We start from the raw sequence: 421389 nt of genomic DNA, 5'->3' as shown, positions 1-421389 counted from the left end.
GTTAAGATTAAATTCCATAAAAATTACAACTGAAATTAGAATCTGAACGATAAATCTGTTTTGCTATTTGAACTAACTGAACAATGAGCCCCAACAACCGTGTATATGTCACTCATAGTGCAATATAGCTACCAAAAACGTGCATATGCAATATACCCGCTATATACGGATACAGCTTCGCCTCCTGAGTCACATTGTCAGTTTATTTAATTACACCTCAAACTACTTGTTTTATCAATTTCATGCAATTATTTCCTTCTTTTTATCACTTTTCAAATATACTATCCAGAGGATTCCTAAATTCTTTGATCTCTTTGGTACTCACATGAGTATATATTTCTGTCGTTTTACTTGAACGATGTCCCAACAATGCTTGAATATACCTTAAGTCGACCCCATCTTCGAGCAAATGGGTTGCAAAACTATGACGGAGCATATGTGGAGTTACTTTTACAGTAATCTGAGCTCGTTTTGCATATCGGTCTAGCAAACGTCTTACACTATGAGGACTGTAAGCCTTTCCTTTCGCTTCACCCTCAAATAAATATTCTTGGGGTTTATAAATCTTATAATATTCCCGCAACCACTCCAAAGTTTTGGTAGACAATAATGTTGTGCGGTCTTGTAAACCTTTCCCTCCTCTTACGTTAATCACCATCCGCTCAGAATCTATATCCTTTATTCTTAAATGACAAGCTTCAGAGACTCTCAGCCCTCCACCGTAAATACAGGCTAACAAAGCCCGATGTTTTATATTTGTGGCCTGATTTAAAATATTTTGTATATCCCATTTACTAATCACTTTTGGTAAAAGTGTTGGTTTATTAGGCCGCTGGACATGATAATACTGCGTGTCCCATTGTAAGATGTGTTCATAATAAAACTTGATGGCATTGATTGTCTGATTTTGTGTGGACGCAGACATTTCTCGATCTCGCACTAGATGTAATAAGTACTGCTCAATTTCATGCTTCTGTATTTTATCGATGTCATGGCTAGGATAATGCGATAAAAACTTTTCAAAACAGTGTAAATAAATATTTGCAGTACGCACACTATAACGTAACCCCTCTAAACGATCTAGCATCAATAACAAGGCTTCCTTGGCCTTTTCTCCTATTTTAATCCGCTGATACTTCTGATATAGGCCCGTATATGTATCCGCCTTAGTCAAATCTCTTTTCTGAAATAAAGCATTTGCATCTATCCAGGCCAAGCCTTTAAATAAGCGAAATACACTCTGTAAATGATAAGGGGTATTGGGTATAAATACACAATCCAATGGATTATACCATTTCACATCTGGTAACTGCTTAATTAATTGTTTAATCCCCTCTTCATTTTCAAAATCAATACGAATAAACCGCTGCTGATTAATTCGCAGTTTTGAAAGTTTAATTTTCTTAGAATGAACTGCCATTTTTCTTGTAAATGACGCATTATATTTGACTTAAGCGTTTGTTGAAACGCATATATACGTATATATGCGTTTCAATAAACATATACGACCGATGCCCAACCTTTGTCAATACTGTAATACACCACTTACTGTCGGAAGAATAGATCGAAAATTTTGTGATAGCAAGTGCAAAGCCTCATATCATAATCAACATCGAAAACAGATAGCTGAAAGAGAACTCAGTATAAATAAACTGCTTCGAAGAAATCGGAATATTTTAAAGAAAGCTTGTCCAGAAGGAAAAGCCACAATCCGAAAAGACATTTTGGATAGCCACGGATTTTCTTTTGAATACTTTTCAAATCTATACCTAACCCAAAAAGGACACGTCTATTACTTTAGCTATGAATACGGCTACTCACCAGTCAAGGAAGGGCATATTGAAAAGGTGCTGATTGTAAAATGGCAAGACTATATGATGAAATTTAATTACGACCCTTGGAAAAAATTATAGATAAAATACTTCACTATAATTAAATATTTCAAAGGAAATATTGTTACTAATAATGTAAGATCTTTAATATTCTAATCCTCTTATTCTAAATAGATATTGTTTAGCAGCAAATCTTAAAAAACTGATAATCAATATTGATACATAGTCTCGCTGGAATCACTCCTTAAAGTATTTAAAAACATAAATCTTTAGGTAAAGATACTCATTAACAAAACCCCGATAATAAAATAAATGAAAAGAGGAAAAAGTATAAACACCCACATCCCTAATCCTGATCAAGACTCGTAAGAATAAAAACTGTTAGTAACAGTGTCATTAGAGCTTATTGTTTCCCTAGACACCTCATAGAAAATGTAAAAAACTACTTACAAAGGGAATCTGCCAATCTCTATTACTTATTTGGCTATGATGAAAAGTCACTGGAACCATGTATTTACATTGGAGAATCTGCCGATACATATAGGCAATTAAAGGAGTATATACAAGAAGAGAGAATTGATTGGAACTTTGCTTTTATATTCGAATCATTAACGGAGAAAGACTTAAATACGACAACTACTCGTTTTCTAGAACCATATTCACATAATGTATATATTATATATGGCATACTTTACTACATTCTTAATGCTTGGTTATTTATAATCCAGCAATGGTTTTTATTAAATATACTATGTGTTTTTTAGTAAAATAATTATTTCTATTAGTCTTATTTATACTCGTGAACTATATCACAACAGCATCAGAAGGGGTACTTCCCTGCCATGGATTTATAGCAGGGAGATTGCTTTTTTTTTGGGGAGATTCAAGTCTAAAACATGCTTGCTATTGACATATTAATAGGTTTACTTACGAGTAAATCTATATAAAAACTGCTTACCTTAGATGTTCTTGTTATTCTCCGAATTGATCAGTCAAGGTAGCACTTAAAGAAGCAGGGAAAGCACCAATTAAAGTACGCTTTAGAGCTAAATTAAAATCTAAGAACCAAGGACATTTATTGACTATTTTAAGTAATATTCCTACGATCACTACCGATAAAATATAAGTAGAAAGTATTCTAAACAGAAATTCTTTTCGGAATAACTTAAATTGCATTTTGTAGGATGAATAATAGACAAAGCAAGCAATAAACACTAAGGAAATCCCACTCAATAGTAAAGTATTTAACCATGGCAATTCATCGCCCATTGTCCACACTTCTTCTGTGAAAGCAGTCGGAACGGCTAGAATACTAGCACCTACAATTATTTCTAAAAGATCATTAACTCTAAGTTCAACTTTTAGGGGAATATCAATGGTTCGAAGTACTTTACCTTGCTCATCTAAAATTTCAAATAATTCGTAAAGCTTCCCATTAATTCTATGAAATTTTCTGTTGACTCCTTGAATATTAATTCTCATGATAAACTGATATTTAAATATAAAACACCGAATTGATTATCTAACTCAATGTTACTCGAATGTATCAAATAGAAGTTCCTACCCTATTTAACATATTACAAATATCTGATTTACAGAAAGAAGGTACTTGAAGGAAAAACTTAAAGAATTGTTTAGAATTGTCAACTTTTTCATCTTGTAAAGATGTTTATTCAAACACTTACTTTGGTATCTTTATTAAGAACAAATTTCTTGAAATGGAAGAGAAGTTTACATTTGAGGCAAGTGAACATAAAGTTCATGAAAGCTATGAGAAATTAGCCAAGGATTTAAAAGGCTCTTGGGATGGAGAAGAACTCAATATCGACACAAGTTGGTGTACTTATAAAGGAAACTCTTTCTGTTTCTTGGAGGAAATGTATGTAGGTATTTTTCAACTCAATTCTAAAAGACCAATCATCGTAAAATATGAACCGGATGATGGAAAAACATATATTATTATCCGAATCGGTTTTACGGGGTCTTACTTTAGTAAAGGTGATACCAAAAAATTTCATAATCTTGGGGTTTTCATCTATAATTCTTCTCAAAAATTTGAAATTGAATTTCCACATGGAGCAAAATATGAATACGTTACAATCCGGTTTTCTGTGGATTTTTTCAATAAATTCACCCGAGAAAATGCCAATTCTAAAATCAAGGCTCTTTTTCAAAATAACACTCCTTGGTTCCATTACCTTCCACTAGATGTTGAAATCGAAAACTTTGTACGCACCATTATTGCGAACGTTGATAAAGACAAAAGAAGAGATATTTACTTTTTCAGTAAGGCGTTAGATATTGTAGGCATTATCCAAGAGAAATTGGAGCAAGAAGGCACGAATGTCAAAAAGAACATACACCCTGAAGACCTCAAAGCAATGATGCAGCTTAAGGATGAGTATCTTTCAAATTTTTCTGAACAACCTAATCTATCAGATTTAAGTGATGAATTTGGTATGAGTATTTCGAAGTTGAATCGAATTTTCAAATCAATTTTTGATCAACCTATTCTTCAATTCTATAAGCAACAAAAAATAGAAGAAGTTTACCGACAAATTATTTACACGGATAAGAGTTTGACGGAGGTATCTATGGATTTGAATTTCAGTGACAATGCACACATGAGTAATGTGTTTAAAAAATACTATGGTTATGCTCCTTCTGAATTGAAGGAAAGGAAAGACAAAGGAAAGTTATAATATCCACTACTTTAGATAAAGAAAACCCTCTTGATGAAAATGATCATCAAGAGGGTTTTATGATTTGAATTACTTATATCCTAGTGCATACCACAACCACAAGGTTCAAATGGTTTGTCCACACCAGTTCCACGAACGTCACCTAATGCACCACAACCACCTGCATAACGGATGTCTTGAAGCTGAATCACATTATTATCAAAATCAGTTAAGTACAACTCTTTTGTATCTCCATTTGCATCGCCACCACGATCAGGCATACGTTGTGTATAGTAAGTTTGCAATGGACCTGTTGCTCTCCAAGCTTGACCTAAAACATTCATTCCAAACTCTCCAAGGTCTTTCTCAATGCGGTTTACATCGAAATCTTTCACAGCAAAGCAAGTATGGTCAATACGAGGTTTAACGCCTTTTGCTTCAGGTCCGCTTAATTCATACAACACTAATGAAGCATTGCCTGTACCTACTCTCAAAACAGGAGTTGGACCTTGGTAAGTATCTACCGGAAGATCAAAAATGCTTTGATAGAATTTTAAAGACTCTGCACCGTTAGAAACCCCAAGTGTACAGTGATTCAACTCGATAGTATCTACTAAACCTTTTGTAGGAGCCTCCTCTGGAATAGCGTAAGTAACATCACCTAAAAGTCCGCCACCACCGGCATATTTTGCATCTTGAATTTGAAGAATAATTCCATCAGGATCACCGATAAATAATTCGGGCGTACCTTCTACAGCACCACCTTTATCTGTACCTCTATTTCTTAATGTAAACTTACCTGCATCAGGATAATTTGACTGCTCATAACCTAATGATTTCAAGCGTTGTATAAAGTCGTTTGGACCAAAATCTTCTACTGAAAAACCAAAGTGTGTATATCCTGGCTTATCTGTTGGTTCTCCTAAAATTGAAAAATATTGAGGTCCATCACCTATACGGAATACAACGCTATCGCCTTGACGTGCCACGATTGGAAAACCAAAAATACCTTGTAACCACTCCACCATTCTTTTTGGATTTGATACGCGCATTGAAGCATGATTAATTGAGAATACTGGTACGGGTTTGTAATTTTTTTCTGACATAATTTTAATTTTTGTGTCTTTGCAGACGAATGATAAATTTTTGAACTTGTTATTTGTAAAACTTTGATTTTAAAACCTTTTCGACCTTTCCCTCATTGTTTACATTACAAATATCAGGGTTTAAAAAAGGAATCTCTTGAATGAAAAAAGCAGGATGTTGTAAGAAAACTTCAAGTTGGTTTAAGGTGTTAGATTATTCGGAAAGTATTATCGTACTCTTTGTTATTTTGTGATCATTTTAACCTACCTGTTCCAATTTATGTATAGGGAATGGATCGTAATGTGGTTTTTATGATGGTTCAGCGGACGTTAAACATTCCCACATAAAAAAAGAGACTATATCATATTGATACTAGCCTCTAAAAAATGAAAACTACTGTCTAATTATTTCAAATCGAAAATCCCAACACGGTCGGATTTTGTACTTCCCACCCATATACGATTTCCTACTTCTATTGCACTTGTTCCTGCTCCTAATACACCATAAACAGCTGGAGGCATTACCTCAGTCAACTCAAGCGTTTCAGGATTGATACGTGTTACTTTAAAGGCCGTCATTTGGTTACCACCGTATTCTGCTGCTACTTCCTGTTCCTTAGCAAAATCCATTGGATTCTCTACGACGTGGATACCTGCTAAAATTGATTTTCCATCTTCTGACCAACGAAGGTTATCAGGAATACCTCCTAAGTCCATCGATGTTACTTTGACTGGCGATACACTACGATCGATTTTTACTACTGAAAAACCTGTAGATGCTGCCACATATATTTGTTGTCCATCTTTTGAAATGACAATTCCGTTTGGAGTAGAGATGCCTTCCGATCCCTCTAATTCTTGCCAACCTGTTGATTTATACCACACTCTTGTATTTCCAATCGGTGCTCCTGAAAGTGCCAATTTGATGGATTCTTCTTGTGGCATTAATGGATTTCCTGTCGATGTTGCCACTACTCCACCATCCGGTAATAAGGCTACTGCATCGGGCCAAAAATCTTCTGCTACTTCAATTCCTCCAATCCATGTAAAGGTTGGAATTTCTTTAGAATAGTCAATTCTAAACACCTCAACTGCTTCTCTACTTTCACCTGTAGCGCTTTTATGACTTGCCACATACACTTCAATAGTAGTTTCAGTTTGGTTATGGAAATCAAATCCATGAGGGCTAAATGCACTCCATACTGGAGGTGTTGTCAATGGAAAACGATCTCCTTCGGGAGCTATTTCGATAGTTGAAGAATCTACTCTAAATCCTGTTTCTTTTTCAGCGTCAAATAAATGCCAAAAACCTGTTGTAATTACTTTATCCCAAAAATTAGGACCATAACAAGTAATACCTCCACCAACGATCCAGTTAGTACCTGGTATTTGAATGATATCTTCTACGTTATAAAGACCGATATTAAATTTGGCATTCGACATGAATTGTTCTACTGTTTTCATAATTCTGTTTTTTTAAAGTTTATGTTTTTTCAAAATGATGTTTCAAAAAGAAGTTGATTTCCCTTTTGATTACATTACAAATATCAGGGTTATAAAAAGGAATCTCTTGAAAGAAAAACGTAAGTAGTTGTGAGAAATCGTCAAAAAGAGATTTAGAGAAAAATACCATTAAACAACTGATATTCTGATTTTTAAATAAAACACAAAACCCTCCCCATAGTTGTTGAATAACTACAGAAAGGGTCTGTTTTTTTTAAAATCTAAAACTATTTATTTCCTAGTGCATACCACAACCACAAGGTTCAAATGGTTTGTCTACGCCAGTGCCACGAACGTCACCTAATGCACCACAACCACCAGCATAACGGATGTCTTGAAGCTGAATCACATTGTTATCAAAATCCGTTAAGTACAACTCTTTTGTATCTCCACTAGCATCACCACCACGGTCAGGCATACGTTGTGTGTAGTACGTTTGTAATGAACCTGTTGCTCTCCAAGCCTGTCCTAAAACATTCATTCCAAACTCTCCAAGATCTTTCTCAATGCGGTTTACATCGAAATCTTTCACAGCAAAACAAGTGTGGTCAATACGAGGGCTCACGCCTTTTGCCTCTGGTCCGCTTAATTCATACAATACCAATGAAGCATTTCCTGTACCTACTCTCAAAACAGGAGTTGGGCCTTGGTAAGTATCTACTGGAAGATCAAAGATACTTTGATAGAATTTTAAAGACTCTGCTCCGTTAGAAACCCCAAGTGTACAGTGATTTAACTCAATCGTGTCTACCAATCCTTTTGTTGGTGCTTCCTCTGGGACAGCGTAGGTAATGTCACCCAAAAGTCCGCCACCGCCGGCATATTTTGCATCTTGAATTTGAACAATTAAGCCATCAGGGTCACCGATAAATAATTCTGGTGTACCTTCAGCAGCACCACCTTTATCAGCACCTCTATTTCTTAATGTAAACTTACCTGCATCAGGATAATTTGATTGCTCATAACCTAATGATTTCAAGCGTTGGATAAAATCATTTGGATCAAAATTTTCTACTGAAAAACCAAAATGGGTATAACCAGGTTTATCTGTTGGTTCACCTAAGATTGAAAAATATTGTGGTCCATCACCAATACGGAATACAACGCTATCGCCTTGACGTGCAACGATTGGGAAACCAAAAATACCTTGTAACCATTCCACCATAATTTTTGGATTTGATACGCGCATTGAAGCATGATTAATTGAGAATACTGGTACGGGTTTGTAATTTTTTTCTGACATAATTTTAATTTTTGTGTCTTTGCAGACGAATGATAAGTTATTGAATTTATTTTTATATAAAGATTTGATTTTGAATCCTTTTCAACCTTTCCTTTATTATTTACGTTACAAATATCAGGGTTGAAAAAAGGAATCTCTTGAATGAAAAAAGCAGGATGTTGTAAGAAACCTTCAACTTGTTTTTCATCTAATTTCTTGAAGAATATTCTAGTGGTTACAGTTTTTGATGTTTCTAAAATGAAGACCAATCAACGTAAAAGACATAGCATAAGATAGACCGCTTAACCACATAGGTTCGAAACCTACATATTTTGATAACATACAAATGGTATAAACGATATAACTTGCCCACATCAATTTATTTTGAAGTGATTCTGCACTACATTTTAAAGTAGAAAAGTAAACTGCTATACCACTAATAACGATCATAGATATATCAATCATTCCCCACATATCTAAATGGTGTACATGATGAATGTGATCGTGATGATGATGAGCTGAATGAGATAAAAATGAACTACCAATCATTACTCCTGAAGTAATAATGCAGTGAACCAAACAAATAAATGATCCTGTAATTCCGATTTGATCTGTATACTTGATAAATTCTCTTTTTAAAGCGTACATAACTGTCAATTTTTATAAGATTAAAGATGATTTCTGTTTTGATTATTCAACCAATTAAATGATGCTCTTAAATGAGTAGAGTATTAATAATTGTTGATGTTTTAATCAGTGAACAATACAAAGGTCTTGAATTTCAAAAGGAAAGGATTGAAAAGAATCGTCAGGTACTTGAAAGAAAAGGGCAATTCTATTTTTACGAAACACAGTATTAGAATCCTGTTAAAGGTATCTATTATGTAGGGATTATTTTTTTCTTTAGATTTAAGTTACTACGAGAGTTTTTTATTGGTAAAAGAAAGAAATCAATCCTAAATTATGTTCTTAGGAAAAGAAAGATCGATTTTAGCGAAAAACTAATTACAATCCCGTCATTCCAAATTAAGATTTGATAATTCAAAATCAGACATAAAAAAATCCCCAACATTGATTACTTAGTCAGTGTTGGGGATTTTTTTTAGCTATTTAAAGAATATTTTAAGACAAATGTTCTTTGGCTAGTTTAGCTACTTTTTCTTTGATATACTCATCTGAAATAGCGTTACTAAATTGACGACTTTGTATGATCAAACGCTCTCTTTTACTGTCTTTAAATACTACTAGTTTTTCATTTGGGATAGAAAGGTCTTCAACAAAATCAACTTCAAAAAGGTCTTGAATTTCACTTTTACCCATATAATCCCCAAAAGCGAGTAAAGTTACAGGGAAAGATTTGTAGAAATCGTGTTTCAACAAAGCTCTTCTCTCCTCGGTTGTTTTATTTCCCAACTGTGTTTTTGAAACCTCAGAATTAACTTCAGTAATGAATGCTTTAAGAAAAAAAGTATTTTCAACTCTACTTTCTGAGAGTTCTGGATAAATTGATTTTAAAAGCTTTTCGTAACAACCCCACGTTTTCCCTCCTTTCTTTTTGTAAGGATGCAAAGGATTTTTAAAATCGACTTCTTCTCCGTAATAATGGTAGCCTACATCATCAATTTCTTCTTCAATTAATACATCCCACTGCCTTAAGTTTTCCATAGACTCATTTTTCACAATATGAGTTTTGGAAGGATCAATAGCTTTTTCTTGTCCTATGATTAAGATTTTAGAGTCAGGGAAACCAAAACCTAAGTAATATGGATTTGGTTGAATTCGATCAATTCCGTCTAAAAATGATTCTGATTTTGGATTATAAGTCTGTACTAAGTCTTTAAAAAGTTCTGGGTAACTCATAAAAAATAATTATTTGAAAAAAGTAATACATTAAATTTAATTTAAATATATACTACTAACAAGTGATGTTCATTTTAAAATTTACTTCCCTAGTTTCGAAATATCTTCAGTTACTTTTTATCTCCTAATTTCATTCTCATATTTTTGATTCACTAAAACTGGAAGCGTAATTTTAAATGTTGTGCCTATTCCCTCCTCACTCTGTACAGAGATATTTCCTCTGTGTAACTCAACAAAATTTTTAACAACAAAAAGTCCAATCCCTGTACCTCTAATACTTGATACATTTTCAGCTCTGTAAAAAGGAGTAAAGAGTCGGTTTTGCTCTGATTTTGGAATACCTATTCCTCGGTCTGAGACTAAAAGTTCTACTGAATGTTCCTTAAAGTGTAAACTTATTTCGGGAAATCTATTCTGACTATCATATTTCAAGGCATTAGAAATAAGGTTTGTCAAAGATTGTTCAATTAAAAGTGGATCAGCAAGAACATTTCTAGATGGACCTTGACACTTCAAATTCGTTTTGATAATTTCTTCAGAACAAGGATAATTACGAATGATATCTTCAACTAAGGATGATAAATCAAGAACTACAGGATTTAATTTCACATTTCTTGATTCAATCGTTTCAAAACTCAATACACTATCTACAATACCACTTAGATTATTTAAAGCTCCATAAATTTTATAAAACTGTTTAGCCAGATTTAAATGATGTTCTCCATTAAAGAATTTGGTTAATTTTAATTCCATTAAATTTACAGTACTCTGTATAACGGTCATTGGTGTACGAAACTGATGTGAGACCATTGCTACAAATTCACCTTTCATATGGTGAAGCTCTTTCTCCTTTTCTAAAAGATCAGCTAATTCTTCTTTTTGTTTTAATAATAGAGACTGGGTATAGTCATACTCGTTTTTAAACAAAACTATAGTTGATATAGAAAAGAATAACATTCCCGCCCAATGTATACTCGCGATAGCTAAATTAACTTGTGGAGACTTTGTGGTTTCTAGAATAATTTCGGGGTAATTGAATTCTAAAATTACAAAAACAAAAAATAAGACTATAACACATTTTATAAACTTAGAGTGATACTTTTTAGGTAGAAGGTGAAGATCAACAACAACTGCTGTCATAAAAGTAAGAGGAGATAAACTAACTAGGCCACCTAACTCCATCCAAGCCATTATTATAGTGATTAATTGAAGTAAGCAAAGGCAGATCATACCCAGCGTATACAATTGCCACTTTCTAACCGAAAAGTAACCAGTTAATGATAAAATAATCGAAGAGATAAAAGCTAAAACAAAGTTTAGACTAAAAGCTGAGTTAAGGCTTAACAATAGAGTAACATCCACAATAATCACCCCAATGAAAATTGCATTTATCATTCTTTCCTTCAGAGAAAACCTTTTTTCTTCTCCAATCAGCATATCAATACTGAAGCATTTGATGAAATAAGCAAGATTCATTATTTAACGAGTGTCATAAAATACCGATTAACATTTACTCTAAATTAATATGCAAAGAATTGGTATTTTTTTGCTTTTATCGATCAAGTATTACTTAGTACTTATATTGGCTATATTTTATCATTCCATTTGCGTAGAATTGAAATGACATTAAAGAAATGGAAAACGTGTATTTTCACCATGCTAAGTATGAACTTTTTAATCTTGCATTAAACACTTTCTTTCAACTTCTCAAAATTCTGGTTCATTCAGAATTTTATCCATTCACTATCAGTTTTTGAAAAGAAGGATTTTAAGATAGTATCTAACGGTAATCATTAAACTATGAAGAATATATTGATATTCATTATTCTAATCTTACAAATTGCCTGCTCAACACAAAAGTCAGATAAAGCTCAAGAAAAAGAGTTTGATTACATAAAAGAAAAAACTGCTGATGGAAAAATTAAAGTTGACGAATCTAACTTTACCATAGCAGAGACGGACTTATATATGCTTAATCATTCTAAAGAACATGATGTAAATACGTTCAGACATGCTCGTCAAATGTCTGATAAAGACAATCAATTTGTTGTGAGAGAAAATCAAGATGTTATGTACTCTCATGCCGTTGTGGATATATCTGAAGGAGCAACCTTGGTAAACCCAGAATGGGATGTATATTCAGTTATTCAAGTGTTAGATGAAAACCAATATACAATTGGTGTTGTATATCCTGGAGAGTCTAAGACTTTCACAACTGATGATGTAGCTCTAGGAAATCATTTATTTCTAAATATGCGAACAGGTGTCAGAACGCTAGATTCAGCAGGTTATGCTGAGGCACACGAGCATCAAGACAATGTTCAGATTTTAGCCAATTCAAATACTGCTTACCATGAAAAAGGGTTTGATCAAAAGTCTTTAGATGAAACTAGAAAACGCTTAAAAGCGAGAATGAAAGAAGCAGATAAACCTGCTTATTATTTCGGTACAAAAGATGAAGTAGATTCTTTACAATTCCTGATTGCCTCAGCCGTAGGTATTTTCGGATTACCAGTAGAGCATGCTGCTTATTTAAATACTATTCAACCCAATAAAGAAATTCAAGAAGGAAAATGTGCTTCATTAACCCTGCCCATCCCTCCTATTCAGTTTGATAAAGGTGGGTTCTTCTCTGTCACTACTTATAATAAAGAAGGTTGGATTGCGACAGACAATTTTGCACTCAATAATAGAATGGCCAAAGCTAATGATGATGGTACATATACCTTTCATTTTAATTGCCCTGACAAGAAAAATAATATAGATGTAGTTCCTGGATGGGCTATTCTAATTCGTTTATATCGACCAGAAAGTAAATCTGCTATTTTAGATTATATGAGTAAAGCCAATCAAAACATAAAATTTGAATTACTACAGGATTAGTCTCTTTTTGCTATTAAATAAAACTTATCCAATTCAAGAGTCTTCTTGTGAATTAGAAAAAAAGCTCTGGAATTGGATAGGTTTAAGCAATTTTTTTAGTGAGCTTTTGATAATTAATTAGGATGACCTATACATCGACGGTTATACCACCTCTGTTTAATTATATTTCTAGAAGATTAAGGCACTAATTGCGTACACCTTGTTACGTTAGCTCATATTTTTTAATTCAATAAAAATCTAACATCTATAACTATTTTAGTTTAAGTACATATGAAAAATTCATTTGATTATTCTAAGTAATTATTAAACTTATCTACTTTTTTAAAATGAAACTTGTGAATGAGTTTAAACTAATTTCTTAATACATATTATCTATGTAATACCTAAAACCCATTTTTTTAATAACCTCATTAAATAACTATTATGAAATTAAAGAGAATACTATTGGTTGATGACCGTGAAGTAGATAATTACATCAACACTATTATTTTAGAAGAAACGGGTTTAGCGGAAAATATTGATTCATGTAAAAATGGCAATGATGCGATCAATTACCTAAAAACACAGATTAATGGTCAGTATCCTAAACCTGATATTATTTTTTTAGATATCAATATGCCCTTGATGAATGGTTGGGAATTTTTGGAAACCTATGAAAAGCTAGACTTAGATTTACATGGTGGAAAAGTAATTATCATGTTAACCACATCCCTTAATCCTGATGATGCTGAAAAAGCAAAAAAATATAAACACCTCAATGCCTTCAAAAGTAAACCGATGACAAAGGAGATGTTTATTGAAATTGTTGAAACGTTCATCACTGAATCTAACAATAACGAAGTCACTAATCAATAAACGTCACTACTCTAGTAGTAGAGTTAATTCAAACACATCAAAAAATTTATACTGTTATTTTAGAAATAAGTAATACTCCTTAATTGAGGGTAAAGAATGTATTGATCAATGTTCAATTTCATATACTGTTATTGTTATAAGATTAGAATCTATAAAAACATCAAATAGAATGTACAGATATGGAAAAATCAGAGCTAATTGGTCAGACATTAATCTATGAATATGATAACGGTGAATCTTATAAATTAGAATTTGAAGAGAGTACTTTAGTTTGGACTTGCCTTGCGGGAGTTGCTAAAGGGCATTCTGGAATAGAAAAATATGATTTTGTTGAAGTTGCCTCTGAAATAATTTTCATTAGCTGGCTAGAGCAAAGTCGAGAAGTTGTAAGTATTGTATTTAACCTGAATACAATGAAAGTATTTTGTAGCTATGTCTATGAAATCAATAAACATCAGTGGAAGGGTAAAATCATTTCTTTTAAAAGATCAAAAGGGTAATGCTAAATTTTAAATTAAAATAGATTTTCTAATCTTAACCTATTTAAACAAAAGCTTTACCCTTCTGATATCCAGGAAGCTTAATTAGACTTATATACCGTTTTACCTTCTTTTATCGACTCTTCTATTTTGATATCATGAATATTTAATGGATCAACTTTTAGAGGATTTTTATCTAAGATTACAAAATCTGCAAGTTTACCTTTAGCTAAAGTACCTTTACGATCTTCTTCAAAATATTGATAAGCAGCCCATGATGTTAGTGTTTTTAAACCTTCATAGGCTGAGAGTCTTTGTTCCGGACCTAATATTTTTCCACTTCTCGTAACGCGATTAACTGTGGCATCCAAGACTCTCATTGAATTCGGGAAAGTAACAGGAGCATCATGGTGAGAAGTTAGATTAAGCCCTGCCGTCAGTGCATCTTTGCAAGGAGATATATAATCAGCACGAGGGTGACCTAATACAGACTCCACATGCCAATCACCCCAATAAAAAGTATGCATTGGAAAAAGGGACGCATCTACATTCATTTTTGCAGCACGTTCTATTTGATCTTTACGGATGGTTTGCCCATGAATAATCACAGAACGGTGATTTTCATAATCATACTTCTCTTGTGCCAGAGCTATTGCATTTAGATATTGATCTATGGCAGCATCGCCATTGGTATGACATATGATTTGCCACTTATTTTTGAAGGCATCTTCCAAATACTGATTTGCTTTGGCGTCATCCATTATCGGATAACCTTTATAATTTTCCCCCTCACCTTGTGGTGGCTTATGATAATGTTGAGTCAGCCAAGCTGTTTTCCCTTGTGGGGAGCCATCCAACGTTAGTTTAACACCTCCAATTCTAAACTTTTTAGTATAAAGATGTTTATGACTATAATAATCTCCATTCATAATATCATAAGCACCTTTCATTCTCATATCAGGGTAAGATACCACATCAATATAGAGTTTATCAGCATTGACTTCTTTAATAATCGATCTTACTTGATCTGGGGTCGTTCTCCCTTCTTGCGCAGTTAAATATCCGTTTTGAGCATACTGTTCTTGTCCCAAAGCAATTGCTTTGGCATGAACTTCTTCATCTGCCTTCTCAAATAGTTTCGCTAATGCCATAAAAAAAGCATTTTCTTCCATGACACCATTTGGTGTTCCATCTTTATTACGACGTAGTTTACCTTCTTCTGGGTTAGGAGTATCTTTAGAAGTCCAACCCATAAGTTCTAACCCTTTGGTATTAACTACTCCCAGATGTCCTGATTGATGTATAATTAAAATCGGGTATTCTTCACTTACCTTATCAAGATCTTTCGCCTTAGGATGGTCTTTTTCTTTTAACTGAGAGTCATCATAGCCATTACCTGCTATCCAACCAAATTTATTTATTGCCCACTTTCCTTTCTCAGTCTCTTTGAAATCATTCAATGTATTCACTATTGCTTGAACATCAGTCCCTGGGCCATCTGGTGGTGGTAATAAGTTCGCAAACATAGAAACTAATCCAACATTATAAATATGTCCGTGACCATCTAAAAAAGCAGGTAACAGCGTTTTACCTTTCAAGTCAATTTCTTCTGCTTTACCTTCATACTTTTCTAAAGCTTCTGCCTTACTTCCCACAAATAGAATTTTCCCATCAGCTTGAACTATAGCCTCAGCATAGACAGGTTCCTCTCCCTCCATTGTGATGATATCACCTCCATAAAACATCGTTTGCTGAAGCTTACTCGATTCGCTATCAGCCTCTTTATTACTTTCTTTAGACTTGCTGCACGCTGAGAACATTGAAAATAATACTACAAAGAATAAAATTGACTTCTTCATTTTTAGAATTTAGTAGATTTCTAGGTGATATATATCAAACTACTTTTTATCATTTGAAATATGACTTAGGTGTAAGAAAATCAATAAGATTCTAGTGTTTGTAGACATCAATACTCTAGTTAATGGTTTAAAGACTACTCTTTATTCCTAAAGTTTAGGAAATGAAGGTCATCAACAGTTTTTATAATTGATAAAAATAGAAAATATCAATTCTGAAGATTTTACCACAGTGTTTAGTTTTTGTGAAAACACTAAGGCTACAGCTTCTCAAGCATTAAAAATTGAATGAAAAAGGTCTTATCATGGAATACTTATAGAAAATTATGTAGACTAATACTCACTTCCTCTCTTAAGAATAAAAGCTTCCTATATTCCAAAGCAAAGACATTTCTGTTCTTTATAAACTTTGGATTCTTATGAAGCCCAAAATAATAAACTTACCAATCCTAATAACCTTTATACTTTTAAGCTTCAGCTTAATAAGTATAGGAAAACCCTTACAAAACCTAAATGATACCATCCCTGAAAAAGCCACAACGATTCAAGTAGGACCAAAATCCGAATTTACTTTAGGGGGAGCTGTTTGGCTACGTTCTGCCCTTCAAAACTGGGAGCAATCAAATCAAGCCAATCAAAGAGGATTTTACTTCGATCAGTTTCGTATTTCTGTAAATGGAAATTATGGTATAGAGAAGAATACTTTTCTAAAATTTTCAGCTCAAGTACGTTGGTGGAGCTATCAGTTTGCAGTACATCATATGTGGGTCGGTGTTGAGTTTGATAAAGCTCATACACTTAGGTATGGTATTACAGAAGCACCTTTTGGTGCAATGCCTTCGATTTCTTCTAGTTTCTGGTACTCGCTAAACTACTATTTGGGAATGGAAAGCGATCATGATGCAGGTTTGCATTATATCTATAAAAAAGGACCAATTGATCTTCAACTCGCTTATTTCAGAAATGAAGAATACAACATTCCGACAGCAACTAATAGGTGGGCGCCCGATTTAGTCATAAATGGAGATCAACAAAACTTTGAGCGGAACCAACTCAATGCAAGATTTGCATATACATTTGGTTATGATACTGAAAATAAAACTGAAATAGGTATCTCTGGTGAAGTAGGTGCTATTAATAATCAAGTTGAAAGAGGTGATGGATTCAGATGGGCTTCTGCACTTCATTATGTAGGGAATTATGGACAGTGGAATCCTTACGCTCAATTTCTTCGCTATGAATTTGAACCCAATAACCCTGAAGGAGTTGATGATCGAACCGTACTTTTAGGATTTTTCTCTGATCAGAGACTGATTGCATCTAAAGCTTTTACAGTTGTCGGAGGACTCAGAAAGTATTGGGATATAAACTGGTGGCTATTTGACAATTTCAGTGCCTACATAGAATATAGTGGCGTATACAAAGACGAATCCTCATTTAGTGACTCTCAAATAATTAACCCAGGTTTTGTTTTACAAGCTGGACCATTTTACATCTGGACTGATTTTATGGCGGCTCAAAATGCTTGGTTTTTCAATGATTCATTTGAAAACAGTGGATTAGGTGCTGGGTCAGCTGATAGCAATGCATGGGAATTTCGATATAACTTTTCCTTAGAATGGTACTTCTAACCAATGAATCTAATTAGATAAATATGAAAACTAGAATCACTTCCTTACTTATAAGCTTTCTACTTTCTTTTCATTTTCAATTGAGTTTTTCCCAAAATATTCCCGAAATACCAGATTTTCTTGATCCAGAGGATCTTAAAAATATTGACTGTAAATGTTTAGAAAAAGAAGTAAAATACAGTAAAGAAGATCAAAGATACATAGATATACTTTGGGGTGAGAGTCTCAAATACCTAAACGCTTTTGTAATAGCACTTACCACAACACCTGAAGGTAGTAATTGTATTGATTCGGATGTTGCAACTTATGAAACTGTAGATGGATTTAAGAAAATGTGTATCATGGATCGTCGTGATATGCAACTGATGGTAAAACATATTTATCAGATTCTCCATAACCCCGAAACTGCTAAAAAGTGCTTTGCTGCTCGTAAAGAAGTTGATTGGATTTATTCTCCGAGTAAAGAGCTAGAAGAAAAATCGGAAGTTGCACAATGGCTAGATAGAATGACCTTTGAAGAATTTTTCAATACGAAAGTTACCAATCAAGAAGTAATGGAATATGGATTAGACTTCTCAAAAAACTTTTATGAAATGATTACAGGAGACGGTATCAAAACTCCTCCCAACTTTCCTTATGATGTTAGTGCGAAAGCCTTGCCAAACTTATGGGCAGGTGTAGGATGGAATCCGATGTATGCAGAAGATAGTGAGAGAAATAAGAGGAATTTTTTAAACGTAAGAGGTGGTTACGCCTATGCCGAAATACTTGGGCATTGGGGTTTATTACGCATTGATGAGATAAATGGAGAAAAAGTAGGTGCTGAAGTTGGGATGGTAGTTCAAGCTGTAAACACTTTATACCCATACCATAATCATGCAATTTCGGAACTATACTACACAATGAGACAGCCTGCATGTACTAACCAATTCAAGACTTTTGCAATAAGAGAGAATAATGATAAGCTTGTCACAGTTAAAGAAACAAAAGATGAACGAATTGTACAGTTTGATGCAGGAATGCCAAATGAACATACAATGTGGTCTAGTTCATCTTATGATAGAGACCCTTTGGTATATTTTCATGAGAACACAATTCATGCATTTGAAGTAGATGGCAACTGTGAAGCAAAACCTGCAGAAGGTGCGCTTGTTACTATTTGGGCAAGGTCAGATGCACATGAATCTTTAAATGATTACGGTTCTACGAGACTTTGTGAATGTGCAGATAAACCCAATACACCTGCCGTGCGAGGAAAAAAGATTCAATGTCAACTAACGAAACTTAAGCATTAGTATTTATAACATAAAAAATGCCCTAACCAGATATCTGGCAGGGCATTTAATACTTTACATAATTTCGGTATAGAAATTAATAACAACACAACACTATTCTATACCCCCAAAACATAAATATTTGATCTCTAAATAATCATCCATTCCATATTTAGAACCCTCTCTCCCATTTCCACTTTCCTTTATCCCACCAAATGGAGCTACAGCCGTTGAAATCATACCTGTATTAATACCAACCATTCCGTACTCTAGACCCTCAGCCACCTTCCAAATACGTCTCATATTATTTCCGTAAAAATAAGATGCTAAACCATATTCTGTATGATTGGCAGCTTCAATAACCTCTTCATCAGTTTTGAACTTGAAAATTGGAGCTACTGGTCCAAATATTTCTTGCCTAGACAAATCCATCTCAGAGGTAGCATCACAAATTACTGTTGGCTGATAAAGTGTATGACTATCAGAATCACTCTTCCCTCCTAGTGTTAATCTCGCCCCTTTATCTAAAGCATCTGAAATAAGATGATTTACTTTTTCAACAGCTTTCTTATTAATCAAAGGACCTATCATTACTCCTTCATCAAAACCATTTCCAACTTTCAGTTTTTCAACTTCTAGTGTAAACTTTTCGATGAATTCTTCATAAACCCCTTCTTGAACGTAAAGGCGGTTTGCACATACACAGGTCTGTCCAGCATTTCTGTACTTTGAAGCAATAGCACCTTGAACGGCTTCTTCAATATCAGCATCATCAAATACAATGAATGGCGCATTTCCACCCAATTCCAAAGAAACTTTCTTCACTGTATCAGCTGATTGTCTCATTAACTGCTTACCTACTGCTGTCGATCCCGTAAATGATAACTTTCGTACAATAGGGTTATCTGTTAAAGCCTTACCAATTTCAGCCGCATTTGTTGAGGTGATGATATTAAATACGCCTTTTGGAAAACCTGCTCTTTCTGCCAATTCAGCAAGTGCCAAAGCAGATAAAGGTGTTTCTTCAGAAGGTTTAATCAGAACTGTACATCCTGCGGCTAAAGCAGGAGCCACTTTCCTTGTAATCATTGCATTCGGGAAATTCCAAGGAGTTATAGCTGCGACAACCCCCACTGCTTGCTTCAATACAACAATTCTTTTATCTTCTCCATGACCAGGAATTACATCTCCATAAACTCGTTTTGCTTCTTCAGCAAACCACTCTACGAAAGACGCCCCATACTTTATTTCACCTAAAGCTTCTGGAAAAGGTTTTCCTTGTTCTGCAGTAAGAATTTTAGCGAGATCTTCAGCATACTCAATTTGCAAATCAAACCATTTTCTAAGAATAGCAGACCTCTCCCCTGCTGTTTTCTTATTCCAAACTTTAAAAGCTTGATTTGCAGCATCAATCGCATTAGAAACCTCTGAAGTACCCAAATCAGCGACATAGCCCAATTCACTTTGATCAAATGGATTGTATACTGTAAACTTCTGTCCATTTGAAGCTTCAACCCACTCGCCATTTATATATGCTTTATCCTTTAATAAGGAAGGTAATTTCAAATCCATCATAGTTATTTCTTTCCAAGAACCTTAATTAATGCATCTTCGAACACTTCCAGACTTTCCTCAATTTGTGATTTCGAAACAACTAACGGCGGAATCCAACGCAAAACATTTTTATAACTACCACAAGCAAGAAGCAATAATCTGTCTTGCAGACAAGCTTGTAAGACTTTTGAAGTTGTTTCAGCATCTGGATTTCCTTCCGCATCAGTAAACTCAGTCGCTACCATCAAGCCTTTACCTCTTATGTCTCCTATAACAGGGTATTTTTCTTGAAGTTCTTTCAGACCTTGCATTAACTGCTCACCTCTTTCTTGCGCATTTTCTATCAACCCTTCAGCATAGATCGTATCGATTGTCGCACACGCAGCAGCTGATGCAATTGCACTACCACCTCCGTATGTTCCGCCATGTGTCCCTGCAATCCATTTATCCATAATTGCTTGGGTAGAAGCAATACCTGATATAGGTAAACCACTTCCTAAACCTTTTGCCATTACGATAATATCTGGTTTTATATCTGCATGCTCAAAACAGAATAACTTACCTGTACGTCCAAAGCCACTCTGCACTTCATCCATTACCAATAAAATTCCGTGCTCATCACAGATCTCTCTAAGCTTTTGTAAAAATGGTGCTGGAGCAGGTATATATCCACCTTCACCTAAAATTGGCTCAATGATAATTGCAGCAGTTTCATCTGGAGTTGTTTGACCTTGGAACAATAAATCCAATTGCTTTAGACAGAAATCTGTTGCCTCTTCCTCTGACCAACCGTAGTAATAACTTGCAGGGAAAGGACTAACAAAAATTCCTCCTGGCAAAGGTTGATATTTATATCTGTAAACCGTTTTTGAAGTCGTCATAGCCATTGCCATATGCGTTCTTCCGTGGAATGAACCTTGGAAAACAATTACATGCTGACGACCTGTTGCTTGTTTTGCAAGTTTTACACAAGCCTCTGTAGCTTCTGCACCGCTATTGGCAAAGAAAAAACGATCGATATGAGGAGGTGTGATTTTATTAAGTTTTTCTGCCAACTTAATAGTCGATGGAGGAATCACACAGTTCATCTGACCAAAAAGAAGTTGAGGAGCTTGTTCTTGCACAGCTTTTACAATATTCGGATGACAATGCCCTGTATTTACTACTCCAATACCAGAAGTAAAATCAGTAAATCGATTTCCTTCTTCATCATATAAATAAATACCTTCTCCTTTAACTGGCTTCAAATCTGTAAGATGTGTCCAAACAGGAGATAGTAATTGTTTTGAATCAATAGTTAGTTCTGCGTTCATATTATTAAAAAGTGTTGATGTTATTTATGATAGTGCTACCCAAATAGCTTTTTCTTGAGTATAAAGTTCAATGGCACTTTTACCCATTTCTTTTCCTATACCGCTTTCTTTAAATCCTCCAAACGGTACAGATGCATCAAACATGTCGTAGCCATTTATCCAAATAGAACCTGCCTTTACTTGTTGAGCAAATTGATGTGCTTTTGTAATATTCTCAGTCCAAACACCTGCAACTAAACCATAATTTGAATCGTTCGCTCGATCTACAACCTCTTCAAAAGATTTAAAGGCAGATACTGTAACCACTGGCCCAAAAATCTCTTCTTTTACAACTGCATATTCGTCGTGTTTTGTAGAGAATATTGTTGGTGAAAGAAAATATCCATTTTGTAGATCACCTTTTATTCGATCACCTCCTAATAGCAATTCGCCACCTTCTTCACGACCTTTCTCGATATAGCCCATCACTCTTTCAAGTTGCTGAAGACTTATCAAGGGGCCTAAATCTGGATTATCGATACCTTTCCCAATCGTTAAAGCTTCTGCATTTTTGATTAACTGCTCAACGACTTGGTCATATTTATTTTCTTGCACATAAATTCGAGAACCAAGTGTACATTCTTGCCCCGAATTATAGAAACTACTCCAATGAAGACTCGCTGATACTTTCGATAAATCAGCATCATCAAAAATCACATTAGGCGATTTCCCTCCCAACTCAAGACTAACTTTCTTTAAGTTACTTTCTGCTGCTGCTACCATGATCCTTCTCCCTACTGCAGTTGAACCTGTAAAACTGATTTTGTCAACATCCATATGTCTGCAAATCAGTTCACCTGTTTGCCCAGCTCCTGTCAGAATATTAACAACTCCTTTAGGGAAGCCTGCCTCTTGAATCAGTTTCCCTAAATATAGAGCTGTTAGTGAAGTTTGTTCGGCAGGTTTTAGTATACATGTATTTCCGCAAGCGAGAGCTGGCGCTAGTTTCCAAGCGGAAATCATCAACGGAAAATTCCAAGGAACGATTAAACCAACAACACCTAAAGCTTCACGTTGAGAAAAAGCTACTTTCCCATTCCCTACAGGAAAAGAACTCCCCTCTATTTTATCAGCCCAGCCTGCATAATATCTAAAATGTTGAATTGCTCCATCAACATCGTAAGTTGCCTTGTCTAATGGTTTTCCATTATCCAAACATTCTAGTTCAATAAATACTTGACGATCTCTTTGCATCAAATCAGCTAACTTCCAAATTAAGTTTGCTTTTTCATGCGCTGACACTTCAGTCCATTCATTTTCAAAGGTAGACCTTGCTACTCTTACGGCTTCATCAACATCTTTTTCAGTAGCAATTGCAAGTTGGCTTAGTATTTCTCCATTTGCTGGGTTAATACTATTCAAGTACGTATTGGTAGATGGTTGAACCCATTCTCCACCTATAAAAAGATCATGCTTTTGCTCCAGAAAACGTTGTGTTTCTGATTGAAGCATTGGGAAAAAATCAGTGTTCATAAGTTAAATTTTATTGTATTGTTGGTTAGTACATAGCTAGTTTGAGTGCTGTATTTAATAATACGTCTGCACCATTAATTACATCTTCCTTCTCTGCTTTCTCCAATTCATTATGACTCAAACCATCTTCACAAGGAATGAAAATCATGGCTGTAGGGGTTACTCTTGATAAATACACAGAATCATGCCCTGCTCCACTAACCATTTTCATATGTGGCACTTTTAAATCTTCGACAGATGCTTGAATGGCTTCAATTACATCTTGAGCAAAAGCAACTGGAGGTGAATGCCAAATTTCCTCAAGGGTAACTTCAATACCATTTTGATTATGATATTGTGAAATGATTTCTTGAAGTCTATAGTGCATTTCATCCAAAATCTCACTTTGTGGATGTCTAAGATCTACGGTAATATTTAACTCTGAAGGCACTGTATTTCTTACTGCAGGAGTAGGCACAATATCCCCGATTGTAGCACGTGAGTCTGGTGCAAATTGTTCTGCCAATTGGTAGATCTCGTTCAGTATTGGTAAAGTTGCTTTTACTGGATCTTTTCTTAGATGCATTGGGCAAGGTCCTGCATGCGTTTCTTTTCCTTTTACTTTCAGATCATACCATCTGATACCTTGTACTCCAGTTACAACTCCTATTGATTTCTTTTCAGCTTCTAGAATTGGTCCTTGTTCAATATGTACCTCAATGGAGGCAGCATAAGTACGTTCACCAATCGGAAATTCACCTTTATAACCAATTTGATCTAAGGCTTCGCCTAAAGTTACACCTTCTTTATCTTTCTGATTATAGGCATATTCTAAAGTGAACTCTCCAGTAAATACACCTGACCCGATCATTGCAGGTGAAAAACGAGCACCCTCTTCATTTGTCCAAGACACAATTTCAATAGGAGCTTCAGTGACAATATCAAGATCATTTAGACTCTCAATCACTTCTAAAGCAGCCAAGACTCCGTAAACCCCATCATATTTACCTCCAGTAGGTTGGCTATCAAGGTGACTCCCCATCAAAATCGGATTAAGATCAGCTCTTTTCCCAGCTCTTCTAGCAAATAGATTCCCCATCTGATCAATCTCTATGGTACAACCTGCATCCTCACACCATTTGATAAATAAGTCTCTACCTTTTTTATCTTCTTCTGTTAGTGTAACTCTACAAACTCCACCTTTTGGAGTTCCTCCGATCTGAGCCATCTCCATCATTCTAGACCAAAGACGTTCTCCATTAACTTTCAGAACTTCGCGATTTTTAAAAATTGTTTTATGTTCCATCAAAATTCAATTTTAAAAAGTTGGCATAAAAAGATGGAAGTCACCTAAAACTCCTACCAACAAATAACCTAAAATGCAATACTATTTGTCTGATACATTTGCTTTACTTACATCATGAGATGCCCATTTCAGAACCTTGAAATACATGGTTGTTTGAGTATCATAAACACCATCAATGGACATAATCGACTCATGCATCAAACTTATTAGTTCGTTATTGTCTTTACACTGCAAATTTATTTCGAGGTTGTACTCCCCTGAAGTATGAGCAAGAAAGACTACTTCATTTATTTTCAATAATTCTTCAGTTACCTGATTCACCTTGGCAACGGGTTTCACATCAATCATAACTCTTGCATATGCGTTATACCCTGCTCTTACAGGATCAGTCCAACCGATAATGTGAAGAATATTTTCCTTTACAAGCTTTGTGTATCTATTTCTTATCGTTCCCACAGAAGTATTCATTTCCTCTGCGATATCTGTAAACGACTTTCTCCCGTCTTCTTGCAAATGCGCAAGAATCTCAACATCAACTTTGTCTAATTGAAACATATGTAATTGTATACTTATAGTTTGATTCGTATAAAAATTAAAATAAATAGGGGATCTAACTTTTAATCTACAATCTAATCAAAAAATAGAAATTGAAAATTATGCAATTCAAAACATATAAACCTGCATAATATTCAATATATCAAGTTTCAATTTCAGCTATCATTCATGATAATTAGCTTATTTCAATCCTAACACTACCTTAATCAACGATTTTCACAAACTAACACAAAGTGCTTATTTTTTATTTTCACACAATATTACTGCAATATTTTCAATAATGTTTTATATTTATGAAAATATTTCACCTAAACGCACAAATATGAACACTCAAGAACTAAATATCTCAAAGGAAATTTGGGAAAAAGATCAAGCACATTTGATTCACCCATATACCAATTACAAAAAATTCAATACTGAAGGCTCAGTTGTATATGCTAAAGGTGAAAAACATTGGATTTTCGATGCTGATGGGAATAAATATCTAGATGGCATTGCAGGTTTATGGTGTGTAAATGTTGGACATGGTAGAGAAGATATAGCAGAAATTATGGCTGCTGAGGCTAGCAAGCTTGCATACTATAACACTTTCGAAGATGCTACTTCTATTCCTGCTGCAGAACTTGCGGCCAAACTAGCTGAAATTGCTCCAGAAAACCTGAATCATGTATTTTTCGGAACTGGTGGGTCAATGGCTAATGACACAGCAATAAAAATGGCTCATTATTATTTCAACTTGAAAGGACTTCCTAAAAAGAAAAAAGTCATTTCTAGAGATCTAGCCTATCATGGAAGTACATTTTTAGCTCATACACTTACAGGTATTCATTCTACTCATATCGGATTCGATCTTGTAAAAGACCTTGTTCACTATGTTTCTGCACCTTATACTTATAGACGCCCTGCAGAATTAACAGAAGAAGAGTTCTGTGATTTTCTTATCAAGGAATTAGAAGATAAGATCAATGAAGTGGGGGCTGATGAAATTGCTTGTTTTATAGCAGAACCAATCTTAGGTGCTGGAGGTGTACTTGTTCCACCAAAAGGTTATCATAAAAGAACTTGGGAGTTATGCCAAAAAAATGACATTCTATATATTTCAGATGAAGTAGTAACAGCATTTGGACGATTGGGAGAAATGATTGCTTCTGAATCCATATATGATGTAAAACCAGATATTTTAGTGATGGCTAAAGGAATCTCTTCAGGATACATTCCTTTAGGTGCTACAATGATTTCGGATGAAATCTTTGAGGTTATCAGCCAACCGAAAGAAGGTAATCCATACTTCTCTCACGGCTTCACTTATTCTGGTCATCCACTAGCATGTGCTGTAGGACTTAAAAATATTGAAATCATGGAAAATGAACATTTCTGTGAGCATGTTCAAAATCTAGGTCCTTACTTTGAGACACAACTAGCATCACTATCCGATCTACCAATCGTTGGGGATATTAGGGGTAGTAAATTCATGCTTTGTGTAGAGTGTGTAAAGGATAAAAATACTAAGGAAGGTTTTGCCGATGAGGTTACAATTGCAAAACGCATCTATTATCATGCAAAAGAAAGGGGATTAATCGTCAGACCTCTTGGAAGCTTACTTGTACTTTCTCCTCCTCTTACCTTTGACAAAGATGCAATTGATGAATGTGTCTACATATTAAGAGAAAGTATTTTGGCTAGTATGGAAGATCTCATCAGAGAAGGCATCTTATAAGAAATATGGATATATTCATATTTCTTAAAATATTTAACTAACTTAAAAGCTATTTTTTAGAACTAATTATTGTGTCTATGTCTATATTCAAAAGGAATAAAAGGTCGTATTGGTATTGTTTTAATTTTGTTTTACTCAGCAGCCTTCTTTTACAGCAATGTGTTTCAACAAACACTGTTCATCAAGATGATAAAAACTCTGAGCTAAAGGTTGTTCGCCAAGCAGCCGAATTTGAAAAACAAAAAGGATTGATACTCATATGGCCTCCTTTTGATCATTTAGAAGGAAAGTCAAATAGTGAGGTTACTCTTGAAATCCTTAAGAATGTAGCTCCTCACACTCCAATAACTGTTACCTGTGCCACAGACTCTATCCGATTAATTGCTGAAAAGAGAATTCAGGAAGTATTACCAAACTTAGATATTAATGTAAAAACTATCCCTTCTGTTGAAATTTGGGCTAGAGATATGGGACCTAATTTTGTGGAAACAAATGATGGTAAACAAGCTATAGCTGATTTCAACTTTGATGCATGGGGGTATGCTGACACTTTAGATGCAGATGCAATAGTTGAGGAGAAGTTTGATGAAAAAATTGCAGAACTTTACGATTTACCTATCATTTCATCTTCATTGGTGAGTGAAGGAGGTGACAGAGAAGTAAATGGTAAAGGAACACTATTGACAGTAGAAACAGTAGAATTTGGAAGGAATCCGAATTTGACAAAAGAAGAAATTGAGAGTGAATTCCAACGCTTATTAGGCGTTTCAAATATTGTATGGCTTAAAAAAGGTTTGCACGAAGATGACCATACTTTCAATGGCCCTATTCTTACACATGAAGGGTCAAAAGCCTATACAGTTATTACTACTAATGGTCATATCGATGAATTTTGCCGATTTGTAAATGATTCTACAATTCTTTTGGCACAAGTTGATTCTTCAGATCTTCATGACCCAATTGCTATGGAAAATCATAAACGAATGGAAGAAAATTACGAGATTTTGAAGAGTGCAAAAGACCAAGATGGAAAACCATTCAATATTGTAAGAATACCTCTTCCAAAAACTATTTTAGCTACCATGAAGCCCGGAGATGGTGTTTATGACTACATTAGTACTTTAAATTACACTGATGGCTCTAGTTTCCCTATTGGAGAAGAAGTACCAGTAATAGCTGCAGCTAGTTATTTAAATTTCTTGATCACAAATAATGTGGTTATTGCTCAAAAATATTGGTCTGAAGGAATGGATGAATCTATTAAACTTCGTGACAAACAAGCTTTAGTTACTCTTAAATCAGTATTTCCTAATCGTAAAGTAATTGCGATTGATGCCCTTGCAGTCAACTTGGGCGGTGGTGGAGTTCATTGTATTACAATGCAAATTCCTTCTAATAAAGCACAAGCTTTATAGAAACATCATCATACTGAACTCTATTATAAACTAACTACTTTTTATGATGAATACTAACTTTTTACTTTCTGTAGTACAGTCAAGTACTCCCATTGAACACATGGGATACTGGAGTTTACTACCTACTATTGTTGTAATTATACTTGCGATATACAGCAAAAAAACATTTGAATCATTATTACTTGGTGCAATAGTTGGCTTTGTCTTACTAAAGCAAGAATTATTTTTTAAAGCCTTTACTTCTAGCCTATTAGGCGTAATGAATGATGAAGTTATTGGATGGGTGATATTAGTCTGTGGTTTATTTGGCTCCCTTATTCATTTACTAGTAAAATCTGGAGGAGCAATGGCATTTGCCGATTATGTCTCAAAATATATAAAGAGTAAAAAAGGGGCTTTAGTTATCACGTGGCTATTGGGACTTTCTATTTTCATAGATGATTACCTAAATGCACTTACTGTTGGTTCTTCAATGAAGAAAGTAACCGATAAGTTTAAAGTTTCTAGGGAAATGTTAGCCTACATTGTTGATTCAACGGCAGCACCCGTATGTGTACTTGTACCTTTTTCAACTTGGGCGATATATGTTTCGGGTTTATTAGAAACTCAAGGAATGGCTCCTCAGGGCGAAGGGCTTCAAGCCTACCTTAGCGCAATCCCGTATTTTGTATATGGTTGGGTAGCTTTTCTTATTGTTCCTCTGGTCGCTATGGGTATTATCCCTGCCTTTGGACCAATGAAAAAAGCGGAAAAACGAGCTCAAGAAGGACAGTTAGCACCCAATAACTCTGAAGCAATTAGCCTGAGTTTGAGTGCTACAAATAATGATTACCCATCAAACCTACTCCACTTTGTACTTCCTATCATAGTACTGATTACCGCTACTATTGTTTTTGATACTGACGCACTTATGGGAGTTATAACTGCTATAAGTTTTACAGTAATCTATTACACTGTAGCTAAAGTAATGACGGTTACCTCAGCTATGAAAGAAGTCTTTGAGGGACTCAAAAGCATGGTATATGCTTTAGGAATCATTATTATGTCATTTGTACTAAAAGATGTAAATGAAGCGTTAGGACTCACTCAATTTATCATCGATATGGTTTCACCTTGGATGAGTAAAGCTTTATTGCCTGCTATTGCATTTACAGCTTTAGCTTTAATTACTTTTGCTACGGGATCATTCTGGGGAACATATGCCATATCTCTTCCTATCATGATTCCTCTATCTCAAAGTCTTGGTGTTGACCCTTGGCTATCGATAGGAGCTGTTGTCAGTGCTGGTGCTTTTGGTTCGCACGCTTGTTTTTATGGTGATACTACAGTCTTATCATCTTCAGCTTCTGGTTGTAATAACATTGCACACGTAATGACACAATTACCTTATGCATTACTAGCTGGAGGTATTTCAACGCTGATTTACCTTATACTAGGTTTTATCGCTTAAAAAATACATCAATGATTAAAATAACCTCATGCTACATTTAAGATGAAGCATGAGGTTTTCTTTTATAAAACCATAAAATGTGTTTGGGTACATGTGTTTTGTGTTATTGGCATTCCTCTAGAAATCCGATATTTGTATTATCATCAAAAAGAATGAAACCATGTCAGAAGATATCATCAGAATTAAAAGCATTAGTGAGCTCCATAAAGGACTAGGAATGGAAAAACCTAAGCACCCTTTAATCACTATCTTAGACTTCTCAAAAGTTTGTCTTCCTGAAGAATTAGTAGGTAAAAAAATGACAAGTGATCTGTATTGTATTTCTCTGAAAGATGCAGATTGTGGGCTTATCTATGGTAGAAATCATTACGATTTTGATGAAGGAGTACTAATCTTTACTGCACCTGATCAAGTAATGACTGGAACAAAAGATTTTGAAAAGGAAGACAGAAGTGGTTGGATGATGTATTTTCACCCTGATCTAATCAGAAGATCTGCTCTAGGTGATAAAATAGATAGTTATACATTCTTTTCTTACGAAGCTCACGAAGCACTCCATCTTTCTGAAAATGAAGAGCGACTTTTAAACCAAACTGTTGAAAATATAAAATTGGAATATGAGCAACGTATTGACGATCATAGTGAACAAGTAATTGTTGCAAGTTTGGAGCTTTTATTAAGTTATTGTTCTAGATTCTATGCTAGACAGATGAATACAAGATCAAACCACAATAAAGATATTGTAAGTGATGTTGAAAAACTGCTGAAGGAGTATATCAATTCAGACAGAATTGTAGATCAAGGCGCGCCAACAATTCAGTTTTTGGCAGAACAAGTACATTTATCGGCTAGCTACCTCAGTGATTTACTTAAGAAAGAAACAGGTCGTAGCGGAAAAGATCATATCAATGACTTTCTTGTTTCAAAAGCCAAGAATAAACTACTTAGTTCTAAAGATTCTGTGAGTGAAATAGCCTATTCATTGGGCTTTAACTATCCGCATTATTTCAGTAGACTATTCAAGGCAAAAACAGGCATGAGTCCACTAGAATACAGACAATTAAACTAGAAATTGATTTTTAATCTATAACTTATGTGAGGGTATTTAAACCCTCTTTTTTTTGCTCAAAAATAAATAAGTGATTCAGTAAAAAGTGTTTTCTTATCTGTGAAAAGTGTTCAACACAGAACTAACTATTGAAGATATTTGCAATGCAATACAAGGATAAAACCTCGTTTAAAATAATTTAATTACCATTATTTATTATCTAAAAAAGCCCTTATGAAAAAGACTATTTTAATCACAGGATCAAGCACAGGAATTGGACGTTCTTCAGCAATTAAATTCCAAAAAGAAGGATGGAATGTGGTTGCTACGATGAGATCTCCAGAAAAAGAAACAGAACTTGATCAGCTTGAAAATGTCTTAGTGACTAAACTTGATGTCCTAGACCTTCAGAGCATCGAAAATGCCATCAATGAAGGTATTGAACACTTTGGAAAAATTGATGTAGTATTGAATAACGCAGGATATGGTTTGGCTGGAACGTTCGAATCTGCAAGTAGAGAAAGCCTAATGCGTCAGTTTGGCGTAAATGTACAAGGATTATTTGATGTTACTCAGAAAGCGCTACCACATTTCAGAGCTAATAAAGATGGAATGTTCATCAACATCTCATCGATTGGTGGTAAAATGACATTCCCAGTAATGCCTGTTTACCACGCGACTAAACATGCAGTAGAAGGATTTACTGAATCACTTGCTTACGAAATGGAAGCTATTGGTGTCAAAGTAAAAATAGTTGAGCCAGGAGCTATCGCAACAGACTTCGGCGGACGTTCAATGGACTTCCAACATGACGAGTCTCTTACTGAATACAATGAGTTTGTAGCTGGAGTAATGGGGAAATTTCAAGAAATGATGGATCCAACTAAAATGAGTACGCCAGAATTAGTCGCAGATGTTATTTATACAGCAGCAACTGATGGCACAGATACATTGAGATATAGAGCAGGTGCAGATGCTGAACAGTTATTAAATGCTCGACAAGCAATGAGCGATACTGAGTTTAAAAATATGATGAAAACTCAATTAGGTCTTGCCTAAAACAAATAAAAAAGCACCAATCAGATACAATTGATTGGTGTTTTTTCATACTTGATAAATAACTATGATAATTAGAATGGATAACCTATACCAAAACCTAAAGTCCAACCTTCAGTAATTGAAGTATTAGGTAAAACAAACCTCTCGCCTAACTCCTGTGCTGGATCAAATACTTTTTTAGCAAAGTCAACACGAAATATTAAAACTGAAAGATCAAGTCTTACTCCAAATCCTGCTCCAACACCAAATTCTTTCCAAAAGTCATTAATCTGAAAGACGCGGTCATTATTATTAATTTCTGAATTTTCATCACTTGTTGAACTATCCGAAGTTTCATTGTTTCTCAACATCCAAACATTTGATATATCAGTGAAAACGGCTCCTTCTAATGGAAGATTCCAAATTCTAAATCTATATTCTAAGTTAGTCGTGATTATGAATTCTCCTTCAGAATACTCTGTCACATCTGTTGTAGGTGTGTATGAACCAGGACCAAGCTCTCTAAAATTCCATGCTCTGTTGTTAGACGGCCCACCAGCATAAAAATACTTTGAATAGTGGAGTGTTTCTGAGGTTCCTAATGGAAGAGCGAAACCACTATAAAAACGCCATGCAAACTTAGTAGACTTACTCAAAGCATGAATATTTCTGTAGTCAACATACATTTTAAAGAAATGATAAAGAGAGTAACCACTCATCTTAGAAGGATCCCCGCTAGTATCACCTGTTGTACTTGTAAACAGAGCTTTACCATTCCAACCATATTCTAGAAAAACTTTTAAGTAATGCTCATTTAATTTACCTGATTTGTTCATTCCATACATAGGAGTTGTACTAAGGTAGAATAAATTCATACTTGTTAAAAATGCAGAATCATAAGAACTTAAAATAGTTTGATCAGGAAGGTCTTCTAAACTTTCTCTATACTTATCAGATAAATCAGCATTGATAATACTTACATCTAATGGACTAAAATTCCACCAATTTCTTCGTTTATTCTGGAATTGATATCTAAAAAAACCTTGTAATTGGGTACTACTATAGTTGACCGTTCTAGCCTTGTTATAACCTACTTGAATATCTGTTTTGGTAATAGAGTTAGAAAGTCTCTCATTAAATTTATTTGGTAGCAAGAATAGAATTCTCGGAAATGAGAAATTTGCACTTATACCCCCCTCATAAAGAGTTGTTGTTTCAGCTTCTCCAAGAGCAGTTTGTACATCGACAGATATATTCCCTTGTAGTTTAAAAATATCAGCTGAGTTCAAAAAGTTTCTATTTTTTAAACTCAGACTGGCAAATGGACCTGTCAGATTTTCGTTAATATTAACCCCTCCTTCGATAGAATATTGAAACTTATCAAAAGGGGTACTTCTGATACTTGCTCTAAGACTATCTTCTCCTATTTTTTCGTATTCAACGTTGACAAACTTGAAGATATCCATATTAGTTAAGCCTGAACGGGTTTGACTTGTAACATCTTCATTGAAAAAATCACCTTTTCTCACTCCAACTTTAGAAGATAAAACCTTTGGCGAATAATGGTTATTACCTTCTATAAAAGAAATTGAATCATATTGACCTATTGCCGTTTTTTTCTGAATAGGTTGGTCATAGTCACTATCAAACGTTATTTCTGTAACTTTATATTGCGTATGTTTATCTTGATCAGAAGGATCTTTAATGACCAATTTTACATTAGCATGTAGAGGTCTTTCAGTAGTGTCAACCTCAAACTGAATGAGCGATTTATTAAAATCGTAATATCCATTATTTCGAAGTAATTTGGCTATTCTTGAACGTTCACGGTCCAGTGAGGATTGGTTATAAGCTTGATTTTCTTGAATATGGCTTTGATCTCTGTTTTGATTAATGACATCTAAAAGTGTAGTATCACTTGTTACTACATCATAAATTCTAACCATGAACTGATCTCCTTCATCAATTTTATAATTGACTTCAATCTCAGCTTTTTCCGTTGTATCTAACTCATATTCTATATGATTATGAAAAAAACCATTTGAATGATAGTATCTAGATAACTGATATATACTTCCTTCAATAGCTTCTTCATTATAAAATACAGGTTTTTTACCCAAAGAACGCATTACCCAATTCCCTTCATCAATTTTAATTCGGTATTTATCGATCTTATCATTTATCTTTTTCCTTATTTTTCTAACTTTTTTCAGAATCTTTAATGAATCTTTCCTGTAAAGTTCTATTGGGACATAAGTCTCATATTGAGTATGATATACAGTGTCATGAGAATAAAAATCTTTAATGATCAAAGCATTTTCATCCTCTAGATAGTTTACGTATTGATCGATTGATTCAAAGTATAATTCAAAGAGTTCTTTCTCTTGTTGAATTGTTAGAGAATCTCGTAGGTGTTCGTAATGATTTACTTTTGCTTGAAATTTCTCTAAATTAAGATCATTGTACTTCTTCCCTAAGTCATAAAAAAATAAAGCTGACCGAGAACTCATTTCCTTCTGTTTCAAATAAGGTCTTAGCGATTCTTGGTCAAAGTTTTCGTTGCCTTCAAACTTCTGATTTATCAAAATATATTCATTCTCCTCCAGATCCATCAAGGAACGACAAGACTGAAACATTACAAAAAATGTAAAAACTAAAAGTAGCTTATATCTCACCTAAAATTATACTTCGCCTGTTGAAATTGTTTATCTAATCAAAAATACTGATATTCTATATAAAAAACGATACCTCATGACAAATAAGCCCATAACAACAAAAGTAAAAGTTCATTTCGAAGGAATAAAACCAGCTGCATGGGAGCATCCTGCCGATAGTACAGCTTTACAAGCCCTAAAAAAAGTCCCAGGATTAGACGTACTCATTAAAGCTGTTTTCGGAAAAACGACCGAACAATCCCTCCGTCTCCTAACACTAGCCTCTGCCGTGAGAGTTAGTGAAAAGCAATTCTCTGATCTATTCGAAATGTACAATGAAGCATGTGAAATTTTGGATATCCCAGAAAAAGATCGTCCAGAATTATTTGTTTCACAAAGCCCAATCTTAAATGCAGGAGCAGTTGGAATGGACAACCCTTTCATCACGCTCAATTCTAGCATGCTAGACACCATGACTGAAGCTGAAGTGATGGCTGTACTTGGACATGAACTTGGCCACATTCTTTCTGGTCATGTTTTGTACAAAACCTTACTGGTATTAATAGTACAATACTCGACCATGTTTACAGGCATTCCACTGAGTACAATTGCTATTCAAGCAATTATTGTGGCGCTAAGAGAGTGGGATAGAAAAAGTGAGCTAAGCGCTGATAGGGCAGGTTTGCTATGTGTTCAAGAAGCTGAAGTATCTATTCAACTTCTAATGAAACTTGCCGGAGGAAGACATGTTGATAAAATGGATTTAGGCGAATTCATTAAACAAGCCGAAGAATACGATCAAGCTAATTCATTGTCTGATAACATTCATAAAATTTCAAATACGCTTAATCAGTCTCATCCATTTCCTGTTTCTAGAGTTAGTGAACTAATGAAATGGATTAGATCGGGTGAATATGATTCTATACTTAGGGGTTTTTATACTGAACAAAAAGATCTAAACGAAAAAGCACAAGAAGCCGCCTCTGGGTATAAAGAAGACTTTCAGCACATGGCTGAACCCCTTATCAATCAAGCTAAAGAACAAGCTGCAAAAGCTAAAAGCATACTCGACGGATTTTTAAACAGTAATAAAAATAGCTAACCATACAGCTTTAGGTTCTTTACTTGTATAAGCAACCTGATGTTTTTCATGGGCGGGGATAAATAAATAGTCTCCTTTTTTAAGATCAATGATGGAGCCATCATATTTTCTTATCCCTGCCTTTCCCTCTAATAAAATCACCCACTCTCCTTCCTTTTGATCATACCATTCTTCTTGGTTGGACTCATGCCCGTCTGAAACTATACGCTCAATTCTTACTTTATCTGAAGTAAATAGATCTGTGAATAATTCCTCTTGAAGAGATAAAGGGATCTTATCATAAATATTTTTCTTTTCCATCTCATTTTTGATTCATAGTTTTGCGCCACAAAAATATAAAATGTCATGAAAAGAACTTTCGAACAGACTTTAGAATATATGTTTGCTAAGCTACCTATGTTTCAACGACTAGGAAGTAAAGCTTTTAAAAAAGATTTATCGAATACTATAGCGTTTTGCAAGGAATTAGGAAACCCGCATGATTCATTTAAAACTATTCATGTGGCAGGGACTAATGGTAAAGGCAGTTCATCACATATGATTGCGGCTATCTTACAAGATGCAGGTTATAAAGTAGGATTATACACCTCTCCTCACCTTAAATCGTTTACAGAAAGAATAAAAATAAATGGAAATGAGATTGAGAAAGAAAGGGTTATCGATTTTGTAGCACAAAATGAATCTATCATTGAAAAAATATCCCCTTCTTTTTTTGAACTCACCGTTTGTATGGCCTATAAATATTTCGCTGATGAAAAAGTGGATATAGCTGTTATAGAAACAGGATTAGGCGGACGTTTAGATTCAACAAATATTATTACTCCATTAGTATCTCTTATTACGAATATTGGATTAGACCATACAGATATGTTAGGAGATACTTTGGATAAAATTGCTTTCGAAAAAGGAGGAATAATAAAATCCGAGATTCCAGTTGTAATTGGTACAACTCAAGAAGAAACTACTCCTGTATTTGATAAAATAGCTTCAGAAAGAAGCTCTGAAATCATATACGCAGATCAAATTTATAAAATAGAGAATCTAAATGGAGGTACTTCTATTTATAAGAATGGAGATGTATACATTGAAAATGTAAATCTAGATCTTAAAGGGAATTATCAATTACTGAATCTTAAAGGAGTCCTTTCGACTATTGACGCGATTACTTCTACCTACAACATAGCCCCTGAAAACATCATTAATGGTCTAGAAAAAACAACCACGCTGACGAATCTTAAAGGTAGATGGCAAGTACTTCAAGCCTCTCCAAAGATGATTTGTGATACTGGTCACAATGAAGATGGTCTTAAACTAATAGTATCTCAACTAGAAAATGAAGACTATCAAAAATTACATATAGTTTTGGGTGTTGTTCAAGAAAAAGACCTTAAAAAGATACTTTCACTTTTACCTAAATCGGCTTTGTACTATTACTGTAAACCGAATGTTCCAAGAGGACTTACGAGTGAAATTCTTAAAGCAGCAGCAGACCAAGTAGGATTGAATGGTATAGATTATTCTGAAGTAAATAAAGCTATTCAAGCTGCAAAAAGTAATGCAGATAAAGACGATTTGATATTTATTGGAGGAAGTACTTTTGTAGTTGCTGAAATCGAAAATTTATAATAAAAAAACACAAACCCCACTTGTCATAGCCTTTAACAAGTGGGTTTTGTATTTTTACTTACTTTTTTTCTTCTCAGAAATACGTTGCTTGAGCGATAAAATTCTTTCCGCGTAATAAGTGGAAGGAGAAAGTTCATTTGCTCTCTCTACATTTTGCAAAGCCATTCCTAAGACATTATTCCGCTCATAGTAATCGGCCATTGAATCATAAGTATTTGGGCTTTTAGGATAAAATTCAATAGCAAATTCAAAAAACATTTTTGCTTTAGAAAACTGTTCCATATCCATACTCATGTATCCAAGTACATTCAACAACTCTTCTGGATAAGGTGGAACTTTATACCCAAAATGATTTCCCAACTTCTCTGCTCGATAACGAATGATATTTCTTAACTCCTTTTCCTTAGTCGATGGTGAATTAAACTTCTCAATATTTTCCATTTGATACCACTCAAAACATGAAATAAGTCCATCCATGATAGAAGGAAGTGGTATTGTTCCATGAAGATCATTAGGATAAAACTTAAACTCTGTTTTGATCTGCTTATTGTTTTTTAATAAATCAGAAAATGAAATGATAGACCTAGAAAATAACGTAAAATCAGTTGTATCATTCATTACATTCTCAATCGTTACATCTTCAATCGTTACATCTGTTTTTTGCATATGTAATTGACCACTGAGAGAAATAAATACAGACTCATTATCAAAAGAAGTTTCTGAAATTTTAGCAGCAGCTTCTTTTATCACTTGTTGATTATCCCATTCCAAACTTGGGTCAATTGCTAAATAATTTTTAAATAGGTTAGAGTCATTTAATAAAGTATGAACTGTGAAAAGTCCTCCATAGGAATGCCCTATTAGAGTTCGGTAATCTGTTACTGGATATTTTTCTTCAACGAAAGGAATCAATTCTGACTTTATAAACGCTAGAAACTTTGACGCTCCACCAGTTGTCTCTGTAGCAGGCATCCCATACATTTCTACAACCTCAGAAGTAGTTAAATCTCGAGTTCTATTTATAGCGTTATCAATTCCTATAAGAATCATTTCTGGAGTATATCCGCCACTATAATAGTTTTGTACATTTTGAACAGTGGGAAGCAATAGTTCTCCATCTAAGATATAAGCAACAGGATATTTTTTATCGTCTTCTTCATTAAAACCAATCGGATATTCTACATAAAATGTTCTTGATTCTTTTAAAACTTCAGAGTAAATACTATCGGCTATACCAACTTGTTGAAGGTATTTTACTTCCTGTGAAAAGGAATAAAAATTCGTGAAAGCAAAAAAGATAAGTAGAGTAATTAGTGTTTTTTTCTTTATCATATTTAATACTGATTCATTAAAAAATAAGCCACAAACTAAAGAGTAAATCAAACACCAATATAATACTTTACTTTTAACTCAATCTCAAAAAATCACTTCAACTACATAAAACAAAAATCCCTTAAGCTGATTTGCTTAAGGGATTTACATTTATTTTTGTTGATCAAAAGTATGATCTAAAATTCGAATTCGAGACCTATCACCATCTGTGAAATCAAATTTTCGATATTTGATAGGTTTGAGCTGGAGGGCTGCTGCAGCAACTACGAATGCGGCTCCTGTGATAAAACTTTCATCTTGCTCATATCGCTGATCCTCTAATAAAGGATAAACTGCTCCAGAAAATAAGAAACCAAAACCAATAAAACCAAGCCCTGTAGATGTAATTGTCACCCACTTCCTTTTCAAATAAATGGCATCAATTTCTGATAGTACTAATTCCTCATTCTGATTTTCAAGAGTAATTGTTGAATCGGTTAACGCAAGAATTTTATCATGAAATATTTTTTTCTCTCCTCTAACTGAAAGGTAAAGATCATCACCTACAAAGTAACGCTCACGTTTCTTATTGTAATTATCTACAACAAGATATTTTTGAGCCCAAACTTGTTGAATAGATACGATTAATAAAAGGGATAATATTAGTTTTTTTAGCATAAGCGAAACTTTAAATACTCATAAAATCAGTTTTATTAAAGCTAAATTATAAACAATTTGATTTAAACATTTTATCTGAATAGAGGATTAACAATGTTTAATAATCTATAATTCTAATTCGTTCTATTACAGCTCAAAAAACTTGATCTAATCAAATAACATCCAATCTAAACCAAATAGAAAGCTTGGTTGATGTCCAATATAATTAGGAGTCAAGAAATAACCATCTTGCAGTGTTTCATTCAATAAGTTATGTGCCTTCAAGAATAACCTTGTTCTTCTCATTCTAAAATTGATAAAGAAGTCTAACACAGGCACTCCTCCAATTTCATAACCAGAGATAAATTCTCCACTAGAATCAACGGCTCCTGACTGTAAATAGAACTGTTGTGTTACTGGATAATAACCATATCCCAAATACTCAGAATTCCAATGAAGGTCAAAACCAATCATTCCTGTAAGTGGATTTGCCAATACTTTCCCAACGACTCCTTGTAAAGCAATGGTATAGTTTACAAAATAATCTGGTGTTGGAATAGCTTGTTGTTCAAAGGTCTCACCAGTTAGTTGATTAACTAATTCAAAGTCCGTTTGGTTTTGGGTGTATCTAAAATTTAATCCATGAATAAATGAGCCTGTCTCATATTTCAAGTTTACCCCAAATGAATTGTAGGAAATTTGTTCATTTAACTGTTGAGGAGCAGCCAACGAATCGTAATAGATATGATTATCGAAAGTCTTTAATTCTGCAAAAGCCTCAACAAACAATTCCTCTCCAAATTTCCCTGTTCCTAAAGGCAGTCTCGGTGCAATTCGAAGTTCTGTGATATCTGAGTTTTTAAAGTCATTATTCCAACCTGTATATTCACTTACAAAATATTGATGCATAAGTGACGGTAAGTATGATCCTAACTTATATTCTACATCAAAATATTTTTGTGAAGCACCTACAGCATATTCATTTCCTAAATTGTCAAGTAATTCTTGTTTGATTTGACCTCTCAAAGTCATATCAATAAAAGGAATCTTATAACTAGCTAAACCAACAAAGAATAATTCGTCTGGTGGATAAGTAGGAATAGATCGAGTATCTTGATAGAAAATTGATTCTTCATTTCTAGCATAATTTAGATAAGCTGCAGCAAACAAATCCCCAACTCGACCTTTAGCTCCTAGTTTGTTTGAAAACCTTCTATAAACAATTTTGTACCCAGGCTCACTTCTTACAAAATCAATATTCCCATCTGCCGAAAATTGATTATAATAAGCACTATTTGCATCTAAGCTTCCACTTGAATTTTCAAATCGATTACGGTATTCCGTTGATCTAAATTCATGAAAAATTTGTAAGGCAGATGTATCAATCAAACTGTACTGATGATATAAATAGAATTCTTGGTTCTTTTTATTAATAAAAGCATCAGTTAGATTATTAAAGAGGTTGGATGAGTTTGTTCTATAAATATCATCCAAACTTGCAGATGGCCTTGTTTGACGGAAAAGGGTCAAAATAGAATCAGTTGCAATACCTCCAGTTTCAATACCATTCTGAGCCATGTAGTCATAAGCCATCATCAGCTTATATTTCATGTTTCTAGATTCATATCGAGTATTAAACTGAATCTGAGTCTGAATCTGAGATTTGAACTGCTTATTAATTTTTTGATTACCCAACATTTCTAGGGCATGCAGTCTTCTAAATCTTGTACCCACACTCCAATAAGGATTTATATTTCTTGAGAAAGTAACATCTACAATTGTTTCCCCTTGGTAAGCTTGCGTATAGTACCAAGAGGTTACTGGAGTTAATGAATTGTAGTATTTCATTTCATCAATTGGTGCTACAATACCTTTATCAGAGTCCAATCCTAATCTAACACCTGGTGAATAAGGAGAAGAATAGAAAATCGGTGTCATTGCTGATGATAAGTTACCTAGTTCTTGGTACATATAATCAGCTCTACTGTTATAATCGTAACGCTGGAAATTATATAGAGATGTATCCATTTTATGCTCACCATCTCTAATTTCAAACCAGTCTATTGGTTGAACCCAAAATGAAGTATGAGGTCCGTACACATTGGAAGTATCTTTCTGTAAAATAATATCCCCAAAGTTTGCAGAATCTCTCTCTACCTTCATCTCATCTTGAATTGATGCATCTTCTTGGGCGAAAATATTATCAATATTGATAAGAAAGCTTATTGCAATCAATACAAAAAGTCTTAGTCTGTATAAAGCTTTAAACATACTTCTCTCCTCAAAATAAATTGGTCATAGCTTCATTAAAGTAATTACTCTAATGACCAGATCTCTTCTTAAAAAATCATTTCATATCAGTTGCCTATATGAAATAACGCACACTATATGATAGCTCTCGAAATTTGAAAACATTTTAATCAAATTCCTCGAATTTTAATTCATTTAACGTCATACAACAGACAAATTGCTACAAATATAGAAAGATTGCACAAGCAATTTAAGGGCTATATTCACTTATTTTATTTCTTAAAGTCTAATGTAATTTATGATTGTTCTCTAAAAACAAGTGAACGAATAAGTTGTATGCTCATATTTATAGTTAAAATTAATTTAGATATGTATTTAATACTTTGAAGAAGTACCATTTTCCTACACTAGAAACTTGAAAGCGTAGTTTCGTAATCCAATCCAAATAATTCACACACTTCTTCTGTTGCCTCTTTCATATTCTGATAAAACATAAAAGGAACCCCAATTTCTTCTAATTTCTTTTTATAGAAATTTAAGCGATTATCATCCCGATTAAAGTTTCGAATAATAATTCCTTTAATTCTATCTGGATATCTGATAGCAACACGATAATAAATAAAAGGGTCCTGCTGTCCGCTATCACCTATCAACACAAACTTCATTTGAGGCTCCGCTTGCAGTAAGAAAGTAATACGCTCAAATTTATGTGCATATTTCATCACACCTTGTTTCTTAGACTTCTTAATAAGGTGTTTTAATCTTTTATACTCTTTTAAATAGATAGGACCTAGTGGAAAACCATTGTGTTGTAGGAACAGCTTTATAAGAAGGTATAGATTCATCTCACTATTCGAAACATAAAAGAATGCACAACCTGTATCTCTCATAATCGAATATAGTTCTCTCATATACTGTACTTCTTTTCTCTTATAAGCATTCCGAGATAAGATATTCGGTATTCTACGGAGTGCATTTGTGGCATAAGTAACAAGTACAGTATCATCTATATCTGAGATGACCCCTGTTTCACAATTTGAGAAATCAAAAATATCATTTTGGCTTACCCCAGAAACATAAATCTCTTGCTCATCGGGTTGAAAATATCTGATAGATTGAGGAGAAAAAGAAGAATGGTTATTTATTGCAAAGTTTGAGCGGAAAAAACCTTTCCGATCTAAAAATAATTGGTGTTTCTCACCATCAAGATCTATCGTAATTGATTCTAGTTTAGTACTTTTTGGAGCATAAAAACGGTACAGCATTTTCATATTTTTCCAAAAACTATCTTTATGCCTTACCGTGAGGTGCTTAGTCTTTAAATTCAATACCTGCCCTTCCAGATACAACTTATCTTTTACCTTAAGCCCTACTTGAGGAAGTAAAACCGTTTTACGTTTAGAACCACTCATACTCTCTGAACACTCAAATTCTATTATTTGCTTTACTTCCCAAAGATAAAAAAACAGCCCGAAGGCTGTTAGATTATCTCGTTGTTCTTTGTTCTATTCGTTTTTCATAATCCTTACCTTGGAATATTCGCTGAACAAATACTCCTGAAATATGAATCGTATTAGGGTCTAATTCTCCAGCAGGAACAAGTTCTTCAACTTCTGCCACAGTTATTTTCCCTGCCATAGCCATCATAGGATTGAAATTTCTAGCAGTGCCCTTAAAAACAAGGTTTCCAGCTGTATCCCCTTTCCAAGCTTTGACTAAAGCATAGTCAGCTTTAAGCCAACTTTCTAACAAATATTTTTTCCCATCAAATTCTCGCACCTCTTTGCCCTCAGCTACTTCCGTTCCATAACCAGCAGGTGTAAAGAATGCAGGAATTCCAGCCCCACCTGCTCTTATACGTTCAGCTAAAGTCCCTTGAGGAATTAGATCAACTTCAAGTTCTCCTTGCAATAATTGTCTTTCAAACTCAGCATTTTCTCCTACATAAGATGAGATCATTTTCTTTACCTGATGTTTCTGAAGAAGTAAACCTAACCCAAAATCATCCACACCCGCATTATTTGAAATACAGGTTAGGTCTTTTACACCCAAATCTAGAAGTGCTTCTATAGCGTTTTCGGGAATTCCACAGAGTCCAAAACCACCTAACATTAAGGTCATGCCATCGGTTAGACCTTCTAGGGCAGTTTTAGCATCCGTTACAACTTTGTTTATCATGTGTTTATCGTGTTTTAATTGGTCTATAGTAGATCTGTGTTCTTAAGAAAAATACAAACTTTCCTAGTTTTAAAAAAAAGATTCGGAGATTTATCACTACTTTGCAATTCAAATTGAATCGCGGAATTATGTCTTTTGAATTAAGAGGAAAATTAGAAGTACTATTCGACGAGCAAGTAATCTCGGAAAAATTTAAGAAACGTGAGTTTGTAGTTGTAACTGCTGATATGTACCCACAGTACATCAAGATGCAAGCTACTCAAGATAGATGTTCATTGCTTGACCAATTTAAAGTAGGTGATGAAATTCAGGTAAGCTTTGATCTTAAAGGTAGACCTTTTACAAATCGTGAAGGACAAACAATGTATTTCACAAATGTAGAAGCGTGGAGAATTACTGCTCCTCAAGCAGCACAACCACAAGGCGGACAAGCATTCCCTCAACAAGGAGGTTATAATGCAGCTCCAATGGGTGGAAATACTCCTCCACCTCCACCGCCTCCAGTTGGAAATGATGATGACGAAGACGCATTACCATTCTAGTCTAAAAAAGGATTTACATAAAAGATCACTCATGTAGTGATCTTTTTTTTTTACTAAAAAGAAAGTAAATTCCTTAGACAAAACTACTTACCTATGAAAACCCAAATAACAATTACATTACTAGCTACGATCTTGTTTTCTCCTTTCTCAATTTTAGCCCAAGCCTACGACCATTGGGGAACACCCATCCCTCAATGGGAAATAGTCAATGGAAAAAAAGAATTACTAGAAGGTAAATGCCCCAATATCTCTGCTCAGGGCGATAGTCTACTTCTGATTAGAGATCATCAATTATTTATATATAAAAAGACAAAGCCAAATACGTGGACCAAAGCAATTCAGCTCAAAACTTCTCAAGAAGTCCAAAATGTCTTCTGGTCTCATGATGGTCATATAATTCTTTTCTCTGCTCAAACTCAGAATAACAACTCTGATATATTTGAAATTGAAAAAAACAACGATGAATGGTCTACAGCCTATCCTTTAAGAGCACCACTCAATAGTTCCGAGTATGAAAGCTCACCTACTCTATCTGCGGACGGAAAGACACTCTTTTTTTGCAGAACTACAAATCAAGACTTAGAGAATTGCTTCGAAGTATATTCTGCAAGACAAACAAATGGAAAATGGGGAAACATTCGAAAACTCAACATCCCTGCAGTTAGTTTTGGTAAAGGAATTAAGCTTTGTGAACCATATCTTACTACTGATCCTAGTTTGAAAAGACTCTACTTTAGCGAATTCCCTTCCGATATAGAGTTGGGAGATAATGTGAGTATTGGAATCTTTAATTGTGATCTTTCAAATACGGGGAAATGGAATAAGCCCAAATTGATTATGGATTTACATAGTGAAGAAAATTCCACTTTCTTGAGTATGACTCAAAATAGAATTCATGCTGTTTTTTCTAGGAATGAAGATATTTGGGTACCTGATCAACCTATGCCGTGGTTTGTTTATGCTGTAGACAATTATGGCCCTTTGCTAAAAGAAAAAGGTGTTGACACAGCTCATGAAATGCATATTCTCGGAGATATTACTTTTAAAAGTAGCTCATACTTATTGGAGAAAGAAATATTTCCAATTTTGGATCGAATATCTGAAGCAGCAAAACGACAAGAATTAACAGAATTGATTATACGTGCTCATACAGATGACGTAGGCACAGCAGAAAAAAACCTAGCTCTTTCTGAGAAAAGAGGAATTGCAGTCAAAAACTATTTAGTGAAAAATGGTATAGCTTCTGATCTCATAAAAGTAAACCCATTCGGAGAAACTAATCCACTTTTCCCAAATGATTCTGAAGAATATAGGAGTAAAAATAGAAGGATTGAAATTGAGTTTATTAAATAAAAAAAATGCTGTTCTAGTTAAGAACAGCATTTTCTAGTATATAATATTTTTCTTAATCTTTTTTCAAGACAGTAGCAGAAGCTTGTGCAGTAGGAAATACTAAAAGATCAGCAATATTTACGTGATATGGTCTAGAAACGATAAAATAGATGATATCAGCAATATCTTCAGGTTTTAGAGGCTCATAACCTGTGTAAACTCCTTTCGCCCTTACAGTATCCCCTTTAAATCTGACTTCTGAAAATTCAGTTTCAACCAATCCAGGGTGAACAGCTCCTACTTTAATTCCATGTGCGTTCAAATCAATCCTCATTCCTTGAGTAAGCGCATCTACGGCATGCTTTGAAGCACAATAGACATTCCCATTGGGATAAACCTCTTTTCCAGCTATAGAACCTATATTAATGATATGTCCAGAAGATTTCTCAATCATAGACGGAATAACTGCTTTTGAAACATATAAAAGTCCCTTTACATTTATATCCATCATTTTATCCCAATCATCAATATCTCCATCTTGAATAGAAGATAAACCATGAGCATTACCCGCATTATTGATCAAGATATCGATTTGTTTCCAGTCTTGAGGAAGGTTTTCGAATACCTCATTTACTTTTTCACGGTCACTAACATCAAACTCAAGCGTTAAAACTTCTGTCTGTTCACCTAGTTCTTTTTTTAATTCATCTAACCTATCAGTTCTCCTTCCTGTAAGAATCAAACGAATTCCATTTTTAGCAAATTCTTGTGCAGTAGCTCTTCCAATACCAGACGTAGCTCCAGTAATTAATGCTGTTTTGGTCATAAAGGCTTTAAAATTAAAAAACATGTATCCAATTCATAAGAATTGAATACATGTCTATTATGAATTAAACAATATATCTTCTACCACTTGTGGGTAATATTTATGCTCTAGTCTCAATACTTTTTTAGCAACCTCTTCAGGAGATTCAGTTTGGTCAAGTAAGCATGAAGCTTGGAGAATGTGCGCTCCTTCATCATAAGCTTGATTACAATAGTGAATTGTAATTCCGCTTTCTTTTTCTTTAGCCTCCACAACAGCTCTGTGAACATTTATCCCATACATTCCCTTACCTCCATATTTTGGCAATAACGCAGGGTGAATATTCACAATTTTGTTTGGATAAGCTTCTACTAGATCTGATGGAATTAGCCATAAAAAGCCAGCTAAAACAATGAGATCAGCACCAAATTCTATAAGTTTTTGCTTAACTTCTCCAGTTTCGTTGAAAGCCTTTCTACCAAAATAATAGCTTGGTACTCCCAAACGCTCTGCTCTATCAAAAACTTTCGCTTCCTTATTATTTGCTATAATGATAAAAGAAGCATTTATATTATTATCTCTAAAGTATTGGATAATATTCTCTGCATTACTTCCACTCCCCGAAGCAAGAATCGCAACTTTTTTCTCTGACACGTTCGTTTGTGATTTTAGTGTTTCAACTTCAGCCCAAAGTTCGTAAATCATAGTGAAAATAAAACACTGAAGCCTTCTTTTAAGTCAAAAGTTTCTAATAGATAGCTAATTTTAGTTTTTTAGACTCTAAAAAGAATAGATAGTCATTTATTTATTAGACTTTATATCGTTTTATTTTCAGTAGTTCAATTCAATAGAAGAGAAAAAATTGTTTTAACTATATTTCGCACATTGATGCACCTTCGGAGGTATTCTCAACGTTTAGTACGCAAATCAACTACTAAAACATTTTATGAGAAAACTCTTTTTATCCTTTCTGTGTCTACTTCCACTTAGCTTGTGGGCACAAGACAAACCAAATATTTTAGTGATTTGGGGGGATGACATTGGACAATCCAATATATCTGCATACACAAGAGGATTAGTAGGTTATGAAACTCCAAACATTGATCGTATTGCAAAAGAAGGTATGATTTTCACTGATTATTATGGTGAGCAAAGTTGTACCGCAGGTCGTTCTTCATTCATTACAGGTCAAAGTGTATTTCGAACAGGGCTTAGTAAAGTAGGTTTGCCTGGTGCTGACCTTGGTCTAAGAGCTGAAGACCCAACTATTGCAGAAATGCTAAAACCTTTGGGTTATGCGACAGGTCAGTTTGGTAAAAACCACCTTGGAGACAAAGATGAGTTCCTACCTACAAATCATGGTTTCGATGAATTCTTAGGAAATCTGTACCACTTAAATGCGGAAGAAGAACCAGAATTAGAAGACTACCCTAAAGACCCTAAATTTAAGGAAAAGTTTGGTCCAAGAGGTGTAATTAAATCATCTGCTGATGGACCAGTAAAAGATACGGGACCATTGACCCGTAAACGAATGGAAACTATCGATGATGAGACTGTAGCTGCAGCGAAAGACTTCATCAGAAGACATCACAAATCTGGTACTCCTTGGTTTGTATGGTGGAATGGTACTCGTATGCACTTTAGAACTCACGTTAAGAAAGAGCATAGAGGTATTTCAGGTCAGAATGAATATGGTGATGGTATGGTTGAGCATGATATGCATGTCGGAGAGCTGTTAGAGTTGCTTGATGAACTAGGAATTGCGGACAATACAATTGTATTCTATAGTACAGACAACGGACCTCACAAAAACACTTGGCCTGATGCAGCTTTAAGCCCATTTAGAGGTGAAAAAAACACAAACTGGGAAGGTGGCTGGAGAGTTCCAGCTATGGTGAAATGGCCCGGAACAATTAAACCTGGTTCAGTTTCAAATGAAATTGTACACCACATGGACTGGTTCCCTACTTTCTTAGCTGCTGCTGGTGAAAACGATATCAAAGGGAAATTACTTGACGGCTATCAAGTAGGTGATAAAACTTTTAAAGTTCACCTAGATGGTTATAACATCTTACCTTATTTCCAAGGAAAAGAGAAAGAGAGCCCAAGAAAAGAAATCTTCTATTTCTCAGATGATGGAGACTTAACCGCTCTAAGATATGATGATTGGAAAATGGTATTTATGGAACAGCGCATGTATGGTACTTTAGGTGTATGGGCAAATCCATTTACTCCTCTTCGTGTACCATTAATGTTCAACCTTCGTCAAGATCCATATGAGCAAGCCAATCTAACATCTAATACGTATTATGATTGGCTAATAGATCATGTATTTTATTTAGTACCTGCTCAACAATATGTGGGTAAATTCTTATCGACTTTCAGAGATTATCCACCTCGTCAGAAAGCTGCTTCCTTCAGTTTGGATCAGGTCATGGAAAAACTCCAAAAGGATCTCGATTAATTTTATTGAATAGAAAAGCCCTTAGTTAGCAAACTAAGGGCTATTTTTTTTAAGAAAGTATTTTTTGTATTTCGGGGCAAAGTCTATCGATATCCCCCGCTCCTATTGTGACTACCAACTTCGGTTTTTCTTCTTCAACAATTTTCAAAGCTTCTTCTTTTGAAACTAAAGCTTTTTTAGAAGTAATATTCTTTAAAAGCATTTCTGAAGTAACGCCTTCAATTGGTAACTCTCTGGCAGGGTAAATATCCAATAGTAGTAACCTATCTGCTATTGAGAGACTCTTAGAAAATTCTTCTGCAAAATCTCGGGTACGAGAAAATAGATGAGGCTGAAAAATGGCAACTAATTCTTTTTTGGGATACATATTTTTTACTGAAGACAAAAATGCTTCAACTTCAGTCGGGTGATGGGCATAATCATCTATATAAATGTGTTGATCTGTTTTCAACCAATATTCGAAACGCCTTTTAACCCCCTTGAAACTTGCTAAACCTTCTTTAATCTGTGTTGCACTCAAACCTTGATTTAAAGCTGCTATTGTTGCTGCTGTAGCATTAAGTACATTATGATAACCCGGAATAAGCATTGTGATATCTTCAATCACAGTTTTACCATACTGCAAGTCGAAAATATATTGCCCTTCTTCAATTCTGATATTTTTAATCACAAAATCATTGGATGTCGCTTCTCCATAGCTTTGATGAATTACACCATCAACTTTACTTCTTAACCCTACTTTTTCATGGACAATCAGTTGATCCCCTTCTTCCAACTTATCAATATACATTTGGAAAGAATCAATCAGATAAGCTTCCGAACCATAGATATCTAAATGATCGGCTTCAACAGAGGTGATAATTTCCATTTTTGGAGAAAGTCTCAAGAAAGAACGATCATACTCATCAGCTTCAACCACAACCGTAGATTGTTCTTCATTGGCTGATGGAAGAATAAGATTTGAATTATAATTGGTAGCAATACCACCTAAAAATGCCGTCATATTTTCTCCAGCATGATGAAGAATATGGGCAAGCATTGAAGAAGTCGTGGTCTTTCCATGAGTTCCAGCTACACCAATAGTTGCCAATGATCTAGAAATCAGCCCAAGTACTTCTGATCTTTTTAGAAGTGGAATTCGGCTATCCTTGAAGAAATTCAATTCTGAATGATCATTTGGAATAGCTGGGGTGAAAATTGCTAAACACGATTCAGGCTTGTCATTAAAAACCTGATCAATATTTGAAAGTTCGTCTGTAAAATGAATGGAAATTCCTTCAGCCTCCAAAGAATCTGTTAGTGGGGTTTGGGTTTTGTCGTATCCGCAAACATTTTTTCCATGTAGGTTAAACCACCTTGCCAAGGCACTCATTCCTATTCCTCCAATCCCTACAAAAAATACATTTTCGATCTGCTTTAAATCGACATTTTGAAAATCCATAAATTTCAATTTAGACGTTTTAGCTTTTAATAATTATACAAGTTTATAACAGTTCAGCTTGAAACACAAAAAAAGCCCTACAACAAATGTAGAGCTTCTCTTTTTCAGTTAGAAAGAATTACTTCAATCGGTCAACAACTTCTTCAATTGTAAGAAGCTCTTGTTCTCCTGAGATCATATTTTTAAGCGTCATTTTACCTTCTGCAATTTCATTGCTACCAGCCATAATCACATACGCAATCCCTTTGTTATTTGCATAGGTCATTTGCTTCTTCATTTTAGCTGATTGAGGATAAATTTCTGCTGAAATTTCATTATTTCTCAAAGTCTGAAGATGTGGTAAACAGAATGTTTGAGATTCAATATCAAAGTTTACAAACATCACTTTAGTAGACTCCATTGCGTTGTTTGGATAAAGGTCTAGCTCTTCCAAAACATCATAAAGTCTATCAACCCCAAATGAAAAACCTACACCAGACATTCCTTCTAAACCGAATACACCTGTCAAGTTATCGTAGCGTCCACCTCCACTTACAGAACCGATAGACACGTTATTTACTTTAACCTCGAAGATTGCCCCTGTATAGTAAGATAAACCTCTGGCTAGAGTTACATCAAAGTCCAAGAATTTATTATCCTTTCCGAATGCTTTTACATACTCAAAGACTTCAGCCATTTCTTCCACACCTTTCATTGCTGTTTCAGAGCTCGCCAATGTATCTTTTAATTGAGAAAGTACTTCTTCATAAGAGCCTTTAATTTGTAGAATTCCTTGAAGCTTCTCTACTGCTTCTTGAGAAAATCCTCTCTCTATTAATTCTTCATTTACTTTCTCTTGACCAATTTTATCAAGTTTATCGATAGCTACGCAAAGCTCAGTTTCTTTACCTGCCTCGCCAATCGCTTCAGTAATACCTGTTAAAATTTTACGGTTATTGATCTTGATATTGTAATCTGAGATTCCAAATTTCTCAAATACTTCATTGATCATTGCTACAATTTCTGCCTCACAAATCAATGAATCTGTACCTACAACATCTGCATCACATTGGTAGAACTCTCTATAACGCCCTCTTTGTGGACGGTCAGCTCTCCAAACAGGTTGCATCTGATATCTTTTAAATGGGAATGACAAAGTTCCTCTATTCATTACTACGTATCTAGCAAAAGGAACAGTAAGGTCATAACGCAAACCACGGTCACAGATCTTTGAAGAAAGATGCTTTGAACCCTTCTCAATATCTTCAGGTTTAGCCTTACTCAAATAATCACCCGAATTCAAAATACGGAATAACAATTGATCTCCTTCATCTCCATATTTACCTGTAAGTACAGATAAATTTTCCATAGAAGGTGTTTCTAAAGGCTGAAAACCGAAACGTTTGAAAGTTTCCTTGATCGTATCCATAATATACGTTCTCTTGAGCATTTGCTCAGGTCCAAAGTCTCGTGTTCCTTTCGGAATACCAGGTTTTTGCGCTGCCATTTATATAAATTTTAAAAGATTGTATTCTAGAATGAGGGACAAAAATAAGAAAAACAGGATTTAATTCATCCTAAATCTTAACAATAATCCTCAAAGAAAATAGTATGACCAAAAAAGGCTGATACTTCTGAAAGTATCAGCCTTTTAAGGAAAAAACTTAAAATAACGACGTGTTCAAACTTCGTTACTAATTCTGCCTCACGGCAGTAGATGTATCTAGTTGGATAGCTCTGAACTATTCAGCAGCAACAACCTCAACTGCGATCTCGTGAGATACTTCTTTGTGAAGAGCTAGCTCAGCTTTATAAGAACCGATCATTCTAACTTCCTCAGTGAAAGAGATTTTCTTACGATCTACATCGAATCCTTTCTCTTTCAAAGTTTCAGAGATTTGAAGAGGAGTAACTGCTCCAAAGATTTTACCACTTTCACCAGCTTTTGCACTAATAGTAATAGTCAATTCACCGATTGAAGTTGCTAAATCTACAGCATCCTGTTTGATTTTCTCAGCTTTGTGTGCTGCTTGTCTGATGTTCTCAGCAAGCACTTTTTTATTCGCTTCTGTAGCTAAGTGTGCGAATCCTTGAGGGATTAGGTAGTTTCTACCGTAACCAGCCTTTACAGTTACAATATCGTTTTTGAAACCTAGGCCCTTGATATCCTCTTTAAGAATTACTTCCATTGTAATTTTTAATTTTTTAATTAAACCTTGGAATGGGCTCTGCTATCTTTCGACAGCTTACGCCGGGATGTTTTTCAGCCCAGCAAATTCCGAGAATTACGGAGGTCAATAAGATTACTTAAGACCGTCTGCTACGTAAGGAAGCAAAGCGATTTGTCTCGCTCTCTTCACAGCTTTAGCAACTCTTTTTTGGAATTTCAAGCTAGTACCAGTGATTCTTCTTGGCAAGATTTTACCTTGCTCGTTCAAGAACTTCAACAAGAAGTCAGGATCTTTATAATCCACGTACTTGATTCTGTGCTTCTGGAATCGGCAGTACTTCTTTCTGTTTTCCTGTCTGTTTACAGGTTCGTTCATTAGAGTCATTACGCTACCTCCTCAGTTTTAGTTTCAGATTTTTTACCAAGACCGTTTCTTCTTCTCTCATTGTACTCTACACCGTATTTGTCTAGAGATACTGTCAAGAAACGAAGTACACGTTCGTCACGTTTCAATTCAAGCTCAAACTTAGCAATCACTTCAGGACTTGCTTTAAACTCGAATAATTGGTAGAAACCAGTAGATTTCTTCTCGATTGGATAAGCCAATTTTCTTAGACCCCAATCTTCAGAGTGGTATACATCTGCTCCGCTGTCCTTCAACAAACTAGAAAACTTGTCGACAGCTTCCTTTATCTGCTCTTCAGATAAAACGGGACTAATGATGAAAACCGCCTCGTAATTTTTAACTTTCATTCTTTGAAAATTTGAATTACCTATTAAATATATAATTACAAAACCTTCATTTGAAGATTTTGAGATCGCAAATATACAAACTCTTCTCATAAATGCCTAATCATCTTAAGAAATTCAAGACAATTAGATTCATTAAGAGAAGAACTTGTTTTGATTATTTAATGATTATCAAATAGATAAAGGGGCAATATTTTAAATGAATTGTTTCGCAACAACCAGATTCTTATTGTTCCCTTCTTTCCAATCATAAAAACCATAACCAGATTTAGCACCCAAGTGTCCTGCTGTCACCATATTGACCAATAAAGGAGCTGGAGCATATTTATCATCTCCTAGCCCATCCTGCAGTACTCTCATGATAGAAAGGCACACATCCAAACCAATGAAATCAGCGAGTTGTAATGGCCCCATAGGATGTGCCATCCCCAATTTCATTATTCCATCAATCTCATTTACACCTGCTACCCCATTTTGTAATGAAAGAATTGCTTCATTGATCATTGGCATCAGAATTCTGTTTGCCACAAAACCAGGATAGTCATTAGCAGGTAACGGAATTTTACCAATTTGCTCAGACAAACTCACAACTGTCTCTGTTGTCTCTTTCAAAGTGAGATATCCATTAATCACCTCTACAAGTTTCATCATTGGCACAGGATTCATAAAGTGCATTCCAATCACTTTTTCAGGACGAGATGTTACCGCACCTATTTTTGTGATTGAAATCGATGAAGTGTTTGTAGCTAAAATAGCCTCTTTAGGAGCTGCTTTATCAATGTCTTTAAAAATAGAAAGCTTTATGTCTACATTTTCGGTAGCTGCTTCAATTACAAGACCTACATCAGCTACTCCCTCCTCTAGTTTTGTAAACGTCGTGATATTTTGAAGCGTCTTATTCTTAACTGCTTCATCAATTTTTTCTTTCTTGATTAACCTGTCAAGGTTATTTGAAATAGTAGAGATTGCCCTATCCAATGCATCAGCAGAAATGTCAATTAGGTTTACTTCGAAGTTGTTTTGTGCAAAAACATGGGCAATACCATTTCCCATTGTTCCTGATCCGATAACAGCTATTTTTTTCATTTTAGTAGTTTTCGTGGTTTATTGGTTAGAAAAAAATATAGTGTAATTTATACAATACCTAAAAACAATAATATCCTAAATCCGATTGAATAGCAAATCAATTGGATTTAGGATATGAAATAAGAACTAGATTTTGTTAGTACTTTTCTAATTTAAAAATAAGTGAATCACCTTTTTTAATGATGATATGAACTTCATCAGAATTAAATTGGTAACGTTCATCAGTTATTAGTTCTTTTACCTTTTTATTCCCCATCCCTTCGAGTTTGATCTTTATGGTCTGAGCAATTTGGTAATTCGTATTGGAAACAATCAGATAGGTCTGATTCTGATGCCAAGGATCAAATCTTTCAAAAGCGATAACATCTTCTCCTTCTTGCTGTATATCTACTACTCTAAACGACAACTCATTTCCAACCAAATGATTTTTCATCTCCTCAGTTTTGAAGAACTGCTCTCTAATTTCCAGAACCTTTTGGATGTAAGGAACTATATTAGTTGTATTGTCCCAATCATAAGAGCTTCTATAGAATAATGCGAGATTCTTCTTACCATATTTCTCAGTTTCTTCTTCTGTAAAATTCAGCCCTGTGTTTACAGGTTTTCTTTCTAGAATTTCAAAACCTGAATGAATAAATGGAATTGAACTCGGCATAAAACAACTAACCATCCAACATAACTTTGAATGCTGAACTCCTCCTCTTTTGACTGTTCGGGGTGTATTATGCGTTTCTGATGTTCCAAAAAATGGTAGAGGCAACTTTTCACCACTTTTATAAATGACATCTTTTATTCCACCATTTACATAAGCATTTCCTGTAACTCTCCATTCGAAACCTAAAGTAGCATTAAAACCAGCCATTCTACTATTAGGATCTATATCAAAGTTTTCTTCGCAAAAAGCAAAATCAGGGTCAATACTTCTAGCTTTATCAATTACCTCAGTCATCAATGGTTTTGGCAAGGCATGTCCCATATCCATCATAACTCCATCTATGCCAAAGGTTTCTTGATAGTGTGGTATTACTCCAACCAACTTATCCCACAAAGGTCTGTTTACATTCTTCGGATGACTTAAAACAGGATCATAATATCTAATTGTATTATAAGCCATATAATTAAAATCATTTTCAGAATCTGAGTATGGAAAATCATACATTCTCAAATAAGTCACATCACTCCAAGCTGGCTGGATATCATCTGGTGGCCAATCTGCGAATGCTCCAGGTATTACTAATTTCCCATCTTCAGTTTCGGCTACATATTTATTTCCCTCCTTTTTTATTTGTTCAGGACTTGGTGGCTTAGAGAAAATATTTCGATAAGTCTTATTCGGAGCATGATAAACTCCTTTTCCTTCAGGGACTAATTTAATTTCCTCTAAATCATCCTCACTAAATTCAGGACTTTTAAAAGTTGAAACCTCTCCTTGCTTAATCCAGTAAAACCATTCTGGATTTGTTTTAATCCAATCCCCATCAAGCGCTGAGGTTCTAAGCACAAACTCTAGCATCACTCGGAATCCCATTATATGAGCAGCTTCCACAAATGCTTTAAACTGTAAAACCACATCCTTACCAACAATTGGATCTGCTAAGCTCTGATCTAACTCATATGGGTTTCTAATTGCGTAAGGAGAGCCTAAATCTCCCTTATTTCCATCTTTTCCTATACTTGTAATTGGGAGGAAATAGATCGTATTACACCCTAAGGACTTGATATAAGGTAACATTGCTATACACTTCAAGAATGTACCTGTCTCCCTAACACCATTTTCATTTAATGATAAATCTATATCTGAACTGCCTATAAAGCCATCATGATCGTGGTCGTAAGCAGTCGTTAGTCGTGGAAATAAATTATAGATAACAGATTTATAGGTCCAATCCCCTCCTATTCCATGATGCTGATTTTGTATTTTTGAAATAGATTGAGCATAGTTAATTCCATCATCTGACTTACCGAGAATATCCTCTATCAGATTTTCATAGAAAGAATAAGCTTCCACTTTGGTAGGATTAGGTTTAGAATTTGAGTCTATCCAAAGTGATGGTATATAATAATCTATAGACTTATGTATTTTCTTTTCTTCTTTCAGCTTTTTTAGTAAGCTCTTTAAGGCACTATTTTCCATGACTAGCAAATCATAATCTTATTATTTAAACACACTATTCTTGGGTGGCGTACAATTTTATTTAAATACAAATCAACGGAAGACTTTGGTGAAAAAAGATGATCTAGGTAATTATTTTACTTTTGTATCCGAATGAATGTAATTATTCATAGAGATATTCAATAGTTAATGTAACTTGAAATAAATATTAAGTTTTTCTTCTATCAGCTTGGTTTTATTTTACATGTAATGTATTTTTGCTTATAAACTAAATCAGGTAATTTATGTCTGCTTTCTAAGGCCTCATATAATTACACATGCAAAATCTTACAAACTGTTATGCAATTAGAAGAGGAAATCAAACAAAAGAAATTCAAAGACAATAGATCTAAAGCACTCTTAAACATACTATTTACTTCAAGTTGGATAAATGGAATGTCTTTAAATCTATTAAAGCCTTATGGAATTTCGCCCCAACAATATAATATCCTTCGAATCTTAAAAGGTAGCTATCCAGATCGTTTATCAGTTCATTCAATTAAAGAACGAATGATCGATAAAACACCAAATGTTACCCGTTTAGTAGATCGCCTTCTGGATAAAGAGTTAGTTACGAGAGAACGTTGTACGAGTGATCGAAGAATGGTCTTCGTCTCAATTAATGAGAAAGGTCTTGAGTTTATGGAAACCTTGAATAAGGTTATGGAACAGAATGATAATATTATGGAAGACCTTACCGAGGAAGAAGCAGAACAACTAAGTATGTTATTAGATAAGGTAAGAGCCAAAAAATATAAATAAATATTTAGCGAATAGAGATATAACTATTCGCTTTTTTTATGCTTCATCTAAGTTTTTCGACAAAAGACTCTAATAATATTTACAATTATTTATCAATGCATTATATTTGTCTTTTATGTATCCATTAGAAACTAAATCTTTTTAAGCGTTGAAAAAACTACTTATTTCTCTGATCTGTCTCTTGATTCTTTCATCTTGTGCTCCACAAGTAGTTTATGTGGCTAGCGATAACTACTATAGAGACATGTCTGACTTGAGCTACTATGAATTTACTATGAAATGTTCTTCTCCAAAACCTAGAAAAAAATAATTGGTGCAAAGAATATATTAGAAATCAAAAAAGCCGAATACATACTTTAGAAATGTATTCGGCTTTTTTATAAGATGTGTCAATCTATTTGACAGGACAACCTTTGTTTAGAGTAGAGCCTTTGTCATAAGGACATTCATCAATATGGTCTCCTACCAAATCTCCATCAGAGTCAATACAGCCCCAATACTTCACTTCTCCAAACTTTGTCGGGCATTTGTCATAAATATCTGCAACTCCATCTTTATCGGTATCAGGGCAACCATTTGTTTCTACAGTTCCTTTTTCATCGATACAGTCATCCATATGATCAGCTACCCCATCTTGATCAAGATCTGGACATCCATTGTTTTTAGCCTCTCCAAAATCATATGGACACTGATCTACCGTATCAGATACACCATCTTTATCATAGTCTGGACATCCAAAAGAATCTAATGAACCTTCCAACTCAGGGCATTTATCCCATTTGTCGGCCACTCCATCCAAATCAATATCTGGACAACCTCCAGTTGAAATGAACCCTGCTTCTAGAGGACAATAGTCTCTTTTATCAGTGATACCATCTGCATCCCTATCCAAAGATGTATTAAAATTGAAAGTGTTTGGGTAGTTGAAAGAGATAAGTAATAGAAAAAAGATAGTAATAGCTGGTAATACAATTTGCTTGTTTCGTAACATAGGTATATTAGGTTAGTTATTAGGTTGATGCAATACACACAATGTTTCAAAAAAGCATATCATCACTCATCACAAATCAGTTATTTTTCTTCCTATAAAAACAGAATACATTCAATTATTCTAAATCGAAGCTTATTCCCTGGGGTTTTTCATATGAGAACTAACTCACGTAATACTTTCTACAAAACTGAGAAAAAAACACCTAAAACCACTAAATACTAGCAAATTACCTCTCCCGTAAAATCATCATTTTTGTACTAAACTAACCACTTGTTGTAAAAATATCAGCTCCTTGAACAGAAGCAAAAATGTCTGTGTTCCAAAGGAAACGTAAGCCAAAAACATTACTTGACTCATTAAACTTCGAATAACAATTAAAGCTAACTATAAAACTAAGCAACTATTATTTATTAACACTTGTACTAATGAACAAACCAATTAAAAAAATGAATAGGCTTAAGCTAGGCTTATTCACTTTGGCCCTCTGCCTAATAGGGTTAAATGTAAAAGCTCAAGACCCGTCTGATGAAGACTGTGACACAGGATTATATCTAGTCACAAACGCTGTTACAGACAAGGGTGCTGATTATGCTCCATTTATAAAATTCCCTGGTGATCATGGGATATTCTTCTTCAACCTTTTCGGTAAAAACACAAAGTTCTTCTTTGATGACGCTTTCTTATTTACACTAAATGAGGACGGTATTCTTCAAGGAACAGGTTTTTTTGAGGAATCTCCATTCACTGAAGAAGTAGGTAATTGTCAATGGGAAATGACTTTCATCTTAGAAAAATTTGATGAAGGTATCGCTAAAATCGAAACCAAAGGTGATTTTCAAACAAGTGTTGAAGATGGTTGGGAGTATTGGATTGTAACCTCAGGAACAGGAACTGCATTAGATGAAAATGGAGAACCAAAAGATGATGCAAAACGATTTGAATTCGGTCCTGTTATGGGAGGTGATGGTCCTTACCAAGTACAAATAGGTCAAAATGCAAACGGAAAGAACGATAGATTTGGTGCTTCTTCTTGGTTTGACTGGACACTACTCAATGCTGATGGAAGTCCATGTGGTGAAGGACAAGGAGACTTTAATGTAGATTTAGAATGTATTGGAAGAATTTTACCAGAATTCTGCCCAAGCCCAATCACTCCATTGCAAGCTCAAGTCCTAGAAGAAAATGGTCAGAAAGATGCTCAAATAGGTGACGTTATGTTCAATATCAGAAATGCGGCAACGGTAACTGATTTGGACAAATCAAAAGCTAAATTCCCATCAATTGCACCTAATGCTCATGGTATTTATCTATTCAATTTTAAAGGTAAGGAACCACTTAGACTTCTTTTTAAAGATGGCGCAACCTTAACAGATCGAATCACAGGTGAGATTATCATTCAAGGTGAAGCAGAATCTTTATGTGATGAATATTTTGATAAAACCTTTGAAATTTGTCTAACATTAGATGAATTCCCAGAGGGAGTTGCTAAAAACGAAACAAAACTTAGTGGTCAAGAACTCGCTGATGTTATAGCTGGATGGGACCTTTATAAGGTAACCCAAGGTACAATCATCTGTAAAGAGAATGGAGTTGAGACAGGGCAAATTATGATCATGGCAAATGAAAGTAGTCCATATCAGGCTCAACTTGGATATTGTGCTGCCAATGGTAAGAATGACAACTTAGGACTAAGTAGTTGGTTCCATTATAAAGAAAACATCACTAACGATGGAGGTGCTTTTGGGCCAATCAAAAAAGGTGATATCAATATTGACATTCTTTGTCCTCTGATTAATAGACCAAAAATTGAGGCAGAAGTAATTGAGAAGTGTATTGACCCGAATGGGGGACGAATTATCCTTGAAATTCTTAATGGTACGCCAGAATACTTCATCTCTTACAGAGAAGTAGGAAGTGATGAAGAGGTTATGGTAGAAACAACTAGTGATACAGAAGTTATTATTGCTAACCTTCCTATCGGTGAGTACATTATCAAAATCAGTGACAAGGCTGGAACAATTCAGACTTTCACAGAAGAGATTTCACAAGATCTACCATCATGTGTATTAGGCGATGAACCTGATGATGAGCCAGAGGTTGTTTCTATATTCGGTGATTTCTGTAATGAAGGAAGTGAAGATGATGACACCATTCAAGATGAAGATGAATTGGTATTGTTCATCGAAAATGCCGTAACACTGACTGATGAAGATTTCCAAAAAGTCAGATTCCCTTCTGTAGCACCTCGCTCACATGGAATTTACTTATTCAACTTCTTTGAAGGAAGTGACACTTCACTTTTAGGGGGTAAAGATCTTCGCTTAAACTTCTCGATAAATCCTGTACCAACACTTACAGTAAAAGATGATGGAAGTGTACTTATCGAAGGTGAAATGATAAGTGTAGACTTTGGAGATAAACGATTCGAAGCTAGTATTACTTTAGAAAGATGTGAGGACTGTGAATTCAAAAATGAGCTTAAATCACAATCTGAATTTGATTTACTATCGGCTGATTGGGAGGCTTATAAAATTGTAGAAGGTACGATTTCTTGCCCAGATTTTGGAGATATTCAGATCAAGGCTGATGATGACATAGAGCAAGCTCAAGTAGGTTTCGGGGCAAATGGCAAAAACTGTAACTTCGGACTGAGTAGCTGGTTCAAATACAAGCATAACATCAACAGACAAAATGGTTACTCATCTTATAAAAAGGGAGATATCAATATAGACATTGTATGTCCTTTAGTTAGAGGTATTTCAGGTTTCTCTGCAAGTGCTGAAACAGTATGTGTACAAGACGATATATATGAAATTGGAAAAGTGATCATCTTCATTGGAGATGAAGGAACTCCAGACTTCTCCGTCTTCTACTCGAATACAGATAAGAGTATTGAGGAAAACTTCCAAACTTCAGATAACTTGATTGAAGTTTGTGACCTACCATTCGATACTTACGAGTTTGTAATCATTGATAAAAATGGAGCTGCAGGTTCATTTACAGATACAATAGATGAATTAGATCCTCCATGTGATCCTGCACCAGCACCTCCTATCTGTTATGATTACAGTCTGAACCTATGTAAAGAGACAAGTTTCACTGATCTAACTGATCTCGCTACTTTTATCTCTAACTTAGGTCAAGCTGGAAACACCAATGGACAAGCAGTAAATCACCCAATGGTACCAGACCCAGATAATTCTACTCTAGAAATCTGTGATGATGGAACGGCTAAATTAACTGCTGATGTAGAATTCTGTGGAAGAAATTGGTGTCTGACAGTCTGCTTCGAGCATGATGACTTTGAAGAATTTGAAAGTAATGATGAGTTTGCTGATGACGGACGAAGCATTAACAGATTAGTCTGTAAAGATTGCCCTGAAAATGGTGTAGACATGAATGTTTACTTGACAGATGTAGAACTGGAAGTATGTCATGATCCAATGCTAAATATTGGTAAAATGACCTTCAACTGGAATGCACCTCAGTTAGCTCAATACGCTGGAAGCTTCCCGACATTTGGAACAGCAGGAATTTGTACCAAATTGAAACCGCTATTCGATCCAATAGTAGAAGAAGAGTGTACAAATGCTATGAGTGATAATGGAGTTCTACTTGAAAGTATCGACCCAATCTTGAAAACAGCAATCTTTGATGGTAATACACAAAAATGTTTAGTAGATCCATTAAGTGCTATTTATGTGGTAAGTCAGTCTCAGCAAATTCAAGCAACAATTTGTGACAAAGATTTCACTTTTGACCTTGGAAACATGTCAGGATGTAGTATCCCTGATGCTGAGATTTGCCAATGGGATATGATGAACCCAACGTCAACAGGAACTACCCAACTATCGGTCTTCCCTAACCCTAACAAAGGTATATTTAAATTGAATGCCATTGGACAAGAGGGATTGATAGAGGTCATGAATACTGAAGGTAAAGTAATCTACGAATCATTCTTCAATTCTTATTTAGATGAAGAACTTGATTTATCCGAATATGGAAATGGAATGTATATAATTCGAACAACCACTCCTGATGGACAAACCAAAGTGACACGAATGCTTCTTTCTAAGTAATCAAATGTTACTAACTTTTTAAGAAACTACGCCCTGCTCATTTAAATAAATGGCAGGGCGTTTCTTTATTTCTAATAAATGGAAATCAATTATGATTGCCCATTATAAAGTTTTTCATAATACTGATAAGCCATACGATTAGAATCGAAGTAAGGCAATACATCACGCATACTGTTCTTCATCATCGTAACCCACTCTTCAGGTCTATCATAATACATTGGAAGGATTTGGTGCTCCAATGTGTCAAGAAGGTGATTCATATCATGCTCATCTTGTTCGAAAACAGGTCTGCTCAAGTCAGGTCTAGGGATAACAAAAGCATTTTCACCATTTGCAAATTCTGGAATCCAACCATCATCAGTTGAGAAGTTGATCGCTCCATTCATTGATGCTGTCATACCAGAAGTACCTGAAGCTTCTCTTGGTACTCTAGGGTTGTTCAACCAAATATCAGCTCCTTGCTTCAGCTTTCTAGAAAGTTTCAACTCATAACCTACCAATACAGTACAGTTATGGTATTTTTTAGTTAAATGAACCAAGTGGTTGAATACGCTAATAGCACCCAAATCTTGAGGGTAAGGTTTTCCTGCCCAAATGATTTGTACTTTTTTATCTGTGTTACTGATGATTCTTTCGAAACGCTCTCTATCTTCTGTGATAAGATCAGCACGCTTATAGGCAGCAAACCTTCTTGCCCAAACAATAGTCAAAGCATCAGGATCAAGTAGGTTACCTGTTTGATCAGCAACTGTCTCAAATAATTTAGCTTTTAAATATTTTTTACGAGCAACAAGCTTATCGTCCTCATTACGCTCCATATATCTGTAAAGTGCCTCATCAGCCCAATACTTTCTGTTTTGAGCATTTGTAATTGAGATAATTGGACAGATGTTGTCATATTTACCCCACATCTCTCTAGAAACTTCACCATGTAAAGCCGACACCCCATTTGATAAACGAGACATACGAAGAGCTACTAAAGAGTGACTAAATTCCGAAGTATTTAAGCCTGCCAATTGTTTTACCTCTTCAACAGTCAAACCGCAGAAGTAACCTAACTTATAAAGTAGATTAATATCATGCTTTTCGTTACCAGCTTCTTCTGGAGTATGCGTTGTAAATACCAAACGCTTTTTAACTTCATCTAAGCTCTTGTACTTAGAATAAAGATGGAAAGCAGCAGGAAGAGCATGAGCTTCATTCAAGTGATAAACTTCAGCACCATATTCCAACTCATCAAGAAGTTTTGCTCCACCTACTCCCAAAAGAATATATTGCGCAATCTTAGCTTGTTGATCGGCATCGTATAGTCTATGACAGATCGACTGTGCTAAATAATCATTTTCTGGAAGGTCTGTACTCAAGAAGAACATAGGTACTGTATCAAACACCTCAGGTGCCAAATACTTAGCAGTAACCCAAACTGGATGACCGTGAACCTCTATTGTAAATTTGATATTTGTATCTTCTAGGAAACTATAGATTTTCTCTTGGAAAAGAGCATCCATTGACTGATCACCTTTTCTAACTTGGTCATAGTAACCATATTTCCATAGTACCCCGATACCGATTAGGTTTTGCTTTAATTCGTATGCACTTCTCATGTGAGAACCGGCTAAGAATCCTAGACCACCTGAATAGATTTTAAATGGCTGGTCAATTGCAAATTCCATACTGAAATAAACAGCTCTTTTTTTATACTTCGGGTCGTAAGCGTATGGATGCTTATAATTTTTGTCAAAAAGTTTCATGCTTGACTTTGTGATTACTTTAGATTATAACTTTTGATGATTAAAGTCTTTAATATTTCAAGATTATCATCTTTGATTTTGATGAACTTTAAATGGTTTTTAGAAAACATTTAAAAAGTTCGACACACGACTCAAATAAACAAATATTTTGGAAAGAAGAAAAATCAAGAAATATTTCTTGGTACATTCTATTATTCCCATAGATATCGTGTTATTTGCATAAAAAAAGGATATGGCGTTAATCAGTAAGAAAAAATTAATTTATCCCATTAATGAAAAGCTTCATTTTTATCTAAAAAAATACAATAGGGTTTCTCCTATACATATACATTATACAGACCTATTGAGGTACACCAACAGTATACCTCTTTACGATAAAAATGATGAAGATACTCTATGGATTACAGTCTTTTACAATCATGAAGATATGTTCCATATTCATGAGAGTCTAAAAAAGATATATGCAAACTTAAAGGCAGACGGGCATATGGATATTATGTCCCATTTATATATTGATAGAATTGATCTTTGTACATACGGTAATACTAAACCATTTAGAGTTAGAATAGTAAACCAATTCAACGATAACTTCGATTATTTTTATGTCAAACAAGCTGATGCTTCAAGGGTTTACGGTTTAGAATTAGAGGATCTACTTTCGCCGAATAAAGTTTCTTATATGGTTCATGAGCAAACTCTCATTGAAGAACATATAGCGGGTATTCCTGGCGATCAGTTTATTGCTACAAAAATTGGGGATAGCACTTTAAATAAAACGCGTCTTATCAAGGAATTTGTAAAATTTAATGAACGATGTTTTATTCGATTATTAGGTGATATGCATACTTCTAATTTTGTGGTAGTCGAGGTTCCTGATTTTGATGATGTTAGTTACAGATTAAGAGCAATTGACTTTGATCAGCAATCTTATGAAGGAAAAAGATCGGTATATCTTCCTCAATATTTCAAGCAAAATAATCCTTTCGTAGAATTAGGTATTGGAAGAATTACACCTCAAACACTAAAGCAATATCAAATAGAAGAACGTTCTATGGTTGGGCATAGAATAATGGCTTCACATTACATTCTGAATGATTTGATAGATACAATGAAGTCCGACAGAATTGCACCTCGCGAAAATGTTTTTCAATTAAGGAATGCTTTATACAGATACTACAAGGATTCTTTATTCCTTAAGTGTGATAATATGGGTGAAATACTAGAAGAAAGCTTACATCACCTCTTGAGAGTTTTGAATATTGGAAAGACCAATTTTGTTTTGAAAAAGTAATAAAAAACGCCTTTATCTTACACGATAAAGGCGTTTTATGATTTAAGACTGTTATACCTTAATCAATAGCACTTTTAGTTGAATCACTGTAAAGAGTTTCTATTACTTTATCTAAGAAAGTTCTTACTTGTTTTACAGAAGTAAGGTGATATCTAGCATCACTCATATCAAGACCTACTTTCACTGATGTTGCATAATCAGGAAGTACTTTGAAAATATCTTCATCGGTATGGTCATCTCCCATTGCCAAAACATATTCCCAATCTTCCATATTTAGCCAGTTCAAAGTTGCTTTTCCTTTATTTACTCCCGCATTTTTTACTTCAACTACTTTGTTTCCTTCCAAAACTTGAAGGTCAAGATTTGCTGTCATATACTGAAGTACGTCACGATAGGCTCTGATTCGTTTTTCACCTAATGCTTTATCAATCTTTCTGTAATGCCAAACGATAGAATATTGTTTCTCTTCCAAGAATGTACCTGGTGTACGCTTCACTAGGTTTTCAAGCACTGGTCTTACTTGTTCTTTCCAACTATCAAATAATCCATCACTCATTTGCCAATCGCCATCTATTCTAGACCAAACGCCATGCTCAGCCGAAATATCAACTTCTAAATGCCCTAACCATCTTTCTAAAGTATCTCTATCCCTTCCTGATATAACGACTACTCTATTTCTCGGATCAGCTGTGAAGGTCTTAAGAGTTGAAAGAATAAATTCATCTGGTTCAACAGCTTGTGGATCAGAATTAAAATCCATGAGAGTGCCATCATAGTCTAATAAAATAAGTCTTTTAGAAGACTGTTTCATTAAGGTTAGGTTTAATGCTTGAGCATCCTTATTAAAAAATTTTGTTAGTTTTTCTTTCTGCATCATCGAAATTTTTAATTGTTCATCAATGAATGTATTTGCCCATGTTTGTACGTTATTTTCCTTTACCCTTCTTTGAAGGTTTCTAATTCTTAATTCTTGTTCTTTTGGATTCATTTCCAAAGCTCTGGCAAGAACTTCTACTACATGATTGGTATTTTGAGGATTAACCATCAAGGCGTCTATCAATTCAAATGATGCGCCAGCCATTTCGCTCAATACAAGAACTCCTTTTCCATCTTGTCTACTCGCCACATATTCTTTTGCGATAAGATTCATTCCATCTCTCAATGGAGTGATCATAGCAACATCTGAGGCTTGGTATAATTGAACTAGCTCTTCAAAATTAAAATTCCTGTAGAAGTACTTAATTGGAGTCCATCTGAATTGGGCATATTTACCATTTATTCTACCAATTAGCGTTTCTATTTCATCTTTCAACTCTTTGTAATGTCCGACATTAGTTCTTGAAGGAACAGCTACTAAAACTAGATACACCTTACCGAGGTATTCTGGATACCTTTCTAAAAAAGCATCGAAAGCTTTAATTCTTTGAGGAATCCCTTTAGTATAATCTAGTCGGTCAACTGAAAGAATAATACGAGCTTCAGGTAGATTCTCCTTGATCTCAAAAACCTTGCTAACGGATTTGATATCTGGAAATGCGAACTTATCATAATCAATACCCATCGGAAATACGTCTGCATGGACTAGTCTATCATGGATATTGATTATCCCGAAGTCATTTTCATAACCTAAAATATTATATACAGAACTTAAGAAATGACGCATGTACCCAAATGTATGAAAACCGACTAGATCGGCACCAAGAACACCCGTCAACAAATCGTTACGCCAAGGCAATGTTCTGAATATCTCATAAGATGGAAATGGAATATGAAGGAAAAAACCAATGGATATATTTGGAAATTTATGACGTATTAACTTCGGAAGTAACATGAGATGGTAATCATGAATCCATACCATTTCATCTCCTTTCAAAATTTTAATCAATTCTTCAGCAAAAATCTCATTAACGGTCTTGTAAGCCTCATAATAGGCCTCTTCGTAAGTTGTATACTGAGTAAAATAATGGAAATGGGGCCAAATTATTTTATTACTAAATCCTTCGTAATATCCTTCAAAGAGTTGTTCTTCAAAAAAAATAGGATAAAGATCTTTCTCTACAAATGCAGTATTAATTTTTTCTTTTAAATCTTTATCTGAAGTATGTATGCCAGCCCAACCTACCCATATTTTTTCAAGTTCATCACTCAATGAATCTAAACCAGTGGCTAAACCTCCAGCACTTTTTGTAAAACTAAATTCATCTTCATTAATGTTAATTGAGACAGGTAATCTGTTCGAAACGATTACTAATTTTTTATTATTCATATAGTGAGCAAGTGAGGGTTATCGTTTTCAAGGAATGTAGGTGAATAAGTCCTTAGACACAAAATATAATACAACTTGCTACTAGGAAAACCTAATAAAACAAGCTCTTCACCTTCTTAAGGTACAAAAAAATAAGGAATAAACGACTTTATTCCTTATTTAAGTTTAATCTCAACAATACCCTTTTATTAATTAGGCTATATGAATTGATATTATTTTAATGTCTTTTTAAACTTCTCTAGAGTCTTCAAGAAGTTATCAGCATCTTGAAAACCAGGAACAGCTTTTGATTCTTTTTCTGCTTGTAGCAATAATATTGTAGGATAACCTTGTATTTGGAAATGGTTCGCAAAAGCAGCATTTGTATAATTCTTTCCTTGGTAGACGATTGTACCCTCTTTCTCAGGGTTCAATTTTACGGCATAGTAATTTTCCCCAACATAACTCGACACATCCGTATCGCTGAAAGTCTTTTTGTCCATGACTTTACACCAACCACACCAATCGGTATAGACATCAACAAAGATAGGTTTGTTATCTTTTTTAGATAATTCTAGTGCTTCTTGAATTGTAATCCATTTAATTTCACCATTCTCCTTTGGTTCATTAGTTACAAAACTTGATAGTGTGAATAATGCAACTATTACTGCTACTGCAATTTTAATATTTTTACTAAGCATCTGATATATTGATTTTAGTGTGAACTAAACTTATAACTTGTTAAGAGTAAAAATGGTTGTTGTGATGTGTTTTTTTAAACTATATTATCTTCTATTAAGATAATGTAAGATGCTAATTCTGATTTCGAGAAATATTTGGTTTCTGTGTGCAATATCTGATTAGTAATATTTCTGCTTCCATATTTCCACTTTCAGCTAACTCATTCAATTCTCTACAGTCTAGCGAATTCAGCTTTTCTGGCTGACTTGCAGCTATAGCTTTAGACTTTAATGAGATTATATTCATTCTCATAGTTTCTAAATCGAACTTAGTATCATTCAAACGATTGAGACCATAAAGCTTTACGTTCTGATATACTTTTAGGAAATCATTAAAGAATTGAATTGATTCTCGATATTTTCGAATATGGAAAAGAGAAATTCCATATTGGAGTTTTAAGTAGGCACTTTCTTCAGTCTTATACTCCTGAATTAATTGAGCAAAATACTCCCTAGCCTTCTGAAATTTTTGATTTTTGATCAATAAATCTCCTAAAAGGATTTTAATATCAAGCGTGATATCATCTTGTCTTTCAAGTGCGATGATTTGTCTGACAGCTTTTTCTGCTTTCAAATAATCTTTCTTGGTCACTAGAATTTTCACCATTAATAACCGACTCTCAAAACAATAGCTAGAAATACTTATCGCCTGCTTAACTTTGTTAAGTGCCATTTCATATTCTTTCAAAGAGAAATAACACCTAGCGCTACGTTCTAAAATCTTCTGTTTCGAAAAAATATCTCTTGGGTTTGAAGATGCTTTTTCAAAACTTTCAAGAGCTTCGTGAACTCTATTTAATTTTTCAAGACACAGACCTATTTGAAAGTTGATGCTAGAAGGTATTGGATATGGTAGTTTATTGATATTTGAAAAAATATCATAAGCAATTTCCCAGAGTTCGAAGTTTTGAAATATTCTACCTTTTAAATAATAACACTTTGAAAGTAGCTTCTCCTCTTCTAGGTTAAGTGGTTGATTGAGACTTAAAAGGACAATGGCTTCATCTAGGTATGATAATGCCTTATCATAATACTGACTTTCATAATAACAAAGGGCAAGACCATACTTCACAAATTGAAGTTTATATTCTGATTCTTCTAAGATTTTAAGATCATCTAAAGCTTTATCTGTCTCATAACCTTCATTCAAAATTGCTATAGTCTTATGAAATCTAAATTCAGAATTTTCAGGATCAATTTTGAGAGCTTGACTAAAGAATTGCTCAGCCAAATCATATTCAAAATGATACAAATACCTTAAACCTTCTCTGAAGAAATGATAAGCATCTGAAGCTTGGAATTCATTTTCTTGAGACTCATAGACCAAGTCTTCTTCGTTGTGCTTATAAAAAGAAAACCTAGAAAGTTTATTTAATGAAAACAAGGATATTCTGTTTGAGGTATCCTCAATAGATAGTGATACACCATCGGGAAGGTTTAGGCGTAGGTTTTCATTTTGGTTAACTTCTTTACTTAGATCTAAAATCAGATTAGCAATAATTTTTTCCGCAGAATTATATTTACTCAGATGTATAAAACCAAGTGCTAGAAATAAGCGGTCGATAAATGTCAGATTTGACTTTGATTTGACATAAAGAATCCCTCTCTCCCACTGATCAGTACACTCAAAGAATTCTTCATTAAATTCTTCAAACTGTATGTCTAGGAAGTGTTCTACAACTTTGGATATGATTGACTCAATATTTTCATGCTCTGAGATTCCCATCATCATCATACTTTGAGTTCCACGAAATCACTATTTTTTGTACGAATTCAATACTAAAAAGGTTCGTAATATTCAATAGACTTAAATATTATGTACTATTTGAATAAACAAAAGATACCCTTGTAAGAATTTTTGTATTAGTATTTATTAAATTTATTTCATTTCGCATAATGTTAAATTTAAGTATAATCCAGTTTTTACACTGGAATAAAATATTTTACTCAAAGAATTTAGAGATAGATTCTAGAGACTTACGTTCAATATCTGGAACCTCGACACCATTGGCAGGATAGCCAACTGGAATCAATAAAAATGGCTTCTCATTTTTGGGTCTATCCAATATTTTTTGAAGAAAATTCATAGGGCTAGGTGTATGCGTCAATGATACTAAACCTGCATTATGAATTGCTGACAAAAGCATACCTGAAGCTAGTCCGACAGATTCATTTACATAATAATTATTTGACTTGTCCCCTTCTTCATTCAGCTCATACACTTGCTTAAAAACTATAATTAACCAAGGTGCTACTTCCAAAAATGGTTTTATTTCATTGGTTCCAAATTTTTTCAAGTCTTCTAACCAATCATCAGACATTCTGCCATGATAATTTTCATACTCCTCTTCTTCTGCTGCCTTTCTTATTTCTTTCTTGATCATTGAACTAGATACAGCACAAAAGAACCATGGTTGCTTATTTGCACCAGAAGGAGCTGTAGATGCTGATTTTATTATATTTTCTATAACCTCCTTAGGTACAGGTTTGTCTGAAAATTCACGAATCGATCTCCTTTGATTAGAATATTCAAAATAGTACTTACTCTTTTCTATTGATTCTTGCTCTGTATATTTTTGAGCTTCGTATAATTTAAACTTTTCCATAAATATTAAGATAAAAAAAGCTTAGCCCTTTAAATAGGGCTAAGCTTCATTCTTTACAAAAGTTAACTTATGCTGTTATCTCTTTTTCAAGTGATTTAGCTTTTACATCTTCAGCACCATGAGTTAATTTCTTCAATTTCTTAAAGAAAACTAATAACAATAAACCAAATGCAATTGCAAAAATGGCAATTCCTGTAAATACCTCAAACTCTCCTGCACCATCAACAGCTGCTTCACCGACCAATCCTGCTACTTTATTACCTAGGCCTGTTGCAGCAAAATATAGCCCCATCATAATAGATGCATATTTAGCTGGAGACAGCTTAGTTATAAACGACAATGCTGTTGGTGATACACACAACTCTCCAATTGTATGGAAAAGGTAAGCTAATACAAGCCAAGTCATACTTGAATTGATATAACCGCCTTCTGCATTTACATCAGCTGTTTTGGCTGCAGCACTCATGAACAAGAAACCTGCCCCCATGATCATTGTACCCACAGCCATTTTAAGCAAAGTAGACGTCTCTTTTCCGCTTTTTGCTCTCATTGCCCAGAAATAGCCAATAGCAAGTACAAACATCATAATAAATAAAGCATTCACAGATTGGAACCAAGCCGCTGGAATCACATCCAATCCCAAAAGACCAAATGTACGATCAGTACTATTTTGTGCCCAAAGATTCATCAATCCACCTGCCTGTTCAAATGCGCCCCAAAAGACAATTACAATCAAGAATGAAATCAGCAATACAATCATTCTATCTTTCTCAACCTTCGTTAGAGGTCTTTCAGCTTCTTCCTTAGAGATTTTACTTTCTGTTCCACCAACAAGATCACCCACACCTTTAAGATGTTTTTGTCCTGCCATAAACACCAATTGGCCAAGCAGCATTCCTATCCCTGCCAAACCAAAACCGTAATGCCATCCATATTTTTCAGCAACCAATCCAACTGCAATACTTGATGCAAAAGCTCCAATATTAATACCTAGGTAGAATATATTAAAGCCTTGATCTCTGTTCGGATCACCTTTTGCGTACAAACCTCCTACCATTGTAGAGATATTTGGTTTTAACATACCAACTCCCAATACGATCAGTACTAATGCAGTGTAGAATGCCCAAATCTCAGGGATAGCCATCACCAGATGACCTGCCACGAGCGTCAGTCCACCAATCATCACTGAACGCTTTTGCCCTAATAATTTATCTGCTAAAATACCTCCAGGAATAGACATCAAATAGACCATCATGGTATAAGTACCATACAATGATATCGCATCACCTTGCGACCATCCCAAACCGTCTTTTGCGACTGGAGCTGTCATAAAAAGAACAAGAAGAGCTCTCATTCCATAATAGCTAAACCTCTCCCACATTTCGGTAAAAAACAGAATGTACAACCCTATTGGATGACCAAAAAGTTGTTTTTGATTACTCGTGGTTTCCATATTTTAAGTAATAGTTAGTATAAAAATGTTAATCAATCTTTAACAAAAGTAAATGATAATGCTTTTATGAGATTTCAGCAAATGAAATATATGAAATAGGCTTTATTTTTTGATATTTTAATAAGTTTTAGGCTAAAACCTAGAAATCATTAATAACTACCTCTATGCTGTAAGTTTTATTTGAATTCATAATTTTTCTAAAAAAAACTGAAGAATATGATTAAAAGTATATATTGTTAATTCATCATGAGCATAGAATTCATTTTAGTTTACGATTAATTAAAGTATTTTTGCTTGTAAATTAGAACTAAATTATCCTCAGCTAATCGACATAGATTTTAATGACATTATATACTAAACACGATGTTTTAATCCATAAAACATTGGCAAACGTAAAATTTATAATTAATCCTATCTCTGGTTCTGGGAAAGGAAAAAGAACAGCTGAACTTATCCGAGAAAAGTTTAATAGCCCAAATACATCTTCTGAGATTCTTTTTACAAAAGGAAGAGATCACGCTTACTCATTAGCTAAAGAATTAATCGAAGAAGGAGAAACAAGTCTGATTGTCGCGGTTGGAGGTGACGGAACAATTAATGAGGTAGCTAGCGCTATGATTGGTCAAAACATACCGCTTGGCATCATTCCAATTGGTTCAGGGAATGGATTGGCAAGACACTTAAATATTCCACTTAATCCACAAAAAGCTATTAATTCATTATACAATGCACAAACATCATTTATTGATGTTGGTATTGTAAATGGAAAACAGTTTTTCTGTACTTCTGGAACTGGCTTTGATGCTTATGTTAGTCATCATTTTGCAGAAGCTGATGGTAGAGGACTAATTAACTACATTAAAACTGGTGTACAAGACTACTTTAATTATAAAGCCAATAAGTATAAAATTGAAGTAGATGGAAAAGACTATAATGTAGATGCTTATATGGTATCTGTTGCCAATGCTTCTCAGTTTGGAAATAATGCCTATATAGCACCTAATGCTGATATTTCTGACGGTTTATTAGATGTCGTCATCATTAAAAAGTTTAATAAACTAAACATTCTTCCTTTAGTGTTTAAGGTTTTCAGTAAATCGTTGAATTCATATGATCAAGTGATGATGTTAAGAGGAGCAAATATAAAAATCTCTACATCCTCTAAACAAAACAAAATCTACTTGCATAGAGACGGAGAACCTGAATGGGGAGAAGAAAATCTTACGTATTCAATTAAAAATAACGCATTGAAAATATTCGTGTAATGGAATGGGTGAAACTATGTGTCGATAAGGGTAATTTGAGTTGGGGACTCATGCGTTATGAAATAGATGAGCAATTTTATATTGATCAACTCAATAATAGAATAGAAACTGAAGTACTCTCACGAAAAAATAAAAAGAGTAGAATTGAATCTCTAGCAGCAAGATTTGCATTAAAGAATTTACTACAAGAATTGCAGCTTGGTTACGAAGGGATAGTCAAAGACGAAAATCAGAAACCATTTCTTAAAAATATTGAGGGACAAATTGCGATTAGTCATACCTCGAAATATGTAGCTGTCGCTTTTCATCAGACCGATAGTATAGGCATAGATATCGAAAAATGGTCTGAAAGACTTCTTAGAGTTGTTCCTCGCATCATGTCTAATGAAGAGCAAAAGAGCTTATCAATAACTAATGATAATGCTTTAAAATTATGGTGTGCAAAAGAAGCTCTCTATAAATTGAATGGTAAAAAGAATATAGATTTTACCAATGAAATTAAAATTCTTGAAACACATGAGTCCTCTTGGACAGCTCAAATCCCACAATCATCTGATAAGATTCCTGTGGAATTTGAACTGATTCATGATATTTGTTTGGCTAAAGCTACTGTATAAGATTAGTAGGAAAAATTTCATTGTACATTTTCTGGGCAACTGAAAATTCTTTCATATCCAATGGCGTCACAATACCTAAATGCTTCAAACTTGTTATAACACTTTCTGTAGCCAAATTACCAACTAAGTCATCTTGAGCCATTGGACAGCCTCCTAAGCCTCCAAATGCAGTATCTATTCGATTACAGCCTGCATCGATTAACGCTTTTACCTTCTCAGGAATTTGATCTGCCCTTGAATGTAAATGAGCTCCAAATTCAACTTTATTAGAAAGGGATTTTAACTCAGAAAATAAATCGATGATTTGCATAGGGTCCGAAGAACCAATTGTGTCTGATAGTGAAATAACTTCAACCCCCAATTCAATTAGGTATTCAGTATATTTAGCTACTATTTCGTTTGAGTATTCATCTCCGTAAGGATTCCCAAAACCCATCGATAGATAGACTACCATTTTTTTATCATATTTATCACAAGATGCTTTTATCTGCTCTAAAAGAACCTTCGATTCCGCAATAGACTTATTCGTATTGCGAAGCTGGAATGTTTCTGATATTGAAAAGGGATATCCTAAATAATCAATCTCTGAAAAAGAACATACCTTATCTACTCCTTTTTGATTAGCAACAATAGCTAAAAGATTGGTATTTCTTTTATCTAATTTTGATAAGACTTCTTCTGTATCTCGCATCTGAGGAATAGCCTTTGGAGAAACAAAACTACCAAAGTCTATTGTGTCAAAACCAACTTTAAGGAGCTGATTTATGTATTTAACCTTTAAATTTGTAGGGATAAAGGTATCGATGCCTTGCATAGCATCTCTTGGGCATTCTATTAATTTTAGCATTGAGTTAGTCTGTGGTTTCAATTTAAAGATAAAAAAAAGCGCTGACTTGAGATAGTCAACGCTTTCAATTTATTCCTTAAAAGAACTTGATTAGATAATTCCGTAGGCAATCATTGCATCAGCAACTTTTACAAAACCTCCAATGTTTGCTCCTTTTACATAATCAACCCATCCTTCTTCTTCGCCATACTTCACACAAGACTTATGGATTTTTGCCATGATCTCTTGAAGACGAGTATCTACTTCTTCAAATGACCATTGTAATCTCATTGAGTTTTGAGTCATTTCTAGACCTGAAATAGCAACACCACCGGCATTGGCAGCTTTTCCTGGACCAAACATGATTTGAGCCTTTTCAAAAACTTTAATTCCTTCAATATCTGTAGGCATGTTTGCTCCCTCACAAACCAAAATACAGCCGTTATCTACTAAAGTTTGTGCATCAGCGCCGCTCAACTCATTTTGCGTTGCTGAAGGAAATGCTAAATCACATTTCACTTCCCAAGGGCGTTTATCTTCATGATATTCTGCATTTGGATATTTATCCAAATAAGCTTTTAAAGATGCTCTTTGAACATTTTTAAGCTCCATGATATGACTTAACTTGTCGTCATTAATACCATCATTATCTAAGAGATAACCACCTCTATCTGATACTGTGACAACTTTTGCACCAAGATCAATCAACTTTTCAACTGTATGCTGAGCAACATTACCAGACCCAGAAACTACAGCTACTTTACCATCAATTGTATCATTTCTGTGAGCTAACATTTCTTTGGCAAAATAAACACTTCCAAAGCCTGTAGCTTCTTTACGTGCATTACTTCCTCCAAACTGCAATCCTTTACCAGTTAAGACACCCGTAAATTCATTTTTAATACGCTTGTATTGACCAAAAAGGAAACTCACTTCACGTGCGCCAACACCAATATCACCGGCAGGTACATCAGTATCTTTTCCTATATGTCTGTAAAGTTCTGTCATAAATGCATGACAGAATCTCATTACTTCACGATCAGATTTACCCTTCGGATTAAAGTCTGAACCACCTTTAGCCCCCCCCATAGGAAGTGTAGTCAAACTATTCTTAAATACTTGTTCAAAGCCTAAGAATTTAAGTGTACCCAAAGTTACTGACTTATCAAAACGAAGTCCTCCTTTGTATGGACCGATTGCTCCGTTAAACTGAACTCTATGTCCTCTATTTACACGAACGTTTCCTTCATCATCTTCCCAAAGTACTCTAAAACTGATCACACGATCTGGCTCAGTCATACGTTCAAGAATACGTGATGTTAAATATTTAGGATTCTCGTTGATAAATGGAATTAGTTTTTCAGCTACTTCACGAACAGCTTGATGAAATTCAGGTTGTCCAGGATTTCTACGAACTAGACCTGTCATGAATGATTCTAGCTCTAATTTTTCAAAGCTCATTGGTTAAAAAAAATTAAGTGTGATTTTTAATACTATGTGCTTATACTGCTTTAGCAAATATATGTTTATACAAAATTGAATTATTAACGTTTATTATACAGTTGTTACACTGTATGAAAGCAGGGTAATATCATCAGCATAGGCTTGATTGCCTTTAAATGTATTCAAATGTGCTATCAATGTTTGATGTAAATCATCATGACTCAAGTGCTTATTCACTTCTAAGAACTCACCAAGTTGAGTCTCTCCAAATTCTTCCTCTAAATCATTATATGTTTCAGTAAAACCATCTGTAAAACAGAAAAGGAAGAAATCATCTACATTCGATATTTCACCTACTTGCAAGAATGGTAACTGGTTAAATCCGCCCAAAATTGTTGTTCCAGTTTCTAATCTTTTCATGTCATTTTGTAAGAAAAGGAAAGGTGGATTATGTCCTGCATTTACGTAATGTATAGTTTTACTTTTTAAGTTATAAATAAAAAAGAATGCCGTAATAAAATTCTCCCCATTGGCATTCTCAATAATCAATTCATTCAGTTTTTGAACAGAAATTTCCAAGTCATGATTATTTTTTAATAACATTCTTAATCCACCTTGAAAATTTGACATTAAAATAGCCGCAGGGATTCCTTTTCCAGAGACATCCGCAATACTTAAAAAGAATCGATCTTCATCAAGTTTAAAATAGTCAAAATAATCACCACCTATTGTATGGTGTGGAAGATAGCTAGCCTTAATAGCCATTACATCATCTTTTGGTAATGCCTTCGGAAAAAGAAGTGTCTGTACATCTTTCGCTATCTCCAACTGTTTTCTATACTGTTCTTGTTTCTGTTCCTTTCTAGCTAATTTTTTATTCTCGATCGCTACAATCGTAATATTCGCTAAGGCTTCTACAAACTCCATGTCAAAATAATCGACATCAGAACCACCTTTTTTACCTAGCAAGACGTAAGCTAAAACTTCTTCTTTATGTTTAATTGGAAGAATACTTGAAAGCCCTTCCATTCTATTTGAAAGTTCTTCATCTAAAGTAGCAGCAGAGGATATCCCTTTCAATTCATCCAATAATATCCACTCTTGTGAGACTTTTGAAACCCCATACGATACTTTACATACCCAATCAGAACTCTCTCTGACAAAAAGTAATAGATTATTTATTGAAGGATTAGAAGCTATCGTAAACTTGAATATTTTATAAAGATTATCTTCAGAAGCGTTTGCCGTAATTGCCGTTGTAATATCATACAAGGCAGATAACTCCAATTCTTTTAACTTCAATCTATTTTCAACAGAATCCTTCATCACACTTCTTTTCTTATCCTTAGAAATATATTTTATCGTCCTTGTAAATCTCCTGGGTCAAGAACATCTCTTATCGCATTACCCAGTAAATTAAAGGAAAGCACCAATAAACTGATACAAATTGATGGATACAATATCAGATGCCATTCGCCATTAGGTCTTAACTCAGACAAACCTGATCGAATCATATTCCCCCAAGATGGCATTGCAGGAGGTCCTCCTAACCCTAGGAAACTTAAACCCGCTTCCATCAAAATAGCAGAAGCAAAATTAGAGGCACTTAGTACGACTAAAACACCTACTAGGTTGGGTAAAATATGTTTAGTTATAATTCTCAAGTCGGAATATCCTAGACTATGAGCTGCTTCGATATAAGTCTTCTCCTTTAACTCTAATACTTTTCCTCTAACAACTCTAGCGATTTCTACCCACATCGTCAAACCAACAGCTATGAAAGTCACCCAAAGTTCAGAGCTATCGAATACTAGTCTAATAGCAATAACCAAAAGAATAGTAGGAATTGCCCACATAACAGTCATAAACCAAGAAATAAATCGATCCAATACCCCTCCAAAATAGCCACTAATTCCTCCTAATGTAACACCAACTATTAGAGAAATAATCACAGCAATAAGTCCTACTAAGAAAGATATTCTAGCACCATAAATTAATCGGCTCAAGATATCACGACCATTTTTATCTGTTCCGAAAATAAAAGTCTTTGTTGAGACATTTTCTTTCCAAAAAAGAGCTTCAAGTTCCTCTTTAGAAATTATTGCTCTAGATTCATTCTCATCCAAGTAAACAACCTTTTCTTTCAGAAAAACATAATTCTGTGAAATGCTCTTCCCAAGTTTATCTGATTCTCCGACATATACGCTTTTAACTACTCTTATCAATGGTAAGCCGTATATCTTAGTTTTATAGCTACCAATTTCTTTCTCATGAGAATCATATAATTGATAAAAAACCGAATCATTTTCGAGAATTAATTCGCCTTGATAAGGGATAGAAACAAAGTTACTTTCTTGACCATAAAGTAATTTATCCCAAAAATTCTGCATCTCAACAGGGACATCCTTTCTCACTTTTATGATTGGTACAGTAAAACCCGATCTCTTTTTTGCAACTTCAATCATACCATCATTTGCAAAAGGAGTTGGATCAGGCATGATTAAATAACCAAACAAGCCTATCAAAAAAGTAAACATTACAAGCACCAAGGCTATAAATCCACTATTACTGAACTTACGCCTCAAACCTGTTTTCTTTGGAATATCATTTTGTTGCATAGTTAAAAAAGTTTAGTTCTATCAGCTATTATGTTTAAACAAGCCTTTTTTTGTGGCAAGATATAAGTAAGTATCACATTCATTTTCTAAATCTACTTTACTTTCATCTATTTCTTGATCGACATCTGAATAACAACTTATCCATTTTTTTGAATAAAGCTCAATCAATACATTTTTCAAATCCTCATCTTGCACTTCTACAGCGGCCTTCAATTGAGAATAAGAACAGACAAAGTACAATTCATCAAGGACATCAAATTCTAAATCTGTCATGTCATCCAATTTTTCTTCCCTTCCAACTATATTTTCCTCTTAGACTAACTACAGCTATGATTATCACATAAAAAGAATAAAATATTGCTATAATCGGAATAGTCCAAGTATGATTATTTAAATAAAAATCCTTACTGAGTGCTCCTAAAAACATTGATTCGATTGATACTCTTAGTAAAAACATTTGCACTATAATTTCCCAATCAACAAATCCTATTATTGAAAGGCATATCGAAACTACAAAGTAAAGATGAAAGCAAAATACAAAGAATCCTGCTATGATTGAATTCAAGTTATCGTAATTCTTCCATTTACTAGCCCATCTAATTCTCTGATGAACAAAATCTATGAATAAAGAAGGTGAGTCAGTTTTTACAATTGCTTCTTTTGATTTTAAATAAAAGACTTTTTCAGGATAAAATTTAGCAACCTTATGCATCAAAAACTCATCATCACCTGATGATAGGTTTTCATTTCCTTTATATCCATCAACTTCATAAAATATAGATTTAAGAAAACCCAAATTTGCTCCATTGCACATACTTGGTTTTTTCAGTAACATCCCGATTGCCCCCACTCCTACAGGACTAAGAAATTCTATTGCCAGAAGTTTCGTCCAAAAATTGTAGATTTTATAGATCACACCAGCACTTATCAATTTTGCCTTCGTCTCTAGCTGAAATGACACTATTTGTTCTAACCATTTTGGCTGTACATTACAATCTCCATCCGTCAATTGAATCCAATCTCCTACAGCATATTTTAGTGCTAATTCGATAGCTGCCTTTTTATGTGAAATTCTTACTTTCTGAGGTAAATTTAATACGGTAAATTTTAAACTATGATATTTTTTAAATTCTTCAACCAACTGAATAGACCTATCCGTAGAATTGTCATTCACTATGATTACCTCAAAATTTGTATAGGTCTGATTCTGAAGATCAGTCAATAATTGAATAATGTTATCTTCCTCATTTCTGATTGGGATCACCACTGAGACAGCTAAAGCTTGACCTAAATCAACATTTTTAGATTCATATTCTTTAGTGAAGTGCCAAGTAAAAATAAATATTAAAAGAACTATTATGTAGCATAATAGTAAGCTCCAGCCCACCAGATAAAACATTTGTTAATCTTTTTTTAACCTTTGTTTCCTTAAAATTTTCAAATCATTTCTGAGGAAATTAACTTGCGCGTGTAAAGTTAGTAAGGATCATTACTAACAAAAATGAATTTTGTCGTAATCCTATAATTTCAAAGTAAATGCTTTTAGAAATCGGACAAAAAGCACCTCTTTTTACAGCCAAAGATCAAAATGGCGAAGCGATTAGCTTAGAAGAGTTCAAAGGGAAAAAAGTAATTTTATATTTTTACCCAAAGGATAATACACCAGGATGTACTGCCCAAGCTTGTAATTTGAGAGATAATTATGAGCTACTGTTAGAAAAGGGCTATGTCGTAATTGGAGTAAGTTCAGATAGCGAAAAGAAACATCAAAACTTTATTGCTAAACATGAACTTCCTTTTCCTTTGATTGCTGATACAGACCAAAAAGTACATGAACTTTATGGTACTTGGCAAGAAAAAAAGAACTTTGGAAAAGTTTATATGGGAACGGTTAGAACTACTTTTGTGATCAACGAAGAAGGAATAATCGAAGAAATTATTAAAAAAGTTAAAACAAAGGAACACGCCGAACAAATAATTGGTTAGCTTTGGTGTTTGAACGGAAATACTTAGCATTCAACAGTAATAATTTTCAGTAGAAATATGACTCAAATCAACGAACAGATAGCGCAAATTAGCGAACTACAAAAAGTCGCTAGTCAGGTGAGAAGAGATATTCTTAGAATGGTTCATGGTGTGGGTAGTGGTCACCCAGGTGGAGCATTAGGTTGTGCAGACCTTTTTGTAGCGCTTTACTTCAAGCACATGGAGCACAACAAAGAGTTTTCTATGGACGGAATTAACGAAGACTTGTTCTTCCTTTCTAACGGTCATATCTCTGCTGTATTCTACAGTACTTTGGCAAGAGCTGGTTATTTCCCTGTTTCTGAATTGGCATCTCACCGTAAGATCAATTCACGTTTGCAAGGACACCCAACTCCTTATGAGCATCTAGAAGGTATTCGTATGGCTTCAGGTTCTCTAGGACAAGGTCTTTCAGTAGCTATCGGTGCAGCTGAAGCTAAAAAATTGAATAATGACGATAAATTTGTTTACTGTCTAATGGGTGATGGTGAGCAACAAGAAGGTCAAGTTTGGGAAGCAGCAATGTACGCTCCACACAACAAACTTGATAACTTGATTGCATTTATCGACTACAACAATGCTCAGATTGATGGTACTACTGAAGAAGTATGTGACCTTCTTGATTTGGGTAAAAAATACGAAGCATTTGGTTGGGAAGTAATGCACGTTGACGGCAATGACATGCTAGCTCTAGACGAGTGTATCACAAAAGCTAAAGCTTCAAGAGGTAACGGTAAGCCAGTTGCAGTAATCATGAAGACTGATATGGGACATCCAATCGACTTTATGGTTGGTACTCACAAATGGCATGGTGTAGCTCCAAATGATGAGCAACTTGAAAATGCTTTATCTCAATTGGAAGAGACTCTAGGTGATTATTAATCATCAATAAAAATACGTTTTAATTAAAGGTGTGGCTATAAGCCGCACCTTTTTTAATGGATTAATTTAGATGAGTTATTTACAAGTTTCAAACCTTCAAGTAAAAGCTAAAAACTCCGATAATATCATTATCAAGGATATTGATTTATCGATGAACAAAGGTGAAATATTGGCTATCTTAGGAGCAAGCGGTAGTGGAAAAACTACGCTACTTAAAAGCCTTTCAGGTCTGTTAGCGAGAAGTAAGGGAAATATTTTATTAGATGGGAAAGAAGTAATTGACCCAACTAAAAAACTTGTAGCAGGGAATAGTGACATTGCTCTTGTTCATCAAGATTATGCTTTATTCCCAAATTCAAACATCATTGAAAACCTAAAATATCCTCTTAGAAGAACGAGTAAAGAGTATCAAGAATACAGGATAAAAGAATTGCTTGCTCTTTGTGGATTAGAGGATAAGAAAGATAAATTGCCATATCAACTTTCTGGGGGAGAAAAACAAAGAGTAGCTATTGCATGTGCTCTTGCCAATGAACCTAGTTTATTACTTTTTGATGAACCATTCTCCAATCTTGACCCTCTTCTTAAACATGATTTTCTAAATGCCTTCAAAGAGATCTTTAGCAAAACTAATACAACCGTCATTTTTGTTACTCATCATGTAGATGAAGCAATGATTTTGGCTGATAAAATTGCGATGATTAGAGAAGGAGAAATTCTTCAAGTTGGAAGACCAAAAGAATTATACGATTACCCTAAACACAGCTATACAGCTCAATTCTTTGGTTATACGAATATTCTCTCGGCTAAAGAATCTAGTCTAATCAATAAAGATGGAGGCTATTACGCGGTCAGAGCGGAAGAAATTGAATATTCTCCTATTCAAAAGGAAGGATTTGAAGAGACAAAACTAATCAGAACAGATTATCTTGGACTTTATTCTATCCATCATTTATTAAAAGCTGACATTAAATTATCAGTCATCGATTTGAAAAATGAAATAGAAATGAAACAAGAAAAAATATATGTTCGAATTCCAGAACAAAATTTGAAAGAAGTAAGCATCGACTAAACAATTTAATCAAACCTCTATATGAAACTAGGTATCATTCCAGCTAGATATGCATCTACAAGATTCCCAGCAAAACCACTTGCCGACTTAAAGGGGAAAAGTGTTTTACAGAGAGTTTATGAACAAGCTAAAAAAGCTAAGACCTTAGACCATGTTGTAGTAGCAACTGACCATCAAGAAATTTTTCAACATGTTATTGACTTCGGAGGTGAGGTTGTGATGACAAATGAAAATCATCAGAGTGGTACGGATAGATGTTACGAAGCTCTAATCAACACAAAATTAGATTTCGACTATATCATCAATATTCAAGGTGACGAACCTTTCATTGACCCAAATGAGATTGATCTACTAGCAAACCTTTTAGAACAAGATGGGACTGATATTGCTACATTAGCTGTTAAGATTAAATCATCCGAAACGCTATTTGATCCAAATGCAGTGAAAGTTGTTTTGGATAACCAACAAAAAGCACTGTACTTTAGCCGCTCTCCTATCCCATTTCAACGTAATACAACTGAGAAAAACGAATGGATAGAAAAACATGATTATTTTAAACACCTAGGTATTTATGGGTATAGAGCTAAAGTATTAGAAGAAATAACTACACTAAGTCCTTCTGATTTAGAAAAAGTAGAATCCTTGGAGCAATTGAGATGGTTAGAAAATGGGTATTCTATCAGAGTTGGATTTACAAAACACGAAAATATTGGGATTGACACCCCTGAAGATTTAGAGAAAGCAAGAAAAATGCTCGACAAATAAAAAAGAGTGTTTCAGATTTAACTGAAACACTCTTTTTTTAAGCTTATATTTTATTAAACATCTTCAAAACTCACGTAATCACCTCGATCTTTTTTCGAGTCCCATGTATATTTTTTTACACGGTCATCAGATTTTGGGTGATCATAAGTAATAGTTATATCTCCTTCGTTCTTATTCGCATTACGATTATCAGAACCTGTTTGTTGGTAATAATGATTCTGGAAATTTTGATTCTTAGCAAACTCTCTTTGAAGTTTTGCTATGATCTTATCTCCAAACATTCTATAAATAAAACGGAAAATATATCCTGAGAAACGAGCGAATACATAAAATCCAATTATACAGAATAAAAGTACTTTCAATAACATATATATCTTTTTACTTTTTCTTTGCTAGTAAACAATAATACGGTTTTAACTAAGAAAGAGTTTCTAAAAATCTTCATGTTTTACAAAGATTTGCAGACTCTTAACTATTAGCCTCATTTCTTTTCCACTTCTTGTAATCCTTTTTAAAGCTTTTGTATGCTTTATAGGTAGAATGTTTCTTCGAAGCATTTTCTTTAATTAGTTTGAAATAAGGCTCTGCCATATCAAATTTATTTTCTTTGATATACATTTTACCTAAAGCTGCAGCAGAATGTAAACAATACCCAGAGTCCATAGCTTTTATTTCTTTTGAAAAATCTATCGCTCTCTGATAGAAGTATTTTGCTTTTGTTGGATTCCACAACCTACCTTGATAAACCGAACCAAGGTAAAAACTAGCATATCGTCCGCTTATAGCTTCGTAACCTACTTGATTATTGTCTATTCTCTCGATGATATCTAAACAAACCGGTTCTAGTCTTGAAAACTTCCCTGTCATATATAGCATACGAGCATAGTACCTATGGAAATAAGGGTTATTAGGATATTTATTATGTAAATACTCCGAAAGTTGAACGGCCCTTTTCATATCTGACAATTCATCCCCAGCAGAATGAATTCTCATTAAGAAATACATTGCCTCAATTCGGGTATAGAAAGCTTCACGTCCAACTTTTTCCATTTGCTCCAAACCAAGTTCCATATTACCGTCATCAAAAAACCACATAATTGGTTTTAGCATTGGGTAATTATCTCGAATCCAAGGAGCAAAATAATTGAAAAGAGCATCACCAAATAATAGTTCAATATTATTATCTCCAGACTTCAGCTTTTTAGCTTTCTCCACATAGTCCAATGCTTTATTACCTGCAGCAGCAGCTTTCGTCCACATCTTACGCTCAGAGTAAAGCCTTCCTTTAAAGCCCCATGAAGCAGCTAAGAAAAAAATTGCTTCAGGATTTTCTTTATCCTTTTTTAATATCCTCTCTGAATATTTAATAGAAGCATCCATATAATTCAGCAGCTCTTTATCATATGTTTGATCTTCTATATTGGGCATTAATTTCCACCAATTACTCAAACCCATTAAAAAATGAGGTAATGGGTGTTCTGGATAATGTGATTTAAGCCATTTAAACTGCCCTTCAGCCAAAGCAAAGTCGAAGTTGTACATATAATCTATCCCTGAATTAATCTCTATCTGAACATTCATATTAGAGATTAACATATCTACATCTTCAAGTTTTGGTAATCTTGAAATTTGTGCAGACACATTTAAGGATGTAAAATAAGAAAAAGTCAAAATCCAAAAGAATAGACCTAACTTCGATTTCCAACTCATATTTTTCTATTGGTTTATGATGCATTTATTAAACAGGGCGAAATAATTATTGATTTAACTTATTCATCATTATTCGTATTTAAAAGATGTAAATAAGCTTCCTGATTTAAATCAGATTCAAATCCCCTCCCAAGCAAAAATTGAAGTAATTTATACTTTTTTACTCGTTCATCTTTCTCTTTAGCTAATGAATTCCACTTTTGTTCAGATACTTTAATTAAAATATCCCAATATAACTCAGCATCCAAAGAACTAAGTGCTTTTTGAATAATCGTTTTTCCTATCTTTTTCTGTTGAAGTGCAATCGAAATTTTTCTTTTCCCCCATTTATTTCCTTTCAATTTACCTCTTGCAAAAGATAGGGCAAAACGCTCTTCATCCAGATATTTTTCTGAGATAAGCTTATCTAATATTTTATTGATATCATCTTCAGAAGCATTCCATGTTTTCAACTTCTGTTCTACATCAAAAACAGACCGATCTTGGTATGCGCTATATGAAGCTGCTTTATGTAGTAACTCTTTATAACTATATTCTCTCTGATATTTCTGATACATCACTTTTCTTATTTCCTATTCGTCTCAATTACCAGATAAAACACAAGTTTGTTTTTAAATACAATAGCACAATATACTATGAATAAATGATTCTATTGGCTTGATAGGTATAAAAGAAAAAAGCGGTCCTTAAGAAGGACCGCCTTTGTTAGCGCATCAACACAATGAAAAACTAGTTTTATTTAAGGAACAACATTTCACTGTACTTTGGTAGAGGCCACTCTGCGTCGTCTACTAACAACTCAAGTTTATCAACAGCCTCACGAATTGCATCATGGTGCAATCCTTTAACATTTTTACACAATGCTTTAGCTTGCTCAGAAACATCCTCAATAGCAAGAACGTTTTCTAATTCAGCAGCCATAGCTGTTGCGTGATCTTTAACTTGCGTTACAGCAGCAGAAAGCTCAGTGATAGTAGTTACGATACCGCTAGCATCTACACCTACTTCCTTCATACCTTTTGCTGTATCTGAAAGTTGTTTCATATATCTTGCAGCTGCAGGAATCACTTTGTTAATCGCGATCTCATTCATTACTTCAGTCTCAATAGTCAACTTAGTAGCGTAGATTTCGCTCCATACATCGTGTCTTGCAACGATTTCTTTTTCTGAGAAGATTCCCATTTTGCTAAACATCTCGATTGACTCAGGAGTCACGAAGAAGTCTAATGCATTAGGAGTATCTTTAACGTTTGAAAGACCTCTTCTTTCAGCCTCTTCAACCCACTCTTGCGAGTAACCGTCACCTTCGAAACGGATAGCTTTAGTTTCAGTAATGTATCTTACCAATACATCTTTGATAGCAGCTTCTTTGTCAGCACCCTGAGCGATCAATGCATCAACCTCCGTTTTGAAGTTTTGCAATTGCTCAGCCATGATTGTATTCAATACAGTCATTGGAGTACCACAGTTAGCTGTTGAACCTACAGCTCTAAATTCGAATTTATTACCAGTAAATGCGAATGGAGAAGTTCTGTTACGGTCAGTGTTATCCAACTTCATTGCTGGAATCTTGTTGATACCCAAATCAACGTAAGTAGAATCTGAATCATCCAAGCTAATGATACCTGTAGCTTCTACTTCATCCAAAAATGCTGTCAAAGTTGAACCTAAGAATACAGAGATAATTGCTGGAGGTGCTTCGTTTGCTCCAAGTCTGTGATCATTACCAACAGATGCAATAGAAGCTCTCAAAACATCAGCTCTGTTGTGTACTGCTTTCAAAGTATTCACCAAGAAAGTCAAGAAATACAAGCTGTTCTCTGGTTTGAATAGGTTACGACCAGTATCAGTAATCAAAGACCAGTTGTTGTGCTTACCTGAACCGTTCAATCCTGCGAATGGCTTTTCGTGAAGAAGAACTTTCAAATCATGCTCATCTGCACATTTCTGCATTACGTCCATCATCAACAAGTTGTGGTCTACACCTACGTTGATTTCTTCGTATACAGGAGCTACCTCGAACTGACCAGGAGCTACCTCGTTGTGACGAGTACTTACTGGAATACCCAATGCTAAAGCTCTAGCTTCGAAATCTTTCATGAATTCGAATACTCTTGGAGCAATAGAACCGAAGTAGTGATCATCTAACTGCTGTCCTTTTGGAGGCTTAGCACCAAATAGAGTTCTACCTGTCATGTACAAGTCAGGACGAGCAGCATAGAATGCTTTATCAATTACAAAGTATTCTTGCTCACAACCCAATGAAGCAGATACTTTAGTTACATTTTCATCAAAATATTTAGCAACATCAGCAGCAGCGTTAGATACTGCATCTACTGTTTTCAAAAGAGGTGCTTTGTAGTCAAGAGTTTCACCAGTGTATGAAACGAATACTGTAGGAATACAAAGAGTTTCATCTACGATAAATGCTGGAGATGAAGGATCCCATACAGTATATCCTCTTGCCATGTTAGTAGATCTGATACCACCGTTAGGGAAAGAAGATGCGTCTGGCTCTTGTTGAAGAAGAGTTTCACCAGAGAATTTTTCAATACCTTTGTGAGCATCGAAGAATGAATCATGCTTCTCTGCAGCAGAACCTGTCAAAGGTTGAAACCAGTGTGTACAGTGAGTAGCACCTTTATCCAATGCCCATTGCTTCAATACAGCAGCGACAGCCTCTGCAGTTTCTTGACTTACTTTTTCTCCATTCTCAATAGCAGCTACTACCTTTTCATAAATAGCAGGTGCAAGAGTTTGTTTCATGTCTGAAAGACCGAATGAGTTCTCTCCGAAAAACTCTGAATACTTCTTAGAAGTAAGTTTTTCTTTACTTCTCTGTTGAGATACCTCAATCGCATTAAGTCTTAAATTAGTCATTAGTACTTGTTTAGGTGTTAAAAAGTATGTATATGTTTAAGTGTATTATGAGCTAGTCTAAAGATAAAATTTTGAAGTAAGGGAAGACCGTGACTAATCGGTCTCCCTTCTTCTCATCGCTGCACCTAATCAAGTAACATTAAGTTTGATTTCTTAAGAGGCATATCCGCAGGATGAGAGTAGTCTACCTCAATATCTTATTCGTCGTATGTCAATGTGTAACCACGCATACCATGTTCGTGTCTGTCAAGTCCAGTTTTTTCATGTTCTGGAGAAACTCTTAGACCACGTGTTTTATCTATTACTTTAAAGATGATGAATGCTGAAGTAAATGCTACAAAACCGTAACACCCTACACCAATTAACTGAGAGATAAACTGATCAATACCAGCCTTTTGACCTAACACACCACAAGCAAGGGTTCCTAGTGTTCCACAAACCAAGTGTACAGGTACTGCTCCCACACAGTCATCTAATCTTAACTTATCCATTCCTATTGAAGCAAATACCACTACATTACCACAAATAAATCCGATAACTACAGATTCTGCAGGACTCATGATATCAGCTCCAGCGGTAACACCTACTAGACCAGCAAGAATACCATTCAAAACCATCCCCAGATCAAGTCTTTTCAAAGCAAAATACCCTGAAAGATATCCTCCGATTGCACCAGCTGCACCAGCCATTGATGTTGTAACTAACACCAAAGAAACAGCATCCGGATTAGCAGACAATACTGATCCGCCATTAAATCCGAACCAACCTAACCACAAAAGGAATACTCCGATAGTTGCTAATGGTACACTTGAACCTGGTTTACCAATTACTTTACCATCTACATATTTACCAATTCTCGGTCCCAGCACGATAATACCTGCTAGTGCGCCCCATCCACCAACTGAGTGAACCAAAGTTGAGCCTGCAAAGTCTACGAATGGTGTTTCCATTTGAGAAAGGAAACCAGCACCCCAGTGCCACATACCAGTTATAGGATAAACTAAACCAACAAAAAGTAGTGTAAAAATAAAGTATCCGCTTATTCTAATTCTTTCCGCGACAGCTCCAGAGACAATAGTTGCAGCAGTTGCTGCGAACATCCCTTGGAATAAAAAGTCTGTCCAATATGTATAATGGCCATCCGCGTAAGTTTCAGCTATATAATCGGCTCCAAGACCAATTCCGAAACCTGACCAAGTAAAAAATCCATTCCCTTCTACTGTAGGATACATCAAGTTGAATCCAATAAAACCGTAAGTCAATAAACCTACTGCTGGAGTTAGTGTATTCTTAAAAAGAATGTTTACTGTGTTTTTAGCTTGAGTAAAACCTGCTTCAACTCCTGCAAAACCTAAGTGCATAATAAACACCAATGCCGTCGAGACCATCATCCATACATTGTGAGATGTAAGTGAAATAGATTGCATTTGTTGGTTCATTGCAGTAACAGTTGCTTCCAAATTGGCAACTGTTGCTTCAGAAGCTAAAGTATTAGTTGATTCAATGACTGTTAGTAATAAAGAATTCATTTCTAAATTGATTTTGATGCAGTATGATAGAGTTCTTGATAGTTGTGTATTTCAAAATTGATAATCAGAATATAAAAAAATTATAATAAGTGAAACATTTACGCTTCTTTCATTAGAATTGCTTAATATTTATTGATTAACCTTAAATACGTTTCAATATTATCTTATTTTTATCATAAATCAAAATTATGGGTATAAAAATGACTTAATAATATTTTTTAGTAATTACTTTTTAATCTTTTAGGGTAAATTTTAACCCTACTTTTGATTTTTAATTCATTTTTTTAGAGACTAACCACTCTATTTCAAACCTATGTCAATGATTTTATTATGTTTTTAAATATTTCCTAATAAAAAAGCCACTCAAATAAATGAGTGGCTTTTTTACAATCAAATAACGCGATTTATAAACGTCATAAGTACATTTATATATTTTAACCAACCATAACAGCCTCTTCAGGATATAAGTATTTATTTGATTTAGAGGGAGTACTCAATGCCAGGGCAAGGGTTAGGGTTCCTACACGACCTAAATACATCGATAAAATAAGTACTAGTTTACCAAGAGTACTCACAGATGAAGTGATTCCCATACTTAATCCAGCAGTTGAAAACGCAGATGTTTGCTCAAACATTAACTCCAACAAAGAAATATCTGGATTAGACTCTTCTGTTACTGAAAGAAGAAAAATGGCTATTAAATTATACATAGAAGCAAACAAGAATATTGAAACAGCTTTTAGAGATATTTCATTCGGGATTGTCCTCCTCCCCTTTGTGATTCTATCTTGCCCTGTAATGTTAGAATAAACAGAAATTGCAATTATATATATAGTTGTGGTTTTAATCCCCCCTCCTGTAGAACCTGGAGAAGCACCAATAAACATCAGCAACATCATAATGATTAATGTAGAAGTATGCATACTACCAAAGTCCATGGAATTAAAACCAGCAGTACGAGTAGTTACCGATTGGAAAAAAGATGTGATCAAGGCCTCTGTAAATGTTAGGTTTTCCATTTTATCAAATTCTAAAACCAAAACAGCCACCGTACCCAACAATAATAAGAATCCTGTAACCTTTAAAGATATAGATGTACTTAATCGATAGGCCTTCCAAGGCTTCATTATCTTTCTCTTTATTTTATTTACAGAAAAAATTTCTCCAATAGTTGAAAAACCTACACTACCTAAAACAATAATAATTGCAACTACAAAATGCAGTCCATACATATTTCTAATATCAATATGCATACCTGGTACTTTAAAATTCACAGTAGCATCTGACAACATTGATGTGTTTAAACTATCTGGAAATAGGCTAAAGCCAGCATTACAGAATGCTGAAATCCCATGAAAGATTGAATAAAACACTTTCTGAGCAAACGAATTGAAAATTAAATCTTCTCCCCAACTAAAAAATATCGCTATAGTACCAAGTGCTTCGATTGATAATGTAAGCAGAACTACTCTAGTTAAAAGTTGACGCACAGAGCCTAAATCTTCCCCACTCAACATATCTTGAATCATAAGTTGTTGCTTCAAGCCTACACCTTGAGTTAAGAATGTTGCAAAGAATGTAGCGAAAGTAATTATACCAATCCCTCCAACCTGCGCCAAAAACAGAATTATGAGTTGACCTTTCAAATTAAAGAACATTCCAGTGTCTACCACTGCTAAACCAGTAACACAAGATGCACTCGTAGAAGTAAAAAGGGCATCGATAAAATTTAGACTTTTTTCAGTATGATTTACAGCAGGCATCATTAATAGTAATGCACCTAATAAAATCAATAGAACAAAACTAAGAATAAATGTAGTAGCAGGTTTAATTGATAGTTTGCTCAGTTTAGTACTCCATTTTGCTACCTCAGTATTTATTAGAAGAACTAAGACTATTGAAAGGAAATGCTGATAAGTTCGTAAGCTACCACTCGGGTTAATCAAATCTGCTAAAAGGTATAAACCTTTTACCTCAAATATGGAATTGATTGAACCATGAATAAATAATAGGGTTATTAAAATCCCCTCCCATTTTGTATTTTTTATATACTCTCGCCTGTATGAAGTAAAGACCAAGCGTATCAGATAATTAAACACAAATACAGCGAACACGCCGTCAAATTGTTTAAATATTAGAAAGATCTCATCATCAGTTGGCAAAAAACCATACCTATATATAAGGAGGTAAAAACCTAAAATAACGTTTAGCGTAACTACCCAAGACAAGAACTTAAAGGCAATATCTCTCCATCCAAAAAGGACACTGTCTATTTTCTCTTTCCAGCTCATTTAAAAAATAATTAATCTTTAATAGCTACGTTAAGAAAATCATTGAAGGGTTTCAAGATCGAAAATTGTTGCACTAAATCATCTACAGAAATAGCAAGAATATCTTTATCCGAAACACTTTTAGAGACTATAAAACTCTTAAACCTCAACAATTCTATTTGAGGATGATCTTTCGGATAACCTTTTGGTGCAGTCTTAAGCTGATCTCCTACTAAACCTCCATAATTAGATGAAAAATCTTTATTATTTAAAATAGATAAAAAATCATCAGCATTATAGTCTATTTCTTGCCTAATTTTCTTCAAGGCTTCTGCTTCGGGCATATATGAACCTCCTGCAATCATACATTTACCTGGTTCTAAATGTAAATAATACCCTCCGAAATGACTTTTTCTTCCTTCCTTTGATATGAAAGCCCCAAAATTAGTTTTATAAGGGGTCTTATTCTTACTGAAACGAACATCTCTAAAAATTCTGAAAATACATTTTTTAGGTTCTTGATCAGCTATAGATTCGTCTATAAGAGAGAGTCCATCAATTACCTCTTGAATAACTGACTCAAATTCTTTCTTCACTTTCTGATATCTTGATCTATTCTGATCAAACCACTCCTTATCATTATTCTCTTTTAACTCACTTAGGAAGTTTAATATATTTTCGACGTTCATAGCAATTGGTAAAAAATAAATTGAATTTCTACTTCAATTAGAAAAATTTAGTTTTTAAGCTAAATCATTATTATTCGAAGATCCAAAAAAAGGTATAGTTTTAAAACTATACCTCATATTATATATTAGAATAAATTCAGTTCTTTATGGAATATCCATATACTTATGTACTTGTAGTGAAATTTTCCACTTCGGATTATCTTTTACATAGTCAACGATCATTGGAAGTATTTTAGCACTTTTCCCCCATTCGGGCTGCAAATACAACAAACAATCATCTCCTAATTTTGAAGCATGCTCTTCAGCCCAAGCAAAATCACTTTTATGGAAAATAACTACTTTAAGCTCATCAGCCTTTTGATAAAACTCATCTAATGGTGCTTTGAATTTTTTCGGCGAGAAACATACCCAATCAATATGACCACTCAATTCATGAGCTCCAGATGTTTCTATATTAATATGAAACCCTGCTTCTTTAAGTGCAGTAGTTAAAGGAGAAAGGTCATGCATACAAGGCTCTCCTCCTGTAATAACCGCAAGTCTTCCAGGGTATTTTTTTGCTTCATTGACAATCTCGTCAACAGATAAAATAGGATGTCCTTCTTCTTCCCAAGACTCTTTGACATCACACCATACACATCCGACATCGCAACCAGCCAATCGAATAAAATAGGCTGCATGTCCTTGATACTTCCCCTCCCCTTGAATGGTATAAAATGCCTCCATTACAGGGTAAGTGATTTGAACCGTATCCTTTAGATTTTCCATAACTTTAAACATAAGAAAGACTCACCCTTTTTCCAAAAGGCAAGTCTTAATATATTTTATCTAAAACTTAGTTAGATTCTAGATTATGCTTTTTTTCCTTCTGCTGCTTGAAGTGTATTCATCATCAATGAACAAACTGTCATCGGACCAACACCACCAGGTACAGGAGTAATGAAACTAGCTTTTGGAGCTACTTCATCAAATTTAACGTCTCCCTTTAGTGCAAAACCACTCTTCTTAGAGTCGTCTTTTACTCTTGTAATTCCTACGTCAACAATTACAGTACCTTCTTTAACCATATCAGCAGTTACAAACTCAGCTCTACCTAATGCGACAATAAGAATATCAGCTTCTCTTGTTTCAGCTGCTAAATCCTTAGTTCTACTATGCGTAAGCGTTACTGTACAGTTTCCAACTTTAGAATTACGAGCCATTAGCACACTCATTGGAGAACCTACAATATGGCTACGACCAATGATTACACATTTCTTACCTGAAGTTTCAATGTTATAACGTTCTAACAATTGAATAATTCCGTAAGGAGTCGCTGGCAAGTACGTTGGTAAATCAAGAAGCATTTTCCCTAAGTTTGTTGGATGGAATCCATCTACATCTTTATTTGGGTCAATTGCTTCAGTTACTTTCTTTTCATCAATATGTTTTGGAAGGGGCAATTGAACAATAAATCCATCAACTGCTGCATCATTATTTAATTGCGCTACTACTTCCAATAGTTTTTCTTCAGTTGTGTCTTCCTCTAAACGGATTAAAGTAGATTCAAAGCCTACTTCTTCACAAGATTTCACTTTACTGTTCACATAAGTTTGGCTAGCACCATCATTACCTACAAGAACTGCTGCAAGGTGAGGTCTTTTCCCTCCGTTTTTTGTAATCTCTTCTACTTTATCTTTGATTTCAAGTTTGATTGCTTTCGAGGTAGCTTTTCCGTCTATTAGTTGCATGGCTTGATCTAGTTTTTTTATGCTATGCGGCAAAACTAAGTAATTATTAATGATTTGTTATTATAATCTCACATCTCTTTCATGAAAAAAGATACAAATAACAGAATGTTGGTATAAATCTGACCGTGTATTCTAAAAAAACTAAGCAACAGTGTTAAAAACAGGGGTTCTATGAATAAGAGAATAAAAAAAATTGAAATATCCCTACTTTTAGGGATTTACATTAAAAAATACAGGTGATATATTGCTAATGTTCTTTAGTAAGGCTCATATTTTTTCACCTATTACTCTAATTTTTTCTTTTTACTTTTTAGACAGGGTTATGACGGAGACTTTAAATGGAGTGTGAAATTTTTTTAAGTGAGTCATTAGTTTTACTCAGTTTAAATATTGAGTAAGTTCAATGTTTGTAGAATACTATAAAAATTACCCCACGTTTGATTGGGGTATTTTTTTATCTAATCCTTAATCTCTTCTATTGATAGTATAAAGTAACTTACAGCCAATTAAGGTTGAAGCATCATTTACATAATAATCAGCTTGCTCTATCATTACTATATTACCATTATCATCTAATATTAGATTTCCATCCTCATCTTGCTGAGGATATGTTCCACCTAAGAATAATGGACTATAATCAACTTGACGTGTTACAAATAAACCTGCTTGTAAAGACTCTGTCAGAGATGCCAATACACTAAAACTTAATCGACCTCGATCAATCAAACGAGCGTCATCATGTTTAGCATCACCCAAATTTTTAAAAAAGATATAATCAAACTCAACTCTTAGAGGTAATTCTTTAATCTTAAAATCTTTACCGAGAAGTGCTGAAACGCTAAATCGGCCAAAATTATCGACAACAGTACCAGCGCCTCTATTCTCATAATTAGTAAACTTCACTTGTTCATAAGAGATGAATTTTTCAAAATCAACACTACCAATCTTTCCAATATGTTTCAATAATCCTTGAAAGTACCATTCATTTTGGTCAAGATTCTGATCAACAACATACCTTACAGCTCCTTCTAACTCCCAATGGTTCGTCAACTTATAAGCATAACCTAAACGTTGATGCCATCTCAGATTTCTTTCACCGCTTAATGATTCTACACTTCGGTACTGACCTTGATATTTTAGGGTCTGTAGATCATCGATATTATAATCAAGATCAGTATTTAACCAATATTGATTAGCTCTTTGATTTTTAACAACATCTTGGGCAATGACTTTACTTGATAATACAATTAGGAATAAAAGTAGAACATTGGTTTTCTGTATAGCTTTCATTTTATAATAATTAGGTCTTAGTTTTCTGATTAAGAAAAGGTCTGATTCTATATTTCATAAAATCAGACCTTGCATAAAATGTTATTGCATTGTTTTTATTTGATTAAGATGTTTTCTCGCATTTGCTTCATCTAGTTCAAGCTGTCTAACGAGACTTGTTTTCCCATCAAATTTCATTTCTGATCTTAACTTCTTTACAAATTCTACTCGAATAGGTTTTGTGTAAATAGTATCTTTAAAATCAAAAATATGTACTTCTATTACTTCTTTAATATCATCAGTTACGGTAGGTCTTTTTCCAATATTTAGCATTCCGCCATACCATTCTCCCTCTACCTTAACTTTTACAGCATATACTCCTGACTGAGGTATTAATTTAGCATCTGAGTCTACTTCAATGTTAGCCGTTGGAAACCCAATAGAACGTCCAATTTTATTTCCATCAATGACTGTCCCTTCAATTCCGTAAGAATAACCTAAGTATTTATTGGCTTTTTCTACATCTCCGTTCAATAGAGATTCTCTGATTTTTGTAGAACTAACAGCTACATCTTCCAACTCTTGCTTCGAAATTTCTTCGACGTCAAAACCAAATAGATGTCCGTGTTCTTTCAAATATTCAAAACTACCTTCTCTATTTTTCCCAAACCTATGATCATAGCCAATCACCAATTTAGAAGTTCCGATCGCTTGAATTAATATCTGCTCAATAAATTCTTTGGAAGTCAGTTGAGAGAAATCTTTGGTAAACTCAAGAATGACCAAATGATCTAAACCTTGAGCTTCTAAAAGATTAATTTTCTCATTCAGAGAACTTAGTAGTTTCAACTGATGCTTACTTTCAGGAAAAAGAACATACCTTGGATGAGGCCAAAAAGTTATAAGAACACTTTCTCCATGATGGACTCTTGCAATTTCATTTAATCGATCAATAATTTTTTTATGACCGAAGTGAACTCCGTCAAAGGTTCCACTTGTAACAATTGCATTTTGCAGATTTTGTATTGATTCTATTCCGTAATGAACTTTCATTTTTGGCCCGCTTTGCCCTTACTTCTCTTCTTTGATATCGTTTTCACGTTGTTTGTGAACTAAATCTACGAAATCTTGCACACTATATGCATCTGAAACGAGAAATTCACCAATTCTTGTACGTTTTAAAGCAGACATATAAGCTCCTACTCCAAGACTTTTACCATAATCTCTCACAAAACTTCTAACGTAAGTCCCTTTGGAACATACCATTCTGAATTGGATAACAGGAAGATCCATATTGATAATCTCTAATTCTTTGATCACGACATTTCGAGATTTCAACTTAACTTCTTTTCCTTCTCTTGCAGACTTATAAGCTCTTTTACCATCTACTTTCACAGCAGAGTGTGCTGGAGGAACTTGTTCAATTTCTCCTCTAAACTGCTCTAAAGCATCAATGATTTCTTGCTCAGTCAGATGAGAAATATCTGTTTCAGAATCGATCTCTGTTTCAAGGTCAACAGAAGGCGTTGTTTTACCAAGTACAAGTTCTCCAACGTACTCTTTTTCTGTTGCTTGAATAAGGTCTATTTGCTTCGTTTTTTTCCCGGTACAAACAATCAGCAAACCAGTTGCTAAAGGATCAAGCGTTCCTGCATGACCTACTTTCTTGATGCGAATAGTATTTCTAATCTTTTTAACTACATCAAAAGATGTCCACTCGTAAGGTTTATCTAACAATAACACTTCTCCAGCAACAAAATCGAAAACCTTATTTTCCATTTTAATTCGTATAAACTTGTTATATAAAAACAAATAACCGAACCCTCTTAATCAAGAAAGTTCGGCTATAAATATTAGTTCTAAATGATTAAGCAATCAAAGATACACTAATTGCAATAATACCTACAACTGCACAGTAAATTGAGAAGTAAGACAATTTTGCTTTTTTCACCAATTTAATCATCCAAGTACAAGCCAAAAGTCCTGATAGAAAGGCTGCAATGAACCCTACAACCAATGGTGTAGCTGATGCATGTTCGATGACTAAATCTCCAGAATAAATATCTAACATATCTTTAGCAATCTTTCCAAAGATCAAAGGAACAACCATCAAGAATGAAAATCTAGCTGTACGCTCTCTATCAATACCTAACAATACAGCCGTTGAAATTGTAGCACCTGATCTAGAAATACCAGGCATAATTGCAATAGCCTGTGAAACTCCAATCATGAATGCACTCGCAGCAGTTACTTCCTTACCTGTATTTTTAGCTTTGTCAGCTAACAAAAGTAAAATACTTGTTAGCAATAGCATACATCCAACAAATGTGATTTGTCCTCCAAAAAAGCTTTCAATTTCTTTATCAAACATCACCCCTACAAATGCCGCAGGAAGCATTGATAAAATAATATTAAAACTAAATCTTGTTTCAGAATTCCATTGAAACTGGAACAAGCCACCCAAAATGTGAAGAATATCTTTTCTATAAACTACAATTGTACTCAATGCGGTAGCAAAGTGAACAACAACAGTAAACAATAGGCTTTCCTCAGGAATACTACTATCTCCTAAAATTGCCTTCCCCAACTCCAAGTGTCCACTACTACTAACAGGTAAAAATTCTGTTAGCCCTTGGATTATCCCTAAGATTATTGCGTCTAAAGTCTCCATAAAAGCAGTTCTGTAACTCTCTCCTAACTATTAATTTCGATTATCCGTTGATAGCATTAAAAAATGTTTAGCTATTCGTTTGTTTCTTTTCCTTTCCCAAGAATTGTCCAGAATTGTAGTCCAAAACCAGTAAGTACAACCAATGGACCAAGAGTTAAGCCTAAAAATCCGAAACCAAATTCTTCTCCATCAATACTCATAATGAAAAATCCAATAAGTAAAACGGCTAGACCGATAAGCATTCTCTTATAATTTAATTTGCCGAAAGGCATTCCATTTCTTTCTTGACTCATTGTGAAAGTATTAAGTGATTTATAAAAAATTTCAGAATTATAATTTGATTTCAGTATTGGTGATCAGAATTCAATCTTTTAAAAATTGACACTCCTAACCAACTGCAATAATAAGGCAGAAATAACAAAAAAGTATTTTTTTTGAGTTAGAATAAGTGAAAAGCAGTTAATAAAGTTGATCTAGTTTCATTTTCAAATAATGATTCACAGAGAAGTAAGCACTCAAGAAACCAATAATACCACCTAATAGGATTATTGAGATAAAAACACTTAAAGTAATCCTCATATCAAAAATCAACTTCATCTCTGAAAATACCTCTGAAAATAGAAAAATAGAAAGCCCTAAAAGCGTTGAAGCTATTATCCCACCAAATACGCCTTGTAGAAATGCTCTACTCAAAAATGGTTTCTTGATAAAAAATGGTGTTGCTCCTACCAACTGCATACTACGAATTAGGAATCTTTGAGAGAACAGAGCCAAACGGATTGCATTACCAATCAAAACGACTACAGTTAGCAAAAACATGATGGCCAATCCGCCCAAAACTATCGTCACCTTCTGTATATTTGATTGAATCTGGCTGATCATACTTTTTGTATAAATCACATCATAGACTCCTTCAATCTTTTTTAGGTCTTTTGACAACTCTTCTATTCTTGGTTCTTCTAAAAAATCCTTCTTGATTGAAATTCTAAATACATCATGTAAAGGGTTTCCACCTAAAAACTCAATAAAATCTTCACCTGTTTCTTGAATCATATTTTGTGCTGCTTCCTCCCTAGAAACAAAGCGGATCGGAATATTCTGATTTACAAATTCAAGATTTGAAATTCTGTTTTGCAGATCATTTCTTTTTTCTTCAGATAAAAACTTTTGTAATACTACTTGAACCTCAATACTATCTTGAAGTTCAGTCGTAAGTTTATTTGCATACAAACCAAACAAACCCATCAATCCAATCATAAATAAGGCACTTACAATGCTAAACATGACATTAGCATATGGATAACTACCTACTTTTTTTGTGATTTTTGACATTTATGCTGAAGATTAAAAATGACTAATGTTTAACTTCTAAAGTTGAATTTCACGCGAAAATACAGATTCAACTAAAAAAATTGAATATAAAGCAACTTTGATTAAGAAAGATCGTAAATTGGAATTGAATTTAAAACTAAGATTCTTAGAATAATTAAATACAGTATTTTTTAGAAAAGATTTCTATTAACCTATATGAGCGCACTTGGAATACAACTTTTGGGAGAATTGAGCGGTTGCGATAAAAATTTGATTAATGACGTAGAAAAAGTTGAACAGCTGATGATCCAAGCGGCAGAAAAAGCGAATACAACTATCGTTAAATCAGTATTCCATCGATTTTCACCTCACGGAGTTTCTGGCGTAGTTGTTATTCAAGAAAGTCATTTAGCTATACATACTTGGCCTGAATATGGATATGCTTCAATAGATTTCTTTACCTGTGGAGATGTTTCTTCACCAAAAATTGCTTGCGAATTTTTAGCAGAAGCTTTTAAAGCAGAGCAAATAGAGATTAAAGAAGTTGAAAGAGGAGGAATAATAAAGCCTGAAACGCTATAAAGTTTCAGGCTTTATTTTTTTAGGACTTATACCTCCCTAACCAATCACTCTCAACATCTGGAAAAACCGAATTATACTGCCTTGACTCTAAAGGAGCAATAAACAATGGAACAGCCACTTTATCCCACTCTTTAAAATGCGCTGTTGTGAAATGTTTCTCACGATCTTCACTGCTTTTAAACACCTCCAGAATAGTATATTCTCCTACCCTCTCAGCATCCTCCATTATATCAAACCTGATCACCCCTTCTTCTTTTATTGAGGCTTCAAAATTCTTCTTAGTCACCTCTCTAAAAGTATCTAAATGATTAGGGTCAATGTATAGTTTTATAATCCGAATATGCATAGTCAAATAAAATTATCAATTACCAAATTTAACAATACTTCATATCAAAAATGGTAAAGAGATGTGAACGCTTTTGTGCATAAAAAAAGAGGTTACCGAATAGCAACCTCTTTTCTCATCATCAATCAACAATTATTTGATGTTCATTTTCTTTCTAAGATGTTTTGGAATACCATCTTTATGAACCATAAAGTCAATTGTTTTATATCTTACATATGCTTCACTAGCATAGAAATAACCATCACAGTCATTAGCTTCACCCCATGAGTTTTTCACGATATAATACTTTGTACCATTTTGATCTTTAACGATACCTGTTAATTGCATACCGTGGTCGTCAGTAGTTTCATAGTTATCATATGCTTTCTGACGTAATTCAGGAGTAATTACTTTCTCTTTTACAGGCTCTTGGAAAGCAACTGAATATTTTTGAGCACCAGCATCACTGAAGTGTTGGTTATCCTTACCTTTAGCCATTACTTCAATTTCATCTGTAGGTACGATTGCAAGACCATCTCTAAAAGAGAATCCTTTCTCACTTACATCTGCACCCCAAGCAATTGAATAGCCATTCATCAAAGCATAATCAATTACTTCAATCATTTCATCCAATGGTAAGTTTTGGATTGAATGATGTAACCAGTTATCTGGAACCTCCAATTCAAACTCTTCATAATAAGGTTTGTGAGTAAATGAACCGATTTCTACATAGTCATCAGCATTTAATCCAACTACTTCGTCTGCAAATGTTTTTGGAGTATATTTTTTACCATTATATTCAAACTCTGAAGGATAATCACCTAAATAAGCATCCATAACACCTTCAAAAGCAGGTTTCCAAGATTGTGTTGGTTTTGCACGTTTTCTTGCTTGAACAGCTGTAACTATTCCCATCAACACCTCATCCATTTCGCCATGGTTGTGCATCGTAGCGCCGTTCTGTAATCCAGAATAGGCAAACTCAGGTACGATACCGTAATTTTTAATTACATAAGCAACATCATGAAAAGCACCTCCAGCACCAAAATTGATGTGACCATGCCATCTCACAAAACGATCTGCTTTATCAGGATAAGTGTGTCTTACAACAAACATTTCAGAAAGGTTTATTTTGTCCTTTCCCATTCGCTCCATTTCAGACTCAAAGAATGAAAGAGAAGAGAAACTCCAACAAGTACCTGACCTTCCTTGATTTGATACTTTACCAGCTTCAATGTTTGTAACTACCTGAAACTTATAGTCTCCATCTTTCTTATTTCTCAATTCCACTTCTTCTTGTGCATTTGCTGCAGACAAAGAAGTACACATTACGCCAAGCGCTAAGAGCGATTTCTTGAAGTTGTTCATATAATTAGTTTAGCAGTTAAAAATTAACGATAGAGCAAATTAATAAATAATTTAATTATTCTTATAAATTAATTAATTTTTACGTTTCTCAAGTTCGTTCAACTTCACTCTTTTTCGATTTATCATGGTAGAAAGCATACCACTTAAAGCCGATTTAGTCCAATAATTAAAAACCGACCGCTTTGTATCTCTTTCATAATAAATCTCCCCTTCTTTAAAATGGAAATAGCGTGGATTATTCTTTCTAACTACAATTTCATTTGCTACCCAAGACAGAAATCCTCTTTTTTTGATATTAAAAAATTTAGGTCTAAATATAACTTTAAGTATTTCAAGCTCTAGATCGGTATAGCTCATTCTCATAATTCCTTCCGACTTATACTTATTCGCTAGAAATTCAAAATTTGCACTATTCAAATAACCTCGATTTATTCTTAAAAAATAAAGGTTCTCAATCAATCCATTGAATACTTCAAGAGGCATCTGATCAATAGCTCCTTTTGCTGAAAAAGATTGGAGGCTGTCCCCAAGTAACATATCTAAGTTGGTCTCTATTTTCCCTTCATTCATTAACCTCCCAACAAAATTGACTCTCATATGTCCTCCACTATCCAAATTCGTCAAATTATAGGCTGCAATTTTAATAGAGTCCAATGTAAAGACCCCCTGCCTTTTTAAAAGCTGACGATCAATGTTGTAGAAATCGGGAGAACCTTTCTTTTCAAAACTGCCTAAATATTCTTCATAAACTATTTGTCCACTACTGACTCCTACAGCCCCAATTTTAACTCTGTTAGGAACTTGGTTTAACATTTCTCTAATAAACAGCTTATCCTTTATATTATAATCAAACGGGATTGTTTTATCTCTAAAAGCATAGACATTAAGTTCTTGAAGGGATATTTGGTCTATAAAAATGTCTTTATCATTTAAAAAAGAAATAAAATCAAAACCAGAAACAGCTACTTGATTTGCGCCTACATTTAAAAAATCGGTTTGATATCCTTTTACTTTTCCATAGTCATACTTGGACAGTGTTGTGTAGTATGCAAAGTTTCTTGAAGAAAATGACTTATTTTTAAATGAAATATGTAAATCCTCAGCTCCAATTCTATAGTTATTACTAACCATTACCCAATTAAAAAATGGTGAATCTAAATGAAGCTCATCAAAGCTCAATTGATTATTGGAATAAAGATTAAGATTCTCTGAAGATAGATTTACACCTTGTAAATAAAGATTTTGCCCTGAATTTAAATCTGACCAAACATTATATTCATTTTTGAGAACAACAGGGTGAACAATAAGAGTATCTCGATAATTTTTAAACCATTTTACAATTTGTTTTTTTCTTTCTTTCCCAACCTGAGCACTTGATTCGCCCCAAAAAAGAGAATCATTTTCAAAAATACTTGTATCAATATTCTCTGTTCGAATTTTCTTTTGATCTCTCTTTAAACCAAGACTTAATCTTGTTTTCCAATCTACAGTTGTCGTAAAACTTCTGAAATCTGCATCCCAGACATTTATATTCTTAATTTTAAGATTTGGAATTTCTTCCCCTAATTCTGTTAATATCTTAATAGATTGATCACTTTCCACCTTTTTCAAACTATTCTTCAATAGAATTACAGATGGCTCAATTAGTAGAATGGAATCAATCTGAAATAGATCATTTCGTTTTTGAGGTTGGGATAGATACACTTCAGGAAAAAATAATGTCATCCCATTCTTATCTTCTACATTAGGTTTATAAATTTTTAAATTCTTAAAACTAAAATCTCCTCCAATTGAGGTAAAATTAATCGTATCAGATTCAATACTCATCCTTTTTTCTGCATCAAAAAAACGAAGTTTGGGTATTTGAAGATTAAATTCTAGTTCTGACTTTATGGAATTATTAGCCTTATGCTTTTGATTAAATACCAAATTAGGAATTGACAAATGATATCTGTTCAACGAATCTTTCAATACAAGTTGGGCATAACCCGCATTCAGGTTTAATTCATTAATATGAAAAGGTGAATTTTCGGAACTTTTCTTATTTGTAGCCTTTAAAAAGTTTAAGCTATCCAAATTAACTATCCCACTAATATTGAAATCACTGACAGAAAGCTTATCTGAAAACAGTTCTTTTTTATTAAAAAATCTTTCTTGATCTATATTCTCTAATTTTATTTTTTTGACTCTAATCGTACCTTCTAAACCACTTTTTGAACTTTCTTTAGATAAAAACACATCTTTTAAAGATGCTAGTTTTGGACTAATTTCGCCTACATCAGTTCTTATAGTAAATCCTTCTTTTTTATCTTGATAGAATAATTCTTTAAAATCAACATCAATATTTCCTGTTATTTTATCATCTAGATTTAATGATTCAATTAAAACATTTGTATCTCTTAACTTGAGTTTGCTGACAGTATTTAGACGTTTACCTTCAACAAGATTTATCTCAACATATCCATGTTGAATATTAAAGTTTTGTATATCAATATTTTTAAGAGAAATACTTTCATTATTCTTCCTCCGCTTTTCAATGTTAAGCTTTAAGTAGAAATCCTCTAAAAATGTATCTTTCAATCTCAACTGGTTCAAAACATTTTTTTCTTCAAGTTGAAACCCTGTTTTGAAAGAATTAAAAGACATCTTCGATCCATTATTTCGATCAATGATAAAATTAAAAGGACTTATAGATAATTGACTTTCGGGAAAATCATAGGTGGCTTGATCAACTATTTTATTTGGATACCCATTATTAAATTGAAATACATTACTAATCTTAAAATTTAAAGAGTCTATTGTTGGATGGGACTCTCCTTCCACAAAAGAGAGTTCTCTTGACCCGATATTAAAATCTAGTTTAAATTCATTTTTTCCATTAATTAGATTCAATTCTCCATTATTTAAATCAAGCTTATGAATAATCAAATCGATTGGAATATCACTTTTATTCTTTTGATTAAAGTTAAGCTGATTTAAACCAAGAGATACCTTTGGTTCTTGGATTTGAAATAAACTAACATCAAAGACGCCATCTATCATATCTACATACTCTGTAGAATTTACTGTTACTGAAGGAATATTTAATTTTATATCATTAGCGGAATACTTCAAGTCCAAAACACTAAACTTAGATTTAAATGAATTTAAATTGATCTCGCTAGTGGAAAAAAATGAATTTTCATTTAGTGAAATATAAGAAGTATCAACCAATACATTTATGAAAGCTGAATCTGTATGTGTTGGGGAAAATGGTTTTAAACCTTCAAAATTCACAATTGGAGCTGAAAGAAGAATTGATTGGTTTAATGTTGAATCTACAAAATTGAATTTCAAATTCTTAGCTTCAATATACTTAAAATCCAAAGGGGTTTCTAGAGAAGTTTTAGAATTTGTAGATTCTTTTCTTTTAAATAAAAAATCTAAATATGAATAATCACCTGCTATAGTTAGACCATCTAGCCAGATGGAATCACATGAAATTAAGCCTTCAGAAACCAGTTTTTCATTTCTGTAATCTGTAAACTCAAGTTTATTCACATTACCTTTTAAAAAATCTTTTCGTGATGAATGGTTTACATCTAGATTCCTTATTGAAAGAAACTTATCGACATCATTAAAATAAAAGTTGCCAAGAGAAATATTCACCGTGTCTCTACCGAAAACTAAAACACCTTTCCCATCCAGAGACATTGCATCTACTTTCGACTTTTTACTTATTCCCTTTTCGGCATCGGCATTAACTTTTAAATTTGAAAAGAAACAGTTTACATCATTGAGCTTCAAATGATATTTTTCAGTGATAACCTCTACCAAAGCGTCAGTTAACTCAAACTCTCCTGACTCTAAAAAGAAACGTTTAAAATCCTTTTTGTTTTTGTCTTTATCCTCGCCTCTTAAATCTAATTTAACAATAGGGTTTTCACTACTCAAAGATTTCCAGGTGATTCTACCATCATAAAGAAATCTCATAAAACCGAAGCCTTCAATTGTAAAATCTCTTAAGTAAATGTAGTTGTCTCCGATTACATTGTCTCCAATTAATTCTGTCAGATAGAAATTCTTCAATTCTACATCACCAAAAATAAACTTAACTTCTAGCTTGCTATACCCTAGTTCAAATCTATTCTCATAGTTTTCTTTTACAAGCTTCTTTAATGCTTCCCCAATCCATAAATCTCCATAGACTGAAAACAATACTTGGAAAAATCCCACAAATAAAAAAAATACTATCAAGAGATCTTTAATAATCTTTGATAGTATTTTCTTATATCTTTTCACTTGCTTTCAGAATTATGTTCAATTACTCAATTTAGATAATCAACCCATCCTTCATTTCCAATTTCCTATCTGCCATTTCTGCAAACTCATTATTATGAGTAACAATTACAAAGGTTTGATCTAACTCTTTCCGTAAATCGAAGAATAGTTCGTGTAAGCTTTCAGCATTTACAGAGTCTAAATTTCCACTCGGCTCATCTGCAAAAATAACTTTAGGATTATTGATCAAAGCTCTAGCAACTGCTGCTCGTTGTTGTTCTCCACCTGACATTTGGCTTGGTTTATGATCTTTTCTGTGTTCAATTGCCAAAAGCTCCATTAACTCTTCTGCTCTTTTTTTATACTGATTAGGATCTTTTTTCCCGATCATAGCAGGCATACAGATATTTTCTAAAGCCGTAAACTCAGGTAATAAATTATGGAATTGGAAAATAAACCCTATGTATTCATTTCTGAAGTGTGATAGTTTTTTCCCACTCATCTGTGTGTATAATTCACCAGAAAGGCTTACATGACCTTTATCGGGACTATCTAAGGTTCCCAAAATCTGTAAGAGTGTACTTTTCCCTGCCCCTGAGGCTCCAACAATAGACACTATTTCGGCTGGAGCAATACTCATATCAATTCCTTTCAGAACAGATAAAGAGTTATAACTTTTTTCAATTCCCTTCGCTTCTAGTAGCATTACCTCTGTATTTTCAAAAAGTCTATAGATTAAAAAATCTATTCAATTAATTTCTTTTCTTCTATTTTTTTCTTGAGACTATCTCCATGTTCTCCTTCTAAACTTAAAGCAATTTTCCATTGCTTTAAGGCATCATCTTTTCTTCCCACACGGTAAAGTACATCTCCATAATGCTCAACTACTTCAGCATTGTCTGATCCAGGAGCTACTTTCTCTAAAACCTTTAATGCCTCTTCATATTTGCCTTTAGCATAAAGAACCCATCCATAAGTATCTAAATAAGTAGGATTTTCAGGTTCTAGCTCAACTAACCTAGAAGACATCTCTTCAGCTTTATCTAGCCTTTCTTTTCTCAGTGACAAGAAATAACTATAGTTGTTCAGTACATAAGCATTATATGGATCATACTTTAAAGCTTCTTCATAAGCCTTATCAGACTTTTGATATTCCTTTTGAAAGTTATAAATATCTCCTAGCTGAGAATTTATTTGAAGTTGAAGCTGAGGGTCAACAGCCAATACTTTAGCATATTCAAGTGACTCTGCAGCTTCATCATAATTTTTGTTCATGTTATTTGCAGAACCATTATGAAAATGAAAGATCACCTGATTTGGGAAAATTTCAATCGCTTCTTCAGAATGATAGATTACAGAATCCACTTCATTTAATTCCCAGTCAATTTGAATAATTTGTTGCCAAACTTTAAAGTTATCTGGAGCATTAGCCACAGATTCAATATACTGTGTTCTCGCATCTCTGTATAGTTCATCTGTTAGAAGAAAATCACCTAATATAGCTCTTAAATTTCCTGATTCAGGATGTGTTTCAACTGCTATTTGAGCTAACTCTTTCCCCATTTCTTTTTGCTCTTCATTGTATGAAGTTTTAAGATATGAAGTAAGTACAGCCTCTTTTTCACTTTCAATTAAATCCGAGCTTTGGAAAGACAACTTTAAGGCCTCAAAATATTCTTTCTCCTCTCCTCTACTTCTATGAATTTTAGCTAACAAATATCTAGCTCTACCATCATCTGCATGTTCTGCTAGATAAATATCAATTAGTTCTTTAGCCTTATCAGTTTGTTTATTTCTTAAGTATAATTCAATCTGAGCTAATTTGAATTCACCAATTGATGGATAAGCGTCAATAAGCTTTTGTCCTTCCATCAATGCGGCATCCAAATCATCCAAACCAATATAAAGGCGTTGCTTTTGTTTTATCAATAATTCATCAATACCAAACTTTTCTTCCATATCTTGATAAACAGCTATGGCTTTTTGGTACTGCTGAATGTTTATATAACAGTCTGCCAATTCATAAAATAACTCTTGGCCATCTTGAAATTTAGAAGCTGCTTTAGCGTAAACTTCAGAGGCACTTAAAAAATCACCTCTTTGCTTAAGTACATCTGCTAGTAATAAATAGTAATATTTATTCTCAGGATTTAATTGAACCGCTTTTTGAGAATATGCTAATGCCGACTCAAAATTACTTAAGTTCGCATAACACATCGCTATCTGATACTTTGTAGCTGCAGCACTCCAATTCATTTCATCACACTTCTGAAAGAGTTCTAAAGCTTTTTTATAATCCTCAAGAAGATAGAAACCCATTGCATCAATAAATACAGCTTCACTTTCTAAGCTATTCTGACCTAGTTTTGCAACATTCTTGTCTTTTTTTCTACGCTGTCCTATAACTGATTCAGGCAATAAAAAAGAAATACAACAAAGTATTAATAATAAACCAATCCCCTTAGACAAACCCTTATACATATATATTTTCATTGATAAATCTGAGTTCTAGTCAAATACCAAAATAAAGAATGATGGTACTATTTTAATTAAGCTCAATATAATCCTTTGATTTCAAGTGAAAGTTTTGAGCAGTTTAAATAAGATTCACTCTTAAAATACGACAATCTAGTCAATTTCTAAGATTTTGTAGCTGATTGTGCTCTAGATAAAACACAAGTCATATCATTTCCAATAAACATTAAATCAATATTTACATTTTCTTGATACAATCCTTGTTTTATCAACGAATTACTAATCACAGAGTTTTTTATCGTGACATCTTTCCCAACACAAACATTAGGACCAATAACAGAATTTTCAATTACACATCCTTCTTCAATAAATACAGGCTCTATCAATACACTGTGTTTTATATTTACATTCTGCTTCACCTCATGTCCTCCGTATTCAGAGCTAATATACTCAGCCTGTAAGTCAAAAAACTTTTGTGCTTCTAAATCAATTGAATAAAAAGATTCTATTTCTGAGATAAAAGGAACTAAAATTTTATTTAGAACTTTAGTCTGAATATAATTTTTAAATGTCTCTTCTGAATGAGTCTCCAAAAAAGATTTTAAATTTTTCTTTAATGAGACACCATCTTTAAAATAGTAAGTACTTGTATCTATTTTTTGAATTTGATCATTCTCTTGGATTGAAGGAAATTCAACTATCTCTCCAAAGTCATTCATTCTGACAAATGAACCTGTATTTATAGAAGCTAGACTTGAGTAGATGAAGAGCTGAAACTCTTTAACCCTTTCGACCTTAAAATCATCAGGTTTAATAATGGTCGCAGGATTACAAATCAGAATACTTCCTTCAATAAGAGTATCTGACAGTTCAGAAAGCATTAAAGAATCTAACTGATAATTGGAATAGATTATGTCAAATTCGATAGTAGGTAAGATTTTTTCTATTTCCTCTTCTATCTTCTTAAAAGGGTTGTTTTCAGTCTGCAAATCCTCCGCCAATACCAAAACTATTCTATCAATAAAGGAGTCTATCGCATTTTTAAGTCTTTCTACTTGATGTACAAAAATTGATTGATCTAAAAAGTTAAATAAAAGTCGATCTAATTGGTCTTCTGTTGTTACAGGGAAAATTAATTTCATAGTTCAGCTAGTATCATAACGACTTTTGAAAAGCACACTTATGTTTTTTGTTAAAAATGCAATTTATAAAAGTTTGAGTTGATTCATTAATTTTTAAGAGTAAGTAACAATAAAATGTATTTAAATATTGTCTGCTCAAAACATAAGTGTATTATTTACGTAAATTTAGCCGTAAGTAGCATTTTTACTTTTTAAACCAATCAAGCATGGAACTACTAATCATTCTTAACCCAATCTCTGGTGGTTATGATAAAGTTGAATTTCAACATACGCTCCATGATATATTAGAAAATGAAAAGATTTCACATCAAATATACCTAACCACCGGAGATAAAAGTGACCAGAGTAATCTTCAATCTATCATTTTAAAAGAGTTACCTAAGAAATTGGTAGCGATTGGAGGTGATGGTACAATTTCATTTTGTATTCAAATAGCATTGAAGCACCAATTGCCATTAGGTATTATTCCATTTGGTTCAGCAAATGGAATGGCTGCAGAACTTGGCTTGAATACTGACCCTTTTCTTGCTTTATATGACATTATAAAAGACAACAAACGTCAGAGTTTCGATTTACTTCTGTTCAACGGAGAGTATTACGGTTGGCACATAGCAGATATTGGCTTAAACGCACAAATTGTAAAGGACTTTCATTTTGACCCAAACAGAGGAATTACTGCATACATAAAACAATTTTTTGAGAAACTAACCAACGCTGAAGTTTTAAGCTATCAAGTAGAAGTAGATGGTAAAATTCATCATTTGGAAGGTTATATGTTAGCCTTTGCAAATGCTAGAAAGTATGGGACAGGAATTCATTTAAATCCACTAGGAAACCCTTCTGATGGTGTTTTCGAGATTTGTAACGTGAATACAATTTCTTTCACCTCTCTGGCTGCAGCAGGAATATCCTATTTAATCCCTGAAATTGGATTAAAATACTTGGATGTTATTTCTTGCAAAAAAGCAGTAATAAAAACACAAAAACCTACATTGTTACAAATTGACGGAGAAGTCATAGGTGAATTCACAACGATTGAAGTAGAAGTTATAGCACAGGCTATAGAAGTAATTCTCCCATCAACAATTAATGTTGAACAAGACAGCTACAAATCAATAATGAGTAAAAATTTATTCCCATTTTCAAACAACATTTTTGCTAGTTTATGATTTATCTTGGAGAAACAATACCTTTGCACGGTAGATAAATTTAGATAAAACAATTAAACTAATTTTTTACAAATAAACGGGTTGGAATATGAAGCTGATTAAGTATGTATGGGGACTATCTCTTCTACTTTTCTTAGGTTTTAGTCTTTTGATGTATGTCTATCTTCCTGAAAAAGTAAATTTAAATATAGATTTGCCTAGTGGTGAAGGAGTTTATCTGTTTAGAGGAGACTTCTTTTATACTTCTATGGCTGTACTTCTTCTTTTCAATATAGGACTTACAATATTTGGAAATGCAATCTTGTATGTACCTTATAATTTGATTATGATACCTAATAAAAAATATTGGTTGAGTAATGTGGAAAGAAAGAATCAACTTATTGAAAAATCAAAAAGTTGGACAAAAGGAATGGCTACATTTATTAATATCTTTTTATTGGCAACCGTCACTCAGATATTCAGCCAAAATACAGAATATAATTACGCAATTGATTCGGTATTCTATGTAATACCAATCATCATCATATTCTGGATATTTTACTTCTTTATTCTATTCAAAGCTCCTGCTACAGAGCAAGAATAATAAAAGCCCCATTTCAACTTATTGATATGGGGCTTTTTTCTAGTTTACTTTTACCTCTTTAAAATATTGAGAAAGTATCTCTACCGTTTTATTAATCGTTTCGTCAGTTGGTCTCTCAATATCATTGAGTTTATACTCCATTCCAAGTACTTCCCATTTATGAACACCTAGTTTGTGGTAAGGCTGAATCTCAATTTTTTCTATTGTTTTATAATCCTTGAAATGTTGACCTAATTCATGCAAGTACTCTTCTTGGTCAGACCAATTTGGTACTAATACATATCTCAGCCACATCTTTTTTCCAGACTCTTCACGCATTTCTGCAAGTTTCAATGTACTTACATTGGACACTCCTGTTAACTTCCTATGCCAATCCAAATTGATGTGTTTTACATCAAGCATAATAAGATCGGTATGATCTAAAAGCTCTTTCACTTCATCATTAACCAAACGCCCATTTGAGTCTAAACAAGTATTTATACCTTCCTCGTGTAGTCTTTCAAATAGATGTTTTAGCTTACTTCTTTGAAGCAAAGGTTCACCGCCAGAAATTGTTACTCCACCTTCTTTCCCGAAGTAACCTTTCATATTTTTAGCTCTTCTTACAATTTCCTCAATTTCTATAAACTGACCTCCTTTTACATCCATTGTATCCGGATTTGCACAATAGAGGCATCTGAACTGACATCCTTGTACAAAAACAACCATACGAATACCAGGACCGTCATGAGTTCCAAAGCTTTCGATAGAGTGAATTCTTAGTTTATTAGGATCTTGCTCATTTAGAGCTGATGGATCTTGTTGTTGCAGCATAATTCTGATTTCAAAATGTTAATAGAATAACAAAATTATTGGTACAAAATCCAGTAAAAAATGATGATAAGCACCATAATCGTATTTTTCAATGAAAAAAGGCTAAAATGGATAACCAATAGCTAGGTTAAAGACAATTCCACTCGGAAAATCTTTAAGTAAAAACCTATCACTCACTGGAGCATTAATTGCAGCCTCATTTATTTCGGTATCAGGATCATCTTCAAATTGACTCAAGAAAGGTGTCAACACTGGAACACCTAAATCTAATCTTAAAACAAAGAATTCTAAATCGAGTCTGAAACCTATGCCTGTTCCAATGGCTAATTCTTTATAGAAACGAGAAAAGTCGAAATCTCCATTTATGAAATTAGGGTTCTTATTGAGTAACCAAACATTTCCGATATCAATAAAATACCCAAGCTTAAAGAACTTACTCAAACTCTGCCGTAATTCTATGTTTGCTTCAATCTTAATATCTCCATCTCTTTCAAAATACTCGTTATCACCTGGCATTACGTATGCCGAACCTGGTCCAATTGTCCTCGGATTAAATGATTTGATAGAAGTTGGCCCTCCTACAAAGTAGGAACGAATGAAGGGTAATTCAGTAGCATTTCCCCAAGGCACACCCACATCTACATTAATTCTAGATGCTAAAGTGAATTTCCGATTAAGTTGTAAGTAACTTCTCAAATCACTTCCTACACGTACATACTGAGCATAGACTTGTCCTAAGAATGTTTCTGGATTTGACTGAGTCGGGTTCTTTCCAAATGCTTTTTGAAGACCGTAAATAATATTCCCTGCCGCATCAATATAACCTTGATACCCTAGAACAAAATCCTGTTCAGTAATCTTTCCTGAACGATACTGATAAGTGTATTTCGAAGAAAATATATTTTCATTCTCTATTCTAGGTATTCCGAAGTTTGGAAAATCATCTAATGAATCAACTTCGGTTCCACTCTCTATTTCACTATTCTGGAAAACAATATCTATTAAATCAAGTATGTGCCTTTTGTTGAAATTAGGACTCCAGTCATAAGTTAACTTGGAGTTTATTATTCGCAATTGAGCTATAGGTCTATACCAATACGTTTCATAACTCAAAGATATTTTTGTACTTGGCAAGATACTTTCTTTGTATAGCCGGACTGGGAAAGGGAATAAAATACGTGGAAAAGTGAGACTAAAATCAATTCCCAATAACTGTATAGATGTCACATCACTACTCTGAGAACCACCAAACTGCTGTAAAATCCCAATATCTGCTGAAAATGAAAAAGTCTCTGCACCTCCAAAAATGTTGCGATGTTGCCATGATAATTCCAATTCTGGCCCTGTATAACCATTTGTCCAAGTTGCCATTCCTATTTCCGTTGATATTGATTTAGGCACAACTTGTGTCATTCGACCAGAGACATCTAGTAAGTCTTCAAAATATAGAGAATCAGTAGTTTCTTTAAATGCTAGATCAATATAGCTAAAAACACCCAGTGAGCTCAATAACTTGAGGGTATTCCGGTGTTTATTCTGCTTATATAACTCACCTCTTTCAAATAAAATAGCATCTTTTAATGCTTTAGGCTTTAGTTTATGAGGATCTCCTTGATAGATATAACCTAATGTATCTATCTCTACATGATTGGAAAAAGCTTTTGAACTGTCTTGTTGAAAGTCCGTATTCATCGTAATTTCTCCTATGTAAAACTTTCGGCTAGCTTTTGGCGGAAAATTCGATTTTAATTTCATGAAAAGATCTACTGATTTAGTCCCTAACGCACTATCAGCTTCATATGTCAAGAATCCTTGTTTAAAAAAGTAATAACCGTTATTTCTAAGGCTATCTTCAACTCTCTTGCGTTCAGACTTTAACAAATCAAGATCATACCTCGGCTTTTCATGAAAAATACTTTTATCTAACTCCTCAATTATCGCTTTTTGCAGTAAAGTAGAATCACCTTCAAAAACAAATGAATTAATTGTATACGGGTGATCATTCGGGTGAGCTGTATAAGTGACATAAACTAATTTGCCATCTTTTTCTTTATGAGTTTTATAATCAACAGTTCCATAAAAATAGCCATTGTTATAGAGTTCATCTTCAATATTTTTCTTAACCTTTTTAGAAATCTCATCATCGTAATAGACTGGCTCTTCAGAGAATTTATCGTAAAGAAATTTTTTAATAAATTTCAGTTCGTCCTTCCGATCTACATATTTAAAATAAAGGCTAAGTCCAAACCTACCCCCTAATATCTTAGAATTGGGTTTGGGGTAAATCTGATCTTCTAGCTCATAACTAACCCCTTTCGCTAACTTTAATGTATCCCCCTCATCAACTTCTAATATACCTCCTGCATACAATGGTTTCTCAGCACTGATTTTAGAAAGCACATTACAAGAGAAGATAGAAAGAAACCCAATACCGATGATAAAATTCAGTACCTGCCTTTTTATAAAAATTAGAAGATTCAGTAAAAAAGTATTCACTAAAAGTTTTGACATTTTGGGTTTTAGATTAAAAGTTCAATCTCTACATATTAGTCAATTTTAGAGAGATAAAAAGTTTAAAATATGAGCTAAAAATTACACCTTACTTTTCTTCTTCATTTGAGCCTTTCTGATCTTCTTTCAGTTGTAAACTATCCGATTCTTCTTTAAGAACTGGTGAATCTTTAGACTTCTTATTTTTTCTTCTTCTACGTTCTTCTTTACGCTTTTGCTTTTTTTCTTTTTTAAGTCGTTTGTCTTCTATTTCTTGAGGTGTTTTTTCAAAAAGTTCTTTAAACTTTGTATACTGCTTTTGAAAGAGCAATGACAAACCGTTCTTATAAACATCATTTCCAAAGTTTGTATCACTATTTTCACTGTAAGCCTTAATCCTTAAGCGACCGTCTTTCTTGATTTTGTATTCAACCTCTACATCTGTTGAAAAAGAGTTAGTTTCATTCTGTACTTCATCTTGAACAGCTACAGCTCCACCTACCAAAATTGTTAGTCTTTCATTGAAAAGGTTTTTCTTTACAGAAACCCCCACATCTGTACGAGTACCTGACTGACCAGATGAGTTCTCTTGATTATATTGTTCAACATCAAAATTTAGATCAAAGCCTTTGATAAAATCACTAGAAAATTCATTTAAACGATCAGATAAAAAGTTACTCACCAAACCACTCGTTGCCTCATTTATTGAAGATGAATTCATCGCTTCATCTACAGGAATAAATGCTCCTAGAGCAAGCAAACCAAATACTTGTTTATTTAAGACATTTGGATTATCTCTTAAGTTTGAGAGGGCTTGATCTATGGTATTATCACTATCATTCGTCTCTAAACTAACAGGGTATAAAATATCAAATGAAAGATCGGGATTATCTAAGTATCCTGACATTTTCATTTTCACATCAAACAGCCTTCTTTTACTATACCTATTAGAGTCAAAGCTTCCTCCTCCAACAGATTGCATATAGCTTTCAATCAACTGAGACGGCGAGGCTTTCACCCGATAAGTTGCCGTAATATCAATCAGAGGGCTTGTGATATCACCAGACCAATACAAAAAACTTCCTTTGTCAAGCTCAAAACTTTTAGGAATCACTTTGTACAATGTCAAGTCATAACTACCTTGGGTTACTTCAAATTTTCCATTTAAACTCATATTACCTGTTGAGTCTAATTCAAAAAGTAAATCTCCTCCACCTTGAACACTTAACATATCCCCTGTACGTTCATCAAGTAGAATTTTAAAAGTAACTTCCTCTTCAATCCCGATATCAATTTCCAGATCCATTCCTGTAATCTTTTCTTCTTCAGGAATCTCTTGATCTTTTTGTCTAAACTGAATCACATCTTCACCTCTATTATTTTCTCCTTCAGATGAAAAAATATAGGTAGTATTTGTACCGTTTATGATATCTAACTTTGTATTGATTCTTGGCTTTTCAAAAGTACCTTTTATATCGGTTTCAGTTGAGACTATGAATTTTCCAAAATAAGGAACGCCCTCTTTCTTTTTACTATCAAGTGCTGTAAACTCATTTACAGATAACTTCATATCCATTTTAAAATCTTGATAGTGTTCAGTAAAAATATCACCATCTAGTGTTATTCCGTGTCTCATAGAATCCACAAAACTTAATTCGTCGATATGAATTCCTTCTTCATCAAAATCAATCTTTCCTCCATTCCCTTCTAATGGAACATCTAAAGGCGTTACAAAAAATGAGGAGGATGTAAAATCAAGGCCTCCTCGAACCTTAGGTTCTCCTAAATCTCCAGATACAGCTATTTTCCCATTTAATTCTCCCTCTAAACCTTCGATAAAATCTTCAGCAAACACATTAAGTGGTGCATAATTAAAAGGAGCTAAAGATAATGTTGTACTTATGGTTTGACCTTCTTCAAAAGGATAATCTCCTACCAATGAAATATTACCGATTTCGCCCTCCAAACTAAGATCAAATTCGACACTTTCTTGGTCTGTATATTTGAATTCATTTCTAAAATCGCCAAATGATTGACCTCTAGCAGCTATATCTTCAATAGACAGTTTACCTTCTGCATCTAAAGTGGAATCCTTATGTATAAGAATAAGCTCAGTTGACAGATTTGCTCGAATAGAATCTTCTGCCAGTCCTAAGGCATAAAAAATTTCATCTAAACTAAATCGATCTATTCGAAGATCTGTGAATTGTACCCCATTCCGAAATGATGACTGTATATCTAATTTTCTCCCCTCACCTTCCAGAATAAAATTGTCAAAATAGGGAATTGCATATAAATCAATTCTGTTTTTGGGATCAACATTCCATGCCCTATTTCTTATGGTAAAATCTTCATTGAACCTTATAATATTAATTGTGTCTGGTTTTTCTATCTGAAAACCAAAATCAAATATGGTAAAGTCTTCTTGGAATTGATCATCTCCATAAATATCAAAAAAGAGTTTTTTATCTTTCAACTCAGCTTGAAACTCTAAAGAATCAAATCCAATTGAATCAGATGGTGATAAATCATGAAAAACTAAATCTACACCTACAGACTCCTCATTACCCATTATATCACAAGTGATAGAATCAAGTGTGTACTGACTGTACGATAGATTAACAATATCTATCTTTCCTTCAATCTCTTTTGTATCTGAATCTAAACTAATAGTAATAGGCTCCATCCTATCAATTTTGATATTTGGGTCTATCATATCTAAAAAGCTAAAATCAAGAATTTGAAATTTTAAATCTAGGTCGGGAAAGGTTGTAGCAGTACTATCAGTCAAAGTATCTGAGATTGGATAATAATGATTTATCATATTCTGAAAATCATCACCTAATCGTTCAAGTGGGCTTGTCATTTTATATTCTATATCGAGTAAATCTCCCGATATATCTGTCCTAAACACAGAATCTCTAGAATTTACAGCGATATCAATTCGCTTATCGGTAAGTAGTTGGTCTTTGTAAGCCAAATCTATGTCGAAAATTTTCAACTTAGCATTTAAGTCTGTTACATCTTTTGCTATAAAATTACCATCTAATGCTAAAGATAGCTGCATACTAGAATCTACATCAGAAATAAAAGATGGTCTAAAATCATTAATTCTCAGTGATGGCTTTACGTATAAAATTGAATCTTTTATCTCAACTTGAGAGTTACCTTCTGTTGTTACAAATGGAGTTATTAGACTCCAATCAGCATAAATAACCTCATCATCAACAGTTAGCTTTATTTTACTTTTTTCGAGAGCGACACTATCATATTCAAACTTCTTAATTTTAAGCTTTGCCGTCGTTGCTAAACTATCACTCCAAAATATATCAGATGAATTGAGTTTCAGTTTACCATTTAACAAACCTAATTCTGGAATTTTCAGAATATAACCTAAACTCCTTAACTTGAAATTTAAGGTGGTATTATAGTTCTGAACTCTTTCGGCATCTAGTATCACCTTATTCCTTCCGTACTTCAAATTGACTTTTGCACTCCAACGATCATAATCTCCATAAAAATCAGTATTAAAAAGTAGACTATCATTTAAGAGATTCAACTGATAAAGTCCTAGTCCAGATTGTAGCTTTTTTAGGTCTTTTGGAGGAGCGACTAATGAGAGTTTATCAACATCACCACCTATATTCTCAACTTCTAAAAGATTAAGTAAATATCCATTTAAGGCTAGATCAGTTCCTGACAGTAAACCCACTTCGAATTTATGAAATATCAAACTGTCAAAGCCACCATTAATATCTGCCGATAAGTTTAGATTATTATCAAATAATGTATCCAATACAGCTTGCTCCTTCAGAAATGGAGCAAAAGTAAAAATATCATCTTCACCAATTTTTGTATTTGGCAAATCTATATCGAAATAAACACCATTCCTTTCTGTCATTGCAAGAATTCCATTTGGAGTTTGCATATCCAAATTCCCTGTGATTCTTGAAACCGATGTTTGCAGAAATAATTGATTTAAAGACATTCTGTAAGATGACACTATAAAGGAAGTTTGTAATCCTTTAAGATTAAAACCATTATGTTCTTTTAGGCTAATGGAATTAATTTTTCCATTCATTCGATCATCTTTCCAAACAAACTCATTGATTTCAAGGTAAATGTCATCAAAAACCATATGACTATAATCCATTCCACTTTCCATTTCTGGAACATTATAGTCATTCAATGAAAATGCGATTTTATTAAGCTCACCTTTCTTTAAGCTAATATCCCAACCCGTATCGAATAATTCTTGAATAGAACCATCTGTGGGTTTTTCATTATCAGCGACGTCTAAGGTATCTTTATTAGTAGTGTTTGTCGGTAAAAATTGAATATTTGTTTCACACCCTTCTATTTCCAATAGCTCACCATCTACAGATTGTTTAAATAATGAGACACTTAAGTTTTGAACCTCAGCACTAGGTAATTGGGTATCGAGGAGCATTTGTCCTCTAGTATCACCTTGTTTATAAGAAATGTTCGAGGCATCAAGACTTTTAAGATTAAAGGTCATATCAATAGGTGTTGAATCTGCCTCAACTTCTTTTTCTGGTTCTTGATCAGGAGAATTAGCTAAGATTATACTTCCCCAAGTATTTTTTAAGCCTGTCTCAGAAATATCATAGATCCCTTTATTCAAGTCTATTTCAACTCCAGAAGAAAAGTGCCCCACATAAAATTGCATATCTGATGAGTCCAATTCACTACCCATCCTAAAAGATATATTTTCTAAAAGAATATGTTTAGCTAAAATGGTTGGTAAATTGGAAGCAGTTGTATCCTCTTCCACAGGATCAGTAGTAGTAGAATCTGAAGTAAATGCATCAATAATAAATTGGTAATTGTAAAGGGAATCTGATTTATATTCGATCAACTTTACTGTTACATCTTCAATTTCAACATCATCTAGATGTACTGTGTTATGAAGAAAAGGCAATAGCTTAAATCCTACAGATAAGTGACCAATATAAACTAATGTATCTTGCTGAAGATCTTCAATATACACTTGATCAATAGTCAGAGATTCGGGAAAATCTAATGCTATTTTACCTATTGAAAGCTCCGTTTGTAGTTTATCTTTTAATACCCCAGACAAACCATGAACTATCTTTGTCTGTAAAAATGGTACTTTCAGTATCAATGAAATAAGAAACAATAAAAATAAAATACCAAGAAAAATACCGATGACAATTCGGAGTGTTATTCTCAATATTTTCTTTAATAATGTAGTCTTATTCGTCATTGATACTGGACAAAAGAATTTATTCTACTAAAGAACAAATATCGATTTTATCCAAGTATTTTTTTCTTAAAATAAAGCTTTGAAGGTACAAAAGAGGCAAAATAAAAATCCATATCATGAGAAAGATATGGATTCTATAATCGTTAAAATGGTAATTCTTTTTGTTCTGGAAGTAACTTGAAAGTCATTCTATGAAACTCACAAGGTCCATGCTCTCTAATTGCTTCACGATGAGCTTTAGTAGGATAACCGGCATTCTTTTTCCATTGATACGCTGGGTATTTTTCTCCCAACTCAGACATTAGATTATCTCTATATGTTTTAGCTAAAATAGAAGCGGCTGCTATTGAAGCATATTTCCCATCCCCTTTTATAATACACTCATGAGAGATACCATTATAAGGTTTAAATCGATTCCCATCAATTAATAAAAGTTCTGGTTTCTTTTCTAAGGCATCAACGCATCTGTGCATTGCTAAAAATGAAGCATTGAGTATATTGATTTTATCGATCTCGGTATGGCTAACTTCACAGATCGCATAAAAAAGTGCATCTCTTTCTATCTCTTCTCTAAGAATCTCCCTTTTCTTTGCTGAAAGTTTCTTAGAATCATTTAACAGCTCATTAGTGTAATTTTCTGGCAAGATGACTGCAGCAGCCACTACAGGCCCTGCCAAACACCCTCGTCCAGCTTCATCTAAACCAGCCTCAATTTTTCCGGATCCAAAATTTGATAACAGCAACTCTAAAAACTTTATGGTTACAAATTAAAAGTAGCATGCAATGTAAGCAACAAAAGAATGGATTGGAAAATTAATTATGAATTACACCTTAAAACGCTTAGGAACGTTTTTTCACTTCTAGTTTGACATTAACGCCCTTAGGAATATCTAATTTAATGACATCATCTTTTGGTTTTGAGAATGATGCAGCCTCAACATCATCTAACTCTCTGATACTTTTTACAAATGATAATCCGTCCAATAAGTTTTCAATTAGTTTTGAGTGTTTGTCATTATCGATAGTTATTATAAGTTTTTTCATGGATTTTGGAATGTTTGTCTGTTCTCTAAGTACACATAAATAACAATATTAATTCTTTATTGCTGTTAATCTTGCCAAATAATGGTTTACGGTTTTCAATTTAGTTGAATGAAGTCCATTTTATTACAACACTTTGAAGCTGAAAATAATCCTTACTACATTCCTCTATCAAAAATGATTAACCCTAAAAATCTAAGTTTATGAAAGCTTCAGAAGGATTTCTATTATTTCTTTCAGGTGTTGTAGCAGGAGCTGTTGCAGGCTTATTACTTGCTCCAGATAAAGGGACTGATACTCAACGAAAAATATCAGATTCTGCTCGTAAAATGCAAGATGATTTAGAAAAGCAGGTAGAGGTAGGTAAGTCTAAAATAGAGAAGTTTGCTGACCAAATTATTGATCAAAAAAACGGGCTTACAGAGAAAGCAAAACAACAATTGAATAAGGGCTAATCCTTAATTCAACTATTAGTAAAACCTTTTGGAACGCTGAATTCCAAAAGGTTTTTTTAGTTAAAACAGAATTAAAATATCGGATTCCAAGGAAGAGACTTATTGTAGAATAATTTTCCCTGTTTAATTTCTAAAGGAGAGCCAATATTATTATGATACAACTGACCTGTACCCAAACCTTGAGGGATTTTAGTATTATATTTTGAAGTAAATTGAGCTATTGCATTTAAACCTACATTCGCTTCAAGGGCAGAAGTCATCCACCAACCAATTTCTCTTTTTTCAGAAAGAAGAATCCATTCCTCAGATGAAATAAAACCACCGACTAATGAAGGTTTTAAAATAATATATTGAGGTTTGATTTGATTTAATAACAGTTCCTTAGCTTCTAATTCTTTAACACCAATCAATTCTTCATCCAATGCAATGTCTAAAGGTGTAAGCTCACATAACTTGGACATTTGCTCTATCTGACCTGCTTTTATAGGTTGTTCGATTGAATGTAATTTATAATCAGATAACCTCTTGAGTTTTTCTAAGGCATTATCTGGGGTAAAAGCTCCATTTGCATCTACGCGAATCGTTATTTGATCTTCACTAAAATGTTGACGGATATAGGCCATTAGGCTACATTCTTCTTCAAAGTCAATCCCTCCTACCTTTATTTTAATACAATCAAAACCACTATCTAACTTTGCTTTGATTTGCTCAAACATAAAGTCTTTATCACCCATCCAGATGAGTCCATTGATTGGAATTCCTGTCTGACCGTTTGAAAACGGAGTATCAAATACTTGATATTGAGCATCACTTTCTAAATCAGCTAAAGCGATTTCTAAACCAAATTTTATACTTGGGAAATCTACTAGTTCATCTATTTCTAGTACTTCATCCGATGTTTCACACTTTTCAACGAGACTAAGAATTTGGATGAGATGATTCTCATAATCAGGAATAGCATCAATACTTAAACCTTTCAAGGTACTACATTCACCAAAACCCACTTTTCCCGACTGTTCATCTTTTATCTGAATAAAAAATGTTTCCTTTTGTTGCATAGCACCACGAGAAGTACGTGCCGTAAACCTGAAATCTAAAATGTGTTTTTTATATCTAGTCTTGAACATTATCAATAAACAAGGTGACAGAATTTCATTAAAAATATTGAGTGTACCTTTCTACCTCAATATGAACAGCCAAAAATAAGATATTAATCTATATTTAGACATAAATACCTTACCAACAGCACAGCCTTCTATGGAAAAACTAAGACTATGTAATCTAGCCAAGTTGGAATCAATGTCGAATGGAAACTCAGATTTCATTATAAAAATGATCCATTCATTTATCTATAATACGACAACTGCACTAGACGAATTTAAAAGCAGTATCGAAGCTAAAGATTTAATGACACTTAGCAAGATTGCTCATAAACTAAAACCTTCATTTGACATCATGGGAGTGCATTCTCTTAAAGATCAAATTTTAAGAATTGAGCAATATGAACGAGAGCCTTTTGAAAATGATGAAATGATGGCTATTTGTAATCACTTCATGGAGAAAAGTGTAGAAGTGATTGATGAACTGACAGAATACAATAACAATAAAGAAGCTTAGAAATTAAACTCATAAGAAAAGGGAATACATCAAAAAATGTATTCCCTTTTTGTATCTCAGATTTATTGTCAATTAATATTTTGACATTTTATCTGCCATTTTCACTGCTTCGTAAGCATTAACAATACTACCAGTAGAGCTCAACTCACCAAATTTACCTTTCACTTCCTCTCCCATTTCAGAAGGGAAATTAACCTCTTTCGATTTTAATTTGGTAGCAGATTTAATAATAATACTCTTAATTTGTTTAGCACTTAGATCAGGGAAATAACTTTTGATCAAAGCCGCCACACCCGAAGTAACAGGAGTTGCCATCGATGTTCCACTCAACTTTTCATATCCGCCATTCGGAACTGTAGAATAAATATCTACACCAGGAGCAAATACATCTACTGTTTTCTTACCATAATTTGAGAAGTTAGCGACTAAATTTTCACCAGACTTCCAACTAGAAGCCCCAACTTCAATCCAGTTATTCGCTTTCTTACGAGAATTTAAGTATGTTCTGCTTGGGTAATGTGTCTCTTCATCAATATTCACGGCATCATTTCCAGCTGCATGAAGTAACAATACACCTTTTGACATTGCATATTTAACAGCATCATCAACAACTTTCTTAGATGGAGAAATTGACTTTCCGAAACTCATATTTATAATATCAGCACCATTATCAACGGCATACCTGATTGCATTAGCTACATCCTTATCTCTTTCATCTCCATCAGGGACCGTACGAATTGACATAATTGCAACATTATTTGCTACGCCTTGTAATCCAGATTCAACTCCTGCTTGAGCGGCAATAATACCTGCTACATGAGTTCCATGCTCTGAATCAGGGCCAATAACATCACTATTTCCGTAATCTTTTTCAGTCTTATCACTAAAGTCATCTCCTACAATCGGACGAGGATCAAACTCTATATTTAAGCCATAATTAAGTTTATTTTCAAAATAATTAATTGCTTCTCCAAGCATTTCTTGAGTCAATCCATTTTCATGAGCGAATAAAAGGAATCCATTTGCTTCTTGAATTTTGATATCTGGCGACTCTAAATTATTCAAAGAATCATAAATGATAGATTCTGTATCAAAATAAGCATTCATTAAACGAGCTGCTTTGGTAAACATCTCATCTAATGCTTCATATTGAACTAAACCTTGCTCACTATCTTGTCTTTCAGACTGAAATTCTTTCTTGATTTCAAGGTATCTTTGATAGTTTTTATCTTTTGCTAACTCGTCTTTATTTGCATCAGCATATTTTTCAGATAAACGAAGATACTCTCTAGTTAGCTCATAAGAATCTTCATTTACATTCTTACCATCTTTTCCTCCGATAAAATTCCAACCGTTGATATCGTCTATGTATCCATTCTTATCATCGTCAACCCCATTTCCGGCTACTTCTTTTTCATTCACCCACATCACTGGTGCTAAAGCAGGATGATCTTTATCGACTCCAGAATCTATTACAGCAACAACTACTTTTTTCTGCGGTTTTTTATTTTTCAAGTATTCATTGGCTTTGAAAGTACCAACGCCATAAATGTTGCTATCATTATATGAAAGGTGCACCCAATCTTTTGGAGCTACTTCTATTACCTCTGTTGGTTCTTGCGATTGCGCCAACGCTGCACTAAATGCCCCCAACACAAAAGCTGGAGTCATCAACATTCTTTTAAGGGTGAATTTCATTCTTTTTTAATGGTATTAATTTATAACTGTGCTAGTGAATATCTGAATTGGAATCCAAATGCAGTAGATGCTGTTCTGAACGAAGTAGATATACGTGGATCATTCACTGAACGTTCAAAATACATCTGTAAACTAGCTCTATTATTTAGTACATAATCTAATGTAGGACGGATTCTAAAGTTTTTCTGTCCATTTGTAATCAACGTTATTTCATTCTCAACTGACCTTTGATAAGTCGTTTCATCTCTCAATGTAAACGCCATACTGAATGTTAAGTCATTTTTAAGAACAATTTGAGAACCTTTACTTCGGAAAGGTAATTTCAATCCTGCTTTGGTATAACCAATACTCAAACTATAGTCATCGGCTCTTCGTTCGGACACCTCAGGATTTGTGAGGTTTAAGACGAGATTTCGCTCTTTATTATAATCAAACCTGAACTGCCAATTATTGTGCATTGCTACATTCACTCCAATCAGCGGATAGAATCGCTCATTGATTGTTACTTGAGAAATGGTGTATAATGGAATTACATTGTTCGTATTCTCATCAAGTATAATGTCATCAGGAACATCATCAACTGACTTATCTAAACCAACTGCCGAAGCCTCATAGAATAGTGATGAATTATAATTTCCAATATTATACATCGACTCATAGCTATGATTTAAAGTAACACTACTAAAGATGTCTTTAAATAATCCTAACTTAGAAAGCCCTGTGTAAGAAACAGTCCAACCCGGAATAGGAAACTCTGGGAAACTGCTCAAACTATAGCTCTCAGCATTTCCACCGCTATAAGCTGCTAAGAAAGCTGGCACTAATACATCCTGAGCATTTAATCCATAACTATTTTGAGGAACGTTATTTTGCGTTTCCAATCGACTCTGAATTGCTTGTCTATTATCTAAAAACTCATTGAATGTAGCCGATGCAATTTCATCTCCTCTGAAGGCCGTTGGTATACTGAAAAAAGAAATACCATAACTACCGCTTCTAGAAGCTAACTTTCCATCTTCTGCATCTGGTTGAAAAATAGCTTCAGAATAATTAGCCATTTCCTGTTTACGTCCAGTAAGCTCGATTCTAAAGTCTGTGAATGGTTCAAGTGTGGCTCGTAGATTCCATTCTTCTTGAGCAGTTTGCGTGAATTGCCCATTCTGAGATGAACTTTGAGATAACCATCCTTTATTTCTTGCTTCCTCTACAAAATTCACATCTTGCTGACCTAGTACAAATGGTAACCCTGGTGCTTCAAAACCTTCAGCCATTCCAAAGTTTTTAGGAGTAGGAAGAAAACCTGGTAAAACCGTAGAATTTGTTTCGGAATAACTACCATCAATTTCTTTCAACATCGTAATGAATTTGAGTGTAGTATCTAAAACCTTATTCTGTTTAGGCTTTTTATTTTGTTTTCTTCTTTCTCTTTGCTCAGTTTCATACTTCGATTTTTCTTTCTGCAACTTCGCAATTTTCTTTTCTAATCTAGATTCTTTTTCAGGCTTCTGTTCATCCTCAGATTGTTGAGATCTTTCTAATGCCTCTTGTTCTGCCTTTTCTTTAATTTTTATTTCTGTCGGCAGAGGAGATTTTTCCAACTCACCTATTTGTTCTTCTAAAACTTCATAAGGCTTATTTTCAGCTTTGAGTTTCTCAACTTCTCTCCTCATTTTATCAAGTACCTCGTCACGTTCTTTTCTTTCCTTCTCTAACTTGTACTGATTCTTATTCTTCTTTTTAAGTAACTTATCATTAAGTTTCTTGATTTTTGCATCTAGCCTTTCAATCCTCCATTGTAGTACATCTTCACTTGAAGAAGCTCTGTTTCTACTTCTTGATCTATTTCTACTACGGCTTCCTCCAGATTTTTCAAATCGCTGTAAGTAAGGTATTGAAGAGTAGATTTTTGTCATAGAAACTTTACCATTCAAGGCAATCTGTTGTCTATTTTGAATAGTATTACCTAGATCATTACCATCTGTACCTACAAAATCATCAGGAGAACCCGTCCATCCCAAATCTGCAGTATATAAAGCATTCGCACTCAAAAAGCTTGTAAGTGGAAACTTATCTAGCGGTAATGCATAATTCCCTGAAATTGTCTGATTGTAATTTCTTAGTGTTCCTAATTCCGCAATTTGATTCCAAACTTCATTAGATGAAAGGTTTGTTTCAAGGGGTTCATCAATAATTGAATTTGCATTTGAAGTATATGTCAAATTCAAATTATTAGATATATTCCACCCCAAATTATAATTTCTATTGAAAAGGAAACTCTTATCATATAGTGGTTCATCTACTACAAATTCACCAAAACTTTGAGACCTATATTGCGTTTCAGTAAAATCTCTTCTCACTTCCCATCGGGTATTAAAATTAGATGGGATTGGCATCAGATTAAAGTCTTTTATTAATCTGAAAATTCCTGCATCAAGAAATTTAGAATTCTTAAACGGCTCCCAAGGTTTTAATGGATTTGTATAAGCATAATTGAAGCCTGTATTCCAACGCTCTCCATTTTGCTCATTGATATTCATACTCTTAGTATAAGAATCTGAATACCCTCCAAAAAGAGAAACATTCTCAATATCCCAAGGGTAAGATTTCGCATTCGGATTCATTTTTCTCTTAGAGAAATTTGAAATGTTAATACTCCTAGCCCAAGTTTCTTCCATGACCTCATTTCTATAATTTATCCCCTCACTAGTGTTTTCGAAGGTTTTAATTTTGAGGTCAAGGGGAACATCTGGGTCAAATGGATCAAAGTAAGGCTCTGAAGTACCTCTTTGATAAGAAAACAGTACTGGTAATGAAATACCAACTCTATTTAGGTATAATTTATCCAGTTGGATATTTGTAGTTATACCAAAGTTCATATTCGTTGAACGTTGACGAGCAGATATTGGGTCTTGAATTCCACCAAAGCCAGCAGTGCTGTAACTTATATTGGTCGAAAGATCTGCAAAATCAGCCAATGAAGCATCTAAACGAGCATTGGCAGCCCAAGAAGAAAACGTATTAATTCCTGATACTCTTAATTCATTAAACCAAACAATCACATCTTCGATTGTTTTGTTCTGAGTGTTATTTCGTAAACCAAGCATAGCAGATTTTACGCTACTTAAATCTGGACGACCTCTAACACTTACTGTATAATTCCCAATTTTTTCAGGATTGACAAAAACACTATCTAATGGAAATCTATCTGTGTCTCGATTAAGCTTAACATCGATTAATCTAGCAAGCTCTAAATCAATTCTATTTTCTTGCCTCCAAACCTGCGATGGAGCACTTGACGTTCTTGGAGTTGTCAGTTTCAATGGTACCTCTATTTCATAATAGTTTTGAGTAAAGTCAGTACCTAATCGAATGAATGCTACAGCCTCATCATCATTTACTTGATTCCCCCCCTCAGCATGAATTTCCATTTTAAGTCGTTCATAGTTGATAAGATCTAAACTAAATGTTTTATAAACACCTCTTCCCTCTTCAGGTTCTAATCGATTTACGGACAATTGAATAGATTGCTCATTTAATTGCCTTGTCACTGTAGATGTAGGGTCAAAGTCACGAATTATCCCTGGAGGTACAACATAAGGAGTTGTCTCTCCATTAGACACTCCATTTTGTTCAATATTCACTGAAGCCACTGTAAAACCAGTATTATCAGGAACACCTTCAATTGGCGAAGCATTTCTATCATCAATATCTCCTGCAAAAACTCTCCATTGAGCACCGACAAGCTTAAAGTCTACCATTCTTAAAACTACGGGTTGCTCCCAGCCTGTCATATACATTCGCATGAAACGAACAGATTTTAAGTTATCTATACCTCCTACAGCTTCATCACTTTGATTGACAGGTATTCTAAATTGATACCAATTTACCTCCTCTCCATTAACATTAGCTGTGATTCTATCTGTCGCATATTTCAAATTAGGAGACAATGGCAAACTAGGGTCAAAATCCTCAGGCCTAAATTCTAATTCGTACTCATAATACTTATTTGTAAGGTTGACTTGATTATCGTTGTTCAAGTCTTCATTGTCGGGAATACTAGTTGAAGAAGATGGAAAATCTGCATTTCCACTATTTGCTGGTGAGTTACCATCAGGGTTATTAAAGTCTTTATAACGAGCTAAAATCTTCGCATCTTCTTGATCAAACCCTGCATCTAAATAATACCTAAAATTATCAGATGATGGGTCAGCTGTTATTTGAGCTAAAGCATCTGCATTAAGATTAGCTCCTAAAACACTTAAGAAATCACTAAAGAAGCTCACTTCATCATCATTCCTTAAACCATCATACCCAACATCTTGAGCATCTCTTGGCACCGCTTGATTAAATGCATTTGTTCCCAAAGGAGTTACATTAGGGATTACTCCCCAAGGGTCATTTTCTCTGTTTTGATCTTGATTAGCAGACAATCCATTTTCGAAGAAATGTTGTCCATCAGGAATTAAATCTTCGGAGATATCTCCTAGGTTAAAGTAAAAACGTCCTCCAGTATTATTATTTGTAGCCCCTTCAATTTGTCCATTTGGACCATTTAAGAATGGGTCAAGTAACCAAAATTCAATATACTGTATATTAAGATTCTCAAAATCTACATTGGTTTGAATAGCCCTTGTAAGTGCTCCGAAGTTTGATTCTGGATTATTTAATTTACCATCTGAGGTTACATTTTCGGAGTAGTTATAAGGTCCTCTTTCTTCTGGATAATACGCGATATCAAAAGAAATTTCATTTGTAGAAATTTGCTGTTGATCTCTACCTGGAAAAACCTCGTTAAAACCAATACTTCTTATGTAATGATTATTTAAATCTTGATCAGTAATATTTGAAGGTCGGGAAAACGTACCATTACCATTTGAATAGAAGATATTATCAATGTTATACCAAGCAACCTTTGCTCTATTATAGTTCACGGCTAAAGAATCACTTCCTTGGTCCAATCCTATATCTTCCAAAATACGAACAGGAGTAGAACCTAACTTCCACTCTTGAACCGTTCTAGTTTGATTATATGAAATCTCACTTCCCTCAAAATCATCTATATATGCAGTCCCCTCGTCACCGACTATTTTAGGTGTTCCAGGAATAAGCTGAGCAAACTCACCTTTAAACACAAAATTAGATGGAGCTTTCGTACTAATACCAGGTAAAGCATCTACCATTTTTGTTAAAAACCTAGATTCTGATCTATAATCTAAGGTCGTACCCCACATGGTGTTCTTCAAAGACTCTGAGCCTACTGAAACTCTAGAAGTCAATGGTCTTTCCGTTAAATGAAGCAAAGTCGAGGTCAACTTAAAATCTGGTGAGAAATGATATTCTAAATCAACTCCAACTAGATTTTTAGTTTTAACGTTAAACAGGTCTGCTCTCTCATACGTAATTCTGATATCTTGATTAGAACCTAAAACATTTGGATTTAAAATTTTAACCCTACCAAACTGATAATCTACACTATAATCAGTTCCTTCTGATAAAGGAGAACCACCCATTGTTACGACTACCGACCCTTCTGAAATATTTATACCTGGAAGAAAAATATCTCCACCTGAGGATGACTGATACTCTCCTTGGATATAATATTTATTCTGAATTGTATTGTTCTGAGCATCTGCTTTTGTCTGACTATAGAGATCACTAAAAACATACTGACTTTCAAAACCAGAAGCTCCCACTTGTTGGAGAGTACTACTCATTGTTTCTCCAAAAGGCTCTAGAACAGGAAAGATTAATAATCCGTCATTTTCATTTACGGTTACTCCTGAAACATAATCAAAAAAGCTATCTGGATTTCGACTTTGGTTTCTATCTAATTGATCTACGTTAAAAATTCTAACAAAAAGTGAATCTTTAAGCGCAGGTATATCCTGTATACTTGGGTTATCAGCTCCAGTAGCATCATTTCTATAGATAACATTAAACCTAAAGTTATCACGTTGTAAGCCTGTAGCATCTAATGAATAAATATTTTTCATCATTAAATCCCAAGCAGGATACCTAACAATCTCACTTTGATTATTAGGGTTAGGCACGTCGATCTGAATAGAGGCAGGCTTTAAAAGCTTCATAAAGATCAAATCGGTAGCTCCTAAACCTAAGGTATTTATATCGTTCTGCAATTCACCTACTTGAAATCTTTGACCTTGAACAGAATATTCAAAAGCAATTGCAAGCATTTCATCATTTCTGAGAGGAGTTTTAAGGCTTATGTATCCTAAACTATTTTTTGTTACTCCTCCGTGAATTGTATATTCAGCCTCTGTTAATTCTCTTGCTGAAGTTAATATTTCGTATTCTGTACCATTATTTAATCCTTCACTTTCAAGTATTGCTCTAACACTTGTTGGTGTACGATCTATATTACTCAGTTGAGAATAAAGAGTATTATTACCATTATCTGTTGGATTAGAAACCCCATTCCCTCCCCATTCATTATTAAAAGGATCTCCTTCACCCAAATCCAAAAGTCCAACCACACCTCTTAAGTTCTGAGTGGCATTAGATCTATTTGTCACATATACCTTAATGTTAGTGATATCAACACCTGCAGCAACATTTGGTAAGGCTGTTAAAGCACCTTCATACCTGTCTCTAAAATAATGACCTAAAAAGAAGTGACGATTTTCATCATACTCATACCCTTGAAGTTCTACTTCTTGTGTCTGTGCACCATTTTTAATTACAATGGTTTCAGTAGCTCCTTGATGTGATGAAAAAATTGAGCTAACCCATAAATTCCCAAAGCGTAACTTAGTGTAAACACCAAAAAGATTTTGTGCACCTGTAATCAAAGAGTTAGATACTGGAAAGCTAACATTACCAACTTGAACATCTTGGACTATATCCTCCTCGGCCGCAGTATAGTTAATATTAAATTGTTGCTGAAAATCAAAGGTACTCTTCGTATCGTAGTTCGCACTTACTTGAAGCTTTGTTCCAATCTGACCAACCATACTGAAACCAATCTGTTGATCAAAATTAAAACCTCCAACCCTTTGCTGTCTTACTGGAATTTCAGGATTGTCTACACGTTGCCAAAGTCCTCCAAAATCAAGAACAAGGTTACCTGACGTTTGTATATCTATAGTGCTACCACCAAACAACCAATCCACTACTTTTCCACCATCAATTACAGGAATGATTCTACGGTTGTCATCTCCAGGCAAGTTATCCCCTCCATCTTGTTGGATGGCAAGATTTTTCCAATAATCATTTTGGTCTTTCAAATACCTATAAACTTCATAGCTTCCATAAGGTATTTGTGTTTCTGGTCTATAATCTAGCCCATCATATGTTTCTGAAACGTTAAAGTTCTTTCCAGATGAATCTAATTCAACACCTAACTTAATCGCATCAGGATTTTGAATAATTACCGGTGAAGATGTTCTCTTATTCGAAAAAGGGTCTCCATAACGATCGGACTCGTAGGGTTTGATTCCCTTAACTTTGCCAGACTTCTTAGTTGTATCTTGATCCAATACCACATTTTGAGGTATCTGCTGAAACCTCGTCTTTGGGGCAGCTGAAATATTAGACAGTAGTGTAAACACAAAACTGAATACTAAACACAGCCTTATTAATTTGGTTATCCTAGTCAAAACAATTGAAATTAGCTATCTCTACAACTTTATTAAAAAAAGGAAATATTCAGGTATAAGCAATTGGTCTACCTTGATTTAGAGGCAGAAAAGTTCTTATCAGTAATATTTTCCTTGAAAAGAAACATTATTCACATAAAATGAATATACACTATTTAGTTTTTCACGCTGTGTAGAGGTGCTTCATATATTAATTTTTAAGTGCATATTTGATTAAGTCTTCTACTGACAAATCATTTCCGTATTTGGCAGAAACAGACTTTAAAACTTTTGCGGCAGCTGGTTTGGCAAAGCCCAACTGTAAAAGTGCCTCAAGAGCTTCTTGTATATTTGGATTGTATGAAGATGAAGTTCTAGCTGAACTAGTATCGAAACCTTCAGGTAGGTCTAACTTACTTACTTTATCTTTCAAGTCGATGATCAACCTTTTAGCAGTCTTAGCTCCAATTCCTTTTACCGACTGAATACTTTTAAGGTCTTCACCAAGAATTGCTTGAATGACTTCCTCAGGATTCATAGATGATAAAACGGCCAAAGCAGTTGATGGTCCAATACCTGAAACGCTTATCAAAGCTTCAAAAAGTTCTTTTTCTAAAAGAGTAGTAAAACCAAAAAGACTTTGTTGATCTTCTTTTACATGAAAATAAGTATACAATTTGTATTCATTATTTTCCTGTAGGCTCGATGATGTATTTAAAGACACAAAAATTTCATATCCTATCCCTCCCACGTCTAACACTATAAAAGTTGGGGCTTTTAAGGTTAGTTTTCCTTTCAAATAATAATACATACTTATGCGTTCCTTGAATTAGCCTACGAATTAGAATATTTTAATTAATATATCAAATATATTAACATTCAAATAAAAATACACCATTATTGAACAAGCTTATTTGACATTAACATATTTAAATCAATATCAATAGTAGGTGTTAAGAGTATTCACAGAGTAACTTATAATAATCTGAATAAAAATATATCTTTATAAAAGATTAAAAACTAATTACATCAAATTGATAATGTGACTATTACAAAATCACATAAATTGTACACATATTAGATTTATAAACCCATTATAATTTCCATGAAAAACTTAGTCACAACCTAAGTTTAACCCACATTTGAAAATGTCAGCTCAAAGTTGGCAACTTGATTAACCCTCACCATTCATTAAGTATTACACTCCTTCAAAGCATTGGAAGTTCTTCACTTCCAATGCTTTTCTTAAAATATGAAAAAAATTAACCATTCAAGACTAGCTATATCACTTACAAGAACTGTTGTCTGCACCTGCCTTCTTGCTAGTTGTAACCTTTATGAGTTCACACCCTTTGATATAGACTTTGAAGAAGATGAGAAGAATATTCATCAGAAGAATAAAATGCTTCTTTCTGATTTTAGTCCTAAAAATGATTCTATTCAGTTCATCTTTCTAACCGATAATCAAAATTCATTTGATGAGTTAGACGATGTCGTTAAAGATATTAGCGCAAGAGATGATATTCCTTTTGCCATTCTTGGTGGAGACATTACAGAGTTTGGACTGCCAGAAGAATATAGGGTTGGTTTGGAGTTCTTCAAAAAAATGCGAATTCCATTCTTTTCTACTATTGGAAATCACGACCTACTCGGAACAGGTATTGATGCTTTTGAAGAAATGTATGGCCCATTGAATGACTCTTTCACACTAGATAGTGTCAAATTTATATTCTATAATACTAATTCAAGAGAGTTTCAATATGACTTTAGTGTACCTGATATCGTTTGGTTAGAAAATGAATTACAAGAAAATGATTCAGTTAAAGCATCAATCATTTTTTCTCATGTAGGGATAAAACCAACAGACAATAGTATAGACTTGAGACTTTTCCCAAAGCTTGATTCCATTATTAGCAATACACCGAATGTATTGGCTAATATTCACGGACATGGACATGAAACAGAAATAACTTTTCCTTATACAAACAAGGATATTCCATCTATTCAGATAGATGATGTGATTGATAAGAATTACTCCATTTTCACAATATCATCAAACTTAGAATTGACTTGGGAAATCATAGAAGTAGAATAAAAATATACACTTTAGTCATCACATTACTAACCTTCACATTTGTGAGTTTTGGCCAAAAAAGGTCTAAACTAATCCCTAATTACCTTAATATTCATACTGGAGGAGGTAATGGACTACTTAATTTTGGTGCAGGGTATATAAGAGGAAAAAAAAGTAAACATTATTTCGAATTAGGTTATGGATTTGTGCCTTCTAACACTAGAGGTCGAGCTAAAAATATAATTAACGCGAAGTATACACTTTGGCTTGTGAAACCTTTTCTTATATCCCAAAAAATAGGCTACTACCCTTTAGCTTTAGGGAATACATTTAGCTATTTTTTTGGACCACAGCATGAAGGTCTAATTGCAGGTTACCCTAGGGGGTATTATTGGTTTAGGACAGATGTAACTTCTCGATACTTCTTAGCTACACGCTTTGATATTAAAATAGGTGAAGAGAATTCTATAAATAAAATTTCCTTTTATGGAGATATAGGGAGAACATTGCTATATAGCGTCACAAAATTCAGAAACGATTCTCTAGATTTCTTTGACTTTATGAATGTAGGATTCGGATGCATACTCTATTTTAAATGAAGAGATAAACATAATATTAATATTTAATTTCTTTCGAAGAATAATACAGATAAAAGCTATTTAGTCTGCGAGATCATTCCTGATTGTTAAGTAAATACACTAATCGGATACTCAGATATAATTAATATCTGATACCCATGTTTTACAAAGCATATTCTCTGTGAAAATTTGATTCAATATATTCTCTGCAACAAGTTGACCATATATAGAATCAGTGGTAATTATATATTTTCTTTTTTAGTATACTCCTTAGTCCCATCTCTCGAGTTAGACGAGCTACATAGCATCTAAAAGGACAAGATCAATTTAACCCAGTTATTTGCGAATTCTGTAACTGCCATAGATTCGGAGGTTATCTTCAAATATTCTTCTGATTTTTGATTTGATGTGTATACTTCACAAACTAGATGTTTATACCTGTATGAAATAATCCCATTTGTAAAACGAGTTTCTACTAGTCTTTAATTTAAGTTCGTACACATTTTCTCAACTGAATAAAAACATTTATAACTCTTAATCGACTCGTACTTATTCAGTCTTTCTTGGAGAAAATGCTCATGTTATTTTTAAGATATAACGTTCTAGTTCAGTATTTCCCAGGGATTTCTTTAATTATTTAACTACCTATATTTCAACAATTAACATCCTTCCAACCAATAAACCTTCAGGACTTATTGACTTTTCAGCCAATTACTAAGCGTAATTAAACTTGCTTGATAATCTTTGGCTAATTGACTTATTGAATATCCTGATGAAAGTAAGTCTAGAACTATCTCTTTAAATGCGGTATCATATTTTTCCATAACATTAGAAGTTAAAAAAATATAGTTTCTATTTGTGCCCTTAAATTAGACTCTCGATAAGCTACTTGTAGAAATATATTGAACTATATATTTACTTGGTGTTAATTTATTCATTGTATGATTGGCGGATTTATTGGTAGAACTAAAAGTCCCTTCAATCAAATCTTTCTGACACTTGACTCACTTTTGCGATAGAATTACATCTACACATAAATTGTGTAAATTTTCATTCTTAATAAGTTAAGAATGAAAATTCAATAAAATATAAAATAAATCTAACGACCTTCTTATTCTTTTTTATATATCTATTTTTACAGAATGAAAGTAGATAAGTTTGTACTCCTTCTGATCTTGATGATCATCCTTGCATATTTTATTCCTCAATTAGGACATATTCTTCCTTTAGAAGAAATTGGTACTTACGGTATAGCTGGTATTTTTTTCTTTTATGGATTGAAGCTAAGCCCTTCTCAAATGAAAGAAGATTTGAGTAATTGGAAACTTCATTTACTAATTCAAAGCACTACTTTCATCATATTTCCTCTTCTAGTTTTATGCTTTTATCCATTCATAAATTCTGAAGAAACCCGTCTTTATTGGCTTGCGGTTTTTTACTTAGCAGTACTCCCTTCTACAGTATCATCTTCTGTAGTAATGGTGTCGATTGCCAAAGGTAATATTCCATCAGCAATTTTTAATGCAAGTATTTCAGGTCTAATAGGAATGGTACTCACTCCTCTATGGATGAGTCCTTTTTTACAAGCTCAAGGTAGTGATCTAGCCATTAGAGATATATTCCTTAAACTATTTCTCCAAATTTTATTACCTGTAATTTTAGGTGTTGTATTAAACAAATTTTGGGGTAAATGGGCTATCAGATACAAAGCTCAATTAGGCAATTTTGATAAAGCCATTATCCTTATAATAGTATATGAGAGTTTTTGTGATTCATTTGAACAAGGAATTTTTGAACAAATGGAAACCCTTGAATTATTAGTTCTAGCTTTTGCGATCGTTTTTCTATTCTTTTTAGTGATGCAAGCTGTAAAGGTTATTAGCAACTTTCTAGGCTTTAACAGACAAGATCAAATTACTGCATTATTTTGTGGTTCAAAGAAATCATTGGTTCACGGAACAGTCTTTTCCAATGTCCTTTTTGTTGGAATGACTCAAGCTGGTTTGTTCTTAGTTCCAATAATGCTATATCATGCTTTTCAGTTGTTCTACATAAGTATCCTAGCTGAAAAAATGGGTAGAACTGAAATAGACAATTAAGATAGATACCTTAGGTTAAATAAATATTCCGCCAATAGCTGGTATGAGAAAAACAGACTTAAAATGAAAAAGATAGTGGATGTAGCCAATGTGAGCTTAGTCTTACTTTGAGGCTCTAAATAATATCCATCAACCATATAATCTAATGGGTCTTTTGGGTTATATTTTACCTCTACCTTTCCATTTGGCTCTGTGGTTCTGTAATTGATGGATTCAATCTTAAATCTTCTACCATCAAAAATATCAAACTCTATAAAAGCGATTAGTTTTGATGGAGTTACCTCCTCATATTCATAACCATCTTCATCTACTTCAACATAGGTATATTTACCTGGAATCTTACTAACAATAATACCACTTGAGGATAAGGCTGTGGACAAGAACCGTCTTCTTCTAAAAAATATATCAAGAGCTATATAAAGTAATAAAAGTGCAAGAAAAAGGCACACTCCAAGCCCTGATGAATAAGCTGTAATTAATAATTCGGACTCCTCCTGTAGAGATTTACTAAGTAAAATATTGAAAAAAATCATACGATAAATATATACTATTCTACTTTTTGTTCTTACCTATCCTCATAAATATTGGGAACTTGAATTCTTTTTTTTCTTTATTTCCCCAATAAGGTTCTATCTTTTGAATTAATTCTTTTACTGGTTTGGTCCTTGGTTTTTCTTTCAGATAATTCTGAACACTCGACCACGTTTCAAAGTATCCACCCAATTCATTTATGGTCCAATTTACTGTAATATATCTTTGTTTGACATATTCAATTTCATCAAAATTAAAGGTCACCGTTTGATAATGATGGTCGATGTGTTGCCTCTGCTTATCCCAGTAAGGTCCAATAACTTCATAATAGAATTCATCTATTAATAGGTTTATTTCAGGCGAACTTCTTAGTAAATCATATCCGATTATTGCAAGTACTCCATTAGGTTTAAGGACTCGTTTTACTTCTTTATTGAAAGTCTTGAAATCGAACCAATGTACAGCTTGAGCAACCGTAACTAGATCGAATTGATTATGATGAAATTTAGTTTTTTCAGCGCGCTCCTTCTTATAAATGACATTAGATCTAGGTATAGCATACTTCAACTGCTCTTCACTTATATCTGTCCCGTAACCTTCATTAAAATATCGAGCAAGCTCTGAAGCTATTTGACCATTACCAGTCGCGCAATCCCAAAAGCATTGTCTATTTTCTACATAACTCAAAATATCCAAAATCAAATCATTTGGGTAAAGAGGTCTATAAAGCAAATATCCTGCTGCCTGTTCAGAGAATCGATCTATTACTTTTTTCATGTGCTATCATCTAATGTACAATAAAAAAACCTTCTCAAAATTGAGAAGGTTTAAAGATTATAAAGATTTATTTTATGAGGGTAAGACTACCCGTTTTTTCGATGTAGGTTCCTCTTTCTAACTCACTTTCATATCGTAAAGTGTAATAATACACTCCTGGTTCAGAGGGTTTTCCCTTGTAGGTTCCATCCCATCCATTTTCCTCTAAATTAGATTCATCAACAGTAGGATACTTTCCGTTAAATACTATTTCACCCCATCTGTTATAAATAGAGATTTCAATATTTAAAGCATATGCTAGCTTGACATAAAATTTATCATTCAAACCATCATTATTAGGTGTAAAAGCATTTGGAGCAACGGATCTAGGATCACAAATGCCGAAGACGGTAAATTCTTCAACAGTTTCACAAAGCGTTTCATGAGATTCATCTATCATGATCACTTTATAAGTATTTGGACTATACCTATTTACTGTTCTTGATGTTTCTCCTGTATCTTCCCAATAATATGTGAAGTTATCACCTTGAGTAGCCTGTAAAACTATAGGTCCATCTTCAAAACAATGAACTATTTCATCTTCGAAAGATTCCGATGGATTTTTATGAAAAACAGCTTCAAATTCAATTGTGAAATCACACTCTTTTCCACTTTCATGTTCAACATGTGTGATAACAGAATATTTTCCATTTCGATTTACGTCAATCTCTGATGTCGTCTCACCCGTAGACCAATCAAAAAACTGTGATATACTATCATAGTCTTCAATTTCTGCATTTAGAGTTATAATATCGCCTTCACAAGCCTCCTTTATTGAATCAGAATCGGCTATTGGAGGAATTACAAATACATTTACTGAATCTAGTATTTGACATCCATAAATCGAATAACCTGTAACAAAATAGGTAGTATTTTCAAGAGGTGAAACTATGATATTACTCGTCGTATCCTCAGAACTCCATAAATATTCATGCGCATTTTGAGCGCTTATTTCAATTGCTTCCCCATAACAAATATATACATCTTCAGATACTGTCATTTCTGGAAGCGGATGTATTGTTGTTGTAAATTCTACTGAGTCTAAACATCCATATGGACTTTCTACAATCAATTTCACATTATAGTCGCCTGGAGCAGAATAAGTAAAAGTTGGATTCATATCTTCTGAATCAATCCCCTCAGAATCTGAGCTAAAATACCATTTATATGATAGATCTGAATCATCAGCAATAGAGGATGAATTCAAAAAATTCGAAGCGTCCCCAATACAAACATTTTCTACTGTGAAATCAGCAACAGGTAAAGGTTTGACCTCTATTTCCTTTGTAATTACAGGAGATGGACAACCATAAGATGTTTCGATATACATATTAATTTCCCTAATACCTTCCGATGTATAGACGACAGTTGTATCTCCTTTTGATGCTAAATCATATTCACCATCCCCATCTATATCCCAATGATAAATCACTCCAGTATTAGGTGCATCAGACTCATCAACAGAAAGCTCTAAGGTTTCTCCAATACAAATTGGGTTTCTTGAAAACTCAATTTGAGCTGTAGGAATTTTATTAAAAATGATGTTTACAGTATCAATAGAATAGCAATCTTTAGAGTACTTGTTTGTGACAGTCAATTCCCATTTCGAATTTGTCGTATAAACACTATCATCAAAAGATTTAGAACTAAAACGAATACTACCAAAAGTATTGATAGTTGGGACTACATCTCCTCCTGTAGTTTCTATCTCACGCCATGACCATTCATAATCAGTAGTTACGCCTTCTGCATCTGGTAATACTTGAAGTACTTCTCCTTCACAACCTTCTACCGTATCAACCATACTAATAATTGGCTCACGGTAAAAACGTATACTTGTATCAGTATCTACACCACATTCATAGCCACTTTCTGAAGTTAGTTTAGTGTGCAAATGCAATGGAACATCCATAAATACATTTGTCCCTGTAAAGGATGCTGGCACTAAACTTAAGAAGGTTGAATCGTTCGTCTGCAAAGAATCAAAACTTGAAAGAGTACCACCTGATACGGCTCCTAACAAAGGATCATCCCATTCAAAGCTCACAAAACCTTCAAAGTTCTCAGCATAATATTTCCCTGCCCACTCGGTACAATTCTCTAACTCTTCAAAAACAAGTTCTGGTTTTTGATTGAAAATGACTGTCACTGTATCCAATGAATAACAGGCTGTTGAGTAGCTATTTTTTACAGTCAATTCCCAAGTAGAAACAATGCGATAGCGATCTGCATCGTACAAGTCTTCGGTAAATTCTATCGCTCCAAAATCACTCTCGACCACATTTACACTTCCGCCTTCTGAAGAAATCTCGCGCCATGTCCATTCATAATCAGCCGTTACTCCTTCTGCATCTGGTAATACTTGAAGAACTTCTCCTTCACAACCTTCTACAGTATCAACCATACTAATCAATGGTTCTCGGTAAAAACGAATACTTGTATCGGTATCTACGCCACATTCATAGCCACTTTCTGAAGTTAGTTTAGTGTGCAAATGCAATGGAACATCCATAAATACATTTGTCCCTGTAAAGGATGCTGGCACTAAACTTAAGAAGGTCGAATCATTTGATTGCAAAGAATCAAAACTTGAAAGCGTACCTCCTGTTACAGCTCCCAGCAAAGGATCATCCCATTCAAAGCTCACAGAACCTTCAAAGTTCTCTGCATAATATTTTCCTGCCCACTCGGTACAATTCTCCAATTCTTCAAAAACTAGTTCTGGATTTTGGTTGAAGATAACAGTTACTGTATCCAAAGAATAACAGGCTGTTGAGTAGCTATTTTTAACAGTCAATTCCCAAGTAGATACGATGCGATAACGATCAGCATCATATAAACCTTCGGTAAATTCTATCGTTCCAAAATCACTTATTACCGTATTTACATTTCCTCCATCTGAAGAAATCTCGCGCCAAGACCATTCATAATCAGTAGTTACACTTTCTGCATTTGGTAAAACTTGAAGTACTTCTCCTTCACAGCCCTCGACTGTATCGACCATACTGATCAAAGGCTCACGGTAAAAACGAATACTTGTATCGGTATCTACACCACATTCATAGCCACTTTCTGAAGTTAGTTTTGTGTGTAAATGCAATGGGACATCCATAAATACATTTGTGTCTGTAAAGGATGCTGGCACTAAACTTAAGAAAGTTGAATCGTTCGTCTGCAAAGAATCAAAACTTGAAAGAGTTCCACCTGTTACAGCTCCCAACAACGGATCATCCCATTCAAAGCTCACAAAACCTTCAAAGTTCTCTGCATAATATTTCCCTGCCCACTCTCTGCAATTCTCTAATTCTTCAAAAACAAGTTCTGGATTTTGGTTAAAGATCACTGTTACTGTATCCAAAGAATAACAGGCTGTTGAGTAACTATTTTTCACTGTCAACTCCCAAGTAGATACAATACGATAACGATCAATATCGTATAAACTTTCCGTAAATTCTATCGCTCCAAAATCACTCTCGACCACATTTACATTTCCTCCATCTGAAGATATCTCGCGCCAAGACCATTCATAATCAGCCGTTACACCTTCCGCATCTGGTAATACCTGAAGAGCTTCTCCTTCACACCCTTCTACCGTATCGACCATACTGATCAAAGGCTCACGGTAAAAACGAATACTCGTATCAGTATCTACACCACATTCATAGCCACTTTCTGAGATTAGTTTTGTGTGTAAATGCAATGGAACATCCATAAATACATTTGTACCTGTAAAAGATGCAGGTACTAAACTTAAGAAGGTCGAATCGTTCATCTGCATAGAATCGAAACTTGAAAGAGTTCCACCTGTTACTGCTCCCAGCAAAGGATCATCCCATTCAAAGCTTACAAAACCTTCAAAGTTCTCTGCATAATATTTCCCTGACCACTCAGTACAATTTTCTAGTTCTTCAAAAACAAGTTCTGGATTTTGGTTGAAGATAACAGTTACTGTATCCAAAGAATAACAGACTGTTGAATAACTATTTTTCACTATCAATTCCCAATTAGATACAATACGATAGCGATCTGCATCGTATAAACCTTCGGTAAATTCTATTTCTCCAAAATCACTTATTACCGTATTTACATTTCCTCCATCTGAAGATATCTCGCGCCAATACCACTCATAATCGGTCGTTACGCCTTCTGCATCTGGTAATACCTGAAGGGTTTCTCCCTCACATCCCTCTACAGTATCAACCATACTGATCAAAGGCTCACGGTAAAAACGTATACTCGTATCAGTATCAACTCCGCATTCATAACCACTTTCTGAGGTCAGTTTTGTATGTAAATGCAATGCAACATCCATAAATACATTTGTGTCTGTAAAGGATGCTGGCACTAAACTTAAGAAGGTTGAATCGTTCGTCTGCATAGAATCAAAACTTGAAATAGTCCCTCCTGTTACTGCTCCTGACAACGGATCATCCCATTCAAAGCTCACAAAACCTTCAAAGTTCTCTGCATAATATTTCCCTGCCCACTCAGTACAATTCTCTAACTCTTCAAAAACAAGTTCGGGATTTTGGTTAAAAATCACAGTTACAGTGTCTAAAGAATGACATGTGGTTGAGTAACTATTTTTCACTGTCAATTCCCAAGTAGAGACGATACGATACAGATCAGCTTCGTACAAGCCTTCGGTAAATTCTATTGCTCCAAAATCACTCACTACCGTATTTACATCTCCTCCTGTAGTTTCTATCTCACGCCACGACCATTCATAATCAGCCGTTACACCTTCTGCATCTGGTAAAACTTGAAGGACTTCTCCTTCACAACCCTCGACTGTATCGACCATACTGATCAAAGGCTCACGGTAAAAACGAATACTTGTATCGGTATCTACACCACATTCATAGCCACTTTCTGAGGTCAGTTTTGTATGTAAATGCAATGGAACATCCATAAATACATTTGTGCCTGTAAAGGATGCTGGCACTAAACTTAAGAAGGTCGAATCATTTGATTGCAAAGAATCAAAACTTGAAAGCGTACCTCCTGATACGGCTCCCAGCAAAGGATCATCCCATTCAAAGCTCACAGAACCTTCAAAGTTCTCTGCATAATATTTTCCTGCCCACTCGGTACAATTCTCCAATTCATCAAAAAATAGTTCTGGATTTTGGTTGAAGATAACAGTTACTGTATCCAAAGAATAACAGGCTGTTGAGTAGCTATTTTTAACAGTCAATTCCCAAGTAGATACGATGCGATAGCGATTAGCATCGTACAAGCCTTCGGTAAATTCTATCGCTCCAAAATCACTCTCGACCACATTTACACTTCCTCCATCTGAAGAAATTTCTCGCCATGACCATTCATAATCAGTAGTTACGCCTTCTGCATCTGGTAATACCTGAAGGGCCTCTCCTTCACAACCTTCTACAGTATCAACCATACTGATCAAAGGCTCACGGTAAAAACGAATACTTGTATCGGTATCTACGCCACATTCATAGCCACTTTCTGAAGTTAGTTTCGTGTGTAAATGCAATGGAACATCCATAAATACATTTGTACCTGTAAAGGATGCAGGGACTAAACTTAAGAAGGTCGAATCGTTCGTCTGCAAAGAATCAAAGCTTGAAAGAGTTCCCCCTGTTACAGCTCCCGACAATGGATCATCCCATTCAAAGCTCACAAAACCTTCAAAATTCTCTGCATAATATTTCCCTGACCACTCAGTACAATTTTCTAACTCTTCAAAAATAAGTTCTGGATTTTGGTTAAAAATCACAGTTACAGTGTCTAAAGAATGACATGTGGTTGAGTAACTATTTTTCACTGTCAACTCCCAAGTAGAAACGATTCGATAGCGATCAGCATCGTACAAGCCTTCGGTAAATTCGATTTCTCCAAAAGAAATACTCGCTGTATCCAAGCTTCCTCCATCTGAAGAAATCTCACGCCATGACCATATGTATTTATCTGTGATTTCTTCAGCACTCGGACTAATAGTTAATGTCTCTCCTTCACAGCCCTCTACTGAATCTACAAGAGTAATTAATGGTTTTCTATAAATTGAAAAAAGGGTATCAACTGTTTGAGGACAGGTTAAACTTTGATTTGAACTCGTTGTTAGAGAAAGGTCTACATCAATTTGTACTGAACCTGCATCAAAAGATTGAACTTCTAACTCAATTAGCGAATCATATACAGGATCAGTACTTGTTAAATCTCCTCCATTTACTGTATTTATCAGCCATTCATAATCTGCATCTGTGGCAAATTTCTCATCCAAATAATTATAGTTATAAGCTTGGCTTTCAAGAGACAAAAATGTACAAGTTTCTAGCGTATCAAACTTGGGATACGGGCTATGTTCATATTTTATATTGATCGTTCTTTCAGATAAACAAACTGTATCTGTTTGTACTGTACCATTGTATAAGCTAGAAACCCATACTCTAACAGTTAACTCAATACCATCTGCGTTATCTGGATCAATAGTTAATGGATTAGAGTCTCTTCCATCTTCAAAAGAAATGGTTTCTTGATCAGAATTAACCACATTCCCATCTATCAACCATTCATAATGTACTTCTGAAACTAGTGTATTTCCATCTACATCAATGTTTAGATAACTATTGTAAGATGTGTCTAAAGCAGAAATAGTATTGATATCATCTGACACACAAAAAGTTGTATCTGTTATCGGTATTTCAGGACATGGTAAAACTTTGATAGTTACATCAGTTGAAGCTTCTGAAATACAGCCCGAAGATTCTAACAATAATGCTGGAACATATACACTATCCCTTTCAGTGTCATAGGTAAACATCATTTCTTCATAATCTCCATAACCACTCAGGTTACCATCTCCACTAGCCCAATTATAGGTTACTGCAGAACTTTTGAATAAATCTTCTAATTCAGATGTAAAATAAACCGTTTCTCCTTTATGAATTACTCTACGATCTACATCAAATGAACCTCTAACGCCTTCAATTTTGACTTCTTTAGGTGCAGATATTGTCTCGCAGCTCGTATTTCCGTCAGGAAATTCTTCCGTAATAGTCAAAGTCACATCATATGAATCATCCCCTGAAGATTCAAAGAAGTGTTCAATCTCTGTCAAATTAGCTGATGGATCAGGCGCAGTTGTTCCATCTCCAAAATCCCACGCACGTTCTATAATTTGTGACTTTAATGTATCTCCGTTAGAAAAAACAAACATACTTGGAGTAGAATAATCTGTATTTGAATCACTATCGATAAGCGTCAATACCCCAGGACAAGTAAGTACTTTATCTTGCTCAAAATTTGAGACAGCTTGGATAATTTCAGGAGATTCAACTTCAAACTCTAGAGAGTCCTTACAACCATTCGCATCTGTGATTATCATTTTCATATCGAAAATACCAGATGGCAAAATGAAAATACTTCTCGTATCTCTATTTCCTCCGTTTACAGGGGTAATACTCTCATAGCCTGTACCTAGCGGGTCGCCACTCATCATATATTCCCATTCAATGGAATAATCTTCTAAAACTCTTTCATTTGCCCCTGCCCCATCATTTAATCTATGATCTATACGTGTTCTAACTTGTATTGTATCAGCACGACAGCGATACTGATATTGTATATTATAAGCTGAATGAGTGATATCAAAGTCAAGAGGTTCGGGGTTAGTTAATAGAATTTCATGATTACCTTGATCTGCACAGAGTGTATCTGTTCCTTCAATCAATCTCAATTGGAGGTCAATCTGATTTCTTGTAGACTGATCTGTAAAGACTCTGAGGTCTAGATCAGAGTAAGCTATTTTAGTTAAAGAATCAGATTTACCAACTCCTGTAAATGTTGCATCATTTGAAGTCCAGGTATATTCAAACGTACTATCTGCTGGAAAAATATCATTTACAATGATACTGATAGAATCATTTGTTGGGATCTCATCATGACAAAATGAACTTAAACCATCAATTTGAAAATCGATCCCTTTTACCATTAAATCATTTAGTGTATAAACAATCTGAGGACAAGAAGCATAGCTTAAAATTACCTCTACGTCATATTCTCCAAGCTTTGTAGGATTAAAGTTTACATCTTCTCCAGTTAAACTGAAAATTGTTCCATCTGAATGTGTATACCTCCATTCAATTGAAGTCATTACAGTACTTGGGTCATAAAGCTCAGAAGTATAGTCTAAACCTACATTTAAACACGTAGTCTCGTGATCTACAATATTCCTTAATTCAGGAGTGATAAGCATTGTCGTACTTTCTGAGTAGGTATCAGAACAGCCTGTAGAAGCTAGGCTTGCATCTAAAGTAATATCTACCTGTGCTCCTTCGGGAATTCGACCTGTAGAAAGTGCTCCTATGTTTAAATTTACAAGTGGATCTTGATTAACATCAAATGTTTGGTAAGTGTAATTTGTAACAGTACCATCAATTTCTGTAATCACGAAAGTCCAATCATATTGAATATTTCCAACCTCAACTCCTTCGTCAGAATTATTTGTAACTTCTAAAAGTGTTGGATCACATATATCTAATGCAGAAATTGAAAAAATGGCTTGTGGAGCTTTAATCTCTAATTCTTCAGTTACAGGAACTGCACTACAATTGACTCCAGAGCTATACCAAGCAGATAAACCGACATCAATTGTTGTTGGAGGATAGTTTTGATACGTGTAAGGGTTTGCATCGCCAAAGTTTCCATCTCCATTAAAATCCCAAGCGAAAAGAATAGTTTCTCCTTTAGCTGTCAAGAAATTATTATATGCCGTACCAAAGTTATCAACTGTTGGGGTTCCTGTTACAGTTTCTCCATTACAGATTTCAGTTTTATCTAATCCTATAGCAACTGTTGGGCGAACTCTAACTTCGAACTCTTCAGTAACTGTATTCTCACAATCATTGTCAATATCTCTAACAGTAAGATCGATTTCATAGCTACCCCAAGTTAGATTCGTATTTTCGGACTGAGCTGTACCTACATTTGCCGTTGTTCCCCTATATGTGTCCCTTACCACCCAGCTATAAGCATAATTACCAGTACCATTTACAATTGCATCAAACTGTACATTTGTTGTAGAAGACTCATCATTGATACAGGCAAAAGCATTTGAAAGGTCAATAGAAATATCTAATTCTGTGACTAAAATACTTTCTTCATGTAGTAAACAACCTCCATCGCCCAATAATTGAATTGTATAGTTCCCATAATTTGAGAATGTAAATGTTGGGTTCGGGGTATTTGGATAATTAGATTGTGTATCTCCTATCACATTCCATTCATAGTCCCCATCAGGAACAGGGTTTAAACTAGTTACAGTTGTTGTCGCAGGAATAGTACAAAAGCTATTTTCATCAAGCACAAAAGCTCCTGTATTCTCTTCAGGAATGGTAACTGTCTCACTAAAAGAACAAGTATTATCATCTCTATTTGTCAATGAAACTGTAATATTCTGAGCGGAAGCTCCTTTGGTATATGTTCTTGTCCTTGAATTGAGTGTACTGACATTTTGAGTTCCATTACCAAAATCCCATCTAAAGTTACCACTTTCACCTAATAGATTTGCTTTAGGAGTGAATCGATATCTTATTGAATTACAATCTTCACTTAATTGAGACACCGTAAAAGCATCATCAAAATCTATGAACTCAATAACAGTTTTTGTAGCTGAAACCTTATAACAATCGCCATCATAAACACCTACTTCTACTTCATATTCAGAATCGGGCGAATTTGTAAAAGTATAAGTAAAAGTCTGCGTATCTGAATTTGGAATTAGGCTTCCATTTATGGACCATTCATAAATGGGATTATCTAAAACTCGACTTGTTTCAGCCGTAAAAGATAGCTCTTTTGAATTATCACAAGTAATGAATTTTGAAACTGTACTTCCTCCAGAAGTAAAGTCTACAGTAAAATCTTCTTTAACGACTAGCGTCTGTCTTGATTGATTGGAACAACCTGTAGGTAAGGAAACATCCAATACCACATCGAAAGTACCTATCTGACTTGCAGTATATTCAAAGTACTCTCCAGAATTAGGGGCATATGTAGTTCCATTAATAATATATTTTATAGAGCCGTACGTACCTAATGCTTCAGTATGTGAAAATGTCACTACTTCATCCTTACATACTGAACTCTTACTCAATACTAACTCTACATCCGGTTTTTCCTTAACCTCAATTAGGTTTGAGGCTGAAATTGTCTGTGTACTACCATCACTAAGGTACAAAATCACAGAAACAGAATAGCTTCCAACTTTATCATAAATAGTTCCTGGATCGGCTTTCGTACTTGTTGTTGAATTTCCTAAATCCCAAGCATAAGAATCGATACCTGTAGTTGGAGAAATTTCATAAGAAACCGCCAATCCTGTACAATCTTCTATAAGATCACCATCTGATACTTCATTTCCATTTGCAACAATTTTATAATCTACTGCAAATGAAATTGAAGCAATACTTAAGAAATAACTTAAAAGAAGTATTAGTTTTAGCTTCATGACATCAAAAGTCTAATCGTTAAAGTGATGTATTAGATAGTTGGTAACGGACAAATAACTTTGGTTTTCTTTTTCTTCGGCTTTTTCGGATTCTCATCATACGAATGAAGAGGGTATGCCAAAGAAATCTCATGGGAGAGCGACTGCCCAGAAGGGAGTTTTGATAAGGAGTAATCGAAACTATATCCGAATTGAAATTTTTTAACTCTTAAACCAAAAAGAAATGCAACTGCATCATGATTTATCTGTTCATAATCACTTGCATTTTTTAAGAAAGGCATACCTCTATACCAAAAACCTACGATGATAGGCATATTCGTATAATACCCTCCTATCGTAAATTGTTGAGCATTACCTTCTCTTTGGTAAAGTCCTGTAACAGTTACATTATAGTTTTTGAGATTGGGCACGCCATAACGTTTATTATATTTCAATGGGATGACATAGCCTGCATTAAGATTATATCTTATAGGCTTGGTGATTCCTCCTTCGCTTAAAAACGATATGTTAGGTGTAGTTAAGTGATAAGCTGAAAAGCCAAACCAGTATTGTTTGTTAAAAAGTAATATACCGGCATTGACATCAGGATTAAAAACATTTGTACTTGGTAAGTTTTCTAATGAAGGGCCAGTAATACCTTTGTCATCTAATTGATCACTGAAGATAAATCCATAAAAATCTAGTGAGCCCTGAATAACACCGACTTGCAGACCTACACTTAAATGAAGGTCTTTATTAATTTCTAAAAGATATGAAGCCGATGAAATAAGACTTAATTCTGTAAGTCGTTTATTTCCAGAATCAAATCTTTGATCTTGAATAATTAAACTACCTACAGACATTCGAGACTTTTCGTGAAAGTAATCGAATGATGCTAGATAAGTTTGAAAATTAGCTGGAAGCCCTACCCACTGATTTCTGTACGATACAGCAGCACGCATATCATAATTAGACCCTGTAAGTGCAGGATTTAAGTATAATGGGGAGGCATTTGCCTGCGTTAATTGTACATCTTGTGCACATACTTCTACCTTCTGAAAATAACACAGTAAGGAGAGTAAAATCTTAAGCACAAGGGATAGACCCTTAAAATGATTAAGGTTATACTTACACAATAAATTCATCAAAAATGATAGTCGAGGATTTAGTCTTTAGTTGAAGAGTACCATTTCAAACATCTAATAAATGAAAGTCAATAAACAGTTTGATACATTCCCTTCTCACAATTGTTACATTTAATCTGAAAAAATACAAAAACTAAGCCACTAGCTTGTCTGAAAGTAATTTTAAATTGTCTCTTATCCTTATTAATAATAAATCAGCTCATTTTCATCTAGTTAACCCAAAGCTTAAAAAATGCAAAAGAGAAGTTTATCCCTTAAGTTGAATATAAACTTCTCTCATTATTTGATTAATAATTTCCTTGAATAATTAGATAGCTAACACTTCAGCGATTTCTGTTTCCTTTCCTTCTATTTTATCTCTAACAACATCTCCTGTAAAATTCATTTCATTCTCATACATCAATGCCATTTTACAGAAAATTTTAATTCTGTCCTCGTCAGAGGTTTCAACTTTAAAAGGAAATTCTTTGACAAAATCATAAAGTCCCTGCCCTGAAGTTTTGAACTTCTTCTTCATCTCTCCAAAGTTGATACGTTGCTCAAGTTTCTGTTCTGTATCTAAGCCATCCAGATCTATTTCAAGATTTGCTTTACTACGCTCTCTTGCTAAGTGTTGCCTTTTATTTGCTACTTCTTGAATAATGTCCAAACCTTCATCAGTTCTCAAAAGCTCTAATGATGGTTTTGTAGCAAAAATTGCTTTAGTCTCAAAGAATAAAGAAAGATCATGTGCAAAGATATCTTCAATATTTGTTCGGTTTTCTAACTCATACAAATCCTTCAAGCGTTTGATTTTCATCAGCTTCTTGAAAACACGATCGTGATTATTGATTTTATTGATATAAGAAACGATCTCTTGACTCAGCTCGACCAAACTTGTACGAGCCATACGGAGATATTCAAAACGCAAATCAACAATAAAATTGTGCATCTGATCGTCTTGATCTTCTACAAAGAATGGATCGTGATCTAAGATTTCTTCTATGGAATGAATAAGAGTCAAAAGCTTTTGGGCTTTCTCATCGTGATCTTTAATCTTGATTTTTTTCACTTCGGCAGTTGCAGCCGTTTTATAATCAAGTTCGACTTGCTGACGAAGCATGGTCGCATTTCTACGGATTACACGGCCGACTTTGCGGAGATGTCTCTCGATTTTTATACGGTAATTCTTTTTTTCCAAGAAGTCTTCTTCTACCGTATAAAGGCGGATATTCTTTTGGATGGAACGAATCCCTTCGTCAATCTCATAGTTTTGGATATCTTCATTGATCTCCAAGAAATTTTCTAAGAAAGAAATCAGACGTTCGTCCAGTGTCACATTCTCATCTTCATCAATCTGAATAATGCTTTTAGCTTTCGCGCCTAAAACTAGATTCTCTTCGCCGTCTACGGCATCAACAACCAATTCATATTTTACGGACTTGAACCTAAATACGACATCAATCAAATTTCGCATTCTAGGGTTTCCAAGTTCTTTAAAAAGCTGTGGTACTGTCTGAATTTCTGCCATCTTCTCTATTTCAATCTTAAAAAATTCTAGAAGGTACGGTCTAGCCGTACCCAACTACTATTTTGTTCTTTCAAACAATTTCTGAACGTATTTTCCGATTATATCAAACTCCAAGTTGATCTTATCTCCTACTTTGATTTGGTGGAAAGTAGTATGCTCAAAAGTATAAGGAATAATTGCTACCGAGAATTTTCCTTCATCTTCTCCTGCCACAGTCAAACTTACGCCATTTACGGTAATCGAACCTTTTTGAACCGTGAAATTACCTACTGTAGGATCATACTCAAAAGTAAATCTCCAACTTCCTTGTTCATCATCAATAGCAATACATGTAGCAGTTTGATCTACGTGCCCTTGAACAATATGTCCATCAAAACGCCCATTTGCTGCTGTACAACGTTCAATATTGATTTTGTGACCTGCCTCAAGAGCACCCAAATTTGTTTTATCTAAGGTTTCTTGGATAGCTACTACCTCATGTTCATCTCCTTCTACTTTTGTAACTGTCAGACAAACACCGTTATGCGCTACACTCTGATCAATTTTAAGCTCTGGAGTGATTTCCGATTTGATACGGAAGATAATATTTTCTTGATCTTTCGTAATATTTACGACTTCACCCAATGTTTCAATAATCCCTGTAAACATGGTTATATATTCTTTATGTTTTGATCTTTATTCTTACTCGTTTAAAAAAAACGAAGTTTTAAGCACTTGGTTTGACTTATCTCTGAAATATAGTTAAATGAATTTCATCACCAATTTCAGCCTCTGTATTACTTGAGTTAAAGATTTGCTTTAAGCCTCGTTTTTCAAATGATTGAATATAATCCGAATTTAAAAGCCAAGGAGGTCCATTTTCATAAGCTCTTTTCTCTTCTTGAACCTCAGTAATCACAAGCAGTTGTCCCTCTTTTGCCACAAAATCAGAAACATTTTGAATCAATGTATCTTCATATTTTGGCGGAAGTGCTTGGATGGTAAATATCTCTAATACAAAATCAAATTTGTGATGCCACTCAGAAACTCCTTCCAATAAATCTGCTTGTACAAAATTCACACTTGAATTTGGAAATCTCTTCTTACAGAAATCTATCGCAGTCTGAGAAACATCAAATGCAGTAACTTCAAAACCTGCATTTTCGAGTTCTATGGCATCATCTCCCATTCCACAACCTACAACTAAAGCTGTTTTTCCTATACCAGAAATTGGATTTTCAGAAATCCAACTTTTGAACAAAGGATGAGTATCCATATTTGCCCAAGGCACACCCTCTCCTTCTTCACTAGATTCTGAATAGAGTTTTTCAAACCAATCAACAGGTTTACTTTCGTCTATCCCTAATTTTTTTCTTAGTTCTTCGCTCATACTTTCCTTATCTAATTCATTGAATTCACATGATCCAAGCAAAGCTTCAATAAAACTCAAGTGTACTAAAAGACTCTGCAAATATAACAGATGAAAAAGGCAAATCTGATGACATTGCACCGAGATTTGCCTTTGTATTTTCAATTTAAGGATGATCTATATTGATCAGTGACTAGATAATCTCTTGTGCTTTTGCTACAACAGCATCCAATCCTGTGATGTCTTTACCTCCCGCAGTTGCGAAGAAAGGTTGGCCACCTCCGCCACCTTTGATCTCTTTTGCTAGCTCTCGTACGATCTGTCCAGCATTCAAACCTTTTTCTTCTACAAGGTTATCAGAAATCATTACGGCAACTTGAGGCTTACCATCAACTTCTGCAGCAGCTACAAAGAACAAGTTGTCAACTTTAGCTTTCAAGTCGAATGCTAATTGTTTTAAACCTTGTGCATTTGGAACAGCAATTTTAGCAATCAATACATTTACACCGTCTTTTGCATCTACTTGTCCAACAAGATTGTCTTTCAAAGCTTGAAGTTCTTTGTTACGAAGCGTTTCAACTTCTTTTGAAAGTTTTGTACGCTCGTCCATCAAGTCAGCGATTGCCTTTGTCAAATCCTTAGGATTTTTCAATAGCTCTTTTACACTTGCAAGAAGCTTCTCTTGCTCGTCAACGTATTGTTCAGCCGCTACAGAAGTGATCGCCTCGATACGTCTTACACCTGCTGCTACTGCTGTTTCAGCAGTAATTTTGAATAGACCAATGTTACCAGTCGATTGTACGTGTGTACCACCACAAAGTTCAATAGAATATTCAGGGTCGAAACAGATCACACGAACGAAATCACCGTATTTCTCACCGAACAATGCTGTAGCTCCCATTGCTTTCGCATCTTCGATTGGCATATTTCTACGCTCATCTAAAACGATGTTCTCACGGATTTTTTCGTTTACAATTTGCTCTACTTTTCTGATCTCCTCATCTGTCATTTTTGCAAAATGAGAGAAGTCAAAACGAAGCAATTTATCATTTACCAAAGAACCTTTCTGAGCTACGTGATCACCCAATACTTCTTTCAAAGCAGCGTGCATCAAGTGAGTTGCCGAGTGATTTGCCATACTCAACGTACGTTTTTTAGCATTCACTTCACATTTTACTTCTTTCTCTAAGTCAGAAGGTAATTTGTCTACAATATGAATGATCAAGTCATTCTCTTTCACTGTATTCTTAACAGGAATTTTCTCCTCACCAGAGAAAATCAAACCTGTATCACCTACTTGACCACCACCTTCTGGATAGAAAGGAGTATTGTCCAATACCAATTGGAAATAGGTTTTCTTCTTCTCACTTACTTCACGGTAACGAAGAATTTTAGCGTCTGAAGTTAGGTTATCATAACCGATAAACTGAACGTCATCTTCGTTTACTGTGATCCAGTCTCCTTTGTCAGAAGCTGAAGCGGCTCTTGCACGCTCTTTTTGCTCTTGCATAGCTTTGTTGTAGCCTTCAATGTCTACACCATAGCCATTTTCACGAGCGATCAATTCAGTAAGATCAAGAGGAAAACCATAAGTATCAGAAAGCGAGAATGCCTCTGCTCCTTTTATTTCTTTTGTAGCTGCATTATCCGCCATGAATTTCTCGATGATCTTCAGACCGTTGTCCAAAGTTCTTAAGAAGTTCTCTTCCTCTTGGCGAACTACTTTCTTGATAAATTCTTTTTGGTTAACTACCTCAGGGAAGATTTCATCAAATTGATCAGAAAGAATATCTACCAATTCATACATGAAAGCTTTCTCAAAACCTAGGAACGTATATCCGTAACGAACTGCACGACGCAAAATACGACGGATTACATATCCTGCTTTATTGTTTGAAGGAAGCTGTCCATCTGCAATCGCAAATGTAATCGCTCTGATGTGATCAGAAATTACACGAATAGCAATATCTGTTTTCTCATCAGTTCCATAAGTTTTACCCGACTTTTTCGCCAAGTCTTGGATCATTGGTTGGAAAACGTCCGTATCATAGTTCGACTCTTTTCCTTGGATAGCCATAGCCAAACGCTCAAAGCCCATTCCTGTATCCACGTGTTGTGCAGGAAGAGTTTCCAACGAACCATCAGCCTTACGGTTAAATTGCATAAATACCAAGTTCCAAATCTCTACTACTAGAGGATCATCCTCATTTACTAGAGATTTACCCGATACTTTAGCTCTTTCCTCATCGCTACGAAGGTCAATGTGAATCTCAGAACATGGACCACATGGTCCTTGATCTCCCATTTCCCAGAAGTTATCTTTTTTAGAGGCAGGGATAATTCTATCTTCATCGATATGTACTTTCCAGAAATCAGCCGCTTCTTGATCCATTTCTAGACCATCACCAGCATCTCCTTCAAAGACTGTAACATACAAACGATCTTTAGGAAGTTTATAAACTTCGGTAAGAAGTTCCCAAGCCCAATCAATTGCATCTTTTTTGAAATAATCTCCGAAAGACCAGTTTCCTAGCATTTCGAACATTGTATGGTGGTATGTATCGATACCCACCTCTTCCAAATCATTGTGTTTACCAGAAACCCTCAAACATTTTTGCGTATCGGCCACTCTTGGGGCTTCCGCGGTCTTATTTCCTAGGAAATAATCTTTGAATTGGTTCATCCCTGCGTTTGTGAACATCAACGTAGGGTCGTTTTTAACTACCAAGGGTGCAGAAGGAACGATCTCGTGTCCTTTGCTCTTAAAAAACTCAAGAAAAGTCTTTCTTATCGTTTTTGCATCCATCATATCAGAATTCCTTTCTATTAATAGTGACCGATTATTGCGAATTTTTACTCTATAATACCTCCGTTAACAAAGAGGTTTGTATTCCAAATTCACAAATTTAGAAGATTTTGTATTTTCCCCATAAGAAAAGTGAAAGCTTTCAACAATTAATAACAGTATGAGCACAAATTTTTATTCCTAAGGAAACGAAAATCATGAAAAATGGCGTTTTGAGGCTATTTATTAGGTCATTTTAAATTTGAATTTCACTTCATCAAGTATTCAATGCTATTATCAAACTTTTTCTTGTTCGCTCCTCTTCTGTAATTAAAAAGAGTGAACACCAAAAATCTAAAAAATGGCAAAAGCTTATAATATCGTCAACATCATAAAGATTCATGATACCGATAAATTTCAAGAATATGTAAATGGGCATATTCCTACAATTGAGAAATTTGGAGGACGTTTTTTGGTTGAAGGCTATTTAGGAGAAGTTTTAGAAGGTTCAATGCCCAGTAACATGATGGTTGTACATGAATTCCCAAGTATCAAACGCTTTAAAGAATGGTATTATTCGGAAGAATATAAACCATGGAAAGAGCTACGACAATCTTGTGCTGATGTAAATGTGATTTTGACAGAAGGGAAATAAAAAATGGCAAACTGGTTTCTAATTCCAGATTGCCATTATATAATTCTTAGGGCTATGCTTTTTTCTTTTTCTTCAATAAAGGAACTGTACTACAAGCTTCTCCAAACATCAAAGATCTTACAACAGGGCTTAGTCTTCTTGTGATTTCTACATAAACAGACTCTGGAACATCTTTCTTGCTACAGCCTTTTACAACAACCATTTTATCATCAAATTCTTTGATATTGATTGCGTCTATAGCTTTCGTATAAATGGTATCTTCCAATTGGGCTAAATCTCCGAGAATCACGTCTGCCGCATATTTTGACAAGCGGGTAGCTACGAGCATATATGCCCAAGTAGGAACTATTACTTCCTCAGAACAAGTAATCGCCACATATTTCCCTTCATATTGACTCCAATCATGTTCCTTTACAAAATCACGAAGATCCTTTTCACGTAGTATCATTCCTTGAAAAAGTAAATCTTTCAAATCAAATAATACTCTTTCACCTTCTGGGAAATAATCTTCTAAGTCCAAAGTAATTAATGGACTTTTAGCTACTCTATTAATAATTGGTTCTTCCATATTACAAAAATACTGTTTTTGTTTAACACAACTAAACGACAAATAAACTGTTATAAAATTTTCAATATTTTTATAAGTCGAAATTTTTATTTAGACTTACCTAAACTTTTATTATTTGCAACAATGTCGCATTTAGTTTAGATTTGAAAAATATTACGATTTAAACAACAAATTAATGGTAGGAAAAGGGAAACTATTCTTAATACAGACTTTACTAATATTAGTTTCTTTAGCTCAACTTAGCTACGCTAAAGACCAAACAAGCTTTATTACTGGACATATCGATTCAAAGAACGGACATATTCCATTTGCGACAGTCTATATCAACGAACTTCAGCTAGGAACTACTTCAGATGATTCAGGACATTTCTATTTAAAGAATGTACCCTTTGGAGAATACCAAATTACAATAAGTGCTGTCGGTTATAGAAAGTTGACAGAAACAGTATCTATCAACAAAAAAAATCAAGACTTAAAATTTAAACTTGAAGAAGATCTTATTGAATTAGAAAGTGTAGTCGTTTCAGGGAACAGAACAGCACAAAGTAGAAAAGAAACCCCTGCCGTAGTAAATGTAATTGGAAGCAAAGTTTTTGAAGTTAGTGCATCTAAAGTAATTGCTGACGGGTTGAACTTTGTTCCTGGTGCTAGAGTCGAAAACACTTGTTCGAATTGTGGCTCTACTAGTCTTCGTCTGAATGGTTTGGAAGGACCTTATACCCAAATTCTTATTGATAGCCGACCAATTTTCAATAGTCTCGTTGGTGTATACGGACTAGAACAACTTCCAGTCTCAATGATTGAACGAGTAGAAGTTGTAAGAGGTGGAGGTTCCGTTCTTTTTGGAGCAAATGCGATCGGAGGAACAGTGAATGTAATTACCAAAGAGCCTAAATTCAATCGTTTTGAAGTAGGAACGCAATATGCATCTATTAATGGCGAAGCCTACGATGTGAATACGAGTTTCAATACGTCAGTAGTATCAAATGATGATAAGACTTCACTAATTCTATATGGTTCTCATAGAAAAAGAGAAGCTTGGAATGCAACCCCAAATGATAAATATTACACATTAGTAGAAGTAGCTAAAGATGAATTTATACCAAATTATGATGAAGAATTCGTGGATGACTTTTCAAACATCCCTGAATTGAGAAACTTGAACATTGGGACTAAAATCATCCATAAGATAAACAACAGAAATAAAGTTACTGCAAAATTCAATATCACTGATGAATTCCGTAGAGGTGGTAATAAGTTTGATCTAGCTCCACACTTAACAGATATCACTGAGCAACTAGAACATCAAATTATTGGAGGAGGAATCAACTATGATTGGATCAGTGCTGATCAAAGATCAAATGTATCATTCTACTCATCTGTCCAATCTGTGGTTAGAGATAGTTATTACGGTGCTGAAATGCAGTTGGACGGTTACGGAAAAACAACAAGTGACACCTACGTTGTAGGAACTCAGTTTAATCGTGATTTAGGACACGTTTTATTTGCTCCAGCCTTTTTTATTGGAGGTGTTGAATATATCAATGACAACATCAAAGACAGAAAGCTAGGCTACTTCGACTACGAGTCTGATGAATTTGTAAATGACATTCATATTTCAGATCAATTAGTACAAACAATTGCTGTTTTTGCTCAAAATGAGTGGAAAGGAGATCGCCTTTCTTTACTTCTTGGTGCTAGACTAGACCATGTAATGATCAATGATTACTTAGCAGAAACAGACAAACTTACTGAAGTGTCTGCTTTCAACCCAAGAGTGAACTTGAAATATAATATAGGTAACAATTTACAAGCTCGTGTAGGCTTTGCCACAGGATTTAGAGCTCCGCAAATCTTTAATGAAGACATGCACATTGATATTGTGGCAGGAGACCAAGTTCGTACAATTTTGGCAGACGACTTAACTACAGAAAGATCATATTCATACAACTTCGCATTGGATTGGGATACAGAAATAGGCGGATGGCAAAGCTATTTCCTATTGGAAGGTTTTCATACCAAAATTGAAGACCGCTTCTTAAATGAATTTGTGGAAGGTGAAGAAGGTAATTATTACCTCAAGAGAAATTCAGAAAATGATGCATTTGTACAAGGAATCAACGTAGAAGCTAAGCTTGCTGCATCTTCAAAGTTCAATGTACAAACAGGTTTCACATTCCAAACAGCCAAATATAATGGTGTAGAACAATGGGGTGATGAAGACGACAGTGCAACAGATAGAATCTTAAGAACACCGAATAATTATGGTTCTTTGAGCATGAATTATTACCCAAAACCTAATCTTCTGATGAGCCTCTCTGGGGTTTATACAGGAAGTATGTATGTTCCACATATGGCTGGAGGTTTTTATAAAGGAGTGTATAACGAAACTGAAGAACTAGTAAAAACAGAACAATTCTTTGACCTAGGAATTCGTCTTGCATACGACGTACAAGTTTCTAAAGATTTAGGAATGCAGATTGGTGGTGGTGTAAAAAACATCTTCAACCAATTCCAAAGAAATTTTGATTCGGGACCAACAAAAGATGCAGCCTTTGTTTATGGGCCAGCCGCTCCTAGAACTTTTTATTTAGAAGTAAAATTCAGTAATCTTTTGAACTAGAAGATTTTACTTCCCAACACAAAAAATGTTTTCCGCCTTAATACTTTTTAGGCGGAAAACATTTTTTTCATTAACAATGATTTTAACTCATTAACTAGGAAAAATAAATAATCATTCTCGCTAATATTCTTTTCAATTCGTTAAGAAAAATCATTTTTTGCTCGCGTTTTCATTCCTTACTTTCGCAAGGTTTTTTGAAGCAAGACACACGCCATCAAAGACACTTTACACCTTTATTAGACTTTGCACTGAGGAGTACCCCATATGAAGAAAGTAGAAAAACGTAACGGACAAACAGTAGCTTTTTTAACTTCTAAAATCGTGAAAGCGATAAAGTTAGCTATGGTTTCTTCTGACCAAGAGTCACCAGAAGCAGCACAACAAATCGCTAAAGAAATCAAAGCAGAAACCAACGACCTTACCTCCATCTACGAAATTGAAAAGATGGTTGAAAACAAACTAATGAACTATGGCCTTTATGATACTGCTAGACAATATATTGGCTACAGACACATGAGGGCTGAAGAGCGCGCAAGAGATACAGAATTGATGCAACGCGTGCGTGATATTATCACGTTAAAAAATATTGAGAATGAAAATGCGAATATGAATGAGTATGTTTTCACAGCAAAACTCACTCGTATAGCCAATGAAACTTCTGCCAAATACGCCAGAAACAATCTCCTTAGAGAATCTGTATTGGAAGCTTTTGACAACAATGATATTTATATCCATGACTTCAATAGCTATTCTACAGGAATGCACAACTGTATGTTTGTTGACCTTCATGATATCCTTACGAGAGGATTTGAAACTACAAACGGTACCGTAAGAACTCCTAAGACAATTAGAGCTGCAATGCAGTTAGTAGCTGTAATTTTCCAATGCCAGTCCAATCAGCAATTCGGAGGTATTGCATCTAATAAATTTGATTATGATTTGGCTCCTTTCGTGGCAATGTCTTTCTCAAAACATTTCAAAGAAGCTTTCAAATGGGGAATTGAAGAAGGCGCGATTGAAGCTATAAATAAAGATATCATCAGATTGGAAAACGAAGAGCTTCAGTCGAATTATCCTAAAGCATACAAATATGCATTAGATATGACTGAAGAGGAAACTTTCCAATCAGCCGAAGCATTAATCCACAACTTAAATACGCTAGAAAGTAGAGCAGGAAACCAGCTTCCGTTCACTTCGATCAACTACGGAACGGATGTTTCTCCAGAAGGTAGATTGATTATGAAGTCAATGCTTCATGCAAGAATTCAAGGTGTGGGTGTTGATCAAACGACACCAATTTTCCCTATTTCTGTTTTCAAAATCAAAAAAGGAGTAAATGATGTAGCAGGAACTCCTAACTATGATTTGAAGCTTTTAGCGATTGAATCGGCTACTAAAAGGATTTATCCAAACTTTGTAAACTGCGATGCAGAAGCATTTGAACCACAAACGCCTGATGAAGAACCTGCGACAATGGGGTGTCGTACTAGACTTTCATCTAACAGACATGGTTCGAATGGGAAATCTGGAAGAGGAAATATTTCTCCTGTAACTATTAACCTCACAAAATTAGGTATTGACTATGGTGTAGCTTTAGGCGATCGTAAAGAAGCTGACTTGGAAGGTTTCTGGGAAGGTTTAGATAATGTACTAGACATTACAGTTCAAGCCCTACTAGATCGTTATGAATGGCAAGCGAAACAATTTGCAAAGTCTGCTCCATTCATGTATAGAAATAAAGTTTGGAAAGGTAGAGAACTGAATGATGATGAAACTGTAGGAGAAATCTTAAAATCAGGTTCATTAGCCATTGGTTTCTTGGGGCTATCAAATATGCTTGTCGCTATGTTTGGAAAGCATCATGCACAAGATCAAAAAGTGTGGGATTTTGGGTATAAAGTTGTGAACCATATCTACAAGTTTGCTCAAGAAGCTAGTGAAGAACATGATATGAATTTCGGTTGTTATGCAACTCCTGCAGAGTCACTTTGCCATAAACAATTGAAGTTAACAAGAAATCAATATGGTATAATTAAGGGAGTAACAGACAGAGATTATTTGAATAACTCTTTCCACGTTCCTGTGTATCACGATATTTCGATCAAAGAGAAAATTGATACGGAAGCTCCTTTCCATAAAATATGTACAGGTGGTTCTATCACTTATGTAGAATTGGATGGAAATGCTAGAAATAACACCAAAGCAGTTGAAAAGATTGTAGACTACGCAATGTCACAAGGCATTTATTACTTTGCTTTAAACCACCCAATCGATAGCTGCTCAAACTGTGGTTATGAAGGCATCATTGGAGAAGAATGTCCAAAATGTGGAAGCAAAGATGGTGATGTTTATATCAAACGCCTTAGACGTGTTACTGGGTACATTACTGGAGATTACAACAAATACTTCAATGATGGAAAACATTCAGAAGTAAATGATCGTGTGAAACATTCATAATCATTCTAACGAAGTCTTTGTAAAAAGCATTTAATAAAGGAAAGTACCACAGCTGTACTTTCCTTTTTTTACCATCTAATCATTTAATGAGGAAACAACCCTATGTTACATTTAGCAAACTTCATATCGGAAAGTATAAATGAAGGAGAAGGACTCAGAGCCGTCTTTTTCTTTTCGGGTTGCCCTTTTAGATGTCGAGCATGTCATAACCCCGAAATGAGAAATGAATGCTATGGAGAACCTTTCGATGATGATTTGCAAGAAAAGTTTTTAAAGAAAATAGAAGATAATATTCTACTCGATGGAATTACCTTATGTGGTGGAGACCCTTTCTATGATCCGAAAGAGGTATTGAAGTTTGTCAGAAAGTATAAGGAAAGATTTCCATCTCACACTATTTGGTCTTACTCCGGATATACTTGGGAAAGACTTCTTTGGGATGAAGATCGAAAAGCTCTCGCTCAAGAATTAGATGTGTTAATTGATGGTCCTTTTGTACTTCGCCAAAAAGATTTAACCTTAAAATTCAGAGGAAGTTCAAACCAACGAGTAATTGATGTAAAACCATCATTGGAAAAAAACGAGGCTGTCATTCGTTCTGGTTATGAGAATCAATAGTTGGCATAAATCGAAAAAATATGAGAAATCTCATCATCAATAATGAATGATGAGACTTTTTTTATTCTTGACAAATTAGTTTTTTCGCCCTTACAAAAACAATTCACCCCAAAGACATGATTAGAAAATATACCCCAAAAGATAAAAATGAGCTATTAAAATTATTCAGATTAAATAGCCCAAAGTATTTTGATAGTTCTGAGGAAGTTGATTTTGAAGATTATCTTGAGCACGAAATAGAAGATTACTTTATTTACGAGACTAATAATCAAATCATAGGATGTGGCGGTATCAATTACTTTCTGGAAGGAGGAATCGCGAGAATTTCTTGGGATATTATCCATCCCGAATTTCATGGAAAAGGAATTGGTAAAAAGCTTACAGAGAATAGACTTTCTATCATTAGAGAAAATAAAGATATTCAAAAAATAATTGTAAGAACATCCCAAATCGTTTATCCATTCTATGAGAAAATGGGTTTCGAACTAGAAAAAGTGGTAAAAGACTTTTGGGCTGAAAACTATGATCTGTACCAAATGAAAATCAGTTTAAATTAAAAAAATAGCCCCATAAAAGTCTTATGGGGCTATTCTTTTAGATATTTGTTTGCAATTCCTTCGCGACTTCCTCTACTTTATTCCAAACCCGATAAATATTTTTATAACACAGCTTTGCGATATCTTCATCGGAATACCCTCTTTTCAAGAGTTCCTCAATCAGATTAGGATAGTTCGATACATCCTTTAGGTTTCTTGGTAAACTACCCACACCATCATAATCAGAACCGAAACCAACATAATCAATCCCTGCCAACTTCACTATATGATCTATGTGATCTGCTACTCTTTGCACATCTGAAGCAAAAGGATGTTCTTTCTCATATTTTGCCCAAATCTTTTTTGCTTTCCTATCAGATGATTTCAAGCCTTTCTCCTCTAATATTTTAGAGACTTCTTCTTCTGCTTTATCAAATCCTTGTTGTGATTCAATATCAACAAAATAAGAACCAAAATTCACCATTATCACACCTTCATTTTCGGGAATCAATTTGATCATCTCGTCAGACATGTTTCTTTCAAAACCAGGTGTGAATTTTCTTGCCGAAGAATGCGATGCTATAACTGGGGCCTTTGTAACTCTTAGTACTTGGTAAAAAGTGCTATCAGAAACATGAGAAATATCGACCATCATTCCTACTCGATTCATTTCTTCTACAGCCTTGTAACCAAACGGAGATAATCCTCCCCATGTACGTAGAGTGTCATATGAAGAATCACAAATCTGATTTACTTTAGAATGCGTAAGCGTTACATACCTCACTCCTCTTTTATGGAAATACTGGATATTTTTTAAATCTGTTTCAATTGGAGACCCGTTTTCCATTCCCATTGGTAAAGCTATTTTACCTTTAGCAATTATTTCATTAACCTCTGAAGGGCTTGTTGCAATTTCAAATTGTTCTTGATGAATCTCTGTGATCTGATTTACATAATCAATTAAAGAATCAGCAAATGCCTTAGACCTTCCTTCTGTCTCTTGAAATCGAGCAGGAATATAGATACTCATAAAAGGAGCATTCAAACCTCCTTTTTTTGCTCTATAAAAATCAAAATGACCTTCTTTTGTCTTTTTTGCTACATCTAAGAATTCCTTGTGAATTCTAAAACCTTTAACTGTCAAACGGTACGGTAAATCTACATGCCCATCTACAATGATGTTCTCTTGAGCTAGTTTGCTTGCCTTCTTTTTTAAAGATGGTTGAGCATTTACAAGATTTGTTAAGCAAATAATAAGAGTTAGTAATACGGAAAAAAATATTCGCATAGTTAGAATTGATAAATAAAAAAAGAGATCAGTATTGTACTGATCTCCTTGAAGATACTAATATTTTAATTAGATGTCCAATATTAGTGGATAACGTAATTGCTTAACCGAATCGTATTAGGCAGGAAGAACCTCTACACTGTGTGTAATTTCTACAGATGATTTTAACATCTCACCTACTGAACAGTATTTATCAACTCCTAACTCACAAGCCTTTTGAGCTTTTTTCAAATCTACTTCACCATAGATTTTAAATGCAATATGAATTGACTTATAAGGTGAAGGAGCTGTATTAGGATCACGATCTCCCGTTACAGATACTTTGATATCTTTTACGTCTTGTCTTTGCTTTTTTAGGATACCAACTACATCGAACACACTACAACCACCTACGGCAGCTAGCACCAATTGCATAGGAGACATTCCGTTTCCTGCACCTAGTTCTGAGCCTGGTTTTCCATCAATTTCTACCTTATGTCCTTCTGCAGAAACACCCTCAAAATGGATCCCTTCGTTTAGGCGATTTAAGTCTACTGTTACTTCCATAAAACTGTCCTTAATTTTGTAACTCTTATTATTTGTTTAATATTTGTACTTAACTCCCAAAGATCATATTAAAATCTATAAAAATGAAAGAGATTTCTGTACAAGAGCTAAAAAAACTTAAAGATGAAGGAGCTGACTTTCAGCTGATAGATGTTCGTGAACCATATGAGTTCGATCAAGCGAACCTTGGAGGAGAGTTAATCCCACTAGCTACACTATTGGACAACGTAGATAAAATTGATAAAGAAAAGCAAGTTGTTGTACACTGTAGAAGTGGAAAAAGAAGCGCTAACGCAATAATGGTATTGGAACAAAAATTTGGGTATGAGAACCTTCACAACTTAACGGGAGGTATTTTAGCTTATATCGAAGAGATTGACGATTCAATCATCAATCAATAATAATAAAGACCAGCTATTGAGCTGGTCTTTTTTTTAAATATCAACAGTTCTACTAAAAACATCTTCTAAAGCCATAGTAACATCCATATTCTTCAAGCCTTTTAGATTTGAAAAATGATGATGAATTAAATGCCTCATTCGAATATTATTTTCTGCATATACTTTTAATTGCAACGTAAACTCACCACTCACAAAACTACATTCCACTACTTCTGTCAATTTTTTTAGTTTTTCAACAACTAAATTTAAATACTGACCTTCTACAGCCAAACGGATATAAGCACAAGATTCTTTTCCAATCAAAGCAGGATTAATTCCAACAGAAGAAGATGTGATAATTCCACTATCCTTTAGCTTCCCTATCCGCTGATGCACTAATGAATTTGAAATTTTTAAATCTTTAGCAATTTGTGAATACGATTTTCGAGCGTTTTTTAAGAGTTCTTGAAGTATTAGTTTGTCAATACTGTCTATTTTATAGCTACCTTTCACCTTAGTTAAGTGTTACAATGACATTTATAAAGTTCAAAAAGTGTTAATCTAACACAAAATTACATTATCTAGAGAAATAACCTAAAGATTAAAAGAGGAATTTGAACAGTTTACTTAATATTGTGTCAAATGTTAATGAAATGATGAAAAAAGGATTAGATCTGAATTAAATATATTCCTTACCCAATTAACCACACAACGTTAATTAGACACACACTATAGATAAATGCTCTGGCCAATGGTCAGAGTTTTTTCATTTAAAGAGAGTTCATCCCTATTTTATTCTGAGACCTAACCGAATACAGTGAATTTGATAGGGCTTAGTCTGAATTCTTCTGAAAATGTGTTATTTCATTACTATCTTTATTTTAAACTATTGCTTAACAACTTAACACACATGGAACACGCACAATTTTTTGACACGCTATGGAATGAGTACACAAAACGTACTCCTTCAGCAAAACTGATTCACGAGCTTTTCCAAAGTAAAGGTGAGTCTGAAATCTTGAACGATCATATTGCTATAAGAACATACAATCACCCAGAAATTGGTGTTGAAGCAATGTCTCGTCCGTTCTTAGCAGTTGGTTACGAAGCTAAGGGAGAATATAGATTTGAAAAAAAGAAACTAAAAGCAGTTCACTTTGAACACAAAACTGATAGAAATGCACCTAAAGTATTTATCAGTGAATTGTGTGTTGAAGAGCTATCCTCTAAAGCACAAGAAACAATCAAAAATGTTGTTTCAGCTATAGATTTTAATCAACTTAACACTGAGCAGTTAGTATTGCAGGGTAGAGTTTGGGGTACACCTTCTCATGCTACTTATGCGGCTTTATTAGAAGAGTCAGAGTATGCTGCTTGGGTATATGTTTATGGTTTTTGTATTAACCACTTTACAGTAAATGTAAATGCACTACAGAACTTCGAAACGCTTGAGTCTGTGAACCAACTCTTGAAAGACAACGGCTATGCCATGAATACTTCTGGTGGAGAAATTAAAGGAACTCCAGCACAACTCCTAGAGCAGTCTAGCACTTTGGCTGATAAGTATTCAGTTGAATTTCAAGAAGGGACTTACGATATCCCATCTTGTTATTATGAGTTTGCTAGAAGATATCCTCAAGCAGATGGCGAATTGTATCATGGATTTATTGCTTCTTCTGCAGATAAAATCTTTGAAAGTACTGATGTGAAACAAGCTGCTAAATAATTAGACTGTAAAACACATAATGAAAGAGAGACTCTGAAAAGCGTCTCTCTTTATTTTTTCTCTTCATTTAGGAAAGAAATCACAAAGCTTTCTAATTCTTTAAAGAAATTGAAAAACAGTTCTTCTAACTCAGAATAGTATTTATCTAGCCAAAGCACTCCATTATCTAATCCTGCCTTTCCACCTGTCCTTCTATTTATACCTTTTAAACTTCGGTCAATTCCATCGAATTCAGCATATCTGATCAGCCAATTATCTTGAATCATGAAAGGTAAAAAAGCTTGTACACGTTCGGGCATTTGATTTTGATAAAACTGAAAATTATCAAATACAGAATGTGAGAATTTTAATAAAGTATCTGAATGATAGTTTGACCAATTTTTTGCAAGAAAGTGATCAAAAAACACATCCATAGCTACAGGAGCATATCTTTTTGCTTCAGTACGAATTACTTGACAAGCTTCTTTAAAAAGAGGATGACTATCGGTATAAGAATCTATCTGACGGTGTAAGATTATTCCTTTCTGAAAGTCACCTTCGTAATTCAAGTAGTTTTTCCCTTTCACAAAGTCACCTATAAAATTACCTACCATCAATTCTCTATTCTCTCCCGAGAGGTATATATGTGCTAAAAAATTCATATTTAGATCTTTATAAAAACAAAAGTAGTCATATTGATTTACAACACATCAATATGACTACTTAATAATGTTTAGCTCAAGGTCTTAAAACTTACACCAAAGCTGCATGTAATACCTCAATTGGATGAAGTGCTACACGGTCTGTACCATCTTTAATCTGGTGTCTACAGCTTGTACCTGCAGCTACAATTTCGACTTCTTTTGGTTGTTTTCTTACCGTAGGGAAAAGAACCAATTCACCGATTTCCATTGAAATATCATAGTGTTCTTTTTCATATCCAAAAGACCCTGCCATACCACAACAGCCTGAAGGAATCATGTGAACTTTATAATTTTCTGGAAGCTCAAGCATAATTTTAGAAGGCGTTAGAGATGACAATGCTTTTTGGTGACAGTGGCCATGTAACTTCATCAACTTCTCTTCCTTCGTAAACTGATCTTTAGTGATTCGACCTGCTTTTACTTCTCTCGCAATAAATTCTTCAAAAGTGAAGGTATGTTTAGCCAATTCCTCTGCTTGTTCTTTCTGATAATCATGGCACAAATCTTTGTACTCATCTCTGAAAGTCAAAATTGCTGATGGTTCAATACCAACAAGAGGTGTTTCTTCTGAAATCAAGTTTTTGAGAAGTTCGATATTTCTGACAGCTATATCTTTCGCTTCATCTAAAAGACCTTTTGACAAGTACGTTCTTCCACTTTCGATATGTTTTGGAATCACTACTTCATACCCCAATCTTTCTAATAGTTCAAAACCTTTAATACCAATTGTTGTATCATTGAAGTTCGTAAACTCATCATTGAATAGATAAACCTTCTTGTCAGCCTTTGTCTCTTGAACAGCTTTTGAGTGTTTCAAGTACCACTTCAATAAAGTTGTTTTGTAGTATTTAGGAACCGATCTTTTTGGAGCAAAACCTGAAACAGACTTAAAGATATCTCCAGTAATTGGTGCAGAAATAAATAAGTTACTTAAACGAGGGAACATCGTTGCCAAAGTACTCATTCTACTGAAGTTGGCAATCATTTTTGTTCTGCTAGGAATTTTCCCTTTTGACTTATAATATTGGTGGATATACTCAGCCTTCATTTTTGCCATATCGACATTTGAAGGACATTCTGCCTTACAACCCTTACATGACAAACAAAGGTCTAATACTTCCAATACTTCCTCTCTTTCAAATGGATTACTGATTTCAGTATTTGAAAGGAATTCTCTTAGAATATTTGCTCTAGCACGAGTAGTTTCTTTCTCGTTTTTGCTAGCCATGTAACTCGGACACATTGTTCCTCCCGACAGCTCTGTCTTACGGCAGTCTCCTGAGCCATTACAAAGTTCTGCCGATCTTAGAAGTCCTTCATTTTTGCTAAAATCAAAAGCCGTCTCATAATCTGGCGTTTGATAATCTGGCATGTACCTCAATGAAGAGTTCATTGCAGGGGTCTTCACAATCTTATTTGGATTGAAGATATTTTTAGGATCCCATGCTTTCTTTACATCCTCAAGTAGTTTATAGTTTTTGTCGCCAATCATGAAAGGGATAAACTCTCCTCTCAATCGACCATCCCCATGTTCACCACTCAAAGAACCTTTGTATTTCTTGACCAATTCTGCAATATCTGTAGCGACTTGCTTGAATAGCTGATTTCCTTCCTCTGTTTTTAGATTTATAATTGGACGAAGGTGCAATTCTCCAGAACCAGCATGAGCATAGTGTACACAGAAAAGATTTCGTTCTTTTAGCTTCTCATTAAACTCTGCAATGTAAGCAGGTAAATCTTCTACATCTACAGCGGTATCCTCAATTACAGCAACAGGTTTAGCATCTCCAGGAATATTTGATAGCAAGCCTAATCCTGCTTTTCTGAGCGTCCAAACCTTTTTGATATCATCCCCTTTAACTATTGGATAATGATAGCCATAGCCCGCTTCTTTCATTTCAGCAATCAGCTTTGCACAATCTGCATCCAATTCTTCTTCTGAATGTCTAGAAAGCTCAATTACAAGGATTGCTCCCGGTTCACCTTCAACAAAGAACCTATTTTCTCTTTGCCCTATATTCTCTTTAGTACAATCCAAAATATAATGATCCATCAACTCTACGGCAGAAGGATTATATTTTAAAGAAATTAAGTTAGCCTTTAATGATTCATCTATGGTGTTGAAATGTCCACAGATCAGACCTTTATATTTTGGAGGAGTTTGATCTACATGAAGCTTAATTTCAGTAATAAACATCAGTGTTCCTTCAGAACCTGATACCAACTCTGAGAAATTAAAAGATTTACCACCTTCAGTAAAAGGCTCCATGTGCAAAAGCATATCTAGAGCATAACCTGTATTACGACGAGGAATAGATGGCTTTGGATATTTTGAAACAATTTCCTCTTTATTTTCAGTATCTGAGAGAATATCGTACGCAGATTTATAAATCTGACCTTCTAAATCTTCTTGTGTTCGCTTTTGATCGAATTCTTCTAGACTAATATCTTTAAACTCAACAGGACTACCATCAGAAAGATACCCTTTCAAAGAAAGTACATGATCTCTTGTAGCACCATAGATTACTGAGTTCGAACCACAAGAGTTGTTACCAACCATACCACCAATCATAGCTCGGTTAGCCGTAGAAGTTTCTGGTCCAAAGAATAAGCCGAAATCTTTTAGGTGCATATTAAGTTCATCCCTAACAACACCAGGCTGTAAACGAACCCATGATTCTTCCTTATTAACTTCTAATATTTGGGTAAAATGTTTAGAAACATCAACAACAATTCCATCTCCTACAACTTGTCCAGCCAAAGATGTACCCGCTGTTCGAGGAATAAGTGACGTATTATTTTTATTCGCAAAAGTAATCAGTTGTTGTATATCGGATTCGTTTTTTGGGATAGCTACAGCTAAAGGCATCTCTCTATATGCAGAGGCGTCAGTAGCATAAAGTCTCCTCATTGTTTCGTTAAAAAATAACTCACCCGTCAATTCGTTAGCCAATTGTCTCAGTTTCTTCTCCATGTCAGTCAAGTATTGAAAGAATCAATTTCACATCTAGAAAATCGATAAGCTATTGAGGTACAAATCTATACCCAATAATCTGATAGCTTACATATTTTTTAAGATATACAAATATAATTGTTGGTTTTCATAATTTTCTAATTAAATTGTAATATAAGATGATTAATTTCAATATATTATTTCTCATCTATATACAATGGAAAAATCACTGCTCTCTCTTCATAGTCCACCTTACAACCTAACGATTGCCGTCAGATGTGTTGTTGCTGTTAAATACTCTATTAGGATTCGAGAGAACTTTATTATATAAAGATTAGTGAATTGTCCACACTCCCTTTTGGCATTTTAGCCTTAAGGGATTTTTTATATCTGCAATTTCGGGTATTCTGAATTTAGATTCATCATAGATTTCAGTGATACCACAAAAAGGAAAATAAGGATAGAACTCCCATTTTTAGGTATAAAAAAATGAATCACCCTAAGATTAAACTCAGAATGATTCATCAATAAATTTATAACTAAAGCTTATTTCTTAATTAGCTTCAATTGTTCTCAACAATAGTAAACTTTGTACAAAGCTATAAATTGCAGCCTCTCCATGTACACTTTTACCTTCTTCTATTGCTGGAGTGAACTGATCTAATTCTATATAATTCACAGTAGCACCTCCATCTGACATACTAGCTACAGTAGCCTCTGTACTTTCTACAGCGATGATTTCATCTTGAGTATGATGATAGAAAGTAATTGGGGCTGTTGGAGTCCAATCATGAACGCTATTTGCTTCAAAATATTGATCTAAAACAGTTGTCCCTTCATCACTTCTCAAATTAGCCAAGAAATCTGTATTGAATAAATCAGCTAAGTTTTGAGTTAATTGAAGGTTTATACCATCTACATTTGCTGTACCATTTAATAACTCTGGTAATTTAGATGCATACGTAGGATTAAAATAATCTGTCAATTCTCCTTTAACATACAAATTGTTATAGGTAAGGATCGGCATAGTAAGCAATACTGGTGAAGGATAAGTATCCTCTGCTACAATATTTGCAATTAGCGTCTTCAAATCATAACCACCAGCTCCAGGAGCATTAGCTGTTACAATGATATCAGATTCATTTTCTTGAATATATTTATGCGTTGCTAGAGCTGAATACCCTCCTTGAGAATATCCTGTAATATAGAATTCATCAGTTTTTTGAACTTCTAATTCTTCCAACGCTTCCAAAACAGCTCTATACATATCAATAGATGCGGTAGCTGTATATCTATAGTCAAAGTATGGATGATCTAAATCTGCTGAAGCACCAAATCCGATTAAGTCAGGAGTAAAAGTGATATACTCTGCCCCAGCAAAAAGTTCATATACAGGAATTCCACTTAAAGATGGAGCATCTACATCTCTTGTGATCGTCCCTCTTTGAGCCAATAGCAATGGATAAGCATTAGTCATCGCATCATCTGGAACAGATAAAACTCCAGATAATTCTACTTCATTTCCTTCATAAATTGATCGGTAGGTAATCACATACGCTTTAATCCCTTTTGTGAAATAATTTGCCACATCAGGGCCATATCCTAGTTGAACTAGAGCTTTAAGTGTTTCCTCTGTATGTTCTAGTTTCAAACTTTTGTCAACAAGGTATACATTTGAGGATGGTTGTTCTTGTTCTTCATCATTATTGAGTAAATCTTCACATGAAGAAAAAACTCCTAGAAAAAAGAATAGTAGTAAATAGCTGGTGAGCTTTCTATAGTGAGTATTCATATAAATAGTTATTGATAAAATAAAAAAAGCATAAGTAGTATTTACCGTTAAAGGCTTTACTACTTATGCTAATCTAACAAATACTTTTCCAAAAGTCACACAATAATAGTTCAAGTAGAACTAAAAAATATTATAAGCGATAAAAGCACCTCCATATGCCAATACAAACATGTAAAGTGTTTGTACAATTGGCCATTTCCAACTCTTAGTTTCTCTTTTCACTACAGCCAATGTAGCCATACATTGCATTGCAAAAACATAGAATATAAGTAGAGCCATTGAGCTTGCCCTTGAATATACTTTTTCTCCTGTAATAGGATTGACATCTTTCGCCATTTTATCAAAAACGGTTCGTTCATCATCTCCAGCACTTCCTACACTATAAATTGTAGCCATCGTACCAACAAATACCTCTCTTGCTGCAAATGATGAAATCAGAGAAATACCAATCTTCCAATCAAATCCTAAAGGGCGAATTGTAGGCTCAATCACTTTCCCTAAAATACCTGCATAAGACACTTCAAGTTTCTTAGAACTGATAAGGTCTTGAGTGGCTTGCTCATCTAAATGATGTTGTTCAGCCAATTCAATTGCTTGTGATTCGGCTTGCTCGAATTTACCTTCGGGACCATAGGATGCTAAAGCCCAAAGTACAATTGATATCACAATGATAATTTGCCCTGCCTCAAGTGCAAATGCTTTTACTTTTTCATAAACCACAAATACAATATTTTTCCAATAGGGAACTTTGTAATCAGGCATTTCAAGCATCAAATAAGCAGATTCTTGAGTTTTAATAATTTTCTTTAGTACCCAAGCAGAACCTAATGCAGCAACAACCCCAAGAAGGTAAAGCCCCATAATTACAATTCCTTGTGTATTGAAAATCCAAATCTTAGAAGTAGCAGGAACTACAAAAGCAACTAATAAAGTATAAACAGGGATACGAGCAGAACAACTGATAAGTGGCGTTACCATAATTGTGATTAAACGCTCTTTCCAGTTACTGATTGTACGGGTAGACATGATTGCAGGAATTGCACAAGCCCCTCCTGAAAGTAAAGCAATCAAACTTCTACCATTCAGTCCAAACTTTTGCATCAGTCTATCGGACAAATAAACTGCTCTTGCCATATATCCTACTTCTTCCATAATACTAATGAAGAAAAATAGGATAGCAATCTGAGGAATAAAGACAAGTACACCACCCAAACCTGCTAGAAGTCCATCAGTGATAAGATCATTTAAAAGGCCTGAAGGAAGCGTATTTTTAGTGAAGACCGTAAGACTGGCAAAACCTTCTTCAATTAGATCCATAGGGTAGCTTGCCCAAGAAAAGATTGCTTGGAACATCAAGAATAGGAATAAGAAAAATATTCCAGTTCCTAAAATTGGATGTGTAAGAATCTGATCTAAACGATCTGAGAAAGAAATATTCGGATTAGGTTCTTCTTTAATTGCATTTTTAACGATTGGCTGAAATTCATCGTAACGAGCCATCGTTTCATCTATCTGGTATTTAATACGAGGAAATGAAGCTTCTTGACAGATTTCATCAACAAGTTGAACATCACTTTTAGAAAGGTGAGGTAGGTTTTTATAATGGTGAGCAGTCAATTGAGCTAAATAGGCATTTTTTATCCCTAATCTAGCTTGAATTTGCTCTTGTGCCTTATTTTTTAATGACGGATAATGGCTAACAAAAGTATTATCATCTTTTGTAGTTACAGCTAACTCTTGAAGAAGGTTTTCAATAGTAGTTTTCAAATCTAAGATACCTGTACCTTCTCTAGCGTCTGTACAAACGATCTCTACCCCTAACTTCTTTTTCAGATATGGGATATCGACAGTAATACCCTGTTCTTTAGCCAAATCAATCATATTGATAACTAAAACAACAGGTAAATTTAAATCTCTGAGTTGGGTCAATAAGAGTAAATGTCGTTCTAGGCTTGTGACATCTGCAACGTAAACTACTGCATCGGGATAATCTTGATTGTTGGGGTTAGAGAGTACATTCAGAACAACTCTTTCATCTAAAGATGTCGGATATAAACTGTAAGTACCCGGAAAATCTACTATTTCAATTTTTTGACCTGAAGGCAAAATTGAAGTACCTGTTTTTTTATCTACAGTTACCCCCGGAAAGTTTCCTACTTTTTGTCTTAGTCCAGTTAGTTGGTTAAAAATAGATGATTTCCCCACATTAGGATTACCTAGAAGGGCTACCCTTTTTCCTCTCTGCGTAGTCTCCATTATTATTTTTTTGAAATCGCTTAGTCTACAATAATATTTTTCAACTCCTCTTCTCGAAATGCAAAGCTTAAACCTGCAATTTTCATATAATATGCACCACCAAAAGGTGCTCTACGTACGATAGTTACTTCACTACCCGGAAGACATCCAATTTCTAGCATTTTACTAGCTAAAGCCTCATCTTTAAAACTTTGAATGTTAGCAGTTTCTCCAAAGGCTAAGTCTACGGCTGATTTTATATTTCCCATAATCCTATTTAGACTTATTTTAAGTAAGATGTCAAATTTAAGAATTGAAATTGTATTTGGAATAAATCTTAATAAAAAATCACATTTTAATTTATGTTAATTCAAGTTGGATCCGTGACTTTTCGGTTGAAAAACAATTTTTAGTATTTTTTTTCGACTCACTTTAGAACTCATTTTCAGTTAAAAAGTTTGATCAACACTTAAATTCCTAACAGCAATATAGGCTCTCAGACTGCTAAACATTCCTTTTTTTATTATATTTCGACTTATGAGAGTTTGTATTGCAGAGAAACCGAGTGTTGCGAAAGAGATCGCTCAAGTCATAGGCGCTAAACAGCGTAGAGATGGATACTTTGAAGGGAATGGCTACCAAGTAACTTGGACATTCGGGCATCTGTGTACCCTAAAAGAACCTCATGATTACGATCAGACGCTAAAACGTTGGGACTTAACAACCCTTCCAATTATTCCTGTACGTTTTGCAATTAAGCTAATCGATGATGACGGAGTTAGAAAACAGTTCAACACTATTGAACGTCTTTTACAAAGTGCTTCAGAAGTCATAAACTGTGGTGATGCTGGGCAAGAAGGAGAAGTTATACAGCGTTGGGTTTTAGCAAAAGCAAAATATAACAAGCCCACCAAAAGACTTTGGATTTCATCATTGACTGATGAGGCGATCCGAGCAGGTTTTCAAAACTTGAAAGAAAGCACAGAATTTGACCAACTATTTGCTGCTGGTAGCTCAAGAGCTATCGGAGATTGGCTTTTAGGTATCAATGCGACTAGGCTTTACACTGTAAAATTTGGTGGATTTAAACAGATGCTTTCCATCGGTAGAGTTCAGACACCTACCCTTGCCATGATCGTAAATCGTTATGAAGAGATTCAGAACTTTAAACCCGAGAAATATTGGGAATTAAAAACGAAATACAAAGACGTTCTATTCTCGGCAAAGCAAGGTCGATTTAAAGTCAAAGAAAAAGGAGAAGAAGCAATTAAGACGATTGCAAATAAACCTTTTACCGTTGAAGATTTCTCCAAAAAGAAAGGAAAGGAACTTCCCCCTCCACTTTTGGACTTAACATCTTTACAGGTTGAGTGTAACAAAAAGTTGGGCTTATCAGCAGATCAGACCCTTAAAACAGCTCAGACACTTTATGAGAAAAAATTCTTAACCTACCCGAGAGTTGATACCACTCACCTACCGAACGATCAATACAAGGAAATCCCAAGTATTCTGAAGTCAATGACTGCTTATCAGCAACAAGTTGCTCCACTACTTGGTAAGCCAATACGAAAGTCAAAAAAGGTATTTGATGATAAAAAAGTGACCGATCACCATGCAATCATCCCTACCAAAATAACTCCGAGAAGTCTTTCGCAACAAGAGCAAGCTGTTTATAATATTGTTGCTTTAAGATTCTTGGCAGCTTTCTATCCAGACTGTCTTGTTTCTAAAACAGAGGTATTGGGTAAAGTAGAAGAAATTGATTTTAAAGCTACAGGTAAACAAATTCTTGATCCGGGGTGGAGAGTTTTATTTCCGAAAGAGAAAAAGAAGAATGATAAAGATGAGGAACAAATTCTCCCTGAATTTCAAAAAGGGGAAAGTGGACCTCATGAACCTCAGCTTGACGAGAAAGAAACAAAACCGCCAAAACCTTTTACAGAAGCTACTCTTCTGAGAGCAATGGAAACAGCGGGTAAACAGGTTGATGATGAAGAATTACGTTCTCTGATGAAAGAGAATGGAATTGGTCGTCCTTCTACCCGAGCAAACATTATTGAAACACTTTTCAGACGTAAATATATTAGAAAAGTACGTAAATCGATTGAGCCTACTCCTACAGGTCAACAATTGATTCATACGATTCAGAATGACCTTCTCAAGTCGGCAGAACTTACTGGCCAGTGGGAAAGTAAACTTCGCAAAATTGAAGATGGAGAATATCAAATCGATCAGTTCATGACTGAATTGAAAGATATGGTAACAAGCATTGTAAACTTTGTGAAATACAAGCAAGCTAATTTCACTATTGCATCAGCAGAGGAGAAAACGGAAAAGCCTAAGAAAAAAGCTAGTCCAAAAGCTAAAGCTCTTACCTGTCCGAAGTGTAAAAATCATGAGATGATTAAAGGAAAAGCGGCTTATGGTTGTACAGGATTTAAAGACAAAAGCTGTGATTTCACTTTAGCTTTTGAAATTGAAGGGAAAAAATTGACAGATAAGCAATTGGAATCCTTAATTCTGAAAGGAAAAACACCTGTCATCAAAGGATTTAAGAAGGATGGGAAAACAATCTCGGCTAGTGTCATTTTGAATGACAACTTCTCTCCCGAACTGACTATCCAAGAAGATGCTCCTCTCATCTGCCCTAAGTGTGGAATAGGGAAATTACTCAAAGGAAAAGCGGCATATGGCTGTAGCCAATGGAAAGAAGGTTGCAATTTTAAAGTGCCTTTCACTTTCTTCAACAAAACACTTTCTGAAAACCAACTCAAACAATTAATACAGAAAGGTCAGACACCTTTAATCAAGGGCTTTGACAAAGGTGATGGTCAAAAAATAAATGCGAAAATCATTCTTGACCCGAATAAAACACCGCAATTTGTTGAAGACAATTAATAAAAATCCCCAAGCTTGAATTACTTAAGCTTGGGGATTTTCATTTTAATTATTTAAGTAGATAAATCTATCTATTAAGTTCTCTAAATGCTTTTGGTGTCACTTCCTCTGATCTTTTAAAGTACTTCACAAAATGTGACGGATCTTTAAACCCTAAATGAAAAGCGATTTCACTGACTGTCTCATTCGTATACCTCAGCAGTCTTTTGGCTTCCTTAATCATAAAAAAAGAAATGACTTCCTTAGCTGATTTATTTTCATGCTTACGGCAAATTGCATTAAGATTCTGAGGACTAGTGTTTAATTTATCTGCATAAAAAGCAACATTTCGATCTACATTCAAATCTTGATTTAGAATCCCCAAAAATGATTGATACAAATTATTATGCTTAGCGTTTAAAGCACCTTGATCTTTCTTATTAAGACTAGTAAGATTTTGTATAAGCTTAGAAAAAAGAGCTTTTAGTAAACCTTCTATCACAAAATAATTTAGAAAATCGTGGCTACATTCTTGAATCAATGCTTCAAAGATAAGACTGATCGTCTCTGAAGATTTGAGATGTAAATGGCTTTGTTCTGAAAGTTGGTAAAAGAAATCAATCAGAGGTTTATCATTACTTTCTAAAAGAAAATCATTCCTCAAGATTAACACAAAACCTTCTGGCTCTGAATCCATATCCCAAAAATGTGATTGATCTTTCTGAATACAAAAAGCAATAGGTGTCTGTATATCGATCTGTTCTTCATCAATTGTATGAAATCCACTTCCTTTTGTCAGTAAAACCAATTCAAAGTAGTTGTTATGTTTATGCGCCTTTGTGACCCTTACATTTTTTCGAAAAGCTTCTACTTTTAGTAATTGATTTCTTTCGATTTTATCTTTTACATCTAACATACTCCCACTCTTTTTACCAACACACAAAAAGTCTTCAAATGATTCTTAGACAAGTGTGAAAGTTCAATATCCAAAAAAAATAAAAGATATGGAGTGTAGTCTGCTAAATAAATACTAATCATCAATTAGGTATCAAGCCACTTTTTAAAGTTTTTCATTCTTTCTCGACTGATTATGATATCATCATTTGGATTGGGTGCTAATTCTAATTTAATACGGCTATTGAACCAGTTATCAATTTTCTTAATAGCATTTATATTGATGATATATTTCCGATTAATTCTAAAAAACAAAGACTGATTTAACTGACTCTCCAGTTCGGTTAATGAATTATCTATTGGGTATTTCTCATTGTTGAATAGATAAATAAAATTCACTCCCTCTTCATATCGAATAAAACTAATTTCTTCTACAGCTACAGTTTTATACTGATCTCCAATTCTCACTAAGAACCTATTTTTTACAGTCGGAGTTTTCTCCATCAGCATATCTTTTAGCATACCCTGATCGAGTGGTGCAAAAGCTGCTTTCATAGATGAATATTTATCCAAAACTCTTTTTATATCAGTAGCATCGTAAGGCTTTACGATATAATCAATACTATTAAGCTGAAAAGCTTTAAGAGCGTATTCGCTAAAAGCAGTTGTAAATACAATTGGTACTTTTACTTCTACAGATTGGTAAATATCAAAACAATTTCCATCGCTGAGTTCGATATCTTGAAAGATGAGATCAGGAGATTTATGCGAACTCAGCCACTTTATACTTTCAGAAACAGAAGAAAGCTTTTGCAAAATTTGAATGGAGGAATCGTAAGATTGTATCAGATGACTTAACCTTTCAGAAGTATGAAACTCATCTTCAATGATTAAAACGTTCATAAACTTGCTTTGATAGTAAAGGGATTTTGACTGTAAACATATTCTCTTCTTCAATCACTTGAACTTCTCGTTTTGCCAAAAGATGATACTTCTGCTTCAAGTTTTTTAGACCTTCTTTTGTAGAATTAATTTGGTAGTCCTTTCGATTAAGTTTGTTACGTACGATTATATTTTCAGTATTCTCTAGTACTACTACTCTAAGGGGATTTGTTTCACTCATTCGATTATGTTTAACTGCATTTTCAATTAGACCTTGAATTGCAGTTGGAGAAACATAGAACTTCATTAGCGTATTTTGCTGTAACTGGATATCCAATTCAATGGACTTTTTAAATCTTGTTTCTAACAAAAAGAAATAATCATTTACAACCTGTATTTCATCTTCAAGTAAGACTAAGGTCTTTTCATTCTGTTCGATGATATAACGTAGAATCTTAGATAACTTGACAATAAATTCCGAAGCTAAATCTTGATCTGTATAAACTAAACCTGATAAAACGCTTAAACTATTGAATAAGAAATGTGGTTCGATTTGTCTTTTTAAGGCTAAAAACTGATTTTCAATATTTTGCTTTTCAAGTTCTTTTACTCTGAGCTGTTCTTCTCTCAACAAATTATCTTTATGAATTACCTCACTAATCCCGTAAACCAACATGTAAAAAATAGATAGAGCTATAGTTAGAATTGGATTAAAGTGCTCCATTCCTGACCATGTTTCATGATTTTGATAAAAATAGGTATCTGCATAATAATAAATGCGGTCATAGATAGCCCCAAAAAATAAGGCCATACCCCAATTCATGAAAGCCTTAGAGGTAAGATTTTTAATTTTGAATTGGCGATTTAAAAACTCAACTACATACCACACAACCATCCAATAAGAAATGGCATAGGTGGAATACAAAATACCCCTCAGGGTTAATTCTGTTCCAATTTCAAAAGTCTCATCAAAGCCTTTAACAATTAGATGAAGGAGGAAAACAACGACTAGCCGTACAAGAAAAGGACTTTTAAATATCATACATATGAATTTCTCTTATACCAACTGATTCCTTCTTTTAGACTAACACTCAAGTCTGTATCCTTCATTCCTAAAGCTTTCTTTGCTTTCTCATTTGAGAAATAGTTATCAAGAAAAAGTAACTTGATATTAGATGAGTTAAAAACGGTTCTTTTATTCGTGAGAGCTTCAAAAGCATTTGCCATTAGCATCAGAAAAACAAAGAGAAATCTAGGAATAGGTATCATTAGCTTCTTTTCCCCTGATAACGCCCCTATTTCCTTGAAGAAAGAGTGATAAGTTAAATTTTTTCCAGAAAGAAGATAGCTTTCTCCTGCTTTACCTACTTTCAGTGCTTTTATGGAAGATTTTGCAACTTCAGTTACTGAAACAAAACTTTTACCTCCAGGAGGATAAAATACGATTGACTTTTTTAAACCATACAATAATAATACACCGCTAGAAGGACCTGCATCTCTTTCTCCAATCATAAATGTTGGTGCTACTATCGTTGCATCCAAGTTGTCATCTCTTACAGCATTTAATACATTCTCTTGGGCAAGGTGTTTACTATAAGCATAGTTTGAACTTTTGAGCCAACTCATAAACCCTTTGGCTTCATCACCGGGTTGATCTAAACTTCCATTTGTAAAACAGTTTGCAGTACTTACAAAAACTAGCCTCTTGACTTTATATTTCAGACATAAATTTATAATGTTAGAAGTCGTCTCAACATTTATTTTTTGATATACTGAGAAATCATTTTCATTTGGCTTTGTAAGAGCTGCTACATGAATCACGAAATCACAGGTAGAGATGATGCTTTCTAAATCTTTTAAACTGGTAATTTCTCCTTCATAAATTTCAAAAGCCAGTCCATCTAAAGCCAACATATTACAGCCTTTTCGAACCATAGCAACAGCTTGATATTGCTCCATATCTTGTAACTGTTGAATAATGTTAGCACCAAGAAATCCATTGGCACCAGTCACTAAAACTCTTTGTTTTTTATGAAGCATAATTAGAAATTTCTTGTTGTTGAATTTCTCTTAAAACGTTTTTCTTAAACATTTTAAGTCTAAGAAAAGATGGACAAAACATAAAAAATAATCGACTCAATTTACTCATTGCTCCAGGTATTATTTCTGTTTTTCCTTCAAAGACTTCTCGCATACAAATCTCTGCAACCTCTTCCGCACTAAGTATCGTTGATTTCACAAAATCATTATGAGTATTTATTCGATCTGTTACTTCTTTGTTTGTAGGCATTCCTCCAGGATATGCTACACTTACTTGAATATTTTTATCTTCCAATTCGGTAGCCAGACCCACAGAAAAAGACCGCACAAAAGCTTTTGAGGCAGGGTAAATTGTTTTGAAGGGCATCGCCCCAAAAGAAGCTAAACTCGAAATATTCAAAATATAAGCCTTCTGATTTTGCTCCAAGAGTGGTAAAAATCCTCTTGTTAAGATAACTAAGGCACGAATGTTTATTGAAATTATATTATCGATATACTTTTCTGTTGCATCAGAAAATCGCTTTGTTCCTCCAACCCCAGCATTATTAATGAGCATATCAACCTTATAACTTTCACTTATCGACCTGATCAACTCATTCAGTAACTCTTCTTTCACTAAATCTAATTCATACGTTTTGACATTCACTTTATGGGTTGATTTAATCGCTTTGCCTAGACTTTCAATTCCTTCATTTGGTAGTGAAATAAGTATCAAATTCCGATGGTATTGTGCACACTTGTAAGCTAAAGCCTTCCCTAATCCTTGACTTGCTCCAGTAATGACAGTGTAAGTTTGGTGGTATATCTGTTTCATGATTTATAGATTATTTGTTAGTCGATTAATTCCGCATAGATACTTTCCAGCACTTTATCCTCTTTGTACTTTAATTCGGCTCTTTCACGTAGTTTTGAAAAAGATGAAATTAAAATCGGTTGAATAAATCGGTCTTGAATAAAGCGAGGCAATAAAGGATCTGTTGGAGCTATAGAAGTAAAAACTACAGAAGTTTTAGCCAATGATTCTTCTTTCAATTGCCATACTTCATGATATTTTTGTTGTCGAATAATTCCTTTCTTCTCAGCCAAATATTTTGGACTAGCATTACCCTCTATCCTTGTAAAAGTATTTGACTTCTCTTCAATTGTATAGGATGTTATTAGATCTTGCTGATTAAAGGGAAACGGAATATTATAAACGCTATACAAAATCCATTTTTCATGATCTGAGGCTAATACATCAGTTTCTTTTGAACCTATTTTCCAATTTCTAAGCTCAGTAACATCACTCAGACAATATATAAGTTCAACGATGCTAGCTTGTGTTTCTAAACTCACTTTCAACTCTCTTGTCTTGAATCCATCCTCTAATGTGAGCCAACGGTATTCAATCTGAATTCCTTCTTTAACTTTTGCGACTTCCCAATTTGTCTTTTCAAGGGTTTTCTGAGCAGACACAGTGTTCGGGTAAAATATCAGACTCAAGAAAACGGTAAGTAAGAAAATTTTGAGAGTATCATGAATAGGCTTTTGTTGTAATGGTGTCAATATCATAGCACAAAAGTATTTAATACAGCTCCTACAGAATAGAATAAAAATGCAAACTGTCAGATAAGCCGTTATTCTGTCAAAAAAATATATTAAAACGTAATTATATTTTTCCCTAATCTGATCCATTTCTTTATATGTGTCTATTATCAGTTTCTATTCTTAAGTAGTTTCAATTATTACAAACCCCTACTCTGTTTGATTATATTTTATCATGATAAAATGAAGTATTTTATCGTTAGAACACATTAATAGATTTTTCTAGTTCTAATATGATTGGAAGTTGTTAGCAAATATTTATATCGTTTCGCATTCTGTTAAATATAATAATATGATATGTACAAATGATATTCATTCATATTCTGAAAGTTGATTTTCCTTTCGATGTTCATGAACTTCCAAAAGAGATCCTTACTTTTGTAGTTTATCAGTAGAAAGAAGCATGATTTCAGTAGAAGGATTAGGCGTTAGCTTTAGTGGGAATACACTATTTGAGAATATTTCATTTGTCATCAATGAAAAAGACCGTATTGCTCTTATGGGAAAAAATGGAGCAGGTAAATCAACATTGATGAAGATTATGGCAGGAGTTCAATCGCCTTCATCAGGACGAATAAGTTGTCCGAAAGATAAAGTGATTGCATACTTACCTCAGCACTTGCTTACAGAAGATAATCGTACCGTTTTCGAGGAGACTTCTCAAGCCTTTGCACACATCCATAAAATGGAAGAAGAGATCAATTCGATCAATAAAGAATTAGAAACTCGTACCGATTACGAATCGGATGAGTATATGAAATTGATTGAAAAGGTTTCTACACTTAGTGAAAAGTTCTATTCCATTGAAGAGATCAACTACGATGCAGAAGTTGAAAAAGTATTGATAGGATTGGGTTTCGAACGTACAGACTTCACCAGAGCTACCTCAGAATTTAGTGGTGGATGGCGTATGCGTATCGAGTTGGCAAAGATTCTTCTTCAAGACCCTGACCTTATTCTATTGGATGAGCCAACCAACCACATTGATATTGAATCAATCCAATGGCTCGAAGATTTCTTGATCAATAGTGGAAAAGCAGTTGTGGTCATCTCACACGATAGAGCTTTTGTAGATAACATCACAACACGTACCATTGAAGTTACGATGGGACGTATCTACGATTACAAAGCAAAGTATTCTGATTACTTGGTATTGCGTCAAGAACGTAGAGAACAACAAAAGAAGCAATACGAAGAACAGCAAAAAATGATTGCAGAGACGAAAGAGTTTATCGAGCGTTTCAAAGGAACCTACTCGAAAACCCTTCAAGTGCAGTCTCGTGTAAAAATGTTAGAAAAACTGCAACTCGTAGAAGTAGATGAAGAAGATACTTCAGCATTGAACTTGAAGTTCCCTCCTGCTCCTCGTTCCGGTGATTACCCTGTGGTAGTAAATGAAGTAACCAAAAGCTATGGAGATCACTTAGTCTTCAAAGATGCTCACTTCGCGATCAAAAGAGGTGAAAAAGTAGCTTTTGTCGGTCGAAATGGAGAAGGTAAATCTACGCTTGTGAAAGCCATCATGAGTGAGATAGACTTTGAAGGTGAGTTGAACACAGGACACAATGTTCAGATTGGATATTTTGCCCAAAACCAAGCTTCTTTATTGGATGAGAGCCTTACCGTATTCCAAACAATTGATGATGTAGCCGTTGGGGATATCCGTACAAGTATCAAGGATATTCTTGGTGCATTTATGTTTGGAGGCGAGGCATCTACTAAGAAAGTAAAAGTCCTTTCTGGAGGAGAGAAAACACGTTTAGCAATGATTAAACTCTTGCTAGAGCCTGTGAACTTGTTGATTCTTGATGAGCCTACCAACCACTTGGATATGAAAACCAAGGATATCTTAAAACAAGCTCTAAAAGACTTCGATGGAACGATCATCCTTGTATCTCACGATCGTGATTTCTTAGATGGATTGGTTGATAAGGTTTATGAATTTGGAAATCAAAAAGTGAAAGAACATTTAGGAGATATCTATTCATTCCTTGAAATGAAGAAAATGGATAACCTAAAGGAAATTGAGCGAAAAGCTTAAAAAAAATCACAAAATATTATAAAGAGCTTACTCATAGAAAAGTAAGCTCTTTTTTTTGGTCTAGTTATTGAAAACGCTATTTGCATACTTGATCTAGCAATTTCAAGTGACAATCTGAACCAAATTATTTCATTAGATAAGAATTGTTAAATAACGATTCCTTTTCACCTAGCTTGTAATTTAAAGTGTCATCTTTATGCCATTATTCAAGGTGAGATTTGAATAAATACATTTTTACTTCCGAAAAACTATGGCGAAACATAAACTTCTGATAGGTCTCCTAGCCGTTTCTGCAAACGCTGCCTTAGCACAACAATCAATATCAGATAAAAACCAAAATCAAATTTATCAAGAAGCTGTACTTCATTTTGAAGATGAAAAATATGCTCTTGCCCAGAAAGAATTTTCTTCGATAGAAAAAGATCTTTTTAATGATAAAAAAATAAATGCAGACTTCTACCTAGCTGTTTGCAAACTAAATGATGAAAACTTAGATGATTCTTCCGGATTATTGAAATGGATAGAGAATAATCCTTTTCACAATAAGAAAGCAGAAGCTAACTTCTATTTAGCAAAAAATCTTTTTGGAAAAGAGGACTATTTCCAAGCTTCCAAATATCTTAAAGCTAAACCCCGTTTAGATATTTATTCTGAACATAAAGTTGAGTCTGATTATATGAAAGCCTATTCCGCTTTTGTGATCGGCAAGGATAAAGAAGCTAGAAACATTTTTGAAAAACTTAAGAAAAGCGATAATCCATATCAATTACAAGCATATTATTATGCTGGTTTTATTGCACTAAAAAATAAAAAGTTTGACGAAGCTCTAAAGAACTTCGAAAAAGCTTTAAAGGATAAACAATATACCGAAAAATGTAATGAGCATATTCCTGAAATCTATAACAACAGAGAGGAATATAATAAAACGATAACATTTCTAACAGATAAATCTGAGCTAACAAGTGTTCAGAGCCTGCTTTTAGGCGAAGCCTATTTCCATAAAAAAGATTATGAGAAAGCTGCTGAATCTTTTAAAAAATACGCAGACTCATCTTCAAAGTTAACTCGCGAGCAATACTTTAGACTTGGCTACTCTCAATTTAAAATAGGATACGAAGTTGAGGCTATTCCAAATCTAAACAAAGCCGCAGATGGTGAAGACCAATTAGCACAAAATGCGGCATACTATTTAGGAATTGCTCATATCTCGATCAAAAATAAACAATTGGCAATTGCTGCCTTTAATAAAGCTCGAACCTTAGAGCATGATCAAAATATCCGAGAGAATGCAGCTTATTATTTGGCTAGAGTTTCTTTGGATGTAAAGGATTACCAAAGTGCAATCACAAGTTGCGATTATTACTTTAGCAATTTCAAAGAAGGTGAGCACCTCCAAGATATTTACAATATCTCTACAACAGCCTACCTTAACACAGGAGATTATAACAAGGCTTTAGAGCATATTGAAAAAATCAAAACTAAGAATCAGCAGATTAAAGAAGCTTATCAAGAAATTGCATTTAATAAGGCTGTTCAAGATTTCAATGATGGTAAAACATCTGAAGCACTACATATGCTGAGCAAATCTTTGGAGTATCCTTATGACAGACAACTGAAGAATGAAGCCTATTTCTGGAAGGGAGAAATTTTTGCTTCAAACAAAGAGTATTCTAAAGCAATTCAAAATTACGCTAGAGTTAGCAAAAGTTCTGATAAATCTACTGATGCTCTTTATGGTACAGCTTATTCTTATTTCAACTCTAAAGAATACGAACAAGCAAAGACTTATTTCAAACAGTTTTTAAGAAATGGGAAAGGAACGACTAGAGCTACTTTAGCTGATGCTTTAGTCAGATTAGCCGACTGTTATTTGGCTGAAAAAGATTATGAAAAAGCCTTAGAAACTTTTGACTTATCTATTTCCAACGGTTCCGCAGAGATTGATTATATCGCTTATCAAAAAGGGATTGCAAATCGTTTCTCAGACCACTTCAAAGATGCTAAAGAGAATTTTGAGGTAGTTATTTATTCCTACAAAAGCTCTGTTTACCGAGATAAATCATTGTATCAATTGGGTATAATGTATTCTGACAGAAATGAGTTTGGAAGAGCTGCTTCATATTTTAGCACACTTATCGAAGAATACCCTGAAAGCCCTCTAAACCTTTACGCTTACAACAAAAGAGCATTAGCTTACAAAGCTGCTGGTGATTTAAAAGCTGCCGCGGATAATTTTAAAGCACTTATTGAAAAGGAACCTTCTGGTCAATTTGCTGAAAATGCTATTCGTCAATTAGAAGATATCAATGGTTCAGGTATGAAAGTGAATGACCTGCAGAATTATAAAGAGATTTTTTCTAAAGCGAACCCTGAAAGTTTAGCAATTGTACAAGCAGAATTTGAACAGGCCAAAAAACCATTCGCCAATGAAAACTATGTTCAAGCAATTTCAAAGTTGAATGAATTCATTGAAAAAAATCCAACTTCTGCCCTACTTGATGAAGCCAATTATACACTTGGAGTAGCTTATAAACTGACGAAAGATTATAACAATGCGGCAAGTGCATTTAGGACGATCAACTCGAATACCTTCAAAGAAAAAGCGTTGAGAAACCTTGCAGAGGTAGAACAAAGATTAGGCGAATATGCAAAAGCCTTCAATTCATTTAAAGAATTGAATCGTATCACAACTAATAAAAGATATAAACTTTTAGCTTATCGCGGATTGATGCAAACCGCTTTTATCATTGAAGATTATGTAGCTACTGACACTTACGCCAATGCACTTATTGAACAAGGTGGAAATAGATATGCAATGGAAGCGGAACTGTATATTGGAAAAACATACCTTAAGCAGCATAAGCATCAAAAAGCCATCGAGCAATTGCAGAAAGTAACTACCATTTCTGAAAACATGTATGGTGCAGAGGCTCAATTCTTAATTGGTCAAGCACTCCGAGAACAAGAAAAGTTTGAAGAAAGTACTGAGGAATTAATTTCTATCCGTAGAAAATACGAGTCTTACACAAAATGGCTTTATAAAGCATATTTATTAATTGCTGAAAACTATATCGACTTGGAGAACTTCTTCCAAGCCAAAGCAACCTTAAAGTCAATTGCTGAGTACAGTACGGATGAAACTGTAAAAGTAAAAGCTCAAGAACGTTTGGACTGGTTAGAAGAGAAAACCAAAAAAATAGAAGCTGACACTCTCCAACAGCAAACTTCCGTAGAAACTATGGACTCTACGAATGTACAAGAAGCTTCAAATTAAGGACGATCAACCATTATTGACATGAAAACCAAATTTCATAAACTATATATCTATTCTGCTTTATTCATGTTTCCTTCGCTTGCATTTGCACAAGAGCAAGGGAGTCAATTGGATGATGCCGAAATTATCATTGAAAAGTCTTCGGATTTAGTTCTTCCTCAAGTCCAAAAACCAATGGACAAAATGGTTAAGAAAAAGAGAGTTGAAGAAACTAAGCCACAAGTATATGAACTAAAATTATTGCCTATAAGCCTACAACCTCTTGCGGTAGAACAACAAGCTTATACCATAACTCCAGAAATTAGCAGCTTCAATGCTGATGGAGGAAGAGCTGAGGTAGGTTTAGGATTTCCCTTAGCTACAAAAGCAGATATTTTCTATCAGCAATACTTGAATGAAAATGTTCAAGTAGGAGGTCAGTTTTTACACAATGGCTTATACCAAGGACCTGTAGAAGGTAGCTTATCAAGTGGTAATAGAAACTCAATTGGAGCATTCGGAAATATTTACTTCGGGAATGATCTTCTTAAAGTAAATACTTCTTACAACCAAAGAACTGTTCATTTCTATGGTTTATCTGACGAGGAGTTAGCGAATGTAAACAAGGATGATATCAAGCAATCATACAACCATTTTGACTTCTCTGCTAGCTATGAACTTAATTCTGCAAAAGATGAATGGCAAGTAATCCCTTCTATTGATCTGTTCTCATTAAGTGATCAGTACAATAGTGAAGAACTCTACATGAATTTGGGGTTGTATGGAGGATATAAACTCTCAAAAGATAGTAAAGTAGTCGGTGGAGTAGATTTCAACATCAATAATTTCAAAAATGAAAGTTGGGATAGAAATAAAGGATATGTAAGAGCTTCTTTGGCTTTTGAAAAAGAAAGTAAACAACTGTCTTACCACATTGGAGGACGAATTGTTTATGACATGGATACACTCAGCCAAGTTCGTACCTTCAACATCTACCCAGATATTTCTGCCAAATATCAATTGAATGAACAAGTCTTTTTTGATGGAAAAATTGAGGGTGATCTAAATGAAATTAACCTTAGAACTGTTTCTAACTTTAATCCATTTATACACAATAATGTAAATGTCATCAATGAGAATAAAGTCTTACAAGCTGAAATTGGGACTAACTTTTCACCTTGGCAGCATTCAAACTTTAGACTAGGATTGGGTTATGGGCTTTTCAAAAATATGGGATTCTATTTAAACAACCCTGATTCTCAAAATACCTTTGACATTCTTTATTCAGATGAAAACACAGGTGTAACTTATATCACTATAGGTCTTAACTCAAAACTTCAGAAAGACCTCGTAGCATCTGCTGACTTTAAATATAATAGTTATGCTGTAGGTGAAGATATTGGTGAAGCTTGGCACAGACCAGAGTTTGAAGGGAATTTCCAACTTCAATATAAAGGAATAAAGAACTTCACTCTTGCAACAGGAGCTTACCTATACACAGGAATTAAGGCAAAAGATATAGATCAAAGCACCGTGACTTTAGACCCTATTTTTGATCTATTTCTAAGAACAGACTATCAATTGAATGAACAGCTTGCAGCATATATTCAATTAAATAATATTACAGGCCAGAAATACGAATATTTCTATAATTATGAGCAGTTAGGTTTTAACGTCATGTTAGGAGCTAGTATAAATTTTTAATCGTCAGAGAAATATAAAATTTTAAATATTTTTTGATTAAAAATTTTATTAATTCACTGAAGAATACGCTTATTTTGGTATTTAGAAGGCCTAAATGTTATTTTAGTCATCCTTATTATTTACATAACAATAAACTTTTTTCGGGGTAAATTCACAAGAAATGAAAGTCCATAAGTATATAAAACAGCAGCTAGAAGAAAATAAGATAGCCGTAATTCCACAATTAGGAACATTTCGTTCTACATCACATAATGCTGATATGAGCGATTCAGGGAATTTAATATCTCCACCAGATGAAGCTATTATTTTTGAAGAGGACTTTCAAGAACAGGTTAACCACTCTATAGCTTCTTACATTGAAAAGAAAACAGGAGAAGACGAAATAGATATTGCAACTGAAGTTCAGCTTTATGTAAGTACAATAAAGCAAACATTGAATGCTGAAGGAATTGCAGAAATCGAAGGTTTAGGTTATTTCACAAAAGATAATGGACTGATTTCATTCAATCAATTTGATGAAGTAAATATTAATCCTGAAAGTTTTGGACTGCCTAAAATAAATGCATCACCAATAATTGATGATCAAGAAGATGATGATTCCTCTGCTAACAAAGGAAATACGACACTAAAAGCGCTATTATTAGTAGGTCTAATTCTTGTAGTTGTTGGAGGTGGTGGAGCATATTATTTTATGACTCAAGATTCTTCTACTACACAAACAGTAGCTCAAGAAGAGGAAAAAGTAACTGATAAAGTAGAGGAAGCAAATACTGATATCATACAAGAAGAAGAATTAAGCGGACCTGTCGATTTAGAAGAGAATGTTTCAACACCTGTTGTAGAAGAGACTAAAGTCGAAGAGAAGCCTGTTAAAAAAGCAACAACTACTTCTAAAACCACTAAATCAAAAACTTCATATGCTGGAGTTTTAGAAGAAAAAACAGGGCAGTATTATGTCATTGTATCTTCATTCTCAAACCTTGAAAATGCTAAGAAAAGTGTAAGAGGTTTTAAAAAAGATGGATATACTAATGCACAAATCATTCGTACTCCTACAAAATACAGAGTGGCTTTAGATGGGTTTAACAATAAATCAGAAGCCAAATCACTTCAAGAAAAAGTGAATTCATCATTCCCAGGAAGTTGGGTTTGGAAAAACTAATTACTAAATAATCTTTATGGAACCGCAAATCAATATTGTTTGGTTTGCGGTTTATTTTATCCTACTGACAATCAATAGAAATGAAACTTTTAGAAATCACACAAGCAGTTGTACCAGACCAGTCTGCATTAGACTTGGTGATGAAAGGTGGTGTAACAATGATCGTACTTTTGATACTTTGTTTCTGGGGTACTTTTGTATTTATTGAAAGATATTTAACGATCAAAAAAGCTAAAAAATCACCAAAAGAGTTGCTTAAAAATGTAAAATCAGCGGTGTTACAAGGAGATATGCAAAGAGCTATAGACCTTTGTAATGAAGATGGTACTCCAATGGCTAAAATGCTTAAAGCAGGTGTAAAACACATTGGTTCTCCACTAAAAAACATAGAAGTTGCCATTGAAAATGTAGGTAAGATTGAACTTTACAACTTAGAAAAACATGTTGGAGTTCTGGGTACGATTTCTGGGGCTGCTCCAATGATTGGTTTCTTAGGAACTGTAATTGGTATGATTACCGCATTCAGATCACTTGCAGGTATTGAACAAGGTGCTGTAGATGCCCAATTACTTTCTACAGGTATCTATGAAGCAATGGTTACAACAGCTGGTGGACTAATTGTAGGTATTTTAGCTTACATCACATATAACTACTTAGTTAGACAGGTCGCTGAAGTTGTACACCAAATGGAGGTGACAAGTATCGAATTCATCGATCTACTACAACAACCAAATCCTAAAAAAGCAGAAAGAGTATAAATTTATAGAAGATACTATGGCGATACAAGCAAAAAATAAAATTGACCCGTCATTCAACATGTCTTCTATGACGGATATTGTATTCCTTCTTCTTATCTTCTTTATGCTGACTTCAAACTTTGCAACTCCAACTGGACTTCCAATCTCTTTACCAAAGAGTGCAAATAGTCAGAAAGAAGTAACAAAAGTAAAGGTTACAATTACAAAAGATCTTCAGTACTACGTCAACGAAGTCCCGACAGCTGAATCTAGAATTGAGGATAAGCTAAAAGAAATTCTACCATCTAAAAATGGAAGTGTTACCTTATTTGTAGATAAAGATGTCCCTGTTGAATATTTAGTAAAAGTTGCAAGTACTGCATCAAAGCTAAATGCTAAAGTTTCAGTTGCCACTCAAAAACAATAATAGTATGGCAAATGATAATCAAAAACAGTATAAGAGAAATCGAGCTATCGCTTTTGTTTTAGCAAGCATACTTCACATCGGATTTATAGTTGCATTAGCTTATACTATGATTCATTCAACAATTCAAAACCAAGAACAAGAACTTGGGATTGAAATGAATTTTGGAGTAGATGATACTGGAGAAGGTCTTACACAAAACTCAAAGGATGAAACTCCCTCAGAAACATTGGAAAATGAGGAAAGCGAATCAGATGAATTAAGTGACGAAGAGCTTCAAGAAGCGATGGAAGAGTTTGAAGAATCTGAACAAATTACTCAAGATGATGCAGCAGAAAATGAAGAAGTAGCGCAAGAGGAATTAATTTCAGAAAATGTAGAAAATTCTGAAAGTGATGTCACGGCAAGCGATGATATTATTACTGAAGAATCTGCAAGTGAAAATGTTCAAACAGAACAGCCATCTCAAGAGGAAACAAGCCCTACTGTTGATGAAAATTCTCTTTTAGTTCCTTCTAGCAGTGGAAATAAAGAAGGTGAAAATTCTAAAGAAAATGTAAATCAGGGTAATGTAGAAGGAGCTACAGGTGATCAAGGGAATGAAAAAGGTGAAATTAATGCTGATGCACTTTTAAATTCTAGTGGAGGAAAAGGTGGTTCAAACCTTGATATGCCTGGTTGGATGTGGATGGATAAACCCAAAGTATCCGATTCTTCTTCAGAAACAGGAAAAGTAATCTTTGATATTACAATTGATGATGTAGGCGAAGTAATCAGTGTTAAAACAGTAACCAGTACTGTTTCTAAATCTACTGAGCAGAAATACAAAGAGGCTGTTTATCAATTACTCTTTGAACCAACAGACCAAGATGCTGATGTAAACAGCACAACATCAGGACGGATTACATTTATCATTACAACAAAATAATAAAAGCCTTATCAGTTAAACTGATAAGGCTTCTTTTTAAGGAGTGAGTTGATTAGTTCCTCACAAAATTACCATTATTCGCACTCCAATATTCTACAGAACCATCATTGGTTGACCAATTAACCATATCAAATTCATTAGAACCCGAGTTTGTACCTCTCAACACATTTGCTTTTACAGCTTGTCCTCCATCATTCCAAGTCAATCTTGTTCCTGACTTACACGTTTCAGGTGTTTTTCCTTGACCTCGTAAGAAATAAGCATCTCCACTTCCATAAACTTTAGCATAACCATTGTGATCAACTGTAACCGAAGTTGCTTCATCAACGCCAATACCTTTAATGTTAGATGCTGAAACGCCAAAGTCTTTCACCATTCTAGCCATAAAAGTAAAATGACGTCCTTGACGATCTCTTTCGTTGTAGTGTGTGTCAGTAATCACATTATCCATGTAATCTACATCAAGAAAACGATCTCCCAAACCTGCCATGTAAGTATCATAAGGGTCATCTAATGCTTCATCTGAATAGACAGTACCATTTGCTGCTGAATAATACAATTCACCCAAAATAGCAAGTCCAGCACTTGTACCCCCTATAGAAGCACCATTGAAGTTTACAGCGTTATTAATAGCTGTTTCTAGATCTGTGTCTTTCCAATAAGACACATAATCATCTTGGTTACCACCAGTCATAAAAATAATTTCAGCATTGTTGACTGCTGTGATCAAAGAACTATGACTTGCTTGACTTCTTTTAGTGATGACAAAAGTTCTCACAGAGTTCACGCCTCCAATATCATTATATATGAAGCTGTTGTAGCCATCTGTACCAGATGAACGTAACACAACAACATCACCACCATTTGATTGATCAACCAAAAACTCGAATGCACGTTGTTCGGCGATGGTATTTGCATCTGCTCCCCCCATTAAAGCAATACCAAATTTTGAATTTGTTTGGACATCACTTGAGCTTCCTGTCAGGTACATTTTTGGAGAACCTCCTCTCCTTTCACTTGAACTTTGTTCTTCTTCAGATTGCTTTTCACAACCTACAATTGAAATAGATAGTAAAGAGATGATGTATAAAAACTTTCTCAGTTTCATGTTCTTAGTTAATTTGAGTAAAAAGATGTTTTAGAAAAAGGCAATTTAAACCCAGCTTTAACTTTCTTTCCGAAAATTAAAGTAAGCACCTTAATCAAAAAAATAGAAGAGCTATTCTATTAAAAGTCTTAATAGATAGATAATACTAAAAAAATAAGGGGGTAGAATAGTTGAAAAGATTAAAACTAAATCAACAGTCAAAGATAGGTTGTAAATTGCGCAGACTGATCTTTTTACCTCTAACTAAGTTCGAGGTATAAGTCATAGGATGCATAGTACTGGCAATAGTTTTCATTAAAAGATAGGATAAAATAAAAATCTTATTAATGGAAGTTAAAAAATTTCAATAAAAAAAACAACAATAATGTTTCTATACAGAAACTTATTGTTGATTATCATATATATACAATAAAGTAAAATTAATATTTTAGAAAGCTAGATTCTACTGTACAAAATTGAATTATTTAAATATTCGACATATAAATATTGTTTTATACAGTAGATCAAGTAAATTATGGTCGATTGTTAGATCTCACTCTTACAGGAATAGGTTTTAAAGCCTTTTTCGATCTATTTTTACATTGAAAATTTGAAGCTAAGAATATTAATAATACACCAGATATTAAACCAAATATTTCGAACATAGCTTTAATGTTTTAAGGTTGAGATAATTTTTAGTCCTAAGCATGATTCACCTTATGAATGTCAAACAGCAAATCACTAACTTACTTTCACAATTAACTGATAACGAATTTTCATTCGATATTTCTAAGAATCAAACGTGGAAAGCAACAAACCAGTTACATATTCTTAAGAATTCTTTAGAAATAATTAATGAAAGAAAACTTCACCTAAAAAAAATCAGCCCTAGCTTTCTTTACCTGTTTCTTGATTCATGCAAATATATCTCAGACCCTAATCATCAATTAGTTTGGTCTCACCTATTTATCAATGCTGTAGACTATCAGAACACCTGCAAAATTCATGACTATTATTGTAGAATTTTAAGTCAACTTCCTATTTCAGCATTGGCTATTCTAAAAAAACTATACGAATTGTCTGTCCAAGAAGCTAGTCACCCTACATTATCATTTAAAGAAGAATATGTAATTCAGATTGGGAAGCAACAAGCTAACCTCAGTTTTAGTGATTCTACAGCTATGATTGCACTATTAAAAAGTCAGCAATTAATTGAGCAAAAGAATATCATCTTAGAAAAAAGAGACTTGGAAGAATTACAGCATTCAAATAAGATCTATTTAGAACCTTCTAAGCTGATAGAGTTAAGTCCATTAGCTTTTTCCTTTTTACCTGAAATTTTTTGGGTATCCAGCCAACATACTGTTTAAGACTTAGTTCTTTTTATATACAAATGTAATTATTACATTTATATGTTTTTTAGATTTTATTATACCTATTTTTAGTATAAAGACTCCGTTTGTGAGCTATAATTGATAAAAACACAGATTTATACTTTACGTATAAATCAAACACAATATGATTACCAAAAACAACACTAAATTTTTGCACTATGAACTTTCAACTGACTGAAGAACACTTAGCTGTTCAAGAAGCTGCTCGTGACTTTGCTCAAAATGACTTATTGCCAGGAATCATTGAACGAGATAATGCTCAACAAAATAACCCTGCCTTAATCCAGAAAATGGGTGAATTAGGATTTTTAGGTATGATGATTTCTCCAGACTACAACGGAAGTGGAATGGATACACTATCATACGTACTAGCAATGGAGGAAATCTCTAAAGTAGATGCGTCATCCTCTGTTCTCATGTCTGTAAATAACTCTTTGGTAGCTTGGGGCCTTGAAAAGTATGGCTCTGAAGAACAAAAACAGAAATATCTCACAAAACTAGCTACAGGAGAACAAATTGGTGCATTCTGTCTTTCAGAACCAGAAGCCGGTAGTGATGCAACATCGCAACACACAGAGGCCATTGACATGGGAGATTATTACTTATTGAATGGTAATAAAAACTGGATTACAAATGGTAGTTCTGCAAGTGTTTACCTTGTTATTGCTCAAACAGACCGTTCAAAAGGACATAGAGGAATCAACTGTTTGATCGTTGAGCGTGGAATGGAAGGCTTTGTAGTCGGAAAAAAAGAAGACAAAATGGGTATTAGAGCTTCTGATACACATGCCTTGAGTTTTACAGATGTAAAAGTACCTAAAGCAAACCGCGTTGGAGAAGATGGTTTCGGGTTCAAGTTTGCTATGGGAACACTAAATGGAGGTAGAATTGGGATTGCTGCTCAAGCTCTAGGTATTGCAGCTGGTGCTTTAGAGTTTGCAGTAAAATATTCTAAAGAAAGAAAAACTTTTGGGAAAGCAATCTGCGAACATCAAGCTATTGCATTCAAGCTTGCTGATATGGAGACTAAAATTGAAGCTGCTAGAATGTTAGTTTATAAAGCTGCATGGTTGAAGGATCAAGGCAAAGATTATTCTCATGCATCAGCAATGGCAAAACTTTATGCTTCTGAAGTAGCGATGGAAGTAACTACCGAAGCCGTTCAAATTCATGGTGGTTATGGATACGTAAAAGAATACCATGTAGAACGTTTGATGAGAGATGCAAAAATCACTCAGATTTATGAAGGAACATCAGAAATTCAAAAAATAGTAATTTCAAGAGGACTTCTTAAAGACTAGTAATTAATTCTGATAAAAATAAAAAAGGGATCTAAATTTAGATCCCTTTAATTTTGATTATTTTTTCATGCTCTCAAATTCGACAATTGCTTTATGTTTAAGCATCTCCTCGTATTCATAAGCTGCTATTTCTTTGAACTCTCCAATATTTGCCATTCTCAAGAATTCAGCAGATTCTTTAAAGTACTTTCCTTTATTTAGTGTTCGTCCAACAATCAATGCAAAACGTGTCTTCTGTATTGCTGGAGTCTTAGGGTTATATATCAGCTTAGTTAAAATATCGTAAGCCTCTCCCATTTCCTCATCAGAATATTTAAACTCACAAATTGCTTTCAAGTAATAAGCTTTTACATTTCTAATATTAATCGGAATAGAAAGTAATTCATTAATATGCATCAGTGCCATTTCATATTCTTTAGCTTTATAATTCATTAAAGCTAAATCCATTAGAGCAGCTGTTTTGCGTTGAGGTTCTGAAATTGTTTCTAATTGCTTCGTCTTAACTTCAATTACAGTGCTTTTATTCGCTCTGATTCCTAAAAGTTTCTTCTTTAACTCATAAGCTTGAGTAAACTTAGGATTTATACCCAAACACTTATTAATACTCTCCTCACAAGCTTCATAATCCATAATTGTAAAGTATGCATTAGCCATATTGAAATAATACTCAGGCCTAAACATTTCAAGATTATAAGCAAACTCAGGAGTGTTGGCTACTTTCAAGTATTGCTTCATCTCATTATACTTTCCAAGATGAAGTTGAGCAAAAGCTAGTTCATAGAAAAACTTTTCATTTCCTGGAGATGGATCAATTTCATTTATGATTGCTAGCATTTTTTCTTCCGCCAAATCATAATCTCCCATATGATTGTAATATCTAGCTTCATAATAATTTATATCAAAAGACTCTCCCATTATTGCTTTTACTTCCTTCACGTGAGCAAAAGCTTCTTGTAACCTAGCTTCTGAGATATACAATTCAATTATCTGAAGCTGAAACAATAATTTCTCTGCGGGATCACTAAAGTTATTTAAAGCCTTTTCATATACAAGAATAGCTTCTGCATTCTTTTCTTCTCCAATATAAATATTTGCTAGTTGCTCATATGATGGAGAGAATAAGGGATCTTTAGTCAATGACTTTTCAAAGAGGGCTATTGCCTCTTCTTTTTTATTTTTAGTAAGATAAATCCCTGCTCGCTTATAATCTACCTCAGGGTTTTTAGCATCTTGACGTTCTGCTTGATCAAGCATAATCAAAGCTTGCTCTAATCCTCCTTCAGCTACTAAAGAATCTGAGAGGTAAAGAAAGCGCTCAATTGTAGTTTGAGCATATGAAAGATGAATCGTTAATAAAAGTAGTGTTGAAATAAGAAATTTTCTCATTAGTATTTCAATCTTAGTATACCAAATGATTTAAAAAATAAGATTCTTCTTACTATAAGTCTTTATAATAAGAAGAATCAAGAAAGTTTATTGAATTAATATTTACGCCTCAGGTCAAATAAATCACCATCGATGCCTGCGGTTGTTAATTTTCCAGCTTCTCGTTCAGCACCATCTTTAGAAATGAAGTTACCTACGAATACTTGAAACGTTATGTCACCACTATATTGGTCAATCATAATGTAGACATCTTCAAATTCTTTTTCTTGAATTTCTCTACAATATTCTTGAGCGGCCTCTAAGTCTCCTAAACTAACCAGCTTAATTGACCAATTATTTTTCTCTATACGCACTCCGTCGGGATTATATAGATATTGATACAATGGATCAAAGGAAATATATTCAGCAAAATACTTTGTCGGTTTTGCAATTTCTCCCTTACTGTCTCGAACTTCGAAGAACCAATAAGCTTGGTTGATCATAAAATCATAGACTTCATAGTCACCATTCACATATAGATAGTAAGAATGGCCTTGGTCTGTCAACTGTTTTGGAGATGATTTCCCAGCAGTATAAGCTGTTATCAGGTAATGATCTATATCTGAACCTTCAACAGCATCTTGTGAAGGCTTTAATGCAACCCTTAGAAAATCTAACTTACCATCGTTATTAAATTCTCCAAATGAATCAATTCCTTGAAACACACTAGAGAAAGAAGTTTGAAACACTCTTCTTTCATTACTGATATCAAACAAATTATAACAACGATATCTACAGTTATCTCCCAAACAATCTTCACGAAAACTTACTACCATCAAATATCTTTTACCAAGGAATTCAAATTCCTTTGCTTCCAAGATATTGTTATAGTTTAGTCGGATAGATTTCTCCATACTACAATAGAAAAGGAATTCCTTTCCATTGATGTACATCCCTGTTGGGTTCGGATTGAAGATATTATCATATTGCATTCCGTTGACAAAATATGTTTTAAAATCAACAGATGCTCCAGAATAAATAGTAAAAGTAGTATCACCAACTTCTCTTGAATTCTCAGGCCACACTTCGCCTATAACCTTCACAGGTTCCTGAGAAAGCTTCGCCATTGTATAAGACATTCCAGATTGAATCTCTTGTGCAACAACAGTCAAAAAAGATAGTTTAATTAATAATGCAATGAATACAATCTTAAGTATTCTCATGGTTTTCTAACTAAGCTGTAATGTAAAATCAAGTCCCAAATATAAATCTTTCCTATCAATCTCAGTAAAAATGGAGAATATTTCAGAATATTTACAATAGATTAAACGTTAAAACATTTAATATATTGAGTAAGTAAATATTATAATAGTGATAAAATTTTAGATGAGATCATTATTTTTGTGGGAACTAGGCTAAAATAGTGCCATCTTTTTACTAAAACTAAAACCAAATATGAAATCGGCTATCTTAACAACGATACTTTTTCTCATTCATGGAGCCCTATTTGCCCAAACAGCTTTTGAGGGTACTAGAATAAGAGTAGGCGAAGGACGATATACAAGATCAGAAGACATTAAAATATATGTAAAAACCCCTAAAAACCTTATCCCGAAGAAGATTAGAGCATCTAATTATGAAGATATGCGAGATAGTCATTGGGTAGGTTATACAAACGAATTTGTTTGGACAATAACTAAAGGTGACGGTCTAAAAACGGTATATGTTCAAATTGCTGATATCGATAAAAACGTATCTCCTATTTACTCTGGGTCTGTAACTTTGGATACTACTAAACCCGAAACTCCTACTGTAGAATTTGATACTGATTCTAAATATATTAATGGTAAGCAAAGCCTTGAAATAGGAGTAATTATTTCTTGCCCTGGTGGTAAGTATTTCATGTTAAGTAACACACCTTCTTTTCATGGGGTAAAGTGGAGAGCGATCAAAGATGACTATCTTGACTGGCAACTTGAAGACGGAAATGATGGAGTCAGAAAGATTTATGTAAAATCTAGAGATGCAGCGGGAAATGTCTCTCAAATTTCTTCTGATGAGATTTATGTAGATAGAAAAGCACCATTTGACTGTCATGTTCAAATCAATAATGGAGAATTATATACGCTTCAGCAAAATAAATTCGTGGACTTACAACTATCTGCTCGTCAAGCGGACTATGTTATGGTTTCTACAGATGAGAATTTTAGCGATGCTGAGTGGTTGCCATACAGAACATCTATGGATTTTCAACTGAAAGGTGAAGATGGTGAAAAAACTGTATTTGTAAAATTCAAAGATGAAGCAGGAAATGAATCTACAATTTGTTCTGATAATATCATTGTAGACACCAAAGCACCACAATACATTAATGTATTGATTGATGGGGGAGCTAATCAAACAACTCACATCAATAAAATGGTCACTTTAGAAATCAATACCGAAACAGATGTTGAATACATAATGATTAGTAATACTCCGTCTTTCCAACAAGCACATTGGAGAAGACTTCATGACAGACATGAATGGCAACTAAGCGGTGAGGAAGATGGAATGCGCTATATTTATGTAAAAGTAAAAGATAAAGCTGGAAATATTTCATCTCCAATCAGAGCGAGTATCAAGCTTGTTAGAGGAATGGGGATCAGATAATTTAACGATTTAAACTCATAAAAAAAGAGATTACCTTAGTTAAGGTAATCTCTTTTTTTATTCAGAGTGATAAACTCTCTTTACGCGTTGTGAAACATTGGTAAGAATTTCATACGGTATTGTTCCTATAGATTTTGCTAGATCAATGATATGAGGATCGTTCCCAAAAATCACGACCTCATCACCTACTTGAACATTCAAATCTGTCACATCAATCATGGACATATCCATACAGACATTTCCGATTATTGGCACTATAGTATCTGCCACTTTTACTTGACCTACTCCACCGCTAAATCTTCGGTCGAAACCATCGGCATAACCAATATCAATAGTTGCTATTTGCATGTCTTGATGAGCAATTCCTTTACGCCCATAACCTACAGTTTCACCTTTTTTGATATGTTTAATTTGAGATATAGAAGTAACTAAACGACTCACAGGTCTAAGTCTTTCTTGATTGAAACCATTCACATCTACACCGTAAAGACCAATACCAAGTCGTACCATATCTAATTGATGTTCAGTATAACGCCCAATTCCTGCCGAATTAAGTGCATGTTTAATTACGGTATATCCTAAACTACCCTCCAAATCATTAGCCATTTCTTTAAAAGTAGTAATTTGATTTAGAGTAAACTCTTCGTGTAAGGCTTCATCTGCACCGGCCAAATGAGTAAAGGCTGATGTTACTTCAATCCATTTTTCATATTTATTTAGTTTTTCGATCAGCTTAGGTAATTCACTTTTTTCAAAACCTAACCTCCTCATACCTGTATCAAAATTCAACTGAATTTTAAATGGAAGATAAGATTCTATTTCAGAATAATTTGATTCTATAAAACTAATAAGCTGATCAAACCAATAGAAACTTGGGATTTCTGGTTCAAGTTGATATTTCAGCATTTTATCAAAAGATGCTGAAGAAGGATTTAGAACCATAATTGGTGTTCTTATTCCGTTTTCTCTCAGGTGAACACCTTCATCTGTGTATGCCACACCCAAATAATCAACTAGGTGATACTGTAAAAGACTCGCTACTTCATGGCTTCCACTTCCATACGAAAGAGCTTTTACCATAACCATAATTTTGGTACTTGGCTTTAATAGACTCCTATATACCATCAGATTATGAGCGATGGCTTCCATATTTATTTCGAGGCTAGTCCCATGAACTCTTTGTTCCAAAAACTTGACAACCTTCTCAAAGGCAAAACTTCTACCGCCTTTTACAAGTATTGCTTCATCTTTAAATACTGTACTTTTAGAAAGTTTCAACAAAAAGTCTTCGGTAGTTGGGAAAAACTGGGATTCAAAGTCTGTAAAGAAAGACTGATTTTTAAAAGTCATATCACCAATTCCTACCACTCGTTCTACTCCTTTCTGTTTTAGAAGGGATGTGAAGTTCAAGTAAAGTTCTTTAGATGGAATTTGATGTTCCAAAAAATCTGAAAAAACTACAGCCTTTATCTTACCAGCAGAATGTGTATGCAAAAAGTCTATTGCCATTGAGAGCCCTGCCAAATCATTGTTATATGTATCATCAACTACAAGACAATTATTTCTCCCTTCTTTAAGAGAAAAACGCATAGGGATTCCTTTCAATAGAGGTAGTTTTTGTTGAATAACCTCCCATTTGTAGCCTAAATGTTTTAATGTAATGACACAATGAAATGCATTTTCAAGAGATGCTTGATCTGCAAATGGAAAACTTAACTTTATATCGTCCTCACTATAATAAAAAGTTGTTCCAGACTCTGATTTAGACTCCAGCTCAAAATAAAAATCTGCAGTAGGGTTTGTTGTACTCCAAGAAAGATGTATTTGATTATTCAGAACGTCATCGACAAGCTGATGATCTTTACAATAAATAACACAAGAACTATCTTTAAATAGAGAGGCTTTTTCCTCAACTTTTTCTTTCATAGAAGAAAAACCCTCTCCATGAGCTTGTCCAATGTTTGTAAAAATCCCTGTGGTGGGTTGAATCATTTTTTGAAGATTAAGCATCTCTCCTTTTTTAGATACTCCTGCTTCAAAAATACCTATTTCATGTACTGGCTTCATTTGCCAAACTGAAAGAGGTACTCCAATTTGTGAATTATAACTTTTAGGACTTTTTACGACTCTAAAATCTTCCTCTAATAAGGTATATAACCACTCTTTAATAATGGTTTTTCCATTACTTCCCGTTATTCCAATTACAGGATAAGTGAACCGCTGACGATGATCTTGAATAAGCTCTTGAAAACTAACTAAAGTATCTTCGACTTCATAAAAGACTGCTTCTGGAAAAGCATCGAAATTAACTTTCCCTTTCTGACAAAGAAAACTTCTACACCCTTGTTTGTATAACTCAGAAATATAATGGTGTCCATCGGTTTTTTGTCCGCTTAATGCGACAAAAAGTGTTTGCGATGGAGATATTACTTTACGACTATCAACTTCTATAAATTTGATAGTTTGATTTTTAAGCAGTTCAGCAGTTTGCATTATTGTAAGAATTCTGAATTTTTGAAAAGTTACAATATTATCTTTTCATATTTCAAAATTCCGCAACATATATTGTTTAAATTATTAAACTCTAAATCCAAAAACTAAAACATCATCTATTTGCTTTCCTTTTCCTTTCCAATTTTCAAAAGATTCATTCAGAAGTTGTCTTTGAGTTTCCATCGTAAATGCACTTCCATCTAACAAAGTCTTTCTAAACCTTTTAGACATATACTTTCTGTTATCTGGCCCTCCAAATTGATCTTGGAATCCATCAGAATACATATAATAATTAGTACCTTGTTCTAGAGGTATCACCCTCGATTGGAAAATTTTCTCTTTCTTATTATGCCCTCCGATTGCACACTTATTTGGGGTAAAGAGGTGTTCTTCACCATCTTGTTTCACCATAAAAAGCGGTGAGTTTGCACCACAATAAGTAAGTGTTTGCTCTGCTCTATCAATCACACAAATAGACAAATCCATTCCATCATTTCGATCTCCACCTTTATCTTGCCCCAATACATTTCTTATTCCATGATCTAAAGCATATAGAATTCGTTCAGGGTTTTGAGTTTGAAGAATGATATTGTTGAGTAACACGTCTCCTATCATTGACATAAATGCACCAGGTACACCATGTCCTGTACAATCTACAACTGCTAAAGCTAATTTTTCATTATGCTCTTTGAACCAATAAAAATCACCACTTACAATATCTCTTGGTTTGAAAAGAATAAAATGTTCATTCAAATGACGATCTAGCTCTTCTTTTCTTGGGAATATGGCATTCTGAATTTTCTTGGCATAATTAATACTCGACAAGATATCATTGTTCTTACGTTGGATATCAAGCATTGCATTTTCCAGAAGCTTTGATTTCTCCTGTACCATATCGCGTTGAGCACTTATTTCTTCATTTTGTTGACGAATTTCTTCATTCAGTGTGATTAGTTCTTTTTGCTGCTTATGAAGTTTTGTGTTCTGATCTTTAATCTCTTTTGTTCTTTCCATCACCTTTCCTTCAAGCTCTCTATTTACTTTGGTCTGTAAATCAGAATTTACTTGAAGATGTTGGATGATTTCTTCTTGTTTTTCTTCATTCTCTTTCTTCAGTATATTAATTCGATTTGACAAGGCGAAAGAGAACAATACCGTTTCTATTGATGAGCCAATCAACATTGAAAAATCAGTCCATAAACTGGAAGGAATAAGACCAATTGATTTAAACAAATAAGTCATGAAACCCGCAATGAAGAAAATATAAGCCAATAAGAAATATTCTGAAGAAGGATATTTTCTGAGGTAGCTCCTGATAGAAATGATTAAGACAAAAAGAAAAGTTAGTAAACCTAGTAAAGAACTTAGATTTGCAGATAAAGCTACTTGCCCAAATAAGTCTGGTAGCGTAACAAGGACAAGAGATGCAATAATGATAAGAGTGATTCTATTGAAAAGAGGATCAAATGTAGTGAGTTGGTGAAATCTGCGAACAAACAATAAGATCGAGATTCCCAACATACTTGAAAGTATTACATCAATCTGACCAAAATCTCTTACCAATTCAGAATTAAGAGGGAGCATCTCAAGTAAATAACCATCATTAAAGACAGATGTAATAGAGAGTATCCCTACAATCATCAAATAATAAACATAACTCCTATCATTGGTAGATATGAATACAAAGAAATTATAGAAGAACATAATCAGAAATACTCCGAGAAAGAAGTATGATATGTTTCTTCTTAATAAATTCTCTTCATTAAATTTTGCTTGAGGATAAGTCTTAAAAGACAAATCAGTAGGAGTAACCATATATTCATGGCTAGCTTTTAATCTTACCAAATAATTTTCAGATACTCCTTTAAAAAGCGCTATTGGAATTAGGTTTTTATTCCCCGAAACAACTGTGCGTTCTTCCAGTAATGTCATAACACCTGTATTTCCAATTTTCACATTATCACTTAGGTCATATAACTCAACCTCAGCCCAATCAGGGAATTCTATAAAATAAGAGTTATCTTTTTCATTCGACCTTAAATCAAATTTCATCCATATTTGATTCTCCCCTATTTCAGGAAAAGAGTGATCGGAAAGAAATTTAAACTCATCAAATAAAGAATTGATGGATTGGAAATCGTGTACATTCCCTTCATCTACATAAAACAAAACATTTTCCTTTATCAAGTCCGACTCTTTCACTGATGAAGACACGGCTGTTGATGCACTAAACAATGAAAAAGAAAATGTTACGATTAAAGCTCTTAAATAAGGATACAGGATAGATTCTTGATACATCACAATCAATATAATTGGTAATAACAAGTAAAAGATACCACTGTTTATAGCTTAAGGTGAAAGAGACTTGGGCTGATTATTACATGTGTGACCAATTGGAATTGATGAATTAATTCAAAAATCACTTTTGCTGATAAGCTTTTTCAATAGTTTCAATATTCCCTAACTCAGTTTTAACTATTCTCATTTCGTGTAAAAGTTGATTATCATCTGTCAAATATGCTATTCTTTCTAAACCTTCAATTGCACTCAAAGCTGTATGGTCTATTCTATAAGATTGTTGATACGCAAATTTTGCTTCCTCAAACTGGACTAAATGTTCATAACAATATCCTAACAAAAAGTAAATCATTGCTCTACCATTTACACCATAATTAAGAGCTTCTAAATAACAAGACTTAGCTTCATCAACCTTTTCCAATTCTAGATATGCCTCCCCTAACTCCACCAATGCGATCGAATCTTTAGGACAAAGTTCTTTAAGTTCTTTTGCATACTTAAGAGCTGATTCATTGTGTTTTAGATAATAGTTTTCTTTAATTCTACTCTCAAGAACTGGAAACAAAACAGCTGCTTTGAAAATGGTATCTTCCTCACTTTCGATGATTATATCTTGCGCATATTTCTGAGCTTTATCCATCATCTCTACCATCTCAGCATTATTCTTATGAATCATAGGTGAAAATGCCCCAACTCTGTAATACCTACTCATATATTCATAGTAATGATTCTCGCTTCTAAACTCCTTGTTGTTCTCAATTACATTCAATAGTTGAGGGAGGTATTTATCAATTTTTTCAGCGTTAAATTCCAACTTTGCATACTGAACAATCACTTGATAAATGGCATCGGCTTTAAGAATAGAATTCTCTGGTAGTTTGCTTACTAAACTTTCAATTTCCTCTATTTGATAAACTGACTTCTCTTCCATTGAAAGAAGGTACCGAACCTGTTTGTGAAGAAACAATAATTCCAATTCGGCTTTATCTGAAGAATTAGTAAAATCTTCAGACAGTAACAATTGATTGATGAGCTCTAAAAAACCTAAGGCTTTCAGAAGTTTTACAACACTTACTTTCTCTACTGAATCTAATTGTTGGAAATTTGTGACTTGATTACACAAAATTCGCCAATCATCTGATCTCTCAGAAAATAAAAGATCGACAGGAGAATCAATAGCAGAATGAGTGAGATATAAACTTTTGTAAAGATTTTCTCGGAAAGACGAAGTGATAGATACATGCAATGGAAGGAGATTACCTACTCCTTTCCAGTTTTTAATCTCACGAATAAGATTTTCTACAAACAATGGTCGTCCCTCCACATTTTGAAAGGAAAGATCAAGAAATGGACGATAACAATCGAGAAGAAAATGTTGAGACATAATAGGTTTGAATTAAAAATGGCTGTCCTATTTTAGACAGGACAGCCGTGAAACTTTTTAAGATTTTTCTTCTAATACCCTTAAGGTATAAGCATCTCTATCTACCAAACGTTAGATGATTTGTTGCTTGATCCAGATTTGAATTTAGGTCTCATAATGATCAGATTTTTGATTAATAGTCAATAGGTTAAACTGTTAAGCATGCTTAAGATTGATATCACCTAGTAAACTTCCACGCACCCCAAAACGTTTCATAGCCCTTGATACCCTATCGTAATATTCTTTAGTAAAAAAGAGTACTCAATTGACCTTTTTTCAAACAAACCAGGTCGATATCACATGCCCTTTATGGGAGATAAGCTTCAAATTCAGCCTAGAATTTGGTAAATGAATACTTTGGCTGCTTTTGAAAAATTTTAACCTACCTATGTAAGTATTTTCGACCTCAAAGAGCTAATTCTTCCCCTAAGCTTGATTTAATTCTTTACTTCAGAATCACTGAATACCATTAGATTCATTTTTGAAGTTTTGACTATATTTGAATAATACAATCCCTACAATTCAAACTACAATATCAAACATCAGAATGTATTTAGTATTCGATACAGAAACTACAGGACTACCTAAAAATTGGAAGGCACCGATGACTGATCTGGATAATTGGCCGAGAATCATTCAATTAGCTTGGGCTTTTTATGACGATAGCTACCAATTAGTTGAAAAGAAAGTTGACCTTATTAAACCCGATGGTTGGGTGATGCCTACAGATACTTTTTGGATTGAAAATGGCTTTAGTCAAGAAAAATCTGAAGCTGAAGGTATTCCAATTACAGATGCGCTTAATTCTTTTAAAGATAAACTGGAAGAATCAAATTATTTGATTGCGCACAATATGAGTTACGATTACAATGTTGCGGGTGCAGAATTCATTCGTTTCATGATGCGATCTCAAAATAAGCCTCAAAAAATATGTACAAAAGATAGCTCTACTGACTATTGTAAAATACCAGGGCCTTATGGCTACAAGTGGCCAACACTTATGGAATTACATACATTTTTATTTGAGGAAGGATTTGAAGGTGCTCATGACGCATTAGCTGATGTAGAAGCTTGTGCAAGATGTTTCTTCGAGTTGAAAAAAAGAAATATAATACAAATATAAACCTTATGAATGTGGTAGCTCAATTCGATTTGAGCTACTTTATTTTTTGCTTATGAAAAATCTACTAAAATTCATTCCTCTATTACTTCTTCTATTTGCGGCTTGTAAAAGTCAGATGATTCAGAAAAATACTGTCAAGACAATTGAGAAGTATCCACTTTTTCAACAGCACCATATCGGACTTTATGTCTATGACCCTAGTACTCAAAAAAGTATTGTTTCGCACAATGCGGATAAATACTTTACCCCTGCCTCAAATACTAAAATTCTAACTTTCTATACCGCTTTAAAATCTTTACCTGATACCTTAACCTCTCTAGAATATTTTAGTAAAGGAGACTCTATTATTATTTGGGGAACGGGAGAACCTACTTTACTCCACTCATCATGGGAATATGCTCAAACCCAACATGTATTGGATAGCTTGACAGAAGGTAAACAAATTCTACTAGCTAAAAGACCATATGAAGAAGACAACTTAGGAGCTGGTTGGGCTTGGGATGATTATACCTATTATTTTTCGGCAGAAAGATCTGCACTCCCAATAGCTGGAAATGTAGTCAACGTTTCTATGAATGATGATCAATTAGATGTTTATCCATCATCTTTTAATCATCAATTTTCAGCAGATTCTCAAGGTGCAAGACTAGATAGAACTTGGGATAAAAATACATTTGCCTACAACCCTGAAAAGCTTACACAAAGAAAAAGAGAAATTCCATTTCATTGGTCATACGAATCTGCTCAAGAACTATTAGAAAATGCACTAAGCGATTCTATTCAACTCATTGAGTTTGATAGTGCATTCAGAGAATTTAAACAAGGTGAAATTTTGAGTGTTGACAGAGATTCTGTACTCCGAAAGATGATGTGGGAAAGTGATAATTTCTTAGCAGAACAACTTCTGATTCATTCCGCTCATGAGAAATTAGGTGTTCTTAGCTCTGAAAAAATGATTCAATATGTATCTGATAGCCTGTTTAATTTCCTTCCAAGTCCTGTACGTTGGACAGACGGATCGGGACTTTCGAGATACAATCTTAATACTCCAGAAAACTTTGTCGGTATTCTTAGTGATTTATATAAAGATTTCGATCAAGATTATTTGTTCCAATTTTTTCCGATAGGTGGCGTAAGAGGTACCCTAAAAAATTATTATAAATCTGAGAAGCCATTTGTGTATGCTAAAACAGGCACTTTATCGAATAATCACTGTTTGAGTGGTTATTTAATCACAGCTAAAGGGAAAGTTCTTGTATTTAGCTTTATGCACAATAACTACCTTTATTCTTCAACAGAAATAAAGGGAGGAATTAATGAGGTGTTAAACTATTTGAGAGAAAATTATTAAAATATCACAATTTTCTTACATCTTTTTGCCTAAATGGCATTTTTCATTGTCTTAATAATGAAATAGATTAGATGTCTACAGATGCCCGTTTCTTATCTCCCCTAAGAACGGGCATTTTCTATTCCCTGTAAAAACTATATTTAAAGTAGTCCATTTGGACTCTGAGTGCAACATTCCAATAATCCCAGTCATGAGCACCAGGTCTTTCTATATAGGTATGAGGTATTTTTTCTTTGACTAAAGCATCATGCAAATTCCTATTCACATTTATCATTTCATCATTCAACCCACAATCAATGATCATTCTATAGTTATTCTCTTTTAATATCTTTAGCTGATTCACAATGATTTCTTGATCCCACAATTCTTCATAGAGCACATATTCTCCCAAAAGTTTAATCAATCCCCATCTTTCCCAGTGTTTTGAAAACAATCTAAAATCTACCACGCCACTCATTGAACCTATCACAAAAAAAGTTTGAGGTTTTCTGAAAGCCACATGAAACGCACCAAAACCACCCATGCTTATTCCTGCAATTCCTCTAGCTTCTTTTTTTGGAATGGTTCTAAAGAATTGATCAATATGTTCTACTAATTCAGTTCCAATAAACGTAGTGTACTTATACGCTGGTTCCATAGGGCTATCCAAATACCAACTATCAGTACCACCATCAGGACATACTACGATATATCCTCCATTATCTACATAGTTATCTAAAAACTTAATCTTATCTATAAAGCTCTTATGTCCTCCATCAAAACCATGTAATAAATACAAAACAGGAAAATGAACTAGCTTATCCCTGTCATAGTCGTTAGGCAATAAGACCGTCACTTGAATATCTTTATTCATTACATCGCTATGAACAATGATATTTTTAATCTCTGACGCGAAAACTCTGAAGCAGAAAAAGCTGAATAAGAAAGTAAAGTATAAGGCTCTAAACATCTTGATTTATAAGTATATTTTAATCTAAATGGACTTATCCATAAGAACAATCAATACCAATATTAGACTTATACTTCATTTTAATGATTATATCTTTTAAAGGAATTATACTTACAAATCTTTATACATCTCTAAAAGAAAATCTGAGATTCTGTGATCTGTAGCGTATAAAACTCCAACTTCATTCATGAAAATTGATTGATCTGAATTTAGGCTTAATGTTTTTCCATACATATCAGATGTATTTGCGCCTAGCTCCCGATAAATACAAACTGTCGCAGCAAAATCCCACAAGCTTCCTCCTCCTTTATTCGACTTAGGAAACTTAAAATAACAAGCAGGATGGTTCTCCAAAGCCCAGATAGCATTCATCACAGCACCTCCATACCCAATAATTTCAAGATCTTCTAAGGTTAATTCTTTTCTAAGACTGTCTAAAGCTTCTTTTACCTTAGGGAAAGAGGCATGACTTAAAAAGCTACGATCTGTATAAAATGACAAATTAGAGCTGCATTTATCATTCTTGAAATTCCATAAAGTATCATTTTTATATACTCCTTCCCCACTTATTGCCCTGTATAAGTGATTGACAATTGGGTCGTAAACTACACCTATAACAGGTATTCCTTCTTTAGAAACTAATGCCACAGAAATAGAAAAGCCAGACTTCCCTTCAGTGAAGGGTAAAGTTCCATCTAAAGGGTCTACACACCAGAAATAATCTTTCTCAAATCGGCTAGAGTCATCTTCTGCTTCTTCGGTCAAGAGTCCTAAATCGAATTCTGAAAAAGTGAAATCGAGTACTTCCAATATTTTATTTTGACTTTCTATATCAGCTTCAGTAAAAACTTGGGAAGCAAGACTTTCACCTCCTTCCTTTTGGTGAACCAAGATACTTTTTTGGAAATACTGTTTCACAATTTCACCCGCTCGGAGAGTTGCTTCTTGGGCAATCAAACTCAATTCTACCAACTGTTCCTCATTCAATTTCATAAGCTAACTTTTACTTTTGATATCCTTGACCACCTCTCTTGCTAGTCTTTCACTATAAGAATTGATTTTCCAATGTCCGGGACTCCACCCCTTCAAGAAACGATGAAAATCTGTCCATGCATAAGGAAAAAGTGTTCTCCATTCTTTTTCTAAATCATCAAAGTTAATTGGAGAATCTTTCTGCTCAAGCGCCTTCTTCAGTTCTTGGAAGTAAATATCGAGCAACTCTTGCTCATAAAGTTCACACTCATTTTCGTTGAGACAGCTACCAATAAAATAAACAAGATCTTTCATTCCACAACCGCCACCTACATACTGAAAATCTACCGCAGATGCTTTTTGACCATCAGAAGAAAAACAGAAGTTTGCCAATTTAGCATCGCCATGTACAAAGGTTTGAAAATTAGCATTTTTCAGAACCTCATCTATATCTTTTGCATATTGCTTTAAGTCTTTATCTGTTAGTTCCTCAAACTCATCTGGACGAGTATCTAAATGCCAATACGTTCCAATTTCCCACAAACCTGTTGGTTTTTCTCCAAGAAATGAAGCATGAAAATTTGCTAACCAATGCAAGCACGATTTTATTTCAGTCCAACTTACTGAATGTTTTCTTTCAGGAAATCCACTAGCATCTAAATCCTCCAAAACCATCAAAACTTCTCCATCCTTGCTTTCGAATGCCAAACATTTAGGAATTCTACATTCATCATCACAATTCATTGCAAAATGTTGATACCAATATGTTTCTACTTGATAGGATTTCACTTTTCGTTGATGGGAAAAATCGGTATTCCAACCTCTTGGGTGGGCGGAATCTAATGGAAGTTTGACATGTTTAATAACAACACTTTCTACATCTGCTTCTTCCAATTTAATTCTTAAAATCTCTCCGTAACCACTCCATAAATTCTGAATTAAAATAGACTCTTTTATGGCTTTCGCATTTGTTGATTTAAGAATAACGGATTTAAAGTACTCGTTCATCGATTAGTAATTACTTATTCTTGATATTCTTCAAAGATAATACAAGCATCTTTAAACAATATACAAGTGAAGAATTAACTATAGAATATGTGTACTCTAACTAGAAATCAAGTCTTTTAAAAAAATGACTATTATAAATAGCATAGATTTACCTTAAAACTACTTGACCATCTTTATGCATTAGATCGATCGCCCTGTTTAGAAGTTTATCCTTCTTGATATGTAACTCTGAAGTTAGCTTTAAAAAGTCAGGTTCTTTGAACATTGGATGACTATCATTTAGTTTTATCACTTTTTTCTCAAATACCTCGTAGTCATGCCATTTCCCTAAAACTACTCCTAACTTCTTAAGTTTTGCATGATTAATAAAAACGAGCTGAGTTAATAGAATTTGCTGATTTATGAATTGAAGGATGTAGAATGTTTCTTTTGCTAAAGTCCTGATTTTATGAAAACGTTTGATTTTCGTGCCTTCTGAAAAAATATCGTGCATGGTGTAAACATTATCTTGAGCAAAGTTCACAGCTTGAGTCAATACTTTTTTTTCATCGGCATCTTTGACAGCCACCTTAATTCTGTCTTCTATAAAACTTAAAGAATGAAGATCAAACTCAAAAACTTCATTTCTGAATTGATCAAATGCCTGTTCTTCTTCTTTGGACAGAAATTCTAACAGTCTTTTATAAGGTTTATCTTTTGTAGTCAGATGTTTTTCAAACTCTGCATATTGTAATTGTACATCTCTGAGATAGCCCGCTGATTTATAAATTTCATGAAAGGGTTTAAAATTATCGTCAGTATCATATTCATTCTCAGAAATAAGTTTTATAAGGTTAAAAAGTGACTTCATCTGCTTAAAAGAAACACGCATCTGGTGAATACTTTCTACATCTTTATTTTCGTAGGCAGTATTCAAATTAACTCTAATACTTTCCTTGATTTCTTGATAATAGCCAATGACCCTTTCTCCAATCATGAAATTTATATTCTATGCTTAATGGAAACTTCTAACCGATACGTTGTCTTACCAAATCAGGATCGTTTAAGTGATAAGTGATATGCCCTTCATCACAAACTATCATTTGGAAAATCCCTTTTTCATGTAATTCGTCCAATTTATTTCTTGCTTCATCCACTGTAATCTTTGCTTTCATTGTCAGTGATGCAATACTTAATTTTCCTTGAGAAAGAGATGCAAAACGTATGACATCACTATCGCTTACTCTACATTGGAGCTTTGTATAATAAGGACTTTTAAGTACACTTCTGACTGTTTCACTAAGAACATAAACTGTTCTGTAATGCTCATCATATTCTATACTTAATATACCTTGAGCAAGCATAGATGACAATTTGTACTTGGCATCATCCTTATTCAGTCCAGAAATACTCGTAAACTCATTGAGAGTGATTTGCATTTTATTTTGAGTTAACATCTCAATCACATCACTATTAGAGATTTTTCGTATTGCATTTCTATACCTTTTTCTTGATTGATCAATTAGAAAAATGCCAATTCCACTGGCTATCATTAAAGAAAATATAAATAGTAAAGTTTCCATAAGTAACGTAGGCTAATCATCAACTGGAGAAACTACGCACTGTTCATTCGGATGCCCAGCTTATCCCACAAATTGAAATCCATCAATATTTTCAATTCCTTCTATTTGAAAATATTAGAGCTAATTTTTGTCTATTATATTAAGCAGCTATACAAGTCGGAAGTTCCGAATGCGTAAGAAACTAAGGTATTTATAGTCTTTTCTTATCTGAGTAATTTTCAGAATAAATCGTTTCTATAAAGTTAAATTCAGCTAGACGCTCATTTTCACTTTAAACAAGTATTTTATTTAAGATACCTTCCAACTAATTTCTAGACTTTGTGTTAGGTTTATGAAAATCATAAGTAACCAGAGAATATTTATCACTATAGACATCATCATCTTGTTTCTGATGTCTTGTCAAAGTAAAAATCACATCACCAACACAGATATGGACACTCAAAAAACTGCTAATCGATTAATACATGAATCAAGTCCGTACCTATTACAGCATGCATATAATCCTGTAGATTGGTATCCTTGGGGAAAAGAAGCACTAGAAAAAGCTAAAAAAGAAGATAAACCTATCATCGTGAGTATAGGCTATTCTTCTTGTCATTGGTGTCATGTTATGGAGCATGAGTCTTTTGAAAATAAAGAGATTGCTCAAATCATGAATGATAACTATGTCTGTATCAAAATTGATAGAGAAGAAAGACCCGATATTGATCAAATTTACATGGAGGCAGTACAACTTATGGGACAGCAAGGAGGTTGGCCTCTTAATGTATTCCTAACTCCAGATCAGAAACCATTTTATGGTGGGACTTATTTTCCTCCAAAAGGCTGGAGCAATTTATTGGTAAGAGTTGCCGAAGTCTATCAGAATCAGATAGGAGAAATCCAGCAATCCGCAGAGAAAATAAAAGAACGATTGAATGTAGATGAATTAGAAAGATTTCAACTTAGTAGTTCTGATGATTTTTCGACAGATCGTTTTGAGCAAATGTTCTTCAACTTTGCTCCACACTTCGATACTGTAGATGGTGGGATGAACAAGGCTCCAAAATTCCCAATGCCATCCATTTATAATTTTCTTCTAAAATATTATCACTTCTCAAACGATAAAAGAGCTTTAGACCAAATCACACTTACACTAGACCGAATGGCAAACGGAGGAATCTACGATCAGATTGGCGGTGGATTTGCCAGATATTCGGTAGATGGCGAGTGGTTTGCTCCTCATTTTGAAAAAATGCTCTATGACAATGGTCAATTGTTGAGTGTTTATGCTGACGCATATAAGGTCACAAAGAAAGAAAGTTACTTGAAAGTAATTGAGGAAACAGTCTCATTTATAGAAAGGGAACTTTTAGATAAAAGTAACGGAATTTACTCTGCCTTGGATGCTGACTCAGAGGGAATTGAAGGGAAATTCTACATTTGGAATGCAAATCATCTGAAAGAACTACTTGCAGATGACTATGAACTTTTTGCTGATATTTATCAAATCAAAAACAATGGTAACTGGGAACATGGCGAAAACATTCTTTATAGAGTAAATGATCTATCTCAGATTGAAGAAAAATATGAACTATCATCCGAAGAACTTCAACGGAAAATAGATACTTGGAAAGTTCAATTGTTAGAAGAAAGAGAGAAAAAATTTCGCCCAGGATTGGATGATAAAGTATTGACCTCTTGGAATGCACTTCTGCTAAAAGGACTTTGTGATACTTATACAGCTACAGAAAATGAAGCATATAAAGATCTTGCTTTGAAGAATGCAGAGTTCTTGGAGAAAAATATGCTACAAGATAATTTTAGACTTCTGAGAAGATACAAAGATGGCAACGCAGGAATTGATGGCTATTTAGAAGATTACGCAGCTCTCATCTCTGCTTACATCAGTTTATATCAGATTTGCTTTGACGAGAAGTGGTTAAATATCGCTAAATCCATTACAGACTACACACTTCGTAATTTCTATGATGAAAATGAAGGCTTTTTCTATTTCACTGATGCAACATCTGAAGTTTTAATTGCCCGAAAAAAAGAGATATTCGATAATGTAATTCCAGCTTCGAACTCAATAATGGCTACAAATCTCTACTTGATTGGTGAGTTTTTCTCAGATGAAAAATATATGTCAATTAGTCGTGATATGCTTTCAAATATCAATCCTCTGCTCGAAAAAGACGTGCAGTATTTGACTAATTGGGGAAGTTTATATGCTTTACAAATGAAGCCTACCACTGAAATTGTGATTGTTGGGAAAAAATATCAAAAAGTTGCTAATGCTTTTTCAAGTCAATACGCACCTTTCAATATCATCTTAGCAACAGAGGAAAAAAGTGATTTACCATTATTCCAAAACAGATCTGCTAAAGAAGGAGAAACGACTATTTATATCTGTCAAAACAAAGCCTGCAAGATTCCAGTCCATTCTGTAGAAGAAGCATTCAAAATATTGGAAGATATTCAATAAGGTTTCATGCTGTGATAAAAAGGGGAACTAAAAACAGGAACGAAACCTCTATTACGAGTGTCTATGAGAAGTAACTATTCACGTTTGTGATAAATTCAACCAGCTGAAAGGGGGCTTTATTGCTCCCTTTTATATCCTAAAACCACTTCTTATGTATAGAATCCTCATTATTGAGAATAACGATTCCATTACCTTAAGTTTGACCCAAATTTTATCGAAACTAACTACTGAAATTTATTATGCTGAATATGGAGAAGCAGGGGTGCTAATCGCATCAAAACAGAAACCAGACATTATTTTTTGTAGCCAAGATTTACCTGATATGACAGGTGCAGGTGTACTACGTTATATCAGAAAAATAGAGACTCTTCATTTTTCATCATTTTATATCCTTGCCGAAAATGAGTTTAACAACATTGGATATGAACATGGTTTAGATCATTATTTCAGTTTACCACTTGATGAAAGAAAAGTTTTATCCACTATTCAATTTCAGCAAACTAGAAAAAATCAGATCAGAAAAGAGGTTAAAGATCAAGTATACCAACAAATTCAACATGATCTTCATGACGGCATAAAACAACAACTGATTCATACACACTTTGCGCTAAACAGCCTCACTACCATTCATCCTGAAGGAATGAATGATAGACAATTAGAACTCATTGAAAATGCTGCTGAAAATGTTGAAAATGCCTTATCCGATATTCAATGGATTAGCAACAACAGTATGCATCCAATCATTGAAAGTGAAGGTCTAATCCCTGCCATAGAAGAAATGATCAACTCATTGAATACTTGGGAAGATCTAAATATCACTTTTACTCATAACATTGATCACTTAACAAACGAGGATGCTCTTCAAATTTACTATTTCGTACTTGAGTCCCTTTCAAATATTACAAAGTATGCTCAAGCCTCAGATGTTAAAATAGGACTACATGTTATAGAGAATGAATTAAACCTATCAATTGAAGATAATGGCAAAGGGTTCAATAAGCCTTATACTGTTCCTAGAAGTCTAGAAAAACGATCTCAATATTGGAAAAATAGTGAATTACAGTTTTACTCAGACTACAATAAAGGGGTTAAAGTTCAGCTTAAAATACCAAATCTCTTAACTGTTTCAGAGAAGTAAAATAGGGGTAAAAAGTTCTATATATTAAATTAAAATAGCGTTTATCGTACCTGTTCTTTACGTAGATGTTACAGATCACATTAGAGTAAATCAATAAATAGTTACATTTAGAAAAAGGGTGTTTTTTTCAAAAAACGTCAATTATATTTCAATAATTAATTGAACGACTAAGATTAAAATACTTGTATGTCAAAAGGACTATTAACCGCCTTATTAATCTTTCTTTTAAAAGTACTATTCTTAGTGAGCTGTGTTACATTTGGCAGTAATAAGACGGAAATAATCGAGCATAGCTCAACAAACAATTCCATGGTAACACACATCGAATAGCACTACTCATTCTCTCTTATTAAAAAATATGTTTTCTATCTATCTAAAAAGAGCTACAATTAAAATTGTAGCTCTTTTTTACTCTAAATTCTAAACTGCCATTGATGATTCTTCCCGAAGTGTAATAAACCAATCGACAAATTGCTCAACACCAAGATCAAATGAAGTTTGTGGAACGTAACCTAACATCTTTTTTGCTTTACGGATAGAAGCAAATGTTACATCCACATCGCCCGATTGCATAGGTAACTGTTCTATTTTAGCAGATACTTTCATTTTGCACTCAATAGTCTGAATCATTTCTTTGAGCTTAACAGGTGTATTATTCCCAAGATTAAGTATATCAAATATCTGATCATTAGAAAGTACATAATTTACAGCTCCATAAACGCCATTCACAATGTCATCTATAAAAGTATAATCTCTAGCAGAACTTCCATCGCCATACATCTGAATTGATTCACCTCTGTATATTTTTCGTACAAATTTATGTATCGCTAAATCCGGCCTTTGTCTAGGCCCATAGACTGTAAAAAATCTCAAGTTTAGAATGTCAAAATTATATAGTGAATGATATGAGTAGTTCATAGATTCACAAGATAATTTTGTGAAAGCATAAGGAGAAATAGGTTCAGTAACTACTAAATCTTCTGAGAAAGGGACTTGCTTGTGGTTCCCATATACTGAGGAAGATGAAGCAAATACTAATTTCTTTATTTTCTTCAATCTCATCCATTCCAGAATATTATTTGTCCCTTGTACATTCGTATCGATATATGCCTTAGGATTTAAAATTGAAGGTCTAACACCAGCTTTAGCACCAAGATGTATAACTACATCTACTTTAGGAATAGTCATTAAACTTTTCAAAGAAGTAAAATCGACTTCCTTAAAAGTGAAGCGTGAATTTTTAAGGGATTCATGTAAGTTTCTTAATTTGATGCTTTTATCATAAAAAGGATCAAAATTATCTATACCAACTACTTCAAAACCGTCTTCTAAAAGGAATTCAGCTAAAGATGAACCAATAAAACCTGCAACACCAGTGATTAACACTCGAGTTCTCATAACAAAAAGTCTAGAAAGAAGGATTAAATTAAGAAGCTAAAGCATCTGATGTAGTTGGCCTTTGTTCTCCAACATAGACCTCACGAATTGAATAAGTTTGCTTATTCTGAGATTCGTAATAGGTACGCATCATCAGTTCTGCCATTACACCAAAAGTGATCATTTGTAAACCTCCTAAAAGAAAGATTACGCCAAGAATAAGAAGTGGACGTCCCCAAATATCTGCTCCCATCAACTTTTCAATGAGTAAATATCCATTTACAGCTAAACCAATAAAAATACTTAAGATACCTACAGGAGCGAAAAGGTGAAGTGGTTTCTGGAAATACTTTTGGAAAAACACCATCAGTATCAGATCACTCAAAACTTTAAATGTTCTATTCAAACCATATTTAGAGTTTCCATGAATTCTAGCATGATGCTTTACATCTACTTGAGTAATTTTTGCCCCTTGAAGATGAGCTAAAATTGGAATAAAACGGTGCAACTCACCATAAAGCCCTAAGTTCTTTGCAATGTCTTTGGTAAATACCTTTAATGTACATCCATAGTCTTTGATATGAATACCAGTCATTCTACGAATAAGTGCATTCGCTATTTTACTCGGTAACTTTCGAACTAATGCTTTGTCTTTTCTTTTCAAACGATTACCTGCTACCACATCCCAACCTTCTTTAATAAGGAGTTCCAACATATCAGGAATGTTACTTGGATCATTTTGAAGATCTCCATCAAGCGTTACGACATAATCTCCAACAGCCTCATGAATACCGGCTGACATTGCAGTCGTTTGTCCGTAGTTTCGGTAGAATACAACAACCTTTATTTTCTCATCTGCATACTTTTTAATTTCATCTACAGTACCATCAGATGACCCATCATCAACAAAAATTAATTCGTAAGTATAATCTTTAAGTGCTGACTGAACCTGCTCAATCATAGGTGCAATATTCTCCCTCTCATTCATTACAGGGATCACTAAAGAAAGTGTAACCTTACCCATCTTTATGTTTATTTAAATTCTACACTGAAGTGATTTTGTGTAATTTATAAGAGATTTTTTTAAGGATCTTAATACTTGTTAATATTTCATAATTGATTAATATTTATGCTTGTAAATTCAAAACTAAGTGAAATAGAATTCACATTTCTGTCTAATGCGATCTATAATATTGCAGTTGACAGTTGAACTAATGTGTTGATATGAAAGACTATAGATTGATTTTACTCTGGCTATTTGGAGGCTTACTCTTTTTAGCAAACCTAGATGGAAATATGATTTACATCTTAGATGAAGCAAAAAATGCAGGGTGTGCCCGAGAAATGTTGGAAAAAGGGGATTTAGTGGTTCCTACATTTAATTATGAACTCAGAACAGACAAACCACCGTTGCATTATTTTTTTATGATGCTCGGCTATCAGATATTTGGTGTAGGTGAATTTGGCGCTCGCTTCTTTTCAGGAATTTTTGGATTAGCAACGTGTCTAATTACTTTCCTTTTCACAAAAAGAGTTTTCAATAAAGAAGTAGCTTTTTGGTCAACCCTAACTCTAATTTCTTCATTACAAATTATAATTCAGTTTCACTTAGCTACACCTGATCCATATCTTATATTTTGCATTACAGCAACACTTTTCCTCTTTTATCTTTTTATCTGTGAAGGGAAAAAGAAATGGATTTACCTCGCTTACCTTATGATGGGCTTGGGAGTTTTAGCAAAAGGGCCAGTAGCAATTGTTATTCCTGGCGGAGTAGTTTTCTTCTTTCTGATTTTTACTAAAAGATTTAAATGGAAAGAAATCTGGAATTTAAATCCTTTATCAGGTATTCTACTACTTTTGACCGTAGCTTTACCTTGGTATTTGGCTGTTCATTTCAAAACAGACGGTGCATGGAGTCAAGGTTTTTTTATTGAACATAACTTCCAAAGGTTTACCGCTGAAAAAGAATCACACGGAGGGCCATTTTTCCTTCCCGCCGTATTTGTTTTTACAGGTCTGATGCCCTTTTCTGTATTTTCTATACAATCTCTTAAACTCGCATGGAATAAGAAAAATGAAGCTCTTTTACTATCTCTAATCACAGTAGGTCTCTTCATTCTTTTCTTTGCTGTTTCTAGAACGAAGCTGCCTTCGTATACCGCACCTTGTTTGCCTTTTATGGCTATCATTCTTGGGTATTACTTAAGTCAACTCCAAGAGAGTTCAAAACTAAAACTTAGTGACAAATTCAGCATTGGTTTCTTTATAATACTGGCTATAGGAATTCCTGTGGGAGTTTATTTTGCGATGAAAGCAGAGAGTTACTTAGCACACCTCGACTATTTAGGGTTATATTTCACACCTCTAATTGCTGTAGGTGGGATTTCGATATTTTTCTTTTGGAAAAATGACTTTAGCAAAGGCCTGTTATCTATGGCACTAACTTTTGGAGTAGCTAGCCTTATATTTTTTCATTTAGCCTTACCTGTATTAGATAAAGAAAACCCTGTAGCTGGAGCCTTACCACTCATGGAAAACTTTGATGAAGAAGAGGTGATATCTTACAAACGATTCAATCCATCCTTTTCATACTACATTCAGAAACCTATTAAGATTTATAAGAATTTCTCTGAACTTGATGTCAAGATCAAGAAATCTAAAAGTCCAATATATATTTTATCAGTAACCGATAACATAGAAGAACTACAGAGTATCAAAGGTGCTGTTGAAGTATTTAGAAAGAAAGATCTATTCGAGAGAAAGACTTCTGTAGTATTTAAAGTTGAAGCTAACGATTTAGCTTCCTCAAAGGAATCTGATAATGATTTATAGACTGGAAAGTGAAAGTTAACCTCAATAACATATCCGCTGAAAGTACGAAGAAAAGGCTTTCATCACTTGTGCAAATTCTATTTACAGGACTTGCTCTGTATTTTGTATTCACAAAAATTCCGTACCAAAAGGTGTGGGTTAATCTACAAAATGCAAATGTAATCTTTCTTGTATCAGCTCTGCTTCTATTCAACCTTTCAAAGTTGAATAATACGCTACGAATGGATCGTTTTTACAGAACCTTAGGGTTAGATTTACCTATATTAAAACATATAAAACTATACTATGTAGGAATGTTTTATAACCTTTTTCTACCTGGAAGTATTAGTGGGGATGGCTATAAGATATACCTATTAAGAGATCAAAAAACTACAAATACAAAGGAGCTATTTCAAGCCACTCTTTTAGATCGGCTAAATGGGTCTTCAGTTTTAACATGGCTAGCCTGTGTATTTCTTGTATTCTCTGATATGGCTAAGTTATATACATGGTTAAGTGTATTGGGCTGGTTAGGAATCATCTTTATATTTCCTATTTTCTTTCTCTTTTCTAACTATCTCTTTCCCAAATTCAAGGAAATATTCATTTCTACGCTTATCTATTCTTTTGCTGTCCAACTACTTCAAGTAGTATGTGCGATTTGTATCCTAAAGGCACTTTCAATCAATTCCAATCATTATGATTATCTGGCCTTTTTCTTAATTGGAAATGCCATGACTATCATTCCAATATCAATTGGTGGTGTAGGGATTCGAGAATTGGTCATGCTTTATGGACTCCAATTTCTAAGTATCAATAAAGATGAGGCTGTAGCTTTTACGCTCTTATTTTTTACGGTAACAGCTATTACCTCACTCATTGGACTTTTTTTCACTTTTAGTATGTCTAAAGAATTACAAAATATATCTAAAAACTAAACCATTATGAATCAATCAATGCCTTCTTCGAGCTTCAAACAAACGAGGAAAAAGAAGCCAGTGTTATTCAAGCAAAGAGTTATTCATCATTCAATGTATTTCTTTTGGGGATTGATTCTTCTTTTACTCCCAATGTTATTTTTAGTCGATAAAGGAAATGTTATTTTAAGTATTAATAATTATCACACACCAGTATTAGATAAGTTTTTTAGATTATTCACTCACCTTGGAGATGGACTTGTTTTCTTTCCATTGCTCATCGTTTTTTTATTCATCAAATATTATCAGAGTTTTCTTCTCCTAGCTATGGGAATTGGAAATGCACTTCTTTCAACCATTTTGAAAAGAGCTATATTCGGTCCGATTCCTAGACCCAAGAAATTTTTTGAGAATATTTTAGATCAAATTTATTTACTACCAGACCTAAGTGTTCATTCTTACTGGTCATTTCCTTCAGGACATACTTCCACAGCTTTTATGATAGCTGTATTTCTTTCTCTTTATATTAATAAACGAATTTGGACGATCTTGTTATTGTCTTATGCAATACTAGTAGGAATTTCAAGAATGTACCTGTTCCAACACTTCTTTGTTGATGTTTATGCGGGGGCTGCTATTGGCTGTGTAAGTGCTTATTGTATTTTTTATTGGTTAGAATCAAGAAAATTAAAAGAGTCAAAAAAGCTAAATGGTAAATTGAAAGTTACAATTCAACACATCGAACTTCAAAAAGAAAGTCAGCTTCAAGATATCAGTGCTTAAATTGAAAAATGATTACCTTTGCTGAAATTAAAATACAATCATTCCAAGGAATTGGTAATCATACTATGAGTAAAAGAAGAGAAATTCGTGAGGAAGAAATGATTTTGGTAAAACACCTCCTCACTCTTGCTGGCGAAGATCCTGAGAAATATGAAATCTCCACTTCAGTAGATGAATATGAAGGAGGAAAAATGGGTAGTATCAATATTACTGATGATAAAAAAGCTCCTTATGGAGGTGACTTTGTTCAAGTCAACTACATTGATTCAGATGATACTCCAGTAGTAATCACTTTGACAAAAAATACTTTGGGCGAAGTTCTTGATATGGATTTTTGGAAGAAAGATTTTTCTAAACTACTCCGTTATCCAAAACCAGAACAAGTTGAAATTAATGATAAACAAGGGTTTATTTAGAGATTTATAGAGAGAAAGCATAATAACTTTCTCTCTTTGTCATTTAAAAAATCATTAGGTAAAACCTAGTGATTTTAAGGTAACTATTTATAAACAATCTATACTTATTGTATATGGGTTAATGAGAAGTTAATCTTTCCTGCAACACCTGCGACTCTTTGTATTGATGATTGAGGAAGTGTAAACTCAAGATTTAAGCTTGCTTCTGTCAATTCATAAGCCATATAAACGCCGTCACTTCTTAAAATATAAGACACTCCAGCTTCTTCAACTAAACGCCAATATGATGCATTTGGAAAAGCTAAAAAGCCGTTTTCAGTACTCAAAGCTCCATCATATTCATGATTGCCATTTTTATTAAAATTGGTTACAAATTCCTCATAATCATAAGTCAGATCACCATCCGTCTCGTGAATAACACTCTGAACTTCCCAAGGTTGCTCTACCAACTTTGAAATAAAAATCTCATCTGTAGAAGGAGTATCATCCTCACCTCCACATGAAGAAAGTCCGAATAATGAAACTGAGACTAACAATTTCAATAAGATATAAAAACTTCTATATGCCATCTTTTAAACTCTTACTAGGATAAAAAAGCTAGCCTAATGATAGCATTAGGACTAGCTCGTTGAGAAAACTATTTTTTGAAAATTTTCTGAGTAACCGTTGAATCTTGGTCGTTATACTGAACAAGATAAATTCCTGATGGAAGCGAACTCAAATCTAAAGATTCAGGTGCTACATCAAACGACTCCGAAAGAATTTGACTACCATAGCTATTGAATATTGTAATCGAACAAGCTGAAGTACGTTCTGATACATTCAAATTCAATAGACCATTTGTTGGGTTCGGGTAGAACACATTGGTAGTTTCAAGCGCTGTTTCATTTGACATCACAATAGCTGAGAAATCTTCTGAAAGATTTATACAACCATGTTCGTTTGCTACAGAAACTGAATAAACGCCATTTCTTCCTACTTCATAAGTTTGCGAATTGGCTCCTTCTATCATTTCACCATTTAGGTACCACTGATAGAAGGCTGCTTCAGAAGACATAAGTGTTGTTCCCGATATGGTAATAAAAGGCATCTCAATTTCACTAATTTCGATCATCGTAGAGAAAGTAGTACCTCTTCCCTCTTTATCATAGACAGTCACATAATAATCTCCTGTTTTTGTTGTCGTATATACGGAATCGGTAGAACCATCTTGCCATACATAACGATCAAATTCACCTGGCGATAATGCTACTTCAGCACAGAATACACCCGAGGCCAATTCAGAACTAAAGTCTGCTACATCTACTGTAAATTGGTCAGTGATTACACAACCACCAGCCAGAATTACTTCTAGAGTATATGTTCCAGATTCAGAAATTGCAGCCATATGATCTGTACTGCCTGTAGACCAAGCGTAAGATTCTCCAATGATCTTTTTCTCTCTAAATACTTGTCTAGCATCTAGGTAAAGAACCTCTCCTAAAGTTAGGAAGTAGCTGTCTTTAGCTATAACATCAGCAATAGGCTCAACCCTAGAGAAAATATTGTATCCTAAGTCATTATTTTCAACATATAAATCACTAGCATAGTCAACCCAAACACGAACAGGATGTTGACCTTCGCCATTCAACATTGGTTGTTTTTCAAGTTCGTATACCAAAGTGTCACCTACAGCGATAGTTTCTGCGATCAACATTGACTCTTCAACATCTTCATTATAGTAATGATAGTTTACTGTCAATTCATTTGCTTCAATCGCTACTGTCCCATTGTTTACTAATTCAACTGTATAGATTTCCTCGCCACATGCTGAGTTTGGAGAAACATGAATCAACTCTACATCAGTATAATCTTGAGAAACGATAGAGAAATCATCCATTACCAAATAAGAATATCCACCAGAAATAGCATGCTTAAATTTAAGCGTCACAGCATTTCCAAAACCTCTCAAGTCTACTTGAGCTAACAACCACTCTTTGTTGGTTCTTGCTCCTCCTCCTAATGACCAAACATTTTCATGCCAAACACCTTCTTCGTCTTGTACATCAATTGTCAGTACAGCATCTGTATTTGTTTGGAAAGCATAATAGAAATTGAATACAGGAGAGCCCCCTTCTGGAACATTCAATACAGATGTTTTCATTTCAGCATAAAGTGAACCGCCAGTGATCTCATTGTAAATGAAATGTTCTTTGTTTCCACTTCTATCTTCTTTTGGCACTTGGATATACTTGTTGTGCGTCAATGAATCTACATAGAAAGGTAAAACTCTGTATCCTGTTGGTGAAGTCCAGCCATTTTCGCCTTCTAATTGTGCTTTTGCAAAAGAATTAAAATTGAAACTTGGGTCTTGAAGTTCAGCAGTTACTTCAAAAGTAGTTGATAGCTCATTATTTGTAGCAATCCCATCATTTTCAGTTACCAATTCAACTTTCAATTCATATTCGCCTGCAGCTAGCATCGGAACCTTTGTAAGGTTTACTAAAGTCTCGATGTTTTGAGAGATTGTCGTAGCATAACTTTCAGAGTAAGTTTCTCCTACTTGTTCTCCATTTTGATAAACTGTGTAATTTAAAGTAAATGCGTGTATATCATTCAAACCAAAGTTTTTCACATCTACATAAGGTTCGAAATGACTTGCACCAAAGTGAGCAATATTTGGAGCTGTAAGGTGTACTAAACCACCGTCAGTCAGAGTACCTTTTACTTCAATATCATCTACACCAAAACCTTGCCCCCATCTTCCATTGTCATTATGGTGGAATGCAATCCAAGCTCGCTCTTCACCAGCATACTTGCTCAAATCAATATCAATCTGTAACCAAACAGCATAGTATTCCATTGTGTGAACTACTTCCCAAGTTTTTCCAGCATCTAAACTGATTTCAACTGTTCCGTCAGAATCTTGTCTATAGTCTCCGAAACCTTCAAATGAAAGCATCACTTCATCGTAATTACTGAAATCGAAAGCTGGAGAAATCAAGTAATCTTCTGATTTATCACAGTTACAATCATCATCGTTAGATGCCATAAATGTAGTATGCTCATGTACTGGCCAGTAGACAGATTTCAATTCATCTCTTGTTCCTCTAATCCATCCGTCAGATGATTTATTGTAAGATTGTGTCCATCCTTCTACACCACTTTCAAAATCCATGTAATACGGTAACTCTGTCACTAAAGACTGAGACTCATTCCAAACATATTGATTTGATACAAATACATTGTCTGATGAATCAGCATCTACAGTTTCAGATGGGTACACTTCCAATAAAAGTTTAAACTCACCTGTTCCATAAGCCAACAAGTTTGGCTTCTCAACAAATGAATATTTAAATTCTTGTGCAAAACCTTCTGATACAATTTGAGCAGACTCCGTAATTGTATTCAAAGTATCTTCGCCAAGAACAACTGTATAACTTAAATCTAAATTTAGCGTATCTTCAGAACCCGCATTTGTCATGAAAATGTTTAGTTCATCATTTGCACCAAACACCCCTACGTTTTCTTGAACAAGTTCAACCGTATTCAACGATAAGTTGTACAGAGCAGCATCAGCGATTGTAATATTGTCAATGGCAATACCTAAAAGATTTGAGGCATCTGGATTCTCATCTGAAGCAAATCTGAAACGAATACGTCCTTTCTTCCCTGCCAATTCTGGGAAAAACACTTCAAATCTTGGCTCTTCAGCATTTGGTAAATAGTAAGCTTGAGAGAACCAAGGAGTTTCCAGTACTTCAGAGTATGTATCTACGTTGGTATAGTCTACGTAATTTGTCTTTCTCCATTCCGAATCTCCTTCTGCAATATACTCAATCACTACACCATCACTCAATTGAGAAACCCACAACATCAAATAGAAGTCCATTTGTGGAGACTTGATATTCGTGAAATCAAACCAAGTTGATTCCAATACCATATCTGAAGAAAGCGGATACGTTAGGCTAGCATTATTATCTTGAAGTTTATAAGAGTTTGTCCAAGAGTGTGCTGTTGGTTCAGTTCCCATTTTACCCAATGAAATATAATTCCAATGCCATGAATCTGTACCTGAAAGCGCTCTTGAAGTCCATCCTGCTCCACCTTTTTCAAAGTTTTCATCATAAGGAAAGGCTGAAATCGCTCCACGATAAAAACTTGTTGAAGTAATATCATTTAGTGAGTTCGGGTCTCCAACAAAATCAATCCAAGAAACAACCGAATGCAAACCTTCTGTTGATAAATCAAGTACCGTATCAAGACTTACTTCAAACATTGATTGTCCAGCAATATCTTCCTCTACTTCTACTGTAAGGTTTACGGTATCTCCTTCATTGTAGAAATAACTTACCGAAATTTCTTCTCCTTTAGCGATTGGATTACAACCTCTATTTTCAAGTGTCAATTTCAGATCGTGTGCATTAGTAGCAGTAGCCTCATTAAAATTAAGCGCGACAACTTTCAAGTCATTATCTCTTTCGCCACTAGCAGTAGGCGCTCCTTCTCTATAGTTTGGAGAAGCTGAGTTTGGTACAGTTATCTCTTCAGAAGAAATCTCAAAAGCCAAAACTTTAGGGTAAGTAGGATATGCTGTCAGATCAAGTGAATCTGGAATGGTAAACGATTTGTATTCACCACTCTCCAAACCTTCTTCTAAAGCTATTTCACCCGAGCCAGAACCAAAAACAAAAAGTCTTCCTCTATTGATAATTCCCCACTGATACGCATAATAAAGTTTATCTTCAGCAGTGAAATCTTTACGTCCTGTGCTTCTAACCTCGAATTCAATTACCTCTTTATCACCTAACGGTCCGCATTCTGATTCAGGAATTGTGTAGTCTACAATTTCAAATTGCTTATTCTGATAAGGAGAACCAACACCTACAGCAGCCCAAGCATTTGCAACCTCCATATACTCAATCGAGTTCAAACCATAAAGGTCTTCCGTAGCCATCAATGTAGCAGAACGCGCATCTGCAAAGTTTGAAGATGGAGTTAAGTAATGCGTAAGTGAGTGATATGCAATTTTTTCAGATTTCTCTAAACCAATCCCATACACATCATAGTTATCTCCATTATCGTTTACACCTTCACCACCTTTTACCAAAAGATAGAACCAGAAGTTAGCAACACCCGAGTTGACGTGTACACCACCATTGTCATAGTTATAATTCAATGGATTTGCCCAATGATCTCCTCCGTAAGTATCTGGTTGTCCTTGTGAATTAGGGTCAGTGAAGCTACGCATTGCTCCATATCTGTATAATTCATCTCCAAGCTCCCAAATTTTATCTTCAGACTCTTTTCCTGCATAAAATTCTACAGCAACACCTAGAATATCACTGAAAGCCTCATTCAACGCACCAGATTCTCCCAAATAAATTAGTTGAGCAGAATTTCCTGTTACACCATGTGTAAGTTCGTGCGCAACAATACCAAGCGCAGTCAATGGATGGTCATTACCATCACCGAATTGCGCCCAATATCCAGTCCATACCGCATTAAAGAAATCTGTGCCTAAGTGTGCAAGACCAATGACATCCATTCCTTGATCGTCAATACTGTTTCGATCAAATTTCTCTGTATAGTAATCAATTGTCTTTTCCATACCCCAATGGATGTCAATTGCTACTTCATCCTTTTCTGGGTTTGTCAAATCCCAATGATTGTCATGATCTACAAACTCCGTAATAACTTCGTTTGATGGCCAGGTTGCATTGTTCATGTTATAGGTAAAGATTCCTGTATTGTATTTACCTCTTTGCTCATTCAATCTGAATCCTTCTTCAAATTGCTCGGCAGTAATTGTAACCTCACCTGCATATCTTGACTTTGCCTTACCTTCATAATAAGGGTGATCGTGTGCATCACAAATCTTCGTGATTTTGTACAATACTTCACCCGTATGAGCATCAACATAGACATCATAATGCGACTGTGGATCAGTAGCAAAAACATCAAGTTTCCATGCCAATTTGTAATCTTCTAAATCTGCAATAAAGTTTGGGCCAACAATCACCAACTCTGCTTTTGGTTCAAAGTGATTATGTTTGTCACCCCTATTTAAGAAAGAAGTTAGTTTCTCATCTTCCCATAAATAAAGCTTTGCACCAATATTGGCTTTCGCTTGATCAATTGCTTCGTCAGCTCTGATTGATGCATGTGTATCTATATTTAGTTGAGAGGCAATAAATCCATGAGTCTCGATTTTCTTTTCAGATTCTCTGACTTTATGAATCGTACCTTCTACCGGTATGTTATTGAAAGTTTGTTTGAAAGTATAGTTCTTAACATTAGAATTTATTTGCTCTTCTTTGACAAACTCCATGACAGAGTGATCGCCAAGACCAAATTCATTCCTTGCTTGAATAAACACATTTTTACCATTCAAGTCTTTTGTCAAGGCAAACTTGTGATGTGTAGCACCACCTTTCACATTTACCTCTTGAAAATCATCAAAAGAAATAGACTGTGAAGTAGCGTTTGAAAAATGGCTGTGAGCTTGTTGTTTTAGTTGTGTTTGAGTACTATTATTTTGTTGACTTTTAGCTGGTAATTGATTCGTTGAATTATTACCAACTGTAGTCTGAAGATTGAAATGTTGATTCGACAAAGTATTTGGCGATTGTGCAAAAGCTGTCGAGATCAACATCCCTCCTGAAAGTGCAATTGCACTTCCCCATTTCAGATAAATGTTTCCCATAAAAAATAATTGATTTGGTTTATACAAGAACACTTACCTTACACTCAAAAAAGGCGTTAAAAATTGTGTAATTCTTTTTCACTTAATTCGATTAAGAGCTTTCTTTTAAGGATAAGGAAATGTTCAAAATCGAATGTAGGTTTAAAATTTTCGAGGATGAAAATCGAGGGCTTCACAAAGATTTCACAAGCTTAAAAACAACTTTCACATTAGTTTCACAAGAAGTATCAACACATTAATATAAAGCAAGTTATGCATTTACATTTTATATATTCGAAATCACAGAATCTAGGGACATTTCAGTGTTTGTGATACCAATTTTCTTACGTAATCTAAACCTTGCCATCTCAATCGCTCTTACTGATTGTTGGGTTAAAGACGCAATTTCTTTTGTTGTCATGTTTAATTTAAGAAAAGCACACAGCCTTCTTTCATTTGCTGTAAGATCAGGGTAAAGAGAAATTAGCTGATCATAAAAGTCTGTATGCACTTCTTTAAATCGGAGTTCAAATTCTTCCCATTGATCTTTCTGAGTTGATGTTTTTAAAGCTTTTACAAGCTGAGTTAATTGTTTAGATTTTGTAGGTTTTAGGTCTTTTTTCAGCTCATCTAATTGATTGCAAATATCATCAATACTTTCCTTCTTTTTGAGTGTTTTCATCACTTTCATCGTCAACTCTTTTTGCTTCTGATCAAGATCAAATTACAGTGTTTCATTTCGTGCTCGAAGGTCTCTTTTTAGGACTTTATCTTTTCGTATTTTCTTTTTCTGAGCTAAGAGTATCATTGCACTAAGAAGCAACAGACATAATGTTAATACACCAAAGAAAGCATAGCGATACTCATTCCGAGATTGCTCCAAAAGACGCTTTTCTTGGGCTACTCTTATTTTATTTTCCTCATTAATTCTTTCAATTTCTACTTTATTTTGAATTTGCTGAAGACTGTCATGAAGTATTTTATATTGATTATAGGTTTCATAGGCTTTTTTATAGTCCGAAATAGATGCATAATAATCATTCAAATAATTTAATGACCTCAACAGTGTCGCATTGGCTCCTATTTCATTTGCCAACTCCTTAGTTTGGTTGATATAGACAAAAGCAGAATCCCAAACTTGGGTATTCAAATAGTATTGTGCCAATATTTCTCGACTAACCAAAATACTTTTCTCATTCTTAATGCTTGTATTAATTTTATTTGCCCTTTCCAAATAATGAAAACCTCTCTCTTCATCTTTTTGCGTTGAATAATTGAGATAATATGCGGCTATATTATTACAAAAAGCGGCTATCAATTCATTATAACTTGTTTTTTCAGCAAGCTTTAATCCATGCCACAAAGATTCGATCATTTGATCGGGTTTATTCATTTTCTTATAAATGATTCCTTGGTTATTATAAAGACCAATTAAAGTTTTTTGAACTTTAGGTAGAACCACTTTCGATTCTTCTGAATGAGATTTTAGTACTTTTTCAGCTTCAGAAAAGTAGGTTGAAGCAGTTTCCAGCTCTTTCTTTATTAAATAAACGATTCCGATATTATTATTTGCGAAGGCTATTTCGATGGGCAACTCATTTTCTTCAGCCACTGATTTTGACTTCAAGAAATATCCTAAAGCATCTTCTTCCTCTCCTTTGTGCATGAAATAATTCCCCATCAGTCTATTGGCTTCAATCTCAAGATGAGGTAAATCTAAACCCTCAACTAATTGCAAAGCTTGAGAGGTCAAATAATATGTTGAATCTAAATCTTTAGAAAGGTAAAATTCTCCTTCTTCAATCAGCACTCTAAATGCCAAAGTATCCTCTGAAATATCATCGGATTGAAAAATTGAAATTGAAAAAGCATTTTGAGTGAGTAAGAAAAAAATTATTGTTAGTTGTATGATCCGAATAAAGCCCATTATAAATAATTGTATTGTTAGTTTGTTGTTTTTTGTGTGACTTACATTCAGAGTACCATTGCTATCACACACTTTAATTGCCTAAAAATACAAATTTCACTTAAATTTTAAATACAAAAAAGGCATGTACAATATGTACATGCCTAACTTGCCTAAGTTGAAAACTTTATTTTGTTTCCTCTGGCATTTTTTCCATCACATAATCTAGTATTTTACGCATCAAATGAATACGATCAACGCCTCTTACATTATGCTTATGACCAGGGTAAACAAAGTAATCCATTTGAACTCCAGCAGTAACACATGACCTAACGAACTCAAGACTATGTTGCCAAACAACTACATCATCATCTGCTCCATGAATCATAAGAAGGTCTCCTTTTAGATTTTGAGCTTTGTCTAAAAGATTAGCTGTTGCATAACCTTCTGGGTTTTCTTGAGGAGTACTCATGTATCTTTCAGTATACATGATTTCATACATTTTCCAATCAATCACTGGTCCACCTGCTACACCTACTTTGAAAACATCTGGTTGTTTCAGCATCAGACTTGTCGTCATAAAACCACCAAAACTCCATCCGTGAACAGCCATTCGGTCAGCATCAACATAAGGAAGAGATTTAAGATATTCTACTCCTACCAATTGATCTTTTACTTCCTCTGTACCCAATGTCAAATGAGTATCATGTTTAAATGCTTTTCCACGGTTTGCTGTACCTCTGTTATCTAGTGTGAAGATGATATAACCTTGTTGTGCCATATATTGCATCCAAGTAGAAGCACCTGCCCCCCATTTATTTTGGATGAGCTGTACTCCCGGTCCACCATAAACATAAACTAATACAGGATATTTTTTAGAAGGATCAAAATCAGCCGGTTTAATCATTCGAGTATTCAGTACTCTTCCATTTTCAGACTGCAAAGCACTCAACTCAATTGGAGATACTGTGTATCCTTCAAATGGATTTTTCGCATCATGAATTGTTTTGATATCAGTACCTTTAACATCTAAGATTTCGTATCTGTTTGGTACATCTAAGCTTGAGAAACGAACAATGAATTGTTGAGATTTAGGGTCAAAATCAACTACCTCATAAGTACCTGTAGATTTAGTCACTTTTTGAGTAATTCCCTTACGAATATCAGCAACATAAACTTGTCTTTCAAGTCCATTATTTGCAGTACCTACAACATATGCCTTACGGTTTCTTTCATCAAAACCTACAAACTCAATCACATCCCAAGCACCATCAGTTACTTGATTCAAAAGCTTCCCATCTGTTGTGTAACGGTAGATATGCTCAAATCCATTTCTTTCACTTCTCCATAAAAATTCATCTTTTCCATCAATGAAAGTCATAGGATGATGTACCTGAAGGTAAACATCATCTTTTTCCTCTAAAATGGTTTTGATGAAATCACCTGTTTTAGCATTGTACTTGTTTAATTTAGCATGGTTCTGCGCTCTATTCAGTACTACGATGTAGATATACTCTTCTGAAGGGTCCCATGCAATATTTGTTAGGTATTGATCTTTAGGTTCTCCTGTTTTTATGAAAACAGTTTCATCATTTTTGATATTGTAAACCCCCAAAGTAACTTCATGACTTGGCATCCCTGCAAAAGGATAATAAACAGGCTCTTCTTTGGCTGGGAAAACTCCTGTATTCACCAAAGGGTACTCTGTTACCATTGTTTCATCCTTACGATAAAAAGCTAAAGACTCTCCAGACGGTGACCAAAAAATACCTTTGTGTACTCCAAATTCATTTCTGTGAACTACTTGACCATTTACAATGCCCTTCTCAGTATCATTGGTTACTTGCGAATTTGCACCATTACCAGCTACAAAAAGATTATTTCCTACTGTGTAGGCTACATAATCATAAGAAGGAGCCCACTCTGTATTTAGAGCTTCTTCTGGCATAGCTGTAACTTGCTCAGACTTTTTTGTAGTCACATCATATACATATGCATTTCCTTTCGATAAAAAGGCAATTTTATTATCATCAACCCAATTATAAGCGGGGATATATTGCATACCTTTCAGAGTAGCATGAGAAGCACCTAAATCACTTAGATAAATCAACGTTTTAGAATGCTCTCCTTTTACCGCATATTCAACAAGGTCATCGCCTTCAATTTTTGTATATGCTGTATTGCCATTTCTGAAATTAATTCCTCTTTGGTATTCTGGATAAAGGAATGCTCCATTTTTTATTACAGCTTCATCTAATGTAAGTGTTTTGTCTTGTGCAAAAGCGACACCTACTAACAAAAGTAAGCTAAGTGTAGAGATTAATTTTCTCATGTTGGTTTAGTAATTATTAAGCTTGCTGTTAACTTATTTCTAAAAAAAAGTGACAGTTCTTTTTTTAATAAAGAACTGACACTTTCTAAATATTCCTGTATGTCAGATTATTTGATATTCTTAAGTGTTGCCACCAAGTAATCCCAGAATTTTTGAACAGACTCAATCTCACACATTTCATCTGGTGAATGAGGGTTCTTGATTGTAGGTCCAAAAGAAATCATATCCATTTCTGGGTAATGTTGTCCGATGATACCACACTCCAATCCTGCATGTACAGCATTTACTACTGGCGCTTTTCCGAATAACTCAGTATAAAGTCCTTGCATTGTTTCCAGAACTGCTGAATTCGGGTTAGGAGCCCATCCGGCATATTCACCTGCTCTTTCAAAAGTTGCTGAAGTGTTAGCAAAAGCACCTTCAATTTGCTCTGAAGCCGTGTCTTTAGCTTCATCCACAGAGCTTCTGGTCAACATTTGAACTGTAGCTTTTCCTTCTTTCAGAATAATTCGAGCCATTGAAGTAGATGTCTCAACTAAGCCTTCAAAATCAGGACTCATTCCTAGAACACCATTCGGACAAGCTTCAACTGCATCTAAGAAAGATGATTGCTCTTCAGCATTCATCACATTTGAAGGAAGCACTGTTTTTTCAGCTTGAATTACGATTGCTCCTTCTGCTTCTGCGAATGCAACATTGATCTCTGTCGCTTTTTCAGCTACTAAAGCCTCAAACTCTGTAGCTCTTTCTTCATCTAAAACTACAACTGAAAACGACTCTCTTGGGATTGCATTTCTAAGACTTCCCCCGTCAATTTCTGAAACACTTACTTCCAAAGAAGCCGCATCCAACAAAATTTCATTCATAATTTTGTTAGCATTTCCTCTTCCTAAGTGAATATCACAACCAGAGTGTCCTCCTTTTAAACCTTTTACAGTTACTTTATAAGCGACTTTTCCTCCAGAAACTGCTTCTTCTGTATAATTTAAGTTAATTGTATTATCAATACCACCTGCACAACCAATACAAAGCTCTCCTTCATCTTCAGTATCTAAGTTCAAAAGGATTTTAGCTTGTAGCATATTTGGCTCAAGGTTCTTTGCTCCAGTCATACCCGTTTCCTCATCAATCGTGAAAAGGCACTCCACTGGTCCATGCTCAATATCTTTAGCTTTAAGAACAGCCATCATCGCAGCAACTCCCATTCCGTTATCCGCTCCTAAAGTTGTTCCATTTGCTTTCACCCAACCACCATCAATATACGATTCGATACCTTGCGAATTGAAATCAAAATTTGTGGCAGCATTTTTTTGGTGTACCATATCCAAATGGGCTTGTAAAACCACTGGAGTACGATCTTCCATTCCTGCAGTTGCTGGTTTTCTGATGATTACGTTCCCGATTTTGTCAACAATTGTTTCCAATCCGAGGTCTTCACCAAACTTCTTTGTGAACTCAATGACTCTCTCCTCTTTTTTAGAAGGTCTTGGTACTGCATTCAACTGTTCGAAACACTCCCAAACATTACTTGGAGCCAAGTTGATTACTTCTTGATTCATTGTGTTTTATGTTTAATAACTGGGTAAAAAAAATATCTATACGTGGATATTCGCAATCAAAAACAGTATTTCACCATTATTGATTACATTCAAATTTCTTAAAATATTCAATAAAATGTTTCCTTTTAAGCTTTTTTGTGGTCGAAAGAAAACAATAAAAATACCTTTTCAAATGATTCGTGCCACTCAAAGAGCTTGCATATTTTATTTTCTGTATCTTTGTAACAAAATTTAGAATAGAAAAAGAAGGATAAGTATAAAAATGAATCCGGCAGCATTAGCAAATAATCAGGATACAGTGATTGCACTGTCAACTCCTCCCGGTAAAGGAGCGATACATGTGATAAGAGTTTCGGGAGAAGATGCTATCCGTGTTACAAATAAAGTATTCAAGGGTAAAGACCTTGAAGCCCAAAAAGGACATACAGCCCACTTTGGAACAATCAGGGATAAAGATGGAGCCATAGTGGATGAAGTATTGGTTACCTTATTTAAAGGACCTCATTCATACACTGGTGAAAATACCGTTGAAATTTCTTGTCACGGTTCCGATTATATTGTTCAACGCATTATTAAAGTTTTTAGCGAAGAAGGTATCCGTTATGCGAAAGCTGGAGAATTCACAAAACGTGCATTCTTAAACGGTAAATTTGACCTTGCTCAAGCGGAAGCCGTAGCCGATTTGATCGCTTCAGATTCTCAAGCGTCACACTCTGCAGCTATGAACCAGATGCGTGGAGGTTTTTCTCATGAAATCAAAGAACTCCGAGAAAAGTTAATTCACTTTGCATCTATGATTGAGCTTGAACTCGATTTTAGTGAAGAAGATGTTGAGTTTGCGGATCGTACTGATCTGAAAAACTTGATTTATGCACTTCAAAGACTAATTAGAAGACTTACAGAGTCTTTTGCTCTCGGAAATGTCATCAAAAACGGTGTACCAACAGTAATTGCAGGTAAACCAAATGCAGGTAAATCGACCTTGTTGAATGCTCTTCTAAACGAGGAAAAAGCAATTGTATCTGATATTGCAGGTACTACTCGTGACTTTATTGAAGATGAAATCATCATTGGCGGAATCAGTTTTAGATTTATTGATACTGCAGGGCTTCGCCAAACAGAAGATAAAGTTGAAGCAATTGGAGTTGAGCGTTCTTATCAAAAAATGAAAGAAGCTTCTCTCATTTTCTACCTATTTGACTCCAAGACAGCAAATTACGAGGAAGTAAAAGAGGAAGTACTTCATTTAGAAGAATTAGGCACACCATATATTCTGATTGCCAACAAAATAGACCTTATTGAAGGAGGTAAACTCCCTACCGAATTCGATGAATTCAAAGAAGAATTAATTACGATTTCTGCAGAACAAAAAGATATTGATGCCTTAAGAGAAAGAGCCTTACATTTAGTAAAAGCAGATGATTTCCGAACAGGTAACACTGTGGTTACAAATGCTCGTCACTTTGAAAGTTTGAGTGAAACAGATAAAGCCTTAGAGGAAGTTCTTAACGGATTAGACTTAGGTATTTCTGGTGATTTATTGGCTTTAGATATCCGTACAGCCCTTCATCATTTGGGTGAAATTACTGGAGAAGTAACTACTGATGATCTGCTTGAGAATATCTTTTCAAAATTTTGTATCGGCAAGTAAGCCATCAAATCATAAGTATTCAAACTTTAAAAATCCCTTTATACGAGCTGTATAAAGGGATTTTTTATTACCACACATTTTCATTTACAAAAATTTCAAACTATATTTTGATCGTTTTCTGTCCCTCTGAAGAATATTATCTATCAAGGGACAATAATTTATTGAACACTTATGGACAATATTAGTCAGCATAAAACACTATTGTCCCTAGGTGGTCGTGAATCTTTTGAACAACATTGGACAAGCTTATACGCCTATGAGTTCTAATATGGAGATAAAGAAGCGATGTATCTACTGCCATAATGAGTTTATAGCAAAAACTACTTTTACAAAATATTGCAGTCATCGCTGTAACCAAAAACACTATAAACTCAGGAAGAAAGAAGCACAGCTACAAAATGAAATAGAAACAAAACCAAAAGAGTTTGCTAATGAAGAAATCCGAAAAGCTCAGATGACTTCTGGAGTTATAAAAGAAGAATTCATGAATGTGAAAGAAGCTTGTAGATTTTTAAGAATCAGTAAAGGAACCTTGTACAATCTTATCAAAAAAGGAATTGTCAAAAAGCATAAACTTAACGCTCGCTCTATTTTTAAACGAAGTGAATTAGAAGCCATTTTTAACGATTAACTGATATCTAATATGAATCGAAAATCCATGACTAGCAAAGAGACCGAACTGAAAGAACAGTTTGAAAAAGCTAAAGCACAAGAACTAGATGCTATCTTTAACAGATTTGAAGAGTACTATGAAAGCAATCCTTTTCTCAGTGAAGAGAAAATTGCTAGCTCTTTTCTATCAGATAAAGTATACCCAATGCTTCAAAGCATGAGAGAAAATGTTACCTCATCAACTTCTCATAAAAATATGCTGTTAGAGGAAGTCTTCGAGAAATATTCTGTTTACCTACGTGAAGCTAATCCTGAGTTTAAATACAGCTATCTCTGTATGCAGAGTATTCCTAAGCTTCAAGAGAAGCACCAAAAACAACTGGCTAAGTTTGATACACTTCCTGCCAACTATGCTTTCAATACTCAGTGGATTGAGGAAACCGACTCTAATAAATGGATTTCACTTATTGCAAAGTTTGAAGCATTAGACAAAGTTATGGATGGGCAGTATAACCTGTTCTCACAAGATGAAAATATAGAAGAAATTCAACTTAGCTGTGCAACAGAAGCTATTGCTCAAGCTGAAACAGACTTTGAACGTATGCCACAAAAGGCAAAAGTCATGTTCTTCCACTTTTGTTATGAATTCTATAAAGCAACTGAAATCACAGACAATCGATCTGTTGAGGCTAGATTTATTTCTATTTCATTAAATAAGAAGCCTAATCCAAAGCTTGGATATAGCAAAGATATCTACAAAGACCTTGAAAAATGCATTGATACTTTCGATCTGACTAAAATCAAATATACAGAGTACATAAATAGTTTTATTCTCCCTTATGCCGAGAAAATCAAGCTTCCGAAGGAGTTTCAACACCTTCTGAGGGACAAAATAAATGAGCTTTAAGAATCTTTTTTGAAAAATTACCCCTAGGGGTAATGGTAGGGGTAACTCCTTTTTCTCCGTTCCTTTGAACCATACCAAAGTTAAAAACAAAAAAACGCTTTATGGTAAAGTACAAAGTAACACTAAGACAAAAACCTATCGAAAAAGGGAAAAAAGCAAGTCTATTTCTTGATATCACTTTTGCTGGAAATCGATTCAAGGAATACCTTAAGACTCACATCTTCACTCCTGCTACGGATAAAATTGAAAAGGAGTATAACCAACGAATGATCAACAAAGCTGAAATTATTCGTTTGGAAAGGATCAAAGAACTCAAGCATAGTGCTCTTTTAGAAAATGAGGACAAGAAATTCCTTACTTTCCTTGAGTACTTTGCTCAGCAAATCCTTAAAAGGGATCAAGACAAGTCTAGCAGTACATGGAAAAGTGCTTTAACATGTCTACTTAGAATTGAGTGGTTACAAGACCTACAATTGGAACACATTGATTATAAGGTTTTGGACAATATCAAGCAATACCTTTTACATGAGGCAATGCAAACCAAGAGTAAAGACAAAAAGCTCTCTCGCAATACGGCTAAAGCGTATTTCAGTAGAGTGAGATTAACCATTAAAGAGGCTTTTATGGAAGGTATTATTCCTATAGATATCTCTGCTAGGGTGAGACCTATTCCAGAAGCTGAAGTACATAAAGATTACTTGACTATTGATGAACTAAAGAAATTGGCAAATACACATTGTCATTCTGATGTAGTCAAAAGAGCTTGTCTATTCAGTGCATTGACAGGATTAAGAAAACAAAATGTTTTAATGCTCAAATGGGAAAATGTTATCATAGAAGAAGGGCAACAACCTTATTTGAAATTCAGACAGGTAAAGCGTAAGAATATAGAAATACAGCCGATCAATCAAGAGACTTTAGAACTCTTGGGAGAACGTTCATCTAATCCTAAACAACTGATTTTCGAAGGTTTCAAGTATTCGGCTTGGACGAACCTTAGAATCAAGGAATGGGTCATGAAAGCAGGAATTCATAAAGACATTACCTTTCACAATTTCCGTCACACCTATGGTTCATTGATTTATCAGCAAACAGGTGACATCTATTTGACCAAGGAAATGATGGGACATAAGAGTCTTAATAACACCCTTCGATACGCCAAAGTAGACAATCGAAAAGCAATCAGTACAGTCAACAATATTCCTAATATTTTAAACCAAAACAACGATGAATAATAATGCTCAAAATCAACTATTCTCATTCAATACAGAAGCCTTTAAAGCTGAAATCAAGGCAATGGTAAAAGAAGCTATTATAGAAGTTAATAGTGAAATGTTAAATACAACAAAGTCTTCCAACAACGAAAATGGATTTCTTGATAGCAAACAGGCTAGCAAGTTTCTCAATATTTCAACAGGAAGTCTTCACGCTCTACAAGCTCAAGGGTTTATCAAACCTTATAAGCTTAATCGAAAAAAGCTTTATAAAGAAGCGGAATTAGTAGAAGCAATGGAAAAGAAACGATTGGCAGATTCAAATGAAAAAATCAAGACAGAAACCAAAGCAGAGGCTTTTCTACGTTCCATGAAAGCAAGACAGAAAAGTCACAAGGCATAAAAAAGCCCCATTGCAATACTAGATCACAGAGGGGATACATTATTTTCTTTGGCGAGAACTAATGTAGGAAAAAGCCTTTAAGATCACAAATGCTTTTCCATTCCTCTCTCCTAGTGTTGCAACAATCCCAACTTTTAGAAATAGGTAATAAAGCCCTCAAAAAGGGGCTCAGGGCTTTTATTGCCTAATTTTTCCACAGTCTGCAACAGCAGCAACAAAAAGCGCAACTGTTAGCAACACAGATAAAATTAAAATGAAACTATATAAAACCGATAAAGGAGTCATTATTGGTGAAAATGGTTATCCTATAAACTGGGATTTCAACCCAATACAGGAAGGTCTATTTTCCTATTTCAAAGGAGGTATTACAATCACTTATCCTTACCGTTCCATCACAATTATTCAACTCTACGAAGTTATTTCTGGAAAATACCATCAGAAAGTTACGGATACATACAGGTTAAAGAAGGATTCTAATATTAAGAGAAGAATGGATTACGTCACCTTCTCAGGTGTATTCTCAAAACGATCAGAAAAAGGAATTATAAGTCAGTCTGGCTATATCTGCTTTGACTTTGACCATGTGCAACAACTTGATGCAACAAAAGCAACACTGATCAACAATAATGACTTCCAGACAGTACTTCTTTTCAAGAGTCCGAGTGGAGACGGCTTAAAATGGGTTGTAGAAGTAGATTTAAATAAGCATCACCAACTTGTCTACTTTGTTGCAATTAGCAACTACTTGCAACAGAAATATAACTTAACAGTAGATAAAGCCTGTAAAGACCTTTCGAGAGCTTGTTTTATTCCTCACGATCCTGAATGCTTTATTCATCCTAAATTTTTTCAACTATGATTTCAATTCAAGACTATATAGAAAACGCTCCAGAACGGGAGCCACAACATATTTCAAATTATACCTCAACCATTTCTGATGAGCTGATACAAAACAGAGTAAAATCCACAATGGAACGTGCTCAGAAAATGATCATTGAAGCTGGAGAGGGGCAGAAACATGAAAACTGTTTAAAGGCTGGAAAACTTATCGGAGGTTTAGTCGGTGGAGAGCTTTTAGCAAATAATGAAGGAGAAGTCTTTCTTATCAATGCGATTAATTCAAATCCGACAATCAAAGACCTTAAAGGCAGGATAAAGGATGCTATGGACGGATTGAGATATGGTATTCAAGAACCTATCTCTGCTGAAGGCATTGAACAAGAAATAAACGAATGGCGAGCGAAACAACCACAAAAGGAAACGACTACTAAACGAAGTGATAAATCAAATCAACGATTCCCTACGATCAACTTTTTCACTGTCAGCGAAGATAAAGACGGTAACAGCAAAACACGTATTTCGCCACACAACCTTATAGAATGTCTAATCGAAAATAAATTCTATCGTTTCAGTACGTCTAAAGGAGAGAGAAAATTTATACGAGATATTGAGAATATTGTAGAATTTACTGAAGTCGACCAGGTTACCGATTTTATTTTCAGACTTTGTAAGACAGGAATAGAACCTCATGGACTCTCCTACCCTGAAATGTTTGATACACTTACACGAAATAGACAATACATTTGTGAGAGTTTCTACGCTAGATTAACCTATGAAAATGAGTTTTCTTTTGTAAAAGATACGGCTACGAGTTGCTTTCTATATTTTACAAATGGGTTTCTTGAGATAACAAAACACGGATGGGAATTAAAACCCTATTCTCAACTAAAGGGCTATATATGGAAAGAGCAAATCATTGCTCACAAATTCAATCCAGAACTCATCGAAGATAGAACAATCCTACCAATGGAATCAGACTTTGCAAAATTCCTACTTTTAATCAGTGAAGGTTATATCAATGAAAAGGAAGAATTCCTTCAAGAACCTCAAATTGATGGAAAACGCATTCAGTCGCTAATGGCTATTATAGGATATTGCCTACACTACTATCACAATACGAAAATGAAAGCTATTGTTCTTACAGATAGCTCTTTGTCAGATTCTGCAGATGGTCGTAGCGGTAAAACACTTCTTACAAAATCTATTGCTCAATTACGTCCCAGTGCAGATATCAGTGGTAAGGATTTTCAAATGAGTAACAATCATCGATTTCAGGCAATCAAACCCAACGATCAAGTTATTATTTTTAATGATATCACTAAGAAATTCAATCTAGAATCCATTTATACAGGTATTACAGAAGGATATGAGGTCAATCCAAAAGGGAAAAATCCATACAAGGTTATTGCTAAAACAATGATCACCAGCAACTCAACATTGAAACTAGAAGGCGGATCAGATAGAGATCGTGTTCATGAATTCGAACTCACCAACTATTTTTCGGAGAGACACAGTCCTTTAGATGAGTTTGGAAAATGGTTTTTCTCTTCTGATTGGAAACAAGCCGAATGGCAATACTTTTTTGCAACAATGACACTTTGTATTAAAACATATCTTGCAACAGGCTTAGAAACTCCCTACAACCCTAATCTACAATTGCGGAAACTGAAAGAAACTACTTCTAAAGAATTTCTTTCTTGGGTAAAGGATTGCAACGACAGTAAAACGTTCTATCCAACAACTGAAACATTGGAGCAATTTCAGCTTGAATTTCCTGATATGGATAAACTCAGAGGCAGAACATTTCAAAAATGGTTTGCCAACTACGCTGACTGTATTCACGATGCCTATTTCGAAAGACCCGAAAATAAGGTCGATGGAAAGCGAGGATTCTACTTTAAAAAGGGTACACCTCCTGCTAGTATATAAGCGTTTTCCTGTAAATTTCTTAAACCTTCTTGGATCATCATTCAAGAAGGTTTCTTTTTTCTCAGTGTATTGTTGCTAACTGTTGCTCAAACATTCAATCCTATTAGAATTGAAGCCTTATTTTATAACAAAACAAAGATTTCAAGAGGGTACAATCTATCACCTCTCTTATAGAATTTTGCGAAACCACACCCTCCCCCTAAAAAATGGAAAATTCTCTGGTCAATCTGGTTAAATGCCAAAAACCTCTACTGAAGCACATTTAAACAGTGTTTTTCTTGACCACTTCCATTTTTTCAATCTGGTCAGAAGTGGTCAAATGACCAGATAAAAACCACATTGACCAGATAGCGACCAGATTCAGAAAAGTTATCTGGTCATAAAAAATAGCTCTCAAACTTAATTAAAGACTGTTTTGAAGAAATGACCAGATTGACCAGATAAAATCCTAGTTTTGGAGGGGTGTATGCTTTCGGGGAATTAGAAATACGAAGAAAGTGAAAGGTAAAATTGTACATTTTAAACAACACACCTTCCGAGTATTATTACTTTAATATCATTTGTTTCAATCCATGAAACTTACTCCAATCAATTGAAGGGTAATCTTCAATAATGAATGTACTATCACTTGTCATCACCGTATTATGTACTCCTGAATTAGAAATGATCCAATCGTTATTTAGCCTAGCTATTAGCAATTCATGAATTACTTTTTTAAGTTGTAATACTTCAATGCGGTTTAACTCTTTAACCACTTCATTACTATAATTTGGTGGGTAATAATTTTTTGGATTAGCAATTAAGCTGTCACAATTTACAGAGTACTTCGAATAAGAAGCCGTCACCTTGTCTAAACCTACCTTATAGATCATAATACGTTCCGTATTTCCACCCCATTCTCCGCACATTTCATCTCTATGTATAAGGTAAAGTGTATCAGCAAACTGAAGAATTGACGCATTTAAATTCTGAATTTCAATACTATTCTTTTTCATCTTTTGATTTAAAAGAAGCCATTTATCCGAACCTTCTGCATTCCTCAACTTGATATCCAATATTCGATCTTCTGAAGATACCTTCCAATACTCATTTACTGACTTCTCATTCAATATCTGATTATAGAATTTTTCAGCCTCACTATCTTTTTCCTTTTCCAATAGAAGCCCCTGCTCAAAAATAAAAGGCACTGATGATTTAATGGAATCTAAATGATGATTCAATACGTCAATTTGTTCATTTAAAACCGTATTACTATTCGCTAAACCTCTATTAATTTGCTTTAAGGAATCTATTTGATTTCTCAGCTCATTATTTTCATTCTCTACAGAACTAAATATATCTTTATCTGAACATGCTGTCAGAAATAAAAAAGCTAAAATGAAAATTCTCATGGTCTAAAAGTTAAAATAATGATCTGCTACTTTGACTGACAAAAGTATTGTTAGTTGCAAGCTTGTTGCTTCTCTGTTGCTAGAGTTAGTTATCTGTATCACAACCTTTCCTAACAGATAATATCAACGCCTAAACTGACTTTGATTGATACTACCCTCTATTACATTGGAAATTACATCAGATACCCTTACTCTCAATACTGTATGGAAATCGCCTTCAAATATTGGAAATTGAGTTACAATTAGGTCATCAGGATATAATACAAGTAAATCTTCCCCTGTTCCACAGCCTAAAAGAGGTCTTGTGATTGACTTCCACTTTCCCTCCATATTTCTTGCTTCAATCGTAATAGGTAGATACCCCGACATATCAGTGATAATACATATTCCTTCTGAGCTATTTTTTATAAAAATAGGATAGCTCTCTCCTAATATATTTTGAGTAGTGTCTATCGAAAGCTGGTAAGTCCCTATTGTATCTTTCACACTAGGCAATACAGGGATTTTCTCATCATATTTTATGATATTCTTCTCATAAGCTTTTTCAACATATTCTCGATGACTATTTAACTTCTGCATATATGTACTATCTCCTCTTTCAGGTCGAGGAAAATGATATTTTGAACTAGGAGAAATCAATATGGTATCCACTGACTGACCTAAATAAAAAATATCATGATACCCTGTTGCGTAACGGGTGAGTGACAACTTCGCTTCCTTTTCAAATCCTGTTTCAACAATAATTGGAAACTTTCTTTCCTCCTGTTGCTGAGTAGTGCAACAAGTCAATAATAGAAGTAAGAAGACTATTTGTTTAAAAAATACCATATTATGTTTTGTTGATTTTGTTGTTAGTATGGGTGAAAATACTGTTGCTTCTGTTGCTAAAATGAGTACAGACACTGTCTGACAGTGGAAAAGACAGCTCAAACACCATGTTTTCATGTATTTGTCTGAGCTGTTGCAATTGTTGCTCCTGTTGCAAAAATTAGTTTATACCTCTATGAATTATTTTGTATCCAATTAGTAATATGATTCTCTATGCTATCCATAAACTCAGAAATGTTACTGCTCGGTTTAATTTGAATAACAGCACATTCTCCTTCCTTTCCATCTTGATAAATGCCTTTATTCAATTTCTCAACTCCAGGATATACCAAAGCGACCTTTTCAGCATCATAATACTTGTGATAAGCATAAAGCTGCCTCAGGTCTTCAGGGCTTGGTATATTGCTTTTTATATACTTCCACTTAGTATCTAATACGATTGTGCTCTCATCTCTACTTAAAACAATATCTGGACGTATATATGACTGCCCTCTTTGCTCACCTTTCCAAAATAGTTTACTGATCTGTCCTTTTACCTTGAAGTCTTTCAGATTACGCTTAAGGCTAACTAATACAAAACGCTCCCACAAGTCATTCATATTGAACATTAAAGCCAGAACGTCATTCTTCCCTTTTGTGAGGTCAGGGTGATAATTCAGCAAAAGCAAATACGCTATATTCAACGCATTTTCATAGTTCTTAAATTTCCTACTCAGATGAAGTTTGTTGAAGGTCTTTTCTGTCACTTTCAAGTCTGCCAATTCAGGAAACTTAAAAAGAACCGACTTTACATTAAGTGTAGGATTTTGATTTATGTCAGCGACCAATTTCAAGGCTTTCAACAAGATTTGGTGAATCTTATGATCGTGATCGTAAACCGTATGACTTACATAGAAACACTCTTTATGAACTACATTTTTACGGATATGCTCAGAGAGTTGTAGCTTACCTTTTAAAGCCTTCTGATTGCTTTCTTCTCTTCTGTACTGTTTGACTAGCCCAAAATGTAACAAGTACTCAATTTCTTTCAGAAAGAGTTCAAAATAGAGATCAAGAATATAATTACTTTTCAATGAAAGCGTAGAACTGCTGGGCGCTGAAATATTGAAAGCGCCTACCACTTTCAACATACCAACTAACGCCTTACGCCATTCTTCTTTTGCAGAATCTTCTGTGTTTCGATCTGCTTTAGGCAATACTTCAATCAGTATATTATCAACTCTGATTACCCCGACATACTCACAGAATTTTACACCTCGATGAATCAATGTAAAGTAGGGTGAATCATCGCCATGAAACCTTACTAAAGCTTCATGGTGCTTTTCGTCAAACTTCACATTTCCTACCTTCTCTCCTATTCGCAAAGACTGATGCTCAAAGACTGTGAAAGTTGTTTGCTTTTTCATCTATCTATTCAATAAGAGATTCAAAGCTTCTTCCAACTCATCGCTTTCCATTTCTAATGGGTTCTTTAGTTCATATTGCTTTTGACTTGAGTACATTTCTGTATCAAAGTCTTCGATTTCAGCAAACAAACCACTAGGTACTTCTTCTACCTCTTCAAAGAAACCTTTACCCAATACCAAAGCAATTTTCACATAATCGCCATAAAAATACTCCTGAAGCAACGGAATGATTTCTTTGGCAAATGATAGTTTTAAATCTTCTTCATCTTCAACTTTTAGGAAATAGCTATGTCCAATCTGATGATCTCTATCTAATAAAACTTTGATACGCTTATTGATGGTATTTAGGATTGTCTTTAAGTTGAAACCTGTTTCTTTTTCCTTATCAGTAAGTAATTCATGATTTGGCATCATTTCTTCAAAGACAAAACGTCTTCTTAAAGCCGTATCTAAAGCTTCTACTGAACGGTCTGCCGTATTCATTGTACCGATGATATGAAGATTGTTTGGCACTCCAAAAGACTTTTTGCTATAAGGAAGTATCACTTGAATTTCTTCTTCATTACCAATTCGTTTACTTTCCTCTATGAGCGTTATAAGCTCTCCGAAAATAGAAGATACATTTCCTCTATTAATCTCATCTATAATAAGGACAAATGATTTTTCTGTAGCGTCTATATCATTCTCAGTAGTTTTTGATTTCAAGTAATCAATTAATGGATGATAATAAGTTCCTAAGCCACTTTTAAATTCTCTCTTACCAAAATATATATCTCGTAAAGTTGAAATAACAAGATCATGGCTTGTTCCACCACTTGCCTTAGTAAATTTAATATTACTTTCGTTTATAGATGTAATTCTAAATGAAGCTTTTTTCATAGGAATCTCCACCTCGTTCGGATCACTTTCATCGAGTTCTTCTCTTAATATCTCGATCAACTGATCAAACGTAGCCTTTTGAAAAACCTGCTCTGATGTATTTATAAATTTTTCAGCCTCTCTACATATTTTTTTAAAAACACCACTCTCAGTACCATAAGAGATATTATCATTTATAACTTTTGGCTTTATACCTTCTACAAAATCCTCATAACTCATACTTTGATGAAAAGTAGTGAAAACAATTTGACCACTATTCACTAATTCATCATATCTAGTTTTTGCGACGTTTCTATCAGAGGGTACTACTCCGTCTATTATTTCAAGGGCTTTGTTTATGGTATTATAAGTCTTCCCTGTACCAGGAGGTCCATAAAGAATCTGATTCAAAGATGGTTTTACTTCATAGGTTTCATATTCTTCTTCATCTTCTGCTTCTTCTTTTTGCGCAATACTGTGTTCTTGCCAAAGTCTATTTGTATAAGCAAAAAACTCTTCATCACTTGGTTTATTTTTTACTATAGCCTGCTGTATTTCAGATGTTTTAGATTTAGAAGAAATCCCCAGCTTTTCAGCAATTGACTCAAGTACATACCTTTTAAAAATATTACTAATCTGCTTATCAGAATAAAGAAACGCAATTTTCCATTTATATACTTTACCTAAATCTATAGTGTCTATTTTATGAAAATTGCCTTCAGAAGAAGCCTCTATTGTTTTTATTATTAGCTTTTTAACTTTCTTAAATACGCTTTCACGATCTTTACCATATTTCTCTAACCAAGCATATTCACCATCATCTTGATAGCCATTTCTTGAGTCAATATTTGTAAGATCCCTTTTTTTATATATCCCAAACTTATGCGCTGTACCACCTTGAATACCCCCCAATAGTTTTGTCTTAGACTCTAGACAATAAGTAAAAGCATCATCTTTATTAAGATTAGTATACTCCTCTAAAGTCATTGAATGTACTCTTTCTAAAGGCCATTCATTTAAAAAATCTTGTAATACTTGATCTTGGTTATTCATAAATACCTTAAAAAATCTATCCTGTTAAAAAATTAGCTTCCTTGATACTTCTTAAAATTCTCCGCTTGCTCAAAAATCTCTTTGTACACCTCATCCCTGTCTACTGGTGGGTAGTCGTGAGAATCGAGCAAAATGATAAGCTCTACTTTGAGCATGGCTCTGATATCTTCTCGCTTATTCCAATCGGGGAAGGCACATTGGTCATCAACAATCTTTTTGACGGCTGTGGCAAGTACCAATAGATCATCATCTGGATAATCGAAATCGTACTTTTGAGCCATTGCCTTTAGGATATCATAGAAGGCTTTTTCCTCGAAGTCAATGCCAAGTGTTTCTCCTGCTGAGAATTCCGCTTTGATCTCACTCAATAAGTCTAACAAACGGTCTGTAAGGTCAGAATAGAAGTAATCGGCTTCTGCTCCTGTAAAGTTATTTCCTTCTCTGAGGTTGTAACGTTCTACTAGGGCTTCCATCTTTTTAGAGAAGTCCACACCTTGCATTTTATTGACCTTTTTGAGCTTTCCAATTGCTTGTTGTAGAAGCTTTTGGAGCAATTGGATTTTGGTGTTTGGCATCTTGATATTGCCAAGCATACGAAGGTATTCTTCATCGAAAATATCTTCCTCTCCTTCTTTGTTTCCTTCGATCTTAAGGATTTCTTCAATGCCGTCTGATTGGAGAGCATCTTTGACCATTTCTCGGACACGAGCATTCATTTGTGCGGTGTCTGGTGCTTCGCCTTTGGTCAGTTTGAAGATGATTGAACGAATGGCTAGATAGAAATGGATTTGGTCTTTTTCTTCTTCACTCAAATCTTCACTGCCCGAACAGATATCGTATGCTGATTTCAGACGTTTAACCATATCCATAAAGCGTTTTTTGCTTTCTTCGGTATGCAGTACAAACTCTGAAGCTAGATTTAAGCATTGCAATTGCTCAACGGAAGTTCCGTGATAGTATTTGCTTGTATCGAAGCTATGGAAGAATCTTTTGAGCAAGTCTAAATGATCTTTGACCACTACAACAGACTGCTTGATATCTTCAAAGTTTTGTTCCTCCTCCTTGTTGTACATCGCAAGGGCTAGGTTCATTTCTTTTTTGATACCAATATAATCAACTACCAAGCCTTTTTCCTTGCCTTCAAACTTTCGGTTTACCCTAGATATGGTTTGGATAAGGTTATGCTTTTGGAGTGGTTTATCAATATAGATCGTGTCTAGGAATGGTACGTCAAAACCTGTGAGCCACATATCTACGACTATCGCAATCTTGAAATTAGATTTCGGATTTTTGAACTGTGCATCCAAAGTCTTGCGATAGCTCTTATCTCCGAGCATTTTGTAAAGATCCTCTTCGTCATCCTTTCCTCTGGTCATAATCATTTTGACACGCTCCATAGGTAGGATTTCCTTTTGTTCTTTTTCGGTTAGTCCATTTTCTCCTTCTTCACCTTCGGCATGTGTACGGACTTCAGCCCATTCAGGACGTAAGGCTATCAGTTGTTGGTAGAAATCATAGGCAATGTATCGGCTACTGCATACAAACATGGCTTTTCCTTTTACGGTATTGCCTTCTGCGATACGATTTTCATAATGTGCTACAAAGTCTTTGGCAAGTGTCGCTAAACGATCGGGATCACCTAGAATGACATTCATATTTGCCATTTCTTGCTTACTCTTATCTACATGGTATTCGCTAGAACCTTCTCTCAGGCAATTGTCGTAGTATTCCTCAATCTGTTGGAGTTGCTGATTGTTCAAGACAATTTTTGCAGAACGCCCTTCATAAACCAATCTGACCGTAATTTCATCTTTTACAGACTCGGTCATGGTGTAGGAATCTACGATATTTCCGAATACGTCTAAAGTGGCATCAATTGGCGTGCCTGTAAAGCCTACATAGGTGGCATTTGGCAATGACTCATGCAAGTGCTTTGCGAAACCATAGCTTTTCTTTACACCTTGCTCTGTGACCGTAATTTTCTGATCTAAATTGACTTGGCTACGGTGTGCTTCGTCTGAAATACAGATGACATTGGTACGCTCTGTGAGTAGTTCGGTGTCTTCGTTGAACTTATGGATAGTGGTTAAAAATACCCCTCCCGAATTACGTCCTTGCAGTTTGCTTCTGAGGTCAGAACGGCTCTCTACACTTTGTACCACTTGATCTCCGATATAGCCTTTGGCATTGGTGAATTGCCCCGAAAGCTGATCGTCCAAATCGGTACGGTCTGTAATAATGATGATGGTCGGACTTTTTAAGGCTTCGCTTTTCATCAGCATACGAGCAAGGAAAAGCATCGTGAAACTCTTTCCACAACCCGTAGCTCCAAAGTACGTTCCTCCTTTTCCGTCTCCTTCGGGCTTTTGATGCAAGAGTACGTTTTCGTAAAGCTTGCGAGTAGCGTAATACTGCGGATAACGGCAGAGTACTTTTACCTCTTTGTTTCCTGTATCAGGGATATAGATAAAATGATGAATGATATCGAGCAATCGCCCTTTGTCAAACATTCCTTCGAGCATGGTAAAGAGCGATGAAATACCATCTACTTCTTTTGCCAAGCCTTCGGTTCTTCGCCAAGCGTAGAAAAATTCGTAAGGTGCGAAAAGGGAACCTGCCTTGTTGTTTACACCATCGCTAATGACACAAAAGGCATTGTATTTCAGCAGTTCGGGAATATCACGACGGTAGCGAACGCTCAGTTGTTCGTAAGCATCGTGAATGGTCGCTTCTTCTCTGATCGCTGATTTGAACTCAAAGACCACCAAAGGCAAGCCGTTGATATAAATAATTCCATCGGGAATTCGGAGTTCTGCCCCTTGAATTTCGAGCTGATTGACAATTTTGAAGCTATTGTTCTCAATCTGCTTATAGTCTAAGAGCTGAATCAGAAGGTCTTTCTGATCATGTTTTTCTCTTTTGAAAATAAATCCATCCGATACCCATTTCATGAATTTCTTATTGCTATCATATAAGTCTGAAGAAGGCAATACCTCCAACTGACGGATGATTTGGCTAATCTCGGCATCAGAAAACTGTGCTTCGGCATAACGCTTTTTCAGAAAGGCAAAAAGATCATCTTTGAGCAATGCTTCATCTTTTGCTCTAGTAATCGTTTCTCCTTTCTGATAAGTAAAGCCTTGCTTCTGCAATAGGTCAATTACAGCTTCTTCTAATTTGGCTTCGGTGTATTTCATCAGATTCCTTTATGTTTACTAGTTAAAAAAACCTTCTTTTTTTATTTCCTTCACCAAATGAGTTAGGGATGTTAATTTCGCTCCAGACTTATTCTGATTATAATTAACAATAACCAATTTACCATCATCGTCTTTACTCGGCTCTAATTTGTTTGGTACTTTCTTTCCCCTAGGAGGACCAAATACTCTTATACCTACACACTTAAGTTCCTCTGGGTTAACACCTGTTGTTTTTTCATAGAGCATTTTAGCTAAGGGAATTGTAGATACAATTTGTTTACGTCCTTTAGATTTATTGTCATTTGTTTTTGATTTCTTTAAGTCTAAAACAAAGCAAAAAATATCGTCTCCCTGTAAAGAATAGATTATATAATCAGCAATCTCTAAGCTTACACTACTTGTGAAAAAAGCCCAAACTCTATCTTTTTCATTATCTAACGGAGAAATAACTAAGGTTTTATCTAATTTTTCATATTGAGAAAGTGGCACTTTCATTTGCTCAGACTCTTCCTCAAGCAACCCTGTCAAACACTTACTAGACTCATTAATTCCTTCTCCAATTTTTTTAAAAATATCCTGAGACATATATTAATCCAAATTTTCATACAGCTCCTCCAACTCATTACTTCTTTCATTCAACCTTTCTAAGGTTGTATTTATTGATGCTATATCAATCCCTTGATCACTAATATTCAGATTCTTTATCTTAACCTGAGTTTTAGCCTCTTCTCCATCTAAATAAAGTGCTTGAGCATTATCCTTATTTATTGATACTCCTTTATTGTAGCCCCACTCAAGAACCTTTTCTTCTTGCCCTTTTTCAATAAGTACTCCAGCTAAGAACATATTATTAATCTCAGATATAACATAATCACTATGTGTACTTAACCATACCTTAATCCCCGAGTTTGACATTTTTACCAAAATGCGAGCAAATAATATCTGCATATCGGGATGTAAGTTCATTTCTGGCTCATCTATCATCACCATATCCCCTTTCTCTCCTGTATGCTTTAGAAAAAGTAATACACTAGATATCGTTTTAATAAAAGATGCACTTAAATGAACAGGAACTTTCTTCCTTCTAGACTTTTGAGGAACAAATTCTACTTCTCCGTCTGAGCTAATATTGATCGTCCCTTGTAAAATATCTGTTTCTATTTCATTTGCTAACTTTAAAAAACAAGGTTCAGATTCACTTTTTGTCAACTGAGTAAGGTCTTGTGCCTGACGTAGAGCATCCTCAATTGCTTCAGGGTAACGATTAGAATTCCGTTTAAGTAATTTAGAAAGTGTATCTTCTTCCTTTTTTGAATTGATTAAAAAATTATGCATTTGGTCAATAATCTCAGACCTCTTTAATGATAATTCTTTACTAAAAGTATATAAGGAATTTCTTTCAACAGGAATGTAATATACTCTTCTTATTGATATGAGTTTTAGAATACTCTTCTTCACAAAAAAACTCATAACCCCAGCAATCGCAGTTTTTCCTGTTGATTCATTTTCGTCATCCAAAGGGAGCTTAATCCTTTCTTCCCCTTCTTCCTTAGCTACAAGTGTATCATCTCCTCCATTCTTTAGCTCTATTTTAGAATCCATATATTCTTTATGTAAACTATCGATCTCAATGATTTGAATTCCCAACTGATTAAAAATCATATCAGCTGTCTTACGGTCAACACCTAATAAAGCTGGTAAGTCTTCATAAAAAACATTGAATATCATATTCAATACCTTTTGAAAACGTGAAGGAGACAATGTTAAATAGTAATAACTTTTATCTTTTTCTATCCATTTATCAAGGATGTAACGGTTATCATTGAGAGTTATTTCTGAGAACCTCTTCAATAAACCATATACCATATACCCTAAATAGGTTTTCCCTAAACCATTCCCTCCAGTAACGATAGTTAACTGTTTACTAAGGTCTATTACATAATTCTGCTTCCCTCTGACAGGTCCAAAATTATTAATCCTAACTTTCATGATTATTTATACTAATACTAGTAAACTTTTATACAAGTTGTAAATATAATGAAGTAGTCCACAAGCTCCTTTTCTAAGCTTAAATTTCTGATATATTGTTAATCTCCAACATCACCTCTGGCACACTCAATTTCCCCGATATTAATTGAGGTAATAAAATGTCTCGGAGTTGAGTTAGATTTTCTGTTTCTTTAGAATTTGATTCTATCTTTAAGTAGAATTGCTCTAACTCTTTTTCAAATTGAATTAGTATTTCATTTGAAGGAGTCAATAAATTCATACTGTTTAGAACCTTAGTTGTCATACTTGGAACGGCAGACCCAACATTCATTTCAGTAAAATTTAACCTTCGTAAAGTGTAAAAGAGAAATTTTACATAGTTCTCAATTTTGAACTTGGTAAAGAACATCGTATCAACTGACCAAAAAGGTTCTCTCACATACATGATATTGTTAAGTGTTCCTTTTCGAGGGATTAAAACAGATTCAGCTTCACAAAGCGTTTGATCTACATATCGCATTATTCCGCCTGAACCATATACTGGAAACTGACCTTCAGATAATTTTTTGTGGTCTTTACCATACTTTACCTCTACATTTTCTTCTAACTTCTTCACCTCCCATCCCTCAGGAATCCATTTTGCAAGTGTCTCATTATAGACAAAAGAAGAAGGGAAAAGGGCTTGAATCTCTTCGGGCAAACTTGGATATTCTGAATTGGCGAGTACAGCCTTTCGCTTTTCGGCTTTATAGGCTAAAGCTTTGGGAATTTCGTTTCTTTGTTTGAGAGCATTGTCTATCACAGGATCGAAGTCCACAAACCAAGACTGAAAGAGGGCTTGTGCCATTTCTTCCAAACTCTTATTCATTTGGCGGTTTAGCTCGATTTTATCGTCTAATGTACCTAGAATATGAGCTATGGCTTTTTGTTCATGAAGTGGGGGGAGCTTAACCTCTAAATTTTCTAACATGCTTTTTGTTAAAGCATTTCTTGTCGCTCCCGAAGATGCAAGAGTAAGTAAATGTGCCTTTTGGTAAGGTGACAACAAAAAGTATTTCAGAAAAGATGAATCTAATTCTTCTTTGTTTGGTCGAAGTATAGCCACATGCTGATTCACTCTAGCAGGTAAATATTCTTTTGGTGCAGAACAGACTCTTGCCACTGAATCACCTGTAATATTAATAAGAATATCACCTTCTTCAATAATTACATTTTTCAACTTTTCAGCTTGATCTTCATCAATAAAAGCTAAGCCGTCGGTTGAAAACTCAAAGTCTAAAACGTTTTGACTTCTGATAAGAGAAATACCTTCTGTTTTATAAGCTTCTTTTCCACCTCTAGGAGTTGAACCACTTCCAATCTTAGAGGTAACATCTATTAATTTAACTTCTCTCCACCCCTTATTCATAGCCCAAAAGTTTTAAGTTTTCACGAATAGCCAAGTCTAAAACTTCGGCCTCTTTCATTTGGCTAAAAAGCTTTTGGCTTAGGCTGCTCATTTTCTCTTCAAAAGGAATTCCGTCATCTTCCTCTTCGGCAACTCCCACATAACGCCCTGGGGTCAGTACATAATCATTCTTCTGAATATCTTCTAGGCTAGCCGACTTACAGAAACCTGCTACATCTTCATAATTTCCGTCCTTTTCTTCTCCACGCCACGCATGGTAGGTACGGCAAATTTCTGCAATATCTTCTGCGGACAATTCTTTTTGGGTACGGCTTACCATACTCCCCATTTGTCGAGTATCAATGAAAAGGGTTTCGCCCTCACGATTACGGTAACCGTGTTCGTTATCTGCCTTTTTGTTTTTGGTCACAAACCACAAACAAACAGGAATTTGGGTAGTATAGAACAACTGCCCTGGCAAGGCAATCATACAATCTACCATATCATTTTCGATCAGTTGCTTACGGATTTCGCCCTCTCCCGAAGTATTCGAACTCATACTACCGTTGGCAAGTACAAAACCTGCTGTACCTGTTTCAGAAAGTTTGGAAAGCATGTGCAAAATCCAAGCGTAGTTCGCATTTCCCGTAGGAGGAGAAGTATAACCAGCCCAACGTGCATCGTCTTCTAGTTCGTTGGTCTCTCTCCATTGCGATTGGTTGAATGGCGGATTTGCCATAATATAATCCGCTTTCAAATCGGGGTGCTGATCTTTGAAGAAGGTATTGGCTGGTACATCGCCAAGGTTAGCCGAGATACCACGTACGGCAAGGTTCATTTTGGCTAGTTTGTAGGTAGTAGCCGTATATTCTTGTCCGTAGATCGAAATGTCTCTCTTGTTTCCTTGGTGGCTTTCCACAAACTTGATCGACTGTACAAACATCCCTCCCGAACCACATGCAGGGTCATAGATTTTCCCTTTGTAAGGTTCTAGCATTTCAGCGATGAGGTTTACCACACATTTTGGGGTATAGAATTCCCCACCGCCTTTTCCTTCGGCAGAGGCAAATTTGCCCAAGAAATACTCGTAGATGCGTCCTACTACATCATTTTCCTTATCGCCTAGCGTATCAATATTGTTGATCGTATCGAGCAATGCCGACAGCTTGGAAGCATCAAGGTTTAGCCTAGAAAAATAGTTGTCTGGCAAAGCCCCTTTCAAAGACGGATTGTTTTTCTCTACGGTATGCAAAGCTGTATCAATCTTTAGAGCAATATCGTCTTGTTTGGCATTGGCAATCAGATACTCCCAACGAGATTCTTCGGGCAAGAAAAAGACATTCTTCATATTATAGAATTCCTTCATCTCTAAGTATTTCTCTTTCCCTTCTCCGATCAGCTCCTCTCTACGCGCTGTAAACTTGTCTGAGGTAAATTTCAAAAAGATCAGCCCAAGTACTACGTGCTTATATTCCGATGATTCTACCGTTCCTCTGAGCTTGTTGGCTGAGTCCCACAGACTCTCTTCCATACTCTTCTTCGCTTTCGCTGCTGCTTTCTTTGCCATGAGTTAGTTTAAAATATCTATATGAAAAAAGCCTCCCAAAAGAGAGGCTTTCTGTATTATCTTTTACAAGCTTTATGGCTACAGTTATGATGGTGGTTGTAGCCTAATTTCTCTTTCCTTCTAAGAACGATGATTGGACAAAAAATAGGAAAGGATTGATGTTAAAATATGTTTAGATAAAGCTTTCACGCCATCTATTTTTCTTTTCCAAATCCAGAGACATTTACCAAATATACTTCATTAACTCCATTCTCCCATTTATCAGTATGATTTGTTTCATGTTTTTCATCATACCTAAGAGACTCTTCACGGGTATAAACCGCAATACTTGTAACCATCATATTTGTGATCTCCTTTGTCTTTTTTGAAACTTTTCTTTCTAGTTCTTTGACCTTAGCCGTACTTAATTTCCCAACTCTTTTACCCTCTACTTTGACATAAGCTTCAAGACCATAATTACCATACCTCAACTCAATAGAAGCTTCACTTTTAAGTTTTACATTATTTTTGATGTAATCTTTGCTTTTCAGACCTCCATAATTACCACTTTTAGCATTCCATGATATATGTAAGTTGTCAAGGCTTCCATCAATTGGAATACCAAGACTTTCATTGTTAACTCCTTTAAATTCTACTCCCTCTTTTAATGCTTTTTCTCTTTTCCATGAATAAGTAATCAACATTCTCTTTGCTCTTGTGAAAGCAACATAATAAAGTCGTCTTTCTTCTTCTATAAAATCCTTGGTAACTTCTTCGGTCAACTCTTCTTGTATGCCATAGGGCAAAGGCGCAAAAGAAGGAGGTATAATCACTGCATCATATTCAACCCCTTTTACCTTATGTATTGTAGTGAGAATAATCTCTTGACTCTCTGCTTGCCCAGAAGTTTTTTTGATGTGCTTATTAAAAATTTTGGTGAGTTGTCCATCTTCTTTATCTGCGAGTTCAGCTATAAAATCATAAAGGTCTTGATAGCTGGCATTTTCCTCTTTTTGATGATCAAACTCTAATACCAAGGCATGAAATAAATGAAATGAGTCTTCATCCCAATGCTTATATTTTTCGATAAGAAGTTCTTTATAAGCTTCTAGCTTTACGACATAATTCGGGTCTAAGCGTTTTTCTTGTTGTTGTTTGATAATCTTGAAAAACTCATAAAAAGCCCTACTACTTTTGGGGCTACTATTATTGCCTTGAATACTAATTTTTGGGAGAGGTAAATCACTTTTCTGCAATGCTTTTACAAGCTCATTATACGCTCTAAAAACCTCCTCATTACTCCTGAACATCAAGGCTATAGATTGATATTTGTCTTTCCCCCCAACTTGTTCTTGCATTAGTGAGAGTGTACGTTCGTCCCATTTTATATAGTCCTTACCATTAGAGCAATCAATTTTCTCTGTGTAAGATTCTGATGAATCGGCTTTTAAAACAGCTTTCATCTCAGGCATCTTATATCTAGAATCATTACAGGCTAAGAACTTCTCAGACTGCTCTACAATTCTTGGGTAAGACCTATAATTGTTGCTTAGGTAATATTCTTTGGGAACATAAACTTTAGCAAAATCCTTATAGTAAGGCAAAGAGTCCATCTGTCCTCCTTCGTTAAAACGTTGGTATCCATAGATGCTTTGGTTTGGATCTCCAATGACACAGATACGTACGGATTTGGCATTTGCTACAACCTTCAATAATTCCAAACGTTCTGTGGTAATATCTTGAAATTCATCTACAAAAACATAATTAATACCGCCCAAGGCTTGTGCCACTAGACCGGGTTTATCTTGTGCTAATTTCAAAAAAGTAGGTACCCATTCTTCCAAATGATCCGTCTTTAACTGCTCTTTTAGTGCAAATTTACAGAAACCATGAAAGGTAAATACTTTTAGTCTGTGTATCAGTTTTCCATAACCTAACTCTTTAAAAAGCTTCCCTAATCGTTCTTTCAATTCGGCTACTACAGCACGGTTATATGCTAGAATAAGAATGTTTTTGGGATCAATCTTATCTTTTTGAATCAAACGAGCAACTCTTAATGTTAAGGTATGTGTTTTACCCGAGCCTGGACCCGCAATCACTTGCAGGTTATCTGAAAGTGGAGCTTGATACACAAGTACTTGCTGATCACTAAGTTTTTCTTCTGCTTTTTGTAAAGCTTCTTGTCTGAACGCCTTTAGATTCTCATGATCTTCCCCGAGATATTCTTCTAACAGGTGAATCAATTCTGAGACATTAGCGCATTCAAAATAGGCTTTAATAAAGGCATCATATCTTCTGTCATCAATTAGAGAAAGACACTCCAATGCAAGAAGCCTAAGTTCTTTCATTTGATTGCTTTCTTGAAACTCTTCAAAACACTTGGCATCCAAAGCATCTTTTTCATTTTCATTGATTTCCGAAAGCTCATCTATAAATAACTCAATCCCCATCGGAACGAGACTCCCTCCACCTTTTAGATAACCAAATGCTTTTGCGAAAAACACAAGCTGACCAAAATACTCTTCCCCCTGCTGATCAAAACCTAAATGATTAGATAATCCAACAATATTGAACCTGAAACTTTCTTTAGAATAGTATTCATTAGAAACATAATGAATCAGCTTAACAAGGTCTTTTCTAAACTCATTTAGATAGCTTAGTCCTAGTTTATTGTCCTTATTTGCATTATAGATCAACTGCTGGGCTCCTGCCTTCTCTTCTTCATCCGTATTCATAACAGACTTAAAGCTGTAATTTGGACAGTTGTGCACCATTTTAAAAGCAAACTTGAATCGACTTTGAATGTCTTTCTTCTCTTTATTTACTTCTTTAGTATACTTTTCTGCACCCAACTCTTTATTGTCTAGCCAATAAAAATCCGAGTCAGAAATGGAAGATAAAATATTCTGTATTTCTGTTTCCAAATAATTATTGTCTAAAACAATTCGGTCTTCTGGTTTAGAGGCATTAAGTAACTGATAAGCAAATTCAAAGACTTTTTCGAGACATAGAAATGAAGGTGAACGGCTTGATAAGAAGTCAAGATCACTTTGTTTGTTGAAAAATATTTCACTTTCTACTTCTTTCTTTCGTCTTTTGGTAGGTTCTAAAATCGCATCTCGTAAGAGCGTACAGATACCATATTTCTGTGCTTTGTACAAATAAGAAAATACCTCATTTGATTTCACATTCATGACCTTGGATAACTCATACTGTTGAATCATCAGTTTGTTCTGAAAACATTCCGTTGTATGCTTCTTTTCACCTAAGAAATTATAGAGGACATTTAGTTTCTTAGCGATTTCTTCTTTCTCGGTAGAAGGAATATGCACATTGGTAGTGCTGAGTTGCAAAGGCAAATAAGTTGGAGTGTATAACCCCAATCGGATTCTACATAATTTTTCAAGCCAATGCAAAGCGACTCTTGACACCTCTTCACCATCTTTATCTTGGATGTCTAGAGGTAATGGAAAAGCTTTTTCTTTTTCAACTTTTAGTTCTCTAAACCGCTGTACATAATCAAATATCGCCTTTCTTGTTGCCTTGATTTTCTCCCACGTAATCTGATACTTATGCTCTTTGTCTTTAATTTTTTTGAAAGAATCAGTTGTATGCAAACAATAAGCTTGAATAGGATGATTGTCAGAAAAACCAGCTTGATTTAGATAGGATTTGTTTCTCCCTGCCCTTCCCACTTCCTGTAAAAAATCTTCAAATGTAGAACTTGGACTTAAGTGGTAGATGTAATGAATGTTTGGAATATCCATACCCATACCGAAAGCCTTGGTCGCTAATAGGATGACAATCTCACCATTTTTATAAGCTTCATAACGTTCTTCTCGTTCTATACTGTCTAAACCCGCATGATAAAAAGAAATTTGTTCAGCATACGGTCTTTTTGCTATTTTAAGTTCCTCTTTAAGCTGTTCAGTGGCTTCCTCTGCTTGGTTTCTTGTTTGTACAAAAATAAGTACTCGGCTACATTCAGGATTGAAATTCTGTTCGTTTAAATTATTGGAAATAAAAGCCTTGATTTCATCTTCATTTCCTTTTCTGACAAAATTTATAGCGATATGATCTCGTATCGGGTTATATACTTTATGGTCTGGTAATCTCTCCATTACTTGAAAATCTGTTGGAAGTCTTCAAAAATCTTGTTTGATACAGTTGCTGAAAATAATAATACAGGTGTATTAATGTTTTCGGCATTGGCTTTTTTGAGTTTCATTACTGCTTTAGCACTATTCAAATAATCTGGACGAAACTCATGTCCCCACTGAGAAACACAGTGAGCTTCATCAAAAATAGCGTATTCCAAACCGCCATCAATTTGAAGTCGTTGTTCTAAAGCATTTAGAAAAGCCCCACTTCTAAAACGCTCTGGTGTGATATAGAGCAAAGACACTTCTCCACTTGCAATAGAGCGATAAATAAGGGATAAGTCACTTCTCCGATCTGAGTTAATGTAATCTACATTACTGATAAACCCTTTCTCCCACAAGGTATTTACCTGATCTTCCATCAAAGCTTTTAGTGGTGTAATGACAATCGACATTCGATTGGTGAAGACCGATTTAAACAAAGAAGGTGCTTGAAATAACAAAGACTTTCCTCCGCCAGTGGGTAAACTGACCAATAGATCTTTTTCAGAAGGGATAATCCGATCTAAATACGGCTCTTGATAGTCATACCAAAACAGATCTTTACCCAAAAAGACCTCGGCTAACATTTTCTTAATGTCCGCAAGAGGCATTGGTAAATTTCGTCCATCACTTATTGGTGCAGAAAAGAAACGGTCAGCAATTTTGGCTTCTTCTTCTAAAGCTTCCAAATCCATTTCGAGCTTAATCATTCGGATATTCGTATTCCAAATTTTTTCGAGGTTTTGGAAGTCCTCTACTCTAGGATCTAAGATCATCAATTCATGTTCGGGATTATTGAACAGTATCAATCTTCGGAGGACATCTATATAACGCTTCTGAATTTTCAGCAGAAAAAAAGTATCTCTTTCCAAAGGTTTGTGACTATCAATTTCAGCTTTATCTTCTCCATCAGTATTTGCCTGTTTTTGGAAATCTTGATACATCTGTGAGTCTTTAGTAATGAAAAATGACTCATACAAAGAAAAAGCATCTAAGATGAACTTGAAGCAACCTTCTCTGTTCATCAGAAGTACATTTGTAAGTTGCTTTGGTGTAATCACAACTAGCTTATTCAGTTGTGTACTTTCTTGAAGCAATTCTAATCGCCTGCTCAAACTAGCTTGAGACGAAGGCACATAAAAGCCTAAACCTTTTCTGAAATAATTTTCTAGCTCTTGAATTTCTTCCTTACGTTGTACAATCAAGATGACTGCCTCTCTAGCTTCTATACTGCTTTTTAGAACTTCTTTTTGAAAACACCAATAACGGGAACGATAGATACTTTCGGGATTAACTCTTACCAATGCTTTAGTACTTTTTTGGAATGTTTTCACCAGAGTACATTGGCTCTTTGGCAATACACCTTCTGCTATTTTAAGTTCAGAAATACGTTCTTTAGGTATCTGTTCAAGAGCTTTATCCCATCTTTTATTTCCACAGATTCTGTATTTTCCGTATTCATATTTTTCAATCCAAAAATTATCATAAGCTAAAATACTTTCATCTTCAAGCCCTAATTCAATGACCTCTTTCTGATTCAAACCTATACTACTGATACCTCCAGAATTTTTAATCCAAAACGAGTGGTCACTAGCCAACTGAAGGACGTCTTTTAGTCTCAAGAGTTTTAACACATCTTTGTTTTGGATCGTCATCAAATCTTGATCAACAATCACTATTTGGATTTGATCATCTTTTAAAATTTGCTCTTGATATTCAAAAAACTGCCTTAAAGACAATGCAAACTGAAAACGTTTTTTCCTAAAATCAAATGGCTTACTTTCTCTATTCCAAAGGCTGTCTTGAGCTGTTCCACTGATAATCTCTATATCTATCTTTTTCCTCAAAAAAGGAGAAATTTGTCCTAAAAAAACCGCTTTTCCATTACGTTTCTCATGATACTCAATATGAATTTTAAGCGCTTTTGCCAATGTCTTGTTTTCCAAGTTTAGTAAAGCTGTTTTATTGATTTTTGAGAAAGAAGCATCATCCTGCTTTTCAGCCTGAAATTCAAGAACGGTGTCGAGTACAGCATAACGCAACTCATTAGCCATCACAAACACTTGCTTTGGGTAATCACTGTCTAAACAAGTACGATTAATTTCTTCTAAAATAGGCAAACGATTCACTTGCTTGAAGAGACTTATTTTCGTTTCATTCAATACTTCCGAGGAAATCCAATTTACTTTCTTGAAGTATTCACGCAAGTTTTGAAGTTCAGTTTTTAGACTGACCTCAAACATTTCGGTAATATTAAAAAAGGCTTCATCATCCAAGTAAAATAGTCTCAATAACTGATTTAGGAATAACACTTTGCTATGCTTTGCATCCTCTAGTGCACTATGCGTCGTTTGAAGTGCATAAGAACGAAGCTCAGGACTCAAAAGCAATTCAAGAACAAGTGTGTCCCAAACTTTCAAAACAGGTTTTTCTTGAAATTTTAAATCGGATAAGATTTGCAGGTCAAAATCAATGATATTATGTCCAACCACAAGCCTATCTTCAAAAAGTTTATCTACATCAACAAACGCCTTTTCAGGTGTTTTAGACGATTTAATAGATGCCTTATTTAAGAGTTTCGATAGCTCATTTGAAAACTTTAGGGATTCTTCTTTAAGCCAATTGGAATATGTCTTTTCATCATGCGGGTAATTAATAATTTCCCCTCGATTGTCCACACTTCCAAATTCATATACCCGTTCCTTATCTGTTTCCAAATCGAAAACAACAAAATTGAGTCTTTTAGCAATTTCCCTTTGAATAAGGTCAATTACTTTTAATTGGATAATGCGATCTTCCGTAGGTTTTATATCCGCTATTAATTCAAATGTAAACTTATCACCTAACTTTTGAACAACCTTTGACTGCTGCACTGCACTAAGACTTGTCAGAGCCTTTAAAGCTATATGCTCTTGGTATTCTCCATAAGTTGTATTGTTTAACCATCCCTCAAATTGAAACTTAGGACTTAGCCTTTCATTCAAAAAGTCAATTGTTAATGTCAAATCATTGAGGACATTAATTATACTTTTTGCCCAAATATAAGTTGTTTCATCTTCTATAATTTCACTCTCATACTCGACCAAAAACTGTTTTACTAAAGCTTCTTTCCTTTCTTTGGGTAGAAGACGAAGTTTATTAGCTTCAATTTTTTCATTTATTAGCTGGTGTAAAAACTGGTCGCTCCACAGACTTTTGGGCGTTTGAGTAGAATTAAAAAGTAGTAGTTGTGTGTCAAGGTCTAAGGAATTAAATAAAGATTTATTGCTTTTTTCTGAAATATCTTCCCATTTTTGAAAAAAAGCTATCTTCGCTAAGGTTTCACTCCTCACCTTTAGCTGATCCCATTCTTTTTGTTGAAAATAGCTAACGTTTATATTCTGTTCGAATTTATCTCCTAGTTCATTTTTCAAAAATGCTACACTTTCAGGTGATAAGATCTCTAAATATTCGATATAGCGTTCTATGATCAAACCTCTATCCGCTAGACTTATGTCATCAGGTAGTTCTTCACAATGGAAATGATTTCTATCGAAAGTCAAACCAACATTTGTCAGAACGGCTTCTTCGATATTTGTATTTTTAGTTAAGGGAAAGACCGTTACAGGTAAATGAGCTTCTATACAAATGAAAAAAGGCTGATGATTTTGTGTAATCAGAATACCTGTAAATACCTCATCTATGATTTTTATTTGTCCAGATTCACTATTCTTTTCACATAAAACAATATCACCAGAGACTAAATCACTCACGTCTTTTTTCATAAGCTTGTGATCATGCTCATCTCTTTTTCTGAGGGATTGTAGATTTAGTTGTTTTACCTCTTCAAAAGTTTTTATAAAACCATGCGACTTATCATCCGCTACATACTTTACACAGGCAAACAGTCTTTCTGATTTCTTTTCAGTTTTAGAAAACCACGCTAACCATTCTTTAGGCATTTCTTGATGTAATTCAAATGCACTACTTACTTCCCTGCGTTCCAACTCCTCTTTTAACTGGCTTACAGTTAATTCATTTTCTCTTAAAAAATCCTCAATATACATTCTTCCACCCTACTTAACAATAAACATGGTTTTATAAAAATCAGAATATAGATACAGACTAAACCATTTGCAAGAAGTTACAGTTAAAGTATTCAAAACTTAAACAAAAGAAATTACATTAAATCTATTATCAATGAATCCCCTGTCCCCAAAACCGTCCCCCGACACACAAAAAAAGCCCTCAAAGGGCTAAAAAAGGGGATTTTATCATTCTGTATCGGCAAATAGGTAGGGTATAAACGGCAAATAAAATCCAAGTATAATCAATAAAAACAAAAGATTATGCTTGGATTGTTTCTTTTGCTTGCCTTTCGTTAGCTGTTCTCCAACCTTATTTGGTTGCAAAATGGCGACAATAATCCTAAAATGCAAGTCGTGCAACAAATCGTAACATGAGGGGGAAATAATGTCCCACGTTGCTCGGTGAAATAACTTTAACTGCATTTAAAAGGATTAAACTTTATTGCCATGAGTTCAAATATGCGAATTGAGAAGACTTGCCAAGTATGCGGTAATTCCTTTATCGCCAAAACAACAGCAACTAAAAATTGCTCAGATGCTTGTGCTAAAAGAGCCTACAAGCTTCGTAAGAAATTTGGAGAAATACCTCCACCTCCTACCCCATCTTCAAACCAAAAAGAAGAAGACCCAATTCTTCTACAAGAAATACAGATCAAAGAGTTTTTGAGCATTAAAGAAGCTTCCATTCTAATTGGAGCTAGTCGCTGGACACTGAATCGACTGATCAACGCTGATAAACTCAAAGTCACTCGTCTTGGTCGGAAGATCATCATCAAACGCTCTGACTTGGATAAAATCTTCAATTCATGACTTCTTTCAAAAGCATAGACAAAGTGTGCCTTTACTGTAAAGGATACTTTATTGCTCAGAAAGTTTCTACCAAATACTGTTCACTTGAATGCGCTCAAAGGGCATACAAACAACAGAAACGAGATGAATCTATTCATTTGAGTATGGAAGAAGAGGAATACAAGAAAGAGGAAAAACGCTTTGTTAATTTACTCCATATTGAAACTAAAGAATTTCTGAGCATAAAAGAGGCTTGTGAGCTTTTTCATATTAATCGAAAAACCATTTACCGTCTTATTAAGAGTAACAAACTTAAAGCTGTGAAAATCGGACAGCAAAGGGTTATTATCAAAAAATCAGAACTGAACAAACTATTCAACTAGACACAATTATGGCATCTGTATCAATTAGAGAACGAAAAGGGAAAAAAGGAATCCATCTTGCACTCGATATCTACGATGGAGGAAAGCGAAGTCTACAAAGCTTAAAAATTACTCTCTATAACAACCCAAAAGACAATGAAGAAAAAGCGTATAATCGAGAGATGAGGAAGCAAGCTAAGAAATTGAAAAATGAAAAATTGGTCGAACTTAATCGCTTCGGATATGATAGAGTTATGCTTTTCAATTCCAAATCTAATTTTTTCAATTACGCTGAAGAAATCGTTAAGACCAAGATAGGAAGCAATCAAGAAACTTGGAGAACAGCTTTACAACACCTTCACAAATTCAATAACAACCGAAAAACACTTAATTTTAGTCAAATTGATATTCCCTTTGCTGAAAGCTATAAACGTTATTTACTCAAGAAGCTTGCTCAAAACTCCGCTTGTGCTTATTATAATCGCTTTAGAGCCGTACTCAATCAAGCTGAAAAGGAACATATCATCCACTTCAATCCGAACAATCATGTATCTGCTATTCCACAAGCTGACAGTCAAAGGGAATACCTCACACACGAAGAACTACAAATACTAGCTCAGACCGAATGCAAGAAACCAAAACTTAAACAAGCCTTTCTATTTTCTTGCTACACAGGTCTAAGATGGTCAGACGTAACTAAACTTACCTGGAATGATATTAAAGATGATACAATCAAGTTTAGACCGCAGAAAACCAAGTCAAAGTTTATGTACCTCAAGTTAAACAAGACAGCAAAGCAGATCATTGAAGAAATCCGAGAAGACAACTCTTATATTTTTCGACTAAGCTACGGCAATAATATCAACCTAATTTTACAGGAATGGGTAATGAGAGCAGGTATTTTCAAGCATATTACTTTCCACTGTGCAAGACATACTTTTGCGACAATGGCGATTACCTACGGAGCCGATATTTATGTTTTAAAGGAGGTTCTAGGACATAGTGATATCAAGACGACTTCTATTTATGCCAAGATTATTGATTCTCGAAAAGATCAATTAATGGATTGTATTCCTGAGTTGTTTGGGTGAAACATAACTAAAAGAAAAGCTCAAACAATTACTTCTTAGTTGTTAAAAACACATAGTATATCACTTGAAAAAATTCAAGATACAATTTAAAAAGTGTAATTTTGTACAACAATTAACTAAAGCTAATATGGGACAAAGCAAAACTACTCCTACTCAAACCCTGACTACGATCCTACAACAAAGATATCCATACTTAAACAAGGAAAAAACCATTGAGACATGGGGCAAAACAATAAATACCTACGATAAGAGAGGAAAAAACTTCAGTGCTATCATTAATAGGAAACCCCTACCTATCATATTGAGGGCTTTAGGATTGAGATCACAAGTCGCTCAAATGATAAGGCTCTCAAAAACATCTAAAAAAGAGCTCTTCCTCTATATAAAAGCATTCCATTACTATCTCGATCATTGCCAAGAGCTTTACAACGCAATAGATCGAGGAAGTATAACAAAGGTGATTGATGGATTTAGTCTAGTGCTTGCCAAATATAATTTTGACCTTGATCGCTACGAAAAAATGGAAAAACCTGTTGTCGCAATGTGCAAGCGTGTTCTACTCAATTATATTGACACAGAAAAACTCGCTAATGTATTTGAGAAACTGATTATACTCCAAAAGCTTAGGTTTATTATGGAGCACGTAGCTTTTTTGGAAAATAAGCATCATGAGTTTTTGCCTGTCATTGACAATGGGCTTATAGAACTAAGCTACAAAGCTCATGAGAGAATACAACTATTTTACAAGATACTTATCTCAAATTACGTATTCAACAAATCCAACTATATTGAAATTTTCATTCAACTTTGTAAGTACAAAGGTGCTCAAGAACTTTTCAAAGAAGAGTTAAAAAATAATAAACAAGACGAACATATAACACAATTTGAAAACAGCATCTCAAACCACGATGCTGAAGAATGGTTACATTTCATAGCTAAAATCCATCCCAATATCCAAATTCAAGACCCTATGGGAAAAAACATTTCAAGATATGAGAATCAGCCATTCAAACTAACGGATCTCTATACACCAGAAGTTGATAAAATTCTCCACCAAATATTTGAGGCAGTAAAAGATAAACTAGAATGCTCACTGAGTGAATGGAAAGATAAATTCAGAGAAGAAAATACCCCACTTATCAATTGGAAAGGAAATGTCAATGAATTAAAAGCCATCTTCTTTCTTCTTCAATTGCATCGTGACTTTAAAATCATAAGCTCTAGCAAAAAGGATAACATAAATCAACGTATAAAGCAGAATTTCACATGTAATGGCGAATCTTTAGTTAATAAAGAGAACCTAGCAAAGAATGTCTCTACAAGTAATTATATCAGTAAATTACCTGCTGATCTATATTCAGTTGCCATAAAATAAATGAAGGGATATCCCCTATTTCACTAGGGATATCCTATAATTTTGACCTTTCCTTGACTTATAATTGCATCATAGTTAATCACTTTTTCAAGCATAAACTTTTTAAATGATGCAACAAATAATTACGCTTTTAAGTCAAATTCACGAATCGCTACTTTTTCAAAAAAGAGCCTTCAATATCTCCGAATGTTCTAAGTACACTGGGATTTCAGAATCCTATTTGTACAAACTGACCTCACAAAACAAAATCCCATACTCCAAACCAAATGGGAAAATGATCTTTTTCGATCGAGACCTAATCGATGAATGGCTCCTTCGCAATCCAATCACTACACAAGATGAGGCAATCCAAAAAGCTTCCACAACAAGTCATCTAAGAGATAGTTTAAAAATTGGAGGAAAATGGTAAGAACTTGGGAAAGAAAAGGTAAAAAAAGGTTTACCTATCTCTATATAGCGACTTGTATTCATGGAAGGAAGACTTCTTTTTCCATGAAACTAAAGCTTTACAAGAATCCTAAATCTGCCAAAGAGCGACAACACAATAAAGATATTAGACTGCTCGCTGAACAAATTAGAAGTAATGAGGAAAAAAAGCTTCTTATGTATGGCTACGGTTATCTCGACTCAAGTAGGAATAAGGTTAATTTCTTTGATTATGCTATTAAAATCGTAGAAAGAAAAGGGAATTCAAACCAACAGGTTTATTTGAGTGCTTTAAAATCTTTAGTCGTCTTTAATGGTTCTGATCATTTATTATTTGGTGAAGTAAATTCACTTTTTCTTAAAAAATATAGAGATTTTCTACTCAATCATAGATCTCAGAACACAGCATATAGCTACTTCAACAAAATTGGATGTATTCTTAAGGAAGCAATTAAAGATGAATTGATTTTCAATAATCCGATGGAGAAAGTAGAGAAAATCAAGCAGGTTACTTCTAATAAAGTTGCTCTAACTTTTCAGGAGTTACAGCAACTCAAAGCAACAGATTTCAACTCTTCAAAACTGAAAAAAGCTTTCTTGTTTTCATGCTTTACAGGCCTCAGAGTTGGAGATACATTTTCTGTTACTTGGTCAAATGTTTCGAGCGATAACGTACTTTCATTTTATCCGCAGAAAACACCCGACAAGCTAATGAAAATCAAATTACATCCAACAGCTTTAGAAATGATGGGAAAAAGAGGTAGTGATACACAAAGGATCTTTCCTTGCTCTTATTCTAATGTCAGTAAAAAACTTAAAGTTTGGATGGACGAAGTAGGTATCAATAAGAAAATCACATACCACAATTCAAGACATACCTTTGCAAGCCTTGGACTCGAATTTTCAGGAAATATCTACGCAATAAAAGAGTCTATGGGGCATAGTAATATCAAAACAACAGAAGTGTACTTACACCTTCAAAAAGCACAAAAGGAAGCACTAATCAATAGTATTCCACAACTCTAATTTTTTATTTCACAGGCAATCCAATTTTGAAAATACCTCAGAAATGAGGGTGGTTTCGTATTGCCTTTTTTCAACTAAAATTCAGAGAAATGAGTAAAATTCATAAAGACAGCTTTGGCAATATAATTGGAGCTAACGGCTATCCTTTAAATTGGGATATTTACGATATCAACCAAGGATTATTTTCATACTTCAAAAATGGAATCAAAAATACTATTCCATACCGCAACATCACTATCCCGATGGTCTACAAAGTCATTATTGGAGATTATCACAAAAAAATAACCAACAATTATAGACGAACGAAAGCTCCTTCACTCAAACAACAAATGGATTATGTAACATTCTCCTGTGTCTGTTCAAAAAGAAGTGAACGTGGAGTTATCAGCCATTCTAATATGATTTGTATTGATTTTGACCACCTTGATAACATTGAGCAAAGTCGAAAATTTCTTTTAAAAGAAACTGAATTACAAACGCTACTACTCTTTACAAGTCCAGGTGGAGATGGTCTGAAATGGATTATTCACATTGATGTTTCAGACGAACACCACCTCTCCCACTTTGTTGCAATTCGCAACTATATGCAACAACAGTATAACCTAGAGGTCGATAAAGCTTGTAAAGACATTAGCAGAGCTTGTTTTATCCCACATGACCCAAATTGTTTTATAAATACTAACCTTTTTCAACTATGAGTTTTGTAAAAAATAATATTCCTACTGCAACTCAAAGCAACAAACCGCAACACATTGCAACAGTCATCAAAGATGTAGCTAATGAAATAAAAGTCAATATATCTACTGAAGAAAGTATTGAATATATCGTTTCATACATAGAGCGAAATCAACTTGACATCACAGATGGTTATGACAATTGGCTTAATATCGGTTTTGCATTGGTTGACGCTTTAGGTGAAAATGGAAGAGATTATTTTCACCGCATAAGTAATTTTAATAGTAGTTACGAGTTTTCAGAGTGTGAAGATCAATACAACAAATGTCTCAACTCAACTGGAAATGGAATCAGGGTAAACACCTTATTCCACTTGGCTTATGAAGGAGGCGTACCAAAGAAGCAACAGCTAGAGCAACAACAACGGCTAGTGATTAATTTCTTTATTATAACTATTGATAAAAATGGTAATCAAAAAATTTCAATTGATGCTTTTCTATTTATATGTTTTCTTAAAGCGATGGGCTTTTTCAGAATTAGTACGACTAAAAATGAACGTCAATTTGTTAGAGTACTTCGAAATATAATTGCAGCTATTGAAGTAGATGACATCATTGCTATCATTATTGAAAAGGTTTTTAAAAATTATAAAGAAATCAATGGACTAACTGAGCAAGAAATGTTTAATGCTTTTTGCTCCAAACCTAAATTTAGTAGTGAAAACTTCTTTGCTCAATTAAACCCTGATCGAGAATTCAAATTGATGAAAGATGATAAAAACACCTCATTTATCTTCTTTAAAAACGGTTTTCTTGAGATTAAAGATAGTGGAATTAGCTTTAAAGATTATTCAAGTATGAATGGTTATATCTGGGAAGAGCAAATAATACCACATGAGTTTGATTCTAGATACCTAGAAAATATTGATTCGATCTTTGATCGTTCAGCTTTTGCCAAATTTATTGTACTTATCTCAGAAGGTTATGTCAATAGTAATCGAGAATTAAAACAAATATTAAACCCTAGAGGAAATCGAATTCAAGCACTAATGTCTGCTATCGGTTATTCTCTTCATGGGTTCTTTGAAACCAAAATGAAAGCAATAGCACTCACTGACAGTAGCTTATCAGATGGAGCTAATGGGCGAACTGGTAAAACACTTGTTTCCAAAGGTATCGCTGAAATCCGTCCTACGTCAGACATTAGTGGTAAAGATTTTCAAAGCTCTAACAACCACCGTTTTCAGAAAATTAAGCGTAATGACCAGGTAGTTACCTTTAATGATTTGAAAAATGATTTTGAACTAGAATCAATCTATACAGGTATCACCGAAGGGTATGAGGTAAACCCTAAAGGGAAACAACCCTATAATGTTCTTGCAAAAACTCTAATAACGAGCAACAAAACACTAAGACTTGATGGAAGTTCAGACCGGGATAGAGTTTACGAATTTGAGGTGACGAATTACTTTTCAGAAGATTACCATCCAGAACACGAATTTGGACAATGGTTTTTTGGTAAAAATTGGGCTAATTCTGAATGGCAATATTTCTTTGTTACAATGGCTTTATGTCTTCAGGTATACCTTCGTAATGGTTTAATAAAAGCTCAAAATCCACACCTACAACTCCGAAAACTTAAAGAGGAAACCAATCGAGAATTTTTACTTTGGGTTCAAGACCAAGAAGATCGATTGAAGTTTTATGGTTCGAATAATACTCTAGAAAGTTTCGTAGAAGAATTTCCTGATTACAGCAACTTAGCCATTCGTACTTTTCAAAAATGGTGCGAAGCCTATGCAAATCATATTCCTGATGCAGAATTCAGAAAAAATCAACGACATGAAAAAATGAGAGGCTTCTCTTTCAAGCGTGGTACTCCTCCAAAATTTGAATAGCCATATATACTAAAACAAGTGGCAAATATGACACAAAAACTAAGAAACCATGTTTAACATTGTTTAAACGTGGTTTTTTCATGTCATATAAGGACTTGGCTTGTGGGTTACTACTGACTTTATCTGTCATATCCTTTATTCATTGTACAGATTAATGTCACTTATTTAAAAGTCTTATGACATTGAAAATCGACTCATTTGATACATTAAAGGCTATTTTTATATTCGAGTGTCAGATATGTCATATAATTCCCCATATCATCGAATACATTAATATGTTCAATTGGAACAGTTCTTACTTGAAAAGAGAAAAGGACAATCCTTATAATGCAAAAGCCATTGCGATCTATTTTGAAGATTACAAACTAGGCTTTGTTCCTAGAAATGAAAATGATGAACTATCCAAGTTCTGCGATCAAGGCTACTCCAAAGTTTTCGAGGTTCGTATCAATCGTTTTCCTCCCGAAGAACACCCCGAAAATCAAATTAGTATAGTTGTACATTTGATGCATTTTAAAGACCTATAAAAACAGCTCAGACATTCCCTCTTGGGACTTTGTCTGAGCTGTTCTAATTTGACAAAAGCTTTTTTAAATCTTCCCTAAGATCAATGTTTAATATTAATAGAAACTTTATAGTTCACAGGGGTTAGTGTGTGATTCTTCTTAAAAAAATCTTTTATAGGATATAATTTCGTTCCTTCTACTAACCACAGTTCATAGTTATCTCTGTGCTTTTCTCCAAAGAGCTTTTCATGCTCGGTAAGATAGAACTCTCCTCCTGTTAAGGTCTTCACTTCTACATAAATGTTGATATCAGAGTCAGGGAGTGTATATCTTATATCATAATGAGCTCCCTCATTCATCTTGGATATATGAAAAACATTTTCCTTTCCATACATTTCAACAAGCTTCTTATAAACCTTATCTTCTGAGTTGTCTCCAATTTGCTTTTTAATACGATCACTATTTGGGGAGTTTGAAGGAACGTAAGGTCCCGAAGAAGTTCTTTTGGTTATCTCTTTCTTTTCTCTTATGCTGTAATCAATGTTTTCGACTATTTCCACATTCTCTTCTGAGGCTTCTTCAACAGTTGATTCTACTGTTTTATTTTCTTTTTCTAGCTCTCTAAGTACCTCTTTAATGCCTTCTAACTGAATTGAAAAATATATTAAACTCCTTAGTTCCTTACTTTGGTTCAAACGATAGCATTCACTAGCTGTAAATCCAGATTCATTATTTTTTCTAATTTGCTCTAAATCTATATCCTGTTCTTCAAATACTATATCAGGGAATTGCTCTTTTAAATAAAGGTCTAAAACCTCCTTAACGTCTATTGCCGATACAAACCTAACTTCACCCGATTTTTGATCAATGAAACTTTCAAACTTACTGTACTTGTGGTGTAAATCTAGAAAGTCCTTTTGTTCTTCTGCTCTCTCTTCTAAAAACTTCCAAATATTATCCCTAACAAAAGACTCTTGCTTCTCAAAAAATGATTTTAACTCCTTTTTATGCTCATCAATGAAATCCACTTTTATACGTTCCTGATTAATTTTGTCAAATGACAGCCCTAAAGAATTAAATAATAAGTTTAACGCTTCGCTGTACTTGATACAATTTTGCTCATCTAAGGAAAGATGTTTCAATGATATACCTAACTCATTTTCTTTATCATGAATAAACTTTTCTATACTCTCTATACCATCAATTGGGAGATCCGCAATTTGAGTTAAAGCAATCCAAAAATCCACATCATAATCCTTTCGATTCAAGAATTTTAAAGCTTCTTGAACACTTTCTTCACCATATTGGTAATTGACGGTATGTTTGATACTATCTAGATCATCCTTTAGGCAATTCCTAAAATCATTTCTGCTCTTTTTAAAATCAAAAGCATGGCAGATTATATCAGCAAAAGCATCTAAAAAAGCTTGGTTCTTTCTAAGTTCTTTTAAGGTTTCATCCCCATTAATTCTGATAAAATAGTTATTGTCTTCTTGAGGTATAAATTCGTATTCACTAAGGGTATATGCTTCATCTTTAATTTTATAACTCAGTTTTGAGCAGAGATGAATATTGACCTTGTTTAAAGCAGAAGCCTCCTCTTTTTGTTGAGATGATTTTGTGATATGATCGATTCTATAAACCAACAAATATGGTTTCAGCTTATTTAATAGAGTAGTGAAATCATCTGTCAATTCTTTACTTACTGTATGCTCAGTAATGTCAAACGATAAAGTTGACGCATCCTTTATTTTGAAAAATTGAATAGCTTTAGCTCCTCCTGCACGTAAAGGATAATGGAAAAAAGGATACTTTGATTTTAGCTTATTCGGAATCTTGACTTTGTCACTAAAGTAAATCTCACTTTGGGCTTTTAAAGTAGGCTTATTTTCACCATTATCAGCGAATAATAATACATCTTTTGTTAGTGGTAAGTTATTTTTCTCAAAATGACCAACTGCTTTTTTATATATGGTTTGGGCATTTTTCCCTTGAGGAAATTTCTTACTTACTTTTTCTATACATTCCGTTACATAACCAATAGGTAAATCTTCAAATTCATCTTTTGCACCCAAATTCGATAGTATATAATCTATTTGACTCTTGCTTATATTGTACTTTTTAAATAACTCGTGTTCATACTCTACATCTAAACCATTTAATTTCCCTAACCATTTGAGAGTGTCATCTAACAAATAATGATCAAACTTTAATATCAGTTTATTAGCTATAAATTTTAAATACGAAATTGATGAATGGTGATAAATACTTCTATTATATTCACGATTAGTACAAACATACCCAGAAGTATTATTATACACATTTCTAAGCAGTTCTTCTTTAAAAAACCAAAGAATAAACTGCGGATATTCCATTTTATCTAAAATATTTTCCATTCTGAAAAATATCCAATTATCTACATCTCTAATACTTCTATCTTTCTTTATGAAAGACTTGTATGCAGATACGTAAGTACCATAATTCGCTATATGTTGATAAATAACATACTCATTTACCCCCAACCATTTAAAAAACTTCTCTAGCTCTTCTAAGTTTTCATTTTCAAGCCCTAAGTCTTTTAAAGAGGCTAATCTTCTACGATCTTTATGCTGAGTATTGCTAAATACATCATCAGCTATTTGCCCAACAAGAAACTCATCTGAAAAATAAAGCTCTGATGCTTTAAAGATTGCTAAATCACTATCAAGCAATGGTATATTAACTCTCTCTAGCTCTACTTCTTGATTTCTCCTCAGTTTATAATTGTGATATATAGACGATAACATCTCTCTAATCACTTCTATTTTTCCATCTTTACTATCTATTTCATTTAAATAAGTATTGGTTGATGAAATAATCTTATTATTGAGTGGTGTTGGTTCATAAGAAGATATATTACTATGATTCTTTATGCTACGCTGAAACTCCCTAGATTTATCTTGTGTATTATTGAGTTTCAACTTGCTTAACAGACTATAATATAGCCGCGTATTAATGAAGCTAATATTACAATAACTGGGAATTTTTATGCCTTGTGAAGCAGGCGTAAAAACCTCTACTGATGAATCAATAAGCACATTATTATCATCCACCAAAAAATTAAATTTCTTATAAGGGAATTCACTGTGAAGAATACCAATGAACTCAACTCTAGTAGCTATATCAGAGATTGTTTCACTAAATTGATTAACGTTTTGTATTAGGTTTGGGTACTCCAAATTAGGAATATATTCTGTGTTCTTAGGCAACGAACCATATCCCGATTTCAATAAAAGAGGAAAACATTTTGCGCCACCATTTTCTATGACTAAATCCGAAAAATCCTCACTTATTTTTCTTACCTCATCGCATTTTCTATAATTTCCATCTACACAAGGATAAACTGCTTCTGTTCTCAGAGCCTTCTTTAGTGAATCATAGAAACCTAATATTTTTAGTTTGTCATTTTCATCACCTTCTACTGCCAACAATTCATAAGGAGTCCAATCCACTTCTTTTGCTGAAAAATATTTTGCGACCTGTGTCTGCAATTTCACGAGATGACTAAGAACAATTTTATTCTTTTCTGTTTTGTTCAGATAATTTCGGTTCTGATCTAGATCAAGTGTAGCGTGAACAAGGTAAGGAAAACCTAATTTTACTTGTGTAGGAAAGAACGTATGTAAATATGAATCCCTATCAGACAACCCTTTTTTAACTGCTACTTTCAATTCATAGAAAGACTTTTCTACTTTATCATTCTCTTCTAACTCGATCTCCTGTTCATCGGAAAAAACTTCCCATTCTTCACCATTGACAACAATTAGCTCTTTAGGGGAGAAAACTTGCTCGCTATAATCAGGGTGTTCTGTCTTATTACTTTGTAGGTCTTGAAGCCCTTCTTCTGTTTCAAATTCTATGGACTCAATATGTCTTAAAAAGAGTAAAATATTAGGTTGTAATGCCTTGATTTGGCTTACTATATCGTTGTAATATTCTACTTTATACTTAACCTCTATTGTTGTTGAAAAAGATGGACCTTGTGGAGAAGCTGTTAGTGTTGGAGAAGATAGGAAAGGAATAGGATATACATCATCCTTTACCCCATGTTCCTCTCTGATTTCTTTTTGTAGCACTACATCAAACAAACTTTCAAAAGTTGCTTTTCTAGCTTTGTCGGAAAACATGACTTCAAAATCATTACTAATGATCTTGATGTACTCACTCCAATTAATGATTGACCTAAAACCTAAGCCCTTATTACCAATATATCTCTTCTTAGATAATTTAGAAGATAGATTAGAAATACTTAGTGAACGGTAACCTTTCAATGAAAATGCTGTTCCGTCATTACGGATCGAAATAGTTTGATTAACCTTATCCAACTTAATATGAACCCTTTTAGCCTCTTCATCATCGCAGTTTTGGATAAGCTCTAAGATTTGTCTTCCATTGTAGCCTCCTATGGTTTCATTTTCTCGGTTGTAATCTCCGAGCATTTCATGGTAATTATCTTTATATAAATCTTTTTTCTTGTCAAAGACTTCTTTTACCTCATTGATATCTACGGGTGTCATTATAAAAAATGGTTTAGTTAAAAAATACAGGTTTTAATTTTTTGAACAAGCCACCTCAGTTAGAGAGATGGCTTGTATTACATTCAGATTTTCAGAAGTTTACTCCACCCTCAAAATCTCCCATTCGGCATCTCCTACACGGAACTTACTGCCTGCTTTTCGATTGAGCATTGCGAGTGCCATTTGAGAAGTAATCTTTAAGTTTTGGTGTCCGAACAGGTCATAAGGTGTTGGGTTTTGTTCTGCGGAGAGCGTGACCTTCATCTCATTTTTAGTTTGGAGATTACGGATTACTACACGACTGCCAATAGTCACCTCTTTTTGGATATTGGTTTGGGTGGCTGTACCGCCAAAAAGATCGCCTGTTGCCTGTGGTGGCGTACTTGCTTTTTTGGTGGCTTTGGCTGTTGCTTTTGGTTTTGGTTTTGTAGCGGTCTTCTTTTTCCCTTTTGTATGAAGCCCTTGTGCTACTTCCTCTTCATATCGCTCATGATTGAGCAGTAGCAGACGTTTGAGGACTTCTTTTCTAGCTTCGGGGTGTATGGTATAGCGTATTCTATCGTTTTCTGGAAGATACTCTACCTCATAAAAATCATGTCTGAGTTGTATATCTCCCCAACCATAAGCTTCCAATACGGCTTGATCCATTTCTTTGTGTAGAAGGCGTAATTCTTCTATCATTGGAACAGCTTCTTGATAGCTGACTTTTCCCGCTTTATTGACTTCCAAATGATTATAGAGATTCCATGTTTCTTTACCGTACTGCTTTTCAAAATCTGCCTTTTTCAGTAATTCTACCTCTGAAGTTAAGCGTGGATTATGGAATTGGTTGTAGGTTTTGGTGAGACCTAATTGTATAAGATGCATCAATTCATTTCTGCTATTACTATAAACTTCTGAAATATTTTCTATAAAATTATGATTCTCAAAATTATCTTTGTCTATAAACGGAAATGTTTCAAAAGCCGTCGTTGGTGCATATCTCAGTGTTGCCCCACCCTTTTTTCTACAATTCGACCACGCCCAATGGTCATAAATTGAAGAGCTTAAAAAACCAAAAAAGTAAAAACTCTCTAAAGCAATAATTGCGATGGTATGTGAGAAAACAATTTCTTCACTAGAAGGTGCAAAGACAACATATTTTGTTCCTCCTGTAGAAATTCTAAAATACCTCTTTACATTTTTAAGTTTGCTATATAATGATGGCCTAGGAGCCTCATACTTCCAGTATTGCTCTAAAACTCTCTTATCTCTAGAGTTTAAGACTTCTTTTTTTCCTAATGTTGTTTTTCTGAATGGTAATACTTTATTTTTTACGATTTCAAAGCATTCAGTATAATTTTCGGCCTGTTCTTGTGCCCAATCAAAAAAGTTTATTGCATACCTTGTTGTTTCTTGATATATATTACTATTTAATTCACTTCCATTTTGATAAGGCTGAATAACATCTCTATTATTATCATTAACACTAATTAATGAGTCAGCTTCTTTTTTACTCAAAACGAATCCATCTCCTAATAATATTGGACCTTGAAAACTCTTATTTTTATTTTGCTTAAGCTGAAATGGTTTAATATAATTATTTGACGAACTCAAGTCTGGATTTATCTGATTAACATTTTCTTTATCTAAATATTTCACTCCATTAAACTTCCCTTTATAAATGGAAATTAATGAAACTTCAAGGTTAGCATCATCACCAGGCCATACAATATTCTTAAGTGCAAAATTTATTTCACCTTTATTTCCACATATCACTTCTAACCCCCCTGCACGGTTCTTCCCATCTGAAATAGCATCCGTAGAAATGAGTGAAATAAATTTATTTTCAGAAATAAGATCAAAATTCCTCCTAAAAAAATAAGTCACTAAATTTACAGTATCAATTGGTGCATAATAATGTTTGATAAATTCAACAAACTGCAACCCAAAATTACCACTCAACATCTGCCCTCCCAAGAAAGGAGGATTCCCTAAAATACAGTCAAAACCACCCTTCGCCATTACTTGAGGGAACTCCAAGAACCAATGGAAAAAGTGCTTTTGTTCACCCAATGCCATTGCCTTGGCTACACCTTGTCCTTGCAGGACTTTTTTGCCTTGTAAGAATTGGTAATAGTCGCTATCTGTGGTTAGTTCTCTTCTGTGTTCATCCGTTTTCGGGATAAAGAACTGTGCAATTTGCAAATCGGCAAGGATTTGAATTTTTCTAGCATGCTCACTTTCTGCAAAAGCATAATACGCCTGTTCTTTGGCTTGTATTTCTTCTGGTGTACTTTCGGGCATAGCTACAATTTCCTTATGCTTTTCGAGTACTTCCTTTAGCGGAATAGAAGTTTTGCTCACATCAAAGGTTTGGAGCTGTCCCCTGTTTTTGCGCTGTTGTTTATTTCTTGTCGAAAACTCTTTTATCACCTCTTTATCATCGCCTGCAAGCTTTTTAAAGGCTTCGTCTGCAATGCCGTTTTTCAGTTCATCGGCATGTGCCAAACCAACAATTGCATTTCCGCATTTGATATGGTGATCTAAGAAGTTAAGCGGTTCATTTGGGTTATGTGCCTCTAGCCAAAGGGCAACTTTACACAACTCTACTGCCAAAGGGTTTAAGTCTACCCCATAAATACAATGACGAATCACATCCCTTACTGCTGTACGCAATGCCGTAGGATTGGGCTGTTCTTCTTGGGTACGTACCACTGCTAAATCAAAAGCAATACGTCTAGCCGCAGACAATAAAATATGTCCACTACCACAAGCTACATCACAAACTTTTAGCCCTAACAAGGCTTCTTCCTGTTGTTCCGCCTTTGATTTTGTACGGCTACTTTCTGCTATAAAGTCTTGAGGTTTCTCTAATCGATCTTCAATTTGGTAAGCCAATGAATGTTTGATCAGTGGTTTTACCAACTCCTCTGGCGTATAGTGTGAACCCGAAGAAGAACGATCATCGCCTTTGACAAATTGGAATTTAGGGTGTCCGCTTTCTTCTACAAATGCTGGCTTGTATTCTAGCAAACCTTCGTAGACCGAACCAAATTCTTCTACATCCAAGTCAGAGAAATTCACCCTAACGAGCTGTTTTTTCTCATTCTCAAAATAAGAGAGATTGGATAGGACTTTCAAAAAGACTTCATTGGAGAGCTTTACCTCTGCAAGTACGCCTAAAGCATTTGGGCTAAACAAGCCCGAAGACAAGGCTCTTAAGCCTAGCTTTTCGGCATATGTCTGTGATTCAAAAATAGCGAAACAGGTTTTCAAGCTTTCCCAAAGGTCATGATGGTACTTGGCTATAAAATGCTTCTGCTCTACCAATTTTTTGATACGAGACAGGGAATAATAACGATAGTAAATCTCTCGCATTTGGGCATACTGATCACCTTCTCCATTTGGTTTAGGGAAGATCAGATTGCGTTCTTCGGTCACCATCAAAAAGAGCATACGATAAACCATTCGGAGCAACGAAAGGTAAAAGGCTCCTTCGTCAATTTTCTTGTTGGCAAGCTCTGCTCTTAATGCTGTATTCTGCTCATGCTTCAGAAAACCATTGGCAAGTTCAATAATGGAGGTTTCTACTGCCGCAGAGAGTTTTTCTCGTATTCTAGAACCTGATTCCAGGGCATCAATATGGTATTTTTCCCAATATGAATCTTCTCCTTCTCCTTTTTGCTGTGGTGCTCTTGTTTTATGCAGTACTCGGTAAAGCAAGGCAAACTCCGCATAGAGTTCTTCTTCCATGATCTTCTCTAGGTCGAACTCCAAGAAAGAGAGTTTTGCTAATCGAGTCGCATCTCTTAGTAACCTCAATTGCTTGCCATTGGTTACCAAGCCATACAAGTGTTCAGTATAGTTCAAATACTCTTGTACCAAAGCATGAGGAGAACGATTGTCAGCTGTTCTTTCTTGCTTTTTATCCAAGCTTGTTCGCCATCCTACAATATGAATCGGGAACTCTCCCAAGTCCTTATCTCGATGAGAAATGGCGTATTTCTTTTCATGAATGGTTTCGGCTGTTGCATTCTCAGAGACATAGCCCAAGTTTCCGAGAAAAGAAAGCACCCAAAGTTTGGTTTCTGAAATTGCCGAGTTTGATTCTAAGAGTTTTGCTTCTTTTCGCTTGAATCTTTGGTACTGATGACGTGCATCGTGCCAAGCATTACCGATTTCTTCCCTTAGTTCTTCCGAATCGATAAAACCAAAGTCTTTCGGTTTCTGAAATTTATAATCTTCTTCTTTGGCAATACGATCTAAGATTTCTCCCGAAATGATATTGCCTTGTATATTGATTGCTGTAAAGCTCATATTGCTAACTTATTTCTTCAACGCTCCCATAAGGGCGTTGATCTACGGTGAAAATTGGGATTCCTTATGTTTTCTCCCTTAAAAAAGGTCTTTTGGTTTCGGTTGTAAGACATAAATTCCCATCACTTCAGGAGGAAGAACAGGATAAACCGCCTCAAAATTGGAACCGCCTACCAACGACTGAAATTTTCCGTGTGCGTCTACAAGGTTTAAGGCTCGCTGTTCAGCCAATTCGACAAATTCCTCTTTTAGGTTATCAAAACGACTTAATTGGCTTGCGACCAAGGTTTGCTGTGTAGGCAAAGGAATCTGCACAAGCGATTTAGCTTCTAGCATTAGGCTTTTCACCTCTTGATAAGAAAGCGTTTTTTGTATTTCCTCGAAACCTTCATAGCCCCAAAGGAATAATTCTTCAGCAATCAATTCATTTGATTTGCGACGCTTTTCTCTGATCACATTTCTGACACGGAACTGTACCAAAGTTGTCAATGTATTGACGGCATCCGTCTGAATCACTGCCGTACGAGCCACTCTTGGATCAGCTTTTTCTTCAAAAGCTGCATTCAAAATCATTTGGCAAAGCTGTTCCACAAAACGATGATTTCTACCGATGTAGATCAACCCTCTTGGTGTAGGAGACACAAAAGAAACAGGCAATTGCTTAAGATCACTTGGGAAGAATATCTTCAATGCAGGTGGTAGTGTCATTGGAGCTATTTGGTAATGCCCATCCACTGGTTTTATATCTGTGCCAAAGAAACGTAAAGCACCTACTACAAAACTTTCCACTGAATTAACATCTCCAATTGCTTCGTCTACTTCTTTAAGCAATTCTTCAATTTCATCGGGTTTTACACGCTCATGTGCAAAAATAGAACGGAGGTTTTCCGCCTTACGCTTAATCGTATCTAGTTCCTTGCTGAAACTATCGCTGATTTGACTAGTCGTATCACCAAGATTAAGGGTCAATTGTCTTTGAACAGGCGTATCTTCTTCCAATACCTCCTTTAAGATTTCTTCCATAATGGAAAGGTTTTCTTCTCCCAATGAGACAGAAACCCCTGTTGTACGTCTGATATCTCTAATTTTCTTGATCAGTACATTCAATACAATCTTATCCATTGGGTTATCCGATCCCCACAATAGATAAGATTTAACCGTAGGAGAAGTTTGCCCAAAACGATCTACACGACCATCTCTTTGCTCTAGTCGGTTAGGGTTCCAAGGCAAATCATAATGCACTACCGCATCAAAATTTTCTTGCAAGTTAATTCCTTCACTCAGACAGTCCGTTGCAATCAACACACGCTGAGAAGCTTTACCCAATTGGTCTACTCTTTCTTTACGCTGCTCATCTGCAAGCTCCGAGGTAACAGCTTCTACCGTTACTTTTTTAGGTAAGGCATCTCTTAATACCTCTTGTAAATAATTTGCAGTAGCAATATATCGGCAGAAAATAATAGGCGAATAGCCATCTTTCAACCATTCTTTAATAAGCCTTACCGTCTTATTTGATTTGTGGTCGAAATCCCCTTCTTTTACTTTTTCCAAAAGGTGTAAAAGATGCTCCATCTCAGATATTTCATCTTGAGAAACACTTAGGTCATCCAAAGACTCCGTATTATCAGAAATGGCTGTGAGCTTATCTTGAATGGTAATATCTTCCTCAATAAATTCTTCAGCTTGTATATCTTCTTGTCTTTTGTGAATTCGATTTTTAAGCATTTCTATTCCTGCTTCAGGACTAGACATAATCCCTCTAAGCAAAGCAAGTGCTGCCCAAAAATGTCCTTTCTTTTGATTGGTTGATTTCCTCGTAATATCACGAGCCAATCGTTTCGCTTCTACATATAGTTTGTAGTATTCATCATGAAGCTCATAATCAAGTTCTGTGTTTTCTCGGTCAGGGAAAGGTGTTTCTTCTTTGCCTTTAAGCCATCTAGAAATATTCTCTCTCTTTCTTTGAATGAAATACTTAGACATTTCCTCCCTTTGTTTAGAAGTTGCTGTATCTAAGTCTATATGCTCTAACTCAGGCTTAAGCAGTCCCAACAAAGCTGAAAATTCCTCATTCTTACCTGAGTGTGGTGTAGCTGTCAGTAGTAATAAATGCCTATCTTCTTTCTTAGCGAGTTGATGCAACAAATGGTAGCGTTGCTGTTGTGTTGGAGATTTGGCTCCCGAAGGTTTTGTACACGTATGTGCCTCATCTACAATTACAAAATCAGGACAGTCATCCAAGAAAATTCCTTTTCGTTTGTCTGACTTTATATAATCTATCGAAATGACTTGGTATGGCAAATGGTGAAAAGCTGATCGGTCATCTGGTAATTTACGATCAATTGCAGAGGCTGTACTCGAACGAATAATTTCAGCATCCATGTCTAGTTTATCTTTGATCTCCTGTTTCCATTGCTCACAAAGATGCGGTGGACATACTACTGCAAAGCGTTTTATATCTCCTCGCTCAATACGCTCTTTTAAGATCATCAAAGCTTCAACAGTCTTACCAATACCTACATCATCAGCGACTAAAAGTCTGGTAATGTCTTGCTTTAAAGCCATTACCAAAGGCACAACTTGATATGATCTCGGACGAAATGAAAGTTTACCCATACAACGGAATGGACCACCTGCATTTCTAAACGAAAGTCGAGTCGCATTGAATAGTAGTTTGGCAGTTTCAAAGTCATCTATTTCCTCCACAGAAGGGTCAGCAAACTTTGCTTCTTTGATCTGTCCTTCGATTGCCATTAAGGGTTTATATACAGCCGTAATTTCCTCATCGGTTCCTCCTAATGGTTTGATCATAAGGAGTTGCTCATCCTCTTGAGGAAGAACAATCCATGTTCTTCCTCTAAAGTCAACTAAGTTGCCTGGTTTGAATGTCATATTGTTAGTTTTTTATTTTAGGGAATACATGTAAGTGATTTTGGACAAATTCCTCAATAGGTTGCGAATAATGCCATGCAACTACATTATATCCACTATTCATCAGTAGTGTTCTTTTTTCCTTATCCTCCTGCTGTACTCTTTCATTATCATGTACACTTCCATCTACAAAAATGAGGTAAGGCGTATTATTAACCTTCGCTACAAAATCAATACTTACCAAGAACTCCTCCATATTGAATTGTGCTTTATCTGGCAATCTATAATCATTCGTATATAGATATTTGATGAGCTGTTCTTCCATTTGAGAATTCTTATCATAAGAGTTTATAAGCTCATCATAAATATCCCTTTGAAGACCTCCCTCCTGAGTAACAGCCTTCAATTCCATTAATCTCTCTAATGGATTTTTGACAATACTTCTACTTAAAAGCTGGTGATATCTTTGGTTATAATATGACAATAGATCATCGTAAGAAACATCCTCTCTTGGTCCATCAATTTCCTCTTTTGTTTTTAGATCGTAGAAACATTTGACATAAGCATTTTCAAATACTTTGGTCAAAAACTCAGGCTTCTGCACTAATTGAGTGAGTACTCCTAAGCTTCCTTCGGATGATTCAAAGAAAAGAATATTTGGTCTTGTCTGATCGCCCATTGCCCATACACCAAGCTCATTCTCTTCAATAGAGAAGGTTTCTTCAATACCTCTTTTCAAAGCATACATTAAAGAAAGAATAGCAGATTGTTGCTTATCATTTTCTTCAATGAGCTGTTCCATAGGCTGTATATAAAGTATATCTGCCGTATCTCTTGTATAAGGCATTACAGGTACTATACTACCTTCTTCTGCTTCGCCTACTTGCTTTTTAGACTTCCAAATTCCATCCTTAACACCAATCGGGAAACCTTCTTCATCTCTAGTCTTTCTCCATTTCTGATTTACTTGGATAAGATTTGCTGCTGAAGAAAAAGTCAGTTGTAACAACGGCTCTCCACCTCTTTCCAGAGTGAGCGTTTTATTACTAGCTTCATTGTTCCACGAGAAGAAGTTTTGTATATCATAACCTGCTCTTTGTCGTTCTTCCTCCTGTGAAGAAATTCGTTCAAAACTTGTCGTATTAACTGTATCTAGTTGCAACAATCTTGTAGAACGAAAACCGCTTAACTCTTTACTCGTTATAGGATCATTATTCTGTCCTTTCGCTTCCTCATTTAAGAATGCATAGCCCGTATCATCACTTACCTTAATTTTCTCTAATTGAATCTCAGCATCAGTTAAATCTACTTTCTGAATTTTATACTTTGTCCCTTTATGATATATCGTGTTTTGAGGTCCAAATTCATTGAGAGCTACAAAACGAGGACGAGAGATATACTCACCACTATCAGTATGTCGATCTCCTCCTACATAAGCTCTGATAGGTAGGCGTGTAAAGTTATATCCTGGTAAAAAGTTTTCTGAAGCTAAATAGCGGAATAAGTTAAATTCTGACTGCCCGTTAGTAGTCGCATTTCCCAATAGTAACGAACGTTGCCTTAGTGCAATTGCATGCTCCCTTTTTGCCGTCTTCTTGTCTTCTGAACTATCTTTTATATGGTGATTATCTAAGGTGTTTCGAGCCTTTGTTAATAAATTTTCTGACGAAATGAATAGTTTTCTCCAACGATCAAACGATTGATTAAAGCTGTTCTTAAACTGGTTCGCCTTATCATTAACCCAATTGTCATAATACCATTTGTGTTCAGTCGAGTTGATACCTAAATCATCCAATAGGTTCTGAAAACTAGAAATCAAGCCTTCATTGAAAGAAGAAAAATCATCGATCTTTCTGAATACACTGTCTTTTAAAGGTAATTCAGGAGTCTTGTCTATATCTACTAGATAACTGATACTATTGTAATCACCCTCATCTCCTGCAAAAGAACAATCCATTAGCATCATGGCATGGAAATGATTCAATAAAAGTTCTTCATTTGACAGGTCAATTTTAGGAGGAGCTACTACTCCTGCGACCATATCAATTTGATTTTTGAAATAATGTCTATCATGCGGAGACCGTGAGGTTGCATAAGTAAATACCAATGCAGTTTGTCCACCACGTCCTGCACGACCACTACGCTGAGCATAGTTAGCAGGACTTGGAGGCACATTCCTCATGTGAACAATATTCAAGTCTTTTATATCGATACCCAACTCCATTGTTGGAGAACAGTAAAGAGCTGATATATCACCTCTTCTGAACTCATCTTCACGGGTAATTCTATCCTCATTATTTAATTGTCCTGTATGCTCAGAAGCTTTATATCTTTTAGGGTATTTATTGAAATTCTGTTGATAGAATGATTTAAAAAACTTGTTAGCATTTAGATAATTGACAGGAGAATCTACGCCAAGATTCATTCTAATTTTATCAATAGTAGGTTTTCCCTCTTCATTGATAGTCCATAGCATAGAATCCATTCTAAGTCTATATCCTAGAATATCTTTCTTATCCTTAGCTCCTAGAGCTTTATCTGTTATGAAATGCCCTTTTTTAAGTGTACTAAGAAGTTTTGCAATGAATACCTCGTAGCTCGCTCTATTAAACTCATAATCTACTTCGTACTGAGTAAAGAGCTTTTTCAAATATTTACCCAAATAAGATGAATATCCGATACTTGATGTAAAGATACCTCTAGGGCGTTTTTCTAATGTTTTAGGAAGTAAATAAACAGGTTCTTCAATTGCTTTTTCGTTCTGATCCAGTGACCATGATTTTTCAGGATTTAATCTATCTCTTAATCGAAAGACAAGATCTCCTGTATTGGCAAATATAGAATGATCCAAAGCAAACGATGTCCTAAAAAACTCAAGTATCTCGTAGACAATAGTTTCTCTCTGAGTACTAGAAAGTTGATCAAATAGATGTATTCCTTTCCAGAACTCTTCTACTTTACAAAATTCAGAAAGTCGTTTATACTGAATCTTAAGAAGTCCTGCTCCTTCTAAATTTGGAGCAGTATATCGCCACCCTAGTTTAAGATCATAAGCTATTTTTAAAAATAGGAAATCCCTCAATGCATTTTGATTTGCAGGATCAGGAAAAAACTCACTTTCTGAAGGCTTGTATGCATACTCTGTTTCTTTAAGATTCAACTGTTTCATTACAGCAGGTGCAATTGAATCAGAGTCAAGAGGTTCTGAAGTCTCTTTCATCGCATGATAAATTGATGAACGCAAACAACCTAAAGTATAAAAATCATTATAGTGCCCTGCTTGTAATGAAGCATCCTGTCGATTATCTGTAAAGCTTAACACTTTCTGATTTTCGGTACTTACTCCCTGATTATCCAGAGCATCAAGTATACTATAAGAAATAACAGTTGTTGCCGTAGAACGACCTTCATTACCTATGCCCGATAATTTTGTTCTTTCAGTTGTTTTCCCATCATAAATGATATCACAAGTAGGGTCAAAAAGGAAATATGTTGGGATAAACCAACCTTTCATAGGGAGTCCTGCATTATCATCTGAGAATTCTCCCTCTTCATTAAAGTATATAAGCTTAGGAAGCAGGTACTCATAATATTGATCCAATCCTTTTTTCTTAAACCAATTTGAAGGTAATGATTGGAGTTTATCCTCATTCCAAATAGCATCTTCCTCACCATCCTTCTCTAAAAGAATATACCCACTACAAAAATCTTCTGCTGTGAGACTTTTTCTTTTAGTATCTAAACTTTTATTTCCTTTTAAGTCTTCTTTTCTGATTTTTTCAGGAAGGTCATTTACATCTCTTTGACATAACTTTGAAGAGCCATAGTCTTTTCTCACACAGATAAACTCATGCCCCGAATAACGACTGAAAACGGTCTGATATATTGGCTTATTTTTATAGGTCAGACCTTCTTCAAAAACGATAGCTCTTTTATCTCGTTTTTCAAGAGTCAAATACATATTACCTGTTTGAGAAACAAATTGATGAAGCCTGAATGGCAATAGAGACTTTCTTTGTCCCAAATTAACATAAGCCATATTCAAGGCTTCAGCCCATCTAAGAAGTGACATCACAGATTCATATATATTGGTTTTATCAATACTATGATCTACTTCTTCGCTCAACTTATTTACAATATCGCTTAACCTTTCTGGCTTACCCCGTTTTAAAATAATATCAGTATTATCAAGAGCCATATTATGCTCTATCCACCTAGCTAAAGGGTGATGAATAAACTTTACAGCTTCTTTTTCTAAGACCTCAATAGATTCGAAGCTGTCAAAGAGTGTGGTTAATGTTGAGGAAGTAAGCTCTTCTTTAAGCATACCGCTATCTACTTCAACACCTTCTGTACACTTTTCTAAATACTCACCAATAATCTTATCAGTTGTATATTTTTGTGCAAATAACAGCTCTGCAACTTCTGCAACTTTCTCCTTCGACTCTTGAATAGTCGAACCTGAAGCCATCGTTGCAGAAGTACCAATACAAATCAATTCATCATTTCTAAAGCTCTTGATACGTCTATTCAATAATGCTACATCAGCCCCTTGACGACCTCTGTACGTATGCATTTCATCATAAACCAAGTATTTAAGGTTAGACTGAATAGCTTTACGTAATCCCTTTTCCTTAGCTCTTGACATAATCAGCTCTAGCATCATATAGTTTGTCAAGAGAATATCAGGCTGATCATTTAATATACTCGCCTTCTTTTCACCACTTTCTTGACCTGTATATCGCTTATAAGTAATTGGAAAAGCTACCTCTGAATGCTTTTTATAATGCTTTAATTGTTCATTAAGTGGCTTTTTAACGAATTCTTCACTCTCATCAATATTTTCTTCAGAAGTATGATTTTTAAGATAATTAATTTCATACTTAACAATTTCCTCTTCTTGTGAATTAATAAGAGCATTCATCGGGTATACTAGAATAGCTTTTACCCCTTTCTTCTTAACCTCTTGCTGGAGAATATCATTAAATATAGTTCCCAAAAAAGTTAACGACTTACCTGAACCAGTTCCAGAAGTTACAACGAAACTATCTCCATTAAGCCCCTTCTCTAAGGCTTCTACTTGATGTTTGTATAACTTATATTGACCAAATATGGATTGTAGATCTGGATGTATTCCTTCAATTTCTGAAAGTGACTTCCCTACTTCAAATGATGGATTAAATTGTATTAAAGGCTCTGGTAAAAAATCTTTTTTACTAAAGTGTTCCTCTATCGCACCTTTGATTTTCTTATCCTCTATATGTATAAAACTCTCCAAATAGGAAAGGTAGTTTTCAGTTATATTCTGATGAATGTTAAATACGTTCATGCCTAATCAATTTTAGTAGATTTTAAAAAATAATTGATTTAGCAATATTGATATTTTTTCATTAACAAAATATCAAAATAAGAATTATTAAGTCTCTAATTAAACTAAAAAATCACTAACAAAGTATAAGATGGGCATTCTCTAAATTCCACTTGGAAATGAGAAAGAAATCGACAATTCTAACCATCCACCTTTTTCTATACAATGCAAAGCCTTGTATGTTTTCAACATACACACTCAAAAAAACATACATATCATCCTCTAACCCCATTCACAGCTCTCTGCAAATCATAAAACCAAGAATTCTTAATTGCCTTCTTCTGACTAACAGTTAACTGTTTGTACAGATTTTTCATCTGTTTTCCATTGTTGCAAGCTTGTTGTTTCAACCACTTTTCTAGTTGCCAAAAGTCATTAAAGCTGTTGATTGTATGGATAAGACTTTCAGGATCTTCCAATTCTTGCTTTGGAGTTGTTGATTTCTTGTTGCTCCATCCCAACGGACGAATACAACCTTTCTGTTTCTCGAAATTACGAATGGCTTGTTCTAAGATTTGAATAGCTTGGTTCTCGTTTTTGGCATAGGACTCAAGATAACTATTAGCTTTTTGGAGATAGTTCGGAGTGATCGGACGGTCTTCCACCAACTTTTTGACATAGGCTATTGCTACTCGTTTAAAAGCTTCACTTTGATAAGAAAAACAATCAGTCACTTTCTGCCAAGACTTGAAGGTTTGGTTCTGTTGCTGTTTGTTGCTCCTCTCCTCTTTTCGAACACGTTCTGAATTTTCAGTGTGATTTTGCACCTGAGAATAACTAGAAAGAAAAGAAAAAGTATTTACTTTCTTTTCTATACTATTCCCTTTGTTATTATGTGGTGCAATTTTGCACCTGTTGCTAGTGCTATGTTGCACCTGTTTCTTGTCCAAAGTAAAAACAATAGGTTCAGATCTGCTCCAGTTGACTTCAAAATGGTGCATTTTTGCACCTGTTGCAGTTTGTTTTAGTGGTGCAATAGTGGACTTGTTTGTTTTCTGTTGTTCAAAGTTGCTTAGAGTTGCTGTTCTTGTTTTTACCTGTTGCTCAATAGTTTCAGTCTTTCGCTTAACCGTTGCTCCTGATCGCTCAATTCCGTTGGATTGCTCATCATATAAAGGATAAATCACTCGTTGTCTTCCATTACCCTCAATCTTGATAAATTTTGATTTCAGCAAAGTTGAAATAGCTCTCTTGACCTTACTGTTCTGTTTATCCTTCAATCCAAAGAGTTCTGTAAATCTAGAATTGGAAGTAAAGCAATAACCTTTCTGCTTTGAACGACCCAAGATTTCAGTATAGAGGATCTTTGAAAAGTCGGAAATACTAGAATATCGGATAATGGCAGGTAGTACCGTATAATGATTGGCTTGTGTATTCATGGAAGTTAGGTCTGTTAGTGAAAGGTTTTGATTGATTGCGTAGGTGATTGAAAAATATTTAGAAAAATTTTCATCTCACCCAAAAGCGTTGCTCGTTGTCGATCATTATCAATTTGCGTTATGTGGTTGTTGCAAAACCTCTCCAAAACGGATTTCATAACCAATCCCATTACCTTTCCTAACTTGATTAGCTGTCTGCAAAGCACTATTTTCATGTCCAATGAATTTTAGTTTGTCATTCAAAATGAGTGACAGCTAACGATACTTAGTCCTTGTGAGCCTTGCCCACAAGGACTTTTTTTTACCCAAAAGTGAATTCACCACTCTACTTGGTAAATTCACTCAAACATTTACCATTTTTTAGCATTCCAAAGATTATTTTGCCTTTGTTTAGCTTTTGATTTCCAGTGAATTGCGACAATGTCGATACACAAAAACCGTAACTCACTGATAGTCATAAACAATCCATTTACTGTATCGGTAAATAAATATAAAATACAATTGAAATACTCTAGTCCAAGAGTTGTATTCTCATAAGACTAGAGTATTTCATTTTACGTTAATGAAAGAGGGCGCATTCCTTTTAAACTTCTAAAGCTTTTATTCCATCTAATTAGCATCAAGACTCCTCTAAGCCACTCATCTATGGTAAAAGCTAACCAACACCCGATAAGCCCCCAATGGAATAGTATTCCAAAAACATACGAAAATACAACTGCTACTCCCCACATTGACCCTATGGCTAAATACATCGGATATTTAACATCTCCTTTAGCACGTAAGGCATTTCCCATAACCAGGTTAAAAGCCCTTCCAGGTTCCATCAAGATAGATAAGAGTAAGATCTGTTTAGCTATAGTTATGATTTGGGTATCTTGTGTAAAAATGGCTAGTATCGGATCTGCAAATGAATAAACTATAAGAGCGACAACTAAAGAAATTCCAATAGCTATTTTTAGACTAGAAATCCCTTGTGTATAAGCATCTCTGTAATTTTTACTACCCATTTTATAACTAACCAAGATTTGGGTACCTTGTCCGATTGCTATTGCAGCAACAAAAATAAACATCACAATATTTGTTGCATACACCTTTGTTGTCAACGCTGCTGTTCCCATAAAAGTGATGATATAGGTAATTACCATCTGAGTCGCATTATATGTTAAATGTTCTCCCGCTGAGGGTAATCCAATTCTTAATAAGTCTCTTAAATAACTTTTAGGTTGGTCTATTTTTTTCAGAGATTTGATAGGCTTTTTTAACTTATACTGTAGATAAGCCACACCTACTATCATACCCAGTATTCTACTAAATGTCGTAGAAAAGGCTACTCCCATTACTCCATAAGAAGGTAAACCCCATGGTCCAAAAACCAAAATATAATTACCTATCACATTTATGATATTCATTCCTAAGGTAATTAGCATTGAATCTTTCGTATAACCATATGAGCGTAACGAAGCACTAACTGTCATCACCATTGCTTGAGCGACTAGAAAACCACCTACCCATTCTGTATACTGTGCTGCTTGTGCTAATAAGCTATCTTCGAGGTTCATCATTTGCATGATCTGCACTCCAAATAAGCCCATCAGTAAACTGATGATTAGTCCAAAAAATCCATTCGCCCAAAATGAAACCGTAATTATATCTCTTGCTTTTTCTTCTTTATTTGCACCTAAAGCATTAGCTACTAGAATGGCTGTACCTGTAGTTACAAAGCCAAACATAATTACTAATAAATTCAAAACTTGATTGGAAACCCCTACTGCTGCCACTGCATCATCTGCATATTGACTCAACATGAGGGTATCTGCATTTCCCATCATGATGAATAACAATATCTCTAAAAATAATGGCCAAGAGATTTTCCATAATCCAGCCTGCTGATTTACACTCTCTTTCTTCATTTCTTCACTACCAAATTTGCGCAAAGATAAAAGAATACATCAATCACAATGGTATTTAAACAGAATATTCACATATACTTTTATGAATGTTTACTTTTGAATTTTTGCTGTAAAAACAAAAACCCCATTTCCTAATAAGGAAATGGGGTCATTTATTTCATATAAACTTAGAGTGAGATTATACTCTCACACCTAGGATTGTAATATCATCTCTTTGTTCAACTCCTTTCATATGAGTGTCTAAGAATTTCTGAAGATTTTTCAATTGATCATCAGCTGATAATTCTGCATATTCTTCAAGAAGACTTACCAAACGATTTCTACCAATCTTTTCTTTATTGATATTATGCTGATCAGTAAATCCATCTGAAGTTAAGTAAATCATATCACCAGGGTGAAGCAATAATTCATGCATCGTAAATTCCTTATTTGAACGGTGCATACTTCCAATTGACTTCACATCTCCTTGAATCAAATCAATCTTTCCTTTTCTACTCGAATAATAGAATAAAGGTCTCTTCGCTCCTGTGAATGTTACTTTTGTATTTGACTCTTCTTCATCAATCACACACAAACAGATATCCATACCATCGTCATTGATCATCTGCTCTTGCTTCAAGATACGTTTAACTCCTTCGTTCAAGTTATTCAGAATCTCAACCGTATTTGTAATACCTTTTACATTGATGATCTCATTCAATAAAGTATTTCCAATCATTGACATAAACGCACCAGGAACACCATGTCCAGTACAATCAACTGCTGCTAGGAACTTACGCTCTTTACCATTTTCATCTTTGTGAACTGTTGACCAATAGAAGTCTCCAGAAACAATTTCTTTAGAGCTGAATAAGGTAAAGATATCTTTGAATTGAGATTTCAATTCTGATTGAGCTGGTAGCAATGACTCTTGAATAGTCTTAGCATACCTCATACTATCAGTAATACTTTGGTTCTTAGATTTCAATTCAACGTAAGAGTTATAATTTGAAAGGGCAATAGCAGCATAAGATGCTAAAGATTTCAAGTTTGTTACGTTGATATCCATGTAAGCATTCTTCTTGTGACTTTGTACCGTTAATACACCTAATGGCTCACGGTTAATAGTAAGAGGAATGAAAATTACCGATGTTGGTAAATTATTTTTAGAGAAATCAATGCTTCCTTCAGGGACATATAAGAAGTATTCGTTAGGAAGATCATTGATAATCAATTCTGTTTCGTTATTGAATGACCATGCAGCTAAACTTGACGCATCATCAAGATTTTCGAAGAAGTAAGGACGTTCTCCTTCATCATCTACAAAACCTCTAAATTCAATTCTAGACTCATTATCGTTGTAAACTCCAATACCGAAGATACTTGCGTCAAGTAATATCGCAACACTTTCTTGAAGAGTGATCATGTGATCTTCAAAATTCAGTGTTGAAGTAAATTTTTGACCAATATCTCTAACGGCAAGCATATCATCTTGAGCTTTCATCAGCTCGTTACGAGTCTCTTTCAAGCTTTCATTTACGACTTCTAATTCTTCTTTTTGTCTTCTGACCTTAGCAGAAATCCTGTAGAAGATCACAAAAAGAACAATAGAGAAGATTGAGATAATCACCATGAAAACAAGCTGCTTATCTAGCATCTCTTTTTCTTGCGTAATTTCTTCAATTTCACCCTCAGCTACATTGATTTGAGTTTTCATCTTCTCAAGCATCTGATGAGTTTTATATTGCGCATCTTGATAAGCTACTTCATTTTCTACCAATGATTCCTCCAATCGGTGAAGGTAACTCTCCAATTTGGAAACTTTGTCTACATTAGTAGATTCACGGTCTAACTTCTCAACAATCTTATTAATTTCTTTTCTAAGATCACGTCCTTTTTGCTCCAAGATTTGCTTTTCAGCCTCTAGTGTATTGAAGACCACGTAGAAGTTTTCTTCATACTCTAATTCTAGTTCGTCTTGAGCAGCCTGATTAGAATCTTTGATATGAATGAACATATAATTATCCTCAAAGTCATACACCTTTTTGATAATATCATGCTCATTGATTTCAAAAGCACTATTTGTTACTGAATCAGCTTTAACGATAAACTCACCGTTCTCATCAGTAAAGTACATTTTCTCATCAACTTTAACTTGGATAGAATCAGCTGGAGAAACATCATCATCATAAACAACTACAATCAAGGTTGATTTCGATTCGATATCAAAACCATCTTCATCTACTGTAGGTTCTTCAACAACTGGCTCTGGCTTTTTCTTAGGAACAACCTTAGCAACTTGTTGAACGACTCTTGAAGATCTGATGATTACTTCTCTTTTATCAGAATCTAATTTGAAAGCTGTTTTCTCAATGATCTCATCATCTACAAAAAAGCCTGTAATTTTATTTACATCTGAACCATGTGGAAGTTTTATCTTGAAATAACCATTATTGGAAGTGGTTACCCATTTATCAAACTTTAGTCCTTTAACTTTAACCTTTGCATTACTTACTGGAATCCCCTTTGCATCTACAAGTTTACCATTAACCTCTACAGGTGTAGGTATCATCATAACTTTAAGACGGTTTACGCTTTTATCGTAACCCCAATCTAAAAGTTTAAAATCAAGTTTATATGCATTAAGAGTGATATCCTGAATTTCATGGACTGTTGAAATGCTAAAAACACCTTTACTATTTGAGACAACAGACTGGCTACCAAACACTTCAATCTTAACCCCTTCCATGGGTCTCCCTTCCTCATCTACCACACGCCCCTTCACAATCGTTGATTGAGCGAATAAGGCTTGTGAAAAAAACATGCACAAAAAAAGAAATACAAGTCTGTTCATTATCTCAATTAATTGGTTTATCCAGTTCCTTTACAAGAAAAAATACTTTCTAATTTCGATTCAAATCTTTAATAAATCAAAATTTGATAACGTAAAAATACATTTTTTTAATATGCTAACGGAATTTTGCATATAAATCGTATAAAAAATTTCTCTTCTAAGATGAATATTTCATTAAATAATGCAATAAGACATTTAATGAATCACGTAAAACCAACTGATTATCAATAAAAAGCTCAAATTTTGTTTTATGATTACTTCTCTCAATAAAAATTTCAAAGTTAACCTCTTTAGGTAGGTTTATCTCTAATCGATGTAAAGCATTCAGTAACCAAAAACGGGCAACAGCATCACCTTGGACTTTAATAGGGATCTTTTTTTTCTGATTTACTAGAAATTTACCTGTTTCAATATCAAATAAATCTTCACTAGAAAACGCTCTTGAAAAATCTCCTCCAAGTACAAGTTCTTCAGGGGTTCCAGAAATAATTTGATCTTTATCGAACAACCATATTTGATCTGCAGTCTGAAGAGCCAATTCTAAATCATGAGTAGTAAGAAGAATACACTTATTCTTAGTTCTGGCTATTTTATTTAAAAGTTTATAAAGCTCAATTTTATTTGGAATATCTAAGTGAGATGTTGGTTCATCAAGTAGGATTAACTCAGAATCTTGTGAAAGAACTCGACCGATCAACGCTTTTTGCATTTGCCCATCACTGAGTTCATGAAGGTATCGATCAAGTAAATTAGATACACCGACTAAATCTGCGACTTCTTCAACCTTAGTTTTATCCTTATCTGTTAAAGTTCCCCACCAAGCAGTATGAGGTATACGCCCCATTTCAAGTAATTCTCTTACAGTTAGAAACCCACCATCAAAATGTTCCGTCAGAACAGTTCCTAAAATCTTGGACAATTCTTTATTTGAATACGAACTTAAAACTTTATCATGAATAAATACTTTTCCATTCAAAGCATGCTGCATTTTGGAAATAGTTCTTAGTAAAGTTGATTTACCAGCTCCATTTGGGCCTACTAAGCAAGTCACTTTTCCTTTTTCCAAAGAAAGATTCAAAGGTTTCGATAGCTTCCTTTTTTCATTCCCCTCAAGATAGCCTATTTCCAAGTTCTGAAGTGTAAGCATAATTAAATCGCTCTTTTGAATTTTCTACGTCTCAACAAAAACCACATGATTACAGGTGCACCCAAAAAAGAGGTTATCACATTGATTGGTAAAACCAAAGCACTTCCTGGAATTTGAGCAAGCAAATCACAGATAACCAAGACTAAACTTCCCAACAAAAAAGTATTTGGAATTAAAACTTTATGATTGGAGGTTCTGAAAACCATACGAGTTAAATGAGGAACTGTAATTCCTACAAATCCTATTGGCCCACAAAAAGCTGTAATCGCTCCTGCCAAAACACTACTCACTACGATCAGTAATATTCGGATATTTTTAATATCGACCCCCATACTCTGAGCATAGTTTTCACCAAGAAGTAATGCATTCAGAGGTTTTGCGACAAGCAAGGAAATAAATACCCCCGAAATTATTAGGATAGAAAGTACTATCAACTGAGAATAAGTTACAGCACTTAAGTTTCCGAAAGTCCATAGCAAGAAATCTTGGAGCTCTTCTGGTGAAGCAAAAAACTGCCATAAACTCAGAATCCCGTTGGCTAAGTACCCGATCATGATACCAATGATCAATAGAATTACATTGTCTTTTACTTTACGAGCGAAAGCCAAAACAACAGAAAGGACTAGCGTACTTCCCATAATAGCAGCAATCGCAATACTCCAGTTTCCTAAAGTATCTAATTGCTTAATATGTAAAGATGATGCGACACTTCCTCCTGCAAGCATCATAATTCCAACGCCTAAAGACGCCCCTGCCGAACCTCCAAGTACAGAAGGTCCTGCTAACGGATTCTTGAAAAGTGTTTGCATCAGTAAACCAGCGATAGCAAGTGCGCCGCCGCCCAAAATTGCAGTCAGCGTTCTTGGCAAACGAATATGTAGAATAATCTTTGATGCAATACTATCTGTGTCTTGGAATGAAAGTATTTGCAATAACTCTGAAATACCGATTTTTACAGAACCAGTAGATATTTCAAACCAAAAAAAGATTAAGATTAAAAAAGAAATTATGACTGACTTTGTACCGCTTTTCATCTACTCCTACGTAATCAACTAAATAAATTTTTCTATGATTTGTCTTTAGTTGTAGTTAAAAACAAATTCATTTGGAATCACCCCTACTGTAAACGAATGAAGCTCCTTCCCATTATAATCGTACTTAAAAACCATTCCTTGTTGTACATAATCAAAAGCATCTGAGGTATAAATTTCATTAGATATCGGGTCAATACCTAATGCATAAAATAGTCTCCCATTTGCTGGAATTATGGGCGTTTGAGGAAGATTAGAATCTGTAATATTAAACTTAAACACATCGTTGTAGATATAATAAAGTTCATCTTTTGCAGCATTAATCCTCAACCTAGAAGGCTGTTCTAAACCTTTTGATTCAAACTCGAATATGTCTTTGATCTTAAAACTACCGACATCAACCTTTACCAAAGAAGGCTTAGCTTTCCCTAAACCTCCGTTGCACAAAACCCAAAGATTATTATTCTTATCCTTTTGAATATCTATAGGTCCTACAGGCATTTTAAGGCTATCAATAACAACATCAGAAATCTTATCTATTTTTAAAAGAAGTTGCCCACCTTCCCGTGTATCATAAGCGGTACGAGTTTGAGTCATATAAATGAAATCATCATGTGAAATCATTTTCTCAGTCCAACCGCCAACTTGTACATCTTTTTCCAAAGCATTCGTTTCTGTATTTACTACATAGAAACGATCCGCATAAATATCAGTAACATAGGCTTTCGATTGAGTTACTGGATAGAAGTATCTTGGGCTACTTTTGGGTATCTCAATTCTCCCAAGCCATTCCATCGTTTTAACATCTACTATTTCAACTCTTGATGAATTATTTATGGGTAAATAGCCAACACTATCAAGGATGTATAACGACTGCACTACATTACCCAATTCATGCCCATTCTTTTTCTTGAAAATAGCATTCGTTACTTCTTCACCTTCTCTATCATAATGAGAAAGCGTACCAAATCCCCAATCAAAGTTGCCTTCATTCACGATAAATACACCTTCATTGTAGAGGTCTCTTCCATCTCCTAAATCACCTTGAGGTAAAGCATCTTCAGGATTGTTACACCCTGTTAGGATTAGAGCAAAAATGAAAACGATTAATAATCTCATAGGTTAATTTAAACGGTAGGTTAATGATAACTGATAAACTCTGCCAGGCATTGGCTTTCGTGCGATTGATTGATAGTGGTAATTAAAAATATTTTCAATCCGTGCTTGTACATCAATTCTATGCGAATTGAGATATATTTTTTTACCGACAGCAACATTAGTGAGATAATACGCAGGTAACCATTCACTCGCATCGGTTTGAGTGAATCGTTTTCCGTATGCTTGTTCTTCAATGGTCAAGTAATAATCCTTGTACTTCATACGGGCATATCCTTGAAAACTTGTAATTGGAGTATATGTAAGTTGATTTCCTACTGACTTATCGAGTTCATCTTCTGCCTCTTGATTTTCTGACCTCACATACGAAAATGAAGTATATAAATCTACGGAGAAGTCTCTCCCATTATCATAGCTTGCAGAGACTATTTGCTCGATCCCTCGAGAAAATACTTCTTTTAGATTTTTAGGAGCCCAAAGATTACTGACAGAAGGAGTCCAAACAATCCAATTATTAATAAGTGATGCAAATGCAGTGGTCTCAATTTTAAAAGAAAGTGCATTTGATTTTTGGATGTGATATGTACCTCCAATTTCTCCAATCCAACCTTCTTCTGGCTTCATATCTTCATTTCCAACAGGGTAAAGATATTTGTCATTTAGTGTTGGGGCATGGAAGTTTCGTGAAAGGTTTACTCTCAAATTTAAATCTTGAGTATAATTTGAATACGCTTTCCAATCAATTCCTAAGGATGGTAAAAAAGGTTGTATTTGGTCATCAATCAACTCTTGACGAACTAGGAAACTCATACTCAGGTTGGAACTTGGGAGCCATTCTACTCCCGAATATAGATCGAATATGTTTTGATCTGATTGATTACTTTTGGTTTGGGAGCCTCCTTCTCTGACTGTACTATTCAGATTATCGTATTGATAGTCAAAACCAAACCTTAAATCAAGTTTATCGCTCAAATGAAAACTACTTTTTCCATGTAATTGGAATGAATAGCTGTCTGTATCTGAAGCAGAAATTTTAGGAAAGTTATCGTTACTTATATCTTTCTGATAATAAAAATTTTCTTTACCATAGTAAGTTGACAAACTCAAAGACTTTTTTTCATCCACTCTATCCCACGAACCTAAAAACCTTAAAGATTCATCACTTTGCCATGCAAAACTTTGTTCGGTATGCATACTCGGAGGTAACTCCCTTTCACTCGTCTGATACCATGTATAAAAACTGAATGTTTCATTTTCTCTAAGCCTAAACGAAAACTCCTGAAGAATACCATACTGAAGATGTGCAGAGTTTTCATTTGTCCATGTTGGAGAACCTGGCTCTAAAGGATTTACGAAATCAAATAAGTTTTTAGCATCCTTATAATACACTTTAGTTGTACTCTGAAGTTTCTCAGAGCCAAGAGTTACACTTGCATTTGAAATATGATTCTGTAATGTATTAGCTGTATGCGAAACGAGAACATGAGGAACACCATCCATGACAACTCTAGAGTTCATTTGTATAGCACCTCCCAATCCACCTGTTCCATGCATCAAGCTAGAAGCACCATAATTGACGACTACTTCATCTGAAAATGCAACAGGGAAAAGTGACAAATCTACCTGTCCTAGCATTGGTGAATTTAAACTCACACCATTCCAATACACTTGTGTATGACTAGCTCCTGTTCCTCTAAATGAAGGTGTTTGTGTTCCACCAACCCCATAACTTTTAATGAATATTGGAGTATTCAGACTCAGCATTTCACCTAAACTAGCAGTTAGATTACTTTCAATAATTTCAGGCTCAATATAGGTAGTCTTAAAACTAATTCGTTCAGGGATTGATACATCAACGATATTCACTTCTTCCAGGTACAATACAGAATCTAAGACTTGTGCATAAAGTAGATTTGTATTGAAACCTAAAGTAAAAATTGACACAAAAAAAAGTAAATAACGATATCGTATACCCTTCAAAATCATCCGCTAACTAGAAAATAAACGCTTAAAAAAATTAGTTTTCAGTATCCAACAGCATTCTGTAATCAAAAGCACCTCTAATCTCTGTAGATATTTCATTGAAATGTCCTGCAATTTGAAACACTCCAGTTTGTACTTTTATAAATTTGATACTTGACAGTTCTACTTTATTACCATTAGCATCTACTGCATTTGAAATATCAAACAGATTTGCTCTTAAGGATTCATCATGATCTTCTCCTTGGTAATTCTCTGCATATCCCCAGAAAAATCTATCTTCATAATTTTTCCAACTTTGCCCGACTTGATAATGACTATTTGGAAGTTTAACACCTTCAAAAGTAACTTCTTCTTTAGTTTCATCCCACCACCAAGCGTGAGTACCATCACCAAACTCAGCAACCAACTCTCCTTGATTACCTAGATTATCTTCCCAAGAGATGTTTTTACCTTCGTTCGGTTTATAATATGTTACTGCATAATTCTGGACAGTCTCAGCATTTTCATACTCACTGCCTTTCAATTGAATCCATTCACCATCATTGGGTAAACCATCTTCATTTGTATCACTCATTACATAAACCACTCCTGGCTCTGAGCCTACGCCTGGTTGAGTAAATACACCAAAATCATAACCTTCTTGATTTTCAATTTCATGATCAAAACCAGCTACAATATATCCGCCCCAACCTCCAAGAAGTACATATTCGTTTGAATTATCAATAAAATTTGAGCCATCAGCCCCCAATGCACTTGTTCGCGCATGTTGACCTGGGCCATATTGGTAATCAAAAACATCAGTGATATAGGTAGAATAAATAGGTTCAGGAGTAATTTCATCCTCATCTTCATCAACTACCGCAGATGAATCACATGCTACTACCCCAAAGAGTAGTAGCATGTAAAAATAGATTGACTTTGAAAACTTAGTCATAAAGAAGCCTTTGTTAGAATTCTAAATATTATAAAGGAAGAACCATAGCAGGGAACTCACCTACACCAGCATATTTTTTAACTACAGAACCTGTTGATGGGTCGACAAAGAACAAAGCATTTGAATCGTATTCTCCATAGCTTTTAATTGTTGTGATCATCAAATTTCCAGTAGCTTCATCAAATGCTATTTCACCATATGGGAAACCAGCCTCATCATCTGACCAGTTAGATATATCAAAAGCTTCTTTTAAAGCACCATCTTTCACTTCATACATTTTGTTAGTGATTGTTCCACCCCAATCTCCTGCAGTATAAGGAATGAAATAAACTGCATCAGTAGAAGGATTTATTGTAGTGTATGCGTTTTTAGAGCCTGAAGCAAAAGATACACCTTCAGGAGCATCAATGGTTTCAGTAATGTTTCTAGATGCAGCATTAATTTTTACGACTTTAGAATTCTCTCCTGTCAACACTACAACCAAGTTATCTTGGCTATCTTTTACCATAGTTGTCGCTACAGATTCTAATGCTACAGTCTCTGTTAGTGTATTTGAAGTTACATTTGTAATGTATAATACATCTCCTTCAATTGTGAACAATTCATCCCCAACTATTTGCATTTGGCCTAAATTAGCGTGTACACCATCAACTTTTGATAGAGTATTCGTTGTTAAATCTAGTGCGAAAACTGCACTGTGAGTTGCATAAAAATCATCATAATAAAATGATCTAACATAAGCTTTAGCATCATCTACCAAAGTAATATTTGTAGGATAAATATATTCGCCAAAATTCAACTCTGAGCTTGTTAGACCTTGCTCTAAAGTCAAATCTTCTTTATTAATGATACTAACTAAATTAGGTCCATTTTGAGCTACGGCATATATATAGTTGTCAGAAACTACAGCAGATTGTAAAGTACTACCTACTTCAGCTCCGTCATTTTGGGCATTAAAAACACCATTTATTTTTAATTCTCTATCTGTATTTACAAACGTGAAACTTTCAGAACCTGGAGCACCGAAACTTCCTTCAGACAATACCATAAAACCATTAAAAGGATTTACTGTAATATCTCTGTAAGCCGTTAGAGAATCTGCTCCTGTATAACCAGCAGAGAATAAAGCTCTAAAGTCACCTACTTCGTTAAAAGTATAAGTAAAAGAAGAAGAGTCACTCATGTGTGCATCTCCAAGATACCAGTTCACAAAATCAGCGTCACTAACCTCTCCGACAAATTCTAATGTTTCACTTGGAAATATTGAAGAAGAACCATTTGGAGTTGTAATTTCAATAGAATCTGGTTTTCTCAGAGTTTCATCATCAGACTCGCATGAAGTAAAAATACTTAGGGCCATAAGACCTGCAATAATTCCTTTACGATTAAAAAGATTTCTGTTCATTTCTAGCTAATTATTTAGAATAACATTAAACAACAGAAACAGGGGCAAATAGAAAGGGAAGGCTAAAAAAGTACAGTATTTCAATCAATAAAATAAACTATTGATATTCAGCTGCACTAAAACTTTTATTCCCGAAAGTAAAAGCACTGTTTCGAAGATTGGCAGGTTTTCTGACTTACTCTACATTTTGTCACCTTCTCATCTAACATTGTAGACAATGGTTTAACAACAAAATTAAAAATGAGCTTACAGCTGCGGGTACAGTTTAGGTCTTTCACCTAATTCCCTCTTAGCTCTCTCGAGCACCAAACTTGGGCAAAGATATAAAAGTTTGTTAGTGAAACAAGATGATTAAATCACCTAAAGAAAGTGATATATATGAATATTTATTATTGATTATGACATACAAGAGACTTCATTGTCTTTTTTACAAAAACATGAATAGATCTCACTTTCAGTTTTGAGAATTGAAAAGATACATTTCTGAAATAAACTTTTTTTAAGCTTATCAGACACTTTTTTTAATCTAAATAATCCTCATTTTTTACTATTTTTGCAGTTCTTTTTGCGAGAATACGATTATTGAAATGAGACATAATACATATATCACAAGGGCTTTTGAGATTCTGAGTAGAGGTAATTTCATAAGCGCTAATAGTAGTCGAAGTGAGATCAGAAATCTATACAATGAGATTGATGACAACTTCGAAGATTTTTACGATTATTTTTTACCCTTAAATTTTACACTAGAGAGAGGAAATAATTTTTTTTACTTCTCTCGAAAAGAACAGCGACAAACACTCCGAGAAAAGGTAGAAAAGTTCTATAAATATATTGATAGACTTGCATTCTTCTCATCATATGATGCTACCTTCTCTGAAGGAAGTCAATTTCAGATTACTGATATTGTGCACCGCTGTAAAACTGATGCAAACCTTTTTGAGCAACTCAAGAGGATTGTTGGAGAAAAAGATCCGTCAATCATTGATAAGGTGAGAGACTTGGCTGAGGAGATGAAAAGACTAGGATTTTTTGAAGTGATCGATACAGAAAAAGAGACTTATAAAGTACTTTCTGCATATCACTTTTTAGAGGAAATTGTATTATTGATTGATATTGACCAAACAGACGACGATGAGGTATCTAAATAAAATTGTATTCATAAATAGCTCATCTTTACCCTATTCCGAGGTGAGTCTTGGAGGTAATATTCACTTTGTAGGTTCTAACGGTTTTGGAAAAACAACCCTTCTGAGAGCTATTCTTTTTTTCTATCACCCTACTTCTGAAAAGAGAGAGTTAGGAATCAAAGAAAATCAGCAATCTTTTTCTGAGTATTATTTCGAGGAATTTGGGTCTTACATGATCTATGAAATTCATACTGAGACAAATAATGTATGTCTGTTCCTCTATAAAAAAGGAGGAAGACTTCAGTTTCGATTTATCGATGCGCCATATGAAAAAGATTTCTTCATAAAAGACCGTAAAGCCAAGAGTTTAGAAAACATCTTTGCTGATCTGGAAGCTAGAGAAATCAGTTTTACCGATGAGATCAGAAGATATGCCGATGTACGAAATATCATCTATGGTGCAACTGAAAAAAGAGAATATCAAAAGTATGGATTATTCCATGGTAAGACTTCAATCAAGCGTCAGAAGCTAACGACCATTCCAAAAGCAATTGCTAATATTTTCAGAAGTTCTAGTCTCAACTCTGACTATATAAAAAGAGCAATTATTGAAGCTATTGCAGAAGAAAATGTTCGTCCAATTGAGCTTGAGGTCATCAGTCGTCAAATCTCAAAATTTGAGAATACACGAAGAGATTTACTCAACTTCGAGAAATATAAACCTAAAGCGGAAGAGCTTATTTCTCAACATGACGAATTCATTTCAACAAAATCCAAACTTGAAAACGTTGCTATTCAGCTTGGACAAGAAGTAAAATCTGCCAGTTCTAAAGCCATTGTTTTTAAAGCAGACCTTGAAAAAGCGCAACAAGCTTTAAATGGAATTGAAGATAGTCTTCATGAAAAGCAAGACTACTTTGACCAACAAAAAACATTGATCAACCAAAAAATTGGTGTTCCTAAAAACCACCTTAAAACCATTAAATCGTTGCGTAAAAAATACGCGGAGATTATTCGTAGTGAAGGTGTTTTTTCTATTGAAAGTATTTTAGAGGAACATCAAAATGAAACACTTTTAAAAGATCAACTTAGCCATCATCAAAGTATTAAAGAAACTTTGATGGCTGAAGTTAAGGAAGTAGAACAACGTTTTTCTGAAGAAGAATCAAGTTTACGTCAGAAAAGAAGTGCTTACCAACAAGAGATTGAGAATGAGAAAATCAATCTTAAATCTTCATTTATTGATCGTCTTGAAGAGTTAAAAGAAAAACAGCAAGAGAAGATTCAAGAACTTCAGTCAGAATATGAAAAAGACAGGGATTCTGTTGAACAACATATTGAAGAAAAAAGAGAAAAGCTTCAAGCCTTAAATGAGGAAAAAGCACAAATCACTCATAAGGATTTCAGTAGCGAACGTTTTGATCTGATCTCAAAAGAAATACAGAAACTTGATGCTCAGCTCAAGGATATTGAACAAAATATTCTTCTTTTCAGAAAAGAGGCTGAAGGTCTAAAAGCTCTTAATGAATCTCAGTTAAAGGCACTTAAAGCTCAATTTGAATCTAACTCAGAGAAAATTGACTTACAGATTTCTCAAAAGAAAAACGCTAAAGAATCACTTGAAGCAAAAATCAAGAAGTATGAAGGCTCTCTTTGGGAGTTTTTGAATGAGAATGTTGAAGATTGGAAACAAAATATTGGCAAACTCATTAAGGAAGAAATTCTTTTACAAAAAGACCTTTCCCCTACTTTCAATAATAAAGAAGAGGGATTCTTCGGGTTAAAACTTGATCTGTCTTCGCTGAATAGTTCTGAAATTCAGTTTACGGATTACTCTAATCTATTAGAAGAAGCAGAGAAAGAATTAATAGCACTTCATGAAGAGAAACTAAAACTTCAATCTGATTTCCAATCAGAGCATGACCTTCTTCAGCAAGAATATCAGCAAAAATACAAGAAGCTAGTCAAGGACTATGAGGAAAATTTACCTTATGAAAAGACGAGAGCTGAAAGAAAAAAGAAAGAATTTATTCTTGATTTAGAACAACTTGAAAAGGAGTCTTCAAGCTTAAAAGAAAGTGCTTTAGAGGAAATCAATTCAAAAATTTCAGTTTCACAGCGTGAGCTTTCTGAGCAAAAAGAAAAAAAGAATGAGCTGAAGCAAAAATTTGAGAATGATCGAATTTCCTCACAAGATCAATACAATCTACTTTCGACTGAAATCTTACAGCAGCAAAATTCAGCTATCCTCACTCTTGATTCTCAGAAAGAGAAGTATGAAGCTGACATTATTAGCAGATTACAGAGTTTAGAGCTACGTAAGAAAGAAGCTTTAAGTGAAAAAGGAGTCGATACAAAACAGCTCCAAAAAGAAGAAGAAGCCATCAACTCGATTCTTCAGAAGCTTAACTTTATTGATGGTACAAAAGGAATCGTATCTGAATATAAAGTTAATAAGGAACAATATTTTGACAAGGAAGAGGCTTTTAAAGTCGAGACTCAAGAATTAGAATCACAATTGAAAGCTATTCTTGACCGATTTGAAGATGAAAAGACACAACTGAATGCTCAGCGAGCACAGTTTAAAGCTGAAGTTCAGACCTTACAAAATGAATCTCGAAATCTAGAAACACAGCTCAACGAATTTGACCGTTTCAAATCTGAAGAGATGAGTCCTTATTTCAGTTTGATCAAATTCATTGAAGAAGCCCATGAAACGGTTATAGGACATGGAGAAACGGTAAGTGAGTTATTGTCCACAGTCAGAGGCGAATTTGCTAGAAAAGGTGAAATACAAGCTAAATTCACCAAAGAAGTTCTAAGCTATACCAGTAAATTCCAAAAAGCGAATGAAATGAAATTCCCTATTCTCACGGGTCAAGATGACGAAAGGGCTATTTTCTTCTTCGTAGACAAAACGCTAAGGGGATTTATTGAGAACGATCTGATTGAGAATGTTCAGGAACAAGTTGAGAAACAACACAGCGGACTTATTAGTAACATCACTAGAGAAGTGGGTGATATTTCTAAGGTGAATAAATCTATTCATGAGACGGTGAAACAACTCAATGATCATTTTGAGCAGACCAACTTTGTCGGTGTTGTTAAGTCAGTTAAACTCCAATTCAAGGAAAAAACTTCAGGATTGACAGGGCTACTTATGAAAGCCAAAGAGTTGGATAGTAAGTTTAATTTTGGCGATCAAGCTAGTTTCTTCAAGGAAAAAGCCGATAGTGTTACCAATAAAAAATCAATTCAGTTATTGAATGATTTGAATGCTGAAATTCAACAAACAAATTCAAAATACATCAAAATCGATGATTTCTTTGAATTACAGTTTAGAGTAGCTGAAAATAACAATGATACTGGTTGGGTTGAAAAACTATCGAACGTAGGATCTGAAGGAACAGATGTTCTTGTAAAATCTATGATCTACATTACACTTCTGAATGTCTTCAAGGAAAATGTTTTCAAGAATAACGATGACTACAGAGTGCATTGTATGATTGATGAAGTGGGTAAACTCTCTGATCGTTATCTGAGAGAACTTATTGATTTTACAAATCATAAAAACGTAAGATTAATTTTTGGTTCGCCAAATGAAAACGACCCTCTAATTTATCATCACGTTTATAAACTTGACCGAAATACAAAAACCAATAAAGTGAATGTAATAAAACTTGTTGGGGAAGCTTAAGTCACAAATAAGAAATAGCTCAAAAACGCTTTATCGGTTCTTTCTGATAAAGCGTTTTCTTTTTAAGAGCAATAAAAATTACACTGTAAAATTCATTTTTCTTCTAACTCAAAACAGATCAAAACCAAAATCCTTTCATCCGTAAGTTCCTCATTACCTTAACCAAATGAAAAATTGGTAATGATCATAGATTAGTAATATCAATTAAACGCCAGCTCATAACAAATGAAGTACGCACAAGATATTAATACTCTAATCGAAGAAATTGAGGAATTGAAAACTGAAAATGAGTTATTGAAAAAGAATAATAACTCAGGTCAATCCCTTCAAATGAAAATCTCAGAACTGGAACAAGAAGTTAAAAGTACAGTCGTTGAGAAAAATAGGTATATATCTGTGATCACTCATGAATTGAGAACTCCTTTAAATGCCATTATTGGAATGGCGCATTTACTTGAAAGTAAATCTCCAAGAGACGATCAGAAAGAACTCATTGATACATTGGTTTATTCTTCCAATAAATTATTAAGTCTTATAAACGACACCTTAGATTTATCGAAGTTAGAAGCAGGGATGCTACAACTAGAATCAAAAAGCTTTAATATTTATCAGCTCATCGAACAAACTCAAAAACTATTTGAGCCAAAAGCTAAAGATAAACAAATCAGATTCTTCACTTTCATTGATTCTAATATCCCTCAAAATATTAAAGGTGATGAAACTAGACTTTCACAAATCCTAAATAATATCGTCAGTAACGCCATCAAATTCACTGAACAAGGTGAAGTTTGTATTATGGTGAAACTTGTGGAAAGAAAAGAGAATACAATTATTCTAGAGTTTGAGATTAAAGACTCTGGTATCGGAATTCCACAAGATATGCAAGGGCAAATATTTGAACCTTTCCGACAGGCTGAAAAATCTACTTTCAGAAAATTTGGAGGTACAGGATTAGGACTTAGTATCACGAAAAATCTAGTTGAATTCCATAACGGAACTCTAGACTTAAAAAGTAAAGAAGCAGAAGGGACAACATTCATCATAAAACTTCCTTATGACCTGGAAGAAGAAAAAGAAGAAATTGTTTCCGATGAAAGTGAAAATCAATCCTCTGAAGAGTTTAAAGATTTGAGTGTTCTATATGTTGAAGATATTGGACCAAATCAATTTTTGATGAAAGGCTTCTGCTCCAACTGGGGAATTAAGCTTGATATTGCATCTGAAGGAGAAGAATGCATGAAACTTCTGGAAAGTAATATATACGATGTCATTCTGATGGATATTAGAATGCCTGGTAAAGACGGCTATGAAGTTTCAAAAGATATCAGAATGTTAGATTCTGAATTCGCAAAGAATGTCCCAATCTATGCGGTTACGGCCAACACCTATGAGCATAGTAAAAACAAATATGAAGAAGCGGGAATGAATGGCTATCTACCTAAACCAATCGATCCTGATAAGCTTAAAGATATTTTCATTCTTCATAACGAAGATAAAAAGAAACAAGCAACAAAAGTAGAAACTCCAAAACAGAATGATGTTGACATTTTTTCAACATTAGATGTCTTATTTATTGATAATAAAGAGGATTACAGAGTTTTATTAAGTTTGATGCTGAAAGAATTTGATGGTTATGAAAATGATTTATTGACTGCTATCACAAATAAAGATCTAGATGTGATTTCATTCATTAGACATAGCATGAAAAGCACTTTAGAGACTTTAAATCAAAAGCTAATTATCAATAAACTAAATCAAGTTGATAGAGATGAATTAAATAAAACTGACTTAATTCAACTTCAAAATGAAGTAAAAGAACAACTCATTCAACTCAAGGGCTTAATAAGAAATAAGATTGAGATCTTAAACGAAGTAGGCACTATCGTTTAATAAAATACATAGTTAATGAAAATGCTCATGCTGAAAGGTATGAGCATTTTTTATTTCTATAAACAAAGACTTCCTATACTAACTTTTTTCTATTTAACTCAATTATTTATTTTTCATAAATGAAATAGAAGTGATAATTCTTTAGTTCTGCATAGACATATTTACTTTTTGATTCATTATATTCGGACTTGAATTTTTTGTAATATTCTAAATGACAATGACCATGGAGTTAATGTTGGATTTTGTGCAGATGAGTCTACCTGCAGCCTTGGCTGTATATGGGATGTTTCTAGTTGTAAAAACAATGATGGAAAAGCAGGTTGCTAGTGAACTTCAAAAGTTAAATGCTTCTCCGAAAGAGCAAATTACGGAACTCCGTTTACAGGCTTATGAAAGAATGACCCTTTATTTGGAAAGAATAACTCCAAATAATCTTATCATGAGGTTAAATGGTAGTGCAGATACTGTGAGCGATTTCCAAGCTGTTTTAGTGAATGAGATTAGAAATGAATACAATTATAATTGTAGTCAGCAAATATATTTAGAAGAAGGCTCTTGGGCTTTAATTAAGCAAGGAACTGAAGAAACTATTGCTCTTATCAATCAAGCAGGAAAAGAATTGAAATCTGATCAATCAGCTTATGAACTGAGCAAAAAAGTATTTGAAATTATCATTCAATCAGAATTTCAAATTATTGATCAAGCCCTCTCCGAGTTAAAGAAAGAGGTAAAAAAGATTTATTAAACATTCTTGAGGTTGTCTTTAAAATTAAGACAACCTTTTTTTATGAATATTTATTCCTTTTCGCATATAGTTAAATTTAATGTAAAAGAAATTCCTCTCCCAAATCGAGAGAGGAACCTATTTTATGATAACTTTTGAGCGTCAGCTAAGAATTTCTCAAGTCCACTATCAGTAAGTGGGTGTTTCAGCAAACCATTGATCACGTTCAATGGACAAGTTGCAACATCTGCTCCTAGTCTAGCACAATCAACCAAATGCATGACGTGTCTTACTGAAGCCGCAAGAACTTCTGTTGTGAATCCGAAGTTACCATAAACAGTAACGATATCTTCAATCAACTGCAGACCATCAGATGAGATATCATCCAAACGACCAATAAATGGAGAAACATAAGTTGCTCCAGCTTTTGCAGCCAAAATAGCTTGACCTACAGAAAAAACTAATGTACAGTTAGTACGAATTCCTTTATCAGAGAAATATTTGATAGCCTTAACACCATCTTTGATCATTGGGATTTTCACAACAATCTTTGGATCGATTGCAGCTAACTCCTCCCCTTCTTTAATCATCTCCTCATAAGAAGTAGATAAAACTTCAGCACTAACTTTATCTTCCACAATATCACAAATTGCTTTGTAATGAGCTTTGATATTTTCAGCACCTACAATCCCTTCTTTTGCCATTAGCGATGGGTTAGTAGTAACTCCATCCAATACGCCTAATGCGTGTGCTTCCTTAATCTCCTCAAGATTAGCTGTATCGATAAAAAATTTCATAATGTTACGGTTTAATAGTCTGTGTTGATTTTGATTAATCCTATGGATAAATCAATCTCACCAACTTATATAATAAGGTATTTCTACTTTGAATTACGCAAGTTATATAAGTTAGGTTAATTTAAATTTATCCAATTTATAATAAATATAAAGCTGCCTTTTGGGAAAAAGACAGCTTATATAATTTTCAAAAATTCATATTCTCATTAAGCATGAAGTGCTCTGTCTTCTGTAGCAGCCAAACAAGCTTCTTTAATTGCTTCCGTAAATGTAGGGTGAGCATGTGACATACGAGAAACATCTTCTGCAGACGCTCTGTATTCCATCGCGACTACACCTTCAGAAATCAAGTCTGCAACACGTGGGCCAATCATGTGCATTCCTAAAATTTCGTCAGTGGCTTCATCTGCAATTACTTTTACAAAACCATCTACATCCATACTTGCTACAGCTCTACCTGAAGCTCTAAAAGAGAATGAACCAGTTTTGTACTTTCTTCCTTCGGCTTTCAGTTCTTCTTCAGTATAACCTACACCTGCTACTTCTGGCCAAGTGTAAACAACACCTGGAATCAATTTGTAGTTAATGTGAGGCTTCTGACCTGCTAATAGCTCTGCAACAAACATACCTTCTTCCTCCGCTTTGTGAGCAAGCATCGCACCTTTGACTACATCACCAATAGCATAGATATTCTCTACATTAGTTTGAAGATTTGCATTCACTTCTACTCGACCTCTATCATCAAGTTTCACACCTGCATTTTCAAGACCAAGTTTATCCGTATAAGGACGACGACCTACAGATACTAGACAGTAATCAGCCTCAATCTCTAAAGATTTGCCTTTTTTCATATCTTCTGCAGTAATCTTAACTACATCGTCTTCTGTTTTGGCAGAAGTTACTTTTGTATTGAAGTTAAATTTAAATCCTTCTTTCTTCAATACTCTTTGTAGCTCTTTACCCAAAGACTTATCCATGCCTGGGATTAGGCTATCAGTAAATTCTACTACTGATACTTCAGTACCCAATCTAGCATATACTGAACCAAGCTCAAGGCCGATAACTCCTCCACCAATAATTACTAGTTTCTTTGGAATTTCGTCTAATTCAAGAGCTTCAGTTGATGTAATTACGCGCTTTTTATCATACTCAACTCCTGGAATAATGATTGGTTTAGAACCAGTTGCAATCACAATATTCTCAGAAGTAAAAGTTTCTTCAGAACCATCTTCTTTAGAAACTTTCACTGTATTTTTATCGACAAATGAACCGAATCCGTAGTGAACATCGATTTTGTTCTTTTTCATCAAGAACTCAACTCCTTTGTTCATCTGCTTCACAACTTCACGTTTTCTCTCGATCATACGACCGAAATCAATGCCTAAACCTTCAACTTTGATTCCGTGCTTTTCAAATTTGTGAAGTGCTTGATGATAATGCTCTGAAGAATCAAGCAATGCTTTTGAAGGAATACAGCCTACATTTAGACATGTACCTCCGAGTGCATTATATTTTTCAATCAATGCAGTTTTAAACCCTAGTTGTGCAAAACGAATAGCTGCAACATATCCACCAGGTCCCGAACCAATGACTGTAACGTCGTAATTCATTTAGTTATAGATTTAATGGTAAAAAAATAATTTCTTGATTTTAGATGCTAAAAAATTAGACACCTAGTAATAGACGAGTTGGATCTTCCAACAACTCTTTTACACGTTTCAAGAAACTTACAGATTCTCGACCGTCAATGATACGGTGATCGTAAGAAAGTGCCACATACATAATTGGGCGAATTTCTACTTGACCATTGATCGCTACTGGTCTTTCTACGATGTTATGCATTCCTAAAATTGCAGATTGCGGAGCATTGATAATTGGAGTAGAAAGCATAGATCCAAATACACCACCATTCGTAATTGTGAATGTACCTCCCATCATCTCATCGATAGACAACTTACCATCTCTTGCTCTTTTAGCAAGTCTAATGATTTCAGATTCCACACCGTTGAAAGATAGTTTTTCAGCATTTCTGATCACTGGTACTACCAAACCTTTTGGTGTAGAAACGGCAATAGAAACATCACAGAAGTTACTGTATAAAATTTCATTACCATCAATCTGAGCATTTACAGCTGGCCACTCTTGAAGTGCTACTGTAACTGCTTTTGTAAAGAAAGACATGAATCCTAAACCAACCTCATATTTCTCTTTGAACATATCCTTGTACTTCTTACGGATGTCCATGATTGGCTTCATGTCAACTTCGTTGAAAGTCGTAAGCATTGCCGTTTCGTTCTTTACAGAAACTAAACGCTTAGCAATTGTACGACGCATCGAAGACATTTTTTCACGTGAAACTTCACGATCTCCAGAAGGAGCTGCTACTGGGGCAGGAGCTTCAGATTTAGCAGCCGTTTTAGCTGGTGCAGGTGCTGGAGCTTGTTTTTCAGCCTTAAGAGCATCTTCTTTCGTAATTCTACCATTTACGCCACTACCTTGAACTTGACTAGCATCGATGCCTTTCTCATCCAAGATTTTCTTAGCTGCTGGAGAAGCATGACCTGTTGCATAATTTGCATCACCATTTACTGATGTTGGAGCTGCTGATGCTTGAGCTTCTGCTTGAGGAGCTGCAGGTGCTCCCCCTTCCATCACCTCAATTTTACAGATTAATTGCCCTACTTCAACCGTATCACCTTCTTGTGCTACAATTCTGACAATACCACTGTGCTCAGACATTAGCTCAAATGTTGCCTTATCTGATTCTATTTCACAAAGAAGTTCGTCTGCTTCCACAAACTCTCCATCTTCTTTTGACCAAGTTGCAATCGTAACTTCAGTAATTGACTCTCCTACAGTTGGCACATTCATTTCCACAACTTCGCCAGTTGCTTTTGGTCCTTCCGCTGGTGCAGCAGCTACTGGTGCAGCATCTTCTACTACAGATGCATCTGCTCCTACTGCTTCAGCTACTGGCTCTCCTACACTTGCTTCTATCTTACAAATCACAGCGCCAATAGGCAGTGTATCACCTTCTTGTGCAACAATAGATAATTTACCTGATGTTTCTGCCGCTAATTCAAAAGTAGCCTTATCAGACTCTAGCTCACAGATTATTTCATCTTGTTCTACAAAATCCCCTTCGCTTTTCATCCAGCTTGCGATGGTCACCTCGGTAATCGACTCGCCTACCGCAGGGACTTTCATTTCAAAACTCATAATGCTTTTGTTTATTGACGCTGTAAAAATTTCTTATTTATAATTTCTTTTCGAGTCGGAAGTGTTTAATTCCAACTTCTTCGAAAGGCTCTCCTACCTTTGTGTAACCTAACTTCTCGTAGAAACCCATTGCTACATCACGAGAATGCACAATCATTTCATTAAAGTCTTGCTCGTATGAGAAAACTTCCGAAAAGTTGACTAAAACTTTACCTAATCCTTTCCCTTGAAAATCTTCACGGATGGCTACTTGCCTCATTTTGATTTGTTGATTTTCTAATGGCTGTAAAACCAAGCAACCAACTACCTCATCATGATCATTTAAAGCTGCTAAATGAAAACTGTCGAATTCATTATCCAACTCTTCAGCAGAGAATTCAAGATTTAATGGCTTTCTGAGAACGGCATCTCTTAATTCCACTGTTCTTTTGTAATCCTCTGACCCGTGCTTAATTTCTTTAATAATCATATCGTCTCTTCTTTTAGGTATAAACTCACACAAAGCTATCAAGCCTTTTTGAAATCCTTCTATTTTAATGATAAAAAATCAAGTCAGGATAGAAGGATTTCTAAGGTATTTGAAAGCTTCTCCTATTCAAAAGAAGCATTTACAATATTTTCTTGTTCCTTCGCGTGCATTTTCGCAAATCCTGTAGCAGGAGAAGCACTTGGTTTACGTGCCTTAATTTGCATCTGACGACGACGGTCCATATTCATGTACGCTCTATAGATGTATGTCCAAGCTCCCATGTTTACAGGCTCTTCCTGTACCCAATACAACTCTTCCATATTCTTATAAGCATCTATAATTTTATCCAATTTCACTTCTGGGAACGGATGTAATTGCTCGATTCTTACAATCGCTACATCTTTGCGTTTATCTTGTTGTTGCTTTTCAAGTAAGTCATAGTAAATCTTACCGCTACATAGCAATACTCTCTTTACTTTAGACTTGCTTCTTGCCACATAAGAATCATCATAAACTTCTTGGAATTTGTTATCCGTGAAATCTTCAATTGATGAAACAACTTTAGGGTGTCTCAAAAGGGATTTAGGAGTCATTACGATCAATGGCTTTCTGAAATCCCAAGTCAACTGACGTCTAAGGATGTGGAAGAAGTTAGCAGGTGTTGTACAGTTAGCAATCACTACATTATTCTCTGCAGCCAATTGCAAGAAACGCTCAGGTCTAGCATTTGAGTGTTCAGGACCTTGACCTTCATAACCATGAGGAAGTAACATCACCAAACCATTCATTGTACTCCATTTTGATTCAGCTGAAGTAATGAATTGGTCAATCATTGTTTGAGCGCCATTGGCAAAATCACCAAACTGAGCTTCCCAAACGTTCAAGATATTAGGATTTGCACTAGCATAGCCATACTCAAAACCTAATACACCGTACTCTGAAAGCAATGAATTGTGAATTGTAAATTCACCTTGAAGCTTACTGATGTGTGACAAGCTGTAGTGCTTTTCATTTGTCTCTGCATCATTCAATACTGCATGACGGTGAGAGAACGTACCACGTTGCACATCTTGACCACTGATTCTTACTTTCTTCTGATCTAAAAGAAGTGAACCATACGCTAAAAGTTCAGCAGCTGCCCAGTTAAATTTCTTTTCTTCAAAGAATGACTTTTTACGGTCTTTCAGAAGCTTTTCAATTTGCTTCAATGGTTTGAAGTTTTCTGGGATAGTAGTCAAAGCATGACCTACTAAGCTAATTGTATCTTCTGAAATACTTGTATCTGGAGACTCTAAGAAATCTTCATCTGTAGCAAATCTTAGTTGTTTCCATTGAACTTCTAGTGGCTGAGGTTTATATGGAAGTGGATTTTGTCTTACTTCATTCAAACGGTCATTCAAGAGCTTTCTAAACTCTTTATCCATTTGTTTTGCAAGCTGTGCATCTACTTCACCTCTCGATAAAAGTTCTTTATTATAAAGCTCACGAGGGTTCGCGTGCTTAGAAATCGAATTATAAAGTTTAGGCTGTGTAAACTTAGGCTCATCACTTTCGTTGTGTCCGTGACGACGGTAGCATACCATATCTACAAAAACATCTCTTTGATATTTCTGACGGAATTCAATCGCCAATTTCATAGCGAATGCTACAGCTTCAGGGTCATCACCATTTACGTGAATTGTTGGAGCCTCTACAAGTTTTGCAACATCTGTGCAATAAATTGAAGAACGAGCATCTTCAAAGTCTGTTGTAAAGCCTACTTGATTATTAATTACGAAGTGAATTGTCCCCCCTACTTGGTAACCTTTTAGGTTAGACATTTGTACTGTTTCATAAACAACACCTTGTCCTGCGATTGCCGCATCACCATGTATCAAGATTGGAAGAATCTTTTTAGAATCACGATCATAAAGTGTATCTCTTTTCGCTCTTACCTGTCCGATAACAACAGGGTCTACAGCTTCCAAGTGAGAAGGGTTGGCTGCCAAGTTCAACTTCACTTTCTGACCTGTAGGAGTTGTAACTTGAGATTTGAAACCTAAGTGGTATTTCACATCTCCATCTCCCATTGTCTGCTCTGGAATACCGTTTCCTTCAAACTCATTGAAAACTTCTTCATAAGTTTTCCCCATGATGTTTGTCAGAACGTTCAGACGACCACGGTGAGCCATACCGATGATTACTTCTTCCAATCCATGCTTAGCACCTTCATTAATGATTGTATCTAATGCAGGAATTGTAGATTCACCACCTTCTAGTGAGAAACGTTTTTGACCTACATATTTTGTATGCAAGAAATTCTCAAAAACAACTGCTTCATTTAATTTTGTAAGAATTCTCTTCTTCTCTTCTGGACTCAAGTTGAAATTAAGACGCTCTGTCTCTACTTTTTTCTGGAACCATTCAAGAACATCTGGCTCACGAATAGCCATATATTCAAAACCCATTGTGCCTTCATAGATTTTCTTCAAGGCAGCAATAATATCTTTCAGCTTTGCTTTTCCAAGTCCCAAATACTCTCCTGCAGTAAACTCTGTATCAAGATCAGCCTCCGTTAGTCCGTAATCAGACAACTCTAAACGTGCTTTACGATCTTTTCTATCTCGTACTGGGTTTGTAGTAGACTGCAAATGTCCTCTTGAACGGTAACCATTAATCAACTGACGTACGGCAACTTCTTTACGTAGTGTCTCAAAACTAAGACCACCACCCGTAGTTACTTCAGCTCCATCAACGATTTCTTCTCCGTATTTTTTAAGAGAAAAATTGAAACCTTCAAAAAAATACTTCCAAGTCTGATCTACTGAACTTGGGTCTGCTTGGTAAGCTTCATAGAGTTCATCTATGTAAGCGCCATGTGCGTTTGCTATATATGAATATTCGTTCATTGGCCCTGTTATGATTTATTTACTAAACCAAAGGTAATATTATTCGAACACATATACATTACATTAATGCGGTTACACAAATACACACCAACAACTATACAACACTTAAATACTGTATATCAATTATTTAATTGATTATTTTTAAATCATAAAATGTATTTAAAACACAAAAAAAATGATAAAACCGTTATTTAAACTATTTTTTACTAAACCTTATTCTGTTTAATTCTTTGCTTCAAAGCTTCAAGCGCATCAGCTTTTTTGTATTTATCAAGTTCCTTTTCGACCTCTTTTAAAACAGTATACACCATATTCACTTTTTGATCCAGATCATTTATTTCTTTAGTATATAAATCTTCTTTTTCTTCAAGGGTTCTTTTCTGCTGCATACGATGAAGCATCTGATCAGTAGTTTCCCCTTCTTGGTAAGAGTAATTAGAAAAAGACTCTATTTCTGAAGTGATTTTTTGGATAGAACGCTCTACATCTTCAATACTTATTTTTGCATTATTTATATTTGAACCAAGTGATTTTTCAATTGTAACATCCTTAGATAAGACGAGATTTGTATACCTATTGAAGAGTTCTTCATTAATTTTTTTTAACTCTTTGAAACTTTTTTTCAACTCTGATAGCTGTTTTGCTAAATTCATAATCCACTTAGATTTAATTCTTTATTTTTTTTTAAAATATTAAGATAATATCGCGTTCACCCTACGTTAACAATGAATAAACATTCATCTTCATAATATAATACAATATAACAACACTGCATTTACAAGTTACTCATTTACGTTTATTTGTATTATTCAAACATTAAGTTTTATTTTTGCGCTGTTAATAAATATTAAACTCGTCAATTCTTGATCATGCGAAAGTTTACACACTTTTTTGCAACTTTATTTACACTAATCTTACTAACGTCGACTGCCTTTGCACAGTCCACAACATCAGCCTTATCAGGTTTGGTAAAAGATGCTGATGGAGAACCACTACCAGGAGCTACTGTAATTGCTCTTCACACTCCATCTGGAACTAAGTACGGTGTCGCTACACGTGCTGATGGTAGATACGATATTCCAAACATGAGAGTTGGAGGACCTTATACAATTACTGTATCTTACATTGGTTTCCAACAATTTACTCAAGAAGGTATCACTTTACAATTGGGTAAGAAATTCAGAATGAATGCAAACCTTGCAGCTGATGCTGAAACACTTACAGAGATTGAAGTAACAGCTTCTGCTGATGGTGAAAGAACAGGTGCTGCTACTAGTATTGACAGTGAAACTATTAAAGTTTTACCTTCAATTAGCCGTTCTACTGCTGATTTTACTCGTTTAACTCCTCAATCTGACGGAAACAGCTTCGGAGGTAGAAATAATCTTTACAACAACTTTTCGTTGGATGGATCTATCTTCAACAACTCATTTGGTTTGGACGTTTCTACGCCTGGTGGACAGGCTGATGCTCAACCAGTATCGTTAGATGCTATCGAGCAAGTTCAAGTAACTTTAGCACCATTTGATGTTAGACAAAGTGGATTTACAGGTGCGGGTGTAAACGCCGTTACTAAATCAGGTACAAACGAATTCAAAGGTACTGCCTACCACTTCTTCAGAAATGAAAATATGATTGGTAATAAAGTATCTGGAACTACTATCGAAAACCTAAATTATAGTACCACTCAATCAGGTCTTTCTTTAGGTGGTCCAATCATCAAGAATAAACTTTTCTTCTTCGTCAACGGAGAAATTGAAAGAGCAGAAGGTTTAGCTCACGGTTTTGTGGCTGCAAAAGAAGGTAGAGAAGGTTCAAACGTAACTTCTGTTCAATATGCTGATGCTATGGCTGTGAAGAACCATTTCATGGATAAATGGGATTACGATGCAGGTGAGTTTGAAAACTACAATCACGGTAAAGAAAATGAGAAGCTTCTAATCAAATTGGATTGGAACATCAATGATAACCACAATGCTTCTTTCCGTTACAATATGCTAAGAGCATGGAAAGATGTTTTGCCTCACCCTGAAGCAATTGGTGGTCGTGGTCCTCAACCTTACCGTCTTCCTTTCTCGAACTCATCTTACGCAATTCACAACAACATCGACTCTTGGGTTGCAGAATTGAACTCTCGTTTTGGAAATACTGCCTCAAACAAATTCCAAGTAACATACTCTAGATTCAGAGATAAAAGAATGCCTTGGTCAGAGCCATTCCCAGTAATTGATATCTTAGACGCAAACGGACAAATTTCTCTTACTGCTGGTTCGGAGATGTTCTCAACAAACAATGTATTGGATCAAGATATCTTCCAATTGAGAGATGACTTCACAATGTACATGGATAATCACACATTGACAGCTGGTTTCAATGCTGAGGTATTCCAGTTCAATAACTCATTCAACTTGTTCTACTACCCAGGTCATACATTCCAAAATGTTGACGACTTTTTAGCAGACAGAGCATACAACACATTTACTGGAGACTATTATACTGTAGATTACAGAAATGATGTAGCTTCACAAAATGCTCCTTACGCAATGGCTGAAGTAGATGTAGCTCAAATCGCTTTCTATTTACAAGATGAGTGGAATGTTTCTGACAAGTTAGATGTAACTATGGGGGTAAGAATGGATATGCCTATCTATTTATCAGAAATTGCTGAAGACCCAGTTACAAAAGGTTTTGACGGATGGAAAGATGGTAAAAATGTAGATCCTTCAACATTCCCTACAGCAAGACCACTTTGGTCTCCAAGAGTTGGCTTCAACTATGATGTAAAAGGTGATCAATCATCAGTGGTAAGAGGTGGTACAGGTATTTTCACTGGTCGTATTCCTTTTGTATGGTTAGGAAACCAAGCTTCAAACCCTAAAATTGATCCTTTCTATACTTTCCAAGTGAATGACACAGAGGATGATTTCAGATTCCCTCAAGTTTGGAAAACAAACCTAGCATGGGATAAGAAATTCGCAAATGGATGGTCTGTTACACTAGAAGGTATTATCTCTAAAGATATCAACGCTGTAGTTCACAGAAACTACAATATGGCTGCTCCTTCTCAAAATGCAGAAGGTAAAGGTGACAACAGAGCAATTTTCGCAGGTTTCCACGAAACAAACTTATATTCTAGCTCTGAATACGCTGCTAATATGGATGATCCACAATTCTTAGAAGCAGGAGCAATTGTACTAGAAAACGTAGACGAAGGACACCAGTACTCTTTGACAGGACAGATACAAAAAGTATTTGACTTTGGTTTATTCGCAAGTGCAGCATATACTTACATGGAATCAATGGACTACACATCAATCCCTGCTGAGATTGCTGCTGATGCATTCCAAAGAAACCCTGTAGTAGGTGACCCTAACCAATCTCAGTTTGCAAACTCTCGTTACGGTTTACAACACCGTTTCATCACTTCTGTAGGTTACAAGAAAACATACGGAAATGGTCGTCATGCAACATCAATCTCTATGTTTGGTGAAATTGCAAGAGGTAACAGATACTCTTACACTTATGCTGGTGACATGAACAGAGATGCTATCGCAAATAATGATTTGATTTATGTTCCTGCATCAGAAGATGAAATCGTTCTTGTAAGCACTGAAGCTAATACAGCGACACCTACAGAACAGTGGAATGCTTTGAATCAATTCATAGAGCAAGATGAGTACCTAAGTGAAAGAAGAGGTGACTACGCTGAGCGTAACGGCGCTATGCTTCCTTGGTACACTCAATTTGACGTAAGATTACTTCAAGATTATAACTTCAAAGTAGGAGACAAAACAAATACTATTCAATTGTCTGTTGATGTCTTGAATTTTGGTAATATGTTAAACTCTGACTGGGGTGTAAGAAAATTACCATCGACAAGAACTCCAATTACTTTTGAAGGATACCAAGAAGGTACAAATATCCCGACTTATTCATTTGACACTGAACTTACAGAAACATTCAACGATGATGTTTCTATCTTGTCAAAATGGCAAATGCAAATTGGTTTGAGATATATCTTCTAAACCAATCAAGAATTGAAATACGAAAGCCACTTCTTAATGAAGTGGCTTTTTTTTTATGCTTTTATCAGTCTAAAGGTAAGATTAATTCGCTCCTCTTCTACTTTCTTTTGTTGCGGAATCTGGTGTTTCCAATAATGTTGCGTTTCACCTTCCATTATCAATAAACTACCCGATGGCAGATGTAGCTTCAAAGATTTAGGGTTTTCCTTCACTTTTTCTTTAAAATCAAATCTTCTAACAGCTCCAAAAGTTAAAGATGCGATAACAGGATTTACTCCTAACTCTTTTTCATCATCTGAATGCCAACCCATTTTATCACTTCCTCCTCTATACCTATTTAATAACACACTGTTATATTTTGTTCTAGTTTCGGATTCTATTTTATTTTTTATGTCTTCAATTTCAGAAGACCATCCTACTGCCTTATGTAATACTCCAGAATATTTATACTTCACTCCTTCCTCTCCTTGCCAAGCGACTACTCTAGGTACTAAATGTTCTTTTCCAAAGATTTTAATTTTTTCTGTTTTCCAATCAATCGTATTTTTCAACAGATCGAAATGCGCTAAACTTTCTTTATCATCGTAAAAATGAGGATAAAGCCGTAAGCTCAAATGATCATCTTCAAAAAGCCAGTAGTCTTGTTTCAATAACTCTAAACTTGAGTATTCCATACTTTAATTTTTCTCTTAAAAACACCTCTATTTCAAAAGTTGTTGGAATGATTGGGTATAAAAAAAGCCCAACCGAAGTTGAGCTTTTAATTCTGTAATATTGAATTTATAGTGCTTTAGGCGCTCCTGCAAGAATATCAGCAGATGTTCCTTCTTCAAATTTCTTGAAGTTTGCCACGAATTTTTCAGCTAGGTTCTTAGCCGCTTCTTCGTAACCTTCAATTCCATTTGCTTCCCATTGAGCTTTAGGTCTTAGTACTTCTGATGGTACTCCTTCTACTTCATTAGGAATTTGAACTCCAAAGATTGAGTCTTCTGTAAACTCAACGTTTGCTAACTTTCCTTCCAAAGCAGCTGTAATCATTGCTCTTGTATATCTCAATTTCATACGATCACACTTACCGTAAGGTCCTGCAGCCCAACCTGTGTTAATCAACCATATATTTGTATCAAACTGCTCCATTTTCTGACCTAGCATTTCAGCATACTTAGAAGGATGAAGCGGCATAAATGGCGCTCCAAAACAAGCTGAGAATACTGGTTTTGGCTCTGTAATACCTACTTCTGTACCCGCTACTTGTGCCGTATAACCAGACATAAAGTGGTACATTGCTTGTGCTTTAGTCAATTTTGAAATTGGAGGCAAAATACCGTAAGCATCACAAGTCAAGAAGAAAATATTCTTAGGGTGCGTACTTACTGATGGAATTTTCACATTTTCAATGTGCTCTAATGGATAAGACGTACGTGTGTTTTGGGTAACAGATACGTTTTCATAATCCACCGTTCTTGTTCCTTCAAAGAAACGAGTGTTTTCTAGTGTAGCACCAAACTTAATCGCATCCCAAATTTCAGGTTCTTTTTTCTGCGACAAGTCAATAGTTTTTGCATAGCATCCACCTTCAAAGTTGAAAATACCACTTTCAGTCCAACCGTGCTCATCATCTCCGATAAGTAAACGATTAGGGTCTGCTGAAAGCGTCGTTTTACCTGTACCAGACAGTCCAAAGAATACGGCTGCATCGCCATCTTTGCCTTCATTAGCAGAACAGTGCATCGGAAGTACATCTCTTTCAGGAAGTAATGCGTTCAACACTGAGAAGATTCCTTTCTTAATCTCACCAGTATAACGTGTACCACCAATAATAATACATTGTTCAGTAAAATCGGCAATTGCAAAATTACCTTGTCTTGTACCATCTACTTCTGGGTCTGCCTCAAATTCAGGAACTTGAACGACTACCCAATCAGGCTCAAAACCAACTAACTCTTCAGCTGAAGGTTGGATAAACATATTAGACACAAAGTGATTAACTGATGCCAAAGTAGTAATCACTCTCACTTTTAGCCTATGATTAACATCTGCACCTGCGTACATATCTCGAACGTACAATTTCTTGTCATTCTCATTGATGTAATCCCAGACTTTAGCATGCAAAGATTTGAACTTAGCTCCTTCAAATGGGATATTAATATTACCCCACCAAACATTCGCTGTTGCATCGTCTTTAACCAAGAATCTATCTTGTGGAGAACGACCTGTGAATTTGCCTGTATCACACATAAAAGCACCCGTATCGGCTAAAACGCCTTCATTATTTTTAAGTGCTTCTTCTACCAATTCAGCTACTGGTAGGTTCATCTTCACTTGCTTAACAGCATTAAGGTTCTGAGTATTCAGTTTGTTAATCTCTGTCATGATGGTTGTTGTTTAAATTAATTAAGTATTTAGTAGTGTTGCGTAAGAATATTACAGTTGATTTCTGTGTTGTTTCTGCTGTGTATTAAAATTTTTACTAGATCAACTTTATCAAATTGACCAATTATTATCATCGACATTGAATAGATAATTAACGATTAATGACTTTCATCATTGTTTAAATTTATCTAAAAATTTGAAATTTTAATGAGTTGAAAATGAAAATATTACGTATCTATTTCTGGTTGTAAATACTACCTTGAAAAAGGAATATTTAATCTAAAAACTATACTAATTACTTTAAACATGAAATATCTTGATGCAAACATAAGATATAAACTCTTTTAGTGTAAATTTTACGTGTATTTTTTTCAAAAAAATATTTTTAGTTCGATGTGAAATATAAAATTTAAAGGAACGTTAATAACTTGTGTTTAATTAAAACGGAGAAGAAGGGTTATTTCTTAATAAAACAAACTTGATTTAACAAATCATTTTAATTCACGTTAGTTATAATAGGATAAAGCTAAAAATAGCCAAATGCTATTATTTGACTGATAAACATCCTTCTCACATTAACTTATTTACTCTTTATACGTTATGGAACCTCAATTGAATCCATCTCCTATTTTTGTTGACTCAGAAATAGGAACACTTAAAAGGTTATTAATTCATAGTCCAGATGAAGGTCTCGGTAAAGTCATCCCTATGAAAGCGCAAGACTGGTTGTTTGATGATATCATTCACCTAGATACAATGCGTAAAAATGAGTATGACTATTATTTGAAACTTCTACTATACTTCTTGGATTATGAAAACATTCATGGAAGAATGTCAGAAGTAGATTCAGATGAGGATCGTAGTTTCTACAAACCAGATCACCCTAACTACTACAATTCAAAGAAAGTACTTGACCCACAATACCTATTGTCTCAAGTGTTGGATAACCCAACTATTAGAGAGCGTATTGTGGCATCAATTTGTACGCATGAAGGTGTTTCTTACAGAAAGCAACTTCAATTGATGGAAATGTCTTCTTTGGCTTTATCTAGAACATTGATTTCAGGTCTTACGCCAGAAAAAGAGATGCTGTTCCCACCTGTTCCAAACTTGATCTTTACTCGTGATGTCGGAATCACTATTAAAGACCATATCTTATTGAACAGACCAGCTAAATTGGCTCGTACAAGAGAGTCAATTATTATGCGTCACATCTTTTTCCATCACCCAATTTTCAATTCTATCAAGAATAATGTGATTGAAATTGAAGATCAGCCAGGTTTCTTCCTATTAGAAGAAGATGAACAAGATCACCGTAGAATCACGCTTGAAGGTGGTGATGTTATGATGGTTGCACCTAATCACGTTCTGATTGGTGTTAGTGAAAGAACTTCTTCTTATGCTGCTGAAAGAGTGGTTAAAGAACTTCATGCACGTGACTTGGTTGAAAAAGTTACGGTAATCAAGATTCCTGCTCACCGTTCTTGTATGCATATTGATACTGTATTCACACAGATCAAGAGAGATACTTGGGTAATGTTCGGAGAATTCTCAGGAGCTAACACTGATTTTGGAGATAATGAGATGGTCGGACTTCATGAACCTGATGGACGTTTCCACTTAGAAATCTTCCAATATGTAAAAGGAAAAGATTATAGTGATCCAATCAGATTTGAGCATCTTGAATCATTATTACACCATATCACAAGATATGATCTTGGTTGTAATACAAATGCGAAAATCATCTATTCTGGTAATAAGGAATTCCCTTACGGAAGAAGAGAGCAATGGACTGACTCTTGTAATATGTTGGCTTTGAAAGAGGGTGTTGTTATTGGTTATGACAGAAATGACAAAACTATTCAAGCTATAGAAAATGCAGGAATGAAAGTTATTGAAGTATCAAAGCTTCTAGAACTTTTTGACTGTGAAGAACTCCACCCAGATGATGTAGAAAATACATTGATTCTGCTTCCATCAGCTGAACTTTCAAGAGCTAGAGGAGGTTCTCACTGTATGAGTATGCCTATCCAAAGAGATGGATTTATGTAATAGATATAATGACTAAAAAAAGCGTTACGAGGTTTAGACTTCGTAACGCTTTTTTATTTCTATTGATTTAATTCTCCCTTAACGGGTGAAATCACAATAGATTCATTGAGTTTAGCTAAAAGCTGTATATAAAACTCCCTGAAGTATTGATAATATTCTGGGTTTACTGTAACCTTCTTTAAGTTAAACATGATCATCATCTGAAGTTCCCTGTCAAATGACTTTTTAGAGATGAAAGTAAATTTACCAATTTTACTAGGCAATGTAATGTTTAGAACTTCTGGGAACGACGTAATTTCATAACCTTCTGGCACTTTAAACTGAATAGAAGACCTAATTGCTCTATCATTAGCAATCTCAATCGGTAAAAATCTTTTCTCCTGAGTAAAAGGATTTTCTCTTAAAGGAAAAAATTCTTTAGGCTGTATAAATACTTTCCCTTTACCTACTTCTTTAATCACTCTTGAAAAAACACTTAAAGGCTTTTCAGGATCAGCTAAATTCGTCACTGAACTAGAATCTAATTCGGCCTCTTCTTCGTAAATTCTTTGTTCTAAATATTCTTCTAAACCTTTATTATTTATACCAGAACGAACATTAACTGAATTGTAACCCGAATAAATATTATTAGCTGAAGCCTCTAATGTTCCATCAGATTTAACTTCAACCAAAATATTATTACGATTTATAAACTTGGTACCTTGAACATCTAAATCAATAATCTTAGCTTCTTTTTTCACCAAGTAAAGCCCTTTTTCTACCCATGCTTCTTTTGGTAAAACATTATATGGCAAATTCTTATGAGTAGCATCTAACACATAGTTTTTATCGTCTAATTCAAGATAACAGAGTAAATAATCGAACTGCGTTAGCAATGGAGCAATAGAAAACAACTTCCCGTTCGATCTTGAGCTAATTAATAGAGGGGTTACCTTAAATCCTGCAGCTTGAAGCAAACCACATAAGTGTAAATTCAATTCTGGAATACTTCCACTTTTACTCTTTAGTAATTCATTATAAGTCTGCTTAGGTGATATCCCCCATCTGTCATTCCATCCAAAATTAGAAACTGCATAAGATCTAATATTCTTTATATAATCTATATCCGATTCTCCTTTAGGAATAAGAGCTAAAATATCTTCATATTTTCTGTCTCTAAAATAAGTCCTAACATCAGTATCTAAGTAGTAGTCACTCGCTAGTTCATCCCAAGTATTCAAGAAAGACTCATAAGAAACAGTAGAACCAAACTTTTTATACCCTGCTAATTGGAAGTAAACGATATCCTTATAATCATCAGGATTAGCGACAAAAGGCTCATCTTTTAAAGGCGGCTGATTTTCAAGTAAAAACTTTGATTTACTTTTGTCATAAAGACTTTTTGAATTACTCCCATTAAGGAAAAACTTAAAGTCAAGACTAGAATCTATGGATTTTACAACAACCTCACTTCTTATTGTTGGATAGTCACTTTGGAATTTCCAAGGGTCAATTGCCCAATATCTAGCAGAGTTGAAAGTGTATTTCCACTCAATAATATCTCCTACTTCCAACTGAGGAAATGCTATTTTTACATCAGCCCAACCATACATACCTTCGTCTTTTACGATATTTTTTTTAGGTACTTCAATTTTTTGGGCCACACCACCTTTATTCTTGATCACATGAGCTCTAATCTTAGTAATATTCTCTTTCCCATCTTTCTGATAAAATGGAATTTTAACGGTACCAAATTCATCTATACCGTCGGTATCCATTAATTTTACCCTTTTCGTGTAATATAATCTTATTGGAAAAGTTGTTCGAGAAAATTCATAAGCCCCATACTCTGAAAGAACTACAGCATGAGCAGCTGAGTCAAAAGGTGCAACTGTCATTTCTAAATGTTCTTTGGGTACCACTCCCCACTTCATCAACTTTGATTGCGCAAAAACATTAGAATAGAAAAAGAGTAAACTAACAATTAAAAAAATTGATCTAAACATATATTTCGAATTAAAAAATCTGCGAAAAAAGCTTCTAGTATAACTTATAACATCAAACTATAAAGATCGTAAAGTGTATACTACAAAACTAATTCAAGCTTTAAAAAGTTGTTTGACATTCAGAATTGAAATACTATTAGGAGAATAAAAAATCCCCTTCAATCAAGTTTCTTTTGATTGAAGGGGATTCTTAAAATAAGAGTTGATTACATTATTCTTTTACGGATACGTAATACCTTAAACTCAGTTCTTCGGTTTGCCTGATGTTCTTCAGCTGAACAAGATATTCCATTTGAGCATTGATTTATCAGCTGTGTTTCACCATAACCTTTAGAACTTAATCGAGAAGGATCAATACCTTGAGTAATGATATATTTCACAGCGGAAGCAGCTCTTCGCTCTGAAAGCTTCAAGTTGTACGAATCACTACCTCTAGAGTCTGTATGAGACCCCAATTCGATTTCGATAGCGGGATTATCCTTTAAAATTTTCACCAACTTATTTAATTCAATAGCCGCATCTTTTCGAATATTTGCCTTATTCAAATCGTAATGAATATTCTCTAGCTTAAAAGACTTACCTAATTCAATAGGTACAATTTCTGTTTTTACGATTGCAGGCTTATCTTCAATCTTTATCTCAACCTCTTTTGTAAAGAATTGATCATTGGTAATTTTCAGTTTGTAAGAATGATAAGGTTCTACACAAAAACTGTAGGTATGATCGTCTAACAACAACTTTTGAACTTCCCCTGTAGCATTATCAACTAATGTCAGTAATGTACCATTAATATTACTTGTTGTCGCTATAATCTCACCTTCAAAGCTCAAACAATCACGTGTCAATAAAACTTCGAGAGCTGTGGTTGACTTTTCATTTTTAAAAGTTAACCCTTTATCGATATAAGACTCCTTTGAAATATCAATTGAATAGTTGTAACCTAAGGCTAATTGTAATCTAGATTGACCAAGGCTATCTGTAGAAATTTCGGATTCTTTGATAAACTCTCCCTCCAAATGTACTTTTGCATCTGAAATTACTTTAGAAGTTACCGAGTCTCTAACAGTTAATAATAACTCTTGAAAATCTGGCTTTTCAAATGTAAAATGGTAAATATTGTCATTTCCATCCTCAGTTAAACGGTTAGATGAAAAGTAGCCTTCATTGCCCGCTTCATTTAAAATGATCCCAAAATCATCTCTACTTGAATTAATTGGAGCCCCAATATTTGTAATTTCTTGACTGCTTAAATCATAAATAAAAACATCCAAACCTCCTAAGCCTCCATGTCCGTTTGACGAGAAGTAGAGTTTCTCATTATTGTACAAAAATGGAAACATCTCATCCCCTTTAGTATTGATCTTTTCACCAAGGTTCTGAGGTTTTGACCACTTACCATTCTCTTTTAGCTTACTCACATAAATATCTGTTCCTCCTATTCCTGCTGGTTTATCAGAAACAAAATATAAGGTCTGTCCATCTTCTGTGATCGTAGGATGTCCTACCGAATAATTATCATTGTTGTATTTGAAAGGTACTACTCGACTCCAATTCCCTAAAGAATCTTTGGATGAAAAGTATAACTTCAACTTTGTGACTCCTTTATTATCCTTTAGTAGTTTTCTATTCTCATAATTATTCCTTGTAACAACAAGCTTCGACTCATGATCATAAAATGCTAATGGACCTTCATGATAACGTGTATTAATCTTAGAATAAAATAGCTTAGGTATTTCAAAACCAATAGTATCACTTTCTGAAGTATAGAAAAGGTCTAAAAATCGGGTATCATCCCAGCTGTGTTTTTTAGATTTTTCATTTCGAGCACTCACAAACACAAGCCCTTCACCATAAAACATCGGACTAAAATCAGAATGCTCTGAGTTAAAGGTTACATCTGATAAAGTAAACCATTCAGACTCCGAATTTATATCCTCTAAAGAAACTAAGGTTTGAGAAAACTTCTTCGCTCTCTCATCATTAGGGACTTCCTTAAGGTACACATCAAACCAAAACTTAGAATCGGCATAATTCCCGATACTACTTAAAGCTTGTGCGTAATAATATTTATCTACACTTTCAATAAAGTCTGAATCAATAATTGAAGCATACCAAAAAACCATGTTTTGTGGATCATTCAACTTTCGGTAACAGCTCGCCAATTTATGTGCTACAGCCGATGAATCCACCTGTTTTTCACTTAGTGCTTGCTTGTAAGCCTCAGTTGCAGCTAGATAAGCATACTTCTCAACCAAACGATCTCCTTTCTGTTCCTTTTTATTTTGTGCTGAAAGTAAATTCGTTTGACACAGAAATAGTATGAATAGGATAGCCTTATAAAAAAAATAATTCTTCATTTGTTGTATCAATTATCCTGTCCTACTAAAAATATCTTGGGGTAATAATCTTTGACTTAGAAATCGGAATTCTATAGTTCAAAAATATCTCATGCGAACCCGCACTTACTTGTCTGACATCTGTTGTTGTGATGTCATAAGCATACCCGAACTGTAGTCGGTTCGTTATTTGAACTTGTCCTAAAAGAACCACCGCATCCATTGAACGCCATGAGACTCCCAAACCAACCAAATCTCTCAAATAAACATTCGCATTGATATCCACTTCAATTGGAGCTCCTTCTACAATCTTGGTCATAAAACTTGGTTTTAATTTCAAGTCTGGATTGATATCAAATACATATCCCCCTTGTATAAAATAGTGAGGAATTAAAGCAGATTCTGGTCGAATATCATTTGTTTCTTTCTCTGATAAGGTAATCTGAGGAGCACTAAGCCCTAGGTAAAACTTATTCGTATTAAAATATAAACCCAAGCCAATATCAGGATGTACTTCACTTACATTCCCTTCTTGAAAACTAGGGTCTGTTTCAGAAATATCACTATAAATAATACTATAATTGATAAAACCACCTTTGATCCCCATTGATAATTCACCACCTAACATTTTTATTTTGTAGGCATACGAAAAAGCAACTCCATTTTGCTTGGTCACTCCAATTCGATCATTGGTTAACATCATTCCCACCCCTATATTTTTTCTTTCTATAGGTAGGTGAGCTGAAAACGTTTGTGTGCTAGGAGCCCCATCAAGTCCAATCCATTGTTCCCTGGCCACTGCTGTAAGACTTAAAGCCTTCTGAGAACCTACATATGCTGGGTTTATGGTCAACATATTATTCATATACTGCGAAAAGAGCGACTGTTGTTGGGCATTTACTTTAAAAGTAAATGCCAACACTACAAATACAGTCAGAAGCGCTTTTTGTAATAAATTCATTCTTTTCATCTTCTTAATCATTAGCGCTTAATAATTACATATCCACTTAAAGGTTTCAAGCCATTACCTAATTCTATGAGATAGAAATAAGTCCCTTCTGGTACTTGGCTACCACCAGCTACTAATCCTTTCTCTGCTTGTCCTTTCCACACCACATCTTCATTGTTGTAACCTTTGCGCTCAAATATCAGATTTCCCCAACGGTTAAAGATCTTGACATTATTATTTGGATGTAACTCTATGCCTTCGATATACCAGAAATCATTTTGCCCATCACCATCTGGTGAGAACCCTTTGGAAACCTCTACATCACATAAATCTTGATCTAAGTAATCTGGAATTCCATCTTTATCACAGTCAGAGAATGGATCGTCTCCAGCCTCATCCTTATCTAAAATTCCATCATTATCAGAATCTTCATCCTTGTAATCCGGAATTCCGTCATTATCAGTGTCTACATTCCCCTCTTCATCATCATAGATGCCATCATTATCAGCATCATCATCCTTATAATCAGGGATGCCATCATCATCTGTATCACCACTACCTTCTTCTGAATCTGAAATATCGTCATCATCGGAATCTTCATCTAGATAATCTGGGGTGCCATCATCATCCGTATCGACATTACCTTCCTCTGAATCTGGGATGCCATCGCCATCGGAATCTTCATCCTTATAATCTGGAATACCATCGCCATCCGTATCACCACTACCTTCTTCCGAATCTGAAATACCATCATCATCTGAATCTTGATCTAGATAATCTGGAGTGCCATCATCATCGGTATCGACATTACCTTCCTCTGAATCTGAGATACCATCACCATCGGAATCTTCATCCTTATAATCTGGAGTGCCATCATCATCGGTATCGACAGTACCTTCCTCTGAATCTGGGATTCCATCGCCATCAGCTTCTTCATCCTTATAATTCGGAATACCATCTCCATCCGTATCGCCACTTCCTTCTTCCGAATCCGAGATACCATCTCCATCTGTATCTTCATCCTTATAATTCGGAATACCATCTCCGTCCGTATCGCCACTTCCTTCTTCCAAATCCGAGATACCATCATCATCTGAATCTTCATCTTTATAATCTGGAGTGCCGTCATCATCGGTATCTACATTACCCTCCTCTGAATCTGGAATACCGTCACCATCAGCGTCTTCATCTAGATAATCTGGAATGCTATCTCCATCCGTATCGCCACTACCTTCTTCCGAATCTGAGATTCCATCTCCATCAGCGTCTTCATCCTTATAATCTGGAACGCCATCATCATCTGTATCACCACTGCCTTCTTCTGAATCTGGAATTCCATCGCCATCGGAATCTTGATCTAAGTAATCTGGAGTACCATCTCCATCTGTATCACCATTGCCTTCTTCCGAATCTGAAATACCATCCTCATCAGAATCTGGAATTTCAATCTGTAAAACAGTCACTATTACAGCCTGACTTACCGTCTCTCCTCCTGCTGTCAACTCTACAGTTAACTCATAAACATTATCCGAATTCGTATCAACTGGCGACTCATAGTCCGGTACACTTACAAAACTGATTTTACCATCAGCATCTATCGTAAAGTCATCTGCATCTGCTCCAGATAAGGCATAACTCAAAGCATCGCCATCTGCATCACTTCCTACTACACCTATGTCCGTAATCACACCGGTAAATCCTTCTGAAACGGTCGCATTATTCGCACTTAAGACGGGACTATTGTCATTCAAGCCAGTTACGGTCACGGTAATCGACTCACTTACCATCTCTCCTCCTGCCGTCAACTCTACTGTCAACTCATAAACATTATCCGTATTCGCATCAACTGGAGACTCATAATCTGGTACATAGACAAAACTGATATTACCATCAGCATCTATCGTAAAGTCATCTGCATCTGTCCCAGATAAGGCATAACTTAAAGCATCACCATCTGCATCACTTCCGGCTACGCCGATATCCGTAATCATACCAGTAAAACCTTCAACTACCATCGCATTATTCGCACTTAAGACGGGACTATTGTCATTCAAGCCAGTTACGGTCACGGTAATCGACTCACTTACCATCTCTCCTCCTGCCGTCAACTCTACTGTCAACTCATAAATATTATCCGTATCAGCATCAACTGGCGACTCATAATCCGGTACATCTTCAAAACTGATATTACCATCACTATCTATCGTAAAGTCTGCGGCATCTAACCCCGATAAGGCATAACTCAAAGCATCGCCATCCGCATCACTACCTTCTACATCTATATCGGTAATCACTCCTGTAAATCCTTCAGCTACCGTCGCATTATTCGCCGTTAACACTGGACTATTATCATTCAAGCCAGTTACGGTCACGGTAATCGATTTACTTACCGTCTCATCTGCAGCCGTCAACTCTACTGTTAACTCATAAATATTATCCGTATCAGCATCAACTGGCGACTCATAATCCGGTACATCTTCAAAACTGATATTACCATCACTATCTATCGTAAAGTCTGCGGCATCTAACCCCGATAAGGCATAACTCAAAGCATCGCCATCTGCATCACTTCCTACTACTCCGACGTCCGTAATCACACCAGTAAATCCTTCTGAAACGATCGCATTATTCGCACTTAAAACGGGACTGTTATCATTTACTCCTGTTACCCTTACGGTAATCGACTCACTTACCGTCTCACTTCCTGCCGTCAACTCTACTGTCAATCCATAAATATTATCCGTATCAACATCAACTGGCAACTCATAATCCGGTACACTTATAAAGCTGATATTACCATCTGCATCTATTGTAAAGTCATCGGCATCTGCTCCTGATAATGCATAACTCAAGGCATCGCCATCTGCATCACTTCCGGCTACACCGATATCCGTAATCACACCAGTAAAACCTTCAGAAACGGTCGCATTATTCGCACTTAAGACGGGACTGTTATCATTTACTCCAGTTACTGTCACGGTAATCGACTTACTTACAGTCTCATCTCCTGCTGTCAACTCGACGGTCAACTCATAAATATTATCTGTATTCGTATCAACTGGCAATTCATAATCCGGTACACTTACAAAACTGATATTACCATCAACGTCTATCGTAAAGTCATTCGCATCTGCTCCTGATAATGCATAACTTAAAGCATCGCCATCTGCATCACTTCCTACAACATCGATATCTGTAATAACACCAGTAAAACCTTCAGCTACCGTCGCATTATTCGCCGATAACACTGGACTGTTATCATTTACTCCAGTTACGGTCACGGTAATCAACTTACTTACCGTCTCACTTCCAGCCGTCAACTCTATGGTCAACTCATAAACATTATCCGTATTCATATCGGCTGGCGACTCATAATCTGGTACATCTACAAAGCTGATATTACCACCTGCATCTATCGTAAAGTCATCTGCATCTGCTCCCAATAATGCATAACTCAAAGCATCACCATCCGCATCACTACCTTCTACATCTATATCGGTAATCACTCCTGTAAATCCTTCAGCTACCGTCGCATTATTCGCCGTTAACACTGGACTATTATCATTCAAGCCAGTTACGGTCACGGTAATCGATTTACTTACCGTCTCTCCTCCTGCTGTCAACTCTACTATTAACTCATAAACATTATCCGAATTCGTATCAATTGGCAATTCATAATCCGGTACATCTACAAAACTGATATTACCATCAGCATCTATCGTAAAGTCTGTGGCATCTGCTCCTGATAAGGCATAACTCAAAGCATCACTATCTGCATCACTTCCGGCTACAACGATATCTGTTATCACGCCAGTATGACCTTCAGCTACCGTCGCATTATTTGCCGCTAACACTGGACTATTGTCATTCAAGCCTGTTACTGTCACGGTAATCGACTCACTTACCGTCTCACTTCCAGCTGTCAACTCGACTGTCAACTCATACACATTATCCGTATTCGTATCAATTGGCAATTCATAATCCGGTACATCTATAAAACTGATATTACCATCAGCATCTATCGTAAAGTCTGCAGCATCTGCTCCTGATAAGGCATAACTCAAAGCATCACTATCTGCATCACTTCCTTCTACACCTATATCTGTAATCACACCGGTAAAACCTTCAGAAACGGTCGCATTACTCGCTGTTAAGACGGGACAGTTATCATTTACTCCAGTTACCGTCACTGTAATCGATTTACTTACCGTCTCACTTCCGGCCGTCAACTCTACTGTCAACTCATAGACATTATCTGTATTCGTATCGGCTGGCGACTCATAATCCGGTACATCTACAAATCTGATTTCTCCACTTGATTCATCAATTTCAAAATCATCTGCATCTAATCCCGATAAGGCATAACTTAAAGCATCGCCATCTGCATCACTTCCCACTACACCTATGTCCGTAATCACACCAGTATGTCCTTCAGCTACCGTCACATTATTTGCACTCAACACTGGGCTGTTATCATTTAACCCAGTTACTGTCACTGTAATCGACTCACTTACTAGATCTCCGCCAGCAGACAAATCGATTGTCAATTCATAAACATTATCGCCATCTGAATCAACTGGTGACTCATAGTCCGGTACACTTACAAAACTGATTTCGCCACTTGATTCATCAATTTCAAAATCATCTGCATCTAATCCCGATAAGGCATAACTCAAGGCATCACCATCTGCATCACTTCCTGATACGCCGGCATCCGTAATCACGCCTGTATGACCTTCAGAAACGGTCGCATTATTCGCTGTCAAGACGGGACTGTTATCATTCAAGCCAGTTACCGTCACGGTAATCGACTTACTTACCATCTCACTTCCAGCGGTCAACTCTACGGTTAACTCATAAACATTATCTGTATTCGAATCCGATGGCAACTCATAGTCCGGTACACTTACAAAGCTGATATTACCATCTGCATCTATCGTAAAGTCATCGGCATCTGCTCCTGATAATGCATAACTCAAGGCATCGCCATCTGCATCACTTCCCTCAACATCTATATCGGTAATCACTCCTGTAAATCCTTCGGAAACCGTCGCATTATTCGCTGTTAACACTGGGCTGTTATCATTTACTCCAGTTACGGTTACGGTAATCGATTTACTTACCGTCTCTCCTCCTGCCGTCAACTCTACGGTTAACTCATAATTATTATCCGTATCAGCATCAACTGGTAACTCATAATCCGGTACATTGACAAAACTGATCTTACCATCAGCATCTATTGTAAAGTCATTCGCATCTGCTCCTGATAAGGCATAACTCAAGGCATCACCATCTGCATCACTTCCCTCAACATCTATATCGGTAATCACTCCTGTAAATCCTTCGGAAACCGTCCCATTATTCGCACTCAACACTGGACTGTTATCATTTACTCCAGTTACGGTCACGGTAATCGACTCACTTACCGTCTCTCCTCCTGCCGTCAAGTCTATTGTTAACTCATAAACATTATCCGTATTCGTATCAACTGGCAATTCATAATCCGGTACATTTACAAAACTGATATTACCATCAACGTCTATCGTAAAGTCATTCGCATCTGCTCCTGATAATGCATAACTTAAAGCATCGCCATCTGCATCACTTCCCTCAACATCTATATCGGTAATCACTCCTGTAAATCCTTCGGGAACAGTCGCATTATTCGCACTCAACACTGGGCTGTTATCATTTACTCCAGTTACGGTCACGGTAATCGATTTACTTACCGTCTCTCCTCCTGCCGTCAACTCTACGGTTAACTCATAATTATTATCCGTATCAGCATCAACTGGTAACTCATAATCCGGTACACTTACAAAACTGATCTTACCATCAGCATCTATTGTAAAGTTATCGGCATCTGCTCCAGATAATGCATAACTCAAGGCATCACCATCTGCATCATTTCCTTCTACATCTATATCTGTTATCACTCCTGTAAATCCTTCGGAAACAGTCGCATTATTCGCACTCAGCACTGGGCTATTATCATTTACTCCAGTTAATGTCACGGTAATCAACTTACTTACCGTCTCTCCTCCTGCTGTCAACTCTACTGTCAAATCATAAACATTATCGCCGTCTGAATCAACTGGCAATTCATAATCTGGTACATTAACAAAACTGATATTACCATCTGCATCTATCGTAAAGTCATCGGCATCTGCTCCAGATAATGCATAATTCAAAGCATCGCCATCTGCATCACTTCCTACTACACCGACATCTGTAATCACACCTGTAAAACCTTCAGCTACCGTCGCATTATTCGCCGTTAAGACGGGACTGTTATCATTTACTCCTGTTACCCTTACGGTAATCGACTTAATTACCGTCTCTCCTCCTGTCGTCAACTCTACGGTTAACTCATAGACATTATCCGTATCAGCATCAACTGGCAATTCATAGTCCGGTACACTGACAAAACTGATATTACCATCACTATTTATCATGAAATCTGCGGCATCGAATCCCGATAAGGCATAAATTAAAGCATCACCATCTGCATCACTTCCGGCTACACCTATGTCCGTAATCACACCGGTAAATCCTTCGGAAACAGTCGCATTTTCAGCGCTCAACTCTGGCTTGTTATCATTGATACCTGTTACTGTCACGGTAATCGACTCACTTACTAGATCTCCGCCAGCAGACAAATCGATTGTCAATTCATAAACATTATCGCCGTCTGAATCTACCGGTGACTCATAGTCAGGAGAATTCACAAAACTGATTTCGCCACTTGATTCATCAATTTCAAAATCATCTGCATCTAATCCCGATAAGGCATAACTTAAAGCATCACCATCTGCATCACTGCCTTCTACATCTATATCGGTAATCACACCTGTAAAACCTTCAGATACCGTCGCATTATTCGCACTTAAGACAGGACTGTTATCATTTACTCCTGTTACAGTCACGGTAATCGACTTACTTACCTTCTCATCTCCAGCAGTCAAATCTACTGTCAAATCATAAACATTATCGCCGTCTGAATCAACTGGTGACTCATAGTCCGGTACACTGACAAAACTAATATTACCATCTGCATCTATCGTGAAATCTGCAGCATCTGATCCAGATAAGGCATAACTCAAAGCATCGCCATCTACATCACTTCCGGCTACACCTATGTCTGTAATCACACCGGTAAATCCTTCGGAAACAGTCGCATTATTCGCAGTTAGTACCGGTAAGTCATTTACCGCTAAAACATCAATAGATACAGTATATATTATACTATACTCTGTTGTCCCATCTCCACTATCATCCTTTACTTTAAAAGTAAACTCCGAATCACCAGAATAATCCGAGGATGGAACAAAGCTCAACTTACTGCGATCAGGATAATCTACTCCTACTACCGCTGCTACCTTATCATACTGCAAGACACCTTCTTCAGTTAATGGTAGACTCGACAATTGGAAGGCTGAATAGAAATCACCATCTACATCTGAGAATGCAATATCTGTAGTCTCAAAATTATAAGTTGCATCCTCATTCGTAGTCACAGTTTTATCCGAAGAACTTGGTGCATCAAACTGAGGGCTAACCGTAATTGTAACTTCAACTTCAGAGGCATCTCCGTCTGAGTCTAGTATTTTATAACTAAACTTTTCTTCCCCTGAATAATTTGTGGATGGTGTATACTCTATATAATCATCACTTGCATCACTCGATGTGCCATTATCATTCAAGACTACACTACCACCTTTATTTGGCAACACAGTAATTGAAATACTTCCAACTCCATCTCCACCAAAATCATCATTTGATAAAATCATAAAGTTAGTAGTAGAGGCATCTTCAAGAACCGTATAACTATCTAAAGTTGCTGTTGGCAAATCATTCAATGAACTTACATTTACTCTAAATAGATATATACGTTCACTAAATGCCGCACCATCATGAACCCTAAATCCTATTTTACCATGTTCTGATCCGTGACCATTAGGAGTTGGCAAGAATTCTAGTAAGTCTACATCAGATGCCTGTACTTCTTGATTAGAAGTAAATTCTGCTCCGTTAAACCACCAAGAACCTTTAATAGTAGCATCATAAATTAATTGAATTTTTGATAATGCGTCATTATCCAAGTCTTCATAGACATTTTGGAATTCATTACCATCAAATTGATAAGATGCATCTTCATCTATTCCTATCGTTATATTTTCTGCCGTTGGCAAATCATTGATGCCATTTATTTTAATGCTCAGTATAGCATCATCTTCTTCACCATTGCCATCTTCAATTGTATATGGAATCGTTTCCGTCTTGCTTTCACCTGCCTTAAGCGGTTTTAACTTATCTTGATCTGGCGAATAAGTAAATGAACCATCAGTACTCCAAACCAAATTTCCATAAGTACCTATGTAAGTACCTGAAGTTATTCCTCCTACATTTGCAATACTCAAGTCATCACCATCAGGGTCTGAATCATTTGTTAGAAGGTTGGCTGTATGCTCTTCATTTTCATAAAAATCATTACCTGCATTATCATCTTCGGCTACTGGAGGATCATTTTTACCATTTATAGTAATCTCCACTTGAGTTACCTCAGATTCGCTGTTTCCATCTGTGATTTTATAATTCAAGACTTCTTTAAGCTCTCCTCCTTCACCAAGAGTAATATCTACATTTTGTTCATATGTAAAACTACCATCTGTGTACCATGTAAAATCACCATAAGTCAAAGCTGTTTCTACATTAGCTAAGATTGTAATTACAGAATTGTCAGGTTTTTTAAATGTAATTTGACTTATCGATAAGCCTTCGTCTTCTACATCACTGTCGTTATAAAGAATTTTATCAGCATCAGTTAGTATCGTCAGAGAACTTCCTTCATCCAAATTATAAGAATCCTGTTCTGCTACAGGAGCATCATTAAATGGAGTAACAACAAAGTTGATTTGATAATATTCTTCTGAATACTCTTTTTGATCATTTACATAGAAATCAAAATATGCATAAGGATCTCCACTGTCATTTGCTGCTGGTCTATAAATTAGTTGATTAATATCTTCTTCAAGTAATTCATCATAAGGAGCAATACATTCGCCTTCATCTATTTCACCATTACTGTTCTTATCATTAAAGAACGAACCTTTAGCTGGAATTGAAATAAATTTAAGTTTATGCAATTCATCTCCATCTGTATCATTAAAATTAAAATCAGAAGGAGCAAAAGTATGATCATTGTCTTCAACTAAAGTAAATGTATTATCTGCGGCTGTTGGTGGATCATTAGTAGGAATTACACGAACAGTTACTGTATAATCATCTGATGAATAATCAGCTTCATCTTTGACTTTGAATGAAAAGCTTGTGTAAATGAAATCATCATCAGCTATTCCTGATTCATTTGTTACTGGTACAAAAATTAACTTTGTAGCATAAACATCATTAATTGAGAACTCATCTGAAGCATTTACTTTTTCACTTTCTGCTAAAGTAGCATCTAGATTTTCATCAAAGTATAAAGTACCTTTTGAAGGTAGAGTTTCAATGCGAATAGCTGTTAAAGTACCTTTATCTGGATCACTGAATTCAAACTCAGTTCCATTAAAGATATAATTAATATCTTCCTCAGTTGAGACCGTTTTATCTTCAGAAGAAGGTAAGTCATTGACACCTTGAATATTGATTCGACAAACAGCAGAACCACTTTCTAAGCCATCATTTACATCTTTAACTCGAATAATTACTAGACGTTCATCTTGGTTTGGGATATCAGAAGTATTTTGATAAGAGACTAACTTAATAGCATCTTGATAAGCACTTAAAGATGCGTTTCCTGAAAAATAGACGATATCATCTCCTTGATTAGATAGAGTTGAAATTCCGAGGTCTGACAATGCTGTAGCATCCCAATATAAACCTTCGGCATTTGAACCATCTAAAGGGTTATAAAGCTCTATAATCGCTTCATAAATTTCAGCGCCATCGTCAGTAATTTCTACATCAGAATCAGTGATTGAAACTCTTACCCCATCTTCTGTAAAACTAGTTGCAAAATCAGTGAAATGTAAAGAACCACCATGACTACTCTCATCTTTATCAAGAGTAATAATTGGAGCTTTTAAAGCACAGTCACTTAATAAAAATGGTCCAACTGTGTTATTATCATAGTTACACTCTGGGTAAGGCGAATTTGGCAATTGAGTTGCTTCAGTAGTATAATCTCCCACTGACAATCCTTTCACATTATCATTGATCGTGATATAAATTTCTCCGTCAAGCCCATCCGATGCACTATCACCATCAAGATCACTCATCTTAACTCCAATCACATGAGTTTCATGAGCATTTAAAGGATATAAATCAATCTCAACTATTTCTTGCTTAATAAATCGAGCTCCAGCTACAGACGGGTCCCCATCATAGAAAGTAATTGGTAACTCAAATTTATCCGCATGACCATCTCCATAATTTAGAATATTTAGGACAAAGTCTACCTCATCATTGTCAGCACCACTACATAAATTCTCTATACTTTTTACTTCTACTGTAAAATCAGGAGCAGGGTAAAATGGATTACCAGACTGATCTATACGATATAACTGTGTAAGGTAATTGTTCAGACGATCAACCTTATGATTCTGTTGCATGGGTGCAGGAATTGTCAAATCATCATTGATATTCACATAGTTATAAGACCTTTGGTTAAATATCTTTCTAGATGCAATCCATGGTGTTAAACGATCTCGATAAACTCGAATTCCTTCCTCACAAGCCACTACAATATCAGCTCGGTCATTCTGATCTACATCTACAATTATAGGGTGTTCATTTCCTGTATTACTTGAACAACCATCTACATCGGTGATAAGACCATTATTTGTATTATAAGTTTCATTAGAAGTTAACAGTACTTCAGCTCCACCAGAGCCGTTGCCTTCACCTTCATATACCCAAAGGTCATCCTCATCTCTGTATACCATTTCTACACTTCCATCCCCCTCAAAGTCAAAGAAATTACAAGCAGTTTCCCCTGAACCATCAGAATTTGCCAGCCCCCACACTCTTTCTAACTTACCTGTAGCATCATTCGCCCTTAAAACCTCAACATACCTAGATGAAACAATCCCAATTTCTGGTCTATTTTCTAAATCACCATCTACATCACCAATACAAGCTACACTACCTTTACGTCCACCACCAAGATCAAAAGTTGAGTAAATAGCAGCATTCGTTAACGGATCCCATACAGATAATTTACCTTGCCCAGAAGAAATCACATCGAGAAAACCATCCATATTCATATCACCCAAAGCTACTTTTTGCCCGGCATCACTATCATCAATTCCTCCAACATAAGATTTATGAACACCTACTGGGTTAGAATCCCATACGTCTTCTATATTACCAGATTCAATATCAATAGTATAGATTCGATTACCTGTAATCAATTCTACACCTTTAGCATACTGTAATGTTTTTGAACCGGTGTTAAATCCTTCGGGGATGACATCAGCATAAGCAAAAACATCTTTCCAATATAGATTATTGAGCAATTCTGAAGATTTAGCTCCTATATCAACTAGAACTTCCCCGTTAGCTACATCGTAAATTTTGGCAGTTTTACCACCTGCTTCTTGTCCATAAAAAAGTAACTCAGCTTTACCGTCTTCATTAAAATCTACGATATCTGCAGGAAAACCTCTTCTTGAATAAGCATTTAAGATAGGCCAATTACCATTAGAGTACTCACTCCAATTTGAACCATCAAAATCATATCTTCTTAAAGAATTATCTCCTGAAGAATTTTCTTTTCCTGTAGCGATAAAAATCTCAACAAAGGGGTCTGTATCAACATTTGCAATTGAAGTTCCAGCATTTTTTCCAGACATAATAATTGGTATGTAATACTCCAAATCGTCTGCTACAGGATCAAATATATAGATACCCTTGTCTCCGGAATTGTCCCCAACTACTACAATCTCTAATACTCCATCATTATCTACATCCGCTACTTTGGGTGTGTCATAACCTGTTGGATTAAACGTTTTAGATTCTCCAGTACTGCGGACTGTATAGGTTCCTGAAACAAAATTATTTCGGAGCTGCATCCCAAACTCTTTTGAGTCAGGTAAGATTGATTGGCAATAATCAGCTTCATACAAGTCACATTCTTCACTTGTATAACAGTCGCCATCAAAACAATCAATAAGTCCATCTCCATCGTTATCTATGCCATCTCCACAATTACTCTCTTGGGCATATAACTGCGTGATACTAAGCATAAAAATAAGTGGAACTGAATAGATCCATCTTATTTTAATAGGTAAGTGAGTCATTTAATAATTGAATTTTAGATAGTTAGCAAAGTAAACTGATATAGGAATACTTGCTTATAAGGCCGATGATGCATAAATAATCAAGTAATTATCTCATCATTAGCTACACATTTACAATTGGACATTTACAATAATCTATATTATTATAAAAGGTTTTGAAATATACGATATATTTTTTAGTTAAAAGTCATTCTATTAAATAATATTACCATTCGAGAAGGCGTTTTGTAAATTCCAGACCATAAAATAACTTTTAGATAAATATTAATCGCTCATTCAAATCAGTACTTAAAGAGATTTCATCTGAAAGAATAAAAGCCACTTTAACAATGTTAAAGTGGCTTTTAAGAATAATTTGATTCCAAAAAAAGAAGATTGTTTTAACTATATTAACCTGACTTCTACATCTCATTTTTTGTAAAAATCAAAGGCTCTTTGAGTTTAGCTAGAAGCTGAATATGAAACTCTTTGTAATACTGATAATAATCTTTCTGAATGATAATTTCTTTTAGATTATACACAATATTGATTGATATAACATTCTTCATTTCCCCCTCCATATTATAGTTTCGCTCAACTACATTATATTGAAATGATCCTAATCTACCAGGGATTACCAATTTAACAGGTTTCGGGATGGAACTTAAACTATAATTATCAGGTACTTCAATGTTAATGACTTGATATATTCTCTGATCATGTGAGATTTCAATTGGAAGATATCTAGTTTCTTGTTTAAAGTCATTTTCTTGAATTTCAAAAAATTGAGAGATATCAAAATATACACCATCTTCCCTTTCTTTGAAATAACTCATGTCAATCAATAGATCTTTACTAGGATCATCATTATTTTGAATTGCAATAGAATCATCTTCAATATCTGACGGCATATATAATTCCTTAAACTTCTTTTCACCTTCTTGATTTAAGATTTCGCGAACTAACATTGCTTCAAAACCAGAATAGCTTACCTTACGACTCACATTCATATTCAGTAAAGAATCAAAAGAGATATTCACTAAGCTTCTACTTCTATAATTTTTAGAAGTTTTTAAGCCACTTATCATTTCAGATTCTCCTTCCTTTTTCCCTAACTTCAAACCATTCCCTACCCAACACTCCATTGGAAGTATGTCATATGGTAACTCTTTCGTTGTCGCATCAAGTAAAAGCACTTGATTATCTAAATTCAAGTAACAGAGAAGATAATTGAATTGTGTTAAGAGTGGTGTTTTGGTCGAAAACTGACCATTACTTCTAGTACTTATTAGAAATAACGAAACGTCAAACCCTGCCTCTTTCAAAAGACCATGAAGATATAAATTAATTGTAGCAGAATTTGCTATCTTCTTTTTATCTAATTGTTTATGACTAAGCTTTGGGTACAAGCCTTCTTTACCATCCCACTCAAAATGCTCAATCACATAATTTCTTATATTCTGAAGATAAACCAAACTATCTGATGAATATGGAATAAGTTCTAAGTCATTTTTATACTTACGTCCTTTATGGAAAGATTTGACTTCATCTCTACTATAAAATGATTTAGAAAGATCATCCCATGATCTCATAAACCCTCTTTTTTTATATCCTGGTATTTCAATGCCCGAAAGCTGAAAATAAATAACATCTTTATAGTCTTTTGGATTACTAACAAATGCCTCATCCTTCATTGGTGGTAAATCGTTTAATTCAAAAAGACTGAAGTCACCTCCTGTATACTTATCAGCTAACGCTTCCCCCCTTATATAATAATTAAATTTAAGGTTGGGGTGAATTCTTGAAACAGATATTCGACTTGACAAGGTTGGAATTTCATTCTGAAACTCCCACGGTTCTATGTAAATGGGATTGTCTGAAGACTTCCAATAGTTCCAAATAATAATATCCCCAATTTGTAACTTCGTAAATGCTATTTTAAGAGAAGCCCAACCATCATAGCCCTCTTCAATCACAAAATTTTCTGCTGGAACAGTATTTATAATAACTGAGTCATCCTCTTGTCTAATAATAGCTGCATCATAATTATAAACTCTATCGGTATAAGACTGAAAGGGTATTTCAATCACACCGTAATCATTTATACCATCTTCCTTTAAAATTTTTACAATCCGTTTTCTTTTAAATAGAACTGGTCTTGACGAATAATAAAAATTGTAACTCCCTATATCATATAACATCACAGAATGTGAGGCTGAATCTATAGGTGCTACTTTCATATTTAGATGAGCATCGGTAATATTACCCCAAAAATGATATTCTGACTCTGTAGAATCAGTTTCAACTTCTAAGGTATCTAACTCTATACTAGCACTATCTTGCGCAATAGAAGATAAAGGTAGAATTGCAATAAAAAATAGAACCAAAAAATATTTCATAATTGACGTTTAATTATTCTAACTAGTTGAAAAAGTAAAACTCTTGGATCATAAAAGTCTTCATATTTTATAATCTCTTCTAAGCTGATAATAGCAGATTAGGATATTCAAAATATAGAAGGTCAATAAAAATAAGCATTGACCTTCTATAAAATACTAGCTAATAGACTTTCTGACTTTTTGAGTAAAAGCTCTCATAGCTTCCCTAAATTCCATATTATCTTCAATCATTTTATTCTTAACCCAAATAGCAGCATAGGCATGAGTAAGCATTTCTCCCTCATCCTCTCCATCTATTTCAATTTGAGGCTTCTGTTCATCCCCTAAAGCCTCTTCAGCCTTCTCCAATTCCTCTACAGAGTAGTTGGCTACTAACTTTTTTATCACAGGTATTTTCATATTGAACTATAATATTTTCTGAATCATTTCTACAACAGCATCTTCCTTTGCTGTCGTTTTAGCATCAACCAATTCTCCATCTTTAAATACTGCAAAGAATGGTAAATTATTCACACCTGCTTTCTTTCTAATTTCAGGGTTTTGTTCAGCATCAATATCTAAAAAAGCGACATTCGAGAATCGCTCATCTTCAGATAGCCTTCGATATTTAGGTTTAAATAGTCGACATGAGCCACACCAACCCGCATAAAACTTGATGACAACTTTTTTATTTTCATTTAAAAGATCTTGGATATTATTATCAAAAGCGTCGATTACTGCCATTTTTAATGTAATTTTCGTTCCGAAATAATTTTTTAATAAAGAACACTAAATTTGTGATGCAGTTTTAGAAAAAGCAACATTCACAATTATTCATCTTTTTTTAATATAATTTGAATTAATTTAGTGAGTTATTAGAAGTAAAGTTATTAAATCAAGCTTTAAATATAAACTTAACATGGCTTTAAAAACCAGAGTAAAAGTAAGCGAAGTTACTAACTTACACAATGGTAGATATTGTGCAGGAATGGGAGTTGAAATGATTGGTTTTCCTCTTGACAAAGAACATCCTGACTTTGTAAGCCCTGAAAGATTTAAAGAAATCTCTTCTTGGTTGGCAGGAATTAAGTTTGTCGCAGAAATCAACCAGTCATTGGATATTGACTTTGAAGCCTATGAAAAATTCGATTTCATCCAGACCGATAAACTAGACTTACTCGAAGATTTACAGAACTTAGCTACTCCATTAGTATTTAAATATGATTTGGCCATTGAAGCCGAATTAGAAGATGTAACCTCAGTGTTAACTGCTGTAAAAGATAAAGTTGATTTTATTATTATCGAATCTAAGGCTCAACTTGATGCCAAAAGAATTGATCTTTTGAGTAAAGTAGCCAAAGAATTTAAGCTATTCTTGGGCTTCGGCATCAATCATGAGAATGTTACAGAAATGATTGATACTATTCAACCTGAAGGTATTTCATTGAAGGGAGGAGCAGAAATCAAGGTAGGAATCAATGATTTTGATGAACTTGCAGATATTTTGGAAGAATTAGATACAGATGAATTTGCTTTCAACTAATTGATATTTTCAAATACCACATTCAAAAAAGCCTCTTACGAAGTGCATCGTAAGAGGCTTTGATTTTATTAAAATAAAATTTATTCTTTAACCAGTTTCCCTATTAATTTCCCATCTAACTTAAGAAAATACACACCAGTTGGTAATTCTACTATAGATATCTTTTGTTTGGATGTTTTGATATTATAACTAGCTACGCTTACTCCTATACTATTCACAATCAAAAGATTACTATTTGTCTCTATACCACTTAGTTCTATCCAATGAGAAGATGGATTAGGGTAGAACGAAATTTCACCTAACTCTATCTCTACCGAAGTAATTCGCGAAAATTCTGCTCTGATCTCATGTTCTTCAGTCACATTTTCAAAAGTATAAGATTCTATAGCTCCTACTCCTTCGCCATCTACATAAACATTAGCAATGTTATAGCCATAATCTGGCGTGATTGTGAAACTTAGCTCTTTGCCATAGTTCACAATAGTTGATTCAGGGCTGATCTCACCTCCTTCAGATTGTAATACTGAAATCTTAAAAGATTTAATGATAAAGCTTGCTGTAATTGCATGTACCTCGGTCACATTCTCAAAAGTATATTCACTCACAAGACCTACTGACTCTCCATCAACTAATACATCTGCAATCTCATAATTATCATCTGCTGTAATTACAAAAGTCTGATTAGAGCCATAGTTTACGGTTGTAGTGGAAGGACTTATCATCCCATTCTCTCCTTGAGTAACTGTGATATCAAAGGTCTTCAAAGCATAGCTTGCTGTGATTGTATGTTCTTCTGATACATTCTCAAAAGTATATTCACTTACAATGCCAACTGATTCTCCATCTACTTGTACGTCTGTGATTTCATAACCTTCATTTGGTGTAATCGTGAATACTTGACTTGAGTCATAATCTACAGTTGCTGTTGAAGGGCTGATCACTCCATTATCAGCTTGAGTGACTGTAATATCAAAAGTCTTCAACTCAAAGGTTGCATGAATTGTTGCTGCTTCAGTCACTTCCTCAATAGTAAAGCTTGAATTGTCATCCAATGTAATCTCTTGTTCATCAACAGTAACCGTTGAGACATTATAGCCTTCATTCGGTACTACAGTAAATATTGGACTACTACCTACTTCTACAAATAGAGCATCTCCTTCAATTACTCCATTACCATCCGTTGTAGCCGTAACTTCAATCGTCTGCCATCTAAAATACGGACGTGGAGCTTCATCATAACGGAGTTTGGTAATAACCCAATCATTTGTAAAGTCCCAAGATGAGAATTTATTTTGTTGGTTGAATTCACTTGTCTTCAAACCATTACTATCATTGAGACCTGCCGATGTAGTAACTCCAGTTGTTTCTTTATCCCAATACGATTTTTCTACCCAAAGTCCCGTAGAATTTACACCAATCACACCTCCTACACTGCTTCCGCTTGCAGAGATAGCTCCTATAGCATAAGATTTTTCTGTATAACCTCCATTATTTTCACCTGCAATACCTCCTACTTCACTTGCTCCCGAAATATCAAGGGTTGAGAAAGTATTCGAAATTTCTACACTCGTAGCTCCATAACCTAATATACCACCCAAATGACTTGTCCCATTGATTTCTCCAACAGCAAAAGAATAATTAATTTTAGCATCTAAGCCACCCGCTCCAAAAACAGTTGTCGCATATCCAACAAGTCCTCCTACTTCTTTACTAGCCGTAATCTCAACATCAGATGAAGACTGACCTATAGTTGTATTTGTCAGTGAACCTACAATACCACCTACACGCTCATTTCCTTCTATTGTTCCACTTACATGAATACCTGTTATTGTAGATTGCGCTGCATAGCCTATTGCTCCTACTGCATCATTTCCTTTAATTTGCAGATTTTCTAATCTGAGGTTTTTAATTTCAGCACCAAAAATACCCCCAAACAAACCTTGGTCATTCTCAGACTCATTTGAAATATATAAATTAGAAATAGTATAACCCTGCCCATCAAAACTACCATCAAATAGATAAGAAAAATAAGATCCGATAGGTGCAAAACCTTTACCATTTCGCCATTCTGCTGTTTCAGTTGCATCAATGTTTGCAGTGAGTACATAAAATGCATTATCTCCTTGCCAACGTTCTTCCTCTGTTAAACCATTCTCCAAACCAACTGATAACCAACGCAACTCTCCAAGATTGGAGATTTGGTATGGATTAGCCTCTGTCCCTTCTCCTTGTGGTTTAACTCCAAACTCCCATTTTGCCCAAAGATTAATATCTCTAGCTATTCCTATTAGATCTGTAAGAGGTTCTCCTGTAAAGTATTGATTATCATACCAACCTAAGAATGCATATCCTAACTTTGTAGGCTCTTCAAGTGTAACTTCATCTAGAACGGTATAGATAGATGGATTACTAGCACTGTTATCACCTCCATTCAATGAATATGTAATTGTATATTCCTCAATTTCCCATTGAGCCCAAAGACTAACATTACCTCTACTACCTAATTCGACAGTCTCTATAGGTTCTCCCTCGAAATCTGCATTATCATACCAACCTAAGAAACTATACCCTAGTTTGCTTGGAGTACTAAAAACTATTTCATCATGTACAGTATATGCTAAAGGATTCTTAGGATTATTTTCTCCACCACTTAATTCATAAGTAATAGTTCCTCCTTCATAATATTGAGCATATAGAGTCATTTCCGAAATTACGACATCATTGAAATCCCAAGCGTCACCAAATGTTACGCCCTCGTCTTCACTCGTATACCATTTCGCATATAATCCATCCTTTGTTGGCGCCTCACTAGGAGGTACTACTTGATGATCATCATTAGGTGTTTGATCATCTATAATGTTAGGAGTCCCTCCTAAAGCATTAAAACTTACAGGACCAGGACATTTAATACCTTTATCTGATATACTCCATCCTTTTTCGATAATCAATTTTTGCCTTGCTGCAATTGATTTTTGATTACAGAAGTTATTGCCACCCCAAAAATTAACATTATGTACCACATCTTGCTCTGCCCAAGCAATCAATAGTTTTTCATAGTTTATAAAACCTAAATTTACTTCATAAAACATCGAGGACATATCTGTCACTGAAGACACATTCCATGAACTCAAGTCACTCGTGAAATTATTCACATTATAAAACATCGAGGACATATCCGTCACTGAAGACACATCCCATGAACTCAAGTCACTTGTGAAATTATTCACATTATAAAACATTGAGGACATATTCGTCACCGAAGACACATCCCATGAACTCAAATCACTCGTGAAATTATTCACATTATAAAACATTGAGGACATATTCGTCACCGAAGACACATCCCATGAACTCAAGTCACTCGTGAAATTATTCACATTATAAAACATCGAGGACATATCCGTCACTGAAGATACATCCCATGAACTCAAGTCACTCGTGAAATTATTCACATTATAAAACATCGAAGACATATCTGTCGCTGATGACACATCCCATGTACTTAAATCTCCTTCAAAAGAATTTGCCCTATAAAACATTGATATCATGTACACTACACTTGACACATCCCATGAACTCAAATCACCATTAAAACTTTCTGCTCCATAAAAAATCCATGACATATTCGTTACATTTGATACATCCCATGAACTCAAATCGCCATTGAACGAACGTGTTTCGTGAAATACAAATGATAAATCCTCAACATTCGAAACATCCCAGTCTACAACAGTTCCATTAAAAGCACTAAAACCAAACATCCAAATCATACTAATAACATTTGATAAGTCTGGACTATCGGTATAATTGCAAACCATATTTTTAGTATGACCTAGCATAAAACCCGTACTATACCAAGTGTTATCTCCCCACTGCTCCAATGTCTTTACTTTTGCAGCATTTTTGGCTTCATTAGAATTAGGTGATGCATATTGGAACTTCATGAAAGTCAAATTGGGCATAAAGCCACTCACACTTACTGTATAAGTTCCTGGAGCAGCATAAATATGACTTTCGTGCCTCTCAGTCATTGAACCACCTGCACTAACAATACCATCTCCCCAATCAATGGTATAATCACTTGCGCCAGAGCCATTGGTTTCTCCAGCAATCTTGATGTAAAAGTCTTTACTGTTTTCAGGAATTTCTACTGTGACAATAAAAGGACGGTCTTGTGCCCAAAGGTTTGAAGTAAACAGTAGTGAAAAGAATAAGCTTAAAGATAAGCTTGATGTTAGGTAAAAGTTTTTCATCTAAAAAATAATTAGTTTCATAACAAATATAAAAACTTGATTATAAAATGAATGATGCACAACTAACTATTTCAAACTAGATTAGACCTTAACAGAAAAAGCCCCCAATAAATATTGAAGGCTTTGTTTTAATATTTTCTATAATTAAATATTCTTCTACTCAACTAAAATTAAATGAGCATTAGGGCTTGTTCCTATCAGATAATCAAACTTGAGATCTTCATCTGCTGAAGCTTTCTCATGGATGACCATATTCATTTTGATGGCATCAGAGAACTTTGAATTTAAGTCTTTCCAAGGAATTGCTATTTCTACTTGATAAGCCTCATCCCAATCTTCTTGTACATTTAGAGTTCCCATCACAATCACTTTAGACTTTATCTTATTCTTCCATGAAGTAGATGTTTCATTGACTTCTTTGGTTGCTATTGATTTGTTATTCGCTTGCAATAAATAAGTATACCTTGATTGATCTTCCGTTTCAAAAATCAGCTCAATGAAGTTTCCTAAAGCATCTCCGTATTTTTTATCTGCACTAATTTTGAAGTTATTCATTCTCAATGCCACATAAAGATTGTTTTCATCCCATTGTAAAGCATAATGAGCACTATCCGTTCTGTAAGCTCCGCCCACATATTCTCTTTCACTGGTGAATAAACTCCAGTCTTCAATATTCCAATCTGAGAAACTACAATCAATCTTTGGAATACTTGTCGTATGTTTGGCGTAAAGCACTTTTGTGTTATTCTTGAACAATTTCTCCATTGGTTTTACAACCTGTAAAATTGTACGAGCTTGTTGCTTTCTGGCCTCATAATAGAATTGCTCAGCCTCATGATACCACTCTTGGTCAATAGCCTTCGAATGGTCGAAACTTTCCAAGGTAATTTCAGCCAATTTAGATAAGTTTTCTGAAAGTGGTTCTACTTCAGCCAATGTCGAAGAGTGTTCACGTAATTTCATAAACGCTTCATGATTTGCACTCCAGAAATGTAACCAATCTTTGATCTCATTTTCTTTTGAAGTACCTCCTGCCAAATATGCTTCAACCAATTTTCTGAAAACACGTGCATCTGGAGCATCTGCAATACAAGCATCTGCAAATAAGGTATATGGCGATTGCATGGTATACATTAAACCTAACGGATTTCTGTTATAATGTTCCATTGGTTCAGCCACTCCCGTCAATACTTTTAAGGCTGCAATATCTCCCGAACGAGCAATATTTCTCAAAATCACATTGGGCTGAGTGATGTGCTTTAGACCAAACTCTTCCAATGTACGACTTGTCACATCCAATCTTCGGTGCATATCATCTAGGTCTGTTACCGAACTTGAAGACCAAAGTCTCTCCGCAATCGCTGCTGTCCGTGGCCAAATTCTAGAATCAATCGTATTTTTGGTAACCAATTCAGACCACATTGTCGCTTCGCCCCCTAGAATACTTTTTTGTTCTTCTTCAGAAAGTTGCTCACCACCTTCCAAAGGATCAACCGTATAATGATCGTCTACCGAATGCATCAAATCAATGTAATAACCATTTGAAAGAAGCCCTGTATAACCTTTTTCTGCGGCTTCGAACAACGACTCTTTTCCTCTCCAAGACTGAATAATGGCATCTTTTGGTAAGCCTTCTACCAAAATTTCATCCCAACCCATCATTTTCTTTCCTTGTGCTTGGATCATTGCCAACAATTTGGTGTTGAAGTAATTCTGAAGCATATGATGATCTGGAATGTCATTTTCTTTCATGAAAGCTTGAATCTGATCATTGTCAGCCCATTGCTTATATTCATTTTCATCTCCTCCAATATGGAAATACTCATCGGGGAATAGCGCTGTCATTTCATCGATCAATAAATTGATCAGCTCGTAGTTTTTCTCATTTGTAGGGTCAATTGTAGGATCAAAAACACCTGCATGTCTTTCCAAGATATGCTCTACGTTCATTTCTGCATAGGCTTTTTTCTTTTCTTCAGGACTCAAATCGGGCTTCTTATCCATATACTGAAAAGGAGCACTTGCCATTTCTGGATAAGCCAAAATCATGGCTGTGGCATGTCCTGGCATATCGAACTCTGGCATTACACGAATACCTCTGTCATCTGCATATGCTATGATCTCTCTGATTTCATCTTGGGTAAAATATTCTCCCTCACTTGCCAATTCATGTAATTTTGGGAGTGCTTTACTTTCAATTCTGAAACCTTGATCGTCTGCAAGGTGCATATGAAGTACATTCATTTTTACGGCTGCCATTGCATCCAATTGCCTTTTTACGACATCCATTGGGTGAAAATGACGTGATACATCAAGCATCAAACCACGCCAAGGAAATCGTGGACTATCTTGAATATTTGCAGTCATGAAAAAGGCACCTTTTCGGTCTGCATCAAAGGTTTGAAGTAAGGTTTCCAATCCTCTAATTGCTCCAATATCTGTTTTTGCTTTTAGTAAAATCTGATCTGAGTTTACTTGAAGACTATAACTTTCATCTTCATTCAATTTTACGACTCCCGCTCTTTCTACCTCAATGATAAACTTTGCTTGTTGATTGACATGGCTTTCATTGACATACGCTTGCTCAAAAAAGACACCTGTTCTTTCTTGCAAACGACGTAAAAACCTTTGGCTTGCACCATACAATCTATCATCAAAATTTCCGTGTAGGGAAAGTGTAAAATTTTGATCAATATCAAACCTGCCATTTTCCCAAGTTACTTCTTGTGGGACAGGCATAAAGTTTCTTGTTTGTTCTTCTTGTGCGTACAAGTTGAGACTAGAGAAGAAGAAACTTAGTACGACTAAATTGTGCTTCATCTTGCTCCATTTGTTTGTCCTTCTCATCATATTATTTGGATTTTTTCTAAAACAATAGTTTAGTTTATGAAGACTAGATAGAAGTCTTACTGTATATTTCTTGTATTTCGATTTCCATAAAAATGTCCTTTCACTGTGGGTACTAATGTTTACATTATTTATTGTAGTCTTCATTTTTTGTCTTGACACAAAAAACGAAGCAAAAAAAGTCAAGTCCCATTCAAATCTCTCACGCTACAACCACCCCTAGCTCCTCACGATGGGACAAGCCTTCCGCTAAATGCGTTCTATAGGCGGGATGTTTGCCACAAAAGCGGAGGAGTCATAGCCAGTGGGCTGACCGTTTTTTATGTGGCTTGATTTTCTTTGGTTCGTTTCTTTCATCAAGGAAAGAAATGAACACAGACATTTGAACAAGAAATTAAATACCTACTGAGATTGAATGGTTTACATGAAAAAAAACTTTCATATCTATTCTTTCCCGTCTCAATACTATCAAATATTATTCAGACACTTCACTTTCATGATTTTGCTCAAATCCTCTTTATCTAAAGAAGTACGAGAGATTTTTACGAGTTTCTCTTCATTTGCTTCTAAATAGAAATAGTTGTCTGAAAGGTGAATTTCTTTTTGTCCGTCAAAGCTGATTTCGACACCTGTGGTGAAAGCATCGGTTGCTAACTTGACGTAAAGTTCTCCATCTTTTTCAATAATGGAAGTTGCTACTTTTACCGTTGGTAATTGTTGATTCTTTGGTTTTGTTAGGAAAGTAAATGTTTTGCTCACTTCTTTTCCGTCAATGACTAAGGCAAATTTGAGGTAACTATTTTGTCTTTCTGTCGGACTTACTGACTTCCCTAACACTTCTGTCAGATGTTTGTCAATAACGATTTCACTTGAATTTGCGGCAAGTTTTAATTCAGAAATTTTCTTCATCAGAATGTTGCCTTTAAAGTCGTTCCAAGTGATTTGTAGTTGTGCATCTTTTGTTTGCCATTCATCATTTACAAGAAAAACTTTTAAGCGATCGCCTTCCAAATCCGTAGAGACCAATTGTGTACTGAAAGCCTCTCGAACGGCATAATGAAGTGCTTTCCACTTTCCGTAATAATCTATAGAAGACCAAGATGCGGCAGGCCAACAGTCGTTTAATTGCCAATACAATGTTCCCATACAGTAAGGCATTCTTCTGCGATGAACTTCTAAACCAAGTTTCATTCCTTCTGCTTGGAGTAATTGCCCTACATATACAAAATCTTGGAAGTCTGAAGGAACCTCATAATCCCTTTGCATGTATTCTTTGATGGTCACATTACCTATACTACTCTTTTGGTGCTGATTCATCACATCAGAATTCAGATCCCAATCTTCTGCTTCAGAAAATGCTTTGATAGATTCCATTGCGGGGAATGATTGGAAACCAAACTCACTCATAAAGCGAGGTACATATTCTTTGAAACTCTCAAATTCTTTTTTACCCCACCAAACTCCCCAGTAGTGGTTATCTCCTATTTTGAAATCGTCAAGATTTCCCCAGTTACTAATTGGTGATGAAGGATAATAGAATCGGTTGGCATCATGTGTTTTTACCAAGTTTGGTAATAACTCTTTGAACAATTTATTGTAATCTGAAATCAGCTTTTGCTGTACTCCTTCAGACCATTTGAACTCCGTTTGCCACCCCCAGTTTTCCCATCCTACTTGAATTTCGTTGTTTCCACACCAAAGGGCTAAAGATGGTCTGTTACGGATTCTCTTGATGTTGTAAATGGCTTCTTCTTCTACTTTTTTCAAGAAATCTTCATCGCCGGGGTACATCGTACAAGCAAACATAAAATCTTGCCAAAGAAGCAATCCTTTTTCGTCACATAGCTCATAGAAATAATCATCTTCATAAATTCCTCCACCCCATACACGAACCATATTCATGTTGGCATCTATCATACTTTCAAACATCCAATCGTAACGCTCTTTGGTTACAGAAGGAAGGAAACTATCTTGAGGAATGTAGTTGACACCTTTCATGAAAACAGGCTGTCCGTTGACTTTGACATAGAAACTTTCTCCTATGCTATCTGGCTCATTGACAACCTCAATTGTTCTGAGACCTATCTTTTGAACATTTTCATCAAGTTGTTCATCAGCTTGGAAAAGTCGAGCTGAAATTTCATAACGATGTTGTTCTCCCAATCCATTGGGCCACCAAAGTTGTGGCGTATCGATCTGCGCTTTAAATTTCAATTGGTTTAAACCTTCTTTCAAGCTAATTTTTTGGCTACTGTTCACATTCTTTTCTCCAATAAGGAGTTGAACTTGAGCATCATCAATTGCTTTAAAGGCTTCTATTTCTAGTTCTATGGCTAGTTCTGCTTTTTGCTCATCCAAAGATTCTTGAATGATATGAAGGTCTTTGATTGTGGCTGTTTTTCGTTGTACCAACTTCACATCTCGCCAAATGCCGGAAGTCACAAAACGAGGTCCCCAATCCCAACCATAATGATAAGGTGCTTTTCGGGCATAAACACTTAGCTTTTCTTCACTTGCGTCATTTCCTGCAGGATATTCGAAGCCTGCTTTTTGTCTCAACCCTTCTGTCTTTTTGATTGGAGAATGGAAAAGAATACGGAGTTCATTCCCTTTTTCTTTCAGCAAAGAAGTTACTTCACTTTCATAACCGACAAACATATTGTCAGCACTCAGTATCTTTTTATCATTCAGAAAAACATCTGCATAGGTGTCTAGTCCATCAAACTGAAGGCTAAAATTGAAATCTTTGTTTTTTATAGCAGGGGCATCAAATGTTTTTTTGTACTCCCATGCTTCATTTTCAATCCACTGAAGATCTTTTTCATTTTGGCGGTAAAAAGGATCGGGAATAAGGTCATTGGCATACAAATCTGTATGAACTGTTCCCGGAACTGTAGCTGGATACCACTTTTCCTTCGAACTCTGCTTGAACTCCCATCCAGCATTTAGGTCGATCTCTTGCTTAGCTATCTTCTGCTGTTTAGAGCTGCAACTTATAGCTAAGAGAGCAAAAAGGGATATCAGGTAAAAAGATATGTTGCGATGTATTTTCATGATGAAGGTTAAGTGTTTTTCTTGAATCAGATGTCAACATTGTTTTATACCATAGTTGCCCCAACTATTCTTCCCTAATAAAAGGAAAAGATTAGTGGGGCGAAACTACTCTCCAGATCAGATTAAGGTTAATTTAGAATTCACCTTATTTGTTAGTTTAGTTCGCCGAATAAATATGCGGATACGAACCAGAAATTGTGTTCATTCTCTGCTTGGACTTGAGACGTTGGCATGCTGACTGTAATCTTATGCTCGCCCGATCCAATGCTCATTGGTAAAATAAGAGGTGGTACGTCTGAACCCGGACACCAATTTGACCTCGAAAGGTCAGAAGATGCTTCTGGCTCCTCGATCTCTTTTGTTTGGTATTTTTTCTTCTCCCAGTCGATATAATCTACTTTTCGTTTTTTCAACCATACCCCAGAAGTAGGATTAAATCTTCTGAATGATGCACAGTCTGTTCGCCAAGGCGTAAAACTGTGGAATATTTCATCATCTACTTTTATAATATTTTCTGTAGGAACAAACTCATCTCCGCCACTGTGCCCTCCGTGACCTGTGGTGATATAGCCAATATTTACAGTTTTTGCACCCGCAGGGACATTTACAGTTGTACCAACATCTTTACGTTGGAACTGGTCACAGCCACGTTGGGGAGGTATGTATCTTACTGTATTCATGACTGGGCTTACCCATCTCTTCCTTGCTGGTTCGTAAGCATTTTCACTTTCTTCAAAATCCAAACGAACTGAGATATTGTAGCCTTCTTTTGTCCATGTGTCTATATGAACACCTACATAAATTTCACCTTCCAAAAGTGGAATAAGGTGTGTAATATCTTGCTCCCAAACGGCTTTTTTAGCCCAACCATCAATATAAACAGGCATTCTGTTTGGGTACTTCGATGTATCTTGCTCTGAGTAGAACCCAACACCAAATGGCGTCATGAAACGCATCAGCTCTACTGTTGGCTGATATTCTCCTTCTGCAATAATTCCTGGAAAACTATCTGTTTCTTCAGCATTTTCAGAATTTTTCAATTCATACTCTTTCTTAGCTACAGACAACATATTTACACCATTTGCAGGCATCATAAATACAGAACCAGATTTATCCCAACGATCTCCTGCAGAGGTTTCTTCTACTGTGATTTTGACTTTTGTTTCTCTTTCAAATTTCGGAATCGTCAATTTTTTGAGCATGATCCTTCCCGACTCTATATAAAATGGATCTGTCTCACTGACTTGAATCCCATTTTTATTGATTTCGGGATCAAAGTACAAATGCTCTTTGTCAAAAACTTGGTAGCTTTTACTTCCGATGGAAGGAACCTCTTTTGGCCCGCATGCAACACACAAGCCTACTAGAGGGAGAATATAAAAAAGTAACTTTTTCATTTATCCACTATCCTTTTTAAATCTATTCGTTCTCAGAAAAAATTTGAAGTCTGTACGTCATCTGTCTATCAAATAGTATTCGAATAAACAAACAAAGCCTTCTTCATTGCTTTTACTGTTTCTTCATCAACTGCAGTAATTTCAAACTCAGATGAACGAGACTCTTTACTCATCGTAACGGAATTATTTCTGTATCTCATCTTACTTTCTACAGTAACAGATGCGGAAGAATGCATCCAATTCACCCCACCTTCACTCTGAATTCGTTGTACATTACTCGGGTTAATTCCACTTGCGGGTATAATATCTATTCGACCTGCAGCTTGCTTTGCTAAATCTGCTATTAGTTCGATTCCTTCTTCGGCAGTCATACATTGCCCAGAAGTTAACACTCCATCTACGCCTAAGTTTATCAATTCCTCAAGTGCTTCAGAAGGATTATCTACCATATCAAATGCTCTATGAAATGTCACTTTCATTGGCCTTGCTTCTTTGATCAAGCGTTTGTTCCCTTCAATATCAACTTTTCCATCTATTGTTAAAGAACCGATTACTACACCATCACAACCAATATTTTTGGCCATTCTGATGTCTTGAACCATTTCCTCAAATTCAAGTTCTGAATACACAAAATCACCACCTCTAGGACGAATGATCGTATGTAAATCAACATGGATATATTTTCGAGCTTGCTGAATCATTCCATAGCTTGGAGTTGTCCCTCCTTCTAATCTCCCACCACATAGTTCTATTCGGTCAGCTCCACCGCTTTGAGCCTTAATTGCCGACTCTACCGAATATGAACATATTTCTAATCGTGTTGTCATCTTTTATAAATTCTTAGGTTAAAGTTTGTCTTACCGTTTTAGAGGTTAATTTCTTTCAATGGTTTTGGTCCCATTTCAAGAACTAAAGTTCCTCCATTCATTAATTGTTTGTGGGAGATTCGGTAAGTATTTAAAGGTTCTCCATTCAAACTTGCAGATTGAATATAAATATTTTGATCAGAAACATTATTAGAAATAATCTCGAAGGTTTTCCCTGAAGACGTATTAAGTTTTACATTTTCAAATAACGGACTACCTATATCATAATATCCATTTGCTGGGTTTACTGGGTACAAGCCTGCACTACTAAATACATACCAAGCAGACATTTGACCACAGTCTTCATTACCACTAATTCCGTCAGGAGTATTGTCATATTGAGTCTCAAGGATTTCTCTCACTTTCTCTTGGGTTTTCCAAGCCTGCCCTGCGTAATTATATAAGTAAGCAATATGATGTGAAGGTTCATTGCCATGTGCATACTGACCGATCATTCCAGAAATATCAGGAGATACATGCTCCCCACTAATTTCTGAACTCTCTGTAAATAACTCATCAAGCTTCGCTACAAATGCTTCGTTTGAACCAAACATATTGATCAGACCTTGAACATCATGCAATACAAACCAAGAATGTTGGAATGCATTCCCTTCTGTATAATCTGTATTTTCTCTATGATTTGCTTCTTTAGGGTCGAAAGGAGTACGGAAAGTACCATCCGTTTGTCGCCCTCTCATAAAACCTGTTTCCTTATCGAAAAGTGGTTTATAACCTTCCGAACGTTTCATGTATACTTTGTAGTCCTCTTCTTTACCTAGATGTTTCGCGACTTGAGCTATGCACCAATCATCATAAGCATATTCCAAGGTTGTAGTTACAGACTCATCTTCAAGGTCTGCAGGAATAAAACCATATTCCTTATATAATTTTAGTCCTCTGGCATCTTGTAGTGAAGTTGCCTTCATTGCTTCAAAAACTTTCTCTGCATCAATTCCTTTGATACCTTTCAATACTGCATCTGCAAGTACAGGCATAGAATGATAACCTGTCATACAATTAGTTTCGTTACCTGCCAATGCCCAAACTGGAAGAATACCTGTTTGATCATAATGTGCCAACATTGAATTGATCAAATCTGCATTGAATTTTTCAGGTTCTAAAATGGTAAAAAGTGGATGCACGGCTCTAAAAGTATCCCAAAGAGAGAATGTACTATAGAAATCTCCACCTTTTGTTTTATGAACCTCATGATCTGCTCCTTTGTAAAAGCCTTCTGCATCAGAGTGAGTTACTGGTGCTATTTTAGAATGATAAAGGGCTGTATAGAAAATCTCTTTCTGTTTTTCGTCAGAGCTAGTGATTTGCACTTGATTTAAAGCTTTCTCCCAAACTGATTGTGCTTCTTTTTTCTTTTCTTCGAAAGTCCAATTGTTTGCTTCTTCTAGCAATGCTAAATGTGCTCCATTATATGAAGCCGAAGAAATACCAACTGCAATTCGTACTTGCTTGTTTTCATCGGTGTTTTTGAAGAAAACTTGAGCAACCAAACGTTTTCCTTCTTTATTGATCTCTACTTTTTCTACTTCCTCAGAAGTTTTTACTTGGAAAAAGACACGTTGATCTTCTGCCCAACCTTTTGAGAATCTTTTTCCTCTTAGCGTATATTTATCTACTTGTTCAAATTCTGTATCTACTGCACCATCCCAATTTACTGCAAAACCTAGGTCAATGATAGCTGATGGTTTTTGTGTATTTTCAGGAAAAGTCCATTGGTGAAAGCCTACTCTTTTCCCTGCTGTTACTTCAGCAATAATGTCGCTATTTAGCAAATGAGTTTTATAGTAACCTGCTTGAGCTACTTCATTGGCATGGGTATATTTTTCTAGGTAAGGTAATTTATCTCTTTGATTGATTTTAGCATCTAATGGATATGCTTGTGTTGTAGGTAGAATTAAAATATCGTTTAAATCTCCGATACCTGTTCCACTTAGGTGTAAATGTCCAAAGCCAACTAACAATGAATCTGAATAATGGTAACCAGAAACCCAGTCCCAACCGCTCTGTCCATTTACAGGGCTAACTTGTACTCCTCCAAAAGGTAATGTAGCACCGGGGAAAGTATGTCCGTGTCCTCCTGTGCCGATAAATGGGTTTACATATTGGATTAATGATTGGTTATCTTGTTGGGTTTCACAGGCAGTCAGTCCAGTAGTAAGCCATAGTGCAAGAACTGCTTTTCCTACTCGAATTATATTCTTACTTAATGACATAGTTTTATAGAATTAGAGAAAAAGTTAGACTTCAATTTAATGATTTATTGAATCACTTTTCCTTATCACACACTTGTTAATTTGAAAATAAGCCCCTCCCCTTTGGAAAGAGGCTTATTGAATTGTTGATTACTAAATGATATTATTTGTGGCTATACCATTGTTTCACGGCAATAAAGTTTGTAGCAGCTCCAGTTCCACTTTCGCTTCTTTGTCTTTGCATTGCCTCGTCTGCATTAGCTGAATTTACTGTAAGCTCTCTGTTTGGATAAGGGAAACGACTAGGACGAATTCCGTCTGTCACACCACCAGTATGCAAATGAATAGACTCTGACCCAATCGGATCTAAATCATGATCAATAGTTGGATCTCCTTCAAATGAAGCAAGTTCTACATAATCTTCACCTGCTGCATTGATATCTGGCACAACCATACTTGGCATGTGTGTTCTATTCCAGATTTCATATGATTTATAACCATCACCTAGATCTGCCATCCAGTGCTCATAGATAATTTCTTCTCTCTTATCTGAAGCAGCATCATATCTATCCATAGCGTTTTGAATATAATTTGATACCGCTGTCTCATGATTATAACTTGGATTCGTTTGACTGATATACAAAGCTTCATAAGTCTGCTCAGTCTCTTTACCAGGGTATGGCATTGCATCATATTTAGATAATGCAAACTCAATACCTGCTTGGAATGCTGATCTTGCATCTGCACCGATATACCCAATGTTTGCCGCTTCAGCAATCATGAACTGAACTTCATCAGCTCCCATGACCATTGTAGGAGTTAATCGGTTGAAAGTGGCAGGACTCAAACCTGCAAGAGTAGCGAACTGTCCACCTTCTTCAAATTTGTAGTCTGTATTTTGGTTAACCCAATAAGAAGCATGGTAAACTTTTTCTTCGCTTGGTTTATAATACAAACCACGGTTTCCATCTCCTCGGTCACCCATTCTTACTCCTCTGTAATGAACTCGCTTGAACTCTCCATCTTCACCTGCTTGAGCAAATGGATCAAAGTCTCTGTACTTAGCAACATCAGTCATAGATTTAGAAATACCACTTTCATAAGTCAAGTGACTAACTAAACGGAAAATACGTGGATCTTCTTTTTCTTGCATCGATTTCAAGGCTTTTTCACTCATATAACCATATGAGAAACCACCTACTTGACCTTCAATAGCAACACCAGTACCGTTTACATGTTGTCCCCAAGGACCACCATCCTCAACGTGTCTCACATAAACTGCTTCACCCCAGTTTGAAATATATCCACCATCATTTGTATAAGCCTCTTGGAAAATTGAAGCTCCTTCAGTGGCATCAGCTTCAGACATTGTAAGTCCGATACGCATCAATAATGAATTGGCTAACTTGATATATTTTGTTGGCCCAGCAACACCAGAATCATAAAGATCATAAGTAAAGATTTCAGAACCGCTAGCTGCTAACAAGTCTCTAGACTCTCTCAACTCATTGACCATATCTTTTAGGATATCTTCTTGTCGATCATATTTAGGATAATAGATCAAATCAGAATAACCTTTTCCTGCATCAAAATAAGGGATATCACCATAAAGAAGAGTTGCTCTCAAAAGGTTCACAACTTTTACTATGCGGAATTGAGCAATCTTATCATCTTGACCACCTTCAGCCTCTAGACGTCCCATGGCATCAACAAGGTTTTTCATTACATCTCCGTAAATCAATTCCCAAGTGGCATTTGTATAACTATCACTCAAGCCAAAGCCAATCCCTGTTGAATACAGGTTTGCTGTATTTCCAGCATAAGGTCCTGTCATGATTAGGTTACCTCTAAAACCTTCATGTCCACTTGCAAACATTTTCAGCTGCGTATAAGTAAACTGATGTTTTACATCCAAATCATTACCTGTCCATGGGTTTTCATTCATTTCATCAAACCCATCAGTACAACTAAACAGTGTAGTAGCTGCTAAAGCAGTTCCTAGTATATATTTTTTGATATTCATTGTTTCCCGAATTAGAAGTTAGCATTCAATTTAAATCCGAATGATCTTGGAATACTCATGTTAGACATCTCGATACCTTGTGCATTTCCATTTGTGAAAGTACTTTCTGGATCAATGTTGTCTGTTTTTCTCCACAGATAACCAAGGTTAAACCCTGTTGCTGAAACTGCTAAGTTTCTGAATGGTGTTTTCTGGATAAATTTGTGAGGCATCATGTAAGTGATAGAAACCTCTCTTAATTTGATGAAAGAAGCATCGTAGATAAACTGCTCACTTATTCCTGACATAGCTCCGTAGTATAACTCTGGATCAACACTTCCTGTAAATGCCGTTCCATCTGCATTTACAAGACCTCCAGGATTCCAGTGTCCTGTGCTGTAGTATTCGTCTCTACCCACAAGAGTTGCCTCGTGCTTACCTGAAGAATACATTGCTGCTTCAGTATTCGAGTAGATTTGACCACCCCATTTACTATCAATCAAGAAAGACAGACTGAAGTTTTTGTACTTAAATGTGTTTCTCAAACCAGCCATCCAAGGTTGAACACCTTGACCAATTTCATGTACACCATCTTCTTTTTGCGGACGACCTTCTGAATCCACTACAATGTTTCCAGCATCATCTCTCAAGTATTTAGAACCTACAATTACACCGTAAGCCTCTCCTGGTCTAGCTTGAATTGATACATCCCCTTGAGAGAATAGATTGTATTGATCAACTCCTTCTGACAATGAAACGACTTGATTATCATTGTATGAAGCATTGAATGTCATGTCCCAAGTAAAATTATCTGTTTGAACAGGAACTACATTCAACATTACTTCCCAACCTTGGTTATCAATCTGACCAGCGTTAATCATTGCTTGAGAATAACCCGAACCTTGAGATACATCTACTGCCAAGATTTGATCTGTTGCTGAAGATTTATAGTAAGCTACATCTACTCCAACACGGTTGTTAAACATTCTAAGATCTAAACCGATTTCGTGAGAAGTTTGAATAGATGGTTTCAAGTTTCTATTTGGAATTACATTTCCTTCAATACCACCTACGTTAATTCCGTTGTGGTTTTGACCATCAAAGTTGTACTGAAGAGCCAACATATATGGGTCTGTAGCCGAACCTACTTGCGCCCATGATGCTCTCAACTTACCAAATGACAACCAATCAGGCATTTTCCAATCCATATCTGAGAATACCCATGAACCACTTACTGAAGGATAGAAGAATGAGTTATTATCCATTGGAAGTGTAGATGACCAGTCATTACGAGCAGATACATCTAAGAATAAATAACCTTTATATCCGATTGAGGCTGTTGCGTAGAACGATGAGATTGCACTTTCAAAAGTTTTGTAATCTAAGAAACGATCTCTACCAGCAATTGGATTTTGGAAGTTTGGAGAAGTAAACCCGATCGAACCATTTTCAGAATAATTCACGGTGTTTTTCATGTAAGAACCACCTGCATTTGCATTGATATCAAAGTCGCCAAACTTCTTGTTGAACATCAATAAGAAATCGTAGTTATCTTCTCTGCTCAAGTTTGTCATTTCAAATGCTCTACCTTGCTCAAACCATGGAGTATACATCGGTTGCAGAGTATTTTGTCTGAAAGAGTTAAAATCAGTACCTGCACGTCCCATCAACTTCAAGTAATCTGTAAACTCATAAGTTAAGCTAACCATACCCAAGATTCTGTTCAACTCATCTTCGTTGACAACCTCGTTCATAGTCCAGTAAGGGTTCGATTCTTTATCGTTATATCCTCTTGCTGTACCATCAGGGTTTTTATAATCTTTCAACCAGTTTACATTGTTTGTTGTAGGAATTCCTAATAACATACCAGCATAGTTATGAACAGAGTTACCCATTTCCATACGGTTATGTGCTTTTTGGTTAGTATAAGTAACCCTTGAATCCAGTTTCAATTTATCATTCATCAATGATGTTTTTGATCTTAAGTTGAAGCTGTTACGCTTAAACGTAGAGTTATCTACCATTCCATCACTGTCAAGATTATTGTATGAGAAACGAATACTTGAATTCTCTGTACCTCCTGTAAGAGCAACGTTAGTGTTGAATGTTACTCCTGTATTATAAAAATCATTGTAGTTATCGTATGCTTTCAAGTTACGAGTTTGCCCATCGTAATAAGCATTGTTTTCTTGACCAGTAATTCTTGGTCCCCACATTGAAGTTTGTGCTTTAGGGTTAGAAGGTAAAGCTCCTAAAGTACCTTGTCCATATCTTTTTTGATCATTTGGAGTAATACCGACCATGTCAAAGTTTACACCCGTACTAAAGTCAATCCCTAGTTTTTCTCCTTTCTGACCACTCTTTGTAGTAATAAGGATTACACCGTTAATTGCTCTAGAACCATAAAGAGCGGTTGCAGCACCACCTTTCAATACCGACATAGATTCGATATCATCTGGGTTGATTGAAGAAAGACCGTCACCGGTTGAAACATCACCACTATCAGAAGAACCACCTGCATCCTTCACACTCTCATTGGTCATTGGTACACCATCAATTACGTACAAAGGTTGGTTACTTTGTCCTAATAGAGCCGCACCACGAATTACCACACGAGATGAAGAACCAGCACCACCTCCAACAGGAGCAATTTGTACACCGGCTACTTTACCCGATAGCGAGTTCATCATGTTAGATGAAACCCCTGCAGAACCAATTTCATCCGCTCCAACTTCTGTAGTAGCATATCCAAGAGATCTTTTATCTCTTTCAATACCCAAGGCTGTAACAACAACCTCTTCCAATTCTTCAGCATCTACCTCTAATGCTAAATTTATAGTTGAAGCATTACCAACAACTTTATCTATGCTTTTGTAACCGATTGAGGAGAATGTCAAAACAGAGGCATCTGAATCAATTGAGATTTCATATTCTCCATCAAAATTAGTTACCGTTCCCGAAGCACTACCCTTAATTATAACATTCACACCTGGTAAGGGTGATTTGTCTGATGCATCAGTCACTACCCCCTTGACTGTACGCTCTTGTGCATATGCGGTATTTAGCATCAGCATTGACATGCTAAATAACCAAAAAAGTGTGTTTCTCATGTTTGTGTTTAGTTATTAGTAAAAACGATTAGAATAGAGGTATTTTCAAAGAAAAACCTAACCTAGTAATTGATTTTAAATAGGTTTCAGAGGGATGTACCTCTCCCATCCTCATTAAGAATCAACTGCGTAATTGACTATAAATGTGGTAAAAGAGCCTATAACTCATCCCTCTTCACCTTTGTAAGAAAGATTGTTTATTGACTAAGTGTGTACTATATAATTGTTTGCTTGTAAGTTTTCAATGTCAAATAACGGAAACATTAGCTTCTGCAAATGGTAAAAGACTAATATCCGTTGGCTCCAATTCGGTAATCAACATATGAATGTTGGATAATGGTACAGCGACAAATGGTTGAGACGAATTTAATTTGTCTGATGAAGCAACCGCTACTACTTTCTTAGCAGAGCAACTCATTTCATACTTTACCTGTACCTCTTCTCTATCGATATCTGTAATACCTCTCTTAAGATCTATGCTTCGTGTTCCCATAAAGCAAATATCTGCCTGAATATCCGATAATTCTTTCAATAATGGATACCCCACCGTCACTTGGGCATTAGGCAAAACCTTACCACCCAAATAATGAACATCTACAAATCTGTAATTAGCTAAAGCTATAGCAACTGGCAAACAGTTTGTAATAAAGGTTGCTTTAAGTTCTAAAGGCAATCTTTTTACGATTTCAAGATTTGTTGTCCCACCATCAATTAAGATAACCATATCGTCATTGATTAATGAGACAGCCTTATCTGCAATCAACTGTTTTGCATTCTTGCCATACACTTCCCGATCTTCATAACTAAAAGGAATATAATTTGAGACTGTATTCCCTTCTGCTTCTTGATGCTGAACCGCTCCACCGTGTACTCTTCTGATTTTACCTACATCAGATAATTCTCTTAAGTCACGTCGAATCGTGTCTTCTGATACACCTAAACTTAAACTCAATTCAGAAGAGAGTACTCTATTATTCTTCTTAATCTCATTTAAAATAAAAGTATGTCGTTCGTCCTTCAGCATTGTTAATCTTGTTTAGTCTCTTAAAGTGTCTCAACTACACTGCAAACATAGAGAAACAGGCAAAAACACGCAAATACATTTTAATGATTTTTCAAAATTAAGCCATAATAATTGTAAAGAGACGTTTAAAAATATAAAAACATGCAAACGTGCATACTCTTCCACACCTCGCACACAAAACAAACTGAACCCTAAATATCAACTACTTACAAACAAAAAGAGAGATAAACCCAAGAAAAACATCAGCTTTTTAACTTATAAATTGCAATCATCTAATGTCGATTCATGCATGTTATTATTTATTTAAAAAGCACAGTCAGTATTTAGTTTTTTAAACAAGCATCATTCATAAAATCACTCAACACCCTATAAAACAAGCACTCATAATATTTTCATCGTTTATATATTCTTATTATTTTTAAAATAAGTGCAAACTTCGTTAATATGTGTTACATGTATTTGCACGAACATGCATATTTATGAATGTTTACGTAGTTTTAAAATTGTAAAACAAACACATGCTATAACATGCAAAATAGAAGGTCATTTATAAAAAAGTCACTAACAGTAGGTGGAGGGCTTCTTAGCTCAACTCTATTTAGCTTTTCTTCTTCTATAAAGAAAGAGGGTATGAAGCCAATCATGATCTCGACTTGGAACCATGGTTTTGGAGCCAATGAAGCAGGTTGGGAATATCTTAAAGAAGGAGGAAGTGCTCTTGATGCCGTTGAATACGGAGTAAGAGTACCCGAAGCTGACCCTAAAGAACGTAGTGTCGGATACGGAGGCTTACCTGATCGAGAAGGAAAAGTAACCTTAGATGCATGTATTATGGACCACAAACACGATTGTGGAAGTGTCGCTTTTCTTCAAGGTATCAAACATCCTATTTCTGTAGCTCGATTGGTTATGGAAAATACACCTCATGTAATGCTTGTAGGAGAAGGTGCAAAACAATTTGCTTTAGCCAACGGCTTCGAGGAAGAAGAACTCCTTATTGAGCAATCTAAAAAGGACTGGGAAAAATGGATGGAGACATCAAAATACAAACCAGTTATTAATATAGAGAATCATGATACAATTGGAGCTCTTGCATTAGATGCTGACGGAAATTTGGCTGGAGCATGTACCACTTCGGGTGCTGCCTACAAAATGCATGGTAGAGTTGGAGACTCTCCGATCATAGGTGCAGGTTTGTTTGTAGATGGTGAAGTTGGAGCTGCATGTGCAACCGGTTTAGGTGAAGCCGTAATTCGTACGGCAGGTTCTGCCATGGTTGTCGAATATATGCGTATGGGAAAATCTCCTAGAGAAGCATGTGAAATAGCGGTAAAAAGAATCATGAATACCCATAAAAACCGTATGGAAAATCTTCAAGTAGGATTCTTAGCCTTAAATAAAGACGGAGAATACGGAGGGTATGGCATCAGAAGCGGATTTAACTTTGCTGTAGTAGATAAGAAAAACGGGAATCGAATGGAAGATGCTCCTTACAAAATGGAATGGTAGCATTTTCACTTGAGCAACAGTAGCTAGACACCTTGATAAACATACAACTCTTTAGACCAGATAATCTTTGATTATTATGACTAAACACTTAATAAACTTACTAACAATCGCACTTTTTCTGACTTCATGTCAGAAAAATATTCAACAATCGCAAACGAGATACACCTCTTTTGTTAACCCATTTGTAGGTACAGACGGTCCAGGAAATACATACCCTGGTGCAACCGTACCTCACGGAATGATTCAGCTAAGCCCAGACAACGGCTATTCGGGTTGGGACAGAATTGCAGGTTACTTCTGGCCAGACACAACCATCGCTGGTTTTTCTCATACACACCTTTCGGGTACTGGCGCAGGAGATTTGTACGATATCCTTGTAATGCCACTAAACGGCAAAAGCAGCAGAATCATGCAAGAAGGTGTACAAAGACATAGTTCGCTATTTACGCACGATCAAGAACATGCCGAACCAGGCTTTTATGAAGTTGATCTTTTAGATTATGATATCCACGCAGAACTGACCACTACACAACGTGTCGGATTTCACAGATACACCTTCCCAAAAGCTGATGATTCAAAAATCTATATCAACCTTGGCTATGCCCTAAACTGGGACGGTCCTACAGATACTTATATAAAAGTAGTAGATGAGCATACCGTAGAAGGCTACCGTTTTTCATCAGGTTGGGCAAATGTGCAAAAAACATATTTTGTAGCTCAGTTTGATCAGCCAATTAAATCCTACAAGATTTTCACAACAGATAAAGAAAATCCGATGGCTGAAGTAGAAGGCAATGAAAAACAAGCCCTCCGAACAAGAGCTTACCTAGATTTCGATACACCAGAAGAAGAAAACATTGTTCAAGTAAAAGTTGCTCTTTCTTCTCATAGCATTGAAGGTGCTCGAAAAAATCTTGAGAAAGAAGCAAACACTTGGGACTTTGATCAAGTCAGAAAAGATGCTTCCGACATTTGGGAAAAAGAACTTCAAAAGATCAAGATCACAACAGAAGACCTCGAAGAAAAAAGAGTTTTCTATACAGCCATGTATCAATCTTTATTAGCCCCTACTACTTATTCTGATGTAGATGGTGGCTACAAAGGAGCTGATCAGAAACAACACAAAGCAGAAGGCTACACCAGATATGATACATTTTCTCTTTGGGATACATATCGTGCAGCGCATCCATTATACACACTTATCCATACACCACGTGTACCCGACATGATCAATTCGTTTTTGGCACATTACGATGAAGCGGGCTTATTACCAGTTTGGTCTATGATGGGTAATGAAACAAATATGATGATCGGGTATCATGCGGTGCCGATTATCACAGATGCATATTTCAAAGGAATTCAAGGTATTGACTACGAAAAAGCGTACGAAGCTTGCAAAGCCTCAGCCATGAATGTAGAAGGCGATGCCATGAAAGAATACATTGAATTAGGCTACGCACCTTTGAATTTCGATCATGAAAACTGGTCTGTTTCTAAGACCTTAGAATATGCCTATGATGACTGGTGTATCGCACAGCTCGCAGAAGCTTTAGGTAAAAAAGAAGATGCAGCATACTTTGCCCAAAGAGGGGAAAACTGGAGAAATGCTTACGATGCAGAATCTAGCTTTATGCGTCCGAAAGATCATAAAGGAAACTTCATCAAAGATTTTAATCCGAAAGACTATACAGACCACTTCTGCGAAAGTAATGCATGGCAATATTTCTTCTATGTCCCTCAAAACATTGAAGGTCTGATGGATGCCATGGGTGGTGCTGAGCGTTTTGAACAAAGATTAGATTCTATGTTTACTTTCTTCCCACTGCCTGAAGATAAACTCCCAATTTTCTCTACGGGTATGATTGGACAATATGCACACGGAAATGAGCCTTCGCACCATGTCGCTTACTTGTACAACTACATCGATAAGCCAGAGAAAGCACAAAAACGCATTCGTGAAATTCTGAAAACACAGTATAAATCGACACCTGATGGTGTTTGTGGAAACGAAGATTGTGGACAAATGTCTTCGTGGTATATCCTTAGTTCATTAGGAATTTACCCTGTAAATCCAGGAAAAGGCATCTACGACATTGGAGTTCCACTTTTCAAAGAAGCAGAAGTAACACTCGGAAATGGTAAAACACTAAAAGTAATCGCTTCTCATATTTCTGATGAAAACCCAACTGCCAAAAAGGTGACATTTAATGGTAAAGAGATTAAAGATTGGAAAATTAGTCACAACGAACTGATGCAAGGAGGAACGCTTGAATTCTTCAACTAAAATCTAAACAACGACTTCAAACAACATTTATATGAAACTGAATATTCCTATACTTAGCGTGCTTATAATGCTAGTGGGATGTAGCTCGCAAATCAAAACGACTACGAACACTAGCACATCACTTAAATATACCCAATTTGTTGACCCATTTATCGGAACAGACGGTCATGGTCATACCTTCCCGGGGGCTACTGTACCTTTCGGTATGGTACAACTAAGCCCAGATACGGGCATTGAAGGTTGGGACTGGTGTTCTGGATATCATGCTTCAGACAGCTCAGTCATGGGATTTTCTCATACGCACCTTTCTGGAACTGGTGGAGGTGATTATGGAGATATTCTATTGATGCCAACAGTTGGAGAAATCAAGACAGAACCAGGCACAAAAGCTAATCCAGATGAAGGCTACCGCTCACGTTTCGATAAAGCAGAAGAAAAAGCTTCAGCAGGATATTACAGCGTAAACTTGAAGGATTATGGCATTCAAGCCGAGCTTACTTCAACTACACGTGTAGGTGTTCATAGATATACTTTCCCGAAATCAGATGACGCACATATCATTTTAGACCTCAAGCACGGAATCTCTGATTCTCCAAGAGATACGTGGTTTGAAGTTACTTCTGAAAATGAGATTGTAGGTCTTCGTAAATCTTCGGGATGGGCTAGAGATCAATATGTCTATTTCGTAGCTCAATTCTCTAAACCATTCGCTTCCGTAGCTGGTGATAGAGAAGGTGAACTTTTAGAGAATGTAAAAAAACTAGAAGGTGAAAAAGGAGTAAAAGCTGTATTGAACTTCAATACGGAAGAAAACGAACCGATTGTAGTTAAAGTAGCAATCTCAGCCGTAAGCGTAGATGGTGCTCGTAAAAACTTAAATGCAGAAGTAACTGACTTCGATTTTGACCGAGTACAAAAAGAAGCTGAAAGAACATGGAATACCATGTTAAGCAAAATAGAAACTGAAGGTGGTTCTAAAGAGCAAAACACTGTTTTCTACACTGCACTTTACCACTCAATGATCGCTCCTAATGTTTACATGGATGTAGATCATCAGTACAGAGGTATGGATCAAAAAATTCATACCGCAACAGGCTTCACCAACCATACTTTGTTCTCGCTTTGGGATACATTCCGTTCTACACACCCACTTTTCACATTGGTAGCACCTGAGCAAAATAATGATTTTATCAAATCGATGATTGCCAAATATGAGCAATACGGCCAATTGCCAATTTGGGAGCTTTCAGCAAATGAGACAGGAACTATGATCGGTTTCCATTCTGTACCTGTGATTGTAGATGCATTCTTGAAAGGACAAACCAACTTTGATCCTGAAATAGCCTATGAAGCAATTGTTGCAGCAGCAGAAGACGAAGACAGAGGTTTGTACTGGTTCAATAAAGAAGGATTTATTCCTAGAGAAAAAGAATCAAACTCTGTTTCTAAACAAGTAGAATACGCATACGATATGTGGTGTGTTGCTCAAATGGCAAAAGCATTGGGCAAAACAGAAGATTTTGAGAAATACAGCAAGAGAGCTACTTATTATAAAAACCTTTTCGATGCTGAAACAGGATTTATAAGAAGTAAAGACATGTACGGTGTTTGGGCAAAAGACTTTGACCCAATGGCTATTTCATTGCTAGGAGCTGGTGATTATACGGAAGGAAATGCTTGGCACTACAACTTCTTTGCGCCACAAGATGTAAATGGCTTGATGGCATTGCACGGAGGAGATGAAAAATTTGCCAAATTGATTGACGAAATGTTCTTGCAAGAAGCCGTAAACGATAACCATATGGCACATGATGTTACAGGACTTATCGGACAGTATGCACAAGGAAATGAGCCTTCTCACCATGTGATTTACCTTTACAACTTTGCGGGTCAGCCTTGGAAAACACAAGAGCGTATCCGTCAAGTAATGAACGAAATGTATACGGCTGAACGTGATGGATTGAGTGGAAATGAAGACTGTGGACAAATGTCTGCTTGGTATGTTTATTCTGCCATGGGCTTCTACCCTGTAAACCCTGCCAATGGCGAATACATTATTGGTAGCCCAATCTTCCCTAAAGTGACAATCCATATGGATAATGGAAATGACTTTGTGATCGAAGCTCCAAAAACAAGTGATGAGGCTATCTATATTCAATCCGCAAAATTGAATGGCGAAAACCACCCTATGACCATGATTACGCATGAGCAAATTGAAAAAGGTGGAATTCTCTCATTTGATATGGCTACTGCAAAATCAGATTGGGGTACAGCTCTAGAAGCAAGACCTACTTCATTTGCAATTCTTCCTTCTGAAGCCGATCAAATCACTGACGATGAGCCTTACATTTTCAGACCATACGTCACAAATGAGTCATTGATCTTCAATGCAGAGACTACAGTAGAGCTTAAAAATGTTATAGATGGCGTTGAGATCTTCTATACCCTAGACGGTTCTACACCAACGACAAACAGTACGACATATACAAATCCATTTGAAGTCACCTCTTCTACATTGGTAAAAGCAATAGCTGTAGACACAGACGGAAACACAAGTGCTGTAGCTGATTTTGATTTCAAAAATGCATATTATAATACTGGTGATACATTCCCTAGTCTTTCAATCAACTACAAAAAGCATCCGTCATACTACTCTGGAACAAACGGATTGATTGACGGTGTATATGCTTCAGATAATTTGAGAGATGGAAAATGGGATGGTATTTCTGGCCAAAACTTTGAAGCTATCGTTGATTTGGGCGATGCTAAAAGTGTAAGCAATATCTCTATTGGTTTCTTGGAAAATACAGGTTCATGGGTATTCCTTCCGAAAGAAGTGATCTTCTCAGTTTCTGAAGATGGAGAAAACTTCACAGAAGTAGGAAGAACTGGAACCGACATGCCAAATAATCATCCAAGAATCAATGTTCGCAGATTTGCTCAGGCAACGGCCGAAGGAACAAATGCTCGCTACATCAAAGTAGAAGCTGTTCCTTATATGAAACTTCCAGCTTGGCACCCAGGTGCAGGAAACAACACTTGGATGTTCACTGACGAGATTGTGATTGAGGAATAATTATATATAGTACAGCTTGAAGGCGGGGTTTTGCTCCGCCTTCATTTTATATCAATAATATCCATGCCTAGTCAGTTTCTAAACTGTAAATCTTAAGTACTAGGACAAATGATTACCGGTATTCTATTCGAAGAATTAACGAAGTGAGCGAGTGCAGCATCTTCGAATTAAGAAATGGGAATTAGAGTCTTAAGACTCGATATTTTAGTAAGTTTTTCGAGTCTGAAGACTCTTTCGTTCATAAATAAATCCTTAGATAGCTTCGCAAATTCTAAGGATAGTAACAATAGAATATTCGTTTTACTTTGTCCTAGTATTTACCTCAAATAAACTGATGAGATTCCAAAAATGAACGTCTCTATCATCAAAAAATAACAGATGATTTCGCCATCATGAAAAAAATAATCTTATTCCATATATCACTCTGTCTTAGCATACTCAGCAGTTTTGCACAAGACCTAAGCGAATACGTCAACCCATTTATAGGAAGTACCAATTATGGTGCTACAAATCCTGGAGCTATAGTACCTAGAGGGATGGTCTCTGTTGTGCCATTCAACACCGCAGGAGAAGGAACAGGAAAAGAAAAGGATTCGGATTGGGTTTCTTTTCCCTACGATCATACCAATACATTATTTTCGGGCTTTAGTCACGTCAATTTAAGTGGTGTAGGCTGTCCAGACCTTGGAGCGATCATCCTTATGCCAACTACTGGTGAATTAAAAGTAGAAACAGAAGAATATGCCACTACTTATTCACAAGAAGATGCTAGTGCAGGTTATTATACCAATGTATTAGATCGTTATGGTGTAAAAACAGAAGTCAGTGCGACACAAAGAGCAGGAATTAGCCGTTTTCATTTCCCCGCAGGCGAAGCAAATATTATGATGAACCTCGGGCAAGCCCTTTCCAATGAAAGTGGTGGAATGGTGAAAATGGTCAATGAGCAAGAAATTGAAGGCATGCGAATGGTCGGGACATTCTGTTACAACGACCCAACTTCTATTTATCCTGTCTACTTTGTAATGAAAGTAGATCAAACAGCTGAACGCAAAGGAATTTGGCAGAAACACCGCAAAAACAATGGTGTAGAAGGAAACTGGATGGCGGCTTACAATGGTCAGAACCGTATTTTAGAAGATGCTTATTTCCCTGTGCTTGGAGATTCACTCGGTGCTTTTTTCTCATATGATTTTGCTGAGCCTACCCAAGTAGAAGTGAAAATTGGGGTTTCTTATGTAAGTATTGAAAATGCAAGGGAAAACCTTGAAAAAGAAATTGGAGAAAAGAACTTTGAGCAAGTTGTAGGAAATGCAAAAGCACAATGGAACGAAGTACTTTCAAATGTAGCTGTAGAAGGCGGTTCGGAAGATGACAAAACCGTTTTCTATACGTCATTGTACCATAGCATGATTCATCCAAATATCATCAATGATGAAAACGGTGATTATCCTGTATCCAAAACGCGTAAAACAGGCAAGGTAGAAAATGGCGATCGTTATACAGTTTTCTCACTTTGGGACACCTACCGTAGTCTTCATCCGCTTCTGACTTTACTTTACCCTGAGCAGCAATTGGATATGGTCAATAGCATGTTAGCCATCTACGACGAGTCGGGTTGGTTGCCTAAATGGGAATTGAACTCGACAGAAACTTTCACCATGGTGGGAGACCCTGCCTCTATCGTGATTGCCGATACTTACCTAAAAGGATTGGACAAATTTGATGAGCAAAAAGCATTTGAAGCAATTCTAAAAAATGCATACCCTATTGAGAGTGGAAACCCTGTAAGACCGGGAGTAGCTGAATACATTGAAAATGGCTATGTTCCTGTAGATGTAGAACTAGATGAAAAAGTTTGGGGTTCCGTTTCCACTACTTTAGAATATGCTGTGGCTGACTGGAGTATTTCTCAATACGCAAAAGCCATAGGCAATAAAGAAAAGCATAAAGAATTTTTAGAAAGAGCTTACGGTTACCGAAAGTTATTTGACAAAAACAGCAAATTCCTTCGTCCTAAATATGCAAATGGAAAATGGCATGAGCCTTTCGATCCTGCGCATGGGGCAAACTTCCAACACAACATCGGATATGTAGAAGGAAATGCATACCAATACAACCTGATGGCGCAGTTTGACATTCCTCAACTCATCAAATTGTTTGGAGGAACTAAAGAAATCGACAAGCGTTTGGAAATGATCTTTGAAGAAGGGCATTACGATATGGCAAACGAACCAGATATCGCATATCCATACATCTACAATTATATGAAAGGTTACGAATACAAAACACAAGAGCGTGTCTTGAAACTTCGTGAAGAACATTTCACCAATCAGCCCGATGGAATTGCAGGAAATGACGATACAGGAACAATGTCAGCTTGGACAGTCTTCTCAATGATGGGAATTTATCCAGATGCACCAGCTGTTCCGAGGTATGCTTTAACCACTCCAGCCTTTGACCAGATCACGATTACCTTAGATCAAAACCATTGGAAAGGGGAAAAAATCACGATCAAGAAAGAAGGAAATTCGAACTTGATTGATGCGATTTATGTAAATGGTAAAAAGCAAAAATCTTTTTTCATCAATCACTCCGATTTGGTTGATGGGGCTGAAATTATTTTTAAGATGAAAAACCAATAAAGAACACTTTTCATAACTCAGATTCTTATCCAAAAAGTGATCAGTTTTGCAAACTCAATTACTAAATATTCACTTTTGGTTCTTCTAATATAAAATGAAAGGCATTGATAAATACTCAATGCCTTTTGCTTTTTCAATCACTTATAATTTTTGAACTAGCTCAATATCCATTCCCCAAGGGGTTTGAAAGTAAATCCACTTGATATTCTTAAATGAGCCTTTTGTATTATCTGCTGAAGGATCATTAAAAGTAGCTTCATGACCATGTACAGGCACATTATTCTGATGTAGAACTTTTACAACTTCATCAATATTATCTACCTCAAACGCTAAATGATGTCCTCCATGATCACTATTTTTAGGATACTCTACATTCTGATCAGGAGATTCATACTCAAACAATTCTAGCACTGTTCCATCAGGTAGTTTCATCATTTGAATATTATGAATTTCAGCTCTTGGATGAACATTTAGGTAATCTTTCATCCAGTAATCATCCGATTTAAACCCCCATGCCTCTCCAATTATTTCAGCATCGAACCATTCCTTAAAATATAGAGAAGCTTGTGCTAAATCTGGTACAGTAATACCAACATGATCCATTTTTTTGATTCCATTGATCATTTACTAAGCGATTTGAATTTGGTATAAAAATGAAGAATAGTTTAGTGCTTTATTACTCGAAGAGCATGTTCATTTGTACGAAGTATATAAACTCCACTTGGCAAACCATCCAATGAAAATGATAGGTTTGTATTTGACAATTGATTCAGATCAACCCTATGGTTCAGCTTCTTTCCTTGAATACAATAAATTTGTAAATCTTCAAGCAAGTGCCCCTCTCCTTCTAACATATAATTGTTTGTACCTCTTCTGCTTAAAATCAATTCTTCTACTTCAAATCGATCTTTCACAATAGTCTGCACAGGAGAATAGGAAATTGAACCATCCAAATCAACCTGTACAATCCTGTAAAAATTGATACCATGAACAGCCTCTCGATCTACAAATGAATATTCAGTTATAACCTCTGAATTCCCTCTTCCTTCTAGCTCTACCAATGACATCCAATTGATATGATCAATAGACCTTTCCACTCTAAATGATTTATTATCAAACTCAGAACCTGTCGCCCATTCAGCTAGAACACCCTCTTTAACTGTGGTTACATGAAAAGAGATAAACTTTACTGGAAGTGGTGTATCGTTATCTTCATTGATATCACAATTTGTTCCGTCAGAAGATACACAAACAGATATGTCGACTGAGGAATTATCAGTGTAATTCCCAATAGTTCCAGAAAAAGTTACGATACCTGAGCCACTAATATTTCCATTTCCCAAGTTTTCAAACTTATCCGTAACCTCAACATCATTACTGTTTACTTCAAAAGCTCCATTATCGTCAACTTTTAGATGTTCTAAGACCGTTATTGAACCGCCAGAAGCAACCGTACCTTGTGCATCTTCTAGTATAAAAAATTCACTCGCATCTTTTAGATCACCTGTAGAAGCTACAAAAAAAGTTGAAGCGTCACCTCCTGAACCTTTCATTTCAAGCTTATTCCCTTTCATGTCGAGAGTTCCATTGATAGTGAGTGTCGTTCCACCTGTAAAAACAATGTCTCCTACATTGTTATTTACTTCAGAACCTGCTGGAATAATTACATTGTCTACAGATGGATCAGGTACATGTCCACAACTCCAATTACTAGCTTTCCCCCAGTTACCAGCATTTTTGGTGAATGTACAATCATCTGCAAAGGTTGAAGAAATAGAAAATAAGGCAAGAAGAAATGTTGCATACAGTCTTACTGTACACTTTTTAGTTAGTGTCTGATTCAAAATAGTAAATTAGGTTAAGTTAATAGGTCAATAGTTAATTCGGACACAAATGAGGGTTTTCAACTTTAAGATTCAAAACTAGAAGTAAGGATCCCTATTAAAAACCATCATTTCTGATAAGATTTTTAGAGTTAAATCAGAAAATTCCAATTAAAACTCAGTAATTAGCTTCAAAAGTTCTTTCGTATCTAGTTTTGTTGTGGTCGCACTTTCACTTAATAGATCATCCGCCAATTGTCTTTTTTCATGATGCAACTGAATCATTTTTTCTTCAATTGTATTTTGTGTGATTAGTCTGTAGACCGTCACAGGTCTTTCTTGCCCAATTCTGTAAGCTCTGTCTGTGGCTTGGTCTTCTACGGCAGGATTCCACCACGGATCCATATGAATGACATAATCTGCTGTAGTGAGATTTAACCCTGTTCCTCCAGCCTTTAGAGAAATCAAGAAGACATCTCCTTCTCCACTTTGGAAATCATTGACTGCTTTTTCTCGATTCTTAAGAGTGGTAGAACCATCTAAATACTGATAAGAAACGCCTTCTTTTTCTAGTTCGACCTTTAGAATATTCAGATAACTCACAAACTGGCTAAAGACAAGTGCTCTGTGCCCTCCTGCTTTTAATTCTTTTACGGTTTCTAAGAAAAGACTTAGTTTACTACTCTCCCATTGCCATTCGTGATTGATCAATGTTGGGTGACAACAGGCTTGACGAAGTTTGGTCAGCTCTGCCAAGACTTTGAAAGCCCCGCCTTCTTTTTTCTTTTCAATGATGTCCTCAATCTCACCAATTGCCGTTCTTCTCAATGCCTCATAGTAAATTGACTCTTCTTCTGACATTTTTACATTGAGCACCATTTCTGTTTTCTGTGGTAACTCTTCCAACACCTCACTCTTCGTTCTTCTAAGAATAAAAGGAGCAATAATTTTTCGAAGATTTCGACGAGCTACTTTAGCATGAAGGTCATCATCAGACGTGATTCTTAAGATATAGTTGTCATTGAATGACTCCCAATCTCCCAACAAACCTGGATTGATAAACTGGAAGAGATTCCAGAGTTCGCCCAAATTATTTTCAATAGGTGTTCCCGTCGTCAGAATTCTAGTTTTTGCTTTCAGCTTCATCGCCTCTTCAGAACGTTTAGTCGATCTGTTCTTGATGGCTTGCGCTTCATCCAAAATAATTACATTCCAGCCTTTTTTTCTGAGTGCAGGAATACCCGTCTGTAAAAGTCCATAACTACAGATCAAAACATCATTCTGCCCTAAAGATTTAATCAGTGTTTCTCGCTTAGAGACTTCAGAAAGCAAATGTACGTTGAGCGTTGGTGCAAACTTCTGTATTTCTTTCACCCAATTGAAAGTCACTGAGGAAGGAGCGATTACTAAAGAAGCACCATCTTTAGCTTGTGCTAAAAGTAGCGTAATTGCTTGTAAAGTTTTCCCCAGTCCCATGTCATCTGCCAAACACGCTCCTGCCCCAGAAGCAGAAAGTATTGAAAGCCATTGATAACCGTCCAACTGATAATCTCTTAGGGTAGCTTGAAGATTTTTTGGTAATGAGAACTCAGTAGCATAAGCTGTTTCTACTCTATCCTCAAATTCTGTCCATGCTTGATCTGCATCAAGATTTATTTTCTCTTTCAACTCATGAAGAATGCCATAGGTCACTAAAGGATGCATATCAATTCCCTGCCTAAAGTCTTCAGCAAAATTCTCAAAGGCTGCCAACTGAGTTCTCAGTTTATTGGTCAAAGAGATAAATTGATTTTCCCGAACCTCTACAAACTGTAAACTTGGATTTTCTTTGTATTTGGAAAGAAGTTCCATCAGAGAAACGACAATTTCTTCATTGATTTTCAGCTCGCCATCCAAATGAAACCAATCGGTCTTTTTCATTTTTACAGACATCGACAATTGAGAAACATCTGCTGAAGCCAATAACTGAAACTTCACTCCTTTTGGCCATTCTATAATTGCTTTGAAAGCTCCCGACTGCAATTCCATTAGTGCATTCAGTGCTTCTACTCGGTCAGTCAATTCCCAAGAAAAATGCCCATCATGGGTATTGAAAAGATTCGGTCTATCGACAAAAAAGTTTCGTATAATTTCCTCTTCTACTCTAAAATCACGAACAGCTCTTGTACGCACACGTTGCACATCCTCGATCAAAGCTTCCTTTCCTTTGGTCGGAACAACATAAGGTAACTGTGTAGAAAAAGGCTTGAAATATAAATTCAGTTGAATGTTATTTCCTTTTGGTGTAAGCAAAGCATAAAGCTGCGTATCAGCAGAGATTTCGGGAAGCTCTTCTCTGATCTCATCAACCTTAGAATGCACATGAAGATTTCTGCTCAACTGTCCTACAACTGCTTTCAATTCATTCTTCGCTTCTTTCGGAATCAGAACACCTTGTGGAAAGGTGCTAAACCACTCTTTTACTTTTTCATCGACATTGAAATAAGTAAAACGTGTCGTACTCTCTTGCTTGACAGGAAAGTTCATATTGAAATCTTGTCCAAAATTCAGTTCATAGAAATCTCCATTTTCAGCAACTGATATTTCGATTTCTTCTTTAGTCACCGTCACTGACTGATCTATATTTTCTTCCAAAACAACATTTGGATGTCCTTCCAATCGTTTCCAAACTTCGAGAACTTCATAGGCTACATAATCTTCATAATACCCTTTATTGGTTTGGTATGCATGATTCAGAATTTCAAAATCCAGTTCAATAGCCCCTTTTATATCTTTTGAGATTAACTTCTGATCTGAAATCTTTTTCGGCTTACCCCACTTCCCAGATTTCAAACGATTCTGCTCAAAGGGTTTGACTTGAAGGTACTTTGGAGAAACCACCCAAATCAAACGATGCTGCGTGGCGTTCTCTTGTTCTTTCTTTTCCTCATCAATTTCTTTAAGCCTGTCAGCAAGTTTTTCCATTTTGGCCACTAAAGCTTTCCAATCGTTCGGGTCTTCTTGCTCAAAGATATTTTTCAACTGAAACCCATCTTCTACAAGCATTCTTTCAAACTGAGGTTGCAGCCATTCATCGTTAAATCGCACACAGAGTTCTGCGGTTATAGAAGCATACCAATTCAACCCTTTTCGATGATAACTTGAAGCTCTGAAATTGAGTTGTTCAACAATTTCATCAGTGACATAAAACTCATTTTTGAAAACTTCTTTGAGCAGAAATAAAATGATTGGAAACGAAAGAGGGGAAAGCTGTTTGAAAGCATCATCGAAATAGCTTTTCCAATAGCTCAATACATCCTCTTTGTAATTTTTACAATCGACATCTATTTCTGTTTTAAAAAGAATAAGAAGATCAATCAGATGTTCGTAAAAAAGGATTTGAGTGGTATTTGATTTGAGGAGAAATTTATATCTGTTGAATAAAAAGTCTCTGTGCGTATATTCTTCTCGAAGTAGAAAAAACACCAACAATACTTCCTTTTGCTGAGAAAGTAACTTCCAATTCTTAGACGATTTCTTCTTCGCTTCTTTGGAAAGATCAGCGATTCCACTTTCTGACAAAAAATTCTTTAGGACTTCACTATTCTTATGATTTATAAGGTTAGCATATGGAATTAGTCTTTGATAAAAATCGGACTTAAGCTCATTTTTTATAGCAAACTCTTTCCCTTTAAACTGATGATTTAAGAGTGACTTTAGCATTAGAAATCTTTCGCTAGAAGTCAATTCGTAAAGCGTAGTTAAACAGTTTGTGAGCCTCTCCAATGCTAACTTTCCATGATAAAGCTCCTTCAATAAAAGTTGAGTGATCTGATTCAAATTGTAATCATCTTCAATTAAGAAAGATGGAAAACATTTTTTCAGTTGGCAGAGAGCTACAAAACTCAAAACTAAATCTGCAGCAATTGGAGATTGAGAAAACTCAACTGTAGCTAACAGATAACTAAGCTGAACAAGCCTTTCAGAAATTGGCTGATCTATAAAGAAGTCACGAATGATATTATCTTGTTTCACTCGCTCATTCCAATATGAATTATACTTACTGCTTTGTTTTGCACTCAGATTGGATTGGTAAGTTTCAAAAAGAGAATGCTGATTTAAGGTAAAAAAGAAATAGTGTGCACAACTCACAAAAAGATCAGCAGAATCTACTTTATAAATACGTTGAAACTGGAAAGATTCATCATCTAAAAATTTACAGACAAACACTTCTTCGAGTAACAGATTCAATTCGGATTGATTGAACGCTTGAGATACTTCTATCACTCTATAAAAATCCCTTTTGATGGTCTGAATAGACTCTCCCGAATAGCCCACATACAACATTAGCGTGACAAGCTTGAGTTGTTGATCTTCTGGGTATCTTTGAATTTTTTGTTCAAAGTCAGTATAGCTATCAAGTAAAGAATTCGTAATCATGAGAATTTTTGGAAGTCTGTTTTGAAACTTTTGAAGGTACAAAGTTAAAAACTTTAACTCCCTATTATCCTATAAATGAAAAAAAGCCTGTGTTTCTTGTGCACAGACTTTCTTCATCAATCTACTTCTTTAAAGCTAGAATCGCCACACATTCTGACCACTTTAGGTAGAAATGTACCGACGATATCCACCAAATCTTTTTGGTGCTCCATTACCGAATGAATATCCTTGTAAGCCATAGGTGCTTCATCGAGTCCTGCTCCGAGTAATTCAATTCCGTGATCATTCAAATGCTGAATCACATCACTTTTCTGCAAGGTCTTTTTAGCCGCAGTTCTTGACATCTGACGCCCTGCTCCATGTGCTGCCGAATCTACCGAAAGTGGATTTCCTTTTCCTCGAACAATAAAACCGGGCGCAGTCATAGAACCAGGAATAACACCTAAAACGCCTTCTCCAGCTGGTGTCGCTCCTTTCCGATGAACAATATATTCTTTCCCATTCTGATCGACTTCCTTCCAAGCAAAATTGTGATGATTTTCTAACATAGCGAGAGGTTTTTCATTCAATACTTTTGCTATTCGATCATGAATTTGATGATGACAAGCCGAGGCGTAATCCCCTGCCAAATTCATAACAAGCCAATACTCTTGTCCTTCTTCTTTATTCAAATCTAACCAAGCCAGATGTTTTGCTTCTTTTGGTAAAAGACATTGATTCATGGCTATTTTGGTGTAATGATTGGCAATAGTAGCACCTAATCCTCTCGAACCCGAATGTGAAAGCAGTGCCAAATATTTCCCTTTTTTCAAACCCAATTCATGATCATCTTCGTGAATTTCAGTAATTCCAAACTCCACAAAGTGATTTCCGCCACCCGAAGAACCGATTTGTTTAGCAGCTCTATCTTTCAACTTTTTGACGATATCAATTTCATTAAAAAGAGGACTCGCCAAAATTTCATGATCTATAGGATTTCTGAAAGTATCTCTCCCAAATCGAGTTTCATTATTCAAAATCGTTTTCAGCTCTCCTTTTCGATCTTCTAACATAGAAACTGGAAGATCAAAAATACTCATACACATTCTACAACCAATATCTACACCCACTGCATAAGGAATGATTGAACTTTCAGTCGCTAAAACACCACCAATTGGTAAGCCATACCCTTGATGAGCATCGGGCATCAAAGCTCCCTTTCTCGCCACGGGTAATTTCATGACTGTTTCCATTTGGTTTAAAGCCCCATCTTCTATTCCATTAGCCCCATAAATCTCATAGGGTAAAGCTTGATCTAAGATTTCAATTGGCTGAGGAGCTTCTTTTTTATCTAGAAGACAATTTGCCAAATCCTTCAAATCGGGATGTTCAACAAAAAGTGTAACATCCGTATGTAATAGCTTTAAGGTATCAAGGGCATCGGCTACATCTTCTTCTGCTATTTGACTCATGTATTCTAAAGCCAAACTAATCGCTTTTCCTTCAAAGCCAATTGAAATAATATCTTTAGATGTATATTTCATTTCTTAATTCTTTAATCGTTTAAAAAATCATTTACCGTTCAAGCAATTTCTGCTTTATGGTAAAAACTTGATTTAACTTCAAAAGCAAATGCTCTTAAAAGCTCTCGAAGCTTCTCTTTATTGTGATTCTCATTTGGAAGATTCAACAGTAAGCGTTCTCTATATACATTTAACACCCTAAGAATATGCTCTCGTTTTTCTTCTTCAACATACTGCTTTTCATTTCCTGCTCGTTTCTGATCTAAACAAGATTTTGCAAGGACAATCACCTCATTTTCTTCGTCAAATTGAGAAAAGAGCTTTTCAATATCCAATTCTGCTAATCTATTTTGAGCAGCTAAATCAGCAGATAACAAAGCTCGAATACAGTAAAAGATCACTTTGTATGTAAACTTCTTTCCACTTTCTAAAAGTTGATAATGCTTCTTTGCCAAAGATATATAATGATAGAATATGGACTTAAAATTGACATGATCTAAAATCTTCAACTGATATGCTTCAAAGTTTTTTATATCTGAGAAATAAATGATGTCAGATCGGAACCATTCCAATATGGTAGCATTACCATCTAAAAGTAAATTCAGAAACTTATCTAAATCATAAGAGACAAAATCGAAGTCACCATCCATTACTTCAATCACATCTCTGTGTTTCTGAAAATCATACTTTTGAGCTATAGATTGAAGGTGAATACCTCGAACATCATAATCGCTATCGGGACTTGCTATATTCCAAAGTCGACTTCCACTTTCGATATAGAAAAGAGGGATTTCCTCCCTCCCTTCAAATACTTTATTGATCTGTTCTTTCATTGCTTTTTCTAATTTCTGATAAACAAGTCTCTTAATTGGTCTACGACCTGATTCCCTCCAGAGACGGAAATAGTATTGATCTTATCTGCGATCTTCTCAATGTATTCCATCTCTTTCAATTTGAAGAGCATTTGATTGTCTTCCATCAATTTTGCGGTATTCAATAAGCTTCGGGTAGAAGCTGTTTCCTCTCTTCGAGTGATAATATTTGCCTGAGCTTGTTTCTGAGCTACCAAAACTTGCTTCATGATTTCTTTCACTTCACCCGGCAAAATAATATCCTTTATTCCAGCATCAATCAATGAGACACCCAAGTCTGAGACTTTCTCTTTCAAGCTATCTAATACCTCTTTCGATATACTTTCTTTTCTTTCCAAAAGCTCATCCAAAGTCAAAGAACCAACAAAAGCTCTCAAAGCCAATTGCGTCAAAACATATAATTGTTTCTCATAGTCTTGATTATCCTCTAACGCTTTTCGGATATCTGTTACTTTGAATTGTGCTGTAAAATTGATGCGTAAAGCAGCTTTATCTTTGGTCAATATCTCTTGCCCAACAATCTCTTGTTGGCGCTCACGCAAATCCACTTTTCGTAAAGATATGTTGTGTGCATTCTTCCAAAAATAGTGATAACCTGCACCTAATTCTTTGTAGAAATCGCCATCAACATAAAGTAACCCTTTCTCGAAAGTATCAATATGAAATGAACGTACAAATGGAAATACACCAGCCAAGCTTAATTTATTTAGATCAAAATCAGATGGAATTTCTACATCAGAAATCTTCTGTTTGATAAAACTATTAGAGTTTAATCCTTTCCAATAAGCATGCTTACCTGTCGTGCTCAAAACTTCTTTGAAAACTCCATTTTCATATCGTAAAGCGATTTCTTGATCTTTGATTTCTATCACATCCAAATGCTCAGATAAATCTTCATGAACTAAGTAAAGATTTAAATTTCGGCTAGGCTTAAAAGCACCTTCCATCTCCAAGATTTCAACTTGTTCAAATGGTGAAAGCCAATAGACTCCGTCTAATATTACTCTGTTCAAATCCTTCGCTCGGTAAACGAGACCTATTTTCCCTTTGTTTATTCTTACCTTTTTCATTTTTATGTATTGGTTATTGTTCTCTATAAAAAAAGAGTAAGCCTCTTAATACATCATTGCCGAATACGGGCATCCATTGAGTTTGCTGTTTAAAAAAGATGAACTCATGCTATCATTGCATCAAAAAATCTTATGAGTTTAAAAAAGCAATTGATACATAATTTCATCTCATCAAATACAACTAACGGTATCCTTTACTGCTCAAAGTACTGGTCAATGTGCATCTAAGTCTAGCTTATCTGCCATGTACTAAGAGTACTTACCTTATGGTGTTTCAGTTTTAGAAGCGAAACAGACTTCGGAAATTGTTCTGCCAATTGAACTACTGTATTTAAACAGGTCGGATTCGAACCGACAACAAACGTGTAACTGTGCATTAACCCCTATGCTACTTCTTTCGAAGGGAGGATTCGAACCTCCGTAAACAGTGCAAAACCTCTGCGTGCTCACCCTTGCACCACCTTAAAGGAGAGGATTCGAACCTCTATCTCAGAGAACCTTATTGCTAGTAAACTAAACAGACAGTATATTTTTTGCGATTGCTCAAACACCGTGTAGCCCTTCTGAAACTACCTTCCGTTTAACTTACAATTCAAAGGTGAACACCTACTGCGCAGTCTTTTTGCGTAGAAGAAAATATTTCCTATTTTTCTCAAAATTTTTTGAGATGCCAGTAAATAGAAACGCTTTAATACGCTACAAAACCATTGACCAATGTCTGCAAAACAACTTCAGAAAATGGACTTTAGAAGATTTGATTGAGGCTTGTTCGGAAGCTTTATACGAATATGAAGGAATTGACAAAGGTATAAGTAAACGCACCATACAATCTGATATTCAGATGATGCGTAGTGATAAACTGGGCTATAATGCACCAATTATAGTTAAGGAGAAGAAGTATTATCAGTATGAAGATGCTAACTATAGTATTACAAATATTCCCATCTCTCAACAAGATCTAGGAAAGCTTTTAGAAGCCATAGAGTTTATGAAACAGTTCCAAGGTTTTTCACATTTCAGAGAATTGGACGGAATGGTGCAAAAATTGGAAGACCACATTTACTCTCAGAAGAATCAGACAGCATCTGTGATTGACTTTGAGAAGAATGAAAATTTGAAAGGATTAAAATGGCTTGACCCTTTATACAAAGCCATTACTCAAAAACGAACAATCACGCTAAACTATCAATCTTTCAAGTCTCGATACCCGAAAGACTTTCATATGTCTCCATACCTTTTGAAAGAGTTTAGAAATAGATGGTTTATTATCGGGAAATTGGGAGGAAACAAAGGTATTTTCAATTTGGCACTTGATCGAATTCTTGATATAAAAGCAAGTGAACAGCCATATACGGAAAGCCCCGATTTTGATCCGCAGTCGTATTTCAAGGATACCATTGGTGTGACCGTCAATCCCAATCAGAAAGGAGAAGATGTGAGATTATTTGTCACTCAAAAACATGCTCCCTATGTACTTACAAAGCCATTTCATGCGTCACAAAAGTTAGAGGAACAAAATCAGTTTGGAATCATCATTTCGCTGAAAGTGCAACATAATTTCGAGTTGGAAAAAGATATTCTTGGCTTTGGAGATGGCGTAAAAGTCATTAGTCCAAAACGGCTCAGAGAGAATATCAGATTTAGGATGAAGACAGCCATGTCTGCCTACGATAATGATATCAATGAAAAAATCATGGTTAATCTGTATCGAAAAATGAGTTATAGAGGAGGCGCGTTACTTCCACCTATTTATACAGAAACGGAACGAAACAAAATTCTAAATCAGATTTCAAATCATATTGAATACAAAAACGAACTAAGTAAAGAACTACAAATTGATATCTTTAATCAGAATTTGACCAATATTTCAGCTCATATTTTAGGAACAAAAACACTTACAGACGCCTTCTATTTTGAGCTTGAAAAAGGGCAAATCATTCCTTGGAATCAGAATTTCTCAACAGAGATAAAAACACATATTCCTTTTCATTCTTTAATGAAAAAAATAGAATGTGATGACTCCACAGTTCAAACGCTAGGACTACTTATTTGCTTCCATCAGTACTATGATACTTTCACTGGTTTAAATGTTTTTCACCGATCACATCTGAATAAATTAAGTCCTAAAGAAATTGAGTTGATTAGTTCGAATACATTAGCCCATCAAGTAGACCTTAGTGCGATGAGTGCTTTTGTTTTTCAGAAAGGATTATTGACCAAACTTGTATGTCCTCCAAATTTCAAGTCCGCGAAGTTTATTTATTTAGAATGGAAAGCTATAGATTAATCTTTCGGAATTTGATTTACAAATATCAATTGATCGGTAGGAAACCCTAAGCTTTTTGCTTTTTCAATAAAATGATTTTTCAACTCATCACTGACTACTGGTGTACGAGAAAGGAACCATAAATACTTTTCACTATCACCAGAAATAAAAGCATACTGATAATTCTTTTTATCCAATTCGAACACAACATAACTGCCATAAAAAGGACCGAAAAAAGATACTTTTAGATAAGCTTCATCTTTTTCTCTGACGAAAAAGGCTTTCCCTTCTGCATCTGACCACTCTCCTTTTTCAGTATCAAAACCTTTATTCAAAACTTTTACACCTCCATCCGATCGCATAGAATACGTAGCGGATACTTGTTCCAAACCTCGCTCGAAAGAGTGATCCAATCGTGCCACCTCGTACCATGTTCCTAAATAACTATCCAATTCAAAATCTTTTACAGGCTCTACAGTTTTAGGATAACCCAAACAGCTCGACAAGACCAAAAGAGAAATAATATATTTTAAGTTTCTCATCATCCAATTTTAGTTTATTAGTTTTATAGCCAAATAAATATAATTTATGAAACCAAACTTTTTAAGATCAGTTTTCAGAAGCGTACTTTTTATTTTTCTGATTATACTAACACAGATTGGAGGAATTGTGTTACTGCTTCACTATTTCCTTCTTCGTCTTCTTAAAAGAAAACAATTCCGATTTAATTTCTTTAGTTCAACAATTATCTACCTCTCTCTTTATTTACTCTTTTCACTTTTCTTAGTTCCTAGCATTGCCCCATTTTTTGGAAGAACTCCCTTGCCTTACAATTCTGAAAGTATAAAACCATTAAACAAGATCACTATACTATTGAATAGACATTATGTAAATCATAAGCTGAAAAATTCTCTAGAAGAAATTGCCACTGACTTTCAGAATTCTTATCCACATTCTAGTCTAATTTATCTAGATGCAAACTTTCCATTTTGGGATGGATTCCCATTGATACCTCACTTAAGTCATAACGATGGACAAAAAATTGATTTAGCATTTTATTATAAATCTGAAAATGGAGAAGTACTTGAAGATACTGCACCATCTTGGATTGGTTATGGCGCTTTTGAAGAAGCTAAAAAAGGAGAAGAAAACACGAATAAACGATGTCTAGAAAATGGTTTTATCCAATATGATTTAGCTAAATACCTAAGTCCTAGTTGGAGTCAAGCAGAGATGATTCTTGATATAGAAAGAACCATGGCACTTATGAATGCCATCATCCGTAATTCCGATATTCAAAAGATATTTATTGAACCTCATTTAAAAAGTCGAATGAAACTAACTCATAGCAAAGTACGATTCCATGGTTGTCATGCTGTCCGACATGATGATCATATACATATTCAACTTTAAATGAGCTTAGTCCCTTGATTAAATTTTCAGTTAGAATATTACTTTTTAAAACTAATCTTTCTCTCTAGTCTGTTCTAGTTTCAAAGTTAATAAACTAGACTAAACAGACCCATGTTGAAACAGCTAATATTGCTATTTTCTACTACCCTATATTTCACTTTTCATTCTTTTGCACAAAAAGCTTACTCTCCAAAAGCTGAAAACTTTGAACATTCCATTATTACTCCCAAGACTATCACTGAACTAAAAAAAGGACATTATCTAATTGATTTTGGTAAAGCTTACTTTGGTACTTTACAAATTCAAACTAGCCAAAAACAAGGTAAAAAGTTAATTATTGATCTAGGTGAAAAACTAAACGACCAAAATAGAATAGATAAAAAACCTGGTGGATATATAAATTATTGCCGCATAAAGCTAGATCAAATTCCAAATCATGAATTGATAGATATCGCCATTCCTGAAAAGTATTTACCTCGTCGTTCTGCGGTATCAGCTCCAAAAGAGTTTCAAGAAGTTATACCATTTAGATACTGTGAAATTCAGAATTTACAAATCCCTATCGAATCTATAAAGATAAATTTAAAAGCGCTTCACTATTCTTTTAACGATCATAAAAGTTCGTTTACTTCATCAGACACAATCTTAAATCAGATATGGGATTTATGTAAACACACAATAAAAGCTACTAGTTTTACAGGTTATTACATAGATGGACACAGGGAAAGAAAGCCTTATGAAGCTGATGCTTTTATCAATCAACTCAGTCATTACTGTGTTGATACCAATTATGATATTGCTCAAAATACCAATCAATATTTCATTGACAATCCGACATGGCCTACAGAATGGATTCTTCATACCGCAAAACTTTTCTACACCGACTATTTGTACTCTGGAGATACTAAATATTTAAAAGAGAACTACGAAAAATTAAAAGCAAGGTCGCTCATAGCACTAGAAAGAGAAGATGGGCTAATAAGTACAAGCTCTTTAGTTTCTGGAGATTCATTGCACAAAACCATAGGATTTAAAAAGGTCAATACTCAAATCAAAGACATAGTAGACTGGCCAGCTGTTGAAAGAAATAACTTCCAATTCAAACCGTACAACACAGTAGTAAATGCATTTTACTATGAAAATCTTTCTATGTTGTCTCTTATAGCTAGTACCATAGGCAAAAAAGATGAAGCTAATTTTTACCTTGAGAAGGCCAAAAAATTGAAAGAGAGTTACAATGATGTTTTTTTTGATGAGAAATTGGGGATATATAAAGATGGAGAAGAAGCCTCTCATTACTCTTTACATGCCAATTTCTTTTCTTTAGCAATGGGACTTGTTCCAAAAGAACATACTAAAACAGTTATTGAATTTATTAAGGAAAAGGAAATGAGTTGTAGTGTATATGGTGCTCAATACTTACTAGAAACACTATTACAACATTACGAATCTGAGTATGCTTTACAACTTATTACTGAAACTAAAAAGACTAGATCGTGGTGGAATATGATAGAGGCAGGCTCTACTATGACGATGGAGGTTTGGGATAAAAAATACAAGGAAAACCTAGATTGGAATCATGCTTGGGGTACTGCTCCACTCAATATTATCACTAGAAATCTTTGGGGTATAAAACCAACTTCCGCTGGATTCAAAATTGCAGAAATAAAACCTCAACTACACAATCTGAAATATTCTACTATAAAAGTACCTACTTTAAAAGGGGAAATTATAGCTACTTATAATTTAGATAAAGATGGAAATCTGTCATATGAATTTGAGATACCAAATAATATGACCGCTATTTTTCATAGCATTAAAAACTACCAAATTCTATATAATGGATTTAAAATAAATGATGGAAAAATAGAACTAACACCTGGTAAACATAGCCTTATAGAACTAAGAAATAAATCGAAATAAGAATGCTTGAGTTGGCAACAACTCAAGCATTCTCAAAATTTAATTACTAAACAATTTCAGCCTTCTTTGTCCAATAACGCATTAAACCAGCCACACTCATCCATGCAGGGTTTGCAGCATCATATTGAGCTATACCTACTTCATCTACTCCTTGTTTACGTAGTTCTTCTTGGCAAAAAGCATTAAACTCTTTCGTTAACTCTAAAACATCAACTCTTGGTTTCATTCGCGCTCTAATCCAGTTTGCAACAGTATGAAGATCTTTTTCCAAAGCATCCAAATGAGCTTCTACTTCCGTGATTTCGCCATAATGCGTTAAGAAAAGTCTTGCAGGTGCAATCTTACGAATCAGATCTAGAGATACTTTCCAATCTTCCAAATTGATATCTGGAGGAGGACAAGGAGAAACTACAGGACCATTGCCAATTTTCACTCCAGCTACATCTCCTGTGAACAGACTATCACCCAATTGCCACGCAATATGGTGTTTTGCATGACCAGGAGTGTACCACGCTTTGATTTCTGTATCGCCAAATTGAAATACTTGGTCATCTTGAACTTCCACAATTTTTTCCTCAGGGATATTTTTCATGTCTCCCCAAAGTACATCCATCTGATCTTTGTAAATCATTCTAGCTGAAGCCATCAACTTAGATGGATCGACCATGTGTCTTTTGCCAAATGGGTGCATGTAAATCGTTGCTCCCATTTCAGCAAATTTCCATGCTGCACCAGCGTGGTCGAGGTGGATATGAGTTAGTAAAACATGTTTCACATCTGAAACTTTATACCCTGCTAGTTCTATTGCTTTTTCTAGGTTAGGATAGGTTGAATAAGGACCTGTTTCAACCAATACAGGACCTTCAGAAGTAGGAATGATAAATGATGCAATTGCCTCATCCTTCCCCAAGAAGTTTAAATCAATAGTTTTTACCATTTTCAAAAAGTGTTTAAGTTTAGTATAGTGTTTATATTAATCAGTTGGTAATAAACGTACAATCATAGACTCAATTGTTAAGCCTGGACCAAACGCCATACCCAATATTATTTTCGGTTCTTCAACCTCGTTTATCTCAGTAAGTAGTTTTTTCAGAACGAACAGAATTGTAGCAGAAGACATATTTCCGTAATCTCTAAGGACTTCATGAGCGACTGCATTTTGCTCTTTTGTAATCCCTAATTTCTTCTCAACTTCTTGTAGAATTTTCTTCCCTCCAGGGTGAATTGCATAAAAGTCTACTTCATCCTGATTAGCTGACGATTTTGAAAATAGATTTTGTATCAGAACATCCATTTCATCTCTGATCAACTCCGGAACTAGGGTTGTCAAACCCATTTTAAAACCATGATCTTCAATATGCCATTGCATTTCTGTTTTACCCTGTGGTACTAAATCTGCAAAAAAAGTATTCAATTCTAACTGAAACTTTCTCGGAGCATCTACTTTTCCTTCAACTAATGCTGCTGCTGATCCATCTGCAAACAATGAAGCGGCAAGAAGTTGTTCTTCATCTTTAGAATGCTGAAAATGAAGCGTACATAACTCAACTGAAACAACTAAGACCTTACTATTTTTATCCGCTTCACAAATAGACTTTGCTAACTTTAAAGCATTGAATGCACCATAGCAACCCATAAAGTTTACGGCAGTCCGTTGTATTGAAGATTTAAGCGGTAACTCTTGAACCAACTCAATATCTAAACCTGGTGCGTACATTCCTGTACAACTTACCGTAATTAAATGCGTTATTTCATCATAAATCTCATCTTCAAGACCTTGAAAAGCATCTAAAACTGCATTTTTTGCTAATCCCAAAGCTGACTTCTCATAATATTGCATTCGCTGTGAGATTGGAGGAGAAAAATCTAAATCATCTTCTCTAAAAAATTCTAACTGCTCTTTTTTTTCAAAATCTGGAATTACCGAATGCCGATGCTGAATACCTGTCGCTCTATATAAAATAGATAGCTTACGCTCTTCAACATGATCTAATTTCAGAAGCTTAGACATAAAAGGTACAAGCTCTGATTGGGAGATTTTATATTCTGGAACAGCAGTTCCTAAAGCAGTTAAAATAGCAGTCATCAGGTAATGATTAGTTTATAAAAAAGTTAGTCTTTATAGTTTTTTTGTTATTTCAGATTTCAGTTCGTCTTTTTTATCAAAAAGAATATCAATTTCTATAGGAAGATAAGCAATTGACTTCCCTTTTAATAACTCTAGGATTGAAGGATTTGTTAGTTTGACCATATCCTTCTCTGTTGTCACAATCATTCCATTTCCAGAAGTTTCTTTTTCGAACCTTTCTAGTATTTTCTCTACTCTAAACTCTGAGTAATGAAAATGATCTGCTTTCTCATCATGATGAATAATTTGAGAATAGTGAGAAATATATTCTTTCATCGGATTAGCATTTGCTATTCCAGTTAGCAAGTATGTCTTATCTGCCCAATCTAGAGTCTCATTATGATTTTGAACAGATTTCAACTTACCATATTTTATAGAACTAAAAAATACAGGCGTATCCTCTCCAGCATATCTTTGAACCTCAGTACTCATTTGAGCCGCTTGAGTTTTTGATAAATCAGCAGGACATTTTGTAATAATTACAATATCAGCTCTACTTGCTCCTATTCTTTTCTCCCTCAGCCTACCAGCTGGCATGATGAAATCATCATAAAAAGGACGTTGAAATTCAGTGAGCATAATATTTACATCTCGATCTACAGCTCTATGTTGAAAAGCATCATCGAGAATAATCATATTTATATTTTCATGCTGATAAAGCATTTGAGGAATTGCCATTGCTCGTTCTTCCCCAACAGCCACAACATGTTTCTCTCCAAATTTAGATTGGTATTGCGCAGGCTCATCCCCTATTTCTTGTGCTGTAGGATGTTCATTAGCCAATAAAAAACCTTTCGTTCTTCTTCCATACCCTCTACTTAAAATCCCCAAATTATATTCATCCTCAAACAAGGAAACTAGTAATTCAACATGAGGAGTCTTCCCTGTACCACCTACAGAAAGGTTTCCAACAGATATAATCTTTAGATCAAACTGAGAAGCCCTAAAAATATTTTTCTTATATAAAAAGTTTCTGAAGGACATAATTCCTCCGTACAATCCACCCAAAGGACGTAATACCGTTTTCAACACATTATTCATAGCCTAAATTTAAACAAAAAAAGCCTGTCCAATTAGATTGAACAGGCTTAAATCATTTCAAATATTTCTTAAGCAGAAGCTAAAGCTTCTTTTACTTTCTCTGCTGCATCTTTCAATACTACTGCAGAAATTACTTTAAGACCAGACTCATTGATCAATTGAGCAGCCTCTTCTGCATTAGTACCTTGAAGTCTTACAATAATTGGAACTTCAATGTTACCAATATTTTTGTATGCTTCAATTACACCTTTAGCAACACGGTCACAACGAACGATACCACCGAATACGTTGATCAAGATTGCTTTTACTTTAGGGTCAGAAAGGATGATACGGAAACCATTCTCTACTGTCTCAGCATTCGCAGAACCTCCAACATCAAGGAAGTTTGCAGGCTCACCACCAGACAATTTAATCATGTCCATTGTAGCCATTGCAAGACCAGCACCATTTACCATACAACCTACGTTACCATCAAGCTTCACGTAGTTCAAGTTATATTTTCCTGCTTCAACTTCAGAAGGGTCTTCTTCAGTCAAGTCACGGAACTCTTGATTATCTTTGTGACGGTAAAGAGCATTTTCTTCTAGAGAAATCTTTGCATCTACTGCCAAGATTCTATCATCTGTTGTTTTAAGAACAGGGTTGATTTCGATCATTTCAGCATCTTCTTTTACATATACATTGTAAAGACCTGAAACGAATTTCACCATTTCTTTGAAAGCTTTACCTGAAAGACCTAGGTTAAAAGCAATTCTTCTAGCTTGGAAACCAGTCAAACCTACTTTAGGATCGATATCTTCAGTAAAGATCAAATGAGGAGTTTTTTCAGCAACTTCCTCGATATCCATTCCACCTTCTGTAGAGTACATAACCATGTTACGTCCTGTACCTCTATTCAATAAGATAGACATGTAAATCTCAGAAAGCTCAGACTCTCCTGGATAATATGTATTTTCTTGTACTAGTACTTTATAAACTTTTTTACCTTCTGCGCCAGTTTGTGGAGTCACAAGCTGCATCCCGATAATATTAGAAGCATGTTCTTTTACTTCTTCAAGATTGCTAGCAATTTTTACTCCGCCGCCTTTACCACGACCACCAGCATGAATTTGAGCTTTTACAGCCCACTTTTGCGTTCCAGTTTGCTCAGTTAAAGCTTCAGCTGCTGCTACAGCTTCCTCTGGCGTATTCGCCAAAATACCTTCACCGATTGCTACGTTGTGTCTTTTTAATAGCTCTTTCGCCTGATACTCATGTATATTCATAGAAGTTCCCTTTAGGGGTATTAAATAACTTGGAATCTTAATATTTAGCTCTATTAAGAGCAATTTTAAACAAAAGTTAACTCATATCATAATTGCCTATGCAAATAAAAGAAAACTTTACATCGCCAAGTCAAATATAGCACATAAAAAAGAACCGTAGGTTATGTTTTACCTACGGTTCTGTGATTTTTAAGAAACTATATTATTTTAAAACAAACTATTATTTTTTCGCAACAGTTTTCCTTTTTGTAGCCGTTGTTTTCTTAGCTGTTGTTGCTTTTTTAGTAGTTGTTTTTTTCGTTGTCGTCTTTGCTTTAGTTGCTGTTGTTTTCTTTTCAGCAGCAGTCGTCTTCTTAGCAGCTGCACCTTTCTTTTTAGCAGGTGCTTTCATTCCCTCTTCAATCAACTTCATAGTTTCCTCAAAAGTCAATTCAGAAGCTTCTGTTTCTTTAGGGATTTTATAGTTCTTCTTTTTGTAAGAAATATAAGGTCCCCAACGACCATTTAAAATTTGAATTTCAGGATCTTCATCAAAAGCTTTGATAAATTTCTTTGCATCAGCTTCTCTTTTAGCCAAAATCAAAGCGATTGCTTCATCCAAAGTAATAGTTTCAGGCGCAAGTTCTTTGCCGATAGATACAAACTTACCATCGTGACGAATATAAGGTCCAAATCTACCAATTGCAGCTACTACTACTTTATCTTCAAACTCTCCTACAGTTCTAGGTAATTTGAATAATTCTAAGGCATCTTCTAAAGTAATACTCTCTAAATATTGACCTTTTCTTAAAGAAGCATACTTTGGTTTTTCAGCCTCCTCGTCTCCTTCTTCAGGAGTTGTTCCGATTTGAGCTATTGGGCCAAACTTACCTAAACGTACAGTTACTTCTTTTCCTGAAACTGGATCAGTACCAAGAACTCTTGAACCACCAATTTCTGAGCGATCAGCCTTTTCTGTAGTTGTTTCTACTGTTTCATGGAAAGAACCATAGAAATTCTTGATCATTGAATTCCATTCTTTTCCTCCATTGGCAATCTCATCAAATTGTTCTTCAACTTGGGCTGTAAAAGAATAGTCAACAATGTCAGGGAAATACTTCACCAAGAAATCATTAACAACCATTCCAATATTAGTAGGGAATAGTTTATTCTTCTCGTTACCTACAATTTCAGTTTGGTCAGTATCTTTAATTGCGCCATCTTTCAATCTTAGATGACGATACTTTCTTTCTTTACCATCTCTAGCCTCCTTCACAACATAATCACGCTTTTGGATCGTTGAGATTGTTGGAGCATAAGTAGATGGACGACCAATGCCCATTTCTTCAAGCTTTTTCACAAGACTTGCTTCTGTATATCTTGCTGCAGGTCTTGTAAATCTTTGAATGGCATCCATTTGACTTAAAGCTAAAGATTGTCCGACAGACAATGGCGGTAACATTGAACTATCACCATCATTATCGGCATCATCTTCATCCTTAGATTCTATATATACTTTCAAGAAACCGTCAAAAACTATCACCTCACCAGATGCGGTAAATTGTTCCTCAGCTGTTGAAACACTAATCTTAGCAATTGTCTTTTCAAGTCTAGCATTAGACATTTGAGATGCGATTGCTCTTTTCCAAATCAACTCATAAAGACGAGCTTCTCGGTTGTCATCAACATCATTCACAGACGGAATTGAGAAATTAGTAGGTCTGATAGCTTCGTGAGCCTCTTGAGCAGATTTCGATTTTGTTTTGAAATGTCTAGTCTCTACGTACTCTTCTCCATAAGTTGAAGAAATAACATCAGCTGCGGCAGCTTTAGCTTCTTCTGAGATGTTAACAGAATCTGTACGCATATAGGTAATCTTACCAGACTCGTACAATTTCTGAGCTAGAATCATTGTCTGAGAAACAGAGTAACCTAATTTTCTACTTGCCTCTTGTTGTAAAGTTGAAGTAGTAAAAGGAGCTGCTGGAGTTCTTTTACCAGGCTTTTTCTGCAAATCAGCAATTTGATATTCTCCTTTTAGACAAGCTTCTAAGAATACTCTGGCTTCTTCTTCGGTTTTGAATTTCTTAGGGAGCTCCGCCTTTAATACTTTACCTTGATCTAAGTCAAATTCTGCAACTACCTTAAAAGAAGACTCAGGAGTAAAAGCCTCCACTTCTCGTTCCCTTTCAACAACTAATCTTACGGCAACCGATTGAACACGGCCAGCAGAAAGACCTCTTTTAATTTTTTTCCAAAGAACTGGTGATAATTCATAACCAACTAAACGGTCTAGAATACGACGCGCTTGCTGAGCATTCACCAAATCTATATCAATTGTTCTTGGAGAATCTATTGCTTTAAGGATTGCTGATTTCGTAATTTCTCGGAAAACAATCCTTTTCGTATTATCATTATTTAATTTTAGCGTCTCGTACAAGTGCCAAGATATCGCTTCTCCCTCGCGGTCATCATCGGTCGCTAACCATATATATTCAGCATCCTTCACTTCCTTGTTCAACTCTTTTATGACTTCCTTCTTATCTGAAGAAACTTCATAAACAGGGGTGAAATCATTCTCAATATCAATAGCTTTATCACCTTTCGGTAAATCTCGTATGTGGCCGTAACTTGATCTTACTGTAAAGTCTTTCCCCAAATACTTCTCGATCGTCTTTGCCTTAGCTGGGGACTCTACGATGACTAGATTTTTTGACATCTTGTCCAGGTTAATTTAAAATTCCAATGTCTTTAAAAGACTTAAAAAAAATAATGAAAGTGCCTCAATTCCTAAAAGAACAATGCATTTAGGGCAATAATAGCATAATTTTCGGCAAAAATCTCAAACAAGATAGACTCTTTTAAAAACAAATCACAACTAAAAAGATAAAATATAGTCCAATTCTCACCTTTAACACTACAGTCTTTCAGACAAATATTTCAAAGCCGAATGAATGTACTGGATATTATTATTTAACATTATTTTGGAAGTATTGAATTAAATGGACTAAAATCCAATCATATATATGGTACAACCAATTAAAACTTTGCTAATGACAATTTTTTCAAATATATTAGGCGAGAAAATCAATAACTAACATTCTTTAATAACAATTATTTAAACAATAATTCTAAATCTTGAGTTATTGATAAGCGGTTATGCAATTAAACTACCTATAGACTATACATTCTAAATTATTTAAAGAACATATGAATAAAACAGCACAACTACAATACGACGGCAACACATATGAAATCCCAGTTCTAGAAGGCTCTGAAGGCGAAAAAGCACTAGACATTTCTAAATTAAGAGCTACTTCTGGTCTCATAACTCTAGATGTAGGTTTCAAAAACACGGGTTCTACAACTTCGAATGTAACTTTCCTAGATGGAGAAAAAGGTATTCTTCGTCACAGAGGTTATTCTATTGAAGATTTGGCAGAAAAATCTTCTTTCCTTGAAGTTGCTTACTTATTAATATATGGCGAGCTTCCAGATGCACAGACTTTTGAAAATTGGTCAAGCCGCATCATGAAGCACTCTCTTGTGCACGAAGATATCCGTAAGATTTTTGACGGTTTCCCTTCTACAGCACATCCAATGGGAGTTCTTTCTTCTTTAGTTACTTCTTTGACAGCATTCCACCCAGAATCAATTGATCCTAATAGAGACTCTGCTGCAATCGATTTAACAATTGTAAGACTTCTTGCAAAACTTCCTACGCTTGCTGCTTGGTCATTCAAAAATAGCCAAGGTCTTCCATTGGAATATCCTAACGCTAAAAATGACTACGTTAGTAACTTCATGCAAATGATGTTCAAAAACAAGCATATGGATTATGATGTAGATCCAGTCATTATGGATGCTATGAATAAACTTCTTATTCTTCATGCAGATCATGAGCAAAACTGTTCAGCTGCTACAGTAAGAGTAGTAGGTTCATCATTATCTTCATTATATGTAGCTGTTTCTGCAGGTATCAATGCACTTTGGGGTAGCCTTCACGGTGGAGCTAACCAAGCTGTTATTGAGATGCTAGAAACTATCCAAGCTGATGGTGGAAACATTGATAAATTCATCGCGAAAGCAAAAGATAAGAATGATCCGTTCCGTTTGATGGGATTTGGACATAGAGTATATAAAAACTTTGATCCTCGTTCTAGAATCATCAAGAAAGCTGCTGATGATATCTTAGACCGTCTTGGCGTAAATGACCCGTTATTGGATATCGCTAAGAAATTGGAAGACATTGCTTTAACTGACCCTTACTTTGTTGAGAAGAAACTTTACCCTAACGTAGACTTCTACTCAGGTATTATCTATAAAGCATTAGGATTCCCTACTGAAATGTTTACAGTGTTATTCGCTCTTGGTCGTCTACCAGGTTGGATTGCACAATGGAAAGAGTCTCGTGAAATGGTTCAACCAATCTCTAGACCTCGTCAGGTTTATACTGGTGAAACTCACAGAGCTTACCCAGAAGACAGAACAGTGGCAAAAGAAACTGTAATTGCTTAATTCAATTTTAAGCTAAAAAATTTAGGAGAGCCTCTTTATTGACGCTCTCCTATTTTTATTTCTTATTGTTTTCAAAAAGTAATTTATAGATTAGGTTTCGGTTCACCTCTTTAACCTCTCCTATTTTCATTCCATTCAAAGTAATTCCTTCAATCCTTGTTCTAATTAGTCTAAGAGTAGGAAAACCTACTGAAGCAGTCATTTTACGAACTTGTCTATTTTTCCCTTCAATTAAAGACAAAGAAACAAAGGAAGTTGGTATAGATTTTCTAAAACGTACGGGTGGATTACGCTCTTCCAACCAATTCGGCTCTTGTTTCTTCCTAGCTTTTGCTGGCAAAGTATTATGTTTTTTCTTATTTACAGAAATAACTACTCCTTTTGCCAATTGCATAATCGCTTCCTCGGTTATATCTCCATCCACTTGAACCAAGTATTCTCGATCATGCTTAAATGAAGGATGCAATAGCTTATGATTTAGACTTTTATCATTTGTGAGAATTAGCAAACCCTCTGAGTCCATATCTAATCGTCCAACTGAATACACATCCTTAGGGAAATCATATAAATCTTTCAATGTTGGCCTTCCTTCATTATCTGAAAATTGAGGAAGCATACCGAAAGGCTTATAAATCAAATAATATTTATATTTTTTCATAACCTTCTTTAAGCCTGCAAAAATACTAGCTAATTCAATAATATAAAAGGTTCTCCTCTTCCATATTCAACACCCATTATTGTACAATTCTTCTTCTTTAAACCATTTCCCCGTATCTTCGTTCTTTAATAGTTGATATAGTTTAAACATATGAAATTAGATATACTAGCACTAGTTGCACATCCTGATGATGTAGAATTAAGTTGCTCTGGCACGCTGATTAACCACATTAAACAAGGATATAAGGTCGGAATTATTGATTTTACTCAAGGAGAAATGGGTACTCGAGGTACACCAGAACTTCGATTGAAAGAGGCTCAAGCAGCTGGTGAAATCATGGGGTTAAGTGCTCGTGAAAATCTCGGTTTTAGAGATGTATTTTTTAAAAACGATGAAGCTCACCAGTTAGAAGTTGTGAAAATGCTTCGTAAATATAAACCAGATATAGTTTTCACAAATGCTGAATATGACAGACATCCTGATCATGGCAAAGCAGCTCAATTAGTAGTGGATGCTTGTTTTATCAGTGGTTTGAAAAAAGTGGTAACTGAACTAGACGGGAAAGAACAAGAGGCATGGAGACCTAAAAATATTTTCCATATGATTCAGAGTGAGCACATCAAACCTGACTTTGTAGTTGATGTTACAGAATCTTGGGAACAGAAAGTACAATCTATTGAAGCCTTTTCTTCACAGTTCCACACTAATGCAGAAGAAAGTGCTAAAGGAGATCAGACTTTCATTTCCACTCCAGACTTCAAACACTTCATTGAAGGTAGAGCTAGAGAAATGGGTAAAATTGCAAATTGTACTTTTGCTGAAGGATTCACTAAATCCTCTCAAATAAAAGTCAAAGATGTTTTCGATTTGATATAAAAGAAAGAAGGATTACTTTACTATTAAAGTAATCCTTCTTTTCTCACATATTCCATATATTGATTTTTATAAAAATCTAGGTACGGATGTTGTAATTATTTTTTAGAATCAAATAATATACTTTTTATGAAATCGCTCAAATATTTATTCTTCATTTTACTTTTCACCTCAATTGGAATAGGGATAAAGTACTATTTTGACTTCAAAGAAAGTGAAAGATTGAAAGCTGAAGCGATATTACTACAAGCAAAAATCTATGACAAATTTGTTTCTAAAAGTAAACTAGTATTTGGGGAGCAACATTATACAGATATTATCAAATATAAAGAACCCGTAGATTGGTGGCCAGATCCAAGCATAGACCTACACATAAAAGGTCATGTAAATCTTTGCATTGATCTTTCAAAAATTGAAAAAAAGGATATCCTTATCACTAACGATAGCATTTTTATTCAAATACCAAATCTTGAGATTTGTGATGTTGTGATAGATCATGAAAACTCATCTGTTTTTAATGAAACAAACACCTTCTTTTCTTCATCAAATATTGTAACAAAAGCTCTAACAAAGGCAAAAGGTATTATTTATAAAAAAGCCGTAAGCGATCCTCTACTCATCAAACATCAAAGTAAAGCTAAAGAGGCTATCAAAAACTTTTTATCCTTAACTTCTGAAAAAACGATAGTAGTAGAACAGAAGAATATCCTTTCAAAAGAATCATTTCTTACAATTACGGAGTAACCGTTTCATCTACTCGAAATTGCTGATAAGATCTGTTGAAATACATAAGAGGAGACTCTTCTTTCTCAAAAGTATGTAACTCTTTTACTTCACCATATATAACTGAATGTGTTCCAACTTCGTCCGTTTTTACAATTTCACATTCAAAAGCGGCTGAGGCATTTTTTAGAATTGGCTGTTTTAAAGTTCCTTCTTTCCATTCTCCCAAGTCAAATCTCTCAGAAGGCTCACTTCCATCAAAACCTGCCATTCTATTTGAAATTTCTTCATTTGAAGCTTGTAGAATATTTACCACAAAACGAGCATTTGTTTTCAACATTTCATTCATTTTAGAATTTTGGTTGATACAAATCAAGAGTGTGGCTGGAGTATCTGTAACAGAAGTAATTGCAGAGACTGTCATACCTCCTTTGCCAGCTTCACCATCTGTAGTAACAACAGTAACAGCTGCTGGAAGCAAGCTCATTCCATCTCTATAAGTTTTTGCGTCGATCGTATTCATCTTAATCTATTTCTCCTAAAAATTTGCTTAATAAACTAGCCCAAAGTAGGATTGTTTAAAGAAACCTTAAAATAAACTCGTCTGTATTCCAGATTGATATAATTTAGGAATTGGTAAATTGACACCACAAGTATCATTAATACATTCTACAAAATATACAGCGGTCTCTGGGCAAAGTCTATCTTCTGGTTGATGCAAAAAGAAAAATATCTTTTCTAAACCTTGTGCTCGCCACTCTGCAATTCTTTGAGCCCAAGCCCTCATTCGCACATAATCAGTATCGTGTAACTGATTTCCAACAAATCTCACTGCTACAATTGGACTTGTTAAACGCATATGCAACACGTCTCTTCTTCCTGCTACGTCGGTCAGACACATTGGAAGCTTTTTTTCTTCCATTCGTTTCGTGATATATTCAAAAGCCTCATTTTTCTCAAACCAAGAAGGATCTCGAAACTCAATTGATAATGGATATTGATCAGGAATTCGATCTAAAAATGAATCAAGCATTGAAAGAGATTCTACTCCAAAATCGGGAGGAAGTTGTAAAAAGCTACATCCTAAATGTTTCTCAAACCCTGCCACAGTCTGCATAAAAGTATCTAGTTGTACTCCCACTCTATCCAAGCGTTTCCAATGACTTATTTCTTGTGGAACTTTTGGACAAAAAGTAAATTGTGTTGGACTTTCATTAACCCATTTCTCAACTTGTGATTTACTTGGCAATGCATAATGAGAAGAATTAAACTCTATGGTCGAAAAGTGCTTCGTATAGTTTTCAAAAAATTCTGCACTTTTCAACTTAGACGGATATAACTTACCTAACCAATCTTTTGACGTCCATGAGGGACAACCAAAATAGATTTCTCCTTTTCCGTCATTTCTACCTGTTGATAGTACTTCTCTATTTCTATAATGATCAGTAGGTATCTTAAAATCTACTGTACTAATGTCTTTTAACTTCCCAAACTCCATTTCCTATTCTAAAATGTATTTGAATAATCACACATAAATAAAGTATTCAAAATGAAAATTGTTTTTATATAAGCTATTCTTTAAAGAAATAGAGTAATAAATGTGATCACAGAGGTTAAAAATCAACATATACCCTTGAAAATATCCTTTAAGTATTCTTTTTATTCTCCGTCCTGTTTACTTTAGAAGTAGAAAAATACCATTATAGAAGAATACAATGAAAGCTAAAATCATAAACGACCCTGTCTATGGATTTATCAGAATCAATCATCAGTTGATCTATGACTTGGTTTCACATCCATATTTTCAGAGACTGAGAAGAATAAAGCAGCTAGGTTTAACAAGTTTTGTTTACCCAGGAGCCTTACACACTCGTTTTCATCATGCACTAGGTGCTATGCATCTCATGAGAAGAACCTTAGATATTTTAATAGCAAAAGGACATGAAATATCTGAGGAAGAGTATGAAGCGGCAATGATCGCCATTCTTCTACACGATATTGGACATGGGCCATTTTCACATGCTTTAGAATATACTATTCTTAAAGAGGTTCATCATGAAAATATTTCATCCTTATTAATGGATAAACTGAATCAAGAGTTTGATGGGAAATTAGATCTAGCAATAAGAATGTTCAAAAATGAATATAACAGAGCATTTTTTCATCAATTAATCTCTTCTCAGTTGGACATGGATCGAATGGACTATTTACAAAGAGATTGTTTTTTCACAGGAGTTATAGAAGGCAGTATTGGGGCTGATCGACTTATTCAAATGATTGATATAGTAGATGACCAGATAGTTATTGAAGAAAAAGGGATATATAGTATTGAAAATTTCTTGAATGCAAGAAGAATGATGTATTGGCAGGTTTATCTTCACAAAACAACTGTTAGTACGGAACATATGCTTGTTCAAGTAATTAGAAGGGCTAAACACCTTACAAGAGAAGGAGTAGAAGTAACCTGCACGCCTGCTTTAGCTCCATTTATGAAAGAAGATATATCATTCGAAAGATTTGAAAGCGAAGAATCAGTTTTGAAAAACTTCGTACTTCTAGATGATTATGATATTTGGGGGAGTATTAAATTCTGGCTATTCCACGATGATTTTGTACTGAGAACATTAAGTGAACATTTAGTCGAGCGAAAAATATTTAAAGTTCATATGTTCAATGAGCCTTTATCCGTAGCATTCATAGAAGAACAAAAAAATGCCGTTCAGAAAAAATTTGGATTCACTGATAGTGAAATGACCTATATGTTCAACACAAACTCTATAAGTAATTCACTTTACGGCTCCAATGATCGTATTCTAATCAAAACTAAAAAAGGAGATATTGTCGATTTGTTAGAAGCTTCAGAGTTGTTCAATGCCAAGTCAATGACAAAATCAATCAACAAATACTTTATCTGCCACCCTAGATAAACAAAAAACCAGCTACAAATCCTTGTAGCTGGCCAAAATTTATATCTTCAGACAATTTCACAAATTATCTATCTTTATATACTTTCAATTTCGTCTTTAGTTCTTTACGAGCTATATGTATTCTGTTTTTTACTGTACCAATAGGAATTTGTAAATGATCTGCTATTTCGTGGTACTTGAAGCCTTTGAAATGCATCATAAAAGGAACCTTATACACATCATCTAAGGCCTCAATAGCATCGTTCATATCATCTAATGCAAAGTGAGAGTAAGCCATGTTTTGCGTAACATGATCGGATGAATTGATGTAGTGTAAATTTTCCGTTGTATCAATAAACGTGTTTCTTCTTGAAAGACGCTGATAGTTCGTGATAAATGTATTTTTCATGATCGTATACAACCATGCTTTAAGGTTAGTCCCCTCAGAGAACTTCTCTCTGTTGGAATAAGCCTTCAACATTGTTTCTTGAAGCAAGTCATTTGCATCTTCCATATCTCTTGTCAACTTCAATGCGAAAGGCTTTAAAGAAGACTGTGCTTGATCTAATGAAAATGAGAATTCTAGGGCTGTCATGTCTTTTGATCATTTTGTTTAAACAAATGTATAAATGATTAAACGAACGAGCAAGTTAACATGCATTTATCAATATAGATATTTTCAATCTAGCTATAGAAATAATCTATTTGTTAATAACAATTCTTGATAGTAGACAGATGTAAAAACACAAAACACTGATTAACAACACCTTAAACCTAATTGAGTTTTTAACAGTAACATTTATTAAAAAACATGACAATATAATGAACACTTATTTTGTTGAACAGATTAACCCAAAAAGATTAACAAAACATATCATAACCACAATTGCAATAATTCTTAACCCCTTGATAGCCAATTCGGATTGGGGATTTTTTGCTCATGAGAAGATTATAGAAAACGCAATTTATGTTTTACCCCATGAAATTTATCCCTTTTACAAAAAGCATATCAATTACCTTATTCAACAATCAACAACACCTGACAGTAGACGATACACAGTAGAAGATGAAGCTCCAAAACATTTTATTAATATGGAGTTCTACACTGATTTAGATAGTAATTGGACAAATTGGTATGAATTAAATGAGCTTTACCCCAATGACAGCCTTCAAATTTGGGGTATTGGACCATGGCATATTTTCAAATTAGAAAAACAACTCTCCACGGCATTTTACAAAAAAGATCAAAAGAAGATTTTAAAGCTTTCAAGTGAAATAGCTCATTATATATCAGACCTCATGGTTCCACTGCACACTACCAAAAATTATAATGGACAATTGAGTAACCAATATGGTATTCATAAACTGTGGGAAACTGAGATTGTTGAAGCACATTATAATGAATATGATTTATTCACAGAAAAGGCTGATTATCTAGAAAATCCTAAGGGTTTAATATGGGGCGAGATATTGGACGTTTACCAAAAAAGTAAAGAAGTACTTGAAGCAGAGAAAAAATTATCTAATGAAGTAGGTAATAAGAAATATCAATGGAAAAGTAATTCAAGATATAGCAAGCTATCGTACTCAAATCGCTTTTTAAAGGTCTATTATCAAAATCAAAAAGAATTAGTTACTTCACAGTTACAAAAATCTATTTATTACACAGCTTCTATTTGGCTCACAGCATGGGTAAACGCTGGGCAACCGTCTTTAGATACTATAAATTCAATTCCCACTCCTAAGGTCAAAAAGCCATCTCAATTTATGGGGCCTAAAGTTTTCCGAAAGCATTGGCAATAATTTAAGGGAAATATATAACAGGAATCTTAAACAAAGACTCAGCTAAGCATCTATAGAGTCATTCTTCTCAAAATCTTTTAATCTCAATTTTAGGCTCTTATTCTCTTCTTTTAAAATTTCCATTTTTCTAGAAACCTGATTGTAGAGTTCATCACTCACCTTATCAGTTTTCTTACCCCTAATCATCGAGGCTATTTCGATTGAGATTAATTCGATGAACTTCAGATGATGTGAGGGTATTTTATGGAAAGATGCGATTTCAATTACTCCTTCTAGAGTCTCATGAAATAATAAAGGTTGTATCAATAAGAATTTAGCAGATGCATCTCCTAACCCAGAACTAATATATAGATACCCTTCAGGAAGATCGTCAATGATTACCTGTTGTTTTTCTAATAAGCACTGTCCTAATAGTGTTTCCCCCTCCTCAATTTCTTCATGCGCTTCATGCTTAGTAACATCAAAAGCATATGAAGCTACTTTAATCAATTTTGCCTTTGAACTCTCAGAGTTTTTAGTGATGAAAATACTCAACTGATTTAAATCCATCTTAAGCGCAAGTTGCCTCAAAAGCACATCATAGATATCATCATTCTCTTGTAAGTCTCTAATTATTTCTATGAAATAGGTGTGTAATTCTGAAATCCACTTTTCATCATCCTTTTCTTTCTGGAATCGAGAAACTTTATCGGTCAATCTTTTAAGCTCTCCTCCATAAGAGCGATTATCCGCTAAAACCTTTTCATTTCTTTCAGTGAAAGAAACTACTCTTTTTTCTAATTGAGTGTAACTATAAAATGTAAAACTCAATATGAATAAAATACTTAGTAATGAATATACCATTGAAATATATTCAAACTCCTGCACAACCAAACTATATGCTTCTATCCCATCCGAGAACACATTCACGATAAAAAGCCCTCCCAACATGAACACATGTACTACTATAATCCAAAAGATAGATTTTTTCTGAGAAGTCGCTATTAAATAGATCGAACAAACAAGGTGTACTAATAGAGGCGCGAGTAAAACTAAACTAAGATTATTATAGAAAGGAAAAAGACTCAAAATATGTAAACCCGAAGTCAAAACGACATAAGCAAGCAGGTTTCTATTCAAAAAGAAAAATTGAATTTGAAACAATAAACCTAATAATGACAAGAATAAATGTTTAGATATATACTGATAACTTAGAAAAGAACTTGCTAAAAAAAATACAGTATTAAGAATATGTAACAATTGGATCAAACTCTTTGAAAGCGTCTGATTCTCATCTAGAAACCTAAACGGCATATTTCAGAAATTATCTAATCAAAAACCAAATGTTAATGCAATATGAATTCAAAAAACATATCTATTACAACAATTACCCTTTACTTAACAAAGGCGTAGTTCTTAAGTAATGTATAAAGTCCAAATTCGTCACTTGATAATACAGCTCTAATTCAAACGAATTAGTAGTTAGTATATCAAGCATATTTGTTACACAATACTATACAAGCAATGGAAAGGCAGGTCGTATTTCGATCTGTTTTTTTTTGCTCTAAAAGAAGTTAAAGACACACCTTATAAAAAAGAATTTTTTTACATTTCTGATTCATTTTTTCAAGCATACAATCAAGTACATCTATGAATCATAATATCACGAGTCCAACACTTTTATTAGATAAGAAGAAATGCCTTAGAAATATTGAGGATATGACCGATAAAGCCTTCCTTAATAAAATAGCTTTGAGGCCTCATTTCAAGACACATCAGAGTAAGGAGATTGGAAATTGGTTCAGAGATTTTGGAGTGAAAGCAATCACTGTGTCTTCTTTAAAAATGGCTGAATATTTTGCAGAAGACGGATGGAATGATATTACGGTGGCTTTCCCTACAAATATTTTAGAGATAAACACGATAAACAAGCTAGCTCAAAAAATACAACTGAATTTGCTAGTTGAAGATATTGACACCATAATTAGACTCCAAGATAAGCTTGAGTATTCGGTTCATTTATTTATTAAAATAGATGTTGGAACACACAGAACAGGTATCCAAGCATATAAAAAAGAGCTTCTTACGAGTTTAACTCAACAGATAGATAAATCAGATAAGACCGTATTTAAAGGTTTCTTAGCTCATGCTGGTCATACTTACCATGCTAGGGAAAAAGAACAAATACTTGAAATCCATGAAGAAAGTAAAAGTATTATGCTTGAACTCAAAGAATACTTTCTTCCAAATTACCCTAATCTGATTTTATCCGTTGGGGACACTCCGTCTTGTAGCGTTGCTGACAACTTTGAAGGGTTAGATGAGATAAGACCTGGAAATTTTGTATTCTATGATGTAATGCAAAACTTTATCACTTCTTGTTCAACCAAACAAATCGCAGTAGCTCTGGCATGTCCTGTGGTTGCAAAACATGAAGATCGATTTGAGATTGTATTATACGGAGGTGCTGTTCATTTATCTAAAGACCATCTTTATTTTGACAAGGGTGCAAAGTTCTTTGGAAATATTGTTTTTCTTGAAGAAAACTCATGGAGTGACCCAATAGATGGAATGTACCTTGCATCTTTATCACAAGAGCACGGAATCATAAAAGCCAGTCAAGAGTATTTTGACAAAGTTAATGTCGGTGATGTGATTGGAATCTTACCAGTACACAGTTGCTTAACTGTTAATGAACTTAAGAAGTTAGTCACTTTAGATGGTGAGATCATTGAATGTATGAAGTCATAATTTTGAGATAAAAAAAGAGCCATTTCTATGTAGAAATGGCTCTTTTTTTTATGATTTATCTTTAGCATTCAAGTTATTCAAAACTGAAAGTAAAATATACCACATCATTACAAATGGTATTCCACCAACAGAAAAATAGATTAAGAGTGGAACTGCTCCTAAAGCAAAAATATACCTCGCCTTATTATCTCCCCAACTGTAATTCTTGAACTTCATCGCAAGCATTGGGATATCAGAGACCATAAGTATTGAAATGATAATAGAGATTGAGATTAAAAACCATGCATTATTCAAAAACTGTCCAATCTCAAGAAATTCATCAAACAAGAATGGTAATGTACAAACCAACAAAGTCATTGCCGGTGTTGGCACTCCCAAGAATGTATCTGTTTGTCGCGTATCAATATTGAATTTAGCCAATCTAAACGCTGAAAATACAGGTAGAATAAGCCCTGCATAAACTAGGTAAGAATCTTTTGGTAAAACTTGAGTTAGCAACTGCATCATAAGCATTCCTGGCAATACCCCAAATGTCACCATATCTGCCAATGAATCCATTTCTTTCCCCATTGGTGAAGACACCTTAAGCAACCTTGCTGCAAATCCATCAAAGAAATCGAAAACAGCAGCCAAAATCATGAAATAAGTACCTAAGACAAGGTTACCTTCTATAATCTCAATAATTCCTAGACAACCACTTACTAAGTTTCCACTAGTAATAATATTAGGGATTTGTTTCTTAATATTCATAACGCTTCCCTATTCTGGTCTTACAAAAGAATTAAATTGTTTCTCATTCGCTATAGTCGTTTCTGGACCATGTCCACAATAGACTTTTGTATCTTCTGGTAAAGCATACATTTTAGTACGGATACTATTCTCTAGCGTATTATAATTACCGCCTGGTAAATCTGTACGGCCAATCCCGCCAAAGAATAGAACATCTCCATTAATAACGAATTTATCTTCGGCACTATAAAATGCTAGGTGTCCTGGAGAGTGCCCTGGTACATAAAGAATTTCTAAAGAAGAATTTCCGAAACTAATTTGTCCTTCATTCTCAATTAGCTCATCGTACTCACATACTTCTACCTCTGGAAGTCCATATGCTTTTGACATTAAAGGTGCAGCATTAAATACTTCTATCTCATCCTTTGGAATAGCTAAAGGCACATTCAGAGTATCTTTTAAAAATCTATTCCCAAAAACATGATCAAGATGACAATGAGTATTTACAATCTTTTCTACTTTCAGCTCATTATCAGAAATATATTTTAAGATTTCATTTCTTTCTTTTTCATACAAGCATCCCGGATCAATGATTATTGAAGACTTTGTCTCATCTGAGAGGATATATGTATTCTCAGAAAAATCATTGAACGTAAATTTTTTAACTTCAATCATAGTTTTATCTAATTTTCTACAAAGAAAATATATTTTTATGCAGAACAAAAAAACACACCAAAGTCATACCTTGATGTGTTTCTTTATATTTCATTTATGAATATTAAGCTAATTCTAATTCTTTAGCTTGGTCAACGGCTTTTTTAGCCTTTTTCCATTCTGTTGAGACAACACAAACTAGCTTATCAGTTGCTTTATTTTTAACCTTAGTATAAAGTACAGTTCTATTTTCAAGATTGACTTCATGAGTTTCAAGAATTACCTCATCTCCCATTCGAGTCTCTGCTAAAAAGTTCAATTCAAAACCTAATAACTTATTTTTCTGTACATATGAAAATGGATAACTATCCAGTGCCCATTCTAAATACTTCACATTATTTACATGATTATTAGGATCAAGGTCTGAATATTTCACATTTCTAGCATCTGTAAATTTCAGTTCCCCTTCAACATTGATCTTTTCTAACGCACCTATTGAAGATAAATTTTCTTCTATGTTAAAATAAGATTTGACAGGCTCTAGTGCAGAAGGTCTTCTAGTTTTCATATCAAGCATAAACCATAACGAAGAACCTTTTACCAAAACATTCCCATCTTTATCTTCAAAAACAAACTCTCTTTCAGAGTTGAAATCATTAACGGATTTTACCCATGTTTTCAACGTTACTTGGTCAAACAAAACAGGTCTACCATTCACCTCAAACTTCAATCGGCTAAGGACCCACATTTTACCCATTTTGAAAATATCATGAAAACCTGCTCCATTGGCAGTTGCATGATTTCCTGCCGCTTCTTGAAATAATTGTGCTACGGCTGTAGGTTTTAACTTTGCTCTATGATCAACTTGATATGCTCTTACACTAAAATCTTCTTGCCAAACTGTAATCTTATTGCTCATCTTTTATCTTAAATTTTCCGAATGCTATAACGGAAGAATATGATCAATAGTTAAAAACCTTATACTTTTTTAAGAATTAATTCTTTGCAGATTTGCACTTTTTCATCTGTCGGAATATCAAAAGAAAGCCAATTAATTTGATAGCCTTTCCTCTCCATGCCTCTAAACCAAGTCATCTGCCGTTTTGCATACTGATGGATTCCTGATTCTAGTTTTTGATACATTTCATCATAAGTAAGCTTTCCCAAGAGATATTCAGTAAGAAATTTATATTCTAAACCATAATAGATTAAGTCTTCAGAAGGAATATACTTGAGCAAACTTTCAACTTCTTCAATCATGCCTTCTTGTAATCGCTCTTTGAGTCTATTGCTTATTTTAGACCTTCTAGTATCACGATCTATATCAATCCCTATGATTACAGCCTCTAATTCGTTTTTTGATATATTATCAGTATTCGGATTATCCTTCAAGAAAGTACCAATTTCAATAGCTCTAATGGTTCTTTTTCTATTCTTTCGATCATGAAACTCTTTAGAAAAGGGAAGTAAATCTAGTTGTTTAAGTAATTGGTCTTGTGTCAAATCATCTAAAGAATCTCTTAGGGATTGATCATTGGGAATAAATGCATATTGATAATTCTCTAAAATTGATTGGATATACAAACCCGTTCCTCCACACAAGATTGGATAATGGTTATTTGAAAGAATTTTTTGGTATGAAGTCTTAAAATCTTTTTGAAAGTCACTTAATAAATACTTTTCACCAGGTTCACAGATATCAATAAGATGATAAGGAATATTATTTTCACCTAGGGTGTATTCATTCAAATCTTTCCCAGTTCCTATATCCATTTTTCGATATACTTGCCTTGAATCCGCCGATATCACCTCTCCTCCTAAATCATTAGCTAGATGAACTGCTAAATGTGTTTTCCCACTTGCTGTTGGCCCGAGTATAACTGTAAGTTTATCCTTTTGCATATTTCAAATCTATCCTCTTCTACAAAAGTAAAGCTTCGATGGATTAAAACGGTTTATTACTGAATAAAAAATCAAACTATACTTGGAATTGATTTAACTTTTTCCATTATTAAAAATGTCAACACTCTATATTTTTTAAGGTAGAACAATTACATTTTTATGAGTAGTATTACAAAATTATTCATTTCTCTTGCTGAGCCATTTCTTCCCATAGAATTTAGAAATAAGCACTCTACTAGCTATTCCGATTCCATCTCCATTGTAATCATCAATTTCCTCACAATGTTAATGGCGTTAAGCTATAGTTTGCTATTCCTATACCTTGATGCAAGAATCAGTTTCGTGAGTAGCCTAGCACTTGTGGTAAACGCTACAATTGTTATTCTTATGATCAGACAGCGTGTTCCAAAAGGAATTATCATAAACCTTTCTTCTATTTTCTCATTTTTAGCCATTAATGGAATTGTTCTAGAAACAGGTGGCATCAACTCACCAATTCTAATATTTCATGCTATCACTCCTATTTCGTGTTTTGTATATGGCGGAAGAGTCAGTACTTTCTTCTGGTTTATAGTAATTTCTGCTTGGGTTTATACATTAGGGCACTACAGCATCTATCCGTTTGAAAGTATCACTTTTGATAAAGAAACTCATTTAGTGACTTTCTTGATAAATCTTGCAGGGATAATGTTCTGGTTTTTGATTGTCCTTTTTGTTTATGAGGAAGGAAAAAAATTAAGTCACTTGATCGTAGACAAACAACGTAAGCAAATTAGTTTACAGCTTAGAGACCTAAAAATCACAAATGACAGAACTAGAAAAAATAATACGAAGCTAGAAAACTACAACCAAGAGTTTGAACAAAGTATCAGTTACGCTAAAAGTATTCAAGATTTGATGCTTCCTAGCTTGAAGAAAATTCAGGTTTATATCCCGAATAGCTTTATGTATTACAAACCAAAACAGACCGTTAGTGGTGATGTTTACTGGTTCAAGCATACTAGCCGTTTTTCGATATTGATTGCAGCCGATTTTATGGGACATGGTATTTCAGGAGCCTTCTTATCACTTATTGGATTTCAGATTTTTCAAGAAGTAATACAAAAAAATGAAATCATTTCACCTGACTTCATTATCAATGCTATCAATCAAAAATTCAGAAAAGTATTAAAGAAAGATACGACAAATACATCTGGTTCCTTAGATATTGGTATCTGCATTATCAATCACTCTAAGAATACACTTACTTACTCAGGTTCTGGAATACCTTTTATCTATTTTGAGGATAAAGAGGCTAAAATTATCGAAGGAAATGATTATGTAATTGGTGAATCCAATCATGAAAGAGATGATTGGGATATACATGAGTTAAACCTAGATAAAATCACGAATTTCTATATCTGTTCTGATGGTTTTGAAAAGCAACTCAATGAAAATAAAGTAGCGCTAGGTCGAACAAGGCTGTTACGATTCTTGGAATCAATCCAAAAAACACCATTGTATCAACAGGAAGCAGCTTTCAACAAAGCACTTGATACTTGGGCATCTGACCAAGAACAAACCAATGACATCATGATTCTTGGTTTTTCTACTGAAAATATAGCTAGATTTAAAATCAGTACTGAAGTAGAAAATGCCGAAAAACCTCAAGACATGCTTACTATTTTCTAGGAGTAAAACCTGTTTCTTCTAATTAAAAAAGCTATCTCAAAAGAAATTGAGATAGCTTTTTTAATTTTAACTATTATCAGTTCAATATCAGTCGTAAGTATAAGATTTAAAGATATTTCCATTCGGCTCCACCCAAACCACATGAGTATCATAATTATCACTTCGCACCTTGACTTTATAATATTCTGGGATTTCGCTATTGGGGTTTACAAAGTGTTTATTTTTAAAAATAACACCAGAACCATATTCTTGAGCTATTGCCTGATTTACAGCTAAAGGAAGTTCATGATACTTATCTTTCTGATCACTCCAAAGTAACTTACCTTCCTCATTATAAATCAAATCTCGCTTTGAATACTTCCCTTTCAGTTTCACCCTATACAAGTCAGGTGCTGGGCCTCTTGTTTTAAAAACCACATCATCTCCCCAATCTAGATCATACATATCTTGTGGGATTCGAACATAGTCTTTGACTTCAGCCTTTGGAAAATCTTCTGATACAGCTTCAAGTACCCTATAAGGAACTTCTGATTTGCTTATAATTTCTGCCTTAGGCTTTTGTTGTTGTCCAACAACCACAAAAGGCAGAAAATATAATACTATTACAATCAATGAATACGTCACAACTCAGCTATTAAGATTGACAATGATAGTTCTATAATCACTTTCAACCATAACATTCATTGATGTAAGAAAAATCCGTAATTACGCTAATATAGAATCACTAAAAAGGATTTATAAACCCAATTCCATCCATACCATTCTATGATCTGAAGAAGCATCTCTTTCCATCAAATAGCCAAGTGAATCGGAAGCTGAAGGCCAAAAGATACCAGACCCTTTTACTTCAAAATTATTACTCGGAAGTACATAATCGATTCTTAGCCCAAACTCTGAAGTTTGGAATTTCACATCTCCTTTTTTCTTATATTTCTTAGCTAAAGCATAAGAAATTGAATCAACTTCTGTTCTTTGAGGCACAAACTTGCCTTCTGAAGCTTCATTATTGATTTCAGAATGCTTTGTCAATTGGTGAATTGCCGAATTAAATGAATCTCCATCAATAGGATCAGCATTCATATCTCCAAAGACTATAAAATGTGAGTTCGGCTTTAATCCCCCCTTCTCTCCTTTGTCATCATATAAATATACAGCTTTCTCCCCTCCACTGATATAATCAGCTAAAAGTCTGATCTCATCATGATTTCTTTTACCATTTCTGTCTTCTTCGCCATCAAAAACAGGAGGTGTAGGGTGTGCAACTAGAAGATGAACAGAAGTACCATTTACATCTACAGTTAGGTCTATATGATTTTTAGATGACAACCTGAATATCTCAAGCGCTTCATCTGAATAATAACTTTGGCCATCCTCTTTTACTGGTAGGTTTGCGTTAGGCATATCTTTCCATAAGAACTTTTGGAAAGTTTTTGCTTGTGATTGATCAAATGGGAATTTAGAAAGAATAGCGAAACCATACTGTCCTTCATACTGACCAAAACCAAAACAATCTCCAGCACCCAATTTACCATCACCATCCAAATCAACGCCTGTTGCATATCCAGTATTGGTAGGCACTGACCAACGATATTTATAATTGATTGCTTCCGTATCTCCTTGATCTTTATTCAAGTATTTATCTACAAATACATCTAAAGATTCTCCTCCTTCTTCATAGTCAAACTCTTGAAGGATTAGAACATCAGGACGAACTTCTTGAATAACCTTAGCTAGGTTAAGGGCTTGAATATCCCAACCATTATTCAAACTCTTAAACAATTCTCCCTTTGCTTTTCTGTATAGTGAGGAATTATATGTTGCAACTTTTATATCCATCTTAGAATTAGACGCTGATGAGGATTTCTCCTGTGTTGAAGAACAACCTACCAAAAGTAAAAGGCTAAAAACTATACTATAAATTCTTTTCATGTTTGA

Annotated in this window: 284 protein-coding genes, 1 tRNA gene and 1 riboswitch; of the genes, 97 read left to right on the top strand and 188 right to left on the bottom strand. The window is 34.9% G+C overall.

Annotation, left to right across the window (positions count from 1 at the left end):
• Nucleotides 1-265: 265 nt before the first annotated feature.
• Nucleotides 266-1420: a site-specific tyrosine recombinase/integron integrase gene (xerA, locus tag BC781_RS15565; protein WP_109619375.1), complete on the bottom strand. Its 1155-nt coding sequence runs from the start codon at nt 1418-1420 to the stop codon at nt 266-268.
• 91 nt (nt 1421-1511) lie between these two features.
• On the opposite strand from xerA, the gene BC781_RS15560 reads away from it, so the two are divergent.
• Nucleotides 1512-1913, top strand: coding sequence for a hypothetical protein (locus BC781_RS15560; RefSeq protein ID WP_109619373.1), 402 nt, complete (start codon nt 1512-1514; stop codon nt 1911-1913).
• Between the two features lie 891 nt (nt 1914-2804).
• Here the strand turns inward: BC781_RS15560 and BC781_RS15555 are convergent.
• On the bottom strand, nt 2805-3314 hold the full coding sequence (locus BC781_RS15555) for a DUF2391 family protein (protein ID WP_109619371.1): 510 nt from the start codon (nt 3312-3314) through the stop codon (nt 2805-2807).
• 236 nt (nt 3315-3550) lie between these two features.
• Here BC781_RS15555 and BC781_RS15550 point away from each other — a divergent pair, with 236 nt between their 5' ends.
• A complete protein-coding gene (locus BC781_RS15550) occupies nt 3551-4534 on the top strand; it encodes a helix-turn-helix domain-containing protein (protein WP_146201706.1) in 984 nt (327 codons plus the stop codon).
• An 80-nt stretch (nt 4535-4614) separates the two neighbouring features.
• Here BC781_RS15550 and BC781_RS15545 read toward each other — a convergent pair whose 3' ends face one another.
• The 6 genes from BC781_RS15545 to BC781_RS15520 form a co-directional block, all read right to left on the bottom strand.
• Nucleotides 4615-5619: a VOC family protein gene (locus BC781_RS15545; RefSeq protein ID WP_109619368.1), complete on the bottom strand. Its 1005-nt coding sequence runs from the start codon at nt 5617-5619 to the stop codon at nt 4615-4617.
• A 384-nt stretch (nt 5620-6003) separates the two neighbouring features.
• Nucleotides 6004-7062: a TolB-like translocation protein gene (locus tag BC781_RS15540; protein ID WP_109619366.1), complete on the bottom strand. Its 1059-nt coding sequence runs from the start codon at nt 7060-7062 to the stop codon at nt 6004-6006.
• A gap of 277 nt (nt 7063-7339) precedes the next feature.
• The gene (locus BC781_RS15535; RefSeq protein ID WP_109619364.1) at nt 7340-8344 is read right to left on the bottom strand and encodes a VOC family protein; all 1005 of its coding nucleotides are present in this window, start codon (nt 8342-8344) and stop codon (nt 7340-7342) included.
• Nucleotides 8345-8551: 207 nt separating this feature from the next.
• Nucleotides 8552-8971 carry a MerC family mercury resistance protein gene (locus BC781_RS15530; protein ID WP_109619362.1) on the bottom strand — a complete coding sequence of 140 codons (420 nt, stop codon included), beginning with the start codon at nt 8969-8971 and terminating at the stop codon, nt 8552-8554.
• 474 nt (nt 8972-9445) lie between these two features.
• Entirely contained in the window at nt 9446-10183 is a 738-nt protein-coding gene (locus BC781_RS15525; RefSeq protein ID WP_109619359.1) for a hypothetical protein, read from the bottom strand.
• Between the two features lie 117 nt (nt 10184-10300).
• A complete protein-coding gene (locus BC781_RS15520; protein WP_158281497.1) occupies nt 10301-11620 on the bottom strand; it encodes a sensor histidine kinase in 1320 nt (439 codons plus the stop codon).
• A 363-nt stretch (nt 11621-11983) separates the two neighbouring features.
• Here BC781_RS15520 and BC781_RS15515 point away from each other — a divergent pair, with 363 nt between their 5' ends.
• From BC781_RS15515 to BC781_RS15505, 3 genes are all read left to right on the top strand, one after another.
• Nucleotides 11984-13066 (top strand): DUF1254 domain-containing protein, encoded by a 1083-nt coding sequence (locus tag BC781_RS15515; protein ID WP_109619355.1) that lies wholly within the window; start codon nt 11984-11986, stop codon nt 13064-13066.
• 423 nt (nt 13067-13489) lie between these two features.
• The gene (locus BC781_RS15510) at nt 13490-13921 is read left to right on the top strand and encodes a response regulator (protein ID WP_109619353.1); all 432 of its coding nucleotides are present in this window, start codon (nt 13490-13492) and stop codon (nt 13919-13921) included.
• Nucleotides 13922-14100: 179 nt separating this feature from the next.
• Complete coding sequence (locus BC781_RS15505) at nt 14101-14421, top strand: phenolic acid decarboxylase (RefSeq protein ID WP_109619351.1); 321 nt, start codon at nt 14101-14103, stop codon at nt 14419-14421.
• 80 nt (nt 14422-14501) lie between these two features.
• Here the strand turns inward: BC781_RS15505 and BC781_RS15500 are convergent, their stop codons facing one another.
• Nucleotides 14502-16259, bottom strand: coding sequence for an amidohydrolase (locus BC781_RS15500; protein WP_211323830.1), 1758 nt, complete (start codon nt 16257-16259; stop codon nt 14502-14504).
• A 416-nt stretch (nt 16260-16675) separates the two neighbouring features.
• Here BC781_RS15500 and BC781_RS15495 point away from each other — a divergent pair, with 416 nt between their 5' ends.
• Both BC781_RS15495 and BC781_RS15490 read left to right on the top strand, forming a co-directional pair.
• On the top strand, nt 16676-17887 hold the full coding sequence (locus BC781_RS15495; protein ID WP_109619349.1) for a hypothetical protein: 1212 nt from the start codon (nt 16676-16678) through the stop codon (nt 17885-17887).
• 23 nt (nt 17888-17910) lie between these two features.
• The gene (locus tag BC781_RS15490; protein ID WP_211323828.1) at nt 17911-19182 is read left to right on the top strand and encodes a cupin domain-containing protein; all 1272 of its coding nucleotides are present in this window, start codon (nt 17911-17913) and stop codon (nt 19180-19182) included.
• 93 nt (nt 19183-19275) lie between these two features.
• On the opposite strand, the gene BC781_RS15485 is transcribed toward BC781_RS15490, so the two are convergent.
• From BC781_RS15485 to BC781_RS15465, 5 genes are all read right to left on the bottom strand, one after another.
• Nucleotides 19276-20736, bottom strand: coding sequence for an NAD-dependent succinate-semialdehyde dehydrogenase (locus BC781_RS15485; protein ID WP_317047241.1), 1461 nt, complete (start codon nt 20734-20736; stop codon nt 19276-19278).
• A 2-nt stretch (nt 20737-20738) separates the two neighbouring features.
• Nucleotides 20739-22028: an aspartate aminotransferase family protein gene (locus BC781_RS15480; protein ID WP_109619347.1), complete on the bottom strand. Its 1290-nt coding sequence runs from the start codon at nt 22026-22028 to the stop codon at nt 20739-20741.
• A gap of 24 nt (nt 22029-22052) precedes the next feature.
• The gene (locus tag BC781_RS15475; RefSeq protein ID WP_211323826.1) at nt 22053-23540 is read right to left on the bottom strand and encodes an aldehyde dehydrogenase family protein; all 1488 of its coding nucleotides are present in this window, start codon (nt 23538-23540) and stop codon (nt 22053-22055) included.
• Between the two features lie 25 nt (nt 23541-23565).
• Nucleotides 23566-24825: a Zn-dependent hydrolase gene (locus BC781_RS15470; protein WP_109619345.1), complete on the bottom strand. Its 1260-nt coding sequence runs from the start codon at nt 24823-24825 to the stop codon at nt 23566-23568.
• 81 nt (nt 24826-24906) lie between these two features.
• Nucleotides 24907-25380 carry an Lrp/AsnC family transcriptional regulator gene (locus BC781_RS15465; protein WP_109619343.1) on the bottom strand — a complete coding sequence of 158 codons (474 nt, stop codon included), beginning with the start codon at nt 25378-25380 and terminating at the stop codon, nt 24907-24909.
• 322 nt (nt 25381-25702) lie between these two features.
• Here BC781_RS15465 and BC781_RS15460 point away from each other — a divergent pair, with 322 nt between their 5' ends.
• The 5 genes from BC781_RS15460 to BC781_RS15440 all read left to right on the top strand — a co-directional run bounded on the left by BC781_RS15460 (nt 25703) and on the right by BC781_RS15440 (nt 32069).
• Nucleotides 25703-27097 (top strand): aminotransferase, encoded by a 1395-nt coding sequence (locus tag BC781_RS15460; protein WP_109619425.1) that lies wholly within the window; start codon nt 25703-25705, stop codon nt 27095-27097.
• Nucleotides 27098-27174: 77 nt separating this feature from the next.
• Complete coding sequence (locus BC781_RS15455) at nt 27175-28512, top strand: agmatine deiminase family protein (RefSeq protein ID WP_109619341.1); 1338 nt, start codon at nt 27175-27177, stop codon at nt 28510-28512.
• A 43-nt stretch (nt 28513-28555) separates the two neighbouring features.
• Complete coding sequence (locus BC781_RS15450) at nt 28556-29962, top strand: Na+/H+ antiporter NhaC family protein (protein WP_211323825.1); 1407 nt, start codon at nt 28556-28558, stop codon at nt 29960-29962.
• Between the two features lie 160 nt (nt 29963-30122).
• Entirely contained in the window at nt 30123-31031 is a 909-nt protein-coding gene (locus BC781_RS15445) for a helix-turn-helix domain-containing protein (protein ID WP_109619339.1), read from the top strand.
• 213 nt (nt 31032-31244) lie between these two features.
• Complete coding sequence (locus tag BC781_RS15440) at nt 31245-32069, top strand: SDR family oxidoreductase (RefSeq protein ID WP_109619338.1); 825 nt, start codon at nt 31245-31247, stop codon at nt 32067-32069.
• Between the two features lie 71 nt (nt 32070-32140).
• Here BC781_RS15440 and tamL (BC781_RS15435) read toward each other — a convergent pair whose 3' ends face one another.
• Complete coding sequence (gene tamL, locus BC781_RS15435; protein ID WP_449441381.1) at nt 32141-34723, bottom strand: translocation and assembly module lipoprotein TamL; 2583 nt, start codon at nt 34721-34723, stop codon at nt 32141-32143.
• A gap of 76 nt (nt 34724-34799) precedes the next feature.
• Here tamL (BC781_RS15435) and BC781_RS15430 point away from each other — a divergent pair, with 76 nt between their 5' ends.
• Nucleotides 34800-35804 (top strand): M48 family metallopeptidase, encoded by a 1005-nt coding sequence (locus tag BC781_RS15430; RefSeq protein ID WP_109619334.1) that lies wholly within the window; start codon nt 34800-34802, stop codon nt 35802-35804.
• On the opposite strand, the gene BC781_RS15425 is transcribed toward BC781_RS15430, so the two are convergent.
• Complete coding sequence (locus tag BC781_RS15425) at nt 35781-36104, bottom strand: cupin domain-containing protein (protein ID WP_109619332.1); 324 nt, start codon at nt 36102-36104, stop codon at nt 35781-35783. The two genes, BC781_RS15430 and BC781_RS15425, sit on opposite strands and share 24 nt — an antisense overlap.
• 45 nt (nt 36105-36149) lie before the next feature.
• Here BC781_RS15425 and BC781_RS15420 point away from each other — a divergent pair, with 45 nt between their 5' ends.
• Nucleotides 36150-37430 (top strand): bifunctional folylpolyglutamate synthase/dihydrofolate synthase, encoded by a 1281-nt coding sequence (locus BC781_RS15420; RefSeq protein WP_109619330.1) that lies wholly within the window; start codon nt 36150-36152, stop codon nt 37428-37430.
• Between the two features lie 54 nt (nt 37431-37484).
• On the opposite strand, the gene BC781_RS15415 is transcribed toward BC781_RS15420, so the two are convergent.
• The 5 genes from BC781_RS15415 to BC781_RS15395 all read right to left on the bottom strand — a co-directional run bounded on the left by BC781_RS15415 (nt 37485) and on the right by BC781_RS15395 (nt 43826).
• A complete protein-coding gene (locus BC781_RS15415; RefSeq protein ID WP_109619328.1) occupies nt 37485-38762 on the bottom strand; it encodes an alpha/beta hydrolase-fold protein in 1278 nt (425 codons plus the stop codon).
• A 150-nt stretch (nt 38763-38912) separates the two neighbouring features.
• Nucleotides 38913-39419 carry a hypothetical protein gene (locus tag BC781_RS15410; RefSeq protein WP_109619326.1) on the bottom strand — a complete coding sequence of 169 codons (507 nt, stop codon included), beginning with the start codon at nt 39417-39419 and terminating at the stop codon, nt 38913-38915.
• A 147-nt stretch (nt 39420-39566) separates the two neighbouring features.
• Complete coding sequence (locus tag BC781_RS15405; RefSeq protein ID WP_109619324.1) at nt 39567-41669, bottom strand: putative porin; 2103 nt, start codon at nt 41667-41669, stop codon at nt 39567-39569.
• A gap of 386 nt (nt 41670-42055) precedes the next feature.
• Nucleotides 42056-43060: a phosphatase domain-containing protein gene (locus BC781_RS15400; RefSeq protein WP_109619322.1), complete on the bottom strand. Its 1005-nt coding sequence runs from the start codon at nt 43058-43060 to the stop codon at nt 42056-42058.
• Nucleotides 43061-43133: 73 nt separating this feature from the next.
• Nucleotides 43134-43826 carry a CoA transferase subunit A gene (locus tag BC781_RS15395; protein WP_109619320.1) on the bottom strand — a complete coding sequence of 231 codons (693 nt, stop codon included), beginning with the start codon at nt 43824-43826 and terminating at the stop codon, nt 43134-43136.
• Nucleotides 43827-43954: 128 nt separating this feature from the next.
• Here BC781_RS15395 and BC781_RS15390 point away from each other — a divergent pair, with 128 nt between their 5' ends.
• Nucleotides 43955-44368 (top strand): DUF3127 domain-containing protein, encoded by a 414-nt coding sequence (locus BC781_RS15390; protein ID WP_146201705.1) that lies wholly within the window; start codon nt 43955-43957, stop codon nt 44366-44368.
• 93 nt (nt 44369-44461) lie between these two features.
• A complete protein-coding gene (locus BC781_RS15385) occupies nt 44462-45721 on the top strand; it encodes an OmpA family protein (RefSeq protein WP_109619317.1) in 1260 nt (419 codons plus the stop codon).
• A gap of 52 nt (nt 45722-45773) precedes the next feature.
• On the opposite strand, the gene BC781_RS15380 is transcribed toward BC781_RS15385, so the two are convergent.
• Together BC781_RS15380 and purN are read right to left on the bottom strand one after the other, a co-directional pair.
• On the bottom strand, nt 45774-46526 hold the full coding sequence (locus BC781_RS15380; protein WP_109619420.1) for an SDR family NAD(P)-dependent oxidoreductase: 753 nt from the start codon (nt 46524-46526) through the stop codon (nt 45774-45776).
• Nucleotides 46527-46583: 57 nt separating this feature from the next.
• On the bottom strand, nt 46584-47210 hold the full coding sequence (purN, locus tag BC781_RS15375; RefSeq protein ID WP_109619315.1) for a phosphoribosylglycinamide formyltransferase: 627 nt from the start codon (nt 47208-47210) through the stop codon (nt 46584-46586).
• Nucleotides 47211-47451: 241 nt separating this feature from the next.
• Between purN and BC781_RS15370 the strand changes: the two genes are divergently transcribed.
• Nucleotides 47452-48969, top strand: coding sequence for an arylsulfatase (locus BC781_RS15370; protein WP_109619313.1), 1518 nt, complete (start codon nt 47452-47454; stop codon nt 48967-48969).
• 49 nt (nt 48970-49018) lie between these two features.
• Here the strand turns inward: BC781_RS15370 and murC are convergent, their stop codons facing one another.
• The 7 genes from murC to BC781_RS15335 form a co-directional block, all read right to left on the bottom strand.
• Entirely contained in the window at nt 49019-50410 is a 1392-nt protein-coding gene (murC, locus tag BC781_RS15365; RefSeq protein WP_109619311.1) for a UDP-N-acetylmuramate--L-alanine ligase, read from the bottom strand.
• A gap of 118 nt (nt 50411-50528) precedes the next feature.
• Complete coding sequence (gene hisS / locus BC781_RS15360; RefSeq protein WP_109619308.1) at nt 50529-51896, bottom strand: histidine--tRNA ligase; 1368 nt, start codon at nt 51894-51896, stop codon at nt 50529-50531.
• A gap of 235 nt (nt 51897-52131) precedes the next feature.
• Complete coding sequence (gene rplI, locus BC781_RS15355) at nt 52132-52578, bottom strand: 50S ribosomal protein L9 (protein WP_109619306.1); 447 nt, start codon at nt 52576-52578, stop codon at nt 52132-52134.
• Between the two features lie 114 nt (nt 52579-52692).
• Nucleotides 52693-52944: a 30S ribosomal protein S18 gene (gene rpsR, locus BC781_RS15350; RefSeq protein WP_109619304.1), complete on the bottom strand. Its 252-nt coding sequence runs from the start codon at nt 52942-52944 to the stop codon at nt 52693-52695.
• Nucleotides 52944-53312, bottom strand: coding sequence for a 30S ribosomal protein S6 (gene rpsF / locus BC781_RS15345; protein WP_109619418.1), 369 nt, complete (start codon nt 53310-53312; stop codon nt 52944-52946). Before rpsF ends, rpsR begins: the two co-directional genes overlap by 1 nt.
• A 192-nt stretch (nt 53313-53504) precedes the next feature.
• A complete protein-coding gene (locus BC781_RS15340) occupies nt 53505-54395 on the bottom strand; it encodes a 3-hydroxyacyl-CoA dehydrogenase family protein (protein WP_109619301.1) in 891 nt (296 codons plus the stop codon).
• Nucleotides 54396-54531: 136 nt separating this feature from the next.
• The gene (locus BC781_RS15335; protein ID WP_109619300.1) at nt 54532-56529 is read right to left on the bottom strand and encodes an alpha-amylase family protein; all 1998 of its coding nucleotides are present in this window, start codon (nt 56527-56529) and stop codon (nt 54532-54534) included.
• A gap of 318 nt (nt 56530-56847) precedes the next feature.
• On the opposite strand from BC781_RS15335, the gene BC781_RS15330 reads away from it, so the two are divergent.
• Nucleotides 56848-57309: a MarR family winged helix-turn-helix transcriptional regulator gene (locus tag BC781_RS15330; RefSeq protein ID WP_109619298.1), complete on the top strand. Its 462-nt coding sequence runs from the start codon at nt 56848-56850 to the stop codon at nt 57307-57309.
• Between the two features lie 394 nt (nt 57310-57703).
• Here the strand turns inward: BC781_RS15330 and BC781_RS15325 are convergent, their stop codons facing one another.
• The gene (locus BC781_RS15325) at nt 57704-58300 is read right to left on the bottom strand and encodes a thrombospondin type 3 repeat-containing protein (protein WP_109619296.1); all 597 of its coding nucleotides are present in this window, start codon (nt 58298-58300) and stop codon (nt 57704-57706) included.
• Nucleotides 58301-58746: 446 nt separating this feature from the next.
• On the opposite strand from BC781_RS15325, the gene BC781_RS15320 reads away from it, so the two are divergent.
• Nucleotides 58747-62379: a T9SS type A sorting domain-containing protein gene (locus BC781_RS15320; protein WP_158281496.1), complete on the top strand. Its 3633-nt coding sequence runs from the start codon at nt 58747-58749 to the stop codon at nt 62377-62379.
• Between the two features lie 89 nt (nt 62380-62468).
• On the opposite strand, the gene glgP is transcribed toward BC781_RS15320, so the two are convergent.
• On the bottom strand, nt 62469-64130 hold the full coding sequence (glgP, locus tag BC781_RS15315; RefSeq protein WP_109619291.1) for an alpha-glucan family phosphorylase: 1662 nt from the start codon (nt 64128-64130) through the stop codon (nt 62469-62471).
• 232 nt (nt 64131-64362) lie between these two features.
• On the opposite strand from glgP, the gene BC781_RS15310 reads away from it, so the two are divergent.
• Entirely contained in the window at nt 64363-65421 is a 1059-nt protein-coding gene (locus BC781_RS15310; RefSeq protein ID WP_109619289.1) for a hypothetical protein, read from the top strand.
• Nucleotides 65422-65479: 58 nt separating this feature from the next.
• Here BC781_RS15310 and BC781_RS15305 read toward each other — a convergent pair whose 3' ends face one another.
• From BC781_RS15305 to BC781_RS15285, 5 genes are all read right to left on the bottom strand, one after another.
• Nucleotides 65480-67687, bottom strand: coding sequence for a bifunctional alpha,alpha-trehalose-phosphate synthase (UDP-forming)/trehalose-phosphatase (locus tag BC781_RS15305; RefSeq protein WP_109619286.1), 2208 nt, complete (start codon nt 67685-67687; stop codon nt 65480-65482).
• Nucleotides 67688-67899: 212 nt separating this feature from the next.
• Nucleotides 67900-68367, bottom strand: coding sequence for a thioredoxin family protein (locus BC781_RS15300; RefSeq protein WP_109619282.1), 468 nt, complete (start codon nt 68365-68367; stop codon nt 67900-67902).
• A gap of 112 nt (nt 68368-68479) precedes the next feature.
• Nucleotides 68480-70141, bottom strand: a complete 1662-nt coding sequence (locus tag BC781_RS15295; protein WP_109619280.1) for a tetratricopeptide repeat protein — start codon at nt 70139-70141, stop codon at nt 68480-68482.
• A 208-nt stretch (nt 70142-70349) separates the two neighbouring features.
• Nucleotides 70350-71012, bottom strand: coding sequence for a nitroreductase family protein (locus BC781_RS15290; RefSeq protein ID WP_109619278.1), 663 nt, complete (start codon nt 71010-71012; stop codon nt 70350-70352).
• A gap of 67 nt (nt 71013-71079) precedes the next feature.
• Entirely contained in the window at nt 71080-72465 is a 1386-nt protein-coding gene (locus BC781_RS15285; RefSeq protein ID WP_109619276.1) for a peptide MFS transporter, read from the bottom strand.
• 341 nt (nt 72466-72806) lie between these two features.
• On the opposite strand from BC781_RS15285, the gene BC781_RS15280 reads away from it, so the two are divergent.
• Complete coding sequence (locus tag BC781_RS15280) at nt 72807-73730, top strand: diacylglycerol/lipid kinase family protein (RefSeq protein WP_109619273.1); 924 nt, start codon at nt 72807-72809, stop codon at nt 73728-73730.
• Complete coding sequence (locus tag BC781_RS15275; protein ID WP_109619271.1) at nt 73730-74347, top strand: 4'-phosphopantetheinyl transferase family protein; 618 nt, start codon at nt 73730-73732, stop codon at nt 74345-74347. The genes BC781_RS15280 and BC781_RS15275 overlap by 1 nt, the downstream gene beginning before the upstream one ends.
• Here the strand turns inward: BC781_RS15275 and BC781_RS15270 are convergent.
• The 6 genes from BC781_RS15270 to BC781_RS15245 all read right to left on the bottom strand — a co-directional run bounded on the left by BC781_RS15270 (nt 74337) and on the right by BC781_RS15245 (nt 80633).
• A complete protein-coding gene (locus BC781_RS15270) occupies nt 74337-75194 on the bottom strand; it encodes a hydroxymethylglutaryl-CoA lyase (protein WP_109619270.1) in 858 nt (285 codons plus the stop codon). The genes BC781_RS15275 and BC781_RS15270 overlap by 11 nt on opposite strands.
• Before the next feature lie 90 nt (nt 75195-75284).
• Nucleotides 75285-76634 carry an NADP-specific glutamate dehydrogenase gene (gene gdhA / locus BC781_RS15265; RefSeq protein WP_109619268.1) on the bottom strand — a complete coding sequence of 450 codons (1350 nt, stop codon included), beginning with the start codon at nt 76632-76634 and terminating at the stop codon, nt 75285-75287.
• 93 nt (nt 76635-76727) lie between these two features.
• Nucleotides 76728-77942 carry a PP2C family protein-serine/threonine phosphatase gene (locus BC781_RS15260; protein WP_109619266.1) on the bottom strand — a complete coding sequence of 405 codons (1215 nt, stop codon included), beginning with the start codon at nt 77940-77942 and terminating at the stop codon, nt 76728-76730.
• 32 nt (nt 77943-77974) lie between these two features.
• Nucleotides 77975-79234 carry an ABC transporter permease gene (locus BC781_RS25745; RefSeq protein WP_109619264.1) on the bottom strand — a complete coding sequence of 420 codons (1260 nt, stop codon included), beginning with the start codon at nt 79232-79234 and terminating at the stop codon, nt 77975-77977.
• A gap of 21 nt (nt 79235-79255) precedes the next feature.
• The gene (locus BC781_RS15250) at nt 79256-79507 is read right to left on the bottom strand and encodes a transporter (RefSeq protein ID WP_109619262.1); all 252 of its coding nucleotides are present in this window, start codon (nt 79505-79507) and stop codon (nt 79256-79258) included.
• 1 nt (nt 79508) lies between these two features.
• A complete protein-coding gene (locus BC781_RS15245) occupies nt 79509-80633 on the bottom strand; it encodes a glycosyltransferase (protein WP_109619261.1) in 1125 nt (374 codons plus the stop codon).
• A gap of 137 nt (nt 80634-80770) precedes the next feature.
• Between BC781_RS15245 and bcp the strand changes: the two genes are divergently transcribed.
• From bcp to kdsB, 4 genes are all read left to right on the top strand, one after another.
• Complete coding sequence (gene bcp / locus BC781_RS15240) at nt 80771-81220, top strand: thioredoxin-dependent thiol peroxidase (RefSeq protein WP_109619258.1); 450 nt, start codon at nt 80771-80773, stop codon at nt 81218-81220.
• A gap of 57 nt (nt 81221-81277) precedes the next feature.
• Nucleotides 81278-82141: a transketolase gene (locus tag BC781_RS15235; protein WP_109619256.1), complete on the top strand. Its 864-nt coding sequence runs from the start codon at nt 81278-81280 to the stop codon at nt 82139-82141.
• A gap of 70 nt (nt 82142-82211) precedes the next feature.
• Nucleotides 82212-83213 carry an ABC transporter ATP-binding protein gene (locus tag BC781_RS15230; RefSeq protein WP_109619254.1) on the top strand — a complete coding sequence of 334 codons (1002 nt, stop codon included), beginning with the start codon at nt 82212-82214 and terminating at the stop codon, nt 83211-83213.
• A 21-nt stretch (nt 83214-83234) separates the two neighbouring features.
• Nucleotides 83235-83978, top strand: a complete 744-nt coding sequence (kdsB, locus tag BC781_RS15225; RefSeq protein ID WP_109619252.1) for a 3-deoxy-manno-octulosonate cytidylyltransferase — start codon at nt 83235-83237, stop codon at nt 83976-83978.
• Between the two features lie 53 nt (nt 83979-84031).
• Here kdsB and BC781_RS15220 read toward each other — a convergent pair whose 3' ends face one another.
• The 15 genes from BC781_RS15220 to BC781_RS15150 form a co-directional block, all read right to left on the bottom strand.
• On the bottom strand, nt 84032-84346 hold the full coding sequence (locus tag BC781_RS15220) for a DUF4834 family protein (protein WP_109619251.1): 315 nt from the start codon (nt 84344-84346) through the stop codon (nt 84032-84034).
• Between the two features lie 100 nt (nt 84347-84446).
• Nucleotides 84447-85688 carry a tol-pal system protein YbgF gene (locus BC781_RS15215; protein ID WP_109619250.1) on the bottom strand — a complete coding sequence of 414 codons (1242 nt, stop codon included), beginning with the start codon at nt 85686-85688 and terminating at the stop codon, nt 84447-84449.
• A 59-nt stretch (nt 85689-85747) separates the two neighbouring features.
• Complete coding sequence (locus tag BC781_RS15210; protein WP_109619248.1) at nt 85748-86245, bottom strand: regulatory protein RecX; 498 nt, start codon at nt 86243-86245, stop codon at nt 85748-85750.
• A gap of 178 nt (nt 86246-86423) precedes the next feature.
• Nucleotides 86424-88568 carry a glutamine synthetase III family protein gene (locus BC781_RS15205; RefSeq protein WP_109619246.1) on the bottom strand — a complete coding sequence of 715 codons (2145 nt, stop codon included), beginning with the start codon at nt 88566-88568 and terminating at the stop codon, nt 86424-86426.
• Between the two features lie 197 nt (nt 88569-88765).
• On the bottom strand, nt 88766-90097 hold the full coding sequence (locus tag BC781_RS15200) for an ammonium transporter (protein WP_109619244.1): 1332 nt from the start codon (nt 90095-90097) through the stop codon (nt 88766-88768).
• A gap of 434 nt (nt 90098-90531) precedes the next feature.
• Complete coding sequence (locus BC781_RS15195) at nt 90532-92388, bottom strand: TrkH family potassium uptake protein (protein WP_109619242.1); 1857 nt, start codon at nt 92386-92388, stop codon at nt 90532-90534.
• An 11-nt stretch (nt 92389-92399) separates the two neighbouring features.
• On the bottom strand, nt 92400-93056 hold the full coding sequence (locus BC781_RS15190; protein ID WP_109619240.1) for a DUF2461 domain-containing protein: 657 nt from the start codon (nt 93054-93056) through the stop codon (nt 92400-92402).
• Nucleotides 93057-93200: 144 nt separating this feature from the next.
• Nucleotides 93201-93824 carry a 7-carboxy-7-deazaguanine synthase QueE gene (locus BC781_RS15185; protein WP_211323823.1) on the bottom strand — a complete coding sequence of 208 codons (624 nt, stop codon included), beginning with the start codon at nt 93822-93824 and terminating at the stop codon, nt 93201-93203.
• Between the two features lie 83 nt (nt 93825-93907).
• Nucleotides 93908-94786, bottom strand: a complete 879-nt coding sequence (locus BC781_RS15180) for a bifunctional 5,10-methylenetetrahydrofolate dehydrogenase/5,10-methenyltetrahydrofolate cyclohydrolase (RefSeq protein WP_109619239.1) — start codon at nt 94784-94786, stop codon at nt 93908-93910.
• Nucleotides 94787-95251: 465 nt separating this feature from the next.
• Entirely contained in the window at nt 95252-96076 is an 825-nt protein-coding gene (locus tag BC781_RS15175; RefSeq protein ID WP_109619237.1) for a hypothetical protein, read from the bottom strand.
• Nucleotides 96077-96157: 81 nt separating this feature from the next.
• The gene (locus BC781_RS15170; RefSeq protein WP_109619235.1) at nt 96158-97108 is read right to left on the bottom strand and encodes a bifunctional riboflavin kinase/FAD synthetase; all 951 of its coding nucleotides are present in this window, start codon (nt 97106-97108) and stop codon (nt 96158-96160) included.
• An 18-nt stretch (nt 97109-97126) separates the two neighbouring features.
• Nucleotides 97127-97834, bottom strand: coding sequence for a tRNA pseudouridine(55) synthase TruB (gene truB / locus BC781_RS15165; RefSeq protein ID WP_109619233.1), 708 nt, complete (start codon nt 97832-97834; stop codon nt 97127-97129).
• Between the two features lie 88 nt (nt 97835-97922).
• Nucleotides 97923-98726 (bottom strand): undecaprenyl-diphosphate phosphatase, encoded by an 804-nt coding sequence (locus BC781_RS15160; RefSeq protein WP_109619232.1) that lies wholly within the window; start codon nt 98724-98726, stop codon nt 97923-97925.
• Between the two features lie 71 nt (nt 98727-98797).
• Nucleotides 98798-99019, bottom strand: a complete 222-nt coding sequence (locus BC781_RS15155) for a DUF3098 domain-containing protein (RefSeq protein WP_109619230.1) — start codon at nt 99017-99019, stop codon at nt 98798-98800.
• A 166-nt stretch (nt 99020-99185) separates the two neighbouring features.
• Entirely contained in the window at nt 99186-100058 is an 873-nt protein-coding gene (locus BC781_RS15150) for a cell division protein FtsX (protein WP_109619228.1), read from the bottom strand.
• Between the two features lie 195 nt (nt 100059-100253).
• Here BC781_RS15150 and speD point away from each other — a divergent pair, with 195 nt between their 5' ends.
• A complete protein-coding gene (speD, locus tag BC781_RS15145) occupies nt 100254-100619 on the top strand; it encodes an adenosylmethionine decarboxylase (protein ID WP_109619225.1) in 366 nt (121 codons plus the stop codon).
• Between the two features lie 19 nt (nt 100620-100638).
• On the opposite strand, the gene BC781_RS15140 is transcribed toward speD, so the two are convergent.
• From BC781_RS15140 to BC781_RS15115, 6 genes are all read right to left on the bottom strand, one after another.
• Complete coding sequence (locus tag BC781_RS15140) at nt 100639-100965, bottom strand: putative quinol monooxygenase (RefSeq protein WP_109619223.1); 327 nt, start codon at nt 100963-100965, stop codon at nt 100639-100641.
• Between the two features lie 132 nt (nt 100966-101097).
• Nucleotides 101098-102312 (bottom strand): C1 family peptidase, encoded by a 1215-nt coding sequence (locus tag BC781_RS15135; RefSeq protein WP_109619221.1) that lies wholly within the window; start codon nt 102310-102312, stop codon nt 101098-101100.
• A 72-nt stretch (nt 102313-102384) separates the two neighbouring features.
• A complete protein-coding gene (locus tag BC781_RS15130; RefSeq protein ID WP_146201704.1) occupies nt 102385-106593 on the bottom strand; it encodes a hypothetical protein in 4209 nt (1402 codons plus the stop codon).
• 31 nt (nt 106594-106624) lie between these two features.
• Nucleotides 106625-107278 (bottom strand): ABC transporter ATP-binding protein, encoded by a 654-nt coding sequence (locus BC781_RS15125; RefSeq protein WP_109619217.1) that lies wholly within the window; start codon nt 107276-107278, stop codon nt 106625-106627.
• Nucleotides 107279-107316: 38 nt separating this feature from the next.
• Nucleotides 107317-109065: a tetratricopeptide repeat protein gene (locus BC781_RS15120; RefSeq protein ID WP_109619215.1), complete on the bottom strand. Its 1749-nt coding sequence runs from the start codon at nt 109063-109065 to the stop codon at nt 107317-107319.
• A 146-nt stretch (nt 109066-109211) separates the two neighbouring features.
• A complete protein-coding gene (locus BC781_RS15115; protein ID WP_109619213.1) occupies nt 109212-110189 on the bottom strand; it encodes a GlgC family sugar phosphate nucleotidyltransferase in 978 nt (325 codons plus the stop codon).
• Nucleotides 110190-110395: 206 nt separating this feature from the next.
• Here BC781_RS15115 and BC781_RS15110 point away from each other — a divergent pair, with 206 nt between their 5' ends.
• Nucleotides 110396-111358: a diacylglycerol/lipid kinase family protein gene (locus BC781_RS15110; protein ID WP_109619210.1), complete on the top strand. Its 963-nt coding sequence runs from the start codon at nt 110396-110398 to the stop codon at nt 111356-111358.
• Between the two features lie 88 nt (nt 111359-111446).
• Nucleotides 111447-111941, top strand: coding sequence for a hypothetical protein (locus tag BC781_RS15105; protein ID WP_109619208.1), 495 nt, complete (start codon nt 111447-111449; stop codon nt 111939-111941).
• Nucleotides 111942-111980: 39 nt separating this feature from the next.
• Here BC781_RS15105 and pflA read toward each other — a convergent pair whose 3' ends face one another.
• The 5 genes from pflA to BC781_RS15080 form a co-directional block, all read right to left on the bottom strand.
• The gene (pflA, locus tag BC781_RS15100; protein WP_109619206.1) at nt 111981-112754 is read right to left on the bottom strand and encodes a pyruvate formate-lyase-activating protein; all 774 of its coding nucleotides are present in this window, start codon (nt 112752-112754) and stop codon (nt 111981-111983) included.
• A 102-nt stretch (nt 112755-112856) separates the two neighbouring features.
• Entirely contained in the window at nt 112857-115265 is a 2409-nt protein-coding gene (tamL, locus tag BC781_RS15095; protein ID WP_109619204.1) for a translocation and assembly module lipoprotein TamL, read from the bottom strand.
• A gap of 88 nt (nt 115266-115353) precedes the next feature.
• Nucleotides 115354-120492 (bottom strand): translocation/assembly module TamB domain-containing protein, encoded by a 5139-nt coding sequence (locus tag BC781_RS15090; RefSeq protein ID WP_109619202.1) that lies wholly within the window; start codon nt 120490-120492, stop codon nt 115354-115356.
• A gap of 143 nt (nt 120493-120635) precedes the next feature.
• Nucleotides 120636-121235 (bottom strand): ribonuclease HII, encoded by a 600-nt coding sequence (locus tag BC781_RS15085; protein ID WP_109619200.1) that lies wholly within the window; start codon nt 121233-121235, stop codon nt 120636-120638.
• 97 nt (nt 121236-121332) lie between these two features.
• The gene (locus BC781_RS15080; RefSeq protein ID WP_109619199.1) at nt 121333-121536 is read right to left on the bottom strand and encodes a hypothetical protein; all 204 of its coding nucleotides are present in this window, start codon (nt 121534-121536) and stop codon (nt 121333-121335) included.
• Between the two features lie 200 nt (nt 121537-121736).
• On the opposite strand from BC781_RS15080, the gene BC781_RS15075 reads away from it, so the two are divergent.
• Nucleotides 121737-121988, top strand: coding sequence for a YtxH domain-containing protein (locus BC781_RS15075; RefSeq protein ID WP_109619198.1), 252 nt, complete (start codon nt 121737-121739; stop codon nt 121986-121988).
• A gap of 71 nt (nt 121989-122059) precedes the next feature.
• Here BC781_RS15075 and BC781_RS15070 read toward each other — a convergent pair whose 3' ends face one another.
• A complete protein-coding gene (locus BC781_RS15070) occupies nt 122060-123115 on the bottom strand; it encodes an o-succinylbenzoate synthase (protein WP_109619197.1) in 1056 nt (351 codons plus the stop codon).
• Nucleotides 123116-123245: 130 nt separating this feature from the next.
• On the opposite strand from BC781_RS15070, the gene BC781_RS15065 reads away from it, so the two are divergent.
• On the top strand, nt 123246-123605 hold the full coding sequence (locus BC781_RS15065; RefSeq protein ID WP_109619196.1) for an Hpt domain-containing protein: 360 nt from the start codon (nt 123246-123248) through the stop codon (nt 123603-123605).
• A gap of 72 nt (nt 123606-123677) precedes the next feature.
• Here BC781_RS15065 and BC781_RS15060 read toward each other — a convergent pair whose 3' ends face one another.
• The 3 genes from BC781_RS15060 to ruvA form a co-directional block, all read right to left on the bottom strand.
• A complete protein-coding gene (locus BC781_RS15060) occupies nt 123678-125303 on the bottom strand; it encodes a S8 family peptidase (RefSeq protein WP_211323821.1) in 1626 nt (541 codons plus the stop codon).
• 20 nt (nt 125304-125323) lie between these two features.
• On the bottom strand, nt 125324-132871 hold the full coding sequence (gene sov / locus BC781_RS15055; protein ID WP_158281495.1) for a T9SS outer membrane translocon Sov/SprA: 7548 nt from the start codon (nt 132869-132871) through the stop codon (nt 125324-125326).
• Nucleotides 132872-133109: 238 nt separating this feature from the next.
• The gene (gene ruvA, locus BC781_RS15050; RefSeq protein ID WP_109619190.1) at nt 133110-133709 is read right to left on the bottom strand and encodes a Holliday junction branch migration protein RuvA; all 600 of its coding nucleotides are present in this window, start codon (nt 133707-133709) and stop codon (nt 133110-133112) included.
• 441 nt (nt 133710-134150) lie between these two features.
• On the opposite strand from ruvA, the gene BC781_RS15045 reads away from it, so the two are divergent.
• Both BC781_RS15045 and BC781_RS15040 read left to right on the top strand, forming a co-directional pair.
• Entirely contained in the window at nt 134151-134993 is an 843-nt protein-coding gene (locus BC781_RS15045; RefSeq protein WP_109619188.1) for a metallophosphoesterase family protein, read from the top strand.
• 41 nt (nt 134994-135034) lie between these two features.
• The gene (locus BC781_RS15040; protein ID WP_109619186.1) at nt 135035-135571 is read left to right on the top strand and encodes a hypothetical protein; all 537 of its coding nucleotides are present in this window, start codon (nt 135035-135037) and stop codon (nt 135569-135571) included.
• A gap of 671 nt (nt 135572-136242) precedes the next feature.
• Here the strand turns inward: BC781_RS15040 and BC781_RS25575 are convergent.
• Nucleotides 136243-136374: a transposase gene (locus BC781_RS25575; RefSeq protein ID WP_146201703.1), complete on the bottom strand. Its 132-nt coding sequence runs from the start codon at nt 136372-136374 to the stop codon at nt 136243-136245.
• Nucleotides 136375-136692: 318 nt separating this feature from the next.
• Between BC781_RS25575 and BC781_RS15035 the strand changes: the two genes are divergently transcribed.
• Nucleotides 136693-137649: a bile acid:sodium symporter family protein gene (locus BC781_RS15035; protein ID WP_109619184.1), complete on the top strand. Its 957-nt coding sequence runs from the start codon at nt 136693-136695 to the stop codon at nt 137647-137649.
• Here BC781_RS15035 and BC781_RS15030 read toward each other — a convergent pair.
• The 8 genes from BC781_RS15030 to alaS all read right to left on the bottom strand — a co-directional run bounded on the left by BC781_RS15030 (nt 137646) and on the right by alaS (nt 156258).
• Nucleotides 137646-138029, bottom strand: a complete 384-nt coding sequence (locus BC781_RS15030) for a hypothetical protein (protein ID WP_146201702.1) — start codon at nt 138027-138029, stop codon at nt 137646-137648. The two genes, BC781_RS15035 and BC781_RS15030, sit on opposite strands and share 4 nt — an antisense overlap.
• Nucleotides 138030-138201: 172 nt before the next feature.
• Nucleotides 138202-138957: a class I SAM-dependent methyltransferase gene (locus tag BC781_RS15025; RefSeq protein ID WP_109619180.1), complete on the bottom strand. Its 756-nt coding sequence runs from the start codon at nt 138955-138957 to the stop codon at nt 138202-138204.
• 67 nt (nt 138958-139024) lie between these two features.
• The gene (locus tag BC781_RS15020; RefSeq protein WP_109619178.1) at nt 139025-149470 is read right to left on the bottom strand and encodes a PKD domain-containing protein; all 10446 of its coding nucleotides are present in this window, start codon (nt 149468-149470) and stop codon (nt 139025-139027) included.
• Between the two features lie 32 nt (nt 149471-149502).
• Nucleotides 149503-150543: a PorP/SprF family type IX secretion system membrane protein gene (locus tag BC781_RS15015; RefSeq protein WP_158281494.1), complete on the bottom strand. Its 1041-nt coding sequence runs from the start codon at nt 150541-150543 to the stop codon at nt 149503-149505.
• A gap of 358 nt (nt 150544-150901) precedes the next feature.
• Complete coding sequence (locus BC781_RS15010) at nt 150902-152104, bottom strand: hypothetical protein (protein ID WP_146201701.1); 1203 nt, start codon at nt 152102-152104, stop codon at nt 150902-150904.
• A gap of 57 nt (nt 152105-152161) precedes the next feature.
• Complete coding sequence (locus BC781_RS15005; RefSeq protein ID WP_109619171.1) at nt 152162-152752, bottom strand: riboflavin synthase; 591 nt, start codon at nt 152750-152752, stop codon at nt 152162-152164.
• Nucleotides 152753-152828: 76 nt separating this feature from the next.
• Nucleotides 152829-153473, bottom strand: coding sequence for a class I SAM-dependent methyltransferase (locus BC781_RS15000; RefSeq protein WP_146201700.1), 645 nt, complete (start codon nt 153471-153473; stop codon nt 152829-152831).
• A gap of 172 nt (nt 153474-153645) precedes the next feature.
• Entirely contained in the window at nt 153646-156258 is a 2613-nt protein-coding gene (alaS, locus tag BC781_RS14995; protein WP_109619167.1) for an alanine--tRNA ligase, read from the bottom strand.
• Nucleotides 156259-156598: 340 nt separating this feature from the next.
• On the opposite strand from alaS, the gene BC781_RS14990 reads away from it, so the two are divergent.
• Nucleotides 156599-156892, top strand: a complete 294-nt coding sequence (locus tag BC781_RS14990) for a DUF1330 domain-containing protein (RefSeq protein WP_109619165.1) — start codon at nt 156599-156601, stop codon at nt 156890-156892.
• A gap of 52 nt (nt 156893-156944) precedes the next feature.
• Here the strand turns inward: BC781_RS14990 and BC781_RS14985 are convergent, their stop codons facing one another.
• On the bottom strand, nt 156945-157460 hold the full coding sequence (locus BC781_RS14985; protein WP_109619164.1) for a DUF2480 family protein: 516 nt from the start codon (nt 157458-157460) through the stop codon (nt 156945-156947).
• Nucleotides 157461-157635: 175 nt separating this feature from the next.
• Between BC781_RS14985 and BC781_RS14980 the strand changes: the two genes are divergently transcribed.
• From BC781_RS14980 to BC781_RS14965, 4 genes are all read left to right on the top strand, one after another.
• Complete coding sequence (locus BC781_RS14980; protein ID WP_109619162.1) at nt 157636-160083, top strand: TonB-dependent receptor; 2448 nt, start codon at nt 157636-157638, stop codon at nt 160081-160083.
• Between the two features lie 264 nt (nt 160084-160347).
• Complete coding sequence (locus BC781_RS14975) at nt 160348-162540, top strand: anaerobic ribonucleoside triphosphate reductase (protein ID WP_109619160.1); 2193 nt, start codon at nt 160348-160350, stop codon at nt 162538-162540.
• 102 nt (nt 162541-162642) lie between these two features.
• Nucleotides 162643-163158: an anaerobic ribonucleoside-triphosphate reductase activating protein gene (gene nrdG, locus BC781_RS14970; RefSeq protein WP_109619158.1), complete on the top strand. Its 516-nt coding sequence runs from the start codon at nt 162643-162645 to the stop codon at nt 163156-163158.
• 116 nt (nt 163159-163274) lie between these two features.
• Nucleotides 163275-163715 (top strand): GNAT family N-acetyltransferase, encoded by a 441-nt coding sequence (locus tag BC781_RS14965; protein ID WP_109619156.1) that lies wholly within the window; start codon nt 163275-163277, stop codon nt 163713-163715.
• 37 nt (nt 163716-163752) lie between these two features.
• Here BC781_RS14965 and BC781_RS14960 read toward each other — a convergent pair whose 3' ends face one another.
• Nucleotides 163753-164982, bottom strand: coding sequence for a dipeptidase (locus BC781_RS14960; protein ID WP_109619154.1), 1230 nt, complete (start codon nt 164980-164982; stop codon nt 163753-163755).
• 117 nt (nt 164983-165099) lie between these two features.
• On the bottom strand, nt 165100-165528 hold the full coding sequence (locus BC781_RS14955) for an OsmC family protein (protein ID WP_109619152.1): 429 nt from the start codon (nt 165526-165528) through the stop codon (nt 165100-165102).
• Between the two features lie 83 nt (nt 165529-165611).
• On the opposite strand from BC781_RS14955, the gene BC781_RS14950 reads away from it, so the two are divergent.
• Nucleotides 165612-165929: a rhodanese-like domain-containing protein gene (locus BC781_RS14950; RefSeq protein WP_109619150.1), complete on the top strand. Its 318-nt coding sequence runs from the start codon at nt 165612-165614 to the stop codon at nt 165927-165929.
• Nucleotides 165930-165962: 33 nt separating this feature from the next.
• Here BC781_RS14950 and BC781_RS14945 read toward each other — a convergent pair whose 3' ends face one another.
• The gene (locus BC781_RS14945) at nt 165963-166421 is read right to left on the bottom strand and encodes an Lrp/AsnC family transcriptional regulator (protein WP_109619147.1); all 459 of its coding nucleotides are present in this window, start codon (nt 166419-166421) and stop codon (nt 165963-165965) included.
• 397 nt (nt 166422-166818) lie between these two features.
• Here BC781_RS14945 and BC781_RS14940 point away from each other — a divergent pair, with 397 nt between their 5' ends.
• Entirely contained in the window at nt 166819-167634 is an 816-nt protein-coding gene (locus BC781_RS14940; RefSeq protein ID WP_109619145.1) for a DUF1338 domain-containing protein, read from the top strand.
• Between the two features lie 50 nt (nt 167635-167684).
• Here BC781_RS14940 and BC781_RS14935 read toward each other — a convergent pair whose 3' ends face one another.
• The 5 genes from BC781_RS14935 to BC781_RS14915 form a co-directional block, all read right to left on the bottom strand.
• Nucleotides 167685-168275 (bottom strand): acyl carrier protein phosphodiesterase, encoded by a 591-nt coding sequence (locus BC781_RS14935; protein ID WP_109619143.1) that lies wholly within the window; start codon nt 168273-168275, stop codon nt 167685-167687.
• 91 nt (nt 168276-168366) lie between these two features.
• Entirely contained in the window at nt 168367-171291 is a 2925-nt protein-coding gene (locus BC781_RS14930; RefSeq protein WP_109619141.1) for an FAD-binding and (Fe-S)-binding domain-containing protein, read from the bottom strand.
• A 532-nt stretch (nt 171292-171823) separates the two neighbouring features.
• Entirely contained in the window at nt 171824-173062 is a 1239-nt protein-coding gene (locus tag BC781_RS14925; protein WP_109619139.1) for a lipase family protein, read from the bottom strand.
• A gap of 120 nt (nt 173063-173182) precedes the next feature.
• Nucleotides 173183-175318: a ferrous iron transport protein B gene (gene feoB / locus BC781_RS14920; protein WP_109619137.1), complete on the bottom strand. Its 2136-nt coding sequence runs from the start codon at nt 175316-175318 to the stop codon at nt 173183-173185.
• A gap of 20 nt (nt 175319-175338) precedes the next feature.
• Nucleotides 175339-175566: a FeoA family protein gene (locus tag BC781_RS14915; protein ID WP_245935622.1), complete on the bottom strand. Its 228-nt coding sequence runs from the start codon at nt 175564-175566 to the stop codon at nt 175339-175341.
• 268 nt (nt 175567-175834) lie between these two features.
• Here BC781_RS14915 and BC781_RS14910 point away from each other — a divergent pair, with 268 nt between their 5' ends.
• Entirely contained in the window at nt 175835-178195 is a 2361-nt protein-coding gene (locus tag BC781_RS14910; RefSeq protein ID WP_109619134.1) for a type IA DNA topoisomerase, read from the top strand.
• Between the two features lie 67 nt (nt 178196-178262).
• Here the strand turns inward: BC781_RS14910 and BC781_RS14905 are convergent, their stop codons facing one another.
• From BC781_RS14905 to BC781_RS14880, 6 genes are all read right to left on the bottom strand, one after another.
• Complete coding sequence (locus tag BC781_RS14905) at nt 178263-179090, bottom strand: helix-turn-helix domain-containing protein (protein ID WP_109619132.1); 828 nt, start codon at nt 179088-179090, stop codon at nt 178263-178265.
• A gap of 125 nt (nt 179091-179215) precedes the next feature.
• Nucleotides 179216-179971, bottom strand: a complete 756-nt coding sequence (locus BC781_RS14900) for a LytR/AlgR family response regulator transcription factor (RefSeq protein WP_109619130.1) — start codon at nt 179969-179971, stop codon at nt 179216-179218.
• Nucleotides 179952-180992, bottom strand: coding sequence for a sensor histidine kinase (locus BC781_RS14895; RefSeq protein ID WP_109619128.1), 1041 nt, complete (start codon nt 180990-180992; stop codon nt 179952-179954). Before BC781_RS14895 ends, BC781_RS14900 begins: the two co-directional genes overlap by 20 nt.
• A complete protein-coding gene (locus BC781_RS14890) occupies nt 180989-181990 on the bottom strand; it encodes an NAD-dependent epimerase/dehydratase family protein (protein ID WP_109619126.1) in 1002 nt (333 codons plus the stop codon). Before BC781_RS14890 ends, BC781_RS14895 begins: the two co-directional genes overlap by 4 nt.
• The gene (locus BC781_RS14885) at nt 181980-182804 is read right to left on the bottom strand and encodes an SDR family NAD(P)-dependent oxidoreductase (RefSeq protein ID WP_109619124.1); all 825 of its coding nucleotides are present in this window, start codon (nt 182802-182804) and stop codon (nt 181980-181982) included. The genes BC781_RS14890 and BC781_RS14885 overlap by 11 nt, the downstream gene beginning before the upstream one ends.
• Nucleotides 182805-182821: 17 nt before the next feature.
• Entirely contained in the window at nt 182822-183541 is a 720-nt protein-coding gene (locus tag BC781_RS14880; RefSeq protein ID WP_109619122.1) for an SRPBCC family protein, read from the bottom strand.
• A 436-nt stretch (nt 183542-183977) separates the two neighbouring features.
• On the opposite strand from BC781_RS14880, the gene BC781_RS14875 reads away from it, so the two are divergent.
• From BC781_RS14875 to BC781_RS14845, 7 genes are all read left to right on the top strand, one after another.
• Nucleotides 183978-185615, top strand: a complete 1638-nt coding sequence (locus BC781_RS14875) for an ABC-F family ATP-binding cassette domain-containing protein (protein ID WP_109619120.1) — start codon at nt 183978-183980, stop codon at nt 185613-185615.
• A gap of 250 nt (nt 185616-185865) precedes the next feature.
• Nucleotides 185866-188889, top strand: coding sequence for a tetratricopeptide repeat protein (locus BC781_RS14870; RefSeq protein WP_109619118.1), 3024 nt, complete (start codon nt 185866-185868; stop codon nt 188887-188889).
• Nucleotides 188890-188910: 21 nt separating this feature from the next.
• A complete protein-coding gene (locus BC781_RS14865; RefSeq protein ID WP_109619115.1) occupies nt 188911-190572 on the top strand; it encodes a TonB-dependent receptor in 1662 nt (553 codons plus the stop codon).
• A gap of 160 nt (nt 190573-190732) precedes the next feature.
• Complete coding sequence (locus BC781_RS14860) at nt 190733-191734, top strand: SPOR domain-containing protein (protein ID WP_109619113.1); 1002 nt, start codon at nt 190733-190735, stop codon at nt 191732-191734.
• A gap of 80 nt (nt 191735-191814) precedes the next feature.
• The gene (locus BC781_RS14855; RefSeq protein ID WP_109619111.1) at nt 191815-192492 is read left to right on the top strand and encodes a MotA/TolQ/ExbB proton channel family protein; all 678 of its coding nucleotides are present in this window, start codon (nt 191815-191817) and stop codon (nt 192490-192492) included.
• Between the two features lie 16 nt (nt 192493-192508).
• On the top strand, nt 192509-192898 hold the full coding sequence (locus BC781_RS14850) for an ExbD/TolR family protein (RefSeq protein ID WP_109619109.1): 390 nt from the start codon (nt 192509-192511) through the stop codon (nt 192896-192898).
• A 4-nt stretch (nt 192899-192902) separates the two neighbouring features.
• Complete coding sequence (locus BC781_RS14845; protein ID WP_109619107.1) at nt 192903-193823, top strand: hypothetical protein; 921 nt, start codon at nt 192903-192905, stop codon at nt 193821-193823.
• Nucleotides 193824-193875: 52 nt separating this feature from the next.
• Here BC781_RS14845 and BC781_RS14840 read toward each other — a convergent pair whose 3' ends face one another.
• Nucleotides 193876-194931, bottom strand: a complete 1056-nt coding sequence (locus tag BC781_RS14840) for a cyanophycinase (protein ID WP_109619105.1) — start codon at nt 194929-194931, stop codon at nt 193876-193878.
• A gap of 698 nt (nt 194932-195629) precedes the next feature.
• On the opposite strand from BC781_RS14840, the gene BC781_RS14835 reads away from it, so the two are divergent.
• Together BC781_RS14835 and BC781_RS14830 are read left to right on the top strand one after the other, a co-directional pair.
• Complete coding sequence (locus BC781_RS14835) at nt 195630-196280, top strand: Abi-alpha family protein (protein ID WP_109619103.1); 651 nt, start codon at nt 195630-195632, stop codon at nt 196278-196280.
• Between the two features lie 182 nt (nt 196281-196462).
• The gene (locus BC781_RS14830; protein WP_109619101.1) at nt 196463-197605 is read left to right on the top strand and encodes an acyl-CoA dehydrogenase; all 1143 of its coding nucleotides are present in this window, start codon (nt 196463-196465) and stop codon (nt 197603-197605) included.
• Nucleotides 197606-197662: 57 nt separating this feature from the next.
• Here BC781_RS14830 and BC781_RS14825 read toward each other — a convergent pair whose 3' ends face one another.
• Together BC781_RS14825 and BC781_RS14820 are read right to left on the bottom strand one after the other, a co-directional pair.
• Entirely contained in the window at nt 197663-198991 is a 1329-nt protein-coding gene (locus BC781_RS14825; protein WP_109619099.1) for a tetratricopeptide repeat protein, read from the bottom strand.
• A gap of 95 nt (nt 198992-199086) precedes the next feature.
• Nucleotides 199087-200193 carry an SPOR domain-containing protein gene (locus tag BC781_RS14820; protein WP_109619098.1) on the bottom strand — a complete coding sequence of 369 codons (1107 nt, stop codon included), beginning with the start codon at nt 200191-200193 and terminating at the stop codon, nt 199087-199089.
• Between the two features lie 232 nt (nt 200194-200425).
• Between BC781_RS14820 and BC781_RS14815 the strand changes: the two genes are divergently transcribed.
• Nucleotides 200426-201622: a hypothetical protein gene (locus BC781_RS14815; RefSeq protein ID WP_109619097.1), complete on the top strand. Its 1197-nt coding sequence runs from the start codon at nt 200426-200428 to the stop codon at nt 201620-201622.
• Nucleotides 201623-201679: 57 nt separating this feature from the next.
• Here the strand turns inward: BC781_RS14815 and BC781_RS14810 are convergent, their stop codons facing one another.
• The 3 genes from BC781_RS14810 to BC781_RS14800 all read right to left on the bottom strand — a co-directional run bounded on the left by BC781_RS14810 (nt 201680) and on the right by BC781_RS14800 (nt 207797).
• Nucleotides 201680-204115, bottom strand: coding sequence for a bifunctional UDP-N-acetylmuramoyl-tripeptide:D-alanyl-D-alanine ligase/alanine racemase (locus BC781_RS14810; RefSeq protein ID WP_109619096.1), 2436 nt, complete (start codon nt 204113-204115; stop codon nt 201680-201682).
• 84 nt (nt 204116-204199) lie between these two features.
• Nucleotides 204200-206413, bottom strand: coding sequence for a 7TM diverse intracellular signaling domain-containing protein (locus tag BC781_RS14805; RefSeq protein WP_146201699.1), 2214 nt, complete (start codon nt 206411-206413; stop codon nt 204200-204202).
• A gap of 121 nt (nt 206414-206534) precedes the next feature.
• Nucleotides 206535-207797: a tetratricopeptide repeat protein gene (locus BC781_RS14800; RefSeq protein ID WP_109619092.1), complete on the bottom strand. Its 1263-nt coding sequence runs from the start codon at nt 207795-207797 to the stop codon at nt 206535-206537.
• 586 nt (nt 207798-208383) lie between these two features.
• On the opposite strand from BC781_RS14800, the gene BC781_RS14795 reads away from it, so the two are divergent.
• Together BC781_RS14795 and BC781_RS14790 are read left to right on the top strand one after the other, a co-directional pair.
• Nucleotides 208384-208959 (top strand): 3'-5' exonuclease, encoded by a 576-nt coding sequence (locus tag BC781_RS14795; protein ID WP_109619090.1) that lies wholly within the window; start codon nt 208384-208386, stop codon nt 208957-208959.
• A 52-nt stretch (nt 208960-209011) separates the two neighbouring features.
• Complete coding sequence (locus tag BC781_RS14790; RefSeq protein ID WP_109619088.1) at nt 209012-210310, top strand: D-alanyl-D-alanine carboxypeptidase/D-alanyl-D-alanine-endopeptidase; 1299 nt, start codon at nt 209012-209014, stop codon at nt 210308-210310.
• A 118-nt stretch (nt 210311-210428) separates the two neighbouring features.
• Here the strand turns inward: BC781_RS14790 and BC781_RS14785 are convergent, their stop codons facing one another.
• The 5 genes from BC781_RS14785 to BC781_RS14765 all read right to left on the bottom strand — a co-directional run bounded on the left by BC781_RS14785 (nt 210429) and on the right by BC781_RS14765 (nt 214801).
• The gene (locus BC781_RS14785) at nt 210429-211163 is read right to left on the bottom strand and encodes an alpha/beta hydrolase (protein ID WP_158281493.1); all 735 of its coding nucleotides are present in this window, start codon (nt 211161-211163) and stop codon (nt 210429-210431) included.
• Nucleotides 211164-211370: 207 nt separating this feature from the next.
• Nucleotides 211371-212252 carry a 3'(2'),5'-bisphosphate nucleotidase CysQ family protein gene (locus BC781_RS14780; protein WP_109619084.1) on the bottom strand — a complete coding sequence of 294 codons (882 nt, stop codon included), beginning with the start codon at nt 212250-212252 and terminating at the stop codon, nt 211371-211373.
• A gap of 3 nt (nt 212253-212255) precedes the next feature.
• Entirely contained in the window at nt 212256-213239 is a 984-nt protein-coding gene (locus BC781_RS14775; RefSeq protein ID WP_109619082.1) for an oxidoreductase family protein, read from the bottom strand.
• Nucleotides 213240-213387: 148 nt separating this feature from the next.
• Nucleotides 213388-214215 (bottom strand): CHAD domain-containing protein, encoded by an 828-nt coding sequence (locus BC781_RS14770; RefSeq protein ID WP_109619080.1) that lies wholly within the window; start codon nt 214213-214215, stop codon nt 213388-213390.
• 31 nt (nt 214216-214246) lie between these two features.
• Nucleotides 214247-214801, bottom strand: coding sequence for a hypothetical protein (locus BC781_RS14765; protein WP_146201698.1), 555 nt, complete (start codon nt 214799-214801; stop codon nt 214247-214249).
• 331 nt (nt 214802-215132) lie between these two features.
• Here BC781_RS14765 and BC781_RS14760 point away from each other — a divergent pair, with 331 nt between their 5' ends.
• Together BC781_RS14760 and BC781_RS14755 are read left to right on the top strand one after the other, a co-directional pair.
• Nucleotides 215133-217268: a thioredoxin domain-containing protein gene (locus BC781_RS14760; protein ID WP_245935621.1), complete on the top strand. Its 2136-nt coding sequence runs from the start codon at nt 215133-215135 to the stop codon at nt 217266-217268.
• Nucleotides 217269-217419: 151 nt separating this feature from the next.
• Entirely contained in the window at nt 217420-218406 is a 987-nt protein-coding gene (locus BC781_RS14755; protein WP_109619076.1) for an ATP-binding response regulator, read from the top strand.
• 420 nt (nt 218407-218826) lie between these two features.
• Here the strand turns inward: BC781_RS14755 and BC781_RS14750 are convergent, their stop codons facing one another.
• Together BC781_RS14750 and BC781_RS14745 are read right to left on the bottom strand one after the other, a co-directional pair.
• Nucleotides 218827-219804 carry a GDP-mannose 4,6-dehydratase gene (locus BC781_RS14750; RefSeq protein ID WP_109619073.1) on the bottom strand — a complete coding sequence of 326 codons (978 nt, stop codon included), beginning with the start codon at nt 219802-219804 and terminating at the stop codon, nt 218827-218829.
• A gap of 28 nt (nt 219805-219832) precedes the next feature.
• A complete protein-coding gene (locus tag BC781_RS14745) occupies nt 219833-220807 on the bottom strand; it encodes a glycosyltransferase family 2 protein (protein WP_109619071.1) in 975 nt (324 codons plus the stop codon).
• A 200-nt stretch (nt 220808-221007) separates the two neighbouring features.
• On the opposite strand from BC781_RS14745, the gene BC781_RS14740 reads away from it, so the two are divergent.
• The 4 genes from BC781_RS14740 to BC781_RS14725 all read left to right on the top strand — a co-directional run bounded on the left by BC781_RS14740 (nt 221008) and on the right by BC781_RS14725 (nt 224713).
• Entirely contained in the window at nt 221008-222618 is a 1611-nt protein-coding gene (locus tag BC781_RS14740; RefSeq protein WP_109619069.1) for an ArnT family glycosyltransferase, read from the top strand.
• A 68-nt stretch (nt 222619-222686) separates the two neighbouring features.
• Complete coding sequence (locus BC781_RS14735; protein ID WP_158281492.1) at nt 222687-223535, top strand: lysylphosphatidylglycerol synthase transmembrane domain-containing protein; 849 nt, start codon at nt 222687-222689, stop codon at nt 223533-223535.
• A gap of 6 nt (nt 223536-223541) precedes the next feature.
• Entirely contained in the window at nt 223542-224297 is a 756-nt protein-coding gene (locus BC781_RS14730) for a phosphatase PAP2 family protein (RefSeq protein ID WP_109619065.1), read from the top strand.
• An 8-nt stretch (nt 224298-224305) separates the two neighbouring features.
• Complete coding sequence (locus BC781_RS14725) at nt 224306-224713, top strand: DUF6984 family protein (protein WP_245935620.1); 408 nt, start codon at nt 224306-224308, stop codon at nt 224711-224713.
• 104 nt (nt 224714-224817) lie between these two features.
• Here the strand turns inward: BC781_RS14725 and BC781_RS14720 are convergent, their stop codons facing one another.
• From BC781_RS14720 to BC781_RS14695, 6 genes are all read right to left on the bottom strand, one after another.
• Nucleotides 224818-225282, bottom strand: a complete 465-nt coding sequence (locus tag BC781_RS14720) for a hypothetical protein (protein WP_109619063.1) — start codon at nt 225280-225282, stop codon at nt 224818-224820.
• Between the two features lie 68 nt (nt 225283-225350).
• A complete protein-coding gene (locus BC781_RS14715) occupies nt 225351-231398 on the bottom strand; it encodes a M4 family metallopeptidase (protein WP_109619061.1) in 6048 nt (2015 codons plus the stop codon).
• Between the two features lie 265 nt (nt 231399-231663).
• Nucleotides 231664-232068 (bottom strand): helix-turn-helix transcriptional regulator, encoded by a 405-nt coding sequence (locus BC781_RS14710; RefSeq protein WP_109619058.1) that lies wholly within the window; start codon nt 232066-232068, stop codon nt 231664-231666.
• A gap of 33 nt (nt 232069-232101) precedes the next feature.
• On the bottom strand, nt 232102-233304 hold the full coding sequence (locus tag BC781_RS14705) for a tetratricopeptide repeat protein (protein ID WP_109619056.1): 1203 nt from the start codon (nt 233302-233304) through the stop codon (nt 232102-232104).
• Nucleotides 233305-233470: 166 nt separating this feature from the next.
• On the bottom strand, nt 233471-235615 hold the full coding sequence (locus BC781_RS14700; RefSeq protein WP_109619054.1) for a S9 family peptidase: 2145 nt from the start codon (nt 235613-235615) through the stop codon (nt 233471-233473).
• 107 nt (nt 235616-235722) lie between these two features.
• Entirely contained in the window at nt 235723-237174 is a 1452-nt protein-coding gene (locus tag BC781_RS14695; protein WP_109619052.1) for an aminoacyl-histidine dipeptidase, read from the bottom strand.
• A 262-nt stretch (nt 237175-237436) separates the two neighbouring features.
• Between BC781_RS14695 and mnmE the strand changes: the two genes are divergently transcribed.
• From mnmE to BC781_RS14660, 7 genes are all read left to right on the top strand, one after another.
• On the top strand, nt 237437-238825 hold the full coding sequence (mnmE, locus tag BC781_RS14690; protein WP_109619050.1) for a tRNA uridine-5-carboxymethylaminomethyl(34) synthesis GTPase MnmE: 1389 nt from the start codon (nt 237437-237439) through the stop codon (nt 238823-238825).
• A gap of 256 nt (nt 238826-239081) precedes the next feature.
• Nucleotides 239082-239456, top strand: a complete 375-nt coding sequence (locus BC781_RS14685) for a helix-turn-helix domain-containing protein (protein WP_146201697.1) — start codon at nt 239082-239084, stop codon at nt 239454-239456.
• A gap of 12 nt (nt 239457-239468) precedes the next feature.
• A complete protein-coding gene (locus tag BC781_RS14680; protein ID WP_146201696.1) occupies nt 239469-240344 on the top strand; it encodes a hypothetical protein in 876 nt (291 codons plus the stop codon).
• A 101-nt stretch (nt 240345-240445) separates the two neighbouring features.
• A complete protein-coding gene (locus tag BC781_RS14675) occupies nt 240446-241579 on the top strand; it encodes a site-specific integrase (protein WP_109619044.1) in 1134 nt (377 codons plus the stop codon).
• Entirely contained in the window at nt 241572-241961 is a 390-nt protein-coding gene (locus BC781_RS14670; protein ID WP_109619042.1) for a helix-turn-helix domain-containing protein, read from the top strand. The genes BC781_RS14675 and BC781_RS14670 overlap by 8 nt, the downstream gene beginning before the upstream one ends.
• A gap of 253 nt (nt 241962-242214) precedes the next feature.
• Entirely contained in the window at nt 242215-242820 is a 606-nt protein-coding gene (locus tag BC781_RS14665; protein WP_109619040.1) for a BT4734/BF3469 family protein, read from the top strand.
• Nucleotides 242817-244730 (top strand): primase-helicase family protein, encoded by a 1914-nt coding sequence (locus BC781_RS14660; protein ID WP_109619038.1) that lies wholly within the window; start codon nt 242817-242819, stop codon nt 244728-244730. Before BC781_RS14665 ends, BC781_RS14660 begins: the two co-directional genes overlap by 4 nt.
• Nucleotides 244731-245275: 545 nt before the next feature.
• Here the strand turns inward: BC781_RS14660 and BC781_RS14655 are convergent.
• The 11 genes from BC781_RS14655 to BC781_RS14605 form a co-directional block, all read right to left on the bottom strand.
• A complete protein-coding gene (locus BC781_RS14655; protein ID WP_109619036.1) occupies nt 245276-246121 on the bottom strand; it encodes a hypothetical protein in 846 nt (281 codons plus the stop codon).
• A 123-nt stretch (nt 246122-246244) separates the two neighbouring features.
• A complete protein-coding gene (locus tag BC781_RS14650) occupies nt 246245-246949 on the bottom strand; it encodes a hypothetical protein (protein ID WP_146201695.1) in 705 nt (234 codons plus the stop codon).
• A 173-nt stretch (nt 246950-247122) separates the two neighbouring features.
• Nucleotides 247123-248355 (bottom strand): McrC family protein, encoded by a 1233-nt coding sequence (locus BC781_RS14645; RefSeq protein ID WP_109619032.1) that lies wholly within the window; start codon nt 248353-248355, stop codon nt 247123-247125.
• Complete coding sequence (locus BC781_RS14640; protein WP_109619030.1) at nt 248356-250266, bottom strand: McrB family protein; 1911 nt, start codon at nt 250264-250266, stop codon at nt 248356-248358. It lies immediately after the preceding gene.
• Nucleotides 250267-250298: 32 nt separating this feature from the next.
• Nucleotides 250299-253463: a type I restriction endonuclease subunit R gene (locus tag BC781_RS14635; protein ID WP_109619028.1), complete on the bottom strand. Its 3165-nt coding sequence runs from the start codon at nt 253461-253463 to the stop codon at nt 250299-250301.
• An 18-nt stretch (nt 253464-253481) separates the two neighbouring features.
• On the bottom strand, nt 253482-254048 hold the full coding sequence (locus BC781_RS14630) for a hypothetical protein (RefSeq protein ID WP_109619026.1): 567 nt from the start codon (nt 254046-254048) through the stop codon (nt 253482-253484).
• Nucleotides 254049-254051: 3 nt separating this feature from the next.
• Nucleotides 254052-255452 (bottom strand): AAA family ATPase, encoded by a 1401-nt coding sequence (locus BC781_RS14625; protein WP_109619024.1) that lies wholly within the window; start codon nt 255450-255452, stop codon nt 254052-254054.
• Between the two features lie 79 nt (nt 255453-255531).
• Nucleotides 255532-256860 (bottom strand): restriction endonuclease subunit S, encoded by a 1329-nt coding sequence (locus BC781_RS25495; protein WP_158281491.1) that lies wholly within the window; start codon nt 256858-256860, stop codon nt 255532-255534.
• Nucleotides 256853-258406 (bottom strand): class I SAM-dependent DNA methyltransferase, encoded by a 1554-nt coding sequence (locus BC781_RS14615; protein WP_109619022.1) that lies wholly within the window; start codon nt 258404-258406, stop codon nt 256853-256855. The genes BC781_RS25495 and BC781_RS14615 overlap by 8 nt, the downstream gene beginning before the upstream one ends.
• Nucleotides 258407-258600: 194 nt before the next feature.
• Nucleotides 258601-262506: an ATP-dependent helicase gene (locus BC781_RS14610; RefSeq protein WP_109619020.1), complete on the bottom strand. Its 3906-nt coding sequence runs from the start codon at nt 262504-262506 to the stop codon at nt 258601-258603.
• Complete coding sequence (locus tag BC781_RS14605; protein WP_109619018.1) at nt 262506-266573, bottom strand: DEAD/DEAH box helicase; 4068 nt, start codon at nt 266571-266573, stop codon at nt 262506-262508. The genes BC781_RS14610 and BC781_RS14605 overlap by 1 nt, the downstream gene beginning before the upstream one ends.
• A 468-nt stretch (nt 266574-267041) precedes the next feature.
• Between BC781_RS14605 and BC781_RS14600 the strand changes: the two genes are divergently transcribed.
• The 9 genes from BC781_RS14600 (at nt 267042) to BC781_RS14560 (ending at nt 274762) form a co-directional block, all read left to right on the top strand.
• Nucleotides 267042-267404: an excisionase family DNA-binding protein gene (locus tag BC781_RS14600; RefSeq protein WP_109619016.1), complete on the top strand. Its 363-nt coding sequence runs from the start codon at nt 267042-267044 to the stop codon at nt 267402-267404.
• Complete coding sequence (locus BC781_RS14595; protein WP_109619014.1) at nt 267401-267766, top strand: helix-turn-helix domain-containing protein; 366 nt, start codon at nt 267401-267403, stop codon at nt 267764-267766. Before BC781_RS14600 ends, BC781_RS14595 begins: the two co-directional genes overlap by 4 nt.
• A gap of 8 nt (nt 267767-267774) precedes the next feature.
• Nucleotides 267775-268836 carry a tyrosine-type recombinase/integrase gene (locus BC781_RS14590; protein WP_109619012.1) on the top strand — a complete coding sequence of 354 codons (1062 nt, stop codon included), beginning with the start codon at nt 267775-267777 and terminating at the stop codon, nt 268834-268836.
• 127 nt (nt 268837-268963) lie between these two features.
• Complete coding sequence (locus tag BC781_RS14585; RefSeq protein ID WP_146201694.1) at nt 268964-270211, top strand: hypothetical protein; 1248 nt, start codon at nt 268964-268966, stop codon at nt 270209-270211.
• 106 nt (nt 270212-270317) lie between these two features.
• On the top strand, nt 270318-270620 hold the full coding sequence (locus BC781_RS14580; protein WP_109619008.1) for a helix-turn-helix transcriptional regulator: 303 nt from the start codon (nt 270318-270320) through the stop codon (nt 270618-270620).
• Nucleotides 270621-270703: 83 nt separating this feature from the next.
• Nucleotides 270704-271663, top strand: coding sequence for a tyrosine-type recombinase/integrase (locus tag BC781_RS14575; RefSeq protein ID WP_158281490.1), 960 nt, complete (start codon nt 270704-270706; stop codon nt 271661-271663).
• A gap of 89 nt (nt 271664-271752) precedes the next feature.
• On the top strand, nt 271753-272361 hold the full coding sequence (locus BC781_RS14570; RefSeq protein ID WP_109619003.1) for a BT4734/BF3469 family protein: 609 nt from the start codon (nt 271753-271755) through the stop codon (nt 272359-272361).
• Nucleotides 272358-274235 (top strand): PriCT-2 domain-containing protein, encoded by a 1878-nt coding sequence (locus BC781_RS14565; protein ID WP_109619001.1) that lies wholly within the window; start codon nt 272358-272360, stop codon nt 274233-274235. The genes BC781_RS14570 and BC781_RS14565 overlap by 4 nt, the downstream gene beginning before the upstream one ends.
• Nucleotides 274236-274510: 275 nt before the next feature.
• Entirely contained in the window at nt 274511-274762 is a 252-nt protein-coding gene (locus BC781_RS14560; RefSeq protein ID WP_158281489.1) for an HIRAN domain-containing protein, read from the top strand.
• Between the two features lie 80 nt (nt 274763-274842).
• Here BC781_RS14560 and BC781_RS14555 read toward each other — a convergent pair whose 3' ends face one another.
• The 13 genes from BC781_RS14555 to BC781_RS14495 all read right to left on the bottom strand — a co-directional run bounded on the left by BC781_RS14555 (nt 274843) and on the right by BC781_RS14495 (nt 305573).
• The gene (locus BC781_RS14555; protein WP_109618998.1) at nt 274843-279297 is read right to left on the bottom strand and encodes a DUF3883 domain-containing protein; all 4455 of its coding nucleotides are present in this window, start codon (nt 279295-279297) and stop codon (nt 274843-274845) included.
• A 99-nt stretch (nt 279298-279396) separates the two neighbouring features.
• Nucleotides 279397-283596, bottom strand: a complete 4200-nt coding sequence (locus BC781_RS14550) for an Eco57I restriction-modification methylase domain-containing protein (protein WP_211323819.1) — start codon at nt 283594-283596, stop codon at nt 279397-279399.
• A gap of 78 nt (nt 283597-283674) precedes the next feature.
• Nucleotides 283675-286488 (bottom strand): helicase-related protein, encoded by a 2814-nt coding sequence (locus BC781_RS14545; RefSeq protein WP_109618996.1) that lies wholly within the window; start codon nt 286486-286488, stop codon nt 283675-283677.
• Nucleotides 286489-286492: 4 nt separating this feature from the next.
• Nucleotides 286493-291796 carry a DEAD/DEAH box helicase gene (locus BC781_RS14540; protein ID WP_109618994.1) on the bottom strand — a complete coding sequence of 1768 codons (5304 nt, stop codon included), beginning with the start codon at nt 291794-291796 and terminating at the stop codon, nt 286493-286495.
• 254 nt (nt 291797-292050) lie between these two features.
• Nucleotides 292051-293214, bottom strand: coding sequence for a hypothetical protein (locus tag BC781_RS14535; protein WP_109618992.1), 1164 nt, complete (start codon nt 293212-293214; stop codon nt 292051-292053).
• A gap of 554 nt (nt 293215-293768) precedes the next feature.
• The gene (locus tag BC781_RS14530; RefSeq protein WP_109619408.1) at nt 293769-295124 is read right to left on the bottom strand and encodes an MATE family efflux transporter; all 1356 of its coding nucleotides are present in this window, start codon (nt 295122-295124) and stop codon (nt 293769-293771) included.
• Nucleotides 295125-295302: 178 nt separating this feature from the next.
• The gene (locus tag BC781_RS14525; protein WP_109618990.1) at nt 295303-297957 is read right to left on the bottom strand and encodes a SpoIIE family protein phosphatase; all 2655 of its coding nucleotides are present in this window, start codon (nt 297955-297957) and stop codon (nt 295303-295305) included.
• Between the two features lie 157 nt (nt 297958-298114).
• Nucleotides 298115-299086 carry an ABC transporter ATP-binding protein gene (locus BC781_RS14520; RefSeq protein WP_158281488.1) on the bottom strand — a complete coding sequence of 324 codons (972 nt, stop codon included), beginning with the start codon at nt 299084-299086 and terminating at the stop codon, nt 298115-298117.
• A gap of 20 nt (nt 299087-299106) precedes the next feature.
• Nucleotides 299107-300138, bottom strand: coding sequence for an iron ABC transporter permease (locus BC781_RS14515; RefSeq protein WP_109618984.1), 1032 nt, complete (start codon nt 300136-300138; stop codon nt 299107-299109).
• A 45-nt stretch (nt 300139-300183) separates the two neighbouring features.
• Nucleotides 300184-301254, bottom strand: coding sequence for a DUF5074 domain-containing protein (locus tag BC781_RS14510; protein WP_109618982.1), 1071 nt, complete (start codon nt 301252-301254; stop codon nt 300184-300186).
• Nucleotides 301255-301257: 3 nt separating this feature from the next.
• Entirely contained in the window at nt 301258-303195 is a 1938-nt protein-coding gene (locus BC781_RS14505; RefSeq protein ID WP_158281487.1) for a TonB-dependent receptor, read from the bottom strand.
• Nucleotides 303196-303268: 73 nt separating this feature from the next.
• Complete coding sequence (locus tag BC781_RS14500) at nt 303269-304168, bottom strand: hypothetical protein (RefSeq protein ID WP_109618979.1); 900 nt, start codon at nt 304166-304168, stop codon at nt 303269-303271.
• Nucleotides 304169-304196: 28 nt separating this feature from the next.
• Entirely contained in the window at nt 304197-305573 is a 1377-nt protein-coding gene (locus BC781_RS14495; RefSeq protein ID WP_109618976.1) for a DUF5074 domain-containing protein, read from the bottom strand.
• A gap of 143 nt (nt 305574-305716) precedes the next feature.
• Nucleotides 305717-305898, bottom strand: a riboswitch (cobalamin riboswitch).
• Nucleotides 305899-306160: 262 nt separating this feature from the next.
• Between BC781_RS14495 and BC781_RS14490 the strand changes: the two genes are divergently transcribed.
• From BC781_RS14490 to BC781_RS14475, 4 genes are all read left to right on the top strand, one after another.
• On the top strand, nt 306161-306724 hold the full coding sequence (locus BC781_RS14490; protein WP_109618974.1) for a condensin complex protein MksE: 564 nt from the start codon (nt 306161-306163) through the stop codon (nt 306722-306724).
• Complete coding sequence (locus BC781_RS14485) at nt 306708-310400, top strand: ATP-binding protein (protein WP_109618972.1); 3693 nt, start codon at nt 306708-306710, stop codon at nt 310398-310400. The genes BC781_RS14490 and BC781_RS14485 overlap by 17 nt, the downstream gene beginning before the upstream one ends.
• A 225-nt stretch (nt 310401-310625) precedes the next feature.
• Nucleotides 310626-312290 (top strand): ATP-binding response regulator, encoded by a 1665-nt coding sequence (locus tag BC781_RS14480; protein ID WP_109618970.1) that lies wholly within the window; start codon nt 310626-310628, stop codon nt 312288-312290.
• Between the two features lie 223 nt (nt 312291-312513).
• Nucleotides 312514-313035 carry a DUF7935 family protein gene (locus BC781_RS14475; protein WP_109618969.1) on the top strand — a complete coding sequence of 174 codons (522 nt, stop codon included), beginning with the start codon at nt 312514-312516 and terminating at the stop codon, nt 313033-313035.
• Nucleotides 313036-313157: 122 nt separating this feature from the next.
• Here BC781_RS14475 and fsa read toward each other — a convergent pair whose 3' ends face one another.
• From fsa to BC781_RS14445, 6 genes are all read right to left on the bottom strand, one after another.
• Nucleotides 313158-313811 carry a fructose-6-phosphate aldolase gene (gene fsa / locus BC781_RS14470; protein ID WP_109618966.1) on the bottom strand — a complete coding sequence of 218 codons (654 nt, stop codon included), beginning with the start codon at nt 313809-313811 and terminating at the stop codon, nt 313158-313160.
• 206 nt (nt 313812-314017) lie between these two features.
• Nucleotides 314018-315421, bottom strand: a complete 1404-nt coding sequence (lpdA, locus tag BC781_RS14465) for a dihydrolipoyl dehydrogenase (protein ID WP_109618964.1) — start codon at nt 315419-315421, stop codon at nt 314018-314020.
• Nucleotides 315422-315476: 55 nt separating this feature from the next.
• Nucleotides 315477-317030, bottom strand: a complete 1554-nt coding sequence (gene odhB / locus BC781_RS14460) for a 2-oxoglutarate dehydrogenase complex dihydrolipoyllysine-residue succinyltransferase (protein ID WP_109618962.1) — start codon at nt 317028-317030, stop codon at nt 315477-315479.
• Between the two features lie 37 nt (nt 317031-317067).
• Nucleotides 317068-317499, bottom strand: a complete 432-nt coding sequence (locus BC781_RS14455) for a GNAT family N-acetyltransferase (RefSeq protein ID WP_109618960.1) — start codon at nt 317497-317499, stop codon at nt 317068-317070.
• Nucleotides 317500-317621: 122 nt separating this feature from the next.
• Nucleotides 317622-320387, bottom strand: coding sequence for a 2-oxoglutarate dehydrogenase E1 component (locus tag BC781_RS14450; protein WP_109618957.1), 2766 nt, complete (start codon nt 320385-320387; stop codon nt 317622-317624).
• A 206-nt stretch (nt 320388-320593) separates the two neighbouring features.
• On the bottom strand, nt 320594-321040 hold the full coding sequence (locus tag BC781_RS14445) for a hypothetical protein (protein WP_109618955.1): 447 nt from the start codon (nt 321038-321040) through the stop codon (nt 320594-320596).
• 216 nt (nt 321041-321256) lie between these two features.
• On the opposite strand from BC781_RS14445, the gene BC781_RS14440 reads away from it, so the two are divergent.
• Nucleotides 321257-324412, top strand: a complete 3156-nt coding sequence (locus BC781_RS14440) for a TonB-dependent receptor (RefSeq protein ID WP_109618954.1) — start codon at nt 321257-321259, stop codon at nt 324410-324412.
• 53 nt (nt 324413-324465) lie between these two features.
• Here the strand turns inward: BC781_RS14440 and BC781_RS14435 are convergent, their stop codons facing one another.
• Together BC781_RS14435 and pckA are read right to left on the bottom strand one after the other, a co-directional pair.
• Nucleotides 324466-325086, bottom strand: a complete 621-nt coding sequence (locus BC781_RS14435; RefSeq protein WP_109618952.1) for an alpha-ketoglutarate-dependent dioxygenase AlkB family protein — start codon at nt 325084-325086, stop codon at nt 324466-324468.
• A gap of 106 nt (nt 325087-325192) precedes the next feature.
• The gene (pckA, locus tag BC781_RS14430) at nt 325193-326785 is read right to left on the bottom strand and encodes a phosphoenolpyruvate carboxykinase (ATP) (RefSeq protein ID WP_109618950.1); all 1593 of its coding nucleotides are present in this window, start codon (nt 326783-326785) and stop codon (nt 325193-325195) included.
• A 600-nt stretch (nt 326786-327385) separates the two neighbouring features.
• Between pckA and BC781_RS14425 the strand changes: the two genes are divergently transcribed.
• Complete coding sequence (locus BC781_RS14425) at nt 327386-328837, top strand: arginine deiminase family protein (RefSeq protein ID WP_109618948.1); 1452 nt, start codon at nt 327386-327388, stop codon at nt 328835-328837.
• A 59-nt stretch (nt 328838-328896) separates the two neighbouring features.
• On the opposite strand, the gene BC781_RS14420 is transcribed toward BC781_RS14425, so the two are convergent.
• The 7 genes from BC781_RS14420 to BC781_RS14390 all read right to left on the bottom strand — a co-directional run bounded on the left by BC781_RS14420 (nt 328897) and on the right by BC781_RS14390 (nt 349510).
• Complete coding sequence (locus BC781_RS14420) at nt 328897-330822, bottom strand: DUF3857 domain-containing protein (RefSeq protein ID WP_109618946.1); 1926 nt, start codon at nt 330820-330822, stop codon at nt 328897-328899.
• Between the two features lie 206 nt (nt 330823-331028).
• Nucleotides 331029-333179, bottom strand: coding sequence for an OmpA family protein (locus tag BC781_RS14415; RefSeq protein ID WP_109618944.1), 2151 nt, complete (start codon nt 333177-333179; stop codon nt 331029-331031).
• Nucleotides 333180-333204: 25 nt separating this feature from the next.
• Nucleotides 333205-334119: a PorP/SprF family type IX secretion system membrane protein gene (locus tag BC781_RS14410; protein ID WP_158281486.1), complete on the bottom strand. Its 915-nt coding sequence runs from the start codon at nt 334117-334119 to the stop codon at nt 333205-333207.
• 20 nt (nt 334120-334139) lie between these two features.
• Nucleotides 334140-346409: an Ig-like domain-containing protein gene (locus tag BC781_RS14405; protein ID WP_109618940.1), complete on the bottom strand. Its 12270-nt coding sequence runs from the start codon at nt 346407-346409 to the stop codon at nt 334140-334142.
• Nucleotides 346410-346810: 401 nt separating this feature from the next.
• Nucleotides 346811-348787, bottom strand: a complete 1977-nt coding sequence (locus BC781_RS14400; RefSeq protein ID WP_109618937.1) for a DUF3857 domain-containing protein — start codon at nt 348785-348787, stop codon at nt 346811-346813.
• A 156-nt stretch (nt 348788-348943) separates the two neighbouring features.
• Nucleotides 348944-349186, bottom strand: coding sequence for a DUF6952 family protein (locus BC781_RS14395; protein WP_109618935.1), 243 nt, complete (start codon nt 349184-349186; stop codon nt 348944-348946).
• Between the two features lie 6 nt (nt 349187-349192).
• A complete protein-coding gene (locus tag BC781_RS14390) occupies nt 349193-349510 on the bottom strand; it encodes a thioredoxin family protein (RefSeq protein WP_109618933.1) in 318 nt (105 codons plus the stop codon).
• Between the two features lie 175 nt (nt 349511-349685).
• Here BC781_RS14390 and trpF point away from each other — a divergent pair, with 175 nt between their 5' ends.
• Nucleotides 349686-350309: a phosphoribosylanthranilate isomerase gene (gene trpF, locus BC781_RS14385; RefSeq protein ID WP_109618931.1), complete on the top strand. Its 624-nt coding sequence runs from the start codon at nt 349686-349688 to the stop codon at nt 350307-350309.
• Nucleotides 350310-350389: 80 nt separating this feature from the next.
• Here the strand turns inward: trpF and BC781_RS14380 are convergent, their stop codons facing one another.
• The 9 genes from BC781_RS14380 to BC781_RS14340 all read right to left on the bottom strand — a co-directional run bounded on the left by BC781_RS14380 (nt 350390) and on the right by BC781_RS14340 (nt 371072).
• On the bottom strand, nt 350390-354562 hold the full coding sequence (locus BC781_RS14380) for a BspA family leucine-rich repeat surface protein (protein WP_109618929.1): 4173 nt from the start codon (nt 354560-354562) through the stop codon (nt 350390-350392).
• Nucleotides 354563-354718: 156 nt separating this feature from the next.
• Nucleotides 354719-357382: a family 20 glycosylhydrolase gene (locus BC781_RS14375; RefSeq protein WP_158281485.1), complete on the bottom strand. Its 2664-nt coding sequence runs from the start codon at nt 357380-357382 to the stop codon at nt 354719-354721.
• 495 nt (nt 357383-357877) lie between these two features.
• Nucleotides 357878-360463, bottom strand: a complete 2586-nt coding sequence (locus tag BC781_RS14370; RefSeq protein WP_109618925.1) for a beta-mannosidase — start codon at nt 360461-360463, stop codon at nt 357878-357880.
• A 152-nt stretch (nt 360464-360615) separates the two neighbouring features.
• Complete coding sequence (locus tag BC781_RS14365) at nt 360616-361860, bottom strand: PNGase F N-terminal domain-containing protein (RefSeq protein ID WP_109618923.1); 1245 nt, start codon at nt 361858-361860, stop codon at nt 360616-360618.
• 68 nt (nt 361861-361928) lie between these two features.
• The gene (locus BC781_RS14360; RefSeq protein WP_109618921.1) at nt 361929-362687 is read right to left on the bottom strand and encodes a copper homeostasis protein CutC; all 759 of its coding nucleotides are present in this window, start codon (nt 362685-362687) and stop codon (nt 361929-361931) included.
• Nucleotides 362688-362725: 38 nt separating this feature from the next.
• Nucleotides 362726-364957 carry a GH92 family glycosyl hydrolase gene (locus BC781_RS14355; protein WP_109618919.1) on the bottom strand — a complete coding sequence of 744 codons (2232 nt, stop codon included), beginning with the start codon at nt 364955-364957 and terminating at the stop codon, nt 362726-362728.
• Between the two features lie 142 nt (nt 364958-365099).
• Nucleotides 365100-366959, bottom strand: a complete 1860-nt coding sequence (locus BC781_RS14350) for a SusD/RagB family nutrient-binding outer membrane lipoprotein (RefSeq protein WP_109618917.1) — start codon at nt 366957-366959, stop codon at nt 365100-365102.
• An 11-nt stretch (nt 366960-366970) separates the two neighbouring features.
• The gene (locus BC781_RS14345) at nt 366971-370048 is read right to left on the bottom strand and encodes a SusC/RagA family TonB-linked outer membrane protein (RefSeq protein ID WP_109618915.1); all 3078 of its coding nucleotides are present in this window, start codon (nt 370046-370048) and stop codon (nt 366971-366973) included.
• Nucleotides 370049-370295: 247 nt separating this feature from the next.
• Complete coding sequence (locus tag BC781_RS14340) at nt 370296-371072, bottom strand: DeoR/GlpR family DNA-binding transcription regulator (protein WP_109618912.1); 777 nt, start codon at nt 371070-371072, stop codon at nt 370296-370298.
• A gap of 528 nt (nt 371073-371600) precedes the next feature.
• On the opposite strand from BC781_RS14340, the gene BC781_RS14335 reads away from it, so the two are divergent.
• From BC781_RS14335 to BC781_RS14320, 4 genes are all read left to right on the top strand, one after another.
• On the top strand, nt 371601-372581 hold the full coding sequence (locus BC781_RS14335) for an isoaspartyl peptidase/L-asparaginase family protein (protein ID WP_109618910.1): 981 nt from the start codon (nt 371601-371603) through the stop codon (nt 372579-372581).
• A 76-nt stretch (nt 372582-372657) separates the two neighbouring features.
• The gene (locus BC781_RS14330; protein WP_109618908.1) at nt 372658-374865 is read left to right on the top strand and encodes a GH92 family glycosyl hydrolase; all 2208 of its coding nucleotides are present in this window, start codon (nt 372658-372660) and stop codon (nt 374863-374865) included.
• 31 nt (nt 374866-374896) lie between these two features.
• A complete protein-coding gene (locus BC781_RS14325) occupies nt 374897-377941 on the top strand; it encodes a GH92 family glycosyl hydrolase (protein WP_109618906.1) in 3045 nt (1014 codons plus the stop codon).
• A 392-nt stretch (nt 377942-378333) separates the two neighbouring features.
• Nucleotides 378334-380586: a GH92 family glycosyl hydrolase gene (locus tag BC781_RS14320; protein ID WP_109618904.1), complete on the top strand. Its 2253-nt coding sequence runs from the start codon at nt 378334-378336 to the stop codon at nt 380584-380586.
• Between the two features lie 141 nt (nt 380587-380727).
• Here the strand turns inward: BC781_RS14320 and BC781_RS14315 are convergent, their stop codons facing one another.
• The 7 genes from BC781_RS14315 to BC781_RS25490 all read right to left on the bottom strand — a co-directional run bounded on the left by BC781_RS14315 (nt 380728) and on the right by BC781_RS25490 (nt 390739).
• On the bottom strand, nt 380728-381210 hold the full coding sequence (locus BC781_RS14315; RefSeq protein ID WP_109618902.1) for a VOC family protein: 483 nt from the start codon (nt 381208-381210) through the stop codon (nt 380728-380730).
• Between the two features lie 41 nt (nt 381211-381251).
• The gene (locus tag BC781_RS14310) at nt 381252-382430 is read right to left on the bottom strand and encodes a hypothetical protein (protein ID WP_109618900.1); all 1179 of its coding nucleotides are present in this window, start codon (nt 382428-382430) and stop codon (nt 381252-381254) included.
• Between the two features lie 150 nt (nt 382431-382580).
• The gene (locus tag BC781_RS14305) at nt 382581-386828 is read right to left on the bottom strand and encodes a DEAD/DEAH box helicase (RefSeq protein ID WP_109618897.1); all 4248 of its coding nucleotides are present in this window, start codon (nt 386826-386828) and stop codon (nt 382581-382583) included.
• A gap of 116 nt (nt 386829-386944) precedes the next feature.
• Nucleotides 386945-388351: an RtcB family protein gene (locus tag BC781_RS14300; RefSeq protein ID WP_109618896.1), complete on the bottom strand. Its 1407-nt coding sequence runs from the start codon at nt 388349-388351 to the stop codon at nt 386945-386947.
• 38 nt (nt 388352-388389) lie between these two features.
• On the bottom strand, nt 388390-389163 hold the full coding sequence (locus BC781_RS14295; protein ID WP_109618895.1) for a nucleotidyltransferase domain-containing protein: 774 nt from the start codon (nt 389161-389163) through the stop codon (nt 388390-388392).
• Nucleotides 389164-389171: 8 nt separating this feature from the next.
• Entirely contained in the window at nt 389172-390272 is a 1101-nt protein-coding gene (locus tag BC781_RS14290; protein ID WP_109618894.1) for a slipin family protein, read from the bottom strand.
• A gap of 395 nt (nt 390273-390667) precedes the next feature.
• Nucleotides 390668-390739: transfer RNA gene (locus BC781_RS25490), tRNA-OTHER, on the bottom strand.
• Between the two features lie 200 nt (nt 390740-390939).
• Between BC781_RS25490 and BC781_RS14285 the strand changes: the two genes are divergently transcribed.
• Nucleotides 390940-392559, top strand: coding sequence for a helix-turn-helix transcriptional regulator (locus BC781_RS14285; protein ID WP_109618893.1), 1620 nt, complete (start codon nt 390940-390942; stop codon nt 392557-392559).
• Here BC781_RS14285 and BC781_RS14280 read toward each other — a convergent pair.
• Nucleotides 392556-393083, bottom strand: coding sequence for a lipocalin family protein (locus BC781_RS14280; protein ID WP_211323817.1), 528 nt, complete (start codon nt 393081-393083; stop codon nt 392556-392558). The two genes, BC781_RS14285 and BC781_RS14280, sit on opposite strands and share 4 nt — an antisense overlap.
• Before the next feature lie 43 nt (nt 393084-393126).
• Here BC781_RS14280 and BC781_RS14275 point away from each other — a divergent pair, with 43 nt between their 5' ends.
• Together BC781_RS14275 and BC781_RS14270 are read left to right on the top strand one after the other, a co-directional pair.
• Nucleotides 393127-393951 carry a hypothetical protein gene (locus BC781_RS14275; protein ID WP_109618892.1) on the top strand — a complete coding sequence of 275 codons (825 nt, stop codon included), beginning with the start codon at nt 393127-393129 and terminating at the stop codon, nt 393949-393951.
• Nucleotides 393952-394062: 111 nt separating this feature from the next.
• The gene (locus BC781_RS14270) at nt 394063-395874 is read left to right on the top strand and encodes a family 78 glycoside hydrolase catalytic domain (protein WP_109618889.1); all 1812 of its coding nucleotides are present in this window, start codon (nt 394063-394065) and stop codon (nt 395872-395874) included.
• A gap of 46 nt (nt 395875-395920) precedes the next feature.
• Here the strand turns inward: BC781_RS14270 and BC781_RS14265 are convergent, their stop codons facing one another.
• The 5 genes from BC781_RS14265 to topA form a co-directional block, all read right to left on the bottom strand.
• Complete coding sequence (locus BC781_RS14265) at nt 395921-396811, bottom strand: MBL fold metallo-hydrolase (RefSeq protein ID WP_109618888.1); 891 nt, start codon at nt 396809-396811, stop codon at nt 395921-395923.
• A 36-nt stretch (nt 396812-396847) separates the two neighbouring features.
• Nucleotides 396848-397960: a type III polyketide synthase gene (locus BC781_RS14260; RefSeq protein WP_109618886.1), complete on the bottom strand. Its 1113-nt coding sequence runs from the start codon at nt 397958-397960 to the stop codon at nt 396848-396850.
• A 33-nt stretch (nt 397961-397993) separates the two neighbouring features.
• Nucleotides 397994-399043: a tetraacyldisaccharide 4'-kinase gene (gene lpxK / locus BC781_RS14255; RefSeq protein WP_109618883.1), complete on the bottom strand. Its 1050-nt coding sequence runs from the start codon at nt 399041-399043 to the stop codon at nt 397994-397996.
• 68 nt (nt 399044-399111) lie between these two features.
• Entirely contained in the window at nt 399112-400308 is a 1197-nt protein-coding gene (gene sucC, locus BC781_RS14250; RefSeq protein WP_109618881.1) for an ADP-forming succinate--CoA ligase subunit beta, read from the bottom strand.
• 220 nt (nt 400309-400528) lie between these two features.
• Nucleotides 400529-403006: a type I DNA topoisomerase gene (topA, locus tag BC781_RS14245; protein WP_109618879.1), complete on the bottom strand. Its 2478-nt coding sequence runs from the start codon at nt 403004-403006 to the stop codon at nt 400529-400531.
• Nucleotides 403007-403497: 491 nt separating this feature from the next.
• Here topA and BC781_RS14240 point away from each other — a divergent pair, with 491 nt between their 5' ends.
• Entirely contained in the window at nt 403498-404805 is a 1308-nt protein-coding gene (locus tag BC781_RS14240; protein ID WP_109618877.1) for a citrate synthase, read from the top strand.
• A gap of 55 nt (nt 404806-404860) precedes the next feature.
• On the opposite strand, the gene BC781_RS14235 is transcribed toward BC781_RS14240, so the two are convergent.
• On the bottom strand, nt 404861-405463 hold the full coding sequence (locus BC781_RS14235) for a pseudouridine synthase (protein ID WP_109618875.1): 603 nt from the start codon (nt 405461-405463) through the stop codon (nt 404861-404863).
• A 150-nt stretch (nt 405464-405613) separates the two neighbouring features.
• Here BC781_RS14235 and bshB1 point away from each other — a divergent pair, with 150 nt between their 5' ends.
• Together bshB1 and BC781_RS14225 are read left to right on the top strand one after the other, a co-directional pair.
• Nucleotides 405614-406339, top strand: a complete 726-nt coding sequence (gene bshB1, locus BC781_RS14230; protein ID WP_109618873.1) for a bacillithiol biosynthesis deacetylase BshB1 — start codon at nt 405614-405616, stop codon at nt 406337-406339.
• A gap of 126 nt (nt 406340-406465) precedes the next feature.
• A complete protein-coding gene (locus BC781_RS14225) occupies nt 406466-407080 on the top strand; it encodes a DUF4230 domain-containing protein (RefSeq protein WP_109618871.1) in 615 nt (204 codons plus the stop codon).
• Here BC781_RS14225 and BC781_RS14220 read toward each other — a convergent pair.
• Nucleotides 407070-407582, bottom strand: a complete 513-nt coding sequence (locus tag BC781_RS14220; RefSeq protein ID WP_109618869.1) for a flavin reductase family protein — start codon at nt 407580-407582, stop codon at nt 407070-407072. The genes BC781_RS14225 and BC781_RS14220 overlap by 11 nt on opposite strands.
• A gap of 66 nt (nt 407583-407648) precedes the next feature.
• A complete protein-coding gene (locus BC781_RS14215) occupies nt 407649-408557 on the bottom strand; it encodes a DUF72 domain-containing protein (RefSeq protein ID WP_109618867.1) in 909 nt (302 codons plus the stop codon).
• 217 nt (nt 408558-408774) lie between these two features.
• Between BC781_RS14215 and BC781_RS14210 the strand changes: the two genes are divergently transcribed.
• Nucleotides 408775-409986, top strand: a complete 1212-nt coding sequence (locus BC781_RS14210; protein WP_109618865.1) for an HD domain-containing protein — start codon at nt 408775-408777, stop codon at nt 409984-409986.
• 64 nt (nt 409987-410050) lie between these two features.
• Here the strand turns inward: BC781_RS14210 and BC781_RS14205 are convergent, their stop codons facing one another.
• Nucleotides 410051-410560 carry an RNA polymerase sigma factor gene (locus BC781_RS14205; RefSeq protein ID WP_109618863.1) on the bottom strand — a complete coding sequence of 170 codons (510 nt, stop codon included), beginning with the start codon at nt 410558-410560 and terminating at the stop codon, nt 410051-410053.
• A gap of 227 nt (nt 410561-410787) precedes the next feature.
• Between BC781_RS14205 and BC781_RS14200 the strand changes: the two genes are divergently transcribed.
• Entirely contained in the window at nt 410788-411768 is a 981-nt protein-coding gene (locus BC781_RS14200) for a phospholipase C/P1 nuclease family protein (protein ID WP_109618861.1), read from the top strand.
• Nucleotides 411769-411810: 42 nt separating this feature from the next.
• On the opposite strand, the gene BC781_RS14195 is transcribed toward BC781_RS14200, so the two are convergent.
• Nucleotides 411811-412887 (bottom strand): GAF domain-containing protein, encoded by a 1077-nt coding sequence (locus tag BC781_RS14195; protein WP_158281484.1) that lies wholly within the window; start codon nt 412885-412887, stop codon nt 411811-411813.
• A gap of 510 nt (nt 412888-413397) precedes the next feature.
• Between BC781_RS14195 and BC781_RS14190 the strand changes: the two genes are divergently transcribed.
• Nucleotides 413398-414498: an alanine racemase gene (locus tag BC781_RS14190; RefSeq protein ID WP_109618857.1), complete on the top strand. Its 1101-nt coding sequence runs from the start codon at nt 413398-413400 to the stop codon at nt 414496-414498.
• A gap of 48 nt (nt 414499-414546) precedes the next feature.
• On the opposite strand, the gene pssA is transcribed toward BC781_RS14190, so the two are convergent.
• The 4 genes from pssA to miaA form a co-directional block, all read right to left on the bottom strand.
• Nucleotides 414547-415248 carry a CDP-diacylglycerol--serine O-phosphatidyltransferase gene (pssA, locus tag BC781_RS14185; RefSeq protein WP_109618855.1) on the bottom strand — a complete coding sequence of 234 codons (702 nt, stop codon included), beginning with the start codon at nt 415246-415248 and terminating at the stop codon, nt 414547-414549.
• A gap of 9 nt (nt 415249-415257) precedes the next feature.
• The gene (locus tag BC781_RS14180; RefSeq protein ID WP_109618853.1) at nt 415258-415902 is read right to left on the bottom strand and encodes an MBL fold metallo-hydrolase; all 645 of its coding nucleotides are present in this window, start codon (nt 415900-415902) and stop codon (nt 415258-415260) included.
• Between the two features lie 103 nt (nt 415903-416005).
• Nucleotides 416006-416800 carry an acyl-[acyl-carrier-protein] thioesterase gene (locus BC781_RS14175; RefSeq protein ID WP_109618851.1) on the bottom strand — a complete coding sequence of 265 codons (795 nt, stop codon included), beginning with the start codon at nt 416798-416800 and terminating at the stop codon, nt 416006-416008.
• A gap of 59 nt (nt 416801-416859) precedes the next feature.
• Entirely contained in the window at nt 416860-417783 is a 924-nt protein-coding gene (miaA, locus tag BC781_RS14170) for a tRNA (adenosine(37)-N6)-dimethylallyltransferase MiaA (protein WP_109618849.1), read from the bottom strand.
• A gap of 159 nt (nt 417784-417942) precedes the next feature.
• On the opposite strand from miaA, the gene BC781_RS14165 reads away from it, so the two are divergent.
• The gene (locus BC781_RS14165) at nt 417943-419454 is read left to right on the top strand and encodes a PP2C family protein-serine/threonine phosphatase (RefSeq protein ID WP_109618847.1); all 1512 of its coding nucleotides are present in this window, start codon (nt 417943-417945) and stop codon (nt 419452-419454) included.
• Between the two features lie 87 nt (nt 419455-419541).
• On the opposite strand, the gene BC781_RS14160 is transcribed toward BC781_RS14165, so the two are convergent.
• Both BC781_RS14160 and BC781_RS14155 read right to left on the bottom strand, forming a co-directional pair.
• Nucleotides 419542-420078, bottom strand: coding sequence for a hypothetical protein (locus BC781_RS14160; RefSeq protein ID WP_109618845.1), 537 nt, complete (start codon nt 420076-420078; stop codon nt 419542-419544).
• A gap of 111 nt (nt 420079-420189) precedes the next feature.
• Nucleotides 420190-421383, bottom strand: a complete 1194-nt coding sequence (locus tag BC781_RS14155) for an endonuclease/exonuclease/phosphatase family protein (RefSeq protein ID WP_109618842.1) — start codon at nt 421381-421383, stop codon at nt 420190-420192.
• Nucleotides 421384-421389: the final 6 nt, after the last annotated feature.

The organism is Sediminitomix flava, assembly GCF_003149185.1.
GTDB lineage: Bacteria > Bacteroidota > Bacteroidia > Cytophagales > Flammeovirgaceae > Sediminitomix > Sediminitomix flava.
The sequence above is the reverse complement of the archived record's forward strand: the minus strand, read 5'-3'. Positions and strand labels throughout refer to the sequence as shown.

Bases quoted from the DNA above. Each gene is read 5' to 3' on its own strand.
- xerA (WP_109619375.1), bottom strand. From the start codon at position 1,420: ATGGCAGTTCATTCTAAGAAAATTAAACTTTCAAAACTGCGAATTAAT.
- BC781_RS15560 (WP_109619373.1), top strand. From the start codon at position 1,512: ATGCCCAACCTTTGTCAATACTGTAATACACCACTTACTGTCGGAAGA.
- BC781_RS15555 (WP_109619371.1), bottom strand. From the start codon at position 3,314: ATGAGAATTAATATTCAAGGAGTCAACAGAAAATTTCATAGAATTAAT.
- BC781_RS15550 (WP_146201706.1), top strand. From the start codon at position 3,551: ATGGAAGAGAAGTTTACATTTGAGGCAAGTGAACATAAAGTTCATGAA.
- BC781_RS15545 (WP_109619368.1), bottom strand. From the start codon at position 5,619: ATGTCAGAAAAAAATTACAAACCCGTACCAGTATTCTCAATTAATCAT.
- BC781_RS15540 (WP_109619366.1), bottom strand. From the start codon at position 7,062: ATGAAAACAGTAGAACAATTCATGTCGAATGCCAAATTTAATATCGGT.
- BC781_RS15535 (WP_109619364.1), bottom strand. From the start codon at position 8,344: ATGTCAGAAAAAAATTACAAACCCGTACCAGTATTCTCAATTAATCAT.
- BC781_RS15530 (WP_109619362.1), bottom strand. From the start codon at position 8,971: ATGTACGCTTTAAAAAGAGAATTTATCAAGTATACAGATCAAATCGGA.
- BC781_RS15525 (WP_109619359.1), bottom strand. From the start codon at position 10,183: ATGAGTTACCCAGAACTTTTTAAAGACTTAGTACAGACTTATAATCCA.
- BC781_RS15520 (WP_158281497.1), bottom strand. From the start codon at position 11,620: ATGCTGATTGGAGAAGAAAAAAGGTTTTCTCTGAAGGAAAGAATGATA.
- BC781_RS15515 (WP_109619355.1), top strand. From the start codon at position 11,984: ATGAAGAATATATTGATATTCATTATTCTAATCTTACAAATTGCCTGC.
- BC781_RS15510 (WP_109619353.1), top strand. From the start codon at position 13,490: ATGAAATTAAAGAGAATACTATTGGTTGATGACCGTGAAGTAGATAAT.
- BC781_RS15505 (WP_109619351.1), top strand. From the start codon at position 14,101: ATGGAAAAATCAGAGCTAATTGGTCAGACATTAATCTATGAATATGAT.
- BC781_RS15500 (WP_211323830.1), bottom strand. From the start codon at position 16,259: ATGAAGAAGTCAATTTTATTCTTTGTAGTATTATTTTCAATGTTCTCA.
- BC781_RS15495 (WP_109619349.1), top strand. From the start codon at position 16,676: ATGAAGCCCAAAATAATAAACTTACCAATCCTAATAACCTTTATACTT.
- BC781_RS15490 (WP_211323828.1), top strand. From the start codon at position 17,911: ATGAAAACTAGAATCACTTCCTTACTTATAAGCTTTCTACTTTCTTTT.
- BC781_RS15485 (WP_317047241.1), bottom strand. From the start codon at position 20,736: ATGATGGATTTGAAATTACCTTCCTTATTAAAGGATAAAGCATATATA.
- BC781_RS15480 (WP_109619347.1), bottom strand. From the start codon at position 22,028: ATGAACGCAGAACTAACTATTGATTCAAAACAATTACTATCTCCTGTT.
- BC781_RS15475 (WP_211323826.1), bottom strand. From the start codon at position 23,540: ATGAACACTGATTTTTTCCCAATGCTTCAATCAGAAACACAACGTTTT.
- BC781_RS15470 (WP_109619345.1), bottom strand. From the start codon at position 24,825: ATGGAACATAAAACAATTTTTAAAAATCGCGAAGTTCTGAAAGTTAAT.
- BC781_RS15465 (WP_109619343.1), bottom strand. From the start codon at position 25,380: ATGTTTCAATTAGACAAAGTTGATGTTGAGATTCTTGCGCATTTGCAA.
- BC781_RS15460 (WP_109619425.1), top strand. From the start codon at position 25,703: ATGAACACTCAAGAACTAAATATCTCAAAGGAAATTTGGGAAAAAGAT.
- BC781_RS15455 (WP_109619341.1), top strand. From the start codon at position 27,175: ATGTCTATATTCAAAAGGAATAAAAGGTCGTATTGGTATTGTTTTAAT.
- BC781_RS15450 (WP_211323825.1), top strand. From the start codon at position 28,556: ATGATGAATACTAACTTTTTACTTTCTGTAGTACAGTCAAGTACTCCC.
- BC781_RS15445 (WP_109619339.1), top strand. From the start codon at position 30,123: ATGTCAGAAGATATCATCAGAATTAAAAGCATTAGTGAGCTCCATAAA.
- BC781_RS15440 (WP_109619338.1), top strand. From the start codon at position 31,245: ATGAAAAAGACTATTTTAATCACAGGATCAAGCACAGGAATTGGACGT.
- BC781_RS15430 (WP_109619334.1), top strand. From the start codon at position 34,800: ATGACAAATAAGCCCATAACAACAAAAGTAAAAGTTCATTTCGAAGGA.
- BC781_RS15425 (WP_109619332.1), bottom strand. From the start codon at position 36,104: ATGGAAAAGAAAAATATTTATGATAAGATCCCTTTATCTCTTCAAGAG.
- BC781_RS15420 (WP_109619330.1), top strand. From the start codon at position 36,150: ATGAAAAGAACTTTCGAACAGACTTTAGAATATATGTTTGCTAAGCTA.
- BC781_RS15415 (WP_109619328.1), bottom strand. From the start codon at position 38,762: ATGATAAAGAAAAAAACACTAATTACTCTACTTATCTTTTTTGCTTTC.
- BC781_RS15410 (WP_109619326.1), bottom strand. From the start codon at position 39,419: ATGCTAAAAAAACTAATATTATCCCTTTTATTAATCGTATCTATTCAA.
- BC781_RS15405 (WP_109619324.1), bottom strand. From the start codon at position 41,669: ATGTTTAAAGCTTTATACAGACTAAGACTTTTTGTATTGATTGCAATA.
- BC781_RS15400 (WP_109619322.1), bottom strand. From the start codon at position 43,060: ATGAGTGGTTCTAAACGTAAAACGGTTTTACTTCCTCAAGTAGGGCTT.
- BC781_RS15395 (WP_109619320.1), bottom strand. From the start codon at position 43,826: ATGATAAACAAAGTTGTAACGGATGCTAAAACTGCCCTAGAAGGTCTA.
- BC781_RS15390 (WP_146201705.1), top strand. From the start codon at position 43,955: ATGTCTTTTGAATTAAGAGGAAAATTAGAAGTACTATTCGACGAGCAA.
- BC781_RS15385 (WP_109619317.1), top strand. From the start codon at position 44,462: ATGAAAACCCAAATAACAATTACATTACTAGCTACGATCTTGTTTTCT.
- BC781_RS15380 (WP_109619420.1), bottom strand. From the start codon at position 46,526: ATGACCAAAACAGCATTAATTACTGGAGCTACGTCTGGTATTGGAAGA.
- purN (WP_109619315.1), bottom strand. From the start codon at position 47,210: ATGATTTACGAACTTTGGGCTGAAGTTGAAACACTAAAATCACAAACG.
- BC781_RS15370 (WP_109619313.1), top strand. From the start codon at position 47,452: ATGAGAAAACTCTTTTTATCCTTTCTGTGTCTACTTCCACTTAGCTTG.
- murC (WP_109619311.1), bottom strand. From the start codon at position 50,410: ATGGATTTTCAAAATGTCGATTTAAAGCAGATCGAAAATGTATTTTTT.
- hisS (WP_109619308.1), bottom strand. From the start codon at position 51,896: ATGGCAGCGCAAAAACCTGGTATTCCGAAAGGAACACGAGACTTTGGA.
- rplI (WP_109619306.1), bottom strand. From the start codon at position 52,578: ATGGAAGTAATTCTTAAAGAGGATATCAAGGGCCTAGGTTTCAAAAAC.
- rpsR (WP_109619304.1), bottom strand. From the start codon at position 52,944: ATGACTCTAATGAACGAACCTGTAAACAGACAGGAAAACAGAAAGAAG.
- rpsF (WP_109619418.1), bottom strand. From the start codon at position 53,312: ATGAAAGTTAAAAATTACGAGGCGGTTTTCATCATTAGTCCCGTTTTA.
- BC781_RS15340 (WP_109619301.1), bottom strand. From the start codon at position 54,395: ATGAAAAAAATAGCTGTTATCGGATCAGGAACAATGGGAAATGGTATT.
- BC781_RS15335 (WP_109619300.1), bottom strand. From the start codon at position 56,529: ATGGAAAATAGTGCCTTAAAGAGCTTACTAAAAAAGCTGAAAGAAGAA.
- BC781_RS15330 (WP_109619298.1), top strand. From the start codon at position 56,848: ATGCAATTAGAAGAGGAAATCAAACAAAAGAAATTCAAAGACAATAGA.
- BC781_RS15325 (WP_109619296.1), bottom strand. From the start codon at position 58,300: ATGTTACGAAACAAGCAAATTGTATTACCAGCTATTACTATCTTTTTT.
- BC781_RS15320 (WP_158281496.1), top strand. From the start codon at position 58,747: ATGAATAGGCTTAAGCTAGGCTTATTCACTTTGGCCCTCTGCCTAATA.
- glgP (WP_109619291.1), bottom strand. From the start codon at position 64,130: ATGAAACTTTTTGACAAAAATTATAAGCATCCATACGCTTACGACCCG.
- BC781_RS15310 (WP_109619289.1), top strand. From the start codon at position 64,363: ATGGCGTTAATCAGTAAGAAAAAATTAATTTATCCCATTAATGAAAAG.
- BC781_RS15305 (WP_109619286.1), bottom strand. From the start codon at position 67,687: ATGAATAATAAAAAATTAGTAATCGTTTCGAACAGATTACCTGTCTCA.
- BC781_RS15300 (WP_109619282.1), bottom strand. From the start codon at position 68,367: ATGCTTAGTAAAAATATTAAAATTGCAGTAGCAGTAATAGTTGCATTA.
- BC781_RS15295 (WP_109619280.1), bottom strand. From the start codon at position 70,141: ATGATGATGATGGGAATCTCAGAGCATGAAAATATTGAGTCAATCATA.
- BC781_RS15290 (WP_109619278.1), bottom strand. From the start codon at position 71,012: ATGGAAAAGTTTAAATTATACGAAGCTCAAAAATATACAGAGCAAGAA.
- BC781_RS15285 (WP_109619276.1), bottom strand. From the start codon at position 72,465: ATGGAAACCACGAGTAATCAAAAACAACTTTTTGGTCATCCAATAGGG.
- BC781_RS15280 (WP_109619273.1), top strand. From the start codon at position 72,807: ATGACATTATATACTAAACACGATGTTTTAATCCATAAAACATTGGCA.
- BC781_RS15275 (WP_109619271.1), top strand. From the start codon at position 73,730: ATGGAATGGGTGAAACTATGTGTCGATAAGGGTAATTTGAGTTGGGGA.
- BC781_RS15270 (WP_109619270.1), bottom strand. From the start codon at position 75,194: ATGCTAAAATTAATAGAATGCCCAAGAGATGCTATGCAAGGCATCGAT.
- gdhA (WP_109619268.1), bottom strand. From the start codon at position 76,634: ATGAGCTTTGAAAAATTAGAGCTAGAATCATTCATGACAGGTCTAGTT.
- BC781_RS15260 (WP_109619266.1), bottom strand. From the start codon at position 77,942: ATGAAGGATTCTGTTGAAAATAGATTGAAGTTAAAAGAATTGGAGTTA.
- BC781_RS25745 (WP_109619264.1), bottom strand. From the start codon at position 79,234: ATGCAACAAAATGATATTCCAAAGAAAACAGGTTTGAGGCGTAAGTTC.
- BC781_RS15250 (WP_109619262.1), bottom strand. From the start codon at position 79,507: ATGACAGATTTAGAATTTGATGTCCTTGATGAATTGTACTTTGTCTGT.
- BC781_RS15245 (WP_109619261.1), bottom strand. From the start codon at position 80,633: ATGTTTTATCTGGTGGGCTGGAGCTTACTATTATGCTACATAATAGTT.
- bcp (WP_109619258.1), top strand. From the start codon at position 80,771: ATGCTTTTAGAAATCGGACAAAAAGCACCTCTTTTTACAGCCAAAGAT.
- BC781_RS15235 (WP_109619256.1), top strand. From the start codon at position 81,278: ATGACTCAAATCAACGAACAGATAGCGCAAATTAGCGAACTACAAAAA.
- BC781_RS15230 (WP_109619254.1), top strand. From the start codon at position 82,212: ATGAGTTATTTACAAGTTTCAAACCTTCAAGTAAAAGCTAAAAACTCC.
- kdsB (WP_109619252.1), top strand. From the start codon at position 83,235: ATGAAACTAGGTATCATTCCAGCTAGATATGCATCTACAAGATTCCCA.
- BC781_RS15220 (WP_109619251.1), bottom strand. From the start codon at position 84,346: ATGTTATTGAAAGTACTTTTATTCTGTATAATTGGATTTTATGTATTC.
- BC781_RS15215 (WP_109619250.1), bottom strand. From the start codon at position 85,688: ATGAGTTGGAAATCGAAGTTAGGTCTATTCTTTTGGATTTTGACTTTT.
- BC781_RS15210 (WP_109619248.1), bottom strand. From the start codon at position 86,245: ATGTATCAGAAATATCAGAGAGAATATAGTTATAAAGAGTTACTACAT.
- BC781_RS15205 (WP_109619246.1), bottom strand. From the start codon at position 88,568: ATGACTAATTTAAGACTTAATGCGATTGAGGTATCTCAACAGAGAAGT.
- BC781_RS15200 (WP_109619244.1), bottom strand. From the start codon at position 90,097: ATGAATTCTTTATTACTAACAGTCATTGAATCAACTAATACTTTAGCT.
- BC781_RS15195 (WP_109619242.1), bottom strand. From the start codon at position 92,388: ATGAGCTGGAAAGAGAAAATAGACAGTGTCCTTTTTGGATGGAGAGAT.
- BC781_RS15190 (WP_109619240.1), bottom strand. From the start codon at position 93,056: ATGAACGTCGAAAATATATTAAACTTCCTAAGTGAGTTAAAAGAGAAT.
- BC781_RS15185 (WP_211323823.1), bottom strand. From the start codon at position 93,824: ATGGAAAATCTAAAGGATACGGTTCAAATCACTTACCCTGTAATGGAG.
- BC781_RS15180 (WP_109619239.1), bottom strand. From the start codon at position 94,786: ATGCAACTAATAGACGGAAAAGCTACCTCGAAAGCAATCAAACTTGAA.
- BC781_RS15175 (WP_109619237.1), bottom strand. From the start codon at position 96,076: ATGAAAGCTATACAGAAAACCAATGTTCTACTTTTATTCCTAATTGTA.
- BC781_RS15170 (WP_109619235.1), bottom strand. From the start codon at position 97,108: ATGAAAGTTCATTACGGAATAGAATCAATACAAAATCTGCAAAATGCA.
- truB (WP_109619233.1), bottom strand. From the start codon at position 97,834: ATGGAAAATAAGGTTTTCGATTTTGTTGCTGGAGAAGTGTTATTGTTA.
- BC781_RS15160 (WP_109619232.1), bottom strand. From the start codon at position 98,726: ATGGAGACTTTAGACGCAATAATCTTAGGGATAATCCAAGGGCTAACA.
- BC781_RS15155 (WP_109619230.1), bottom strand. From the start codon at position 99,019: ATGAGTCAAGAAAGAAATGGAATGCCTTTCGGCAAATTAAATTATAAG.
- BC781_RS15150 (WP_109619228.1), bottom strand. From the start codon at position 100,058: ATGTCAAAAATCACAAAAAAAGTAGGTAGTTATCCATATGCTAATGTC.
- speD (WP_109619225.1), top strand. From the start codon at position 100,254: ATGAGCGCACTTGGAATACAACTTTTGGGAGAATTGAGCGGTTGCGAT.
- BC781_RS15140 (WP_109619223.1), bottom strand. From the start codon at position 100,965: ATGCATATTCGGATTATAAAACTATACATTGACCCTAATCATTTAGAT.
- BC781_RS15135 (WP_109619221.1), bottom strand. From the start codon at position 102,312: ATGAACAACTTCAAGAAATCGCTCTTAGCGCTTGGCGTAATGTGTACT.
- BC781_RS15125 (WP_109619217.1), bottom strand. From the start codon at position 107,278: ATGCTACTAGAAGCGAAGGGAATTGAAAAAAGTTATAACTCTTTATCT.
- BC781_RS15120 (WP_109619215.1), bottom strand. From the start codon at position 109,065: ATGAAAATATATATGTATAAGGGTTTGTCTAAGGGGATTGGTTTATTA.
- BC781_RS15115 (WP_109619213.1), bottom strand. From the start codon at position 110,189: ATGAAATTAATTTTCCCTGTAACAACAGAAGACCAATTAGATCGACTT.
- BC781_RS15110 (WP_109619210.1), top strand. From the start codon at position 110,396: ATGGAACTACTAATCATTCTTAACCCAATCTCTGGTGGTTATGATAAA.
- BC781_RS15105 (WP_109619208.1), top strand. From the start codon at position 111,447: ATGAAGCTGATTAAGTATGTATGGGGACTATCTCTTCTACTTTTCTTA.
- pflA (WP_109619206.1), bottom strand. From the start codon at position 112,754: ATGCTGCAACAACAAGATCCATCAGCTCTAAATGAGCAAGATCCTAAT.
- tamL (WP_109619204.1), bottom strand. From the start codon at position 115,265: ATGTCAAAACTTTTAGTGAATACTTTTTTACTGAATCTTCTAATTTTT.
- BC781_RS15090 (WP_109619202.1), bottom strand. From the start codon at position 120,492: ATGACGAATAAGACTACATTATTAAAGAAAATATTGAGAATAACACTC.
- BC781_RS15080 (WP_109619199.1), bottom strand. From the start codon at position 121,536: ATGAAAAAACTTATAATAACTATCGATAATGACAAACACTCAAAACTA.
- BC781_RS15075 (WP_109619198.1), top strand. From the start codon at position 121,737: ATGAAAGCTTCAGAAGGATTTCTATTATTTCTTTCAGGTGTTGTAGCA.
- BC781_RS15070 (WP_109619197.1), bottom strand. From the start codon at position 123,115: ATGTTCAAGACTAGATATAAAAAACACATTTTAGATTTCAGGTTTACG.
- BC781_RS15065 (WP_109619196.1), top strand. From the start codon at position 123,246: ATGGAAAAACTAAGACTATGTAATCTAGCCAAGTTGGAATCAATGTCG.
- BC781_RS15060 (WP_211323821.1), bottom strand. From the start codon at position 125,303: ATGAAATTCACCCTTAAAAGAATGTTGATGACTCCAGCTTTTGTGTTG.
- ruvA (WP_109619190.1), bottom strand. From the start codon at position 133,709: ATGTATTATTATTTGAAAGGAAAACTAACCTTAAAAGCCCCAACTTTT.
- BC781_RS15045 (WP_109619188.1), top strand. From the start codon at position 134,151: ATGAAAAAAATTAACCATTCAAGACTAGCTATATCACTTACAAGAACT.
- BC781_RS25575 (WP_146201703.1), bottom strand. From the start codon at position 136,374: ATGGAAAAATATGATACCGCATTTAAAGAGATAGTTCTAGACTTACTT.
- BC781_RS15035 (WP_109619184.1), top strand. From the start codon at position 136,693: ATGAAAGTAGATAAGTTTGTACTCCTTCTGATCTTGATGATCATCCTT.
- BC781_RS15025 (WP_109619180.1), bottom strand. From the start codon at position 138,957: ATGAAAAAAGTAATAGATCGATTCTCTGAACAGGCAGCAGGATATTTG.
- BC781_RS15020 (WP_109619178.1), bottom strand. From the start codon at position 149,470: ATGAAGCTAAAACTAATACTTCTTTTAAGTTATTTCTTAAGTATTGCT.
- BC781_RS15010 (WP_146201701.1), bottom strand. From the start codon at position 152,104: ATGGCAGAAATTCAGACAGTACCACAGCTTTTTAAAGAACTTGGAAAC.
- BC781_RS15005 (WP_109619171.1), bottom strand. From the start codon at position 152,752: ATGTTTACAGGGATTATTGAAACATTGGGTGAAGTCGTAAATATTACG.
- BC781_RS15000 (WP_146201700.1), bottom strand. From the start codon at position 153,473: ATGAGCGAAGAACTAAGAAAAAAATTAGGGATAGACGAAAGTAAACCT.
- alaS (WP_109619167.1), bottom strand. From the start codon at position 156,258: ATGGATGCAAAAACGATAAGAAAGACTTTTCTTGAGTTTTTTAAGAGC.
- BC781_RS14990 (WP_109619165.1), top strand. From the start codon at position 156,599: ATGGCAAAAGCTTATAATATCGTCAACATCATAAAGATTCATGATACC.
- BC781_RS14985 (WP_109619164.1), bottom strand. From the start codon at position 157,460: ATGGAAGAACCAATTATTAATAGAGTAGCTAAAAGTCCATTAATTACT.
- BC781_RS14980 (WP_109619162.1), top strand. From the start codon at position 157,636: ATGGTAGGAAAAGGGAAACTATTCTTAATACAGACTTTACTAATATTA.
- BC781_RS14975 (WP_109619160.1), top strand. From the start codon at position 160,348: ATGAAGAAAGTAGAAAAACGTAACGGACAAACAGTAGCTTTTTTAACT.
- nrdG (WP_109619158.1), top strand. From the start codon at position 162,643: ATGTTACATTTAGCAAACTTCATATCGGAAAGTATAAATGAAGGAGAA.
- BC781_RS14965 (WP_109619156.1), top strand. From the start codon at position 163,275: ATGATTAGAAAATATACCCCAAAAGATAAAAATGAGCTATTAAAATTA.
- BC781_RS14960 (WP_109619154.1), bottom strand. From the start codon at position 164,982: ATGCGAATATTTTTTTCCGTATTACTAACTCTTATTATTTGCTTAACA.
- BC781_RS14955 (WP_109619152.1), bottom strand. From the start codon at position 165,528: ATGGAAGTAACAGTAGACTTAAATCGCCTAAACGAAGGGATCCATTTT.
- BC781_RS14950 (WP_109619150.1), top strand. From the start codon at position 165,612: ATGAAAGAGATTTCTGTACAAGAGCTAAAAAAACTTAAAGATGAAGGA.
- BC781_RS14940 (WP_109619145.1), top strand. From the start codon at position 166,819: ATGGAACACGCACAATTTTTTGACACGCTATGGAATGAGTACACAAAA.
- BC781_RS14935 (WP_109619143.1), bottom strand. From the start codon at position 168,275: ATGAATTTTTTAGCACATATATACCTCTCGGGAGAGAATAGAGAATTG.
- BC781_RS14930 (WP_109619141.1), bottom strand. From the start codon at position 171,291: ATGGAGAAGAAACTGAGACAATTGGCTAACGAATTGACGGGTGAGTTA.
- BC781_RS14925 (WP_109619139.1), bottom strand. From the start codon at position 173,062: ATGAATACTCACTATAGAAAGCTCACCAGCTATTTACTACTATTCTTT.
- feoB (WP_109619137.1), bottom strand. From the start codon at position 175,318: ATGGAGACTACGCAGAGAGGAAAAAGGGTAGCCCTTCTAGGTAATCCT.
- BC781_RS14915 (WP_245935622.1), bottom strand. From the start codon at position 175,566: ATGGGAAATATAAAATCAGCCGTAGACTTAGCCTTTGGAGAAACTGCT.
- BC781_RS14910 (WP_109619134.1), top strand. From the start codon at position 175,835: ATGAGAGTTTGTATTGCAGAGAAACCGAGTGTTGCGAAAGAGATCGCT.
- BC781_RS14905 (WP_109619132.1), bottom strand. From the start codon at position 179,090: ATGTTAGATGTAAAAGATAAAATCGAAAGAAATCAATTACTAAAAGTA.
- BC781_RS14900 (WP_109619130.1), bottom strand. From the start codon at position 179,971: ATGAACGTTTTAATCATTGAAGATGAGTTTCATACTTCTGAAAGGTTA.
- BC781_RS14895 (WP_109619128.1), bottom strand. From the start codon at position 180,992: ATGATATTTAAAAGTCCTTTTCTTGTACGGCTAGTCGTTGTTTTCCTC.
- BC781_RS14890 (WP_109619126.1), bottom strand. From the start codon at position 181,990: ATGCTTCATAAAAAACAAAGAGTTTTAGTGACTGGTGCCAATGGATTT.
- BC781_RS14885 (WP_109619124.1), bottom strand. From the start codon at position 182,804: ATGAAACAGATATACCACCAAACTTACACTGTCATTACTGGAGCAAGT.
- BC781_RS14880 (WP_109619122.1), bottom strand. From the start codon at position 183,541: ATGATATTGACACCATTACAACAAAAGCCTATTCATGATACTCTCAAA.
- BC781_RS14875 (WP_109619120.1), top strand. From the start codon at position 183,978: ATGATTTCAGTAGAAGGATTAGGCGTTAGCTTTAGTGGGAATACACTA.
- BC781_RS14870 (WP_109619118.1), top strand. From the start codon at position 185,866: ATGGCGAAACATAAACTTCTGATAGGTCTCCTAGCCGTTTCTGCAAAC.
- BC781_RS14865 (WP_109619115.1), top strand. From the start codon at position 188,911: ATGAAAACCAAATTTCATAAACTATATATCTATTCTGCTTTATTCATG.
- BC781_RS14860 (WP_109619113.1), top strand. From the start codon at position 190,733: ATGAAAGTCCATAAGTATATAAAACAGCAGCTAGAAGAAAATAAGATA.
- BC781_RS14855 (WP_109619111.1), top strand. From the start codon at position 191,815: ATGAAACTTTTAGAAATCACACAAGCAGTTGTACCAGACCAGTCTGCA.
- BC781_RS14850 (WP_109619109.1), top strand. From the start codon at position 192,509: ATGGCGATACAAGCAAAAAATAAAATTGACCCGTCATTCAACATGTCT.
- BC781_RS14845 (WP_109619107.1), top strand. From the start codon at position 192,903: ATGGCAAATGATAATCAAAAACAGTATAAGAGAAATCGAGCTATCGCT.
- BC781_RS14840 (WP_109619105.1), bottom strand. From the start codon at position 194,931: ATGAAACTGAGAAAGTTTTTATACATCATCTCTTTACTATCTATTTCA.
- BC781_RS14835 (WP_109619103.1), top strand. From the start codon at position 195,630: ATGAATGTCAAACAGCAAATCACTAACTTACTTTCACAATTAACTGAT.
- BC781_RS14830 (WP_109619101.1), top strand. From the start codon at position 196,463: ATGAACTTTCAACTGACTGAAGAACACTTAGCTGTTCAAGAAGCTGCT.
- BC781_RS14825 (WP_109619099.1), bottom strand. From the start codon at position 198,991: ATGAGAAAATTTCTTATTTCAACACTACTTTTATTAACGATTCATCTT.
- BC781_RS14820 (WP_109619098.1), bottom strand. From the start codon at position 200,193: ATGAGAATACTTAAGATTGTATTCATTGCATTATTAATTAAACTATCT.
- BC781_RS14815 (WP_109619097.1), top strand. From the start codon at position 200,426: ATGAAATCGGCTATCTTAACAACGATACTTTTTCTCATTCATGGAGCC.
- BC781_RS14810 (WP_109619096.1), bottom strand. From the start codon at position 204,115: ATGCAAACTGCTGAACTGCTTAAAAATCAAACTATCAAATTTATAGAA.
- BC781_RS14805 (WP_146201699.1), bottom strand. From the start codon at position 206,413: ATGTATCAAGAATCTATCCTGTATCCTTATTTAAGAGCTTTAATCGTA.
- BC781_RS14800 (WP_109619092.1), bottom strand. From the start codon at position 207,797: ATGTCTCAACATTTTCTTCTCGATTGTTATCGTCCATTTCTTGATCTT.
- BC781_RS14795 (WP_109619090.1), top strand. From the start codon at position 208,384: ATGTATTTAGTATTCGATACAGAAACTACAGGACTACCTAAAAATTGG.
- BC781_RS14790 (WP_109619088.1), top strand. From the start codon at position 209,012: ATGAAAAATCTACTAAAATTCATTCCTCTATTACTTCTTCTATTTGCG.
- BC781_RS14785 (WP_158281493.1), bottom strand. From the start codon at position 211,163: ATGAATAAAGATATTCAAGTGACGGTCTTATTGCCTAACGACTATGAC.
- BC781_RS14780 (WP_109619084.1), bottom strand. From the start codon at position 212,252: ATGAAATTGAATGAGGAACAGTTGGTAGAATTGAGTTTGATTGCCCAA.
- BC781_RS14775 (WP_109619082.1), bottom strand. From the start codon at position 213,239: ATGAACGAGTACTTTAAATCCGTTATTCTTAAATCAACAAATGCGAAA.
- BC781_RS14770 (WP_109619080.1), bottom strand. From the start codon at position 214,215: ATGATTGGAGAAAGGGTCATTGGCTATTATCAAGAAATCAAGGAAAGT.
- BC781_RS14765 (WP_146201698.1), bottom strand. From the start codon at position 214,801: ATGGAAACTTTACTATTTATATTTTCTTTAATGATAGCCAGTGGAATT.
- BC781_RS14760 (WP_245935621.1), top strand. From the start codon at position 215,133: ATGAAAATCATAAGTAACCAGAGAATATTTATCACTATAGACATCATC.
- BC781_RS14755 (WP_109619076.1), top strand. From the start codon at position 217,420: ATGTATAGAATCCTCATTATTGAGAATAACGATTCCATTACCTTAAGT.
- BC781_RS14750 (WP_109619073.1), bottom strand. From the start codon at position 219,804: ATGAGAACTCGAGTGTTAATCACTGGTGTTGCAGGTTTTATTGGTTCA.
- BC781_RS14745 (WP_109619071.1), bottom strand. From the start codon at position 220,807: ATGGGTAAGGTTACACTTTCTTTAGTGATCCCTGTAATGAATGAGAGG.
- BC781_RS14740 (WP_109619069.1), top strand. From the start codon at position 221,008: ATGAAAGACTATAGATTGATTTTACTCTGGCTATTTGGAGGCTTACTC.
- BC781_RS14730 (WP_109619065.1), top strand. From the start codon at position 223,542: ATGAATCAATCAATGCCTTCTTCGAGCTTCAAACAAACGAGGAAAAAG.
- BC781_RS14725 (WP_245935620.1), top strand. From the start codon at position 224,306: ATGATTACCTTTGCTGAAATTAAAATACAATCATTCCAAGGAATTGGT.
- BC781_RS14720 (WP_109619063.1), bottom strand. From the start codon at position 225,282: ATGGCATATAGAAGTTTTTATATCTTATTGAAATTGTTAGTCTCAGTT.
- BC781_RS14715 (WP_109619061.1), bottom strand. From the start codon at position 231,398: ATGGGAAACATTTATCTGAAATGGGGAAGTGCAATTGCACTTTCAGGA.
- BC781_RS14710 (WP_109619058.1), bottom strand. From the start codon at position 232,068: ATGAAAGTGATGAAAACACTCAAAAAGAAGGAAAGTATTGATGATATT.
- BC781_RS14705 (WP_109619056.1), bottom strand. From the start codon at position 233,304: ATGGGCTTTATTCGGATCATACAACTAACAATAATTTTTTTCTTACTC.
- BC781_RS14700 (WP_109619054.1), bottom strand. From the start codon at position 235,615: ATGAGAAAATTAATCTCTACACTTAGCTTACTTTTGTTAGTAGGTGTC.
- BC781_RS14695 (WP_109619052.1), bottom strand. From the start codon at position 237,174: ATGAATCAAGAAGTAATCAACTTGGCTCCAAGTAATGTTTGGGAGTGT.
- mnmE (WP_109619050.1), top strand. From the start codon at position 237,437: ATGAATCCGGCAGCATTAGCAAATAATCAGGATACAGTGATTGCACTG.
- BC781_RS14685 (WP_146201697.1), top strand. From the start codon at position 239,082: ATGAGTTCTAATATGGAGATAAAGAAGCGATGTATCTACTGCCATAAT.
- BC781_RS14680 (WP_146201696.1), top strand. From the start codon at position 239,469: ATGAATCGAAAATCCATGACTAGCAAAGAGACCGAACTGAAAGAACAG.
- BC781_RS14675 (WP_109619044.1), top strand. From the start codon at position 240,446: ATGGTAAAGTACAAAGTAACACTAAGACAAAAACCTATCGAAAAAGGG.
- BC781_RS14670 (WP_109619042.1), top strand. From the start codon at position 241,572: ATGAATAATAATGCTCAAAATCAACTATTCTCATTCAATACAGAAGCC.
- BC781_RS14665 (WP_109619040.1), top strand. From the start codon at position 242,215: ATGAAACTATATAAAACCGATAAAGGAGTCATTATTGGTGAAAATGGT.
- BC781_RS14660 (WP_109619038.1), top strand. From the start codon at position 242,817: ATGATTTCAATTCAAGACTATATAGAAAACGCTCCAGAACGGGAGCCA.
- BC781_RS14655 (WP_109619036.1), bottom strand. From the start codon at position 246,121: ATGAGAATTTTCATTTTAGCTTTTTTATTTCTGACAGCATGTTCAGAT.
- BC781_RS14650 (WP_146201695.1), bottom strand. From the start codon at position 246,949: ATGGTATTTTTTAAACAAATAGTCTTCTTACTTCTATTATTGACTTGT.
- BC781_RS14645 (WP_109619032.1), bottom strand. From the start codon at position 248,355: ATGAAAAAGCAAACAACTTTCACAGTCTTTGAGCATCAGTCTTTGCGA.
- BC781_RS14640 (WP_109619030.1), bottom strand. From the start codon at position 250,266: ATGAATAACCAAGATCAAGTATTACAAGATTTTTTAAATGAATGGCCT.
- BC781_RS14635 (WP_109619028.1), bottom strand. From the start codon at position 253,463: ATGAAATACACCGAAGCCAAATTAGAAGAAGCTGTAATTGACCTATTG.
- BC781_RS14630 (WP_109619026.1), bottom strand. From the start codon at position 254,048: ATGTCTCAGGATATTTTTAAAAAAATTGGAGAAGGAATTAATGAGTCT.
- BC781_RS14625 (WP_109619024.1), bottom strand. From the start codon at position 255,452: ATGAAAGTTAGGATTAATAATTTTGGACCTGTCAGAGGGAAGCAGAAT.
- BC781_RS25495 (WP_158281491.1), bottom strand. From the start codon at position 256,860: ATGAATAAGGGGTGGAGAGAAGTTAAATTAATAGATGTTACCTCTAAG.
- BC781_RS14615 (WP_109619022.1), bottom strand. From the start codon at position 258,406: ATGGCAAAGAAAGCAGCAGCGAAAGCGAAGAAGAGTATGGAAGAGAGT.
- BC781_RS14610 (WP_109619020.1), bottom strand. From the start codon at position 262,506: ATGGAGAGATTACCAGACCATAAAGTATATAACCCGATACGAGATCAT.
- BC781_RS14605 (WP_109619018.1), bottom strand. From the start codon at position 266,573: ATGTATATTGAGGATTTTTTAAGAGAAAATGAATTAACTGTAAGCCAG.
- BC781_RS14600 (WP_109619016.1), top strand. From the start codon at position 267,042: ATGAGTTCAAATATGCGAATTGAGAAGACTTGCCAAGTATGCGGTAAT.
- BC781_RS14595 (WP_109619014.1), top strand. From the start codon at position 267,401: ATGACTTCTTTCAAAAGCATAGACAAAGTGTGCCTTTACTGTAAAGGA.
- BC781_RS14590 (WP_109619012.1), top strand. From the start codon at position 267,775: ATGGCATCTGTATCAATTAGAGAACGAAAAGGGAAAAAAGGAATCCAT.
- BC781_RS14585 (WP_146201694.1), top strand. From the start codon at position 268,964: ATGGGACAAAGCAAAACTACTCCTACTCAAACCCTGACTACGATCCTA.
- BC781_RS14580 (WP_109619008.1), top strand. From the start codon at position 270,318: ATGATGCAACAAATAATTACGCTTTTAAGTCAAATTCACGAATCGCTA.
- BC781_RS14575 (WP_158281490.1), top strand. From the start codon at position 270,704: ATGAAACTAAAGCTTTACAAGAATCCTAAATCTGCCAAAGAGCGACAA.
- BC781_RS14570 (WP_109619003.1), top strand. From the start codon at position 271,753: ATGAGTAAAATTCATAAAGACAGCTTTGGCAATATAATTGGAGCTAAC.
- BC781_RS14565 (WP_109619001.1), top strand. From the start codon at position 272,358: ATGAGTTTTGTAAAAAATAATATTCCTACTGCAACTCAAAGCAACAAA.
- BC781_RS14560 (WP_158281489.1), top strand. From the start codon at position 274,511: ATGTTCAATTGGAACAGTTCTTACTTGAAAAGAGAAAAGGACAATCCT.
- BC781_RS14555 (WP_109618998.1), bottom strand. From the start codon at position 279,297: ATGACACCCGTAGATATCAATGAGGTAAAAGAAGTCTTTGACAAGAAA.
- BC781_RS14550 (WP_211323819.1), bottom strand. From the start codon at position 283,596: ATGAGCTTTACAGCAATCAATATACAAGGCAATATCATTTCGGGAGAA.
- BC781_RS14545 (WP_109618996.1), bottom strand. From the start codon at position 286,488: ATGACATTCAAACCAGGCAACTTAGTTGACTTTAGAGGAAGAACATGG.
- BC781_RS14540 (WP_109618994.1), bottom strand. From the start codon at position 291,796: ATGAACGTATTTAACATTCATCAGAATATAACTGAAAACTACCTTTCC.
- BC781_RS14535 (WP_109618992.1), bottom strand. From the start codon at position 293,214: ATGAATACACAAGCCAATCATTATACGGTACTACCTGCCATTATCCGA.
- BC781_RS14530 (WP_109619408.1), bottom strand. From the start codon at position 295,124: ATGAAGAAAGAGAGTGTAAATCAGCAGGCTGGATTATGGAAAATCTCT.
- BC781_RS14525 (WP_109618990.1), bottom strand. From the start codon at position 297,957: ATGAACAGACTTGTATTTCTTTTTTTGTGCATGTTTTTTTCACAAGCC.
- BC781_RS14515 (WP_109618984.1), bottom strand. From the start codon at position 300,138: ATGAAAAGCGGTACAAAGTCAGTCATAATTTCTTTTTTAATCTTAATC.
- BC781_RS14510 (WP_109618982.1), bottom strand. From the start codon at position 301,254: ATGAGATTATTAATCGTTTTCATTTTTGCTCTAATCCTAACAGGGTGT.
- BC781_RS14500 (WP_109618979.1), bottom strand. From the start codon at position 304,168: ATGACTAAGTTTTCAAAGTCAATCTATTTTTACATGCTACTACTCTTT.
- BC781_RS14495 (WP_109618976.1), bottom strand. From the start codon at position 305,573: ATGAACAGAAATCTTTTTAATCGTAAAGGAATTATTGCAGGTCTTATG.
- BC781_RS14490 (WP_109618974.1), top strand. From the start codon at position 306,161: ATGAGACATAATACATATATCACAAGGGCTTTTGAGATTCTGAGTAGA.
- BC781_RS14485 (WP_109618972.1), top strand. From the start codon at position 306,708: ATGAGGTATCTAAATAAAATTGTATTCATAAATAGCTCATCTTTACCC.
- BC781_RS14480 (WP_109618970.1), top strand. From the start codon at position 310,626: ATGAAGTACGCACAAGATATTAATACTCTAATCGAAGAAATTGAGGAA.
- BC781_RS14475 (WP_109618969.1), top strand. From the start codon at position 312,514: ATGGAGTTAATGTTGGATTTTGTGCAGATGAGTCTACCTGCAGCCTTG.
- fsa (WP_109618966.1), bottom strand. From the start codon at position 313,811: ATGAAATTTTTTATCGATACAGCTAATCTTGAGGAGATTAAGGAAGCA.
- lpdA (WP_109618964.1), bottom strand. From the start codon at position 315,421: ATGAATTACGACGTTACAGTCATTGGTTCGGGACCTGGTGGATATGTT.
- odhB (WP_109618962.1), bottom strand. From the start codon at position 317,030: ATGAGTTTTGAAATGAAAGTCCCTGCGGTAGGCGAGTCGATTACCGAG.
- BC781_RS14455 (WP_109618960.1), bottom strand. From the start codon at position 317,499: ATGATTATTAAAGAAATTAAGCACGGGTCAGAGGATTACAAAAGAACA.
- BC781_RS14450 (WP_109618957.1), bottom strand. From the start codon at position 320,387: ATGAACGAATATTCATATATAGCAAACGCACATGGCGCTTACATAGAT.
- BC781_RS14445 (WP_109618955.1), bottom strand. From the start codon at position 321,040: ATGAATTTAGCAAAACAGCTATCAGAGTTGAAAAAAAGTTTCAAAGAG.
- BC781_RS14440 (WP_109618954.1), top strand. From the start codon at position 321,257: ATGCGAAAGTTTACACACTTTTTTGCAACTTTATTTACACTAATCTTA.
- BC781_RS14435 (WP_109618952.1), bottom strand. From the start codon at position 325,086: ATGGAATACTCAAGTTTAGAGTTATTGAAACAAGACTACTGGCTTTTT.
- pckA (WP_109618950.1), bottom strand. From the start codon at position 326,785: ATGACAGAGATTAACAAACTGAATACTCAGAACCTTAATGCTGTTAAG.
- BC781_RS14425 (WP_109618948.1), top strand. From the start codon at position 327,386: ATGGAACCTCAATTGAATCCATCTCCTATTTTTGTTGACTCAGAAATA.
- BC781_RS14420 (WP_109618946.1), bottom strand. From the start codon at position 330,822: ATGTTTAGATCAATTTTTTTAATTGTTAGTTTACTCTTTTTCTATTCT.
- BC781_RS14415 (WP_109618944.1), bottom strand. From the start codon at position 333,179: ATGAAGAATTATTTTTTTTATAAGGCTATCCTATTCATACTATTTCTG.
- BC781_RS14410 (WP_158281486.1), bottom strand. From the start codon at position 334,119: ATGAATTTATTACAAAAAGCGCTTCTGACTGTATTTGTAGTGTTGGCA.
- BC781_RS14405 (WP_109618940.1), bottom strand. From the start codon at position 346,409: ATGACTCACTTACCTATTAAAATAAGATGGATCTATTCAGTTCCACTT.
- BC781_RS14400 (WP_109618937.1), bottom strand. From the start codon at position 348,787: ATGAAATATTTTTTGGTTCTATTTTTTATTGCAATTCTACCTTTATCT.
- BC781_RS14395 (WP_109618935.1), bottom strand. From the start codon at position 349,186: ATGAAAATACCTGTGATAAAAAAGTTAGTAGCCAACTACTCTGTAGAG.
- BC781_RS14390 (WP_109618933.1), bottom strand. From the start codon at position 349,510: ATGGCAGTAATCGACGCTTTTGATAATAATATCCAAGATCTTTTAAAT.
- trpF (WP_109618931.1), top strand. From the start codon at position 349,686: ATGGCTTTAAAAACCAGAGTAAAAGTAAGCGAAGTTACTAACTTACAC.
- BC781_RS14380 (WP_109618929.1), bottom strand. From the start codon at position 354,562: ATGAAAAACTTTTACCTAACATCAAGCTTATCTTTAAGCTTATTCTTT.
- BC781_RS14375 (WP_158281485.1), bottom strand. From the start codon at position 357,382: ATGAAGCACAATTTAGTCGTACTAAGTTTCTTCTTCTCTAGTCTCAAC.
- BC781_RS14370 (WP_109618925.1), bottom strand. From the start codon at position 360,463: ATGAAAATACATCGCAACATATCTTTTTACCTGATATCCCTTTTTGCT.
- BC781_RS14365 (WP_109618923.1), bottom strand. From the start codon at position 361,860: ATGAAAAAGTTACTTTTTTATATTCTCCCTCTAGTAGGCTTGTGTGTT.
- BC781_RS14360 (WP_109618921.1), bottom strand. From the start codon at position 362,687: ATGACAACACGATTAGAAATATGTTCATATTCGGTAGAGTCGGCAATT.
- BC781_RS14355 (WP_109618919.1), bottom strand. From the start codon at position 364,957: ATGTCATTAAGTAAGAATATAATTCGAGTAGGAAAAGCAGTTCTTGCA.
- BC781_RS14350 (WP_109618917.1), bottom strand. From the start codon at position 366,959: ATGAATATCAAAAAATATATACTAGGAACTGCTTTAGCAGCTACTACA.
- BC781_RS14345 (WP_109618915.1), bottom strand. From the start codon at position 370,048: ATGAGAAACACACTTTTTTGGTTATTTAGCATGTCAATGCTGATGCTA.
- BC781_RS14340 (WP_109618912.1), bottom strand. From the start codon at position 371,072: ATGCTGAAGGACGAACGACATACTTTTATTTTAAATGAGATTAAGAAG.
- BC781_RS14335 (WP_109618910.1), top strand. From the start codon at position 371,601: ATGCAAAATAGAAGGTCATTTATAAAAAAGTCACTAACAGTAGGTGGA.
- BC781_RS14330 (WP_109618908.1), top strand. From the start codon at position 372,658: ATGACTAAACACTTAATAAACTTACTAACAATCGCACTTTTTCTGACT.
- BC781_RS14325 (WP_109618906.1), top strand. From the start codon at position 374,897: ATGAAACTGAATATTCCTATACTTAGCGTGCTTATAATGCTAGTGGGA.
- BC781_RS14320 (WP_109618904.1), top strand. From the start codon at position 378,334: ATGAAAAAAATAATCTTATTCCATATATCACTCTGTCTTAGCATACTC.
- BC781_RS14315 (WP_109618902.1), bottom strand. From the start codon at position 381,210: ATGATCAATGGAATCAAAAAAATGGATCATGTTGGTATTACTGTACCA.
- BC781_RS14305 (WP_109618897.1), bottom strand. From the start codon at position 386,828: ATGATTACGAATTCTTTACTTGATAGCTATACTGACTTTGAACAAAAA.
- BC781_RS14300 (WP_109618896.1), bottom strand. From the start codon at position 388,351: ATGAAATATACATCTAAAGATATTATTTCAATTGGCTTTGAAGGAAAA.
- BC781_RS14295 (WP_109618895.1), bottom strand. From the start codon at position 389,163: ATGAAAGAACAGATCAATAAAGTATTTGAAGGGAGGGAGGAAATCCCT.
- BC781_RS14290 (WP_109618894.1), bottom strand. From the start codon at position 390,272: ATGAAAAAGGTAAGAATAAACAAAGGGAAAATAGGTCTCGTTTACCGA.
- BC781_RS14285 (WP_109618893.1), top strand. From the start codon at position 390,940: ATGCCAGTAAATAGAAACGCTTTAATACGCTACAAAACCATTGACCAA.
- BC781_RS14280 (WP_211323817.1), bottom strand. From the start codon at position 393,083: ATGATGAGAAACTTAAAATATATTATTTCTCTTTTGGTCTTGTCGAGC.
- BC781_RS14275 (WP_109618892.1), top strand. From the start codon at position 393,127: ATGAAACCAAACTTTTTAAGATCAGTTTTCAGAAGCGTACTTTTTATT.
- BC781_RS14270 (WP_109618889.1), top strand. From the start codon at position 394,063: ATGTTGAAACAGCTAATATTGCTATTTTCTACTACCCTATATTTCACT.
- BC781_RS14265 (WP_109618888.1), bottom strand. From the start codon at position 396,811: ATGGTAAAAACTATTGATTTAAACTTCTTGGGGAAGGATGAGGCAATT.
- BC781_RS14260 (WP_109618886.1), bottom strand. From the start codon at position 397,960: ATGACTGCTATTTTAACTGCTTTAGGAACTGCTGTTCCAGAATATAAA.
- lpxK (WP_109618883.1), bottom strand. From the start codon at position 399,043: ATGAATAATGTGTTGAAAACGGTATTACGTCCTTTGGGTGGATTGTAC.
- sucC (WP_109618881.1), bottom strand. From the start codon at position 400,308: ATGAATATACATGAGTATCAGGCGAAAGAGCTATTAAAAAGACACAAC.
- topA (WP_109618879.1), bottom strand. From the start codon at position 403,006: ATGTCAAAAAATCTAGTCATCGTAGAGTCCCCAGCTAAGGCAAAGACG.
- BC781_RS14240 (WP_109618877.1), top strand. From the start codon at position 403,498: ATGAATAAAACAGCACAACTACAATACGACGGCAACACATATGAAATC.
- BC781_RS14235 (WP_109618875.1), bottom strand. From the start codon at position 405,463: ATGAAAAAATATAAATATTATTTGATTTATAAGCCTTTCGGTATGCTT.
- bshB1 (WP_109618873.1), top strand. From the start codon at position 405,614: ATGAAATTAGATATACTAGCACTAGTTGCACATCCTGATGATGTAGAA.
- BC781_RS14225 (WP_109618871.1), top strand. From the start codon at position 406,466: ATGAAATCGCTCAAATATTTATTCTTCATTTTACTTTTCACCTCAATT.
- BC781_RS14220 (WP_109618869.1), bottom strand. From the start codon at position 407,582: ATGAATACGATCGACGCAAAAACTTATAGAGATGGAATGAGCTTGCTT.
- BC781_RS14215 (WP_109618867.1), bottom strand. From the start codon at position 408,557: ATGGAGTTTGGGAAGTTAAAAGACATTAGTACAGTAGATTTTAAGATA.
- BC781_RS14210 (WP_109618865.1), top strand. From the start codon at position 408,775: ATGAAAGCTAAAATCATAAACGACCCTGTCTATGGATTTATCAGAATC.
- BC781_RS14205 (WP_109618863.1), bottom strand. From the start codon at position 410,560: ATGACAGCCCTAGAATTCTCATTTTCATTAGATCAAGCACAGTCTTCT.
- BC781_RS14200 (WP_109618861.1), top strand. From the start codon at position 410,788: ATGAACACTTATTTTGTTGAACAGATTAACCCAAAAAGATTAACAAAA.
- BC781_RS14190 (WP_109618857.1), top strand. From the start codon at position 413,398: ATGAATCATAATATCACGAGTCCAACACTTTTATTAGATAAGAAGAAA.
- pssA (WP_109618855.1), bottom strand. From the start codon at position 415,248: ATGAATATTAAGAAACAAATCCCTAATATTATTACTAGTGGAAACTTA.
- BC781_RS14180 (WP_109618853.1), bottom strand. From the start codon at position 415,902: ATGATTGAAGTTAAAAAATTTACGTTCAATGATTTTTCTGAGAATACA.
- BC781_RS14175 (WP_109618851.1), bottom strand. From the start codon at position 416,800: ATGAGCAATAAGATTACAGTTTGGCAAGAAGATTTTAGTGTAAGAGCA.
- miaA (WP_109618849.1), bottom strand. From the start codon at position 417,783: ATGCAAAAGGATAAACTTACAGTTATACTCGGGCCAACAGCAAGTGGG.
- BC781_RS14165 (WP_109618847.1), top strand. From the start codon at position 417,943: ATGAGTAGTATTACAAAATTATTCATTTCTCTTGCTGAGCCATTTCTT.
- BC781_RS14155 (WP_109618842.1), bottom strand. From the start codon at position 421,383: ATGAAAAGAATTTATAGTATAGTTTTTAGCCTTTTACTTTTGGTAGGT.